The 461,373-nt window shown below is 71.6% G+C and carries 362 protein-coding genes, 1 tRNA gene, 4 pseudogenes and 1 riboswitch (1 of these 368 only partly in view); of the genes and pseudogenes, 167 read left to right on the forward strand and 200 right to left on the reverse strand.

Going from position 1 to position 461,373, the window contains the following annotated elements; translation table 11 throughout:
- Positions 1-1,416 (forward strand): chromosomal replication initiator protein DnaA, encoded by a 1,416-nt coding sequence (dnaA, locus tag WMF46_RS00005; RefSeq protein WP_437983703.1) that lies wholly within the window; start codon positions 1-3, stop codon positions 1,414-1,416.
- A 129-nt stretch (positions 1,417-1,545) separates the two neighbouring features.
- Here dnaA and WMF46_RS00010 read toward each other — a convergent pair whose 3' ends face one another.
- From WMF46_RS00010 to grpE, 3 genes are all read right to left on the reverse strand, one after another.
- Positions 1,546-5,463, reverse strand: a complete 3,918-nt coding sequence (locus WMF46_RS00010; RefSeq protein ID WP_437983704.1) for a serine/threonine-protein kinase — start codon at positions 5,461-5,463, stop codon at positions 1,546-1,548.
- Between the two features lie 120 nt (positions 5,464-5,583).
- Entirely contained in the window at positions 5,584-7,446 is a 1,863-nt protein-coding gene (dnaK, locus tag WMF46_RS00015) for a molecular chaperone DnaK (protein WP_437983705.1), read from the reverse strand.
- A gap of 187 nt (positions 7,447-7,633) precedes the next feature.
- Positions 7,634-8,218: a nucleotide exchange factor GrpE gene (grpE, locus tag WMF46_RS00020; protein ID WP_437983706.1), complete on the reverse strand. Its 585-nt coding sequence runs from the start codon at positions 8,216-8,218 to the stop codon at positions 7,634-7,636.
- Positions 8,219-8,477: 259 nt separating this feature from the next.
- On the opposite strand from grpE, the gene WMF46_RS00025 reads away from it, so the two are divergent.
- Together WMF46_RS00025 and WMF46_RS00030 are read left to right on the forward strand one after the other, a co-directional pair.
- Positions 8,478-9,740, forward strand: a complete 1,263-nt coding sequence (locus WMF46_RS00025; RefSeq protein ID WP_437983707.1) for an aspartate aminotransferase family protein — start codon at positions 8,478-8,480, stop codon at positions 9,738-9,740.
- Between the two features lies 1 nt (position 9,741).
- Positions 9,742-12,189 carry an HAD family hydrolase gene (locus WMF46_RS00030; RefSeq protein WP_437983708.1) on the forward strand — a complete coding sequence of 816 codons (2,448 nt, stop codon included), beginning with the start codon at positions 9,742-9,744 and terminating at the stop codon, positions 12,187-12,189.
- 49 nt (positions 12,190-12,238) lie between these two features.
- Here WMF46_RS00030 and WMF46_RS00035 read toward each other — a convergent pair whose 3' ends face one another.
- The 3 genes from WMF46_RS00035 to WMF46_RS00045 form a co-directional block, all read right to left on the reverse strand.
- Entirely contained in the window at positions 12,239-12,751 is a 513-nt protein-coding gene (locus WMF46_RS00035; protein ID WP_437983709.1) for a Fur family transcriptional regulator, read from the reverse strand.
- A 98-nt stretch (positions 12,752-12,849) separates the two neighbouring features.
- The gene (locus WMF46_RS00040; protein ID WP_437714927.1) at positions 12,850-13,911 is read right to left on the reverse strand and encodes a hypothetical protein; all 1,062 of its coding nucleotides are present in this window, start codon (positions 13,909-13,911) and stop codon (positions 12,850-12,852) included.
- Positions 13,912-13,988: 77 nt separating this feature from the next.
- Positions 13,989-14,783: a hypothetical protein gene (locus WMF46_RS00045; protein WP_437983710.1), complete on the reverse strand. Its 795-nt coding sequence runs from the start codon at positions 14,781-14,783 to the stop codon at positions 13,989-13,991.
- A 354-nt stretch (positions 14,784-15,137) separates the two neighbouring features.
- On the opposite strand from WMF46_RS00045, the gene hrcA reads away from it, so the two are divergent.
- Positions 15,138-16,181: a heat-inducible transcriptional repressor HrcA gene (hrcA, locus tag WMF46_RS00050; RefSeq protein ID WP_437548409.1), complete on the forward strand. Its 1,044-nt coding sequence runs from the start codon at positions 15,138-15,140 to the stop codon at positions 16,179-16,181.
- On the opposite strand, the gene WMF46_RS00055 is transcribed toward hrcA, so the two are convergent.
- Positions 16,174-17,244: an RluA family pseudouridine synthase gene (locus WMF46_RS00055; protein WP_437983711.1), complete on the reverse strand. Its 1,071-nt coding sequence runs from the start codon at positions 17,242-17,244 to the stop codon at positions 16,174-16,176. The genes hrcA and WMF46_RS00055 overlap by 8 nt on opposite strands.
- Positions 17,245-17,432: 188 nt before the next feature.
- On the opposite strand from WMF46_RS00055, the gene WMF46_RS00060 reads away from it, so the two are divergent.
- On the forward strand, positions 17,433-18,296 hold the full coding sequence (locus WMF46_RS00060) for a response regulator transcription factor (protein ID WP_437983712.1): 864 nt from the start codon (positions 17,433-17,435) through the stop codon (positions 18,294-18,296).
- A 254-nt stretch (positions 18,297-18,550) separates the two neighbouring features.
- The gene (locus WMF46_RS00065; RefSeq protein ID WP_437983713.1) at positions 18,551-21,373 is read left to right on the forward strand and encodes an ArnT family glycosyltransferase; all 2,823 of its coding nucleotides are present in this window, start codon (positions 18,551-18,553) and stop codon (positions 21,371-21,373) included.
- A 330-nt stretch (positions 21,374-21,703) separates the two neighbouring features.
- On the opposite strand, the gene cobA is transcribed toward WMF46_RS00065, so the two are convergent.
- A complete protein-coding gene (gene cobA / locus WMF46_RS00070) occupies positions 21,704-23,308 on the reverse strand; it encodes a uroporphyrinogen-III C-methyltransferase (RefSeq protein ID WP_437983714.1) in 1,605 nt (534 codons plus the stop codon).
- 202 nt (positions 23,309-23,510) lie between these two features.
- Between cobA and WMF46_RS00075 the strand changes: the two genes are divergently transcribed.
- From WMF46_RS00075 to WMF46_RS00085, 3 genes are all read left to right on the forward strand, one after another.
- Complete coding sequence (locus WMF46_RS00075; protein ID WP_437548418.1) at positions 23,511-23,888, forward strand: DUF4339 domain-containing protein; 378 nt, start codon at positions 23,511-23,513, stop codon at positions 23,886-23,888.
- A gap of 210 nt (positions 23,889-24,098) precedes the next feature.
- Positions 24,099-25,082 carry a porphobilinogen synthase gene (hemB, locus tag WMF46_RS00080; protein WP_437983715.1) on the forward strand — a complete coding sequence of 328 codons (984 nt, stop codon included), beginning with the start codon at positions 24,099-24,101 and terminating at the stop codon, positions 25,080-25,082.
- A gap of 66 nt (positions 25,083-25,148) precedes the next feature.
- Entirely contained in the window at positions 25,149-25,652 is a 504-nt protein-coding gene (locus WMF46_RS00085; protein ID WP_437983716.1) for a hypothetical protein, read from the forward strand.
- An 11-nt stretch (positions 25,653-25,663) separates the two neighbouring features.
- On the opposite strand, the gene WMF46_RS00090 is transcribed toward WMF46_RS00085, so the two are convergent.
- Genes WMF46_RS00090 through WMF46_RS00100 form a run of 3 tightly spaced genes read right to left on the reverse strand, consistent with a single transcriptional unit; the run spans position 25,664 to position 30,855 of the window.
- Complete coding sequence (locus WMF46_RS00090) at positions 25,664-27,580, reverse strand: ABC transporter ATP-binding protein (protein WP_437983717.1); 1,917 nt, start codon at positions 27,578-27,580, stop codon at positions 25,664-25,666.
- A gap of 29 nt (positions 27,581-27,609) precedes the next feature.
- Positions 27,610-29,406 carry an ABC transporter ATP-binding protein gene (locus tag WMF46_RS00095; protein ID WP_437983718.1) on the reverse strand — a complete coding sequence of 599 codons (1,797 nt, stop codon included), beginning with the start codon at positions 29,404-29,406 and terminating at the stop codon, positions 27,610-27,612.
- A 27-nt stretch (positions 29,407-29,433) separates the two neighbouring features.
- Positions 29,434-30,855 carry a hypothetical protein gene (locus WMF46_RS00100; RefSeq protein WP_437983719.1) on the reverse strand — a complete coding sequence of 474 codons (1,422 nt, stop codon included), beginning with the start codon at positions 30,853-30,855 and terminating at the stop codon, positions 29,434-29,436.
- A 368-nt stretch (positions 30,856-31,223) separates the two neighbouring features.
- Between WMF46_RS00100 and WMF46_RS00105 the strand changes: the two are divergent.
- Positions 31,224-31,364, forward strand: a pseudogene (locus tag WMF46_RS00105) (zinc-ribbon domain containing protein); the annotation flags it as partial.
- A gap of 144 nt (positions 31,365-31,508) precedes the next feature.
- A complete protein-coding gene (locus WMF46_RS00110) occupies positions 31,509-31,832 on the forward strand; it encodes a CxxC-x17-CxxC domain-containing protein (RefSeq protein ID WP_437988028.1) in 324 nt (107 codons plus the stop codon).
- A 210-nt stretch (positions 31,833-32,042) separates the two neighbouring features.
- Here WMF46_RS00110 and WMF46_RS00115 read toward each other — a convergent pair whose 3' ends face one another.
- From WMF46_RS00115 to WMF46_RS00125, 3 genes are all read right to left on the reverse strand, one after another.
- On the reverse strand, positions 32,043-33,932 hold the full coding sequence (locus WMF46_RS00115) for a serine/threonine-protein kinase (protein ID WP_437983720.1): 1,890 nt from the start codon (positions 33,930-33,932) through the stop codon (positions 32,043-32,045).
- 183 nt (positions 33,933-34,115) lie between these two features.
- Complete coding sequence (locus WMF46_RS00120) at positions 34,116-34,970, reverse strand: HAD hydrolase family protein (RefSeq protein WP_437983721.1); 855 nt, start codon at positions 34,968-34,970, stop codon at positions 34,116-34,118.
- 10 nt (positions 34,971-34,980) lie between these two features.
- On the reverse strand, positions 34,981-36,180 hold the full coding sequence (locus WMF46_RS00125; protein ID WP_437548430.1) for a class I SAM-dependent rRNA methyltransferase: 1,200 nt from the start codon (positions 36,178-36,180) through the stop codon (positions 34,981-34,983).
- A gap of 236 nt (positions 36,181-36,416) precedes the next feature.
- On the opposite strand from WMF46_RS00125, the gene WMF46_RS00130 reads away from it, so the two are divergent.
- Positions 36,417-37,331, forward strand: coding sequence for an outer membrane beta-barrel protein (locus WMF46_RS00130; RefSeq protein ID WP_437983722.1), 915 nt, complete (start codon positions 36,417-36,419; stop codon positions 37,329-37,331).
- A 112-nt stretch (positions 37,332-37,443) separates the two neighbouring features.
- Positions 37,444-39,219 carry an apolipoprotein N-acyltransferase gene (lnt, locus tag WMF46_RS00135; protein ID WP_437983723.1) on the forward strand — a complete coding sequence of 592 codons (1,776 nt, stop codon included), beginning with the start codon at positions 37,444-37,446 and terminating at the stop codon, positions 39,217-39,219.
- Here the strand turns inward: lnt and WMF46_RS00140 are convergent.
- The 4 genes from WMF46_RS00140 to secA all read right to left on the reverse strand — a co-directional run bounded on the left by WMF46_RS00140 (position 39,206) and on the right by secA (position 44,018).
- Positions 39,206-39,514 (reverse strand): HU family DNA-binding protein, encoded by a 309-nt coding sequence (locus tag WMF46_RS00140; protein WP_272097071.1) that lies wholly within the window; start codon positions 39,512-39,514, stop codon positions 39,206-39,208. The two genes, lnt and WMF46_RS00140, sit on opposite strands and share 14 nt — an antisense overlap.
- Positions 39,515-39,578: 64 nt before the next feature.
- On the reverse strand, positions 39,579-40,223 hold the full coding sequence (ybeY, locus tag WMF46_RS00145) for an rRNA maturation RNase YbeY (protein WP_437983724.1): 645 nt from the start codon (positions 40,221-40,223) through the stop codon (positions 39,579-39,581).
- Positions 40,195-40,845 carry a fructose-6-phosphate aldolase gene (gene fsa / locus WMF46_RS00150; RefSeq protein WP_437297089.1) on the reverse strand — a complete coding sequence of 217 codons (651 nt, stop codon included), beginning with the start codon at positions 40,843-40,845 and terminating at the stop codon, positions 40,195-40,197. Before fsa ends, ybeY begins: the two co-directional genes overlap by 29 nt.
- Before the next feature lie 137 nt (positions 40,846-40,982).
- Complete coding sequence (gene secA, locus WMF46_RS00155) at positions 40,983-44,018, reverse strand: preprotein translocase subunit SecA (protein WP_437983725.1); 3,036 nt, start codon at positions 44,016-44,018, stop codon at positions 40,983-40,985.
- 495 nt (positions 44,019-44,513) lie between these two features.
- On the opposite strand from secA, the gene WMF46_RS00160 reads away from it, so the two are divergent.
- From WMF46_RS00160 to WMF46_RS00225, 14 genes are all read left to right on the forward strand, one after another.
- Positions 44,514-44,858, forward strand: coding sequence for a hypothetical protein (locus WMF46_RS00160; protein ID WP_437983726.1), 345 nt, complete (start codon positions 44,514-44,516; stop codon positions 44,856-44,858).
- 521 nt (positions 44,859-45,379) lie between these two features.
- The gene (locus WMF46_RS00165; RefSeq protein ID WP_437983727.1) at positions 45,380-45,535 is read left to right on the forward strand and encodes a hypothetical protein; all 156 of its coding nucleotides are present in this window, start codon (positions 45,380-45,382) and stop codon (positions 45,533-45,535) included.
- A 90-nt stretch (positions 45,536-45,625) separates the two neighbouring features.
- Positions 45,626-46,108, forward strand: coding sequence for a helix-turn-helix domain-containing protein (locus tag WMF46_RS00170; protein ID WP_437983728.1), 483 nt, complete (start codon positions 45,626-45,628; stop codon positions 46,106-46,108).
- A gap of 56 nt (positions 46,109-46,164) precedes the next feature.
- The gene (locus tag WMF46_RS00175) at positions 46,165-46,503 is read left to right on the forward strand and encodes a hypothetical protein (RefSeq protein ID WP_437983729.1); all 339 of its coding nucleotides are present in this window, start codon (positions 46,165-46,167) and stop codon (positions 46,501-46,503) included.
- Entirely contained in the window at positions 46,503-46,964 is a 462-nt protein-coding gene (locus WMF46_RS00180; RefSeq protein ID WP_437983730.1) for a hypothetical protein, read from the forward strand. Before WMF46_RS00175 ends, WMF46_RS00180 begins: the two co-directional genes overlap by 1 nt.
- The gene (locus WMF46_RS00185) at positions 46,961-48,799 is read left to right on the forward strand and encodes a VapE domain-containing protein (RefSeq protein ID WP_437983731.1); all 1,839 of its coding nucleotides are present in this window, start codon (positions 46,961-46,963) and stop codon (positions 48,797-48,799) included. The genes WMF46_RS00180 and WMF46_RS00185 overlap by 4 nt, the downstream gene beginning before the upstream one ends.
- An 11-nt stretch (positions 48,800-48,810) precedes the next feature.
- The gene (locus WMF46_RS00190; protein ID WP_437983732.1) at positions 48,811-49,209 is read left to right on the forward strand and encodes a hypothetical protein; all 399 of its coding nucleotides are present in this window, start codon (positions 48,811-48,813) and stop codon (positions 49,207-49,209) included.
- 835 nt (positions 49,210-50,044) lie between these two features.
- Positions 50,045-50,338 carry a hypothetical protein gene (locus WMF46_RS00195; RefSeq protein WP_437983733.1) on the forward strand — a complete coding sequence of 98 codons (294 nt, stop codon included), beginning with the start codon at positions 50,045-50,047 and terminating at the stop codon, positions 50,336-50,338.
- Between the two features lie 295 nt (positions 50,339-50,633).
- Positions 50,634-50,825, forward strand: a complete 192-nt coding sequence (locus tag WMF46_RS00200; RefSeq protein WP_437983734.1) for a hypothetical protein — start codon at positions 50,634-50,636, stop codon at positions 50,823-50,825.
- Between the two features lie 212 nt (positions 50,826-51,037).
- Positions 51,038-51,439: a hypothetical protein gene (locus WMF46_RS00205; protein WP_437983735.1), complete on the forward strand. Its 402-nt coding sequence runs from the start codon at positions 51,038-51,040 to the stop codon at positions 51,437-51,439.
- A complete protein-coding gene (locus WMF46_RS00210; protein WP_437983736.1) occupies positions 51,430-52,266 on the forward strand; it encodes a hypothetical protein in 837 nt (278 codons plus the stop codon). The genes WMF46_RS00205 and WMF46_RS00210 overlap by 10 nt, the downstream gene beginning before the upstream one ends.
- 67 nt (positions 52,267-52,333) lie before the next feature.
- On the forward strand, positions 52,334-53,647 hold the full coding sequence (locus tag WMF46_RS00215) for a hypothetical protein (protein ID WP_437983737.1): 1,314 nt from the start codon (positions 52,334-52,336) through the stop codon (positions 53,645-53,647).
- Between the two features lie 365 nt (positions 53,648-54,012).
- Entirely contained in the window at positions 54,013-54,576 is a 564-nt protein-coding gene (locus tag WMF46_RS00220) for a hypothetical protein (RefSeq protein ID WP_272097407.1), read from the forward strand.
- The gene (locus WMF46_RS00225) at positions 54,573-55,019 is read left to right on the forward strand and encodes a hypothetical protein (protein WP_437983738.1); all 447 of its coding nucleotides are present in this window, start codon (positions 54,573-54,575) and stop codon (positions 55,017-55,019) included. Before WMF46_RS00220 ends, WMF46_RS00225 begins: the two co-directional genes overlap by 4 nt.
- Before the next feature lie 22 nt (positions 55,020-55,041).
- Here the strand turns inward: WMF46_RS00225 and WMF46_RS00230 are convergent, their stop codons facing one another.
- The 3 genes from WMF46_RS00230 to WMF46_RS00240 are packed head-to-tail and all read right to left on the reverse strand — an operon-like array spanning position 55,042 to position 56,512.
- Positions 55,042-55,242, reverse strand: a complete 201-nt coding sequence (locus tag WMF46_RS00230; RefSeq protein WP_437714959.1) for a hypothetical protein — start codon at positions 55,240-55,242, stop codon at positions 55,042-55,044.
- Positions 55,243-55,274: 32 nt separating this feature from the next.
- Positions 55,275-55,898 (reverse strand): RNA polymerase sigma factor, encoded by a 624-nt coding sequence (locus WMF46_RS00235; protein ID WP_437983739.1) that lies wholly within the window; start codon positions 55,896-55,898, stop codon positions 55,275-55,277.
- Positions 55,880-56,512, reverse strand: coding sequence for a hypothetical protein (locus tag WMF46_RS00240; protein ID WP_437983740.1), 633 nt, complete (start codon positions 56,510-56,512; stop codon positions 55,880-55,882). The genes WMF46_RS00235 and WMF46_RS00240 overlap by 19 nt, the downstream gene beginning before the upstream one ends.
- Before the next feature lie 1,114 nt (positions 56,513-57,626).
- On the opposite strand from WMF46_RS00240, the gene WMF46_RS00245 reads away from it, so the two are divergent.
- The 4 genes from WMF46_RS00245 to WMF46_RS00260 all read left to right on the forward strand — a co-directional run bounded on the left by WMF46_RS00245 (position 57,627) and on the right by WMF46_RS00260 (position 59,723).
- A complete protein-coding gene (locus WMF46_RS00245; protein ID WP_437983741.1) occupies positions 57,627-57,875 on the forward strand; it encodes a hypothetical protein in 249 nt (82 codons plus the stop codon).
- An 86-nt stretch (positions 57,876-57,961) separates the two neighbouring features.
- Complete coding sequence (locus WMF46_RS00250) at positions 57,962-58,756, forward strand: hypothetical protein (protein WP_437983742.1); 795 nt, start codon at positions 57,962-57,964, stop codon at positions 58,754-58,756.
- Entirely contained in the window at positions 58,753-59,166 is a 414-nt protein-coding gene (locus WMF46_RS00255) for a DUF6166 domain-containing protein (RefSeq protein WP_437983743.1), read from the forward strand. Before WMF46_RS00250 ends, WMF46_RS00255 begins: the two co-directional genes overlap by 4 nt.
- Positions 59,167-59,168: 2 nt before the next feature.
- The gene (locus tag WMF46_RS00260; protein ID WP_437714966.1) at positions 59,169-59,723 is read left to right on the forward strand and encodes a hypothetical protein; all 555 of its coding nucleotides are present in this window, start codon (positions 59,169-59,171) and stop codon (positions 59,721-59,723) included.
- Between the two features lie 457 nt (positions 59,724-60,180).
- Here WMF46_RS00260 and WMF46_RS00265 read toward each other — a convergent pair whose 3' ends face one another.
- Positions 60,181-60,399: a hypothetical protein gene (locus WMF46_RS00265; RefSeq protein WP_437714967.1), complete on the reverse strand. Its 219-nt coding sequence runs from the start codon at positions 60,397-60,399 to the stop codon at positions 60,181-60,183.
- A 34-nt stretch (positions 60,400-60,433) separates the two neighbouring features.
- On the opposite strand from WMF46_RS00265, the pseudogene WMF46_RS00270 reads away from it, so the two are divergent.
- Positions 60,434-60,916: pseudogene (locus WMF46_RS00270) on the forward strand (tyrosine-type recombinase/integrase); the annotation flags it as partial.
- A 166-nt stretch (positions 60,917-61,082) separates the two neighbouring features.
- Here WMF46_RS00270 and WMF46_RS00275 read toward each other — a convergent pair.
- Positions 61,083-61,167 (reverse strand) — tRNA-Leu (locus tag WMF46_RS00275).
- Between the two features lie 457 nt (positions 61,168-61,624).
- Between WMF46_RS00275 and WMF46_RS00280 the strand changes: the two genes are divergently transcribed.
- Positions 61,625-62,332, forward strand: coding sequence for a response regulator (locus tag WMF46_RS00280; protein ID WP_437983744.1), 708 nt, complete (start codon positions 61,625-61,627; stop codon positions 62,330-62,332).
- Here WMF46_RS00280 and WMF46_RS00285 read toward each other — a convergent pair.
- Entirely contained in the window at positions 62,286-63,047 is a 762-nt protein-coding gene (locus WMF46_RS00285; protein WP_437983745.1) for a Crp/Fnr family transcriptional regulator, read from the reverse strand. The two genes, WMF46_RS00280 and WMF46_RS00285, sit on opposite strands and share 47 nt — an antisense overlap.
- Positions 63,048-63,390: 343 nt before the next feature.
- Between WMF46_RS00285 and rpoN the strand changes: the two genes are divergently transcribed.
- The 3 genes from rpoN to WMF46_RS00300 all read left to right on the forward strand — a co-directional run bounded on the left by rpoN (position 63,391) and on the right by WMF46_RS00300 (position 66,990).
- Complete coding sequence (gene rpoN / locus WMF46_RS00290) at positions 63,391-64,911, forward strand: RNA polymerase factor sigma-54 (RefSeq protein WP_437983746.1); 1,521 nt, start codon at positions 63,391-63,393, stop codon at positions 64,909-64,911.
- A gap of 65 nt (positions 64,912-64,976) precedes the next feature.
- Complete coding sequence (locus tag WMF46_RS00295) at positions 64,977-65,951, forward strand: hypothetical protein (protein ID WP_437983747.1); 975 nt, start codon at positions 64,977-64,979, stop codon at positions 65,949-65,951.
- Positions 65,952-65,991: 40 nt separating this feature from the next.
- A complete protein-coding gene (locus WMF46_RS00300) occupies positions 65,992-66,990 on the forward strand; it encodes a hypothetical protein (RefSeq protein WP_437714972.1) in 999 nt (332 codons plus the stop codon).
- A 58-nt stretch (positions 66,991-67,048) separates the two neighbouring features.
- Here WMF46_RS00300 and WMF46_RS00305 read toward each other — a convergent pair whose 3' ends face one another.
- The gene (locus WMF46_RS00305; protein WP_437548452.1) at positions 67,049-68,311 is read right to left on the reverse strand and encodes a bifunctional nucleoside/nucleotide kinase/histidine phosphatase family protein; all 1,263 of its coding nucleotides are present in this window, start codon (positions 68,309-68,311) and stop codon (positions 67,049-67,051) included.
- A gap of 9 nt (positions 68,312-68,320) precedes the next feature.
- A complete protein-coding gene (gene pgeF, locus WMF46_RS00310; protein ID WP_437983748.1) occupies positions 68,321-69,133 on the reverse strand; it encodes a peptidoglycan editing factor PgeF in 813 nt (270 codons plus the stop codon).
- Between the two features lie 86 nt (positions 69,134-69,219).
- Between pgeF and WMF46_RS00315 the strand changes: the two genes are divergently transcribed.
- Positions 69,220-70,425, forward strand: a complete 1,206-nt coding sequence (locus WMF46_RS00315; protein ID WP_437983749.1) for a serine/threonine-protein kinase — start codon at positions 69,220-69,222, stop codon at positions 70,423-70,425.
- 81 nt (positions 70,426-70,506) lie between these two features.
- On the forward strand, positions 70,507-73,347 hold the full coding sequence (locus WMF46_RS00320) for a PBP1A family penicillin-binding protein (RefSeq protein WP_437983750.1): 2,841 nt from the start codon (positions 70,507-70,509) through the stop codon (positions 73,345-73,347).
- A 109-nt stretch (positions 73,348-73,456) separates the two neighbouring features.
- Here WMF46_RS00320 and WMF46_RS00325 read toward each other — a convergent pair whose 3' ends face one another.
- The 11 genes from WMF46_RS00325 to fadI form a co-directional block, all read right to left on the reverse strand.
- Positions 73,457-73,708, reverse strand: coding sequence for a hypothetical protein (locus WMF46_RS00325; RefSeq protein WP_437983751.1), 252 nt, complete (start codon positions 73,706-73,708; stop codon positions 73,457-73,459).
- Between the two features lie 181 nt (positions 73,709-73,889).
- On the reverse strand, positions 73,890-74,597 hold the full coding sequence (locus tag WMF46_RS00330; RefSeq protein ID WP_437983752.1) for a hypothetical protein: 708 nt from the start codon (positions 74,595-74,597) through the stop codon (positions 73,890-73,892).
- A gap of 129 nt (positions 74,598-74,726) precedes the next feature.
- Positions 74,727-75,734: a tetratricopeptide repeat protein gene (locus tag WMF46_RS00335; RefSeq protein WP_437983753.1), complete on the reverse strand. Its 1,008-nt coding sequence runs from the start codon at positions 75,732-75,734 to the stop codon at positions 74,727-74,729.
- Positions 75,721-77,109 (reverse strand): serine/threonine-protein kinase, encoded by a 1,389-nt coding sequence (locus tag WMF46_RS00340; RefSeq protein WP_437983754.1) that lies wholly within the window; start codon positions 77,107-77,109, stop codon positions 75,721-75,723. The genes WMF46_RS00335 and WMF46_RS00340 overlap by 14 nt, the downstream gene beginning before the upstream one ends.
- Before the next feature lie 135 nt (positions 77,110-77,244).
- Positions 77,245-78,237 carry a M14 family metallopeptidase gene (locus WMF46_RS00345; protein ID WP_437983755.1) on the reverse strand — a complete coding sequence of 331 codons (993 nt, stop codon included), beginning with the start codon at positions 78,235-78,237 and terminating at the stop codon, positions 77,245-77,247.
- Between the two features lie 138 nt (positions 78,238-78,375).
- Positions 78,376-79,353 (reverse strand): agmatinase, encoded by a 978-nt coding sequence (gene speB / locus WMF46_RS00350; RefSeq protein WP_437983756.1) that lies wholly within the window; start codon positions 79,351-79,353, stop codon positions 78,376-78,378.
- An 8-nt stretch (positions 79,354-79,361) separates the two neighbouring features.
- A complete protein-coding gene (locus WMF46_RS00355; RefSeq protein WP_437983757.1) occupies positions 79,362-80,141 on the reverse strand; it encodes a lysophospholipid acyltransferase family protein in 780 nt (259 codons plus the stop codon).
- Between the two features lie 12 nt (positions 80,142-80,153).
- Positions 80,154-80,714, reverse strand: a complete 561-nt coding sequence (locus WMF46_RS00360) for a GNAT family N-acetyltransferase (RefSeq protein WP_437983758.1) — start codon at positions 80,712-80,714, stop codon at positions 80,154-80,156.
- 163 nt (positions 80,715-80,877) lie between these two features.
- Positions 80,878-81,858 (reverse strand): SDR family oxidoreductase, encoded by a 981-nt coding sequence (locus tag WMF46_RS00365; protein ID WP_437983759.1) that lies wholly within the window; start codon positions 81,856-81,858, stop codon positions 80,878-80,880.
- 248 nt (positions 81,859-82,106) lie between these two features.
- Positions 82,107-84,329 carry a fatty acid oxidation complex subunit alpha FadJ gene (fadJ, locus tag WMF46_RS00370; protein WP_437983760.1) on the reverse strand — a complete coding sequence of 741 codons (2,223 nt, stop codon included), beginning with the start codon at positions 84,327-84,329 and terminating at the stop codon, positions 82,107-82,109.
- Positions 84,326-85,636, reverse strand: coding sequence for an acetyl-CoA C-acyltransferase FadI (gene fadI, locus WMF46_RS00375; protein ID WP_437983761.1), 1,311 nt, complete (start codon positions 85,634-85,636; stop codon positions 84,326-84,328). Before fadI ends, fadJ begins: the two co-directional genes overlap by 4 nt.
- Positions 85,637-85,896: 260 nt before the next feature.
- On the opposite strand from fadI, the gene WMF46_RS00380 reads away from it, so the two are divergent.
- Positions 85,897-86,109 carry a hypothetical protein gene (locus WMF46_RS00380; protein ID WP_157906336.1) on the forward strand — a complete coding sequence of 71 codons (213 nt, stop codon included), beginning with the start codon at positions 85,897-85,899 and terminating at the stop codon, positions 86,107-86,109.
- Positions 86,106-86,312, forward strand: coding sequence for a hypothetical protein (locus WMF46_RS00385; protein WP_012232684.1), 207 nt, complete (start codon positions 86,106-86,108; stop codon positions 86,310-86,312). The genes WMF46_RS00380 and WMF46_RS00385 overlap by 4 nt, the downstream gene beginning before the upstream one ends.
- Before the next feature lie 209 nt (positions 86,313-86,521).
- On the opposite strand, the gene WMF46_RS00390 is transcribed toward WMF46_RS00385, so the two are convergent.
- The 4 genes from WMF46_RS00390 to WMF46_RS00405 form a co-directional block, all read right to left on the reverse strand.
- Positions 86,522-88,468, reverse strand: a complete 1,947-nt coding sequence (locus WMF46_RS00390) for a CBS domain-containing protein (protein WP_437983762.1) — start codon at positions 88,466-88,468, stop codon at positions 86,522-86,524.
- A gap of 147 nt (positions 88,469-88,615) precedes the next feature.
- The gene (locus WMF46_RS00395) at positions 88,616-89,353 is read right to left on the reverse strand and encodes a hypothetical protein (RefSeq protein WP_437983763.1); all 738 of its coding nucleotides are present in this window, start codon (positions 89,351-89,353) and stop codon (positions 88,616-88,618) included.
- 200 nt (positions 89,354-89,553) lie between these two features.
- Complete coding sequence (locus WMF46_RS00400; RefSeq protein WP_437983764.1) at positions 89,554-90,357, reverse strand: hypothetical protein; 804 nt, start codon at positions 90,355-90,357, stop codon at positions 89,554-89,556.
- A gap of 119 nt (positions 90,358-90,476) precedes the next feature.
- Complete coding sequence (locus WMF46_RS00405) at positions 90,477-92,171, reverse strand: hypothetical protein (protein ID WP_437983765.1); 1,695 nt, start codon at positions 92,169-92,171, stop codon at positions 90,477-90,479.
- Between the two features lie 92 nt (positions 92,172-92,263).
- Here WMF46_RS00405 and WMF46_RS00410 point away from each other — a divergent pair, with 92 nt between their 5' ends.
- Together WMF46_RS00410 and WMF46_RS00415 are read left to right on the forward strand one after the other, a co-directional pair.
- Positions 92,264-93,577, forward strand: coding sequence for a hypothetical protein (locus WMF46_RS00410; protein ID WP_437983766.1), 1,314 nt, complete (start codon positions 92,264-92,266; stop codon positions 93,575-93,577).
- A 37-nt stretch (positions 93,578-93,614) separates the two neighbouring features.
- On the forward strand, positions 93,615-96,935 hold the full coding sequence (locus tag WMF46_RS00415; RefSeq protein ID WP_437983767.1) for a lamin tail domain-containing protein: 3,321 nt from the start codon (positions 93,615-93,617) through the stop codon (positions 96,933-96,935).
- Positions 96,936-97,076: 141 nt separating this feature from the next.
- Here WMF46_RS00415 and WMF46_RS00420 read toward each other — a convergent pair whose 3' ends face one another.
- The 6 genes from WMF46_RS00420 to WMF46_RS00445 all read right to left on the reverse strand — a co-directional run bounded on the left by WMF46_RS00420 (position 97,077) and on the right by WMF46_RS00445 (position 104,858).
- Positions 97,077-97,712, reverse strand: coding sequence for a hypothetical protein (locus WMF46_RS00420; RefSeq protein WP_437983768.1), 636 nt, complete (start codon positions 97,710-97,712; stop codon positions 97,077-97,079).
- A gap of 490 nt (positions 97,713-98,202) precedes the next feature.
- On the reverse strand, positions 98,203-99,882 hold the full coding sequence (locus WMF46_RS00425) for an SBBP repeat-containing protein (protein WP_437983769.1): 1,680 nt from the start codon (positions 99,880-99,882) through the stop codon (positions 98,203-98,205).
- A complete protein-coding gene (locus WMF46_RS00430; RefSeq protein WP_437983770.1) occupies positions 99,882-100,880 on the reverse strand; it encodes a tetratricopeptide repeat protein in 999 nt (332 codons plus the stop codon). The genes WMF46_RS00425 and WMF46_RS00430 overlap by 1 nt, the downstream gene beginning before the upstream one ends.
- 8 nt (positions 100,881-100,888) lie before the next feature.
- A complete protein-coding gene (locus tag WMF46_RS00435) occupies positions 100,889-102,427 on the reverse strand; it encodes a protein kinase domain-containing protein (RefSeq protein ID WP_437983771.1) in 1,539 nt (512 codons plus the stop codon).
- 276 nt (positions 102,428-102,703) lie between these two features.
- Entirely contained in the window at positions 102,704-104,059 is a 1,356-nt protein-coding gene (locus WMF46_RS00440; RefSeq protein ID WP_437983772.1) for a cyclic nucleotide-binding domain-containing protein, read from the reverse strand.
- A gap of 124 nt (positions 104,060-104,183) precedes the next feature.
- Positions 104,184-104,858, reverse strand: coding sequence for a dienelactone hydrolase family protein (locus WMF46_RS00445; protein WP_437983773.1), 675 nt, complete (start codon positions 104,856-104,858; stop codon positions 104,184-104,186).
- 280 nt (positions 104,859-105,138) lie between these two features.
- On the opposite strand from WMF46_RS00445, the gene WMF46_RS00450 reads away from it, so the two are divergent.
- Entirely contained in the window at positions 105,139-105,879 is a 741-nt protein-coding gene (locus tag WMF46_RS00450; protein WP_437762269.1) for a hypothetical protein, read from the forward strand.
- Positions 105,880-106,049: 170 nt separating this feature from the next.
- On the opposite strand, the gene WMF46_RS00455 is transcribed toward WMF46_RS00450, so the two are convergent.
- Both WMF46_RS00455 and WMF46_RS00460 read right to left on the reverse strand, forming a co-directional pair.
- Positions 106,050-107,186, reverse strand: a complete 1,137-nt coding sequence (locus WMF46_RS00455) for a PLP-dependent aminotransferase family protein (RefSeq protein WP_437983774.1) — start codon at positions 107,184-107,186, stop codon at positions 106,050-106,052.
- Positions 107,187-107,648: 462 nt separating this feature from the next.
- A complete protein-coding gene (locus WMF46_RS00460; RefSeq protein WP_437983775.1) occupies positions 107,649-108,071 on the reverse strand; it encodes a cellulose binding domain-containing protein in 423 nt (140 codons plus the stop codon).
- On the opposite strand from WMF46_RS00460, the gene WMF46_RS00465 reads away from it, so the two are divergent.
- Complete coding sequence (locus tag WMF46_RS00465; protein ID WP_437983776.1) at positions 108,070-108,861, forward strand: hypothetical protein; 792 nt, start codon at positions 108,070-108,072, stop codon at positions 108,859-108,861. The two genes, WMF46_RS00460 and WMF46_RS00465, sit on opposite strands and share 2 nt — an antisense overlap.
- Positions 108,862-109,070: 209 nt before the next feature.
- Here the strand turns inward: WMF46_RS00465 and WMF46_RS00470 are convergent, their stop codons facing one another.
- On the reverse strand, positions 109,071-109,277 hold the full coding sequence (locus tag WMF46_RS00470; RefSeq protein ID WP_437983777.1) for a hypothetical protein: 207 nt from the start codon (positions 109,275-109,277) through the stop codon (positions 109,071-109,073).
- A gap of 38 nt (positions 109,278-109,315) precedes the next feature.
- The gene (locus WMF46_RS00475) at positions 109,316-109,780 is read right to left on the reverse strand and encodes an SRPBCC family protein (protein ID WP_437983778.1); all 465 of its coding nucleotides are present in this window, start codon (positions 109,778-109,780) and stop codon (positions 109,316-109,318) included.
- Positions 109,781-110,248: 468 nt separating this feature from the next.
- Here WMF46_RS00475 and WMF46_RS00480 point away from each other — a divergent pair, with 468 nt between their 5' ends.
- Entirely contained in the window at positions 110,249-111,883 is a 1,635-nt protein-coding gene (locus tag WMF46_RS00480) for an FAD-dependent monooxygenase (RefSeq protein ID WP_437983779.1), read from the forward strand.
- A gap of 68 nt (positions 111,884-111,951) precedes the next feature.
- Positions 111,952-112,587, forward strand: coding sequence for a TetR/AcrR family transcriptional regulator (locus tag WMF46_RS00485; RefSeq protein ID WP_437983780.1), 636 nt, complete (start codon positions 111,952-111,954; stop codon positions 112,585-112,587).
- A gap of 41 nt (positions 112,588-112,628) precedes the next feature.
- Here WMF46_RS00485 and WMF46_RS00490 read toward each other — a convergent pair whose 3' ends face one another.
- From WMF46_RS00490 to WMF46_RS00500, 3 genes are all read right to left on the reverse strand, one after another.
- Complete coding sequence (locus WMF46_RS00490; RefSeq protein WP_437983781.1) at positions 112,629-113,495, reverse strand: Hsp33 family molecular chaperone HslO; 867 nt, start codon at positions 113,493-113,495, stop codon at positions 112,629-112,631.
- A gap of 193 nt (positions 113,496-113,688) precedes the next feature.
- Entirely contained in the window at positions 113,689-117,945 is a 4,257-nt protein-coding gene (locus tag WMF46_RS00495) for a hypothetical protein (RefSeq protein WP_437983782.1), read from the reverse strand.
- Between the two features lie 13 nt (positions 117,946-117,958).
- Positions 117,959-119,785, reverse strand: a complete 1,827-nt coding sequence (locus WMF46_RS00500; protein ID WP_437983783.1) for an OmpA family protein — start codon at positions 119,783-119,785, stop codon at positions 117,959-117,961.
- A 347-nt stretch (positions 119,786-120,132) separates the two neighbouring features.
- Here WMF46_RS00500 and WMF46_RS00505 point away from each other — a divergent pair, with 347 nt between their 5' ends.
- Together WMF46_RS00505 and WMF46_RS00510 are read left to right on the forward strand one after the other, a co-directional pair.
- The gene (locus tag WMF46_RS00505) at positions 120,133-120,744 is read left to right on the forward strand and encodes a superoxide dismutase (RefSeq protein ID WP_437983784.1); all 612 of its coding nucleotides are present in this window, start codon (positions 120,133-120,135) and stop codon (positions 120,742-120,744) included.
- A gap of 179 nt (positions 120,745-120,923) precedes the next feature.
- Positions 120,924-121,715, forward strand: a complete 792-nt coding sequence (locus tag WMF46_RS00510; protein WP_437983785.1) for a GNAT family N-acetyltransferase — start codon at positions 120,924-120,926, stop codon at positions 121,713-121,715.
- A 41-nt stretch (positions 121,716-121,756) separates the two neighbouring features.
- On the opposite strand, the gene WMF46_RS00515 is transcribed toward WMF46_RS00510, so the two are convergent.
- Positions 121,757-123,091 (reverse strand): acetylglutamate kinase, encoded by a 1,335-nt coding sequence (locus WMF46_RS00515; RefSeq protein WP_437983786.1) that lies wholly within the window; start codon positions 123,089-123,091, stop codon positions 121,757-121,759.
- A gap of 5 nt (positions 123,092-123,096) precedes the next feature.
- On the reverse strand, positions 123,097-124,098 hold the full coding sequence (locus tag WMF46_RS00520; protein ID WP_437983787.1) for an N-acetylornithine carbamoyltransferase: 1,002 nt from the start codon (positions 124,096-124,098) through the stop codon (positions 123,097-123,099).
- Between the two features lie 488 nt (positions 124,099-124,586).
- Between WMF46_RS00520 and WMF46_RS00525 the strand changes: the two genes are divergently transcribed.
- Positions 124,587-124,898 carry a hypothetical protein gene (locus tag WMF46_RS00525; RefSeq protein WP_437715016.1) on the forward strand — a complete coding sequence of 104 codons (312 nt, stop codon included), beginning with the start codon at positions 124,587-124,589 and terminating at the stop codon, positions 124,896-124,898.
- Between the two features lie 24 nt (positions 124,899-124,922).
- On the opposite strand, the gene WMF46_RS00530 is transcribed toward WMF46_RS00525, so the two are convergent.
- Complete coding sequence (locus tag WMF46_RS00530; protein ID WP_437983788.1) at positions 124,923-125,771, reverse strand: GNAT family N-acetyltransferase; 849 nt, start codon at positions 125,769-125,771, stop codon at positions 124,923-124,925.
- A 153-nt stretch (positions 125,772-125,924) separates the two neighbouring features.
- Between WMF46_RS00530 and WMF46_RS00535 the strand changes: the two genes are divergently transcribed.
- Positions 125,925-126,449, forward strand: a complete 525-nt coding sequence (locus WMF46_RS00535; RefSeq protein WP_437983789.1) for a hypothetical protein — start codon at positions 125,925-125,927, stop codon at positions 126,447-126,449.
- 440 nt (positions 126,450-126,889) lie between these two features.
- Entirely contained in the window at positions 126,890-127,507 is a 618-nt protein-coding gene (locus WMF46_RS00540; protein ID WP_437983790.1) for a hypothetical protein, read from the forward strand.
- Between the two features lie 34 nt (positions 127,508-127,541).
- On the opposite strand, the gene WMF46_RS00545 is transcribed toward WMF46_RS00540, so the two are convergent.
- Positions 127,542-131,255, reverse strand: a complete 3,714-nt coding sequence (locus WMF46_RS00545) for a UvrD-helicase domain-containing protein (protein WP_437983791.1) — start codon at positions 131,253-131,255, stop codon at positions 127,542-127,544.
- A 250-nt stretch (positions 131,256-131,505) separates the two neighbouring features.
- Here WMF46_RS00545 and WMF46_RS00550 point away from each other — a divergent pair, with 250 nt between their 5' ends.
- Genes WMF46_RS00550 through WMF46_RS00565 form a run of 4 tightly spaced genes read left to right on the forward strand, consistent with a single transcriptional unit; the run spans position 131,506 to position 134,835 of the window.
- Positions 131,506-132,465 (forward strand): prenyltransferase, encoded by a 960-nt coding sequence (locus WMF46_RS00550; RefSeq protein WP_437983792.1) that lies wholly within the window; start codon positions 131,506-131,508, stop codon positions 132,463-132,465.
- A complete protein-coding gene (locus tag WMF46_RS00555; RefSeq protein ID WP_437983793.1) occupies positions 132,462-133,193 on the forward strand; it encodes a ferrochelatase in 732 nt (243 codons plus the stop codon). Before WMF46_RS00550 ends, WMF46_RS00555 begins: the two co-directional genes overlap by 4 nt.
- Complete coding sequence (locus WMF46_RS00560; protein WP_437983794.1) at positions 133,193-134,110, forward strand: prenyltransferase; 918 nt, start codon at positions 133,193-133,195, stop codon at positions 134,108-134,110. The genes WMF46_RS00555 and WMF46_RS00560 overlap by 1 nt, the downstream gene beginning before the upstream one ends.
- A 14-nt stretch (positions 134,111-134,124) precedes the next feature.
- Positions 134,125-134,835, forward strand: a complete 711-nt coding sequence (locus tag WMF46_RS00565) for a lycopene cyclase domain-containing protein (RefSeq protein ID WP_437983795.1) — start codon at positions 134,125-134,127, stop codon at positions 134,833-134,835.
- 75 nt (positions 134,836-134,910) lie between these two features.
- Here WMF46_RS00565 and WMF46_RS00570 read toward each other — a convergent pair whose 3' ends face one another.
- The 4 genes from WMF46_RS00570 to leuC form a co-directional block, all read right to left on the reverse strand.
- Entirely contained in the window at positions 134,911-137,430 is a 2,520-nt protein-coding gene (locus WMF46_RS00570) for a glycoside hydrolase family 31 protein (protein WP_437983796.1), read from the reverse strand.
- A 1,549-nt stretch (positions 137,431-138,979) separates the two neighbouring features.
- Positions 138,980-140,842, reverse strand: a complete 1,863-nt coding sequence (locus tag WMF46_RS00575) for a hypothetical protein (protein ID WP_437983797.1) — start codon at positions 140,840-140,842, stop codon at positions 138,980-138,982.
- 577 nt (positions 140,843-141,419) lie between these two features.
- Positions 141,420-142,037 (reverse strand): 3-isopropylmalate dehydratase small subunit, encoded by a 618-nt coding sequence (gene leuD / locus WMF46_RS00580; RefSeq protein WP_437983798.1) that lies wholly within the window; start codon positions 142,035-142,037, stop codon positions 141,420-141,422.
- Between the two features lie 27 nt (positions 142,038-142,064).
- Positions 142,065-143,474, reverse strand: a complete 1,410-nt coding sequence (leuC, locus tag WMF46_RS00585; RefSeq protein WP_437548551.1) for a 3-isopropylmalate dehydratase large subunit — start codon at positions 143,472-143,474, stop codon at positions 142,065-142,067.
- Between the two features lie 229 nt (positions 143,475-143,703).
- Here leuC and WMF46_RS00590 point away from each other — a divergent pair, with 229 nt between their 5' ends.
- Complete coding sequence (locus tag WMF46_RS00590) at positions 143,704-144,615, forward strand: LysR family transcriptional regulator (protein ID WP_437983799.1); 912 nt, start codon at positions 143,704-143,706, stop codon at positions 144,613-144,615.
- Positions 144,616-144,739: 124 nt separating this feature from the next.
- On the opposite strand, the gene WMF46_RS00595 is transcribed toward WMF46_RS00590, so the two are convergent.
- Both WMF46_RS00595 and WMF46_RS00600 read right to left on the reverse strand, forming a co-directional pair.
- On the reverse strand, positions 144,740-146,284 hold the full coding sequence (locus WMF46_RS00595) for an IMP dehydrogenase (RefSeq protein ID WP_437859277.1): 1,545 nt from the start codon (positions 146,282-146,284) through the stop codon (positions 144,740-144,742).
- Positions 146,285-146,494: 210 nt separating this feature from the next.
- Complete coding sequence (locus tag WMF46_RS00600; protein WP_437983800.1) at positions 146,495-147,460, reverse strand: AraC family transcriptional regulator; 966 nt, start codon at positions 147,458-147,460, stop codon at positions 146,495-146,497.
- A 418-nt stretch (positions 147,461-147,878) separates the two neighbouring features.
- On the opposite strand from WMF46_RS00600, the gene WMF46_RS00605 reads away from it, so the two are divergent.
- Positions 147,879-148,799, forward strand: a complete 921-nt coding sequence (locus tag WMF46_RS00605; protein WP_437988029.1) for a transposase — start codon at positions 147,879-147,881, stop codon at positions 148,797-148,799.
- A 300-nt stretch (positions 148,800-149,099) separates the two neighbouring features.
- On the opposite strand, the gene WMF46_RS00610 is transcribed toward WMF46_RS00605, so the two are convergent.
- The 3 genes from WMF46_RS00610 to WMF46_RS00620 form a co-directional block, all read right to left on the reverse strand.
- The gene (locus WMF46_RS00610; RefSeq protein ID WP_437983801.1) at positions 149,100-150,221 is read right to left on the reverse strand and encodes a DUF4185 domain-containing protein; all 1,122 of its coding nucleotides are present in this window, start codon (positions 150,219-150,221) and stop codon (positions 149,100-149,102) included.
- A 202-nt stretch (positions 150,222-150,423) separates the two neighbouring features.
- A complete protein-coding gene (locus WMF46_RS00615; RefSeq protein ID WP_437297157.1) occupies positions 150,424-150,762 on the reverse strand; it encodes a four-helix bundle copper-binding protein in 339 nt (112 codons plus the stop codon).
- Between the two features lie 374 nt (positions 150,763-151,136).
- Positions 151,137-151,793 carry a ferritin-like domain-containing protein gene (locus WMF46_RS00620; RefSeq protein ID WP_437715035.1) on the reverse strand — a complete coding sequence of 219 codons (657 nt, stop codon included), beginning with the start codon at positions 151,791-151,793 and terminating at the stop codon, positions 151,137-151,139.
- Positions 151,794-151,872: 79 nt separating this feature from the next.
- Between WMF46_RS00620 and WMF46_RS00625 the strand changes: the two genes are divergently transcribed.
- From WMF46_RS00625 to WMF46_RS00635, 3 genes are all read left to right on the forward strand, one after another.
- Positions 151,873-152,856, forward strand: a complete 984-nt coding sequence (locus WMF46_RS00625; RefSeq protein WP_437983802.1) for a hypothetical protein — start codon at positions 151,873-151,875, stop codon at positions 152,854-152,856.
- A gap of 82 nt (positions 152,857-152,938) precedes the next feature.
- A complete protein-coding gene (locus WMF46_RS00630) occupies positions 152,939-153,757 on the forward strand; it encodes an MOSC domain-containing protein (RefSeq protein ID WP_437983803.1) in 819 nt (272 codons plus the stop codon).
- 121 nt (positions 153,758-153,878) lie between these two features.
- On the forward strand, positions 153,879-154,355 hold the full coding sequence (locus WMF46_RS00635; RefSeq protein ID WP_437906448.1) for a DUF2059 domain-containing protein: 477 nt from the start codon (positions 153,879-153,881) through the stop codon (positions 154,353-154,355).
- A gap of 32 nt (positions 154,356-154,387) precedes the next feature.
- Here the strand turns inward: WMF46_RS00635 and WMF46_RS00640 are convergent, their stop codons facing one another.
- The 4 genes from WMF46_RS00640 to WMF46_RS00655 form a co-directional block, all read right to left on the reverse strand.
- The gene (locus WMF46_RS00640) at positions 154,388-155,248 is read right to left on the reverse strand and encodes an alpha/beta fold hydrolase (protein WP_437983804.1); all 861 of its coding nucleotides are present in this window, start codon (positions 155,246-155,248) and stop codon (positions 154,388-154,390) included.
- A 125-nt stretch (positions 155,249-155,373) separates the two neighbouring features.
- Complete coding sequence (locus tag WMF46_RS00645) at positions 155,374-156,186, reverse strand: dienelactone hydrolase family protein (RefSeq protein WP_437983805.1); 813 nt, start codon at positions 156,184-156,186, stop codon at positions 155,374-155,376.
- 202 nt (positions 156,187-156,388) lie between these two features.
- Positions 156,389-157,240, reverse strand: coding sequence for a dienelactone hydrolase family protein (locus WMF46_RS00650; RefSeq protein ID WP_437983806.1), 852 nt, complete (start codon positions 157,238-157,240; stop codon positions 156,389-156,391).
- Entirely contained in the window at positions 157,237-158,220 is a 984-nt protein-coding gene (locus WMF46_RS00655) for a TauD/TfdA dioxygenase family protein (RefSeq protein WP_437983807.1), read from the reverse strand. The genes WMF46_RS00650 and WMF46_RS00655 overlap by 4 nt, the downstream gene beginning before the upstream one ends.
- Before the next feature lie 158 nt (positions 158,221-158,378).
- Between WMF46_RS00655 and WMF46_RS00660 the strand changes: the two genes are divergently transcribed.
- Entirely contained in the window at positions 158,379-158,636 is a 258-nt protein-coding gene (locus WMF46_RS00660) for a hypothetical protein (protein WP_437983808.1), read from the forward strand.
- 206 nt (positions 158,637-158,842) lie between these two features.
- Here WMF46_RS00660 and WMF46_RS00665 read toward each other — a convergent pair whose 3' ends face one another.
- The 9 genes from WMF46_RS00665 to WMF46_RS00705 form a co-directional block, all read right to left on the reverse strand.
- Complete coding sequence (locus WMF46_RS00665; protein ID WP_437983809.1) at positions 158,843-159,703, reverse strand: class I SAM-dependent methyltransferase; 861 nt, start codon at positions 159,701-159,703, stop codon at positions 158,843-158,845.
- 63 nt (positions 159,704-159,766) lie between these two features.
- Entirely contained in the window at positions 159,767-160,642 is an 876-nt protein-coding gene (locus WMF46_RS00670; RefSeq protein WP_437983810.1) for a transglutaminase family protein, read from the reverse strand.
- Between the two features lie 30 nt (positions 160,643-160,672).
- The gene (locus WMF46_RS00675; RefSeq protein WP_437983811.1) at positions 160,673-161,086 is read right to left on the reverse strand and encodes a DUF4150 domain-containing protein; all 414 of its coding nucleotides are present in this window, start codon (positions 161,084-161,086) and stop codon (positions 160,673-160,675) included.
- Between the two features lie 12 nt (positions 161,087-161,098).
- Positions 161,099-161,830, reverse strand: coding sequence for a DUF3540 domain-containing protein (locus WMF46_RS00680; protein WP_437983812.1), 732 nt, complete (start codon positions 161,828-161,830; stop codon positions 161,099-161,101).
- A 44-nt stretch (positions 161,831-161,874) separates the two neighbouring features.
- On the reverse strand, positions 161,875-163,887 hold the full coding sequence (locus WMF46_RS00685; protein ID WP_437983813.1) for a pentapeptide repeat-containing protein: 2,013 nt from the start codon (positions 163,885-163,887) through the stop codon (positions 161,875-161,877).
- The gene (locus WMF46_RS00690) at positions 163,884-166,241 is read right to left on the reverse strand and encodes a DUF2169 family type VI secretion system accessory protein (RefSeq protein ID WP_437983814.1); all 2,358 of its coding nucleotides are present in this window, start codon (positions 166,239-166,241) and stop codon (positions 163,884-163,886) included. Before WMF46_RS00690 ends, WMF46_RS00685 begins: the two co-directional genes overlap by 4 nt.
- Positions 166,242-166,289: 48 nt before the next feature.
- Complete coding sequence (locus WMF46_RS00695; protein WP_437983815.1) at positions 166,290-168,968, reverse strand: type VI secretion system Vgr family protein; 2,679 nt, start codon at positions 168,966-168,968, stop codon at positions 166,290-166,292.
- The gene (locus WMF46_RS00700; protein WP_437983816.1) at positions 168,965-170,425 is read right to left on the reverse strand and encodes a type VI secretion system Vgr family protein; all 1,461 of its coding nucleotides are present in this window, start codon (positions 170,423-170,425) and stop codon (positions 168,965-168,967) included. Before WMF46_RS00700 ends, WMF46_RS00695 begins: the two co-directional genes overlap by 4 nt.
- A gap of 162 nt (positions 170,426-170,587) precedes the next feature.
- Positions 170,588-172,216 (reverse strand): DUF2169 family type VI secretion system accessory protein, encoded by a 1,629-nt coding sequence (locus tag WMF46_RS00705; protein WP_437983817.1) that lies wholly within the window; start codon positions 172,214-172,216, stop codon positions 170,588-170,590.
- A 327-nt stretch (positions 172,217-172,543) separates the two neighbouring features.
- Between WMF46_RS00705 and WMF46_RS00710 the strand changes: the two genes are divergently transcribed.
- The 6 genes from WMF46_RS00710 (at position 172,544) to WMF46_RS00735 (ending at position 182,701) form a co-directional block, all read left to right on the forward strand.
- Positions 172,544-173,119 carry a Uma2 family endonuclease gene (locus tag WMF46_RS00710; RefSeq protein WP_437983818.1) on the forward strand — a complete coding sequence of 192 codons (576 nt, stop codon included), beginning with the start codon at positions 172,544-172,546 and terminating at the stop codon, positions 173,117-173,119.
- A gap of 280 nt (positions 173,120-173,399) precedes the next feature.
- Entirely contained in the window at positions 173,400-177,554 is a 4,155-nt protein-coding gene (locus WMF46_RS00715) for a YwqJ-related putative deaminase (protein WP_437983819.1), read from the forward strand.
- A complete protein-coding gene (locus tag WMF46_RS00720; protein WP_437983820.1) occupies positions 177,551-178,843 on the forward strand; it encodes a hypothetical protein in 1,293 nt (430 codons plus the stop codon). Before WMF46_RS00715 ends, WMF46_RS00720 begins: the two co-directional genes overlap by 4 nt.
- Before the next feature lie 429 nt (positions 178,844-179,272).
- Entirely contained in the window at positions 179,273-180,112 is an 840-nt protein-coding gene (locus WMF46_RS00725; RefSeq protein WP_437983821.1) for a hypothetical protein, read from the forward strand.
- 199 nt (positions 180,113-180,311) lie between these two features.
- Entirely contained in the window at positions 180,312-181,973 is a 1,662-nt protein-coding gene (locus tag WMF46_RS00730) for an amidase (RefSeq protein WP_437983822.1), read from the forward strand.
- A gap of 32 nt (positions 181,974-182,005) precedes the next feature.
- The gene (locus tag WMF46_RS00735; RefSeq protein WP_437983823.1) at positions 182,006-182,701 is read left to right on the forward strand and encodes an acetoacetate decarboxylase family protein; all 696 of its coding nucleotides are present in this window, start codon (positions 182,006-182,008) and stop codon (positions 182,699-182,701) included.
- A gap of 64 nt (positions 182,702-182,765) precedes the next feature.
- On the opposite strand, the gene WMF46_RS00740 is transcribed toward WMF46_RS00735, so the two are convergent.
- The 4 genes from WMF46_RS00740 to WMF46_RS00755 all read right to left on the reverse strand — a co-directional run bounded on the left by WMF46_RS00740 (position 182,766) and on the right by WMF46_RS00755 (position 190,368).
- Complete coding sequence (locus tag WMF46_RS00740; protein ID WP_437983824.1) at positions 182,766-183,179, reverse strand: PilZ domain-containing protein; 414 nt, start codon at positions 183,177-183,179, stop codon at positions 182,766-182,768.
- 237 nt (positions 183,180-183,416) lie between these two features.
- Positions 183,417-187,517 (reverse strand): DUF3344 domain-containing protein, encoded by a 4,101-nt coding sequence (locus WMF46_RS00745; protein WP_437983825.1) that lies wholly within the window; start codon positions 187,515-187,517, stop codon positions 183,417-183,419.
- Positions 187,514-189,367, reverse strand: coding sequence for an OmpA family protein (locus WMF46_RS00750; RefSeq protein ID WP_437983826.1), 1,854 nt, complete (start codon positions 189,365-189,367; stop codon positions 187,514-187,516). Before WMF46_RS00750 ends, WMF46_RS00745 begins: the two co-directional genes overlap by 4 nt.
- A gap of 482 nt (positions 189,368-189,849) precedes the next feature.
- On the reverse strand, positions 189,850-190,368 hold the full coding sequence (locus WMF46_RS00755) for a DUF2690 domain-containing protein (protein WP_437983827.1): 519 nt from the start codon (positions 190,366-190,368) through the stop codon (positions 189,850-189,852).
- Positions 190,369-190,716: 348 nt separating this feature from the next.
- Here WMF46_RS00755 and WMF46_RS00760 point away from each other — a divergent pair, with 348 nt between their 5' ends.
- Entirely contained in the window at positions 190,717-191,934 is a 1,218-nt protein-coding gene (locus tag WMF46_RS00760; RefSeq protein ID WP_437983828.1) for a cytochrome P450, read from the forward strand.
- 30 nt (positions 191,935-191,964) lie between these two features.
- On the opposite strand, the gene WMF46_RS00765 is transcribed toward WMF46_RS00760, so the two are convergent.
- On the reverse strand, positions 191,965-192,444 hold the full coding sequence (locus WMF46_RS00765; RefSeq protein ID WP_437983829.1) for a MarR family winged helix-turn-helix transcriptional regulator: 480 nt from the start codon (positions 192,442-192,444) through the stop codon (positions 191,965-191,967).
- A 36-nt stretch (positions 192,445-192,480) separates the two neighbouring features.
- Here WMF46_RS00765 and WMF46_RS00770 point away from each other — a divergent pair, with 36 nt between their 5' ends.
- The 4 genes from WMF46_RS00770 to WMF46_RS00785 all read left to right on the forward strand — a co-directional run bounded on the left by WMF46_RS00770 (position 192,481) and on the right by WMF46_RS00785 (position 199,135).
- The gene (locus WMF46_RS00770; RefSeq protein WP_437988030.1) at positions 192,481-194,031 is read left to right on the forward strand and encodes an FAD-dependent oxidoreductase; all 1,551 of its coding nucleotides are present in this window, start codon (positions 192,481-192,483) and stop codon (positions 194,029-194,031) included.
- 267 nt (positions 194,032-194,298) lie between these two features.
- Entirely contained in the window at positions 194,299-195,300 is a 1,002-nt protein-coding gene (locus WMF46_RS00775) for a universal stress protein (RefSeq protein WP_437983830.1), read from the forward strand.
- A 139-nt stretch (positions 195,301-195,439) separates the two neighbouring features.
- Positions 195,440-197,278 carry an SLC13 family permease gene (locus WMF46_RS00780; RefSeq protein ID WP_437983831.1) on the forward strand — a complete coding sequence of 613 codons (1,839 nt, stop codon included), beginning with the start codon at positions 195,440-195,442 and terminating at the stop codon, positions 197,276-197,278.
- A 165-nt stretch (positions 197,279-197,443) separates the two neighbouring features.
- Positions 197,444-199,135, forward strand: a complete 1,692-nt coding sequence (locus WMF46_RS00785; RefSeq protein WP_437983832.1) for a glycoside hydrolase family 43 protein — start codon at positions 197,444-197,446, stop codon at positions 199,133-199,135.
- A gap of 22 nt (positions 199,136-199,157) precedes the next feature.
- Here WMF46_RS00785 and WMF46_RS00790 read toward each other — a convergent pair whose 3' ends face one another.
- The 3 genes from WMF46_RS00790 to WMF46_RS00800 all read right to left on the reverse strand — a co-directional run bounded on the left by WMF46_RS00790 (position 199,158) and on the right by WMF46_RS00800 (position 203,771).
- Positions 199,158-200,549 (reverse strand): hypothetical protein, encoded by a 1,392-nt coding sequence (locus WMF46_RS00790; protein ID WP_437983833.1) that lies wholly within the window; start codon positions 200,547-200,549, stop codon positions 199,158-199,160.
- A 206-nt stretch (positions 200,550-200,755) separates the two neighbouring features.
- On the reverse strand, positions 200,756-202,852 hold the full coding sequence (gene metG / locus WMF46_RS00795; protein ID WP_437983834.1) for a methionine--tRNA ligase: 2,097 nt from the start codon (positions 202,850-202,852) through the stop codon (positions 200,756-200,758).
- 55 nt (positions 202,853-202,907) lie between these two features.
- Positions 202,908-203,771, reverse strand: coding sequence for a DUF6209 family protein (locus tag WMF46_RS00800; RefSeq protein ID WP_437983835.1), 864 nt, complete (start codon positions 203,769-203,771; stop codon positions 202,908-202,910).
- A gap of 719 nt (positions 203,772-204,490) precedes the next feature.
- Here WMF46_RS00800 and WMF46_RS00805 point away from each other — a divergent pair.
- Complete coding sequence (locus WMF46_RS00805) at positions 204,491-205,960, forward strand: FG-GAP-like repeat-containing protein (protein ID WP_437983836.1); 1,470 nt, start codon at positions 204,491-204,493, stop codon at positions 205,958-205,960.
- Positions 205,961-206,257: 297 nt separating this feature from the next.
- On the opposite strand, the gene WMF46_RS00810 is transcribed toward WMF46_RS00805, so the two are convergent.
- A complete protein-coding gene (locus tag WMF46_RS00810; RefSeq protein ID WP_437983837.1) occupies positions 206,258-207,880 on the reverse strand; it encodes a DUF1552 domain-containing protein in 1,623 nt (540 codons plus the stop codon).
- Between the two features lie 477 nt (positions 207,881-208,357).
- Between WMF46_RS00810 and WMF46_RS00815 the strand changes: the two genes are divergently transcribed.
- On the forward strand, positions 208,358-208,864 hold the full coding sequence (locus WMF46_RS00815) for an RDD family protein (RefSeq protein WP_437983838.1): 507 nt from the start codon (positions 208,358-208,360) through the stop codon (positions 208,862-208,864).
- Positions 208,865-208,911: 47 nt separating this feature from the next.
- Here the strand turns inward: WMF46_RS00815 and WMF46_RS00820 are convergent, their stop codons facing one another.
- Positions 208,912-209,232 (reverse strand): hypothetical protein, encoded by a 321-nt coding sequence (locus WMF46_RS00820; protein WP_437983839.1) that lies wholly within the window; start codon positions 209,230-209,232, stop codon positions 208,912-208,914.
- Positions 209,233-209,345: 113 nt separating this feature from the next.
- Positions 209,346-210,578: a hypothetical protein gene (locus WMF46_RS00825; protein WP_437983840.1), complete on the reverse strand. Its 1,233-nt coding sequence runs from the start codon at positions 210,576-210,578 to the stop codon at positions 209,346-209,348.
- A gap of 212 nt (positions 210,579-210,790) precedes the next feature.
- On the opposite strand from WMF46_RS00825, the gene WMF46_RS00830 reads away from it, so the two are divergent.
- Both WMF46_RS00830 and WMF46_RS00835 read left to right on the forward strand, forming a co-directional pair.
- A complete protein-coding gene (locus WMF46_RS00830; RefSeq protein WP_437983841.1) occupies positions 210,791-211,807 on the forward strand; it encodes a zinc-binding alcohol dehydrogenase family protein in 1,017 nt (338 codons plus the stop codon).
- Positions 211,808-212,090: 283 nt separating this feature from the next.
- Complete coding sequence (locus WMF46_RS00835; protein ID WP_437983842.1) at positions 212,091-212,495, forward strand: hypothetical protein; 405 nt, start codon at positions 212,091-212,093, stop codon at positions 212,493-212,495.
- 45 nt (positions 212,496-212,540) lie between these two features.
- On the opposite strand, the gene WMF46_RS00840 is transcribed toward WMF46_RS00835, so the two are convergent.
- The 5 genes from WMF46_RS00840 to WMF46_RS00860 form a co-directional block, all read right to left on the reverse strand.
- Positions 212,541-214,433, reverse strand: coding sequence for a hypothetical protein (locus WMF46_RS00840; protein ID WP_437983843.1), 1,893 nt, complete (start codon positions 214,431-214,433; stop codon positions 212,541-212,543).
- Positions 214,434-214,481: 48 nt separating this feature from the next.
- Positions 214,482-215,594, reverse strand: coding sequence for a hypothetical protein (locus tag WMF46_RS00845; RefSeq protein ID WP_437983844.1), 1,113 nt, complete (start codon positions 215,592-215,594; stop codon positions 214,482-214,484).
- An 88-nt stretch (positions 215,595-215,682) separates the two neighbouring features.
- The gene (locus tag WMF46_RS00850; RefSeq protein WP_437983845.1) at positions 215,683-216,105 is read right to left on the reverse strand and encodes a hypothetical protein; all 423 of its coding nucleotides are present in this window, start codon (positions 216,103-216,105) and stop codon (positions 215,683-215,685) included.
- Positions 216,106-216,138: 33 nt separating this feature from the next.
- Positions 216,139-216,759 carry a hypothetical protein gene (locus WMF46_RS00855; RefSeq protein ID WP_437983846.1) on the reverse strand — a complete coding sequence of 207 codons (621 nt, stop codon included), beginning with the start codon at positions 216,757-216,759 and terminating at the stop codon, positions 216,139-216,141.
- Positions 216,756-217,010, reverse strand: coding sequence for a YdeI/OmpD-associated family protein (locus WMF46_RS00860; RefSeq protein WP_437983847.1), 255 nt, complete (start codon positions 217,008-217,010; stop codon positions 216,756-216,758). The genes WMF46_RS00855 and WMF46_RS00860 overlap by 4 nt, the downstream gene beginning before the upstream one ends.
- 169 nt (positions 217,011-217,179) lie before the next feature.
- On the opposite strand from WMF46_RS00860, the gene WMF46_RS00865 reads away from it, so the two are divergent.
- The 4 genes from WMF46_RS00865 to WMF46_RS00880 all read left to right on the forward strand — a co-directional run bounded on the left by WMF46_RS00865 (position 217,180) and on the right by WMF46_RS00880 (position 220,326).
- Complete coding sequence (locus WMF46_RS00865) at positions 217,180-218,088, forward strand: hypothetical protein (RefSeq protein WP_437983848.1); 909 nt, start codon at positions 217,180-217,182, stop codon at positions 218,086-218,088.
- 2 nt (positions 218,089-218,090) lie between these two features.
- Positions 218,091-218,867 carry a hypothetical protein gene (locus tag WMF46_RS00870; RefSeq protein ID WP_437983849.1) on the forward strand — a complete coding sequence of 259 codons (777 nt, stop codon included), beginning with the start codon at positions 218,091-218,093 and terminating at the stop codon, positions 218,865-218,867.
- Entirely contained in the window at positions 218,864-219,766 is a 903-nt protein-coding gene (locus WMF46_RS00875; RefSeq protein WP_437983850.1) for a DUF692 domain-containing protein, read from the forward strand. The genes WMF46_RS00870 and WMF46_RS00875 overlap by 4 nt, the downstream gene beginning before the upstream one ends.
- Before the next feature lie 215 nt (positions 219,767-219,981).
- Positions 219,982-220,326, forward strand: a complete 345-nt coding sequence (locus WMF46_RS00880; protein ID WP_437983851.1) for a hypothetical protein — start codon at positions 219,982-219,984, stop codon at positions 220,324-220,326.
- 98 nt (positions 220,327-220,424) lie between these two features.
- Here WMF46_RS00880 and WMF46_RS00885 read toward each other — a convergent pair whose 3' ends face one another.
- On the reverse strand, positions 220,425-221,120 hold the full coding sequence (locus WMF46_RS00885) for a Uma2 family endonuclease (protein ID WP_437983852.1): 696 nt from the start codon (positions 221,118-221,120) through the stop codon (positions 220,425-220,427).
- A 270-nt stretch (positions 221,121-221,390) separates the two neighbouring features.
- Positions 221,391-222,200 (reverse strand): hypothetical protein, encoded by an 810-nt coding sequence (locus tag WMF46_RS00890; RefSeq protein ID WP_437983853.1) that lies wholly within the window; start codon positions 222,198-222,200, stop codon positions 221,391-221,393.
- Positions 222,201-222,368: 168 nt separating this feature from the next.
- Here WMF46_RS00890 and WMF46_RS00895 point away from each other — a divergent pair, with 168 nt between their 5' ends.
- Positions 222,369-224,405 (forward strand): hypothetical protein, encoded by a 2,037-nt coding sequence (locus WMF46_RS00895; protein ID WP_437983854.1) that lies wholly within the window; start codon positions 222,369-222,371, stop codon positions 224,403-224,405.
- A gap of 3 nt (positions 224,406-224,408) precedes the next feature.
- Here the strand turns inward: WMF46_RS00895 and WMF46_RS00900 are convergent, their stop codons facing one another.
- Complete coding sequence (locus WMF46_RS00900) at positions 224,409-224,912, reverse strand: GNAT family N-acetyltransferase (RefSeq protein ID WP_437983855.1); 504 nt, start codon at positions 224,910-224,912, stop codon at positions 224,409-224,411.
- A gap of 305 nt (positions 224,913-225,217) precedes the next feature.
- Between WMF46_RS00900 and WMF46_RS00905 the strand changes: the two genes are divergently transcribed.
- Positions 225,218-227,071 carry a vanadium-dependent haloperoxidase gene (locus WMF46_RS00905; RefSeq protein ID WP_437983856.1) on the forward strand — a complete coding sequence of 618 codons (1,854 nt, stop codon included), beginning with the start codon at positions 225,218-225,220 and terminating at the stop codon, positions 227,069-227,071.
- A 45-nt stretch (positions 227,072-227,116) separates the two neighbouring features.
- On the opposite strand, the gene WMF46_RS00910 is transcribed toward WMF46_RS00905, so the two are convergent.
- The 5 genes from WMF46_RS00910 to WMF46_RS00930 all read right to left on the reverse strand — a co-directional run bounded on the left by WMF46_RS00910 (position 227,117) and on the right by WMF46_RS00930 (position 232,848).
- Entirely contained in the window at positions 227,117-227,884 is a 768-nt protein-coding gene (locus WMF46_RS00910; protein WP_437983857.1) for a thaumatin family protein, read from the reverse strand.
- Between the two features lie 128 nt (positions 227,885-228,012).
- Positions 228,013-229,002 (reverse strand): hypothetical protein, encoded by a 990-nt coding sequence (locus WMF46_RS00915; protein ID WP_437983858.1) that lies wholly within the window; start codon positions 229,000-229,002, stop codon positions 228,013-228,015.
- Between the two features lie 147 nt (positions 229,003-229,149).
- Positions 229,150-229,812 (reverse strand): lamin tail domain-containing protein, encoded by a 663-nt coding sequence (locus tag WMF46_RS00920; protein ID WP_437983859.1) that lies wholly within the window; start codon positions 229,810-229,812, stop codon positions 229,150-229,152.
- A 140-nt stretch (positions 229,813-229,952) separates the two neighbouring features.
- Positions 229,953-231,377 (reverse strand): M20 family metallopeptidase, encoded by a 1,425-nt coding sequence (locus tag WMF46_RS00925; RefSeq protein WP_437983860.1) that lies wholly within the window; start codon positions 231,375-231,377, stop codon positions 229,953-229,955.
- A 208-nt stretch (positions 231,378-231,585) separates the two neighbouring features.
- A complete protein-coding gene (locus WMF46_RS00930; RefSeq protein WP_437983861.1) occupies positions 231,586-232,848 on the reverse strand; it encodes an alpha/beta hydrolase family protein in 1,263 nt (420 codons plus the stop codon).
- A gap of 205 nt (positions 232,849-233,053) precedes the next feature.
- On the opposite strand from WMF46_RS00930, the gene WMF46_RS00935 reads away from it, so the two are divergent.
- From WMF46_RS00935 to WMF46_RS00960, 6 genes are all read left to right on the forward strand, one after another.
- Positions 233,054-233,518 carry a GNAT family N-acetyltransferase gene (locus WMF46_RS00935; protein WP_437983862.1) on the forward strand — a complete coding sequence of 155 codons (465 nt, stop codon included), beginning with the start codon at positions 233,054-233,056 and terminating at the stop codon, positions 233,516-233,518.
- A gap of 84 nt (positions 233,519-233,602) precedes the next feature.
- Complete coding sequence (locus WMF46_RS00940) at positions 233,603-234,337, forward strand: hypothetical protein (protein ID WP_437983863.1); 735 nt, start codon at positions 233,603-233,605, stop codon at positions 234,335-234,337.
- Positions 234,338-234,718: 381 nt separating this feature from the next.
- A complete protein-coding gene (locus WMF46_RS00945; RefSeq protein ID WP_437983864.1) occupies positions 234,719-235,267 on the forward strand; it encodes a hypothetical protein in 549 nt (182 codons plus the stop codon).
- A 12-nt stretch (positions 235,268-235,279) separates the two neighbouring features.
- The gene (locus tag WMF46_RS00950; RefSeq protein WP_437983865.1) at positions 235,280-235,678 is read left to right on the forward strand and encodes a ClpX C4-type zinc finger protein; all 399 of its coding nucleotides are present in this window, start codon (positions 235,280-235,282) and stop codon (positions 235,676-235,678) included.
- 73 nt (positions 235,679-235,751) lie between these two features.
- Positions 235,752-236,126 (forward strand): hypothetical protein, encoded by a 375-nt coding sequence (locus WMF46_RS00955; RefSeq protein ID WP_437983866.1) that lies wholly within the window; start codon positions 235,752-235,754, stop codon positions 236,124-236,126.
- A 22-nt stretch (positions 236,127-236,148) separates the two neighbouring features.
- Entirely contained in the window at positions 236,149-237,108 is a 960-nt protein-coding gene (locus WMF46_RS00960) for a protein phosphatase 2C domain-containing protein (RefSeq protein ID WP_437983867.1), read from the forward strand.
- 155 nt (positions 237,109-237,263) lie between these two features.
- Here the strand turns inward: WMF46_RS00960 and WMF46_RS00965 are convergent, their stop codons facing one another.
- Both WMF46_RS00965 and WMF46_RS00970 read right to left on the reverse strand, forming a co-directional pair.
- A complete protein-coding gene (locus WMF46_RS00965) occupies positions 237,264-237,923 on the reverse strand; it encodes a YceI family protein (protein ID WP_437983868.1) in 660 nt (219 codons plus the stop codon).
- 21 nt (positions 237,924-237,944) lie between these two features.
- Complete coding sequence (locus tag WMF46_RS00970) at positions 237,945-238,745, reverse strand: dioxygenase family protein (RefSeq protein ID WP_437983869.1); 801 nt, start codon at positions 238,743-238,745, stop codon at positions 237,945-237,947.
- 234 nt (positions 238,746-238,979) lie between these two features.
- On the opposite strand from WMF46_RS00970, the gene WMF46_RS00975 reads away from it, so the two are divergent.
- From WMF46_RS00975 to WMF46_RS01010, 8 genes are all read left to right on the forward strand, one after another.
- Entirely contained in the window at positions 238,980-239,900 is a 921-nt protein-coding gene (locus WMF46_RS00975; protein WP_437548694.1) for a LysR family transcriptional regulator, read from the forward strand.
- A 544-nt stretch (positions 239,901-240,444) separates the two neighbouring features.
- Complete coding sequence (locus WMF46_RS00980; protein ID WP_437983870.1) at positions 240,445-241,356, forward strand: ABC transporter substrate-binding protein; 912 nt, start codon at positions 240,445-240,447, stop codon at positions 241,354-241,356.
- Positions 241,353-242,261 carry an ABC transporter permease gene (locus tag WMF46_RS00985; protein WP_437983871.1) on the forward strand — a complete coding sequence of 303 codons (909 nt, stop codon included), beginning with the start codon at positions 241,353-241,355 and terminating at the stop codon, positions 242,259-242,261. Before WMF46_RS00980 ends, WMF46_RS00985 begins: the two co-directional genes overlap by 4 nt.
- Positions 242,237-243,025, forward strand: a complete 789-nt coding sequence (locus WMF46_RS00990) for an ABC transporter ATP-binding protein (protein ID WP_437983872.1) — start codon at positions 242,237-242,239, stop codon at positions 243,023-243,025. Before WMF46_RS00985 ends, WMF46_RS00990 begins: the two co-directional genes overlap by 25 nt.
- Positions 243,022-244,374 carry an LLM class flavin-dependent oxidoreductase gene (locus tag WMF46_RS00995; protein ID WP_437983873.1) on the forward strand — a complete coding sequence of 451 codons (1,353 nt, stop codon included), beginning with the start codon at positions 243,022-243,024 and terminating at the stop codon, positions 244,372-244,374. Before WMF46_RS00990 ends, WMF46_RS00995 begins: the two co-directional genes overlap by 4 nt.
- Positions 244,375-244,716: 342 nt before the next feature.
- On the forward strand, positions 244,717-246,039 hold the full coding sequence (locus tag WMF46_RS01000; RefSeq protein ID WP_437983874.1) for a S41 family peptidase: 1,323 nt from the start codon (positions 244,717-244,719) through the stop codon (positions 246,037-246,039).
- A gap of 156 nt (positions 246,040-246,195) precedes the next feature.
- Complete coding sequence (locus tag WMF46_RS01005; RefSeq protein WP_272097229.1) at positions 246,196-246,834, forward strand: peroxiredoxin; 639 nt, start codon at positions 246,196-246,198, stop codon at positions 246,832-246,834.
- A gap of 35 nt (positions 246,835-246,869) precedes the next feature.
- The gene (locus WMF46_RS01010) at positions 246,870-248,144 is read left to right on the forward strand and encodes a hypothetical protein (protein ID WP_437983875.1); all 1,275 of its coding nucleotides are present in this window, start codon (positions 246,870-246,872) and stop codon (positions 248,142-248,144) included.
- Positions 248,145-248,237: 93 nt separating this feature from the next.
- Here WMF46_RS01010 and WMF46_RS01015 read toward each other — a convergent pair whose 3' ends face one another.
- From WMF46_RS01015 to WMF46_RS01025, 3 genes are all read right to left on the reverse strand, one after another.
- Complete coding sequence (locus tag WMF46_RS01015; RefSeq protein WP_437983876.1) at positions 248,238-248,786, reverse strand: hypothetical protein; 549 nt, start codon at positions 248,784-248,786, stop codon at positions 248,238-248,240.
- 177 nt (positions 248,787-248,963) lie between these two features.
- The gene (locus WMF46_RS01020; RefSeq protein ID WP_437983877.1) at positions 248,964-249,371 is read right to left on the reverse strand and encodes a cupin domain-containing protein; all 408 of its coding nucleotides are present in this window, start codon (positions 249,369-249,371) and stop codon (positions 248,964-248,966) included.
- Positions 249,372-249,568: 197 nt separating this feature from the next.
- A complete protein-coding gene (locus WMF46_RS01025) occupies positions 249,569-250,261 on the reverse strand; it encodes an alpha/beta fold hydrolase (protein WP_437983878.1) in 693 nt (230 codons plus the stop codon).
- 259 nt (positions 250,262-250,520) lie between these two features.
- On the opposite strand from WMF46_RS01025, the gene WMF46_RS01030 reads away from it, so the two are divergent.
- The gene (locus WMF46_RS01030; RefSeq protein WP_437983879.1) at positions 250,521-251,234 is read left to right on the forward strand and encodes an IclR family transcriptional regulator; all 714 of its coding nucleotides are present in this window, start codon (positions 250,521-250,523) and stop codon (positions 251,232-251,234) included.
- A 5-nt stretch (positions 251,235-251,239) separates the two neighbouring features.
- Positions 251,240-252,130, forward strand: a complete 891-nt coding sequence (gene ilvE / locus WMF46_RS01035; RefSeq protein WP_437983880.1) for a branched-chain-amino-acid transaminase — start codon at positions 251,240-251,242, stop codon at positions 252,128-252,130.
- A gap of 95 nt (positions 252,131-252,225) precedes the next feature.
- On the opposite strand, the gene WMF46_RS01040 is transcribed toward ilvE, so the two are convergent.
- Positions 252,226-253,137, reverse strand: coding sequence for a LysR family transcriptional regulator (locus tag WMF46_RS01040; RefSeq protein WP_437983881.1), 912 nt, complete (start codon positions 253,135-253,137; stop codon positions 252,226-252,228).
- A 674-nt stretch (positions 253,138-253,811) separates the two neighbouring features.
- Between WMF46_RS01040 and WMF46_RS01045 the strand changes: the two genes are divergently transcribed.
- The 3 genes from WMF46_RS01045 (at position 253,812) to WMF46_RS01055 (ending at position 259,382) form a co-directional block, all read left to right on the forward strand.
- Entirely contained in the window at positions 253,812-255,362 is a 1,551-nt protein-coding gene (locus WMF46_RS01045) for a hypothetical protein (RefSeq protein ID WP_437983882.1), read from the forward strand.
- Positions 255,363-255,516: 154 nt separating this feature from the next.
- Positions 255,517-257,451 (forward strand): ABC transporter ATP-binding protein, encoded by a 1,935-nt coding sequence (locus WMF46_RS01050; protein WP_437983883.1) that lies wholly within the window; start codon positions 255,517-255,519, stop codon positions 257,449-257,451.
- On the forward strand, positions 257,448-259,382 hold the full coding sequence (locus WMF46_RS01055) for an ABC transporter ATP-binding protein (RefSeq protein ID WP_437983884.1): 1,935 nt from the start codon (positions 257,448-257,450) through the stop codon (positions 259,380-259,382). The genes WMF46_RS01050 and WMF46_RS01055 overlap by 4 nt, the downstream gene beginning before the upstream one ends.
- Here WMF46_RS01055 and WMF46_RS01060 read toward each other — a convergent pair.
- Both WMF46_RS01060 and WMF46_RS01065 read right to left on the reverse strand, forming a co-directional pair.
- Positions 259,368-259,793: an organic hydroperoxide resistance protein gene (locus WMF46_RS01060; protein ID WP_437548723.1), complete on the reverse strand. Its 426-nt coding sequence runs from the start codon at positions 259,791-259,793 to the stop codon at positions 259,368-259,370. The two genes, WMF46_RS01055 and WMF46_RS01060, sit on opposite strands and share 15 nt — an antisense overlap.
- 231 nt (positions 259,794-260,024) lie before the next feature.
- Positions 260,025-260,633: a VOC family protein gene (locus tag WMF46_RS01065; protein ID WP_437983885.1), complete on the reverse strand. Its 609-nt coding sequence runs from the start codon at positions 260,631-260,633 to the stop codon at positions 260,025-260,027.
- Between the two features lie 127 nt (positions 260,634-260,760).
- Between WMF46_RS01065 and WMF46_RS01070 the strand changes: the two genes are divergently transcribed.
- On the forward strand, positions 260,761-261,423 hold the full coding sequence (locus tag WMF46_RS01070) for a TetR/AcrR family transcriptional regulator (RefSeq protein ID WP_437983886.1): 663 nt from the start codon (positions 260,761-260,763) through the stop codon (positions 261,421-261,423).
- A gap of 86 nt (positions 261,424-261,509) precedes the next feature.
- On the opposite strand, the gene WMF46_RS01075 is transcribed toward WMF46_RS01070, so the two are convergent.
- From WMF46_RS01075 to WMF46_RS01095, 5 genes are all read right to left on the reverse strand, one after another.
- Entirely contained in the window at positions 261,510-262,769 is a 1,260-nt protein-coding gene (locus WMF46_RS01075) for a PAS domain S-box protein (RefSeq protein ID WP_437983887.1), read from the reverse strand.
- A 234-nt stretch (positions 262,770-263,003) separates the two neighbouring features.
- Positions 263,004-263,759 carry a glutathione S-transferase gene (locus WMF46_RS01080; RefSeq protein WP_437983888.1) on the reverse strand — a complete coding sequence of 252 codons (756 nt, stop codon included), beginning with the start codon at positions 263,757-263,759 and terminating at the stop codon, positions 263,004-263,006.
- 101 nt (positions 263,760-263,860) lie between these two features.
- The gene (locus tag WMF46_RS01085; protein WP_437983889.1) at positions 263,861-267,130 is read right to left on the reverse strand and encodes a protein kinase domain-containing protein; all 3,270 of its coding nucleotides are present in this window, start codon (positions 267,128-267,130) and stop codon (positions 263,861-263,863) included.
- A 51-nt stretch (positions 267,131-267,181) separates the two neighbouring features.
- Positions 267,182-267,334, reverse strand: a complete 153-nt coding sequence (locus tag WMF46_RS01090) for a hypothetical protein (RefSeq protein WP_437983890.1) — start codon at positions 267,332-267,334, stop codon at positions 267,182-267,184.
- Positions 267,335-267,468: 134 nt separating this feature from the next.
- On the reverse strand, positions 267,469-269,907 hold the full coding sequence (locus tag WMF46_RS01095; protein ID WP_437983891.1) for a PAS domain-containing protein: 2,439 nt from the start codon (positions 269,905-269,907) through the stop codon (positions 267,469-267,471).
- Positions 269,908-270,989: 1,082 nt separating this feature from the next.
- Here WMF46_RS01095 and WMF46_RS01100 point away from each other — a divergent pair.
- The 3 genes and pseudogenes from WMF46_RS01100 to WMF46_RS01110 all read left to right on the forward strand — a co-directional run bounded on the left by WMF46_RS01100 (position 270,990) and on the right by WMF46_RS01110 (position 273,806).
- Positions 270,990-271,910: a transposase gene (locus tag WMF46_RS01100; protein ID WP_437988031.1), complete on the forward strand. Its 921-nt coding sequence runs from the start codon at positions 270,990-270,992 to the stop codon at positions 271,908-271,910.
- Positions 271,911-273,046: 1,136 nt separating this feature from the next.
- Positions 273,047-273,496: pseudogene (locus WMF46_RS01105) on the forward strand (hypothetical protein); the annotation flags it as partial.
- Between the two features lie 13 nt (positions 273,497-273,509).
- Positions 273,510-273,806 (forward strand): hypothetical protein, encoded by a 297-nt coding sequence (locus WMF46_RS01110; RefSeq protein ID WP_437983892.1) that lies wholly within the window; start codon positions 273,510-273,512, stop codon positions 273,804-273,806.
- 24 nt (positions 273,807-273,830) lie between these two features.
- Here WMF46_RS01110 and WMF46_RS01115 read toward each other — a convergent pair whose 3' ends face one another.
- Positions 273,831-275,180 carry a sigma-70 family RNA polymerase sigma factor gene (locus tag WMF46_RS01115; protein ID WP_437983893.1) on the reverse strand — a complete coding sequence of 450 codons (1,350 nt, stop codon included), beginning with the start codon at positions 275,178-275,180 and terminating at the stop codon, positions 273,831-273,833.
- A 732-nt stretch (positions 275,181-275,912) separates the two neighbouring features.
- Here WMF46_RS01115 and WMF46_RS01120 point away from each other — a divergent pair.
- Entirely contained in the window at positions 275,913-276,272 is a 360-nt protein-coding gene (locus WMF46_RS01120) for an arsenate reductase family protein (protein WP_437906543.1), read from the forward strand.
- Between the two features lie 145 nt (positions 276,273-276,417).
- Here the strand turns inward: WMF46_RS01120 and WMF46_RS01125 are convergent, their stop codons facing one another.
- Positions 276,418-276,990 carry a hypothetical protein gene (locus WMF46_RS01125; protein WP_437983894.1) on the reverse strand — a complete coding sequence of 191 codons (573 nt, stop codon included), beginning with the start codon at positions 276,988-276,990 and terminating at the stop codon, positions 276,418-276,420.
- 231 nt (positions 276,991-277,221) lie between these two features.
- Here WMF46_RS01125 and WMF46_RS01130 point away from each other — a divergent pair, with 231 nt between their 5' ends.
- A complete protein-coding gene (locus WMF46_RS01130) occupies positions 277,222-277,647 on the forward strand; it encodes a hypothetical protein (protein ID WP_437983895.1) in 426 nt (141 codons plus the stop codon).
- A 170-nt stretch (positions 277,648-277,817) separates the two neighbouring features.
- On the opposite strand, the gene WMF46_RS01135 is transcribed toward WMF46_RS01130, so the two are convergent.
- The gene (locus WMF46_RS01135) at positions 277,818-278,843 is read right to left on the reverse strand and encodes a DUF4142 domain-containing protein (RefSeq protein WP_437983896.1); all 1,026 of its coding nucleotides are present in this window, start codon (positions 278,841-278,843) and stop codon (positions 277,818-277,820) included.
- Between WMF46_RS01135 and WMF46_RS01140 the strand changes: the two genes are divergently transcribed.
- Both WMF46_RS01140 and WMF46_RS01145 read left to right on the forward strand, forming a co-directional pair.
- Positions 278,820-279,131, forward strand: coding sequence for a hypothetical protein (locus WMF46_RS01140; RefSeq protein WP_437983897.1), 312 nt, complete (start codon positions 278,820-278,822; stop codon positions 279,129-279,131). The genes WMF46_RS01135 and WMF46_RS01140 overlap by 24 nt on opposite strands.
- Before the next feature lie 445 nt (positions 279,132-279,576).
- Positions 279,577-281,934 carry a GAF domain-containing protein gene (locus WMF46_RS01145; RefSeq protein WP_437983898.1) on the forward strand — a complete coding sequence of 786 codons (2,358 nt, stop codon included), beginning with the start codon at positions 279,577-279,579 and terminating at the stop codon, positions 281,932-281,934.
- Between the two features lie 63 nt (positions 281,935-281,997).
- On the opposite strand, the gene WMF46_RS01150 is transcribed toward WMF46_RS01145, so the two are convergent.
- The 6 genes from WMF46_RS01150 to WMF46_RS01175 form a co-directional block, all read right to left on the reverse strand.
- On the reverse strand, positions 281,998-283,209 hold the full coding sequence (locus WMF46_RS01150) for an ABC transporter permease (RefSeq protein ID WP_437983899.1): 1,212 nt from the start codon (positions 283,207-283,209) through the stop codon (positions 281,998-282,000).
- 83 nt (positions 283,210-283,292) lie between these two features.
- Positions 283,293-286,745, reverse strand: a complete 3,453-nt coding sequence (locus tag WMF46_RS01155; RefSeq protein ID WP_437983900.1) for a PD-(D/E)XK nuclease family protein — start codon at positions 286,743-286,745, stop codon at positions 283,293-283,295.
- 85 nt (positions 286,746-286,830) lie between these two features.
- Positions 286,831-287,733, reverse strand: a complete 903-nt coding sequence (locus WMF46_RS01160; RefSeq protein ID WP_437983901.1) for a hypothetical protein — start codon at positions 287,731-287,733, stop codon at positions 286,831-286,833.
- Between the two features lie 219 nt (positions 287,734-287,952).
- Complete coding sequence (locus WMF46_RS01165) at positions 287,953-288,210, reverse strand: hypothetical protein (RefSeq protein ID WP_437715128.1); 258 nt, start codon at positions 288,208-288,210, stop codon at positions 287,953-287,955.
- A 242-nt stretch (positions 288,211-288,452) separates the two neighbouring features.
- On the reverse strand, positions 288,453-289,901 hold the full coding sequence (locus WMF46_RS01170; RefSeq protein ID WP_437983902.1) for a cytochrome P450: 1,449 nt from the start codon (positions 289,899-289,901) through the stop codon (positions 288,453-288,455).
- Positions 289,902-289,949: 48 nt separating this feature from the next.
- On the reverse strand, positions 289,950-290,291 hold the full coding sequence (locus tag WMF46_RS01175; RefSeq protein WP_437983903.1) for a hypothetical protein: 342 nt from the start codon (positions 290,289-290,291) through the stop codon (positions 289,950-289,952).
- 170 nt (positions 290,292-290,461) lie between these two features.
- On the opposite strand from WMF46_RS01175, the gene WMF46_RS01180 reads away from it, so the two are divergent.
- Positions 290,462-291,415, forward strand: coding sequence for a S1 family peptidase (locus WMF46_RS01180; protein WP_437983904.1), 954 nt, complete (start codon positions 290,462-290,464; stop codon positions 291,413-291,415).
- 55 nt (positions 291,416-291,470) lie between these two features.
- Here WMF46_RS01180 and WMF46_RS01185 read toward each other — a convergent pair whose 3' ends face one another.
- The 7 genes from WMF46_RS01185 to WMF46_RS01215 form a co-directional block, all read right to left on the reverse strand.
- Positions 291,471-294,308, reverse strand: a complete 2,838-nt coding sequence (locus tag WMF46_RS01185) for a hypothetical protein (RefSeq protein ID WP_437983905.1) — start codon at positions 294,306-294,308, stop codon at positions 291,471-291,473.
- 359 nt (positions 294,309-294,667) lie between these two features.
- Positions 294,668-295,294: an L-2-amino-thiazoline-4-carboxylic acid hydrolase gene (locus tag WMF46_RS01190; protein ID WP_437983906.1), complete on the reverse strand. Its 627-nt coding sequence runs from the start codon at positions 295,292-295,294 to the stop codon at positions 294,668-294,670.
- 355 nt (positions 295,295-295,649) lie between these two features.
- On the reverse strand, positions 295,650-296,879 hold the full coding sequence (locus WMF46_RS01195; RefSeq protein ID WP_437983907.1) for a radical SAM protein: 1,230 nt from the start codon (positions 296,877-296,879) through the stop codon (positions 295,650-295,652).
- A 127-nt stretch (positions 296,880-297,006) separates the two neighbouring features.
- Entirely contained in the window at positions 297,007-297,423 is a 417-nt protein-coding gene (locus tag WMF46_RS01200; protein ID WP_272097267.1) for a GAF domain-containing protein, read from the reverse strand.
- A gap of 67 nt (positions 297,424-297,490) precedes the next feature.
- Positions 297,491-300,994 carry an ATP-binding protein gene (locus tag WMF46_RS01205; protein ID WP_437983908.1) on the reverse strand — a complete coding sequence of 1,168 codons (3,504 nt, stop codon included), beginning with the start codon at positions 300,992-300,994 and terminating at the stop codon, positions 297,491-297,493.
- Positions 300,995-301,103: 109 nt separating this feature from the next.
- Positions 301,104-301,742 (reverse strand): regulatory protein RecX, encoded by a 639-nt coding sequence (locus tag WMF46_RS01210; RefSeq protein WP_437983909.1) that lies wholly within the window; start codon positions 301,740-301,742, stop codon positions 301,104-301,106.
- Between the two features lie 91 nt (positions 301,743-301,833).
- The gene (locus WMF46_RS01215) at positions 301,834-303,705 is read right to left on the reverse strand and encodes a DUF362 domain-containing protein (protein ID WP_437983910.1); all 1,872 of its coding nucleotides are present in this window, start codon (positions 303,703-303,705) and stop codon (positions 301,834-301,836) included.
- Here WMF46_RS01215 and WMF46_RS01220 point away from each other — a divergent pair.
- Positions 303,686-304,069: a hypothetical protein gene (locus tag WMF46_RS01220; RefSeq protein ID WP_437983911.1), complete on the forward strand. Its 384-nt coding sequence runs from the start codon at positions 303,686-303,688 to the stop codon at positions 304,067-304,069. The genes WMF46_RS01215 and WMF46_RS01220 overlap by 20 nt on opposite strands.
- A gap of 102 nt (positions 304,070-304,171) precedes the next feature.
- Complete coding sequence (locus WMF46_RS01225; protein WP_437983912.1) at positions 304,172-304,843, forward strand: hypothetical protein; 672 nt, start codon at positions 304,172-304,174, stop codon at positions 304,841-304,843.
- A 31-nt stretch (positions 304,844-304,874) separates the two neighbouring features.
- On the opposite strand, the gene WMF46_RS01230 is transcribed toward WMF46_RS01225, so the two are convergent.
- The 6 genes from WMF46_RS01230 to cobM are packed head-to-tail and all read right to left on the reverse strand — an operon-like array spanning position 304,875 to position 310,800.
- The gene (locus tag WMF46_RS01230; RefSeq protein WP_437983913.1) at positions 304,875-306,437 is read right to left on the reverse strand and encodes a cobyric acid synthase; all 1,563 of its coding nucleotides are present in this window, start codon (positions 306,435-306,437) and stop codon (positions 304,875-304,877) included.
- On the reverse strand, positions 306,434-307,372 hold the full coding sequence (cbiB, locus tag WMF46_RS01235; protein WP_437983914.1) for an adenosylcobinamide-phosphate synthase CbiB: 939 nt from the start codon (positions 307,370-307,372) through the stop codon (positions 306,434-306,436). Before cbiB ends, WMF46_RS01230 begins: the two co-directional genes overlap by 4 nt.
- Complete coding sequence (cobU, locus tag WMF46_RS01240) at positions 307,369-307,962, reverse strand: bifunctional adenosylcobinamide kinase/adenosylcobinamide-phosphate guanylyltransferase (protein ID WP_437983915.1); 594 nt, start codon at positions 307,960-307,962, stop codon at positions 307,369-307,371. Before cobU ends, cbiB begins: the two co-directional genes overlap by 4 nt.
- Positions 307,959-309,458 (reverse strand): cobyrinate a,c-diamide synthase, encoded by a 1,500-nt coding sequence (locus WMF46_RS01245; protein WP_437983916.1) that lies wholly within the window; start codon positions 309,456-309,458, stop codon positions 307,959-307,961. Before WMF46_RS01245 ends, cobU begins: the two co-directional genes overlap by 4 nt.
- Positions 309,458-310,009 carry a cob(I)yrinic acid a,c-diamide adenosyltransferase gene (gene cobO / locus WMF46_RS01250; protein WP_437743709.1) on the reverse strand — a complete coding sequence of 184 codons (552 nt, stop codon included), beginning with the start codon at positions 310,007-310,009 and terminating at the stop codon, positions 309,458-309,460. The genes WMF46_RS01245 and cobO overlap by 1 nt, the downstream gene beginning before the upstream one ends.
- A complete protein-coding gene (gene cobM / locus WMF46_RS01255; RefSeq protein ID WP_437983917.1) occupies positions 310,006-310,800 on the reverse strand; it encodes a precorrin-4 C(11)-methyltransferase in 795 nt (264 codons plus the stop codon). Before cobM ends, cobO begins: the two co-directional genes overlap by 4 nt.
- Positions 310,801-311,103: 303 nt before the next feature.
- On the opposite strand from cobM, the gene WMF46_RS01260 reads away from it, so the two are divergent.
- Together WMF46_RS01260 and WMF46_RS01265 are read left to right on the forward strand one after the other, a co-directional pair.
- A complete protein-coding gene (locus WMF46_RS01260; RefSeq protein ID WP_437983918.1) occupies positions 311,104-312,954 on the forward strand; it encodes a hypothetical protein in 1,851 nt (616 codons plus the stop codon).
- Between the two features lie 34 nt (positions 312,955-312,988).
- Positions 312,989-315,904, forward strand: coding sequence for a protein kinase domain-containing protein (locus WMF46_RS01265; protein WP_437983919.1), 2,916 nt, complete (start codon positions 312,989-312,991; stop codon positions 315,902-315,904).
- On the opposite strand, the gene WMF46_RS01270 is transcribed toward WMF46_RS01265, so the two are convergent.
- Complete coding sequence (locus WMF46_RS01270; RefSeq protein ID WP_437988032.1) at positions 315,905-316,615, reverse strand: formylglycine-generating enzyme family protein; 711 nt, start codon at positions 316,613-316,615, stop codon at positions 315,905-315,907.
- Here WMF46_RS01270 and WMF46_RS01275 point away from each other — a divergent pair.
- Positions 316,572-316,985, forward strand: a complete 414-nt coding sequence (locus WMF46_RS01275; RefSeq protein WP_437988040.1) for a hypothetical protein — start codon at positions 316,572-316,574, stop codon at positions 316,983-316,985. The two genes, WMF46_RS01270 and WMF46_RS01275, sit on opposite strands and share 44 nt — an antisense overlap.
- A gap of 404 nt (positions 316,986-317,389) precedes the next feature.
- Here the strand turns inward: WMF46_RS01275 and WMF46_RS01280 are convergent, their stop codons facing one another.
- The 3 genes from WMF46_RS01280 to WMF46_RS01290 all read right to left on the reverse strand — a co-directional run bounded on the left by WMF46_RS01280 (position 317,390) and on the right by WMF46_RS01290 (position 321,770).
- The gene (locus tag WMF46_RS01280; RefSeq protein WP_437983920.1) at positions 317,390-319,276 is read right to left on the reverse strand and encodes an FG-GAP repeat domain-containing protein; all 1,887 of its coding nucleotides are present in this window, start codon (positions 319,274-319,276) and stop codon (positions 317,390-317,392) included.
- 288 nt (positions 319,277-319,564) lie between these two features.
- On the reverse strand, positions 319,565-320,689 hold the full coding sequence (locus WMF46_RS01285) for a BPSS1187 family protein (RefSeq protein ID WP_437983921.1): 1,125 nt from the start codon (positions 320,687-320,689) through the stop codon (positions 319,565-319,567).
- A 103-nt stretch (positions 320,690-320,792) separates the two neighbouring features.
- Complete coding sequence (locus tag WMF46_RS01290; protein ID WP_437983922.1) at positions 320,793-321,770, reverse strand: AraC family transcriptional regulator ligand-binding domain-containing protein; 978 nt, start codon at positions 321,768-321,770, stop codon at positions 320,793-320,795.
- A gap of 167 nt (positions 321,771-321,937) precedes the next feature.
- Between WMF46_RS01290 and WMF46_RS01295 the strand changes: the two genes are divergently transcribed.
- The 8 genes from WMF46_RS01295 to WMF46_RS01330 all read left to right on the forward strand — a co-directional run bounded on the left by WMF46_RS01295 (position 321,938) and on the right by WMF46_RS01330 (position 335,182).
- The gene (locus tag WMF46_RS01295; RefSeq protein ID WP_437983923.1) at positions 321,938-322,423 is read left to right on the forward strand and encodes a GNAT family N-acetyltransferase; all 486 of its coding nucleotides are present in this window, start codon (positions 321,938-321,940) and stop codon (positions 322,421-322,423) included.
- Between the two features lie 184 nt (positions 322,424-322,607).
- On the forward strand, positions 322,608-324,365 hold the full coding sequence (locus tag WMF46_RS01300; protein WP_437983924.1) for a sigma 54-interacting transcriptional regulator: 1,758 nt from the start codon (positions 322,608-322,610) through the stop codon (positions 324,363-324,365).
- 51 nt (positions 324,366-324,416) lie between these two features.
- Positions 324,417-328,490 (forward strand): TOMM system kinase/cyclase fusion protein, encoded by a 4,074-nt coding sequence (locus tag WMF46_RS01305; protein WP_437983925.1) that lies wholly within the window; start codon positions 324,417-324,419, stop codon positions 328,488-328,490.
- Entirely contained in the window at positions 328,487-329,257 is a 771-nt protein-coding gene (locus WMF46_RS01310; protein ID WP_437983926.1) for a BMA_0021/BMA_0022 family TOMM bacteriocin, read from the forward strand. Before WMF46_RS01305 ends, WMF46_RS01310 begins: the two co-directional genes overlap by 4 nt.
- A gap of 127 nt (positions 329,258-329,384) precedes the next feature.
- Positions 329,385-330,572: an amidohydrolase family protein gene (locus tag WMF46_RS01315; protein WP_437983927.1), complete on the forward strand. Its 1,188-nt coding sequence runs from the start codon at positions 329,385-329,387 to the stop codon at positions 330,570-330,572.
- A gap of 62 nt (positions 330,573-330,634) precedes the next feature.
- On the forward strand, positions 330,635-331,585 hold the full coding sequence (locus WMF46_RS01320) for a BMA_0021/BMA_0022 family TOMM bacteriocin (protein WP_437983928.1): 951 nt from the start codon (positions 330,635-330,637) through the stop codon (positions 331,583-331,585).
- A gap of 77 nt (positions 331,586-331,662) precedes the next feature.
- Positions 331,663-332,817 carry an amidohydrolase family protein gene (locus WMF46_RS01325; RefSeq protein WP_437983929.1) on the forward strand — a complete coding sequence of 385 codons (1,155 nt, stop codon included), beginning with the start codon at positions 331,663-331,665 and terminating at the stop codon, positions 332,815-332,817.
- Positions 332,818-332,956: 139 nt separating this feature from the next.
- Positions 332,957-335,182 (forward strand): TOMM precursor leader peptide-binding protein, encoded by a 2,226-nt coding sequence (locus WMF46_RS01330; protein WP_437983930.1) that lies wholly within the window; start codon positions 332,957-332,959, stop codon positions 335,180-335,182.
- Between the two features lie 197 nt (positions 335,183-335,379).
- On the opposite strand, the gene WMF46_RS01335 is transcribed toward WMF46_RS01330, so the two are convergent.
- A complete protein-coding gene (locus tag WMF46_RS01335; protein ID WP_437983931.1) occupies positions 335,380-335,859 on the reverse strand; it encodes a hypothetical protein in 480 nt (159 codons plus the stop codon).
- 369 nt (positions 335,860-336,228) lie between these two features.
- The gene (locus WMF46_RS01340) at positions 336,229-336,462 is read right to left on the reverse strand and encodes a hypothetical protein (protein WP_437983932.1); all 234 of its coding nucleotides are present in this window, start codon (positions 336,460-336,462) and stop codon (positions 336,229-336,231) included.
- 290 nt (positions 336,463-336,752) lie between these two features.
- Here WMF46_RS01340 and WMF46_RS01345 point away from each other — a divergent pair, with 290 nt between their 5' ends.
- Positions 336,753-336,986, forward strand: coding sequence for a hypothetical protein (locus WMF46_RS01345; RefSeq protein WP_437983933.1), 234 nt, complete (start codon positions 336,753-336,755; stop codon positions 336,984-336,986).
- Positions 336,983-337,378 (forward strand): type II toxin-antitoxin system VapC family toxin, encoded by a 396-nt coding sequence (locus tag WMF46_RS01350; RefSeq protein ID WP_437983934.1) that lies wholly within the window; start codon positions 336,983-336,985, stop codon positions 337,376-337,378. Before WMF46_RS01345 ends, WMF46_RS01350 begins: the two co-directional genes overlap by 4 nt.
- On the opposite strand, the gene WMF46_RS01355 is transcribed toward WMF46_RS01350, so the two are convergent.
- Positions 337,320-338,267, reverse strand: a complete 948-nt coding sequence (locus WMF46_RS01355) for an SAM-dependent methyltransferase (protein ID WP_437983935.1) — start codon at positions 338,265-338,267, stop codon at positions 337,320-337,322. The genes WMF46_RS01350 and WMF46_RS01355 overlap by 59 nt on opposite strands.
- On the opposite strand from WMF46_RS01355, the gene WMF46_RS01360 reads away from it, so the two are divergent.
- Together WMF46_RS01360 and WMF46_RS01365 are read left to right on the forward strand one after the other, a co-directional pair.
- Complete coding sequence (locus tag WMF46_RS01360) at positions 338,266-340,476, forward strand: AAA-like domain-containing protein (protein WP_437983936.1); 2,211 nt, start codon at positions 338,266-338,268, stop codon at positions 340,474-340,476. The two genes, WMF46_RS01355 and WMF46_RS01360, sit on opposite strands and share 2 nt — an antisense overlap.
- The gene (locus tag WMF46_RS01365) at positions 340,473-343,058 is read left to right on the forward strand and encodes an AAA-like domain-containing protein (protein ID WP_437983937.1); all 2,586 of its coding nucleotides are present in this window, start codon (positions 340,473-340,475) and stop codon (positions 343,056-343,058) included. Before WMF46_RS01360 ends, WMF46_RS01365 begins: the two co-directional genes overlap by 4 nt.
- Before the next feature lie 4 nt (positions 343,059-343,062).
- On the opposite strand, the gene WMF46_RS01370 is transcribed toward WMF46_RS01365, so the two are convergent.
- The gene (locus WMF46_RS01370; protein ID WP_437983938.1) at positions 343,063-344,916 is read right to left on the reverse strand and encodes a hypothetical protein; all 1,854 of its coding nucleotides are present in this window, start codon (positions 344,914-344,916) and stop codon (positions 343,063-343,065) included.
- Positions 344,917-345,068: 152 nt separating this feature from the next.
- Between WMF46_RS01370 and WMF46_RS01375 the strand changes: the two genes are divergently transcribed.
- Entirely contained in the window at positions 345,069-345,926 is an 858-nt protein-coding gene (locus WMF46_RS01375) for a hypothetical protein (protein WP_437983939.1), read from the forward strand.
- 148 nt (positions 345,927-346,074) lie between these two features.
- On the opposite strand, the gene WMF46_RS01380 is transcribed toward WMF46_RS01375, so the two are convergent.
- The 16 genes and pseudogenes from WMF46_RS01380 to WMF46_RS01455 form a co-directional block, all read right to left on the reverse strand.
- Positions 346,075-346,404 carry a type II toxin-antitoxin system RelE/ParE family toxin gene (locus WMF46_RS01380; RefSeq protein WP_437983940.1) on the reverse strand — a complete coding sequence of 110 codons (330 nt, stop codon included), beginning with the start codon at positions 346,402-346,404 and terminating at the stop codon, positions 346,075-346,077.
- Entirely contained in the window at positions 346,401-346,631 is a 231-nt protein-coding gene (locus tag WMF46_RS01385; protein WP_437297307.1) for a hypothetical protein, read from the reverse strand. Before WMF46_RS01385 ends, WMF46_RS01380 begins: the two co-directional genes overlap by 4 nt.
- Before the next feature lie 224 nt (positions 346,632-346,855).
- Positions 346,856-348,127 (reverse strand): annotated as a pseudogene (gene cobJ, locus WMF46_RS01390) (precorrin-3B C(17)-methyltransferase).
- Positions 348,120-349,259, reverse strand: a complete 1,140-nt coding sequence (locus WMF46_RS01395) for a cobalt-precorrin 5A hydrolase (protein WP_437983941.1) — start codon at positions 349,257-349,259, stop codon at positions 348,120-348,122. The pseudogene cobJ and the gene WMF46_RS01395 overlap by 8 nt, the downstream one beginning before the upstream one ends.
- Positions 349,256-350,056: a precorrin-2 C(20)-methyltransferase gene (gene cobI, locus WMF46_RS01400; protein ID WP_437548823.1), complete on the reverse strand. Its 801-nt coding sequence runs from the start codon at positions 350,054-350,056 to the stop codon at positions 349,256-349,258. Before cobI ends, WMF46_RS01395 begins: the two co-directional genes overlap by 4 nt.
- Entirely contained in the window at positions 350,053-351,372 is a 1,320-nt protein-coding gene (gene cbiE / locus WMF46_RS01405) for a precorrin-6y C5,15-methyltransferase (decarboxylating) subunit CbiE (RefSeq protein WP_437983942.1), read from the reverse strand. Before cbiE ends, cobI begins: the two co-directional genes overlap by 4 nt.
- A complete protein-coding gene (locus WMF46_RS01410) occupies positions 351,369-352,097 on the reverse strand; it encodes a precorrin-8X methylmutase (protein ID WP_437983943.1) in 729 nt (242 codons plus the stop codon). The genes cbiE and WMF46_RS01410 overlap by 4 nt, the downstream gene beginning before the upstream one ends.
- Complete coding sequence (locus WMF46_RS01415; RefSeq protein WP_437983944.1) at positions 352,094-353,230, reverse strand: cobalt-precorrin-5B (C(1))-methyltransferase; 1,137 nt, start codon at positions 353,228-353,230, stop codon at positions 352,094-352,096. The genes WMF46_RS01410 and WMF46_RS01415 overlap by 4 nt, the downstream gene beginning before the upstream one ends.
- A 17-nt stretch (positions 353,231-353,247) precedes the next feature.
- Positions 353,248-353,985 (reverse strand): FAD-dependent oxidoreductase, encoded by a 738-nt coding sequence (locus WMF46_RS01420; RefSeq protein ID WP_437983945.1) that lies wholly within the window; start codon positions 353,983-353,985, stop codon positions 353,248-353,250.
- Positions 353,986-354,054: 69 nt separating this feature from the next.
- Complete coding sequence (locus WMF46_RS01425) at positions 354,055-354,429, reverse strand: DUF3209 family protein (RefSeq protein WP_012232878.1); 375 nt, start codon at positions 354,427-354,429, stop codon at positions 354,055-354,057.
- 23 nt (positions 354,430-354,452) lie between these two features.
- Complete coding sequence (locus tag WMF46_RS01430) at positions 354,453-355,640, reverse strand: CbiX/SirB N-terminal domain-containing protein (protein WP_437983946.1); 1,188 nt, start codon at positions 355,638-355,640, stop codon at positions 354,453-354,455.
- Positions 355,616-356,437 carry an energy-coupling factor ABC transporter ATP-binding protein gene (locus WMF46_RS01435; RefSeq protein ID WP_437983947.1) on the reverse strand — a complete coding sequence of 274 codons (822 nt, stop codon included), beginning with the start codon at positions 356,435-356,437 and terminating at the stop codon, positions 355,616-355,618. The genes WMF46_RS01430 and WMF46_RS01435 overlap by 25 nt, the downstream gene beginning before the upstream one ends.
- On the reverse strand, positions 356,434-357,183 hold the full coding sequence (locus WMF46_RS01440) for a CbiQ family ECF transporter T component (protein WP_437983948.1): 750 nt from the start codon (positions 357,181-357,183) through the stop codon (positions 356,434-356,436). The genes WMF46_RS01435 and WMF46_RS01440 overlap by 4 nt, the downstream gene beginning before the upstream one ends.
- On the reverse strand, positions 357,173-357,514 hold the full coding sequence (locus tag WMF46_RS01445) for a hypothetical protein (RefSeq protein ID WP_437983949.1): 342 nt from the start codon (positions 357,512-357,514) through the stop codon (positions 357,173-357,175). Before WMF46_RS01445 ends, WMF46_RS01440 begins: the two co-directional genes overlap by 11 nt.
- Positions 357,511-358,224 (reverse strand): energy-coupling factor ABC transporter permease, encoded by a 714-nt coding sequence (locus tag WMF46_RS01450; protein ID WP_437988033.1) that lies wholly within the window; start codon positions 358,222-358,224, stop codon positions 357,511-357,513. The genes WMF46_RS01445 and WMF46_RS01450 overlap by 4 nt, the downstream gene beginning before the upstream one ends.
- A 98-nt stretch (positions 358,225-358,322) precedes the next feature.
- A riboswitch (cobalamin riboswitch) is annotated at positions 358,323-358,531 on the reverse strand.
- Positions 358,532-359,689: 1,158 nt separating this feature from the next.
- A complete protein-coding gene (locus WMF46_RS01455) occupies positions 359,690-360,517 on the reverse strand; it encodes an enoyl-CoA hydratase/isomerase family protein (RefSeq protein ID WP_437983950.1) in 828 nt (275 codons plus the stop codon).
- A 98-nt stretch (positions 360,518-360,615) separates the two neighbouring features.
- On the opposite strand from WMF46_RS01455, the gene WMF46_RS01460 reads away from it, so the two are divergent.
- Both WMF46_RS01460 and WMF46_RS01465 read left to right on the forward strand, forming a co-directional pair.
- On the forward strand, positions 360,616-360,918 hold the full coding sequence (locus WMF46_RS01460) for a DUF6922 domain-containing protein (RefSeq protein WP_437983951.1): 303 nt from the start codon (positions 360,616-360,618) through the stop codon (positions 360,916-360,918).
- A complete protein-coding gene (locus tag WMF46_RS01465) occupies positions 360,915-361,520 on the forward strand; it encodes a nucleotidyl transferase AbiEii/AbiGii toxin family protein (protein WP_437548851.1) in 606 nt (201 codons plus the stop codon). The genes WMF46_RS01460 and WMF46_RS01465 overlap by 4 nt, the downstream gene beginning before the upstream one ends.
- 334 nt (positions 361,521-361,854) lie before the next feature.
- Here the strand turns inward: WMF46_RS01465 and WMF46_RS01470 are convergent, their stop codons facing one another.
- On the reverse strand, positions 361,855-362,745 hold the full coding sequence (locus WMF46_RS01470) for a 3-hydroxyacyl-CoA dehydrogenase family protein (RefSeq protein WP_437983952.1): 891 nt from the start codon (positions 362,743-362,745) through the stop codon (positions 361,855-361,857).
- Between the two features lie 251 nt (positions 362,746-362,996).
- On the opposite strand from WMF46_RS01470, the gene WMF46_RS01475 reads away from it, so the two are divergent.
- From WMF46_RS01475 to WMF46_RS01485, 3 genes are all read left to right on the forward strand, one after another.
- On the forward strand, positions 362,997-374,216 hold the full coding sequence (locus WMF46_RS01475; RefSeq protein WP_437983953.1) for a tetratricopeptide repeat protein: 11,220 nt from the start codon (positions 362,997-362,999) through the stop codon (positions 374,214-374,216).
- A 14-nt stretch (positions 374,217-374,230) separates the two neighbouring features.
- The gene (locus tag WMF46_RS01480; protein WP_437983954.1) at positions 374,231-375,223 is read left to right on the forward strand and encodes an aminotransferase class IV; all 993 of its coding nucleotides are present in this window, start codon (positions 374,231-374,233) and stop codon (positions 375,221-375,223) included.
- A gap of 151 nt (positions 375,224-375,374) precedes the next feature.
- Positions 375,375-376,208, forward strand: coding sequence for a hypothetical protein (locus WMF46_RS01485; protein ID WP_437983955.1), 834 nt, complete (start codon positions 375,375-375,377; stop codon positions 376,206-376,208).
- Between the two features lie 113 nt (positions 376,209-376,321).
- Here WMF46_RS01485 and WMF46_RS01490 read toward each other — a convergent pair whose 3' ends face one another.
- The 4 genes from WMF46_RS01490 to WMF46_RS01505 all read right to left on the reverse strand — a co-directional run bounded on the left by WMF46_RS01490 (position 376,322) and on the right by WMF46_RS01505 (position 380,169).
- Positions 376,322-378,595, reverse strand: coding sequence for a hypothetical protein (locus WMF46_RS01490; protein WP_437983956.1), 2,274 nt, complete (start codon positions 378,593-378,595; stop codon positions 376,322-376,324).
- Between the two features lie 54 nt (positions 378,596-378,649).
- Positions 378,650-379,036, reverse strand: coding sequence for a RidA family protein (locus WMF46_RS01495; RefSeq protein WP_437279214.1), 387 nt, complete (start codon positions 379,034-379,036; stop codon positions 378,650-378,652).
- Positions 379,037-379,132: 96 nt separating this feature from the next.
- The gene (gene recR / locus WMF46_RS01500) at positions 379,133-379,747 is read right to left on the reverse strand and encodes a recombination mediator RecR (RefSeq protein WP_437987839.1); all 615 of its coding nucleotides are present in this window, start codon (positions 379,745-379,747) and stop codon (positions 379,133-379,135) included.
- 98 nt (positions 379,748-379,845) lie between these two features.
- Entirely contained in the window at positions 379,846-380,169 is a 324-nt protein-coding gene (locus WMF46_RS01505; RefSeq protein ID WP_437983957.1) for a YbaB/EbfC family nucleoid-associated protein, read from the reverse strand.
- Between the two features lie 369 nt (positions 380,170-380,538).
- Here WMF46_RS01505 and dnaX point away from each other — a divergent pair, with 369 nt between their 5' ends.
- On the forward strand, positions 380,539-382,917 hold the full coding sequence (gene dnaX, locus WMF46_RS01510; protein WP_437983958.1) for a DNA polymerase III subunit gamma/tau: 2,379 nt from the start codon (positions 380,539-380,541) through the stop codon (positions 382,915-382,917).
- 69 nt (positions 382,918-382,986) lie between these two features.
- On the opposite strand, the gene WMF46_RS01515 is transcribed toward dnaX, so the two are convergent.
- The 8 genes from WMF46_RS01515 to WMF46_RS01550 form a co-directional block, all read right to left on the reverse strand.
- Positions 382,987-383,595, reverse strand: a complete 609-nt coding sequence (locus WMF46_RS01515) for a Uma2 family endonuclease (RefSeq protein ID WP_437983959.1) — start codon at positions 383,593-383,595, stop codon at positions 382,987-382,989.
- Entirely contained in the window at positions 383,589-384,206 is a 618-nt protein-coding gene (locus WMF46_RS01520; protein ID WP_437983960.1) for an AAA family ATPase, read from the reverse strand. The genes WMF46_RS01515 and WMF46_RS01520 overlap by 7 nt, the downstream gene beginning before the upstream one ends.
- Before the next feature lie 11 nt (positions 384,207-384,217).
- Positions 384,218-385,210 (reverse strand): class I SAM-dependent methyltransferase, encoded by a 993-nt coding sequence (locus WMF46_RS01525; RefSeq protein ID WP_437983961.1) that lies wholly within the window; start codon positions 385,208-385,210, stop codon positions 384,218-384,220.
- Complete coding sequence (locus WMF46_RS01530; RefSeq protein ID WP_437983962.1) at positions 385,207-386,283, reverse strand: radical SAM protein; 1,077 nt, start codon at positions 386,281-386,283, stop codon at positions 385,207-385,209. The genes WMF46_RS01525 and WMF46_RS01530 overlap by 4 nt, the downstream gene beginning before the upstream one ends.
- Positions 386,280-387,026 carry a radical SAM protein gene (locus WMF46_RS01535; protein ID WP_437983963.1) on the reverse strand — a complete coding sequence of 249 codons (747 nt, stop codon included), beginning with the start codon at positions 387,024-387,026 and terminating at the stop codon, positions 386,280-386,282. Before WMF46_RS01535 ends, WMF46_RS01530 begins: the two co-directional genes overlap by 4 nt.
- A gap of 64 nt (positions 387,027-387,090) precedes the next feature.
- Positions 387,091-387,303, reverse strand: a complete 213-nt coding sequence (locus tag WMF46_RS01540; protein WP_437983964.1) for a hypothetical protein — start codon at positions 387,301-387,303, stop codon at positions 387,091-387,093.
- Positions 387,304-388,227: 924 nt separating this feature from the next.
- The gene (csb2, locus tag WMF46_RS01545; RefSeq protein WP_437987840.1) at positions 388,228-388,758 is read right to left on the reverse strand and encodes a type I-G CRISPR-associated protein Csb2; all 531 of its coding nucleotides are present in this window, start codon (positions 388,756-388,758) and stop codon (positions 388,228-388,230) included.
- Positions 388,758-389,081, reverse strand: coding sequence for a hypothetical protein (locus WMF46_RS01550; RefSeq protein ID WP_437983965.1), 324 nt, complete (start codon positions 389,079-389,081; stop codon positions 388,758-388,760). The genes csb2 and WMF46_RS01550 overlap by 1 nt, the downstream gene beginning before the upstream one ends.
- Positions 389,082-390,744: 1,663 nt before the next feature.
- Between WMF46_RS01550 and WMF46_RS01555 the strand changes: the two genes are divergently transcribed.
- Both WMF46_RS01555 and WMF46_RS01560 read left to right on the forward strand, forming a co-directional pair.
- A complete protein-coding gene (locus WMF46_RS01555) occupies positions 390,745-391,761 on the forward strand; it encodes an SGNH/GDSL hydrolase family protein (protein ID WP_437983966.1) in 1,017 nt (338 codons plus the stop codon).
- A gap of 276 nt (positions 391,762-392,037) precedes the next feature.
- Positions 392,038-394,011: a Kelch repeat-containing protein gene (locus WMF46_RS01560; RefSeq protein ID WP_437983967.1), complete on the forward strand. Its 1,974-nt coding sequence runs from the start codon at positions 392,038-392,040 to the stop codon at positions 394,009-394,011.
- Positions 394,012-394,356: 345 nt separating this feature from the next.
- Here the strand turns inward: WMF46_RS01560 and WMF46_RS01565 are convergent, their stop codons facing one another.
- The gene (locus WMF46_RS01565) at positions 394,357-394,947 is read right to left on the reverse strand and encodes a Uma2 family endonuclease (RefSeq protein WP_437983968.1); all 591 of its coding nucleotides are present in this window, start codon (positions 394,945-394,947) and stop codon (positions 394,357-394,359) included.
- An 80-nt stretch (positions 394,948-395,027) separates the two neighbouring features.
- Positions 395,028-395,720, reverse strand: a complete 693-nt coding sequence (locus WMF46_RS01570) for a DNA-binding protein (protein ID WP_437983969.1) — start codon at positions 395,718-395,720, stop codon at positions 395,028-395,030.
- 124 nt (positions 395,721-395,844) lie between these two features.
- Between WMF46_RS01570 and WMF46_RS01575 the strand changes: the two genes are divergently transcribed.
- From WMF46_RS01575 to WMF46_RS01600, 6 genes are all read left to right on the forward strand, one after another.
- Positions 395,845-397,371 (forward strand): RNA polymerase sigma factor, encoded by a 1,527-nt coding sequence (locus WMF46_RS01575; RefSeq protein ID WP_437983970.1) that lies wholly within the window; start codon positions 395,845-395,847, stop codon positions 397,369-397,371.
- 17 nt (positions 397,372-397,388) lie between these two features.
- Complete coding sequence (locus WMF46_RS01580) at positions 397,389-398,447, forward strand: hypothetical protein (RefSeq protein WP_437983971.1); 1,059 nt, start codon at positions 397,389-397,391, stop codon at positions 398,445-398,447.
- Positions 398,448-398,594: 147 nt separating this feature from the next.
- Positions 398,595-399,881, forward strand: a complete 1,287-nt coding sequence (locus WMF46_RS01585; protein WP_437983972.1) for a hypothetical protein — start codon at positions 398,595-398,597, stop codon at positions 399,879-399,881.
- Positions 399,882-399,883: 2 nt separating this feature from the next.
- Positions 399,884-400,639 carry a hypothetical protein gene (locus tag WMF46_RS01590; RefSeq protein WP_437983973.1) on the forward strand — a complete coding sequence of 252 codons (756 nt, stop codon included), beginning with the start codon at positions 399,884-399,886 and terminating at the stop codon, positions 400,637-400,639.
- A 36-nt stretch (positions 400,640-400,675) separates the two neighbouring features.
- Positions 400,676-402,064: an IS1380 family transposase gene (locus WMF46_RS01595; RefSeq protein ID WP_437980858.1), complete on the forward strand. Its 1,389-nt coding sequence runs from the start codon at positions 400,676-400,678 to the stop codon at positions 402,062-402,064.
- A gap of 214 nt (positions 402,065-402,278) precedes the next feature.
- The gene (locus tag WMF46_RS01600; protein WP_437983974.1) at positions 402,279-402,572 is read left to right on the forward strand and encodes a hypothetical protein; all 294 of its coding nucleotides are present in this window, start codon (positions 402,279-402,281) and stop codon (positions 402,570-402,572) included.
- Between the two features lie 79 nt (positions 402,573-402,651).
- On the opposite strand, the gene WMF46_RS01605 is transcribed toward WMF46_RS01600, so the two are convergent.
- The 3 genes from WMF46_RS01605 to WMF46_RS01615 all read right to left on the reverse strand — a co-directional run bounded on the left by WMF46_RS01605 (position 402,652) and on the right by WMF46_RS01615 (position 407,353).
- Positions 402,652-404,205, reverse strand: coding sequence for an ATP-binding protein (locus WMF46_RS01605; protein ID WP_437983975.1), 1,554 nt, complete (start codon positions 404,203-404,205; stop codon positions 402,652-402,654).
- A gap of 177 nt (positions 404,206-404,382) precedes the next feature.
- Complete coding sequence (locus WMF46_RS01610; RefSeq protein ID WP_437983976.1) at positions 404,383-405,459, reverse strand: hypothetical protein; 1,077 nt, start codon at positions 405,457-405,459, stop codon at positions 404,383-404,385.
- Positions 405,460-405,469: 10 nt separating this feature from the next.
- Positions 405,470-407,353, reverse strand: coding sequence for a serine/threonine protein kinase (locus WMF46_RS01615; protein WP_437983977.1), 1,884 nt, complete (start codon positions 407,351-407,353; stop codon positions 405,470-405,472).
- Between the two features lie 355 nt (positions 407,354-407,708).
- Here WMF46_RS01615 and WMF46_RS01620 point away from each other — a divergent pair, with 355 nt between their 5' ends.
- Both WMF46_RS01620 and WMF46_RS01625 read left to right on the forward strand, forming a co-directional pair.
- On the forward strand, positions 407,709-411,116 hold the full coding sequence (locus WMF46_RS01620) for a DUF2126 domain-containing protein (protein ID WP_437983978.1): 3,408 nt from the start codon (positions 407,709-407,711) through the stop codon (positions 411,114-411,116).
- Between the two features lie 395 nt (positions 411,117-411,511).
- Complete coding sequence (locus tag WMF46_RS01625; protein ID WP_437983979.1) at positions 411,512-411,721, forward strand: hypothetical protein; 210 nt, start codon at positions 411,512-411,514, stop codon at positions 411,719-411,721.
- A gap of 21 nt (positions 411,722-411,742) precedes the next feature.
- Here the strand turns inward: WMF46_RS01625 and WMF46_RS01630 are convergent, their stop codons facing one another.
- Positions 411,743-413,101 (reverse strand): hypothetical protein, encoded by a 1,359-nt coding sequence (locus tag WMF46_RS01630; RefSeq protein WP_437983980.1) that lies wholly within the window; start codon positions 413,099-413,101, stop codon positions 411,743-411,745.
- A gap of 264 nt (positions 413,102-413,365) precedes the next feature.
- Positions 413,366-413,944, reverse strand: a complete 579-nt coding sequence (locus WMF46_RS01635; protein WP_437983981.1) for a protoglobin family protein — start codon at positions 413,942-413,944, stop codon at positions 413,366-413,368.
- Positions 413,945-414,320: 376 nt separating this feature from the next.
- On the opposite strand from WMF46_RS01635, the gene WMF46_RS01640 reads away from it, so the two are divergent.
- Positions 414,321-415,211 (forward strand): SDR family oxidoreductase, encoded by an 891-nt coding sequence (locus tag WMF46_RS01640; RefSeq protein WP_437983982.1) that lies wholly within the window; start codon positions 414,321-414,323, stop codon positions 415,209-415,211.
- Between the two features lie 137 nt (positions 415,212-415,348).
- On the opposite strand, the gene WMF46_RS01645 is transcribed toward WMF46_RS01640, so the two are convergent.
- Together WMF46_RS01645 and WMF46_RS01650 are read right to left on the reverse strand one after the other, a co-directional pair.
- Positions 415,349-415,783 (reverse strand): hypothetical protein, encoded by a 435-nt coding sequence (locus WMF46_RS01645; protein WP_437983983.1) that lies wholly within the window; start codon positions 415,781-415,783, stop codon positions 415,349-415,351.
- 80 nt (positions 415,784-415,863) lie between these two features.
- A complete protein-coding gene (locus WMF46_RS01650) occupies positions 415,864-416,589 on the reverse strand; it encodes a hypothetical protein (protein ID WP_437983984.1) in 726 nt (241 codons plus the stop codon).
- Positions 416,590-416,682: 93 nt separating this feature from the next.
- Here WMF46_RS01650 and WMF46_RS01655 point away from each other — a divergent pair, with 93 nt between their 5' ends.
- From WMF46_RS01655 to WMF46_RS01665, 3 genes are all read left to right on the forward strand, one after another.
- The gene (locus tag WMF46_RS01655) at positions 416,683-417,324 is read left to right on the forward strand and encodes an O-methyltransferase (RefSeq protein WP_437983985.1); all 642 of its coding nucleotides are present in this window, start codon (positions 416,683-416,685) and stop codon (positions 417,322-417,324) included.
- Between the two features lie 82 nt (positions 417,325-417,406).
- The gene (locus tag WMF46_RS01660; RefSeq protein WP_437983986.1) at positions 417,407-418,306 is read left to right on the forward strand and encodes a type III pantothenate kinase; all 900 of its coding nucleotides are present in this window, start codon (positions 417,407-417,409) and stop codon (positions 418,304-418,306) included.
- Positions 418,303-419,373, forward strand: a complete 1,071-nt coding sequence (locus WMF46_RS01665) for a FecCD family ABC transporter permease (protein ID WP_437983987.1) — start codon at positions 418,303-418,305, stop codon at positions 419,371-419,373. The genes WMF46_RS01660 and WMF46_RS01665 overlap by 4 nt, the downstream gene beginning before the upstream one ends.
- A gap of 13 nt (positions 419,374-419,386) precedes the next feature.
- On the opposite strand, the gene WMF46_RS01670 is transcribed toward WMF46_RS01665, so the two are convergent.
- The 4 genes from WMF46_RS01670 to WMF46_RS01685 all read right to left on the reverse strand — a co-directional run bounded on the left by WMF46_RS01670 (position 419,387) and on the right by WMF46_RS01685 (position 422,377).
- Entirely contained in the window at positions 419,387-419,785 is a 399-nt protein-coding gene (locus tag WMF46_RS01670) for a (deoxy)nucleoside triphosphate pyrophosphohydrolase (protein ID WP_272097380.1), read from the reverse strand.
- A gap of 90 nt (positions 419,786-419,875) precedes the next feature.
- A complete protein-coding gene (locus WMF46_RS01675; protein WP_437983988.1) occupies positions 419,876-420,982 on the reverse strand; it encodes an FHA domain-containing protein in 1,107 nt (368 codons plus the stop codon).
- Between the two features lie 250 nt (positions 420,983-421,232).
- Positions 421,233-421,859, reverse strand: coding sequence for a Holliday junction branch migration protein RuvA (gene ruvA, locus WMF46_RS01680; protein ID WP_437983989.1), 627 nt, complete (start codon positions 421,857-421,859; stop codon positions 421,233-421,235).
- Positions 421,856-422,377 carry a hypothetical protein gene (locus WMF46_RS01685; protein ID WP_437983990.1) on the reverse strand — a complete coding sequence of 174 codons (522 nt, stop codon included), beginning with the start codon at positions 422,375-422,377 and terminating at the stop codon, positions 421,856-421,858. Before WMF46_RS01685 ends, ruvA begins: the two co-directional genes overlap by 4 nt.
- Positions 422,378-422,588: 211 nt before the next feature.
- Here WMF46_RS01685 and WMF46_RS01690 point away from each other — a divergent pair, with 211 nt between their 5' ends.
- The 7 genes from WMF46_RS01690 (at position 422,589) to WMF46_RS01720 (ending at position 430,416) form a co-directional block, all read left to right on the forward strand.
- Positions 422,589-422,996, forward strand: a complete 408-nt coding sequence (locus tag WMF46_RS01690) for a hypothetical protein (protein WP_437983991.1) — start codon at positions 422,589-422,591, stop codon at positions 422,994-422,996.
- Positions 422,993-424,327: a LysM peptidoglycan-binding domain-containing protein gene (locus WMF46_RS01695; RefSeq protein WP_437983992.1), complete on the forward strand. Its 1,335-nt coding sequence runs from the start codon at positions 422,993-422,995 to the stop codon at positions 424,325-424,327. The genes WMF46_RS01690 and WMF46_RS01695 overlap by 4 nt, the downstream gene beginning before the upstream one ends.
- Positions 424,328-424,589: 262 nt before the next feature.
- Positions 424,590-426,230, forward strand: a complete 1,641-nt coding sequence (locus WMF46_RS01700) for a tetratricopeptide repeat protein (RefSeq protein ID WP_437983993.1) — start codon at positions 424,590-424,592, stop codon at positions 426,228-426,230.
- 463 nt (positions 426,231-426,693) lie between these two features.
- Positions 426,694-427,266, forward strand: a complete 573-nt coding sequence (locus WMF46_RS01705) for a hypothetical protein (RefSeq protein ID WP_437983994.1) — start codon at positions 426,694-426,696, stop codon at positions 427,264-427,266.
- Between the two features lies 1 nt (position 427,267).
- Positions 427,268-428,491, forward strand: a complete 1,224-nt coding sequence (locus WMF46_RS01710) for a matrixin family metalloprotease (RefSeq protein WP_437983995.1) — start codon at positions 427,268-427,270, stop codon at positions 428,489-428,491.
- Positions 428,492-428,891: 400 nt separating this feature from the next.
- Entirely contained in the window at positions 428,892-429,341 is a 450-nt protein-coding gene (locus tag WMF46_RS01715) for a hypothetical protein (RefSeq protein WP_437983996.1), read from the forward strand.
- Positions 429,342-429,705: 364 nt separating this feature from the next.
- A complete protein-coding gene (locus tag WMF46_RS01720; RefSeq protein ID WP_437983997.1) occupies positions 429,706-430,416 on the forward strand; it encodes a hypothetical protein in 711 nt (236 codons plus the stop codon).
- Positions 430,417-430,488: 72 nt separating this feature from the next.
- Here the strand turns inward: WMF46_RS01720 and WMF46_RS01725 are convergent, their stop codons facing one another.
- The 3 genes from WMF46_RS01725 to WMF46_RS01735 are packed head-to-tail and all read right to left on the reverse strand — an operon-like array spanning position 430,489 to position 436,541.
- A complete protein-coding gene (locus tag WMF46_RS01725) occupies positions 430,489-430,872 on the reverse strand; it encodes a hypothetical protein (protein WP_437983998.1) in 384 nt (127 codons plus the stop codon).
- The gene (locus WMF46_RS01730; RefSeq protein WP_437983999.1) at positions 430,869-435,599 is read right to left on the reverse strand and encodes a sigma 54-interacting transcriptional regulator; all 4,731 of its coding nucleotides are present in this window, start codon (positions 435,597-435,599) and stop codon (positions 430,869-430,871) included. Before WMF46_RS01730 ends, WMF46_RS01725 begins: the two co-directional genes overlap by 4 nt.
- A 12-nt stretch (positions 435,600-435,611) precedes the next feature.
- Positions 435,612-436,541: a hypothetical protein gene (locus WMF46_RS01735; RefSeq protein ID WP_437984000.1), complete on the reverse strand. Its 930-nt coding sequence runs from the start codon at positions 436,539-436,541 to the stop codon at positions 435,612-435,614.
- 321 nt (positions 436,542-436,862) lie between these two features.
- Between WMF46_RS01735 and WMF46_RS01740 the strand changes: the two genes are divergently transcribed.
- Genes WMF46_RS01740 through WMF46_RS01750 form a run of 3 tightly spaced genes read left to right on the forward strand, consistent with a single transcriptional unit; the run spans position 436,863 to position 439,812 of the window.
- Complete coding sequence (locus tag WMF46_RS01740) at positions 436,863-438,014, forward strand: alpha/beta fold hydrolase (protein ID WP_437984001.1); 1,152 nt, start codon at positions 436,863-436,865, stop codon at positions 438,012-438,014.
- Positions 438,015-438,056: 42 nt separating this feature from the next.
- Positions 438,057-439,277: a GNAT family N-acetyltransferase gene (locus tag WMF46_RS01745; RefSeq protein ID WP_437984002.1), complete on the forward strand. Its 1,221-nt coding sequence runs from the start codon at positions 438,057-438,059 to the stop codon at positions 439,275-439,277.
- A 13-nt stretch (positions 439,278-439,290) separates the two neighbouring features.
- A complete protein-coding gene (locus WMF46_RS01750) occupies positions 439,291-439,812 on the forward strand; it encodes a J domain-containing protein (RefSeq protein ID WP_437984003.1) in 522 nt (173 codons plus the stop codon).
- A gap of 21 nt (positions 439,813-439,833) precedes the next feature.
- On the opposite strand, the gene WMF46_RS01755 is transcribed toward WMF46_RS01750, so the two are convergent.
- The 8 genes from WMF46_RS01755 to WMF46_RS01790 form a co-directional block, all read right to left on the reverse strand.
- Positions 439,834-443,154: a protein kinase domain-containing protein gene (locus WMF46_RS01755; protein WP_437984004.1), complete on the reverse strand. Its 3,321-nt coding sequence runs from the start codon at positions 443,152-443,154 to the stop codon at positions 439,834-439,836.
- 429 nt (positions 443,155-443,583) lie between these two features.
- Positions 443,584-444,288 carry a thioredoxin family protein gene (locus WMF46_RS01760; RefSeq protein WP_437984005.1) on the reverse strand — a complete coding sequence of 235 codons (705 nt, stop codon included), beginning with the start codon at positions 444,286-444,288 and terminating at the stop codon, positions 443,584-443,586.
- A 38-nt stretch (positions 444,289-444,326) separates the two neighbouring features.
- Positions 444,327-445,220, reverse strand: a complete 894-nt coding sequence (locus WMF46_RS01765) for a hypothetical protein (RefSeq protein WP_437984006.1) — start codon at positions 445,218-445,220, stop codon at positions 444,327-444,329.
- A gap of 2 nt (positions 445,221-445,222) precedes the next feature.
- A complete protein-coding gene (locus WMF46_RS01770) occupies positions 445,223-446,251 on the reverse strand; it encodes a phosphatase PAP2 family protein (protein WP_437984007.1) in 1,029 nt (342 codons plus the stop codon).
- Between the two features lie 16 nt (positions 446,252-446,267).
- Positions 446,268-446,624, reverse strand: a complete 357-nt coding sequence (locus WMF46_RS01775) for a cupin domain-containing protein (protein ID WP_437548953.1) — start codon at positions 446,622-446,624, stop codon at positions 446,268-446,270.
- A gap of 175 nt (positions 446,625-446,799) precedes the next feature.
- On the reverse strand, positions 446,800-448,509 hold the full coding sequence (locus WMF46_RS01780; RefSeq protein ID WP_437984008.1) for a DUF4139 domain-containing protein: 1,710 nt from the start codon (positions 448,507-448,509) through the stop codon (positions 446,800-446,802).
- Between the two features lie 19 nt (positions 448,510-448,528).
- Positions 448,529-450,796 (reverse strand): DUF4139 domain-containing protein, encoded by a 2,268-nt coding sequence (locus WMF46_RS01785; RefSeq protein WP_437984009.1) that lies wholly within the window; start codon positions 450,794-450,796, stop codon positions 448,529-448,531.
- A 74-nt stretch (positions 450,797-450,870) separates the two neighbouring features.
- Complete coding sequence (locus WMF46_RS01790) at positions 450,871-452,598, reverse strand: Eco57I restriction-modification methylase domain-containing protein (protein WP_437984010.1); 1,728 nt, start codon at positions 452,596-452,598, stop codon at positions 450,871-450,873.
- A gap of 357 nt (positions 452,599-452,955) precedes the next feature.
- Between WMF46_RS01790 and acpS the strand changes: the two genes are divergently transcribed.
- The 9 genes from acpS to cysW all read left to right on the forward strand — a co-directional run.
- Positions 452,956-453,480, forward strand: a complete 525-nt coding sequence (gene acpS / locus WMF46_RS01795; RefSeq protein WP_437984011.1) for a holo-ACP synthase — start codon at positions 452,956-452,958, stop codon at positions 453,478-453,480.
- Positions 453,477-455,273, forward strand: coding sequence for an NAD(P)H-hydrate dehydratase (locus tag WMF46_RS01800; RefSeq protein WP_437984012.1), 1,797 nt, complete (start codon positions 453,477-453,479; stop codon positions 455,271-455,273). The genes acpS and WMF46_RS01800 overlap by 4 nt, the downstream gene beginning before the upstream one ends.
- Positions 455,274-455,484: 211 nt before the next feature.
- Entirely contained in the window at positions 455,485-456,168 is a 684-nt protein-coding gene (locus WMF46_RS01805) for an RNA polymerase sigma factor (protein WP_437984013.1), read from the forward strand.
- A 104-nt stretch (positions 456,169-456,272) separates the two neighbouring features.
- A complete protein-coding gene (locus tag WMF46_RS01810; RefSeq protein ID WP_437984014.1) occupies positions 456,273-457,616 on the forward strand; it encodes an NAD(P)/FAD-dependent oxidoreductase in 1,344 nt (447 codons plus the stop codon).
- Between the two features lie 41 nt (positions 457,617-457,657).
- The gene (locus WMF46_RS01815) at positions 457,658-458,350 is read left to right on the forward strand and encodes a helix-turn-helix domain-containing protein (protein ID WP_437984015.1); all 693 of its coding nucleotides are present in this window, start codon (positions 457,658-457,660) and stop codon (positions 458,348-458,350) included.
- Positions 458,351-458,509: 159 nt separating this feature from the next.
- A complete protein-coding gene (locus WMF46_RS01820; RefSeq protein ID WP_437548971.1) occupies positions 458,510-458,833 on the forward strand; it encodes a DUF2325 domain-containing protein in 324 nt (107 codons plus the stop codon).
- Positions 458,834-458,862: 29 nt separating this feature from the next.
- Complete coding sequence (locus tag WMF46_RS01825; protein WP_437984016.1) at positions 458,863-459,885, forward strand: sulfate ABC transporter substrate-binding protein; 1,023 nt, start codon at positions 458,863-458,865, stop codon at positions 459,883-459,885.
- Positions 459,886-459,941: 56 nt separating this feature from the next.
- Complete coding sequence (cysT, locus tag WMF46_RS01830; protein ID WP_437984017.1) at positions 459,942-460,796, forward strand: sulfate ABC transporter permease subunit CysT; 855 nt, start codon at positions 459,942-459,944, stop codon at positions 460,794-460,796.
- Positions 460,796-461,373, forward strand: the 5' portion of a protein-coding gene (cysW, locus tag WMF46_RS01835; RefSeq protein ID WP_437984018.1) for a sulfate ABC transporter permease subunit CysW. 328 nt of this gene lie beyond the right edge of the window; only the first 578 of its 906 coding nucleotides appear in the window; its start codon is at positions 460,796-460,798; its stop codon lies beyond the right edge, outside the window. The genes cysT and cysW overlap by 1 nt, the downstream gene beginning before the upstream one ends.

Here is a 461,373-nt window from a genome sequence, read left to right on the forward strand (position 1 = left end):
ATGACGATTCCGAAACACGAGCCGCGCGAGGTCTTCGATCGGGCGATCGAGCATACGCGGACGCTTTCCCCGGCCACTTTCGATCAGTGGTTCGGGGGAGTTCAGTTCGATGATCTGACCGACGGCGTCCTGACGCTGCGTGTCCAGAACGAGTTCGTCCTCGAGTGGGTCAGGGACAATTTCCTGCCAGCGCTCACGGACAAGATCCGAGAGCTCACCGGCTGGTCGGTCCAGGTCGCGTGGACGGTGGATCAGAACCTCGACGCGCCCATTGCGCAGCGTGTGGAGCTCACCCCGGTGCGTCCGCGGGCGCTCGTTGTGCGTCCGTCGAGCGCGGCGCCGGTGCCGGCGCCCCGCCCCGAGCCGACGCTCCGGCGCGTCCCGTCGATGCCGGACGACCTCAACCCGAAGCACACCTTCGCGAGCTTCGTCGTGGGCCCCTCGAACCAGCTGGCGCACGCGGCCGCGATCGCGGCCGCGGGCGGCGGGGGACGCCGCTACAACCCGCTCTTCATCTGCGGCGGCACGGGGCTCGGCAAGACCCACCTGATGCACGCGATCGCGCACCGCGTCTTCGAGGGCAGGCCGGACGCGCGGATCATCTACGTCTCGGCCGAGAAATTCACGAACGACTTCATCACGGCCATCCAGCACCACCGGATGGACGAGTTCCGCACGCGGTACAGGTCGAGCTGCGACGTGCTGCTCGTCGACGACATCCAGTTCCTGGCCGGACGCGAGCAGACGCAGGAGGAGTTCTTCCACACCTTCAACGCGCTCCACACGCTCGACCGGCAGATCGTGGTGACGAGCGACAAGTACCCCCAGAACCTCGAGCGCATGGAAGAGCGGCTCGTCTCGCGGTTCTCCTGGGGGCTCGTCGCCGACATCCAGGTGCCGGAGCTCGAGACGCGCGTCGCGATCGTGCGGAACAAGGCGGCGCTCGAGGGCATCGCGCTCACGGACGACGTGGCGCTTTACCTCGCGCAGATGGTCCGCTCCAACGTCCGCGAGCTCGAGGGGACGCTGATCCGGCTGGCGGCCAAGAGCTCGCTCACGGGCCGCCCCGTCGACCTCCCGTTCGCGCGCGCCGAGATCACGGCCACGTCGCCGCCGCGCGCGCAGATGATGAGCGTCGAGGACATCCAGCGCGCGGTGTGCCACCACTTCCACCTGCGCTCGATCGACCTCACCTCGAAGGACCGCCACAAGAGCGTGGCCTTCGCGCGCCACGTCGCGATGTACCTCTGCAAGCAGCGGCTGAAGTGCAGCTTCCCGGAGATCGGGCGGGCCTTCGGCAACCGCGATCACACGACGGTGATGAGCGCCGTCCGCAAGATCGAGGCGCAGCGCGACTCGGATCCGCAGGTCCGCGCCCACCTCGAGGCGCTCGAGAAGAAGCTCGCCGACGAGTGAGTTGCGCGCGCGTGACGTGGAAGACGCGCGCGTGATGCGGAAGACGCGCGCGCGGCACGAGAGCGACCTGCCGGCTACCGGGCCCTCGGTGCGCTAGCGGGCCGATCGCCGCGCGACGCGCGCGCGAGGTCAGAGCTCGGACAGCGCGGAGCGCGCGTCGTCCGCGACGAGCTTGTTGCCGTATGCGGACGCGAGATCGAGCACCTCGGCGAGCTCGCGCCGCGCCTCCTTGACCAGGCCCCGCTGCTTCAGGAGCGCGCCGAGCAGGTACCGGCTCTCGAGGGCGTCGGTGCGGTAGGAGCGCGCGTCGGCGTAGCGCGCGAGCTCGCGCAGGAGCTCGCCGGCGCCGACCGCGCCGCTCAGCCCGTCCAGGTAGGCGAGGTGCGCGCGGTTGATCGAGGCGAGGCGCTCGTGGCCGCTCTCCTCGGCGAGCTCCTTCGACTCGGTGAGCGACGCGTAGGCGCGCGGCAGATCGCCGAGCCGCCGGCTCGCGTCGCCGAGGTTGTGCAGCGCGGCGGCCGTCTCGAAGCGCAGGCCCGCGGACCGGGCGAGGTCGACGGCGCGGGTGGAGCTCTGCACCGCCGCGTCGAAGTCGCGCAGGAACACGTGCACGAGGACGCGCTGCTTCTCGCGCTCGCTCGCCGCCGCGAGGTCGCCCGGATCGCCGAGCGCCTCCGCCCGATCGAGGGCGCGGAGCGCCGCCTCGATGTCGCCCGTCGCCGCGCGCGTCTGGGAGATCGCGAGCAAGAGCCTCGGATCGTCGATCGCGCCGGTCGCCTCGAGCTGCTCGACGGCGCGCTCCGCGCGCGCGAAGTCGCCCGTCCGGACGCCGATCTCCGTCTCGCAGGCGAGCGCCTTGCGGCGGAGGTCCTCCCGATCGCCGGCGAGGGCGTAGGCCTCCTCGAGCCTCGCGTACGCGTCGGCGAAGAGATCCACCGCGCCGAGGGCGCGCGCCAGGTCGACGCGGGCCGAGAGCTTCTGCTCCGGCGTGCCGGCCTCGTCGATGCGCCGCAGCGCGCGTGCGGCGACGTCGGCGAGATCGGGCGCGGAGCGCACGCGCACGACGACGTCGGCGAGCGAGCCGAGCCACGCGGAGAGCTCCGCCGGCGAGCGGTGGGCGTGGTCGCCGAGATCGAGCGCCTGGAAGATGAGCCGGAGCGCCGGATCGAGCTGGCTCGCGCGGATCTTGTGGAGCGCCGCGCGCGCGTAGAACGTGGCGGCGCGGTCGCGATCGCCGGCCTGGTAGAAGTGCTGCCCGATGCGCTCGGCGTGCTCGGCGCCGTCCTCGCCGACGACGGCGACGTACGCCGCCGCGGCCGCGGCGTGCAGCTCCCGGCGGAGCTCCGGGGGGATCGCGTCGAGGACGATCTCCCCGTGCATGGGCGACGCGAAGCTCGCCTGCGCGGGGCCCTTGAGCCGCAAGAGGTCGCGGGTCGCGAGCCCGGAGATCGCGCGGTTCACGGCGGGGAGCTTCTGCTGGAGGAGCGCGGCGAGGACCTCGGTCGGCACCGGATCGCCGAGGATGGCCGCCGCCTGGAGCACGGCGCGGTCGCTCGGATCGAGCCGCCGCACCCGGGTCGCGATGAGCGTGCGCAGCGAGCGCGGCACCGCCGACGCGCCGTCGAGCCGCGCCTTCACGACGCCGCTGACGACGCTGAGCGCGCCGGAGTCGAGGAGCTCCCTGATGAGCTCCTCGAGGAAGAGCGGGTGGCCGCCGGCGCGCTCGCGGCAGAAGGCGACAACGTCGGGCGGCAGGAAGTTCGTGCCGATGCGCGCCGACATGAGGCGCGCGCTGTCGCTGTCCGAGAGCTCCCCGACCTTGAGCCGGTAGAAGTGGGGGTGCGCCTCGAGCAGCGGCGGCGGGTCGCTGCGCGTCGCCAGCATCAGCACGGCGCGGAGCCCGCCGGCGCGGCCCGCGGTGGCGAGCAGCGTCTCGGCGGTGAGCTGGTCCATCGCCTGCGCGTCGTCCCACGCGAAGCAGTGGAGGCGATCCTCGCAGAGGCTCTGCACCATGCGCGGGAACGCCGTGCGCAGGATCGCGGTCGTCCCCTGCGGCGCCCGCCTCTCGGCGAGCGCCGCGCCGAGCTGACCGAGCACGGCCGCGGACTCGTCGTCGCGCAGGCCGAGCGCCCGGAGCCGCGGCAGCACCGCGCGGATGCGCTCCTCGTCGTCGCCCTCCTGGATGCCGCAGAGCACCTGGAGCATCGCGGTGAGGCCGCTCCACGGGACGTCGGCGCCGTTGTGCGGGCACGAGGCGACGTAGACACCGACGTTGTAGTCGCCCTTCGAGAGCCGCCGCTCCATCTCGGCGAGCAGCCGCGTCTTGCCGATGCCGCGCTCGCCCTGGATGACGACGATCTGCGCGCGCTTCCTCGTGGCGTCGGCCAGGATGTCGCCGAGCTGCTTGAGCTCTTCACGGCGGCCGATGAAGCGGCCGTACGCGCCGTCCGGGGGCTGCGCGGACGTGACGACGCGCCCCCCCTCGGGCGCTGTCCGGCCCGCGCCCGGCAGCTCCTCCGTCGCGAACGCGTTGCGGAGGACGCGCCCGGTGAGGTTCGACACGGCGACCTGGGACTCGGTCGCGCGGGCGAGCGCCTGGGCGGAGGCGATGAGCGAGGTGAGCCGCTCGTCGCGGATCGGGGCGCCGGCGCTGTCGACGAGGATGCGGGCGAGGTGGATGCCGGCGGAGACCGCGGCGCCCCCGCCGCGCGAGCGCAGGATCACGAGGGCGGCGCGCGCCGCGGCCTCCGTGTCGCGGCCGTCGGCGTCGCCGAGCCCGAAGACGGCGACCAGCTGCGACGCCTCCTGCTCGAGCAGCAGCGCGCCGTAGCGCGCCAGCACGTCGCGGGCCCGCGCCATGCGCCTCGCCGCGTCGTCCTCGGATCCCGTGAAGATGAGCACGAGCGCCGTGACCTCGCGCCGCTCGCCGAGCCCGCGCGCGGCCGGGCCGCTGTCGGCCTTCTCGAGCAGCTGGAGGAGCCCCGACGCCGAGCGGCTGCGCGTGCTCGTCGTGTGCGGCACCTCGACGGGCGTGCGCTCGTTGGCCCCGTTCGGCTCCTCTTCGAGCACGGCGCTCGCCTGGATCTCGGCGCTCTTCTCCTCGTGAAACGGCTCCAGGAAATCGGCGAGGTCGTTCGCCCCGAACCGCTCGGCCGTCGCGTAGAAGAAGCCGAGGAGCGCCTCGTGCAGCCGCCCGGCGTCGGGGAACCGATCCTCCGGGTTCTTCGCGAGCATCGTGCTCACGACGTCGACGAGCGACCGGGGCACGTCGGGGCGCACGAGCGCGAGCGGCGGATACTCGCTCGCCTGCAGCCGCCGCATGATCTCGAACGCCGTCGGCGCCGCGAACGGGTTCGACCCGGCGAGCATCTCGTAGAGCACCGTGCCGAGCGAGAAGAGATCGCTCCTACCGTCGATCGCGCCGGCGCGCGACTGCTCGGGGCTCATGTAGGCGAGCTTCCCGCGGATCCTCCCTGCGCGGTTCTCGCCGACCTCCTCGTCGGTCATCGATTGCGTCGCCTTCGCGATGCCGAAGTCGGTGACCTTCACCTCGCCCTCCCAGGAGAGCAGGATGTTCTGCGGAGAGATGTCGCGGTGGACGATGCCGAGGGGGCGCGACTGCTCGTCGCGCCGCCGGTGCGCGTGATCGAGCGCCTTCGCGATCTCGGCCGTCATGAAGACGGCCATGGCGAGGGGGATCGGCTTCTTCGCCCTCCGGCAGCGGGCGAGGAGCGTCGCCAGGTCGAGCCCGGGGACGTACTCCATCGCGATGAAGTAGCTGGTCGGATCGCCGTTCGGATGGTCGACGCGGCCGAGGTCGAACACCTGCACGATGTTCGCGTGCGAGAGGCGCACGGCGAGCTTGGCCTCGTGCACGAACATGTCCACGAAGCGCCCCTGCTCGGCCAGCTTGGGGAGGATGCGCTTGATGACGAGGACCTTCTCGAACCCCTCGACGCCGAAGCTCTTCGCCTTGAAGACCTCGGCCATGCCGCCTTCGCCCAGGCGCTCGAGCAAGCGATACCGCCCGAAGGTCTCGCTCAGCATCGCCCCGCCTGCGCCCCACGCAGCCTCGCGCCTTTGGCGCGCGCGGCGCTCCGGAGGGGACGGCCCGCGATCGGCGCGCGCGCCGGCGCCGCCGCGCCGGCCGCGTCGCCTAGCCGCGCGTCATGTCTCGACGGCCTTGTTTGCGCCGGCGTCATCGTCCCCTCCATACATCGACTCCGCGATCCGGAACGCCGCCCCCTCGAGACGCGCGTACGCGTCCCGGAGCGCGTCGAGGTCGCCGCCGGCCTCGAGCAGCTTCCGCAGCGCCGCGCACTCGGCGTGGACCTCGCCGAGGAGCTCGGCGTCGAGCAGATCGCCGTAGCCTTCGAGGGCCTGCTCGGTCGTGTAGACGAGGGTCTCGGCCTGGTTGCGGAGCTCGGCGAGATCGCGCCGGAGCGCGTCGGTCTCCTTGAACCGCTCGCCCTCCGAGACGAGCCGCTCGACCTCGTCCGGCGTAAGGCCGCTCGTGGGGGTCACCCGGATCTCCTGCACCCGCCCCGTCCCGAGATCCCGCGCCTCGACGCGGACGATCCCGTTCTCGTCGATGCGGAAGGTGACCTGGATCTTGGGCAGCCCGCGCGGGGCGGGAGGGATGCCTGTGAGCTCGAAGCGGGCGAGGCTCCGGCAGTCCGCGGCCATCTCGCGCTCGCCCTGGAGCACGTGCACGGGGACGAAGCTCTGGTTGTCGACGCTCGTCGTGAAGATCTCGCTCCGCTCGGTGGGGATGGTCGTGTTGCGCGGGATGAGCTTGAAGCTCACGCCGCCGCCGGTCTCGACGCCGAGCGACAGCGGCGTCACGTCGAGGAGCAGCACCTCGTCCACCTGTCCGGAGAGCGCGGCGCCCTGCAGCGCGGCCCCGACCGCGACGACCTCGTCGGGGTTCACGCCCTTGTTCGGCTCCCGGCCGAAGAACTCGCGCACCGCCGCCTGCACCGCGGGCATCCGGGTCATGCCGCCGACGAGGACCACCGTGTTGACCGCGGAGACGGGGAGCTTGGCGTCCCCGAGCGTCGCGCGACAGACGTCGATGGTCCGCCGGATGAGGCCCTCGCAGAGCATCTCGAGCTCGTTGCGCCGCATCGTCCGCTCGAGGTGGAGCGGCCCGCCGCCCGGGCCGACGGCGATGAAGGGGATGTTGATCTCGGTCTCGAGCGACGACGAGAGCTCATGCTTCGCCTTCTCGGCCGCCTCCTTGAGCCGCTGCAGCGCCATGCGGTCCCGGCGCAGATCGATGCGGCTCTTCCCCTCGAACTCGTCGGCGAGCAGGTCGATGATCCGCTGATCGAAGTCCTCGCCGCCGAGGTGCGTGTCGCCGCCGGTCGCCTTGACGCTGAAGACCCCGCTTGCGATCTCGAGGATCGAGATATCGAACGTGCCTCCGCCGAGATCGTACACCGCGATCGTCTCGGCCTTCACCTTGTCGAGGCCGTAGGCGAGCGCCGCGGCGGTCGGCTCGTTGATGATCCGGCGCACGTCCAGCCCGGCGATCCGCCCTGCGTCCTTCGTCGCCTGCCGCTGCGCGTCGTCGAAGTAGGCGGGGACGGTGACCACCGCCTCCGTCACGGGCTCGCCGAGGAACCGCTCGGCGACCTGCTTCATCTGGCCGAGGATCACCGCGGAGATCTCGGGCGGCGAGTAGTTGCGCCCCTTGACCTCGACCCACGCGTCGCTGTTCGGCGCCTCGACGATCTTGTAGGGGGCGAGGCTGATCTGCTTGCTGACCTCGGGCGCTGTGAACTTGCGGCCCATCAGCCGCTTCACCGCATAGATGGTGTTCTGCGGGTTCGTGACCGCCTGGCGGCGCGCGACCTGTCCGACCAGGCGCTCACCGCTCGCGGGGAAGCCGACCACGGACGGCGTGGTGCGCGCGCCCTCGGCGTTCGGGATCACCCGAACATCGTTGGCCGAGGAGACGCCTGCCCCTTCGACGACAGCCACGCACGAGTTCGTCGTCCCGAGATCGATGCCGATCACCTTCCCCATATGCGGCGAAAGATACTACAGGCCTGGATGCTCGCCGGGTGGGGAGACGACCTGGGCGCCCGCGATATTTGGGGAGATCGTGCGGCGAGGTAGCGGGGCGCGGCAGATCCCGGACAGGATCACCGCCAGGATGCGCACCGTGCCGGGGGTGTGCGCCGAGGGAGCCGGCGCGACGCCGCGCGGAGGCTCAGTTCGCCGCGGGCGCCGGCTCGACGGGCGAGCCCTTCGAGACGACGACCATGGCCGCGCGGATCAGGTAATCGCCCAGCATGTATCCCGGCTGGACCTCCGCGATCACGACGCCGGCGGGGTGCTCGGTCGAGTCGAGCTGCTGGATGGCCTCGTGCACGCTGGGATCGAAGGGCTTGCCGACCGCGGCGATGCGCTTGATGCCCATGCGCTCCAGCGTGTCGACGAACTGCTTCGTCACGATCCGGACGCCCTCGGCGACCGACTTCACGTCCGGCGCGCTCTCGGCGTGGCTGGCGGCGCGCTCGAGGTTGTCGAAGACCGGGAGCAGATCCTTCAGGATCGACTCGCGGCCGCGGCGCTGCGCCTCTTCGACCTCGCGCCGGGAGCGCTTACGGAAGTTGTCGAAATCCGCGGCGGTGCGCAGCAGCTGCTCGCGCATCCGCGCGGCCTCGGCCTGCACCTCGCCTAGCTTGTCTTCGGGGGTGGGCGCCTGCTGCTCCGCGGCCTCTGCGCGCTCCGCGTGCGCCTCTGCCGTCTCCCCCGTGTTCTGGTTCGACCCATTTTGTTCCGAATCGCTCATAGGACGGCGGCACTATAACCAGCCGCGATCCGCTGGCAATCGCCAGGCCCATGGTCGGCCCGGAGGCGAGCGCCGCCGTCCGAGCACGCCGGCGCTCGCCGCCGCGCCGGCCCAGGACGCCCGCGGGGGGCCGGCGCGCGGGCTCGGGCCGCGCTCGGGCCGCGCTCGGGCCGCTCAGATTGCCCGGGTCTCCACGATCCGCTGCGGGCGCTGCATCGAGCGTTTGCTCCGACCCCCCGCCCGGCGTTAGATCGCCCCCATGAGCATCGCCACAAGCCCCGCCGCCGAACCTCCTCCGGCGAACGCCTCGACGCCGGTCAGCGCGCCGCTCCTCGCGGCGCAGAAGCACCTGCTCGGCAACTACCGCCAGCCGCCGTTCGTCCTCGACCGCGGCAGGGGTTGCGAGCTCTTCGACACGGAGGGGCGCCGGTACCTTGACATGTGCGCGGGGGTGGCAGTGGCTTCGCTCGGGCACGCTCACCCGCGGCTCGTGGCGACCATCTCCGAGCAGGCGGGTCGCCTGATGCACGTCTCCAACTATTTCTTCAACGCCGAGAACCTCCGCCTCGCCGAGGAGCTCTGCGCGAAGACCGGCTTCGACCGCGCCTTCTTCTGCAACTCGGGCGCGGAGGCGAACGAGGCGATGCTCAAGCTCGCGCGCCGCCATTTCTTCAACCGGGGCGAGGAGGGGCGCTACCGGATCATCGCGTTCGACAACGCGTTTCACGGCCGCACCCTCGGCGCGGTCGCCCTGACCGGGACGCCGAAGTACCGCGAGGGCTTCGGCCCTTCGCTCGACGGCGTCACGCACGTGCCGTACGGAGACGCGGCGGCGGTGCGGGCGGCCATGGGCCCGGACGTCGCGGGGATCCTCGTGGAGCCGGTGCAAGGGGAGGGCGGCGTGCTGCCGGCCCCGGCCGGCTTCCTCGCCGAGCTGCGGCGCATCGCCGACGAGCACGGCGCGCTGCTGCTCATCGACGAGGTGCAGACCGGCATCGGGCGCACGGGGCACTGGCTCGGCGCGATGTACGACGGCGTCCAGGGCGACGCCGCGGCGCTCGCGAAGGGGCTCGGCGGCGGGTTCCCGGTCGGCGCGCTGGTGCTGCGGGAGGGGCTCAACGGCGCGCTGCCCCCGGGCTCGCACGGCTCGACCTACGGGGGCAACGCGCTCGCCTCCGCCACGGCGCGCACGGTGCTCGCGGTCATCGAGGAAGAGAAGCTGTGCGAGGCCGCCGTGAAGCGCGGCGAGCAGCTCGGCCGCGGCCTCGCCGCGATCGCCGCGCGCCTGCCGGGCGTGTGCCTCGGCGAGCGCGGGCGCGGGTTGCTCCGCGGGCTCATCCTCGCGCCGACCGTCGACGCGCGCGCCGCCCTCGGCCGCGCGCGCGATCGGGGCGTGCTGCTCACGATCGCGGGCAGCAGCGTGCTCCGGTTCACGCCGCCCCTGATCGTGAGCGAGGCGCAGATCGACGAGGCGCTGGCCGAGGTCGAGGCCGCGCTCGCCGAGACGCCGGCTGCAGGTTGAGGTGGTCGCCTCGCGCGCCGCGGGTCCCGCCGTCGCACCCGTCCCGTGCTCGGGCTGCAGCAAGCTGATCGATCCCCTGCGCGCGGGGCAGGTGGCGATCTTCGATCAGCGCTTCCATTACTTCTGCAACGCGCGGTGCCGCCACGCCTTCCTCGGTGAAGCGCCGCCTGCGCCGGGGGACGGCCGGCCTTCGGGCCTCGCGGCGTCGGGCGCGCCCTTCGCCGGCGCTCCTCCCCGGGGGCTGCCGTCGGGCGCGCCGCCCGGCGCCGGAGGGCACCACGCCTCCACCCCGCGCACCCCGCGCGCGGAGCCCGCGCGGGCGATCGCCGACGAGGGCGCGGCGCGCGTCGCCGATCTCGACGCGCCGATCGTGAACGCGTTCCCCCCCGTGCCGCTCGACGAGAAGCTCCCCGATCTGCCCGTCCTCGACGACGATCGCGCGCTGCTCGAGCCCATCGGGAACACCATCCTGAGCGAGGATCCGCAGCGCTACGACGCGCTCGAGGCGCGGGACATCGGCGCGCTCCTGCTCGTGCTCGCGATCATCGCGGGGACGCTGGCCGTCGCGCTCACCCTCGCCGGGGACGCGAAGCTCGTCATCGGCGCGCGGATCGTGCTCGCCACGGTGAGCGCCGGGATGCTCCTTGGCCGCGCCGCCACGACCGCGCGCGACGCCACCGATCCGCACCCTGCGCCGATGCTCGCCCCCGTCCTTGGCGGGCTCGTCGCCGCCGTCTGGGCCCTCTTCGGTCAGGACCGCGCCCTCGCGGCCGAGGCCGCGTCGCTCGCCGGTGTGATCGCCACCGCCAGCGCGATCAGCGCGTGGCTCATCGAGAGCGCCCGACATCGCGTGTTCGCGGAGCGGGCGTGGATCGGATCCGTGCTCTCGACCCCGGCGCGCCGGCCGCCTGGCGCGTGGGCGCAGGGCCAGGCGCCTGCCGACCGCGCCCCTCAGCGCGGCGGCGACGGCGGTCCTGTCGAGGGCGCCGGGGATGAGCTCTACGAGCTGCGACCGGGCGAGAGCGTCCAGGTCGACGCGGGGGAGATCGTCCCCGTCGACCTCGTCGTCACGGGCGGCGACGTCGAGGTGCTCCCCTGGATCGGCGCGACCACGCCGACCCGCCGCCGCGACGGCGACCCGGTCGTCGCCGGGGCCACCGTGGTCCGGGGTCGCCTCGTCGGCGCGTGCACCTTCTCCGGCGGCGATCGCGCGGTCGCGCGCGTCCTGCTCGACGCCCGCCGGCGCGCGGACGCCCTCGCGCCCATCGCGCAGGCCTCCCGCGCCCTGACCGAGCGCTGGGCGATCGGCGCCGCGGCGATCGGCGCGCTCTCCGCCTTCGTCGCCGGGCGCGCTCCGGTCGAGATCGCGATGACCGCGGCCGCCGTGCTCGCCGCGCTGTCCACGGCGATCACGGCGTCCATCGCCTCGGTGCACGTCGCGCGGGGCATCTTGCTCGGGCTCCGCCGGGGCATCGTCTACAAGAGCGCCGACGCCTGGGATCGCGCAGGGAAGACCTCGGTCGCCGTGTTCTGCGCCCGCGGCACGCTGCTGCTCGGCGAGCCCGAGCTCGCGGAGCTGGAGGCGACCGGCCAGAAGCTCAAGCCGAGCGACGTGCTCGCGCTCGCGGCCGGGGCGGAGCGCACCGAGGAGCACCCCGTCGCGACGGCGATCGTCCGCGCCGCGCGCGCCCGCGGCTTGCGGCCCGACGGCGTGCGCAACCCCAACTTCCATCCCGGCCTCGGCGTGACGGCCGTCACCTCGTCCGGCGAGGAGCTCTGCGTCGGCAACCGCGCGCTCATGCTCGAGCAGCGGATCTCGATCGCGGCGGCCGAGAGCCGCGTCGCCGAGCTCGAGGCGCTGGGGCGCACGGTGGTCCTCGTCGCGGTCGGCGCTCGCCTCGTCGGCATCATCGGCCTGCAGGACGGGCTGCGCCCCGGGGCGCGGGCCGCCATCCAGCACCTGCTCGACGCGCAGATCGAGCCCGTGCTGATGTCGGGCGACGCGCGCGAGACGTGCGAGGCGATCGGCCGCTCGCTCGACATCGATCACATCCGCCCCGAGATCCTCCCCGCGGATCGCGGCACGGAGGTGCGTCGCCTGATCGACGCGGGCACGAGCGTCGCCGTCCTCGGCCACGCGGGCGTCGACGACGCCGCGCTCGGCGCCGCGGACGTCTCCGTGGCGCTCGGCGCCGCCGGCTCGGCGCCCGCCGATTTCTCCACGGTCCTCGCGTCGGACGACGTCCGCGACGCCGCGCTCTCCCTCGCGCTCGCGCACCGCACGCGCCTCGAGGCGCGCGTCGGGCTCGCGCTCAGCGTCGCCCCGGCGCTCGTCGGCGCCGCGGTCATCGCCGCGTTCGTGCTCCCGCCGGCCTACGCGCCCATCGCCTCGCTGCTCGGCGGCGTCATGGCCGTCGTCCACGCCCGCGCGCTCGACGCGAAGAGCTGAGCGCCGGGCGCGGTCGCCGGCGCGGGGCTCCTCGCCGCGCCGGGGCGGGCTACGAGACGTCGGGCGTGGTGTCCTTGGCGTCGCGGCAGTCCGCGCAGACGCCGTACATCTCGTGCTTGTGCCAGGTCACGTCGAAGCCGTACTTCGCGGCGATCTCTTCCTGGAGCGCCTCGATCCGCGGCTCCTCGAACTCGATGATCTTTCCGCAGTTGACGCAGATCAGGTGGTCGTGGTGCGCGCTGGCGTCGTCCGCCAGCTCGTAGCGGCTAAGGCCGTCCCCGAACCGTCGTTCGGAGGCCACGCCGCACTCCGCGAGCAGCTTGAGCGTGCGGTACACCGTCGCGTACCCGATGCCTCGGTCGTGCGCGCGCACCTCCGCGAGCAGGTCCTCGATGGTCATGTGCGGGGCGCCGGAGAAGAACGTGTCGACGATCAGCCGGCGCTGCGCCGTCGATCTCAGCCCCTTCTTCGCCATGTACGCCTGGAGGCGAGCGCGGAGCCGGTCGAGGGCAAGTTGGTCCACGTGGCTGGCGCTGCTCCCCTCTCTCTCCATGACGGCCATGGCAAGTTTATCCCGTTCGCGGCGAACCGCGTCAAGGCCGGTGACCGAGCCCACGTGGCGCGACCTCGCCGATGCTGCCTGTGCTCCGCTCGTCGGCGCTACTCGCCGACCTGCGCCATGTAGCTGATCTGAGCCGCCGAACCCCCGAGGGGGCTGAGCAGCGTGATGGGAGGCGCGACCAGGCCGGCCGCCGCCGTGTTGTCGATGACGACGTAGTAGAGGCCCGGGCGCAGCGCGTAGCGGCGGGTCTCGATGATCCCGGGCTGGAGAGGGCCGCCTGCCTGCACCGGGCCTGGCGGGGGGCCGAGCGGCTTGCCGGTCTGGTACGCCTCGCGCCACGCGTCGCCGGTGGGCTTGTCGACGATCATGAGGTCCACGGGCGCGCCCTGCGCGCTGACCTTGAGGTAGAGCGCCTGGTCCGAGTCGGCGACCTCGAACGGCCCGAGGTAGTCGCGCTGGTTCGCGTACACCTCGACGGTCTCGTTCGCGAACGTGTACCGCTCCTCGTCCTCCGCCTCGAACGGGTGGTGAGGTCGCTGGGGCGGCATGAGGATGCCCAGCGTGAAGTCCTTCCCGGTCTCCTCGTTGTAGAGGACGGTGAACCCGCGGGTCAGCTCGCCAGCGACGATCTGGTTGCCGAGCAGGTTGGCGAGCCCTCCGAACGGCGGGACGTTGGCCATCACGTCGATGACCGGGTTCTCGACGTAGCCCAGCTGGAAGCTGGGGCCTTGCACGATCCGGTTCAGCCGTCCCCACACGTAGACGTTATCGTCCGCGAGCTGGAAGTCGGGCCGGTACTCGACGGACGTCGTGAGCGAGAAGCCCACCCGCTTGGCCGGCTGCATGTAGCCGTAGCCGGTGCCGGCGATGTGGACCGTGATCGTCTGGGCCGCGTCGTTGACGTCGTACGAGCACTGCATCGGGAAGAACCGTCCCATGGACGCCGATCTGTCCTGCAGGCGCAGCGAGACCCCGCTCTTCAGCATCTCGGGGCAGATCTTGCTGGCGCCGAAGTTCGAGAACAGGAACCAGCGGAGGGCGGGGCTCGCGTTCACGGGACCGCTGACGCACGGGCAGCCGACGAACGTGAACGACAGCGCGACGGCGGCGAGCGCCAGCGCGGCGGACGCGCGGGAGAGCGGGGGTCTTCGTGCGGGCACGCGGGCTAACATAGCGGGTCGACCTCGAAGGGAGAGCGGGTTTGCGCGCGGGAGGACGGAGGACGGCCCCTCCCGGATCAGCGCACGAGATGCCATTGGACGCCGGGGGTCACCTCGAGATGCAGGTGATTTTTGTGCGCCCGGTCGTAGTTGGGCGTGAGGATCGACGTGAAGATGTGCTGGTCCACGGCCTCGCACACGATGGATCGCAGCTCTCGCGCCGCCGCGTCCGCTGGAGGGCCGCCGACCGCCCCCTTGCCGGCCCCGCGGGGCCGCCCGGTCGGGCCGGCGCTTTCGCCGCAGACCGGCGCGCCGCGCCTGCCGACGAAGTCGCGCTCCACCTCGATCCAGTCCTCCGCGAACCCGCCGCCGACGCGCTCCTTGACGAACCTGTAGGGGTCGATCGCGAGCCCGCCGGGGTGCCTCGTGGCGAGCCTGCCCTCGGGCCACATCCTGGCCGGAGGCCGCCAGGCCGAGAACATCAGCACCTCGTCGATGTCGTGCGCGCGGAGGATCCGGCTGAAGTCCGAGAGCGCCAGCGCGAGGCGGCAGTCGAAGACGTCGTGCGGGTTTCCCGCGCGTTGATGGGCCGGCAGCGCCGTCCGGTAGAGGACCCCGCCGACCCCCTGCATCAGCCGCACCGGAGCGAGCACCCCCGGCGCGCGCTGCACCGGCTGGAACGCGATCTTCCGCTGCGTGAGCGCCGCACGGCATTGCTCCGCGCTCATCGCCGCGTAGCGCGCCGACGGGTGCTTCGCCCAGTCCTGGTGGTACCTGACCTTCGGCTTGCCCTGCGCGCTCGGCGCGACGGCGAGGGGGCCGAGCGCGAGGGCGAGCGCGCAGGCAGCGGCGGCATGGCGTGCGGGCGGCATCGTTGCGGTACATCCCTCGTGCGAAGCAAGGCAGGCCGACCCTCTCGGGGGGGCAAGTGACTACGACCACGACCACGACCACGTGGCCGAGTGGCCGGCCGCGCCGCCATCCGGTGGAGCGGGGCCCCCCGTGCGCGGGGTGGCTGGCTAGCGGCTACTGCCCGATCCTACCGCGACATTTGACCGGGCCGCGCGATCCCCTCAAAATGGGTCGCATGCGCGTCCGTGGGTCAAGCGCCCGCACGCGCAGCTTGACGTACGGAAGCGAAGGTCCGGCCCGCATGGCTTCCCGGTCCGGGCGGTCCCTGGTCCAGGTAGCCACCGCGCCGCGCTTGTGCGCTGCATGCAACTGACATGGGTGATCTTTCCAACCGAGCTCGAAAGATCCTGTTCGCCGCGGTCACCGAGTTCATCGCAACGGGCGACCCAGTTGGCAGCAGGACGCTTGCCCGGAAATACGGGCTGGATCTCTCGGCCGCTTCGATCCGCAACGTGCTCGCCGACCTCGAGGAGGCGGGGTACCTCCACCAGCCGCACACCTCTGCCGGGCGGATCCCGACCGATCGCGCGCTCCGGCTGTTCATCGACGCGCTCGTCGAGCTCCGGTCGCTGTCCCCCGAGCAGCAGGCCGAGCTGAGCGCGAGGTTCACCGAGATCTACGCGGGGGCGAACGATCCGCTCCGCGAGACCGGGCGCTACCTCTCGGAGCTGTCCGGCGCCGCGGCCGTCGTCGCGGCGCCGCGGGCGGAGCTCCGCGCCCTCGCCCAGCTGCGCTTCATCCCGACCAAGCCCGGGCAGCTGCTCGCGGTGCTCGTCTTCGCCGACGGCTCGGTCGCGAACCGCTTCATCTCGGCCGACGAGGCGATCAACGAGGGCGAGCTCACCCGGATCCACAACCTGCTCACCGACGTCATCGAGGGGCGCACGCTGGGCGAGATCCGGGACCTGTTCGCCCGCCGCCTCGCCGACGAGCGCCTCCAGATCGACGCGCTGAGGCGCCGCGCCTTCGAGCTCGGCAGCAAGGCGACGGCCGACGTGACCCGGCGGAGCGAGGTCGTCATCGAGGGGCAGAACCGCCTGATCGATCTGCCTGAGTACGCCGACGTCGACCGGCTCAAGAAGCTGATGAAGGCGCTCGAGGAGCGCGAGGAGCTCGTCGATCTGCTCGACCGGACGCTCGCCGCCGGCGCGGGTGAGGTCACCGTGTTCGTCGGCAGCGAGGCGGGCGACCTTGGCGGAGGCCAGCTCAGCCTCGTCGCCGCGCCGTACATGGAGAACGGCCGCGTCGCCGGGACCGTGGGCGTGCTCGGCCCGACGCGGATGGACTACGCGAAGGTCATGCCGCTGGTCGACGCCACGGCCGCGGCGATGACCGAGGTCCGCGGCAAGGTCAAGTAGCGCCCTTCCGCTGCGGCGCGCGGAGCCGCTCGAGCACGTCGTCGAAGTCCGGGGGCGGCGGCGTCTGGAAGCGCATCGGCCGATCGTCGGCCGGGTGGTTGAAGCCGAGCTCGGCCGCGTGGAGCATCAGCCGCGCGGCCGGGATCCTCGTCCCGCGGTAGTCCCGCACGTAGACGGTCTCGCCGACGAGCGGGTGCCCGGCCTCCGCGAGGTGGATGCGGATCTGGTGCGTGCGTCCCGTCTCGAGCCGGCACGCGACGAGCGTCACGCCCCCGGCGCCGGCTCCCTCCTGCGGCCCTCGGAGCACCTCGATCGGCTCCACGTGCGTCACCGCGAGCTGCCCCTCGCGCCGCCCGTCTCGCGCCGAGCCGCGCAGCCCGTCGCCCCGATCCTCGACGAGGTAGCTGCGGTAGGTGCCGCGCGGGACGGCGCCGTGCGCGAGCGCCAGGTACTGCCGGTGCATCGCGCGGACGCGGAGCTGCTGCGCGAGGTGCTTCTTCGCGGCGAGCGTCCGCGCGAAGACCAGCAGCCCGCTCGTCCCCTTGTCGAGGCGCTGCACCACGCCGAGCGGCGCGCGCCCGCGCAGGCGGTCGCGCCTGGCCAGCACCTCGCGCACCAGCGCGTCGAGGGTCGCGGCCTGCTCCGCGGGGGCCTCGTCGCCGTACGGGATGGTGCTCACCCCGGCGGGCTTGTTCACCACGACGACGCTCGCGTCCGCGTAGACCACGAGCTCGCCCTCGAGCTTGCGCCGCCGCACCGTCTCGGGCCTCGGCGCGTGCAGGCGGATCTCGAGCAGCTCCCCGCCGAGCACCCGCCGACGGGCGCTCGTCGCCACCGCGCTCCCGACCAGCACCTTGCCGGTCTCGATCAACCGGCGCGCGTCGGACCACGACACCTCGGCCAGCGCACGGACGGCCCCGTCCAGCGGGCGCCGATCCAGCTCGGCGGGCACCGTCCAGCGGCCATCCTGCGGAGGTCGTACCTGGGCGGCCGGGTGGACGCCGGTCGTTTCGGCGGCTTTGTCTTCGTGGCTCGGCGGAGTGGCGGGTCGGAGCGGACGCATGTAGAGCTCATCGGGGCGCCTCGGCTCCGCCCACCAGCGTGGGACCGGGCTCTACCGGCGCGGAAAAACGCCCATCCGCGGGGCCCGCGGGGGCGAAATACACCGCGAATGTTGACACATCGCGCGACGGGAGCCGAAGATATCCAGAGCCGTCGCCGCTTTCTCGCCATCTGAGAGGAGACCCGTTCGTGGCCAGCACCCTTCTCGCCGTAGACGACAGCGTGACCATGCGCAAAGTGCTCGAAATCACCTTTGCGGGTCAGGATTTCCGCGTCGTGACGGCGAGCAGCGCCGACGCTGCGCTGCAGAAGCTCAAGAGCGATAAACCCGACCTGGTGATCGCCGACGTCACGCTCGAGCCGAAGAACGGCTACGAGCTGTGCAAGGCGATCAAACAGGCCTCACCGGCGACGCCCGTCCTGATCCTGTCGTCCAAGCAGAACCCGTTCGACCCCGCGAAGGGATCGGGCGCGCAAGCGGACGATCACATGGACAAGCCGTTCGACACCCAGCAGATGATCGACAAGGTCAAGAAGCTGCTGGCGTCGCGCGGCGAAGCGAAGCCCGCCGCCGCAGCGGCCCCTGCCGCCGCGGCGCCTGCGCCCGCGCGCTCTCCTGCGGCGCAGCCCGCGGCCGCCGCGCAGCCCGCGGCCGCCGCGCAGCAGGCGGCAGCGAGCCCGCTCCAGCGCGCGAAGACCCTCATCTACACGCCCAACGCGCCGGCCACGAGCGCTGCGCCGGCCCAGGCCTCCGTCAAGACGGCGCCAGGCGGCTCGGCGAACGTGCCGGTCACGACGACGATGGCCTTCTCGCCGACGCCGGTGTCCGGCGTGCCGAAGACCGCGACGGGGCCTGCCGCCGTCGCCGCGACCGCCTCCGCGCAGGTCAACGGCCAGATGGCGAGCAAGCTCGAGGGCCTCGGCCTCACCTCCGAGCAGGTGGAGGCCGTGATGGCGCTGTCCCGCGACATCGTGGAGCGCGTCGTGTGGGAGGTCGTGCCGGTGCTCGCCGAGACGATCATCAAGGAAGAGATCGCGCGCCTGACGAAGTAGGCGCCCGCCGCGGCCGCTGCCTGGCCGTGGGTGTCGACCCGCCCCTGCTCCTGTCGCGCCGGCCAGGCACGCGAACGGGGCGGGGCGCCTTCCTGGGCGCGTGAGGCCCACCGATCCATCTACGGTACAGCGCGCGTCGCTCGCGGGGGCGCGCGCGGTCGGGATCGCAGCGCGGGCGCATGCGACCGCTGCTTTGCCCGGCGACCTGGAGTTGCTACGCCAGGGCCGCGCCTCGTTCCGCGGTTGGCGCAGCCATGAACGACACACACGACAAACGCAGCGGTGCGCCCGCGGACGCCCGCGACGGGACGGCCGCGGGCGATCTGGAGAGCCCCAGCGCACCTGAGCCGCGCGCGCCTTCCGCTGGCGACGGGTCGGCAGAGAGCGACGGCAGGGGCGGGATGGCCGAGGCCACGGCCGACGCCGAGGAGGCTCGCCTCGTGCCGCAGGGCAACCCGCTCCGCTGGCGTGGCGCTGCCGTGTCCGCCGCGGGTGCCCTCCTCACGTTCGTCGTGATGGCGCTCGCGCCTCAGCTGCGCTGGGGTGTCCCGATCGGCGCGCTCGGCGTCGCCATCGCGGCGATCGGTCTGCTCGATCTGCTCGGCACGTTCGACGATCCCCCCGAGCGCGTCGCCACGCGCGTCGGGATCCGCGACCTCCTCGGCCCGCTCGCGCTGCTCGGCGGTGGGCTCGTCGCGCTCTTCGTCCTGATCACGCTGAGCGTCGCGGGCTTCTTCTCGCCGAGCCCCCTCTCGTCGGACGGCGCGCCGACGCTGCTCTCGCTGGCGGTGCCCGCCATCGCCGTCCCTGCCGCGTTTCTCACGGCGGTCATCGGTGCGTTCCGGTTCGGCGAGCGCCTCGGCCCCTGCCGCGTCGACGAGGCGGGAACTCCGCGCCCCCTCGGCCGGCGGCACGGCTTCTGGCTCGTCGCCGTCGTCACGCTGCTCTACCTGCCCATGCTCGGGAGCCACTCGCTCACCGATCCCTGGGAGACGCACTACGGCGAGGTCGCGCGCGAGATCCTGGCCAGGAACGACTGGATCTCGCTCTGGTGGGCGCAGGACGGCTGGTTCTGGTCGAAGCCGGTGCTCGACTTCTGGATGCAGGCGCTCGCGATGGCCGCGTTCGGCGTCCGCTACCGCTCGGGCGAGATGCTCTCGGCGGCCGCCGAGGGGCGCACCCCGTGGCCCGAGTGGGCCGTCAGGCTCCCCGTCTTCGTGCTGACGCTCATCGCCGTCTATCTCCTCTACAAGGCCGTCTCGCGGATCTTCAGCCGCCGCGCGGGGCTGCTCGCGGGGCTCGTCCTCGCCACGATGCCGCAGTGGTTCCTGGTCTCCCACCAGACCATGACCGACATGCCGTTCGTCGCGACGATGGCCGCGGCGATGGCGCTCCTCCTGCTCGGCATCCACACCGACGACGCGGAGGAGGCGCGCGTCTACGAGGTGGATCTCGGCCCGCTCAAGGTGGGCCTCTCGGCCTATCACCTCGTGCTGGGGGCGATCCTCGTCTGCGCGCTGCCGCAGATCCTCTACCTGCTCTCGCGTCACGTCGAGATCGGCCTTTCGCCCTTCGGCCTCCACTTCCGCGGCGACGTCTTCAGCTCGGGCTCACCGGGCAACTGCGGTCTGCCCGGCAACGAGGCCTGCCGTTCGGTGTTGCCCGTGCTCCCCGGCCTTCAGCCTGCGCTCCAGGCGCTCGTCTGGGTGCAGACGCTCGGGATCGTCCTGTACGCCAGCTGGGGCGAGCGGCGCGTCCAGCGGCTCCTCTTCCTCGCGGCGTGGTTCTTCGCTGCCCTGTCCACGATGGCCAAGGGGCCGGCCGGCTTCGGGCTCCCGGTGCTCTGCGCGCTCGGCTACGTCGTCGTCTCCCGCCGGTACCGCGACGTGCTCAAGATGGAGATCCCCGTCGGGCTGCTCGTGCTCGCGTGCGTCGCGTTGCCCTGGTTCGTCGCGATGTACGCGCGGCACGGCCAGCCGTTCACCGACAGGCTCCTGTTCCACGACATGTTCAAGCGCGCCTTCACCCACGTCCACGACACGAACGAGGGCGACGACGTGAGCTTCCGCTATTACGTGTGGCAGCTCGGCTACGCGATGTTCCCGTGGACCGGGCTCGTGCCGGCGTCGCTCGTGTGGTGGCTCAGGCGGCGCGAGGGGGCGGCGCCGGGGGAGCGCGGCTCGGCCGACGTCCGCCAGGGCGACGCCTCGGTGTTCCTGGCGATGTGGTTCCTCTTCGGCTTCGCGCTGTTCTCGCTGATGCTGACGAAGTTCCATCACTACATCCTGCCGGCCGTCCCGCCGGCGGCGATGCTCACGGGGATCCTGCTCGACGACATGCTGCGCCTCGATGGCCGCGCGGGAGGGCTCGCGCGCCGCTCGAACGGCGCCCCATCGCCGGTGCAGCCGGCGCGCTCCGCCGCGGTGGTCAGCTACGAGCGCGCGATGCTCGGCGCTGTCGCGCTCGGCGCTGCGCTGCTCGTGTTCCTCGTCGGGCGCGATCTCGCGATGGTGCGCGAGGGACAGCCGAGCCAGGCCAGGCTGCTGCACCTGTTCACGTACAATTACAAGCGCCCCTGGCCGCAGTCGCTCGACTTCTCCGCGGCCCTGTGGGCCTTCACCGCCGCCGCGGCTGCCCTGTGCTTGCTGCTGATGGTCGCGCGCTGGCGCCGCCTGGTCGTCTACGCGCTCCTGTCGCTCGCCGTCGTGTTCACGGCGTGGGGCATCGACGTGTACTTCGTGCGGACGTCGCCTCACTGGGGACAACGCGAGACGTTGCTCGCCTACGTGCGCGCGAATCAGCAGATCCCAGGGCCGCTCGTCGCTTACCAGCTGAACTGGAAGGGCGAGAACTTCTATGCCGGCAACCGGCTGGCGGCCTTCGTGTCGAGCGGAAAGAAGTTCCAGGATTACATCAACGAGCAGAAGAAGAAGGGCGTGAAGACCTTCTACTTCGTCACCGAGCACGGACGCACGGGCTCCTTGTCGAACGAGCTCGGCAGCCCTCGCATCTTCGAGAAGCTCACTTCCATCGAGCTCAACAACAAGTTCCTCGTGGTGCGAGCGACGTTCGAGTGAGCGGAGCGGCGCCGGAGGGCGCTCATCTCACAAGCGCTGTTCGGCTGTGACGCTGTACGCCTGCTCCCGCCCTGGGAAAGCCGCTGTCGATGTTCGACGGTCATGCTGAATCAGGAGTGTCCTTGCATCTCTGTCGCCGTGGCGGCGCAGCAGCGCAAGGGGACTCCTGCCAGGACGTCCTAAGTACCTGAATCGACTTGAAGAAGTCGCAGGCACGCGCCCTGCTTTCCCCTGGGATCGAGCGTCGCGGCGGAGACCTTTCCCCCCCAGGTCCGCTGCGACGCTCTCTTTATTTCCGCAGCTGCGCCGGCCGCACATCGTGCGACCAGCTCATTCGCTCCCGGCGCCCCCAGGGGTCGCTTGCATTGCAGTGAAATGTCGATCCAGCGCGTCCAGGAGACCTGCTGTGGTGCTCACCTCGGCGGTCACGCCGATCCGGAGCCCCCGCTTCTCGGCGGTCGCGGTCGTGATCGGCCCGATGCTCGCGAGGAGCACGCGCTCGAGGCGCGCTGCGGCGCCCTCGCCGAGGAGATCGCAGAGGCTGTCGACGGTGCTGCTCGAGGTGAGCAGCACGACGTCGATCGCGCCCGCCGAGAGCGCCTCGATCAGCTCTTCGCGGCGACCGGCCGACGCAGGGCGGGTCTCGTAGACAGGCACGACATCGACCTCGCAACCGGCGGCGCGGAGGCGCTCGGGGAGCACCTCGCGGGCGACCAGCGCGCGCGCGAGGAGCACGCGGATTCGAGGGGACGCCGCCCGGCGTCCGGCCAGCACTGGGTCGGCCAGGATGGCCTCCGCGAGCTCCTCGCCGCGGAACTCCCGCGGGACGATGTCGGCGCGGACGCCGCGTGCGGTGAGCGCGGCGGCGGTCCCGACGCCGATCGCGGCGAGGCGCGCGGGGCCGAAGGCGCGCGCGTCCAGGCCGAGCCGCTCCATCTCCTTGAAGAAGCAGGCCACCCCGTTCTCGCTCGTGAAGACGACGGCGTGGTAGCCGGAGAGGCCGCGGACAGCCTCGGTGACGCGCGCGGGGTCGGGGGGCGGGTGGATCTCGATGGTCGGGAGCTCCACCGCCTCGCCGCCGCGGAGGCGCACAAGCCTCGACGTCGAGCGCGCCTGGTGGCGCGGCCGGGTCACGAGCACGCGCTTGCCGAAGAGCGGCTTCCGATCGAACCAGCGGAGCGTGTCGCGCAGGCCGGTGACGGCGCCGACGACGATGACCGCTGGGCTCTCGATCTCTGCCTCCTTCACGCGGCGAGGCAGGTCGTCGAGGCGGCTCGAGACGACGCGCTGATCGGCCCGCGTCCCCCACTGGATCGCCGCAGCCGGCGTCGCGGGATCACGGCGCCCCGGCCCCATCAGCCCCGCGACCACCGCGTCGAGGGCCTGCATGCCCATCAGGACGCAGATGGTCCCGCGGACGGAGGCGAGCTCGCTCCAGTCGAAGGATCTGCCAGCCCGCGTGACGCCGCTGACGATCATCACGCTGGAGGCGATGTGCCGGTGCGTCAGCGAGATACCGGCGTAGGCCGTCGCGCCGAGCGGAGAGCAGACGCCCGGCACCACCTCGAACGGCACCCCGGCCCGCGCGAGCGCCTCCGCCTCCTCCGAGCCACGCCCGAAGAGGAACGGATCGCCGCCCTTCAAGCGAACGACGCTGCGGCCCGCGAGGCCGAGCGCGACGAGCTCCGCGTCGATCTCCGCCTGCTTCGCGTCCTTCACCACCCGATCGCCGCCGCGCTTGCCGACCGAGCGCACGTCGGCGCCTTCCCGCACGCGGTCGAGCAGCGCGGGGTGGACGAGCTCGTCGTGTAGCACGACGTCTGCCGTGGTGAGGAGCTCTGCGCCGCGCAGCGTGAGGAGCCCCGGATCCCCCGGGCCGGCGCCGACCAGGTACACGACGCCTGGCCTCGCCGCGCCCGGCGCTCCGTCGTTCATTGCCCCCGCAGCCGCCGCGCCGGGGCCCTCCTCGGAAGGATCGTTACGCCTCGGAAACACAGTCAAACTCCCGTCATTCTCTCGTTCATGCATGACAGACGTTGATTGTCATAGCGATTCTGCAGTGATGTTGACCCGGTGCGTTATGCGATTAGAATCGCTCCGGTCGATTCAACGTCCGGCGGTTTCTGGAGTCCATTCGATGAGATCTGTGAAACTGGTCGAGGAGCTGCTGAGCTCGGAGCGCGGCTTTCCGGACCGATGGTACGTCACCAACGGGGAGCGCTCGGTCGGGCCGGTCAAGCTCGACCAGCTCGCGCGCGGCATCGAGAGCGGAGTGGTCCCTCTCGATAGCTTCGTCCGCAATGAGGCATGGACCGTGTGGTGCCCGCTGTCCGACATTGCAACGGTCACGGTCGCCGCCACGGCGACGCCTGCGGAGCAGCCGGAGGAGGGCTCGGCAGCCGATGACGACGACGACACGCTTCCGCTGTCGTCCCAGCAGGCGCCCCAGCCGATGACGCCGCGCCCCGGCCCGGCGGCGCGCTCGGCCGCGCGCTCTGGAGCGGCCCACCGCTGAGCGATGGCTGCGCGCGCGGGCCGCGCCCGGCGCGGGCTCCGCGCGCGGCGGGGCGAGCGCGGCCGCAAAACGGGAGGTGGAGGGCCGTTCTCATGTTGGCGGTTTCGGGCGAACACTAACCGATTCGCAGCGCCCAGGCGATCCACGGATCGCGCGCTCCTCTGGACCGGAGCGGCTCACGCGGGCGCAGGGCTGCTATGCTCCGCCGCCGTGTTCCCCACGAAGAGACCGCGCCGGCTCCGTCGCTCGCCCGCCCTCCGCGCCCTGGTGCGCGAGACAACCCTCCATCCGGGAGATTTCATCCTCCCCCTCTTCTTCAACGAGGCGCTCGACGCGCCTCGGCCGGTCGGGACGATGCCGGGGGTCTCGCAGCTGCCCGTGAGCGCCGCGGCAGCGCAGGCGCGGCTCTGCAAGGAGCTCGGCATCGGCGGGACGATCCTGTTCGGGCTCCCGCGCGCCAAGGATGCGTCGGGCACGAGCGCTTACGACCCGGACGGGCCCGTGCCGCGCGCCGTGAAGGCGATGAAGGAGGCCGTGCCGGAGCTGCTCGTGATCACCGATGTGTGCGTGGACGAGTACACCGATCACGGCCACTGCGGCCTGCTCCGGCAGGACGCCTCCGGTGCGGTGGACGTCGACAACGACGCGACGCTGGAGGTGCTCGCGCGGGCGGCGGTGGTCCACGCCAAGGCGGGGGCCGACGTGGTCGCGCCGAGCGACATGATGGACGGCCGGGTCGCCGCGATCCGGCGCGCCCTCGACGCCGAGTCGCTGACGGGGACGGCGCTCCTCTCCTACGCCGTGAAGTACGCGTCCGGCTTTTACGGGCCGTTCCGCGAGGCGGCCGACTGCGCGCCCAAGTTCGGCGACCGGGCGGGCTACCAGATGGACCCCGGGAACGCCCGCGAAGGCCTGCGCGAGGCGGCGCTCGACGAGGAAGAGGGGGCCGACATGCTCATGGTCAAGCCCGCGCTCGCGTACCTCGACGTCATCGCGCGCGTGCGCGAGGTGACGACGCTGCCGCTCGGCGCGTACAACGTCAGCGGCGAGTACGCGATGATCAAGGCGGCCGCGGAGCGCGGAATGATCGACGAGAAGCGCGCCGTGCTCGAGCTGCTGACGTCGATCCGGCGCGCCGGGGCGGACTTCATCCTCACCTACCACGCGCTCGACGCCGCGCGCTGGCTCGGCTGAGCGATGCGGAGCCAGGGCGCAGGCGGGAACGCCGCGCAGCGCTTGAGGTGGGCCGCCGCTTGGGCGGTGGGCGCGTCGGCGGCGTTCGCGGCGGGGTGCTCGCCGAACAGGTGCGACCGGTCCGAGGAAGCGAACCCGCCGATCGAGTTCGTCGAGGCCACGCCGGAGGGGGGCATCTACGAGACCTCGGCGCCGGACGGGGAGCTCCTCTACTTCCCGGGCGGCATGCGGTACGCGCTCAAGCATCACCTCGGCGCGCGCCCGCGGTGGTGGCAGGTGTACCTGTCGTTCGAGCGCGACGGGACGAAGAGCGGCGGGACGCTGGCGCAGGCGGCTGGCAACCAGGCCGAGGTGCCCTGCGTGGACGACCAGCACCTGATCGTCGTCAACGGCAGCTGCTCCGAGTACTGGCTGCGGGTGGTCGCCGGGGGCGCGGTCGGCGCCGCCGACGGCGCGACCGGCGCCGCAGGAGGCGCGGACGGTGATGGGATGGGAGCCGCCGGGGGCACCGTCGTCGGCAGGTGCTTCGGCGACGACGGTGCCCCCGGCGGGGGGAGCGCGGAGCCCTAGGGTTTGCGCTCCTAGGCGTTCGTCGCTGCCTGCCGGGCGAACTGCAGCCGGTAGAGCTTGCTGTAGACGCCGCCCGCGGCGAGCAGGTCCTCGTGCGTGCCCTGCTCGACGACGCAGCCCTTGTGGAAGACGACGACGCGATCGACGGCGCGGATCGTCGAGAGGCGGTGCGCGATGATCAACGCGGTGCGCCCCTCCATGGCTCCCTCGAGGGCGCGCTGGAGGCGCGCCTCGGTGTCGCTGTCGACGTTGGCCGTGGCCTCGTCGAGGATGAGGAGCGGCGGGTCGCGGTAGAGGGCTCGGGCGAAGGCGATCAGTTGGCGCTCGCCAGCGCTGAAGTTGCTGCCGCGCTCGAGCACGGGGGCGTCGAGCCCGCCCTCGCGCCGCTCGAAGAGGTCGAGGGCGCCGATGCGGTTCAGCGCGTTCACCACCTTGGCCCGATCGGGGATCGCGTCGCCGGCCGCGATGTTGGTGAGCACCGTGCCGGGGAACAGGAACACGTCCTGAGGGACGACGGCGAACTGGCGGCGCAGCTCGTCGCGAGGGTACGCGCTGACGTCGCGGCCGAAGACCCGCACGACGCCCTCATCGACGTCGTAGAGGCGGAGCAGCAGCGACGCCACGGTGCTCTTGCCGGCGCCGGTCGCGCCGACCAGCGCGACCTTCTCGCCGCGCCTCGCCGCGATCGACACGTGCCGCAGCACGGGCACGCCCGGCTTGTAGCCGAAGCCGACGTTGTCGAGCTCGAACGCGACGCCCTCGTCCGCCACCCTCGCCGCGTCGCCGCCGCTCGTCGCCGCCGCCGTCGCGTCCTCGTCCTTGTTGTCGAGCAGCTCGAAGACGCGCTCCGCGCCGGCCATCGCGGACTGCAGCAGCGTGTACCGAGCCGAGAGATCGCGGATCGGGACGAAGAACATGTCGATGTAGGCGACGAAGGCGAACAAGGTCCCGAACGAGATCTCGTCCTTCAGGCTGTTCACGCCGGCGTACCAGAGCACCGCGGCGATGCAGACGCTCGAGACCATCTCGATGGCGGCGTCGAGCGTCGCGTCGAGCACGATCGAGCGGTTGTTCGCGTTGCGGTACGCCGCGTTGATCTCGTCGAACTCCTCGGCCGAGCGCTCCTCCCGGGCGTAGGCCTGCACGACGGCCATCCCGGACACCTGCTCGTTGAGGTACGCGTTCATCCGGGCCGTCTTCGCCCGCACCTCGCGGAACGCGTCGCGCATCCGCCGCCGCGTCCAGTTGACGCCGAGGGCGACCGGGGGGACCGCCGCGAAGGCGAGCAACGACATGCGCCAGTCGAGCGACACCATCACCGCGACGATGACGGCGAGCCGGAGGAGATCGCCGAACGCGTTGAGCGCGCCGGACGCGAACATCTCGCCGATCGCGTCCACGTCGTTCGTGACGCGCGTGACGAGCCGGCCGACGGGCGTGCGATCGAAGAACCCGAGGCGGCGGGTGTGCAAGAAGCCGAAGACGCGCACGCGCAGGTCGGCCATCGCGCGCGCGCCGGCGAGCTGCATCAGGTAGAGCTGCGGGAAGGCGAGCGACTGCTCCAGGACCATGACGCCCGTGAGCAACAAGCCGCTGCGCGTGAGGTGATCGAGCCCGCCGGGCGTGTCGAAGGCGTCGAGCGCGTCGCGCATGATGAGCGGGCGCAGCAGCGCCAGCAGCGCCGTGACGACGAGCAGCGCCAGCGACAGCGCGAGGTGCGTGCCCTGCGGGCGCACGAACGGCCACAGCCTCAGCAGCATGCGCGCGTCGTACGCCTCGCCGAGCCGTGACTCCTCGTGGAACCGGCTCAGCACGTCCTCCGTGCGGCTCGCCTTCGTCGCCCCGCGGCCCGTGGCCGCCGCCGCCTGCGCCGGCCGCCGTGGGCCCGCGCCCGCCTCGCCCGCGGCGCCGCCCGATTTCGACCGCATCGTCGCGCTGTCTCCGTGAGCCGGCTGTGTCACGAGAGCCCCACCGGTTGCGAGGACGGCGACGCCTCGAAGGTCGCGAGATCCTCTTCGAGCTGCTGCTCCTCGGCGAACGTCGCGTAGATCCCGCCCGCGCGGACGAGCTCGTCGTGCGTGCCGCGCTCGACGACCCGACCCTGCTCCAGCACGACGATCGCGTCACACCGCCGCGCGGCCGCGACCCTGTGGGTGATCAGGATGACGGTCCGTCGCGCGGCCTGCCGCTCGATCGCCGCGAGGATGGCCTGCTCGGTCTTCGCGTCGACCGCGGAGAGCGGATCGTCGAGGACGAGGACGTTCGGCTCGCGCACGAGCGCGCGCGCGAGCGCGACGCGCTGGCGCTGCCCGCCGGACAGCTGCACGCCGCGCTCCCCGACCACGGTATCGAAGCCGTCAGGGAGCGAGAGCACCTCGTTCAGCACCTCGGCCTCCGCGGCGGCCGCGCGGATCGTCTCGAAGGCGGCGGGCGAATCCGGATCGTCGAGGGAGTAGCCGATGTTGCGGGCCACGGTCGTCGAGAAGAGGAACGCATCCTGCTGCGCGTAGCCGATGCTCGCGCGCACGGTGTCGAGCGGCAGGTCGCAGATGTCGACGCCGTCCAGGAGCACAGAGCCGCGGGGCGTGGGCATGAGCCTGGCGAGCAGCGTGGCGATGGTGCTCTTGCCCGAGCCGGTGCGCCCGACGATGGCGAGCGAGCTGCCCGCTTCGACCTCGAAGCTCACGCCGTCGACCACCTTCCTCGCGCCGTGGGAGAACGTCAGGTCCTTGACCGAGATGGCGCCGCGGACGACCTCGGGGGAGGGCATCGGGCCGCTCACGACCTCGGGGATGGCCTCGAAGATCGCCTTGAGCCGGTCGTAGCCGGCGCGACCGCGCTGGACGATGGCGGCGACGAAGCCGAGGGCGAGCATCGGCCAGGTGAGCCGCAACAGCGCCAGCCAGAAGGAGACGAAGTCTCCCCGCGTCATCTGCTGCTCCAGCACGAGCCGCCCGCCGTACCAGAAGACGATGAGCACGCCGACGGAGCTGATGGCCCCCATGAGCGGCGCCATGGATCCGCGCAGCTTGGCGAGCGCGAGGCTCTTCTCGAGGTAGCCCTGGTTCGTGCTCGTGAACGCGGCCATCTCGGACGCCTCGAGCGCGAACGAGCGGACGACCCTGACCCCGGCGAGGCTCGCGAGGACGCGGTCGCTCATGGCGCCGATCGCCTCCTGGTTGTCGCGGGTGCGGACGAAGAGCTTGGTCGAGAACGACCGGGTGACGAGCATCAGCGCGGGCATCGTCAGGAGCGCCGCGAGCGTGAGCCTCTTCGAGATGTGGAGCATCACGTACAGGGCGCTCGTGAACGCGAAGATCGAGCCCACGACGTTCAGCAGGCCGAAGCCGAGGAGGAGGCGGACCTGCGTCAGATCGTTCGTCGCCCGGCTCATGATGTCGCCGGTCGGCATCTTGCGGAAGAACGCCGGCCCGAGCTTGTGCAGGCGCGCGAGCAGGATCGCCCGGAGCTCGTACTCGACGTTGCGGCCCGCCGTGAAGATGGTGACCCGCGAGAACACGCGCATGATCGCGGCGCCCACGCTGACCGCGAGCATGAGGAGCGCCGCATGCGCGGCCTCGCTCGACTGCGCCTTCACGGCGGCGTCGACGGCGTCCTTGACCAGGAAATCTCGCCTGGCCATGAGGAACTGCTGCGCAGCGAGCAGCGCCGCGCCCGTCAGGTAGAGCGGAAGCTTGTGGCGGAACTGCGCGCCGAGACCGACGGGGTAAGTTGAGGGATCGCGCTTGACCATTGCGTGGGGGGGGCCGCGCGGCGACGCTCAGCGCGCCTTGCGCGGCGTCGGCGCGAGCGGCTTGCGGTGCGACGTCGAGAGCGCGGGCCGATCTCTTCCGTCGACCACGAGCTCGAGATCGTCGAGCTCGAGCCTCGTCGAGAGCAGGCCGAGCAGGACGCGCGCGCCTCCGCGCCCATCGAGCTCGCTCACCACGCCGATCTTGTCGCCGAAGGGGCCTCGTCGCACGCGGACGCGGCTGCCCTTCTCCAGCACGCCGCCCTTGGCGGGATCGGGCGCGATTTTCGCGGCAGCTTCCGGCTCGCCGGACGGACCACGTTGCGCTCGCGGCGCGTGATCGGTCGAGGGCTTCTGCGGAGCCTCCGCCTTCGCTTGCGGCTCCGCTTCGCCGTGCGGCGCTCGCCGGGCCGGGGCGTTGCCCTCTCCGACCCGCTTCAGCGAGGGCCGCGGCTCTCCGCCGCGGCCAGCGCCGGCGCCGGCGTTGTTCGGCGCCTTGAACAGCGTCGCCAGGGTCGGTCGACGGGCGGGCAGGGCGGCCTCGACGCGCTCATCGCCGCGCGCTCGAGCCTGCTCCATCGAGCGCTCTCGCGCCCGGGCCTGCTCGGAGCGCCATCGCTCGTTCTCGGCCTCGAGCTCAGCGTGGGCGCGCGCCCGCTCCTGCTCGATGCCCTCGAGCTTGCGGTCGAGCGCGATGCGGTCGTTCTCGCGCGACCACGCGACGAGCCGGTAGATCGGGGCGAGCGCGACGAGCGCGTCCTCGAGCTGCTCATCGAGGATGTCGGCGTGCTCGACCGCCGTCTCGCGCGGGATCGCCCAGCCGATCCAGAGCGGCACCTGGCCGTCGGCGGCGCGGCGGAGCATCTCGGCGATCGCGTCCGAGGTGGCCGCGCTGCAGGCGACGCGATCGCCGCCGGCGGCGCCGAACGAGAACTGCTCCGGGAGCGCGTGGAGCGCGCTCGTGAGCTCGGCGGAGAGCGGCGAGGCTGGCGCGCTCGTCGCCTCCTCCGTCGCCGAGAGGCGAGCCCGGAGGTTGTCGACGTCCACCTTCGCGTCCGGGTGGACCGCGAAGCACACCTGCACCTCGCTCTCCGAGATGCGCAGCGCGAGGAAGGCGTGCCGCGTGAAGGGGCTCGGATCGTCGATCGCGTCGGAGATCGAGCGGCCGCGGTCGAGGAGGCGATCGAGCTCGTCGCGCGCCGCCTGGTCGCGCCAGAAGAAGACCCACTGGCAGTCGGCCCGGTGCTTGTTGCGGATCGAGGGGTGCTCGTCCGAGCCATGGACATCGACCGAGATGCCGAGCTCGGCCAGCCGGGAGACGACGCCGCGCGCCCAGGCGAGCGCGCGCTGCTTCACCTCGAGGCGGGGGCGTGAGTAGGCCTTCGAGGTCGCTTTTTCGGCGGCGTACGCGTCGAAGTCACGAGCGGTGAGGTGCAGGGAGGGATGGCTCATTGCTTCGACTGGTTGCGATGCGCGGCGTGGGCGGATGCTGCTCGTGGTCCGTCACGGGAGGAGCTGTGCTCCTCGTGAAAGTCGCGCGGATGGTATCGTGAGGAGCTTCGAAATCAAAGCTCCGCGCCGCGCGATCGATCCTGGCGTTGCGTGGAGGCGGCACGCTTGACCGCCCTGACAAGCATGTCACCGTAGGCACTCCCGTGCCCCATCAAGAGGGCGATCCCACCGATATCACGTAGAACCCCGCGTAAATCGCGCTTCTCCAGCGCAGCGGTGCAGCTCCCGGGCGCTCCAGTCACCCGAGTCATCCGAGTTACCCGAGCCCGTGAGCCTGCGAGGCCCGTCGGCCTGACGAAAGAGGAATCATGGAACAGCATCGAGACGAGCACATTGTCTGCGCGAGCTGCGGCACGTCGTTCCTATTCTCGGCTGCGGAAGCTGCCGTCTACGCCGAACGGCAGCTCGCTGCCCCGCCCAAGCGGTGCCGGACCTGCCGCCGTGCGCGCAAGGACAATCGAGGGGCGAGCGAGAGCGGATCGCCGGTTCGCGCTGCGGAGCGCCAGCGCCCTGGCCCGCCTCGGGGTGCCGGGGGGCATCGCGGCCTGGCGCGCGGCGACAGCCAGGCTCGGAAGCCCCGCTACACGGGCGACGTGAACGAGTACCGCAGCCCGATGCAGGACGCGTACTCGGGGCTGACGCCCGCATGGGCGGTGCAGAGCCACTACCCGAACCGCCCGCGCGGCGGCGCGCCCTCCCGGGATGACGGCAACTACCGCGCCCCCTCGTTCGCCGGTGAGCGCCGCGCTGCCGCGCCGAGCCGCGGTCCGGCGCAGCAGCCTCGCGCGCCGCGCACTCGTCCGACGTTCTCGATCACCTGCAAGTCGTGCGGCTCCGAGGGAGAGGTCCCGTTCAAGCCGGTCGAGGGCCGCGACGTGTTCTGTCAGGCGTGCTACCGCGCGCGCAAGCCTTCCTGAGAGACGCCTCCAGCGACGCGCAGCCATCGCGCTGCGGCACACCCCCGAGCGTCGGTCGCTCCTCGTGCGGCCGGCGCGGCCGGCGCGGCCGCGAAGCGGACGCCGGGGTGCGGAGCCCCAAGGAAAAAGAGCCAGGGCGCGCCCGCGCGAAGCCGCCGCGAAGCGTCGCCGAAGCCCGGCGATCTCTGGCCGGGCTTCGGGCGGGCGGAACTAGAGGCTGATCTCGCAGGCGAGCTCGGAGGTGAAGCCGAGCTCGCCGAGCGTGATCGTGACCTTCACGCCGCCGCCGGACGCGCGGCGCGCTGTCTCCTCGACCATCCCCACGACCCACAGCCGGAGCGGCAGCGAAGCAGGGTCGAAGTCGCCGATGTGGAGCGTGACCCGCCCGGTCGGGCCCGTCGCCACGCGCCACGAGCCGAACGTGAAGAGCCGCGACCAGATCGAGGTCCCGCGGCGCATGAGCGACGCGATGTCGGTCAGCGGGCGGGCGAACAGCGTGCGCACGAGGCTGTGCAGCTCGCCGCCCACGCCGAGCCTGCCGATGTCGCGCCAGCGCTCGAGATCGCGCAGGACCAGCGATGTCGCGAGCTCCATGTAGGCGTCGAGCGCCTCGAGCTCGTACCCGACGAGGGCGTTGATCGAGTCGTGCTTGAAGTCGTCGGCGTAGCGGAGCGGCATCTGCGAGACGACCTCGTCGCGCGCGCTCCTCCCGTACTCATCCACGATGGTGCGATCGACGCTCCGCAGGACGGGGCCGCGCACCTGGTACTGCCCGGCGAAGCGCGCCGGCAGCGGCCGGACCGGGGTGACGTTGGGCCGCCGCGTGTCGCGTGTCCGGTTCATCAGGGAGCCGAAGTCCGCGCTGCGGACGGTCGGCTCGGCCCGGTGCCCGAGGTCGGCGCTGCGCACCGTGGGCAGCGACTCGCCGCGCTGCGAGAGCATCGTGGGCTCCGAGCCGCGGCTCCGCAGCGCGTTCGAGAGCGTCACGCCGGGCGCGGGCTTCGCTGGCTCCGAGGACGACGGCCGCATCCCGGGCGGCGCCTCGGTGACGCGCCCCCCCGGCACGATCGACGGCGAGATGCGCATCGGCGGCGGGGGGTTCACGTCGAACCCCGGGCGCGATCGATCGCGCGAGGACGAGAGGCGATCGCGCTCGTTCTCCGGCGCGTTCCCCAGGCTCAGCGCCATCCGCCGCTGCACGTTGATCAGCCTGCCGAGCGCCGTCGTCCGCCGGGGCGGATCAGGCGCGACGCGCTCGAGCTCGCGGACGACGTCGCCGGCCGTCTGGAACCGCTTCGCGGGATCCTTTTGCAAGAGCCGCTGCACGATCGCCTCGAGCCGCGGGTCGACGGTCACGCCCGCCGAGGCGAGCGTGGGCACCTCGGCGTGCACGACGCGGAACGCGGTCGCCACGGCGGTCGGCGCGCGGAACGGCCGCGTGCCGGTGAGCACCTCGTAGAGCAGCACGCCCACCGAGAAGAGATCGCTCCGACCGTCGAGCGGCGACTCCCCCGTGGCCTGCTCGGGCGACAGATAGTCGGGCGTCCCGAACACGACGCCCGTGCGCGTCCGCGGCGAGGGGCCATCGGAGTCGAGCACCTTGGCGATGCCGAAGTCGAGCAGGCGGACGACGGCCGAGCCGCGGCTCGGATCGAAGGCGATGAAGATGTTCTCGGGCTTGAGATCGCGGTGGATGATCCCGGCGCGGTGCGCGGCGTCGAGCGCCTCGAGCACCGGGATCGCGACGCCGACGGCGGCCTCCATGTCGAGGCGACCGAAGCGCGCGAGCGCCATGCCGAGCGACTCGCCGTCGAGGTGCTCCATCACGATGTACGGACCGAGCTCGCCGACGCCGGCGTCGATCACGTCGACGATGTTCGGGTGGCGGATCCGGTTGACTGCCTGCGCTTCCTGGAAGAAGCGGTGCGAGAGCTCCGAGTTGTCCGCCAGCTCTGGGTGGAGGAATTTGATCGCAACGGCGCGACCTGCGAGCACGTGCTCCGCCCGGAACACGTCGCCCATGCCGCCCCCGCCGATGCGCTCCGCGAGGCGGTACTTGTTGTCGACGAGGAGGCCGGGGGTCGGGGGTCGAAACGCCATCTGCTGCCGCTGGCGGGCGAGGGACCAACGTCATGGTCCCCGAGAACACGCGCCCCTGTAAAGGGTTGGGAGGCACGGCCCTCCCGAAAGACAGATCCTATTCCTTCGGTGCCTGCCGCGGCTAGGTTACCTGCGTCAGGTGTGGGGCGGATCGCAGCGCGAAGTGACTTGCGCGCGGCAAGATCACGGTTCGGGTGCATTCTTCCGCAGTTCGGCGATCTGCTGGGCGATCTCCGCGAACCCGCGGCCCATGGGAAGGGACGCCACGAACTGCGGCGGTACGGACAGCTTGCCGAGGTGGGCGCGGACGTTGGCCACCCCGAAGGTCAGCACAAATGCGGCGAAGGCGACGCCGTCGTTGCCGCTGTCGCCGACGAACGCGTAGCGGTGCCGCGCCCGGGTGGGATCCTCGCCGAACCGAGCGGAGAGCAGGCGCACAATCCCCGTGGCCTTGTCGGACGGCTCGCGCGTGAGGTGGAGGTGGACGCTCGATAGCAGCGTCCTCACCCCCCGCTCGCGCAGCTCGGCGCGCATCTTCTGCACGTCTTCCGGCGGGACATGCCGGTGCTCCCCGATGTCGATGGTGACGTCGGTCACCCTCTGGTCGTTGTCGTCCGCGAGCGCCGCCGCCGGAAAACGACGCACCATGTCATTGGCGAGCCCGATGAGCTCGGCCCGACGGGCTTGCCGCGCTTCGCGGTCCAGGTCGTCGAGCGTGACGACGCGGCTTGCGCCGGCGCGCGGGGCGTGCCCTTCTCGATGGCCGGCGACGTCGCTTTCCACCTCGCGGACCAGCGCGACGGCTCCGTTTTCGACGATCGTCGCGTCGATCGGCCACTGCCGCTGGAGCACCTGGCCCCAGCCGGCGGGCCTGCCGGTGCAGGCGATCAGCGCGAGCCCCGTCTCGCGTAGACGGAAGAGCGCTGCGTACGCCGCCTCGGTGAGGGCGCCGTGATCCAGCACGGTGTCGTCGAGATCGAAGATCACCCCGGCGAGGGCGCGGGCGGCGTGGCGAGGGAGGAGGGAGAGCGGCTTCATCGGGCGATCGTCAGAGCGCGTCGATGCGCGCGATGAGGCTCTTCAGGTAGAGCCCCTCGGGGAAGGCGGCGGGGACGGGGTGATCCCCTCCCTGGAAGTGCCGGTCGAACACCGCGGCCTGCATGCGCGCATCGCGCGCGCCGAGCGCGAGCACCCGGGTCAGATCGTCGAGGCTCACGGCGCTGGAGCAGGAGCAGAGCACGAGGACGCCGCCCGGGCGCGTGGCCCGGCACGCCCCGGCCGCGAGGCGCCGGTACGCCGTGAGCGCGGTGTCCTTGGTGGCGCGCGTGCCTGCGAGCTTCGGAGGGTCGCAGATGACGAGATCGTAGCCCGCCTGCCTCGACGCGTTCTGCAGCGCCTTGCGGGCGTCGTCGCGCGTGAACTTGATCCGGTCGAGGAGCCCGTTCTCCCGCGCGCACTCCGCCCCGACCTCGATCGCCGTCGCGCTCTCGTCGATCGCGAGGACCTCGCTCGCCCCGCCGCGGGCCGCCGCCATGGCGAACGTGCCGACGAAGCAGAAGGCATCGAGCACGCGCCGGTTGTGGGCGAGCTGCTCGACGCGGGTCCGCAGCGTCCGCTGGTCCAGGTAGAACCCGGTCTTGTGGCCGAGCGCGAGCGGGATCGTGTACCGCAGCCCCCGCTCGACGAACCGGAGCTGATCGAGCGCGGGATCGCCGCGGACCACGCCCGCGTCGGCGGTGAACCCCTCGAGCTTCGCGAGGGATTCCGGGGTCCTGTCCACGATCGCGCGGGGCGAGAGCGCCGCCTGGAGGGCGTCGAAGATCACCCCTTCGCGGCGCTTGATCCCGATCGTCCCGAGCTGCACGACGACCACGTCGCCGAACAGATCGACGATGAGCCCGGGCAGGCCGTCCCCCTCCGCGTGGATCAGCCGGAAGGCGTCGGTCTCATGGCCAGGCGCCCGCGCGGGCAGGCCGAGCTCGCGGCGGTGTGCGATGGCGCGCTCGATCCGGTGCCGGAACAGGGCCGCGTCGATCGGCCTGTCCTCGCGCGTGTACATGCGCACCGGGATGGCCGAGCGCGGTGTGTAGAGCCCGCGCCCGAGCACGCTGCCGTAGGGGTCGGTGACGACGACCTCGTCCCCGGCCACCGCGCCGCCCTCGATGCGCGCGATCGCCTGAGCGAACACCCAGGGATGCCCCGACCACACCGGCCGAACATGACCCTGCTTCAACGTAACCGTAGGCATGGTGGAATCCGATTGGTCTCGATGTTGGCAGGGCTCCCGACGGGGGCGACCGCGCCGTGACCTTTGCCGTGGGAGCTAGTACCCTGCGGAACGGCGCGCGTGTGAACCTTCCGCCACAGCGTGCCGTGGCGGCCGATGCACGCCGGCGTGCTGCGTGGCCATGGTGACGACGATCCCGCAAGATGGTCGATGGCATCCCGGTTGCTAACTTCCCTGCACCGAAGAGGAGTCGCCCGATGCGCCGTTGCTTGACCCATGCCCTTGTTGCGGTGGCGATGACCGCGCCGATGAGCGCGTTCGCGCAGGAGGACAGCAACTGTCCTCCCGGCGCGTGGTTCTGCGAGGAAGTGGAGCCGCCTCGCGATCCCGTCGCAGAACCGCCGCCCGCCGCTCCTGCCGAGGCCGCGCCCGACGAGGCGCCGCCGCCCCTGCCGCCGGCCAGGGGGGCCGCCCGCCGGGCCCCGCCGGTCGTCGTCTACGAGACCTCGCCGTCGGGCCCGCCTCCTCAGGTGATCGTCGTGGCGCCTGGGGCGGCCCCTCCGCCGCGCGTGATCGTCCGCCGCGTGGCGCCCCCGGCGCCGCCCCCGCCGGTGAAGCGGCGCTGGCGGCGCCACTGGGGGATCAACCTCCGCATGGAGGGCGTCATGTTGGGGCGCGAGCACGGCGGAGCGGAAGACGCTGGCATGGGAGGCGTCGGGATCAGCCTGCGCTACCGGCCTGTCCCGGCGTTCGCGATCGATGCGGGCGCCGACTTCCTCGCGGGCACGGACTACAACGGCGACCAGCGGACCGAGGTGCCGCTCTCGCTGAGCGGGATGCTGTTCGTCAACCCGCGTAGCCGCACCCAGTTTTACTTCATGGGCGGCCTGAACATCGCGCACGCCGAGGTCGATCGCTCCTCGAGCGAGGTCGCGGCCGGCGGCGCCGAGTTCGCTCCGGACACGGAGTACGACTATTTCGGCGCGCACGGCGGCATCGGCCTCGAGTTCCGGCTTTCGCCCCGCATCGCCCTGAACGTCGATGCGCTCGGCTTCGTGCGCAGCCGTACGGACGATGGGCTCGTTCCCGAGTTCACGGATCCCGACACCGGCCGGACGACCAACACGTCGGGCGGGGGGCTCTTCCGCGGCGGGCTCAGTATTTACTGGTGAGCGGCTCGTCATAGCCTCCCGTCCACCCTGACCGCGCGGTGTTCGCGTCCGTTCTGCTCTCGACCAGGCGGTCGCGGTCCGGACCGTCTCCACGCGGTATAACGCACGCATCGTGCCCCAGGCCTCGATCATGCGCGCGCTCCGTGGCCGCGCCCCGCTGTTGCTCGCCCTCGCTGGCGGCGCGACGTTCGCCCTCACGGCGCCGCCGACGGATCTGGTCCCCGCCGTCATCGTTGGGCTCGCTCTGCTGGCGGCCGCCGTCCACGACGCCCCGACGATCTGGCGCGCCTTCGGGCGCGGCGCTGTCTGGGGAACGGCGGCGGGCGTCGTGGGCCTGCGCTTCGTGCCGGAGGTCATCCAGCGGTTCACACCTCTCGGCTCGGCGGCCTCGTACCTCGCGCTGGTGCTGCTCGCGGCCGCCCAGTCGCTGGTCTGGGCGATCTGCGGCGGCATCACGAGCGCGCTCCTCCGGCGGCTGCGCGTTCCCCTCGAGCTCGCCTTTGCGACCGGCGTGTTCGCCGCCGTGGCCATCCCGACCGTCTTCGGCTGGACTCCTGCGGGTCTCATGAGCCCCTGGCCGGCGCTCGTGCAGCTCGCCGATCTCATCGGCGAGCGGGGCGTCTCCGTGCTGTTCGCCGTCGGGGCGGCCTTGCTCACCCGCGCTGGCCTGGCCGGCTCGGGGAGGGCGCCGGGCGGGCGGGCGATCGAGCGCGCGCCTGCGCAGGAACCGCGGCCCACCCGCCTTCGGTTATCCCGCGCGATCCTCTACCCGGCGCTCTCGAGCGTCGCGCTGTTCGGGCTGCTCGCGGTTCACGGCGCGCTGCGGATGGCGGCGGTGGAGCGCGCCAGCGCCGGCCTGCCGACCGCGCGCGTCGCGCTCGTCAACCAGGCGGTGGGGCCTCACGAGCGATGGCAGGCGAAGAACCTCCCGCGGATCCTGCGAACCCTGCACGAGCTCACCCGGGAGGCCGAGGCCGGCGGCGCAGAGCTCACCCTCTGGCCCGAGGCGGCGTACCCTTACCCCCTCTCGCACAGCGCCCGGCAGGCGCCGCGCGGCGGTCGCGCGATCCTGGGGCCCGGCATCCGTGGCCCGATCCTCGCGGGGCTCATCACCCAGGCGCCGCCCGTGAAGGCCGCCGACGGCGTCGAGGAACGGAACAGCTACAACTCCGCTACCGTCGTGCTCCCCGACGGGAGCATGCAGCCGACGCAGGACAAGCTGCAGCTGCTCTGGTTCGGCGAGACGGTCCCGGGCGGCGCTTACCTGCCCTGGCTGCGGCGCATCTTCCAGAAGAGCGGCGGGCTCGTCCCGGGCGCGGAGCCGCGCGCCCTCACGTTGCCCCGAGAGCACGGGCCCGCGCTCCGGATCGGGGTGCTCAACTGTTACGAGGACACGCTCACCGGGGTGGGGCGGCGGATCACCGGGGCGCTCGCCCCGAACCTCCTCGTCAACATCACGAACGACGCCTGGTTCACCGGGAGCGCCGAGCCCGAGCTGCATGCGAGGCTCGCGGTCATGCGCGCCATCGAGCTGCGCCGTGATCTCGTGCGGGCGGTGAACCTCGGCGTCGTGTCATGGATCGACGCCCGAGGCGTGGTGCGCAGCCGCGATGAGAGCGCTGCGCCGGGGGTGACCTTCGCGACCCCCTCGGTCAGGGACACGCCGCTGACGCTCTATACTCGTCTGGGCGACGCCCCGATGGCGTTGCTGCTCGCCTTCGCGAGCGTCGCTTGCGCGCTCCGGGCGCGACGCTCCATGGCGAAGGCCCCGCGGCAAGCCCGGGGCGTCAGCTCGGGGGCGCGAACGCCTGCGGGGCCCCCGGAGCTCGCGCCGCCCGATGCGGCGACGCAAGCTGCGGCCACGGACGCGCCGCTCAGCCGTCCTTGAGCGCCTTGACGGGCGCCGCGCGGAGCTTGCGGCTCGCCGGCTTGCCCTTGATGGTCATCGGCTGCTTCGTGAACGGATTGACGCCTTCCCGGTCCTGCGTGGCCGGGATCTCCTTCGCCTTGATCTTCACGAGGCCCGGAACCGTGACCTCACCCGGCCCCTCCGGACCGAGCTCTTTCTTCACCAGCTCGCCGAGCGCATCGAGCACGCTGGCCACGGACTTCTTGTCGAGGTGGGTGGCCTCGGCAAGACCGACGATCATCTGCGCCTTGGTCAGCTTGTTCGAACCGGGCATGTCTCCTCCAAGTCGAAAGGGGGCGTCCGTTTAACAAGCGAGGTTTCGCATCGCAAGCGATAACTCATCGCGCCCCCGTCTTCTTTTGCCTCGCGGTGCTGCGATGCAGCTTGATTACAGTGTTGCTGTTGCCTCGTGACGCCGCCGCGGCCTCGAGCTCCCGGGTCAAATCCGTCATTTCCCGTTCTTCTGCGTCGGTCTTGTGGTCGTAGCCGAGCAGGTGGAGCAGGCCGTGCCCGAGCAGCATCGTGATCTCGTCGAGCAGCGGGCGATCGCGCTCGGCGGCCTGCCGCGCGGCCGTGTCGATCGAGACGATCACGTCGCCGAGAAGACCGCGCCATAACGACGGATCCACGGGACCTCGCCGGCCGCGCCTGCGCGAGTCGGCCCCGTTCTGGTCCAGCATCGGGAAGGCGAGGACGTCGGTCGGCTTGTCCTTGCGCCGGTAGCTGCGGTTGAGCTCGTGGATGGCCTCATCGTTCACCAGGGCGACGGAGAGCTCCACGCCCTGCAACGCGAGGTGGGAGAGCATCTTGCTCGCCCGCCGGCGCACGACCGCCGTCGACACCCCCTTGAAGGGCCCTCCCTGCGTCGTGACGGACACGACCGCGGGGGCCGCCGGGCGGCTCCCGCGGCGCGTCGTCCCCGAGCTCTCCTTGCGCTTCTCGGCCACGGGATCGCTATACCAGCTCGGGGATCTTCTTCGCATCTGCCAAGAACTGCGCGAGCCCGACGTCGGTGAGCGGGTGCCTGGTCAGCTGCTTGATGACCTTGAGCGGCATCGTCGCGGCGTGCGAGCCGATCATGGCGGCCTGCACGAAGTGGACGGGGTGCCGTACGCTCGCGGTGAGCACCTGCGTCGAGAACCCGTAGTTCCTGAAGATGGTCACGACCTGCAGGACGAGATCCATCCCGTCCCCGGCGGCGTCGTCGACGCGCCCGACGAACGGCGACACGTACGTGGCCCCAGCCTTGGCCGCGAGCAGCGCCTGGGCGGCCGAGAAGCAGAGGGTCACGTTCGTCTTGATGCCCTCGGAAGCGAAGATCCGGGCGGCCTTGAGCCCCTCGTCGATGAGCGGCACCTTGACCACCACGTTCCGGTGAATCTTCGCGAGCTCGCGACCCTCGCGGAGGATCGCGTCCTTCTCGACCGCCACCACCTCGGCCGAGACGGGACCGTCGACCACCTCGCAGATCTCGGCGATCGCCCGCTTCGTCGGCTTGCCGGCCTTGGCGAGGAGCGACGGGTTGGTCGTGACGCCGTCGATGACGCCCATCGACTGCGCTTCCTTGATTTCCGCGATATCCCCTGAATCGATGAACACCTTCATGATGCTGCCTCCGGGAACCGATGGATCGGCCCTTCGGCGGTGTTCATGCTGGGGTCAGATGCCGAGGAGCAAGGGCCTGACAGGGGCCCTCGCTGCCTCGTTCTGGCTGTCAGGCGGAGCGGGCAGGGGGCGCCGGCTCAGGCCGTCGCCTCGTCCTCACCGCCATGGCACTTGTTGAACGGCTTGCCGCTGCCGCAGGGGCACTCCTGCTCCTGCATGACGGCAGGCTGCGGGAGCGCCGGGGCGGGGTTCGCGCCGATCGGGAGGGACTCGTCGTGCTGCGCGACCGCGTCGAGCAGCGCCGCGGCGTGCCGCTCGCGATCCGCAGCCTCGATCTGCGCCTCTTCCTGCTCGGCGCGCCTGACATTCACGCTGAAGAGCTTCGTGACCACGTTCGAGGAGACGCGGGCCACCATGTTGACGAACATGTTGTAGCCCTCCTTCTTGTACTCCTGCTTCGGGTCCTTTTGCCCGTAGCCGCGCAGGCCGATGCCGTCGCGGAGGTGGTCCATGTCGGTCAGGTGGTCGACCCAGGCCTTGTCGAGCTCCTCCAGGTAGAGGTGGCGGAAGATGCGCAGCGACAGCTCGACGCCGATCTCCTCCTCGCGCTTCTCGTACGCCTTCTCGGCGCGCTCGTAGAGCTCCCGCGCCAGCGTCTCCTGGTCGCCGATGTGCGCGATGTCGTCCGGCAGCTCGACGCCGAAGTGCTCGCGGAAGCCCTGGAAGATGCCGCCCCAGTCCCAGTCCTCCGGCGGCTTGCGGGCCGGGCAAGACTCCTCGACCATCGCGCCGATGATCCGGTCCATCAGATCGAGCAGCCGCTCGCGCTGCTCGGTGAGCGCCAGGGGCATGAGCTCGGAGCACTCGTCGTAGATCTCGAGGGCCTTGTCGGCGCGCGTCTCGAGCTCGATCTTCACGCCCCAGCGCGTGTAGATCTCGCGCTGCATGTTCTCGAGCTCGACGAACCGCTCCGTCTTCTCGAAGTCCTTTCGCACGATCTCGCGCCGGTTGCCGTCCGCGTCGAGCGGCATCACCGGGTCGTTCGCGAACATGCCGAGCAGGTAGCCGACGTCCGGGCGGACGAGCTCCACGATGGACGCGAGCGGCTTGATCGCGCGCTTCTCGCCCGTCGGCTTCCCCTCCTCGTCGAGGATCTCGGGAGAGTAACGGCCGACGAGCAGCGACTGGCGCATGTCGTAGATCGTCTTGCGCTGCGCGCTCATCACGTCGTCGTACTCGAGCAGGTTCTTGCGGATGTCGAAGTTGCGCTCCTCGACCTTCTTCTGGGCGTTCTCGACGCTCTTCGTCACCCACGGGTGCTCGATGGGCTCGTCGTCGGGCATGCCCATCCGCTCCATCAGGTTCTTCACCCGATCCCCGGCGAAGATGCGCATGAGGTCGTCCTCGAGGGACAGGTAGAACTTCGACGTCCCGGGGTCGCCCTGGCGGCCGGCGCGGCCGCGTAGCTGGTTGTCGATGCGGCGCGACTCGTGCCGCTCGGTGCCCAGGATGTACAGCCCGCCGATCTCGCGCACCTCGTCGCCCTCGGCGGAACACTCCCTCTTGAGCTCGTCGACCAAAGCCTCGAACGCGTCGGGCTCCGCCTCGGGCTGGCGGTTCTGCTCCTTGAACTTGAGCTTGGCGAGCATCTCCGCGTTGCCGCCCAGGATGATGTCCGTCCCGCGACCCGCCATGTTCGTGGAGACCGTGATGGCCCCTTTGCGGCCCGCCTGCGCGACCACGTAGGCCTCGTTCTCGTGGTGCTTCGCGTTCAGCACGTTGTGCTTCACGCCGCGCTTCGTCAGGATCCGGCTGATCGCGGTGCTCTTCTCGACGCTCGTCGTGCCCACCAGGATCGGCTGGCCGAGCTCGTGCTTCTCGAGGATCTCGTTGATGACCGCGGTGAACTTCTCCTTCTCGGTCTTGTAAACGAGATCCTCGTAATCGACGCGGACCACCGGCTTGTTCGTGGGGATGATGACGCAGTCGAGCTTGTACGTGCTGTGGAACTCCGCCGCTTCCGTGTCCGCGGTGCCGGTCATCCCGGAGAGCTTCTTGTACAGCCGGAAGAGGTTCTGGAAGGTGATCGTCGCCATCGTCCGGCTCTCCTCCTGGATCCGGACGTTCTCCTTCGCCTCGACGGCCTGATGCAGGCCGTCCGACCACCGGCGCCCCGCGAGGACGCGGCCGGTGAACTCATCGATGATGAGCACCTTGCCGTCGCGTACCATGTAGTTGACGTCGCGCTTGTAGAGCGTGTGCGCGCGCAAGCACTGGTTCAGGATGTGCAGCGTCTCGAGGTTCACCGGATCATAGAGGTTCGTGCCCTTGAGCACCTGGAGCGAGGCGAGCAGCCGCTCTGCCGTCTCCACGCCCTCGTCGGTCAGCGTCACCGAGTGCGCCTTCTCATCGACGGCGTAATGCTCCTCGTTCCGGAGCTGGGGGATCACCTCGTTGATCGTGCGGTACTTGTCGCTCGAGCGCTCCCCCTGCCCGCTGATGATGAGCGGAGTCCGCGCCTCGTCGATGAGGATGGAGTCGACCTCGTCGACGATCGCATAGTGCAGCGGGCGCTGAGCGTACTCGAGCGCCGAGAACTTCATGTTGTCGCGCAGGTAGTCGAAGCCGAACTCGTTGTTCTGGCCGTACGTGATGTCGCAGCGGTACGCGTGGCGCTTCTCGGCGTCGCCCTGCTGGTTGACGACCACGCCCGTCGACAGGCCGAGGAAGCCGTACAGCTTGCCCATCCACTCGGCGTCGCGCCGCGCCAGGTAATCGTTCACCGTGACGACGTGGACGCCCTTGCCCTCGAGGGCGTTCAGGTAGCAGGGGAGCGTCGCGACCAGGGTCTTGCCCTCGCCGGTGCGCATCTCGGCGATGCAGCCGTTGTGGAGCACCATGCCGCCGATGAGCTGCACGTCGTAATGGCGCATCTTGAGCGCGCGCTTCGACGCCTCGCGGCAGACCGCGAACGCCGGGACCAGGATGTCGTCCAGCGTCGCCCCGTTGGAGAGCTTCTCCTTGAACTCCGCCGTCTTCGCTCGGAGCTGGGCGTCCGAGAGCTTCTGCAGCTCCGGCTCCATCCTGCTGATCACCTCGACCCGGGGTCGCATGCGGCGGATGGCACGCTCGTGCGAGGTGCCGAAAATCTTCTTCATCGCCCAAGTGAACATCTTTAGGTGCCTTGGCTCCGCGGCGGTCAGGTGGGAGGAGAGGGTCCGGCCGAGGAACGCGAACGTAGTCGCGCCGCGGGCGTCGCGCAATTCCAGGACCGCGCGCGCGGTCGACGACGCCGCCGACGCGATCCGCCCGAGGCTCCGCAGCCCGGGTCCCCGTCACGCGTTCGTCGTCGGATCCGCGCGCGGGCGAACGCTCGTCCCCGCGCCGCGCGCCCAGCGGACCACGACCGTCCCGGGCCACCAGGGGGGCGCCCCGGGGCGGCGCGTCACGTCGCCAGGTGGAGGCGTCAAGCCGTGGTGCACGAGGGGGGACTCGAACCCCCAAGCCTCCCGGCGCCGGAACCTAAAACCGACCGGACGGACGCGATGGGGGCCGATGCCCCGGTTTCGGCCGTGGATTTCGGGAGGCTGACCGTCCGATCAGACGCCGCGGCGCATCCGTCCGCCTCTTCCGGGCCGCCGTCCGCCCTTTCGCCAGAACCCGGAGAGGTGGCCGAGGTCACTGCGCCCCCTTCGCCGCCCACCCGGCCGTCGCCGCGCATGACGGACGACCACAGCCGGAATGAGCGCGGGGCGCCGCCCGTCGCGGTCGCCCCGCCGCCCAGGCTGGAGCCGATCGCTCCCGAGCGGGCAGCCGCCCCGGTCGGGTCTCAGGCCAGCCTGCTGGAGCAGATCACCGGCGCGCTTCGGACGGCGGCCGCGCACGGAGAGCTTGACACCGCTCGCGCGCTCCACGCGGCGCTCGGCCGCGCGCTCGGGGCGGCGCCGCCGGACGAGTCGAGCGGCGCGAGGGTCGTCCCGCTGCGCGGGCGTGGGAAGCGCGGAGCACAGTGAACGATGAAGGTCAACAGAAAAGAGCTTCGTGGTCGCTCGTGGTCTCTGGCGGTCAGCGAGGAGGGCGACCGGCCGGCCGCATGCTCTGCGCGCGGTGAAGACGGGCCTTGCGCGTCGAGCATCGATATGGCCTTCGGCCACAGTAGCCGACGTTCTATGTGCGTGATGGCCTGTTTGCTCGCGTTAGATTGCGAGTCGCTGCGCCTGACTGTGGCCAATCGAGGCCAATGCGACACCGCGCGTCGATGCCTCTGGTGTTCTCTCGTGACCAAGCGGACCAGGGTGCTTATCCCGGGTCCGCACCCGCGATTCGTGCGGGTCCGTCAAGCATCACGAGCGCATCGCGATAACAAAGCGTTCACAAGTTGCTTGTTAATATTTTCTGGGGCGAAGGCCCATTGTTTTGGGTGACAGCGCGAGGCGCGACGCCACAATAGATTCGTCAAGGAGGCAGCATGTATACGAAGGGTGCAGTTGCAGGGGACGCGAGGAGCTCTCGGAAGTCGCACAAGAGAGAGCCGGTGCAGGTGGACACAGCGACGCTCCGCCAGCTTGCCGTGAAGGCCGAGGCGGACCCGCGCACGGTCGCCAAGATGCTCCGGAACGAGGTCGTGCGGGGGGTGGCTGGTCAGCGGGTGCGCAGGACCCTCATCGAAGCCGGGCTGATCAAGGAGTAACCCGCGGCGCCGCCGGGCAGGCGGAGCCGCTCAACGTGGGAGTGGGCGCGTGCCGTGTGTGAGCCGGCGCAGCGTTGTGAGGTGACGTGTATGCAGCGGAGGAATGCGACGGCCGCGCCGGGCATGGCCGGCGACATGAAGGCGAAGGCGCCGCCCGGGGGGAAGGGCGGCAAGGACATCACGGCGCGCGTGCTGGCCACGCTCGCGAGCCCGGACGGGCCGGCCGCGGTTCTGCTCCCGATGCTGGTGCAGGTCGTTCAGGTGGTCGTCCAGGAGGTACAGCAGGCCGAGCAACCCGAGGACGATCCCGTGCTCGACGCGGCCGGCGCCGCCGCGCTCCTCGTGGTCTCCCGGGAGACCGTGATCCGGATGGCCAGGAAGGGCGAGATCGCCGCGGTCAAGCTCGGCTCGCGCCGCGGCTGGCGCTACCAGCGGTCGGACCTCCTCGCGTACCTCGAGGCGAAACGCCGCCGGCCGGCGCCGGTCGCCGCGAACGACGCGGAGGGCCCCCCTACGGACGGCGCGGGCGTCTTGGCGGAGATGAACCTGCCCGTCCTGCGGGGGCGCCGATGAGCCGCGCCAGGGCCGCCCGGCGGGCAGCGTGGCGCGCAGCGAGGAAGACGCGGGGGGTGCAGAACGACGACGTGCCGCGGGAGCTCAAGGCGACCGTGGGCGCCCTCCTGGAGCACCTCGAGCGGCAGGGCCCCCCGGCCGTCGAGACGAGCGGGCTTGTGCTCGTTGCCCATAACATCGATGGCGAGCCCCGGATCGGCCTGATCGACCGGCTCGAGATGAGCGACGCGCTGCGCATCGCCGGAGACACCAGCCTCGCGTGCAAGCTGGCGGAGCCGGTGCCGAGCGGCTCGATCACCCTCCTCGCCCTCGCGCGGGGAGGGCTCGCCTACCGCATGCGGGCCCGCTGGGCAGGGGCGCGTACGGATATCAACGCGCGCGGAGGGGCGGCCTGATGTCCCGCTCTTCAAGCGCGCGGGTCGCCCGACGCATCGCCCGGCGCTCGGCAGCCCCGCACGACGTTCCCACCGCTGAGCGGTGGCACATCGCCCCTGCGTACCTACCGCGCGTCCCTGCGTGGGCGCGCTTCGGAGAGCAGGCCGGCGCCGAGCACGAGGCCGCGCACGCTGCCATCTCGGACGCCCTCGCCGCGCGCGGCCCCTCGCCGGACCTCGACGCGATCGTCGTCGTCGGAGTCGACCTTGGTGATCGGGTGCTCGTCAGCTTCGAGCCGATCGAGGAGTACGCTGCGAAGATCCAGCGGGCGGGACATGCGGACGTCGCCGGCGCGATCCGCCGGCCGGTCCAGAGCGGCATGGTGCGCACGCTCGCCGTCTCTCGCTGCGAGAGCTTCCAGGCCGGCGCCGCGTTCTGGCCCGACAAGCCGATCAACACCTGCACCAGAGGAGCAGCATGAGCGCGCCGACGTTCGATGACGCGTGCGCTGAAGCCGCCGAGTACGGGGCCGAGCCGGGCGAGCCCTGGCCGACGCCGCGCGCCGTCGAAGACGAGCCGGCCAACGATCGCGCCGCGCGTCCGGAGCCCGCGCACGGCCGCCAGGAGGCCGCATCGCCGCCGGCGCAGTGGAAGCCCAGGACGATCCATGTCCCGCGGCGGATCGAGCTCGATCACGAGGGGTGGCTCGACAAGCTCCAGCGCGGGAAGAAGAACGCCGTGCTCGCGACGACCGCGAACGCGATCGCCATCCTGAGCCACGATCCGGCGTGGCGCGGCGTGCTCGCCTGGAACGAGTTCACGTCGTTGCTCACCACGACCGCACCGCCGCCCTGGGATCCAGAGGACATGCCCGGAACGCAGTCGGACGGCTGGTGGTCGGACGCGGACACCACGCGCCTGCAAGCCTGGCTGAGCCGCCGCTACGGGATGAACCTGGGCGAGGTGGCCTGCTACAGGGCGGCCGTGGTCGTTGCGCAACAGCAGGCGTTCCACCCGGTCCGAGAGTTCCTGCTGAGCCCCACGTGGGACGGCGTGAGCCGCGTCGAAACCTGGTTGATCACCTACGCGGGCGCCGAGGACACGCCGTACACGCGCGCCGTGGGCCTATGGTTCCTGGTCTCCGCCGTCGCTCGGATCTTCGAACCCGGCTGCAAGGTCGACACCATGCCGATCCTCGAGGGGCCGCAGGGGCTCCGGAAGAGCACGTTGGTGGCGGTGCTGTTCGGCCGGAAGTGGACGAACGACAGCCCGATCGACCTCCAGAGCAAAGACCGCTTCTCCTCGCTGCGCGCCAACTGGTTGATCGAGTTCGCCGAGCTCGACGGCTGGAGCAAGGCGGAGGCGTCGCGCGTGAAGACCTTCGCGTCGAGCCCGGTCGACAAGACGCGCCTGCCCTACGACCGCGCGGACAGCGCGCTCCCGAGGCAATGCGTGTTCGCCGGCACGGTCAACCCGAACGGGCGCGGCTACCTTCCGGACGAGACCGGCAATCGCCGCTTCTGGCCGGTGAAGTGCTCGCCGTGCGGCTCCGGACTCGCGATCGGGCAGCTCGCCATCGCCGACATGGAGCGCGACCGCGAGCAGCTCTGGGCCGAGGCCGTGGAGCTCTACAAGCAGGGTGCGCCGTGGTGGCCTGAAGGCGCGGAAGAGAACGAGCTGTGCAAGGAAGCGCAGGACGAGCGCGTGTCGACGGACGCGTGGCAATCGATGATCGGGGCCTGGCTCGCGAATCGCACGCCCGGCGCGTTCGTCACGGTCGCGGAAGTGCTGCAAGGCGCACTCCACATGGAGCCCGCGAAGATGGACCAGAGCGCGCAGAATCGCGCAGTGCGGTGCCTGAAGCTCGCTGGATGGGATCAGAGACAGCGGCGTGTGAACGGCAGCGCAGGGAAGCGAGAGCGCGGCTACGTGCGGGCGAGCGAGGACGAGGCGCCGACGGCGTACGTCGACAACGTGGTGCCGCTCCACGCTCCGGAGCGGCGTGCGCCGGTGCGCCCGCCCGCGCCCCACGTCGAGCCGGAAGACGTCGAGCGCGCGGCGATCCAGGAGGAGGGACGCAAGCGCGGTCCCAACGGCTGCGCGATAGAGGGCTGCGGCTGCACACCGTGCGTGACGTGCGGCGGCTGCAAGACGCTGAGCGCTACCGGCAGGAAGGCTCGCGCCCCGGAGCGCGGCGGGTGCAGGTGCACGGGCCGCTACGGCTGCGCGTTCGAGGATTGCGACTGCCGGCCGTGCAAGAACGGCCACTGCAGCAGATCCGATCGTCCGCTGGACGGCGGCGGCTGCTACTGCTGAAGGGCGGCACGATGACGGCGGCAGCTGCCGAGATCCGATGCGACGTGTGCGGCGCGGAGCTCGCGAGCGCCGAGGCCCACCGTCGGGCGTTCGTGCGGTGGTGGGAGCGGTGCCGCGACGACGGCCTGGGGACGTCTCGCGTGGTCGTCGCGTTCGACGTCGTCTGCGCCGGTCGTTGCGCTCGGCATGAGGAGGCAGCGCGGCGAGCCGAGCTGAGCGCCCCCGGCTTCGTGGTCCTCGAGCTCGACGGCATGCTCGGCTGGTTCGCCGGTCGACACGCGATCCATGGGCTCGCGCGGCTGATGCGCGACTACACGTGGTCGGACCGCGCCGCGCTCGAGCGCTGCCTCGACTTCTTCGTCCGCGCGGCGTCCCTCCCCGATGGCGAGGGGCCGCCCTCGCTCGGCTGACAAGCGCCCGATCACGACCGCGCCCGCCCTCGCTGCCCCGCGAAGCCCTACGACCACCGCCACCCGGAACGCCATCGAGACGCGCGTCGAAGGGGCTGTCACGGGTGTCACGGGTCCAAATCGAACCCGTGACGCTACCCGTGACACCTTCAAGCTCTCGGAATCAAAGGCTTTTCTATACCCGTCACACCTGTCACGGGTACGATCACACGTATATGCGGGAGAGATGACGGGGTAGATATAGGGGGGAAGTGTTGACCCCCTACCCGTGACGCCGTGACACCCGTGACGCCCACGATAAATCTGTGTGGTTACGGACAGATGGGGCGTCACGGGTCAGAGGGCAGCAAGGCGTGACACCCGTGACGCCCATAGGGGCTGGCTCACACTCATGCGGTTGTAGGTGCGTATCCTACAGTATATGGGGGATTCCGGGCCCAGGGGTCCTGACTTTTCCGCGCAAGGTTTGCGCGTTTGCAATCTGGGTGAACAACCAGCGCCCCCGAGCAGGCCGAGGTTCGCCCTCGCCGCCGCGGTTAACAGCCGGTTCACAGGTTCACCAGCGGCCTTCACCAGCGCTCGATGCCTGGTTGATGGTCAACCCGGGCCGGTTGATGCCGTGTCGCACGCGTGGGGGCCTCCTACAGCTCTGGGGCTCGCGTGGCCCTGGGGGCTCGGTCCTCGTGCGCGACCGGTTCGGGCTGTGGTGAGCGATCCACCCGTCTCTCGCTGCCGTGGATCTGATCCGGATCCGGTCCATGCGTGCCCGGTCCACCCTCGAGAGGCTGCTCGTCGCCCTCGGCTCCGAGCCCGCTGGATCGGGTAGGCTCGCGCCGTGCCCCGTCTCCGCTCCTCCGCTGAGATCCTCCGCGCCGTGCCGCCCCGCGACCGCGCGGTGCTGCGGCGGTTCGGCCTCGACCTGGAGGACCCCGCGCAGGCGAGGTTCTTCGTCGAGGGCGTGCGTGTCGCCGACGAGTTCATCGCGGAGGAGGCCGCCCTCGCCGCTCACCCCTCGCCGCCGGCCGCTGCCTGGGCAGGAAGGGGCCGCCCTCGCGCCGCGTCTGGTGCTCGCGGGGGTGACGTCGCCCGCCGGCGCGCGCGCCGCCTGCTGGCCTGCCCCGGGCGCTAGGCGGGCCCGCGCGGGAGCTCCCGCCGCCGCTCGGCCCTCGAGGCGCAGCTCGCACCTGGGCTTCACCGCCCGCGCTCGGCACCTTCCCGGGCCGCCGTCGAGCCGCGCCTCGTGATGCTTCACGTGTGAATGGTTCGTGTGCGAAGCATCGCGCGCCGCTCGCCGCGACCCTGACGGGGCGCCGCGCTGCGATGGGTTGTGATGAGTCGTGATAGCCGACCTTGTGAACGTCTTTTCGCATCATATCAGGAACATCGCTTGATTGCAGACTGCGAGCCTTACAGACTCCGAATCTATGAGCAGCAAGAGGCCGGTTTCGGTGTTCATGGGCCCCGAGCTCGAGCGGCGTGTGAGCCGCCATCGGATCGGCGGCGACAAGATCCGTTCGTTCTCCGATGTCGCCCGCGAGGCGATGGAGAAGGGCCTCGACGTGATGGAGCGCGAGCGGCGGAGTCAGGCGGAGGCCGGCTCGCCCGCCGCGGCGTGAGAGGAGCGAGAGAGCATGTCGACGAAGAGGGCCAAAGCAGTCAGCGTGGCCACGCAGCAGAAGGGCAAGCGAGATACCGATCGCGCCGCGGCGCGGACCACCCCGCGCCAGACGACCGAACGGCCGAGCGGCCCGCGGAAGCCCCCGAGCTCCGGCGCCGTCGCGAAGCGCGCGCCCGCCAAGCGGGCCGCACGAGGCGACCGATGAGGTCGATGAGGTTGTGGAAGCCCTTGACCGAGGGCACGTCGACGCAGCTCGAGGCGGACGCTGAGGTCGACCGCGCGCTCGGCTTGTCGTCGGCCCCGCCGACCTTCGACGGGTTCGGCCCGCCGGAGCGCGGCGCCCGGAAGCTCTGCGCGATGACGCCGACGCAGGCGCGCGCCCGTGCCGCGGCCCGAGCTCTCACGTCGTCGGGCGTGCGCGCGAGCGCCGCCGATCTCGAGGTCGACCGCGCCCTCGGCTCCGGCGTGCTCGGCGTGGAGCCGCCGGCGCCGTCGCCGACGCGAGCTGGCTTCGGTCCCCCCGAGCGCGGCGCCAGGAAGATGTCGAGCATGACGCCGACGCAGGCGCGCGAGCGCGCGCTGAGGCGGGAGGCGTCGCCGTCATGTCGATGACCGCAGGGAGGCCCCGCAGCGGGGAAGGTCCGCTGTTCCGCGCGGCTCAGGTGCGGTCGGTCAACGAGGCGGAGCGGCGGATCTCGGCGGTCGCATCGACCGAGGCGCTCGACGCCCACGGCACGATCCTGCGCGCCAACTGGGACTTGACCCGTTTCATCGCCAACCCGGTGCTGCTCTGGGGGAACGACGACGGGGCGCTTCCGATCGGCCTCTGCGAGAACGTGCGCGTCGAGGGGAAGTCGCTTCTCTTCGACGCCGTCTTCGACGACGCGACCGAGTTCGACCAGCAGGTCTGGGAGAAGTACCGGCGCGGCGTGCTCCGCGGGTTCGCGGTGCGCTTCAACCCGCTCGAGCGCAGGAGCGTCGAGCACGAGGGCCGGCAGGTCATCGAGTACACGCGCGCCGAGCTCATGGCGATCAGCTGCACGCCGGTCCCGTTCAACCCTCAAGCCCTCCGGAGGTCGGCGGGCGATGTGCAGAAGCACCCTGGAGACACGATGAAGAACAAGACGACCAACGGCGCCGGGCGGTCAGCCGTGCGCCTGCTCGTGGATGGCTATCCGCAGATGTTCCCTGGCGAGCTCCGTTCGTGGGCTCTCAAAGAGCCGCTCAGCGTGGTGCAGAGCTTCATCAACGCCGGAGGGCACCAGAGCGGGAGCATCCCGCGGGAGGACGCGGAGAAGATCGACCGCCTCCTCGGCATCCGTCCCGCATCGGACGGCAAGGTCGGCTATGGCGACGTTGACCCGATCCGCGGCGTGCGGGTCTTCCACGCGCCGGCGCCCGGCGAGATCCGCGCGATGGCCGCGATGGGGCGCCGATAGGCGACAACGTGATCGAGACGGGGCGAGAGCGCCTCGAGGAAGACAGGGGACGATGAGCATTCGATCGATGTTTGGGGCCCTTCTGAGCTTGGGAGAGGCGCGCCCGAGCGATGCGGCCGCGCAGGTGGACGGCGCCCGCGCGGTGCTGGCCGCCGCGGAGCGCGACACCGCGGAGACGAGCGCGCGCCTGGCCGAGCGGGAGGCGCACGTCGCGAAGGTCGAAGCGGCGTTCGATGAGGACCCGAGCGACGCGAACGGCGACGCCGTTCTCGCCGCGAGGAACGCCCGCGACCTGGCCAAGCTGCAGGCCGACCGCGCCGGTCGTCGCGAGCAGCAGGCCCGCGAAGCCCTCGCCCAGGCCGAGCACGAGGCCGCGCGCGCCCGCCTCGAGGCGGAGCTCGAAGAGGCCGAGCGGCGCCACGTGGCCGCCATCGAGGCCGAGCGGAGCGCCAGCGCCGCCCGCCTCGCCGCGCACCCCGCGCGGGAGCTCCTCGAGGTCATCCGTCGAGCCGAGGAGCGCCAGCGCCGGGCCCAGGCCGAGAACGAGGCCGCCGGCGCCGCCCTCGACGCCAGCGCGGTGGAGCTGGCCGAGCTCGAGGCCAAGGTGATGGCCATCGCGCCGGAGCGCGCCGAGGAGCTCCGCGCCCGCGGCGAGCGGCGCGCCGGCGAGCTGCGCCAGGCCCAGGCCGAGCGGGCATCCCTCGCCGCCGCCAAGGTGCGGTTCAGCCCGAGCGTCGAGCTCGTCATCGCCGGGGAGGCGCTCATCCGGAGGAGCCTCGCCGACATCGACGCCGCGGTGGATGACGCCCGGGCCGCCGCGGCGCGGGCGCAGGAGCTCGGGGCCGACATCAAGCCGATCGATGACTTCCACAAGGTCTGCCACGTGCGGCACGCGCAGTTCCTCGCGCTGCCCGAGGCGGTAAGAGACTGGAACGGCCACTATCAGGACATCGGGTCTCTGGCCGGCATCAGCACGTCTTTCAGTCGCACCGATCGCGCGTACCGCTTCCAGCTGGAACAGCCGAAAGAGGCTCGGCGCGATGGCGATGTGTCGGACGCGATGAGTCGGGTCTCCGTGATCCTGAACAGCCCCACGACAGATGAAGTGCGCGCGGCGGACCAGGCCATCCGCCAGCGCCAAGAGGCAGAGGCCCAGAGGCACTTCGAGGAAACCTACATCCCGCCGCCGCCTGGCGGTTTCGTCGTGAGATATGAAGGGGACAGGCAGGTGCTCAAGCCGCGTTACGCCGAGGACGCCAGGCACCCGTTCTTCACGCGCAGGAGGGAAGCGCCGGAGCCGCAACCCTCCCTGCGCGAGAGCGCCTCGAGCGCGTTCCGGTCGCTCTTCTCCGCGAACGACGGCGAGCCCCCGGCCGCGTGATGGGAACGGATTACACGGCGCAGCTCGCCGCCGCGCGCGCGGCTGTGGCGAAGGCCGAGCAGGACGAGCGCGAAGCGGCCGCTGAGGTGAAGGATCGCGAGGTCCGGCTTGGGTGGGCTGAGGAGGCGCACAGCGACCCGGCGAAGCGATCAGGCGACATGACCTCGGAGAGAACTTCTTGTGCCGTGATCGACGGCCGCAATCAGCTCCACGTCGCCAGCCGACGCCACCGCGAGACGACGGCGAGCCTCGATGAGGCCCGCGCTGAGCTCACTCGACTCGAGGAGACGGGCTCTCGCCCGAGCTGAAGCATATGGCAGCCATCGACGCGCGCAGCGCCTTCGCGACGTAAGCACAGGAGCACCATGCCCAACCCGATCGAACAGGCAGACCTCTATGACGTGATCGTCTTGGCGGGCCAGCGCTCGCCAGGGCAGGCGCAGGTGAGCGGCGCCGGCTCGCCGCGGAACTGGGACGAGCGGAAGGGCTACGGGCTGTCGGGCGCCTTTCTCGTGTTCACGGGCGACGGGCTCGCGACGTTCCAAGTGCGGCTGCTCTTCTGGGAGCCGCAGCACTTCGCGCAGTGGGACACGTTCTCGCGGCTCCTCGCGCGCCCGCAGCTCGGCGCGCGCCCCAAGGCGCTCGACTACTACCACCCGTATCACGAGCCGCTCGGCATCAAGTCCGTGGTCGTCGAGGACGTCCTGCAACTCGACCAGATCGAGCCCGGCCTCTGGGCGCAGGACATCAAGTTCAAGCAGTACCGCTCGCCGAAGCCGACCCTTTCGAAGCCCGAGGGCAGCACGGCGCAGCTGAACGAGCCGAAGGCCCAGGACGAGTTCGATCAGAGCATGGTGTATCTCGAAGGGCAGATAACGAATCCGACCGACAGCGTCGTGACGATAATTGGAAAGGTGTTCGGTCGATGAACACCATTGAAGCGCACGAAGCGGACGTGTTGCGCGCTCGGCTCACGCTGGAGACCGCGGAGCGCGCGCTGCTCGAGGCCTGCACGAGGCTGGCCGCCGCGGAAGCGTCGCTCGGCGCTGCGCGTGGGGCCGACGTACCCGCTGCACGAGATGCTCGGGACCTCGCCGCAGCGAAGGCAGCAGCGGCCAAGCGCTGGGAGCACGAGGCTCGCGCCGCCCTCGCCGCTGCGGAGGTGGAGCGAGTGCGCGGTGGGCTCGAGGCGCAGCTCGTCGAGATCGGACGCCTCGAGGCATCGGCTCGCCGCCGCGTGGACGGTGGCCAGGAGGATCAGGACGCCGTCCGCATCGTCCTGCATAGCGCGGTCCGAATCCGCGAGACCCTCGAGGCACAGCTCGCCGCGCTCACCCTCCCCCCCGGCGCTCGTCTCGCCGACCTGAACTGAACGCCGGGCGAGCCCTCAGCGCTCATCGACGCAGGGCCACGACGGCGACCGCCAGCGCGAGCCCGAGCGCATGCACGTGCGGATGCGGCGGCTCGATGATGGCGATGCCGGGGTACGGCGGATCGACGATGCAGGCGACGCCGGGATCCGGCGGCTCGATGCTCGCGGTGACGTTGGGGTTCGGCGGGTCGATGACGTCCGCGTCTTGGGGCGGAAGGATCATGCGGCGAGGCTACCACGATGCAGCGCCGCTCCTCACCCTCGCCGCGGGCGGAGCGCCCGGGTCAGCGCAGCGATGCCGCGCGCGCGCCACCGGTACGCTGTGCTCACAGGCGCGTCCTGCTGCTCGGCAGCCTCCTCCATCGACATCTCGAAGACGTCGTGCGCCACGATCACCGCGTTCTCGTGCTCGGGCAGCTGGTGCAGGGCTTCGAGGAAGGCCCGGCGCATCTCCTCGCGCTCGAGGGCTTGATCGGGAGTCGGTGCCTCGTGCGCCGCGCGCGGCGGCTCCGCACAGGGCTCCTCGCGTCGCACGCGGGCCGACGCCCTGTGATGACGCACGCGGTGATAGGCCAGCGTCCGCATCCAGACAGCCAACGCCCGCGCGGGCTCCATGCTCGGATCCGGGCGGTAGCGCCCCGCCTCGCTGGCCTCCCATGCAGCGAGAAACACGTCTTGCGAGAGGTCTTTGACGTCCTCGCGTGTCGCCTGGGTACCGCGAAGGCCGCTCGCGATGGCGGCGTGCACGAGTCTCACCTGCCCGAGGAGCTCCTTCGCGGTGAGCCGCTTCGCAGCGAGTTCGCGTTGCTTGCGGTAGACGACCGCGATCGCGAAGAAGACGAAGTGCCAGAGCGTGAGCGCTACGAAGTCCGGCGCCATGCGAGGACTCCCTGTGTTGGAGTGAGGGCGAGGTAAAGCGCGAAGAGGATCGAGCGCGCGAGATCCCACGCTCCGAAGATGCCCACCCGAAACGGGCCGGCGAGCATCGTCAGCTCAGCAACGACGATGAGGCCGCTGATGAAGTGGTGAGACTGCGCGGGCTCGCGTCCGAAGTACCATCGAAGGAGGCACCCGACCGACACGCAGAGCGCGGCGAGCTCGCACGCGGTGTAGGCCTTCGCGAGCAGGGCCCCGCGGAAGGTGGGGTATCCGGCGGCGAGGACCGCGACCGCGACGACGTAGACCGCGAGCACACCCCAGGGGCGCCGCCGGCCGAAGATGAACACCGCGAGCGCCGCGACGCCAGCCATCCAGCCGAGGAAGAGGGCTGACTCGAAGTGGAAGGCGACCCGAACCCAGCCGGTGAACGGCGCGCCGGCGAGCTCGGCGCGAGCGGGCCGGAGCACCTGCGCGCCGATGAGCTCTCGCACGGCGTCCGTCACGAGGCCGTAGGCCAGCAGCCACGCGATCGGCCGGTGCTCGGGGCGATGCCGCGCGACGATCCAGGCGAGCACCGTCACGAGGACGGAGAGGCTCCACAGCGCCGGGATCACGGCGCAGCCTGGGCTCGGGGGTGAGGGCGGGCTCGTTCGCGGTCAGGCGCGCGCGAGGGCTCCGCGCGCCGCGCTGTCAGGGCTCCGGCGGGCGAGGCGGCAGGCACGGCGCCGACGGTACGCGTCGCCTCCAGGAGGGCCAAGAAAGGGCGGCCCCCAGGCCGAAGAGGGCGAAGAGCTGGAGCAGCCTGCCTACGAATCCGGGGTCGGGAGGGGTGATCGGCATGGCCGGCAGGCTACCAGCGCCCGGCCGCTGACGTCGTCCGCTTTCTTGGCCCGGCGGGTCGACCTGTGGCACGCGCGCACGCGCGCGAGGTGGCCCCGCCATGTCAAGCGGGAGATCGCGCCCGAGCGCCGACCTTCGCCGCGACCGCCGGCCCGACCGACCAGCGCGCGGCAGGCTACCAGGGCTTCCGGCCGGTGGGTGTCGATTTCGTGAGAGGAGATCGGGGGCATCCGTAAGCGGTGCCCGGGTCGCCTCGGCGGCGAGCCGCGTCCCACGGCGAGCTCGGCCTCGACAGCGCCGAGGAGCCGGCCGCGTGCGCCGCGACATCAAGCCGGCGAACCTGTCCCAACGCGCCACCATGGCGCGCCGGCCGCCCGCTCCACCTGCATGGTGTTGAACACGGCGCAGCTCGGCGCGGCGCTCGCCTCGCCCGCGCGCAGCGGCGACCAGTCATCAAGATGAACTTGATAACTGCCTAGAGCCGCGGGCCCTCGCCCCTCGTCGCGCTGGATCTCGGCCTCGAGCGGGCCGCCGGCTCGGTCGACGCGACCGCGGGCCGGGCAACCGCGGTGATGAACACCGTGGTTCGGTTGATATGTTCAACAGATCAACTCAAAAACCCGAGTGATTCCGAGGTTCGCCGCACCGTACAGCAAACCTCCACCGCGGGGGCGGCCCGGTCTGGAGCTCGCCGGCGCGCAGCCCGACGCGCCTCCTCGCCGCCCGCGCCGTGGCCAGCGCTGACACGGCGCTCCGGACGCTCCGCGGTAGACGCACAGCGGCGTACACAGCGCCGTCCGTCGGCTCCAGAATCGACCCGCCCTGGCCGAACGCGCTTGCGTCAGTTACGAACGCATGCGATTGTTTCGGACGATGGCGCAAGCTCCGTTGACCACCGTATCCGGGCGGATCCTGCCTGCCACGGTCGAGCGGCTCGACCGCATCGCCGCAACCCTGGCACAGCGCCGCCCTGGAGAGATCGTGCAGCGGTCAGACGCACTGCGCGCCGCGATCGAGCGAGGTGTGGAGGTGCTCGAGCGAGAGCTCGGGATCCAACCGGCCGAGCCGTCGACCGACGCGCCCGCGACACCGAAGGGGGGGAAGAGCGCGGCGCGGACGCCGATGAAGAAGAAGTAGGCCCCAGAAGTAGAGCGGGCCGCCCGGGAGCTTGGACCCTCCCGAACGGCCCTTGATCGAACCCCTGTGCAACCAGGAGACGACCCATGGCTTCCGTACATCGCGCCACGCGCGGCGCCAAGAAGACGACGAAGAAGATCACCCCGAGCCGCCGGCAGGCATCGAAGCGCCCCGCCGGCAAGCCGCGCCCGGCCTCGCCCGGCAAGGCGGCGCGCACCGCATCCGCCGATCGGCCGAGCGTGCGGAGCACCATCAACAAGGTGCTGCGCGGGGCGCTCGAGCTCGCGGAACGGTTCGGCGCTCGCGAGGACGTGAACGGGCCGGCGACGCTGGCGCAGCTCGTCCTCCGGACCCTGATCTTCATGCTGGATCGCGCGGACGAGCCGCGCCTGCTCGCGTACCAGCGCGCGGTGCTCGCGTTCTCGGAGGCCGTGCGCGCGGCGAGCAGCGAGGCCTCGGGGCAGGTGGACGGCGCGGGCCGTGGTGATGGCAGCGCGCCCCCGGCGTCCGCTCCCTCTTCGCCGCCCGGCGGGTCTGCTCGGCGCCCGGAGCCAGCAGAGGAGCACCTGCGCGCGATCGGCTTCAAGTGCAAGCCGACTCAGGACGTATGGGACGCGGAGCTCGTTGACCTGATCCCGCACCTCTTCCCGGGCGAGTGGGACCCCGTGCACGCCATCCTCCAGGGCATCCAACGAGACGCGATGCTCATCCTGTCGGCCGTGCGAGATCCAGAAGGCGACATGACCCCGGAGGTCGAGATGGGGCTGTACACGCTGAGCCAGCGCGCCGAAGTTGTGCGAGCGCTGTACCAGCGCATCGTGGGGGCGTTCGAGCGACGAGTGCGCGCCGGTGGTGCGGGCAACGATGGAGACCGCTCGTGAGCCGCGCGTGTGCCGCCCAGCTGCGCCAGCGCACGACGTCGAGGCTCACGTCGAGCAAACCGCCCTCGGAGCCGCGCACGGCGCGGGCGCTGCGCCTCGACGCGATCACATACTTCGGCGTGCAGGCCGAGCACGGCGTGATGGTCATCCGGTCCAGCGGAGCGCGCGCCGGGCTGCTGACCGCGCGCGACGTGGACGGCACCCCCGTGTCCCTCGGGTGGGGCTACTTCGGGACGGGGCCGCTCGAGCTGGCGAGCGCCCTCCTGGCCGACGCGATCGGACCGGAGGCGGCTCGGCGGTTCGGGTGGGGCTTCTGCGTGCTCGTGACGGCGCTGCTGCCAGGCGACGGCGGGTGGTCGCTGACGAGGAGCGAGGTGCGGGCGCACGCGCGCGCCGCAGGGTGGAGGTGACCATGCGGGCGATCTTCGCGAGGAAGTTCAAGAGCGGGTACGAATGCTGGCCGGACGAGGCGGAAGGCCTGTCGGAGCTGGCCGAGTCCTTCCCCTCGCTGGCGGACGCGCCTGGCGTTCGACCGTTCCGCCCGCTGAAGCTCGCGCGGTGGGCGGACGAGAGGCTCCGGAGCGCGAAGGAGCCGCACGAGGCGGAGGGCCGGTCGCTGCTGGCGAGGCATCCGGAGCGGTTCGCGGTCCTGCACCGGGGGCGGCTCGAGGCTTCGCTTCTCGCAGCGGAGCGCGCGTATCAGTCGGCCGCATTCGTGCTCTCGCTCTACCCGGAGCACTACGCGCACGGCGCTGACGAGGATGTGCGGCGCGTGGTGGCGGGCTTCTCGCTGCTCGAGGCGACGCGGCTGCGCTGGAGCACATCGACCGATCCGGCGACCGACGAACCGAGCGACGCGCTGCGGGTCTGGGATCGGGCGCACCGCTCGGCCTTCGCCGCGTGGGCTGCCGAGGCGTGGCGCCCGCGGGGACTCATCCAGCGCTGGACCACGGAAGGAGAGCGGTAGCCATGCCGCGACGCGCGACGGGCAACGTCTACTTCAGCGCGGGGCGCTGGTACGCGCGGGTGAAGCTCGGGGAGAAGCTGCGCCCTAACATCGCCCTCCCGACCTGCACCACGGAGCAGCAGGCGATCGCCCGCAAGGACGTCCTCGCCGCTCTCGCGGCGAAGCTGCGGGCCGCGCCGCACGTCGCCCAGGACGTCGCGCGGGGGCTTCTCGAGCGCGCCGCGCAGCGCGACGGGAAGGCGCTGACAGCGGTCGTCGAGGCCGTCGAGATGGTCTGCCGAGCTCACCCGGGGGATCTCCCCGCGGTGGGCCCGGCAGGGCTCTCCCTGTCACCCTCGATGTCGTTCCAGGCCTTCGCCACGCTCTGGACCTCGGGGGAGCTGGCGAAGCGCTACCCCGACCACGTGAAGCGCAAGCGCAGCGTCTCGGACGACGTCTACCGCCTCGAGGCGCACGTCTACCCGATCGCCGGCGCCGTTCCGGTCGGGTCGTTCCAGCTGGACGACGCGGAGCGCGTCATGCGCTCGCTGCCGAGCGCCAGGGCGGCGAACACGCGGCGGCACGTCGCGCAGCTGATCGGGCGCGTGATGTCGCTCGCCGTCTTCCCGGCGCGGCTCATCACCGCGAGCCCGATCCCGAAGGGCTTCCTCCCGAAGCTCGGCGCGGCGAAGGCCATGGCCTACCTGTACCCGGACGAGGACGGGCGTCTCATGGGCTGCCGGGCGGTCCCGCTGTGCTTCCGCGTGCTGTACGGGTTCCTGAACCGCGAAGGCCTCCGGGCGAGTGAGGCCGCCGGGCTGACGTTCGGCGATCTCGACCTCGAGCGCGGCGCGATCCGGCTGGACGTGAACAAGACGGATGAGCCCCGCGCCTGGGGTCTCGGGCCTGACGTCGTGAGGGCGCTGAAGGCGTGGCGCGCGCTCCGGGGCAACCCGCCGGCCGACGCGCTCGTGTTCATCGACACGGTGGGCAAGGCCATCAACGTGGACCGCGGCGCGGAGCGCTTCCGGGGTCACCTGCGCGCCGCGGGCGTCGACCGCGCGGAGCTGTTCGAGCGGAGCGACGCGCGCCAGCCCATCCGGATCCACGATGCGCGGGCCTGCTTCATCACCGTGAACCTGGCCAACGGCCGCTCGGAGACGTGGATCGCTGACCGGACCGGACACCGCAGCTCGATCATGATCAACCGCTACCGGAGGGCGGCGCGCACCTTCTCGGAGCTCGGCTTGGGGCAGCTCGCGCCCCTCGACACGGCCATCCCGGAGCTCTCACCCAGCGGCGGCGGAAAGGGCGCGGGAAAGGGCGGAGAGGGGGAGAGCGCCTCGAGCGGTCCAGCGCGAAACAGCGGCAATCACCGTGTGGTGCACGAGGGGGGACTCGAACCCCCAAGCCTCCCGGCGCCGGAACCTAAAACCGGTGCGTATACCAATTCCGCCACTCGTGCGCGCGGACGCTTTTGGCACCCTACGCCAGCCTCATCAAGCGGGAAAATCAGTTTGGCGCGTTGCGCCGAACGCGTCAGGGAGGGGCAGCGCGAGCGGCCCGGACATGTGGCCCGCGGTACGTCGAGCCTGGAGCAACCGGCGGATCGGCGGACCGCGCCGCCTTGGCGGGGCCGCAAACCTGGGCTGGCCCGTGCGCACGAACCGCCCACCGACGGCCAGCGACGCGGTGGGTAAGCCGACAGGGTGGGGGGGCGCTCTTCGTCGGGGCGGAGAGGCGCTGCGGAGGGAGCGCGAAATGGGCACAGCGGCGGCCCCGGGGTCGGCGGGGCAGCCTCACCGGCAGCGACGCTCGAACGAGCGCGTTGCCGCCGAGAACAGGGGAAACGAGGCCCAGGCGACGGCGGCGCCTCGCCTTCGGCACGTGCGTTGCGAAGGGGGGACCGTCCGCGGACGCGGATGCTGCCGCTGAACGACGGAGGGGGCGCGCTCATCGCCGTCCTCGTCGATGCGGCGCAATTCGACTGCAAGCCGCAGGGATACCCGATGACGTACCAACCGAACGTTCTCCTCCTCGATCAGGACCATGTCCTCCGGAGGGCCACGGCGCTCCTCCTCTGCAACCGCGGCGCGCTCGTCAGCCCGGCCGCGACCTTGGAGGAAGCGATCTCCCTCTCCCGCGAGCGCGTCTACGACGTCGCGCTGATCGATCTCGCCCCTGGAACGAAAGGCGCCCGGGAGATCCTGGGCCGCCTGCGGCGCGAGGGCACGATGCCCCGGCGGGTCATCTTCTGTGCCGACGAGCCGGTCTCGTGCGACGGCACGGACGACGTCAGCGAGGTCCTGCTCAAGCCGTACGCCTTCGGTCGGCTGCTCAGCACGATCTTCGTCGACCTCAGCCCCCGGCCCTCCACGCAGTCCGGGGTCTTTCCTCGCCTCCGCCTGGTCCAGGGCGAACGCGCCGACCTGGAGGGGAGCCTCCCGAGCGCGCCTGGCGCTGCGACGGGTATGGAAGGCGTGGAAGGCCACCGCGCCGAGCGGCGCACCTTCATCGAGGCGAACGGCGCCGCGGTATACAGGCTCCAGCGCAGGCCGCGCAGCGGCACCTCCGGGCGGACGCTCAGGCCGTCGCGGCGAGCACCTCGAGGTGCTCGCCATCCCGGATGACGATCCGCCGCCGGTCGAACGCGATCAGGCCGGCGCGCTTCAGCTTGCCGAGCAGCAGGGTGACCGTCTCGCGGGTGGACCCGATCAGCAGCGCGATGTCCGCGTGCGTGAACGGGGCCGACACCAGCTGGCCGGCGGTGTGGGGCTGCCCCCATCGCCGCGCAGCGGCGCGGAGGAACTCGATCAGGCGCGCTTCGACCGTGCAGAGGAGCAGGGAGCCGAGGCGCGCCTCGGTCTCGAGCTTGCGCGCCACGAGCGCCGCCGCGAGCGCGCCGCGGAGCGCTGCGTCGGAGGCGAGCTGCCGCTCGAGACCGGCGAGCGGCACCACGAGGGCGTCCCCCTCGTCGAGCACCGTCGCGCTCTCGGAGGAGACCGTCGCGCCCGCGAGCGCGCCCTCGCCGACGAGGTCGCCAGGCCCGCGGTGCCCGAGCGGAACCACCCGACCGTCGGCGACGCGCTCGACCTTCACGCGACCCGCCCCGATCAGGAACAAGTGCCTCGGCGGCGCGCCCTGCTGGCAAAGGCACTGCCTGCGCGCGAGCCGCTCGACCCTGCCGAGCTCGAACAGAACCCGCCGGCTCGGTGAGGCCAGCGAGGCGAGGGGCGAGCGAGACAGGATCCGCTCCTTCTCGGCATCCTGCGAAGCCCCGCCGCGCACGCCCTCCACCTCCATCCCGTGCCCGTGCGTAGGTCCGCGCACCTTCGGCTTTCCCATCGCGCCTTCGCCCAACCTTTCGGGATTTCAAGCCTCCCGATCGGCGGCCGATAGTGCAACGATCGGCAGATGGGGGCCAATCCGAACTGGCTGCGGGCAGAGCTCCGCGCGGGGCGAAAAATCTACCGCAGCGAAGGCTGAAACCATGTTCAGCGGTGTAGGATGCAAGCCCCGCGCTATTTTTTGGTGCAGACGTGAAAGCAAGACCCGGGCCGCTGCCCCGTTCGATGCTACGTTGGGGGTGAGGCCACCAATGAGACACTCGATGGCACGAACCTCGCGCAATGCCCCGGCCCCCGTTCGGCGGGTGGCGCTGGCGGCGAACTGAGAGAAGGAGCTCCTCATGGGCATGGAGATGAAGCTCCAGTTCAAGCTGTCGCAGCAGCTTGTGATGACCCCGCAGCTGGTGCAGGCCATCCGGCTGCTGCAGCTCTCACGGCTCGAGCTGGTCGACGAGATCAGGAAGGAGCTGGACGGCAACCCTGTCCTCGCGGACGACATGACCGACCCGAAGGCGCGGGACGGCGACAAGGGGGATCAGCGGGGGAGGAACGCGGACCTGCCGACGGAGCAGCGGCTCGAGAACGGCGAGCGGTTCGACCGAGACACCGACATCGCGGCGCGCGAGACGGAGAAGCGGGTCAAGGAAGTGGACTGGGAGCAGTTCCTGGAAAACAGGCAGCTCCAGCAGGCTATGCCCGCGCACCGGGGCGGCTTCGAGGAGCTGCCGCCGATCGACCAGAACCTGACCAAGCCGTCGAACCTGCGTGACCACCTGCTCTGGCAGCTCCAGATGAGCGATTTCGTCGAGAACGAGCGGCAGTTCGCGCTGCTCGTCATCGGCAACCTCGACGAGAAGGGGTACCTCGACCTCAAGGGGGGCGAACGTCCGGACGGCACGAAGGGGCCCGACATCAGCCTCGTGGACCTGGCGCGGGAGGCGGAGCTCCACCCCGAGGACGCCGAGGAGGTGCTGTCGATGATCCAGCGCTTCGATCCGGTCGGGGTCGCGGCCCGCGACCTGTCGGAGTGCCTGCGGGTGCAGGCCGAGGTGCTCGGCTTCGACGCCATCGAGATGGCCATTATCAAGGACCACCTCCACAACGTGGAGCGGCGCAACTTCCCCGCGATCGCGAAGGCGCTGAAGATCCCGCTGGAGGAGGTCTACGACGCGGTCCAGGAGATCCAGAAGCTGGAGAGCGTGCCGGCGCGCAACTTCGCCGAGGTCGACGAGAAGACCATCGCCATCACCCCGGACGTGTACGTCATCAAGGACGGCACCCAGTTCGTCGTCACCGACAACGACAAGGGGCTCCAGCGGCTCTACATCAACGAGAACCTCGCCCAGCGGATGCTCAGGGACCCGAAGGCGAAGGAGTTCATCAGCGAGAAGCTCCGGAGCGCGCAGTGGCTGATCCGGGCCATCGAGCAGCGGCGGCGCACGATCATCAAGGTGACCGAGTGCATCGTCGAGAAGCAGCGCGAGTTCCTGGAGCGCGGCGTGGGCTACCTGAAGCCCATGATCCTCAGGGACGTCGCCGAGTCGGTGGGCATGCACGAGTCGACCATCTCCCGCGTGACGTCGAACAAGTACGTGCACACGCCCCAGGGGCTCTTCGAGCTGAAGTACTTCTTCAACTCATCCATCCACAGGGTCGCCGACGAAGACATCGCCTCGGAGAGCGTCAAGCAGGCGATCAAGAAGATCATCGTGGCCGAGGACAAGTCGAATCCCTACAGCGACCAGGCGATCGTCAAGATCCTCGAGGAGACGGACGGCATCAAGATCGCCCGCCGCACCGTGGCCAAGTACCGCGAGATGCTCGGCATCCTGAGCTCGTCGAAGCGCAAGAAGATGTTCTGAGCCGCGGCGGCCGGCCTCGGTCGCCCGCCCCTCTGCCACGCCGATCCTCATCACGGCCCCGAGCCATGCCCGCCGAACCGATCACGGCCGCCCAGATCTTCGAGCGCTTCTTCGCGCCCCACTACCCGCCCGACGCGCTCGCCGACCTGGCAGGCGCGCGCTCCACGGACGCGAACCCGGCTGGAAACCCGTCGATCCTGGCCCAGATCGACCACGCAGCGGAGGTGTTCGCCCGCCTCGCGCCCGCGGCGTTCGGCGCGCCCGACCTCGGGCTCGACTTCTCCGATGCGTCGGTCCACCGGCTGGGCGCGGCGCTCACGCGCGAGCGACGCGACGCCTGGCTCGCGCCGGCAGGCGGATCGAGCGGCGCGTCGGCGGCGAGCGGGGGCGGAGAGCCTCCCATGCTCGTCACCCTCGTGACGCACGGGGCGCTCTACGTGGGGGCGTGCGTCGTCAAGAATCACGGCGGAAAATGGCAGGTCCGGAGGCCCCTGTGGGAGTCGCTGGTCCGGCTCGAGTCGAGCGCAGGGACGGGCGATCTCGCGATCTTCCAGTGGTGGCTCAAGGCGCTCAGCGACGAGGAGATCGGCCGCGGCAGGCTCGTGGATCGCTACCGCACCCACGTGGAGGTGCCGACGTTCGACGCGGAGCGGCTGCCGATCCTCGCCGCGGGCGACCGGCGGATCCCGAAGCTCGCGAAGGTCCGTTACGACACGCTCTACAAGCACCTCCGCGCGCACCTGCCGGAGCTCAGGTCCGTGGGCGACGATTTCCCGTCCCCGGAGCGCTTCGAGGAGCTGGGCTTCAAGAGCATGGAGTTCGCGCTGCTCGGCGGCGGGCGGATGCTCCTCATGCACGGGGCGACCGCGGACGGGGTGCACCTGCTCTGGCTCGACGCGAACGGCTTCGTGAAGTCGCTTTACTACCCGGCGGACAGCTTCCCCGCCCACGTGGTCCAGATCGAGGGCCAGAAGATCCGGGTGATCGTGCCCGTCCGCGGCGAGAGCCAGGTGCACGAGATGCTCTGGTGGGGGGCGTAGCCGGCTCGCGCACGGAGCGCGCCGGCGGTAGGCTCGCCCCGTGCTCTCGCCCGACGTCCGCTTCGAGGGGTTCACCGCGACCGACTGGGTTCGCGTGCTGTCGTTGTTCCGGCCCAGGCGCGCGGGCATCGACGAGCGCGAGGTCGGCCGGCCGCGCGGCGGCGTCGTCGCGGTCCACGCGGGCGGCAAGCTGAGAAAGCTCGTGCACACGGACGCGGGCCGGCTCCGGATCGACGACGCGCAGCGCGCCCTCCCGCTCTCCGCGGAGGAGCTCGCCGCGAGCCACCACGCGAGCTGGGCCGCCGTGCTCGAGGCGGGTGTCCTCGAGGCCATCGTGGAGCGGTTCGGGGCGCGGGTGCGGCGCGGTGACGATCTCATCGGCCAGTCGCTCCTGCTGCTGCAGCTCGCGCGCGAGGAGCTCCTCGCGGGGAGGATCGATCTCTGGCCGGCGAGGCTGCGCGGCGTGCCGATGCCCTCGGCGGGCGTCGTGCGCGGCACGCTGGAGTCGCTCGCAGGGGTCGGCAAGACGGTGGTGATCGGCCTGTTCGAGGGCGGGGAGCTCTGGACGAGCGTCGCGCTCCGCCGCGACGCCCGCGGGATCAACCTGATCCTCGGGCCGGACGAGGTGCGGGAGGACATGGGGCTGCTCGCGGGCGACTGGCGGCGCGACTACAGGCACCTCTCGCGCGCCATCGAGGAGCGGGCAGGGGAGCTGTCGCTCGGCTGCTTCGCGGAGGCGGAGACCATCCGGCAGCTCGAGGTCGACCCGAGCCCGGGCGCCTGGGCCAGGGCGGTGGCGGTGCGCGACGTGATCCTCGCGCCGGTGCCGGCGGCCCTCGCCATCCCGCTCGGGATCGACGCGGGGCGCGCGGCGCTCAGCGCGCTCCGCGCGCTCGTGGAGCGGATCGACCCGATGGGGATCGTGGCGCCAGCGGTGCGGGCGGTGCTCGAGCGGGCCGGCACCGACAGCGACATGGCCGCGATGCTGCCGTTCCACCCGCTGGAGCTCCTCCGCAAGCTGATCAGCCGGGATCGCTGAGCCGGCGCGGCCCCGCCGCAGCGCAGCGCGCACCTCCAGCGCGGCCGCGCTGCCTGGCTCAGGGGTGCGCGGTGCTCGAGTCGCCGCCCTGGACGGCGGGCGCGAGCTGGAAGCGGCGCTCCTCGCAGGCGTACGCCGTCGGGGTCAGCTCGATGACGGTGTGCAGCGGGATCGGCAGCGTGGGGCACGAGGGCGCGGGGCGATCCACGAGGTAGGCGTAGAGCGCGCGCAGCACCGCCTGGTGGCCGATCACGAGCACGGGCGAGCGCTGGCGCTCGAGCTGGATGATCAGCGGGTCGAGGCGCTGGATGACGTCCTCGTACGACTCGCCGCGCGGGTAGCGGTAGCGGAACTTGTCGGCCGCGCGCGCGTGGAAGACCTCGGGCATCTGCTGGCGGATCTCCTCGTACGTCATGCCCTCGCAGACGCCCGCGTCGATCTCGTCGAGGGCGCGCCAGGCGACGTGGTTCTGCGTCATCGGGCGCGCGGTCTGGATGGTGCGGCGCAGCGTGCTCGTCCAGACGTTGACGTGCTCGTCGCCGGCGCGCTCGCGGATGAACGCGGAGAGGTTCTTCGCGTACTCGTCGCCGCGCGCGCTGAGATCCGAGTCGCCGCCGAGCAGCCCCTTCTCGTTGAACACGCTCTCCCCGTGGCGCGTCAGCCAGATCGGGTGCGGCGTGAGGTGCATGTTCATCAAGAGCGGGACGAGGCGCGCCGGCAGGTAGCCGTGGATGCGGTTCAGCACGACCTGGCGGCCGACGTCGATGATCTTGATGTAGCTCCGCTCCGGCTCACCGAGCGGCTCGTACGCGCGGGCGTAGTGCGCGATGCGCGCGCGGAAGTCGCGCAGCGCCGCCTCCGGGTCGACGCCCTGGTAGTCCGGCGAGCGGAGCTTCGTCTCGCGGACGTTGGTCTCGATGATCGACTCTTCGTTGCAGATCGACTCGATGAAGACGACCGGGAAGCCGTGCGCCTGGCAGCGCTCGGTGACGAGGTTCCGGCGAGCGCGCGTGCTGTTCGTGGCGTCGTAGATCGCCACCTCGCCGCCGGAGCTGAGCCAGCCGATGAGGTCGTCGAGGGCGGTCATCGCCATGCCGAGGAGCGCCTGGCGTCCCTCGGTGTTGTTGGGGTCGAAGAACTGGTGCGGCTGCGCGGTGCCGAGGTGCGCGCGGCGGTAGTTGCCCACGTTGAAGAGCCGCGTGGGGTGGCCGAGCCACGACAGGTACCGCGCGATCTTGCGGGCGATGGACGTCTTGCCACGGGCGGGCAGGCCCACCATGGCGAGCACGATCGGCGAGGAGTCACGCGCGAGCGAGACCATGGGAGCGTTCTAGCCGATGACGGTACGGCCGGCGACGATGACGGAGAGCAGGCGGCCGCTGCGCTGTCCGTCGCGCCGGTACGAGAAGAAGCGGGCGGGGTCACACGCGGTGCAGCCAGGGACGTCCTCGACCGAGGTCGCGTCCAGGCCGACCTCGGTGAGCTGGGCCTTGAGGATGCGGCGGACGTCGACGTGCGGGCGCGCGCCGGGCGCCCCGCGGACGACGGCGGCGGCGCCCGCGCTGGAGGACGCGGCGAGATCGGCGGCGACGTCGTCGCCGACCTCGAAGCAGCAGGCCTCGATGTGCGGGCCGATGGCCGCGACGAGATCCGCGCCGGTGCCGGCGAGCGAGCGGAGCGCGCGGGCCGCCTCGACCACGACCCGACGGACGGTCCCACGCCAGCCGCTGTGGACCGCGGCGACGGCGCCGGTCCGGCGATCGGCGAGGAGGATCGGGGCGCAGTCGGCGCTGCGGACACTGCAGCCGACGCCGGGTACACGCGAGAGGGTCACGTCCCCCACCTCGCGGACGACGTCGTCGCGATCCTCCTCACCGGTGAGGACCCGCGCCTCGACGCCGTGGACCTGGCTGAGGAAATAGAGCCGCGCGGCCGGGATGCCGAGGCGCCGCCCGGCGCGCTCCAGGTTCTCCCGGACGGCGGCGGGGTCGTCGCCGAGGGCGATGGCGAAGCTCAGGGTGTCCCACGGGGGGGCGCTGACGCCGCCGCGCCGCGTGAAGAAGGCGTGCGAGAAGCCGGCGGCGGCGAGGAGCGGGCTCTCGAGCGCCTCGGCGGCCCCGGGGGCGTCGATTTTTACGGTCATTTTGGCTCCACGGCGGGATCCGCTGCGTCGGCTGCTTCGGTCATAGACGATACGGGTGGGTTGCGTGGTATTTTCCGGCTCCACGCATGGCTGCCGGTCCGGACCCGAATATCGGTCGAGATCTGCTCGGAGGGCAGTTCCAGATCCTTCAGAAGATCGGCTCCGGCGGCATGGGGTCGGTCTACAAGGCCGCGCAGCCGGCGATGAACCGGATGGTGGCGGTGAAGATCCTCCACCCCAAGCTCGCGAACCGGAAGGATCTCGTGTCCCGCTTCCGCCGCGAGGCGCGGGCGATGAGCCACCTCACGCACCCGAACACGGTCAAGGTGCTGCTCTACGGCGAGCTCGAGGACGGCTCGCTGTACATCGTGATGGAGTACCTGGAGGGCAAGAACCTGAACCAGGTGGTCCGCAAGGAAGGGCCGCTGCCCGTCGAGCGCGCGATCCCGGTCCTCATCCAGGTCTGCGGCGCGCTGCAGGAGGCGCACATCCAGGGGATCGTGCACCGCGATCTCAAGCCCGAGAACATCTTCCTGTCGACCAACGGCGGGCTGAAGGACTACCCGAAGGTGCTCGACTTCGGCCTCGCGAAGGTGACGGAGCGCGAGCTCAGGCCGGGGTCGGTGATGCTCACGCAGGAGGGCATGGTCTTCGGGACGCCGGAGTTCATGTCGCCCGAGCAAGCGCAGGGCAAGGTGCTCGACGCGCGGAGCGACATCTACTCGCTCGCGACGATCTTGTACGAGGTGCTCACGGGCAAGCTGCCGTTCGAGGCGCGCACGCCCATGGAGTACATCCAGCACCACGTAACGAGGAACCCGATCCCGCTCGATGACCGCGTCCCCGGGAAGCAGTTTCCGCCGGGGCTCAGCGTGGTGCTCGCCAAGGCGCTCGAGAAGCGGCCGGAGGATCGGTTCGAGTCGGCCGCGGAGTTCGCGGACGCGCTCAAGCCGTTCGCGGGCGGCGCGGGCAAGGGCTACACGGCGATGATGCCGAAGAAGGCGAACGCGGTGCTCGAGCAAGCGTCGAAACAGCACGCCGCCGCGCTCCAGGCGAACAAGTCGTCCGCGCCGTCCGCGTTCAAGTCGCCCGCGAAGACGGTGAAGATGGTCCAGCAGCCGCCGGCGCCGTCCGCAAAGCCAGCGCCCGCGCCGGCGCCCCTCGCCAAGCCGCCCAGCAAGGCGCCGGCCAAGGCGGAGGCGAAGCCGCTGCTCCTCGTCGGCATCGCGGCGGGCTGCCTGATCGCAGGCATCCTGATCACCATCGTGGCCATGCGTCTGTTCCAGGGCTGATCCTCCGCGAGCGCGCCCCGGATCGAGGCGGGCCTTCGCGGGCGTGCTAGCGTCGCCGCGCCGGCGCGCCGGGCGCTCTGGATGCGCATCGCCTGCGCCAGCGTTCACGGGGACGGCGTCATGGCCTCGGAGCAATCACGGAATCCAGGGGGAAACGAGAACGATCCGGTCAGGAAGACCGATGCGCCGGATCGGGCGTCGGAGCCGCTGCGTCAGGCATCGGACCCGTTGCGTCAGGCGTCGGATCCGCTGCGTCAGGCGTCGGAGCCGCCGGCGCGGCGGTCGGGGCCGCCGGGGCGAGGGAGCGAGCCGCCGGAGCGGATCAGCGGGGCAACGCGGCCGGCGAGCGCGCCGCACATCGAGGGCGCGCAGCGCTTGCCCAGCCAGCCGGAAGGAGCGCCCCCGCAGGACAGAGGCCCCAGGATCGCGACGTGGGCGAAGCGCATCGGGATCGCGCTCGCGGCGCTGCTCGTCCTCGCCGCCGCCACGATCGCGCTCGTCATCCGGCACTACGAGGCGGATCTCCCCTCGACCCACGAGCTCAAGGACTACCGGCCCCCGCAGGTGACGCGCATCCTCGCGCGCGACGGGACGCGCCTCGGCGAGGTCTTCACCGAGCGGCGCACCGTGGTGCGCATCGGCGAGATCCCGAGCCAGGTGAAGCTGGCCGCGCTCGCGGCCGAGGACGCAGGCTTCTACGAGCACGCAGGGCTGAACTACCTCGGCATGCTCCGCGCGCTCGCGGTGAACCTCCGCTCGACCCGGGCCCGGCAGGGCGCGAGCACCATCACGCAGCAGGTCGTGAAGAACGTCCTGCTCACGCCGGATCGGACCTTCAACCGCAAGGCGCGCGAGATCATCCTCGCCCGCAAGATCGAGCAGGAGCTCACCAAGGACGAGATCCTGGAGCTCTACCTCAACAAGATCTACTTCGGCCACGGCCGCTACGGGGTCGAGGAGGCGAGCCGCTACTACTTCGGGAAGAGCGTGCGCGACGTGACGCTCGCCGAGGCCGCGCTGCTCGTCGCCATCGTGAAGGGGCCGTCTGTGTACTCGCCGCGGGTGAACCTCGAGCGCGCCGCGGCGCGGCGGGACTTCGTGCTCGATCAGATGCAGCGCAAGGCCTTCGCGGACGAGATCCAGGTGGCGCAGGCGAAGCAGGAGCCGGTCGTGCTCGCCATCGAGACCGAATCGCTCGCCGAGCTCGCGCCCGAGGTGGTCGCCGAGGCGCAGCGCCTGTTGCGTGAGCTCGTCGGGCCCGCCGCGCAGCAGGGCGGCTACACGATCACGACCACGATCGATCCGGCGATGCAGGCGGCGGCGCGCGCGTCCGTCCGCAAGAACCTCGACGCCTACGCGAAGCGGCACAAGCTGCTCGGCCCGCTCGCGCGGAGCAAGAAAGAGCCGCCGGCCTTCGACGGGACGCCCGCCGGCCACAAGGTCTTCCGGGGGGTCGTGACGGGCGCCGACGACGCCCGAGGGACGCTCTCGGTGCGCGTGGGCACGCTGGAAGGCACGGTCACGCTCCGCGGCGCGCAGCGGTACAACCCGAGCGGGCTCCCGCCGAGCAAGTTCGCCGACGTCGACAAGGTGGTGCGCGTCAGCCTGATCGGCCCCGCGCCGGAGCCGGTCGTCGAAGCGGCCGCCGCAGGCCAGGAAGAGGACGAGGACGCCGCCGGAGAGGCAGGGCGCGCCGCGCCCGCTGGCAAACCGGGGAAGCCCGCGGCCCCGGTGCCGCTGCGGCTCGAGCTCGGACCCGAGGGGGCGCTCGTCGCGATCGACGTGCGGACGCGCGAGATCGTCGCCCTCGTCGGCAGCTACGAGGCGATGCGCGGCGGGCTCGACCGGGCGACGTTCGCGCGGCGGCAGCCAGGGTCGACGTTCAAGGCGTTCGTCTACGGCTACGGCATCCACGCGCGCACGCTGACGCCGGCGACGATCCTCGACACCGATCCGCTGGCCATCGCCGGGTACAAGCCGCAGAACTACGACGAGAGCGAGGGGAAGTCGCCGGCGCGGCTCCGGGAGGCGGCGGCGCACAGCGTGAACGTGGCCGCGGTGTCGGCGCTGTCGCGCGTCGGCGCCTCGAACGTGGTCGCCTTCGCCGGCGCGCTCGGCGTCCAGTCGAAGCTCGGCGCAGACCTGTCGCTCGCCCTCGGCGCCTACGAGGTCACGCCGCGAGAGATGGCCGCCGCGTACGCGAGCATCGCCGCGGGAGGCGTCCACGAGCAGCCGGTCCTGATCACGAAGATCGTCGGGCCCGGCGGGGTGGAGATCCCGCTGCCGCCACGCCGTCCGGGGCACCGCGTGATGGAGGAGGCGGAGGCCTATGTGCTCACGAGCGTGCTGACGTCGGTCGTGCAGAGCGGGACCGCCAGGCAGGCGCGCTCGCTGGGGCGCCCGATCGCCGGCAAGACGGGGACGACGAACCAGTCGAAGGACACCTGGTTCGTGGGCTACTCGACCGACATCGCGTGCGCCGTGTGGACCGGTTACGACGACGCGGCGCCGCTCGGCAACGGCGAGACGGGCGCCATGGCGGCGCTGCCGGCGTTCGTGGATTTCATGAAGCAGGCGCACGCGAAGCGCCCGGCCGTCGATTTCCCGGTGCCGAGCGGGGTCGTGCGCGTGAAGATCGATCCGCTGACGGGTCTCCTCGCGCGCGAGGGGCAGGAAGACGCCATCGAGGAGGTGTTCGTCGCCGGGACGGAGCCGACCGAGGAGGCGCAGGTCCCCGAGGCGGACGCGGGCGCGGAGCCGGCGGACGGCGGGGCGCCAGCCGAGCAGCCGGGCACCCCGCCGGCGGCAGGCGAGGGGCCGCGGCCGGTGGAGCCAGGGGCCGCGCCAGCGCCGGTCGAGTCGGAGCACGCGCCGGAGCCGGGCCCGCTGCCGACCGGCGAGACGGCGCCGCCGCCGTTCTGAGGGGCGCGGGCGCACGAGCGCTCTGATCGGCGAGAGGGAGGGGGAGGCCGAGGCGGAAGGAGAGAGTCCACTCCGCCCGGCGCTCCAGGCGCTCGGACCGGCCGCCGCCCTACCCGGCGCCAGGCGCCGACATGCCCGCTCGGATCGTGGCGCCGGCGCCGGCGCCCACCTCGGGGAATGGGCCCATGACCGCCAGCGTGAGGCCGTCCTCCTGCATGTTCACGAAGAGCGCCTTGCCGTCGGGCGAGAAACACACGCCGGAGAGCTCTCTCATGCTCCGCGCGTTGCGCGCGAAATCGAAGATCTGCCCGTCCAGCGTCACGCCTCGAAGGTAGCTCCCTCGATAGCCATCCTCCGCCATGAAGAGCTCTCGAAACCAACACATGCCGTCCGGCCGGCCAGGAACTCGGTACCGAAAGGCACGGAAGGCAATTGCCACATGGGCGCCACGGGGCCGATGCACGAGAGGAACGCAGGGCCGCGCGCAAGGAGAGGTCGAGTCGGTCAGCGCGCTGGCCGGGACACACGCCACCTTCGTGGCGTCATCCCACCTGGCCTTCGCCAGCGACGTTACGGGCCAGGACCTTCGAGGATACCCGGCCGACGAGCCGCCGCAGGAGCTGCTTCGCGCCGATCGCGCCGCCAGCGCCGACCGCGAAGACGAGAGGCGCCGCGGCGCCGCCGGTCACCGCGACGAGGCCCGCCGCGAGCAGCACGCCGGCGCCGGTCGCCACCGCGCCTGTCGAGGCCTCCTGCGCCGCGTGCGCGAGCGCTTCCTTCCTCGTCATCTCGCCTCGTTGGTAGGCCGTGACGCCCTCGTAGGCACCGAAGGCGCCGTCGATCACGAACCCGATACCGGCCGCCTTGCCCGCGCCCTTCAGGACCTCCCGGCCCGCGGCCCTCATCGCCTCGCGGGCCAGCCCCTTCGCGACCGCGGCCGAGACGCCGTCGGTGAGCGCGGCCTGGCCCGCGTGCCGCCCCGCTGCCTGCGCGACGATCGCGGCGGCCTGCGTTCCGCCCTGATCCGCGATGATCTTCGCCGCCGTCTGCGCGCCCAGCGAGAGCCCGGGCGCGAGCGCGTCCACGACCGCCGTGGTGTTCTCGACCATCACGCGCCGCAGGCCCTCCCGCGCGCCGTCGTCGAGGAGCCTCTTGCCCGCCGCCGAGAACAGCGCCTCCGCCGCCCCGCGGACGGCGACCGCGCCGCTCCCTGCAATCGAACCAAGGATCTTGTTTCGCTGTGAGCTCATCTCGACCTCCCCGCCTCGCGCGCCCTCGCCTCGATCATGGGGTAGCGCCCGGGTGCGGAAAGACAAGCTCAGCGACGCGCGCTCCCACGCTGCCGTGTCGCGGCGCCGGCCGCGTCCGATCGCCGGACCTCAGAACCTCACGAGCAGGCGCGAGCCGAGGCCGCCCGGCGCTGGCGTGAGGACGAGCTCTGCCGCCGGCTTGCCAGAGGCCGGCGCCGTGGGCTCTGAAGGGCTCAGCAGGAGCAGCGTGACGCCGGCGCCGATCCCGACGAGGCCGACGCCGGCGAAGACGCCGGCGAGCGTCGAGGCGGTCTTGCCCGTGTCGTAGTCGCCCTGGAGCGACGGCGGGCACTCGTAGGCGCCTCCGCCGGCGGGGGAGCACCCATCCTCGACCGCGGACAGCGCGCCGGCGCGCACGGCCAGCGCCACGACGGTCGCGATCGCGCCAGCGCCGCCGACGCCGAGCGCGACGTAGCCGCCCATGCGAATGCCGCTGGCCGGCGTGCCGGAGGCGCTCGGCGCGGAGAGCGCGTCGCGCCCCGGGAGCGGCGCGGGCACGGTCAGCGTCACGACCTGACGGGCGCCAGGCGTGAGGTTGGCGCGCTCCGCGATGGGCGCGGCGCCGCCGTAGAACAGCTCGACCGTGTGGGCGCCGAGATCGCGCTCGAGCTCGACGCCGAGGAGCCTCGGGTCGAGGGGCTTGCCGTCCAGCACCACCTGGACCGGCGGCCGCCCCTCGGCGCCTTTCAGCCGGACGGTCAGCGTCCCGACCTTGCCGCCGAGCGCCCGGTAGCGGGCCTCGGCGTCATCGCTCCACCCGGCGTACTTCGCCTCGTTGGACTGGAGCGCGGCGCGCCGGAGATCCCACCAGTCTCGCCTCGCCGAGGCATAGCGGCCGAGCTCCTCCTCGCACTCGGCGATGTTCCGGAGCGCGCCGAGCCCCTCGGGGTAGATCTCCAGCGCGCTCCGGAAGGCGATGACCGCCTGCTCGCACTGTCCGGTGCTCCGCAGCTCGCGCCCCCGGGCGAACAGCGTCTTCGCGTCCTCCTCGGCCCCGATGGCGAGCGCGCGCGCCGGCGCCGCCGCGAGCATGGCGACGCCGCAGAGCGTGATGAGCCGTCGCTCAAAAGGTCTCACTCTTGTCGATCTCCTTGCGGCGCCGGGGCACCGTGGGCGCGGCGGTCGCCGTCGCGCGCGGGGTGGCCTTGTCAGCCCCGGGGCGGCGCGTGGACGAGCGCGGTTGCGCGGGCGCTGCGGAGGCAGGCGGCGCGGGCGCTGCTACGGAAGCAGGCGGCTCGGCCATGGCCGGCGGCTCGGCCGCGGCGGGCTGCTGCGGCTGGGGCGGCGAGCGCAGCGCGACCGCCTGGAGCGCGCCCCGTACGCCGGGGGCCATGAGCCGCGCCGGCTGCTCCAGGCGCGGCCGATCGAGCAGGCGCGCCGCCAGCGCGGCGGTCCCCCCGAGCGCGGTCAGGCAGGCCAGCGCCACGGCGGGCGCCACCCGGGGCCGCCGCGGCGGCGCGACCTCCGCGGGCGGCTCGGGCGGCGGCGCCGAGAGCGCGGCGTGGTACGCCCCCACCATCTCGCGGATCGAGGCGAACCGCTGCGCCGGCCCCTTCGCGAGGGCGCGCGAGAACCAGGCGTCGAGCCCCTGGGGAAGCGACCGCCGGACCTCCGTGGCAGGCTCGAAATCGCGGGTGCTGACCGCCACGATGATCTCCGCGATGCTGTTGCCTTGAAAAGGCGTCCAGTCCGTCAGCACCTCGTAGGTCAGCACGCCGAGCGCCCAGACGTCGGCCCGCGCGTCGACCGCGAGCGGCGAGGCGAGCTGCTCCGGGCTCATGTAGTTCGGCGAGCCCAGCATGACGTCGGCCTCCGTCTCCTGCGGTCGATCCAGGCCTAGATCGCCGTGCAGCGCCTTGGCGATGCCGAAATCCGCGACCTTCACCGTCAGCTCCGCGCCGGGCGTGCCGACGAGCATCACGTTCGAAGGCTTCAGGTCGCGGTGCACGATGCCCATGTCGTGCGCCACGGTGAGCGCGTCCCCGATCTGATCAAGGATGTGCCCGAAGCGCACCGGATCGATCGGCCCCTTCTGGCGCACCTCGGCGAACAGCGTTTGCCCCGGGATGTGCTCCATCACCAGGTAAGGGATGTCGTCGTGGACCCCTGCGTCGTGGACCGCGACGATGTGCCGCGTGCGCGCGCTCAGGCGGGCCGAGATCTGGGCCTCGAACCGGAACCTCTCCAGGACGGTGCGGCTCCGCTCCGCGTCGCCGGTCAGCGAGGCGCTGAGGAACTTCACGGCGAGCTCGGTCTTGAGCGTGACGTGCACGGCGAGCCAGACCTCGGCCATGCCCCCGCGCCCGAGCGGTCGGACCAGCCGGTATTTGCCGTCGACGACCTCGTCGGGGGTGTGCTGCCAGATGTCCGACTCGTCGGCGCCGGCCTGACGAGCCGCCGCGCTCGGGCTGATCCGCACGGTCGGCGGTATGCGGGGCGTGGCGGCGTCCACGCCCGAAGGATAGTGGATGCCGCGCGCGGGACTGGCACTTTTCGACAGCCCTCGCCGCCGTCGCCCTCTGGCCAGCGCGGAATGGCGGCAGCCGGCAGCCGCGCGCCCGGCGAGTACACGAGGAGCGCGGCCGTTTCACTCGGCGGCGTCGGCGAAGAGCTCCGCAGGCGGCGCGTCGAGCGGCGAGGCCGCCCGCGAGGCCGCGCCGCCCACGCCGCGGTCGAGGGCGTCGCAGAGGAGCGCGCCGACGCCGGGGACGACGTTGGCGATCGCCTCGTCGGCCTCGCGCGGGTTCAACCACCAGAACGGGTTCAGCAGCCGGCGGAGGTCGCGAAAGGAGCGTGCAGGACGGCTGACCTCCACCGTGAAGGCGAGCGTTCCGAGGTTGGCGTCGAGCCAGTCGTCCATGTCGCCGACCGTGGGGTACCAGTGCGCCGCCTGGCGGATCTCGTACCGCTCGCGCGGCAGAGCCCGGCAGAAGGCGTCGCCGAGCGCCCGGTACAGCGGCTCGCGCGGGTTGGGCACGTCGGTGTGCGCCCACGGGTAGAGCAGGAGGTTGCCGCAGCTGTGAAAGCCGATCGCGAGCGCAGGCCGCGTCTCCAGCGCGACGTCGCGCAGGGCGCGCGACTCGGGCTCCGAGAACGCGTGAGGCCCCGTGTAGTGCGGCGACCACCGGAGCCGCGAGCCCGCGAACGGGTGCAGCGGCCGCGACGAGGACAGCGGCGCGAAATTCCGGTTCAGATCCACGCCGCGGGCGTTGCAGCGCTGTGACGCCCGCCGCTCGCCGCGGAGGCGCTCCAGGTTGTCGGCGAACGCGTCGGGGTTGACGACCGGCACCACGACGAGCCGCGCCCGCGCCGCCGCACCCGCGCGTCCGCTCGCCAGGATCGACCGGACCGCGTCGAGCAGCGCGAGCCCGCCGATCACCTCGACCCCGTGCATGAGCGACGTCAGCAGGAACGTCGGACCCAGCGGATTGCCGAAGTCGTAGCGCCGCAAGGGTCGTCCGTTCGCGGACGTCCCGATCGCTATTTCCCGTCCGCCGTGGGTGTGCGCGAGGCGCGTCCAGGCATCATCGAGCTGCGGGAGCTCGGCGTAGCGGCCGCATAGATCGGGCGAGCGTGTCATCCCAGTGTCTCTTATGTGACACCGGAATGGCGGCGGGCGCCAGCGGATTGAGTGGATTCATGGGTCGCGATTCCGCGGTTCCGCGATTCGCGTCGATTCGCGTCGATTCGCTTCGATTCGTCGATTCGTCGATTCGCGTCATCCGCGCGGCTGGTCGCGCTTGTCGCCCTTGCGCGTCGCGAGGAGAGCCAGGCCCTCGAACAGGAGGTGCGCGCCGAGGTGGAGGGTGACGTCGGCGTGATCCAGCGCGGGGCATACCTCGACGAGATCCATGCCCACCAGGTTGATCCCCGCGAGGCCGCGGAGCAGCTGGATCGCCTCGCGTGAGGTGAGCCCGCCGGGCACGGGCGTGCCGGTGCCCGGGGCGTAGGCCGGGTCGATGCCGTCGATATCGAAGGAGATGTAGACGGGCGACTCGCCCGCGGCTGCCCTGATGGCGGCGGCGATCGCAGGAGCGCCGTCGCGGTCGATCCGATCCATGCCGTACAGGGTCGCCCCGGCGTGCGCCGCGAAGGCGCCTTCCTCCGGGTGGCCCCACGTGGCGCGGATGCCGATCTGGTGGAGCGCGCTCCGCCCGATGAGCCCCTCTTCGATCGCGTTGCGGAACGGCGTGCCGTGGTGGAACGGCTCGCCCCACACCTCCGAGGTGCTCGTGTCGAGGTGCGCGTCGACGTGAACGACCGTGACGGGGCCGTGGCGCCGCGACAGCGCGCGGAGCACCGGGAGCGCGATCGAGTGGTCGCCGCCGACGACGAACGGGACCGCGCCGGCCGCGAGCACGTCGTCGACCGAGGCCTGGATCAGCTCGCGAACGGAGTCTGCGTGAAACGGGGGAAAGGGCACATTGCCCCCGTCGAGCACGTGGATCGCGCGGAACACGTCGATGCCGTGGCCGGGGTGATACGACTGCACGAGCGCGCTCACGCGGCGCAGCTCGTAGGGGGCGAACCGCGCGCCCGGGCGGTACGTGACGCTCCCGTCCCACGGGACGCCGAGGAGCACGGCGTCGGCGCCGGAATAGGCGGACGCGCCGGCCTCGTGGAATCCCGCGGTCGGGAGGCGAAAGAACGGCGTCTGCCCGTGCCGCAGGTACGCGGCTGCTCGTTGTTGGGACATGAGATCTCCTACAGGCTCAAGAGGTCCAGGATCACGGCGCGGGCGCGGTCCGCGAGATCCGCCGCGCCGCCGTGATCGCCGAGCGGCGGGCCAAAGGCGATGCGGGCGCTCGCCTCTCGGCGGCTGGAGAAGCGGATGAAATGGGGGAGGAAGGTGTCGTCGCCCGCCCAGCAGAGCTCCGGATCATCGTAGGTGATGGCCGCGGGCACGATCGGGACCCCCGCGAGCCGGGCGACGCCGAAGATGCCTTTCCGGAACGGGAGGACCTTCTCTCCGCGGGTGGTCGAGCCCTCCGGGAAATTCAGCACCGGGACGCCATGGCGCAGGGCCCGGAGCGCGCTCCGGAGCACGCGCGCCCCGCTCGCCGGGCGCTGCCGATCGACGAGCAGCACGCCGAGATCGCGCGCGCGATCGCCGATGATCGGCCAGCTGCCGATCTCCTGCTTCGCGATGGCGGTGCAGGGGGTGAGCGACGCGAGCAGGATCGGATCGAGGTAGCTGACGTGGTTGGCCACGACCACGAACGGCGACGCGGGGAGCGCGCCGGTCACGCGGACACGCAGGCAGTGCAGCGCGCACAGGTCCCGCGCGATCCCGTGAAGGAGGCGCGCCCTCTCGCGGTGGCGCGAGGCGGGCAGCGTGGGCAGCAGGCTGGTCCGGAACACGGTGTCGAGCGCGAGCCCCATCACGCCGGAGACCCGGCTGGCGATGGAGAGCGCCTCGGTCCAGGGCCGGTCGCCCGCCGCCGGCGCGCGGCGGCCGTGGTCGAGCGGAGCGGTGGTCGTCATGGTCCGTCGGCCTCAGGCCACCGCGGCGATGCCGCCGCTCTCCGCCGCGCGCGGCTCCTTCATGTCGGCCTGGCGATCGACGAGCCCCACCTTCTCGAAGCGGGCCCGGAGCGCCATGAACGCGTCGCGATCGATGCGCGAGATGATGCGCGGGTGTCCGGTGCCATAGAAATCGGGGCGGACCTCGATCTCCTTGGCGCCGAGCATGGCGTGGAGCGCCCGCGCGGCGTGGTTGTCCTCCTCGACGGTGAACCAGCACGACTCCGCCCATCCAAGGATCGACCCGACGAACGCGCGGAGCAGCGTGTGCGTCGCGCGGGAGCCCTGATACTCGGGCAGGACGGCGAGGGTCGTGCAGTAGACCTCCTTGCCGCGCGTGAAGGAGAGCAGGTAGCCCGCGGGCCTCCCAGCGGCCTCGACCATGAAACAAGAGTCCTTGAAGAAGTCGCAGCAAAGACGGATGTAATACCGCCCGAGCTCCCCTTCGCCCGCGCTGCCGAAGAGGGTCGTCTCCAGTTCCATCAGAGTCGAAAAGTCATCGCTCCGGAGCGTGCGCGCCACATAACGGCTCATTGTTGCGCCTCCTTACTTCAATTGAATCGTTGCTGTGGGCGCAGCATGCCGGGACTCGGTGGAGAACAGGTCACAGGACCCCCTAGGTTGAGAGACACGTCGGGGGCGATGGCGCGTCAAGATGGCTGGGGAATCGCGTATGGAAGGTGCCAGGACGGCAATGTCATCGTGGCCTGAGGCGCTCTGCCGCCGTGGACGGGAGTGCGAGCGCGAGGCCGGCGAAGGCCCGGGCGGTGTCGAGGAGCGCGGCGAGGCCCGAGGAAGCGCGCCATCCGCCGGTCACGCCGGTCCAGTGCTTCATGGGCACGAAGAGGTTGCCGTCGGTGTGCGGCGCCGCGCGATCCAGGAAGGTCGCGCGGAGCGTGTAGGCCGCAAACAGCCGCTCCATGAGGCCCGGGAAGGCGACGAACGCCGCGGCGGTGATGCGGCCGGCGGCGCCGACGTAGACATCTCGCCGCGGCCGCTCGGCGAGGGAGACCATCGCCGCCGCGACCCGCTCGGGGTCGACGATCGGCCGGATCGGCTGGACGGCGCGGCCGGTGAAATTGCCGGCGTGCTGGTAGATCGGGGTGTCGATTGTGGCGGGCAGGAGGTTGCAAACGTGGATGTCCGGCGTGCTGGAGAGCTCCTGTCTCAAGCAGGACGTGAGTCCGAGGACCCCGAACTTGGAGATGACGTAGGCGCTCATCGTCGGCGCGCCGAACTTGCCAAGAACGGAGACGTTGTTGATGAGCACCCCGGCGCCCTGCGCGCGGAAACAGGGCAGCACAGCCCGCGCCCCGTGCACATAGCCGAGCAGGTTCGTCTCGATGACCTGGCGGTAGGCCTCGTAGGGCGCCTCGTCCGCTCGCGCGTAGAGGAACACGGCGGCGTTGTTCACCCAGACGTCGATCCTGCCGAACACCTCGACGGCGGCGCGGGCGAGCGCTCGGACGGCTTGCTCGTCCCTCACGTCCGTCGCGACGGCGAGCGCCGGCGCGCCGACGCTGGCGCACTCGGCGGCGACCTCCTCGAGGGCCGCCTCGTTCCGAGCGGCGATGACGACCCGCGCGCCGCGCCTCGCGAACGCTAGCGCGGCCGCCCTGCCAATGCCCGAAGATGCCCCGGTGATAACGACCACCGCGTCACGAATGCACTTCCGCATGACTGGCCCCCTCCCGCGCGGTCTGTCCCTCGCCGAGAGGAGAGCAAGGCGCGGGCCATCAGGGCCGGGGGCCGGGTCGGATGTGGCCGCGGAGCTCGATTGAAACGGCGAGCGTGGTGGATGGATGAAGAATTTCAAACGCAAAGGCGCAAAGGCGCAAAGACGCAAGGAGAAGAAGAAACAAATCTCTCTCTCTCCCTTGCGCCTTTGCGCCTTTGCGCCTTTGCGTTTTTTTCTTCTCTCTCTCTTCAGCCGTAGAAGGGCTTCCCGGTCCTCGCCGCCTCGACGAGCGCCGGGGCGGGCGTCCAGCGCTTGCCGAAGCGGCGCTCGTAGATCTCGATGCGGCGGAGCACCTCCGCGGCGCCGAGGCCGTCGACATAGCGGAACGGCCCGCCGCGGAACGGCGGGAAACCCAGGCCGAAGATCGCGCCGATGTCGCCGTCGCGCGGGCTCCGGAGGATCCCCTCGCCGAGGCAATGCAGCGCCTCGTTCACGAGCTGGAGCGAGCAGCGCAGCTGGATCTCCTCGACGGGCACCGGCGGGCTGTCCTTCGCCCTCGGCACCGGCAGCCCGAGCACGCCATAGACGCCCTCGTCGGCGTGCTTGCCCTTGCCCTTCTTCTTCGCCGCCGCGCCGTACAGGTACATCCCGCGCTCGTTCTTGCGGCCCCTCCGGTCGTCGGAGACCAGCCTGGCCATCGTGGGAGGCGGCGCGAGGCGGTCGCCGAACGCCTCGAGCATGATCGGGCCGACGTGCGCCGCCACGTCGATGCCCACCTCGTCGAGCAGCGCGAGCGGGCCGACCGGCCAGCCCCACGCGACGAGCGCCGCGTCGACCTGCTCGATCGCGACCCCCTCGGCGAGCAGCCAGCTCGCCTCGTTCATGTACGGACCGAGGATCCGGCTCGTGTAGAAGCCGACCCCATCGTTCACGACGATGACCGTCTTGCCCTGGCGCTTGCCGACCGCCACCGCCGTCGCGACCACCTCGGGCGACGTCGCCTCGGTCCGGATGACCTCGAGCAACGGCATCTTGTGCACAGGGCTGAAGTAATGCATCCCGACCACGTTCTCCGGCCGCTTCGACGCGGCCGCGATCCGCGAGATCGGGATCGACGACGTGTTCGACGCGAAGATCACCCCGTCCTTGCCGTGCTGCTCGACGTCCCGCAGGACCGCGTGCTTCACCGCCAGATCCTCGAACACCGCCTCGATCACCAGATCGGCGCTCCGGAGGCCCGAGCCGTCCGTCGTCGCGGTGAGCAGCGCGAGCTTCTCGTCGCGCTCGAGCGGCGTGAGCTGCTTCTTCTTCACCCGCTCGCCGAGGATGTCGGCCACGTACTTGAGCCCGCGGCCGATCGACGCGTCGTCGCGATCCCGGAGCCGCACGGAGATGCCGGCGTTCAGGCTGACATAGGCGATGCCGGCCCCCATCAGGCCGGCGCCGATCATCGCGATCTTCTCGACCTTCCTCGGCTGCACGGCGGGGTCGTCCACGCCGGTGTCCTTCTTCATCGCGTTCGTCGCGAAGAAGAGCTCCATCAGCCGGTGCGCCGTGCTCGACGCGACGAGCTCGCCGAACGCGCGCGCCTCGACCTCCTTCGACGCCTCGAAGCCCTTCTCCGCATAGGTCCTCAGCACGTCGATGATCCGCTCGGGCGCCGGGTAGTGCCCGCCGGTCTTCTTGCGTGTCTGCCGCGCTGCCTGCTGGAAGAGCAGGGCACGGCCGATCGGGTTCCGCTCCAGGGCAGCGCGGGTGAGCGCGGCGGAGTCGAGCTTCGGCGCGCTCGCCCGCTTGGGCCGGAACGGCGGGCCGGCCGCAGCGAGCTTGAGCGCGAGCGCCGCGGCCGTCTCCCTCAGGATGGCCGCGGGGACGACGTCGTCGGCGACGCCGAGCTGCCGCGCCTTCGAGGGGCGCATGTTCTTGCCGGTGAGGCCGTGGTCGAGCGCCGCGTTCAGGCCGGCGCGCTCCGCGAGCCGCTGGAGCCCGTTGATCCCGGGGAGCAGGCCGAGCTGCACCTCGGGCAGGCCGAGCACCGTCTTCCGGTCGTCGCTCAGCACCCGGGCATGGCAGGCGAGCGCCACCTCGAGGCCGCCCCCGAGCGCGGCGCCGTGGATCGCCGCGACGATCGGCTTCGGCGAGCGCACGATCCGCAGGATCGCCTCGTGCCCGGCACGGCACATCGCCTCGGCCTGGGCCGCCGTGGAGACGCCCTTCAGCATCTCGATGTCGGCGCCCGCGATCCAGGTGTCGGCCTTGCCGGACACGAGGATCGCCGCCTTGATGAGGGGGTTGCTCGCGATCTGGCCCGCGATCCGCTCGAGATCGCCGGTGAACGTGGGCTTCAGCGTGTTGACCGCCTCGCCCGGGACATCGTAGGTGACGACGGCCACGCCGTCGGGGCGCACCTCGAGGGACAGCGGGCTCGCGGCCGCGGGGGCCGGCGTGGCGGCGGCGGATGTCGTGGTCATGCGGCCTCCAGGACGACGGCGGCGCCGAGGCCGCCCGCCGCGCAGACGGTGAGGAGCGCGTGATGCCCGCCGCGCTTCTTGAGCTCTCGGAGCGTGGAGAGGACCATGCGTCCTCCCGTGGCCGCGAAGGGGTGGCCGAGCGCGATCGAGCCGCCGTTGACGTTGAGCTTCTCCGGATCGATCTCGCCGACGGGGGCGGACCGGCCGAGCTTCTCCGCGGCGAACGACGGCGACGCGAGCGCCTTCAGGTTGGACGCGACCTGGGCGGCGAAGGCCTCGTGCATGTCGACGAGATCCATGTCGGCGAGCGAGAGGCCGGCGCGCTCGAGCGCCCGCGGCACGGCGAGCACCGGGGCCATCAGGAGCTGCCAGCCGGGGTCGACCGCCGCGTAGGACCACGACTTGACGTACCCGAGCGGCTGGTAGCCGAGCGCCTTGGCCTTGCCCTCGCGCATCAGGAGCAGGGCGCTCGCCCCGTCGGTGAGCGGCGACGCGTTGCCCGCGGTGATCGTGCCGTGCCGCCGATCGAAGGCCGGCGACAGCTTCGCGTAGGCGTCGAGGGTCGAGTCGTCCCGGACCACGTTGTCGCGCTCGACCGGCTTGTCGTAAGGCGGGGGGATCACGTGCATGACCTCGGCGGCGTAGGTGCCGTCGCGCCAGGCGCGCGCGGCGTTCGTGTGCGAGCGGTGGGCGATCGCGTCCTGCTCGGCGCGCGAGATGCCGTTCTGCTTCGCCATCTTCTCGGCGGCCTCGCCCATCTGCTCGCCCGTGGTCGGCTCGCGCGAGAAGCCCGGGATCGGGGGCACGAGGTCCTTCAGCGAGAGGCGGGAGACGATCTCCAGCCGGGCGCCGAGCGTCCTGGCCTTCTGGAAGTCGGTCAGCGCGGAGGCGAGCTTCCGGGAGACGCCGAGCGGCACGTCGCTCATGCTGTCGGCGCCGCCGACGAGGGCGACGTGGTGCTGGCCGGCGAGCATCGCCTCGGCGGCGCTCGTCATGGCCTGGAGCGACGTGGCGCACGCGCGCGAGACGCTGTAGGCGTCGGTGTCCTTGGGCAGGCCGGTCCGCAGCACGACCTCGCGCGCGATGTTGAGCCAGTCGAGCGTCGGCACCACCTGGCCGTAGACGACCAGCGTGACGTCGCGCGGGGTCACCTCGCTCCTCTGGAGGAGCTCCTTGACCACCGTGGCCGCGAGATCGACCGTGCGCAGCGCCTTGAGCGCCGTCCCCGCCTTGGTGAACGGCGTGCGCAGCCCGGCAACGACCGCCACCCGGTCCTTGCCGCCCTTCCCATTCTTGCCTGAAGCCATGTCGACTCCTCTGCTGCCGGAGAGCCCATCGCGAGCCCGCCCCGCGCGCCCCGCGCAGCCCCCCGGATCCCGGCGTGCCAGCGCACACCGGTTGGGGGTATTCCCTTAGGTGCGCTAACGCGTCGTGTCAACCGTGGGCGGCCAGGGGCGTCGCAGGCGGCGAGGCGCTCCACGAGAAAGCGACGTGGGAGGAAGGACGGTTGGGACAGCCTGGGCGCTAATTTGGCCCACGCCTGAGCTTGCCGATAGGGTGGTTGGCCATGCGGAAACTCATTCTATGCAGTGCGTTGCTCTGCGGCGCTCCGGCGCTCGCCGGGTGTGCGACGTTTGCAAGCGACTCGGCGCCGGCGGCGCCGGGTTATGTGTATGTGGCCGGTCACAAGAACAACCAGCCTGCGATGTGGATGTGCCCTGACGCGCCGGGCAAGGCGGAGTGCACCGAGGTCGAGGTAACGACGGAGGCAGGCGAATGAAGCGTTCTTTGATTTTCGGGCTCTTGCTCGCGAGCTTCGGCGCGATCGGCTGTCAGGGGAGCTACACGAGCATCCGGCAGATCGACGGGACGCGGTACCACGTCACGCGCACGAAGCAGGGCTTCTTCAACGCGTACGGCACCGTGTTCGACTGCCAGGCCAAGGGCGACGCGATGACGTGCGTCGAGATCAGCGATCTGTGAGCTCCGCGCGGGGTCGCAGCTCCGCGCAGGGTCTCTAGATCGCCGGCCGGTCGAAGAATAAAAACGCGAAGGCGCGAAGGCGCAAAGGCGCAAAGGCGCAGAAAGACGTCGAGAAGAATTTTTTCTCGCTTCTTCTTGCGCCTTTGCGCCTTTGCGTTTCATTCTCTCTCTGCAGCTCCGGCTCGCGCGTCACCGGCAGCCCCGCCCGCTCACGCCTCGCGCAGGAAGGCCTCGAGCAGCGCCGCCGAGACGTCGAGGAGATCGCGCTCCGTCACGATGCCCAGGAGCCGCTCGCCCGCGACGACGGGCAGGCAGCCGACGCGCTGCTCGCGCATGATCCGCATCGCCTCCAGCGTCGGCGTGTCCGGCGCGACGGTCACGGGGTCGGGCCGCATGATCGACGCCACCGTGGGCGGCGCGGAGCCGCTCGGCGCCGCCGCGGCGCCGCGGGCGACGAGCCGGAGCAGCGCGCGGTGAGAGACGACGCCGACGAGCCGGCCCTGCTCGTCCTCGACCGGGACGTGGCGCACGTGCCGCCAGTCCATGACGCTCGCCGCGAAGTCGACGATGTCGGTGGGCCGCACCGTGAACAGATCGGTCGACATGAACTGGCCCACGGTCCGGTAGCTGTCGCGCATGAGGTCCAGGTCGTCTTCGAGCGCGGCGGGCTCCCACGCGTGCACCGGGCGCCTGGCCCCGCCGCCCCGGGCCTCCTCCCGCTGGTGGGCCAGCATCGCGGCGCAGAGGGCGCGGCTTCGCAGCTCCGGGGTGCCCCGCCCGGCCATGGCCGCGAGCGAGCCGAGCGCCCACTGCGCGCCCGTCTGGCCGCTGCGGACCCGCTCCTCGACGACGCCGAGGTACCGGTCGACGTCGGCGGCGTCGATGCTCGCGGCCAGGAGGCCCGCCCGGGCGGCGGGGAGGAGGTGCGAGAGGATGAGCTCCGGGGCAGGGAGGCTCCGGCCGCCGAGCCACGTGAGCTGCGCCTTGAGGCCGTGGCGGGCCGCCGCGAAGAAGTTCGTCTTGGCGTCCTCGAACGGCATCTCGAGGTCGATGCGCGGGTGCTCGTCGGCGAGGCCGGTCATGAGGCCGAAGAAGAAGGCGGCGTTCGCGACCTCGTCGAGGATCGTGGGCCCCGAGGGCAGCGCGCGGCTCTCGATGCGCAGGTGCGCGACCCCGGCCAGGGCCCCGTAGCAGGGGCGGTTCCAGCGGTAGACGGTGCCGTTGTGGACCCGCAGGGCCTTGAGGTCCGGCACCTCCCCGCGCGCGAGCACGGCCGCGGGGGGCTCGCCGGTCTCGGCGGTCATGATCACGCGGAACCGCGCGATGTCCTCGCGGAAGAGATCGAGCACGCCGCCCTGCACCCAGCCGTCGCCGAAGTGGACGCGGGGCCTGTGCTGCCGGCCCTCGAGCGTGTTCGGGCGGGTGTCGACCGAGGTCTCGAAGAGGGCGATCCGGGTCTCGTGCCAGAGCCGCTGCCCGAGGAGCAGCGGCGAGTTGACCGCGGCGGCGAGGACGGGCGCGGTCACCGCCTGGGCGAGGTTGTAGAGCGACGCGAACTCCCGCGCCCCGACCTGGAGGTGGACCTGGAAGCTCGTGTTGCACGACTCGAGCAGGATGTTGTCGTGGGTCATCTCGAGCTCGTCGAGCCCGTGGATCGAGACGCGGAAGTCGCCCTGGCGCAGCCGCAAGAGCGCGCGGTTGAGCTCGTGGTAGCGAGGCGCCGGCGTGAGGTTCTCGAGGCGGAGGTCGCCGGCGCGCAGGGTGGGGAGGATGCCCGTGAGCAGGACGTCGGCGCCGACGGCGCGCGCGGCCTCGGCCGCCCGCCCGATGACCTCTGACAGCTCGGCCTCGAGCCGCCGCAGGCAGTCGCCGCCGAACGGGAGCGGGGTGAGGTTCGCCTCCAGGTTGAAGCGAGCGAGCTCGGTCGTGAGCCGATCGTCGGCGGCCCGCTCGAGCACCTCCAGCGCGAGCGGAGCGGGCCGGAGCGCGCGGTCGACGAGGAACATCTCCTGCTCGGCGCCGATGCGGCGCACGCCGGACTCGATGCGATCCTCCAGGAGGAGGCGCTCGAGCGCCTCCACGTCGTCGAGCAGCGCCCGCATGAACGCCTTGTGCTGCTGCTCGCTCGCCTGCTCGGAGACGTGCTGCTCGCCCATGGTGATCGCCCCGCCTTTCGCTTGCTCTCGCTCCAGGGAAGCCTACGACGGCGAGCGGCAGGGGGCGCGGGGGATCCCCCGGCGGGGAGGGCGGGCGTCTGGCTCGGCGCGGGCGGCGCGGCGGCGGGCGAAGGCGGGCGACGCCGGTCAAAAGCTGCGGCCGGCCGCGAGCCGCAGGGTGGCGACCTTGTCCTCGGCAAGGCCGAACCCGAGCGGCGGGTCGAGCGCCACGAGCAGCCCTGCCCGGGCGTAGTAGCCAGGCTGCTTCAGCGTGTAGGTGAAGAACGGCTCCATCGCGAGCTGCATCCTGTCGTCGCGGGTGAGCGTCAGCGCGGCCTGGAGGCGGAGCCCGCCGCCGTAGGGGCCTCGGCCGCGCAGCTCGAGCTCGTCGCCCTGCTCGACCACGAGCTCGACGCCGGCCCTGCTGGTCGGGAGGGCGAACATCACCGCCGTGTCCGCGCGGTAGACGAGCCGCGCGGCGAGCTCCGCCTCGACGCCGCCGCGGACCTTCAGGGGCAGGTGCCCGACGGTGAGCCGGTGCAGGTCGAAGGAGGCGCGCGCGGGGGCGGTCGCCTGCAGCGTGGCGCGGGCGTCGGCGTCGGGGGCGCTGAGGACGGGGATCGAGAGCGCGCCGCCGCCGAAGACGGTGAGCTTGCGCGAGAGGGCGCGCGCATAGTGGGCGCCGACCGTGGGGTTGCCGAAGAGAAGGCTGCCGGCGCTGCTGCTCTCGTCGACGCCGAGCCGGGTGGACCGGAACGAGGCGGAGACGTCGCCATAAGCGAGCGGGAGATCCACGTCGAGGTGGAGCCGGCCGAACCACTCGAGCTGACCTCGGAGATCGAAGGTCAGCCCGAACGTGCTCACCTCGGAGGTGACATCGTCCATGGCCCATGAGGCCGACTTGCTCAGGACGTCGAGCTCGAGCTCCGCACGCGATCCCTGGGATTTAGCCCAGCTGTTCTTTTCTGCCGGAGCGGCAGGTGGTGCCGTGAGCCAGAGCGAGAGCAGGAGAGCGGAGGAGAGCAGTGATCTCGCGTTCAATCAGGCCCACCTGCGAGGACTACCATGGCTCGGCTCGGCCGTGGTTATCGAACGGCGCCCTCGGCGCCCGCGGCCTCCTCGTCGTCGTCCTCGTCCTCGTCGTCGTTCTCCTCGTCGTCGTTCTCCTCGTCGTCGTCAGCGTCGCCGCTGCCGTCGAACAGCAGGGAGGGAGCGTCTTCGTTGCCGTGTTCCGCGAAGATCGCGTCGGCGGCGATCACGAGCTCCTCCATGCGGTCGGCGTCGACGGGGCCGTACACGGCGAGCGCCATGGCGCGATCCTGCACGAACAGCCACGCGTCGGGGAAGTCGAGCAGGGCGTCGCGGATGCTCTTCGAGAGCCAACGGCCGATGGCCTTCGCTTCGGGTCCCTCGACAAGGAACTGCTCCATGAACTCCGGGTCCTTCTTGAACTGGACGCCGGTGTTGGGGGCACGCCTGCCATCGACGATCGGCAGCGGGCACACGGTGAGCCGGGGCCCGGCCTTGGCCAGCTTTGTGAGGACCACCTGGTACTCGCTGCCGTTCTTCGCGTCCGGGCCCACGACCGCGACGTAGGCGAGCTTCGGGACGAGCTCGTAGCGGGCGAGGACCGCGCCGCCGCCCGTCTCCTGCAGCGTGTGCTCGAGGCTGGACGGCAACGAGCGCACCGGACGAGGGCCGTCGCCGCCGGCGCCGGCCTTCCGGCCGCCGGGCTTCGCGCCGGGGCGGGCCGGGGCCGCCTCGGGGGTCATCAGGGCGCGCCAGCGCGCGAGCTCGCGGTCGCGCCGCGCCTCGTGCCGACCGCGCAAGCCGGTCAGGAACCAGACGACGAGCAACGCAAGGGGACCTACGTACCAGAGCCAGGGCATGGGGCGGCGATGCTAGCAAACCTCGCGGGGCTGCGGTGGGGTCGCGCGCGCCCGCGGTGAGGCGAGGCTGTCGTGGCGAGCCTCGGCGAAGCAGCGACGCGCGGCTGTCGCGGCGACGCTCAGGGCGCGGGGGCGGGAGCGGCGTCGCCCGGCCGCTCGAAGACGCACCAGTAGCCGTTCTTGCTGTGGCGCACCATCCCGGCCACCTCGTACACGCCCCGGAAACGCCGGTCCTTGCGGAGCTTCTCCTGCGCCGGGAACGGGAGCTTGTCGCACGTGTCGGCGCCGCCGACGAACACGAAGTAGCGCGGCATCTTGTCGAAGACGTGCTGCACGTAGCCGGGGCCCGTCTTGCGCGTGTAGCCGCCCGGGAGCTTGGAGATCACGGGATCGACGAGGCCGAGGAGATCGAGCACCGGGTAGTCGGTGACATACCCGATGTACCCGATGTCGCCCACGGCGACCTCGCCGGGCTTGCCGTGCTCCTTGAGCCAGTTGGCCACGCCGCCCGCGGCGCTGTCCCAGAACCGCTTCTCGTCGTCGAGGATCCGGTGCTGGGCGCGCTCGATCCGCTGCGCCCGGAAGACGCCCAGCGCGATGAGGCAGCCGAGCGCGAGCACGCCGGCCCCCGCGGCGAGGGCGATCGGCCCGCCCTCGGGCGCGTCCGCGGCGCGGGCCGAGAGCTGGGCGAGCAGCGGCTCGAGCAGCGCGCGCGCGCCGAGGCCCGCGAGGAGGAAGCAGAACGGCTCGAACGGGCTCATGAAGCGGTAGTACGGCATCCAGTCGCCGCCCACGAGGAGCACGTAGCCGCCCACCGCGAGCGCGAGGGCCGCGACGCAGAGCGCGTCGCGGTGGCGCGCGACGATCGCCACGCAGAGGCCGAAGAGCCCGAGCAGCAGCGCCGGCCACGTGTGCCCCGCGTACTCCGCGAGGTAGCGCTGCCCCCCGGCCAGCTGCTCCGCGAGGCTGCCGGTCTTGGCGCTCAGCGTGTTCGGCAGCCACGTGCCGTAGTAGCTGTGCCGCCAGAGCATGTGGCACGCGATGGGCGCGGCGAAGACGACGCCGCGGAGGAGGTTCTGCCGCCCGAAGAAGCGCAGGCCCAGGAAGAGCATCGGTATGCCGATGAACATCGGCGCTTCCGGGCGCGTCAGGCCAGCGAGCCCGAAGACGAGGCCCGAATACGGGAAGCCGGTCCCCCGGTCGCGCTCGCGGAACATCATCTCGGTGCCCGCGAGGACGAGCAGGACGAACAGCGGCGTCTCCAGGCCGAAGACGGCATATCCGCTCTGCACGATCGAGCTCGCGAACAGCCACGTGGCGATGCAAGGGACCGCGCCGTGCGGGCGGAGCCGGGCCGAGAGGAGGTAGAGCGCGCCGAGCGAGCCGCAGGCGGCGAGCCCGCCGAGCACCTTGGCGACGACGTCGGGGTCGAGGCCGAGCTTGATGCCGCCCGCGAGCAGCACGGTCCAGAGGAAGTTCGTGTACCCCTCGATGCGCTCGCCGGCGTTGTAGACGAGCCCGAGGCCCCGGGCGAAGTTGCGCGCGTACCGGTACGAGATGTACGCGTCGTCGATCGTGAACGAGCGCACGCGCACCATGTTCACGACGAGCAGGAACGCCGGCAACACGAGGCCGAACGCGAGGTGCAGGCGCTCGGAGAGCGGCGCGCCTCGCAGCCAGTCGCGCCAGCTTCGGGCCGGGGGCGCGCCTTCGACGCCGTCGCCCGCCGCTTCCATGTCGCCGTCGGCCTCGCCGCTCGGAGGGGCGACCCCGAGTTGCCCGTGCTCTGCTTCTTCCGGTTCCAGGAAAGCCATGTGAAGGCTCTCCCTACCATGGATGGTTCATGTCGGGGTCGTTTCTTGGTCGAGGCGCTCATCCCAGCTATCCTCGCGACATGCGTGCAGCCATGTTCGCTCTTGCCGCCTCCTCCGCCCTTTTCGTCGCGCCCCCGGCGCTCGGTGCCCGAGGCGTGCCGTGCGGCTTCTATGGCATCGATCCAGGGGCGCCCGTCGACGCAGGGGAGGTGATCCTCGACGACGATCACGCGAAGCGGCTCGCGCGCGCGGGCGCCGGCGCCGTGCGCGTCGAGTTCCTGCTCGATGACGCCGAGGCGTGGGACGACGACAAGCTGGAGCAGTACGACGCCATCATCGACGCGGCGCGCGCCGCCGGCCTCGAGCCGGTCGGGCTCCTCTCTCACCGCACGATCGGAGAAGGACAGGACGTCTGGAATGACGATCCGGACCGGGACGGCGACAACGCGTACGTGGAGGCGTTCGCCGAGACGGCAGAGGCGCTCATGACGAGGTACGCCGGGGACGTCGTCCAGTGGGAGATCTGGAGTCAGCCGAACTGCGCCGAGCTCCCCGACCCCGCGCTCGACCCGGAGCACGCCGGCTGCACCTTCATCCTGCCCCGGGTGCTCGCGCAGATCCTCGCCCAGATCCGCATCCGCAACGAGGCGCTCTTCAACGTCGACGAGCTGTCGCTGACCACGGGCGGCCTGCTCGCCTCGGACGACGCGGCCGCGCCGTTCTCGGGGGTCGATTACCTGCGCGAGCTCTACGCGCAGCCGGTGTGGGACGAACTCGAGGCGCGCTTCGGCGAGCGGACGCCGTGGTCTCGCCTCGGTCAACAGCTGTTCTTCCATCAGGGCACCGAGGTCGATCCGGTGACGCTCAACGATTATCTCGACGCGCTGCGCGACCTCGCCGACGAGGAGGGGGACGAGAGCCCCTTCGCCGTGACCGGGATGGCGTGGTCGAGCGCGCTCGCCGGCGAGGAGCTCCAGGCGGCGAACCTGACAACGTCGTTCGAGGTCCTCTCGGAGCGCGACGACGTCGCCGGCATGGTCTGGGCCAGCTTCCAGGACGCGCCGCTCGATGAGCAGCCCTTCGGCCTCGTCGATGAGGCCGGCGTGGAAAAGCTGGCGCTCGCCGCGTTCAGCGGGTCGGCCGACAACTGCGAGCCGACGGTGCAAGGCGGGGGGTCGGGGAGCGGCGGCGGGGGGAGCGGATCGAGCGGCGGCGGCGTCGTCGCCGGTTCGCCGCCCGGCACCAGCGGACAGATGGGGCGGCCGATCGACGGAAAACGGCGCGCGAGCTCCTGCAGTTATGCCGCGGGCGCAACCAGCGGAGGCGGAACGCGGTCCGATGTGGGGTGGCTCGCATTGTTCGCGATTGGCGCGATCGCGATGGTGCGCTGCCGCCGCGTCATTTGAAGGCAACTCGAGCGCTCTCGTCGCCGACAGGGGAGGCATGCCTCACAGCTCGGCGCGCTTCGCGCGGCGGATTGCCGTGCACGTCGGACTTTTGCTCTTCAATGGTTGCGGGCGCGACGGCGCGGGCGATCGCTTCGGTGTCTGCGGCGACGGCGTGGTCGACGAGGGCGAGGCGTGCGACGACGTCAATACCGCGGAGGGCGACGGCTGCTCGCCGACGTGCCAGCGCGAGGCGCCAGCGGCGCCCCGCTGCGGCGACGGCGCGCTCGACGCGGGCGAGGCGTGCGACGATGGCAACACGGCGGCCAGGGACGGCTGCTCGCCGGCGTGCGAGGTCGAGGTGCCCCCGCGCTGCGGCGACGGCGCCATCGATCCGGGGGAGCAGTGCGACGACGGGAACGTCGCGACGGGCGACGGCTGCGAGGTCGATTGCGCGAAGACGCCGGCCGAGGAGACCGTCTGCGAGGAGCTTTTGCCGCTCGCGCAGGGGACGTGCGAGGTGGTCGCCGGCGTGGGCGCGACGCTGATCCGGGGCGTCGTGCTGGCCCCGGACAGGGTGTACAGGGGCGGGCGGGTGCTCGTGGACGAGCGGGGCGCGATCGCGTGCGTCGGCTGCGATTGCGAGGCGGCGGGCGCGACGGAGATCCTGTGCCCGACCGGCGTCGTCTCCCCGGCGCTGATCAACACGCATGATCACATCACGTACACGCAGAACCGCCCGTATACCCCGACCGAGGAGCGCTATGAGCACCGGCACGACTGGCGCATCGGCAACAACAAGCACACGAGGATCGACACGCCCGGCATGGCCAACGAGGCGCAGATCCGCTGGGGCGAGCTCCGCTTCCTGATGGGCGGCGCGACCTCGATCGTGGGCTCGGGGAGCGCGCCAGGCCTCCTCCGGAACCTGGACCGGGCCGACCAGGAGGGCCTGGGCCAGAGCGCGGTCGGTTTCGACACGTTCCCGCTCGACGACACGGGCGGCCGCGAGCTCGTGAGCGGTTGCGGCTACTCGGCCGACATGGTGACAGGGAAGGACGTCGAGGGAGAGGACGCCTATTGCCCGCACGTCGCCGAGGGGATCGATGCGTCGGCGCGCAACGAGTTCGCCTGCCTGAAGGCGGAGCCGAACGACGTGCTCGAGCCGCAGAGCGCGTTCATCCACGGGATCGGCCTGACCGCGCCCGACTACGCCGCGATGGCGGCGGAGGGCACGGCGCTCATCTGGTCTCCCCGCTCCAACATCACGCTTTACGGCGACACCGCCGTGGTCACCGCCGCCGCCCGCCTCGGGGTGCAGATCGCGCTCGGCACCGACTGGATCGCGACCGGATCGATGAACCTCCTGCGCGAGCTCCGGTGCGCGTCGGCGCTCAACGAGACGTATTACGACGGTTTCTTCACCGATGAGGAGCTGTGGAGGATGGTCACCGGGAGCGCCGCCGCGGTCACCGCGACGGACGACGTGATCGGCGCGCTGTCCACGGGGAAGGTCGCCGACATCGCGATCTTCGACGGCGGAGAGCGCGAGGGCCACCGCGCGGTCGTCGCCGCCGATCCCGAGGACGTGGTCCTCGTGATGCGCGGCGGAAAGGTCCTGTATGGCGACGCGGCCGTGGTGTCCGCGGTCCGGGGCGCGGGCGCATGCGACGCGGTCGATGTGTGCGGCGTGTCGAAGCAGGTCTGTCTGCAGGACGAGATCGGGATGACGCTGGAAAACCTCGAGCAGCAGGCGGGCGAGATTTACCCGGCCTTCTTCTGCGGCGAGCCCGAGGGCGAGCCGCTCTGCACCCCGTCGCGCGCGGAGAGCGCGCCCCTGAACGCCTCGGTGAACGGCTCGACTGTCTACACCGGGCAGCCGACGGACGCGGATCTCGACGGCGACGGCATCGAGAACGGCGCGGACGACTGCCCGAGCGTCTTCAACCCGATCCGGCCGCTCGACGACGGGGTCCAGGCCGACTTCGACGGCGACGGTGACGGCGACGCCTGCGACGCGTGCCCGCTCGACGCGGGCAGCACGCTCTGCTCGCCGCCGGACCCGAACGACGCCGACAACGACGGCACGCCGAACGGCGCGGACAACTGCCCGAACCTCCAGAACCCCGGCCAGGCCGACGCGGACGGCGACGGCAAGGGCGACCCGTGCGACCTGTGCCCGGACCAGGCGAACCCAGGGGCCCTGGGCTGCACGGTGGCGATCTACGATATCAAGGACGGCACGCGCGCGGAGGGGGACACGGTGGCCCTGGAGGACGTGCTCGTGACCGGGAAGCACGCGAGCGGCTTCTTCGTCCAGGCGAAGCCGGGCGACCCGGGGTACGCGGGGCCGGCGCACTCCGGCGTCTACGTGTACAGCCCGCAGAACACGGTGCTGGCCGGCGATCGCGTGCGGATCACGAGCGCGGTGATCGCGAATTACTTCGGGCAGATCCAGCTCGGGTCCGCCGTGGTCGAGGTGATCGCGTCGCTCGGCGAGGCGGGGCCCGCGCCGGAGCCCGTCGCGCCGGCCGACATCGCGACGGGCGGCGCGCGCGCCGCCGAGCTCGAGGGGGTCCTCGTCGAGGTGGAGGGCGTCACGGTGATCGGGCTCGATACGATGGTTTATGAATTCGTCGTCACAGGCGATCTGCGCGTGGACGACCTCCTGTACCAGGCCAACCCCTTCCCGGCGGAAGGCGATCATTTCGCGAGCATCCGCGGCATCCTCACCCACCGGAGCGACGACGCGAAGGTCGAGCCGCGCGGCGTTGAGGACCTCGTCGCGGTGGCCACGACGGCAGGGCTCGTGATCAACGAGGTGGATTACGATCAGCCGGGCGGAGATGGAGCCGAGTTCATCGAGATCTACAATGGCGCCGGCGTGCCCGTGAATCTCAGGGGCCATGCGCTCGTGCTGGTCGATGGATCCAGCAGCGCGCCCTCCGCCTACAGAACGCTCGATCTGAGCTCCGCCGGTACGCTCGCGGCTGGCCAGTACCTCGTCGTCGGCAGCACGGCGGTGGTCGGCACCGACACCATGCCAGGCGTCGTGGCGGAAGGTGCGGTGACGATCGCCTTCTCGGGCGCGCAGACCGACCGGATGCAGAACGGGGCTTCCGACGGGATCGCGCTGATAAACACCAGCTCAGGGGCCGTGATCGACGCGCTCTCCTACGAGGGGAGCATCACCGCCGTCACGATCGGGGGCGCCAGCGTGAGCCTCGCCGAAGGCGACGCGTTGCCGGCCACGGTGGCGGACGGCGGCATGGCGGCTGGCTCGCTCTGCCGCCTGCCCGACGGGACGGACACGAACCAGGCCGCCGCCGACTGGGCGCTCTCCGCGACGATCACCCCTGGTGCGGCGAACGTGCCGTGAGCCCGGCCGAGACGCTGCGCTCCTCGGCGCAGCGCACCCAGCGCCACGCGGTCCACGCCGCGCGCGCCGGTGTCTTCGTCCTGTCAGCTGTGTCCGGAGAGAGTGAAGAGAATCAAGGAGGAATGAGCCGTGAGCGGGCGCTCACAGGCAGCCGCAGAGCGGGTCGCCCGCCTTGCACACGCACTTTCCGCCCTTCTTGGCCGGCGCGGCCGCGCTCGCGCTCCGCGCCGCGCTGGCGCCCCGCACCGCCTTGCCGGACGTCGCCGCTCGGCCGCGGAGGGTTGCGGCCCCCTTGGTGTTCGACGTCTTTGCGTCGGCCACGTCGTCGCCCTGCGCCAGCGCCTTGGTCGTCTCCGTCGCCTTGTAATCGGAGAACGCCTTCTGCGCCTTCTCGGCGTCGCTCTTGGCGGCGTCGAGCGCGAGGGTAAGCTCGGTGATCTTCCGGTTGCGCTCGTCGAGCTGGAGGTTGAGCTGCGCGATCCTGTCCTGCTCGGCGACGCGGGCGGCCACCGCCTCGGCCTGAGCCGCCTCGGCTTCCTTGACCTTGCCGGCGAAGGTGGTCACCGCGACCGCGGCCACGGCCGCCACGACCAGACCCACCCCGAACACGAACCGACCCCGCCGCTTCTGTCGCACGCCCTGGGCGATCGCCTCGAGCTCGCGTTCAAGGTCCCCCGAGCCCGACATGGGCGGCACGCTGGCAGCGACCGGCGCGATGCTGGCGGGCCCTCTCGTCCCCTGGTAGAGCACTCCCGGGCTTTGCTGCGTGTTCATCATCGCGCGAGACCTCCTCCTGCGTGAGCGATTCCTCCTCTAAGCAAGTGGGGGGCCTCTAAGCAAGTGTGGTGCCAGGTGAGCGCGCCCCGAATTGGCACCGTGGGCATCGTCCGTGAAGCAAACGGCGGTGCAAAGCGAGGACTCCCACCGCAAAGCGGTGGCTCGCACCGCAAAACGAGGACTCACACCGCAAAACGACGACTCTCGAGGTGCTCCAGAGGCGAGCCGCGGGAGATCCGGGTGGATCACTTGTTCTGGTGCATGGATCGCTCACCGGACCTCGATGCGTCCCCTGGTCCAACGGAGGTCCTGCACCACGCGCCGGCAACACCGGTGCTGCCGGCGGGGAGGGAGGGCCGCCTCAGGGGAGCGACCGAAATCGCTCCAATTGAGTCAACGATTCCGACTACTTGCGGCCGTAGACCGGCCACGGCCACGGCCGCGGCTCCGCGGGATCCGAGGACGAGAGCGCTTCGTGACGAGGTGGCCGTCAGGGCTGCAGTTTGGCGACGAAGGCGTCGGCGCCCCCGGAGCTCATCATGGGGTCCCCCCCGAGATCGATCCTGCCGCTGAAGCTGCCCGTCAGCGCGATGGCCCCCAGCTCATCCACGGCGACGGCCCGGGCGCGCTGCTCCGCCGCGTCGCCGAACGATTTGGCCCAGGCCGTATCGCCGTTCGGTGCGAGCTTCGCGAAGAAGGCGTCGTTGCCGCCGAGGGACTGGAGCCTCGGGCTCGGGGCGCCGAAGTCGATGGAGCTCTCGAACTCTCCGACCACGATGACGTTGCCCGCCTGGTCGACCGCCACCCCCAGCGCCCTCTGATCTTCCTCATCCCCGTACAGACGGTTCCAGAGGTGCTTGCCGTCCGCGTTGAAGGCGGCGACGACCGCGTCCTTTCCTCCGACGTATCTCCGCGGCGCTCCGTCGAAATTGATCGTTCCCCCGGTGCTTCCCGCGACGACGATGTCCCCCTCCGCGTGCACCGCGACCGCCGTAAATTCCTGGCTCATGGTGTCGCCGAAGATCTTGGCCCAGAGCGGCGTCCCGTCCCCGGCGAGCTTCGCAATGAAGGCGTCGTCGCCCTGAGCATTGAGGAGCGTCGTCCCGAAGTACACCCTGCCCGCGATGCGGCCGACCAGGACCACGCCTCCGTCGGGCGTGACGGCAGCGTCGTTCGCGACCTCGGCGGTCGTATCGCCAAAGTTCCTGCTCCAGGCGAGGTTGCCGAGGGCGTCCATCTTCGCGACGAAGATGTCCTCTCCACCTTCGCTCGTCAGGTGGTCCCTGCCCAGCACGTCGGCCCGGTCGGTGAAGCTGCCAGCGACGACGATGTTGTCGTCCGAATCCACCGCGAGCCCGTAAACTCTATCGACGCTCGGACCGGCGATGGTCTTGATCCAGTCCAGGCGGCCCTCTGCGTCGAGCTTCGCCACGAACACGTCCGAGCTGCCTTGGCTCGTGAGCGGCGTCCCGTCGAAGTTAAGCGTGTTTTCGAAGGTCCCGGCCAGGATCACGCCGCCTTTCTTGTCGAGCGCCACGCGATTGCAAAAGTCCGAGCCGTTCCCCCCGAACGCTTTCGGCCATTCCGTCGCGCCGCCAGGAGCGAGCTTGACGACGAAGCCGTCGTTCGCTCCCTGGCTGCCGACGGAATCCAGGCTGTTGCTGAAGGCACCCGCGATCAGGAGGTTTCCTTCCCTGTCGAAGGTGACGTCATGACCGATCTGCTCGCCGTTCACTCCGAGCTGGGTGCTCCACTCGTGCGTTCCGGTGCACTCCGCCACACGATCGCAGTTCTCGTCATTCGCCTTCGTCGTACAGACCTCGGTCTTGGGGAGCACCTCGTCGACGCACGAGCTGCCGCGCAGGCAGCCGTCCTTGCACTCGCCGACTCCCCTTGTCGACTCGGGGCCTGTATAACAAGGATCGCACGGCTCGCTGCCGCCCGCGCCGCCCGTGCCGCCCGCACCTCCCGCGGCGCCCGCGCCTCCGACGCCGCCCGTGCCGCCCGTGCCGCCCGCGCCTCCCGCGGCGCCCACGCCGGCCATCCCGCCTTGCGCGGCGCCGCCGCCGCTGATGGCGCCCGGCACGAGCACGCCTTGATCGAAGCACCCGCCCAGCGCGCCGGACACGCCGAGCGCGCCGCAAAGGATCATGAAGCCGTTGCGTTTCATCAAAACACCCCCGCGATCCCGGCGCCCCACGGCGATATCCATGGACGGACCGCTGCGCCCTTGGGCCTCGCCGCCGCGGACGGTGCGGTGAGGAGCAGCGCGACGCCGCCCGCGGCGAGCGCCCCGCCCACGATGAACGCCGGCGCAGGGACGAGGCGCATGTCGTTGTACGAGCCCAGCTTGGCCCGCGTCTTCGGCGTGTCCGGGCACACGACATCTTCGGTGCACCCGAGGTCGATCAGCTCGCTGCGCCGCGCGCTCGTGATGCCGAACGTGATCCCACCGACCACGAGCGCCGCGGCGCCCGTGCCGACGGCGGTCCAGCCGAGCACGCGCTGCGTGGTACCCGGCGCCGGGCCGGCGGGCGCGGGGAGGACGATGGGCGGGGGGACACCGACGGAGAACTCGAGCGCGAGCGCCGCCTCCTGCCGCTCCTGCAGCGCGACCTCCCGCCGGACGACGCGCCCCGCCCACGCGGCCTCGACGACGTGCTTGCCAGGATCGACAGGCTGGCTGACCCCCACCAGCGCGGGCGGCATCGGCTTGCCGTCGATGGTGATCTGCACCTCGCGCTCCGGGGCGCCGCGCACCCCCACAGAGAGCCTCGGGATCCGGGGCTTGAGATCGTCGTACGCTTTCCCGGCGTCGGCGACCGCGGCCTCGAAGACGTCGCTGGCCGAGGCGTCGAGCGAGGTGCGGCTCACTTGCAAGTAGCGCTCGGAGGCCTCGATGAGGCGCCCGAGCTGCTCGAGGCACCGCGCGGCATAAAGGTCGATCGTCGGCGCCTGGATCAGCTGGTCCGCGCGCCCGAACTTGTCGAGCGCCGCCGCGTACTGGCCCTTGTCGAAGAGGTCGAGGCCCTCTTCGGCGAGGGCCCGGGCGGCGTTCATGGTGGCAGGGTCGACGTCGGCCGCCCGCGCGGTGGTCGCGAGCGCGAGCGCGAGCGCGAGCGCGAGCGCGATGGTGGCGGTGCCCGAGACCCTCGATCGCGCGCGCATTCGTCTCCTCAGAAGCCGAGGCGGTCGGACCTGGGGCGCGTCGCGCTGGAGGCCGCGGGGGCCGCCGACGAGGGCCTGGGCCGCGGGGGGGAGGACGCGGCCCTGCCCGGGCGAGCGGGCGCCGTCTGGACGGAGGAGGCGGCCGCGGCCGGAGCGCTGGTCGCCAGCGCGGAGCCGGCGCGGGGCGCAGGCGTCGAGGTCGCCGCGGCCGTCGTGTCCTGGGGAGGCGCGAGCTCGGGCGCCCCCCTGGGCGAATTCGCTTCCGCCGGCGGATTGTTCGCGGGGGCGGCGACAGGCGGTGTCTCGAGCGTCACCGGCGGCGAGGCCGCGCCGGACGGCGGCGGTGCGTGCGGGATCGGGTCGTCCCCGAGCGCGCGCCAGCCGATGAAGAGCACCCCGCCGAGGACCGAAGCCGCGAGGCCGAGCGCGACGGCCGGGATCGGCATCCTGCGGCGAGGTCTCGAGTCGGCCCCGGCCTCATCGTAGAGGCCCGGCGGCGAGGCGACGCTCCCTTCCGGCGAGACGGAGAGCGGGGAGGTGGAGATCGGCGGACCGGAGAGCGGCGCGGCGGAGAGCGGCGCAGCGGAGAGCGGCGCGGCGGAGAGCGGCGGGACGGAGGGCGACGTGGTGCCCGCGCCCCCGGGGATCGAGCTCGCCGAGGCCCGCCCGCCGTCCTGCGCGTCGCTGGGCGGCAAGAGCGCGTCGCGCAGCGCGTCGACCATCGCCGTCGCCGAGGCGAACCGCCCGTTCGGGTCACGGCTGCACGCCTGCATGAACCACTCATCGAACGCCGGCGGCACGGGCACAGACGCCACCTTCGAGGGGACAGGCAGCGGATCACTGCATATCTCGAGGATCATCGCGCCAGGCGCCTCGGCCGTGATCGCAGCCCGGCCGCACACGCATTCGAACGCGATCACCCCGAGCGCCCAGAGGTCCGACCGGTAATCGACGGTCGCGCCCTGCGCCTGCTCAGGGCTCATGTACGGCAGCGTCCCGATCAGCACGCCAGCCTGCGTCCCGATGCCCTCTTTGCCGGACATGCGCGTCTTGGCGACGCCAAAATCGAGGACCTTGGCCACCTCCCGGTCGTCGTCGCGGGCGAGGAAGATGTTGTCGGGCTTGAGGTCGCGGTGGACGATGCCGGCGTCGTGGGCCTTGCGCACGGCGCGCGCGACGTCGGCGAAGATGCGCGCCGTATCGGCCGGATCGAGCGCGCCGACACGCTCGAGCCGGTGCGCGAGGTCCTCGCCCTCGAGGAGCTCCATCGCGATGAAGGGGACGTCGTTCTCGACGCCGTGATCGAGGATCTGCACGACGTTCGGGCTGCGGAGCGCCGCCGCCGCCTGCGCCTCCTGGTAGAAGCGCGCGCGGACCGTCTCGTCCTTCGCATAGAGAGGCCCGAGCATCTTGATCGCGACCGGCGAGCCCAGCGTGAGATCGTCCGCGCGCCAGACGGTGCCCATGCTGCCCGAGCTGAGAGGGCGGAGCAGCCGATAACGGCCGACCAGCACCTGTCCCTCCAGCCCGAACGCGTTCGTCGTCATTGTCGCAGGACCTGTGGAGCGCGCGTGGCCTTCCCTACGCTGGTGGTTGTTCAGTGCTGGTCAACAACAACAACGGGTAGACTGAAAGTCTACGGGGCGTGGCGCGGAGCGTCAATCGGTGCACCCGCCGCGTGCTCGCAGGGCGTCGCCAGAGCACCGAACAGGTTGAAACGCCGCGCGAGAGAGAGTTTGAACCACAGAGACACAGAAGCGACAACAACAAAACCTCGGCGCATCCGTGGTTCGTTTCGTCAATTTTTCGATCGGCTCGGTACCCTAGATCAACACGAAGTCCTCGGCCACGGAGACCTCCTCGGCCATGATGCTCGTGGTCTCATCGTCGCGCTGGACGGCGAGCTTGTAGAGTTGCGCCAGCACGGCCGGGTGATCCTCGACCAGACCCATGAACTCGGTGGCCGGCAGGTACAGCGTCACGGTGGGGTGAACGGCGATCACATCCGCGTTCGCCGGGCGGCGGAGGACCATCGCGATCTCGCCGGCGACGTCGCCGGGGCCGAGCGTCGAGAGCACGAGCGGCTCGCCGCGGGCGTCGTCCGCCGCGTCGCGCCGGACGACGGCGACCTCTCCGGAGGCGATGAGGAACAGGCCGGGGGGCCGCTCATCCTGGACGAGCAGCCGCTCGTTCTTCTCGAACGTGCGCGTGCGGAACCGCTTCACGAGCGCGGGCCTGTTGGCCTCGGGCACGACGCGGAGCACGTCGCTCATCCGGACGAGGTTCTCCACCATGCGGTCCCGGCAGTAGGCCGCGAGCTCCAGGCCCACCTCGGGCTCGCGCTGCGCGATGTCGTCGATCGCGTCGCGCTTCACCTCGAGCACGATGGAGGGCCGCGTGGCGATGACGCTCCCGGTGCGCGGGGCCCGGGAGAGCAGCGCCATCTCGCCGAACATGGCGCCGTTCGCGAGCCGGGCGAGGAGGATCTCCTCGTCCCCGCGCCGGCGCCGCGCCTCGAGCTCCCCGCGCGCGACGAAGTAGGCCTCGCTGCGCGCGGCGCCCTGCTCGATCACGGTCGTCCCCGCCGCCACCCAGATGGGCGTGAAGGCGGCGCACAGGGCGCGGAGCGCGTCGCGCCCGACGGACGAGAAGACCGGCTGGGGCGCGATCCCGGGGTGATCGGCCTGGGCGGCCAGCCTGCGCGTGGCGTCGTGGAGGATCTCCGTCGCCTTGTTGAGCAGGAGCGCGCCGGTCAGCACGGAGGCGAGCGGCTGGAACGCCTCGGCGGCCGGCAGGGGCGGCGGCGGCGGCGCGCCCTCGCCGAGCCGCGGCGAGTCCCGGCAGAACGCCTCGGCGATCAGGTCGAGCCCGGGCCCGGCATCGCCGCCGAAGCGCTCGCTCTCGCGCGCGGCCGCCACGGCGAGCGGCAGGTTCTCGAGGTCGATCGCGCGGGCGATCGCGGTGGAGCACGCCTCGCGCGCGGCCTCGTGCCGGTTCAGCTCGCCGAGGAGGCGCCCGCAGAGGCAGAGCGCCGACGGCATCGTCGGGTCGTGCCGGACCAGCGCAGCGGCCCAGCGCAGCGCGGCGTCCCGCTCTCCCGCGAGCGCCAGCGAGAGCGCGCGGTCGATCGGCGACTCCGCCTGCTGGATCGAGCCCGGGAGTACCGGGGGGAGGGCCATGTAAGCGTGTATATCAGGGTTCATTGCGCGGCGGCAAAGAACGCGCCCGGTTGACGGCACGCACGCCCCCGCGCGCCCTCCGCGCCCTGCGCGGATTACCCCGGGAAGGACCGAGGCGTCGTGCTCAGGCGAGGTGCTGCTTCAGGAACGCGATGCTCCGCTCCCACGCGAGCTTCGCGGCCTCGGGGACGTAGACCTCGGGGCGCGTGTCGTTCGCGAACGCGTGGTCGGCGTCATAGACGTGGAGCTCCATGGATTGGCCGCGGGCGGCGAGCTCCTTCTGGATCGCCTCGGCGGCGGCCGGCGTCGCCCAGCCGTCGCGCGCGGCGAAGTGGGCGAGGATCGGCGCCTTGACGCGCGTGTAGTCGGGCGCGGGGCTCGGGACGCCGTAGAAAGGCACCACGGCCGCGAGCTCGGGGATCGTCGCGGCGGCGGCGAAGCTCAGCGCGCCGCCCATGCAGAACCCGATGACGCCGACCTTGCCGGTCGACCGCTCGTGCGCCGACAGGAAGCGGGCGGCGCCGGCGATCTCCTCGAGGGCGCGCGGCTTGTCGAGCTCGGTCATCAGCCGGTTGGCCTCGGTGGGGTCCTTGGTGGTCTTGCCGTGGTAGAGGTCGGGCGCGAGGGCGATGAACCCGGCGGCGGCGAGCCGGTCGAGCAGGGAGCGGATGTGGTCGTTCACACCCCACCACTCCTGGATCAGGACGACGGCAGGCGACTTGTCCCCCTGCTTCGGCCAGACGATCTCGCCGGTCGCCGACGACCCGTCCTTCGCGGGGAACGAAACCTTTTCGGACATGCGACTCCTCCCTTTCGAGACGGGGATGGGCTGCGCCGTCCTCGTCAGCAATCGGGGATCGGCTGCGCCGTCCCCGTCAGCAATCGGGGATCGGCTGCGCCGTCCCCGTCAGCAATCGGGGATCGGCTGCGCCGTCCCCTCATGGCGCGGCGCAGGATAACCGCCCCGCGCACGTTGCGTAGCGCAAACTGCCTGGCATGCGCTCCACGCCGGGACGCCGGCGATGTAGATTGACGGCGTGGATGCGCTGGCGGGACGATGGAGGCGAGCCGTCTCGTCCTTGAAGGAGCTCCGGCTGCGGGTCGCGTTCCTGCGGAGCGAGGTGCTGCGCGCCGATCTCCCCTCCGTCGCCCGCGCGCTCGACGACCTCTGCCGCGACGCCGAGCAGGCCAACCCCCTCGCGCGCGACGTGCTGGGCGCCGTCGTGCCGGTCCTCGTGGATCCTGCGCTCTCGGAGCGCGTCGAGCAGCTCCGCGAGCTCGCGTCCTCCCATGCCCTGCTGCCGCTCTCGCGCCTCCTGCGCCGCAAAGCGCGGCGGCCCGAGGCGCAGCCGGCCTCGCCGGCGCCCGACGAGCGGCTCCTCGCCACGTCGAGCGCCGGTCGCGCGCTCACGCTCGGCGAGCGGCGCGCGCTGGCCCGGCGGCCGACCCGCGCGGCCTTCGACGCCCTGCTCCGGGACCCGCACCCGCTGGTCATCCGCAACCTGCTCGCCAACCCGCGCCTGACCGAGGATGACGTCGTCCGCCTCGCGGCGCGCCGCCCGGCGAACGCGGAGGTCCTGACGGAGATCGCGAAGCACCCCGAGTGGCCGCAGCGCGCGCGGGTGCGCATGGCGATCGTGCAGAACCCGGGCGCGCCGCAGGAGATCGCGGTGCCCATGGTGCGCCTCCTCCTGCGGCCCGAGCTCCTGCGGCTCGCGGCGGCGGCGGACGTGCCCGCGGTCGTCCGGGCCGCGGCGCGGGAGCTGCTCGATCGCCGTCCGCCCGTCCCGCACAAGCCAGGCGGCCCGCTGGCGCAGTAAGGCCGCGCCCTGCGCGGGGCCGGCGCCGTGCGCGCAGGCGGCCGCCGCGGTGTTGCGAGAGGAGAAGAGGGCAGAAAGGGAGTGAAGGAGAGAGGGAGTTGAAGGAGAGAGGGAGTTGAAGGAGAGAGGTCGTGCAGAGCGCTTTCGTGAATCGGCGCCCGCCGGAGAGGCTACGCGACCTCGGCCCAGCACCGCGCGAGGCGACGCACGCCCTCGTCCAGGTCCTCGTCGCACGCCACCGAGGAGAAGCAGAGCCGGAGGGCGAACGGGCTCACGGCGCCGTGAGCCCGGAACAGCGAGCCCGGGTCGAAGGCGACGCCGTGCTCGATGGCGGCGGCCAGGAAGAAGGCCTCGTTCGGCTCGGCGTCGGGCTCTACCCAGATCGCGAAGCCGCCGACGGGGGGATCGAACCGCCAGCCGGGCAGGTGCTTTCGGAGCGCCCGCTCCATGCGGGCGGCGCGGCGACCGTAGAACTCCCGCAGGCGCACGAGCCGCTGATCGAAGTCCTCCGTGCGGAGGTAGTCTTCCAGGATGGCCTGCGGCAGGCTGGCCGCCTGCTGATCGGCGGATTGCTTCAGCTGGAGGACCTCGGCCCGGAGCGAGCGCGGGGGCACGAGCCAGCCGACGCGGAGGCCGGGGCAGAGCGTCTTCGAGAACGTCCCGACGTGGAAGACGCGATCGGGCGCCTCGGCCAGGAGCGGCCGCGGGGCGGCGCCGTCAAAGGACAGATCCGCGTAAGCATCGTCCTCGATGATGGGCCGGAGGGTCGAGAGGACCCTGGCTCGCTCGCTGCGTGACAGCGTGCGTCCACGCGGATTGGAGACGGCGGGCATGAGATAATAGGCATCGACGTTGCTGCCGCCGTCGACGACCGTCGCGCCGAGCTCCTGGAACCGATCGAGCGCGCCGGGGGAGCTCTCGCGATCGACGCCGATCCTGGCGCGCGCGCCGCGGACCAGCTGCGCGGCGAGGGACACGGCCTGCTGTGCGCCGCTGGTCACGATGACGTCGTCGCGAGCCACCTGCGCGCCGCGCCGGCGCAGCTGCCCGGCGATCCAGGCGCGGAGATCCTCGTCGCCCTCGGGCCAGCACCACGGGAGCGCCGGGCAGCCGGGGTTCTGAAGAGCGCGAACGAACGAGGCCGCGAGCTTCGAGCGCGGGAACTCGCCCGGGGCGGGCAGCCCGCCCGCGAAGCTGATGAGGCCAGGTGTGTCCGCGGCGCGCCGCTTCAGGGGGTCGAACCGCTCGAGGCCGTGTCCGAGCCGCGGTCCGCTCCGCGGCGCATCACGCGAGATCGGGGCCTGCACAGGCCGTGTGTGAGACGACGGGGGAGGAGGCGTTGCGCGCGCGGTGGCATCCATAGAGTTCAGGGTCCGAGCGAGGCCATTCAAGGATGGTGCCGCCCGGGCTGCCCGTCTCCAGATGGAGCGGAAGCGCTCGGGTCTCATGACGGGACGGAATTCCATGGAAAATTGGTTACATCGCGGCAACCTGGGACGGGCCAGGGCGTGTAACGGCATGTTGCGGGGTGTGGCGTGCGCGCGCGGCGAGTCAGGCCGCCACAGGGCACCGAAGGGCGTGGAGGGGCGCGCGTCCGCACAGGGCGGCAGGCCCTGGAGCCAGGTCGGGCTGGCCTGGCCGGCGGGAGATCCGTCCTGAGTTCGATCTCCGGAGCTGACCGTACGCCGAGGTCCGGCGAACGTTCGCCCGGGGCGGCTATCGATGTGGAGCTTGCTCCCGCAGGCCGTAGCGCTCGTTCTCGTGGCCAGTCAAGGCTCTGTTCCCCAGGCGAGCACGCCGTCGTGGTACACGGTGACCCGCTCAAAAGGCATGAAGGCGGTGTTGGTGCCGAAGGAGTAGTCGTCGGTCTGCGTCATGCGGTCGTAATTGACGCCGTTGTAGATGCGGATCTGCACGTTTCCGGACGTGACGTTCGGGGCGATGCTACCTGCGGCGGCGAGGAAACCGAGCTCGAGATAGTGATCGGCCTTCGTGCCCGATGCCTCGCCGAACGTCCTTGTGACGTTGGCGCATCCGCCGATGATCGACGAAAAGTCGCACATGCTCTTGAGATCCACCTTCTCGACGTCGGCCGTGAACCAGTAGCGAATCGTCAGCTCGCTGAGCGCGATGCTCGCATCGTCCGTGTTCTTGACCTGTACCATGAACGACAGATGCTGGGACTCGGACATGGTGTCCCTCGAAGCATATTGCAGCTCGAGCGCCGGTGTGGTCACGCCGCCGGTGGTGGAGCTCGCGGTGGTGGAGCTCGTGGCGCTGCCGCCGCCGGTGCCTGTCGTGCTGCTCGTCGTGGAGCTGGCCGAGCTGCTCGCCGAGGAGCTGGTCGCGCTGCTCGTCGTAGAGCTGGCGGAGCTGCTCGCCGAGGAGCTGGCGGAGCTGCTCGCCGAGGAGCTGGCCGAGGCGCTCGCAGCGTCGTCCCCGCCAGCGCCGCCCAGACCCCCAGCGCCGCCGGCACCATCGGCGCCACCTGAGCCAGACGAGCTGCTCACCGTCGCGCTCGTGACCTCGCCCGCAGCGCTGGACGAGCCGCTCGTTGCAGAGCTCGTCGAGCTGCTCGTCGCAGACACGGTGGAGCCAGCGCCGGCTGAGCTGGACGAAGGTGCCCCACCCGAGCTGGCGGAAGCGCCGCCCCCACCTCCTGTGTTCTCGCCGTCCAGGCTGGAGCCTTGGGCACATGCCACGAGCGCCAGGAGCGAGATGGCACAGAGCGCGGTGGTTCCCTTCGGCCAGGAGCTCGATCGGTTGACTCGGTTGACCCGATTGCCTCGACTGCCCAGCTGCGGCGGCGCTCCTGCCCTCGTCGACGCCTTTCCCCTGGAACTCCGGATACGAGCTGCTCCTGAGGTCATCGGGCCGAGCAGCGACGCACACCTTGCCATCGGTCGCATCTTGAACACCCCTGCGACCGCTCGACCAAGTCCGAAGGCCGAACGGAAGGAAGTTGAGGTCAACAGCTTATAGAGAACTGCCTGGTATCAGCAAGAGGCTTGCCACGGGAACTTTCTGTCGATGTCGTAGATGATGGGGTATTCGTCTACATGCATTGCCCTCAGATCGGGCGGATGAATGCTGGCCATGCACTGGACGACGCTTCATGTGTTTGCGGACACCGCGCCAGCGGCGTCCATGTGGCGCCCCTGGCGCCGGTCATGTGAAGTGACGGGGCCGCGCTACGCGTCCTCCAGCGGAGGCGGCGCGTGGGGCTGGTTGAACTCGGAGTCCGCCATGAACCGCGTTGACCACGGCGCCGGTCTCTCCCCGTTGCCAAACGAGAGCACCGAACCGCAGAACGGGTCGCACGTGCCCTCCGTGGACGGCGCGCTCCAGCGAGAGGATCGGTCCGCCCAGCCGTAGTTCACGTCCAGGGGAAGGGGCATGAAGACCAGGCGCTGCCTGTCGGCGAGCGCGCGAGAGGTCACGTGGCGCGCGCGGGCTGCGAGGCCTCGAGCCGCGCCTTTTCAGCGAGCAGCAGTTCGGTGAACGCCGCGATGAACATGCGCCTGGCGAGCGATCCGAGCGGCTTGCCGACGAGCGGCAGCGGGATGTCGAAGCGCGATGTCCAGTCGATCTCCGTGCCCTCGCCGCGCGGGGTGAAGCGGAGACGCGAGCCCTGGTGCCGGAGCGGCTGCGTGCTCTCGATGATCTGGTAGTCGAACGAGGACGGCCGCTCGAAGGCCGTGATCTCCTCGACGTAGCGGATCCGCTTCCCGACGCGCACCTGGCGGAGGGCGCCGAGGCCGTTGTGCTCGGTGAGCCCTGGCCGGACGACCTTCGTGCGGGTGCCGTCCCCGGAGCGCAGGAAGCGTTCGTGGTCAGCCACCGCATCGAAAACCCGCTCGACCGCGGCGTGGATGTAGACGTTGACGTGGACCTCTTGCATGCGGCGACCATCGCACGAGTACCTCGCCGAGCGAGCACGCAGGCGCGGTCTGCCGAGCGAGGGCGGGGCGGGGGGCGGGGAGTTCGGTGGTGGGCTTCAAGATCCGTTCCTGTCGAACGTTGCGGCATCGAGCTGAGCCTCAACCAGGGGGCGATCGTTCGTCCCCAGTTGGCGGCTCAACCTCGGTCGGTCGGCGGCTCAACCTCGGTCGGTCGGCGGCTCAACCTCGGTCGGTCGGCTCAACCTCGGTCGGTCGGCGGCTCAACCTCGGTCGGTCGGCTCAACCTCGGTCGGTCGGTCGGCGGCTCAACCCCGGTGCAGTCGACGGCTGGGCGAGCTCAACCTTGGTGCGGTTGACCGTGTGGATGTGTGTCAATGTGAGACAATGTTTGCCTTGATGCCTTGCCAACCGACTGGGATCTTCACATAAAGTGAGTGAACGCTCACTCACCAATCCGGAGGCGGCCTATGACAGAAGCTGTGGATGCGCTGGTCGTCGGTGGAGGTCCGACGGGGTTGACGATGGCCGGAGAGCTTGCTCGGCGCGGGCTCACCGTGCGCATCGTGGACAAGGCATTGGAACCGCCGCCGGATCACTCGCGAGCGCTCGCGGTGCAGACGCGGACGATGGAGATCTTCACCAGCATGGGGATCGCAGACGCCGCGCTGGCGCACGCCACGCGCGTCGGAGGGCTCAACGTCCTCCTCTCGAACGGCCAGCGCGCACGCTTGCCGATCTTCGACTTCCCGGAGCTCTCCACGCCCGTTCCAGGCATCTTCGTCATCCAGCAGTTCGACACCGAGCGCGTCCTCGGATCGCGCCTCTCGGAGCTGGGCGTGACGGTCGAGCGCGGCGTCGAGCTCGCTTCCTATACCCAGGACAGCGCCGGCGTCACATGCACGCTCCGCAGGGTCGACGGGAACACCGAGGTGGTGCGCGCGAAGTGGCTCCTCGGTTGCGACGGCGCGCGCAGCGCCGTCCGCCAGGGCGCAGACATCGCCTTCGAGGGCGACACCTACGACGATCACTGCATGCTCGGCGACCTCGTCATCGATTGGCCGCTGCCGGACGGCGACATCTATATCAGCCCTTCGCGCCGGGGCCTCGCAGCGGCCTTCCCCGTGCCCGGAAGCCACCGGTTCCGGATCGTCCTTATCCTGCCCGAAGCGTCGCCGGCGCGCGGCGCGTCGCTCTCGCTCGACGAGTTCGAAGGCGTGATGCGCTCGATGATCCCCACGCCGTTCAAGATACAGAAGGCGATCGTCCTCTCGCGCTACCGGCTGCACCACCGCGTCGCAACGCGGCTGCGCGAGGGGCGCGTGTTCCTCGCCGGCGACGCGGCGCACATCCACAGCCCGGCCGGCGGGCAGGGGATGAACACGGGAATCCAGGACGCGTACAACCTGGCGTGGAAGCTCGCGGCCGTCGAGCAGGGCAAGATGCCAGCGTGGCTGCTCGACACCTACGAGATGGAGCGGCTGCCCGTCGCGCGCCGGCTGATCGACTTCACAGACCGCCTCTTCGGGCTCATGGCCGGACACGGTCCCATGGGCCGGGCGCTGCGCCTCGTCGCGCCGCGCCTGATGACCCGCGCCATCGGCGTCGCTGCCGTGCAACGCCGGATGCTGGGGTTCGTCTCGCAGCTCAAGATCCGATACCGGAAGAGCCCGCTGTCCATCCAGATCGGCCACCCGCCGGAGCGCGGGCCCCGCGCCGGAGATCGCGCGCCGGACGCCGCGCTGCGCAGCGCGGCGGGACAGCAGGTCCACCTGTTCGAGCTGATGCGCGGCGTCGACTCCACGCTGCTGCTCTTCGCCGGTCCACGCCAGGGCAGCGCGAACACCGAGGCGCACGGGCACGTCCGGCGGCTCGCCGCGGAGCTCATCCGGCCGGACCTCAAGGTGCTGGTCATCGGCGCGCCCGAGGCCGGAGGGTACGCAGATCCGGACGGGCGCGCCCACGCGGCGTACGGCGCCGAGGCGGCAGCCGCCGTCCTCGTCCGGCCGGACGGCTACGTCGGCGTGCGCTGCGACCCGCTCGACGAGCGCGAGCTCAGGCAGGCGCTCGACCGGCTCTTCACCCGCAGGGCCGAGGCCGCATAGCACACGCCGACCGCAGTGCGCCCGAGCCGCCGCGTGGCGCTGCTAGATGTCGAGGAGAGAGGACACCGATGAGCCGACGCCCGCGCCCGCACGACACGTTGACCGAGGCGCAGAAGAAGATCGTCGACGCTGCGGTGGCCGCCTTCGCCGAGCAGGGCTTCCACGGGACCGCGACCAAGGAGATCGCGCGGCGCGCAGGGGTCGCCGAGGCGACGATCTTCAAGTACTTCCCGAGCAAGCGGGACCTCCTCCTGGGCGTCATCGGTCCCGCCGTCGAACGGCTCGTCGGGCCCGCGCTGGCGCGGTCCATGGACCCGCTCTTCGACGCGACGTACCCGACCTTCGAGGCGTTCTTGCGGGCGCTCCTCGCCGAGCGCATCGCCTTCGTGCGCGCGCACCCGCAGCTGGTGCGCATCCTCGCGCAGGAGCTGCCGTTCGACGCCGAGCTGCGGCTCGGCATTGCCGGCAGGGTCTTCGGGCCGCTCCTCGAGAAGGGGATCACCTTGATCGAGCACTTCCAGCGCGAAGGGCAGATCGTCGGGTGGCCGCCGCCCCTCATCCTCCGCTGCGTCGCCTCGACGTTCGTGGGGTACATCGTCCACCGCGTGTACATCGCTCCCGACGCGGCGTGGGACGACGAGGCGGAGATCGAGCGGGTCATCACCTTCGTGATCCGCGGCCTCTCGCCCCGCGAGCCCGCGTGACCCCGTGCGCGGGTGTGGAGGCCGCGCGGGCGCGCGGCGGCTCAGCTCGTCGTCAGCAGCGAGCGGAGCTGCGACGGCGACACCTGGTAGTCCTTGCCGCAATAATCGCAGCGGATGTCGAGGACCTTCCCGTCCGTGACCATCTCCTCGATGTCGCTCCGCGGCAGGCTCGCCAGCGTGGCCATCACCCGGAGCTCGCTGCAGCGACAGCTGAAGCTGAGCGGCGAGTCCTCGAGCCGTGAGAACGGCATGCCGTAAAGCAGCTCCCCGAGCAGCACGTCCGCCGAGGCTCCCTCGTGCGCGAGCACGTCGTCGAGGCGCTCGAAGTCCTTGAGCCGCTCGGTCATCACCATGAGCGGACCGCGCTCGACCTCCGGGAGCAGCTGCACGAGGTAGCCGCCGGAAGCGCCGACGCCGTCCTCGCCGATCAGCGTCGCCACCGCGATCATCGAGACGACCTGCTCCGATTCCTGCATGTACGTCATCAGGCCCGCGGAGATGCCGCCCTCGGTCGGGATCTCGACGACCCCCTGGTGGAGCATGCCGCTCGGCAGCGTGCGCATGACCTGAAGCAGCGACCCTTCGCCGATCTCCACCGCGCTCTCCGCCGTGGCCCCCTTGCCCAGGTTGACCAGGCCGCGGCTCGTGCCGTCCGGGTGCGAGTCGGCCACCAGGCTCCCGTTACCGGCCGCGCCCTTGACGATCGCCTGGACTCGCAGGTTCGGCGCCATCGCTTCGCGCACGAGGATGGCGCCGGTGATCAGCTCTCCCAGCCGCTGCGCGGTCGCGCCGGTCGCAGATTGCACTGCGATGGCCCCCCGCACGGTCTCGGTGGTCAGCGCCGTGATGACGCGAAAAGCGCCATCCATCGTGATGGCGCGGACGACGGAATCAGAAGGTCGGGGCAAGATGCACTCTCCCGTGGGAAAACATCGTTAGGCCACGGACGGCCGATGGCAACCCGCGGCGCATCGGTCGCCGCAGGCGGAGGCGCCCTGCAGGCGGGCGCGCCTCGCATAAAAGCACAGTTATTCCGTTGGCTTGTAGCACAGGCGCCCCCCTCCTGCGCGGCGCGGGGGGGCGCGGCCCGGGGGGGAGAGCTCAGCTGCGTCGGCGGCGCCGGTGCAGCACGGCGGCGCAGGCGCCGGCCGCGAGCAAGGCCCACGGCGCCGAGCGGCTGCCGTCGCCCTCCGCGCCCACCGTGCAGGCGCAGCCGCCGCCTTCCACCACGACGCCCTCACCGGGGAGCGGCGCGGTGCACGGGCCGATCGTGTTGTCGGGGTTGCGGCAACCCGGGACGCACTCCTTCGTCTCCTCGTCGCACACCATCCCAGCGTCGCAAGCGCTGTCCTGCTCGCACTCCGCGGGCTGATCGTCCGCGGGGTTGTTCGGATCGCGCTCGCCCTCGTCGACCATCCCGTCGTGGTCCGTGTCCTCCTCGCCGTCGCTCGCTCCGCCGCCATCGGTGTCGGCCTGCGTCGGCGAGGTCGTCGTCTCCCCGTCGTCGCCGTCCGGCACGCAGGTGGCCGCGTCGGCGTCGGTGTCCTCGTGCGAGCAGCCCTTGCCCAGCTCGGTCCCATCGAGGAGCCCGTCCCCGTCGCTGTCGGGATCGAGCGCGTTGATCTTCCCGTCCTCGTCCGTGTCGACGCCGGGCTCGACCTCCTCGCCGTCGAGCGCGCCGTCGTCGTCGCTGTCGGCGTCGTCCGGATCGGTGCCGAGCGCCGTCTCCTCGCTGTTCGAGAGGCCGTCGCCGTCGCGATCGCCGAGATCGTCCCCGGCGTCGTTCGGATCGGTCTCTCCCTCGTCGACCTTGCCGTCGTGGTTCAGGTCCTCCTCGCCGTCGCTCTGGCCGCCGCGGTCCGTGTCCGGATTCACCACGCTCGTCGTGGTGGTCCCGCCATCGGCGTCGGGCGTGCAGCTCTCGGCGGCGGCATCGGTGTCCGCGTCGGCGCAGCCCTTCCCCGCCTCGGTGCCGTCGAAGAGCCCGTCGCCGTCGCTGTCCGCGTCCAGGACGTCGGCCTGGCCGTCGCCGTCGCCGTCGTCGCTGGGGTTCGGCTCCTCGCCGTCGAGCAGGCCGTCGTTGTCGGTGTCGCGATCTTCCGGATCCGAACCGAGGAACACCTCGAGATCGTCGCTCAGCCCGTCGTCGTCTCCGTCGGCGTTCTGGCTGTCGTCGGCGCCGTTGCCGGCGGTCGGGTCGGTCTCGCCGGCCTCGATCGCGCCGTTCAGGTTGGCGTCCTCCGAGCCGTCGGTCGCGCCGCCCCGGTCGGTGTCACGGCTCAGCGCCGACGTCGTCGTGGCCCCGCTGTCCCCGTCCGCCGTGCAGTGCTCGGCGTCCGCGTCGGTGCCGGGGCCGTCGCAGGCAAGGCCGAGCTCGGTCCCGTCGTAGAGGCCGTCGTCGTCGCTGTCCACGTCGAGCGGGTGGATGAGCCCGTCGCCGTCCGCGTCGTCCGCCGGGTTCGGCTCCTGCCCGTCCTGCACGCCGTCGTCGTCGGAGTCCGCGTCGTCCGGGTCGGTGCCCAGCGTCTCCTCGAGGTCGTCGCTCAGCCCGTCCTCGTCCTCGTCGTCGTTGTCGCCGTCGTCGCCGCCGCGCCCGCGGGTCGGTTCGGTCTCGCCGTTGTCCGCGACGCCGTTCAGGTTGGCGTCCTCGGAGCCGTCGCTCGCGCCGCCGTCGTCCGTGTCCGCGTCGAGCGGCGACGTCTTCGTGGCGCCAGCGTCCTCGTCCGGGGCGCAGCGCCGCGACGGCGCGGTGCCAGGGCCGTCGCAGCCCAGGCCGAGCTCGGTCCCGTCGAAGAGGCCGTCGTTGTCGCTGTCGACGTCGAGCGCGTTGAGGAGCCCGTCGCTGTCGGTATCGTCCGCCGGGTTCGGCTCGAGCCCGTCGCGGACACCGTCACCGTCGGTGTCGGCGTCGTTCGGGTCCGTGCCGAGCGCGACCTCGAGATCATCGCTCAGCCCGTCGTCGTCGGTGTCCGTGTTCTCCCGATCGTCGTCTCCATGACCGGAACGGGGGTCGGTCTCGCCCGCGTCGAGCACGCCGTTCAGGTTGACGTCCTCGGAGCCGTCGCTCGCGCCGCCGCGATCCGTGTCGGCCTCGAGCGGCGACGTCCTCGTGGCGCCCGCGTCGCCGTCGGCAACGCAGTTGCCCGCCGTCGCGTCGGTGCCCGGGCCGTCGCAGCCGAGCCCGAGCTCGGTCCCGTCGAAGAGGCCGTCGTTGTCGCTGTCGACGTCGAGCGGGTTGATCAGCCCGTCGCCGTCGTTGTCGTCCGTCGGGTTCGGCTCGTCGCCGTCGCGCACGCCGTCGTCGTCGCTGTCGGCGTCGTTCGGATCGGTGCCGAGCGTCCCCTCGAGATCGTCGCCGAGCCCGTCGTCGTCGGCGTCGGCGCGCTGGTCGTCGGCGCCGTGCCCGGCCGCCGGGTCGCTCTCGCCCGCGTCGAGCACGCCGTTCAGGTTGACGTCCTCCGAGCCGTCGAGCACGCCGCCGTTGTCGGTGTCCGCGTCGAGCGGGTCGGTTGTCGTCGCCCCGGCGTCGCCGTCGGGCACGCAGTGCCCCGCCAGCGCGTCCGTCCCCGGACCATCGCAGTCCGTCAAGCCGATCTCCGTCGCGTCGAGCAGCCCGTCGTCGTCGCTGTCGACGTCCCGCGCGTTGACGAGGCCATCGCCGTCGGTGTCGCGATCCCAGAGCTGCTCGTCGCCGTCGCTCACGCCGTCGTCGTCCGTGTCGGCGTCGTTCGGGTCCGTGCCAGCGCCGTTCTCGGCGCCGTCGCTCAGCCCGTCGCCGTCGCTGTCGACGAGGATCTCCGTGGGCGGCGTGCCCGGCTCCGCGCCGTTGCCGTCCGTCGGGTAGTCCTGGGGGGCGCCTCTCACGGGGCTCTGCCCGGTGATGGTGGCCTGGTTCGCGATCTTGCCGTCCGTGCCCGCCTCGATGGTCACGCGGAACCGCACCGTCGTGGTCTCGCTGACGCCGAGCGACCCGCCCTGGGCCGCGTTGGCGCCGTCGCCGAGCCGGACGCTGATCTTCCGCATGTCGGCGTCGTACTCGCCCTCGTCGTCGCCGGGCGCGTCGGTCACGCCGCCCATGTTCGGGCCCGAGGCGATCTCGATCGAGCCCGGCACGAAGGTGACCCCGGCGGGCAGCGCGTCGTTCAGCACGACCGCCGCGGCGTTGTCATCCCCGGTGTTGGCGACGAGGATCGTGTATTCGAGCGTGTCGCCAGGCGTCACGCCGCCGCCGTTGAGGTCGAGGACCGACTTGGTCGACGTGGAGAGATCCGGCAGGCGCGTCGGAATCGACGTGATGAGGCCGCCGAGCAGGTAGCTGCGGGTGCCGTTGACGGACGCTCTGAACTCGGCCTGCGTGGAGCCGGCCGTGAGCAGCGCGGCCGGCACCTGCGTCACGTCGATGTCGATGCCGCTCATGCTCTGCGCCATGCCGGTGAGCCTGGGCAGATCGCCCACCGAGGACATCGGCGCGCCGAGGAAGGAGCGGGTGCTGTTGAAGAAGTTGTTTGCCGGGTTGAGCTCGTCGAACAGCGCGGTCCCGTTCCACGCGATCGCGTCGCCGGTCGAGCTGTCCCCGTCGTACCCGATGATGCCGACCTTCGCCTGGCCCGCGCCCGTCGGGACGACGAACCCCGAGATCGTCGAGCTCACCGGCGTGCCGTCGACCACCTGATCCATCCCGTCGAAGATCGCGAGGTTCCGCGCGGGCGCGGTCGTCAGCTCGTAGAACACGACCATCCACCACCCGGCCAACGCGATCTGCAGGCTCGCGCCGTTCAGCGCGGTCCCGTTGGAGATCCCGCTCAGGCGATACGCCCCCGCGCCGCGCAGCTGCACGATCGAGGTGACGTTGGCGAACGTCTGGACGTGGGCGAGTCCCAAGATCTCCGTCAGGCCCGAGACCTCACCGGTCACGTTGGAAGAGAAGACGCCAGGCCGGTCCAGGGTCACGCTGACATCGGTCGCGATGTCGATGTCGTGGCTCGCCGTCCAGTAGAGGTACGCGTGGGTCACCCGCGCGCCCGGGGGGAGGTTGAGGACCGCGGTGCTGCGGGCCGCCGAGGGAGCGATGTTGTTGTTCGCCTCGGCCTGCCCGGCGAGCGGGCTGTCGGACCTCCAGTAGATATCGGGCGCCGAGTCTCCCAGCGTCGCGGCCGTGCCGCACGTCCCGACCGAACCCACCAGCGGCGTGGGCGTGGACGACGCGCAGTCGTGCGCGAGCGTGTTGCCGATGAGGACGAAATCACCGCGCTGCGCCACCTGGACCCGCGGGATCGCTGGAGCCGCGCTCGCGGTCCCAGAGAGCGCCCCGAGCAGCGCGGCGCTTGTGAGCCCCGTGAATGCCAATCGCTTTGCCATCGACGCCTCCAGCCTAGGGCTGCTTCTTTTCCTTCTCGATGATGTTGAACTGGACGCGCCGGTTCTTCTGGCGACCCGCCTCGGTCTTGTTCTCCGCGATCGGGACGTCGGGGCCGTAGCCCTTCGCCTGCAGGCGCTGGGCCGCGATGCCGCGCTCGACGAGCGCCTTCAGCACCGACTCCGCGCGGGCCTGGCTCAGCTTCGTGTTGAACTGGCGCGTGCCGCGGTCGTCCGTGTGGCCCTGGACCTCGATCTTGAGGATCTCCGGGTGGTCGTTGAGCACGCCGGCGACCTCGTCGAGCAGCTCGTTGCTCACCGGCCGGATGGTCGCCTTGCCGATGTCGAACTGCACCTGCTGCAGGATGACGATCTCGGTCTCGGTCACCCGGACCGCGACCGGGCACCCGTTCTGCGTCGGATCTTCGTTCGGCTTGCCCTTCTCGTTCGGGCAGGCGTCCTTGTCGTCGCGGATGCCGTCGCCGTCGGTGTCGCCCGGGCAGCCGTTCGTGGCCGGGTCGGTCGTGGCGAGGCCGGGCAGATCCGGGCAGGCGTCCGACGCGTCGGGGACCTTGTCCCCATCGCGATCGGGCGGCGGCGGGCACCCGTGCTGCTTCGGGTCGTCGTTCGCCGGGCCGGCCTGCTCCGGGCAGGCGTCGACGTCGTCCGTGATGGCGTCCTTGTCGCGGTCCCCCGGCGGTGGGCAGCCGTTCTTCTTCGGGTCCGGCGAGGCGACGCCGGCCACGGCGGGGCAGGCGTCGACCGCGTCGAGGATGCCGTCCTGGTCCGCGTCCTTGGGCGGCGGACAGCCGTTCTTCGTGCGATCCGGGCTGCGGACACCCGCGGTGTGCGGGCACGCGTCGTCCACGTCGGCGATGCCGTCGGCGTCCTGGTCCTGCACGGGCGGCTTCACCTCGGGCGAGTAGGCGACCATGGCCACCGCGCGGAACGAGGGCGTGCCGACGCCGGGGGTGAGGCCAGGGCCCACGCCGAGCCCGGCCTCGAAGTCGTCCGCGAAGCGGTAGCGCCCGCCGAGCAGGGCTTCCAGGTTGGTCGTGCGCTGCTGGACGTCGGTGACCGTGATCGCGCCGGTGATCTCGGGGCCGATCTGCAGGCGTCGCTCGTCGTCGAGCAGCAGCCCGACGCCGGCGCCCCAGTGCACCGTCATCCCCTGCTCGACGTTGGCGAACTGCTTCGTGGACCGGAACTCCGGCCCCGCGGCGAGCGACCACACCGCGCGATTCAGGTGGCCGCCGAGGATGAGCTGCGGACCGCCGCGCACGCTGCCGTCGCCCGAATAGGCCTCGGGGTCGCCGGTCGGCAGCCACACGTAGCCGCCGAGGGCGATCTGGAACGGATCGAAGTAGCCGCCGAGGAGCGTCGCGCGCGCGCCGAGCCGGAGATCCCCGAGGGCGCTGCTGGTCGGCGGCGGCAGCAAGGCGCCGGAGGCGGCGCCGCCGTCGCCCGACTGGAGCGCGATGGGCAGATCGACGTTCACCGTGAGGCGCTCCCACAGAGCGAGCGAGGCGCTCAGGTGGAGCAGGAGCTGGCTGCCGACGACCTTGCCGTCGCCGATGTCCTCGTTCCCGGACAACCGCCGCAACACGAGCGGATCCTGGGCATAATCGCCGAGGAGCATGATGTGGGGTACGGCGCTTCCTGCCGTGTAGGCGGACTGGACTCCGAACATCCTGTCGCCGGCGGGTGCAGGCTGGAACCTGTCGAGGGCGAAGCCTTCGGGTCTCTCGGGTTCCTGCGCCTCGGCGTGAGCCGCTGCGCCGAGCAGGCACAGCGCCGCCGCGAGCGCGGCCGTCGGATGGGTCCCCTGTGTACGAGCCGGCATGAACGAGGTCGCCTCCCTGCGCGAAGGAACAGCAAGCACCAGGAGTATCGACCGAAACGGCGGCGGCGTTCAACGTTTCACGAGGTTTTCGGGCGCGGGCCGGCCGATCGGGCCAGCTCGGGCGCAGCGCCCTGCGGCGCGCGGGGGTCGTGGCGTCTCTGCGCGGGATCACGGCGCGGTCAGAGCCGGCGTCCGGAGTTTCCTGCGCGGAAGGTCAGGCCCGATGGCGTCGTGAGTCGGCGGTGAGTCACGTCGCACGGCAGGGTTGCTACCAGAGAGCGGCAGCGGTAGAGCGGCCACCTGACCCCGCGGCACGCACTGCTTGCGGTACTCGTTCAGGAGGGACCATGTCACGCGAACCCAAGAGTTTCGACAACCTCCTCGGCGGCAACGCCAAGGGCTTGAGCGACCTGCAGCTCAAGGCGCACTTCACGCTGTACCAGGGCTACGTGAAGAAGCTCAACGAGATCTGGGAGCAGCTTGGCAAGGCCGACCGCAGCGCGCCGAACTACTCGTACAACGCGTACAGCGAGCTGAAGCGTCGCGAGCCGGTCGCCTTCAACGGCACGGTGCTCCACGAGCTGTACTTCGAGAACATCGGCAACGGCTCGACGCAGCCGAGCGCCCAGTCGAAGAAGCTCATCGAGGCGTCGTTCGGCAGCTTCGACGCCTGGCTGGCCGACGCGAAGGCGTCGCTCCTGAGCGCGCACGGCTGGACGGTGCTCGTGTACGACTACCAGGAGCAGAAGCTCTTCAATAACCTCGTCCGGACCGAGCACGATGTCGGTCTGTTCGCGAACACGCATATCATGGTCGCCATCGACGCCTGGGAGCACGCGTACTTTGCGGACTACCAGACCAAGAAGGCGGACTATGTGGTCAATGTGCTCTCGGGCCTGAACTGGGACGTGATCAACGCGCGCCTCGCGCAGATCGGGCCGCACGCTCAGCAGGGGTAGTTCCGTTGTCACACGGCGGGGGCACGGGTCCCCGCCGCCCCCCATCGGAGAGTTCGGCGCTCCCGCGCCACGCGGCGACCACCTTCCCCTCGGGCCGGACTGCCCGGAGACGCGGCTTTCCAGATCTTGCCTCGCCCCCAGTGCCGCGTCCGCGTTCGTCCTGTAGACTGGGCGCGGCGATGAGCAAGGCCGAGTCGAGCACCCGCGCCGCCGGGGAAGAGAGCCTCATCTACGTGCGCCGGATCCACCGGCGCGACCTGAACCGGGTCTGGGAATTCCTCAAGAAGGTGTTCCGCGACGTAAACCGGGAGACGGTCGAATACCAGCGGCCTCGCTCGAAGAAGCGGTTCCTCGAGGTCTACGAAGAAGAAGGGGTCGAGCAGCTCCTCTTCGAGGTCCGGGCGGCGCATGGTCAGGAGATCGTCGGCTACGCGGAGTGCGCCTTCGAGATCACCGGGACCGATAACTGGATGAACGAGCGCTACTTCACGAAGCACGACATGCGCCCGCTCTTCGTCGAGGAGCTCGCGGTCCACCCCGAGTACCAGGGCCGCGGCGTCGGCGCCTTCATGCTCGAGCAGCTCGAGCACCTCGCGCGCATCCACGGCTGCACCCACCTCGTGCTGGAGGTGGCCGAGAACAACGACGGCGCCCTCAAGTTCTACCGGAAGCGCAGCTTCTACCGGCTCGACGCCGCGATCTTCATGGCGAAGAAGGTCGCTGTCGACGCGGAGCTCCTGCCGCCTCGGGCGCTCAAGAAGCCCCGCAACCCGGAGGCGCTCGGCGCGCCCGCGAAGCCGAAGCGAGCGCCGCGGAGGCCGCTGAAGGCGCGCAGCGGCGAGAAGAGGTCGAGCGCCCCTCCGCCGGCGTCGCGCCCGCTGCCGGCGGCGCGCCCGCCGGGCCCCGCGACGGACGAGGAGATCGATCCGCTCGACGAGGCGGAGAACGACGGCGGCGGCGACCCGCCCTGAGCCCGAGCGCGGCGAGGCGCGCTCGGCGGGTCGGGGCGGGGTCAGACCGTGCCGTGCTGGCGCAGGGTTGCCGGCAAGGACAGCGCGTGATCGATGCAGGCGCGGATGTCGTCGAAGCTCGACAGGCCGTACCAGAACACCGTCCAGTTCTCGTTGCGGTAGCTGCCCTCGGCCTGCTGGAAATACCAGGGGTTGATCTCGTTGCCGTTCCGGGCGCGCCAGAACAGCTTCGGGTTCTCGCTCTTCATCCGCGTCCAGAGCGAGCCGCCGATCCCCACGCCCTGCGCCTCCGAGGTCACCGCGAACTTGTCGAGGTACGGAGTGAGCGGGGCCCTCCCGCGCGGGTCGAGCGTGAGGATCGCCGTCGCCCGGTAGGAGTCGGACAGGTAGATGCGATAGAAAGGCTTCTTGTCGAAGTAGTGCTCGTCGAGCTTCCGCTCGAAGCACGCCTCGAGCAGATCGCGGAGCCGGCCGCGGTCGATGCCGTCCAGCGTGTCGTGCCGGAGGATCCGCTCGCCGCGGCGGACGAGCGTGCCAGAGCCCGTGTGCGTGAAGAGCTCCTTCGCCAGGTGATCCGGCGACGTGATCGAGACCGAGGAGGTCGCCGGCAGCCCGTCGAGCAGGAGCTTGATCTCCTGCAGCTTGAGGCGCATGCCGTCGTTCAGCGAGGGCTGGGCCATGAGGCCCGCGAAATCCTCCTCGAGGTTGATGGCCGAGATGATGCGCCCGTGCTCGTCGAGGAGGCCACCGGTGCTCGTGAGGAAGATCATCTTGAACGGCTGCGTCGCGAGCGCGAGCTCGCGCGCGGCGACGTCGGCGTTGATGTTGAGGATCTGCCCGCCCGGCGTCTCCCCGAGGCAGGCCAGGATCGGCAGGTGCCCGGCGCGGAGGCTGGACCTCACCGCTTCGACATGGACGCGCTCCACCTTGCCCACCAGCCCGAGGCGCGGCTCGTCGAGCAGCGACGCCTCGAAGACGCCCGCCGTGATCGGCCGCGTGCGCGTGCCCATCTCCTCGAGCGCCTCGACGAGCCGCAGGTTCTCGCGGAGGAAGACGCGGCGGGCGATCTCCAGGATGCGGGGCGTCGTGACGCGCAGGCCATTGACCCGCTCCGTCGGGATGCCCGCCTGGGCGAGCGCCCGATCGAGCTGCGGCCCGGCGCCGTGGATGACGACGGGATACAGCCCGACCTGGTTGAGGAACACGAGCGAGGTCGCGAGCGCCTCGAGGTCCTCGTCGAGGATGGCGCCGCCGACCTTGATGATCGCAAACTTCTGCTGATCGACGGCCGCGTACTGCTTCAGGTACTGCTCGACCTCCTTGCGGCTGCCGAGGTTCCTGAGCAGGCGGACGATGACGTCTTGCGTCGAACCCATCGTTGTCACCACCCGTTGGCCAGCACGTCCATCACGGCCTTCTGGACATGCAGCCGATTCTCTGCCTCGTCGATGACCATCGATGCTGGCGAGTCGATCACCGCGTCCGTGACCTTGACGTTGCGCCGGACCGGCAGGCAGTGGGAGAAGAGCCCCCCCGCGGTGAGCGCCATCTTCTGCTCATCGACGATGAAGTGCTTGTTCTTGTCGCGGATGGGCTTCTCCTGCTCCCAGCGCCCGAAGTAGGGAATCGCGCCCCAGCTCTTCGCGTACACGACGTGGGCGCCCTCGTAGGCGGACTTGATGTCGTAGGTGATCGAGAGCTTCTGCCCGTTGCCTTCGGCGCTCTTCCTGGCGGCGTCGAGGTAGCGCTCGTCGAGGTGGTACTCCTCGCTGGGGCAGAGGAGGGTGACGTCCATGCCGAGCTTGGACGCGATGAGGACGGCCGAGTTGGCGACCGCGGTGTTGAGCGGGCGCGGGTGATACGTCCAGGTGAGGACGAACTTCTTGCCGTCGAGGCGGCCGAGGCGCTCCTTCATCGTGAGCGCGAGCGCGAGCTCCTGGCAGGGGTGGGTGATGGTCTCCAGGTTGATGACCGGCACGGTCGCGTGGCGGGCGAAGCCCTGGAGCACCTTGTCCAGGCGATCGTCCTCCCAGCGCTGGAACTTGGGGAACGCGCGTACGCCGATGAGATCGGCGTAGCGGGAGAGCACGCGGGCGACCTCCTGGATGTGCTCCTCCGGCTCGCCATCCATCGCGATGCCTTCCTCGAACTCGATGGGCCAGGCGCCCCGGCCAGGCTCGAGCACGACGGCGTGGCCGCCGAGCTCCCGGATGCCTACGTCGAAGGAGGTGCGCGTCCGCAGCGATGGGTTGAAGAAGACGAGCGCGATGGTGCGGTCCTTGAGGCGCGGCTCGATCGGCCGCCGCTTGAAGCGCTGCGCGCGCTCGAGGAGGCCCTCGATCTCTGCGCGGGTGTAGTCCATCGTGGTCAGGAAGTGCCGCATCGGATGCCTCCTCGTGTGAACGGCGCGGAGCGGGCACTCGCATTAGGAGCAAGCCTGGCGGTGATGTCAACGCTGCTCGCGCCGCGCAGCGCGCGGGCGATTCAAGGGGGCGGCCCTTCGCCTACGGCGAGCGGGGACCGCTGCGCGATGCGACGAGAAACCGGTGAGCGTGGTTCGCCTCGAGAACCTGTCGGGAGCGGGAACCGACGCCGGTGGCGGGCACGGTCTCGTGTCGGCCCCACCCCCCGCTGGACGAGCTCCTCGGCAGTGGCGGGGACACCAGGATTGCAGGTGCTGATTTCAGGAACGAAAGGAGTACGCAGGTCCCCTAGGGAAAGACTCGCGGAAATCGGGGGTGCAACCCTTGGCCTGCATCCTGCTAAACAAGTAGGGCAGAGCGCCCGTGACGGTTTCCCCCCCCCACCGTCGAATGGGCGCTCTTTTTTTGTGCTTTGGTGGTGGGGTGGCGTGAAGGAGCGGCTGTTCCTGTGACGCTGGTCGTGATCCTCACGGTGCGGTGCGAGGCGCTCGACGCGTTCCGCGCGTACGAGAGGAAGGCCGCGGCCGTGATGGCGCGGTACGGCGGCGCGATCGAGAGGACGGTGGTGACCGCGCCCGACGGCGCTGGGCTCACCCTGAAGGAGATCCACCTCGTCACGTTTCCGGACGAACAGGCCTTCTCGGCATATCGCGGCGACGCCGAGCTCGGGGAGGTGGCGCACCTGCGGAGCGCGTCGGTCGTTCATACCGAGATCCTGCGCGGGGAAGAGGGACCGGACTACCACGTCGCCCCTGTCTGATCGGCGCCGCGGTGGGGCGCCGCATCACGTTCCTAGGACGGAGCCGCTCTCCGCTTGCGCGGGCGGTTCTGCGATGCACGCGGTGGCGACGCGCCGGAACCCGACCCGCTCATAGACGCGCGCGACGCGGTCGTTCTGCGCGGACAGGAACACGGTGCGGAGCCCGGCGTCCAGCGCATGGCGGGCCAGAACCGCGGTGACCGCGGCGGCGAGGCCGCGCCCCCGGGCCGCCGGCAGCGTCCCCACGCCGACGACCTCGGCGACGTCCCGCGCGTGCTGGTAGCTGCCGGTGCAGAGCGGACCGGCGAGCGCTCCTTCGCGGCCCCGAGCGGCCGCGTGCACAAGCGTCCCCTCGATCAGCGACGCGTGCCACGCGGCCGCCTGTCCGGCCGGGAGCACGGCCGCGGCGGCCTCCCGCTCGGCCGGTCCCGCTGGACCGACCGCGGTGTCGAGCGCGCCGAAGGCGACGGGCGCGACGGCCTGCACGGCGGCGAGATCCGGGTCCTGGGCGGTGATGATCGAGAGCGAGACGTCCTCCGGCAAAGGCGTCTGGTGGGGCTCGCCGCAGAGCACGAGCAGCGGGCAGCGCCGGACATGCAGACCAGCGGCCTCGGCCGTGGTGTCGAGCCCAGGGGTGGTCTCCAGCACCCACTCGAACGCCTCCGGGATCGAGAGCTCCCGCTGACGCGCGCGCACGGCGGCCACGTCGTCGACCGATACGGGGCCGGGATGGCCGAGGGCGGGGCGGGCGTAGTAGGGCCAGCCGTCGCCGCGGCGAACGAAGAGGGTCAGCGGTCCGTGATCCTCTGCGTCGGCGCGCCAGCGAGGGACGGCATCGTAAAACCGCTCGATGGCGGCGAGGAGGGCGCTCACAGGCCGCGATTGTGTCACCGGATGCGCTCCGGTGCGAGGAACACCGGGCTCCTCGGAGAGGCCCTTGGGTGCCGGCGTCGAGCGGCGCCGACGCCCGCCGTACACCGCGCGTCCAGGGGGCCGGCGCCCGCCGCTCGGGTGTAGACTCGCCTCATGTACCGACGTGGCTTTGGCGCGACCTGCGCCGCCCTCGCGCTCGCGACGCCCCAGCTCATCGGCTGCGGTCCCTCGCCAGCTCGGCTGTCGTCTGGGGCCGCCCCGGTCGAGGTCGTGCTTCCGCCCGCGCGCCCTGGCGCGCCCGAGCCCAAGCTGGCGGCGGATGAGCCGGAGTCCCGGAGGGGCGAGACACAGCGCCTGCCCTTCGTGGGCACGTGGGTCAGCGAGGATGACGGCTCGCTCCTCGAGCTGAGCGCGACGAGCTTCCACCACCGCTTTCCGTACATGGGCGCTCCGCGTGACCTCTACGCGCGCGTCACCTCGTACAACACGGAACGTGGCCACATCGCGCTCGAGTACACCCGCATCCTGCAGGATGGAGTCGAGGAGTCCATCGAGGAGCCCGTCGTGTACATGCGCTACGAGATCCGCGACGGCGACCTGTACAAGCACGTCGACGCCGAGGATTTCCCCACCACCGTGGACGACGAGCGGTACGTGCGGACCCCCGGCCGGCGGTGAGCGCCCGTCGGACCCCGGCGCCCAGGACCCGCTGCGTGACATGTCACGGCCCGCTGCGTGACATGTCACGGCCCGCTGCGTGACATGTCACGGCCCGCTGCGTGACATGTCACGGCCTTGCGGCCGCTCGCGCGGGCAGCGCTCCGGCTTCTTGGCGCGGCGCGAGGAGCTCGCTTCGGGCTGGATTTCCCGTGTCGAGGGGCGGCACCGGTCCGGCTTCGGGGGCCCGGTGATGACGTTGAAGCCGAGGGGGCCGGGCTGGCATCTCTGTTGCGAAGTGCCCCTGCGGCGACGACGAGCCGGGCGAGGGAACGCGCTGCTGAAGAGGCGATTCGCCTCCGCACCTTCGGCTGGGCGAACCAGCGCATCATGAACTCCGCGGTCCCCCGCTGAAGCTCGAGACGCCGTACTCATACGCTTTGTACATGGAGAGTGGCACGATGAGCCGAACTCATGCCGTGGTGGGTTGTCTATTTGCTTCGATGGCGGCGATGGCCGCCACGGGTTGCGCCGTGGAGATGCAGGACGATCAGGTCGACGGGGTCGATTCGCTCGATGAGGACGTCGCTGAGGTGGAGCAGGCATACAGCGAGGCGACGTGCGCTACCGTCGCGCCGGTGACGACCTATATCGGTGGCTACAACTACACCTCGCCGCAGACGTACACAACGACGGCCTGCTACAAGAGCCTGGCGGTCGACGTTGTCGGCTACGAGGCCGGTTTCACTCCGGCGCCCGGCCCCAACCACGAGCTGAATACGTACGTGGATTGGGCGGACACCCTGCCGACGGACCCGGAGGCGTGCCGCGATCTGTTCATGGCCGCCACCCTGTACTACGAGGATGACGGGGTGATGGTCCCCGTGGAGATGGCGCAGAGACGCGGCAACTACGTCGCCGGCAGCGGCTGCAACGTTGGCATCAGCCACGGACTCAAGTTCTATACGCCCATGGTGGCCACCCACAGCTACCGCCTCGTCGTCACCGCCCGAACCGACAATGGCAGCGGCTTCCCGACGCGAAAGTTCAGGATCCGTTCGGTGTGGGAGCCGAACTGAGCCGCCGATCGCAGGCGCCTGGCGCTGGCGCCGCTCACACCCTGAGCACAACCCCTCTCGCGCGTTCCCCCGTCGCCTCCGCGATGGCCTGCACGTAGAGGCGCACCTGCGCCTCCTGCGCTGCGTGCGCCGTGCCCGCGTCGGAGCCGGTCTTGAAATCGACCACGGTCCAGATCCCCACGTCACCCACGCTCTCGCGGAACGAGAGGTCGACGATGCCCTCGGCGATCGTCCCGTCCTCGAGCCGCAGGAGCAGCGGCGTCTCCCGCTCGCACGCCCCGCGCGCGGCGCTCTCGGCCGCGCGCCGGAGCAGCGGGTGCTCGAGCGCGGCCATCGCCGCCGAAACCGCCGCGTCGATCTCCTCGGCCGGCGCCCCGAGCAGCCTCGCCTGCGCTGCCGCCACCGTCCTTACCTCGTCCTCGCCCGCCCGGAGATCCACCTCGGCCAGCACCGCGTGCACCAGCGTCCCGAACCGCTTGCCGTAGGGCCGCCCCTCGCGCGCGATCTCCGTCTGCTCGAACGAGATCACCGGCAGCGCGTCCGCCCGCTCTCCCCGCGCTGCCCCGCCGCCGATCGGCCGCGCGTCCGCCGCTGCCGCTTCCGCCGCCTCGTGGCTGATCTCCGTCGCGGTCTTCACGCGGACCGCCGCCACCGCGCCGTCCAGGATCGCCCGCTGCCGCGCCTCCAACCACACCTCGTGCCCGCGCTGTCCGAGCTCTCCTGCGATCACGGCGCTCGACGTCGCCCCGGCGCTTCCGATGATCCCGGCGCCCGCGGCCGCCGCGCCGCTCGCGTCCGCCTGCAGGATCCGCTGCTGCCGCAGCCCCGCCTCCGGCTCGCGATCCAGGTCGAGCGCCCCCGGATCCCACCACACAACGCGGTGCGATCCGGCCATCGGCGCGTGCTCCCCGGGCGCGACCGCGTCCCGCTCGTCGGCCTCGCACCGCGCCGGGCGCTCCAGCACCGTGTCGGTCCCGAACGGCGGGCAGCCGAGGTCCTCGCAGCGCCGAGGGCTCCGTCGCTCGCGCGGCGCCGGGTAGAGCACCGGGTGGAGCACGTCGAGCCAGCCGTCGCTCGTGCCGTCGCCCGGGCGTGCGTCGCCCACCGCGGGCACGACCAGCAGCTCGCGCGCCCGTGTGGCCGCCACGTACGCGAGCCGCACCGCCTCCTCGCGATCGCGGCGCAGCACCTCATCGCGGCGCTCGACGAGCTCCGCGGGCACGCAGCCGGCGATCGGCTCCGCCCACAGGCCGAGCTCCGGATCCACGTGCCGCGACGGGAGCTGGTGCGCCGCCGGCGACGCCGGATCGGCCAGGATCACCACAGGGAACTCGAGCCCCTTGGCCCGGTGCACCGTCATGATCCGCACCCCCTCCGTCCCCTCCTCGACGACCGGCGCCTCGGCGACCTCACCCCGCTCGGCGTCGAGCTCGAGCCGCTCCACGAACGCGCGGAACGACGTCGCGCCGGCCGCCTCGAAGCGCCGCCCGAGATCCATCACCCGCAGCACGTTCGCGAGCGCTTGCTCCCCCGTCGGCCAGATCGCGATGCCCGCGTGCGCGCGCGTCTCGTCGAGGAGCCCGCCGAGGGTGTCCGCGATCGGCCGCCGGTTGCGCTCGCGGTGCAGCCGCCCGAGCACCGCGAGCGCCTCCGCGACCTCCCGGAGCGGCCGCGCCTCGCCCTCCACCGCGAGATCGAGCGCCCCGTCGTCCGGCGGTTGAAACAGCGGGTGCAAGCGCCGGAAGCGGTCGCGGTAGAGCAGGAGCACGTCGTCCGTCAGCGCGAAGAGGGGCCCGCGCAGCGTCGCGTAGACGCTGAGCTCGTCGTCCGGCCACTCGATCGCGAGCAGCGCGCTCCGCACCGCCATCACCTCCTCGCGATCGTGGAACGACCGCCCGCCCACGAGCACGTGCGGGATCCGCCGCGCCTCGAGCGCCCGCACGTAGGCGCGGGTCGCGTCCTCCCCGAACGTCTGGAACCGCTTGAACAAGAGACAGATGTGCCGCGCCTCGAGCGGCACCCGCTGGCCCGGGCGCTCGCGCTCCGTCACCGTCCAGCGCCGCGCGCCGTCACCGTCCAGCGCCGCGCCGGCGCCCGCGCCGCCGTGGATGAGGTGGTGGACGAAGGCGCCGACCGCGTCCGGGATCGACTGCCGCACACGGAAATCGGAGATTCTGCCGAAGTCGCCGTAAGGCCGCGGCACCGGGAGCGCGATGACCGTCGGCTGCTCCGGCGGATCGTCCCGGAACCGCTCGAGCGCGACGTACCGCGCCTGGGTCGCCGCGCGCTCGCCCTCCGCGGTGCCTCCCTGCATCAGCGGCGCGAACGCCGCGTTGACGGCCTCCTGGATCGACGGGGCGCTGCGGAAGCTCGTCGACAGGTACAGGACGCTCGCGCCGCACGCGACGAGCCGGGCCTTGGTCGCCTCGTAGAGCGCGACCTCGGCGCGGCGGAAGCGGTAGATCGACTGCTTCGGATCGCCGACAACGAAGAGCTTGCCGGGCACCGGGCGCGCCCGCGTCCAGTCGGCCTCGGAGAGGTCGTCGGCCGCGAGCAGTAGCAGGATCTCCGCCTGGAGCGGGTCGGTGTCCTGGAACTCGTCGACGAAGAGGTGCGAGAAGCGGAGGTTGAGCTCCTCGCGCACGCCGCGGCTCGATCGGAGGAGGTCCCGGGCGCAGAGCAGCAGGTCGAGGAAGTCGAGCTTGCCGGCGCGGGCCTTGAGCGCGTCGTACGCCTCGATCGGCGGCCGGAGCTCGCGCGAGAGGCAGGCCGCGAGATCGGCGCTCGCGGCCGTGAGCACGGCGTCGAGCTCGACCTTCACGCGGTCGCGCTGCGCGAGCACCTCGGCGCGCGTGAGATCCCCGCCGAACGCCTTGCCTGAGCCCTTCCAGCGCCATTCCTTCCAGCGCGCGACGTCGCCGAGCTCGGCCTCCAGGCCGTCGTGGTCGCGCCCGCCCGTCACCTCCTCGCGGCGGCGGAGCTCCGCGAGGTAGCGGTCGAGGTTCCGGAGGCTCTGCGCGAGGTAGTCGCCTTCCCGGTCGGCCTCGGCGCCCAGGTCGGCGAGCGTCGCGAGGCGCTCCAGGATCTCGTCGATGGCGCGCTCGCGATCGAACGGGTCGCGCCGCCAGGGGCGCGTGAAGTCGCGGTGCTCGGCGAGCTTGAACGCCGCGCTCCGGAGCAGGTCGCGCGGGCCCTGCGCGCCGTCGCGCGGGCGCCGGCGAAGGATCCGGCGCACGCCCTCGGGCGGGTCGTTCAGGGTGCGCTGGAACCAGGCGTCGAAGGCCTGATCGAAGAGCGCCTCGGCCTGATCCGCGGCCGCCACCTGGAACAGCGGGTCGACGCGCGCCTCGACCGGCCACTCGCGCAGGAGGTCGGCGCAGAAGGAGTGGATGGTCCCGATGCGCGCCGCCTCCAGGTGCGCGAGCGCCTCGTCGAGCCGCGCGCGCTCCGCCGGCCCGGCGCCCGGGTCGCTGCGCGCCCGCTCGATCTCGGCCCGGAGGCGCAGCTTCATCTCGCCGGCCGCCTTCTCCGTGAAGGTCACCGCGACGATGCGATCGAGCGTCCCGCCGCCCTCCTCGGGCGCCCTCCGCAGCACGGCGACGATCCGCGACACGAGCGCGGTGGTCTTGCCGGTTCCCGCGGCGGCCTCGACGACGAGCGTCGTCCGCAGATCATCGCGGATGCGGCGGCGGGCGGGCTCATCCGCGAGCTCCCGCGCGCCGCGCGGTCGGGTCGCGTCGGCGGTCACGCGCGCCTCCGCGCGGGCTCGTGGCGCTGCCCGGGGGCGCGCGGCAGGAGCGCGCCGGCCAGGCTCGGGGAGGGGAGGAGGACGTGCCGCACTGGGTCGCGTGGGGAGGCTGTCGGGGGAGTAAGGTGGCGCAGATCGGCGTGGAAGGAAACGCTGCCGTGCCCGGCGGAAGGCGGTCCGTTTTTCCGGACGGACTCATGTAGCCCCTGAGCGTGGATGTTCTTGTGCTAGCAGCAGAGAGAACTGATCCATGCGCCTCGAGTCGATGAGCCCTGGAGCGCGGTGGGCGTACGCGCTCAAACCCGCGAGCTGGCCCAAGGTGCTCGTCCCGGCCGTATGCGGGCACGCGGTCGGCGCGGCCGTCGCCGGCCGGCTGTCCGCAGGGGCCCTCGCCTTCGGCGCGCTGTGGATGATGGCCGACGTCGCCTTCGTCGTGCTCCTGAACGACTGGGGCGATCGCGAGGTGGACGCCCTCAAGCGACGCATGTTCCCGGACGGCTGCTCGCCGAAGACCATCCCGGACGGCATCCTTCCCGCCAAGGCCCTCCTGCTCGCCGGGTTCGGGGCCGGTGTCTCCGCCTTGCTCATGGCCTGGGGGGCCGGCGTCGCGCTCGATCGCCCGCTGCTGCTCCCCCTGGCCGCGCTCGGCCAGCTCGTCTTCGTCGCCTACACGCTGCCGCCGATCAGGCTCAATTACCGCGGCGGCGGCGAGCTCCTCGAGATGGTCGGCGTCGGCGGCGTGCTCCCCGTGCTGCACGCGTATGCCCAGTGCGGCGTGCTGGCGCCGGCGTGGCTCGTCGCGCTCCTGCCGGGGTTGCTCCTGCTCGCGCTGGCGAGCGCGCTGGCCAGCGGGCTGTCCGACGAGCAGAGCGACCGCGCCGGCGGCAAGCGCACCGTGGCCACGCTGCTCGGCAATGGGGCCACGCGCCGGGTCACCGAGGCCCTCGCCGGCCTCGGCCCGCTCCTCTGGCTCGCGGCGCCCCTCCTCGTCGAGGGCGCGCCGCCGCTCTGGTCGGTCGCGCCGGCGGTGGCCGTGGCGCTGTTCTTCAGGGCGCGGCTCCTCGAGAAGAGCCCCGAGGCGGTGACGAACGCGTTCGCCGCGCAGGCGGCCTACAAGCGCGAGCTCCACCGCGCGATCCAGTGGGGCATCGTCGCCCTGTCGGCGGCCGTGCTCGCCGCTGGGCTCCGCGCCGGGGGAGGGCCGACATGACGGGCGTCGCGGTCATCCCCCCGGAGGAGCGCGACGCGCTCGCGCGCCTCACGCCCCTGCTGGGCGCGCGGGCCTCGGTCGCGCCGGGCCGGCCGTGCGCGCCCACCCCCGTCGCCCTTGTCGAGCAGATCGTGAACGGCAGCGACGACGCCGAGCGGGCGCGCGCCTTTGCCCGCGGGCTCGGCGAGGTGATCTGCGCGGTCGCCGACAACTTCCCCGACAACATCTTCTGGGATGTCGACTACCTGGCCTGCTGCCTGTGGCAGGCCGGGAGCGCGCCCGCGATCGGCGACTTCGCCCGCCGCGTGGTGTCGCTCTGCCTGGGCTTCGGCAACAAGTCGAAGCTGCGCTTCCGCTACGCGCACGACTTCCTCTACGGCTACGACTGGGCGCGCTGGGTGATGCGCAAGCCGGAGGAGCGCGCGGGCATCGGGCCCTTCGACGTCTCGTTCTTCGACTACCTCGACGGCCGGCAGAGGACGCTCGTCGAGCTCGTGGTCAGCAACGACCGCAAGTACTCGCAGCTGAACGGCCGGGAGTACCGCAACCCCTTCTCGTTCATCCGCGAGCCGCCCGAGGAGTCGCAGCTCCACTGCCTGCTCGCCCAGGTCGACCTGATCCCGCTCAAGGCCTGGCGCCTCGACGGCGAGCGCCGCTGGGACCTCCCCTTCACCGATCTGCGCGCCAAGCTGGCCGATCGCCTCGGCCTGTCGCGGGGCGAGGGGTGATGAGCGTCCGGCCGGGCGCGCTTCGAGCGTGGCTCGATGCGTCTCGGCTGGCCTCGCAGCCGAGCATCGCGCTCCCGCTGCTGCTCGGGCAGCTCGTCGGCGCGCGGGCGGCCGGCCGACCGCTCGACGTGGGGACGCTCGCGGCGGTCCAGCTGTTCGGCCTGCTGAACCAGCTCTTCATCGTCTACGCGAACGACGTCGCCGACCAGGAGACCGATCGCCGCAACCGGACCGCCACGCCGTTCTCGGGCGGCTCGCGCGTGCTTGTCGAGGGGCGCCTCTCGCCCCGCGCGCTCGGCGCGGCGGCCGTCGTGTGCGCCGCGGCGCTCGTGGCCGTCTCGGCGGCGCTCGCCGCGGCGCTGGCGACGGCCGCCGCGCCGCTCCTTGTGCTCCTCGCGATCACGGCGCTCGTGCTGCTCTGGGCCTACAGCTACCCGCCGCTTCGCCTGTCGTACCGCGGCGGCGGGGAGCTGCTCCAGATGGTCGGCGTCGGCGCGGTCCTGCCGCTCTACGGTTACATCGCCCAGGGGGGCGACCCGGCGCGTTTTCCCTTCGCGCTGCTCGCGTTCCTGCTGCCGAGCCACCTCGGCTCCGCGATCGCCACCGCGCTCCCGGACGAGCCCTCGGATCGCGAGAGCGGCAAGCGGACGCTGCCCGTGCGCGTCGGCGGAGAGCGGGCGGCGCGGTGCGTGGTCTTCCTGAATGGGCTCTCGCTCGTGCTCGCGCCGGTCGGCCTGGGCGCGGTGGGGCTGAGCCCCGGGGCGGGGCTGCTCGTGCCGGCGGCGGCGGCGCTCGTCGTGCTGCTGGCCCGCCCAGCGCCGCCGGGCTCGCGCCTGCTGCTGGTCCGGGTCGCGGCGGCGGGCGCGGCGACGCTGTCGCTGGTCGGCTCGACCGTCATCGCCCTCGCCGCGCGCTGAGGAGCGAGGGCGCGATGTCGTACGAGTTCCTGCTGCTCTCGTCGCTCTTCCTCCTGCCGGGGGGCGTCATCTGGCTCGCGCGCCCGGATCTGCGCCTCCTGATGAAGCGGATGGCGCTCGCCTCGCTGCCGTTCGCGGCGACCGAGCGGCTGTTCTACCCGAGGTACTGGGCCCCGAAGTTCCTGTTCGACCTGGCCGATCGGATCGGGTTCGGCATCGAGGACGTGCTGTTCGTCGTCGGGCTCAGCGGATTTTCCTCGACCGTCTATGCCGTCGTGCTCCGCCGCGCGCCGGTGCCCTGCGCGGCGCAGGGGGCGCCGCGCGTGCGACCGTGGTTGCGGGCCGCGGCGGTGATCGCGCTCGCGCTCGCCGCGGCCGGGGCGCTGGTCGCGGCGGGGGTGCCCGTCCTCTACGCCGCGGTGGCGGCGATGACGGCGTTCGCCGCGGCGCTCGTGGGGGCGCGCCGCGATCTGCTCGTGCCGGGCCTGCTCGGGGCGCTCCTGTCGGCGACGCTCTACCTCGGCCTGTGCCTCGTCTTCGCCGCGCTCGTGCCCGGCGTGTTCGAGCGCACCTGGCGGCCCAGCGTGCTGCTGCCGGGGAGGGCGCTGCTCGGCGTGCCGCTCGACGAGGTCCTCTACGGGCTCGGCGCGGGCTTAGCGGGCACGGTGTTCCCGGCGTGGGCGTTCGGGTTCAGGTACGGGCACGCCGGAAGCGACGGGGATTGAAATTCCCTCGGCGCTTCCGGCGCGCCTCTTCGGCGCGCGACGCCGTCCATCCGCCTGGACGTCGACGGCCGTAGCTCAGTTCGCGGTTACAACCACCTCTGAGCCATCGTAGGTGACCACTTGATCAGGAGCCGCGGTGACGTCGACGCCGACGCCATGGTTGGAGCCCACCCGCACGATCCTGAACGTCCTGCTGGCCGGCATTCCGGTGTAGCTCCCCTTCCGTGCGCCGATGGTCAACCTTCTGGCGGACTCGCTCCACGTGAATGAAATCGTCGAATATTGACCGTCCTCATAGTCGTAGCTGTCGCCCTCGTCCTCGTAGAGGGTGAACGACCCGTCTTGGCCTGTGTAGATCCGGATCTCCAGCGGGTCGATGCTCTGCGTCGCATACTGGATGCTGGGGCCCATGGGGACGATCGATCCCGCTTTGACGAAGAGCGGCAGCTCGCTCAGCGGCGCGGGAACGGAGGCCGTACGTCCGCCGTCTGTCGTCGAGCCCGTCCAGAAATCGTACCAGGTCCCCGCGGGGAGATAAACGGAGCGGCTGGTAGCGCCCGCGGTGGTCACGGGATTGACCAGGAACGCAGGGCCGAACAGGAACTGATCCTTGATGTTGAATACATTCGCATCGCTGGGATAGTCGAAGACCAGGTGCCGCATCATGGTGTAGCCGTCGCTGGTCACCTTCCATGCCAATGAATAGATGTAAGGCATCAGCCGATAGCGCAGATTGTCGATCTTGAGGAGGTTGGCCTTGGTGGCGGCGCTCCAGCTGTTGCTGTACAGCTCCCTCGAGCCGCCTCCATGAATCCGGAAGATCGGGGAGAAGGCGCCGTACTGAAACCAGCGGGTGAAGAGCTCATTGTTCGCGCTGGTGGTCCAGTCCACGTTGTGGCCCCAGTACCCGCCGATGTCCGTGGTCCAATAGGGCATCCCCGCGAGCGAGAAATTGAGCCCAGCGGGGATCTGCTTGGCGTAGGTCGCGAAATTGCTGTCGATGTCCCCCGACCAGCACGTCGTGGCGTATCGCTGCTGGCCGGCGAAGGCGCTGCGGGTGAGCACGTAGACTCGCTTCTGCTTCGGGCCGGTGCTGCGCCAGTGCTCGTACACTCCCGCGGCGTGTCCCAGGGGATAAGCGTTCAGGTACAGCGCGCCCTTGCCGAGCGCGGTATCCGCCGCCCGCACGTTCACGGGGTCCGGGTAGGCCTGGGGTTCGGTGTTGTCTGCCCAGATGCCGTCCCAGCCGTGCGGCCCCAGCAGGCGATCGTGGATCTGCTGGTACACCAGAGCTCTGGCGGCGGGGTTGAACGTGTCGTAGAAACGGTGGGTGCCGCTGCTGGGGTACAGCGCGCCAATTTCATCGAGCGCGTTGTAGTTGTCCAGCTCTCCCGCCTTCCGCTCGGTGTTTACGCGTTGATACACCGGCCAGATCGATATCATCGTGTGGACGTTGGCCTTGTGCATCTCGGCGATGAGAGCCGCCGGATCCGGATAGCGGCGTTCATCCATGAAGTGGGAGCCCCACGCGTACGGGGTCCAGTAATCCCAGTCTTGAACGATGCAGTCGACCGGAATGTCGTTGTTGCGGTAGCCGTCCTTGATCCTCAGCAGCTCGGCCTGGCTGCCGTACTTGTCCTTCGACTGGAAGAGCCCGTAGGCCCACTTGGGGAACAGCGGGGCTGCGCCGGTCGCGGTGCGGTACTGGGCTACCACCTGGTCGATGCTCGGACCATAGAAGAAGTAGTAGTCCACCATGTCGCCGGCTTCGGACGAATAGCTGTACTTGCTGTTGCTCGACCTGGTCCCGTCGAAGTTCGAGGCGGAATAGTTGTCCCAGAAGATCCCGTAGCCCCTGTTGGACACCAATACAGGAACGTTGATCTCTGTGTTGACGTTGACGATGCGCCGCGTCGTCCCTTTGCGGTTCGCCACGTTGTCCTGGTGCTGGCCAAGACCGAACAACGCTTCGTCGGCGGGTGAGTTGAAGACGGTCTCGACGCGGTTCGTTCTGACCCCCTCGACGGTCGCGGGGGTCAAGGTCTTGCTGTCTTCCGACAGGATGACGCCGTCGTTCAGGTCGGCATATGTGACCAGGCCGCTGGTCGTGTCGACGTTGACCTTCAGCCGTGAGGTGGTGATGGTCACGGTCCCCTGGTTCTCCGCGACGCAAAAGCTCGGTTTGTCCCACTCGTTGTTGACGGATAGAGAATTCTTGTCAGGGGGCGAAGCGGCGGTTGTGTACTTGACCCTGATGATGCTCTCGTTGCAGACCTCCAACCTCAGCAGACCGCTCACCAGATTGAAGGTGACGCCGGCGGCATCGGCGGCATAGAGCTCGGTCTCTGGAGGGGCAGGCGGGCAGACCAGCTGGTCGCCGTCGCCTCCCTGGCCTCCGGAGCCGCCGCCGCCGCCGACCCCGGCCGCGCCGCCTGCACCGGCTGCACCGCCGCCGCCCGCCCCGCTGGTCGTGGTCGTGCCAGCGGCGCTGGATGACGCGCCGCCGGCGCCCGGACCGGGGTTGCTGGACCCGCCCGAGCACGCGCCGCCCAGCGGCAAGAGGCCGATCAGCGCCGCGCAGAGATAACGGTCCATCAAGTTTCGCATGATTCCTCGCAAGCAACAGAGTTCATGAGTGCTCCCGACTTCAATGGTTCATGCCAGCTGTAAGAGCGCGGACTGTCTCCATGCGGTCGGGGCGCGGAGCTGTCTTCGCCCGCGCTTCGCGCCGCTGAATCAGCATGAGAGCGCCTGGCGACAGCCCGCTTGGCCCCTCGCTCGGGAGAGGCGGAGCGCGCGGCGGAATACGGCGCGGAGAAGCCGCTGGCGCCGGACGAACGCTGGGGGCGACCTGAATCGCTGCTTTCGAAGACGGAGCCCAAGGCGCAGGGCGGCCGGCCGCGTACTCGTGATCAGATCGCCCTGACGGGGATCTTGTTCGTGCTCACGGCGGGTCCCTCGAGAGCACCGACCGCAAGAGCTCGGCTACAGCGGCATGGCTCGCTGGCGCGGACTGCGCGGCTGGCAGCAGGCTGGCGCCCTGGGGCGCAGCCTGGCTCCGTGATGAAGAAGCGCGATGAGCGCGGTGCGCACCCAACCTCCCGCGTGGCTCAGCCGAATCCCCGGACGGGTCGATGTGATGACACCGGTGCGCCCGAGGAGCGCCTGAGCGTGGCCCGCCGCAAACTACGTTACTCCGCTCCCGAGGTTGCCATCCGGCCACACCGCCAGGTTCGCCGGATCCTTGACGAAATCATGTCCGGTGGACAGCATCCAGGCTTTCACGACAGGCGTCGAATACGCGATGTCTGTCGTGTCCTCTGGCGGATCGCCCTCGGCACAACGCCAATCACCCTCGATCAGCGATCGCTTTCTCGAAGGCCAGGCGAATAGAACTGGTGCAAAAATCGATGAAGAGCGAACAGATGACGAAGATCTCGGTGCCCAGGGCGACCGAGGAGGCCGAAGCGAAAGGATACCCCTCGACTGCAATGTGAACGCTCACATTGCCGATGTCAATTCCAATCTACCGGCCCGCGGGCATCCTCGAATCCGGGGGAGGACGAGGCTGGCGGGGCTCCTCCGGAGCGCCGCGTCAAGAGGGTGAGCGCTGGATCGCGGTCATCGCCGGACCGTCAGACCCGCTCGCAGCGTCGGAGGCAGCCCGATCAACCGTCAAGAAGGCGTGCGCGAAGAGCGCGAGGGGGGATGTGGCGGTGCCCGCCGGTGAAACAGCGAGCCTCATCGTGGTCACGGCGGACCTCGCCCGTCGCCCTCTCTCGAAGCGCCCTTCAATCGATCAGCGACCTTCAATGGCACGGATCACGTCGATCGATCGGGCACGCTTGCTTCAGGGCCTGCTCTACCGTCTTCAATGCGGGTCGCGGCCTGGTCCCGAGCGTTGTGCTCTCGGGCGCTCCGTGCGTTGGTATCGGGTACGATCCTCGGTGGATGACAGCCGCGCAACGCCGCGGCGGTGCCATCCTTGAACGCCGAAACGCCGGGAGCGCCAGGGGATCGTGCTTCCCCTGGCGCTCCCGGCGCCTTCGTCATCGGATGGGAGCGGCGGCGCTCCAGGGCGCGGGCGGCGGCGTTTCGCTCGCGAAGCCTCCCGCGGTCAGGGGGATCGCCCGCGCCCGTCGCGTCACGGCAGCATCAGGACGCACTCGGTCCGGCAGACGGGGCCGCCGGCGCCGCCGCCGCTCGGCTCCTCGCAGATGGTCCGGACGATCGCGCCGGGGGGGCAGGTGGCTCCCTCCACACACTCGATCCAGCAATCGCCGGGCGGGTACGCGTCGGCGCCGCCCATGCCGGTGCCGGTGCTGCTGCTGCTGCTCTCGCCGGAGCAGACCTTCTGCTCGATCATGCCCGCGGGGCAGTAGGGCTCGACGGGCACGCACTCGGTCCAGCAATCGCCGGGGTAGGGCATGGCGCCCGCGCCGGTGCCGGAGCTGCTGGAGCTGCCGACAGCGACGGAGCTGCCGCCGCCGCAGACGGTCTGCGGGATGCTGTTCGGCGGGCAGTAGGGCTCGGTGGGCACACAGTCGGTCCAGCAGCTCCCGCCGGGGAAGGGCATGCCACCCATGCCGGTGCCGCTGCTGCTGCTCGTGCCGGGCACGGGCTCGCCGTCCTCGCAGATGGTCTGCTGGGTCGTGCCCGGCGGGCAGTAGGGCTCGACAGGCACGCACTCGGTCCAGCAGTACTCCTGGCCGGGGTACGGGCTGCCGCCCGCCATGCCGGTGCCGGAGGAGCCGCCGGCGCCGCCGGCGCCGCCGTAGCCGGTGCCGGTGCTGCCGGAGCTGCCGACAGAGACGGAGCTGCCGCCGCAGACGGTCTGCGGGATGCTGTTCGGCGGGCAGTAGGGCTCGGTGGGCACGCACTCGGTCCAGCAGCCGCCGCCGGGGGGGCGCGGCGCGGCAAAGCCTGGATCGGCGCCAGCGGTGTTCCCGCCGGCGTCGCCGGTGCCCGCCCAGCCGCCCGAGCCGCCGACGCCCACGCTGCTGCTGCTGGTGACGGTGGTGCCGCCGTCGCAGTAGGTCTGCGGCGTGGTGCCGGGCGGGCAGTAGGGCTCGGTGGGCACGCACTCGGTCCAGCAGCCGCCGCCGGGGGGGCGCGGCGCGGCGAAGTCTGAATCGGAGCCGCCGATGCCCCCGCCAGCGGTGCCGCCGCCGGTGCCCGCCCAGCCGCCCGAGCCGCCGGCGCCGCCGGTGCCCGCCCAGCCGCCCGAGCCGCCGACGCCGACGCTGCTGCTGGTAACGGTGGTGCCGCCGTCGCAGTAGGTCTGCGGCGTGGTGCCGGGCGGGCAGTAGGGCCCGGTGGGCACGCACTCGGTCCAGCAGCCGCCGCCGGGGTACGGCGGGCTCGCGCCCGCATCGGCGCCGGCGGTGCCCGCCCAGCCACCCGAGCCGCCGACGCCGACGCTGCTGCTGGTAACGGTGGTACCTTCGTCGCAGAAGGTCTGCGGGGTGGTGCCCGGCGGGCAGTAGGGTTCGACGGGCACACACTCGGTCCAGCACGGCTCGGAAGGCATCGGCATGCCGCCAGCGCCCCAGCCGCCGGAGCCGCCGACGCCGACCGTGGTGGTGCCGCCGCACACGGTCTGCTCGATCGTGCCCGGCGGGCAGTACGGCTGCGGCGGGATGCACTCGGTCCAGCACTCGCCCGGATCGACGGGGATGGCGGTGCCGCCGGCGAAGCCACCCTGGCCCGAAGAGGTGGTGCCGCCGCTGCAGATGGTCTGTTCGCTCCAGTCAGCAGGACAGATGCTGTCGGGCACACACTGCTCCTCGCACATCTCGCCGATCTCGCACGGCGAACAGACCGTCTCCCAGTGAAAGCCAGGTCCGCAGTCGGGCTCTGGTGGCGGTGGGGGCTCGTCCACGCCCCCACAGCCCTGCCCCTTGGCGCCGGTGAGCACGACGAGCGCGGAGAGCGCAACCAGACCCTGGAGAGAGGAGCGAGCGGCTGACGAACGCGAGATAAGAGAGGAGAAGATCGCGAAACGCATGGGGGTACTCCATCCTGCGTGCCTGTGCGAGACACGCGATCAAGGAACGATGGCTCTGCGCCGCAGCATGCGAGCGCTGCTGCGCGCGGCGTCTCAGCGCCGACTCGGAGAGCTCGCGTGGAGATAAAGCACTGGACATGCCAGGCGCGTCCGCCTGCTCGGTGGCGTCGCCGGCCGCACGGAGCGACGCGTATCGGCCGGCTTTTCGCGGTCGCGCGGCGCCCGCTGCGCGCATCCGCCCAGCGCGACGGGGCCGCAGTGTGACGGGGAGCGCTGGCTACGTGTCACGTTGAGCCAACTGGCGCCACAGGGGGTGCCGGCAGGCAAGGGGATGGAAGGATGGGGGAATTTTTCTTGAGTGAGCTGGGTTACGCGACGCAGGGGGGATGACCCGACCCAGGTTGAGGTTCGGCCGGGGATGACCCGACCCAGGTTGAGGTTCGCCCCGGAGGTTCGCGGAGGTTCGCGAGGGCGGAGGCGGAGGAGCGACCCGACCCAGGTTGAGGTAGCGGAGGTAGCGACCCAGGTTGAGGTGCTCGCGCCCCAGGTTGGGGCAGCGCCCCGCTCGAGCGCGGAGCTACTGCGCGGAGGCGGGCCGCACGTAGGGCAGCCGCGCCGCCACCTGCCGGACCTCCGCGGCCCCCTCGAGCAGCTGGGCGATCGGATCCCAGGTGCCCCGGATCAGCGACTCGCGCGCCCCCGGCTTGATCGTGAAGGGCACCGTGAGATCGCTCCCCGCCCGGACGACCTGCCCCTGCAGGTCGACCGTGACGGGGGTCGTCGGGTCGGCGTTCACGCGCGCCACGAGCGCGGCGCGGTCCTCGCGGCTCACCGAGACGCAGGGGATGCCGAGCGTCGTCGAGTTGCCGAAGAAGATCTCGGCGAAGCTCTCGGCGATGACGGCCTTGAAACCCGCCTTCGCGATCGACTGCGGCGCGTGCTCGCGCGACGACCCGCAGCCGAAGTTGCGATCGGCGATCAGCACCGTGGCCCCCGCGAAGCGCGGGTCGTTCAGCGGGTGCTCCCGCTTCTCGCCGCGCTCGTCGAAGCGCACGTCCCGGAAGAGGTGCTCGCCGATGCCGTCGAAGGTGACGCACTTCAGGAAGCGCGCCGGGATGATGCGGTCCGTGTCGATGTCGTCCCCCGGAACGTGAACGGCGCGACCGGTGACGGATTGAATCAAATCGAGTGCCATTGGGATCTCCCTCGGGTGCGAGCGTCGTCAGATTCCGAACACGTCACGAGCGTCGGCGATCTCGCCGCGGACGGCGGCCGCCGCGACCATCACCGGGCTCATGAGCACGGTGCGCCCGGTGGGGCTCCCCTGCCTGCCCTTGAAGTTGCGGTTGGACGAGGACGCGCACAGCTCATCCCCGATGAGCTTGTCGGGGTTCATCGCCAGGCACATCGAGCAGCCCGGCTCGCGCCACTCGAAGCCCGCGTCGCGGAAGACCCGGTCCAGCCCCTCGGCCTCGGCCGCGCGCGCCACCTCCATCGACCCCGGGACGGCCAGCGCGCGCACGTGCGGCGCGACCCTGTGCCCCTGGATGCGCCGCGCGACCTCCCGGAAATCCGAGAGGCGCCCGTTCGTGCAGCTCCCGATGAACGCCACGTTGATCTTCGTCCCCTCGATCGGCTTGCCGCCCTCGAGCCGCATGTACTCGAGCGCCTCGCGGATCAGCGCCCGCTCGGACTCGTTCGCCACGTCCTCGGCCGCCGGGACCTTCTCCTTCACCGAGATCGCCTGCCCCGGCGTGATGCCCCAGGTGACCGTCGGCGCGATCTCGCTCGCGTCGATCCGGACGACGTCGTCGTAACGCGCGTCCTCGTCCGAGGCGATAGAGCGCCAGTACTCGAGCGCCTTCTCCCACGCCTCGCCCTTCGGCGCGTACGGACGCCCCTTCATGTACTCGAACGTCACCTGGTCCGGGTTGACGTAGCCGACCCGGGCGCCGCCCTCGATCGACATGTTGCACAGCGTCATCCGCTCCTCCATCGAGAACCCCTCGATGGTCGACCCGCCGTACTCGTACGCGTAGCCCGTGCCGCCGGACACGCCGAGCCGGCGGATGATCTCGAGGATGATGTCCTTCGCGTAGACGCCCGGCCCGAGCTTGCCCTCCACCTGGATCCGCCGGACCTTGAGCCGCTGGAGGCTCAGCGTCTGCGTGGCGAGGACGTCGCGCACCTGCGTCGTCCCGATCCCGAACGCGATCGCGCCGAACGCGCCGTGCGTCGACGTGTGCGAGTCGCCGCAGGCGATCGTCATGCCCGGCTGCGTGAGGCCGAGCTCCGGGCCGATGATGTGCACGATGCCCTGCTTCCCCGACTCGAGATCGAAGAAGGTGACGCCCTGCTCGGTGCACGCCTTCTTGAGCGCGTCGACCATCCCCTCGGCCAGCGTGTCCTTGAACGGCCGCTTGCGGTTGTCGGTCGGGACGATGTGATCGAGGGTCGCGAACGTCCGCTCGGGCATGCTCACCCGCAGGCCGAGATCGCGGAGCATCCCGAACGCCTGGGGGCTCGTCACCTCGTGGATCAGGTGAAGGCCGATGAAGAGCTGGTCCTCGCCGCTCGGCAACGTGCGGACTTTGTGGAGGTCCCAAACCTTGTCATAGAGACTCTTACCCATGATGGCCTCTCGCGGTGCGCTGGAATCGGGTGAAGGGGGGTGAAGGGGACGGCGTGCGAAGCGAAGCGGACCGCCTGACGCCGGCGCCAGGGCGCGCCAGCGGCCTCCCTCGAAGGCGGCCGGCCGCCGCCGGTCTGGCGGTGCAACGTCGGGCGAGCGGCATGACTATGCGGGCGCGAGAGAATTAAGTCGAATGAAACTTTTTTCACGATCGATTAAGTAAAGCTACATGGACGCGTCGCTGCTCCCCGCGCTCGAGGATGTGCTGATGGTGGCCCGGTCGGGCTCGGTCGCCGAGGCGGCGCGGCGGCTGCACAAGACGCCGTCGGCGATCAGCCAGCAGGTGCGCCGGGTGGAGGAGCGCTTCGGGGTGGCGCTGTTCGAGCGCGACGGGCGCGGCGTGCGGCTGAGCCCGGCCGGCGAGGCGGCGCTCGGCGCGATCACGCGGCTGTTCGACCAGGCGGAGGGGGTGTTCGAGCTGCTCTCGGAGCTGGCGGGGGAGCCGTCGACGACCCTGCGCGTGGCGGCGAGCGACTACCTCGGCAAGGGGCTGCTCGTGCCGGTGATCCGCCAGATGCTCGAGAAGCGCGCGCCGGTGCGGTTCGCGATCACGACGGCGAACTCGGTCGACGCCGCGCGGGGGGTGGAGCGCGGCGAGGTGGATATGGGCCTCGCGTCGGCGTCCTCGGCGGGCGGCGATCTCGTGAAGCAGCCGCTGTTCGTGCAGCCGTTCCTCTGGGTGGGGCCGCGCCTCAAGGGCACGGCGCCGGCGCTGCGCGAGCGGCTCCGGCACGAGCCGCTGCTCCGGCTGGCGCCCGGCAGCGTGGGGCGGCGGATGCTCGACGCGTACCTGGATCGCGAGCGGATCCGGCCCATCTCGACGATCGACGTGTCGAGCGTGTCGCTCCTCGTCTCGTACGTCTCCGGCGGGCTCGGCATCGGCCTCGCGCCGGCGCTCGCGCTGACCGAGGTTGCGCGCTCGCGGCTCGACGTCGAGGTCGCGGAGGTCGACCCGCTGCCCGTCGAGCTGATGATGCGCGAGAATTTCCGGCGCAATCCGATCGTCGAGCGCTTCGTCGAGCGGCTCGCCGCCGAGGGGCGCCGCGCGGAGCAGCGGACGCGCGCGCTCCTCGGCGGCTGACACCGCGCGAGGCGCGCCGCCGCTCGTCAGGTGGACGGGGGCGCGACACGAGGGGCTTGCTTCGTTGACCGGAGCGCGCGCCCGGGGCGCCAGAGGGACAGTCGGCGCGGCCGGCCTGTGTGGCTCAGGGCTCGCGCGTGTTGCCGCGCGTGTCCTTCAGCATCACGTCGTGGACGCCGCCCTCGTGGATGCTCACCGCGGACGCGACGGTCAGGCGCGCGCGCATGTACAGGTCGCGCAGCGAGGTGGCGCCGCAGTTGCACATCGTCGAGCGCACCTTGGCGAGGGTGACGTCGAGGTTGTCCTTCAGCTTGCCGGCGTACGGCACGTAGCTGTCGACGCCCTCCTCGAACTCGAGCTGATCCTTCTTCTTGCTGGTATCGCCGTGGTCGTAGCGCTGCCAGTTGCGCGCGCGGTTGCTCCCTTCGCCCCAGTACTCCTTCATGAACTGGTTGTTCACGCGCACCTTGCGCCCGGGCGACTCGTCGAAGCGCGCGAAGTAGCGGCCCATCATGACGAAGTCGGCGCCCATCGCGAGGGCGATGGTGATGTGGTAGTCCTGGCTGATGCCGCCGTCGGAGCAGATCGGCACGTAGACGCCGGTCCGCTGGAAGTACTCGTCGCGCGCCTTGGCCACCTCGATCACGGCCGACGCCTGGCCGCGGCCGATCCCCTTCTGCTCGCGCGTGATGCAGATCGAGCCGCCGCCGATGCCGACCTTGACGAAGTCGGCGCCGGCCTCGACCAGGTAGAGAAAGCCCTCGCGATCGACGACGTTGCCGGCCCCGACATAGGCCGGCTTGCCGAGCGACTTCACGAAGGCGATGGTGTCGCCCTGCCACTCGGAGTAGCCGTCCGACGAGTCGATACAGAGCACGTCGGCGCCCGCCTCCACGAGCGCCGGCACGCGATCTCTGTAGTCGCGCGAGTTGATGCCGGCGCCGACGATGAGGCGCTTCTCGTGATCCACGTTCTCGAGCGGGTGCGCCTGGTGGGACTCGTAGTCCTTGCGAAACACCAGGTACTGGAGGTGCTGCCGCTCGTCGATGACGGGTAGGGTGTTGAGCTTGTGACGCCAGATGAGCTCATTCGCCTCCTGCAGATCGAGGCCGACCTTGCCGCAGTGGATCGACTTGAACGGCGTCATGATCTCGCGCACCGGCGTGCTGAGCGGCGTCTTGCCGAGCCGGTAATCGCGGCTCGTGATGATGCCGACGAACCTGCCCGTGGGCGTGCCGTCCTCGGTGATCGCAATCGTGGAGTGGCCCGTGCGATCGGTGAGCGCGAGGACGTCGCCGAGCGTCGCGTCGGGGCGCAGGTTCGAGTCGCTCACGACGAACCCGGCCTTGTAGTTCTTCACGCGCCGCACCATGGCGGCTTCCTCCTCGATGCCCTGCGAGCCGTACACGAACGACAGGCCGCCGCAGCGCGCGAGCGCGATCGCGAGCTCGGCGCCCGAGACCGACTGCATCATCGCGCTGGTGATCGGCACGCTGATCGTGAGCGGCGCGAGCCTCGGATCCGGCGGCGTCGCGCCCGGATCGGCCTTGAACCGGACGACAGGGGCCGTGAGATCGACGTTCGCGGGGACGCAGCCCTTCGTCGTCAGATTCGGGACGAGCAGGTACTCGCCAAACGTCCTGCTCGGCTCATCGTAGATGAATGCCATGTCGGCTCCTAGTGCAAGGACCCCCGGCTGTCAAACGCGAGCGACGCCGATCTCCCGTGAAAGCCGTGTAATATCGATGGTTTGCGGGGCAACGGCGGGCTCTGAAGGGCGGCGCGAGGGGCGAGGCGACCGGGGCCCGGCCGCCCGCCAGCGTCGGGGCGAGGCGGTGCAGGAGCCCGGGCGGATGACCGGGCTCCCTGGGGGGCGGAGCTAGAGCGGGCGCACCGGCAAGCAGAGATCGCAGCGAAAGTTGTTGGTCTTGGGATCGTGGAACTCGCCCTGGTAGAGCTCGAAGCAGGGCCGATGGTCGGGCTGATAGCCGCTCTCAGGGAGCCACTTCCCGAAGAGCTGGTCCCAGGCGGCGCCGATCGTGCGCGCGTCGCCGACCCACGCGCCCGCGGCGTACTTGCCGCCGGCGATGTCGGTCACGTTGACGTCGCCGTCCGCCTTGAAGTCCTGCGGGATCACGATGGCGGCGTCGAGGCGGCACTTGGCAGGCTCGGTGACCTTGGGGTTGTCGTGCGCGATGTTGAGGCAGATGCGGTCCGGGGTCCACAGATCGCGCGCGCTGGCCCAGCGGATGAGCCGTTGCCAGGCCTCGCCGACGCTCCCTTCCGGGCCATAGGGGCCGACGGTTCGGACATAGGCCACGTGGTAGCTCGGCAGGGTCTTCACGGTCACGTTCATGATCTCCTCCTCGTCTTGGCGGGCGTCCGTGCCCGACGAGGAGGCATCTTGGTCAGGCACGCAGGCGGCTGCTTTGCACGGATTGCGCTCGACTTGACCCGGCTTGCGATCCGCTTGCCGCGCGTTGCGCGCGTGCGCGGCGCCGCCGTTGCGCCAGGCGGAGGCGCTCATGCCGAAGCGCTCCTTGAAGGCGCGCGCGAAGGCGCTCGCCGAGCTGAAGCCGTTCTCGAGGGCGATCTCGAGGATGTCGGCGCGCGGCCGCTGCACGAGGTGGCTCGCCGCGGTCTCGAGGCGCGTTCGCTGGATGAACTCGCGAAGGTTCTCGCCCGTCATGGACTTGAACACGCGGTGGAAGTGAAACGGCGAGAACGCCGCCACCGCGGCCAGCGTGTCGAGGGAGAGGTCCTCGGCGCGATGGGCCTGGATGTAGTCGACCACGCGGTTGACCCGCCGCTCGTACTCGGCGCGGCTCCTGTCGGACGTTGCCACAGGCGGAGGGTAGCTGATGGCTGGTTGCAGAAAAAAGTGCCTCGGCGGCGACCGCACCCAGGTTGGGCGACCGCACCCAGGTTGCGGCGACCGCACCCAGGTTGAGGGGGCACGGCCGCACCCAGGTTGAGGTGATCGGGCAGAAGACGACCACACCCGGGTTGCGGCCGACGACGGTCGAGGCCAGGCGACCACACCCAGGTTGCGCGCACCCACCCAGAGCGCGCGCCTCGGTTTGTGTGAGCCGCAGGTTCCGCTATCCAGCCGATGGCGCCAAGGCTAGCAGCCGTCGCTGCGACAGCGGTCCAGGTGGCGGACCACGTGGCGGCCGCCACCCGTCGTACCCGTCGCGTCGGCGTAAGTCATTGAAATGATTGATCACGATCCGTGGTACGGCATTTGTTCGTATGCCCCGGCCATGAGCCAGCCTCGTGAAATCGCTCCCGGCGCCACCTACCTCATCACCCGTCGCGTCCTGCGCCGGCATCTCCTTCTCCGCCCGGATGCTGCCCTCACCCAGTTCCTGGTCTACACGCTCGCCGTTTCGACCCGTCGATTTGGCATCGAAGTCCACGCTCTTTGCGCGATGTCAACGCATCTGCACCTCGTCGTGACCGATGTGCAAGGCGTTTTGCCGCGCTTCTTGCAGTTTTTCCACCGCATCGTCGCGCTTGGAACGAAGGTCCTCCGCACGTGGGAAGGACCGGTGTGGGACCACGAACCCACGAGCGTGGTGCGGCTGCTGACGCGCGCGGCTACGGTGGAGAAGATCGCCTACGTCCTCGCGAACCCCGTAGCCGCTGGCCTCGTCCGCCACGCGCACGAGTGGCCGGGGGCCAAGTCGGATGTGAGCGAGCTCGGCGGTGGCGTGCTCCGTGCAGCGCGTCCCTCCGTGTATCTTGATCCAGAGAATCGGCAGTGGCCGGAGGAAGCGACGCTTTCGTTCGCGCTACCACCCGCCATCGAGCACGACAACGCGGAAGGCTTTCGCCGTGAAGTCGCGGCCGAGCTTGAGCGACAGGAAGCGCAAGCCCATGCGGAGTTGCAGCGGCAAGGGCTCCGATTATTAGGCAACAAAGGCGCCTGTACGGTCTCCCCTTACAGCCGCGCGACGAGCTTCGAGGCGCTGCGCGATCGCAATCCGACGTTTGCCGTCGGCCGTAACCAGGGCGATGCATGGCGAGTCGCTGGTGCCGCTGTGCGAGCGTTTCGTGCGTCATACCGTGCTGCGCTCGAACGATGGCGTGCCGGGGTACGAAGCGCCGTCTTTCCGGCGGGGACGTGGTGGATGCACATCTATCATGGCGCCAGCGTGGCGGACGTCGTGCTCACGATGTAGGCACCTCGGCGGTGCGTCACAGCACCACAGCAGGGCGGGCTAAGGCGCCGTCGTGGGGAAGGTCCGTCTGGGGAAGGTGAAGCGAGCGGGAGCGTTCTCGAGGCGCTGGGGATAGATTGCCGCGCTGGGCTCGCGCGAAGCCGGGTGAAGGTTGTGGTCGGATGGGTCTGAGCGAGAGGCACCTTCGGTGCCGCAGACCTCAACCTGGGTCGGGTCGGGCGGTCTGGATTGGGTCGGGCGGCGTCCGGCAGCCCACAGGCCTCAACCTGGGTCGGGTCGTCTACTGGAGCTCCAGCTCGTCTACTGGAGCTCCAGCTCGACGAGTCGGATCTCTCCCTCCAGGAACCCCGTCTCCCGGAAGTACGTCACGTACTCCACCCGCCCTCCTTCCCGCGCGAGCTCCGCGTGCACGAGGCCGGCATACGGCCACGCCTCCGGGATAGGCGGGACCTCGGCGGTGACAACCACCGCGCTGTCCGACCATGGCCCCTCCGGCGCCGGCGCCGTCCGGAGCGAGATCTCCGACGATACCGGCTCGCTGTACAGCGCGATGTACCTGCCGACGTGCTCGTTCCAATGCACCGACATCATCGGTGCCCCCGCCATGACCGGCTCCGCCTCCTCATAGCCCTCCACCCAGCGCCCGTCCGAGAAGAACCGCCACGCGGCGCGCTCCGTTGCCTCCGCGAGCGCGGCGCGCGCGACGAGGCACGGGCACGTGAGACCCGAGCACGCGCAGGCGTAGGCGTAGAGCATCCCCCCGCGGACGAGCGCCGCCGACGTGAGCGAGGGCTCATCCGCGCCGAAGAGGAGCGTCGGATCCGCAGCGCCCGGGCGTACCTCCGGGCGCGCGAGCGGCGCATCCAAGCTCTCCCAGACCGCGATCGACGAACCCTGCATGTCGAAGTCGAACACCCCGAGCCGCCCCGTCACCTTGCTGTAGAAGACGAGCGCACGGCCGGTCGCCTCGTCGACGACGATGGGTCCCGGCCACAGCGCATAGCGCGCTCCGCAGTCCTCATCGCACGTCTCCTCCGCCCGAGGGTCGGAGTGCGCGAGGTTGAACTCGAGCTCCTCCTCGGTGAACGGGAGGAACTCCCGCGGCGCGCCGGCCGCGTCGAGCGGCTCGGTGAGCGACGAGAGCCCATCCGACGCATCCAGATCGTCGGTCGCGCAGAAGGTGCTCGACCTCCACAGCGCTCCGTCTTCCCCCGGCATCTCCAGGGTCGTGTCGCCGAACACCCAGACCGATCGGTCGCCCCACCGCGCGCTGTAGCCGCCGTCCCGCCCTCGAATCGCCGGGGCAAACTCCAGCGCACCCAGGTCGCGCACCGCACGCACCGCTGCCTCGGGCGCGTCCCCGCCACACCCGGCGCACAGGAGAGCGAACCCGGCGGCTCCCATGGTCCTTCGATAACGCATGCGCGCGAGGGTACCATGGGGAGCCAGAACGCCGCCGCCGTCGGCGTCGCTCCGCCGCCGGACCACACGCGACCGCGGCGCCGACGGGCCGCCGCGCGCGCGAGGGCTCTGGCGCGGAGGACGGCGGCGATCCGCAAAAGGCGAGGGGAGCTACTCTGCTGCTCGGCTCACGGTCCGGAAGACCACGATGTCTCCGCCGCTCTCAGATCTGCCGGCAGGCGGCAGCGCAGCGGCGGCACTCGTCAGCGCACGTCTTCATCTGCGTATCACCCGTGAGCTTATCGCAGCTCGCCGCGCACTGTTCGCAGAGGCTCGCGCACACGCTCATCATCTGGGTGATCTGCGGCGAGCTACGCAGGAGGAGCTTCGACGTCGCCTCGCAGATGTCGGCGCAGTCCTGGAGCAGCCGCATGTGCGGGGCGCTCACGTGAGAGCCTCCCATCTCGAGGCAATACTGCGCCGCGTGCGTGCAGATCGAACCACAATCCTGGGTGAACCGGGCCACCTCCCGGAACGATCTGTCCCCCGGAAACTTGATCATGAGAACCCCCCTTGACCCAACTGGCCGCCTCTCGCCGCGAGTAAGCCTCGCGACAAGGCGGCAACTTCGGTATCTGGAGGGTGCATGGATTCGATGGCTTTCGCATGTCGGGCCATCCCGCATATAGGCCTCGGAACAGCGACCGACGCCGAGACCGCCGTGCCCTGAACGCCCCTCGCGAACGGCCGGGACGCCGCGAGGCATGCGCGAACGCCTTGCCCGAACGGCTGTTCCCGCCCTGGTCGCTCTCTCTGCGCGACAGCGCGACACGCTAGCTCGCGATCGACGCCCGGACGTCGACGGTCAGATCGGCGAACCGCATCGGAGCGGCTGGATCGAGCAGGGTGGCGGTCCGTCAAGACCGCGCCTGAACACTAGCACCCGGGCGCGCGGCAGATACCCATCTTCAGGCGGGCGATCTCCTGGAGCTCCTCGGCGATCTCGAGCGTGCGCATCGCGGCGGCGCGCGCGAGCGCCTGGGCCTCCTCGGTGACCGCGAGGCGCGTGAGGAGCCGCCGGCCCATCTCGTGGTGATGGCCCTCGTCCGGCTGGATGACCTCGCGGTAAAGACGCGCGGTCTCGGCGTCGCCTTGCGACTCGCAGTAATCGATGAACGCCTGGTTGTGCACCTTCGCGAGCGCCTCCCGCGTGAACTGGCCCGCTGCGACGCGCTCGACCGTGGAGCCGAGCCCCTTCAAGTACCCGAACATCGGCGTGGGCGGCCCGAACTTCGCCGGGATGGCGGCGGGGTCGACGCCGAGCGCGCGGAGCCGCTCGGCGATGAGCCGGTAGTGCCTCGCCTCGTCGCCGCACTGGCGGGCGAGGGCGAGCTTCACCTCCACGTCCGTCTCGGTGGTGAGCCAGAGCGCAGCCTCTTCGGTCGCCTCGAGCTCCTTCTTGAGCGCGGTCGCGAGCAGCGCCGGGATGCCGACGCCGCTCGCCGGCTCCGCCGCGCGGGCCACTGCGCCGATGTGGGCGAGGCGCTCACCGACCTTGCGGTCGAGCTCGTCGAGGAATTCCTCTGGCTTCATGCGGGGCATGATGGGCGCGCCCCGTGCGGCGGGTCAATAGGCCGCGCTTCCGGCGGCCAGGGGGGTGTACCCTCCTCGAATGGCCTGGAGCTTCCTGCCGTCGTGGATCGATCTCGAGTCGGTCTCGATCTCGTTCGACCTCCCCGCTCGCGCCGTCCTGAGGCGCACCGGAATCGCCGCGCTCGCCACGTCGAGCGCGACGGCGCTCCGCCTGACGCTCGCGCCGGCGCTCCTGCGGATCACCTTCGAGCCGTACCTCGTCATCAACCTGCCGCCGCCGCTCGGCGACATGGGGCTTCAGCAGGTCGAGTACGACTTCCGTTCAGGCGCGATGACGCCCAACGTCTTCTACACGGGAGGGCTCGTCCGGGTCGGAAAGGGATCGGCGGAGGACGAGGCGCGCGCCTTCATGCGCGGACTGGTCACCTCGACGCCCATGGCCATGCCCCCGTACGACCCCACGAGCGATCCCGATCTCGTCGTGACGGTGCGTCAGGTGCTCTCGAACCTCGAGGCCGGCGGCAGCACGGCCGTGCGGGGCGCCCGCTTGTCTGCGCGGCTGACGCTGCACCAGGAGCTCGCGGGTGGGGTGGGCTCGGACGGGTTCCGCATCCCGGCCGGCGCGACCATCGCGGCCAGCGTCGATATCGAGGGCACGCGGCAGGAGATCGAGACCGCGCCGCGCGTGCAGCGCATCGAGGTCGACTGCTCCTCGGCGGTGCTCCACAAGGGGGGAGTCGACCAGGCCGACGTCCGTCGCTTCGTCGTGAAGCGCGGCGGCGAGATCGCCGTCGAGCGGGTCGAGCCCCTCGGCGCGGCGCGCCAGGCAGCGGGCGCCGAGTCGCTCGTGCGCCTGTTAGGCGCCCTCGTCGCGGGCGGCGGCGTCGCGCTCGACCCGCAGCGCCTGGGGCCGAGCGCCGTGGAAGGGCTCGTCAAGGAAGAGATCGCGCGCGCCCTGCGCCCCGCGCTCGTCGAATGGGTGCAGCAGAACGCCGACGTCGTCGTGGGGATGGACCTGCGGCAGGTGCTCGGGATACCGGCGGAGGGAAGCGCCGTGGCATGACGACGGGGAGCGCGGGCGCTCGGAATGTGCGCGCCGCGCTTCTCCGGGCGCCGAGCGCCGGAGGGGTGTTATAAGCTCCGGAATGCGACTCTCCGCGATCCACATCTATCCCGTCAAAGGTTGCCGGGGCCTCGCGGTCGACGCGGCCGCCGTCGACGCGCTCGGCCTCGCGGGCGATCGGCGGTTCATGATCGTCGACCCCGAGGGAAAGCCCCTCACGCAGCGCCCGCTGCCGCGCATGGCGCTCATCGAGACGCAGCTCTCCGAGAGCGCGCTCACGCTCGGCTTCGCCGGCCGGCCGCCGATCTCCGTGCCGCGCAGGGCCGAGGGCGCGCGCCTGCTCACGGTCGAGGTCTGGAGCAGCAGCGGCCTCCTGGCCGAGGATTGCGGTGACGAAGCCGCCGCGTGGCTCAGCGGCGTGCTGGATCACCCGGCGCGTCTCGTCCGCATCGGCGAGGCGTTCCGGCGGCCCGTCCTCAAGGCCTCGGTGGCAGGCCCGGAAGACGTCGTGTCGTTCGCCGACGAGTTCCCGCTGCTCGTGATCTCCGAGGCCTCCCTCGCCGATCTGAACGCTCACCTCGAGGGCCGGGGCGCCGCGCCGTTGCCGATGGATCGCTTCCGGCCCAACCTCGTCGTGAGCGGCTGCGCTGCCTTCGACGAGGACCGGTGGGGCCGCGTCCGCATCGGAGACCTCGTGCTCCGTGCCGGCGGCCCGTGCGGCCGCTGCGTCGTCACCACGACCAACCAGCTCACCGCAGAGCGCGGCCCGGAGCCGCTCCGCACGCTGGCCACGTACCGGCGCGATGCGCAGAGGCCCGGCGAGGTGAACTTCGGACAGAACTACATTCAGGAGACGAAATCCGGCACATTGCGCGTGGGGGACGAGGTGACGGTCGTGTGACCGAGCGCCCGAACGGCTGCTGCGTGGCGGTTCCTCAGGTGTCGCGGCGGCTCCGGGGAGGGGATGCGGCGGGCCTGCCTGCGCGGCGCGGATCGCGGCGCGGTCGTGATACAAAGGGCCCATGAAAAAGCACGCGCTTCGTTCATGGATCGTCTCGCTCGCCGTTGTGACCCTGCTCTCCTTCGTGTCGCTCGGCAGCGCGTACGCCGGAGAGGCGGAGAAGAAGCTCGCCCTGGAGCTCACGCACCTCGTCATGCCGAAGGACGTCTACAACGCGCTCCTCGATCAGCTGATGACCAACATGGGAGCCTCGATGCAGCAGGCGGGCGCGAAGATCTCGCCCAGGGACGCCAGCAAGCTGAAGGCGGTGGTCGCCGAGGTGCTGCCGTACGACGAGCTTGTCCAGTGGAACGTCGAGATCTATGCGGGGAAGTTCACCGCCGATGAGCTGAAGGAGCTCATCAAGTTCTACGGCACCCCGGTCGGAAAGAAGGCCGCGAAGCTCCTCCCGGAGATCAGCGGCGAGGTGGGGAAGAAGGTCGGGACGGTCATCGTCCAGCGGATGCCCGCGGCGATGAAGAAGGCCGGGATCCAGTAGAGGGCGCGGCGCTCGGCGGTGCGCTCTGCGCGCTACCGCCTCTGGGCCAGGAAGCCGGCGATGGCGTCGAGCAGCGCCCGCGGCTCGTCAGCGCGCACCCAGTGGCTGCTGCGCTCCAAGATACGTAGATTCGCGCCCGGGATGAGCCGCGCTATCTCCTCCGAGAGATCGGGTGGGCAGATCCAGTCGTGTCGGCCGGCGATGACGAGCGTGGGCACCGCGATCTCGGGGAGGCGCGGCGTGAAATCGAATCTCCGCATGAACCCCTCCAGGCCGACGTTCCACGCGTCGACGCTGTAGATGGTGCGCGCGCGGGCCTCGGCCGCCTTCTGTGGATCGAAGGTGGTCGAGTAGAGCGGTCCCAGGATCTGGAGGAGGTCGGCGAACCGCTCGTCGCTCTCGATCTGGCCGGCCCACAGGCGTTCGCACGCCGCTCTCTGCTGCTCCGTGCCGCGCTCCGCGACGATCCGCTTCGCCCGGTCGATGAGGCGATGGCTGGCCGCCGTGGCCACCAGGATGAGATGAGAGATGTTCCGCTGGTATTCGAGCGCATAGGCCATGGCCACCATGCCACCATAGGAGTTGCCCATCACCACGATACGATCGAGGCCGAGGTGCAGGCGTAGCGCCTCCATGTCCTCGACGTTGTTCTCGAGGGTATACGTCTCCTTTGGCCCGCGCGCGGAGCGGCCCTGTCCGCGATGATCGAAGTAGACGAGCTGCGCCTGGTCGGCGAGCGGCGTCATCCCGCCCTTGTGCGAGGAGTGATCTGCGCCAGGTCCGCCATGTACGACGAACATCACCGGCTTTTCGCGCATCCGCGAGCCGTCGGGGACGAGGCCCACGCCCTCGACGTCGAAGTAGAGCTCGGTGTCTCGGATCCTGGCGCGCACCGCGTCAGGGTATCCGATCGCGGGGCGCGGTGGCGCGGGCGGGGGTGCGTAAGGAGTAGCAGCGGAGGCGCACCTTGTTGCCGGGGCAGCAGGGATCGCCGGGGCGCTGTCGCGGCCGGTCGCCGTCAGGCAACGCCGTGTCGGGCCAGCCAGTCGAGCTGGCGCTGCCAGGCGTCGGCGGCGGCTTCCGGCCGGTAGCTCGGCCGGTAGTCGGCGTAAAAGGCGTGCGGGACGTCAGGGTAGACCCGGATCTCGGAGTGTGCGGCGCCGGGCGCGCTGGCGGTCTCGGAGGCGGTACGGAGCGCTTCCTGCAGCGCGGTGACCGTCGGGAGGGGGATGCCCTGGTCCTGTCCGGCATAGAGGCCCAGCACAGGCGCCTTCAGCGCGCTCGCGACGTCGATCGGGTGCTTGGGCTGGGCCTCGGTCCGATCGCCGGTCAGGCGCCCGTACCAGGCCACCGCCGCCTTCAGCGCCGGGTTGTGCGCGGCGTACAGCCACGTGATGCGCCCGCCCCAGCAGAAGCCGACCGCGGCCGCCTTGCGGACGTCGGCCTTCCCGGAGGCTTCGGCGAAGGCCACGCTCGCATCGAGGTCCGAGAGCACCTGACGGTCGGGCACGCGGCCCGCCAGGGTCCGGAACTCGTCGACGGTGCGGAGGTGGCTCGGATCGCCTTGCCGAACGAACAGATCCGGGGCGAGGGCGTAGTAGCCGCGGTGCGCGAAGCGACGGACCACGTCGCGGATGTGCTCGTGGACGCCGAAGATTTCCTGGATCACCAGCACCAGAGGGAAGGGGCCACCGGAGGCGGGGTGGGCGCGGTAGCCGGGGAGGTCACCGGCGGGCGCGGGAAGGGTGATCGCGCCGGCGATGAGTCCGGCGTCGTCGGTATGGATGGGCTTCGGAGCGTTGCTCTCGGCGAGCGGCGTGGAGGCGGTCATGGCGGGCGCTTAGCAGCCTCCGTGCCATGACGGGACCGACCCGACCCAGGTTGAGGTTCGAGATTCCGACCCGACCCAGGTTGAGGTTCGAGATTCCGAGATTCCAACCCGACCCAGGTTGAGGTTCGGGGTTCTGACCCAGGTTGAGGTGCCAAACCCGACCCAGGTTGGGGTGCCAGAGGTGCCAGCGACGGAGCCGCAGCTACCCTGCAGCGCGCGCACCCTCGCCGGCGACGGCCTGCGGCCGCCATTGCCCGACGTTGCCGGTGCGCTCGGCGAAGAACTCCCGCGTGCGTCGCCACGAGAGCTGCGCCGCGTCGGCGTGGTACGCCGGCCGCGTCTCGTTGAAGAACCCGTGGCGCGTCCCAGGGTACACGAACGAGATCAGCTCCCGCCCCGCAGCCCTGAATGCCTCCCCGACCGCTGGCGCCCTCGGGGTGATCGCCGGATCCTCCTCCGCATAATGCACCTGCAGCGGAAACCGCACGTTCTTCACCTGCTCCAGAGCCGGCGCCTGCCCATAGAACACCGCGCCCGCCGCGAGCGCCACGCCTGCGACCGCGAGCTGCCCCACGAGCCCTCCGCCCAGCGAGAACCCGACGGCGGCGACGCCCCCCGGCCGCACGTCCGACCGGCCGACGAGGTGCGCCGCCGCCGCCCTCGCGTCGGGCAGGTACGTCGACGTGTCGCGGCTACCGAACCAGGCGAACACCTTCTTCAGCCGCTCCTGTTCGTTCGCCGGCAACCGCACGACCACCTCGTCGCGGTCGGCCGCGCGGAGCAGGCTCACCCCCCGGGCCACCTCCGCCTCGGTGAAGGTCCGGTGCGTCGCGTCGTGCGAATACAGGTTCGGCGCAAACGCGAGGTACCCTTCCTGCGCGAAGCGCCTTGCCAGCTCGATCGTATGGACCGTGAGCCCCAGCCCCTCGTGGAGGATCAGCACCGCCGGCGCCGGCGAGCGCCCGCCCGACGCCGGGCGGACCTGCACCGCCTCCACCGGCCCGTGGGGCCCCTCGAACGACGTCCTCTCGACGCCTGCGCTCGCGGCGCTCATGCCTGCACCTCCGCCTCGGGCGCCTTGTCCTTGCGGGCGGGCTTTACCTTGCTCGGAGGCCGCTTGCCGAATGGCTCCCCGGCCACGATCTCGGAGCGGACCCCGTCGACCCCCACCGGGATGTCTCCGGTCAGCGTCACCCGGTAGAGGACGCGATCGACGTCGAGGTGCCCGAGGTCCTGCGGCCCCAGGTGCGCCGTAGCCCGGTTGTCCCAGAACGCAATGCTGCCCGGCTCCCACCGGAACCGCACCGTGTACGCCGGGCGGCTGATCTGCTCGAAGAGCAGGTCGAGGATCGCGCTGCTCTCGCGCGGCGACAGCCCGACGATGTGGCTGGTGAAGCCCGGGCTGACGAACAGCGCCCGCTCGCCGGTCTCGGGGTGGACGCGCACCACGGGGTGGATCGAGATCAGCGGGTTCTCGCGCACCTTGCGCAGGTACGGGCTGTCCTGGTCCTGCGGCGCGAACCGCAGCCCGAAGCGGTGCTCCGCGCGCAGGCCATCGACGAGCGCGCGCAGCGGCGCGGACAGCCCCTCGTAGGCTGCCACGAGGTTCGTCCAGGTCGTGTCGCCGCCGTAGGGTGGCAGGATATGCGCCCGCAGGATCGACGCCGCCGGCGGGTTCACGGCCGCGGTGACGTCGGTGTGCCAGCGGTTCTCGTAGCTGAAGCGCCTGCCGTAGCGGCGATCGTAGCGGCGGCTGTCGATGGCGAGGATCTCCGGGTGCTCGTCGAACGGCTCGTCCTCGTGCGGATGGGCGTAGGTCACCTCGCCGAAGCGCGCGGCGAAGGCGATCTGCTCGGCGTGGCCGAGCGGCTGGTTCCGGAAGAAGACGACCTTCCACTTCAGCAGCGCCGCGCGGATGGCCGCCACGGCCTCATCGGGCAGCGGCTTCGAGATGTCGGCGCCGTGGATCTCGGCGCCGATGTGCCCTGCGAGCGGCTTCACCTGGATGGCTTGATCGGATGCTCTCTGGCTCATGGGTCTCCTCCGCGTGGTCCCCCCCGCCACGTCCTTCGTGACGCCCGATATGCGGGCGCCGTGCCAGGGAGCGAGCGGCGGCGTGCGCGTGGGGACACCGGAGGCGGGGCGCGCGTGCGGAGGTCCGTTTGGTGGGGGACCGAGGTGGCCGGGGCGTCGTGACGTCGCCGCCCGCGGCGAGCGCGTCGAACACCTTCGTCCTCTCCGCGAGTTCGCCAAAGTGCAAGCAGACCTCGGTGTTGCTCTCCTTCGCGGCCGGCGTGCCGGGCATCGTGTCGCTGACCAGGATGACGCCAGGACCGATGTGCAGCGTGGCGTGGATGATCCGGTCGTTGCTCTCGGGAGATGGGTTGTCGCCCGGCACATCGCCGAAGCGCATCACGCCCTCACACTTCGCCCCGAGCGCGCTCTCGTAGAGAGCTTGATGGCCCTCTCGGCGGCTCCGTCGAACATCAGACAGGGATCCAGGCGCTTGAACGACATGGGTGTGCCCCGTGCGGCCCGGGAGCGAGCAGCGTCGCTCCGGGAGCGATTTCGATGCGTCGACCCTTTGAGGAGCTCCAGAACCTCCATCGTCGCGGAGATGACGCGGCGGACGAGCGGGAGGGGCGTCCCGGAGGCGTCAGTCCACTGCCGCCGTCACGATCCACGCGGCGCTTGCCATGCGCACGCCCCCGGGGCCGTCGTGCGGCGCGACCGCCTCGCGCACGGCGGCCCGCACGCGGTCGACGACCGCCGGCGTGGGGCTCGCCTCGCGCAGCGCCGCGGCCGACGGGCCCATCTGCAGGAGGAAGTCCACGGTCTCATCGAGCGACCTCCCGCCCGCCACGAGGAGCTCCCGATCGAGCGGCTCGTGATGGATCCGGACGAACCCCGCGCGCGACAGGATCTCCCGGACGCGCGCGGCGTCGGCGAACGCGAACGGGCCTGGCGCGTGCGGCTCGGCCTGCGGCATGGGGATGTGCCGGGCCGTCGCCATGGCCGGCACGTGCAACCAGGGGTTCTCCTGGAGCGGCCGCCAGCAGACGAACGCGAGCCGCGCCCCGCCCCGCAGCGCCCGCCGGAGGTTCGCGAAGGCCGCCTCGGGCTCGGTGAAGAACATGACGCCGAAGCGCGAGTAGAGGACATCGAACAGCCCGGGCAGCGCCGCGGTCTGCGCGTCCGCGTTCTCGAAGGCCACGCGCGTGGCGCCTGCCGCCCGTGCGTCCTCGCGTGCCCTCTCCAGCATCGGCGCGGAGATGTCGACGCCGAGCACGGAGCCGCCCGCGCCGACGCGCCGGGCAAGCTCGAGCGTGGTGTCGCCGAGCCCGCAGCCGACGTCGAGGACGCGCTCGCCCGCGGCGATCCCCGCGCGATCCATGGCGAGGACGCCCAGCGGCCGGATCGACGCCGAGATGGCATCGCCGAGGGCCACCCATTTCGGTCCGCCGACCTCGTTCCAGTAACGGATCTGCTCGGCGTTCGGTCCGGCAACCTCGATCATTGTTCGAGCTCCTTTCGATTTTCGGCTGGATACGCGCGACCCGCTCGTGCAAACGGCGCGACGTCATTCGCTTTCCTGGGGCGCCACCACGATCTCCGTCCGCAGCCGGACGCCGCGCGCGCCCTCGGCGGTGCCCCTGAGGGGCGCGACGTCATCGTAGTCGCGTCCGTAGCCCAGCACGATGTGCCCGGGCGCGCCCAGGCGCCCGAGCGTCGGATCGAGGTCGTGCCAGCCGCCCGACGGCAACCACACCGACGCCCACGCGTGCGAGGCGCGCGCCGGCGCCGAGGCGGAGCCGGCCACGTAGCCGCTCGCATAACGCGCCGCGAGGCCCATCGATCGCAAGCACGCCACGGCGAGGTGCGCGAAGTCCTGGCAGACGCCGCGCCGGAGCTCGCAGAAGACGGCGATGCCGGTGTCCGCGGCGGTGACGCCCGGGGTAAAAGTGAAATCCCGTCGGATCTGGTCGACCAGCCCCTCCAGCGCGCCGCCGAGCGGGAGGCCTTCCCGGAAGCACCCCCGCGCGTAGTCCGCCATCGCGCCGCTCCGCGGCGCGCGCGCCGTGCCCTCCACGAGCGCGCGCAGCGCCGGGTCCTCCGCCGCGGCGGCCGCCGTGCGCGCCGCCACCGCCCGCCAGTCGTCCCCGAGATCGCCGGCGCCGCCCGTCGCCTCCTCGCAGAGGCGCACCAGGCTGAGGGCCGTGACGTCGATCGCGCCGAAGCTCCCGCAGATCTCTATCCGCGCGCAGAGGTTGCCGAAGGCGTCCTCCTCGACCCGCCTCGAGCGCGGCAATGGCCGCACCACGAGCTGGTGAAACTCGACCGCTTGATGCGGCAGCGCGCGCGGGGTGAGGTGCGCGTCCAGCCGGCACGTGACCGCGCCCTCGGCCCCGAGCTCGTACCGGCTGCGGTGAACCACGCGGTAACGACGCGCTGCCACGTGGACCCCCTCCGCCAGCCGCGCGGCCCCTCAGCCGCTCACGATCACCTTCGCCTGCGACGGCGCGACCTGCACGCCCATGGGCATGTTCGGGCTCTTTCCGTTCTGCGCCACCGCGCACGCGTGGAACACGACCGGATTGCCCTCGGCCTTCACCTTTGCCGAGAAGCTGCGGAACATCGCCTCGCCCTTGATCTTGCCGCTCACGACGCCGCCGGCAGCGCCCGCCTCGTCGCCGGTCGACATCGGGATCTCGCTCTGCTTCGTGAGCACCGGCTTGCCCTCTACCAGCACCTTCAGGGCGCAGGTGCTCGGGAGCGCCTGGTTGCACATCGCCACGTTCGGGTACGGCAGCGGCACCGGCGGACCAGGCGGCGCAGGGGTCTTGCACGTGTCCGGCATGGCCTGGCAAATCCCGGCCTGCGTCGTGGTCACAGGGAACATCGCCGCGCCCTCCTAACCCAGGTTGATCCGCTGGCCATCGATGCTCACGTCCTCGCGCGCGTCCACCGATACCTCGCGCCCGCGCAGCTCGATCACGTCCTCGACCAGCGCGCGCACCCGCCCGGCGCGGAGCTGGTGCAGCTCGCGCACCTCCTGGAAGAGATCCCCCGCCCGCGCGATCACCCGCCCGGCGATCGACTCGATCTTGCCCACGGTGGTGTGCGCCCGCTCCAGCACGGCGGTGAGCGCCCGCCCCTCATAGCGCGCCTCGGCGATGCGCACGTCGCCCCGCTCGGCGACGGCGGCGAGCGCCTCTCCGGCCACGGTGACGCGCCCGGGCGCGACCTGCACCGTCGCCCCGCGCTCGCCGTCGCGCGCGCTCAGGGTCGCGCCGCTCCGGCTCGTGATCGCGACCTCGCCGGCCGCCCAGCAGCGGATGGCGCCGCCCGCCACGAGATCGATGTCGCCCCCGGGCGCCGCGAGCGAGAGGCCGCCCGCCGCGACGAGGCTGCCCCGACCGGTCTCCGCGTCGTACTCGAACAGCAGCCGGCCGGCCCGGTCGTGCACCGCGACGACCTCGTGGCCGTCGCGCTCGACGATCGACGCCGAGGCGCCTGCGCGCGCCACGATGCGCAGCGGGCGCTCCTCTGACAGCGCGCGCGGCGCGCCGTCGCGGAGCCCCTCGGGGCGCGCGTCGGAGGGCGGGGGCTCGACGGGGAGAGCAGGGAGGGCGGCGGTGGGCATGGCGGTGGTCCTCGGGTCGTGGCTTCGCGGCCGTCGTCGGCCGTTCATAACAGCGTGGGTGGGCGCCAGTCCTCGGCGCGGGCACGATCCGGATCGGTCCCGCGGGCGCCCTCGCGCTTCGCGCCGTCCCAGCGCGCGTGCGCGGTGGCCGCCCGGTGCAGGTTCACGCCGCGGCAATCGGCGCCCGACAGATCGGCGCCCGACAGGTCGGCGTGCGACAGATCCGCGCCGACGAGCGAGGCGCCCTCGAGCCGCGCGCCGCTCAGATCCGCCTTGCGCGCCATCGCCTCGTCGAGCCGCGCGCCGCCGAGATCGGCGCGCGCGAGCGCGGCGCCGTCAAGGCACGCCCGGGAGAGATCCGCGCCGGCGAGCCGCGCGCCCCGGAGGCTGGCGCCGGTCAGGTTCGCGACCCCGAGGCGCGCCGAGACGAGCGAGGCGCCGCCCAGCTGGGCGCCGGCCAGGCTCGCTTGCGCCAGATCGGCCCCGTCGAGCCGCGCGTCCCGGAGGTCCGCGCGCGACAGGTCGCAGTCGCGGAGCACCGCGCCCGAGAGATCCATCCCGCCGAGCTTCGCCTCGACGAGCGAGCTCTTCGCGAGCCGCGCGCCGGCGAGCCGCGCGCCCCGGAGATCGAGCCCGAGCAGCGAGGTCCCCTCGAGCGAGGCCCCCCCGAAATCCGCGCCGGAGAGGGCGGCGCCGGCGAGCTGCGCGCGCTTCAGCGTGGCGCCGTGCAGGCGCGCGCCGGACAGGTTCGCGCCGCGGAGGCGCCCGCCCGCGATGCGCGCCTCGGAGAGATCGGCGCCCGCGAGGTCGGCGTCCGAGAGATCGACGCCGGTGAGCTCGGCCCGGGCGAGGCGGGCGCCCGGGAGGCGCGCGCGGCGCAGATCCGCGCCGTCGAGCGCGGCGTCCTGGAGCGACGCCTCGGCCAGATCGGCGCCCGTGAGCTCGGTCCCGCGCAGCGCGGCGGCCGCGAGCAGCGCGCCGCGCAGGCGGGCGCCGCGCAGGCGCGCGCCCGAGAGATCGCAGCCCGACAGGTTGGCGCCGGTGAGGTCGGCCCCCTCGAGGCCGGCGCCGTCGAGCCGGGCGCCGTCGAGGTTCGCGCGCTCGAGCACGGCGCCCTCGAGGTCAGCCCCGCTCAGCGTGGCGCCGGCGAGGCGCGCGCCGCGCAGCGAGGCGCCGCGCAGCGAGGCGCCGCCGAGCGCCGCGGACGGGAGCTGCGCGCCGTCGAGATCGGCCGCGTCGAGCTTGCAGCCGCGCAGGTCGAAGCCGGACAGGTCCGCGCCGGCGAGGTTCGCGCCCGTGAGGTCGCCGCCGGCGAGGTCGCGCGGGAGCGCCGCGCCGCGGAGGTCCTGGTTCGGAACGCGGAGCCCGCGGACGAGGCGCGCGCGCGACAGGTCGAGCGCGCCGAGCGCGACGCCGACGAGCGTCACGGCGGCGAGCTCGGCGTCGATGAAGCTCGCGCCCCCGAGCGCGCAGCGGTCGAGCTCGACCTCGCGGAGCGTCGCGCCGTCGAGGCGCGCGCCGTCGAGAGCGCACTCCGCGAGCGCGGCGCCGGTCAGCGTCGCGGCCGAGAGATCGGCGCCGGCGAGGTCCACGCCCTCGAGCCGCGCGCCCGACAGATCGGCCCCGCGGAGCGACGCGCCGGCGAGCGACGTGGCCCCGGCGGCGTACCCCGCGTACCCGGCGGCGCGCAGCGCCTCGACGGACTCGGCGCCGAGGTCGCGATCGGCCTCGAGCGGCAGCGTCGCGGCCGCGGCGTCGCGGGTGAGCCGCGCGTGGCGCGCGAGCACCGCGCGCTCGAGGCGCGCGCCCGACAGATCGGCCCCGCGGAGCGTGACGGCCAGGAAGACGGCGCCGGCGAGCCGCGCGCCGGCGAGCCGCGCGTCGCTCAGGTCGACGCCGTTGAAGAGCACGCCCGAGAGATCGCGGCCCGCGAGGTCCACGCCGCGCAGGTCGAGGCCGACGATCATCGGCGGATCGAGCGGTCCGGCGTCGAGGCGCGCGAGGAGATCTTCCTTGTCCCGCGCGAAGCCCGCGGAGGTGGCGGCGGCGCCGGTCACGTCGCGCCTCGATCGCTCGTGAGCAGCGTGGACGCGAGCTGCGCGTCCTCCAGGTCGGCGCCCTCGAGCCGCGCCTGCCACAGGGCGGCCTCGTACAGCCCGGCGCCGCGCAGGTCGGCGCCGCGCAGGTCGGCGGCCTCGAGGCGAGCCCCGTGCAGGTTCGCCCGCTCGAGGCGGGCGCCGCCGAGCCGCGCCCGCGTCAGGTCGGCGCCCGCCAGGTCGGCGCCGCGCAGGTCGGCGCCGCCGAGCTCGGCCCGGCCGAGATCCGCGCGGCGCAGGCTCGACAGCGCGAGGTCGGCGCCCGTGAGGTCGGCGTGCATCCAGCGCGAGCCGTCGGCGCGGGCGCCGCGCGCCTGGGCGCGCGGCAGGCGGGTGTGCTCCGAGGCGCGCAGCCCGCGCAGGTCGGCGCCGCGCAGGTCGACCGCCTCGCCGTGCGCCCCCTCGAGGCTCGCGCCCTCGAGCGCCGCGCCGGCGAAGGACGCGCGGTCGAGCGCCGCGCGCGCGAGGCGGGCGCCGGCGAGCTGCGCGCCGTCGAGCCGCGCCCCGGTGAGGTCGGCCTCGAGGAACGAGGCGCCGGCCGCGGCCGCGCCGGTCAGGACGGCCCCGCGCAGCGCCGCGCGGTCGAGGCGCGCCTTGCCGAGCGCCGCGCCGGTCAGGTCGGCGCCCGCGAGGTCGGCGCCGGAGAGGTCGGCGTCGTTCAGCCTGGCCGCCGGGAGCCACGCGCCCGCCATCCTGGCGCGAGCGAGCGTCGCGCCGTCGAGGTCGGCCCCGGCGAGGCGGGCGCCGGTCAGGTCGGCGCCGACGAGCAGCGCGCGCGGGAGGCTCGCCTCGCTGAGGTCGAGCCCCGACAGGTCGAGCCCCGAGAGATCGGCGCCCGCCATGCTCTCGCGGATCGACACGCAGAGCTCCACGCGCTCGCGCGTCCACGGCGCCGCGCGCTCCGTGGCTGCCCGGTCCCGCGCCTCGTCCTCGCGCTCCAGCGCGTCGAGCTGCGCCGGGTCGTGCCCCCCGGCCTCGAGCGCCTTCTTCATCTGCTCGCGGCTCTTCCGCTGGATCTCGTCGAGCTGCGCCGGGTCCCCGCCGAGCTTGCCCAGCCACGCCTCGAGCTCCGCGCCGGGCGGGCGCGGGCCATCGACCGACGCGCCGAGCGAGTCCACGAGCGCCGCGGGGGCGCCGCCCCGCTCGAGCGTCGCGCGGATCTGCGCGAGGAGCTCGGCGTCGTCGACGCCGGCCAGGGGAGACGCTCCGTCGTTGTCGTTGCCGGGCGGCGCCGCCGCGGCGGGCGCCTCCGCCACGGCAGGGCGCGCCTCCAGCAGCGCGAGCGCGAGCCGCTCGCGGTAGCGCGCGGCCGCGACGCGGCCCTCGCCGAGCGGCTCGCTCTCGAGGAGCACGTGCCGCACCTCGGGGTGGTCCTCGGCGGAGACGGGCGCATGGCCGCGCCACACGAGGATGAGCGCCTCGGCCTCCATGTCGACCCGGACCGTGTCGAGGTGCAGCTGCACCTCGCGGAAGCGCTCCGCGCCGCCCGCGAGCTCGTCGAGGAAGCAGCGCATCCGGACGCCGGGGAGCCGCGCGCGGTACTCGCGCCGCGCGCGGTGCAGGTTGTGGCAGACGATGTCCTCGTCGCCGCGCGGGTACTCGGCCTGGAGCGCCGGCACGGCCGCGTTGAAGTGGCTCCAGTCGAAATCGTCGGGGAAGAAGGGCCAGCGCTGCTTCAGCCAGCGCTCGTCGTAGGTGCCGAGCTTGCTCGCGCGCAGCGCCCAGGCGGCGGCGAGCGGCCCGAAGCCCGCGGGCGGCGGCCGCGCCGCGGGCGAGTCGACCGGCGCGCGCGGATCCTCGATGTTCGGCAGCGGCCGTCGCCTGAGATCGCGCTCGCTCGGGTCGAACACGCCGCGCCCAACCGGGTTGGCCGCGAAGCCCTGGCCCCCGAAGGCGCGGTCGAAGCCGAGCGGCATCTCGACGAACGGCTGCGGGTCGGTGCGCTTGCCGGCGGCCGGGTCGGTCCAGTACCGGTCGCCGGTCACCTGCAGCGCGAGCGACGCCTTGCCGACGGCGAAGCTCACCGGCAGGGAGCTGACGGGCCGGCGGCCGGGCGCGTGGGCCTTGCCGGTCAGCAGGAGATCCGCCTTCGGCTTGAAGGGGGAGAAGTCGGACGCCTGGAGAAGCGCCCCGCGCGGATCGTCGCCCTCGTGCACGTCGCCGAGCGGCGGCTCCGGGGCGTCGGCGGGGATCGCCGGCTCGCCGGGCACGAGGCGGTAGGTGCCCTTCGCGATCAGGCACAGGGCCCATTGCGGGGGCCGGATCTGCCAGGCTACCGCGGCGAACGTGGTGGGGGTGTGGTTGACGATCTTCATGGCAGCTCTCGACGCGCGCAGGCCGCGCGCCCGCCGAGCGGGCTCCTCCTAGAGCGCGTGGAACTGGGCGCCCTGGATGAGGGCTCCCGCGGCGTCGATCTGGACCTGGTGGACGCCGAACCTCAGGACGGAGGACGCGGCTGTGCTGCTCAGCTCCAGCTTGGCGGTCCCAGTTCCGGCGATCACGCTCGTCGCGTCGATCCTGAGGCTGCTGGGACCGCAGGCGAGCTCGATCGCGGCGGGCTCGATCTTGATGTACGCGCCGGCCGGCCCGCCGCAGCGCAGCAGGAGCTGGGTCGGCTCGATGATCAGCTCGGCGTCGTTCACCGGGTTCGCGTGGGCGAGCTTGTGGACCAGGTACGTTCCGACGAGCGCCCCGAGCGTCGCGATGCCCCACGTCGCGCCCGTGAGCCCGCCGCCCTTCTCGAGATCGTCCTTGCCCGCGGAGGCGCCGAGCGGGCCCGCCACCGCGCCCAGGGCGCCCGCGACCACGGCGGCTGCCCACGGCTTCGCGGCTTCGACCGTCGGGGCGTCGGTGCTCCGCACGCGCAGGTGCACCTTGGAGCGCGCCTTGATGTCCTGCTCGTCGGCCGTGGTGAGCTTCTTCGTGCTGCCGAACTCGAGCACCGGGCCGTACGCGATGTTGCAGCTCATCCCGGCCGTGATCCCCGTGCTGAGCCCGAGGAAGACGTTGCCGTTCACGCCCGCCGCGATGCTGTAGTTCCCGCCGAGGCTCGCCCCGAAGTTGACGCCGGTGAAGAAATTCGAGTTGTCGCCGTACGTGAGGTTGACCGTCGAGACGTGGCTGCGCGTCGTCTTCCGCCAGCCCTGCCAGTCCTTGCTGAACGTCATCGAGTAGAAGTCCACGTCGAAGATGCCGAGCGTCCGGTTCGGGATGACGAGCCGGTAGTTCCCGAGGACGACGTCGGTGCGGTTGCCCGTGGTGACCGACTGGTAGTCCCCCTGGGTCACGACCGTGCGGTTGCCGTCCGTGTGATCGTAGACCCCGTCGCTCGCTGCCCAGCCGAAGTGCGCCGCTTTCCCCTTGTCATTGGCGTCCGAGCTCGTGTCGTAGCCGTTGTCGAGGCTCGACCACGTCCAGCCGCTGTCGCCGAACCCCGCGGTCGGATCGAGCCGCGCGGACTCGGTGAACGTCCCGGCCGCCGCGGTCGCCCGCTCGCCGTAGCGCAGGTAGCTGTACTTCCCGTCGCTGTGGGGGACCGCGATGCGGATCCAGTCCTCCGCGCTGCTCGCGGTGGTCGTCATGTCGTCCTGGCCGAGCTGCTGCTCCGTCGGCAGCGCGCCCTCGGCGCCGGCGCGCGTCGCGGGCCCGCCGCGCGCGCGCCCGAAGCCGCCTCCCATCTCGACCATCGCCCCGTTCGGCATCCGGATGCGGCCGCGCCCCTCGTCGGCGCTCGTGACCACGCGGCTCTTCGCGTTGGGCACGACGCCGGTGATCACCGGCCGCTCGGGGTCCCCGCCGACGCCGGTCCACAGCACCTCGGCGCCCTTGCGCAACGTGAAGTGCATGCCCTCGTCGGCCCCGCCATAGGGCGTCGCCAGGCGCATCGGCACCGAGCCCTGCGCCTCGGCCGCGCCGCTCAGGTCGAACGGCATCACCACGCGGTAGCGCCCCTCGGCGTCGACCGCGGCGACGCCCTCCGGGCCGCGCGCGTCGACGTGGGCGACCATCGCGCCCTCGAGGCGCGGCCTCGGCGTGGCGCGCGGCGGGCGGTAGCGCGTCGAGGCCGGGATGGCCTCGAACTCGCAAGCATAGCGCGGCCCGTCGCCCGCCCCGGCGCGGTGCACGGCGCGCGTCACCAGGTAATCGCGGTTCCAGTCGGCCCGGAAATGGCCTGAGAGCCCGAGGCGCTCGCCCGCGGCGAGCGGCGCGCCGATCGCGCCGTCGTACACGGTCGCGCGGCAGCGCAGCTCCTCGGCGCGCACGGCGGCGATCGCGGCGCCCTCCTCGGGCGCCGCGAACGAGCTGCCCTCGTCGACGAGCAGCCCGAAGCCGCGCGCGTCGACCTCGGCCTCGGCCTCCAGCGGCACCTCGGGCGTGCGCTCGTTGTAGTCGAGCAGCACGAGCGCGCGCGGCGACATCCGGCGCCGGCAGCGCAGCGCGCGCACCCCTCCGGCCTCCCCCATCGCGGCCTCGACCGCGCCCCGGAAGCCGTCGGGGTGGTCGCAGAGGACGAGCCGCTCCGCCCCCCCGCGCGGCTCGATGAAGTAGCTGACGCCCGCCTGCTCCAGCTGCCGCGACACGAAGTCGAGCGCGCTCTCCTGGTACTGCACGGCGTGCTCGCGCGGCGGATACGCCCGCTCGAGCCGCCGCTCCACCTCGATCCCGAGGCCGCTCCCGGCGATCACCGCCTCCACCAGATCCGGCACGCTGAGCCGCTGGTAGATGCGCGTCTGCCGCGCGAGGCCGAGCAGGGCGAGGCGCGGCACGAGCACGACCCGGTAGGCGTACTGATCGCCGCCGAGCGCGCCGCCCTGCTCCACCTCGGCCACGACCCCCGGGACCGCGCGGCCGGCGAGATCGAGCTCTCCGGCCGCGCCGACGAGGTCGTCGAGCGGCAGCGCGGGATCGGGCGACGCGAGATCGATCTCGAAGCGGTACGGGCGCGACAGCGCCTCCTCGCCGCGGAGCCCCAGCACCGTGAACGCCCCGGCCGGGGCGGCCTCGGAGCGGAAGTGGATCCCGACCGTCGTGGGCTTCGTCATCGCTTCTCCGAGATCTCGAGCATGGCGCCGGACGCCGTGGTGATGCGGCTCTGGTTGGCGTTGCGGGCCGTCACGGGCGACGGCGCGAGCGGGTTGAACATGGCCCCGAGGATCACCGGGCGATCCGGGTCGCCGTTGGCGAACGCCACGAGGACCTCGGTGCCCGGGCGCAGCGGGAAGTGCATACCGTGGCCCACGCCGCTGAAGGGCTGCGCCATCCGGACCGGGCGCGAGGCCTTCTGCTCGCCCGGCTCCGCCGTGTCGAAGTGGAGCTGGACCGTGTAGCGCCCCTCGGCGTCGAGCTGAGCGACGCCGTTAGTCTTTCCCCCGTGCCCCGGCTGCACGATCCCTGTCACAACGCCGGAGATGCGCGGCCTCGGCGTCCGGCGCGGCGGCCGGTAGGCGACGCGCGCCGGGATGGCGCGGAATGCGTTCCTGTACAACGGGCTCTGCTCGCCGGCGTCCTTGAACGCGGGAAACCTCGCCTCGTGCTCCACCTCGACGAGGAGCAGCTCCTCGGGCTCCGGGAAGCGCGGGTGCTCGATCAGGGTCACGCGCCGCCCGGCGGACAGCGCCGCGCGGCTGGCCTTGCCCTCGTACACGCGCTGTTGCGACAGCCGCTCGTCCGCCCGGATCTGCGCCAGCTTCCCGGCCTCCTCGGGCGTCTTGACGTGGCTGCCGTACTCGACAACGCCGCCGCCGTCGCCCGAGCCCAGGCTGGCGTAGGCCGTCAGGTCGAGCTGCGGTGCGCGGTAGTTGTAGTCCTGCACGACGTAGCTGGTGGGCACCAGGTCGGTCGTCACCTCGAGGGCGAAGATGCCCGAGGCCTCGCCGCGGGCGCGGAAGGGCACCGTCTCCGCGCCCAGGGCGGGGCGGAAGCCGGACGGGTGGTCGGTGAAGACCATCCTGTCGCGGCCGCCCTCGTGCTCGAAGAAGAAGCTGATGCCGACGTGCTCGGCCAGGCGGCTGATGAACGCGAGATCGCTCTCGCCATACTGCACGACGAACTCGCGCTCGGGATAGCTCTCGAGCAGCCGCAGCTCGACGTCCTCGGAGCCCAGGCCGTGCCGCTCGAGCTTGCTCCGGAGGATGTCGGGAACGCTGCGGTCCAGGTAGATCTCCTGCGTCTCGACGAGGGTGAGCCGGAACGCGCGCGGCACGAGGCGCAGGCGGCAGGTGGCGCGCTCGGCCAGCGGCTCCAGGCGGTCCCGGATCGGGCCGAGCATGCCCGAGACGCGGCGGATCTCCTCACCGTCGGCCTCGAAGACCAGGCTGACCTCGGCGCCGGGCGCGGCGTCGGCCGGGAGCTCACGGCCCTCGTCGATCACGACGTCGAGGTCGAACGAGAAGAGCTGCGAGATCGCCTCTCGCCCGGAGAGCTCGCGGACCTTCACGTGGTCCCACGGCCCCCGCGCTGACTCGATGCGAACGCTCAACGTCCCGGAGGCTTCCTTCATCGCTCGTTCTCCGATTCCGCCGCGGCCTTCCCTGGGGCACCGGAAATGTGGAGAGGCCGCGTGGGCGTGCGCGCCGCGGGGGCGCCGGGATGGCCGCATGAGGGCTGCTGGCACCCTGCGCCACCGGGGCTCGTTCTTCGGGGTTTCACGGGCATCGGAGCGTCAGCCTCGCCCCTTGCCGGTGCCGTACAGGAGCGCCCGCACATCGAGCTTCGCGGGGCGCTTCGGCGCTCCGGGGGGCGGCGGCTCCGGGGGCGGCGGTTCGGGAGGCGGCGTCGCCCAGGCGAAGGCGCCCCCCGCGGCCGCAGGGCTCGCCGGCTCTGGCGTGGGGATCGCGGGCGCGGCCGCGGGGCTCGCCGGCTCCGGCGTGGGGACCGCGGGCGCGGCCGCGCTGGCGGCGGGAGCGCTCGGCACGGACGCCAGCGCAGGGGGCGGCTCGGCCGGCGGCGCGTGTGGCGGTCCGGCCGGCAGCGCGCGTGGCGGCTCGGCCGTGAAGGGAGTCGCCGGCTGGCGCGCCGCATGGCTGCCGACGTCCTTCGGCATCTGCATCGTCCCCGACCTGCCGAGCGGAGCCTCGGGCGGCGATGGCGCGGGCCGTGTCGGCGGCGACGGCGAGGCGCCTGCGGGGGTCGGACGAAACGGCAGCGTTGCCGGGACCGCGAGCGCCCTGTTCGGCGCGATGTCCAGCGTCCCGGTGGGACTCGTGCTCGGCGCGGCGGACAGCGCGACGGTCGACTCGAGGGCGGCGTCGTGCTCGTCGCCCGCCGCGCCCGCCGCGCCCGCGCGGGGCGCCGTCGCTCCGGCCCTGCTGACCGCGGCGCCCGGAGCGGGCCACGCGATCGGCTCGCCCGGGAGCTCGACGCCGGCGAAGATGCGCATGCGCGGGAGCACGTCCTCCGAGGGCACGGGGAAGCTGCTGCGCCACGTCACCGTGCAGCGCTGCTCGTCGCCGTCGATGCGCAGCACGTCGGCGCTCAGCGGGAGCTCCTGGTGCTCGGCGAGGCCGAGGCCCGCAAGGCCGTGGATGCGCGCGAAGCCGCGCGCGCCGGGCAGGCGCATGCGCATGCGCGGCGCGCTCGGGTGCAGGCCGTCCATCACGATCCACTCGTCGCCCCGCAGGAAGTGCGTGCGCTGATCCGGCGGCGCCGCCTGGAAGTAGTCCCAGCTGAGCTCGTCCGGGATCTCGCGGATACCGCGCTCCAGCAGGGCGCGCGGGGTCGCGCCGAGCAGCCGCCGGCGGGCGGGGCTGACCTTCGAGATCGGGCCGAAGCCAGCCACGCGCCTCGCGTCGGCCGGATCGAGGATGTTCGGCTCGCCCGAGCCCTGCGGATGGCCCTCCCCGAACGGGTTGTCCGGGAAGCCGATCCCGCCAAAAGCATGCTCGTAATCGATGGGGAGCCGCACGAAGCCGCCCCGCTTACGGACCATCAGCGTCTTGTCCAGCAGCGTCCAGCTGCCCGAAAAGAGCCCAAGCCGAACATGCGCCGCCTCGACGGGGCGGCCGTGCGGCGCGTGCGCATGGCCCGTGAAGAGCACGTCGGCCTTGAGCAGGCGAGGAACCAGATCGGTCGTGAACCGGATGCTCCGCGAGGGGAGCCTGCCGTGATGAACCTCCTCCCCAATGATCTCCTGCGGCGCGATGCGCTGCATCATCGTGTCGCTGGCGAACCCGAAGGTGGCTTTCACCATCGCGGTCACCCAGAGCTTGCCCTTGAACCTCCATGCCAGGGCGGCGGCGGTCGCAGCGCCGACCGGCGTCGCGCTCACATGCGGAGGGCTGCTCGTCGCCATGGATCCACCAGCGATGAGACCCGCCCTCCGACGCTGCTGTCAAGCCGTTGTGGCCGTCACGCGGCGCAGCGATCACCGGTTCAATCGACAAGAGGATCGCGCCGCTCCGCTTCTGGCGAGCGCGTCCTCGAGATTCGATGTCATCGACGTACCGAGCGGAGCCTGCGAGCCGTTGAATCGCCGCTCCGAGGGGCTCGTGAGCCGTTCGGGTCGGCCGCGATCGAGGGCGCCGGAGACGCCGCCTTGCGGCGCCGGACGCAGAGGCCGCGCCCGAGCGCCCGCCACCCGCGGCGAACGCCGTGCGCTGTGCCATACTGCGCGGCCATTGTGGCCCCGGCACATCGCATCCACTACACGTACGCCGAGTACCTGACCCTCGAGGCGTCCAGCAACGTCAAGCACGAGTACCTGGACGGCCAGATCTACGCGATGGCGGGAGGTACGCCCGAGAATGCCGCGCTCGCTGCGGCGGTCATCGGCCTCCTCTTCCCCGAGCTTCGCAGAGGTCGATGCCGTGCTTACGACGCCGCTCTTCGCGTGCGTGTGCCGTCGACAGGCCTCGCCACCTACCCCGACGTCACGGTCGTGTGTGGGCCGATCGAGCGCGACGCCCAGGACGAGCAAGCCGTGACGAACCCCACGCTCATCGTCGAGGTGTTGAGCCGCAGCACCGAGGAGTACGACCGAGGCGACAAGTTCGAGCATTACAAGAGCCTCGCCTCATTGCGCCAGTACGTCCTGGTGTCGCACCGGGAGCGCAGCGTGGAGGTGTGGACTCGCGACGTCGACGGCGACTTCACGTCTGCCATCGCGCGGGATGGCGACGTCGCGCACCTCGCGTCGATCGGCGCCCGGCTCGACGTCCGCGAGCTATACGAGGCTGCGGCCGAGCCGGGGGCCTGAGGACGGCGCTATCGACAGGACGTTGTGACAACCTGGCGGTCGAGCGCTCGGGCGGCGCACGCCCCGTGAGCCATGAGTGCCTCTCCGCCTCTGGAATGCGAGCGTCGGCCCTCTATCGAGGCAACCTCGGCTCGCGCTCACCCGTCGAGCTCATCGCGGATTCAGGCGTCGAGCGCAGGGACGCCGCGCTCTGTCAACCTGTCATGGGCTGCGCCATCCCAGCACATTTCTGCGTGGCAGCGGGTATTGACTCCGTGGCTCGTTGGGCGACCATCGCATCATGGCGCGCACAGCTCCGGTTCCCAACATCCCCGCGATCCCTGGGATGAACCCGGGTGTCTTCATCCTCGGCGGCGGCGGCGCCGGCGGTGGCAGCGGCGGGCGGGGCGGCAACGGCGCCGGCGGCGATCAGGGCGCGGGCGGCAAGAACGGCGGCAACGGCGCCCAGGGCGGCGGCAGCAACGCCGGCAGCTGCGGTCAGGGCAGCGGCGGCGGCTGCCCCAACCCGACGCATGGGGGCGGTGGAGGAACGCACGCGGGGCACCCCATCGATCCGGTCACGGGCCGCGTCTACACCCTCGCCGTCACCGACATGGCGCTGCCAGGAGCGTTCCCGCTCGTGATCGAGCGCGCCTATAACTCTGCGCAGCGCGACCTCGACTACGGCCTTGGCTATGGCTGGAACCATTCGCTCGGCTGGCGCGTCATCGAGCTCCGCCGCCGCAGGGTGCGCGTCGTCACCGCGACGGCGCTCGCGTGCGAGGGCCGCTGCCCCGAGGAGGGAGAGACCGTGAAGCTCCCCGTAGGCTTGCTGACGCGCACCCGCGACGGCTATCTCCTCAAGGCCGACGACGGGATCACGCGGGTCTTCGAGGACGTCTTTGCCATCGACAACGAGTTCCGCCTCAGCGCGCTCGTCGATCACAACGGCAACCAGGCCCGGCTCTTCTACGAAAACGGAACCGGTCCGCTCCAGTTCGTGAACGACAGCGTGGGCCGCCTGCTCCGTGTGCGGCGGCACCGCGACGGCCGCATCGCCGCGTTCGAGGTGAAGAACGCGTCATCGAGAGGCGCCTGGACGTCCTTCCGCACGTACGACTACGATGAACGCGGAGATCTCGTGGTCGCGCGCGACGCCCTGGGGCACGCGATGACCTTCGCGTACGACGGAGACCATCGGCTCGTGCTGGAGCGCTGGCCCACGGGCCTCGAGGTGCATTACGGCTACGATGACCGCGGCCGCTGCGTGGAGACGTGGTGCAACGATCCCAAGGAACGCGCGCTCCTGGCCGAGGGCGTGCCTGAGGTGCTGGCGGACGGAAGTCGCGCGAAGGGGTTTCTGCACGCGAAGGTCGAGTACTGCGGGGACGAGAACAACGTCATCACCTCGCGCGCCCTGCGGAGGATCGGGGTCAACGCCTTCGGAAAGGCGGACCGGATCGTCTGGGCGGGGCAGGTGCACGAGAATGTGTTCGACGATGCAGGCGAGCTCGTGGGGTATCGCGACGGCCTCAGGCGCATATGGCGGATGGGCGAGGCCGACGGCGCGTACCGCGTTGTCGACCCGCTCGCTCATGTGACGGAGTACCGCTACGACGATCGCGGCAACGTCGTGACCACGCGCGGCCCTGACGGCCTGGAGACGCAGCACGCGCGCGATCCGAACGGCAACCTGATCTACCTCTCCGACGCGATGGGGCTCGTCGCGAGCTTTCGTTACGACGAGCGCGGCTGCCTTGTCCACGCCGAGACCGCTGACGGCGGCAAGACGGCGATGACGTATGACGCGCTCTGCAACCGCGTCGGGATCGTCGAGCCGGACGGCGGCGCGCGGGCGCTCCGCTACGATTTCCTCGGGCGACTCGTGGAGATGCGGGACGAGAAGGGCGGGGTCCACCGCTGGATCTACGACGCGATGGGGCGTGTGGTCGAGCACCGCTCGCCGCTGGGCGCTCGCACGGTCACGAGCTACGACGAGGCCGGCCGCTTCGCCGGCGAGCGCGACGCGGATGGCCGCTGGTTCCGGCTGATCTACGCGGGCCTCCGTGAGGTGATCGCGGTCGAGCTGAGCGACGGCACGCGCGTCTCGTACGCCTACGATCGAGAGCTCGACATGGTACGCATCGTCAACGAGGAGGGCGACGTGCACACCATCGAGCGGGACCTCGAGGGTCGGATCCTCTCAGAGCGCACCTTCGACGGTCGCTTGCTGCGGTACAGGAACGACCAGGCCGGGCGGCTGTCGAGGATCACCTTCGAAGATGGCGAATTCGTCGAGCTCGCTTACGACGACCTCGATCGGCTGATCGCACGCACCTTCTCGGACGACACATCCCACAAGCTGGAGTACGAGGAGCGCGGGCGCCTCCTGAGCTTCGAGACGGAGGCTGTCTGCACGCTCTATACGTACGACGAGCGAGGGCGTTGCATCCGCGAGGACACGGAGCGGAAGGACGATCCCTCGTCCGCGACATCGCTCCGGCACGTCTACGACGCCGGCCTGCATCGCACGAAGGTGGAAGCGCTCGGCGCTTTGGCGATCGCCGCCCCGCGCGACGCCGTCGGGCGATGCGCCGCGCTCGTCTTCTCGGATCTTTCGGGTACCCGGGGTGCGGACCAGCCGATCGCGAGGTTCGCGTACGACCCGACGGACGGCGAGACGGGGCGCTTCTTCGCCGGCGGTGGCCGTATCGAGCTCACGAGGGACGCGCACGGCAACGTCCTCCGCTCGGCGGTCTTCGGCGGTGGCACCGCCGTCATCCGACCGGGCGAGCCCATGTGGGTCGGCGGCCTGGCCGGCCCGGAGACCCTGCGGTTCGACTACCGATGGTCGCCTGCCGACGAGCTCCAGGTGCTCGCCGATCGCGATCGCGGGGCGCAGTCCTTCCTGTACGACGCGCGCGGCCGAATCGCGCAGAAGCAGCATGAGGGGCGGGCCAGGACCGAGGACTACGTGCTGTCGCCACGAGGCGACGTGCGCTGGATCGACGGCCGCGCGCAGTCCCACCTCAGCGGCGGCCGGCTCGTGACCACCAACGGCGCGGCCCTCACGTACGACGCGCGCGGCCGGCTCGTGAAGAAGGTCGAGGGCACCGCGGTGACCACCTACGCATGGAGCGCGCTCGGCTTGGTCTCGGGCATGACGCTGCCCGATGGCACGCGCCTCGAGTTCGTCTACGATGGGTTCGCTCGGCGGATCGAGAAGCGGTTGCTGCGGCGGGACGCGGCGATGGTGCGGCACCGCTACCGCTGGGATGGCGAGGACCTCCTGGAGGAGACGGTGGAGCGCCAGGCGAGCGCCACAGGCGCATCCGCGCCGTTCACGCTGGTGGAGCGCCGGCGTTACGCGTACTCACCGGGCTCGCCGGCGCCGGTCGCGCAGGCGATCGACACCGAGGCGGGCCCGGGCGCCTGGAAGTACTTCGTGCACCGGGACGGGGCGCCTGTGCCGCTCGGGCTCGTTAATGCTGACGGGAGCATCGACCAGGTCTCCGAGACAGACGCGTACGGTCGGGTCATTGCGGGCGACGCTGCTGCCACGCTGGTCCGGTTCCCGGGCCACTGGTACGAGCCGGAGACGGGGCTCCACTACAACCGGTGGCGGTACTTCGATCCGGCGAGCGCTACGTACCTGAGCCCGGAGCCGCTGGGGCTCGAAGGGGGGCTCGAAGCGTACGGGTACGTGAGCGGGAGGCCGCTCGCGCTGGTCGACGCTGACGGGCTGATGGGCTCCGACCTCAGCACCCGGCGCCTTCCGCGATCTCAAGGAGGCGGCACGCGGGAGTTCACCGGACAGTCAGCCCGCTACCGCAACCCTCAGGGCCAGGGGCCGCTGTACGATCTGCATCCTGCCGTTGCCGCCGCGCTCCCTCAAGACTCCGGGCGCGGCCAGGGCAGGGATCCGTCCTGGTGCTCCGAGCCCCATGCGATTAGCAACTATCTCCGTGATTACGAAGACCGAAATGGGGTGAGATGCGATCCGGGTACATCGGAGGGCCAGCGGCACCTTCGCCGCGCCTTGCGTCGCATGGGACCGATCGGAAGCACCGACGTGAATGAAACCGCATGCGCACCGTGTCCGAACTGCTCGCAGACCTTGGCTCGTCTGCATGCGCTGGCAGGCACAGGCCAGCAGCCCGAGACGATTCCCGCGTCGCCCCCGAGAGGCGGACCGCCCCTCAACTTCAGGCCCGCAGGGGCGGGGGCACCGCTGGATCGCGCGCGGCAACAGGCTGCCCAGGGAAACACAGCGCCCCTTGACGACGCTCGCCGGGCCAACGCGATGCGGTACCGAGCGCAGCTGGAGGCTGAGCGGGCAGCAGGGCGCAATAATCTATCCAATGCGGAGATCCAGCGCCGCACCAATCGCGTGACCGGAATGACTCCGGGCGTATTCGGAGGCACCGGGGAGAACAACGATTGGGGGCCGACGTGAAAACTCGATTCAGCCATCCGCTTCTCGGAACCATCGCGAAAGGTACGTTCAGCCCCCAGCTCCGATCCATCTGCGGGGCCAAGCAGCTCACGGCCTCCCTGGCGCAGCTGAACGAGGTGGCGGAAAGGCTCGAGCCGTGGCGTGCTCCGAACTTCGAGCTGCGCGCGCGTGTCGATCTCGGGAACTTCTATCCCAAGACGGGGCCGGTCACCGCGCTCGACAAGACGACCGCCCTTGTCAATGGCGTTGCTCACCGGATCGGCCAGGCGAGTCGTTCGTCTCGTATGCACGGCTTCGCATGGCATGTCTGCGACGGGGTGCTTGCCTTGCGCGACGACGTGTTCTTGCGCGTGCTGGGCTCCACGGCGGGCAGCCTTCGGCCCTGGGTCGAAGAGTGCGCGGCCCTGCGGTTACAGTGCGTCTTTCCGGTGGTGCGAGCGGCCGGCGAGCCGCTTATCGCGCCGGAGTCTGGCTGGATCGAGTTTCGCGACGATCTCGTCGATGCGACCGGGCGAGCAGCCCTGGAGAACGAAGCCTGGCATCTGGATCTCCCGCTTGCGGCGCCAGATAGGCGATTTCGACAGAGCGTGGTCGGGTTTCTCTCCGCAACCGTAGATCCAGCGTCGAGGACGCTTCCGTTGTCACCCCGCGTGAGAGAGGCGGCGTCGCGTTGGCTGTGCCGGCTGCACGCTCCCGGAGATCCCTCGCGGCTCGCCTCGTGGGTGCGGGAGAACGGTGGCAGCGAGGCGCTCGCCAGGGCGGCAGAAGACGCCGAGAGCTCGTTTGGCGGTCTGCGCAGCGTCGATCGGATCCAGCGCTTCGGCGGGATCCTGATGCTCGATCGTGCCCTCGCCGAGGGGAGCGTCGCGGAGTGGCCTATTCAGCAGACTCCCGGCGGCCCTGCGATTCTCCTGAGCCAGGATGACCTCGAGAACCAGGATACGCTCGCCTGTATGACGGAGGATGGCAGCATGTGGGCATACGATTTCAGCTGGGGCGAGTGGGAGCGTACGAGCGACTCCGTGAGCACGTTCGTCGCCCGCCTCGCGCTGTGGGGACACCCCAAAGAAATGCCGACCCATATCGCGCTGTCGCCGCTTGGCCGTGAGCTCTCCCGGGCGCTCGGCCTGAGCGAGGTCGAAGAGGCTAGCGACTCCATCGGCACGTTCTACGCGGGCGACGCGGCGCTGGTGTTCGAGCGGAGGCGACCCGACCGAACCGTGACGCGTATGCGCGAGCTGCACCCCGAGGCGGTGCTTGCCTGGGACGACCTCACCTCGTCTGCCTGATGTGCCGCGGTGGACGACGCTCGTCGGGCCAACGCGACGTGGTACTCAGAGTAGATCGAGGAAGCTGTGACCTCACCGCAGACGTTACAGAGGCTCGATTTCCCTGCGCTCCCTGGCGTCCCATCCAGGGACCGCGAGCGGCTCCGTTCGCGCTTCGCGGGCTGGGAGGACAGCTACCTCGCCTGCACGGGCGCCCCCACCGTCGCTCGCGATGAGATCCTCGACGCCGTTCGCGTGCGCGGTGGTGATGTGCCATCTGCTCCGGAGACGTGTGGTTCATTCAGATGGTATGAGGGCTCCGTGCTGGTCACCGAGAGCCGGGACACGTGGTGCCTTTACGCGCGAAGCGCCGAGCGGCTCATCCCCTGGATCCAGGCTTTCGGCGAGCGGCGGCCACACAAGCCGATCTGGTTCCCTGCCTACTCGACCGTGCTCGCCGAGGGCGAACCAGTGGAAGGTGAGGGGCCATCGTTCGACGACCGGGAGCGGGGCGTCGAGGGATCCTTTCTTGTGCGCAATGGCAACGCGGCCGTCCGCTACCGCCTCCCTGGCGGAGGGGTATCGCTGGGGCTCGGGAGACGGGCGATCGTACGCTTGCACGCTCCGTGGCAATCGTCGTTTAACGACGTGACCACGGTCCCGCGGTTCGTGGTCGTCAACAACGACGGCATCCCCACTTTCCTCGCATGGTTCCACGCACAGGGGGCATCGTCTCGCCTTGGCGATGCCGTCTCGGAAGCGCTCGGCCTCGCGCACGGCGTCCGGCGGTTCGATCGAACTGCCATGTGCGGTCCTGTGCTCTGCCACGCCGAGTTCTTCGCGGGCGCGGCTTCCGCGCAGGCGTTCGAATCGCCGCTCCTCGTCTCCGGCGACGCCTGGCTCCCGCCCGGTGAGCCATCGCGATTGCTGGTCGGCTACTGGGACATCGGGACGTCGGACGCGTTCGTCTACCTCGGTGAGGACCGCCGTATCCACCGGTACGCGTTCGAGGAGGGCCTGTGGTCCATCTCGGCATCGAGCTACGCCGCCTACGTCGAGCGAATCCTTCGCTTCGACGCGAGGGTGGCGGCCACGCGCGAGTCGGATCTCCCGATGAACGAGCTCTGCGAGCGCCTGGAACTCGTTGTCGACCCGATTGGAACAGACGACTACGCCTCCTTGGCGATCTCTGCCGATATCGTAGCGTTCCAGCGCTCCGGTGAGCGAGCGCTGTTGAAGTGCTTCACCCCACAAGCCGAGGCACGGGTGTGCGAGACCCTCGCGGAGTAGGTCGTCCGTTGCGGCGCTCTCCGCTCCCCCTGGCGGCACAGCAGCGCATGCTCCCGGTCGGCGGGCATGCGTACGCCTGGCCCGACCAGGAGCGCGGAGCGAGCCACCTGCCGATCATCCGCCAACCAGCGCGCGATCTCGATCCGCCCCGCGCTCACCGCCCGTCGCGCCGCCCGGCCCGTCGAGTAAGCTGCGCCGCATGAAGGTCCCCCGACTCACCGGCCGCGCGCTCACCGCGGCGCGCCTCGCCGCCGAGGCGCCCGGATCCTCCGCCGCGCTCCGGGAGGTGATGAAGCGCAGCCTGGGCATCGATCGCCTCGCCTCGCTTCCGGACGCCTTCCGCGACGACGTCCCCGCAGAGGCGCGCCCCCTCCAGGCCGCGCCGCCGCGGCGCTGGGAGGACGCCGGGCTCGGCGCGCCCCCCGTCCGCGACTGGCCCAGGCCCTCGGTGGCCTACGCGGCGGCCTACCGCAAGGGCGCCACCACCCCGCTCCGCGTCGCCGAGCGCGCGCTCTCGGCGCTCGAGGCGCTCGCCGCCGAGCGACCGTGCATGAACATCGCCGTCGCCACCTCGCGGGAGGCGACGCTCAGGGACGCCGACGCGGCGACCGCGCGCCACGCCGCGGGGCGGCCGCGCGGCCTGCTCGACGGCGTGCCCCTGCTCGTCAAGGACGAGTTCGACGTCGAGGGCCTCCCGACCACGCTCGGCTCGCCCTGCGGCCCGCAGCCGCCCGCGCCGCGCGACGCCGCCGTGGTCGCCCGGCTCCGGCAGGCGGGCGCCGTGTTCCTCTGCAAGACCGTGCTCACCGAGTGGGGCATGTCGCCGATCGGCAACAGCGTCCACCAGCGCATGCCCCACAACCCGCACCACAAGGAGCGCGCCGCGGGCGGCTCCTCCACCGGCTCCGCCGTCGGCGTGGCGCTCGGGCTCGCGCCGCTCGCGGCCAGCGGCGACGGCGGCGGCTCCATCCGCGCGCCCGCCGCGCTGAACGGCGTCTTCGGCATCAAGCCGACCTTCGGCCGCGTCAGCCGCGCCGGCGACGGCTTCAAGGGCTCGGTCGCCCACGCCGGGCCGATCGCCAGCAGCACGGCCGATCTCGCGCGCTTCCTCGACGCCGTCGCCAGCGAGCCCGACCCCGACGACGACCTCACCGCATGGGCGCCCCCGCCGCCCCCCGGAGGCTTCGGCGCGCGCCTCGGCGCCGGCGTGCGCGGCCTGCGCATCGGCGTCGACGAGGCGGAGTGGCGCGACGCCTCCACCCCGGTCGCGAGCGTGTGCTGGGGGGCGCTGCGCGCGCTCGAGCGCGAGGGCGCGACCCTCGTCAACGTGAAGATCCCCCTCGCCAGGCACGCGGCCTCCATCGGCTACCTCGTCATCGGCCCCGAGTCGCTCGCGGCGTTCCAGCGCGCCTGGAGGGAGCAGCGCGACCTCATCAGCGAGGACCTGCGCGTCACCTTCAGCCTCCTCTCGGGCGTCACCGCGCTCGAGCAGATCGACGCCGCGCGGCTCCGCGCGGGCATGCGGCGCGAGGTGGCGCGCGCCCTCGCCGGCGTCGACGTCCTCGCGCTCCCGACGACGGCGATCACCGCGCCCCGCTACGCGCAGGCCGAGGAAGGCCGCGCCTTCCTGGATCCCATCGCCCTCGACGGCATGTGCCGCTTCGCCTTCCTCGGCAACCTCACCGGCCTCCCCGCCGGCACGGCGCCCGTCGGCGTCGACGCCGAGCGCCTGCCCATCGGTCTGCAGATCCTCGGCGACGCGTGGGACGAGGCGGCCGTCCTCGCCGTCCTCGCCCACCTCGAGCGATCGGAGCTCGCGAGCGCGCGGCGCCCCCCGGGGGCGATCGATCTGCTCCAGTAACCTGATCCCATCGAGCCCGAGGAGAGGTCGTGATGAGCCAGAGCGCCGGAAGTCATCCTCCCGACGTCAAGCCAGCGCCAGCGCCGTGGACGCTGGCCGGCGATGCAACCATCGTGATGCTCGAGCTCCCGGAGCGGCTGCTCCAGGAGCAGAGCTTCATCCCGGAGGCGCTCCGCCCCCGCTTCGAGGGGCGCTACAGCCTGCTGATGGCGCTCGACTACACGTCGTCCAACGTGGGGCCTTATCGCGAGCTCCTGTTCATCCCCGGGCGCTTCCGCACGCGCCGCGGCCTCTGCTGGTCCATCAGCAAGATCTACGTCAGCTCGTGGGACAGCGTGGTGAACGGGCAGCTCAACTGGGGTATCCCCAAGGAGCACGCCGATTTCGAGATCGCGCGCGAGGCGGACGGGAGCGAGCGCTTCCGGGCGTCGCAGGGCGGCGACGTCTTCGCCGATCTGCGCTTCGCGGCCGCGGGCCCGAGCCTGCCCGCCACGAGCGCGCTCGTGCCCGCGCGCCTCCGCCGGCTGGTGCACCACCGCGACGGGCACGACTATTTCTGCGCGCCGACCGCGCGCGGGAGCGCCCGCCACGCGCGCCTGCTCGAGGCGCGACTCGATCCGGCGCGCATGCCGCGCGTCGACGAGGGTCGTGTGGTGTTCGCCGTCCGGCTGTCCGGCTTCAAGGCCGAGTTCCCGGTCGCCGACGTCGAGCCCCCTCGCTCGCTCTGATCTCTCACCGCGGGGAGCTGCCCCGCGGCGGCGTCAGGGCCGCGCGGTCGCTCGGGCGCGCAGATCAGCCGAGCGCGATCATCGCGGCCGTCGCCGCGTAGTCGACGCGCTGCGCGCGGTAGGGGTACGTCGGCGGGAAATGCTCGAGCGCCGCGCGGAGGCGCCGGCTCGACGCCCTGTCGAGCGGGTCGAAGCGCAGGCCCACGGCGCGCCCCGGGTCGCCCAGGCGCCGGCCGTGGAGCGTGCGCGCGATCGTCGCCGTCGCGTCGATCCAGACCTTCGTGTCCGGGATCCGGAACGAGACGATCACCGGCTCACCCGTGAGCGGGCGGGCGCTCGTCAGCACGAGCATGCCGTCGATCGACAGGTCGATCGCCCGGGTCCCGAGCAGCCGGAAGCCCCGCTCGCGCACGGCCTGGCACTCCACGATCGCAGCGCGGCGCGTGGCGCGGCGCTCGCTGGCGAGCAGCATCTCCATGGTCGTTCTCCTTGGCGCGGTACGCTACGGAGGACGGCTACAGGTGGACAAGAAACTTACACGCTGGCGCCCAGCGCCGCGGGGGGCGAGGGCGAACGCAGGTAGCAGGAGAGGGTGGGGGATCTCGGCGCCCCTGAGAGGGCGCTCGCGGTGAGAGGCGCCCGCGGCCGCTGGAGGGGTCGCCGCCCCGCCAGGTGGGCGGGGCGGCGCGCGGCCGTGGGCCTCTCTATCCGCCGGTCAGCGGCCCGCGCGGCGCCGGCGCAGGGCGAGGCCGGCGAGGGCGGCGAGCATGGGCAGGAGCGCGGCGGCGCCGCGGGTGCTGCCCGCGGGCGTGGGCCGTGCGGCGCAGAAGCCGTTGCCCTCGGCGAAGATGCCGGTCGGGTCGTTGTCGCTCTCGGGCGCGCAGGTGCCCGCCGTGCTGTCGGTCGAGCTGCACACCTCGCCGGACGGGCAGCTGTTGCCGTCGCTGCCGCGGCAACCCTCCACGCAGGCGTGATCCTCGCAGATCATCCCGCTCGTCGCGCCGCCGCAGTCGCTGTCCTGCCGGCACGCCGTCTGATCGTCGTCGCCGTTGTTGGGATCGGTCTCGCCCGCGTCGATGGCGCCGTTGTGGTTCGCGTCCTCCACGCCGTCGGTCACGCCGCCGTCGTCCGTGTCCGGATCGAGCGGGTTCGTCTTCGTCGTGGGATCGGCGTCCGCGATGCAGGTCCCCGCGGCGGCGTCGGTCGCCGCGTTGTCGCAGGGCAGGCCGAGCTCGGTGCCGTCGAACAGCCCGTCGCCGTCGCTGTCGGGGTCGAGCGCGTTGATGAGGCCGTCGCCGTCGTGGTCGTCGCTGAAGTTCGGCTCATCGCCGTCGACCACGCCGTCGTCGTCGCTGTCGGCGTCGTTCGGGTCGGTGCCGATCTCGTCCTCGATCGAATCGACAAGCCCGTCGCCGTCGCTGTCCGCCGGCGTCCCGTCGTCCTCGCCGACGTTGGGATCGGTCTCGCCCGCGTCGACGACGCCGTTCAGGTTGATGTCCTCCTGGCCGTCGGGCACGCCGCCGTCATCGGTGTCGGCGTCGAGCGGGTCGGTCTTTGTCGCGCCGGCGTCGCCGTCGGGGCGGCAGTGGCCCGCCTCCGCGTCGGTGCCCTCGCTGTCGCAGGGCAGGCCGAGCTCGGTGCCGTCGAACAGCCCGTCGTTGTCGCTGTCGACGTCGCGCACGTTGATGAGGCCGTCGCCGTCGGTGTCCTCGCCGGGCTTCGGCTCCTGGCCGTCGGGCACGCCGTCGTCGTCGGTGTCGGCGTCGTCCGGATCGCTCCCGATCGCCTCCTCCTCCGCGTCGGGCAGCCCGTCGCCGTCGCGGTCCTCGTCCACCGCGTCGTCGTCGCCGTTGTTGGGATCGGTCTCGCCCTCGTCGATGGCGCCGTCGTGATCCGCGTCCTCCGCGCCGTCGGAGATGCCGCCGTCGTCCGTGTCCGAGTCGAGCGGGTGCGTCGTCGTCGCGGGGTCGGCGTCCGCGACGCAGTTGCCCGCGGCGGCGTCGGTGGCGGCGTTGTCGCAGGGCAGGCCGAGCTCGGTGCCGTCGAACAGCCCGTCGCCGTCGCTGTCGGGGTCGAGCGCGTTGATGAGGCCGTCGCCGTCGTGATCGTCGCTGAAGTTCGGCTCGTCGCCGTCGATCACGCCGTCGTCGTCGCTGTCGGCGTCGTTCGGGTCGGTGCCGATCTCCTCCTCGATCACGTCGATCAGCCCGTCGCCGTCGCTGTCCGTCGGCGTCCCGTCGTCGGCGCCGTTGTTCGGATCGGTCTCGCCCGCGTCGATCTCGCCGTCGAGATCGAGGTCCTCCTGGCCGTCGGGCACGCCGCCGTCGTCGGTGTCCGGATCGACCGGCGAGGTCTTGGTCGCCCCCTCGTCCGCGTCGGCGCGGCAGTGGCCCGCCTCCGCGTCGGTGGCGGCGTTGTCGCAGGGCAGGCCGAGCTCGGTGCCGTCGAACAGCCCGTCGTTGTCGCTGTCGACGTCGCGCACGTTGATGAGGCCGTCGCCGTCGGTGTCGTCGGCGGGGTTCGGCTCCTGGCCGTCGAGCGCGCCGTCGTCGTCGGTGTCGGCGTCGTTCGGATCGCTCCCGATCGTCTCCTCCAGATCGTCGCTCAGCCCGTCGCCGTCGGTGTCCGTCGGCGGCACGTCGTCGGCGCGGACGTTCGGATCGGTCTCGCCCGCGTCGACGACGCCGTCGAGATCGAAGTCCTCCTGGCCGTCGGGCACGCCGCCGTCATCGGTGTCGGCGTCGAGCGGGTCGGTCTTTGTCGCGCCGGCGTCCCCGTCGGCACGACAATGGCCCGCGGCGGCGTCGGTGGCCGCGTTGCTGCAGGGCAGGCCGAGCTCGGTGCCGTCATAGAGCCCGTCGTTGTCGCTGTCGGGGTCGAGCGCGTTGATGAGGCCGTCGTCGTCGGAGTCCTCGCCGAAGTCCGGCTCATCACCGTCGATCACGCCGTCGTCGTCGCTGTCCGCGTCGTTCGGGTCGGTGCCGGCCTCGACCTCGTCGGGATCGTCGATCCCGTCGTTGTCCGAGTCGCAGCCGTTGTTGAACACGCCGTCGCAGTCGTTGTCGATCGAATCGCCGCAGACCTCGGCGCCCGTCGGCTCGCAGACGCAGGCGTGCGTGTCGGGATCGCACGTCGGCGAGAGCGGCCCGCAGTGCGCGTCCGTGAGGCACTCGACGCACTCGTTGGGCTCCGCGGCCGTGTCGCAGTGAGGCGTCGGCGCGGCGCACTGCGCGTTGGTCTCGCATTCGTCGATGACGACCTCGGTCGGCGGCACGCCGTCGGTCGGGCCGTTGCCGTCGGTCGGCGTGTCCTCTTCGGGCGCGCCCTGCTGCCCGGAGGCGCGGACGATCGCCTGGTTCGCGATGACCCCCGAGGCGTCGGCGTTGACCGTCACCTGGAAGGTCACCCGCGACGACATCCCGGCGGGGATCGACCCCCCTGCCGTCCCGTTCGCGCCCGTGCCGAGCCGCACGCGGACCGTGCGCGTCCCGGCGTCGTACTCGCCCTGGTCGTCGGCGGCCGCGTCCGTCTTCGCGCCCATGTTGGCGCCTGCCACGATGGAGAGCGAGTTGGGCACGTAGCTGACGCCCGCGGGCAGCGGATCGGTGAGCACGGTGCCCCTCGACGCGTCGTTGCCGCTGTTGACGACCTCGATCGTGTACTGGAGCACGTCGCCCGGGAGCAGCAGCCCGCCGTTCACGTCGACGGCCGACTTCGAGGAGGACGTGAAGTCCGGCCTGAAGGTCGAGATCGACGTGATGAAGCCGGCGAGGAAGTAGAGGTCCATGCTGCTCGACGCCACGATGGGCGCCGAGGTCTGCCTCGGGGTCACCAGCGAGGTGATATCGAAGACGTCGATATCCATGCCCGCCATGCTCCCCGCGGTCCCGGCGAGCTGCGGCAGGTCCCCGACGTTCGACACCGGCGCGTTGAAGTAGGAGCGCGTGCCGTTGAAGAAGTTGTCGGCCGGGTTCTGCGTATTGCCGAGCGCGGTCCCGTTGAAGAGGAACTGGTCGCCCGCGTGGGCCACGTCGCCCTCGAACGCGACCATGCCGATCTTCGCGTCGTAGCCCGCGTTCGGCACCAGGAACCCGTCCAGGGTGGCGTTCTGGGTCGAGCCGCTGGCCACCGTGTCGAGGCCGTCGAAGAGCGCCAGGTTGCGCGGCGGTTCGGAGGCGAGCTCGTAGAACACGACAAGCCACCACCCGGCGAAGTGGTTGTCGAAGTTGTTGTTCGTGAAGCTCGCGCTGTTGACGCCGCTCAGCCGGTACGCGCCGGAACCTCGCTCCTGCACGAGGGCGGTGATGTTCGCGACCGACTGGTAGTAGACGCGGCCCGAGCTGATCGTCTCGACGAAGTCGTCGGCGGTGACCTCCTCGGAGAAGCTGCCCGTGCCGGGCCGCTCCAGCGTGACGATCTGGTCCGCGTTCCCGGTGGTCCCGAGGTGCGCGCCCCAGTAGAGGTACGCGTGGGTGACCGTCGCGCCGGCCGGCACCTGGAGCACCGCGGTGGTGCGCGCCTGCGCGGCGGTGATGGAGGTGCTCGCCTCCGCGTCGCCGACCGCGGGCGAGTCGGAGCGCCAGTACGTGTCGGGCGCGCTGTCGCCGATGTTGTTGCCGCAGGCACCGATATCGCCCAGCACGGGCGAGTCGATGTCGTCCCTGCCGCACTCGTGGCCCAGCGTGTTCCCGATGAGGAGGAAGTCGCCCCGCTGGTCGACCTGCTCGCGCAACTCGGGCGCGGCATGCGCGGCCCCGCGCTGCCCGCCCACGCAGGCGAGCCCCACAAGACTACCTATGACCCAACGTCTCTTCACGGCGCCTCCTGCTGCTGCTTCGGCTTCTTCTCGAGGATCTTGAACTGCACGCGGCGGTTCTGCTGGCGTCCCTCGTCGGTGTCGTTGTCCGCGATCGGGACGTCGGGCCCGTAGCCCTTCGACGCCAGCCGCTCGGCCTCGACGCCGCGCTGGACCAGCGCCTTCATGACCGACTCGGCCCTCGCCTGGCTGAGCTTGATATTGTACGCGCGTCCGCCGCGCGGGTCTGTGTGCCCTTGCACCTCGATCCTGGTGATCTCCGGGTGCTCCTTCAGCACACTCGCCACCTCATCGAGGAGCGGATCGCTCACCTTCTTGATGGTCGCCTTGCCGGTGTCGAACTGCACCTGCTGGAGGATGACGATCTCGGTCTCGGTCATGCGCACGGCGACGGGGCAGCCGTTCTTCGTCGGATCCGGATCGGGCTTGCCCTTGATCTCGGGGCAGGCGTCCTGATCGTCGCGCACCGTGTCGCCGTCGCGGTCGCCGGGGCAGCCGTTCGTCGCCGGATCCGAGGTGCGGATACCGGGGATGTCGGGGCAGGCGTCCTCCGCGTCGATCACGCCGTCGCCGTCCCTGTCGGGCGGCGGCGGGCAGCCGTGCTTCTTCGGATCCTCGTTCGCCGGGCCGGCCTCGTCCGGGCACGCGTCGACGTCGTCCGTGATGCCGTCCTTGTCGCGGTCCCCGGGCGGCGGGCAGCCGTGCTTCTTCGGGTCGTCGTTCGCGATGCCGGGCGTGTCCGGGCACGCGTCGACGCGATCGAGGAAGCCGTCCTCGTCGCGATCGGACGGCGGGCAGCCGTTCTTCTTCGGATCCGGGTCGCCGACGCCGGGCACGTCGGGGCAGGCGTCCTTCTCGTTGACGATGCCGTCCTTGTCGCGGTCCGGGTCCGCGCGCCGGACCTCGGGCGAGTACGCGAGCATCGCGACGGCGCGGAAATCCGGGGTGCCGATGCCCGAGGTGAAGCCGGGGCCGGCGGCGACGCCGAGCTCGAAGTCGCGGAGCGTCGGCGCGAAGCGGTAGCGCAGGCCGAGCAGCGCCTCGACGTTCGTGTTGCGGGCCTCCGGGTCCTCCAGCACCGTCGACACGGTCGCCTCGGGGCCGATCTGGAGCTGCTCCTCCGAGCCCAGCAGCAGGCCGACGCCCGCGCCGCCGTTGAACATCAGGCCTTGCCGCACCTGCGCGAACGTCTGCGCCGGGCGCAGATCGACGCCGGCCGCGGCCGACCACACGAAGCCCGGGATCCGGCCGCCGGCGAGGATCTGCGGCAGGCCGCGGACCGACTCCTCGCCCACGAACGAGCCGTCGCGGTCGCCGGTCGGCACCCACACGAAGCCGCCGACGGCGAGCTGGAACGGGTCGTAGTAGTCGCCGAGGAGGCGCAGGCGCAGCCCGACCCGGAGATCACCGAGCTGCACGTCGCTCGGCGACCTGAACGAGAGACCCTCGGCCGCGGGGCTGTCGCCCTGCTGCAGCACGGCGAGCGGCAGGTCGACGTTGACGTGCAGCCGGTCCCAGAGCGTGAGCGAGGAGTTCAGGTGCAGGAACAGCTGGTGGCCGACGATCGCGCCGAGGTGCTCGTCGCTGCCCTGCCGCGTGAGCACGAGCGGGTTGTGCGCGTAGTCGCCGAGCAGCATCACGTGCAGCGTCGCGCTGCCGTCCTGGTTCGGCGAGGCTGCGTACGGCGACGGCACACCGAACATCCGGTCGCCGGCGGGCGCGGGGCTGAAGCGGTTGAGGGCGAGGCCGCGCGCCGGTCCCGCCTCCTGAGCGGACGCTGGCGCGGCCCACGCCGCCGCGGCTAGGGCGGCGGCGCCGCAGATCCATCGAGGGGGCAAGGGGGCTCTCATGCGCAGGATCACCTTGGGTGCTTTGGGCGAGCGGCCGTCGACTGCTCCGGCGCGCAGGCAAGTTGGGGGAAACGCTGCGTACTCGACGCGGATGATCGTCGAGTACGCAGCGTTTCCCGGGCCGTCTTATAGGCTTCGCGGGACGCTACCGGTGGACTTTTCGATGGGCGGCCGTCCGAATTCGGATCGGCCTCGACAGGGCGGCTCACCTGCGAGCCGGCCTTCGCAGCGCGTCGCAGCGCGGTCTATGCAAGGCGTGTGCACGCCCCGCCGTCGCGTGGGGCGGGTGGTTTGTCTGGGATCTCGCGGCTCCAGCCGGCTCTGCGGCGGGCCGATTGAGGCCTACAGACATCAGCACTGCGGCCTCGGTGCGGCGGTATCGACGGGATCGAGTCGGGGCGCGCCGGCGCGCCCGGCCGGCGGGCTCTGCGGTGCTCGCGGCCCCGGCGCTGCGTTGCCGGAGGCCCGGGTTCACCGTGGGATCAAAAGTTCGTTCGGACGGTGCCGCTGAACTGAAAGATGCCAGGGTTCGAGCCGATCTTGCCAACGGCGGTGAACCTGGATCCTGGCGTGACGGCCAGCATGGGCGAGCGGAGCGCGTCGATCGGTGAGGTCGACTCGGCCTGGCTCGTCGCGTAGGGCGAGCTCCTCGTGATCTCTGCCCGGAGATACGAGCTGCCGCTCGTCACGACGGTCCTTGCCCAAGCCGCGTTGCAGCTCGCCGAGTACCGGATCACGATCTTCCCGACCGCGGTGGTGCCCGACATGATGTCGCTCGACGCCCGCGTGACCGCGTCGGCCTCGCACCCGGTCGCCCCAGGGTCCTGCCCGGTGCACGACGCGCCGTAGCAGCTGCCGAGCGCGGCAGCGGCCTCGCCCACGTCCTCCTGCGCGGAGCCGTCTCCGTCGAGCGGCTCGGGATCGGACGTGTCGGCGATGCAGCCGGCGAGGGCAAAGGAAGCTCCGAGGGCGGCGGCGGCAAACGAGGAGGCGATACGCATGGTCCATGTCCTTTCGAGCCCTGGGGACGCGGGCATCGCGCTACCGAGCGGCGCCGGCGCGTCGAGGTCTCGGCCTGGGTACGGGCGCCGGGCCCCGACCGGTTCCCGCGTCCGCGCGAGAGGACCCGTGTCAGGCGCCGCCCGGGACTCGCTACGTCAGGCGCCGCGGGCTCATCCGGGGCCGCCGGTGGCTCGCGGTGGTCAGGCGCCGCGTCCGTCCGGGTCGTGTCGACTGGCGCATTCCGCGCGGGACGCGCGTTCCAGCGCTCCATCTCGTGGGGGCATCGATTACCATCGTCTCCGAAGGGCGGCTGCCGCCGGCGACTCCAGACGACGGAGGTTTCGACGATGAACCTTTTCCCGGACGAGATGCGGCGGGATCCTTATCCCCTCTATGATCAGCTGCGGACCGGCTCTCCCGTGTTCCATGTCGCTCCGCTCGATCTCTGGATGGTCTTCGATTACGACGGGGTGAAGCGGGCGCTGACCGATCATGACGCCTTCAGCTCCGCGGTGACGCCTCCCACCGGCAAGGCGCCGGACTGGATCGTCTTCTCCGACCCGCCGCGCCACACCAAGCTTCGATCCATCATCCTGCGGGCGTTCACGCCGCGCTCGATCGCGGGCCTGGAGCCGCGCATCCGGGAGCTGTCTCGCGATCTCCTGGATCCGTGGATCGAGCGCGGCGAGATGGACATCGCGGCGGACTACGCGGGGCCGCTGCCCACGATGGTGATCGCGGAGATGCTCGGCATTCCCTCCGAGGACCGGGCGCGGCTGCTGCGCTGGAGCGAGGTGATCGTGAACCTCAGCCACGCGATCTCCGGCGGCGAGGAGGCGGCGAGGGCCGTGAGCGAGCACGCCGTGGTGAAGGAAGAGATGAAGGCGTATCTGGCGGACCTGATCGAGGCGCGCCGGAGCGCGCCGGCGGAGGACCTCTTGACCCGGCTCGTCGAGGCCGAGGTGGACGGCGAGCGGCTGACCGAGGGAGACATCCTGAACTTCTTCCAGCTCCTGCTCGCGACGGGCACCGAGACGACAACGAACCTGATCGACAACGCGATCTTGTGCTTCCTCGAGAGCCCGGCGGAGCTCTTCCGCCTCCGGGCGGCGCCCGAGCTCTTGCCCTCGGCGATCGAGGAGGTCCTGCGCCACCGCTCGCCGCTGCAGATGGTGTTCCGCGAGACGAGGCGCGCCGTCGAGGTGCACGGCCAGGTGATCCCGGCCGGGAAGCTGGTGCTGCCCGTGATCGGCTCCGCGAACCGGGATCCGCATCAATTTCACGACCCTGGCCGCTTCGACATCGGGCGCGATCCCAACCCGCATGTCGCGTTCGGCCACGGCATCCACTTCTGCATCGGGGCGGCGCTGGCGCGCCTCGAGGCGCGGATCGCGCTGCCGGATCTCCTCTGCCGTCTGAAGGGCCTCCGGCGCGCGAGCGACGAGCCGTGGGAGCCGCGCAAGGCGATCATCGTGCACGGTCCGGCGCGCTTGCCGATCCGCTTCGAGCCGGGGAGGCGCGCCGCGGTGCACGCCGCGGGGGCGCACACGCCGTGCCCCGGGTGAAGGCGGCGCCGCAGGAGGCCTGCGACCCCATCAGGTCTTGTCCGCTCCGCTGGACGGCGCCATCAAATCGTCCACGAACCGGCGCATCAGGCGCACCAGGTCGCTGAAGTCCTCCTCACTCCACCTGGCGAGGATAGGGGCCGCAATCCTCTGACGCGCGGCGTCCAAGGCGTCCGTCATCTGCCGCCCCTTGTCGGTGATCACCGCCTCATGGATGCGACGATCGGCTGGGCTCGGCCGACGCTCGATAAGCCCCAGGCTCTCGAGCTTCGCGACCTGGCGGCTGACGGTCGTGTAATCGCGCCCGGCTCGGTTCGAGAGCTCGACAACGCCGATCGGCCCGAAGCGCTCGATCCCCACCAGCAGCCGAAAGAGGGCTTGATCCAGGGAGATGCCTGCCTCCGCGAGCAGCGCCTGATCGCGCTGCGGCTGGTTCATGAGCGCGACCAGATCGACCATGGCTCCGTGGAGCTCGCGGAGTTTCTTTTTTGCGATGCGTGTATTTTGCACAAATTCCTTGACGCTCCGGAGGGCGCGGTTATATGCATGATACACATATATGAAACGCGGTCCAACAAAGCGGAGCTCGCTGTGGAATCTACTTTTTCAACGGATGTCCTGATCGTCGGCGCAGGTGCTGCTGGGTTGACCCTCGCCATTGAGCTCGCCCGTCGGGGCGTTGCGTTCCGGCTCATCGACAGGCAGGACGGGCCCTTTCGCGGCTCGCGGGGCAAAGGGATCCAGCCGCGCAGCCAGGAGGTGTTCGAGGATCTGGGCATCCTCGACCGCGTCGTTGCGACCGGCGGCCTGTACCCACCCCCGCGGGTATATCGCGACGACGGAGGCTACGAGGAGTCGCAGATCATGGAGCCTCAGGACCCGACGCCTGGCGAGCCCTATCGCCTGCCGCTCCTCGTGCCTCAATTCCTGACCGAAGCCGCGATGCGCGAGCGTCTGGCGGAGCTCGGGAAGCACCCGGAGTTCGGCCGCGAGCTGAAGAGCTTCGAGCAGGATGGCGAGGGGGTCAACGCCCGCATCGCCGGCCCGGCGGGCGAGGAGACCGTCCGCGTCCGCTACCTCGTCGGAGCGGACGGCGGCCGCAGCGTGGTACGGCACGCGCTCGCGATCGGCTTTCCCGGCAAGACCCTGGGGGTGCGCGCGGTCGTCGCCGACGTCGTTTTGGAGGGACTCAGCAGGGCCGCCTGGCATCGCTTCAACGAAGGGTCGATGGAGAGGCAGATGTCGCTGTGCCCGCTCGTCGGCACCGACATGTTCCAGTTGCAGGCGCCGATTCCTCTCGAGGGTGATGTCGACCTCTCCGCGGAAGGCCTTACAGCGATGGTCACGGGCCGCACGGGCCGAGGCGACATCGTGATCCGCTCGGTCTCCTGGGCCTCCGCCTACACCATGAACGCGCGCCTCGCCGACCGTTACCGGGACGGGCGCGTCTTCCTCGCCGGCGATGCCGCGCATGTCCACCCGCCGACGGGTGGGCAGGGCCTCAACACGAGCGTGCAGGATGCCTACAACCTCGGCTGGAAGCTCGCCGCCGTTCTGGCAGGCGCACCGGAGGCGCTGCTCGCGACCTACGAGGAGGAGCGCCGGCCGATCGCCGCGGAGACGCTCGGGCTGACAACGAAGCTCCTGGACGCGGCCAAGCGGGGCGTCATGCGCCGCGGGCGCGAGGTGCATCAGCTCGATCTCGGATACCCGGAATCGTCGCTGGCCATGGAAAAGCCGAAACGCAGCGGCGGCATCCGCGCGGGCGGTCGAGCGCCGGACGCGCCCGTCCGCGGCGTGGCGGGGATGCCGACGCGGCTCTTCAAGCTCTTCCAGGGTCCGCAGTGGACCTTGCTGGGTTACGGGCCGGACCGGCTCTCGGCCGTCGAGCCGCGCCCCGGACTTCACATCCACGCCGTCGGGCCGCGCGGCGACATCGTCGATGATGGCGGCCATCTCCGCGCTGCTTATGGCGTGTCGCCCGGCGACTGGGTGCTCGTCCGGCCGGACGGAGTTATCGGCGCCATCGTGTCGTCCGACCATGCACCCGCTCTGGAAGCCTACCTTGCCAGCGTCGGCCTCCCATCACGGGGATGACGCGTCGGGGCCGTTCACCGAGCCAGCGGCGCGGCCCCTCGCGTCAGGGGAGACGGAACATCGACCAGGGCACCTGGACGCCGGTACCACCGTTCTGGCCAATCAGGTTCTTCCGCGCCACCTCGAGCGCAATCCTTACGTGGCGCGGTGCACCTTCCGCGTCTTCAGTGCCTCGCAGGCCCTCGGCGGCACGTGCGCTCTCCGCAGGGCGGGCCGCGACGCCTGGCGCGTGCCTTGCTGTGCTTGCTATGTTTGCGCGACGAGCCGATGCGCCGCATAAAAGCCACGCCCACGACGCCGCCCAGCTCGCCCGCCCAGGCGGAGCCGGCCCCCCAGCGCGACGGCCGGACGACGAGCACACCGCGCCGCGAGGCTCGCCTCGGCCACGTCCTCGCTGCGACCGATTTCTCGCCGGGCGCTCTCGCGGCGATCGAGCGCGCCGCGCGCCTCCCCCTCGCGGCGGGCAGCACCTTGCACCTCGTTCACGTGCTGCCAGCGCCCGCCTCGCCCGCGGAGGGCGAGAGCGCGGAGCAGGCCGCGCGTCGCTCGCTCGACGAGATCGCGGCCCGGGCCCTCGATGTCGCCCGAGGCGCGGGGAACGCAGGTCTGCAGGTCGCCCCGAGCGTGCTCGTCGGCAGAGAGTTCGTCGAGATCATCCGTCATGCGCGCAGCCGCGGCGCGGAGCTGATCGTCCTCGGCAGGCACGGGGAGCGCCCGATCCTCGATCTCCTGCTCGGGTCGACGGCCGAGCTCACCGTCCGTCACGCGGACACTCCCGTGCTCGTCGTGCAGCGACCCCCCGCCGGCGCCTACAGGCGGCCGCTGCTCGCCGTCGAGCTCTCGGACGTCGCGCTCCGGAGCGCCGCGCTCGCGACGAAGGTCATCGACCCCGAGGTGAGCCGCATCCGGGCGATCCACGCCTACCACGTGCCCTTCGAGGACAGGATGGCGCTCGCCCTCCCCTCGATGGAGTTCGCGGCCTACAAGGCGCGATACCATGACGACGCGCGCGCCGGCCTCGGGCGCCTCCTCGACTCGTTCGACGGGCTCGGCGTGACGTGGGAGTCGTCGGTCCGGCGCGGCGACGCGAGGCGCGCGATCGTCCGCGAAGCCGCGCGGTGGAAGGCCGATCTCATCGTCATGGGCACGCACGGGCGCACGGGGATCTCGCGCGCTCTCCTGGGCAGCGTGGCCGAATCCGTCATGCGCTCGGCGCCGTGCGACGTGCTGATCGCGCGCCCCTCCACGTTCGTGCTGGAGCTGCCCTGAGCGGCGCGGCAGCGAAGCATGCTCCGGCGGCGCCTCGACGCGCGCGTCGACTCGACCCGCCGAGGGCAAGACGGCGTGAGCGCGGGTGAGACGATAGGGGGTTGGCTCTCCGGCCCCCTCGGCTAGGCTCCGCCGTCGCATGATGCCGGAAGCTGCCCTCACGTTGGCCATCCTCGGGGCCACGATCGTCCTGTTCGTGAGCGATCGCCTGCGGCTCGACGTCGTGGCGATGATGTCCTTGCTCGCGCTCACCCTCTCCGGCGTCACCACGGTCTCGGACGGGCTCGCCGGGTTCAGCAACCCGGCCGTGCTCATGATAGCTGGCCTGTTCATCGTGGGGGCCGCGCTGACGGACACAGGCGTCGCCGACTGGCTGGGCCACCGCCTCGAGCGCGTCGCGGGATCGGGAGAGGCGAGGGTGATGGTGGTCGTGATGGGGGCGACGGCGCTCCTTTCCGCCTTCATGAGCTCCACAGGGACCGTGGCGATTCTCCTGCCGGTGGTGGGGACCCTCGCGTTGAAGCGTGGAATTGCGCCCGCGAGGCTCCTCATGCCCGTGGCGTTCGCCGCGCACCTCGGGAGCAACCTGACGCTCATCAGCACGCCGCCGAACCTGCTCGTGAGCGACGCCCTCCGTGAGGCGGGGCGCGAGCCATTCCGCTTCTTCAGCTTCATCGTTCCAGGCCTCGCCGTGCTCGTGATCGGTGTGGCCTACGTCGTGTCGTTCGGTCGTCGCCTGCTCCCTGGCAAGGCGGACGCGGCGGACGCGGGCGCGCCGCGCTCGCTCACGCTGAACGATCTCGCGATGGACTACGAGCTCGGCACGTCGCTGCGCGCCTTGCGCGTCACCGCGCGCTCGAAGCTCGCCGGCCTCACGCTCGGCGCCGCGAACCTCCGCGCCGACTTCGGCGTGACCGTGGTGGGGATCGCGCACGACGGGCCTCGTGGCCCCTTGGCCAAGCGCGTCGTTCCGCACGCGGTGTTTGTCGTGGGCGACGAGCTGCGCGTGCTCGGGAGCGACAGCGCGATCGCCGCGCTCGCAGAGCGCTTCGGGCTCGAAGCGCTCCCGGAGCGCCCCGTCTTCTCGTTGCCCGACGAAGAGTCCATGTGTGAGGTCGTGCTCCCGCGGCGCTCCCGGCTGGCGGGACAGACCCTGCGGGAAGCCAAGTTCCGCGATCGCTACCGCGCCAATGTGCTCGCGATCCGCCGAGGCGGAGGATCGCTGCCGGTGTTCCATGCGACGCCCGAGCTGCGCGATCTCAAGCTCCGCGCCGGCGATACGCTCCTCGTGAAAGGGCGGCAGAAGCACCTGAGGAACCTCCGCGACGAGCGGCGGGATCTCGTGCTCGTCGCCGAGCCCGACGCGCCGAGCGCCGTGCTCGTCGATCGCGGGCGCGCCCTCGCCGCCGTGGGGGTCACCCTGGGGATGCTCGTCATCATGGCGTTCGGGTGGCTGCCCAACGTGGTCGCCGTGCTGCTCGCCGCGGTCCTCCTGGTGCTCGCGCGGTGCGTGCGCCCGGCGGACGCCTACCGCGCCGTGAACTGGGAGAGCGTCGTGCTCATCGCGGGGATGATCCCCGTCTCCACGGCGCTGGAGCGCACCGAGGCGATGGGGGCGGCCGTGTCCGCGGTCGAGCAGCTCCTCACGGGGGCGCGGCCCACGGTGGTCCTCGGTCTGCTCGTCCTCTTCACCTCGGCCATCGGGATGGTCCTCTCCAACACCACGACGGCCTTGCTCGTGGCCCCCCTCGCGGTTCGTCTGGCCGAGGCGCTGGGCCTCGCGCCAGAGCCCTTGCTCATCGGCGTCGCGTTCGCGTCTTCCGCGGCGTTCGCCACGCCGATCGCTTCTCCGGTGAACGTCCTCGTGATCGCGCCGGGCGGCTATCGATTCAACGATTTCACGCGCGTGGGGCTGCCGCTGCAGCTCCTGGTGCTCGCGACCACCGTCATCGTCGTCCCGCTCGTGTGGGGCTTCTGACCGCGGGAGGCGCCGCTTCAGGCCGCCCGGCGGCGCGCCGGGCGCGGGACGCGGCCCTCAAGGCTCCTTCTTCTTCTACTTCTTCTTTTTTGGCGGCGGCAGCTTCGTCTTTCGATATCCTCGGCGCGATCGTCCTCCGGACCATCGCCGGCGAGCCATTCATCCATGCCTGATCCCGTCATCCGCAATCCGATCCTGCCGGGCTTCAACCCCGATCCGTCCATCGTCCGCGTCGGCGACGACTACTACGTCGCGACCTCGACCTTCGAGTGGTACCCCGGCGTGCAGATCCACCACTCGCGCGACCTCGTGCACTGGCGTCTGCTCTCGCGCCCGCTCAACCGCGCGAGCCAGTTGAACCTGCTTGGCGACGGCGATTCGTGCGGCGTCTGGGCGCCGTGCCTGACGTATGCGGATGGCCTGTTCTGGTTGATCTACACCGACGTGAAGCGCTACGGCCGGACCACCGTCGGTGGGGCGTCCGGCGCGTCGATGCGCGACTTCCACAACTACCTGGTGACCAGCCCCACCATCGACGGCGAGTGGTCCGATCCCGTTCATCTCAACTCGAGCGGCTTCGACCCCTCGCTGTTCCACGACGACGACGGCCGCAAGTACCTGAGCAACATGCTGTGGGACCACCGGCCCGGCCGCGCTCGCTTTGCCGGCATCGTGCTCCAGGAGTACTCGCACGCCGAGCGCAAGCTCATCGGGCCTGTCACGAACATCTTCAAAGGCACGTCGATCGGCTACACCGAAGGTTCGCACATCTACAAGCGCGGCGGCTTCTACTACCTGATCACCGCCGAGGGCGGCACGTACCAGGGCCACGCCGTCACCATGGCGCGCTCCCGTGACCTCACCGGCCCGTACGAGCTGCACCCCGAGACGTACATCCTGACCTCGCGCGCTCGCGCCGACGTCGCGCTGCAGCGCGCGGGCCACGCTGACCTTTGCGATACGCCGTCGGGCGATGTGTACATGGTCCACCTGTGCAGCCGTCCCATCCCGAACCGCGGGCGCTCGACGCTCGGCCGCGAGACCGCGATCCAGAGGATGGTCTGGTCGGACGACGGCTGGCTTCGCACGGCCGATGGTCAAGGTATCCCGCGCGTCGAGGTCCCAGCCCCCGGCCTGCCCGCGCATCCGTTCCCCGCCCCGGCCGCGCGCGAGGACTTCGATTCACCGCAGCTGCCGATCGACTTCCAGTGGCTGCGCTCGCCCTACCCCGACGAGCTGTTCAGCCTCACCGCACGTCCCGGTCATCTCCGGCTCTATGGCCGCGAGACGCTCGGCAGCCTGTTCCGCCAGTCGCTCGTCGCGCGTCGCCAGCAGGCGCACTGCTACACAGCGGTCACGTCGGTCGACTTCGCGCCCGAGCGTTATCAGCAGATGGCCGGGCTCATCTGCTACTACAACGCGAGCAAGTTCCATTACCTGCACATCTCGCACGAGGAGACGGTCGGGCGCTATGTCCGGATCATGTCGGCGATCCCGGATGGGGTCATGGCGGACGCCTTCACCGCACCCGTCCCCATCCCGGGCACCGCGCCCGTGCACCTGCGCGCCGAGCTCGACCACGACCGGCTCTACTTCGCTTACAGCCTTAACGGTGCGGACTGGAGCTGGTTCCCGGAGCACCTGGACGCCAGTATCCTCTCGGACGAGGCCTCCGCGCCGGGCCTTCCCAACTTCACCGGTGCGTTCGTCGGCATGGCGTGCCAGGACATGTCCGGTGCCGGACGCCCAGCAGATTTCGACTACTTCGAGTACCGCGAGCGCGAGTACCTGATCGACCCCAGGCGCCCGCAGCGTGACTTTCCCACGAGGGAGGCGGGTAAAGAACCTCGTTGTTGACCGCGGGTCGCTGGATTGGCCCTCAAGGCTCCTTCTTCTTCTTCCACTTCTTCTTCTTGGGCGGCGGGAGCTTCGTCTTGTTCGGGTCCTTGGGCGCCCACGGAACGCGCGTGTCGATCGGCAGGATGTCCTCGTGCGGCAGGGCGCGCTCGCCCTCGCGCTTCACCGCGAACGACGCCGAGACCACGTTGACCTTGTGCGCGCCGACATCGGACAGATCGCCTTTGACGCGGAGCCCGACAGGGATGCAGAACCTCCTCTTTCGCTCTTCTTCATCCATGTCGCCTGCCGGCGGCGCCCCGTCGCCCGGGCCGCGCAGCTGGCCGAGCCGACTCGGGTCCTCCATCGCCAGCTGGAGCTGCTCGAGCACCTCCTCGGCGCACACGAGCTCCGGCTTGGGCTTCTTCTTGCTGCCGGACGGATACTGCACCTTGGACTGGACCTTGACCGTCACGGTGACCGGCTGCCGGTCAGGCCCCATCTGCAGCGCGCTCCCCGCGAGCGCGCCCTTGGCCCCGTCCACGATGCGATCCCACGTGGGGCCGTCCCCGGCCGACGCGCTCACCAGCCGGACGCCGAGGACCTGGCCGTCGGCGCCGAGCTTGACCTCGAAGGTCGCCCGCGCGTCGAGGGGCGCGGCCGAGGAGCGGACCATGTCGGCCAGGGTGCTCGCCACAGCGCCCGCGGCGGGGACGCTGATCCCCACGCTCTTGTCCTTGCTGTGCAGCGTCTCGTTCAGCACCGTGCCCGCGATCGCCGGATCCACCGGGCGAGCGCGCGGGGCGGCCGTCGGGGCGGCGCGCGGCGCGTCGGGGCCGGGGAGCACGCCGGGCACGCTCCAGAGGGGCGTCCCGAGCCCTGGCGCGAGCGCGATGCCCCCGCCCTCGGCGGGCGGTGCCCCGCCGTACTCGTCGCCGGGCGGCGCCGTCGCCGGGGCTCCCGGGGCCTCTGCGGTGGGCGCCGGGGCCTCTGCGGTGGGCGCAGGAGCCCCGGGAGCCTCGACGGCGGGCGCGGGGGCCTCGGCCGCAGGCCGGGCGGCGGCTCCGGGGGCGGGCGGCGCCGTCTCCGGAGGCGCGGCCTTCGGCTCGGCGGCGGGGGCTGCCGGCGCCGGCCTCGCGCGCTCCACCGAGGCGACCTTGGCCGCTGCGGCGCCCGGCGCGGGCGCGTGCGCCTTCTCGGCCGGAGCGGCCTTGCCGATCTCGCCGGCCGTCTCCGGCTCGCCCCCGGCCGGCGCCGCGGTTGCGGCCTGGGGAGCCGGTGGTTCCAGCTCGAAATCGATGCCATCCACGATCGCGGACGGCTCGGCAGGGCCCTCCGGAGGCCGCTCCGGCGTCGGCGCGGCGAGGATCGCGGCGTGCGCCGCGACCGCCAGGGCCAGGGCCACGGCATCGCGCCCCCGCAGGGAGATGCTCACCGCCTCCTCGTGCCAAGGCAAGCGCGCATTGACCAGGTCTAGCACGCCCCCCGGCGCGCGGACCGGCATCCCCGGGGGTCCCCTGCCCACCGGCGTGAAAAGCACGATCGCGGCGCGGCGACCGCGATCTCGCCGCGCGGCCGCTGCGGCCGGTGTTTCGCTCCCGTCGTATCGCTGAGCTGTGAATCGCGTGCCGGCGTGCGGTATCAGAGCACAGGCGTGCCCGGCGCGGCGTCCTCGACCGTGATGGTGCGGACTCGCCCCTCGACCTCGGCGGTCAGCAGCATGCCTTCGGACACGAGCCCTTTGCCGAAGTCGCGCGGCGGCAGGTTGCAGATGACGACGATCCGCTTGCCCACGAGCTCTTCCGGGGCGTAGCTCGCCGCGATGCCCGAGATGATGCGCCGCGGAGCGCCGTCGCCGGTGTCGACCCGCAGATCGAGCAGCCGGTCCTTCTTCTTCACGCGCTCAGCGCTCGTGACCACGCCGATCCTGAGGTCCAGCCGGGCGAAATCGTCGAACGCGACAGGGCTCTTGTCCTGGCGCGCCGGCGGGGCGGCCACCCCGGCACCGCCGCTCGCCGCGGGCGCGGTCTTCGCCTCCGGGGCGGCCTGCGCATCGGCCTTCGCGCCAACCTTCGCATCGGCCTTCGCGCCAACCTTCGCATCGGCCTTCCCCGGCTCGGCGTCCGGCCGCGGCGGGGCGAACCGGGCGAGCAGCTCGGCCTCTTTCTCCTTCTCGAGGCGCGGGAAGATGGGCGAGCCCCTGCGGAGCTTCTCGCCCGGCGCTCGCGAGGGGAGCGCCATCGGCCAGCGATCGCTGCCCTCCTCGAACGCGATCGGCGGCAGCCCGAGCTGCTCGCGCATCCTGCCCGCCACGACCGGCATCACGGGGGAGATCATCACGCTGATCGCCTCGAGCTGCTCGACCAAGGTCGCGATGATCGTCCCGAGGCGCGCCGGGTCCGTCTTCTTGGCCACCCACGGAGCGGCCTTGTCGATGTAGAGGTTCGCGGCGGCGATCACCGTCCAGATCGCGTCGAGCGCGCGCGTCGGCTGGTTCGCGTCGAACGCCGTCGCCGCGGCCGCCGCGGCCTGCCGCTGCGCCCCGGCGAGCTCCTCCTCGAGCGGGCCCGAGGCCCCCTTCGCGGGCACCTCCTCGGCGAACGGGAGCACGCGATTCAGCAGGTTGCCGAGCGCGTTGCCGAGCTCCGAGCCATACCGCGACAGCACGTCCTGGAGGCTGAAGTCGCCGTCCTGACCGAACGAGATCGCGCGCATCAGGCAATACCGCACCACGTCCACCCCGACGTCCGCCGCGCCCGGGCCGCCGGGCAGGGCCGCCGCGGCCGCCTCGGAGAGGGCGGACGCCACCTCGACGGGGCTGATGGTGTTGCGGAGCGTCTTCGACATCTTCTGGCCGCTGTACGTGAGGAACCCATGGGCGAAGACCTGGCGCGGCAGCTCCGCCTCGCTGTAGCCGGCCGAGAGCAGGAACGCAGGCCAGTAGACGGCGTGGAAGCGCAGGATGTCCTTGCCGACGAGGTGCACGTCCGCGGGCCAGAAGCGCGTGTTGTCCTCCGGCTCCCGGAGGGCGGTCATGTAGTTCGCCAGCGCGTCGAACCAGACGTACATGACGTGCTTCGGGTCGTCGGGGACGGGGATGCCCCACTGGAACGTGGTGCGGGAGACCGACAGATCCTGGAGCCCCTCGCGCACGAAGCTCGCCACCTCGTTCAGGCGGCTCGCCGGCTGCACGAAGGTCGGGTTGCGCTTGTAATAATCGAGCAGCGCGTCTCCGTACCTGGACAGGCGGAAGAAGTAGCTCTCTTCCTTGACGCTCTCGGCGGGCTTCTTGTGCAGCGGGCAGACGTTCCCCGGCTGCTCCAGGTCCTTCTCGGTGTAGTAGGCCTCGCACCCGACGCAGTAGAGCCCCTCGTAGTGGCCGAGGTAGATGTCCCCGCGCGCCTTGATCCGGCTCCAGAGCTCCTGCACGGCCTTCTTGTGGCGCGGCTCGCTCGTGCGGATGAAGTCGTCGGGAGCGCAGCCGAGCTTCGGCCACGTGGCGCGGAAGACGGCGGCGATCTCGTCGGCGTGGGCGCCCGGCGCGACGCCGCGCGCCTCGGCGGCGCGCTGGATCTTGAGGCCGTGCTCGTCCGTGCCGGTGAGCATGCGGCTCTCGTGGCCGCGCAGCCGGTGGTAGCGGCACAGCACATCCGCGGCGATCGTCGTGTAGGCGGTGCCGAGGTGCGGGACGTCGTTGATGTAATAGATGGGCGTCGTGACGTAGAAGCGGCTCGCCATGGCAACGCCCTCTTAGCATGGGGCGCTCTCCCGCGGCGAGCCGGCGCGGCGCCGATCAGATCAGCGCGTCCTCGGGGAGCTCGGCCTGGTGCAGGACTCCATCCGTGAACACCTGGCCGTCGATCTCGTAATAGAGCCGGAGCTGCACCCTGCGCGCGTCCGGCCGTGGCGACACCGAGCCCGGCGTCGCGGTGGATCCCTGGAAAATCTTGCCGGCGAAGCTGAACTGCTGGTTCGGGCCCCACCCGGTATACGAAAGCGGGATCGTCTCGGCGTGGACGAGCGCGTCGTGGCCGTCGAACACGTGGACATCGATCCATGCCCTGGCGCCCCACGCCGAATGGCTGACCCACGCGTCGAGGTCCACGTGGGTCTGGATGTCTTTCCCCAGGATCGGCCCCTGCGCGGGCCTCGGGAACGCGTTGACCTTCGAGACCCGCAAGGCCCGGACGTTGGTGATGTCGGGTCGCCGCTGCGCCCCCGCGCGGTAGACGACCGGCTGCGCCGGGATCCGCGGCGGCGGGCCGCCCACGTCGAACCAGTAGTTGTCGCCGAAGCGCGTGTCCCACGCCTCGCACCGGCGGCTGGTCTGCGAGGAGCCGTGGAACCAGATCTCCGCCTGGGTCGCGTCGTCGGGCACCGAGATCTCCAGGGCCGCGGCCCTGTGCGCGACGACGTGCCCGGGCGGGTTCCCCGGGGCCCGCACCTCCTCGACGACGCTCCCCTGCACGATCGCGCCGCGCGGGTGAAAGCGGACGTAGGCGGTGATGTCGCCGATCTCGGCGCCGCGCCACGTCGTGAAGCAGCGCGACAGGCGGCTCAGCTCATACTCGATCTTGAGCTTCCCCCCGCGCTCGATCGGACCCTGCTGCGCGTGCTGCCAGTCAGGCAGGAACTGGAGAACAGCGGTCATTGCCATCGGGACCCTCCTTGCATGGACGGGTAGCCAGGAACGGGCAGCCGATGCAAGCGGGGCGACGTTTCGGCCGGCGTGCAGGCCGATCGCGCGCCGGCCGAGCGGCGCGGGTGGGGCGCCGCGGCGAGCGACGAGGAGCGGCAGAAGGCAGAACCATGTCCTCATTGTCTCCCTCCACGGCGCGGCGCGTGTCAACCGCGCCGTGCTGCCGCCGGCGACGCGGCGGCAGCACGGCGCGGCCTCCTCGTCGACGTGAGCAGCATCGCGGGCCGGCCCGTGATGCCGCTGGGTCGGTCCCGCGATCGGCAGCTGAATCGACGGAGACGCAGGCCCGGTCCAGGTTGTGCGGGGGGGCGGGGAGGTGGCTATCCAGCATGACCAGCGGCTCATGGAGCGTCACATGTCACAACGAGGGCGTGACATGTCACAACGAGGGCGTGACATGTCACGCTGCCGCGCGCCGGAGCCAGGCCGCTGCCGGATCTGAGCGCTGGTGACTGGCGTGCCGCTCTTTTTCGGGATTCTACGGGCCGTACAGGACCCTGGCACGGCCTCTGCAAAACGCTGCGGCGAACGTCGCGCTCTGTCTCGAAGACTCTCGCCCGCTGCTGGACGAGCGCCTCAGAGACACAGGCTGCCACGACGCTTCGTGGCCCCGCGGCGCAGGCCCCGGCGCCGAGGACCGCGTGGACATGCACGAACATTTCTTTGGGAGAATAGCCATGAAAAGCTTTCGTTATCTCACCTTCAGTGCCGCTGCCATCCTCTTGGGCCTCGGCTGCAGCGCCGGCGACGGCGTTGCTCCGTACGACAGCGAAGACGGCGCCGACATCACCGAGGCGCACCAGGAGCTCTACGTCGATACGGGAAACATCTGGGATACGCTCTTCATCCCCGTGTGCTGGGAGAATGGCGCAAGCTTCACGACCGAGAAAGGATGGGTGCGCGACGCGGTGAGCGACACCTGGGAGGCGGCCTCCGGGGTGCGCTTTCAGGGCTGGGGCACCTGCGGTAGCGGCGACGATGGAATTCGCATCAGGATCGCTGACGTCGCTGACCCGGGGCCCCACACCAAGGGCCTCGGCGACGCGCTCGACGGCGAGCCCGCCGGGATGGTGCTCAACTTCACCTTCAACAACTGGAGCCAGGACTGCCAAGCGACCCGCGAGAGCTGCATTCGAAGCATCGCCGCGCACGAGTTCGGCCACGCCCTCGGCTTCGCGCACGAGCAGAACCGCTCGGACACGCCGAGCTGGTGCAACGATGTCGACGGCAGTGATGGCGACTACACCGTCGGCGCGTGGGATCTGGACTCGATAATGAACTACTGCAACCCCGATTGGAACAACGGCGGGGTGCTCAGCGCGACCGACAAAGAAGGCGTGATGCGCTTCTATAGCGGCTGGGCCGTGTCCTGGGCGGGCACGAGCGGGTGGGATTCCATCAACGCGTCGGAGATCCCGCTGTCCGACCTCCGGGTGGGTGATTTCAACGGAGATGGCAAGGACGACCTGTTCCGCGCCAACGGCTCGGGGTGGTACATGTCCTCCGGCGGCACCGGCGGCTGGACGCTGCTCCGCAGCTCTGGCTACACCCTCTCGGACCTCAGGTTTGCGGACTTCAACGGGGATGGCAAGACCGACGTGTTCAACGCCGACGGCTCGCACTGGTGGGTGTCCTACGGCGGCACCGGCAGCTGGGTGCAGCTCAACACGTCCAGCTCCGCGCTCTCGGACCTCCGGTTTGCGGACTTCAATGGGGATGGCAAGGACGACGTGTTCCGCGCCGACGGCTCGAACTGGTACATGTCCTCCGGCGGCACCGGCGGCTGGACGACGCTCAACTCGTCTGGCTACACCGCCTCGGACCTCAGGTTTGCGGACTTCAATGGGGATGGCAAGGATGACGTGTTCCGCGCCGACGGCTCGCACTGGTACATGTCCTCCGCAGGCACCGGAGGCTGGACGACGCTCAACACGACGAGCATCACCGTCTCGTCCCTCAAGTTTTCGGACTTCAATGGGGATGGCAAGGCCGACGCGTTCCGCGCCACCGGCACGACGTGGTACGTGTCCCTCAGCGGCACCGCCGGCTGGTCGACCCTGAACACCGCCAGCGCCACGCTCTCCCAGGTCGCGCTCGGCGACTTCAACGCCGACGGCAAGGCCGATGTCCTGAAGACCTGGCACTGAGCCGGTACATACGTCCCCCCAGCGGGGCATGCCGCGGCCACCCTCATGGTCGCGGCATGCCCCGCACGCCGTGGAGTGACGGCGACCCCTTCGATGCATCGATAAATTGTTGATAGGGCATCCCGCGGAGGCGACGGGTGCATACCGCCGCGAAGCGCGGCGTGTAGCCAACCGCTTCCTGGAGGGCGGCATCGAGCACGCGCCGAGCGAAAAGAGCCGTCGCGTCGGGCTGCGGTGGCCGCTCGCCCGCGGCGCTTTCATGAGTCGGGCGCGCGACAGGCTCGGGGACGAGGCCGCTCAGGAGCTCGCCCTGAGCGCGGCGAACTCGCCTGGATCGTGGATGGTGGGGGGATGGGTCCCGCCACCGATGAAGTCTTCCGTCCGGTCGTACATGCCGAAGTGGGTCACCGGCGCCGAACCGCCCTTTGCCGGGAAACCATCCGCCCCTGCCTTGACCCCGAGGGCGTTCATCAAGCTGCAGAAGTACTTGTTGATCGGCGCGTTGGCGAGCGACGGATCGGTCCCCGTCTCCTGGGAGTACCCGTCGACCTCTTGCGGAGCGCCCTCGGCACACGTGATCTCGCTGTTGCCGGTCGTGAGATCGGGCGAGCCGTCATCGACGTTCACGGCCCAGCCGGTCTTGAAATAGCCGCCGGCGCTGCCGGCCTGGATGATCGGCAGGTTGTTGAGGTTGAGGGCGCAGCCGTCCGACATCTCCTGGAACCAGACGGCCGCGCAGTTGTCGAGGAGCGTCCCGTCGCCCTCGTCGATGCTGTTCAGCTGCCCGACGAGGTGGGCGAACTTCCTTGCATAGAAGTCGTCGATCTTGAGGAGCATGTCAATCACACCCGGGACGCAGGGGCCCTGCACTCCCGCGCTGTCCAAGCGACTCGAGAGACCTTCGCTCTCTTGCGTCAGGCCGAGCCCCGTAAAGCTGTAATTCCCGGGGTACTTCAGGAAGATGACGGGGTTCGCGTTGCACGCCGCCGCGAGCACGGCGAGGTTCGAATAGAGGTCGGCTCCGTCCAGGCTGTTCGAGATTCGCTGCATCAGCCGGTCTTCGCCGAGCGGGGTTGTGCTCGCCAGGTCGATGTTTTCTTGCGTCACGCCGAGCGCCGTGGCGAGGGACGTGTCGCACTGCGCAGAAGCCACCCCATTTCCTGTCGAGTTGAGGAGCTCCTTCCAGGCTGCGAGCTTCTGCTTGTCGGCACGGCTCATGTCGAACCGCTCGAGCCTCTGCAGATCATCCTTCACGATGTCGAGGACGCTCTTGCCGCGCATCGCCGCGTAGGTGTCCGGAGACGTCGGCTTCCCCGCCTCGAAGAGGCCCGTGAGGCTGCTGAAGGCCTGCGACACGTTGAGGCCCCTGAAGAGGGTCTCGGCGGCGGAGTAGGAGATCGCCGACTGAGAGTTGTCATTCTGACCACCCGTGTTCAAGAGCAACGGAGTGCCTTGCGGGCTGAGCTGTCGTGCGATGACGTGATCCAGCGAGGCACCGGTCGGCATGGCGTTGAACTTCGTCGCCGTGTTGAAGCTGAACGGGTCGTTGCTGTTGGGAGTGACCGGGTGGCAAGTGAAGTACGACCCGACCACCTGCGTGTGGTGATCGTTCCCCTGCCCCCGAACCATCGTCGCCGTCCACTCGTTCATCGCGCGGATGCCTCGGGGCATGAGGAGCTTGTCGACGTAAGGCGCGAGGTGCTTGAGCGTCGTCGACTCGAGGTCCGCGGCGGTGAGCGGGCCGTGCGACTTCTTCGGGAACCACCGCGTCGTGATGCAGCCATAGTGCGTGTACATCACGATCAGCCGCTTCGGCGGTGTGGCCGGCTGCGCCATCACGGACCGGTCGAGGATCGAGCCGAGGAACGGCGCCGCGACGCAAGCTCCGCCCAGCCCCCGGAGGAAGATTCTTCGGTTCACGCGCTTTGCCATGATCGTATTTTTCCTGCATCAGTGGAGATGGCGCCCGGCTGACACCCGGAGCGCCCTCCGGATGCCCGCGTTCGCCACCTCTCCGTCACCCCTACAATGCCCGCAGGCCCGTGAACCTATTTGGGTTTCGCTCGGCCGGGAGCGCTCTTCGAGCGGAACGATGCCTCGTGACGACGCGGATCGGCCGCACCGTCCATGTCGCCGTGTAGAACGCGAAGGCAACGGGGAGCGTCGACATCGTGCTCGGCGGTGAGCTCGAGATGGCGCCGCCACCGGTCGCCCTTGCGATCCGTCCACACTCCGAAAAGCGTGTCCGGTTCGATCGTTCCTTCATCGCCGGGTCGACGGGGCTGTCTTCACGCCGCCGCCTGCGGGGCGTAGCATGTGCCAGGGCGCGTCGACTCCAGGGCAGTCTGCCCTCGAGCGCTGCGCCGCGACGTCACCCAACCCGCATCGAGAGGTCTCATGAGTTCTCCGACCGCCCAGCCCGCCGAGAGCTACAACCCCTACGAGGCACCCAAGGCAGACGAACCCGCGGCGCTGCAACCGGAGGAGCGCTCGCGGTTGCGGCTCGCGAGCGGCGGCCGGCGGTTCGCGAACCTCATCGTCGACTACATGGGATCGATGCTGTTCACGTTCCTCGCGGGCGCGATCCTAGGGCTGCTCGGGGGCGCCGAGGTGTTCGAGCAGGTCAACGATACGTTGCTCGGTCTCGTGATGATGTTCGCGTACTATGTCTCGATGGAGGCGATCTTCGGCGCCACGCTGGGCAAGCTCGTCACGGGCACGCGGGTCGTGATGGAGGACGGCAGCCGCGCCGGCATCGGTCGGATCGCGATCCGCACCCTGTGCCGGTTCATCCCCTTCGAGGCGTTCACGTTCCTGAAGCGGGGCGACGCGCCCGTGGGCCTGCACGACGGGCTGTCGAAGACGCGCGTCATCCTCGTGCGCGGCGCTGACGACGCACGTTGAGAGGCGGTGCGCCGAGCTCCTGTGGGACCGCCTCGCGACGGGGCAGGTCAGGGGACGGCCTGCTTGCGAAGGCGAGCGAGAGAACGAGAACACTGGAGGGCCATGGCGCCGAACCCGAGAAAGCAGACACCCACGTCAGACCAGCTCCGGAGGTCGAGGGCTTCGACGCGTACGAGCAAGAGGTACGCGAAGGCGAGGTTGGCCAGCGCCCAGGCCACGTTCACCGCCGGCGGCGACAACCCCTTGAATGGCGGTGATGCAAACGGGGTCTGCAACGGCTGGCCGGACACGCCGGCGATCAAGTGGGGGAGCGCATTGGCGAGGAACGCCCCACCGAAGAAGTACGCGAAATAGACATACCACGGCATGGTGATCTCCTCGATCTGTTCGAGCGGAGACGGCTCTCGCACCAAGAAGTAGGTTGGGCGGCTTTCCCACGCAAGGAAGAAGACGGGGCCACCTTGTTCACGTGCCGGTCAACCTAGGGCGTGAGATCGATCATCGATTCGGTGCCCTTCAGGGTCACGGAGATCTCCGCGCCGAGGCCGGCCCCGCCGGCGAACGCCGGCGCATCGACGCGCACCGCGCACCTCCCATCGGCGATGACCTCCGCGGAGCGGGTCAGCATATCCCCGCGAGGGACCTCGCTGGAATCGCAGAACTGGCCATCGACGCAGGCCTCCGGCGTGGAGGACCTCACCTCGAAATCCTCGGTCCTCGCCTCGCTGCACAGCGGAACACCGCCGGACGCGAGCCCGGAGATCACGGCGACCACCCGGTTCCCCGTGCGGTGGAACCCATCGAGCGTCTCGCCATCCACGAGGGCCCTTTCGCCCCCCGCGACGCCCGGGAGCGCGAACACCACGTCCATGGCGTCGATGCGGGCGGCAGGGATCACCGAGACCTCGCGCGATGCGCCGCCGTCGGCCGCGGTGATCACGACGCTGCCGTCCCCGGTCGCGACGATATCGGAGGGCGCGCCCCCCTCGCGCACCCGGAGCCCCACGCCGGTCCCCACCACGTCGACCGCCGGGCGCTCGACGTTCTGTGGAGAGAAGCGCTGGCCCGCCGCGTCGAACGCCGCCGTGGTGATCGGGAGAGGCCGGTTCGACTGGATGACGGCGCTCGCGCCGCACTCCGCCGGTGTCTCGATCTGCCAGCGCGGGCGCGCCACCTGGACGGTCATCAACAGCGTGACGGGGAGCTCGCGGGTGTCGTCGTACGCGGAGCACGCGTCGAGGCCGCCCTCCGGCACCGCGAGCACGCCCGAGACCTCGAAGGTCGACGTCCCCTCCTCGCTCACGCGGACGGAGAACGTCGTGGGCCCCGTCTGCTCGACGGCGATCGCACCCTGGATGGCGCCTATCTGGTCAATGGTGATCGCGCCCGGGATCGGACTACAGCAGCAGCGCGGGTCGACGACCGAATCCAGCGCCATCGTCACGGAGCTCGGATAGTCGGGCCCGAGCGCCAGCGCGGCCTGGCCCTCCACGACCATGCGCGTCCGCGTCGAGCGCTGGTCGCTCGCGATGTAAGCGCCGGCCAGCGTCGATACCGTGCGCGCCGGGAGCGAGAGCGCCGCGACCTCGCTGGTGTCGGGCTCGACGGGGCCGGGGCAGAGCGGGTCGGGGTCGCTGCCATCGTCAGGGAGCGGCTCCTCGACGCCCGTGTCCGACCCGGAGGGCACCGGCTGGCACGCGAGGCCAGCGCTCATGAACAAGAGAAACGGGAGTAAGCCTCTTCGCATGCCGTAGAAGTAACAGACGTAACCTGCGGAGAGAGGCAGCGGCAAGGTTGCGACCGGGTCGATCTGTGAACGGCATTCACAGATCTTCGTCGCCGCGCGTGGATTGTCCGTCGCGCCGGCGAGGGTCACCTTGCGGCGCGTGACGGGGCCTCTTGCCGGCCCCGCAGAGGAGCAACGCCATGCATGCCGTAGGAGTCCACCGCTACCTTCCCATCGAGCACCCCGAGAGCCTGCTCGATCTCCAGCTGCCGGAGCCGGCGCCGAGGCCGCGCGATCTGCGCGTGCGGGTGTGCGCGGTGGCCGTGAACCCGGTCGACGTGAAGGTCCGCGCGCCGAAGCCCCGGGTCGAGAACCCGCCGCGCATCCTCGGCTGGGACGCCGCCGGCATCGTCGAGTCGGTCGGCGCGGACGTCACTGTGTTCCGGCCGGGAGACAAGGTCTATTACGCCGGCAGCATCGCGCGGCCGGGCAGCAACGCGGAGGTGCACCTCGTCGACGAGCGCATCGCCGCGCCGATGCCGCGGTCGCTCGGGTTCGCCGACGCGGCCGCGCTGCCGCTCACCTCGCTGACCGCGTGGGAGGGGCTCTTCGAGCGCCTCGGCGTCGACCCCGAGGGGCGCGACGCGGGGAGCGCCGTGCTCGTCCTCGGCGGCGCCGGCGGCGTGGGCTCGATGGTGGTGCAGCTCGCCAAGGCCGCAGGGCTGCGGGTCGTCGCGACCGCCTCGCGCGAGGAGAGCCGGGCGTGGGCGCGCTCCCTCGGCGCGGACGTCCTCGTCGACCACCGCGCGCCGCTCCGTCCGCAGCTCGAGGCCGCGGGGATACAGCACGTGGAGCTCATCTTCAACACGCAGAGCACCGAGGCGTGGTGGGACACGATGGCGGATCTCGTGGCGCCGCGCGGGCGCATCGTGGGGATCGTCGAGGCGAAGGCGCCCCTCGATCTCGGGAAGCTCATGTCGAAGAGCGCGACCTTCGCGTGGGAGCTGATGTTCACGCGGTCCCTCTACGAGACCGCGGACATGGCCGCGCAGCGGGCGATCCTCACGCGCGTGGCGGCGTGGGTCGACGAGGGGCGGGTCCGCACGACGCGCCGCGAGCACTTCGGCCGGATCAGCGCGGCGAACCTGCGCGCCGCGCACGCCCGCATCGAGTCGGGGCAGGCGGTGGGCAAGCTGGTGCTGGAGGGGTGGGGCTGACCGCGAGGCGCGCCGGGCCGTTGGCTCACCTGCCACAGGGTGTCACGTGACACCCTCGTGGCGATGTGTCACCCGCGGCGCTCCTGGCCAGCGGCGCGTGCAGGCGCCCGAGGGCTGGGCGCGAGCACCTCCGCGCAGCGGAGGCGGGCGGCGCGCGGCCGAGACGAGGCTCAATCTTCGCGGTTCGGCGCGAGTTCGCCTCTGGCCTGCCGGTTGCTGAGGTCCCTGCGCGAGCGAGCCGTCGAGAGGCATCGACGGCAGCGCCACCACAGGAGAACTCGCCATGATGTTCGAACGACATGTGCTCATTCGCCGGACCTTGATCGCCGCTGCCCTCGCGTTGCCCATCGGGGCCGCGATCGCCGCGAGCGCGCCGAACGACGCGGTGGCCGGCTGCCAGATCACGGTGCGCGTGCACAACTCCGGCAGTCGGGCGTTCACGGTCGACTGGGACGAGAGCAAGGTGAAGGTGTCCGGCGGCACGTGGGACAAGCTCGCGAAGACCTCGTCCGAGTCGGTCGGCGCCGGTCAGACGAAATCGATCGTCTATGGGGCGCTCTTCAACTGCGGAGCGAATCGCCGGTATCAGATCCACACGACCCGGGGCGGCGACGAGGAGACGACCTACTTCCCGGGCGTCAGCGACTGGACGACGGCCCAGTCGCCCACGATCAACATCTCGATGTGACGCTGCCTCGAGCGCGGTCCGGGCCTCTCGCGCCGTGGGTCGACGTCAGCGGGCGAGGAGCGCGATCGCGTCCTGGATCCCGGCGTGGGTCAGCCGTACGCGGACGTCGACGTGGGCCGCGCCGGATCCGAGCACCTCGGAGGTGACGGCGAGCGGGACGGCGACCCCGCCGCGCGCCGGCAGCGCCGCGAGCGCGGCGAGATCCCTGGCGGCCTCGTCCAGCGCCTCGGGCGTGTCGCCGTTCGCCGCGAGCAGCGTCAAGCCAACCAGCGAGAAGAGCCCGCCGGCCAGCGTCCCGCGCCTCCGCAGCACGTCCATGTCCGGCGCCGCGCCGAGCGTGCCCTCGTCGCGCCCCGGATCCACCGCGACGCGCAGCCGAGCCACAAGGGCGGCGTCGTCCTCGCTGATCCCGAGCCACGTCCGCTGGCCGGCGGGGACGACATAGAGGTGGGTCGTGTGCGCGGGCGGGGCGTCCTTCGTGAGCGGCTTGGAGCGGAGCTCGACGTGGAGCGTCCCCGCGGGCAGCGAGGCGGGCGCGCGGACGATCGCGTGCGTCGTGTTCTGCTTGTCCTCGTCGTCCTTCTTCGGCTTGCCCGCGGCCTGAGCGGTGTTTCCGTCCTTCGGCGCGCTCCTCTTGAACCTGTCGAGCTCATCGCCGCGCTGGAGGAGCTCCTTCACCCCGGAGATCCAGGTCTGCGCCGGCTCCTCGACCGAGGCCAGCACCCACCCCTGGAGCGCGAGGCGCGCCGCCTTTCGCGCGCGCGGCGCGCCCTTGTCGCGCTGGTAGGCCGCGAGCGCCTTCTCCGCCGCCGCGCCGTTCGCGCCCGCGCCGACGACGAGGGGGCCGCCCGTGAGGGCCAGGGTCTCGAGGCGATCGAGGACCTGATCGAGCCGCTTCTCTTCGTAGCCGTCGTCGATCATGTCGTCGCGCAGCGCCTTGAAGACGGCGTCCCGCAGCGGGGTGAGCTCGGCGCGCGACGCGCCCTGCGTGTGGAAGGCGACCGCCGTGTCGGCCGGGAGGCGGAAGAACGCCGGCGGCGGCGCGGCGTCCTGCGCGGCGGCCGGCGCGAGGGCCAGCGTGAGGGGCGAGCGCCGGCTCGCGAAGCGCAGCGTGAGGCCGACCTCGACGTCCGCGCGGCCCCACGTGAGGTCGACGTTCAACCGCTCGATGTCGCGCAGGAACCCCGCGGCGAGCTCCTCGCCGAGCGCACCGGCGCGGCCGTCGTCCTCGTCCGCGTCGCCCGCGGCGCTCGCCTCCTCCACGGCCTGGCGGAGCGTCCGATCCGAGAGCTCGATCCGCGCGTCCGCGTCGAGCGGCTCCCGGGCCACGACCTGGACGAGGTAGGCCGCGGCGGCCTCGATGTCCTCCACGTCCTCGCCGCAGAGCAGGCGCGCGCCGTCCCGCCGCTCGCCCGGATCGAAGGCGCAGGCCCAGGGCGGCGCCTCCTCGTCGGGATCGGCGTCACGCGCGCGCTCGACGCGCAACAGGCCCGGGTGCTCCTGGAGCTCCTTGAGCACGAAGCGATCGGCCAGCCGCGGCACCTCCTGCTCCGCGACCGACAGGGAGGCAACGGCGTGAGCGCCCGTGGTGCCCAGGAAGGCGACGTCGATCGGCCTGTCCAGATCGACGATCCCGGCGAGGTCCGGGCCCACCGCTCCCTCGAGCACGCTCGTGGGTTCCGTCGAGCCCATGGTGAACACTAGCGCGCTGCTCGGCACGAGCTGCGCGGCGTTGGCCCAGGTCCGCTTCGGATGGGCGATCCTCAGCACGAAGGTGAGCTCTGCCGGCGCGCTCGCGGGCTGCGCCGCCACGACCGCGGGCGCGGCGACGGCGGGGCGCGGCGCCGCGGGCAGCGGCGCGACGGGAGCGCGCTGGGGAGCCGGGGGGCCGGCGCACGCGGTGAGGAGGGCGATCGGGAGAAGGGCGGCGCGCTTCATGGCGGCGCCGATCGTCGCGCTCGAACCGGGCCCCTGGCAAGCGGGGTGTCACTTCGGGAGCTTCATCACTGTGCCTGCGGCGCTGTTCGTCCAGTAGACGCTTGTCGCGTCCACGGTGATGCCCAGCGGATGATCTTGCCCCGTCGCGAGCGTCTCGGGATCGCCGCCTCCGATGGGCACCTTCTTCACGCTGCCGTCGTCGTTCGTCCAGTACACGCTCTCGGCGTCGATCGCGAGCTTCCGCGGGTTGCGCTGCCCCTCCGCGAGCGCGAAGGGGGGGCCGCCCTCGAGCGGAGCCTTCATCACGGTCCCTCCGTCATTGGTCCAGTAGACGGCGGCGGCGTCCACGGCGATGTCCTGCGGCTTGACCTGCCCGTCCGCGATCGCGCTCGGGGCGCCGCCCGCGACAGGCACCTTCATCACCGTGCCTCCTTCGTTCACCCAGTAGACGTGGGTCGCGTCGACGGCGATGCCGAGCGGCGAGTCTTGCCCCTCCGCGAGCGCGACCGGGGCGCCGCCCGCGACGGGCACCTTCATGACGGTGCCCTGGTCGGCGCTCGTCCAGTAGACGTTCTCGGCGTCGACCGCGATGCCCATGGGGTATGTCTGCCCGTCCGCGAGGATCGTGGAATCGCCCTCGTACGTCGCCATCATGATGATCTCGAGGCCTGAGTCGGTGAAATAGATCTGGCCGGAGGGGTCGAGCGTGATGCTCTGGGGGGCGAAGGGGGGGTCTCCCATGAAGAGGAACTCCGCATTGCCGCCGCGGACAGGCACCGTCATCACCTGTCGAGCGACGGGATCGACCCAGTACGCCGTGGTTTCGTCGACCACGATGTCCGTCGGCTCGACGCCGCCCGACGCCAGGAGGAGGGGCTGGCAGCGCGATGCCACGCACGGCGCTCCCAGGCAATAATGGCCGCAAGCGCCGCAGTGCTCCGGATCGGAGGTCTTGTCCGCGCAGGCGCCGGCGCAGAAGGACAGGCCATCCTGGCAGCCGGGCGCGTCGTCGCCTCCGGTCCCCGCCGCGGCCACGGCGACGCCTCCGCCCCCGCCGGAGGTCCCCGAGCTCGCGGCGTCGGAGCTCCCAGGAGCGAAGTCCCGAGCTTCGGGGCTACACGCGGACAAAGCAAGCACACTCATCAGCAGGAAGCGGTTCATGGCGCGCAGTGTACACGGAACGCGGGAGCACGTCGGCAAGCCTCCCTCGGAGCGCTCGTGATGTTCGCTGCTGTCGGGCGCTGTCGTATCAGCGGGCCAGCGCGACGAGCGACTCGGGCATGCCGAGGTCGACAAGGGCCGGCCGCACGAGGGAGAAGAGCTCGATCCAGACGCGATCGAACGCCGCCTCGAGCGGCGTCGCGGCCCGCCTCGATACCGACCGGCGACGTTCGATGAGCCCATCTCCGGCGCGGCACCGGATGTACCGGACAGGAGCGTCGTCGAGCGCCCACCGCTGGAGCTCCTCGGGGAGATCGCGGAGCGCGCCGCTGAGCCTCTCGAAGGCTTCCGGGGTCAGCGAGAGATCGTGGCGTGTCCCGGTTCGCTCCTCCGGGCCCGACGGCCCGATCCAGTGGCACCTCACCGCGCCATGGCCGCTCACGCGCAGCGTGGCCTCCCAGCCGGCGAGCGACGCGGAGAAGCCGGGGACGAACGCGAGGTCGATCTCCATGATAGAGCGGGCGGGTGCCGCGGGGCGCGGGCCTCAGCGCGCCGGAGTCATGCCCGTGTCGTCGAGCGCCGGCCAGGCTGGCCGGAGCGGGAGGACGAGCGCATCGAACGGAGCGGGCAGCGATACGGAGGTCGCCGCGTGCAAGCAGAACTCCCGGCCGGGCCCGAGCACCATCTGGCGCATCCACAGGCCGGCGCTCGCTTGCTCCAGGATCGGCGTGAGCCGGGCGAACAGCTCACCGTAGGACACGCCGTCGGGCTTGCCGAACCAGTGGGCGTAGCCGGGCGCGTTCAGCGCAACCCCGCCCCGCAGGCGATACAGGCCCCCGGCCCCGCCGCCGGCGACCGCGGCCGCCGCGTCGTGCGGCGCCGAGCGGCTGGCGGAGACCGCGGCCTCGTTCAAGGCGCCGAGCGCACCGAAATCCTGCACGAGGTACCAGTCCTCGTAGACGTCGCCGCCGCCGGCCGCCCAGGGGGCCCCGGAGAGCCCGACGCTGAACGACCGGAGAAAGCCCGGCGCGGGCGCCGCGGCGAGCGCCGCGTGGAAGGCGCGCTGCCGGCGCTCGTACTCGCCCGCGGCGGCCTGCGGTTGCCTCCAGTGCCAGAACACGTAGGCCAACATGGACTCGCTGTTCCCTTCCGCGGGATAGCTCACGTCTTCTCCGATGCCGGATGCTTCATGTTCATGTAAACACCGCCGGCTTCGAGCTCATCCAGCATCTGGCAGAGGCGCTTCTCCCTGGTCTCCTGCCGCTTCGCTTGATTGATCCACCCGATATAATCGTTTTGCTGGTAGGCAGGGCGCGCCTTGTAAGCATTCATCAGGCCACGCTCGTTCAGCGCGGTCTTGACGAAATCGGGGATCGGGTGCCTGGGCCGTCTCAGGCCTGACGGGTCGGCGCTCATGGCTTCCTCGTTATACCGATGCACGGCGTGGAGGTGAAGCGGAGGGCCGAGCCCCTCGCCGCTCGCCGCTCGGGGCTCGCCCCGGGCGATCACGGGCCGGGCGCGGCCCTCGTGGTCGATGAAACTTTCACCGCCGTGGGGCGTCTCAGCTCCCCGGAGGTTCCGCCCGATGCCCAGACGTCGTGGTCTCTTCCCTGCGTTCTCCCTTTTTTGTCCGGCGCTGCTCTCCGCCGGGTGTGCCCAGCCGATCGACGCTCCGGACACGACCGCGTACGTGCTGCTCGATCCCGCGGCGCGCGCTCGCTGGACCGTGGCCAGCGACGGCTGGCAAGGGGCGCCGATCCTGCCGGTCGCCCTCGATGTGGGAGAGACGGCCGTGCTGCGCGGCCCGGAGGGCGCGGAGCGGATCGCGCTGCGCGGGGGCATGCTCGCGCACGTCCGCGGCGCCGAGGGCGAGATCCGATGGCTCGCGCTGGGGGAGGAGGCGCGGGACGACCGCCTGACGCTGCACGCGAGCAAAGCGGCCGCGGCGGCGCTCGCGGCGCTCGTCGGCGGCGAGATCTCCCCGCGCCGCGACGGCATGTGGACGCTCACAGCGCCGGATCTGCTGGAGCGCGGCTCCTTCCTCGATCCGCCCGAGGGGGTGATCGAGGCCCTGCCCGACGCGCAGCGCGAGCCGGGCGATCCTGCCGCGTTCGCGCCCTCGGCGGCGCAGGACGCCCTGGACGCGCTCGCCGCGGTGCCTGCGGCCGCCAGAGGCGGCGCGCTGGAGCCTGGCAGCGCGGAGGCAGAGCTGGTCGGCCTCTACGCCGCGGGGCTGCGGACGCTCCTCCTGGACGCGTCCGGGGGCTTCACGCTCGAGGACCGCTGCTCCGGCGAGGTGGTCGCGACGGGCGAGTACTCGGCCGCGGGTGATCGCGTGATGCTGCGATCCGCGGGGGCGGCGCCGATCCTGCTGGGCCGGGATCGGGATAGGCTGGTGCGGCCGGGCTGGGAGGCCTTCGCGCCGCTCGCGCCCGAGCCCTCGGGGCGCGGCGAGGCGGAGAGCGAGCTGCTCGGGAACGGCGGTGAGGAGTGACCATGAAGCGCAGGCATTTGCTGGGAGCGACTGCAGCAGGGCTCGCGGCCACCGCGTGGCCCGCGTTCATCCGCGACGCGTTCGGCGACGGCGCCGCGTGCGACGAGACGGGCAAGCCGGCGGCCGCCGCGGGGTCGCTGGTCCAGGTGTCGGCCGCGTTCCGCCGCGCCCGGCAGGCGAGCAGGGCGCTGCTCGTCTTCGTCATCCCCGCCGACGACAGCGCCAAGTGGGAGCGCGGCCACGCGTTCGGCGAGCTGCTCAACTTCGGCGCGGACGGGGATCTCGCCCCGCTCGCGGGCGTCGAGGTCGTCTGCGCGACCATGGCCGATCTGAAGAAGCTCGTGCCCGGCGCCGGCAACGGGGAGCCGCTCATGGTGGCTGTCAGGACCGACAAGGTGCCTGTCGTCGCGACGCAGCTCGACGTCGCGCTCCCGAGCTACGACGGAATGCGCCGCATGGCGGGCGGCGGCCGGGAGGAGCAGCTGAAGCACGACGACAAGATCGCCGCGCAGCGGATCGGCGCGCTCGGGGCGCTGCTCCGGAAGGGCCTTGGCGCCGATGCGCGCAACGTGGAGGCCCGGGCCGCGAGCGTGCGCGCGCGGCTCGTGAAGGCGCCGCCGGCGGGCGCGCGCTGGGCGATCGCCAGCGGCTGCGGGATCGACGTCGAGGGGGCCAAGGACAGCGGGCTCATGGCCTGCGGCATGGGGCACGTGCCCTCCAAGTCACGGCGCTTCCTGTACTTCTTCTCGGTCGACGGGCGCGGGGCATCCACGCGTTGATCCCGGTCGGCCTCACGCTCCAGCCCGACGCGGCGTTCCTCGACCTGCTGGCCGAGGTGATCCTGCGCGACGCCGACTACTACGAGGTGGCGCCCGAGACGCTCTGGCGCGCGCCGGACGCCGCCGAGGCCGATCTCCAGGAGAACGGCTTTCACCGCCGCTTCGCCGAGCTCGCGCGCCGGTCGGACCGGCCGTTCGTCGCCCACGGCGTGGGCTGGTCGCTCGGCGGCGCCTCGGCCGCCGACGCGGGCCGGCGCGCCCGCTGGCTCGCGGCCCTCCGGCGCGACCACGCGATCTTCCGGTTCCGCTGGTACACCGATCACCTCGGGATCAGCGCGCCCGCCGGGCTCTCGGCCGGGCTGCCGCTCCCGATGCCCATGAGCGCGCACAGCGCCGCGGTCGCCCGCCGCGCGCTCCGGGCGATGCAGGACGTCGTGGAGGACGTCGGCGTCGAGAACAGCGTCAGCTACTTCGTGCTCGGCGATCCGCTGGACGAGCCGCGCTTCCTCGAGCGCATCCTGAGGGCGCCGCGGACGCACCTGCTGCTCGACCTGCACAACGTCCACACCATGGCGGAGAACTTCGGCTTCGATCCGGCCGAGTACGTGGCGCGGCTCGATCTGGGCCGGGTGATCGAGATCCACCTCTCCGGCGGCGGCCCGAGCGATCCGGGCTGGCTGCCTTCGGGCCGGGTGTTGCGGCTCGACGGCCACGACGACGCCGTGCCGGAGCCGGTGTGGCGCCTCCTGGACGAGGTCGCGCCGCGCTGCCCGAACCTGCGCGGGGTGACCCTGGAGCGCATGGAGGGCACGGTGCACGGCGCAGACGACGCGGCCGCCGTGCGGGAGGAGCTCCGCCGCGCGCGGCGCGCGCTCGGCCGGCGCGGGAGGCGCGGGTGACGCGCGCGGTCGGCGGCAGGTCAGCGGGGCGCGCGGCGCGTGGCGGGGCACGGGAGGCCCGCGGCGGGGCAGGGGAAGCCCGCGGCAGGGCAGCGGAGGCCCGTGGCGGGGCAGCGGAGGCCCGCGGCGGGGCAGCGGAGGCCCGTGGCGGGGCAGCGGAGGGCGCGGCGGCGCGGCTGAGCGGGGCGCAGGCGCACGCGCGTTACGAAGCGCTCGTGGCCCGCGCGATGACCGCCGAGGATCCCGTGGCCGCGCTGCGCGCCGCGGCCGAGGATCCGGCGCTGCCGCCCGCGCTCCGGAAGGCGCTGCTCGGCGCCGACGAGGACGGGGTGAGGATGTCGGCACTGCTCGTGGCGCGGCTGCGCTTCGAGCGGCTCCTGCGCGGCTCGCCCGAGGCCGAGGCGTGGTTCGACCGCGATCCTGCGGACTTCAGCGCCGCGTTCCGGCGCTACCACGCCGAGGTGCCGCCCACCGCCTTCTTCCCGCCGGGCGAGGCCCGCCTCTTCCGCTGCTGGATCGAGGCGCCCTCCGCGCCTGCGCGCGCCCGACGGCCCCGATGACCCGTGGGCGTCAGCAGCGCTTCCTCGCACCTCTGCCGGGCGTCAGCAGCGCTGCCTCGTCGGAGATGGTGAAGTTGACCCGGTGGATGCCGACGGGGTCAGCCGCCTCGTCGGCGGAGCTCGGCCTCGAGCTCGGCGATGCGCCGCTCCGCCGTCGCGCGGGCGGCCTGCTCGGCCTCGGCGCGGCGTCGCTCCGCCTCCTCAGGGGTCGGGACGAGCTCCGCCCCGTCGGGGGTGCGGGCGAGACGGAGCGCCGCCGGCTGGCCTGCGGCAGGGACGATGACCCAGTGCAGATTGAGCACGGTGCACGGGCTGCGTTCCCCTTCGACGACGCGCTCGATCAGATCGTCGTCGATGCGATCCCAGACCCGCAGCCGCTCTCCTGGCGCGGCGTCAGGATCGAACGCGACGAGCTCCAGCACGCCGAGCTCGTGGTACTTGCGGAGCTTGTCGGCCCACGTCTGCGGATCCGCGTCGTGCTCGCTCACGATCTCGACGGCGAGCTCAGGGGCACCGCGCTCCCACGTCTTCCAGGAGCCGAACGGCGTGTCAGGGGTGCCGAGCCGGACAAAGGCGTCCGGCGCCAGACACCGGCTCGGATCCGACGCGGACCAGTAGACGAACTGGTCGGATCCGATCGACGCGCGATCCGCGAAGGTCTTGAGCACGACATAGAGCAGGGTCCTGATCTCGAGGTGGCGCTTGGTCTCCGGCACGAGGGCCTCTTCCGGGAAGTGGAGCGGGGAAGGCGCGCGAACATGGCGGAGCCGGCGCGCGAACATGGCGTGCTGCATGGGGACAGTATCCACACGCCGTGTGTGTACGTCGACCGCGACGCGGCTCGGCTTGCTCGCTTCGTCAAGATCGCCGCGAGTTCGTTGCGGCGCGCGCCGGTGTAGCCTGGCAGCGCGGCGGGGCAGGGGAGGGCCGTGGCGGAGTAGGGGAGGCCCGTGGGCGGGGCAGCGTAGGCCCGCGGCGGGGCAGGGGAGGCCCGCGGCGGACCATCTCTGCGAGGAGAGCGTCCGTGCGCTGCACCGGCGGCGCGAACACGCTCGTCGTCGAGGTCAGAAGGTGGCGCACGTGACGGTGATGTCGCCGTTCGCGTCCGCGAGGCAATGGAGGACATCGAGGCACTCGTTCGACGCGTCGACGCACTCATTGCAGCTGGCACTGCCGCAGCCCTGGGGCAGGTCGCGGCACTCGTACCGGGTGAACGCGCAGCCGTCGGGAACGTTCTCAACACATATTTGAGCCGCCTTCTCGCAGAACACATCGCCGCACGCGAAGCGACCTTGCGGCGCGGGCCCACAGTTTCCGAGGATCGACGTGCCCACGCCGGCGGAGTCCGCGAGACACGCGTTGTCGTAGATCTTGCCGTCGCAGCCGCAGGCAGGTGGACCGCCCAGGCCGCTGCATGAACTGGGCACAGCACAGTACTCCGCCGGGCAGACGTCGTTGGGCGGGCTCGTCCCGCACGCAAGGTCGCCGAACAGGCAATGCGATCCCGGCGCGCAAGGCCCATTCATCCCGCACGCCTCACCAGCTGTCCCCGAGCCGGAGCTCCCGCTGGCGCCGGTCGTCCCGGAGCTCCCGCTGGCGCCGGCCGAGCCGGAGCTCCCGCTGGCGCCGGCCGAGCCGGAGCTCCCGCTGGCGCCGGCCGAGCCGGAGCTCCCGCTGGCGCCGGCCGTCGACGTGGAACTCAAGGTATCCTCAACAACGGTGACAGCGTCGCACGCCGCGAGCAGTGCGGCCGTCAGCAGCGCGCCGGTGACAGCAGCCCATGATCTTCGCATCGACGATTGGTGTGGCATACGTTCGCCCCAGGCAAAGCCCACGCCATGCGCGTTGTGCCGCGATTGCTGTTGTTTCTCCATCTGGCGCGCGAGGTTCGTGTCGCCTTGTGCCGAAGTTGGCCATGGCACCCCCAGGGCCTCCGGAGGGTGTTCACTTCCTCATTCAGGCACCCCTGATGCCTCCTGCCCCGGAGAACTGGACCTGGGTCCCGTTCAGCGCTGCCGCGCGCTTCGGTGTAGCCTCGCCGCATGGACGCCCGCGGCCTCCGTCGCGCCCTCGCCCTCGCCGCGCTGGTGGCCGGCACCGGCATTGCCGGGTGCTCGTGGTGGTCGTCCGAACGCCCCTCCGCGTCGCGCCAGGATGTCGGGAGGGCAGGGGGGCAGCCGTCCGCCGCGCCGTCCTCTCCGGCCGCTTCCGGCGGCTTCGCCGCGGGAGGGCCGCAGCCCGCCGCCGCGCCGCAGGGAACCCCGCCGCAAGCGCGGCCTCTCCTGCTCCTCACGGACCCTGCCGTGCTCGCCGAGCTCGAGGCCGCGGGCCTCGACTTCGGGTCGGTGCTCACAGGCGCGCCGCGCGCGCCGGCCTCGCTCTCCGCGCTCTCCCGTACCGCCGAGCTCGGCTCGATCGCGCGCGTGCTCGCCGACGACCTGCGGCATGTCCAGCGCGCCGATCCGAGGAGCGGGACGAGCATCGCGCGCCACGCGCACCGCCTCTTCGACGAGCGGTGGCTCTCGGCCGAGGGCGCCCGCTTCGAGCTCATCGGCGTGGTGAACCGGATGGATCGCCGCCCGTTCGACGCCTCCGCCTGTGGAGAGACCCGCCTCGTGTACCGGCTGGCCTACGCCGCGAAGACCCCGGGCGGCGTGGCAAGCGCCACGTCCGCTGCGGGCGCCTCCGTCGCCACGCCGGCCCCCGCCGCTGCCTCGCGCCTCCCGATGACCGTGTCGTTCGAGCTGCTCGCCCCCGCCGGCGATGCTCGCGCGTGCCGCCGGCTCGCGCAGGCCTGGTCGCGCGCCGGCGCGTTCTCCGGGCCGGATCTCGTCCGCTTTCTCACCTCGCCTGAGGGCCCGCTTGCCCCGGGCGCCGCCGATCGCGCGCACCTCGCGCGGCTCGTTGTGAACCTGCAGAGCGTCCGCTGGCCCTCCACCGTGCGCCCGGACCTCGGCGGGCACGCGGAGTACGTGCTCCGCGCCTTCCGCTGGGACGCCCGCGCCGGGCGCTACGCGCCGCTCGCCCTCGAGAACACCCCCGACGTCGCCCGGCTCTCGCGCGACCCGGCGCGGCGCGAGCGGCTGCGCGCGTGGCTATCGGCCCCCGAGAACCTCGCGCGCCTCGACGAGGGCACGGCGCTCCTGCCCGAGGAGTTCCTCGCCACGAAGGCGCTGTCGGCGACGCCCCACGGGCTCGCGCGCCGCGCCAACCGGCCCTTCCGCGTCCTGTTCGAGCCCCGCGACTTCGCAGGCGTCGATTTCGGCGGCCTCTCGCGCGTCCGCTCGCCGGAGGGGCTGCTCCGGCGGCTCGATCAGATGACCTGCCCCGGGTGCCACCAGAGCGGGTCCGTCGCCGGCTTCCACCTGCTCGGGCAGGAGCCTCCCGGCCGCGTCCACGACGCGCTGTTCACCGTCGAGTCCGCGCACCTCGCGGGCGATCTCCCGCGCCGGCGGGCGGTGGTCGAGGCCGTCGCGCGGGGCGCCGCCCCGGACGACGAGGTGCCGTATCCGGAGCGAGGCGACGGCGCGCGCGGCGGGTATGGCGCGCGCTGCGGGCTCGGCGACCCGAGCTTCGCGGATTGGTCCTGCGCGGAAGGGCTCGTGTGCTCCGCGTACGACGCCCCTCAGGAGGACCGCGCGACCGTCGGCGTCTGCCTGCCGGCGGCGCCGGAGGTCGGCGACCCGTGCCAGGTCGGCGCCGTCGTCCCCCACGCCGACCCGCACCGCGATCGCGCCGCGGCGGCGCAGCCGGGGGCGTGCCCGCTCGCGGCGGTGTGCAACACGAGCCCCGTCGGGTTCCCCGGCGGCATGTGCACGAGCAGCTGCGTCGCGCTCCCGGAGGAGGGCGTCTGCGGCGCCATCGCCGTGCTCGACCCGTTCAACCGCTGCCTCGCCCGCGGGACGGTGTTCACCGAGTGCCTGAGCCGCCACGTCACCCCAGCGGGCCTGCGGCGCTGCTCGAGCGAGGCGCCCTGCCGCGAGGACTACGTGTGCGCCAGGACGAGCTCGGGCGAGGGCGCCTGCATCCCGCCGTACTTCCTGTTCCAGCTCCGGGTCGACGGCCACGCGGTGCCGTGACCGCTAGCGCCCAGCGCCGGGGCGCGCCAAAAAGCCGGTCTTCTCGTCCGCGCGGAAGCCGCACGCCTCGTAGAAGCGGTGCACCCCGGGCCGGCGGGACCCGGTCATCAGCATGACCTTGTAGCACCCGGCCGCCCAGGCCTCCGCCAGCGCATGGCGCACGACGCGCGCGCCGAAGCCTCTCCGCCGGTGCTCGCGGTGGGTCACCACGTTCTCCAGCAAGGCATACGGCCGGCCCCCGCGCGTGAGGTTCGGAATGACGATGAGGGAGCAGCAGGCCACGAGGGCGGCGTCGCGCTCCAGGACGACGAGGTGGTACCCAGGGTGCTCGAGCATGCGCTTCCAGAGCGCCGAGAGCTCGGGCTCGGGAGGGAACGGCGCGTCTTCGGGCTGGAGATCTCGATAGAGCCCCAGGACCCCCGGAAGATCCCCTCCCTGCGCCCCACGGACGATGCCGTCCAGCATTGCCGAGCCCGTCCGCTCATCGCCGCCCTGTCGCATCTTCATTCGATATCACCGGGTCCCGGACGACAGAAGTCCTGCCAGTGCGCTGCGAAACAAAGTCCTTGCTTGATCTCGTCCGTTATAGTAGACGTTTGTCCCATAAAGCGGATGCGGCGGATAGGCCGCTGTCCGCTACTTTCCTGGCCTCGTCGGCGCTCGACGCGCGCGTCGCCGGAAGCTCGACCTCACCGTCTCCGCTTCCGGGACGACGCGCCGCGATCTGAGCTCAGAGGCCGATTCTCGCGGGTGCCTGACCGCGCACGCCGCGGCGGACGCGAAGGTCCATCCAACGAACGGAGCTGAACGCCATGACCATCGATTCTCATGACAGCGATCACAGGAGCGACGCTTCGACTCCCGACGCCACGAAGCCCGTGGGCTCCGAGGGCGCCGCAGGGCGACCGGTGGCCGAGAAGGTCGCAGGCCGGCGCGCCTTCATGAGTGTCGCCGGCTCGCTCGCCGTGGGAGGCGTCCTCGCCGCGAGCCCCGGTGTTGCCAGTGCAGCGCGGGGCAGGGGCATCGACGAGCTGCTCGACGGGTTCGATTCGTCGCGCCGCGATCCGCGCGCTTCACCGCTCGACCACGAGCTCCGCCTGCGCGCGTTGCGCGTGCGCGTGGAGGCCGCGGTCGACGATTTCGAGGAGCCGATCGCGCCACACCCGGACAACGGCGACGAGGCGCGCTATCGGAACAAGATCGGGACGGACACGCGCGGCCTGCCGCACGACGCGCGAGGCGAGGTGGATCTGGCCGCGTACCGCGTCGCGGCGAGGGCCCACGCGTCGCGCGAATGGGACGATTTCGAGGCCATCCCGCTCGGCGGCACGCGCAAGTTCGTCAATCCGATCGGCACGCTCGCCGTCAGCCTGATCGGAAAGACCCCGGCCCAGATCGGCGTGCCCCCGGCCCCCGCGCTGGCGAGCGCCCAGAAGGCCTCCGAGGCGGTCGAGGTCTACTGGAAGGCGCTTCTGCGGGACGTGCCGTTCGAGAGTTATGCCGACAGCAGCGACGTGGAGGACGCGCTCGACGAGATCGACCGCCTGTCGGGCTACACCGGCCCCCGGGTCGGCGGCCGCGTCACGCTGGACACGCTGTTCCGCGGCAGCGTCACCTACGTCGATCCCCGCGATCGCTCGGGCAGGACGGCCAGGCACGTGGTTCCTCCCGGCGTGCTCGACGGCCCTTACATCTCGCAGTTCCTCCTGCGGGACATCCCCTATGGCCCGCAGGTGATCGGGGGCGCGATCCGCACGGCGCTGCCGGGCAACGACTTCCAGACCGATCACGCCGAGTGGCTCGCGGTGCAGAATGGGCGCGCTCCCACCCGGTCGATCGCCTTCGACCCGGTGCGCCGCTACATCTCGACTGGGCGTGATCTGGCGGAGTACGTGCATGGCGGCGCGTCCAGCTTCTGGGGCGCAGCGCTGCTCCTCGGCGCGGCGCGCAGCCCGAACCCGAGCGCCCCGGGGGGCATCGCGGCCCCCCTGAGCCCCACGAACCCCTACCTCACGTCGCAGACGCAGGCCACCGCGGCCGCGACCTTCGCGCTCGCCTACCTGCAGGGCCTGCTCCCCTTCGGCACGTCGCGCGCGATCCGCGCCGCCTACTGGCAGAAGTGGTTCGTGCACCGCAGCATCCGCCCCGAGGCGTACGGCGGGTTGGTCCACCGCCGGCTCGCGAACGACGCGCGAGAGTACCCGCTGCACGACGACATCCTGAGCTCGCTGGCGGTCGAGCTGACATTCGACACGTTCGGGAGCTACCTGCTCCCGCAGGCCTTCCCGGAGGGCGCCCCGATCCACGGGTCCTATCCGGGCGGCGCCGCCGCGATCGCGGGCGTCAATGTGACGCTCCTGAAGGCCTTCTTCGACGAGGACCACGTCATCGAGGATCCGTTCGTCCCCGATCCGGCCGATCCGACCCGGCTCGTTCCGTACAGCGGGCCGCCGCTGACCGTGGGCGGTGAGCTGAACAAGCTGGCGACCAACGCCGCCTTCGGGCGCAACTGGGCGGGCATCCACTGGCGCACGGACGCCGCGGCGTCGCTGGCGCTCGGCGAGGAGGTGGCGATCAGCCTGCTCCGGGACGAGCGACGGACCTTCCGCGAGCCGTTCGAGGGCTTCACGTTCACCCGGTTCGACGGCACGCGGGTCACTGTGTGAATCGACCCCTCGCCGGCGTCTGAGCCCGAGGAGGCCAGCGGCAGCTCAGGGGCAAAACACGATGTCGTAGTCTTCCCCGGCGCAGGCGGCCATCGACTCCTGGTCGTCCCCGGACCACGAATACGCGTCCTTGCATTGCGCTTCGAAGTACGTGGCCACGGGGTTCGCGGAATCGTCCCGATCGGGGCTCACGCAGGAGACCGTCGCGCCGCCCGCGTCCTTGTAGCGACCCACCTCAGGGCACCCCGCGAGCAGGCTCGTCGGGCACGACAGCGTCCGGCAGTCCGGCAGGCCGACGGGCACGATCGCCATCGGGAGGTTGTGCGCGTCCACGTGGCTGATGTTGTACCAATCGAAGTCGTTGAAATCGGTGTTGAGGGTCATCTCGGCCAGCGTGTGTCGGCCGCCGCCGGGGTCCGACCCGGCGTATGCCCAGTAGCGCAGGGACGACAGCGGCTCCTCGCTGGTGCCCACGTCGCGGCACGCGAACTGCCCCGGGCCGAGCTCCCCGCCGTCGATGAGGCTCCCCAGGAACTGGAGCGGCTGGTCGCACTTGTTGACGAAGGCCAGGGTGGACTTCCCGTCACCGGCGGTGCGGCAGTCGACCTCGCCCGGATTGACGGGCGGCTGGCCTGTCGACGCGCTGCTGGCTTCGCTCGACGACGCTCCGCCGCTCGCGCTGGACGCGGAGCTGACCGAGGTGGAGCCGCCGCCCGTCGCGCCGGAGGACGTGTCCTGCTCGGGGGACGCGCAGCCGGCATCGAGCAGCGCCATGGCGAGCAGCGCGGCCGCAGCCTTCCTGTGTTGCGACATGATGGTCCTCCTTGCGGGCTCGGTGGTGGAAGGAGGATGAGGATACCGAAAGCCTCGTTCACCGAGAAGCCGTGTCCTCATCGGGCCGCGAGCCATGACCCGCGCGGACTCGGGACCTCGATCGCCGCTCAGGGCGCCTGGCAGGACACGCGGTGGATCGGCTCCTCTTTCCCTTCACCGACCGTCACGTAGTCCCATCCGCCGGGCACCCACGCGATCGCCTCGGCCTGCTCCTCGTCGGGCGACGGCAGCACGCAGGGCGGTTCGGCCAGCGCCTGCGCCACCGTCTGATCCGGTGTCATGGGGTAGTAGAGCACGTGGGATGAGGTGCGCAGCAGCACGCCCGTGCCGTCCGGGTGGACGTCGCCGCTGGTGAAGCGCGCGCTCCCGGCGGGCGGCTCGATGGAGCCCGTCCGGACGAGCGTCGCCGGCGTGCCCGCGGCGGGCAGCGCTGGCAGCTCGTAGACGCGCGAGGTGCCCTTGTTGACCTTCGTCACGATGGTGACCGCTCCGGTGGCGGGGTGGATGAGCAGCGTCTCCGCGTCGTGGCCTCCGTCGGGGTACGAGAGCACGAACACGTCGGCGGTCGAGGCGAGCGGCGCTCCTCCGAGCGTGTCGGGCTCCGGCACGCCGTAGATCGTGTAGCTGTCGCGCTCGCCGTCGTTGTCGCCGATGTCCGCGAGGAAGAGGCAGCTGCCCCCGCCCGAACGGCAGGGTCCGCGCGCGATGTCCTCCCAGTCGACCGCGGCCGCGCCGGCCACTGTCACCTCGGTTCGCAGCGCGCCGTCGAACCCGATCGCGAAGAAGCGGGGGTCATCGCCGTGGTCGTTGTGAACATAGAGCGCGTCCGGGTGCAGCCCGCTGGCGATGACACCGGAGCACTCGTCGATGTCGCCCGGCGGGAGCGCGCCGATTCGCGCGGCTCCGGTGCAACGAGGGCAGCCCGTCTCCCGCACCTGCGGTGGATCCGAGGCCCCGCAAGCCGACAGGAGCAGCGAGAGCGCCGGCGCCGCCCAGCGCGCCAAGGCGCCTGGTGCAGGCCGGGACGCCCGGAGGCCAGGCGGCAGCGGCCGCGGGGAGCGGAGGATCTCGATCGCGGACGCCGGTGAACGGCGCATCGCGGTTCGGTGCAGAGAGAGAGTTGAACGCAAAGGCGCCAAGAGCGCAAAGACGCCAAAATGCATGATATTCATTCTTTCTTTTGCGCCTTTGCGCCTTTGCGCCCTTGCGTTCACTCTCTTTCTCCGGATCCCTGGTGGGCTGAGCTAGGGCGCCGCGTTCTCCGCCCCGGGGGTCGGCGCCGTGGTCGCGCCGTCGCCGGTCAGGTCGGGCAACCTGCCCCACGTCTCTCCATCGGCTGCCGCCTCGATCGGGTACTCGAGCCGGGCGAGCACCTCGTCGCTCTCGGAGATGAGGTAGACGGTCTCGCCCCTGGAGGCGCTCACCTTCCAGGTCGCATAGAAGCAGCTGCTCGGTCCGCCGTCCGGCAGGCACGCGGTGTGGGGCCCAGGGCCGTCCTCGGGCAGCTGGTCGCCGAGGATGAGCAGGTACGCTCCCGGGGCGAGCTGCGTGCCTTCGGGGAACCTGAGCGCGTCGGCCGTGTTGCACTCCCCGCTCTCGTCGGAGTCGCACAGGCCGAGCCCGCCGAGGTCGGCCGAGCCCGGGCCCGGGTTGCCGAGCTCGATCCAGTCGCCGCCCTTGGCCGAGATCTCGTTCACCACGACGGTCGTCGTCGCGGTCCCGCCGCCCGTCCCCCCTTGGCCGTCGCCGCCTGCGCCGCTCGAGCTCGAGCTCGAGCTCTGGGAGGTGGTGGTCGCGCCCGTGCCGCCCGCGCCGCCCGTGCCCGTGTCCCCGGGCTCTTCGCTCGAACCGCAGCCTCCCGCGCAGAGCGCAGCGAGGCAGAGCGCGGCATATCGAAATTGTCCCATCACGATGTTCTCCTCGGCCCCAGCACACGGCGATCCCGGCGGTGTGTCAACGGTGTGTCGACGGGCGGCGCGCGCGGGCTCCCGTTTGCGACCGCCCCCGCCGTGGACGCGCGCGTCTGCGAAGCGCGCCGCCGCGCCCCTCAGCGCGCCCGCGTCCCGTGGTCCGCGATCACGCTCGCCACGCAGCAGGTCAGCTTCTTCCCCATGCCGAGGTGCAGGAACTCGTTCGGGCCGTGCGCGTTCGATTGCGGCCCGAGCACGCCGGTGATCAGGAACTGCGCCTCCGGGAACTTCTCTCCCAGCATCGCCATGAACGGGATCGTCCCGCCCTCGCCGATCCCCATCGCCGGCCGGTCGAAGAACGTCTTCGACGCCTTGCGCACCGCAGCCTCGAGCCAGGGCGCCGTCGCCGGCGCGTCCCATCCGGACGACGGCTCGCTCACGTGGAACCGGACCTCCGCGCCGTAGGGCGGGTCCTTCTCCAGGGCCTCCTTCAGGGCCGCCGCCGCCTTCTTCGGGTCGAGGCGCGGCGGCAGGCGCATCGAGAGCTTCGCCCTCGTGAACGGGCGCAGCACGTTGCCCGCGCTGGCGATGGGCGGCAGGCCGTCGGCGCCCGTCACGGAGAGCGCGGGGCGCCAGGTGCGGTTCAGGAGGAGCTCCGCCGTGTCGCCGGTCACCGGGCACGCGCCCTTCACCCACGGCAGCTCGCACACGACCGACTCGCCCAGCACGTCGGCCGCGGCCCGCGCCTGCGTTGCGCGCTCCTCCGGGATCTGCACGTGCAGCGCGTCCACGAGGACGCGCCCGGTCCGCTCGTCCTCGATGCGCGACAGGAGCTGCCGCAGGATCCGGAAGCTCGAGGGCACCACGCCGCTGCCCACGCCCGAGTGGACGCCCTCGCGCAGGATGTTCACGTCGAGCGTGCCCTGGAGCAGCCCGCGGAGCGACGTCGTGGTCCAGAGCTGGTCGTAGTTGCCGCAGCCGGAGTCGAGGCACACGACGAGGCTCGGCTTGCCGATGCGCCCCGCGAGCGCGTCGATGTAGGCCGGCAGGTCCGGGCTGCCGCTCTCCTCGCAGCCCTCGATGAGGATCACGCAGCGCGCGTGCGGGATCCCCTGCTCGTGCAGGAGGCGCAGCGCCGCGAGCGACGCGAAGGCCGAGTAGCCGTCGTCGGCGCCGCCGCGGCCATAGAGCTTGTCGCCCTCGCGCACGGGCTCCCAGGGGCCGAGCCCCTCGCGCCACCCCGTCATCTCGGGCTGCTTGTCGAGGTGCCCGTAGAGGAGCACCGTGTCGTCGCGCGTGCCCGGCACCTCCATCAGGATCACCGGCGTGCGGTTCCCGATGCGCACCACCTCCACCGTGAGCCCGGGGATCGGCTGCGCCTCGCACCAGGCCGCGATGAGCGACGCCGCCCTGTCCATGTGGCCGTTCTCGCGCCAGGCAGGGTCGAAGGCGGGCGACTTGTTGGGGATGCGGATGTAGTCGTGCAGCGCGGGGACGATCTCCTGCTCCCAGCAGCGCTCGCAAGACGCGACGGCTTCACGCTCGTTGAGCTTCGTCAGCATGAACCTCTCCAGGGGCTTGAGGACGGCGGCGATCTCCGGGGCTCGACTCTACAGCGCCCACGACGTGGGTGTACCGCGGACATGGGGGGTTGACATCTTCGACGTTCCAGAGCGCCCAGGCGAGGAGCGCGGGGCCGGCGAGCGGGCGCGGGGCCGCGACGGGCGGGCGCGGCGCGTGGACGGGCGGGCTCAGCAGGCTCTTTCGGCGTCAGGGCCGCTTTTCGAAGGTCACTTCCGGGTACTCCGGTGAGGGACCGTCGAGCAGCGGGGCCGCTTCGCCGCGCACGTGCGCCTGGACGAAGGCGCGCGTGTACGCGTTCGTGATCTCGACCGCGCGGGCCGGATCGAGCGTGCCGAGCAGCTCCGGGAGGACGCCTTCGCCGAGGAAGTGCTCGACGACGATCGGCAGGTCCGAGAACGTGAGGTGGGCGGCGTCTTCGACCCGCGCCCGGTAGCCTTGGCCGTTCAGCGCGTTGTAGGTCTCGTCGATGCTCGGATCGTCGGGGTGGTCCGCCGCGAGCATGATGAAGAAGGGCTGCGCGAGGCCCCTGCCGCCGGCGCCGTCCTGCGGCCCGAAGAGCCTGCCGTCGATGTCGAGGCCGGCGTCGAAGCGGTCGTCGCGGGCGCATACCTCGGCGGCCATCGCGCCGCCGTAGGAGTGGCCGAGCACGCCGAGCCGATCGAGGTCGAGCCGGCCCGTGAGCAGGCCGCCCGGGTCGTCCTGCGCGGCGGCCGTGAGCTCGTCGAGCACGAAGAGCGCGTCGTCGGCCCAGACCGCGACGTGCTCGCCCATCGCCTGAGTGAAGGCCTCGATCTCCTCCGGAGGCGCGTCCATCGCCGGCGTCAGGACGACCGAGCCGAAGGGCACGGCGCGGCCGTCGGGGAACACCGTGAGCTCGCTGTCGTAGGTGTGGCTGATGGCGGCCACAACGAACCCGTGGCTCGCCAGGTCCTCGAGGAGGCTCGTGTAGTCGGCGCGGAGCATCCCGAACCCGTGCGAGAAGAGGAGCACCGGGTGCGGCGCGCCGTCCTCGGCGACCGGCACGCCCATGCGCGCGTGCGTGAGGATGCGCGCCTCGAAGCCGTCCTCGGCCGGGAGGCCGCCGGTCGTGCGCCGGCTGTCACCTTCCTCCGGCGACAGGTACGGCGCGAGCTGCCCTGTGCCGCAGGGATCGGCCGGGTAGAAGAGCTGCACCATGAGCTCCCGGCGGTCGTCGGGATCTTCCGTCGCCTCTTCTCCACGCGCGCTGTCGGTGAGGGCGCGGATCTGCGTGCCGACCGGGTGCGGGCCGGTCGGGCGGGGCAGCTCGAGGACGCCGTCGGCGGGCGCCTCGTCGCCCCAGCCGGTGCAGGCCGGCTCGCCCTCGTGCGGAGGCAAGGCCTCGTCATCGGCGCAGCCGGCGACGAGCGTGGAGGCGGAGAAGGCTGCGAGCAGGCAGAGGGCATGTCGAGAGACGTCGCTGTGGAGCATGCGCGCATCGTTCTCACGCCCTGGCCGAGACCGGCGCGGCGAGCACGATCGTGGCGCGGAAGGACCGCGCTCGGCAGATGCAAGGCTCGGCCTGACAGAAGCCGCAGACCCCTGTAGTATCGGTTACGTGCGGGCAGTTCTGGAGGCGTGGCGCGGCCGAGGCGCGGCGCCCTGCGGACCAAGACAGCGGAGCGGGTGAACGAACATGGAAGAGCTCGAAGAAATAGCGCTCGCCAGGAGTGAAGACGCGCACGACATCCTTCCGTTGATGGTCGCCTTCAACGAGGCCGAGGGCATTCCCTGGAGGCCCGAGGCCATGATTCCCGCTCTGCACCGTGTGCTCAACGACAAGGACCTCGGGCTGATCCTGGTTGCGCGTGTCGGCGCGCGTCGCCCCCTCGTCGGTTATAGCCTGGCCACGTTCGGGTATGATCTCGAGTTCGCGGGGCGTGATGCCTTCGTGACAGAGATCTTCGTGGAGCCTGGGTCCCGACGGCGGGGCCTCGGGCGGACCCTGCTGGAATCGACCGTACAACACCTGCGGGAGCGCAGCGTGAACGCCGTCCATCTCATGGTGCGACCGGACAATCAGCGAGCGATCGCTTTGTATGAGGGGCAGGGGTTCAACGTCTCGCCGCGGATCATGATGACCAGGGAGCTGACCCCCTGACCGAAGACGCAGTTCAACAAGGTGTTCCATCGGGCAGCGCTTCGCGCCCCGCTGAGCGCCAGATCATTCGCAGGAGCCTTCCAGATGCTCGAACACAGCCCCGCATGGCCGCATGGCGAGGTACAGGACGCATTCCCAGAGGTCTTTTACGTCGTGGGTACGAACAGGACTCACCACGCCGGGATCGATCTCCAGACGAGCCGCACGATGACCGTGCTCCGACAGGACGGAGAGCTCACGCTCGTGAACACCGTGCGACTGACCGAGGAAGGGCTGCGCCAGCTCGACGCCCTCGGCCAGGTCCGCCACCTCGTGCGGCTCGGCGCATTCCACGGCCGAGATGATCCCTTCTATCGCGATCGTTACGGCGCCGCCCTGTGGGCGCTCCCCGAGGCAGCGGCGGCCGACGGCCGACCTGCCGACCGAGCGCTCGCGGCAGGGGGCCCGTTTCCGGCTCACGGAGGCATCGTATTCGAGTTCACGACGGCGCGGTTCCCTGAAGCCGCCGTTTTGCTCCCGCGGGAGGGCGGAATCCTCATTACGTGTGATGCCGTCCAGAACTGGTCACACGTCGATCCCTTCTTTTCCGATGAGACCGGCGCGCTGTTCCTCGCTCAAGGGTTGATCGGTGCGGCGAACATCCCCGCGACCTGGCGAGAGGCGTGTACCCCCGATATCTCAGATTTTGGCCGCTTGGCGGATCTGCCGTTTCGCCATCTCATCAGCGCACATGGTGAGCCGCTTCGTGACGACGCCAAGAGGCTACTCCAGGCCCGCATAGACGAAGTATTTGGCCCGCGAGAACAGGCGCCTACGTGAGGCCGGTGACGCTGCCAACCAGCCGTCGCGGATGACGCCCTCCCTCGCCACGCTCGGCCTGGCACCCGCAGCTGAACGACAGTATCGCCACGGGCATCGGGGAACGCAATGCACAGCGCACAAGCATGCTACCGTGAGCTCTACGACTCGCTCCTCGAGTACGACGAGGGATCGCTCTATCCGGATGTACTCGCGCCCTGGCTCAAGGCGAACGCCGACGAGCGGATCTGGCTCCGCGCCTTCGCTTCCCGGCGCGGAAGCCCCGTTCCGTCCGCGGACGTCGAGGACCTGTGGCGGCTGTATGCCTTGAGTCGCGTCAACGATACATTGCTGTTGCGGTTTCAGCGTGGGACGGCGGACGGATCGGATTGGCCGGGGCCCTTGATCTCGCGGGCCGAGTATGTCGCGTTCGCGGAGGCGCTGGGGCTCACCATCGCCGAGACGTCCTCGTTCTCGCCGTTCTATCATGAGATCGTCGAGGTCGAGTACGCCGATGACCGCCGTCAGCCGGTGTCGATCGCAAGTTACGCCTGGCCGTGCCTGATGCTCGGCGACCTGCTCTTCTCTCGGGCCGGAGCGCGCGTGCGCGGCGGCAGCGAGATCATCCGCAAGGACATCGCCGAATCATCTACCATGTACTGGACGTACCGGCGGAAGAACCGCCCCGTGCAGGACCTGTCCCATGGCTGGGGCAGCAACTCGCAGTGGCGTACCGCCTTCCGCAGGGACTATCGATCGGGCCAAACATTGTGCTACAACGTCGACGGCAAGCGCGATCTAGGCGCGCTGGAGTCAACGGCCGAAGATGACGATGGCCTGACGCGGGAGGAGCGCGTCGAGCTGCTCACCAACCGCTGTTTCATCTTCACGATGAAGCCGCACGATGATCTGTGGCCCTATGATGACAGGTTGCAGCTCGAGTGGTCGTGAGAGCTTACTGGCATGTCGGGTATCTGGATCGAACTGTCGGGCAGAGTGGCAGCCAGCGACGGCGTTGCTGATGCGCGTTCTCAGTGTTCGTTCTGCCGGCGCGAGGTGGCCGTTCTCGAGCGCCTCATCGCTGCCGAGGATGTCAGCATTTGCAGCGCTTGCGTTCAGGAATGTGCCCGCCGTCTTCGCCGCCGCAACGTCCTCGGATGGCGCCCCTGGTGGCGATTCTGGGAGGACGGCGAGCCGAGCAAGACGGGGACCGGGCTCAGCTACCGGGACCCGTATCTTGCGTGCTCGTTCTGCAAGCGTTCGCTGGTCGATGTGCCCGCGCTGTTAGGGGGCGGCCGGATCAACATCTGCAGTCCCTGCGTGCGCCTCTGCATGGAGATCCTCCGCGAGGAATCTCGGTGAACCGATCCGCCAGGACTGCGCGCCGAGGCCTCGGAATAGCTGCTCGCCGTAGATGGTTGACGTTGCCCGACCCATGACCTCCCCGACCCCTGGTCGCCGCGCGCGGGAAGCGCTCCTCCTGTGCCTGGCGGTGCCGTTCATCGGGATCCTGTTCGGCGGGATCTACTCCGTGCCCGCGATCCAGCTCAGCCGCGGGCGCGATCCCTGGCTCAGCGTCCTCCTGCTGTCCGGCCTCGCTCTCACCGTGTTCGGCGCCGGGTCTCTCCTGCGAATCCCGGCCAGTCTCCTGGGAGGCGTCTACGTGGTAGCAGCGGTCGCCCTCTTCGTGGTCCGGAGGGCCTACGGCGGGCTCGATGGGAATCTGGAGCGCTTTGGCATCGTGCACCTGTTCGCGCTGGCGCTGGTTTCCTTCGCGCACACGGCGATGCTGGTGCAGAGACATCCGTGATTAGTTAGCCAAACTAAGCGTCATGGGACTATTCGACATCGTCATCGCCCGAGCGGACTGCCCCAGCTGTGGACATTTCCAGGAGTGGCGCGTCCAGTACAAGTACGGCTACTGCCGGCTTCATGAGTACAGGCTCGGTGACCGAATTTGTTGGTTCGATCCGCCGGGGCGCCCGGCGCCGCTCAGCGATGATGGAGAGAACGTGGGCGGGCTCGTCACTGTCCCCGGGCTCGTCGAAAGCGGCTGCTCGAAATGTGGCCTCGGCGAGGGCGCAGCCCTCTGGTTCCGGGACAACGTTGTGCACGCGATAGAGATCACGCTCTCGGAAGGCAGCGGCGAGTGGGAGCGGCTCGAACCTCCCTCTGGCTGGATGCGCTTCTGGTCACGCCGCGTGGCAGGTAGCGCGAACGAGGATCGTCTCGAACTGAGCTGCCGTGGCGATCGGTGGACCGTGGCCGTCGCCGACGGGGCGGGGGGGCTGTCGGGCGGCGCGGCCGCCGCCCGCTCGGCGACGAGCGCGCTGGTAGCGCTCGGCGCCGAGACGGAGCTCGACCCGGACGGCTGGTGCGAGCGCCTCAGCCAGCTCGACCGTGAGCTGGAAGCGGAGCCCAGATGTGGTGAGACGACGCTCGTCGTGGTCCAGGTTAGCCGAGGCGAGCTCTGGGGCGCCAGCGTGGGGGACTCGGGCGCGCTCCTCGTCACGCCCGACGGGCTGATCGAGCTGACGGGGGCGCAGCGCCGCAAGCCACTTGTCGGCAGCGGCGCGTGCAGGCCCTCAATCATTCCCCATCAGCCGCTCTCGGGGCGCCTCCTGGTCGCAACCGACGGCCTGCTGAAGTACACGTCGCTTGCGACCATCAACGCTCTTGCGCGTACAGGCGACGTGACTACAGCGGTCGAGGCGTTGATCCAGGCGGTGACTCTTCCATCCGGCAACCTGCAGGACGATGTGGCGGTGGTGCTCGGCGAGCGCGTCGGCTAACCTGGCGCCGCTTCACTGCGCGGAAGAATCGCGGTAGCTGAGCGGAGGGGCACCCTGTCATTGCTCGGCGTTTCGCACGCCGGCGCGTCGCCATGGCACCTGCGTCGTCGGAGCGCGGTGTCCACGGGCAGCGCGCCCGGTTGTCCGGCCGGCGCTCAGCCCTGCTTGCGGGGGGCCTTGAGCGAGAGCTTCAGCAGCACGTCGTCGCGGATCAGGTCGTCCTGCTTGCCCGGGTAGACGATGCCGAAGTCCTTGCGGTTGATCACGAACTCCGCGCTGCCCGAGACGGCATCGGCGCCCTCGGTGATGGTCGCCGGGAAGGTGATCGTCTTCTTCACGCCGTGCAGATCGAGCTCGCCGGTGATGGTGTGCGTCGCGCCCTTCTCGCCGCCTGCCTTGATCTCGGTCGAGGTGAACGTCGCCTTCGGGTACTTCTCGACGTCGAAGAAGTCCGGCGACTTGAGGTGGCCGTCGAGCTTCTCGGCGTCGGTCTTCACCGACGACGCGTCGGCCTCGACGGTGAGCTTGCCGCCCGCGGCCTTGCCGCCGGCGAGCGTGATCGAGCCCGAGATCTTCTCGAATTTGCCCTCGTGTTTGCCCGTGACCTTCGAGCCGACGAAGCCGATGGTCGAGGCGGCCACGTCGAGGGGCAGCGTCTCGGCGGGGCCCGAGGGCGCGGCGGCGGCCTGGGTCTGCGCGGGCACGGCGGTCGAGATGGTCGCCTTGGGCTTGTCCTTGGTCGGATCTTCGCACCCCGCGAGCGAGAGCACGAGCGCGGCGGGGAGGGCGATGCGAGCGAAACGAGCGGTGAACATGAGAGACAATCTCCTTATTGGTCAGCCAAACTGCACAGAACGTTTCGTGAACGAGCCATAGGTGAGCCCCGTGATGGGGAACTGCACCGGCTCGCTCACGTCGATCGACGCCCCCATGGCGGCGACGACCGGCACGAAATGCTCGTGGGTCGGGAGCGCCATCCGCACGCCCGGCGCGCGGGCGCGGTACTCGATGAGCGCGCCCACGTCGCGGCGAGAGAGGACCTCGGCGCACCATGCGTCGAACTCCGTGGCCCAGGGCTGCGCGACCGCATCTCCGCGCCAGTCTGCCGCGCGGAGGTTATGGGTCAAGAAACCGCTGCCGACGATCAACACCCCCTCGTCGCGGAGCGGCGCGAGCGCTCGCCCCATCTCGAGGAGCGGAGCTGGAGAGAGCGTCGGCAAAGAGATCTGGAGCACCGGGACGTCCGCGCCCGGGTACATGCAGACGAGCGGCACATAGGCGCCGTGGTCGAGCCCGCGGCGAGGAGCCTCGGCGACCGGCCCCAGCGGGCCGAGCAGCTCCCGGACGCGCCGCGCGAGCGCGGGGGCGCCGGGCGCGGGGTACGTCACCTGATAGTACTTCTCGGGGAAGTTGTAGAAGTCGTAGACGAGGGGCACGGCCTCGGTGGCGCCGAGCGTGACCGGCGCGTCCACCCAGTGGGCCGAGATCATGAGGATCGCCGTGGGGCGCGGCACCGCCTGCGCCCAGGCGGCGAGCTCGGCGACCCACGCGCGATCGTCGAGCAGGAAGGGAGAGCCGTGCGCGAGGAACAGGGCCGGCATGCGCCCCTCGCGCGCCTTGTGCTGGGTGTCGGACATCGAACCTCTCTCGGCCGCGGTGGATGTGGAGCTCGACGCCGGAGCCGGGCCGGGCGCGGCCGACGTCGAGCGCCCGCAGGCGCCGGCGATCGGTACGGCCCCGCCCGCGGCAAGGAGGAGCCTTAATGCAGCCCGGCGATCCATGATGAGTTCACCCTAGGTCGTTTCCGGGAGTGGTACAATGACCCTGAAATGAAACGCCAGGTTGCAGAAACGGAAACGATCGACGCGAATGTGAGCGATTTGCGGGCCTTCTGCCTGGTGGTCGACCTCGGATCGATCACGGCGGCCGCGAGGACGCTGGGCGAGACGAAGGGCAGCGTCAGCCGCCGCATCACGCGCCTGGAGCACGCGCTCGGGGTGGAGCTGCTCCGCCGCAGCCCGCGGCTCGTGCAGGCCACCGAGGACGGCCTCGCCTACCGGATGCGCGTCGGCCGGGCGCTCGAGCTGCTGGAGGACGCGAACGTGGCGGTGCAGCAGGCGCGCTCGAGGCCGCGCGGGCACCTGCGCGTGACGGCGCCGTTCGATCTCGGGCTGAGCATCCTGGCGCCGCTCTCGGCCGGCTTCGCGGAGCGCTTCCCCGAGATCTCGCTGGAGCTGCTGCTCACCGAGGCGCTCCTCGACTTCGACGCCCACCAGGTCGACGTGGCCCTGCGCGCGACCTCGAGCCTCCCGGACTCGTCGCTCATCGCCCACAAGCTGCAGCACATCGAGGTCGGCCTGTTCGCGGCGCCCTCCTACCTCCGCAAGCACGGGGCGGTGCGCCGCCCGGAGGACCTCGCGGGGCACCGGCTGCTGCTCGCACAGACCGCGCGCGGGCACGCGACGATCGCGCTCTCGGCGCGCGACGGCCGCGATCGCGCCGAGCTCCGGGTGCGCGCGGCGATCTCGGCCTCCGATTTCTCGTTCTGCCGCGAGGTCGCGCTGGCCGGGGGCGGGATCGCGCTGGTCCCCGCGATCAACGTGCGGGGCGACCTCGACGCGAAGCGGCTCGTGCCCGTGCTCAAGGACTACGCGATCCACGGCGCCGCCTCCCTGTACCTCGTCCACCCGGGGACGCGCTTCCTGCCGTCCAAGATCCGCGCCTTCCGCGACTACCTGCTCGACGCGTTCGGCGTCCAGGGGCGGCGCGAGGCCCCCGCCGCGGCGCGGTAGCGGGCCGCCCCCGCCGGAGGGAGGCGGGCCGTGCTCGCGCCGGAGCAGCGGATCACCACCGGCTGTTGCTGGGGAAGCAACGCGGCCTTGGCCCGGCCGTCCCGTGGCCGGCGAGCGTGGCGCGACGGCGGGCGCGGGACGCTGGACGGCGCCGTCCACGGGCGAGCGGCGCGGCGGCATGGGCGTTGCTGGTCAGGGCGAGACGATCCCGAGGACGGGCCGCGAGCCATCGGCTCCGCGAGGCCCATCTCGGCGTCTCCCGAGCGCTCCTCTCCCTCGCCGGCTGGGCGGCGGGCGGGGCGGCGCCTGGGCATCCGCGAAACGGCACCGCTTCCAGCCGCGCACCGAGGTCCATCTGCGCTCGTTCATCGACAGAATTCGCTCACTCGCGACGTTCGCGGCGCTCTCCGCGCTTCCTGCGCTGATTGCCTCGTCCGGGTGCAAGCGCGACGGTGAGGCGAGCGCCGCTGCCACGCTGGCCCCGGACGCCCCGATCCCGGCCGAGATCCCGCGCGAGACGCGGCTCAGCATCGGTGATCCGACGGTGCAGAAGCAACTCCAGCTCTCCGGCGATATCGACAGGCTGCCGTTCCGCGTCGACTGGCAGAACATCAGCGGAGGACCGCAGACCATCGAGGCGTTCCGCGCCGGCGTGCTCGACGCGGGCGCGGTCGGCGACACGCCGCCCATCCACGCCACCTTCACGGGGGTCGACGTGAAGATCCTCACCGTGCAGGTCCGGGAGAAGCCCATCTACGATCTGGCCACCGCGCCGGGCGCGCAGGTCGCGTCCATCGACGATCTCCGCGGCAAGAAGATCGCGTATTCGCCGGGGCAGGCGCAGGGCGCGCTCGTGCTGCGCGTGCTGAAGAAGGCCGGGCTGTCGCAGAAGGACGTGACGCTCGTCCAGCTCGGGAGCACCGAGTTCAAGGAGGCGCTCACCAGCCGCCAGGTCGACGTCGCGCCGCTGTCCGGCGTCACCCTGCTGCGTTATCTCAACGAGTACCGCGCCGAGGGCGCCTCGTCGATCGCGCACGGCGTCCGCGACAACCTCGGCTTCCTTCATGTGCGCGCCGAGGTGCTCAAGGACGCTCACAAGGCGGCCGCGCTGGTCGACTACGCGAAGTGGCGGGCCAGGGCCCAGCTGTGGGCCTACGCGCACCCGGAGGCGTGGATCGAGGCGTATTACGTCAAGGATCAGGGCCTCTCGGCGAAGGAAGGGCGATTCCTTATCGAGGCCGCCGGCAAGCCGCAGTATCCGCGCGACTGGTCCGAGGCGATCGCGCTGACCCAGGAGACCGCCGATCTGCTCGCCGAGGCCTCCGGCCAGAAGCGGTTCGAGGCCAGGACGATCTTCGACCTTCGATTCCAGACGATCGGAGCGGAGGTGGCTGGCGCCGCCGAGGGCGCCGGACCGACGGACCGGCCGGCGACGGCCGACAGGAGCACTCCATGACGACCGCACTGCCCACGAGCGCCGCCTCGCCGCGCCTCGCCAGCTTCCCGGATCTCACCGCGAGCGCGGACGTCTCCGCGCCGCCGTCCGGCGCCCCGACCGGCCGCCGCGTGTCCAGCCGCCGCTTGCGGCGCCGCCTGGGCCCGGGGCGGCGCATCCCGTACGGCCTCGCGCTCGGCCCGGTGCTGCTGCTCGCGCTCTGGGCCGCCGCCTCGGCGACGGGCGCGCTCGACGCGCGCGTGCTCTCCGCGCCGTGGACCGTGGTGACCACGGCCCACGAGCTCATCGCCGACGGGCGGCTCCTGTCCAACCTGCTCACGTCGGCGCAGCGGGCCTTCCTGGGGCTCGCGCTCGGGGCCGGCCTGGGCACGGTGCTGGCGCTCCTTGCCGGGCTGACGCGCGTCGGCGAGGCGCTGCTCGACGGGCCGGTGCAGATCAAGCGCGCGATCCCGACGCTGGCGCTCATCCCGCTGCTGATCCTCTGGTTCGGCATCGGCGAGCAGATGAAGGTGCTCACCATCGCCCTCGGCGTCGTCATCCCGGTCTACGTCCACACCCACGCGGCGCTGCGCACCATCGACGCGCGCTACGTGGAGCTGGCCGAGACGGTCCGCCTGACGAGGTGGCAGTTCATCCGGAAGGTGGCGTTGCCGGGGGCGCTTCCGGGCTTCCTGATGGGCCTGCGGCTGGCGGTGACCGGCGCGTGGCTGGCGCTCGTGGTGGTCGAGCAGATCAACGCGACGAGCGGCATCGGCTACATGATGTCGCTGGCGCGCTCGTACGGGCAGACGGAGATCATCCTCCTCGGCCTCGTCGTGTACGGGCTGTTCGGCCTGGCCTCCGACTCGGCCGTGCGGCTCATCGAGCGAAAGGCCCTGTCATGGCGCCGCATCCTGGCCGGCTGACGGCGGCCCCGCCCGCGGTGCGGATCCGCGGCCTGGTCCGCCGCTTCGGCGCCCGCGTGGTGCTCGACGGGATCGACCTCACGATCGAGCGGGGCGAGTTCGTCGCGCTGCTCGGCCGCAGCGGATCGGGCAAGAGCACCCTGCTGCGGGCGATCGCCGAGCTGGACGACGAGGTGACCGGCTCGGGCGAGCTGAACGTGCCGGACAACCGGGCGGTCGTGTTCCAGGACACGCGGCTCCTGCCGTGGGCGCGGGTGCTCGACAACGTGATCCTCGGGCTCGATGTCCCGCAGGCCCTGGAGCGCGGCCTGGACGCGCTCGCGGAGGTGGGGCTCGCCGGGCGGGAGCGCGCGTGGCCCGTCGAGCTGTCCGGCGGCGAGCAGCAGCGGGTGGCGCTGGCGCGGTCGCTGGTGCGCGATCCGGAGCTCGTGCTGGCCGACGAGCCGTTCGGCGCGCTCGACGCGCTGACCCGCGCGCGCATGCACGACCTCCTGCGCGAGCTGTGCGCGCGGCACCGGCCGGCCGTGCTGCTGGTCACCCACGACGTCGACGAGGCGATCGCGCTCGCCGATCGGGTGCTTGTGCTCGAGGGCGGCCGCATCGCCGAGGAGCGGCGGATCGATCTGCCGGCGCCGCGCCCGCTGCGCGATCCGCGGTTCCTCGCCCACCGCGAGTCGCTGCTTTCGGCGCTGGGGGTCGCGCCGGGCGCGGCCGCTGCCGGAGATCCTGACGCGAACCCTGAACTGGAACGGAGTTCCCCGTGACCCAACGACCCGGACAGCTGCATCTCAACGCGTTTCTCATGAGCGTCGGCCACCACGAGGCCTCGTGGCGCTTGCCGGAGAGCGATCCGTTCGCGAACACGAGCGTCGCGCACTTCAAGAACCTGGCCCGCATCGCGGAGCGGGGGAAGCTCGACTCGGTGTTCCTCGCCGACAGCCCGGTGCTGTGGAACAACGTCGGTCGCAGGCCTGCCGGGACGCTCGAGCCGACGGTGCTGCTCGCGGCGCTCGCCGGGGTGACCGAGCACATCGGGCTGATCGCGACCGCCTCGACGACGTACAACGAGCCGTTCAACCTGGCCCGGAGGTTCGCCTCGCTGGACCACCTCAGCGGGGGTCGGGCGGGCTGGAACATCGTCACGACGGCGGGCGTGGACGCGGCGCGCAACTTCAACCTGGACGAGCTGCCGGCGCACAGCGACCGGTACGCGCGGGCGGCGGAGTTCATCGATGTGTCGCTGAAGCTGTGGGACAGCTGGGGCGACGACGCGCCGCTCGGCGACAAGGAGAACGGCGTCTGGGGCGATGACCGCAAGATTTACCCGCCGCGGCACGTGGGGCGGTACTTCAAGGTCGAGGGGGCGCTCAACGTGCCTCGCTCGCCGCAGGGGTATCCGCTGCTCGTGCAGGCCGGCTCGTCGGACGACGGCAAGGAGCTGGCGGCGCGGTACGCGGAGGCGGTGTTCACGGCGCAGCAGACGCTGGAGGAGGCGCAGCGGTTCTATGTCGATCTGAAGGGGCGTGCGCGCGCGCTGGGGCGCGATCCGGGGTCGATCAAGATCTTGCCGGGGATCGTGCCGGTCATCGGCACCACGGAGGCCGAGGCGCACGCGCTCGACGCCGAGCTCGAGCGGCTCATCAAGCCGGAGTATGCGAAGCGCCAGCTCGCGCAGACGCTGCGGGTGAAGCCGGAGGAGCTCGACCTCGACGCGGAGCTGCCGCGGGATCTTCCGAGCGAGGATCAGATCGAGGGGGCGAAGAGCCGGTACACGCTGATCGTGAGCCTGGCGCGGCGGGAGCGGCTGACGGTGCGCCAGCTCATCGGGCGGCTGGGCGGCGGCCGCGGCCACCGGACGTTCGCTGGCGCGCCCGAGCAGGTGGCGGACGCGATCCAGCACTGGTGGGAGCAGGGGGCGGCCGATGGCTTCAACGTGATGCCGCCGGTGCTGCCGTCGGGGCTCGAGGCGTTCGTCGAGCACGTGGTCCCGATCCTGCAAAAGCGCGGGCTGTTCCGGACGGAATATGCGGGGAAGACGTTGCGGGATAACTATGGGCTGCCGAGGCCGGCAAACCTCAACCCCGGTCGGGAGCTGGTCGCGGCGGCGGAGTGAGTTGTATTACAATGAACCTCAACCTCGGTCAGATAGACCTCAACCTCGGTCGGGAAACGGACCGCGCAAACCTCGGCAAATCTCAACCTCGGTCGGGATCTGGTCGAGGTGCAGAGTGAAATAGACCACAATTGGCCGCAACCCCGGTCGGGGCTCGCCCCGGTCGGTGAACCCAACCCCGGTCGGGACGAACCGCCAATCCAACCCCCTTCAGGGGCCAACCTCGGTCGGGGATCGACCCGCAACCCCGCTCGGGCTGCTGGCCAACCCAACCCCGGTCGGGTCGAACCGCCAACCCGACCCAGTTGCTCGCCCTTTCCGTTTCGTGGTGTGCTGAGGCGCATGGTCGCCTCGAAGCTCGTCGCGGTCCTCTCCGCATGCACCCTCGCGCTGGCCGCCGCCGCGACGGGAGGCTGCACCGCCTCGGACGGTGACGCGGAGCCAAAGGCAGACTGCTCGCTGCAGGGACAGAACCAGTTCCTGTTCGAGCTGATGAAGGACGCCTATCTCTGGTACGACGGCGTACCCGACCTGGACTACCGGGCGTACCCCTCGCCCGAGGCGCTGCTCGTGGATCTCGTCACCGAGCCGCGAGACCGCTGGAGCTACATCTCGACCAAGAGCGTCGACGACGCCTTCTTCCGGGAAGGGCAGACCCTCGGGTTCGGCATGCGGTGGAGCTTCGACCAGGAGGACAGCCTCCGGCTCGCGCTTGTCCAGCCGGGCTCGCCTGCCGGAGAGGCCGGCCTCCGGCGGGGCGACGCGGTGGTGGCGATCAACGGGATCGACGTCGAGCAGGTCGTGAGCGACGACCTCTGGGCGGAACTCGCGGGCCCCGACGAGGAAGGGTACGAGATGTCGCTGACGGTCGAGCGCGCGGACGCCGAGGCCTTCACGGTCGCGCTCCGGAAGGCGTGGTATGGCATCACCACGGTCGTGAGCCCGCGTGTCCTGCAAACAGGGTCCGCGACCGTCGGATATCTCATGCTCACCACCTTCATCGAGCCTTCGGTGAGCGAGCTCGACAGCGCCTTCGCCCTGTTCAGGGAGAGCCAGGTCGACGAGCTGGTGCTCGACCTGCGCTACAACGGCGGTGGGCGCCTCTCCGTCGAGAGGCACCTCGCGAGCCTGATCCACCGTCCGGCGGAGGCCGGCGCGCTGCTCGACATCACCGCGCACAACGACAGGCACGTCGACTGGGACAAGCGGGAGACGTTCGACGACCTCGACCAGCCGCCGCTCACCCTGTCCCGGCTGGTCGTCATCACGTCCGGCGGGACGGCCTCCGCGAGCGAGTCGCTGATCAACAGCCTGCGCGCCTACATGGACGTGAAGATCGTCGGCTCGACCACGCACGGCAAACCCGTCGGCATGTACGGATGGGACAACTGCGACATGGTCGTGCACCCGATCGCGTTCCGCGTGCTCAACGCCAAGGAAGAGGGCGATTTCTACGATGGCCTCCCCCCCGACTGCGCCGCCGACGACACGCTCGGCGCAGAGCTCGGCGACGCGGGCGAGACGTGCCTCGCCGAGGCCCTGCACCTGCTGGAGCACGGCGAGTGCTCGACCGCGGCGCAGCCGGACGGGGCGAGCGAGCGCCGCGCCTCGCGGCCGCGGGAGATCCCGTGGCGCGGCCTCCGCCGCGAGGTCGGCGCGCTCTGAGGCGCGGCCGTGCCGGCCAGGCGCGGCGCGGCGCGGTCGAGCGCGCCGGCGGCGTCCCGGCGCGAAACACCGCCGCTCCCGGCTTGACACCCTGAGCGGCCTGACGGAGATTCCTCCGCCATAGCGGAGACTGGGCCGCGGCCAGGAGGGAATGTCATGAGCCTGCAACTCGGAAGCATCGCGCCTGATTTCGAGCAAGAGTCCACGCACGGGACCATCCGATTCCACGAGTGGGCCGGGAGCTCGTGGGTGATCCTGTTCTCCCACCCGAAGGATTTCACCCCGGTGTGCACGACCGAGCTCGGCGCGGTCGCCAACCTCAAGGCGGAGTTCGACAAGCGCGGCGTGAAGCCCATCGCGCTCAGCGTCGACGACGTCGACTCGCACAAGCGCTGGTCGGTGGATATCGAGGAGACGCAGCGAACGAAGCTGAACTACCCGATCCTCGCCGACGTGGACCGGAAGGTGTCGGGCCTTTACGGGATGATCCACCCGCAGGCGAGCGACACGCTCACGGTGCGCTCGGTGTTCGTCATCGATCCGAACAAGAAGATCCGCGCGACGTTCACGTACCCGGCGAGCACGGGGCGCAACTTCGACGAGATCTTGCGCCTCATCGACTCGCTCCAGCTCACGGACAGCCACTCCGTGGCGACGCCCGCGAACTGGAAGGACGGCGATGAGGTGGTGATCGTCCCCTCGCTCCAGGACCCCGCCGTCCTCGCGCAGAAGTTCCCCAAGGGGTACAACGCCGTCCGCCCGTACCTGCGCCTCACCCCGCAGCCCAACCGCTGATGCGGCGTGGCGCCGCTGGCGCGCGCGGGGCGTCGATGCGACGCCTCGCCGCGCTCGCCCTGGTGTTGCCGGCGGCGTGCTCGCGCGCTCCCGCGCCCGAGGCGCTCGGGGCGAGCGGCGGCGGGTCGAAGCCCGCGGCGCGGGCCGCCGGCGCCGGCTGGAAGCTCGTCCACCACGAGACCTTCGATGCGCCGTTCCAGGAGCCCGCCGCGTGGACCGAGGATCGGTATGGCGACGAGAGCCCCTATCACGTCGATGTCTTCGACGAAGATGGTGAGTTCTTCTCCGTGCGGGGCGGCGAGGTGTTCCGGGAAGGCCTGCGGAGGTTCCGATCGTTCCGGAAGTCCTTCACCTATGGCGAGGGCGGCTGGCTCACGGTCGAGCTGTATGGCCGCGACAGCGACCGCGACGGCGTCCCCGAGACAGGCGGCCGCTTCGAGGCGACAGGCGGCAAGGCGAGGCTCGTCTCCACCCGCCATTACGACGGCGCGATCCTCCGCTCGACCGCGCCGCTGCCCGCACGCTACCGCGTGGAGGTGACCGTCTCGAACATCGACTTCGGCGGCCTGCGCGAGGGCAGCTGGACGCACGGGGGCAAGACCAACGGCTACGACGGGGACGAGCTGGCCGACCCGTGGCGGTTCAGCGATCGCAGCACCGCACCGCAGTCGGCGGTCTTCGGTAACGGTGTTTATTTTCTCTGCATCACCGATCATCCGCGGCCGGCCCCTCACAACAACGTCTTCATCCATCACCACCGGAAGGTCGTGATGGACACCGACAGCAACTTCGGCGAAGACGGCCCCTGGTCGCAGGTCTGGAACCCCTCTACCGGCCGCGCCGAGCAGGACGGATCACGTTATGTGGGCATGATCTGGCTCCGCGGCGACGCGTTCGGGAGCCCGTGGACCGGAAATAGGCTCACGTCGTACACCGCGGGCGGGTGGAAGGACGGCCCCATCTTCGTGGACAAGTACCTCGACAGGGAGGCTTACGTGTTCACCGTCGAGCGCGACGGCCGGGGTTATGCGATGTCCGCGGCGGGCAGGTTCCACCACGGCGGCCGCACGACGTACGCCGCGCGGAGGGATTTCCGCGAGCCGCCGGTGACGTGGCACTACAACCAGCGCCCCGACGAGCTCGAGGCGCACGGTCACAACGAGACGGTCGATTTCGGCAAGACCTTCGAGACCTGGCCGGCGGGGTCGGCCTACCCGGATCACTTCTTCTTCGGTGATCCGCACATCAACTATTACGAGGGCACCGCCGAGTTCGACGACGTGAAGCTCTACCTGCCGGACGACGGGTAGCGCCCGCTCCGGTGGGCGGCGCTGGCCGGGCGCGGCTCCGGCGGCGGCGGTCTCACCCGGACGAGCCGACCCGGAGCCTCCGGTCGAGCGCGTTCACTTGGGCGTGCACGCCGGCGAGAGCTTCAGGAGCGGTCCCGGTGTGCAGGAGTCCAGGCCGAGCCGGAGGTCGGCCACCAGGTGATCGAGCGCCGACAGAGGCGCAGGCGCTTCGGCGTACTCGTAGAGGTGCGACGTCTCGAGACCACCGCGGCGCAGGCGTACGGACGTTGCGCCGCCGTCGGCGCAGTCGGGGCAGCCGTAGCGGCCGTCGAGGGCGACGCCCGAGAGCGCGTCCTCGATCTCGTCGAGCTTTCGCGCGCCTTCCTCCGTCAGCGTCGCCAGGTTCGAGCGGGGACAGCCCTGGTTGCGCGTGCAGGCCGTGAGCGAGAGATCGACGCCGTCGCGGGACACCGTCGTGATGCACTCGCCGGCGCAGAACCCGAAGGAGTATTTCGTGGAGAGCCAGATCCCCTCGGCCTCGGACGAAGCGCCGAGCGACTGTTGCTCAGGCGCCGCCTCCTCCTCGGAGCCGAGAGCGCAGCCGGCGGCGAACGGAAAGCTAGCGACCAGCGCAAGGACCTTGAAGAGCGTGTTCGGTTTCATGTCGGCGCCAGACGGCAATCGCTGTGCCACGAGCCAGGACGCCGCGTGTGGCTCCGGTGCAGGCAGCGTCCCGCGGCCGGGCAGAACAAGACTGCACGCCCGCCCGGTTGCGCGAGGCAGGCGAGCTCGCCGGAACGCGGCGTGCGGCCTGGCTCAGCCTGCGCAGCGACATGAATGTCAGACCTCGCACTTCTCGCGAGCGAAGCGGTGCTGATCCCACGGCAGCTCGATGCGCTCGCCGGCAGGCGTCTCCACGGTGACCGGCGCTGCGCCGAGCGCGGCGACGGCGTGCATCTCTTCCTCTCCCGTGTTCGCGATCTGGTGAGGGACGCCCGCCGGCACGATGAGCGTCGAGCCCGGGCCGAACGTGAGGGCCACTCCATCGATCTCGCATGTCCCGGAGCCGCGGAGGACGACGATCACCTCCTCACATGCGTGCCGGTGACGCGGCGTTTGCGCGCCCGGCGCAATGGTCTGCATCCACACCTCGAGCGTCCGGAGGCCGTCGCGAGGGCCGGCGAGGGTCTGGTGGGCGAGCCCGGGCAGGCTGAGCTTCTCGATCGAGGCGATGTTCAGGACAGTCATGGCTTGATCCTCCACGGCAGCGTCGGGCGCGGGTCTGCCCATCGCGACAGGCCGTCGCGACAGGCCGCCCTGCTTGCTGGATACGGCAGCCCTCCGCCGCCGTTTCGCTGGTCGAGCCGAAATGTCGATGCGGCTCCGGGGGCCAGGCGCGGGCGATGGCCGCCCCGACGTCGCCGCGCGTCGGCGTCGGCGTCGGCTCAGCCGGCCGCGGCCGCGACGATGTCGCGCACGAGCGCGGCCACCTCGTCCGGCTGCGACAGGAACGGAGAGTGGCCCGCGTCGAGGCGCCGCACGTCCCTCGCGCGCCGCGACATCGCCTCCTGCGCGAACACCGGAATGGCGTTGTCGCGCTCGCAGATCACGTAGGTGGAGGGCAGCTCCTGCCAGGCCGCGGTCCCCAGCGGCTCCGCGAAGGACGCCCTGGACTGGGGCCGCAGCGCCGCTGCCGCGGCGGCCGCGACCTCGTCGCTGCAGTCGTTGTAGAAGATGTCGCGCGCGCGGTCGGGCATCATCGTCCGGCCATCCGCGGAGGTGATCCACCACGGCGGCTCCTGGCCTCCGATCGCCGAGAGCAGGGATTCCCCCGGGCCGAGCATGAACGCGCACACGTAAACGAGGTGGGCGACGTTGCCCGCGCGGGCCGCCACCTCCGTGACCGGCAATCCCCCGTAGGAGTGCGCGACCACGACGGCCTCGCCGGGCGCCTCGGCCAGCGCCGCCCGCACCGCCTCCGCGTCCCCCGCGAGGCCGCCCGCGGCGGGCCCGACGCTCTGCAGCTCTGGCACCCGGACGTCGAGCCCGCTGGCGAGCAGCCGACACGCGACCTGGGACCAGCAGGACGGGCTGTGCCAGGCGCCGTGGACGAGTACGACCGATGAGATCTTGCGCATGTGCTCCTCTCCTCCGCAGCTCACGGCGGGACCGAAGACGCTATCCGACCCCCTCGAGCGACACCAGCGCGCGTCGCCCGCAGCGCTGAGCCCGCTCTCCCCGCGCCTCCGCCGGTCCCCGCGCGCCTCCGCCCGCCATCCCGCCGGGATCCCGCGGCGCCGCGCCGCGCCCGAGCCGCGCCCGAGCCGCGCCCTCGACCGAGGCACGGGATGGAGCTATACCAATAATCGGAACGTCATTCCGAATAGTGGAACGAGCATGGAGCGATCCGGGACGGTCGACAAGGCGGTGCGCGCCCTCGAGGCGCTGGGCGAGGGCGGCGGCAGCGCTTCGCTCTCGGAGCTCGCGGGGCGGCTCCGCATGCCGAAGGCGACCCTGCACCGGCTGCTCGCGTCGCTCGCCGCGCACGCGCTGGTGGAGCAGGACGGGGAGGGGCGCTACCGGCTCGGCGTCGGCCTGATCCGGCTCGGGCTCGGGGCGCAGGGGCTCGACGCGGTCGCGCGCGTCGCGAGGCCCGAGCTGGAGCGGGCGGCGCGCGCCTTCGGCGAGACGTTCTTCCTCGTCGCCGCGCGCGCCGGCAGGCTCGTCGTGCTCGACAAGGCGGAGGGCACGGGGCTCCTCCGCGCGGCGCCCACCGTCGGGGCCGAGGTGCCGGTCGACGTCACCGCGAGCGGCCGGCTCTACCTCGCGCACGCGCCGGAGCTCGTGGGCGCCTCGGGCGCGGACCCGGCCATGCTCCGCGCCGCGCGGCGCGCCGCGAAGCGCGGCTACGACGTCAACGAGGGCGCGTGGATCGACGGGCTCACCGTCATCGCGGCCCCGGTGCTCGCGCGCGGCGGCCTGCACGGCTGCGTCGCCTGCGCCGCGGCCGCCCAGAGCCTGCGCGGCGATCGTCGTGACGCCGCGGTGAATCACACGCGCGACGCCGCCGAGCGGGTCGCGCGCGCCCTCCAGGGCGAGGGCAGGAGGTGAACGGCATGAAGACATGGATCGATGGGCGGATCGTCGACGCTGCGGACGCGACCGTGAACGTGACCGATCACGGGTTGCTCTACGGCGACGGCGTGTTCGAGGGCATGCGCGTCGCGGCGGGGCGCGTCTTCCGGATCGAGCGCCACCTCGCGCGGCTCGAGATCGGCGCCAGGGCGCTCGGCATCGCGCTCCCGCGCTCGCTCGACGGGCTCCGCGCCATCGTCGAGGAGACGGCGCGCGCGCACGGCCAGCCCGAGGCCTACGTGCGCCTCGTGGTGACGCGCGGCGTGGGCCCGCTCGGCGTCGACCCGACGACCTGCGAGCGGCCGGGGCTGTTCTGCATCGTGGGGGCCATCCGCCTCTTCGACGACGAGCAGCGGCGGCGCGGCCTCGAGCTCATCACGTCGAGCCACAGGAGGCCCAACGCGGACGCGCTCGACATGCGGATCAAGAGCCTGAACTACCTCGGCTCCGCGCTCGCGAAGCTCGAGGCGAGGCAGCGCGGCGCCGACGACGCGCTGCTCCTGAACGCGCGGGGCCACGTGGCCGAGGCCTCCGTGGCCAACGTGTTCGCGCTCCGCGGCGACGTGCTCGCGACGCCGCCGGCCACCGACGGGTGCCTCGAGGGCATCAACCGCGCGGCCGTCATGGAGCTCGCGCGCGGCGTCGGGCTCACGGTCGTGGAGCGCTCGATCGGGCGGCTCGACCTCTTCGCCGCCGACGAGGCGTTCCTGACCGGCACCGGCGCCGGCGTGATCGCCGTCAGGAGCCTCGACGGGCGCACGATCGGCCGCGGCGAGCGCGGCCCCGTCACGGCCCGCCTGACCTCGCTCCACCGGCAGCTCGCCGAGACCGAGGGCGCCCCGTTCATCGCCGCGCCCGGCGGCCCGGGTTGAGCTGAAGCCCGGATTCACCGGTTCATTTTTGCGTCACTCGGCGCGTCGGCTCGCCCCTGCTCCCGCGAGACCTGGCCGCCGCGCGGGAGAGCGCGTCAGCTGTCGCGGGCGATCTCCGCGAAGACGCCGCGCAGCCAGGTGTGCGCCGGGTCCTTCGCGTGCCGCTCGTGCCACACCTGATCCACCGAGAACCCGCCGAGCTCCACGGGCGGCTTCATGACGTGCAGCTCCTCCATCTCCGCGAACACGCGCGCGATGCGCGCCGGCACGGTCAGCACGAGATCGGTCTGGGCCACGATGTGGGCCGCCACGAGAAAATGCGGGATCTGCAGCGCCACGCGGCGCGAGAGCCCTCGTTCGGCGAGGACCTCGTCCACCCGGCCTCCGCCCTCGCCGCGCGGGCTGATGAGCGCGTGCGGCAAGCTCGTGTACGTCTTGAGCGTGAGCTTGCCCCGGACCGCGGGGTGGCTCCTCCGCACGACGCACATGTAGCGCTCCTCGATGAGCCTTTGCCGGTAAAACCCCGCGGGCAAGGCGGGGAGCAGGCCGATCGCGAGATCGACCTTGCCTGTCTCCATGGCGCTCCACATCTCGCTGTCGTAGGGGCGCGCGACGAGGTCGATGAAGGGCGCCTCGGAGACGAGCTTCTGCACGAGCCGCGGCAGCAGGATGAGCTCCACGTAATCGACCGTGGCGACGGTGAACGAGCGGCGCGCCGTCGCGGGCTCGAAGCGAGGGCTGCGCGCGACCGTCGCCTCGATCTTGGCGAGCGCCTCGCGGATGGGGCCGATGAGCTCCTGCGCGCGCGGCGTCGGGATCATCCCCCGCGGCGTGCGCACGAGGACGGGATCGTCGATCAACACGCGGAGGCGCCCGAGGGCGTGGCTCATCGCCGACTGGCTCAGCCCGACGCGCGCCGCCGCGCGCGTGACGCTCCCCTCCGCCAGCAGGGCGTCGAGGACGACGAGCAGGTTCAGGTCGATGGAAGCGAGATGCACGGAATGCATGGGGCCCATGCTACTAATGAGTTGGAAGGGCGCCATCGGCCGACCTAAAGGTTGGCCATTGAGCCGGCACGGTCACTGACCTCACCGAGAGCGGTGGGGGGATGCCGCCGGCCTCCGCGCCCATGTCCCGCTTCGATCTCCCGAGCACGCCCGCGGAGCCGGGCTCACGGCTCCTCCTCGCGCCCGCTCCGCCCGCCGTCATGGCGATACCCGGCGATGCTGCAGGCCGATCCGCCGGGGAATGTCGTCTCGTGGTCCTGTTTGTAAAGGTTCGTTAAGAAGTCAGATTTGTGCTGCGAACGTTTGTGAACGTTGCCATGTCTGGTCCGGTCCGCTAAGTAATCGCCGCCTGAGATCGCCTGTGGCGCGATCCCCGCAAGGGGTCGTATCGAGGCGGAGCGGCCCGAGCGCGCTTGTCGCATGGAGCGCGCGAGGACCGGGCCTCGAGCCTCCGGAGTGCTTCCAAAGGCGCGCGAATGGCCTGGATCGGCCATCTCGCCCGCAGCGCCGGACCCGTGTCGGCCGTCGTCGCAGCGCCAGGTCGGTTTCACCTGTGTTTCGTCGGCGCTGCCGCCGAACGGCGCGCCGCATCCATGAACGCCGTGGTTCGAGATCGGTGTCGAACAACCGTAACAAGAAGAGAGAGCGTCATGCCAAGTTTGAGATTGAGTTCCTTGATCCTCGCTCCCATCGTCTCTGTTTCTCTCCTCGCCTCGTGCGCCCCCGCCGCGCCGGAGGGCGAGGGCGAGGTAGAAACCCTCGGCGCGGCGTCGAGCGCGCTCACGGCTCAGCAGCGGCTCGCGGCGTGCGACCAGGATCCTCGCGTGATCGCCGGGCTCGTCACGAGGGAGATCTGCGCGGGCGCCGACATCTTCTTTCGCGAGACCTTCGAGGGCAACGGCCGCTCCTGCGGGACGTGCCATCCTGTCGGAAACAACTTCACGATTGACATCCCCTTCATCGATGCTCTGCTCGTGGATAACCCCCTCGACCCGCTGTTCGTCTTCGAGCAGGACCCGGGGCTGACCGATCTCGAGACGCCCGAGCTGAAGACGCTCGGCCTGATCCGCGAGAACATCGACGGCTTCGACGATCTCGACAACAAGTTCTCGATGCGCGCGGTCCCCCACACGCTCTCGCTGGCGACGAGCATCACGCCGGACCCGGTGGACGGGATAACGAGCCCGCCGGTCCATCGCACGGGCTGGTCGGGCGACGGCGCCCCGGGCACCGGCTCGCTGCGCGAGTTCCTCACCGGGGCGATCACGCAGCACTACCCGACGGATCTCGGCCGCGAGCCCGGGGTGGCCTTCCGGCTCCCGACGGCGCAGGAGCTCGATCTGACGCTCGCCTACCAGATGAGCCTTGGCCGGACGAACGAGCTCAACCTCACGCAGGTGAACCTCGCCGATCCCGAGGCGAACGAGGGGCGGCAGGCGTTCCTCGACCCGGCGCGGGGCCGCTGCAACGTGTGCCACTCCAACGCGGGCGCGAACCACCTGGACACGGGGCGCAACCGCAACCTGGACACCGGCACCCGGAAGGCCCCCGCGACCGGCAGCATCGGCGCGTTCGACGGCGGCTTCGGCGGCTCCGGGCTGGCCTCGCCCAACATCGATGTGCTGGACATCGGCTTTCTCAACGGGTTCGGCGACGGCACGTTCAGCACCCCGCCCCTCATCGAGGCCGTGGACACGCCGCCGTTCTTCCACACGAACGCCTTCGGGGACCAGATCGAGGGCGCGGTGGCGTTCTATCTGTCGAACTTCTTCAGGGATTCGCCGGCAGGCCTGGAGCTCGAGGCGCGGTTCGGCAGCCCCGTCCAGTTCCCCAACACCGACATCAACAAGATCGGGCGGTTCCTTCGCGTGCTGAACGCGGCGTTCAACCTCGACATCGCAAGGCAGCGCCTGAACGCCGCCCAGGTGCTCGTCCAGCAGTTCCACGACACGCGCGCCGACGTCCAGAGGCGCCTGATGGAGCTGGCCGAGGCCGAGATCGACGACGCGCTGGAGGTCCTCGACGCCGGCGGCACGCCGCTGCACCCCGTCTCCACGGATCGCCTCCAGCTGGCGAAGACCGAGATCGCGGCGGGCCTCTCGGCGGCGACCTGGTCGCAGCGCCAGGGCCGGATCTCGAACGCGATCTCGCGCGTCCAGAACGCGCGCGATCAGTTCGGATCGAACATCAACTTCCAGCTCGGCAAGGGCAACCTGATGTACTAGCGGAGCGCCAGGAGCCCTGTCAGGGCGCTGGCCCGGCGGTCCGGGCGACACGCGGGCCGCGCCCCGGGGTTCGTGTCCCCGCGGCTGGCGAACGCCGCACAAATCGGTAGGTTACGGGCCCCGGCATGGCCGGTATGCCAGGTGCCCTGCGCTGATGTTGTCCGGTTCACGTCCTGATGTCGTTTCCCTCGCTTCGCCTGAAACAGGGCGCTCCCGCGAGGGGGGCTCGCTCCTGCTGCGGCTCCTCGGGCTGAGCTGGGCATACCGGGGGCGCGTCCTCCGTGTCCTCGGCTACCAGATCATCCTGCTCTCGCTGGGGCTCGCCGGGCTCGGCCTGACCGGGCTCGCCATCGACATCCTCCGCCACCGGCTCGATCCGTCGATCCACCTCCCCGAGCTGCCGGCCGGCCTCGGCACGCTGGTCGACACCGAGCGTGAGCCCATGCGCGCGGTCCTCTCGATCGGCGCGGCCATCCTCGCGATGGCGGCCGCGCGCGCGGTGATCAACTACGGTTACGCGCTCTCGGTGGGCTACCTCGTCCACATGGAGATCGTCCCGGATCTCCGGGCGCGGGTGTACGACAAGCTCCAGCGGCTGAGCTTCCGGTTCTTCGACGCCAACAAGAGCGGCTCGCTCATCAACCGCGTCACAGGCGATGTGCAGCTCGTGCGCTCCTTCGTGGACGGGGTGCTGCTCCCGAGCGTCATCATGGTCCTGTCGCTCGGCGTGTACGTCGCGTACATGCTCCGCGCGCACGTCCTGCTGACGCTCGCGTGCCTCGCCCCGACGCCGCTCCTCTGGATCGCGAGCACGCTCTTCGCCCGGTGGGCGCAGCCCGCCTACCTGCGCAACCGGGAGCTCGTGGACCGCATGGTCCTGAGCTTCACGGAGGGGCTGCAGGGCATCCAGGTCATCAAGGGGCTCGGGCGAGAGCGCGAGGCCCATCGCCGCTTCGACGAGCGCAGCCGCGAGGTGCGCGAGCAGCAGCAGGACACGTTCCGGACCGTCAGCGTGCTCAGCCCGACCATCGATCTGCTCGGGCAGGTGAACCTCGTCATCCTGCTCGGCATGGGCGGGCTGCTCGTCACGCGCGACCGGATGACGCTCGGGCAGCTCGTTGTGTTCGCCGGCATCCTGCAGCAATTCTCGGGGCAGATCGCGAGCATGGCGACGATCGTCAACACCGCGCAGCAGAGCTTCATCGGGGCGAAGCGCGTCTTCGAGGTGCTCGACACCCCCGTCGAGATCACGAGCCCCGAGGCGCCGGCGCGCCCCGCGCGGGTGGAGGGGCGCCTCGTGTTCGAGCGCGTCACGTTCGGGTACGATCCGGAGAGGCCCGTCCTCCACGACGTCCACCTCGACGTCGCGCCCGGGCAGTTCGTCGCGGTGATCGGCCTGACCGGCGCGGGCAAGAGCACGCTGCTCAGCCTGATCCCGCGCTTCTACGATCCGACGTCGGGGCGCGTCCTCCTCGACGGCATCGACCTCCGGCGCCACGACCTCGACCAGATCCGGCGGCGCATGGGGGTCGTCTTCCAGGACAACTTCCTCTTCAGCAACACGGTGGCGGCGAACATCGCGTTCGGCGCCCCGCACGCGACGCGCGAGCAGATCGAGCGCGCCGCGGTCATCGCCTGCGCCCACGAGTTCATCCGGGAGCTGCCCGAGGGCTATGACACCGAGCTCGGCGAGGCGGCGGCCAACCTCTCGGGCGGCCAGCGGCAGCGGCTGGCCATCGCGCGCGCGGTGCTGCTCGATCCGCCGCTGCTCCTGCTCGACGACCCGACAGCGGCGGTGGACGCGAGCACCGAGCGCGAGATCCTCGACGCGATCCTCAGCGCGACGCGGGGGCGGACGACGATCATGGCGACGCACAGGGCGCACCTGCTCCGCCGCGCGCACCAGGTGATCGTGCTCGACCGGGGCCGCATCGCCGAGCGGGGGACCCACGAGGAGCTGCTCCGGCGGCGCGGCCACTACGCGAGCGCCCTCGCGCTGCACGACGCCCACACCTCCGGGGCGCGGGCCGACGACACCCCCTCGCGCCGCGCCGCCGCGGCCGCGCGCCCTGCAGAGGACCCGGCGTGAGCCGCGCGGTCGACGCGCCGAGCCGCCCCGCGACGGCGTCGGGGGCGGCGTCGGGGGCGGCCCGCTCCGCGGCCGAGGCGGCGCCGATCGACGCGCGCCTCGGCCTCGCGCGCGTGGCGCTCGAGGACGAGGCGGACCAGCACCACCGCACGCTCGATCTCGGGCTCGCGCGGCGGGTGTTCGCCTTCACCCGCCCATACGCACGCAAGCGGAACGCGCTCTTCGCCCTCGTGGTGGTCAGGTCGATCCAGCTCCCGATCCTGACCTGGGCGGTCGGCGCCATCATCAGCGGCCCGGTGGCCCGGCGCGACGAGCGCGCCACGCTGCTCGCCGTCCTCGGCTTCGCGGCGCTCGTGCTCTTCACCGAGATCGTCTTCCACTACCGCGCGCGGCTCGCGCTCGAGCTCGGCGAGGCGGTGGTGTTCGACATGCGCGATCGGCTGGAGAGCCACCTCCTGCGCATGCCGATGCGCTTCTTCGTGAAGACGAAGGTGGGGCGCCTCATCGGCCGCATGACGTCCGACATCGACGCGATCCGGGTGGCGGTGCAGGACGTCGTGTTCGTGAGCACGGTGAACCTCGGCACCATGGCGGTCGCGATGGCGCTGATGGCCCACGCGCACTGGCAGCTCTTCCTCGTGGTGGTCGCGATGGTCCCCGTCTTCTGGGGGCTGATCGTCTACTTCCACAAGCGCCTCGGGGCCGCCCACCAGCGCGCGCAGGAGAGCTTCACCCGCGTGACCGCGACGCTCGCCGAGTCGGTCACGGGGGTGCGCGTGACGCAGGGCTTCGTGCGGCAGGACATCAACGGCGGGCTGTTCCGCGCGCTGATCTTGGACCACTCCCGCTACAACATGGATGCGGCGCGCCACTCGGCGACGTTCCTCCCGCTCCTCGAGTTCAACGGGCAGCTGTTCCTGGCCGTCCTCGTGGTCGTCGGCGGCTATCAGGCCCTTCACGGCGCGATCGAGCTGCGCGTGCTCGTGGAGTTCTTCTTCCTCGCGAACCTCCTGTTCAACCCGATCCCCGTCCTGGGCAATCAGTACAACCAGGCCCTCACGGCGATGGCGGGCGCCGAACGGCTCTTCCGCGTGCTCGACACCGCGCCCGACTGGCCCGACGAGCGCGGCCTCCCGGCGCTGCCCCCGGTGCGCGGCCGGGTCGTGTTCGAGCGGGTCCACTTCGCCTACGATCCGGGCAAGCCGGTGCTCCACGGCGTCGATCTCGTCGCCGAGCCGGGGCAGATGATCGCGCTGGTCGGGCACACGGGCAGCGGCAAGACGTCGATCCTGAACCTGCTCGCGAAGCTCTACCTGCCGACGGCGGGGTCGATCACCGTCGACGGGCACGATCTCGCGGCGACCTCGTCCGCCTCGCTGCGCGCGCAGCTCGGGCTGGTGCTGCAGAGCAACTTCCTCTTCAGCGGGACGGTGCTCGACAACGTGCGCCTGGGCAACCCCGCCGCGACCGACGCGGAGATCCGCGACGCGGCGCGGGGCCTCGACGTGCTCGACATGCTCGACGCGCTGCCGGACGGCCTGGGCACCGAGGTCGGCGAGCGCGGGACGGCGCTGTCGCTCGGGCAGCGGCAGATCGTGTGCTTCCTGCGCGCCATGGTCGCCAATCCGCGCATCGTGCTGCTCGACGAGGCGACGAGCGCCGTGGACGCGCTCACCGAGGCCCGGCTTCAGGCGGCGCTCGGGAGGCTCTTGCGAGGGCGGACGAGCTTCGTCGTGGCCCACCGGCTGAGCACGATCCGGCACGCCGATCGCGTCGTCGTGCTCGACCACGGGCGGGTCGTCGAGCAGGGGACCCACGCGGAGCTGCTCGCGCGCGGAGGAGCGTTCGCGGCGCTCCACCGGGAGCTCGTGAATGAGGGGCCGGCCCCCGTGGAGGGGGCGCGCGGCGTCAGAAGGTCAGGCGACCTCTAGGCGGACGGGGACGTTGTTGCGGGTGGCGTTCGAGTAGGGGCAAACCTGGTGCGCCTTCTCGACAAGCTGCTCGGCTTGCGACCGCTCCAGGCCCGGCAGCGCGATCCGCAGGCCGATGTCGAGGCCAAACCCGCCCTCGGAGCGCGGGCCGATGCCGACGGTCGCCGTCACGGTGGCCTCGGCCGGAATGCGGGCCTTCTCCTGCGCGGCCACGAACTTGAGAGCGCCCAGGAAGCAGGCCGCATAACCCGCCGCGAACAGCTGCTCCGGGTTGTTCCCCTCGCCGCCAGCGCCGCCGAGCTCCTTCGGAGTCGAGAGCTTGACCTTGAGAGCACCGTCGGCAGTGGCAGCGTGGCCATCGCGGCCGCCATTGGCCGTGGCTTGCGTCGTGTACTTCACGTCAACAGGCATTGGAGCGTTCCTTTCGTGGCGATGAGCCCGGTCACGGGCAGCGCGTCCCCGCCGGGCACGGCCCGACCGGGCAGCGCCGTTCGGGTACGCTCCCATAGTGCCCACGCTCCTCCCGGGCAACCGCGGGAGGAGACGCCACCCGGAAATCACGTCCGGCATCGACCGCGCGGCGTCATCCGCCTGTCATCAGCTTGCAGTCAGCTGGCAGTCCGCTGAGTGCAAGCTCGCAGCTCACCGGCCAGCCCAGGTGTAGCTCAGCGCGGAGACGTCGGGCGCCCCGACCGGTATCTCCCCTGTGAAGCCGAGCGTGACGAGCTCGAGGCGGTTGCCGAATGGATCGTTGAAATAGAGCGACGCCTGGCCCGGTGGACCGAGCCGCGTCGGGCCGTACGTCGGCACCGAAGCGGCGTTCAAGCGCTCCTTCCACGCGAGCAGCTTTCCAGGCGCGACCCAGAGCGCGCAGTGCGGATGATCCGCCCCGCGGGGCGGCTGCCCGATCGGCGACTCGAAGAGGTCGAACCGCGGGCCCCCGGCGAACACGACCGAGAGGTGGACCCCCCGCGCGATCTCGTCCGCAGGACGCCCCATCCGCTCGAGGAACGGGACGTCGACCCGCATCACCACGCGCGCGCCGAGCAGCCCGACATAGAACCGCTCGGCCACCTCGAGATCGGCGCACGGCAGCGTGAGATGATCGACCGCGCGCAGCTTGCCGCCCCACGGCGGAAGTAGGCGATACGCAAGGTGCGACCAGGCGAAGAAGAGACGCATCCCCACGCCTATCGCCTTTCGCTGGACCCGGGCGGCGAAAGGCGCGGTGGTGAGCTCCAAGGACATCATGCATTTCCTCCATGCGATGGAAGTCAATCAATTAGTTGATTGACAATACGCGACGGCGGCCGGACGGTCAAGGCGCGCGCCGCGGGCGCTTGCTGGGACCGGAGAAAACCTGTAGCTTTGCGCGGACTTGGCGAAGACGAGACACGCCGCCTCGGCCAGCAAGACCTCGGCCACGGAGCTCGGTGCAGCGCGGCGGCGCGACCTGCTCGACGCGGCGTATACGCTCATCGCCGAGAAGGGCCTCGAGGGGCTGCGGACGCGCGACATCGCGGCGCGCGCAGGGGTCAACATCTCGACGCTGCACTACTATTTCGGGACGAAGGACGAGCTCCTCGCGGCCATCGTCACGCACGTGACGGACAAGTTCGTGGAGGCGCAGCGCCGCCCGGCAGGCCAGGGCGCCGCAGGGCCGGCGGACGCGCGCGCGATCCTGAGAGCGCACCTCGAGAGCGCATGGCGCACCTTCCAGGACACTCCGCACCTCGCGGCCGTGCTGCAAGAGCTCTCCGTGCGCGCGCAGCGCGACCCGGCGGCGCGGACCGCGCTGAGCGCCGTCCACAAGGAGTGGAACCTCGCTGTCGAGCACCTCGTGCGGCAAGGCGTGCGCGGCGGACAGCTGCGCTCCGATCTGGATCCTCGCGCCGCGGCCCGCGTGGTCACGTCCTTCATCATCGGCGCCATGACCCAGCTCGGGATCAACGCCGAAGCGTTCGACTTTCACCTCGTCTCGGGCGAGCTCGAGCTATGGCTCGCACCCGCGGAGGGCAAGCGGGCGCGCAGCCGCGGTTGAGCGGCCCGACAGCCGTCGAGCGACGCAGAGGCGCTCCCCGCCTCCTCACGTCAGCTCGATCGCGCGTCGATGCGCGCCAGGGCGGCTCACCGCGCGCCCTCGGCGCCGCAGCGCGAGAGCGCGTAGCGCAAGGCGCTCTGGAGCACGCCGAAGGTCTTGAACCCTCCATCCGCCGCGCCGAGCTCCGTCATCGTCCGCGCGATCTCGGGCGAGATCCCGGAGACGAGGCAGCTGCTGCCGAGGAGGTTCGCCGCGCGCACCACGGCGAGGAGGTGCGCCACGGTCGCGGCGTCCACCGCGTTCACGCCGGTCAGGTCGAGGATGGCGAAGCGCGCGCTCGTCCGCACGATCTCGGTGAGGAGCCGCTCCATGATGTCATTCGCCCGCCCGGTCTCCACGGTCCCGATGATCGGCAGCACGAGGACCCCCTCCCACGCCTGGATGATGGGCGTGGACATGGCGCGCATCGTCTCCTGCTGCCGCCGCATCAGCGCCTCGGCGCGCTCGCGCTCGGCGTTCTCCGCCGCGAGCAGGCGGTTCTTCTCCTCGAGCTCCTCCGCGTGGATCGCCCGGCGCTGGAGCGCCTCCCTGAGCTCGGCCTCCAGCTGCTTGAAGGGCGTGATGTCCCTGATCGTGATCGCGACACCGTCGCTCAGCGGGATGACCTGATGCTGGAACCACCGATCCTTGTGCGCTGGACTCTCGCTCTGCTCCTCCTCGAGGAGCCGCTCGCCGGTCCGAACGACGCGCGCGTACTTGTCCAGCTGCTGGCGCGCGTCGGGCGAGAGCTCGCTGAGCCGCTTGCCGACGATCTCCTCGCGGAGCATCGACATCCCCGCGAGGGCCCTCTGGTTGGCGTCGGTGATCACGAAATCAACGAGTGTCCCGGCCTCGTCGAACACGCTCCGGAGCACGAAGAAGGCGTCCAGGCTCCCTTCGACCGCCGCCCGGAACCGGGACTCGGCCTCGAGCAGCGACTCCTCCGCGCGCTTGCGATCCGTGATATCACGAGCGACGAAATAGACGAGCTCCTCCTCCGGGTGAACCGACGAGTTCCACTCGATCCACCGGTAAGAGCCGTCGCGACACCGGTAGCGGTTCGTGAACGTCACGCTGCCGCTGCCGCCGAACACCTGCGCCGACTCGGCCAACGTGCGCTCTCGATCGTCGGGGTGCACGAAGTCGATGAACGGCGTCGACAGGAGCTCTTCGCGCGAGAACCCGAGCGTGCGCTCCCACGCCTGGCCAACCCGCTTGAAATGCCCGTCAAAACCGGCGGTGCCGATCAGATCCACGGACATCTCGAAGAAGCGACCCAGCTCGTCCGTTTGCCACGCTTGTTTCATGGTAAATTCCATCGCTACCAGATCTGGCGTCCATGATCGAGCCTCTGGCGCGACGCGAGGCATGGCGCTGCGGACGCGCCTGCAAACGGTCGGGAGCGGCGCGCTGGACGACCGCGCTCCCGGTCAGTCGCCCTCAACGCCTGAAGGAGAGAGCCCCCCGATGAAGCACAGTGCCATGCTGGTTTGGCCGGGCTTCACCGCGCTCGAGACATCGCGCTCTCCCGACCGGGCAGGTCAGCTCGTCCGGTAGGCGCGGTAGAGCTCGTCGCGCCACGTCACCAGGTCGTCGTAGCGATCGCGCAGGTCGGGGTCGGAGAAGCACCGGCGGCTGGCGGCGCCGAGCTTCAGCTGGGCGGGCGGCGCCACGTTCACGAGGACCTGGCTTATCGCGATATCCGCGAACGTGAAGCGGCCGAGGAGCGTCCGCGGCGCGTCTCCGGACGGCGCCGCCCGCGCGAGTGTCTCGCGGATCTCCTCCAGCACGGCGACCTGCGTCTGCCTGTGCGCCTCGCCGTCGGTCTTGTGGCCGTCGTACTTGCGGAGGGTGCGGGCGACCCCCAGCGCTCCCAGCCGCGAGGCGAGGGGGCCGAGCGCGCGGCGGATCGGCCGCGGCGCCATCTCGGCGAGCGCCTCGTCGTCGGCCAGCATGCGCGTCAGCGCGCGGGCGCGCCCGGCGGCGAGGCCGCGCTCCGACAGGTCGATGAGCCGCGCGATGTCGGCCTCGTGCTCGACGGGGAACAGGGTCGGTCCCGCGCCGCGCCCGTCAGCCCAGCGCGCGATGTCGGCCGAGTCCCCGAGCACGCGCCCGTCGTCGGTGGTGAGCACCGGCACCGAGACACGGCCCGTGAGCCGGCGGAGCTTCAGCCGGAGGGCCGGCTCACCGACGAGCGGCTGGTAGTGCCGGAAGGTGTAGGGGACGCGCCGGACGTCGAGCGCCCAGCGGGCCTTCTCCGTCCACGGCGAGAAAATGAGGCCAAGTAGCTCGGTCATGGCGCCGGCAGGCTACCACACACCGCCGCGCGCCTCCGGCCGATCGCCCGCGGGCAGAGGGCGCGGCCCGTCGGTGGGCCCTTGGCTCACCGCGAGCGATCTCACGGGCATGCGTCGGTCTCGTCGGTCTCCACCCAGATCGACTCGAGGTCGTCGAACCCCTTGAGTCGGAACGCGCCCGCTCGGCGGAAGTCCGCGCGCGACGGGTCGGGGAGCGCGGCGGCCGCGGAGCGCGAGAGCGTCACGCGGCCGGGGCGCGGCAGGCCGATCCCGGAGCTCGGCTCGTCCGCGCGATCCTCCTCGGTGACCGCCTCGATGCGGAAGAGCCGGTGGACCTCCGTGCCGATGACGTCGTGATCGCTCATGCGCACCCAGCCCCAGTGGACGACGAGGCGCAGCTGGGCGGGGTCGTCGACGGCGCGGCGGAGCACGCGGGCCGCGTCGACGGCGCGGGCCACCGTGGGATAGACCGCGAGGTACCCATCGCCGGTCCCCTTCAGCAGGCGCGGGTTCGTCGCCCCTCGGAGGGAGCCGCGGAGCCGGTGAAGGTGGTCGACGAAGCCGGTGTCGCCGATGCTGCGGATCATGTGGGTCGACCGGACGATGTCGATGAGCAGCATCGCCACCTCCACCCGGTCGGTCGGCTCCGTTTCCTCCCGCCGCTCGTCGGGGAAGAGCTCGAGGAGCGTGAGGTGGAGATCGTCCCAGTGGATGCGCTCGAGGTGCGCGCTGAGGCGGGCGAAGGTGGGGGAGGCGGCGATCGCCCGCCGCGCGGCGTCAGGGCTCTCGCCGTCGGCGATCTCCGTCGCGAGGCGGTCGAGGAGGGAGAACACCGCCCCGCCGATCTCCTCGTCGGCGTCCGGGCGCCGGAAGAGCTCGCGCTGGACGTCGACAACGAGGTCCCAGTGGCGGGGCCAGGGCTCCCCGTGGCCGATGATCACGTGGCGGATCGCGTGGAACCGGCCGCCGCCGGGGAGCGGCTCGATCAACGCGCGGAGGGAAGGGTGGAGCAGGTAATACCGCGAGCGCGGCAGCTCGTGGCGCGAGCCGGCGACGGCGTCGTGCGGCTGGCGAAAGCGCTGGACCTGGCGCTCGGCCCCCGGATCGGCGCCGAGCACCCCGAGGAGGCCGCACTCGAAGAGCTCGCGGAAAGGGTGGTAGACGTCGTCGGCGTCCCTGCCGTGGGCGTCGTAGAACGCGCGGTCGACCTCATGAAACCTGCACCAGACCTCGACCACCTCGTCGTGGGTGAGGACGTCGCAGGGGAGGAGGCCGAGGAAGCGAGCCCGCTTGTCGCGGTGACAGAGCACCTCGAGGAAGACCCGCATCTCGTCGAAGATGTTGGCCACGAGGAGGCCGGCGCTCGTGCGCTGGACGATCTGCGTGAAGGTCCGCTCGTCGAGCGCCTTTCGGTTGCGCGAGATCTCGGAGGCGAGGATCACGAGGTCGCGCGGCCGCCCGAGGGTGTGGCGGTGGAGGAAGTCGAAGGTCGACTCGCCGCGGGCCGAGCGCCCCGCGCTCACCACGTCGAGGTGGATGAACTCGCGGAGCGGCAGCCGCTCGTAATAATACGTGAGCATCTCGAGCAGCTCGAAGAGCTCGTGCTTGGCGTAGCGGAGCGTCGACGTCGCGCCGTAGAGGTTGGTCTTGATGTCGGACTCGTAGGCGGAGAACGCCTCCTCGCGGATGGCGGCGAAGATCTTGACGTGCCGGTTGGCGTTCATCAGATCCCACGCGGCCTCGATCATCCCCGCTTGCATGTGGATCCACGCGGCCCGCGGGAGCCGCCGGAGCGCCTGATCGAGCTTGTCGATGAAGATGAAGACGCCGCTGTGGAGCGAGCGGAGCCGCCGCTCGAGCGGGCGCTCCATCGCGTCGACGACCTGGTTGATCTGGCGAACGGTCAGCGAGAGCAGCTCCTTCAGCACGATCGTCGGCTCGACCGGCCGGCCCTCCAGGAGCCCGCGCAGGCTCCGGGGGAGCGGCGCCAGATCCGCGGGATCGTCGGCGCCGGCGGCCGCGGACTGGTAGGAGACGATCGACATGCGGAAGCTGAAGCTCCAGAGCCGCTTGCACTCGTGGAGGCCCGACATGAGGTCGCTCCGGGTCTGATCGACGCTGGGCAGATCGCCCATGAGATCGAGGTACGGCCGCCCCTCCGGGATGAACTGCACGGCGGCGTGGCGGCGCTCGCGGCCGGTCGCCGCCAGGTAGATCTCGCTGAGGACCGAGCGCTTGTACGTGAGGAGGAGGGTCTTGCCGAGCCCCTTGCTCCCCGAGACAAAGTGCTTGTTGGCGCTGTCGAGGAACTCGCGGACCACGGCGTTCTTGAAGGTCAGGTCCTTGAGGGCGCCGATATCGATCTGGTTGGCGTCCGAGGCCCAGCTCTGGTTCGTGGGGAGCTCGGGCGGCGTGGGCCGGGGCTGGGGCGGCTCCGGCGGGCGCCCGGCGAGCGCCCGGAGGGCCTCGATGAGCTCGCGGGCGGAGGTGAACCGGCGGTCGAGGTCGCGGTGGGTCGCCCGGGCGAACCAGGCGTCAAAGCCGCTCGGGACGTCCGCCAGGCGCGACGGCGGGGCCGGGACATCGAAGCAGATCTTGTGGACGAGCTCGAAGAGCGACTCGCCGCGGAAGGGCCGTTGCCCGGTCATGCACTCGTAGGCGATCACGCCGAGCGACCACAGGTCCGCGCGGAGGTCGACCCCACGGGCGTCGGCGATCTGCTCCGGGCTCATGTAGCTCACCGTGCCCAGGGTGGCGCCGGCGTCCGTCTGCGGCGCTCCCTGGGGGTCGAGCCCGAGGTCACCGAGCTTGACGATCCCGAAGTCGAGGACCTTGCAGAGCGGGCCATCGTCGTCCTCGACGAGGAAGACGTTGGCCGGCTTGATGTCGCGATGGATGATGTCCATGCGGTGGGCCTTGGCGATCGCGCTGCAGACATCGCCCAGGATCGCCTTCGTCTCTTCATAGGAGAGCGGCCCGCGGGCGATCCGCTGGGCCAGGTCCTCGCCGCGAAGGAGCTCCATGGCGATGTAGGGCACCTGCGTGGCTGCATCGACGTTGAAGTCGAGGAGCTGCACGACGTTCTTGCTCCGCAGCCTCGCCGCTGTCTGCGCCTCGCGGAAGAAGCGGGCGCGCGCCCGCTCCGTGCCGACGATCGCCGGATCCATCAGCTTGAGCGCGACCGGCTCGCCGAGGCGAAGATCGGTTGCCCGGTAGACCCGGCCCATGCCTCCCTTCTTCAGGAGCTCGTCGATCCGGAAGTGCTGGCCGACGACATCCCCCGGGCCAACGCTCCTGGCCCCTGTCGAGTCGCTCCCGCGAGCGGATGGCTTGGTGGCCTGGTGCGGACGGCGGGCACTCTCATCCGACATGTCGCCCAGCGTACCAGCCTTGGCGCCTCAGGAGAACCTGCGCGCCCGCGCCTACATGAGCGCCGCGGGCGGCGCCGTGGGCCCGCTCTCGACCATCGCGACGCCGGTCACCAGGCCCCAGGCGGCGACGCCGAGCGACACGTGAAGCATCTCGCGCGCGCCGCGGCGGAGCTCGGGGGGGCGCGGTGGCGCGGGTGCGGACATAAGCGCGCTCCGGGTCAGGGGAAGCAGAGCAAAGGTAGATAGGGCCTCCGTGCTCCACAGCGCATCACCCCGGTGCTCTCCGTAGCGCGCATCTCCTCTCGGTAGGCCGCCTCCGAGGGCCGGGCGGCTCGTGGCTACGTTGCATCCCGGCGCGGCGCCGCGCCCACCGGAAGCGTGAAATGGAACGTCGTGTGGCCCCCCTCGGGGCTCTCGACCCAGATCTTGCCGTCGTGGGCCTCGACCAGCCCCTTCGCGATGTACAGGCCGAGGCCGAGGCCGACCACGCGCTCCTGCTTCGCCTTTCCCCGGAAGAAGCGTTCGAACAGGAGCGGGAGGTCCTGGGCCGGGATCCCGCGGCCGCTGTTGCGGATGGAGATCTGCACCGCGTCGTCGCGCCGCTCCAGCGCCACCTGTATCGGCGTCTCTGGATCACCGTATTTGACGGCGTTGGAGATGAGATTGCTGAGCACCTGCTCGACGCGCCCGGCGTCCGCGTGCACGATCGGGATCTCCCCGCGGCTCTCGACGTCGACGGCGCGCCCCTCGGTCTCGCTCTCCATCCGCTCGACGACCGCCTCCACGAGCGCGCGCGGGTCGATGGGGGCGCGTTCGATGGCGAGGCGACGCGACTCGATCCGGGAGATGTCCGTGAGATCGGAGACCATCCGCCCGAGCCGCTTGGCGCTCGCCAGGATGTGTCCCGCCCTCGTCTTCACCGCGGTCGTGATCTGGGGCTTCCGTTCGAGCTGGGTCGCGTAGCCGATGATCGTCGTCACGGGCTGCTTCAGGTCGTGCGCGACGACCGACGTCCACTCTTCCTTGAGCCGCTCGAGCTCCTTGAGCCGGGTGATGTCGTCGAAGACGACGACCGCGCCGAGCAGCTTGCCGTTCCCGTCGACGATGGGGCCGGCGCTCGCGAGCACCGCCAGCATGCTGCCGTCGGCGCGCCGGAGCGACAGCTCCCTCGAGCTCGTGACCTCGCCTCGCAGCGCGCCCGCCGACGGCTGCTCCTCGTCCATAAGGGGCTCCCCGTCGGGGAGGCACAGGCACCATGCGCCCGGGAGCCCGGGCGGCGAGTCTGTCCCGGCGAGCTCCTGGGCGCGGCGATTCCGGGCGATCTGAGCGCCGGAACCGTCGAGGAGGAGGATGCCGACAGGCGAGCGCTCGATGACCGCGTGGAGCCAGCGCCGCTCGGCCGCGAGCTGTCCGAGGAGCTGGTCGCGCTCCTCGTCGGCGAGCTTCTCCGTGGTGACGTCGCGCGAGATGCCGATCCCGGCGATCGGGTTTCCGTGCTCGTCGTGCTGGATCGTCATGTGGGTCGAGACCCAGCGGGTCCGGCCGCTCCTGTCGATGATCCGGAAGGTGAGCCGGCCGCCGGCAGCGGCCATGTGCTCGACGAACGCATGATAGCGCCCGACGTCCTCGGGATGGATCAGGGTGACGAACAGCTCAGGGTTCTCGTACCAGGCCGCGGGCGGATAGCCGGTGTGCTCGAGGACGGCGGGGTTGATGTACTCGTAGCCCCCCTCCGGGCCGAGCCGTATATGGAAGATGACGTCGCTCGCGTGCTCCGCGATCAGCCGCAGGCGCTCCTCGCTGAGCCGCAAGGCGCGATCGGCGCGCCGCTGCTCGGTGACGTCGAGGGCCGTGCCGATCATCCGCAGCGGAGAGCCGTCCTCGGCGCGGATCACGTCCGCCTCGGTGTGGAGGAAGCGCTCTTCGCCGTTCGGGCGGACGATCCGGTAATCGACGCAATAGGGCAGGGTGCCCTGGAGCGCGAGGTCGACGGAGCGTATCACACCCTCGCGGTCCTCCGGGTGGATGCAGGCGAGGAACCGCTCGTACGTGAGCGCGCCGGCGTCGCGGGACACGCCCAGCATCCGATAACACTCGTCGGACCAGAGCAGCTTATTGCTCGGAATGTGCCAGTCCCAGTTGCCCAGCTTCGCCAACCTCTGCGCGCGGGCGAGGCTGTCCTCGCTCAGCCGGAGCGCGGCCTCCGTCTGCCTGGCTTCCGCGAGCGTCGCGTGGAGCTGCTCGCGCGCGCGCTCGAGCTCGTGGTTCTCCCGCTCGAGCTCCTCGATCCGTGCGCGCTGAGCGTGCAGCTCGGGGGCGGCGAGCGCCATCCCGAAGAGGCTCGACAGGGCGCCCGCGATCTCGACCAGCTCGGCCTGCGGGAGGGCGGGCTGCGCGGTGGCGCAGAGCAGCACCGCGCGCAGGGTGCCGGCGAAGGCGATGGGGATCGCGAACGCGCGGGTGCAGCCGCAGCGTCGGCGCAGATGGCCGGCGTCCAGGAGCGCGTCGGCGCTCTCGTCCTCGGGCGCGACCTGCGCGACGTTCAAGCGGGCGGCGGCGCCGGCGAGGCTCGGGGCGTCGAGCGGCAGGCGCCGGAGGGCGTCCAGCGAGCCCGCGCTGCCGCCCGCGGAGGCGACGAGCCCGAGCGTGTGCGGCGCCTGCGCGACATCGTAGAGGCAGGCGATGTCGACGTGGAGGAGGCGCGCCGCCGCCGCCACGAGCGCTTGCTGCGGACTGTCATCGCCGACGCGCGAGGGGGCCATCGACGCGTCGGCCACGGCGCGGGCGAGCGTGTCGCCCGACGCCGGCGGATCCCCGCGGTGTCGCTCCCTGGACGGTCCACCCCGTTCGGCTCCGCGCCCTCTGTCGTCGCTGTTCAATCCGCCCCTCGCGCCTTCCACCCGGATCCTGGTGGGCGCGAGGCGAGACTATCACGAGCCTTCGCGCCGCAACCTGGTTCACGAGCCTTCGCGCCGCCGCGCCGCGCCGCCGCGCCGCAACCTGGTTCACGAGCCTTCGCGCCGCAACCTGGTTCACGCGGCCGTCCATGGCCTGGGCCGGTGCAGGCCGGCGGCGGCTCTGCCGCGCCCGCGCTGGCTGAGGACGCCGGGGAGGAAACGCGCAGCGGCCAGCGCGCTGGGAGGCGGCTACTGGGCAGCGTCGCTTTCTCGTGGCGAAGGCCAAGCGCCCTCGCACCTCTCGAAGTGCGTGGGCGATTTGCATACTGACGGCAACCTCTCATCGTCGCTGTAGGGGTCGAACGCCGTCGCGCGCACCCCGGCGCGCGGAGGTGGCATACCTCGGTTGCGCCGCACAGGCGCGTGGGCTCGGGCTTTGTGACGGCCAATCACACCGGGACAGGGGAATTCCGGTGAACCATCGAACCGAGAGCGGCGCTTCCACGCGGGGGGGCGGAGACGCAACCCATGATTCACGCGATGCAGGAAGACCCCCGGCCTTTGCGCGGCGAGGTTTCAGGTGGCTTTCATCCTGCCCCACTCAGAAGGTCTTCGCGACCCGTCGATGCCCTACGGCTTCGATGCCCTACGGCTGGGCGACATAGATGCGCAAGAGAAAACGTGAATTACAGTGTGAACGTTGGGCGGACCCGGACCCGACCCAGGTTGGCGGCCCGGCTCCTGTGGACCGACTAGGTGCAGCGGATCCGATACCGGTTGGCGGCGGTGGTGGCCCCGACCAGGTTGCAGCCGGACTAACCGCAACCCAGGTTGGGCTAGTAGTCGCAACGGCTCCCGCTCGGGTGGCGGACCGCCAGGCGGCCGCCACCCACGAAGCTTGGTCGAGCCGCGAAATGATTGATGAAAATCCCTGGCACGGCGCTTGTTTTATTGCGCCTGTCATGAGCCAGCCCCGCGAGATCGCTGCCGGAGCCACCTACCTCATCACCCGTCGCGTCCTGCGCCGGCACCTGCTCTTCCGCCCGGATGCGGCAATCACCGAGCTCCTGGTCTACGTCCTCGCGATGTCGACCCGCCGTTACGGCATCGAGGTCCATGCGCTCTGCGCCATGTCAACGCATCTGCACCTGGTCGTGACCGACTCGAGGGGCGTGCTGCCGCGGTTCTTGCAATTCTTCCATCGCATCGTCGCGCTCGGCACGAAGGTGCTCCGCGGGTGGGAAGGCCCGGTGTGGGACCACGAGGCCACGAGCGTGGTGCGGCTGCTGACGCGCGCAGCGGTGGTGGAGAAAATTGCTTATGTCATGGCGAATCCTGTCGCCGCTGGCCTGGTGCAGCATGCTCGCGAGTGGCCGGGCGCCAAGGTGGATGTGGACGATCTCGGTCGCGGCGTGCTGCGCGCGGCACGGCCTTCGGTGTATCTCGACCCCGAAAACCCCCAGTGGCCCGAGGAAGCGACGGTCTCGCTCGCGCTGCCGCCGGCCATCGAGCAGGACAGCGCGGAGGGCTTTCGCCAGGACGTCTCTGCCGAGCTCGAGCGACACGAAGCGCGGGCCCGCGCGGAGGTGCAGCGGCGAGGACTTCGCTTCTTGGGCGCCGAGAGAGCCTGCAAGGTGTCCCCTTACGAGCGCGTGACGAGCTTCGAGCCGCTGCGCGACGGCAATCCGACGTTCGCGGTGGGTCGTGAGCAGGGAGATGCGTGGCGAATCGCTGGTGCCGCTGTGCGCGCGTTTCGAGCGTCGTACCGTGCGGCACTGGAGCGATGGCGTGCCGGCGTACGCAGCGCTGTATTCCCCGCGGGGACGTGGTGGATGCGCACGTTTCACGGCGCCAGCGTGGCCGACGTCGTGCTCACGGTGTAGAGCCCTAGCGGCGCCGTGGCAGGCAGGGCGGGCGGGACGGGCGAGGTATCAGCGCCTTGTCGTGGGGCGCGTCCGTCGGGGACCTGCGGTGTGGACGGCCGAATCTCGTGCGGCGGTGTACCCGTGCCTTCGTACGTCTGCAGGCGGTGCCAAACGCGGAGGAAGCGGCGTCAGGACAGAGCGCTGTACGCGATGGGTGGCCGAGCCGAATGATTCCTCTCCAAAGATGGACCCATGGGATAGTCATTCGGGGGTGGGGTGCCGCCGCGCCACGGTTGCAACGCAACCTGGCCGCATCCCAAGGTAGGTCGGTCGTTTTCGGGCGCGGCGCCGGGCGCGGCGCAACCTGGGTAGGGTGTGTTGGGTAGGGTGGGTTATGCAGGTACGCGCACGAGGCGAATGATGATCGGACGAAGAGGTTTCATCTCCCGACGGTGGGCGGCCCCCTCGCTGCTCATCAGGGCGCCCCTCGCCGGTGGCTGCTCGGAGGACTACCACTTCATCCCCGTGCGCGTGAAGGCGCTCGAAGCCGCGGCGCAGGTCGTCGCTGGTGCCTGCCATACCTGCGCGATTCTCAGGAACGGTAATACCGCGTGCTGGGGCACAACGACGCGGACCAGCTTGGCGACGTTTCCATCAGCTCGCTGAGTACCTCCCCGAGGTAGGTCTCGCTCGCCGCGGACCCCGTGCGTCTCGCCGCTGGTCCGCGGCACACGTGCACGCTCTTCGACGAGGGGAGGGGCAGGTCTGGGGGATGAAGTGGGCGGCTTCCTCGGCATCGTGCCGGCGGGCTGCGCCGACATTTCCGGGGGCGCTGACGTCGTGGCTGGTGGGCGTTGCCCGGTGCCACCGCGCGATTTGCCGGGCCTAGAGGGCGTGGTTGAGCTCGCGGCCGGCTGGCTCGTGGAGCGGACGACCCGTCGCTCGAGTTCACGTGCGCCGTGCGCGGTGCCGACACCGTGGTCTGCTGGGCGACAACCGGAGCCACCAGCTCGGCTTCGATCCCGAGGCCACCGTGAGGAGCGAGCCCGCGCTCGTCCTCCTCGTCATCAACCCGGGTGGGTTCCCGCTGCGACGCGCCAGGCGACGTGTGGTGCTGGGGAGATGGTGCCGTCGGAGCTGCCCGCAAGGAGGGCGTGCGCGGCGCGACCGACGTTGCGGCGGGCGTTGGGCGTGCGCGGCGCGACCGACGTTGCGGCGGGGGCGGCACGACCGACGTTGCGGCGGGCGGGGGCGGGCGCCACAGCTGCGTTGTGCTCGGCACGGGACAGGTGGCGTGCTGGGGTTGGAACCTCAACGGCCAGAGCGGCGGCGGGCCCATCGTCGACAGCGCTGACGAGGTCGTCGGCGTCACCCTCGTCGAGGGCGTCGCCGGTGCGAAGGCCGTCATCGCCGGCGGGCGGCACGGCTGCGCGCTGCTCGACGACGGCCGCGTCGTGCGCTGGGGCTCCAACCAGAGCGGCCAGCTCGGCTCCGAGGAGACCAACCTGGTCTCCTCGCCGGTGCTAGCGGCGCTCGACGTGCGCGCGGTCGCCCTCGCTGTCAGGCGAGAGCACACCTGCGCGCTCGACGAGCAGGGCGGGGTGTTCTGCTGGGGCAGTGACGGCCAAGGTCAGCTACGTCTATCTGGCCGTCGCGCCGGTCTACCTCTTCGCCGGGATGCTGAGCGACAGGCTCCCCGAGGCCGGCGGCGCGCTCGGCGCGCGCGCCGCCCTCGGCCTCGGCCTGCCCGTGACGTGGCGCATGATCTTCGGGAGCCGGGACGGACGGCTGTCCGACGGCAAGGACGAGTGCCTGCTCGTCGACGCCATCGTCCCCAACCATGTCGAGGTCGCATACGAGAACGCGGCCGGCTCGTCTCACCGGCTGGGCGGGGCGGTGGGGTGCAGCTTCTGAAGCGCGCTGGCGCTTCCCGCGCCCTCACCCCTCGAGATAGGAGCCGAGCTCTCGCTGCCGCGAGCGCGTCCGGAGCTTCTCGAGCAGCTTCGCCTCGATCTGACGGATGCGCTCCCGCGTCAGCGAGAACGACTGCCCGATCTCCTCGAGCGTCTCGTCCTCGTTGCCGTCGAGGCCGAAGCGGCGCCGCAGGAGCTCGCGCTCACGCGGCTGCAGCGAGTCGAGCAGCTCCCGCGTCTGCTCGATCAGCCGGCGCCGGGCCAGCATGTCCGCGGGCGTGGGCTCGTCGTTGGCCAGCAGATCGCCGTACCGGGTATCCCCCTCCTCGCCGACGGGGGCGTCGAGGCTGAGCGGCTCGAGCGCGAGCTCGCTGATCACCCGCACCTTCTCCACGGTGAGGCCGCTGCGCTCCGCGATCTCCTCGACGGAAGGCTCGCGCCCCCGCTCCTGCACCAGATCTCGCCGGGCGCGCACCACCTGGCTCCGGATCGCGGTGAGGTGGACCGGCATCCGAACGGGCTTTCCCTGGTTGAGGATCGTCCTCTTGATCGCCTGCTTGATCCACCACGCGGCGTAGGTGCCGAAGCGGTGGCCGCGGCGGTACTCGAACTTGTCGGCGGCGCGGATCAGGCCGAGGTTCCCCTCTTGCACGAGGTCGAGCAGCGGGACACCGAAGCGCTGGTGCTCCCGCGCGATGGCGACCGCGAGCCGGAGGTTCGCCTGGACGAGCTCGGACTTCGCCTGCGCGACGGCGCGGCGCCCCCGGGCGATCGCCGCGATCGTGGCCTCGATCGAGGCGCGCTCCGCCTTGTCCGCCTTGTCCGCCTCGGCCGCTGCTGCGCGAAGGCTCCGCTCGATGCGCTCCTCGAAGGTCGGATCGAGGCGCAGCTCGGCGAGGCCCGCGGCGAGGCCCGCGAGGGCGGTCTCGACGCCGTCCTCGGTGATCTGCCGGCCGAGGAGCGAGCGGGCGAGATCGAGCAGCGCATCGAGCCGCTTTGCGGAGGCGTCCGCCTCGGGGTCACCCGCGTCGGCCTCGCACAGCAGATCCCGGAGGCTCAGCGCCCCGACCTGGACGTCCTCCGCCGTCGAGGCGAGCTCGCGCAGCGCGACGGGCGATCGGACCCACGCCTCGAAGCAGGCGAGCGCGCCCGCCTCGATACGACGGCCGATCGCGACCTCGCCCTCGCGCGTCAGCGGCTGGCTGCCGGCGAGCGCCCTGAAGTAGAGCTCGGTCGCGCCGAGCGTGGCTTGCGCGCCGGCGGCCTTCGCGCGCCGAGCTGGCGCGCGCTCGCCCGCGCGTCCGCCCGCGGAAGCGATGGAAACGGGATGACTCGATTCGGACTCGCTCGTCGAGAGCGAGGGACGGAACCTCATTCAATGCGCTCCAGTGTTGCCGCTGCGTCGTACCCGACCGCGAAGGGTGTGAGGGGGCACGATCATCAATGCGCCTCGATATCCTAACCGCTGAGGACGTAAATAGGAAAACGAATCGACCGCCGACATGGCGCATTTCCACGGCGTTTTTCGGTGTTGTTGCCCCGCTCGGCGCGGCGCGTTCTCGTTGTCCTGGGATGGCGGCGCGCGCGTGTGCGTTGCCGGACGAGTGTACGTCGCCGGGCGAGCGGACGCGTCCCGATCGAACGCGCTGCGGGGCGGAGAAGCGGGCGTTGGAGGGCGCGACGTGAGGGCGCTGGCGGAGGGCCTCGAGAGGGGGCGCTCTCGAACCGACACGGGCGGCCTCGGAGGGGGCACGGCGAGGTCGCGAGTTGCCGGGACCGTCCGGCGGAGGAGCGGGGCCGGCCGAGACCGGAGCGGGCGGCCTCGGAGGGGGCGGAGCGAGGTCGCCATCTGTCTGGTGGAGCGGCCGCGACGGGGCGCATCGATCCGAGACGGCAGCGGACGGCAACGTAGGTCGGAAGAAGCGACCCTTGCGCGCGGTGGCGCTGCTGCTGAGCCGCGCTTCGGGGCGATGCGCTTCGCTTCGGGCACGACGCGGAGCGTCCCGCGCGCCGCTGGCCCTGCGCCGTCCGGGCAGCGGTTGCTATGCTCCACGCCCGCGCTGCCCTCCGGAGCGCGCAGTAGCCATTCCACCGAGGAGCGACGCGCATGATCCAGATCTTCGGCACGGCCAAGTGCAAGGCGACGCGGGCGGCGCAGCGGTTCTTCGCCGACCGGGGCATCAAGGTGCAGCTCGTCGATCTGCGCGAGAAGGGCCTCTCCAAGGGGGAGCTCGCGAGCGTAGCGCGCGCGGTGGGCGGCGTGCGCGCGCTTTACGACGCGGAGAGCGCGCGGGTGAGGGAGCGTGGCCTCCAGCACCTCGGCCCGAGCGATGCGCGGCTCGCGGAGCTCCTCGTCGACGATCCGCTCCTGCTCCGCACGCCCATCGTGCGCGACGGGACGCGCGCCTGCGTGGGCGCGGCCGAGGCGACCTGGAAGGCCTTCGCCGACGCCGCGAAGGGCGGGTAGCGGAAGGGCGGGCGAGGGGATCGGGGGAGGCGGGGCCCGTGCGCGGGCCGAGGCGGCCTCGAAGGGAGCGCGGTCATACCGCGACTCCCGCCGCCGCCTCGTCGCTGGTGTAAGCGCAACGTCTGTGCCAACGCCGAGGCGGCAGTCAGCGCTCGGGGCGCCTCTCCTCTACGTGGTGCCGTCGACGCTCCACGCGATGCTTCTTCGCCGGCTTCGGCTTCGCCGGAGTCACCGGCCTGACCGAGGCCCCCGCCTTCACCGTCGCCCCCGCCCTCACCGAGGTTGCCGGCCTGACCGAGGTTGCCGGCCTGACCGAGGCCCCCGCCCGGACCGAGGCCCCCGCCCGGACCGTCGCTGCCGGCCTGACCGTGGTTGTGCGGTGCACGTGGTGATGGTGATGGTGATGGTGGCCGTGTCGCTCGAAGCCGACGCGGTAGCGGACCAGGGCGCGCGGCTCGTCCCGGTAGTAGACCCAGCCGTGGTGCGACGGGTAGTACCAGCGGCCGTCCACATAGTAGACGTAGGTCCCGCGGTAGTACACGCGCGGGTAGGTCTCGACGTGGACCGGCGCCGCTGCGATGTGAACGACCGGCTCCTCGTACACCGCGAACTCCTGGTACGTGACGGTCGCATGCGCCGGCGCAGCGGCCCTGGTGTGGACTTCTGCCGCGCACCCGGTCGCGCCGAGGAGCGCGAGCGCAACGAGCGCGGCCAGCACGGCGAGCCTGCTGCTGCGCTGCCGAGTGCGCGCCGCAGCTCTGGGGGAGGAAACATCGAGGACTGGCACGTTCATCTCCATGGGGGTTCACAGGAGCAACTGCGGTGCCACCCGGCGAAGGCGGAGCGCCGCCGCGTGGCACCGCAGGGCGCCGCTCGCTGGTATAGCGCTTGCTGCCGTGCCGCGCATCGGCGCGACAGCGCCAGACTTGGATAAAGGAAGACGATCCCCATGAAACTTTCGAAGGTGCTCACCGGTCTCGCTGGCTGCGTCCTCGCCACTGCCTCGCTCACGGGGTGCATCGTCGTCGATCATGACGATGACCACGATCACCTCACGCGCGGCTCGCTCACCGTCGCCCTGACCATCGACGGCAGCGACGACCCGTGGGCGTGCTTCGATCACGACGTGAGCGGGGTCGCGGTCAGCGTCGAGGACGAGGATGGCTTCCTCGTCCTCGACGCGGTGGGGGACTGCGATGATCTCGGCCTCACCATCGACGGCCTCTCCGAGGGGTACTATGACGTCGATGTCTGGCTCGTGGATTTCGACGGAGACGCGATGAGCGACATCGTGCGCGTCGAGAGCGTCGACGTGCTCGACGGCGCCGACACGCTGGTGGAGGTCGACTTCCCGTGGACGTGGATCGACTCATGACGCGCGCGGCTCGCCTGAGCGACGGCGCGCAGGCGCCTACTCGCCCGCGATCGCGGTCACGAGATCATGGACGCCGTTCCTAGATCGGGTAGGCGGGGTCGCGCTCGGGGAGCTCGGCGCTCGCGAAGGCCGCGAGCAGGCGCCGCCGCCCTGCCGGACATGAAGCCCTGTTACTGGGACTTCTGCGATTCCCCTTGCCGCTGCGCGTAGGCCTGGGGGCCTTGCTGCTGGCCGGGTTGCTGTCGGCCGAACTGGTCGCCTTGCTGTTGGCCGAGCTGGGCGCCTTGCCGCTGGCCGGGCTGCATCTGGCTGACCTGGCCGCGTTGCTGCTGGCCGAGCTGGGCGCCCTGCCGCTGGCCGGGCTGCATCTGGCTGGCCTGTCCGCGTTGCTGCTGTCCGCGTTGCTGCTGGCCGAGCTGGGCGCCCTGCCGCTGGCCGGGCTGCATCTGGCTGGCCTGTCCGCGTTGCTGCTGGCTGGCCTGGCCGCGTTGCTGCTGGCCGACCTGGATGCCCTGCGGCTGTCCGACCTGGATGCCCTGCTGCTGGCCGGTTTGCGCCCAGCCGAACTGGCCGCGTTGCTGCTGGCCTGGCTGCGTGCCTTCCTGCTGGCCGCGTTGCTGCTGGCCGCCTGCCTGCTGCTCGTGGAGCAGCAAGCAGAACAGCTGCTCGGCCTCGGTCAGGTGCTGCTCGACGTCCGCTCGCATCGCCTTCACGCTGGTTCGTATCCTGGCGTTCTCCGCGTTCGCGACGCCCGGCACGTCGAGGAGCTCGAGGGCGCGGCGATGGAAGGAGATCTGAGCCCAGATGAAGGCCGTGTCGAACTCGGCGCCTTCCTCCTCTTCCAGCGCTCCGCTCACCTCGGTCGAGCTCTCGTCGAGCTCCCGGCAGCGCGAGCACGACTCCATCTTGATGCTTGAACCCCTCGAGCCCGCGCCGAGCTGCTCGGACTGGGAGTGCTCCTCGACGATCTGCTCGGCGTAGCGCTTCACATCCGGGGACTCGGCCTTGTCCAAGGCGATCTGCGACAGATCCACCTCCTTCTGGTGGATGAACGAGATCAGCATCGTGAGCTCCGCGTCCGACGGCTGCTGCGTCGCGCTGCGCTCTCCGCGGCCTCCCTGCCTGTCGCCCTGACTGCCGATCTGTCCGCGGCCCCCTTGCCTGCCGCCTTGATGGCCGGCCTGCTCGCCGCACATCTGCCTGTCGCCCGCGCGCTGTCCGCCGCCCTGTCGGCCGCCTTGATGACCGGGCTGCTCGCGGCCTCCCTGCCTGCCGCCGGCCTGCGCTCCACCGCCCCTCCCGGCGCCTCGCGCGCCGTCTCGGCCCGTCTGTCCGTGGCTCCTGCCGTCGGGGCCCGTGCCGGTCCGCTCTTGCCCATCCCTTCCATCGCGATTCGCCTCGGCGTCATCGTCGCTGCCGATGCAGCCGCCGGCCCCCGCGAGGACAAAGCTCCCAGCGAACATGATCGCCATGAGGCGACCTGAACGATTGCCCATCATTGCTTGCTCCTTGGCCGACACCGGCGCGCTGTCGCGCTCACCTGCCGGTTATCGGCCCCGAACATCTGGGTTCGGGAAGCGAGGATGGTGAGCGAGGTGGAGCCCTAAGCCAGCATCGTCATTTCCCCGAGCGCCCCTGCGCCCCCTGCGCGATCGCGTCGAGAGTCGCAGTCCCGCTCGGCGTTGACCCAGACCCAGCCGGCGCGCAGCGGCCGGCCCGACGATCGACCGTGATCCCAAGGACCCGCTCGGGCACTCGCCCGCGAGGGCGCGCCGGCGCCGTCCGCCCGCGCCTGCGCGCCGCGCGCTGAGGAACCCGCTCGGCCGGGTCGCGCCGCCTTCCGCCGCGCCATCGATGCGCGTAAGCTCCGGCGACGTCCGACCGAGCGCCGCCTCGGCCCTCTGCCGAGGCGCCGGTCGCCGTCATCCTATGAGAACCTCCGCGCACAACGGCCCGTCTCCCGGGCCCGCAGCCCGCGTCGATACGACGGACATCGAGGCCCTGAAGCGTGAGCTCGAGCGGCTCCGCGCCGTGGGGTCCCGGGATCGCGGGTGGCTCGACGCCGTGCTCGAGCACAGTCCGCACGGGGTCATCCTCTGCGACGCCTCCGGGAAGCTCGTCCTGCACAACCGGGCGGCGGAGCGCATCTGGGCCGGCAGCGCCTCGACCGAATCGATCAACGACTGGACGCTGTATCGCGCCTTCCACGAGGACGGCCGCCCGTACGAGGCGAAGGACTGGGCCATGGCCCGCGCGATGTCCGAACGGCAGGTCATCGAGAGCGAGGAGACCCGGATTCAGCGCTTCGACGGGACGTATGGCATGGTCCTCGGGAGCGCCGCGCCCATCATCGGGCCTGGCGGCGAGCTCGAGGGCGGCATCTCGGTGTTCGCCGACATCTCGCGCCTCAAGCAGGTCGAGGCCGAGCGCGGCGAGCTCGCCGCGCAGCTTACGAGGCGGGTCGAGGAGCTCGATCGCCGCGCCCGGCTCACCCAGGCGCTGCTCGCGGTCAGCACCGCGCTGAGCGGCGCCGTGACGGTCGAGCAGGTCTCCGCCGCCGTCGTGAGCGACATCCACCGGGTGCTCGGCGCCTCGACGACGATGATGTACACGGCGGACGAGGCGGCCGGCGTCGCGGCGCTCGTCGGCCACTCGGGGCTCGAGGAGCAGCGTACGAGCCCCTACGCGAGGGTGCCCCTCGACGCCCGACTGCCGCTCTCGGACGCGCTCCGGGAGCGCCGCCCCATCTGGGTGGACACGAGGCAAAGCCTGCACGCCGCGTACCCCGAGCTCGCGGCCCTGCGGCCTGTCCGCGACGACGTGAAGGCGCTCGCCGTCCTGCCGATCGTCGCCCACGCGGCGCTGCTCGGCGGCCTCGCGTTCTCGTTCGCGAACGATCGGGCGTGGAGCCCAGAAGAGCGCGAGTTCCTGCTCAGCGTGGCGGCGCAGTGCGCGTCGGCGCTGGACAGGGCGCGCCTCCTCGAGCGGGAGCGCGAGGCCCGGGCGCGCGCGGAGATGCTCGCGGCGGAGCTCGAGCGGCAGCAGGCGACGCTCCGCCTCCTGAGCGAGGCGGGCGCCGCGCTCTCCGGCTCGCTCGACGTCGCGTCGCGGCTCACGCACCTGACCCACCTGGCGGTCCCCACCCTGGCCGACTGGTGCGCTGTCGACATGCTGAACGGCGATTCCATCGAGCGCGTGGCCGTCCACCACGGCGATCCCGCGAAGATCGAGCTCGCCGAGCGCCTCCGGGCGATGGCCCCGCCCCGGCCCGACGCCCCGGCGGGCGTGCCCGCGGTGATCCGCGCCGGTCGCTCCGAGTGGATGGCCGACATCCCGGACGCCGCCATCGAGTCTGCCGCGCTGAGCCCCGAGCACCTGCGCCTGATCCGGTCGCTCGGGCTGAGATCGTATGTCGTCGTCCCGCTCCGGGGGCGCGACCGGACCATCGGCGCGCTGACGCTGGTCCACGCGGAGTCGGGCCGCCGCTTCAGCGAGGCCGACGTCGCGCTCGCCGAGGAGCTCGCCAACCGCGTCGCCCTGCTGATCGACAACGCGAGGCGGTTCCAGGAGGCGCAATCGCTCATCCGCGCTCTGGAGCGGACCAACGCCGAGCTCGACCAGTTCGCGTACGTGACGAGCCACGATCTGAAGGCGCCCCTCCGGGGCATCGCGAGCCTCGCCCAGTGGATCGAGGAGGACCTCTCGGACAAGCTCACCGCGGACACGCGCCATCAGATGGAGCTCCTGCGCGGGCGCGTGCGGCGCATGGAGGCCTTGATCGAGGGGATCCTGGCCTACTCCCGCGCCACGAGGTTCCGCCAGAAGCCGGAGAGCGTCGACCTCGACAGGCTGGCGCGGGAGGTCGTCGAGCTCATCGCCCCGAGGCCGCCCGCGCGGGTGACGCTCGACGTGCCGCCGACGACCCTGCGGACGTACAGGGTGCCCTTGCAACAGGTGCTCATGAACCTCATCACGAACGGCCTCAAGCACGCGGGCCGCGAGGACGCGGCGGTCTCCGTGTCCGCCCGGGAGCAGGGCGACAGGGTCGAGGTCTCCGTGTCCGACAACGGGCCTGGGATCGCGCCTGCGTTCCAGGAGAAGGTGTGGGTGATGTTCCAGACGCTGCAGGCGAGGGACAAGGTGGAGAGCACGGGGATCGGCCTCGCCATCGTGCGAAAGATCGTGGAGAGCCGCGGCGGGCGGGCGTGGGTCGAGTCGGACGGCAAGAGCGGCGCGACGTTCCGGTTCACGTGGCCCAGGAGGGAAGAGGCGGAGGGCGCCGGGTAGTCGTCGCGCCCGCCGAGCTGCCCGGGAGCGCGCTGCCAGCGACGGAGTCGGGGGACGAGGTGCTCAGTTCGAGGGCTTCGGCATCTGGAACACCACGCCTTCCTCTTCGTCTTCCACGTTGTTGACGTTCCAGTAGATGGACCCGCAGTCGACGGCGATCTCGAAGAAGTACGGCTGCCCGGTCGTGAGGGTGATCATGTCCCCCATGCCGAGGTGCGCCCTCCGCACCTCGCCTTTCCCCTCGCTGTTCATGTAAACGGTCCAGTAGACGAACTCGTCGTCCACCGCGAGCGACTTGGCGACGGCCTGAGCGTCGACCGTGGTGGTGAAGGGCGGGGCGCTCGGCGCCGCGCTCGTCGCCTTGGACTGGACCGCGCCGTTGGTGTCGGTCACCCAGTGCACGACGCCGTTGGCGAGGACGAGCGTGGTCGGGTTGCCGTTCGTCTCCGCGAAGACCTCGGCGGTCTCGCCGAGCGGATCCCTCGTCTTGCGCAGGATCTGGCGCGACCAGTAGTTGGACCAGTAGACGTGCGTCGCGTCGACGGCGACGCCGATCGGATGGTCGTCGGGGGCGACCAGCTCGGCGACGGCCTGGCTGCCGTCGGCCTTGGCCCGCCAGACGGCTGCGGGCGTCTGCGTCGCCCAGTAGACGCTGTCGCCGAAGGAGGCGATCCGGCCGAAGGACGTGACCGCCGGATCGCCGTTCTCCTGCAGGGGGACCTGCGCGATCTGGATCGGGCTGGAGCTCGGCGGCTCGATGGAGATCCCCAGCACGTCTCCGTTGCTCCAGTTGGTCCACGAGAGCTGCCCGCCCGAGTAGGTGACCCAGGCGGTATCCCCGAACCCGAGGGTGCCCGGGAGCGTGCGCGCGGCCCCGCCGTCCTTCGGGATGGCGACGATGGCCTGGTTGTTGGCCATGAGCACGAGATCCCGGGTGACCACCATGCCTTTCACGTTGGACCCGAGCTCCCCTTGCATCTGCGTCACCGGGCACTCCCCCACGGCGCAGTTCGACGGGGGGCACGAGGGCGTGCCCCCGGCGCTGCCGCCAGCGCCATCGCCACCGTCGCCGCCGGTTCCATCGCCGCCGTCACCGCCGTCGCCGCCCGACGTCGTCTGGGCAGAGCCTCCGTCACCAGGTCCGCTGCTCGTCGTCGTCGAGGAAGCGGCGGAAGGCCCCTCCGTGCCAGGCTCGATGCCGAAAATGAGATTGCAACCGGTGCCCGTCGCCGCGAGCGCGAGCAGGGCGCAGGGCAAAGCGATCTTGCTGTGCATGATGGAGTGTATACATCCCTAGCCACGCCCGCGGCGATCGCGGGCCGCCGTCTGGGGGCGACGCTTCCGTGCGACACCCGCGCTCACGCGAGCCGCCGGAGCTGCTCCAGCCGCCGCCGCGGCTCGATGTCGCGCCGCTTGATCTTCCCGGTCCTGAGCTCCTCGTAGGGCCCGCACACCGGCCGGTAATCGCACTGCGCGCACGCCCCCTCCGCCGGCATCGGCAGGAGGGCCGCCTTGTCGATCGCGTCCCCGATGATCCCCGCCACCTGGGCGGCCGCGTCGCGCGCCCGCGCGTCCAGGTAGATCGGCACCTCCGTGAACCCGCCGGCGGAGGTGCAGTAATAGAGCCGCCCGGACTCGACCTGCGTGCCCGGGGGCATGAGCTTCTCCAGCGCGAGCGCGTAGAGGACCGGCTGGAGCGTGCCGCCGCCGCTCACGACCGCGTCGCGCGGCGCCCGCGCCTTGCCCGTCTTGTAGTCGGTCGCCCGCATCGCGCCCCACACGCTCCGCTCGACAAGGTCGATCGAGCCCCGGAGCCGGACGCCGCAGTCGAGCTCCACGGGCGCGTCCGAGCTCCCCGGATCGCGGGTGGCGAGGCGGCGCGGCAGCCCGAACGACAGCTCGAAATGGATCGGCTCCCAGTCGCGGTCCTCCGCGGCGCGCCGCAGCCACTCCCGGAGGTCGGCCCGCACCGACGCGATGCCGTCGTCCCAGACGCGCCGGATCGCCGGCGCGAGCTCGTCCGCGTAGCGCGCGGCGACGCGGTCGAGCGCCCGATCGAGCTCGGCCCGCGCCTCGTCGAGCGAGGGCAGGCCGAGCGGCAGCTTGCCCGCGTCGCGGAGGGCGACCAGCACCTCGTAGAGCACGTCGTGCACGAGCCGGCCGCGCTGGAGCGGGTCGAGCTCCTCGATCGCCTCGGGCGCGGGGCGCGGGGCGAGCTTGTGCACGGCGTAGAGGAAGAAGCGGTAAGGGCACGCGGCGAAGTGCTGGAGGGCGGTCGGCGAGAACGACCTGCGCCCGAACGCGTGCTTCGCGAGCGCCTCGCGCGCCTCCGCGATCGGCTTGAACAGCCCGTCGGCGCTCGTCCAGCCCGGGATCCAGCGCCGCGCGCGGAACCGGAGCGCCCGCGCGAGGTGGGGGTTGGCGTTGAGCAGGTAGCGCGCGGTGCCGACCGTCTGCGCCTCCGGCAGGCTGAAGAGCGTCTCGAGGAGCGCGAGGTCGTGCTCGGCCGCGTCGATGGCGTCCTCGGGCCGCGCGGGCGCGGGCCAGCCGATGCGCGCGGCGCCGCCCTGCTCGGCGCGGCGCTCGAGCTCCCCGAAGCCGGGCAGCCTGCCCTCGGCCGCGCGCAGGAGCTCGAGGCCATAGAACGAAGGCACTCGAGGGCGGGACTGATCCATGTCCACGCGCGGGTACGACACGACGAGCCGCTGGCGGGCCGCGCCGACCGCGAGCCGGAGCGCGAGGCGCTCGCGCGCCACGCGGTCGTCGCTCGTGTCGAGGCCCGAGTCGCCCCCGGCGATCGTCCGGCGGAGTGCGTCGCGGAGGATCGGGTCCTCGGTGACCTTCTGCGGGAAGATCCGCTCGGCGAGCCCGGGGACGAAGACCACGTCGAACGAGCGCCCGCGGGCGCCCTCGATGGGCGAGACGAAGAGGCGCCCGTCGCGGCGGGCGGCCGGTGGCAGCACGAGGTCGGTGAGGCGGCGCGAGAGGCAGAGGCGGATCTCGCCGAGGTCCACCGGGCCGACGTGGGCCATCGGCGCGAGCTCGGCGAGCACGGCGAGCACGCGCTCGGGCCGCCGGAGCGCGCGTGTCGCGAGGGCCGAGAGGCGGCGCTGCCACTCGCCGAAGGTCGCGCGCTCGCCCGGGCCGGGCAGCGCCGCGAGCAGCGGCAGCGCGAAGGCGCGGAGGGCCGAGAGGTCCGCGAGCGTCCGCGCGATGCGCGCGGCGTCGCGGTCCTCGGGGGCGCGGGAGAGCGAAAGCCGGAGCTCCCGCTCGAAGCCCGAGAGCCGCGCCTCCCACCGATCGAGCCCGCCGATCACCGCCGCGTCGACGAGGATGCGCTCCCAGCGCCGCGGGGCGCGCAGGGTGCCGTCGTGCACGGGCGCGTCGGGGCTCTGGGCTGTCCGATTGGGGTTCTGGGCGGACGGACTGAAGCTCTTCCCTGGCGGATCGAACCCGAGATCTTCCCCCGCCAGCTCGTCGTCCGGAGGCGCCTCGTCGAAGCCGCCGCGCAGGAGCTCGGGGAAGAGGTCGTCGTCCGGCGGCACCCAGCGATCGGCCTCGGGCGCGGCCGGCGGCGGCTCGCCTGCGGGCGTCGCATCGGGGACCTGCCCGAGCGAGAGGTACTCGGCGAAGCGCGACGCCGACAGGTGCTCGGCGGCGCACGCGAGCAGCGCGAGCAGCGCGCGGCCCGCCGGGTCGGGTTGCACCGAGCCCTGCGCGAAGTGCGCTGGGATCCCGGCCCGGCGCAGCGCCTCGACGAGGTGCGCGCGGTACTGCTCGGGCGCGCGCAGGAGGATCGCCATCCGCTCGAACGGCACGCCGCGGGCGGCCTCGCGCAGCGCGATGCGCGCGAGCTCCACGCACTCCCGGCTCTCGCCGGGCGCGGAGAGGATCTCGACCTCGTCGCCGAGCCCGGGGGCCTCGTCGGTCAGCGGGTCGAACAGGTGCTCCTGCAGGCGCGCGAGCGAGGTGCTGGGCGCGACCGGCGGCGGCTCGTCGCCAGTGCCGTCATCGGCGCCGTCGTCCACGCCATTGCCCGCGCCGGCGCCGTCGTGCGCGGCCGAGACCGCGGTCAGCGAGACCCGCCGCGGCGGCGATCGGAGCGCCGCATGCAGGTGCCGCAGCGACGCGGCGTCGCCAGCCGGCACGGTGGCGAGCGCGTCCGGCGAGCGCGAGGCGACGGCCTCGAGGAGCTCGCGCTCCAGCGCGAACCGCACGGGCAGGTCGAGAAGGAGCATCGGCAGCCCGAGCAGCGGGTGGCGCGAGCGGGGATCGCCGTCGTCCGCGGCCCGGGCGCGCTCGGCCGCGAGGCGCAGGACGATCGCGCGATCGGCGAGCCCAGCGTCGTCCAGGGCGGCGTCGAACGCGTGGGCGATGCGGTCGAGATCGGCCGGCGCGAGCGCGTCCGGCGCGACGCCGGAGAGCCGCGCCTCGTCGAGCGTCCGCGCGACGGCGCGCGGCAGCCCGGGTCGATCCGCGACGCGGGCGAAGCGGCCGAGCTGCCCGTCCTGCGCGAGCCCGTCGAGGGTGCGCGCGCAGAGCGCCTCGATGGCGAGCGGGCTGGCCGGGACGAGGCCGCGCTCGGCGAGCGCCGGCATCGCGAGCGCGGCGGCGAGGCGCCCCAGGGTCAGCCGGTGCCAGCCGAACGTGGCGCGGCGGCCGCGGATCGACGCGCGGGCGAGCTCGCTCACGGCCTCGACCGAGGCGCCGACGAGGAGCACGCGCTCCGCTGGGCGCCGGCGGCGCAGCCAGCCCACGGCCCGATCGATGCGGGCGGCGGCGCTGGGGGAGGTGATGACGGCGTGGGGCACCGGGTGGCTCGGGAGGCGGCGGAGGCCGCGGGGAGGTGATGAGCGACGCTTACGAGCTCGGCAGTCTGCCGTTGGCTGGCATCGCTCAGCTCAGGTCCGGGAGCACATCGGCGATCGATGCAGCGACGATGGCCCGTTCAAGCCACCGCTCCAGGAGCTCAGGATCCTTCTCGATCAGGATACGCTTGCGCAGGATGTCCGGCACGGCGATGCCGCGAACCCGGAGCGCGGTCAGCACGGCACGCGCCGCCTCCTCGGCGCGCCCCTCGTTGCGGAGCTGCTGCTTGTATTCCTCGAACCAAGCCTGGATCGCTGCGCTCACATCGTCCTCCTCGTCGGTCGTCGGCTCCTGCTGGTCGAACCCGAAGTGTAACAGCAGCGGCACGGCGACGCTCTTCTCCCAGGCATCGCGGGGCAACGCCGCCAGATCCGCCACCGCTTCGCGAAAACGGCGGCCCGAGCCGAGCAGCCGCAGCAGCAGGGTTGCGCGCGTCCGGGGCAGCTCCGCGAGCACCACCACGCGCATCGCCAGGCCCGGCACGGCCTGGTAGACGCCAGCCTGCACCGGCTCGCACCGGTAGGCGTCGAGCACCGTCTCGGGACGCCCCGGGCCGATGACGACCAGCGCAGGGAAGGCGACCGCCGGCTGCGGCGGCGTGTCGGTGTCCTCGTCCGGCGCGACCGAGCGGGCTGCAGAGCGGACGCGGCGCTCGAGCTCGTGATGCCACGTGAGCTGCTTGCGCAGGCAGTGCCGGACCTGACGAAGGCTCGGCGTGCCGTTGAACGGTTCGAACAGGCTCGGCTCCGCCGAGAGCTCGCCGAGCAGTCCCATGGCGGCGCGTTCGGACTCCCGCGCGGGATCAGGCACGCTGTAGACATCGATCTTCTGTGTCGCCGCCAGCACCTCGACCTCGGTCTCGGCCGCCGAGGCAAGGCTCAGTCCGTCCCGCAGCAAGCTCTTGGTGAACTGGTCGGAGCGGTTGTGCACTGGCGCGGGACTCTAATCGAACATCGCGGCATGTCCAGCCTTGTTCGATGCGAAGGGGCGAATCGGAGAGCCGCAATTTGGACTGCGAGAGTGGAGCTGTGCACGTAATGCAGCGTGCGAGAACAAGCGCTTACCGGAAGGCAGAGCAAGTCGTGTGGAAATGCTTGTCGGCCGTACGAGATTTCCGGTCGGCTGTGGGGAATGAGCACGACGCCCGGCTCACGGCCTTCCAGGCCAGTACCTGACGACCGTGTGACAGTCGCCGACCTGCCAGCCCTTGGCGGCATCCCAGCGGAGCTTGAACACCTCCCCGCTGGCGTCGAATTCGTCATCGTACTCGCCTGCGTCGAGCTGCAGCAGCTCCGCGTCCGGGCCTGTGCGGCGGAAGGCCACCACCTGGAGCCGCGCGCTGTCGCCGGGCGAGTAGCGGAGCGAGGCCTCCGAGAACGCCCCGAGCTCCGTTAACGGTACTCCCACCTTCGTGCAGCCCCGTTTCGTGAACGGCTGCAGCTCCCCTATCTCCGGGAAGCCAGCGACGCGGACGGATGGCCTGAGAAACCATCCGAGCGCAAAGGAAACGACGGCGACACCGAGGACTAGGAGGTAGCGCGTTTTTGCGGATTGGAAGGAGGTATGCACGTCGTGTCCCGATCGGCTCAAGGCGTCTCTCTCGGTGGGATCAACCCCAGCATGGCCCCGGAACGAGGCTCGATGGGAGGTCAGCGGCGGCGGGGGGTGAAGCGGACGAACAGCCCTTCCGGCTTCATCGTGAACCCGAGGAGCTCCTTCACGGGCCGCGCCGGGTCGACAAGCGATACATCGAAGTCGCGCGCGACCATGGCGCCCACCATCGCGCTCTCGACAAGCGAGAGCGCGCGCCCGGGGCAGACCCGCGGGCCGCTGCCGAAGGCGAGGGCGGCGCGCGGGTCGTGCTTGCCGGCGCCCGCTGGCCGCGGGGTCAGCCAGCGCTCGGGCATGAACGAGGCCGCGTCGTGGAAGTGCTCCTCCTTCAGGGCGATCTGCCGCGTCAGCAGGATCATCCGCGTCCCCGCCGCGAGCCGCAGCGAGCCGACCACCGTGTCCGCGCAGGCCTCCATGAACAGGATCGGCGCCGCGGACTTCAGCCGCAGCGTCTCCTGCGCCACCGCCCCGAGATAGCGCAGCCGCTGCGCGTGCTCCGGGCTCTCGGGCAGATCCGCGTCGCCGAGCTCGGCGTCGACCTCGGCCCGCATCCGCGCCTGGACGTCGGGGCGCAGGGCCATGAAGTGGAGCATCCAGGCCATCGTGTCGGCCGTCGTGTCCTCCCCGGCGAGCAGCAGCGTGAGCACGTTGCCGAGCACCTCCTGCTCCGATAGCCGGGCCTTCGGGTCGTCGGCGTCGCGCGCCACGAGCAATGCCTCGAGCAGCGAGCGAGGCGCCGCGGCCCGCGCCGGATCCCTGTCGAGCTCCGCGCGCGTCGTCCGGAGGATGTCCAGCATCCGCGTGCGCACCTCCGAGAGCGCCTGATCGAGGGCCCGATCGGCGGGCAGCTTGACGTGCCGCCAGTACGGAAATGGCGCGAAGATGCGGCGGTTGAGCGCGGCGAAGACCGTCTCGAGCTGGTGCGACAGGGGGTCGGTGCCGCGCTCGACGAGGTTCATGTCGAGGCCGAACGCCACCGCGGTGGTGACATCCACCGTGTAACAGGCGAGGTCTCGCCGCGCGTCGACGGGCGCCCCCCGCGCGGCCGACGCGCGCCATCGCTCCCGGAGCCGGCGGGTGATCGCGGAGAGCGTGCCGTGGCTCTCGCGCAGCTGCCCGGCGGTGAACGCGCTCATCACGAGCCGCCGCTGCCGCGTCCACTGGTCGCCCTCGGCCGAGAAGACGCCGCCGAAGCCCATCTCGTCGATGAGCTCCTGCAGCGGGCTCCAGCGGCGGAACTCCTTCGGCCTCTCGCGCAGGATGCGCTGGACGAGCTCGGCGCTGCCGATGACGACGACCGGCGTGCGGCCGAGCCAGAAGGTGTAGAGATCGCCATACTTGCGGTTCCAGCCCTCGAGCGTGAGGTGGAACTGGGTCGGCCGGATCTCGAGGAGGTTGCCGAGCAGCGGCAGCCTCCGCGGTCCTGGCAGCGTCGATAGATCGCGTATGCCCGCTGAAGGGGCGACTTCTGCTCTGGCGGTCTCCATGGTCTCCTTTCGAGAGAGCGAGAGCGGCCAGCGCTGGCGCCGCCGCGGTCAAGGTGCAACGTAGCTCGTCCTGGGGTGTGCGTGGGCGCTCGCCGGCGCGCCGCCTTCGTCACGCGCCGGCATCGCGAGCGCGGCGGCGAGGCGCCCCTGGGCGAGCCGGCGCGTGACGAAGGTGCGCGGCGGTCGCGGCTCGACGGGCGCGAGCTTGCCGACGGCCGCTGCCCCGCCCCTGGTCCTCCGCTGTCGTGGCATCGGTGAGCGCGCGAGGGCCGCGACCGCGGCGCCATGGGCCGCGATCGCGGCGCCATGCCCTCTCCGGAGCGGAGCGAACGTCCGCGCCGTCCCTCCAGCGGCGATCGCCCCGACGAGATCCCCCCGCTCGCGCGCCATTCCAGGACTCCCCGGCGCGCCCCGCGGCCGACTCGCGCGCTCGCCGAGCATGGCGCTGGCACTGCGCTTGTTATGCCCCCCGCGCGCCCGCGGGGCCGAGCGGCGCTGAACCGCGGGCGCCTCCGCAATCCGCCGCTCTAGACACCATTTCTGGACGGAAAGGTTGCAGTATGAAGAATGCCATCCCGATCGCGATCCTGTGCCTCGGTGGGCTCGGCTGCGCGGACGCACCTCCCGGGGGCGACGGCGAGCAGCCATTGCTCACGTCCCGGCAGCGCATCGTTGGAGGCGCTGTGGACACGACGCACGCCTATGTCGTGGGCGTGGGCAATCGGAACCGGGCGTACTGCAGCGGGACCGTCATCTCGCGGCGCACCGTGATCACGGCGGGACATTGCCACGGCGCGCTCACGCGCGTCTTCTTCGGCCCGACCCTGGGGCGGCGGTCGGAGAGCGTGCGGATCGAGACGTCGAGGAGGCACCCCGCCTTCGATCCCGCAAGCCTCCAGAACGACCTTACCCTCATCCGGCTGGAGAGCGACGCGCCCGTGCAGCCCGCGCCGCTCCTGCGCGAATCGATGGAGAATACCACCTGGTACGTCGGGCCGGAATACACCTTCGTCGGTTACGGTGTCTCCGACGGCGTCGCGGGGACGGGGTTCGGCATGCGCCGCGCCGTGACGTTCCCCATCGTGGCGGTCGGCCCCGCCCAGGTCGGCGGGACGCCGGGGACGATCGACGCGACCCAGTTCTATTACCAGGTCCCCGACATGAACACGTGCGCCGGCGACTCCGGAGGTCCGGCGTTCCTCGTGCGCGGGGGCGTCGAGCGCCACGCCGGCGTGACCTCGTTCGGCGACGACCCCTGCACGCTCGACGGGGTGCAAGCGCGCACCGATCTCGACCAGATATCTCGCTTCATCCAGCCGACGATCGACGAGTTCGAGCCGGACAACCCGTGCCGCGCGGACGGCCTCTGCGAGGCGGCCTGTGACGTCGGGCCCGAGATCGTCGACCCCGATTGCGCCGATCTCCACTGCGGCCAAGATGGGGTGTGCGCCCTCGCCTGCGCGTTCCCGGCCGACCCGGACTGCGCGCTCCGCACCGGCGTGCAGGTGAGATGACGGGACAGGTGAAGGCCAGCGGGCGCCGGGCGCGCGCCGCGGTGCGAGGCGGAGCTCAGGGCGTGTCGGCCGGGTCCGCCGGGTCGCTGCCGGCGCTCCGCTCGTCGCCGTCGAGGAAGCCGTCCTCGTCGCGATCGAGGCCGATGCGGTAGCCCGAGCCCGGCGGCGTGCACGTGTAGGTCAGGGGTCGCCCCGTCGCGAGGGCGATCTGGCGGAGCACCGCGTCCGGGATCGGCGGCAGCGCCATCCGGTCGGCGACGAACTGCCCTGCTCCTGTGTGAAGGAAGCCGATCTCCTGCAAGGTCAGGTGGCTCTTCGCCACGAGATCACACTCGCCGGCGTCCGCCCTGGCGATCAGGAGATCGACGCGCGGATCGGCGGCGGCCCGGTTGCCGGACGTGAGCGTGACCTGCTGGCCGACGATCGGCGCGACGTTCGAGTCGAAGGCGAGCAGGAACGACTCGAGCTGCCGGCGGACCGCGTCGCCCGCCGGCGAGTCAGGCAGGCCGTTCGGGTTGTCCGGGAAGGTGCCGAACTGGTTGGTGAAGCCGGTGAACGGCGAGAAGCCCATCCCGCGGAAGAACCGGAACAGCGTGTCGAAGCTCCCGTCGTGCAGGAAGCCGAACCCCCGCACCTGGTCTCCCATGGGATCGTTGTCGCCGGGCAGGATTCCGAACAGCGGGGCGGCCATCCCGAACATCCCGACCTTCTGGTACATGTTGCGCAGGTGCGGCGTCTTGATGAGCTGCGGCTGGAAGTCGAACGTCATGTTGCCGTTCGCTCCGAAGAATCCCGGCTTGTCGACGCCGGGATTGCCCTCCGGGTCGAGGACGTGACATCCATTGCAGATGGCGGTGCCGTCCAGGTTGCCGCTCGTGAAGGTGTCGCGCCCGGCCTGCTGATCCGGCGTGAGCGAGTTGTCCAGGCGGCGGATCGGGTTGGGCGGATAGGTCACCTGCAGGATGAAGTCCGCGAACGCCTCCATGGAGGCGGCCGGGATCGGGCCGCTCCGGCCGAGGAGATCGGTGAAGCCGGCCTGGAACTTCATGAACGCGGCGCGCTCGTCGAACGAGCCGCTGTCCGGCTGCGCGGTGGGCGCGTCGTTGCCGCCCGTGCGATCGCCGCGCCAGTGCATGGGGCCGTGGTTGGCCATGCCGCGCAGGCTCTGGGTCGTCGTCGGGCCCTTCATCGGGTGGAACTCCTGGGGCATCGGCTGCTGCGTGAAGAGGTTGAGCAGCGGGCCGACGAAGGGGCCCGGGTTGGTCGTGACCGGCTCGTCCGGATTGCCGAGATCCCACCCGAGGCTGTCGAAGTCGCCGAAGATATGGCAGCTCGCGCACGAGGAGTCGCCGTGCGCCGAGCTCACGCGCGCGTCGTAGAGGAAGCGCCGCCCGAGCGTGACGCTCGGCGGCTCGGGGCTGTACATCGCAATGTGCGCTGTCTCGGCCCGGGTCGCGGTGTCGACGATCGAGATGGAGTTGTCGAAGCGGGTCAGCACGAACAGCTGGCCTCGCGCCTCGTCGAGCGCGAGCCCCGACGGGCCGCCGCCGCTCACCTCGATGTGGTCGGAAGCGTCGGGCACGAACGTGTCGCTCTCGAGCGCGGCCGTGCCGAGAACGCCGACCTTGCTCGACCCGAGCGCGGCCACGTAGAGCGTCGCGCCGTCGCTCGTGACGGCCATGTCGACCGGCTGGGCCAGGCTCGCCTCGCTCTCGGCGTTCGGCGTGGGGGCGCAGCAGACCGAGGTATCGATGTGTTTGTTGAGGTGCCGCGGCGCGACGCGCGGAGGGGCGTTGCCGGGGCGGAGCACCGTGATCCGGCTCTCGTGGAGGTGGCCCCGCAGGCTCTGCCCCGCGAAGACGCCGGGGCCCTCGAACCGCTGCTCGTTCCGCGCGTCGGTGTTGGAGACGTAGACCTTCCCGTTCACCGGGTTGACGACCATGTTGAAGAGGATCGTCCCGACGCCGGTGAAATGGCCCGAGGGCCCGGCGATCGGCCTCGGAGGGTTCGCCATGGCGTTGATGGCGAACACGTCCTTGTCGGGCAGCGAGAGCCGCACCGTGTCGTCCCAGGTGCGGCCGAGCTCGTCGACCCAGTGCGCTCCGTCGAACTTCACGATGAGGCTGACCTCGGGCGCCGGGTCGCCGAACGCATTGGTCATGGGGCCCGGCGAGCCGCCGTTTACCGCGCCGCCGTCGGGCACGAGCAGCTCGGTGACGACGGTGCTCCGGTTGCCCGAGTGGAAGCCGGCGGCGTAGACGCGCGCGCCGTCGGGCGTGGCGGCGAGCGCGCGCGGCGTGTCGGTGAAGAGCGTGAGGATCGCGAGCGGCTCGCCGCCGAGCGACGCGCCCAGGTGGTTCGCGTCGAACACCCAGACGTCGGCCCGGCCCACGCCCGGCGTGGTGAGCTGCGGATCGTTCGGGTTGTTCTGGCCGCGGTGCGCCGCCGTGATGAAGGCGCGGCGCCGCCCGGGGCCCGCAAACACGATGTCTCTCGGCTCATCACCCACGAGCAGCGTGCGCTCGACGCGGCCGCCGTATCCGCCAGGGGACAGCTCGACGACGCTGACGCTGTCGGACAGGTGATTCACGACCCACACCTCGGTGTCGCTCCGCGCCGCCACGGCGACCGGATCCAGCCCGACCGGTATCGAGCTCCGGTGGACCAGCGCGCCGTGATGGACGCGGAAGACCTCGAGGCGGCCATCGGGCGTGTTGAGCGCGAAGAGCAGGTTTCCGCCGGGAGAGAGCGCGAGCGGGCGCACCTGCCCGCTCTCGAAGAGCGTGTAAGATGGCTCGGCCAGGGCGGGGGCGCTGGCCGCGAGGACGAGAGACGACGCCGCGGCGGACAAAAGGCCGCCGGCGACCCTTCGCAGGGCGAACGGTGACTTCATATGACCTCCTCGAGAAAGCGACTTCAGGAGCGATCGGGGATCGAGTGATCATTCAACAACTAACACGGACACGCTCTTTGGGGATCCAGGAAAGAGCATTTATGTTTCAATGTTGAAATGCGCGCAGCGCACAGTCCACAGCGCACACCGCCCCACGATCATGACCCTTCTCAGGGGTGCAACGCGTCATGAGGCAAGCATTGAATGGCGACGCGCGCAGCCCACCGGCGCACCCGAGCGACGAGTGGTGAGCCCATGTGCGTTCTAGCGGTGCGGGAGATGAGATAAGGAGAGGACGGGGCGCCGCCGCGCGCTACGCGGACGAGCTCGCGTCGACCCCGGGGCCGCGGCGCGCGACGCTACTTCTTCGCGGTCACGTACCGGAAGTCGCACCGCTCGGCGCCCGTGCCGAGGGTGCCCGTGCGGCGGAGCTCGACGCCGTGGAGCTCTTTCACCTTGAGGTCGTCGAGGCGGCAGATCATGGGGACGATCTCCGGCGCGCCGTGCCGCCGCGCGAACGCCACGATCGGGCACGCGCGCACGTCGAAGGCCAGGAGCGCGCCGGTGCCGCTGGCCTCGTCGAAGCGGATGCCCTCCGGCTCGTCCGCGCGCAGGCTCATCATGAGCAGGCTCCGCGCTGGTTTCAGCCGGAACACCACATCCATCGCGGCGCCGAGGAGCGGGCTCCGGTTCAGCTGCTTGCGGTAGAAGGCCAGCAGGATGTCCTCGGCGAGGCGCAGCGCCGGCTCCCGGTCCACGCCGAGGTCGTGCAGGAGCGCCTGGTAGATCGCGAGCACCGGCGGGCCGAGCTCGAAGAGCTTGCGATTCATGCTGCTCCGGAACCGCGGCATCGTCGCCTCCAGCGCGAGATACCGCTCCTTGGCGCGCGTGTGGAGCTCCGCCGCACACTCTTCGCCGAGCTCGCGAGTCGCGATGACTCGGCCTTCCGCAAGGATCTGCGCGAGACGTTCGGACGGCGACGACATGCTGGAAATTTACCACATGCGGCGCCGTGGCAAGCCTCGTTGTGAGAGCTCCTGTGAGCGGAGTGGCCGGCTGAACTGGCCCGCTGGCCGGCCAATCGACTGGCCGGCCAGCAGGCCAGTCCGAACAGCGGGCGCAGCCTGTTCCAGCCGGCCTGGTCGGCCAGAGGGGCAGCGATGCTCCTGCGATCGGGGGGAGTTCGGTAGGGACGCAATATGGCTCTGCCGGGATGCGCGGAGCACCGGACAGGGCGTCTGGTGAAATGAGACAGAAACCTCTCAGCAACAGGCCCAGTCGGCTCCCGGGCGGCGATGCGCGCGCGGGCTCGGCAGGAGCCGGGCGTCCGTCTGTGCGGCGCTACGGCGCCGCCGGTCCCCACAGCCCGGGCACGCGCGTCCCGCAGGAAGGGCACGCGCCGCCGGAGAGGAGGACCTCCTGCGTCTCGTAGTTGAACCGCCGCACTACGACCTCGTGGCAGGCGGGGCAGCGTGTATGCGAGAGCTCACGGACGCGGTCGGCAACGTTGCTGACGTAAACGTACTTCATCCCCCGCGCATAGGCGACGCCCGCCACGTCCACGAGGAACGCCGGGTCGGTCGTCATGCGATCGCGCATCTTGTAACGCGGGTAGAAGGCGTTGAGGTGCCAGGGGATGTCGGGGTCGACGCCGGCGATCTCGGCGCCGAGGGCGCGGAGGCCGGCCGCCTTGTCGTTGAAGCCGGGGACGACGAGCGTCACGACCTCGACCCAGTAGCCGAGGCGCCGGGCCTCGCCGATCGCCGCGAGCACCGGCTCGACGCGGCCGCCGAGCGTCCGGTATTGATCCGCGCTCCACCCCTTCAGGTCGACGCGGAACACGTCGGCGACCGGGCGCATGTACGCGAGCGCCTCGGGCGTCGTGTTGCCATCCGAGATGAGCGCCGTGACGAGCCCCCGCCGCTGCGCCTCGGCGAAGACGGCGCGCGCCCACTCGGCGGTGATCATCGGCTCGTTGTAGGCGCTCGCGAGCACCCCGCAGCCCGCCGCGACGGCCACCTCGACGATATCCGCGGCGCTGATGTCGATGGGCTCGCCGTCGCCCTCCGGCTCGCGCAGGGCCTGGGAGACCTTCCAGTTCTGGCAATAAGGACAGCGCAGGTCGCACCCGAACATCCCGAAGGTGAGGGACCTCGCGCCGGGGCGCACATGGAAGATCGTGTTCGTCTCGACCGAGCGCACGTAATGGCGCGCGACGTAGCCGAACGGGACGCGCAGCTCGCCGTCCTTCTCGAAGCGGATCCCGCACGCGCCCGCGCGACCCGGCGCGAGGACGCAGCGGTGCGCGCACGCGGTGCACCGGAGATACCCCTCCTCGGGGCCGGGCTCGTAGAGCGCGCCGGGCACGGTGCGGCGGGCGAGCTTCGCCGTGAGGGGCTCGCCCGCGGCGCCGCCCTCGCCAGGCCCGGCTGCGGCGCGCTCGCACGCGGGCTCGTTCGCGGCGCCGCGAACGAGGTCCTCCACGCGGACGTGCGGGCGGGCGCCCGGATCGAGCGCGTCGAGCGGAGCGTCGATCGCGGCTTTCGGGGCGCTGCGTCCGTTCGTCTCCATGAGAGAGCGGGCATCGCTAGCATCGCAGCCGCGAAAAACAAGGGCCTTGTGTTGCGGCGGTGCGGTGGCGCGGCTGGGCAGCGGCGCTGCGGCGGGCAGCGAGGTGGGCCGGCGCGGGAGCGCTTTGTCAGGCCGGGAGCGCGCCAGCGCCCTGCGCGAGGCGATCGAGCTCGTCCTGACCGAGCTCGCGCTCGCCGGCGAACGCGATCCCCACGACGGCGCGCACGCTCGCGGAGGCGTCGCGCACGGGCAGCGCCACCGCCGCCTGCGCCGCGACCGCCCTGGCCCCGGGCCGCACGTCGCCGGACGTGTCCGTCTGCAGGTTGCACGTCTGCACGGGCTGGTCGCGCTCCCAGGCGAGCCCGGCCATCCCCTTGCCCCGCGGGACGCGGCGCGTGATCTCCTGCACCTTCTCGGGGATGTTCACGGCGGCGGCCAGCGCGAGCGCATCGCCCTCGACGAGGTGCACCGTGCCAGCGATACCCCCGTTGTCGGCGACGAAGCTCCGAAGCCACGGCTCCAACGACTCTCGGCGCGCATGCATGCCCGCACCTTCGGCCGTCGCGGGGCCTGCGTCAACCCGGGGCAGCTCGCGGGACGCGCCGGATTTGTCAGGCCTCGTCCTTCACCCGCTTGGGCCAGCGCACGATGAAGGTGGCTCCTGCGCCGGGGCGCGACGAGACGGACACACTCCCTCCGCGGCTCTGCACGATCTTCTTCACGACGGAGAGCCCTATCCCGGTGCCTTCCACCTTGTCGCGCGACTCGAGCGTATGAAAGAGATCCCAGATGCGCTCGTGGTACTCGGGCGCGATGCCGGGCCCGTTGTCGCTCACGGCGAACTCGACGTAGGCGCCGGCGTCCTCACACGTCACCTCGACGCGCGCGTCGCTGCGGCGCGCGTGCTTCAGGGCGTTGCTGATGAGGTTCTGGAACACCTGCTGCATCGGGACGCGCTCCGCGGCGATCGTCGGCATCCCTGGCGCGATGTCGACCCGGGCGCCCGCGGGCGGCGAGAGCAGCTCGACGACCTCCGCGAGCAGATGGCCGGTGTCGACGCTGACCACGTCGTCGCGCAGGCGCCCTGCCCGCGAGTAATGGAGGATCCCGTCGATGAGCGCCTCGAGGCGGCGCACGCGCCCGCGCAGGAGGTGGATGTACTCCTGCGTCTCGCCGTCCAGCTTCCCCGCCAGCGACTCCTCGATCCACTCGGACAGGTTCGCGATCCCCCGGAGGGGCGCCTTGAGGTCGTGCGAGGCGACGTAAGCGAACTGGTCGAGCTCCTGGTTCGTCTTCGCGAGCGCGGTGATGAGCTCCTCTCGGTGCTGGCTCAGCTGCTCGATGTGGCGCCGCGCGAGCACCTGATCGGTGATCTCGAAGCCGACGACCATGACGCCCGAGACGGCGCCGGAGGGGTCGCGGATGGGCTGAGCGACGTAGTTGAAGACGGCCTCGTGCACCGCGTCGCCGCGCTGGACGGGGATGCTCAGCTCGGTCATGCGCAGCGGCTGGCCGGCTTTGCGCGCGCGGTCCAGCATCGCGATCGCCTCGTGCTCGCCGAGCTCCGGGAACACCTCGCGCACGCTCTTCCCGATGAGGTCCCGCCGGCCGACCATCTCGCAGTACGGCGGGTTCGCGACCTCGTAGCGGTGCTCGGGGCCGGCGAACACCGCGATGGGGACCGGCGCCTGCATGAAGAGATCGTGCAGCTTCTCGCGCTCGCGCTCGGCCGCTACCCGCAATCGGGCGAGCTGGAGGTGCGTGGCGACGCGGGCGACGAGCTCGCGCGCGGAGAACGGCTTGGGGAGGTAGTCGTCCGCGCCTGCCTCGAGCCCCTCGACGCGCGACTCCTCCCCGGCGCGCGCGGAGAGCATGACGACCGGGACACCCCTCGTGCGCTCGTCCGCGCGCAGCGCGCGGAGCAGGCCGAATCCGTCGAGGTTCGGCATCATCACGTCGGTGAGCACGAGATCGGGCGGGCTGCGGCGCGCCGACGCGAGCGCCTCGGCCCCGTCGGCGACGGCCTCGACCGTCCAGCGCTCGCGCAGCACCCGCCCGACGTACTCGCGCATATCGGCGTTGTCGTCCGCGAGCAGGACGCGCCCCGCCGGCCCGGCCTGGGTCGCGGCGCCGTCGGACGACGTCCACGCCGCCGGGGAGAGGTGCTCGACGGCGTTATCACCCTCTGCGCCGGGGGGCGAGTCACCCTCTGCGCCGGGGAGTGAGTCACCCTCTGCGCCGGGGGGCGAGTCACCCTCTGCGCCGGGGGGCGAGTCGCTCTCCGCGCGGGGCAGCCAGCGGAGCGCCTCCTGCACATAAGGCGCTGCGCCCGTCGTCGTCGACGCCAATGTCCGCGCGGCGTTCACGCGGTCCTTCGGCAGGTGCCCGGCCCCGCGAGGCAGGGAGACCGTGAACGACGTCCCCACGGAGAGCTCGCTCGTGACGTGGATGGTCCCGCCCTGGAGGCGGACGAGCTCGTGGACGAGCGCGAGCCCGATCCCGGACCCCTCGTGCGTGCGAGATCGCGCGCCCTGGACCCGATGGAACCGCTTGAACAGGTGCGAGAGCTCGCGATCCGGGATGCCCGTCCCGGTGTCCCGCACGGTGAGGTCGGCGCGATCGCCGTGCGCGCGGAGCGAGATCGAGACCGTCCCCTCGAACGTGAACTTGAGCGCGTTCGAGAGGAGATTGAGCACGATCTTCTCCCACATGTCGTGATCGACGTAGACGGGCTCGGGCAGGGGCGGGCAATCGACCTCGAAGGCGAGCCCCGCGCGCTCCATCGCCGAGCGGAAGGCGCTCGCGAGATCCGCGGTGAGCGCGGAGAGATCGGTCGGCTCATACGACGCCTGGATCCGGCCCGCCTCGATGCGGGAGAAGTCGAGCAGCGCGTTGACCAGCTTGAGGAGCCGGACCGCGTTGCGGTGCGCGGTCTCGAGATCCGCGCCCGACAGGCTCCGCCCCGCCGACGCGAGGGCGTCCTCGAGCGGCCCGAGCATCAGCGTGAGGGGCGTGCGGAACTCGTGGCTCACGTTGCTGAAGAACGTGGTCTTCGCGCGATCGAGCTCGGCGAGGGCCTCCGCCCGCCGCTTCTCCTCCTCGTACGCCTGCGCGTTCGCGATGCTGGCGGAGATCTGGCCGGCGACGAGGTGGAGGAAGCCGCGGTAATCGTCGTCGAAGAGGCGGAATGGATTCAGCCCGACGATCAGGACCCCGGCGCGCCCCGTCTCGCCCGAAGGGGAGATCGCGAGCGCGGCCGCCCGCGTCGGCGGCCTTTGCCATGCGCCGGTCGGGAGATCGCGGAGGTGAGCCGGTATCTCGACGACGCGGCAGGACTCGTGCTCTCGCAGCACCGCGGCGAGCGGCCACGGCGACGCGTCCGTGAGCGCGATCGTCTCGGGGGCCGCGGCGTGCCCCCGCTCGAACCCCGCGCTGCCGGCGAGCTGCACGCGCCGCCGGTCCGGGTCGACGACGTAGAGGAGCGCGAACGGGAGATCCTTCGCGTTGGTCGCGAGCGAGCTCGCGCTGCGCGCGCACACGTCTTCCCACGAGCGCGCGTCCGCGGTCCGCGCCGCGAGGTCGCGGAGGAGCGAGAGCTGCCGCTCTCCGATGATTCGCCGGGTGTCGTCGGTGTTGGCGCAGAGGATGCCGCCCGTGCCGCCCTGATCGTTCGGCACAGGGCTGTAGGAGAACGTGTAATACGTCTCCTCCTGGTAGCCATTCCGTTCCATGATGAGGAGGAGCGCCTCGTCGTAGGTGCCCTCGTCCCGGCGCATCGCGGACGCGGCGCGCGGCCCGACCTGGCCCCAGATCTCGCGCCACACGACGGACGCGGGCTGCCCAAGCGCCTCGGGGTGCTTGCCGCCGACGATCGACTTGTAGGCGTCGTTGTACAGATTGATGAGCGAGTCGCCCCACCAGACGAACATCGGCTGGCGCGACGTCAGGACGATGCGCACGCACGTCTTGAGGCTCTGCGGCCACGACGAGACCGGCCCGAGCGGCGTCTTCGACCAGTCGATCGCGCGCATGCGCGCGCCCATCTCCCCTCCGCCGGCGAGGACCGCGCGAGCGTCCGCGCGATCCGGCGGCGGGCCATCCAGCTCGAGCGACATGGACCCTTTGTAGCGTGCTGTAGGTGGCGGGAGAAGGGCAGAAAAACAACGTGTTTTGGTTGCCCGGGTGATCCGCCGCACCGCGGAGAAGCCGGCGCGCCGGCGCCGCTCACGGCGGCGCGTCGAGCACCGCGCGCAGCGCCCGGCGCGCCACGTCGGGCGAATAGCCCTGGCGCGCGAGGAAAGCATAGAGCTTCTGCCGTTGCTCCGCCGGAGCGAGCCCCGAGAGCGAGCGGAGCTTCTTGCGCGCCGCCCGCTCGGCCACGGCGGACTCGTCCGTTCCCTCCTCGGCCATGACCTGCCGTATGGCCGCGTCCGCCACGTCGCGCGAGACGCCTTTGCGGGCGAGGTCCTGCTCGATCCTGCGGCGCGACCGCGGCTTGCCCACGATGCCGGAGCGCGCCTTGGCCTCCGCGAAGCGCGCGTCGTCGAGCAGCCCGCTCGAGGTGAGGCGCTCGATCGCGGTCGTCACGTGCTCCCTGGGCTCGCCCTTCTCGATCAGGCGCTTCTCCAGCTCCCTGGCCGATCGCGCCCGGAACGACAGGAGCCGCAGCGCCCGCTCGTAGGTCTTCTGCTCGCTCGCGGCGGTCTTCCGGGGCGGCTCCGCCGCGGCCCCGGGGCTGTCCTGGCCGGGGGTCAGGCCGGCGGCGGCCTGCTCGGGCACCGTGGCGAAGGGGACCCCATCCACCAGGATGACGACGTGGCCGGGCTTTTCGGGCGAGGGGACGATTCCCGTGATGAGCGGCATGCGCGAGGGACGATGGCGCACCTGGCGCGGGCCGCAAGCTCCCGCTCACCCCGCCTGCTTCCGGACGCGGCGGGGCGCCTGCGGGCTCACCTCACGGATCGAGCACGAGCACGCCAAACGCCTCCGGGACATGGAAGTTCGGCTTGCTCGTGCGGGGCGGGCTCCACGCGAGGTAATGCCGTGGGTCCTTGCCCTCCATCCGGTACAGGTTCATGGGCAGCCGCGCGTTCGGGGCGAGCGCGCCCACGATCCCCGGCGCCGCCAGCAGCGCCTCGATGACGGCCGTGCGCGCCTGCGCGTCCTGGCTCGTCGCGATCGTCGCGCCGCTCGACCACGCCGTGTCTTCCAGGCGCGCGTCGCGGTCGATCGCGATATCGAAGAAATGGCCGAACGGCCCGATCTCCACCTCGAAATACCGCCTCGGCGAGCCCGGGGCCGGCGTCAGGAAGAGCTCGATGCAATCCTCCTTGTAAAGCCCCTTTCGCTCCGTGCCGACGGGCTTCGAGCGATCCGTGTTGAGCCCCGCGTTCGAGAGCTCGAAGAGCGCGTGGAGCCCTTGCTTCGACCAGAGGAATCGCGCCCGCGTGGGGAACCCGGCGGGCTTGCCGGCATAGTCGGTGTCCCACTGCACGGCCTTCGCGCGGCTCCATGCCGCGTCGTCAACCTTCCCGTCGAGCACGATCTTCTCTCCGGGCGGCAGCGACGACGCGTGTGCCTCCGGCTTCGCGGGGACTCCGCCCGGCCCTTCGCCCTGCTTCCCCTCGGGCGCCTTCTGCGAGGCCGGCGGCGCTGGATCGAGCCCCTTCGCGGGCCCGCCGGGCAAGGGCGCCTGTCCGGGCTCCCAGTCGAGCCGGAAGGGCGCCATCGCCTTGTAATGCACGGGCCTCGGGCTCTTCAGGAGATCTGCCCCGTCTCCCGTGATCGCCGTCGCCTTGAGATCCAGCCCGAAGCGCTTCGCCGCGGCGTCGATGAGCGGCGAGGTCCGGTGGCCGCCGAGCTCGCGCGCGAGCGCGGGGCTGTTCCACACGCCGAGGAGCTCCGCCGCCACGCGGTCGACCCGCACCGGGTTCGTGCCGCCGACGGCCACCATATCCGCCGTGGGGTGGAGGACCTGGAAGCCGTCTCCGCCCATCGCCGGCGCGCCGTCGCCGAGCACCGCGTCCGGCGCGGATATCTCGAGCACGTCGACCATGCGCTCGGCGAAGACGCGGAGCGACGATAAGTAAAGAGCTCTATCCTCCTGGCCGGCGGACTTCGTGTCCAGGTACGCCTTGAGCTCCCTGTGCATCCTCCACTTCTGCTTGTAGGCAGGCGCGCTGTCCGACAGCATGACCGTGCCCTGCATGCCCTTGATACCGACGGAGATGACCGAGTACCGGTGCATCTTGAGCCGGGGGAGCGACAGGAAGAGCCCGTTGTCGAGGTGCTCGGCCAGCACCTTCGGCATCAGCAGCGTCGGGACGTGGGTCGCCTGGATGCCGCGGATGGCGAGGGGCTTTCCGGGCCTGTCGCCGGCGACGTCGTAGACCCCGTCGTCGTCCATCGCGACGAGCGCGGCGCCCTCCTCGGCGGCCATCGCCTCATAGCCGGTGCGCTGCGCGATGTCCTTCCAGAACTTGTGCGAGTGGCCGCAGCCCTCGGCGATCGTGATCTTCGTGTGTCCGCGCGCCTTGAGGCACTGGACGACGCCTCGAACGAACTCCGGCTGGGTGATCCGGCCGGTCACGCCGTCGTCGCCCTTCGACTTCGCAGGGTCCTTCACGCTGTCGAACCCGCAGATGTTGGGCTTGAGGAGCACGGGAGTCGCCGCGGGGCGCCTCGGCACCACCGCCTCGCAGATGCGCTTGCCGAGCTCCAGGGGACCCTGGCCGCGGAGCACGGTGACGGGCGAGTCGTCGGCCTTGATGCGCTCGACGTGCCGCTTCCTGAGGGCGGCGCCGTCGATGCTGTCCGACGCGATCACGGAGGGCCCGGACTCGTACCGCTGCGACGCCCCCGCGACCACGTCGCTCGACGCGCTCGGGACGGCGGTCGGGACGGCCGGGTGCGCGGACGCGGCGGCGAACGAGGAAGCGGTCTGCGCCGGCGCGGGCGCCGACGATGAGGTCGCTGCGTCGGGCGGCGCCGCCGCGGCGACGGCGGGGCCGCCCTCGCTGGTAGGTCCGCCCGGCTGTTGCGGCCGGTCCCCGCAGCCCGCGAGGACGGCGACAAGCGCCGCGATCACGAAGGAAGAGCGCCGCGCCCGGCGGCCGTGGATCGCCCGTGTCGTGTTCATGCTCGCGGAGCACGATGGGGCGAAACGACGGCGGCGAGAAGGAAGAATTTGATACAGCTCATGTATTCCAGTGCAGGGGCGGAATGAACGGATGTGGGGCCTTGCTGACGTGGAATTTACTTCCAATAGCGAATTCTTACGGATGGAGGATGGGATGAAATCCGCTTCTGGCGTGTTCTCGGCCGTGATCGTGACGACCCTGCTGACGCTGTCCGCGTGCGGCGGCAGCGTCGACGTCGAGGGAAACAGCAAGGAAGAGGGCCCCTCCTGCGGGCTGGTCGCGGCGTGCGGCGGCGATCCGACAGGAACGTGGACGATGGATGAGGCGTGCCTGGATCCCTCGATGTTCGAGGACCTCGACGAGGGGTGTGACGCGGAGATCGACGTCAGCGGCATGGTGGTGAGCGGACGCGCCGAATTCCGGGCCGATAACACCCATGTCACGACCATCACGCAGCAAGGGCCGATCAAGGCGGTGTACCCTGCGGCGTGCCTCGCGGCCGAGGACATCCCGATCACGTGCGCGCAGCTCAGCGTGAAAATGCAGCGGGTCGCAGCCGGGAAGGAGTCGCCCTTCACCTCGGCGGAGTGCGCTCATGCGGGCGCCGACTGCGCGTGTACGTTTGTCTTCGGGCGGGACACGACGACGTCGATGGGCACCTGGTCGGTCTCCGGCTCCATCTTGGCCATCGAGTCCGAGGGCGAGGAGCCCGAGGAGAGCCCGTTCTGCGCGCAGGGATCCTCGCTCACGAGAGGCTTCCCGGTATCGGCGGGAGCGGACGCCTCGGGGCCCATCCAGCACTACATGCGGTTCACGAAGGAGTGAGCCGCGGCGAGCCCTGTCGTCGGGGCGCCGCTCAGCGCCGGTCGAGCCCCACGATGCGGTCGAGCAGCGCCCGGTCGAGGCTCGCCTCCACCGCATTCGCGAGCCGGTCGTACTCCTCGTGCCGGCTCGGTATCGCCGGCTCGCCCGCGGCCCTGGGGAGCCCCCTCCGCTCGCGCAGCGCCGCGAGGAGCGACCGCCTGAGCCCGTCGTTGTCGAGGATCCCGTGGATCATCGTGCCGACAACGGCGCCGTCCGCCGACACGGCCCCGTCGAGCGCCGGCTCGGCCTTGCCGCCCCGCGACCCGATCGCGAACGCCGCGGCCGCGCCGCCCACCCGCTCCACGCGGCCCATGTGGATCTCGTAGCCGGTCAGCTCTCCCGCGCCCTCGCTCTCGGCCTCTCCAGCGCTCGCCGCGCCCGCCGCCCCCAGGAACGAGCCGCCCGCGAGCCGTGCCCGCACCTGCGCCACCGTCTTGGTCCGCTCGAACCGCGTCCACACATCGAGCAGCCCGAGGCCCCGCGCCGCCGGCTCGGCCGACTCGACGCCTTCCGGATCCTCGATCGCCCCGCCGAGCATCTGGCAGCCGCCGCAGATCCCGAGCGTCCAGCCGCCCTGCCGGGCGCGCGCCGCGACCGCCTCCGCGAGGCCGCTCGCGCGCAGCCACGCGAGATCGGCCATCGTGCTCTTCGTCCCGGGGAGCAGCACGAGGTCCGCATTCCCGATCTCGTCCGGTCGCTCGATGAACCGCACCACCACGCCGGGCTCGTGCTCCAGCGGCTCCACGTCGTCGTAATTCGATATCCGCGGCAGCCGGACCACCGCGATGTCGAGCTGGCCCGGGCCCGCCGGCGGCCGGCGCCGCCGGCCCTCCAGCGACACCGAGTCCTCGTCCGCGATGCGCAGCTGCTTCAGGTAAGGCACCACGCCGAGCACCGGGACGCCCGTCCGCGCCGTCAGCATGTCGAGCCCCGGCTCGAGCAGCTTGATGTCGCCGCGGAACTTGTTGATCACGAACGCGGCCACGCGCGCGCGCTCGTCGGGCTCGAGCAGCGCCATCGTCCCGACCAGCGCGGCGAACACGCCGCCTCGGTCGATGTCGCCGGCGAGCAGCACCGGCGCGTCGGCGACGCGCGCGACGTGCATGTTCACGATGTCGCGGTCCTTCAGGTTGATCTCCGCGGGGCTGCCCGCCCCCTCGATCACCACGACGTCGTGCGCCTCGCGCAGCCGCCCGAGCGAGCGGGCGATGATGTCCTTCAGCTCTCCCCGGTACGCGAAGTAGTCGCGCGCGTGCAGGCTGCCGATCGGCTTGCCGAGCACGATCACCTGGGAGCGGGAGTCGCCCTCGGGCTTGAGCAGCACCGGGTTCATGTCGACCGTCGGCGCGACGCGCGCCGCCTCGGCCTGCACCGCCTGCGCCCTCCCGATCTCGCCGCCGTCCAGGGTCGCGAACGAGTTCAGCGCCATGTTCTGCGACTTGAACGGCGCGACCCGGAGGCCCCGCCGCTGGAAGATGCGGCAGAGCGCCGCGCAGAGCAGGCTCTTGCCGACCGAGGACGCCGTGCCCTGGACCATCACCGTGAGCGCCGTCATCGGAAGAGCTCCTGTCCAAAGGAGGCCGCCGCCAGGAGGGCCGCCGTGAGCCCGGCGAAGAGCAGCGCGGCGAGCAGCACGATCCGGCAGGCCTCGTCGATGAGCCCCCGCCGGAGCGGCTCCACCGCGTCGCCGAGGCGGTAGTGGCCGCGCTTCTCGAGCTCGACCCGGAGCAGCCCGGCCATCGCCGCCATGGGCCGGCCGGCGTTCGGGCTCTCGGTGAGGCCGCCGTCGCGCAGGAGCACGGCGAGCCCGCGGCGCGCGTCGGCGCCGCGGAGCCACCCGGCGGCGAGCAGGAGGAGCGCGGTGAGCCGCGCCGGCACGAAGTTCAGCGCGTCGTCGAGCCGCGCCGAGGCCTTGCCGAGGTACTCGTAGCGGCCGTGGTAGCCGATCATCGCGTCGAGCGTGTTCACCGCGCGGTAGAAGAGCGCGCCCGGGAGCCCGAAGAGGGCGAAATAGAAGAGCGGCGCGACGAAGCTGTCCGACGCGTTCTCCGCGACCGACTCGACCGACGCGGCGACGAGCGCGGGCTCGTCGAGCTCCGACGGGTCGCGGCTGCAGAGGCTGCGCAGCGCGCCGCGGGCCGCGGGGAGATCGCCCGCCGCGAGGGCGTCGCGCACGCCGAAGGCCGCGTCGCGGAGCGCGCGGAGCGCGAAGGTCGGCTTCAGCAAGAGACCTGACAAAGCGAGCGCGAGGACGGGGTGCGGGGCGAGCAGCGCCGCGACGCCGGCGCCGAGCGCGGCGAAGAGGCAGGGGACGGCGAGGGCCATGAGCGCGCCGAAGAGGAGCTCCGCAACGCGGCCGCCCGTGGGCGCGGCGCGCTTCAGGGCCTGGATCGCGGAGCCCATCCACACGACGGGGTGGACGGCGGAAGGGGGCTCGCCGCAGGCGAGGTCGAACGCGACCGCGACGAGCAGCGCGGCGGCGGCCGTCATCGCGCGTCCTCGCCGCCGCCGTCGACGAGCGCGACAGGGCCGGGGCGCAGGCGGAGGATCGCGCCCATCACGGCCACGTAGAGCTCGCTGGCCGAGCGGCCGAGCCGCTGGTGCGCGCGCCCCGCGAGGTCGCGGAACGCCCGGCCGAGCCGGCTCTCCGGGACCACGCCCATGCCGACCTCGTTCGAGACGAGGACGACGTGGGGCGCCGCCGACTCGACCGCCGCGGCGAGCGCCTCGATGCGCTCCTCGATGGGCCCGAGCGCGCGGCCCTCGGTCTCGTCGCGGAGCAGCAGGTTCGAGAGCCAGAGCGTGAGGCAGTCGACGACGACGACGTCGACGCCGGAGAGCGAGGCGATGCGCTCGGGGAGCGCGATCGGCTCCTCCACGGTGAGGAACGCGCCGCCTCGCTCGCGGACGTGCGCGTCGATGCGCGCCCTCATCTCGTCGTCGAACGGCTCGGCGGTCGCGATGAAGGCGCGGCGCTCGCCGAGCGAGCGCGCGAGGGAGAGCGCGAACGCGCTCTTGCCGGAGCGCACGCCGCCGCCGATGAGGGCGACCCGGCGCGGCGCCGTGCCCGGGCCGCTCATCGCGCGCGCTCCTTCCGGTGCGCGGCGGCGCTCGCGACGAGCCCCTCGGGGACGAGCGGGTTCGAGGCCCAGTGCGCGTGCACATACGAGGCGAGGACGCTCGCTGTCCGGTACCCCTCGCGGCTGACCTGCCCGCCGCGCCGGCGTCGCACGGAGTAGGCGTGCTCGATCGGCAAGGGCGCGTGCTCGGGCGGGGACGCCGGCGCCTGCGCGGGCGGCTGCTCGACCGGCGCTGGCGCTGCGGACGGCTCGACCGGCACAGCGCGCGTCGACGGGCGGAGCTCGGAGTAGCGGAACTGGTGCCCGCGGAAGCGGAGCCCCGCGCCGCCCAGGATCGTGCGCGCCTGCGTCTCGACCTCCACGTACCCGAGCGCCTGCAGCTTCTCGCACATCGCGGCCTCCGCGGGCACGAGCCCGACCATGGGGTGCGCGCGCCCGTCCAGCGTGCGGATCGCCTCGGTCAGGTACATGAGCCCGCCGCACTCGGCGTAGATCGGGCCCCCACGGCCGGCGAACGCGCGGATCTCGCCGCGGAGCGCGGCGTTCGCGGCCAGGCGCTCCGCGTGCACTTCGGGGTAGCCGCCCCCGAGGTAGAGCGCGTCGACGTCGGGCAAGCGCGCGTCGCCGATCGGCGAGAACCGCACGAGCTCGGCTCCGGCGGCCTCGAGGCGGCGCAGGTTGTCCGCGTAGTAGAAGTGGAAGGCCTCGTCGAACGCCAGGCCGATGCGCGCCCGGCCGCGCTGCGCGCCGGCGGCTGCGCCGGGCGTCGCGGCCGCGCCGGCCGCCGGCAAGGGCGGCGCCGCGCGCGCGATCTCGAGCAGCGCGTCGAGCCCGATCCACGCCTCGGCCTGCGCGCCCCAGTGGTCGAGGCGCTCCTCGGGGAGCGCGGCCTCGTCGGCCGTGCGCAGGCCGAGGTGGCGCTCCGGGAAGCGCTGCGCCTCGTCCCGCGGCAGGCCGCCGAGGACCGGCAGCGACCGGTTCACCTGCGCCTGCGCCTGTCGAAGGATGTCGAGGTGGCCGCGGCTGCCGACCTGGTTGCACACGACAGCGGCGACGCGCAGCGCCGGATCGAAGCCCGCGAAGCCCTGAACGAGCGCCGCGACGCTGCGGGCCATCCCGGACGCGTCGACCACGAGCGCGACCGGCGCCTCGAGCCATTTCGCGATCTCGGCGGTCGAGCCCTCCTCCCCGGTCGGGCTCGCCCCGTCGAACAGCCCCATCACCCCCTCGATCAGCGCGACGTCGGCGCCGGCGGTCTCCGCCGCGAACGTCGACAGGACCGCTTCCCGGCCCATCATCCAGCCGTCGAGGTTGTGCGATGTCCCGGCCACGGCGCGGGCGTGGTACGTCGGATCCAGGTAGTCGGGGCCGCACTTGAACAGCGCGACCTGGAGGCCGCGGGCGCGGAGCGCGCGCGCGATCGCCACCGTGGCGGTCGTCTTGCCGACGCCGCTCGCCGTGCCGGCGACGACGAGCCGGGGGATGGCCCGGGACATCAGAAATCGACTCCGATCTGGGCCTTTTGCCCCTGCTCGAACGGGTGCTTCACCGATCTCATCTCCGTCACCAGATCGGCGAGCGCGAGGAGCGCGTCGGGCGCGTTCCTGCCGGTGATCACGACGTGCACGTGCGCGGGCCTCGCGCGCAGCGCCGCGAGCAGCTCGTCCTCGGCGATGAAGCCGTAATGGAGCGCATACGTGATCTCGTCGAGCACCACGATGTCCTGCTCGCCGCCCGCGATGAGCGCCGCGGCCTCCTGGAAGGCCGCGCGCGCCGCCGCCTTGTCGCGCGAGAGATCGTCGCTCTCCCAGGTGAAGCCGCGCCCCATGACGAGGAACGTCAGGTTGGGGAGCGTCTCGGCGAACAGCCGCTCTCCGGTCTTCCACTTCCCCTTGATGAACTGCACGACAGCGACGCGCATGCCCCGGCCGAGCGCGCGGAACACCATGCCGAGCGCGGCCGTCGTCTTGCCCTTGCCGTGGCCCGTATAGACGATGACGAGCCCTCGTCGACCTGCCGCCGCTCCGGCGCTCTCCTCCGCGCTCACGAGCCCTCCTCGGGCTCGCCAGGGACGAGGAGCTTCTTCTCGGCCTTGCGGAAGCGGTGGCTGAAATCCGGATCATAGAGCCGCGAGTCGGCGAAATCCGTGGACGTGAGCACCCGGCCGACCAGGATCATCGACTGGCTCTTGATGCCCTCGGCCCGCACCTTCTCCCGGATGTCGGCGAGCGTGCCTCTCACGATCTTCTGATCGGGGCAGCTCGCCTTGTGGACGACAGCGACCGGGCAATCCGCGCCGTAGGCCGGGATGAGCGCCGCGGTCACGTCCTTGAGCAGGGTGATGCTCAGGAACAGGCACAGGGTCGCCTGGTGGCGGGCGAGCTCCTCGAGCCGCTCGGCGGGCGGCACCGGCGTGCGCCCCTCGGCGCGCGTCAGGATGACGGTCTGCGAGAGCTCGGGCAGCGTGAGCTCGCGCCCGAGCGCCGCGGCCGCCGCGGTGAAGGACGAGACGCCCGGGATGATCTCGTACGGGATCCCGAGCGCATCCATCCGGCGCATCTGCTCGGCCGTCGACCCGAAGAGGACGGGATCGCCCGTGTGGACGCGCGCCACGTCGTGCCCTGCGTCCCTGGCCTCGACGAGGACCTCCACGATCTGGTCGAGGGTCATGCCGGAGGAGTCGATGACCCGGGCGTCCGGCCGCGCGGACGCCACGATCTCCCGGGGGACGAGCGAGCCCGTGTACATGACGACCGGGCAGCGAGCGACGAGCTCGGCGCCGCGCACCGTGATGAGCCCGGGATCGCCCGGGCCCGCGCCGATGATGTAGACGCGCATGAGGGTTCTTTCCTTGCTCCGTGCGCCGGCGATCCCGGAAGGGACCGCGGGTGCGCGAAGCTAGAGCGGTCCCGAAGCGGGCGCCAGCGTTCATGATGGAGCCCGTGCGCTCGGCGCGAAGGCCTGAGGAGATGCAGCGTGGGCGCGAAGATGACGAAGACGACGCGCTGGCCCTAGGACACGAACCTGCGGTGTGTGCCGGGAGGCTCCCGTCTTCTCCCTGGACGTGCTGGTCCGGGGCCTTGCTCGGGGCATGCGCCTTGTGATGCGATGGGAGGTCGCACCCCTCTTCAAGGAAAGGCCATGGACCAGAAGAACACCGGGTCTCAACCCTCGGCGCCCATCCTGTGCGCGGCAGCCCTCTTCGAGCCGACGCTCCCGGCCGCGTGGGGACCCACGCTCGATCTGCTCGCCGACATCGAGGAGCTGCAAGACGCGACGAAGGGCAGCCGCGAGGAGCGGGAGGCGAGGGGGCGCGATCTTCGCGAGCGGCTGATGCGCGGCATCGACGCCCTGAGCGAGCCGCCCCCGGACGAGTTCCACGCGGCGAGCGCGTCGTTCCGGGCCTGGTTCACCGAGGCGGTGCTGCTCTGGCTCCGGTTCGCCGGCAGCAGCTCCGCGCCGCTCATCGATACGGTCGCGTCGCGCCCGCTCCTCGATTTCCCGCTCGATCTGCCGGCGGGCAGCGAGGGGATCCCGCGCGTCCGGCGGGCGCTGCGAGAGGCGCTCGGGTGGGACGAGGCGGAGCTCGCGCAGGTCGAGGCCGCGATGGATCATATGACCTCCAACCTCGCGGTGAAGCACGCGATCACGAAGGCCATCGCCTCGCAGCTCGCGGCGAAGGGGGGCGCGTCGCCCGCCGCGTGCGCCGAGCTCATGAGCGCGATCTACGGCCCGTTGCCGTGGCGCCCGGGCGACGTGGATCTGCTCATGACGTCGACCGCGATCTTCCTGTGCATCCGCGCGTCGGCGCCGGCGACCGGCTCGCCCGGGGCGGCGGGCTCCGGCGAGGCGCCGCGGCTCGAGGTGCCCGGCTGGGACGAGCGCCCCGAGGAGGAGCGGCGCGCCATCTCCGCCTTCATCGCCCGATGCGACGACACCAACACCGCGGCGACGGCGCGCTTTCCCGCGTTCGGCTACTTCGAGCGCGCGGCCATCGATCCGGCGCTCGCGCGCTCCCTCGCGGACGCGGCCTCCGTCCCGACGGAGGTCGTCACACAGACGCTCGCCACCATGGTGATGGTCCTCCGGACGCCGGAGGTCGAGGACTACGTGGTTCATGACGCCTGGGGCCATGCGTGGCAGGAGGCGCTGGCCGAGTTCGAGTGGGAGTACGCGGTGCTGCCGCGGATCGAGGAGCCCCTCGCGCTCGACACCGTGTTTCCCGGGGCAGTCGGCCCCGGCATCGCCTCGGCCTTCGTCGAGCGGGGGGGTCGCACCGAGCTCGACGAGGCGGCGCTGCTCCGCTTCGCCGAGGCCGACATCAGGGCGCGGATCCAGGTGGCCGCGAGCAACGGTATCGCCGAGATGCTCGCCGATTTCATGGAGAGCAAGTACGCGTGGCACAGGCCCTCCCTGAAGCTGCCGGACGCGTCGCTCCTCCCCATCACGGGGCTCAAGCTCGATCTGACGGTGGGCGACGTTCGCCGCCAGGTCGCCCGCTGGTCGAAGCCGTACCGCGCGCTGGCCGAGGACGAGGGGGCGCGCGCCCGCCTCGTCGACGCGCTCTCGCCGCGCGTTCCGGCTGCGGGGCTCAAGGAGGCGGTGGATCAGGCGGGCGCGCTGCTGTGGCGCGAGCTCGCGACGGCGTTCGACGACACGCTGCGGCCGGTGGCTGCCAGGGGCGGAGGGATCCGCGCGAGCGCGTGCCGCCGGATGGTGCTCCAGCTCGCGCAGGTCGCCGCGGTGCTCGAGCGGACGCTCGCCGCGTCGTGCGCGGGCGGGCCGCGGAGCGGGTCGCGGAGCGGGCCGCGGACGGAGCTCGCCTGGCGCGACCCGGCGCTGTGCGTGGACCTGCTCCTGGTGACGATCGCCCGGTTCTACGAGCACGAGCGGCAGAGGAACTTCTGGCACCTCGACCAGGTCCTCTCGACCGGGTTCGTCGAGGCCTGCGGCCGGCTCCGGGCCGCCATGGCGAACGCCGAGTCGCCCTGAGTCTGTCCTCCGGAGATGGCGTATACTTCCGCCGATGTCCGGCGCCCAGCGCGACGTATTTCGGCTCTGCGGGACCACGATCGACGGCAAATACCGTGTCCTCTCCGCCGTCGGCGCAGGCGGGTTCGGCGTCGTCTATCGCGGCGTGCACGAGGGGTTCGACGCGCCCGTCGCGATCAAGTGCCTCAAGCTGCCCGACGAGCTCTCGCCCGAGGCGCAGCAGGATTTCATTCGACGGCTGCGCGACGAGGGGCGGCTCCTGCTCCAGCTCTCACGCCTCTCGCCCGGCATCGTCCAGGCGCTCGACATCGGCGCCTTCACGACCCAGGACGGCGCTCGCGTGCCCTATCTCGTGCTCGAGTGGCTCGACGGCGAGACGCTCGCCAGCCACCTCGAGCGCCTGCGCGCCGGAGGCGGCGGCGCCCTGTCCCGCCGCGAGGCGATCCTCCTGCTCGACCCCGCGGTGCGCGCCCTCGCGGTGGCGCACGAGCAGAACATCGCCCACCGCGACGTCAAGCCGGAGAACCTCTTCCTCGTCGAGGCGGGGGGCGCGAGGACGCTCAAGGTCCTCGATTTCGGCATCGCCAAGATCATCGGCGATCAGCGCTCGCGCACCGCGGCGCTCGCGAGCACCGCGGAGGGGCCGTCGGTGTTCACGCCCCGCTACGGCGCTCCGGAGCAGTTCGACAAGCAGCGGGGCGCGACGGGGCCATGGACCGATGTCTTCGCGCTCGCGCTCGTCTTCGTGGAGCTCGTGACGGGCGCTCGGGCGCTGGAGGGGGAGGGGATCGTCGAGCTGTATTCGGTGGTCGTCGATCCCGCGCTGCGCCCCACGCTGCGGGCGCGCGGCGTCTCGGCGCCGGACGCGGTCGAGCGCGTGCTCTCGCGGGCGCTCAGCGTCTCCCCGCGTGACCGGTACCCCGACGCCGGCGCGTTCTGGCGCGCGCTGATCGCCGCCGAGGGGCTCGAGGCCGAGCTGCCGAGCCTCCCGCCGCGCTCGCCGCCCGCGGCGCGAGAGGCCGAGACGCGGGTCGAGAGCGGGAACGCGCGGGGCGGCCCTGCGCCGGGCGCCGAGCACGCGGGCACGCCCGCGGGCATCGGCTTCGAGCCGACCGTGCCGCACCGGACCGACCCGGCGTCGCTGCGCCCCGATGGCGCGCCGTCCGCGGCCGCCGTTGCGGAGCCTGCGCAGCGGCCGGACCATGGGGCTGGCGCTTCGTCGGGCGAGGCCGTCGTTGTGCGGACCGCACGCGACGAGCGCGCGCGGCCGGGCCGGCGCGGGCTCGTCGCGCTCGCGCTCGCGGCCTCGGCGGTCGCAGGCGCCACGGTCGCGGTGCTCCGGCGTCCCCCGGAGCCGCCGCCCCGGCCGAGCAGCGCGGCAGTCGCCGCCCCGGAGCCGCCGCGCCCCGCCTCGAGCAATCCGGAGGCCGCGGCGCTCTACCAGGAGGCGCTGCAGGCCTACCGTGACGGCGCGCCGGACGTGGCGGCGCGCTCGATGGAGCGCGCCGTGGCGCTGGATCGTGGCCTCGGCGCCGGCCACCTGCGCGTGGCGATCTGGACGTTTCGACAGAGGCCGGCCGTGGCGCGCGAGCACTTCCAGCTGGCGCTCCGGCACCGGGCCGTCCTCGGCGAGCGCGACATGGCGCTGCTCGACGCGGCCGAGCCGTACGTGCGCCAGCCCTCCGACGCCGTCGTATGGGAGCGGCGGCTCGAGGCCGCGGTCGCGAGGTTCCCGGCCGATCCGGAGCTCCTCGTGTACCTCGGCGCGGCGAGGTTCGCTCAGCTCCGGTTCGACGCCGCCATCGAGGCCTACGATCGGGCGCTCGCCCTGGACCGGGGCCACGTGCTCGCGTGGGGGTCCAAGGGAGAGTCGCTCGGGATGAAGGGGGATGTCGCGGCCGAGCTCGCGGCCTACCAGGCGTGCGCCGAGACGGCTCCCGGCGCGACGCTCTGCCTCGCGAACCGGGTTCGCCTCCTCCATCGCCAGGGCGATTGCCAGCAAGTCGAGGAGCACGCGCGCCGCTGGCTCTCGATCGATCCAAAGGCGGCGCCGGCGCACCGGCACCTGGCGCTGGCGCTCCACGCGCGGGGCGCGCCGCGCGAGAGCGTGCTCGTGGCGCTGGAGCAGGGGTGGGCGGAGGTCCCCGAGGGCGAGCGGAGGGCGAAGGAGCTGCTCGATCGGATCTCGCTCGCGGTCCTGGACGGCGATTTCGAGCTGGCGGTGGAGCACGCCCGCGCGTGGCAGCGGGAGGTCGCCGGCAGGAACGATCAGGATGCGCACGCGAGCCCGGCCCTCAGGCTGGCGGAGCTCTACCGTGAGATGGGTTTGCCGCGGGAGGCGGGGCGTGTGGCGGACGATTTCCTCCGCCGGATGAGCGCCTGGTCCGAGCCGGCGACCACGGCCGACTGGACCATCGCGTTCTTGCCGTACAGCCGCCGGGCAGCGTCGATGACGCAGGAGGCGTACGACGCGGCGCGCTCGGCGTGGGTGGAGCGGGTCCAGGCGAAGTGGCGCGCCGCGGCGCAGGAGATCAAGCCGGAGCACCGCTGGCTGCTCTGGACCGAGGCGTACGCCGCCGGCGTGGAGACCGCGGCCGACGCGGCGGCGGCGTTCAAGACGATGCCGCTCGACCAGCCGCTCCCGTCGGAGAGCGGCCGGTGGCTCCTGCTCGATCTGCATATCGGCAAGGTGTACGCGCTCGCGGGGAAGGGGCAGGAGGCGATCGGGCCGCTGACGCGCGTGGCGCGCTCGTGCGCGGCCCTGGCCGACCCGTTCTCGACAACGGAGGCGCGGCTTTATCTGGGCATGGCCCTGGAGGCGACAGGCGATCTGCGCGGCGCCGCTGCGGCGTACGAGGCTGTTCTCGAGCGCTGGGGCAAGGCGCGCCCGCGATCCATCTCCGCGGAGCAGGCGCGGGCGCGGCTCGGCGCGCTGCGGGCGCGGCGTTAGCTAGGGAGGGAGGTCTCTAGCGCAGCGCGCGCTGGTCCAGGGGCCGCGCACCGTCGGAGGGTCGGTGCCTCGGTGCGCGTTGCTCACCGTGTATTCATCCGAGGCGTAGTAGCCGCCTCGACGGGTGCGTTGATTGTCAGCAGCCACGTCCGAGAGCTGGGCCTGGTCGTTCCAGGGAACGGTGTAGTTGACGGCCCAGTCCAGCGCCCATTCCGAGACGTTGCCGCTGAGATCGAACTGGCCCCACCGTCCCCGTCCCAGCGGCAGCGAGCCGACCTCCAGGAGGCTGCTCAAGGCGCACGGCATCGTGCAGGCGTACGCCGCGTGGTCATGGGTGATCACGTCGCCCCAGGGGAACTTTCGCTGCATGTTCCCTCCGACAGCTGCGTAGTTCCACTCGGCATCGGTGGGCAGCCGCCCGCGGTCCCAGATGCAGAACGCGAACGCCTCGTACCATGTGATGCAGTTGATCGGCAGCGCCTCGTTATGCTCAGCCGTGGGGGTCCACGTCGCGGTCATGCTGGTGCAGCGCAGCGCTGCCGAGAGCGAGGTGACGTCCGGGCGGAGCGCCTCGTTCCATGCGGACTGCCATCCGCTCCCCGGGATCTTCGGGTGCTCTCCCGCTGCGGCGGCGGGCGGCGAGGTCCGCACGCCGTGCCCGCTCTCCATGAAGGCTCTGAATCGCCCCACGGTGATCTCGAACGTATCCAGATGGAAGCTGCTGACCGACGCAGCGAATGCAGGGTTGTTGTTCCGGTTGAACGTGCCGCCCGGGACCTCGCGGCTATCACAGCAGCTGATGCCGGGAGGAGGCCCGCAGAGGGGGCCTGTCTCAGGCGGGCTGGTCGCACAGCTCGGGGCGGTCACGCCGCCGCCGGAGCCGCCGCTGCCGTCGCTGCCGCCGGCGCCACCGCCGGAGCTGCTGGTGCTGGTGCTGCTGCTGGTGCCATTGCCACCGCCGGAGCCGCTGCTGCTGGTGCTGGTGCTATTACCACCGCCGGAGCCGCCGCTGCCGTCGCTGCCGCCGGAGCCGCTGCTGCTGGTGCTATTGGCACCGCCGGAGCCGCCTGTGCCGTCGTGACCGCCTGTGCCGCTTCCGCCGCTGCCGCCGCCACCGGACGCGTCGCCTCCGGCCACTCCGCCGCCGCCCCCCTGCTCGGGGCCGCCACTCTGGCCACCGTGGCCAGATGCGGAGCCGCCGCCCGTGCCACCTCCCCCGTGCGCTCCGGGAGGCGTGTAGCTATCCCAGTCCACGCCCAGGATCTGGGCACAGCCAGCAGCGAGCACCGCCGCGAGCCACCCCGCGGTCCACCGTGCTGCGCCACGCGCCTGAGGCATCGACACCAAACTCCGATCTTTGCCCGGCATTTGTCAAGTCACCTTCCGAACCGGGCGGATGACCCAGTTCGGGGTAGTGCGCCTTGAGCCCGCATCGGACAATCGACCCGCCACTCCGGATCGCGCCGATCTCGTTTACCACCCTCGTCAGACATCGTTGATCGTGATGCGCGCGCCCGATGCGACGTCGTTGCGTGTCACCACCGAGCCGTCGGGGAACGTCACGCGGATATCGACCGACGCCGCGGCCCCCATCCCGATGACCAGCGGGAGCTGGCTCTGCTGCCGGTTGCCCCACTGGCCGGCGCCCACGAGGTAGGTCGCCACGCGATCGGCCCCTGTATAGCCGCCCGCGCGGAAGTCGCCGTCGCCGTCGAGGTCCACGTCGACGCGCGCGCCGATCGCGTCGCGATCTTCCCTCACGTTCGCGTCGGTCGCATTGCCGTCGCGATCGGTGAGCACTCGGACGACCGCGTAGCCCGGCGCGCGGCAAGGCATTCCGGTCACGTCGCGGCGGTAGAGCGCCGTTTCTCCGAAGCTCGTGGTGAGCAGGTCGAGGTCGCCGTCGCCGTCGACGTCCGCGAACGAGCCGACCTGCCGCGCGGTGATCCCGAGCGAGGCGCCGGCGGCCGCGAACGTGCCCGCGTCGTTGCGGTAGAGCGTGCCGCCCGCGTACGCGTCGAGGTCGCCGTCCTGATCCCAGTCGGCCCATACGCTCGCGCTCATGAACGATCCGTCTCCGAGCCCGACGCTCTCCGCCATGGCGCCGGAGAACGGCGCGCCCGCGCCGGCATTGTAATAGAGCAGATCGTCCGCGTCCCCGTCGCGCACCGAGAGGAGATCGAGGTCGCCGTCGGCGTCGATATCGATCCAGGTCGCGCCGCCCCAGCGGGAGCTGGCCGCCGGCGTGTCCTCGAGCCCCGCCGATGTCGCGACGTCCGTCCAGCTCGGCGATGTAAAGCGGAAGAAGCGGTTGCCGTCTCCGGTCGAGCCGGTGGCCATGTAGAGGTCGAGATCGCCGTCGGCGTCTGGATCGGCCCACGCCGCGCTGTCGCCCTGGAGGAAGGTGCTGAAGCGCGCCCTGTCATCCGCGAACGGCAGGGCTCCGTCGTTCCGGAACATGCCGGACGTGCCAAACTCCGAGCCGAAGAACAGATCGAGGTCGTTGTCGCGATCGTGATCGATCCACACCGCCGGGCCGGGCGTCGTCATCGTGAGCTCGAGGTTGGCCGAGAGCGCGACGTTCATGAACGTGCCGCTGCCGTCGTTGCGATAGAGCCGGTTCGGGATCGTGCCGTACCGGGTGTCGTTGGCGACGAAGATGTCCATGTCGCCGTCGTTGTCGAAGTCGGCGGCGATCACCGGGTAATGCTCGGAGGTGGTGCCAAGGTCCCTGATGCCGCGCGCGGCGGCCCCCTCCGTGAACACGCCCGCGCCGTTGTTGATGTACAGGCCGCTGCCGCGCAGGAACACGTCGAGGTCGCCGTCGTTCTCGACGTCGAGCCACGCGACGACCGAGCTGCCTGTCGTCGCCGGCAGGCCCGAGGCGGCGGTCACGTCGGCGAAGCGGAGGCCGCAGGTGACCGCGGGCCCATCGGCGCACACCCCCATCGCGCAGCCGCCGCACGCCCCGCTCGGGCACCCCGTGCACGCCGTGCCCTCCGGCGCGCGGTTCGCGACGCACTCGCCTGCGCCGTCGCACGTGTCGGCCGCGTCGCACTCGCCGGCCGCGGCCGCGCACTCGGCCCCCGCTCGCCGCGGCTGGGCGAAGCACTCGCCCTCGATGCACACGCCGCGCATGCAGCCGCCGTCGAGGTGGCTGCAGTCCACCCCGACGCACAGCGGCCCGCCGCCGTCGTTCCCGCCGCCGCCGTCGCTCCTGCCGCCGGTGCCCGCGTCGCCGCCGCCGTCGTTTCTGCCCCCGCCGTCGTTCCCGCCCGCGCCCTGGGGCTCTTCGCCGGAGAACGTCCTCGACTTCGCCGAGCAGCCCACCGCGAGCAACGCCGCCGCGAGGGCGAGGAAAGACCGTTTCACGTTCGACCTCCGATCGTCAGGCCCGCGGTCGCCGCGGGAAAAGCGATCCGGTCGAGACTACAGGCAGCGCAGGACGTTGTCGCGCACGAGCTGCCAGATCCGTCGCGCGGCGGCGCCCGCGTGCTCGCAGCCTGATCCTGGCAGAATGGGCCGCGATCAATCGAACCTAGCGATGGGGCGATGTGGCAGGGATGATGTTGAACGAAGCCCCTTCGCGGCAGCTGTTGTCCGTCACGCCCCACGTCCGACGGGTCCTCGCGGCAGCCTCACTCGACGGGGAGCGCGACATCACGGCAGCGGCAAGCCGAACATCGCCTCGCAGACGGCGACGTGCGCGCCGCAATTACCGGCGGCTCCGTGGTCGCCGTCCTTGAGCGCGAGCCGGTGCGACCCGCCGTACGGCGGCGCCGCGCCCGGGACGTCCACCTCGACGAGCTCGCCGGGCAGGCCGATGAGGTCGAATGCTTTGAGGTGATCCGGGTGCTGCTCATCGCGCTCGCCGGTCAATCCGAACACGCGATCCACGGGCGTCGCCGACGGCTCCGAGAGCCAGGTGGCGCTCACCGGGTTCGTGTCGCGCGGCCCGGCCAGCGACACCACCCGATCGAGCCGGACGACCTTGCCGATGCGGGCGGCCGAGCTCGCGCCGTGCGAGTGGCCGCTGAAGATGATGACCGACCAGCGCGGGCTCCCGTCGTCTTCGAGGAAGTAGCCCCAGTCGCCTCGCGGGTGGACCTCTTTCAAGTGCGCGAGCGCCTTCGCCAGCCGCGCTTCGATGCTGTCGGCCCTTGTCACCTCGATGAGCGCGGTGTGGTCCTGACCGTCGAACGCCTCAAGCCGCGCGTCGCCGAACGTGTCCGGATCATTTTGAACGATGTTGTAGTCGTTCTTGTAGGCGACCGCGAACGCGTGAAAGCCGCGCGCGGCGACGAAGCGGGTGAGGTCGAGCGGGCCAGGAGGCTGGCTGCTCCCCGACAGCGTGACGACGAGCTTGCCCGCGAACCGCGCGACCCGAGTGTCGAGGAGGGCCACCTGCTCCAGGTCGCGGTCGGAGACCTCTGGATCGAGCCCGCTGGGCTTGAACCGGATCTCGCTGAGCTCGGGTGAGCTCGTGTCCACGTGCAGCTCGCGCGGCGCGCCGCCCGCGCCGCCCGCGCCGTTCGCGCCGCCCGCGCCGCCCGCGCCGTTCGCGCCGCCCGCGCCGTTCGCGCCGCCCGCGCCGCCCGCGCCGTTCGCGCCGCCCGCAGAGCCACCGACTCCGGAGGTCGCGGCGGCGCCGCCGGTCCCGGTAGTCGCGGTGCCCGTGGCTGCTCCGCCGCCAGCGCCCGGGGGGCCGCCGTCGCTCGACGAGCCCCCGCACGCCACGCACCCGAGCGTCCACCAGGCGCAACCGATCCACGCCGTGATCCGCATGCTCGAAACGTTACCAGATCACCTCCGGCGCCTCGCGGTGGACGAGCCGGATCTCCCGACTTTCTCGGTCATGCAGCGCGGCGCGGGCGCGCACGGCGGGGCTTCACCGGCCTCGCCGTGGCGTGAGCGCCGATCCGTGGCGGCGGCTCCGTGACGGGGCCTCTCCGCGCCAGCGCCGCCACGCGCGCGTGAAGGAGGCCTGTTCGGCGAACCCCACACGGGCGGCGATCTCGCCGAGCGTCAGCGCCCCTTCGTCCAGCAGTTGCTCCGCGCGATCGCGGCGCACCTCGTCCAGCACCTCCACGAACGAGGTGCGGCTCAGCGAGAGCTTGCGCTGCAGCGAGCGCACGCTGAGCCCCAGCGCCGAGGCCACGTCGCCGAGGGGCGGCGTGTCGGGCAGGCGCCGCAGCGCAAGGGCGCGCACGGCCACGAGCAGCGCGTCGCTGGTGCGCTGCTCGGCCCCCACCGTGGCCTCGAGGGTCGCCAGCAGCCGCGGGTCAGCGCTGCGCAGCGGCGTCGTCCAGTCGCCCGACGAGAAGCGCAGCGCGGTGCGCCGCGCGCCGAACCGCAAACGGGCCACGCCGAGCAGCTCGACCCACCGCGCGCGCGGCTCGGGGCTGGGTTCGGCCAGCTCGAGCGACGGCATCTCGAGCGGCCGGCTCGCCAGCGCCCGCATCCGCGCCAGCACGATGCCGAGCACCAGCAGGTCGCTCTCGAGCTCCCCCGGGAAGGGCGGCTGGTTGACGATGACCACGCGCCGCACGCCGCTCCGCAGCCGCTCGAGGAGCAACTGGACGCCGGGCGCGACGAGCGGGAAGAGCCGCTGGGCCACCGTGAGCGCCGCCCCCACCGTCGCCGAAGACGCCGCGAGGTAGTCCACCACGCCCATCGTACCCAGCGGCATCGTCAGCCCCACCTCGAGCGGGAGGGTCCGCCGGCCCGTGCGCGCGATCGCCCGGGCCCACAACGTCGCGAGCGCCAGGTCGTCGTGGATGGGGCCAATCTTCAGCCGCGGAACATCGACCCCGAAGCGACCCAGCGCCTCGGAGATGGCCTGTGCTGTGGCGGCGACGACGGGCACGCCGCGAGGTTACCACGTGGCGCACGAAGACAAGTGACTGGCGTACGTGGACAAACGCCCGAATGCATAGTGGGCGCATGACTGCTGCGCAGATACTGGCCAGGGCGTTTCACGAAGATCCCTTCATCTCCTGGGCGGAGCCCGACCCCGCTCGGCGACAGCAAACGATGACCACGGTGTTCGGAGCGATGCTGGCGCACGCGGACCGGCACGGCGGGCGGCTGTTCGAGCCCGGGGTCGGCTCGGTGGACTGGAAGCCTCCCGCGCACGCGGGCATGGGCCTCGGAGACGTCGTCCGCAGCGGCCTGTGGCAGGTGATGCTCGTCGCCCCGCCGGCGGTGTGGTGGCGGCTGTCGGCGCACGAAGACGCCGCGATGGCCCGCGTTCGCCCCTTTCTCGGGCAAGGCAGCGTCTACCTCGGCACGCTGGGCGTCGAGCCGTCGCTGGCCGGGCGCGGACACGGGGGCCGGCTGCTCCAGCGCACCCTCGCCGCGCTCTCGGAGCGGTGGACGACCTGCGTCCTGCGTACCGAGCAGCCGCGCAACGCCGCGTTCTACCGCAAGCACGGCTTCACGCTGGTGGACGAGAGCGTGGTGCCGGTGAGCGGGCTCCCGGTGCTCGTCTTCTCACGCCCGCTCGAGAAAACGAGGTGACGCCTGCAGGAGCTGGCGTCTTCCGGCTCCAGCACCGACGCCGAGCAGCAGCGCCGGCGCTGCCACGGCCTCCGAGGCGAGAGGGGGCTTGCGTCCCGCCCGGACGCGCTGCGTCCGCGGGAGACGCGAGCCTGTTCGTTCCACCTGGACCCGCCCCCGTTCTCCTGCTCTTCTGCTCCCCACCGTGACCGCGTCCCGTGACGAGAGCTTCATCTCCCTCGTCCCCCGCCTGGTGTCGGCCACGTACTTCGACGAGGCTGCCACGGCGGTCCTCCACGCCATGTTCACCTGCGTCGAGGAGGCGCTCGCCGGCAGCCAGTTCGCCAGCCGCGCCCGGATCCTGCGTGGCGTCGTCCACCTCCGTCCCGAGGACAGCTACCAGCGCCTCTTCGGCATCGACCGCCCGAGCGGCGCGCGCATCGAAGGCACCGGCTATCTCACCTCCGGCAGCGTCTGGAGCTGGATCGAGAAGCACCGCTGTTCCGTTTCGATCGACGTCCAGCGCGCTTCGCTCCGCTCGTGGATGCCGGACGGGGCCGTCGCGCTCCGCCACGCGCCGGAGGCGGCCGGTATGCCCGGCGACGCGACGCGCGAGCGGATGCTCGGTCGCGACGCGACCCACGTCCATGTCGTCCCGCTGCGCGCGCCGGGCGGCAGCGTCGACGGCATGATCGCGATCGAGGTGAGCTGCAGGGAGGCCGCCGGACTCGAGCTCCCCTGGGCGGAGTGCCACGAGGAGCTGGCGATCCTCGCCAGCATCGCCGGGGCCTTCATCGCCGCCCGCGCGCTGCCCGTTCGCTCGGACGAGCCGGCGAGCCCGGACGAGTTCTTGCCGGTCGTCGGTCAGAGCACCGCGCACCTCGTCGAGCTGCTCCGCGCCTTCGCCCCGCGGGACGACACCATCCTGATCACCGGCCCGACCGGCGCCGGGAAATCCAGGCTGGCGCGCTGGTGCCACGAGCACTCGCAGCGCCGGGGCCAGCCCTTCGAATCGCTGGATCTCCTCGGCGTGCCCGAGGACCTGCAGATGGCCGAGCTGTTCGGCTGGAAGCGGGGCGCCTTCACCGGCGCGGTCAAGGACAACCCGGGCGCGGTCGCCCGCGCCGCGAAGGGCACGCTGTTCCTCGACGAGATCGACAAGCTCTCGCTCAAGGCCCAGGCGGGCCTCCTGCGCTTCATCGAGGAGCGCGCTTACCGGATGCTGGGCGATGACGGGGCGGGGGAGCGCCGCGCCGACGCGCGCCTCCTCGTCGGCACCAACGCCGATCTGCGCGCCGCCGTGCGCGCCGGCCGCTTCCGCGAGGACCTGTACTACCGCATCAACGTGCTGCCGGTGCGGCTGCTCCCGCTCGCCGAGCGGCTCGACGAGCTCCCGCGCTGGGCCGACTACATGCTGAACCGGCGCCATCAGGAGGCCGACGGCAAGGGGGCGGCGCGCTTCGAGCCCGACGCCATGAAGCTCCTCGTGTCCGCGCCCTGGCCGGGCAACCTGCGGCAGCTCGACAACATCGTCCGGCGCGCTTACGCGCTCCAGCTCGCGGGGCAGAGCGGCCTCGGCGGCGATCTGGTGATCCAGCGGCGCCACGTCGAGCGCGCGCTCACCTTCGACGGCGACGCCGAGCCGAGCGCGCTGACCAGGCTGCTCTGGCGGGCGGCGCTCAGCTTCGTGAACGAGGCCGAGCGGCGCCGGGGCGGCGGCGCCCCGCTCCCGCTCGAGCTGACCGACGCATTCCGGGGCATGGTCCTCGGCGCGGCGGTGCAGCGGACGGGCAACCGTGACGACGCCTTCACGCTGCTCGGCCAGGAGATGCTGCTCAAGAACCGCAACCATCATCGGACGCTGCGGCGCGAGCTCTCGCGGGTGCGCGAGGTCCTGGACCTGCTGGGAGGTGAGGTCGACCCGGAGCTCCTGGCGGTGCTCGACGCCGACAAGGAGCCCTGAGGGCGCGGTGCCAGCGCTCTCCGAGCGCCTCCAGCGACCACGAGATCGAGCATGCAGTGCTATGCCGCAGACGGTGCCGCGCTCGCGCCAGGCGCCACGTTCGACGGGCGTTACGAGATCCTCGCCAAGCTCGGCGAGGGAGGCTTCGGCGTGGTGCACAAGGCCCGCCAGCTCACCACCGGGCAGCCGATCGCCCTGAAGATCCTGCGCCTCGCCGAGCAGGGAGGCGCCGCGCAGGCCGACCGGCGGACCGCGCGCTTCCTGCGCGAGACGCGGCTCTGCGCCCAGCTCCACCACCCCAACATCGTCCAGCTCGTCGACGCGGGGCAGGCAGGAGACGGGACCCTCTACGCCGCGTTCGCCTTCGCGCCCGGCGACGACCTCGCCGCCCTGCTCGAGCGAGAGGGCGCGCTCGCGCCGTCCGAGGCGCGGCACCTGATGCTCCAGGCGCTCGACGCCCTCGCCTGCGCCCACGCGGCGGGCGTCGTCCACCGCGACCTCAAGCCCAGCAACATCATGGTCATCCCCACGGGCGCCCGCCGCAATGCGCTGGTGCTCGACTTCGGGATCGGCGCCACGCTGGAGGACGGGCGATCCACGCGCCTGACCGGCAGCCACGACGCGCTGGGCACGCCCGGCTACGGCGCGCCGGAGCAGTGGCGCGGCGCCGAGGCCTCGCCGCGCGCGGATCTGTTCTCGTGGGGCCTCGTCTTCCTCGAGTGCCTCACGGGCAAGCCGGCGTACGGCGGCACGGAGGCCGAGATCTTCTACCGGCTGCTCGGCCCCGATCCCGTCCCGATCCCCGCCGCGCTCGAGCACCACCCCCTGGGCGACCTGCTCGCCCGTGCTCTCCGCAAGGACGAAGGCGCGCGCGACGTCACCGCCCGCGGGCTCTTCGAGGCGCTCGAGGCCTGCAACCTGCGCGGACTCTCGCGCGAGGCGATGCTCGCCGCCGGCGGCCGCCCGGCCGGCGGGGACACGCGGTCTCTGTCCTCGATCGCGAGGGTCGCCACGTCGCTCGACCGGCGGAGGGAGCCCGCTCCGCCCGCGCTCGACGGCGAGCGCCGGCAGCTGACGGCCCTCTGCTGTCACGTGAGGGCGCGCGCGGCCGTCGCGCAGGCCCTCGACGCCGTCGACGTCGAGCGGCTGGACGAACCCCTGCGCGCGGCGCTCGCCCGCTGCGCCGACCTCGGGCGCCGCCACGGCGGGTACGTGGCCGCGGCGTTCGGCGACGATCTGCTCGTCTACTTCGGCTACCCCAGCGCGGCGGAGGACGACGCCAGGCGCGCTGCCCGCGCGGCGCTGGCGATGGCAGGCGCTGAGGACGCCGAGGACCCGCGCAGCGCCGCGCCGGGCGCGCGGATCGACGTGAGCGTCGGCCTCCACACCGGCCTCGTCGTCGACGGGAACCTGGGGGACCTCGACGGCGCGTGCCTCGTCACCGGCGCCACCCCGCGGCTCGCCGCGCGGCTCGCCGCGCTGGCGCCGCCGGGATCCGTGGCGGTCAGCGCCGCGTCGCAAGCGTTGCTGCGCGCCTCGTTCGACCTCGAGAGCGAAGGGGGCCGCGCCATCGAGGGGATCGCGGCGCCGGTGGAGACCTACCGCCTCGGGCAGGAGCACGGCGCCGCGGCGAGCTGGCCGACCCCCGACGGCTCGAAGGCGCCGCTCTCCGGCCGAGATCAGGAGACCGGGCTCCTCGTGGAGCGGTGGCGCCGCGCGTGCGAGGGGGCGGGCCAGTCGATCCTCATCACGGGCGAGCCTGGCATCGGCAAGAGCCGGCTGGCGCGCGCGCTGCGCGATCGGCTGGCGCGCGAGGCCCACACCTTTCTCGAGGCGCGGTGCTCGCCCGACACGCAAACCAGCCCCCTCCGTCCGGTGGTCGATCTGCTCGAGCGCACGCTCGGGCTCGATCAGGAGCCCGACGCGGGCGGCAAGATCGCGCGGATCGAGGGCGAGCTCGCCGGCCACGGCTTCACGCTGGCCGAGGCCATGCCGCTCTTCGTGCCGCTCTTCTCCCTGCCCCTCGGCGAACCGTACGCCCCGCTCGACGTCTCGCCGCAGCGGCACAAGGCGCTGACGCTCCAGGCCGTGGCGTCGCTGCTCCTCGCGATCGCCGACGAGCGGCCCGTCCTCCTGGTGGCCGAAGACTTGCACTGGGCCGACCCCACCACGATGGAGTTCCTCGCCCAGCTCGTTCGCGAGGCGCCCGCGGTCCCCCTGTGCGTCATCATGACGGCTCGCCCGGAGTTCTCACCGTCGTTCTCGACGGCCGACATGCTGCTGCTCCCTCTGAGTCGCCTGGAGCGCCCGCACATGGAGGAGATGCTCACCGGGCTCTCGGGCCACAAGGCGCTGCCTCCCGCCGTGATAGAGCAGGTCGCAGACCGCGCGGACGGGGTGCCGCTCTTCGCCGAGGAGCTGCTCCGGATGATGATCGATGCGCGGCTCCTGGTGGAGCGGGAGGATCGCTACGAGCTGACCCGGCCGCTCTCTGGCGCGGCGATCCCGGGGACGCTGCGGGCGCTGCTCACGGCGCGGCTGGATCGTCTTTCGCGCGCCAAGCAGACGGCCCAGCTCGCGGCGGCGATGGGCCGGGAGTTCAGCGTCAAGGTGCTCTCGGCCGCGAGCCCGCTCGGCCCGGCGGCGGTGGCAGAGGATCTGGAGCGCCTGATGAGCGCGGGGATCGCGCTGCGCAGGCGGCGCGGCAAGGAGGTGGTGGGGAGCTTCAAGCACGCGCTGGTGCGGGACGCGGCGTACGAGTCGCTGTCCACCGGCGCGCGGCAGCGGAGCCACGCGCGCATCGCGAAGACGCTGGAGGAGGGGTTTCCGGAGGTGGTCCGAACGCGGCCGGATCTGCTCGCGCACCATCACGCGGCGGCGGAGCAGATGCGGGAGGCCATCGGGTACGCCCGGACGGCGGCACATCAGGCGCTCGGGCGCTCGGCCTACGCCGAGGCCAGCGCGCACGCCTCCCACGTCGTCGATTGGATCGGGGCGCTGCCGACCGGCGAACGGGTGGACGCCGAGCTCGGCGCCAACAGCATCCGGTTGCAGGCGCTGATGTCGATGCAGGGCTGGGCTTCCCCCGACGTGCGTGCGCTGGCCGAGAAGTCCCGGGCGCTGCTCCCCGCGAGCAAGACGACCGAGCACACCGTCTCCACCCTCTTCGCCCTGTACATGCACTACCACGTGGCGAGCGAGCGCGCGGCGTGCCGGCGGGTGGCCGACGAGCTCGTGGCGTTCGCCAACCGGATCGAGGACCCGTCGCTCCAGTGCGTGGCCGCGACAGCCAAAGGCGTCGGCTTCCACGCCGAGGGGCGGTTCTTGGACGCCGAGGCGTGGTTCGACGAGGCGATCCATCTGTACGACCCGGCGCGCGACGGGCAGCAGGGCTCGGTGTTCGGCATGGACTGCCGCGTCTGGGCCACGGGACAGCTCGCGTGGGTGCAATGGGGTATGGGGCGGACGACGCGGGCGTTCCAGCTCGCGAACGACGCGATCGCCTGGGCGCGGGAGATCAAGCACGTCCCGTCCCTCGGGATCGCGTTGCTCTACCTCGGCCAGATCCAGCACATGAACGAGGACAAGCCCGCGGTGCACAAGACGACGGGCGAGCTGCTCGCGACCTCCCAGGCATACGGGCTGCCTGCCTTCGAGGGCTACGGTGCGGCCCTCGCGTCGTGGGCCGCGGGGGATCTGCAGGGGGTCGAGGTGATCATCCGGACCCTCGAGTCCCTCCACTGCAACTTGGCGCTCACCTACTACGGGTCTTTTCTGGCAGACATCGAGGCAGACGCCGGCCGTCTGCACCAGGCGATCGCCCGCGTGGAGACCTGCCTTTCGATGTGCACCGAGCTCGGCGAGCACTTCTTCGAGGTGGAGCTCCTGCGGCGCCGCGCGCGCTACGAGATGCGCCTGCCGAAGCCCGATCGGGGCGCCATCCGGGAGATGCTCGCCCGGGCTCGGCTGCTGGCCGGCGAGCGAGGCATGTACCGCTTCGAGGCAGCGGCGATCGAGGAGCACCGGCGTGTCTTCGGGGACGACACCGCGCTCGTGGACCGATTGACGCAGATCCATGACTCGTTTCCTGATCTGAAGTTACTTTCACCGAGGAGTGATCCATGACGACCAAGCCCTCTGAAGCATGGGAGACCGGCGGAACAGGCAGCGCCGCCCCCTTTCCCCGCCTGCGCACCGCCTACCTGCGAGCCATCGCTCGTGCCTGGCGCGATCGGGACTTCCTGAAGCAGCTGGTCAGTGCGTCCAAGAAGGATCCTTATGGCGTCCTCCCCCTCCTCGAGAAGGAATATGGCTTCAAGTTCCCTTTCAGCGTGAAATTCGCCATCTCCGACGAGCCCAGGCCGCAGTGGCGGCCGAATGAGATGCTCGGCTGGCTCGCCGACGGTGACGAGATCGATATCACCTTGCCGGGCCCTCCGACGGACGGCACGCCGCCCGCGGACGCCCTTGCTCTCTATTGCCAATGGTTCCCGTCGATGCTTGGTCCGCCGACGGACGGGACGAGCCAGCCGCCCGATGATTTCGGCGAGTTCGGAGTGATCACGTCCCGCCTCCTCGCGATGACGTGGTACGATGAGAAATTCAAAGAGCAGCTCTTCGCCTCGAAGGATGCTCGGCGCCTCGTGCAAGCATCGATGGGCATGATCGTTCACTGGAACTTCAAGCTGAAATTCTCCTCCCTCCATTGGGAAAAGTTCTGGCACAACATCCCTTATCAGGGTCAAGGTGACGGCCAATCTACGAGCCGGATCCCCGCTCGGGTGACGATCACCGTCAACATCCCTCAGGCTCCTCCGGACGATGCCATCTGGCCGATCGCCCTCGCCGCGTACAACGACACGGGTCCCCAGTACCCCTTCACCTGCGCTTGACGCTGCGATCGCTGGCTGGACCGGGAGCGAAGGAGGCGCTCGCGTGATCCCGTGCCGCCGGACGGATCGCAGCGCGTCCTCCGCACCGCATGGAGCTCCGGAGCTCTGCTCGTAGGAAGAGGGAAGCGTGCGCGACGGGATTGCCATCATCGACATCGACCGCCACGTCATGGAGCCCATGGGGCTCTGGCCGGAGTACCTGCCGGCGAGGTACCGCGACGTCGCGCCGGACGTCCGCCCCCTCTCGCAGCAGGACGAGCCCCTCCGGGCTCGGCTGGACCGGCTGGGAGACCATGCCCTCTTGCCGACCCCGCCGGTGGTCACGGTCGCAGGAAAGCCCATCTGTCGCGGGATGACCGAGGTGGGCTACATCGAGGTCGGGATCCATGCGGAGGAGCACCGCCGCGAGCTGATCGCCGCGGAGACGGCGGCCGGCCAGCTCGCAACGATGGACGAGGCGGGGGTCGACGTCGCCGTGCTGCACCCGACCTACACGGGGTTCCTGGTGTACGACGAGGAGATCGACGCGGATCGCTCCCGCGCCTACGCGGGAGCCTACAATCGCTGGCTCGCGGACCAGTGCCGGCGAGACCCGACCCGGCTCAAGGGGGCCGCGCTCATCTCGCGCCACGATCCCGCGCAGATGGTCGCGGATCTCGAGGCCGGCCTCGCGGACGGCCTCAGCGCCGCCGTGGTCCGGCCGAACCCGGTCCGCGGGAGGACCCTCGGCGCGCCGGAGCTGGAGCCCTTCTTCGCGGCCTGCGAGGCGAACGACATCCCGCTGCTGCTGCACGAGGGGACGCACACGCGCGTGCAGACGGCCGGCGCTTCGCGCTTCCGAACGCACTTCGCCCAGCATGCCTGCTCCCACCCGCTCGAGGCGATGATGGCGTTCCTCGCCCTGCTCGAAGGAGGCGTCCTCGAGCGCCATCCGGGCCTTCGCGTCGGCTTCCTCGAGTCGGGCTGCGGGTGGCTGCCCTACTGGCTCTGGCGCCTCGACGAGATCGAGTATACGCAGCTGAGCAACGAGGTCAGCGGTCGCGTGAACCAGCGCCCCTCAAGCTACTTCCGCCGCCAGTGCTGGATCGCGTTCGAGCCGGGCGAGGCGATGCTCGCGCACTGCGTCGGCGTCATCGGCGAGGATCGCGTCGTCTTCGGCACCGACTTCCCCCACGTCGACCACGATCCCGCGATCGTCGCCAGGCTGTTCGACGGGGGCGGGCCGCTCGCCGAGGACGTGCTCCGGGCAGCCTTGTGGGACAACCCTGCGCGGCTCATGGGGCTGCCGGAAGCAGCGCGCCCGCGCGGCGCGTGAACGGGCGCGACACCGACCCGCGCACACTTCATCGCGAACGACGGTCAAGCAAAGAGGGGCTCATGAGCACGAACCAATTGATGGAGTTTCGCTCGACGTACCTGCGCGCGATCGCGGAGGCATGGGCCGATCCGAACGGTTTTGGCAAGGAGTTGACCGGGGGCAACCCCGCTTCCGCGCTCAAGGATCGATTTGGCTATATCTGGCCATGGCCAGGGACGTGCGAGCTTCAGATCACACGAGCCGACGAGGACTTCAGGTGGATCCACGATGAGTGGGTCTGGCCCAGCGACCTGCTCGACTGCTTGACGCTGCGCCTGCCGCTCGCGCCCAAGTGTTCCGCAGCTCGTCCAGGGGACGATGATCTGAGGGAAGACCTCCGTCCGGAGGACTACGCGAGGGCGCTCGGGGATTATTACAAGCAGCGCCCGTCGCTGTTCAGCGATCAATCGAGCCGGGAGCACGATCAGCACGGGGTTCATGCGCGCTCTCAGGACAGAGGGGGCGGGTTCAACGTCCGGGCGGACCACGGGGTGCAGCACGTCGGTCGCCGCGAACGAGGGCGGGAGCTCGCGGGGTGCTGTCATGAGGGCGAAGAGGCGGGTCAAGAGCGCGTCGGCCTCCACAGCGGCCCTCCTGCGGGGGGCTTCGTTCCCGACGACAGCTTGTTCGCCGAGTTCAACGTCGTGCTGCTCGCGGCGATGGCCAAAGCCTGGAGCGACCAGGAATTTAGACGAGCGCTCACGATCGACCTTGCCTCAGCGCTGCGAACCATCCGAGGTTACAGGCTACCTTGGACGATGAGCCTGCGCGTCGAGGAGGACGGCGCGGCCCGGTGGCATCCGCCGGGATCTCCGCTCGACAAGGACCATCAGTCGTACTGGGATTCGCTCCAGCCTCATACGCTCAAGCTCTATCTGCCCACGAAGCCGAGCAACGTCGACTCCGAGCCCATCGCACTCGCCGTATACAACGCGACGGGAGCGGCGTACCCGTTCACTTGCTGCTGCTGATCGGGGGGCGAGACCAGGACCGACGATGGATCCTCTGGAGCCGGGCCAGGCGCTGAGAGCCGCCCGAGGAGCTGCGCATGAGAGATGGCTTCCGGATCCTGGATGTGGATCGTCACGTCTCCGAGCCCGTCGCGTTGTGGGCGGAGTACCTGCCGCCAGCGATGCGGGCGTATGCTCCTCGGCTCGCGCCCTTCGGGCCGCCCGAGTCGCTGGCCAGGCGGATGAACCGCCTGGGCGAGCACGCGCTCCTGCCCACGCCCCCCATCCTCTGCGTGAACGGCGAGCCGATCCTGCGTATCTCCGAGGCGGCCTACATCGAGCTCGGGCTCGCCGCCGAGCGCCGCCGCGAGCTCCTCGCCGCCTCGGAGAGGCCTGACGGGCACCTCGCCGAGATGGACGCTACCGGCGTCGATATCGCCGTCCTGCTTCCGACATACGCGTCCTATCTCGTCCACGACGACGGCATCGATGCCGAGCGCTCGCGCGCCTACGCCCGCGCCTACAATCGATGGCTGAGCGACTTCTGCGCGAGCGCGCCGGACAGGCTCCTCGGCCCTGCGCTGCTCTCGCGCCACGATCCGGAGGCCATGGCGGGCGATCTGGAGCAGGCGGCGCGCGACGGTGCGCGCGCCGTGGTGCTCCGGCCGAACCCGGTGCAGGGCCGCACGCTGAGCGCGCCCGCCCACGCGCGGTTCTGGGCGGCGTGCGCGCACCACGGTGTCACCGTGCTCCTCCACGAGGGCACACACGCGCGCGTCGCCACGGCGGGGGCCGATCGCTTCGAGACGCGGTTCGGCCAGCACGCGTGCTCTCACCCGATGGAGGCGATGATGGCGCTGCTCTCGCTGATCGAGGGCGGCGTGCTCGAGGCCCACCCGACGCTGCGGGTGGGCCTGCTCGAGGCGGGGTGCGGCTTTCTGCCTTACTGGCTCTGGCGGCTCGACCACGTCGAATACGCGCAGATGCGCGGCGAGGTGCGCGGCCGGGTGCGTCGGCCGCCCTCCGAGTACTTCCAGCGGCAGTGCTGGATCGCGCTCGAGCCCGGCGAGGCGATGCTCGACCGGGTGGTGAGGGAGATCGGCGCGACGCGGATGATGTTCGGGACCGATTTCCCCCATCTCGACCACGGGCCCGGGATGGTCGACGAGGTGATGGCGCTGCGGGGCGCGCTCGGGGATGATGCGCTGCGGGCGATCCTCTGGGAGAGCCCTTGCGGCCTCATGGGGATGTAGTGGAACGCCCGCGTGCGACGCCACTCCGCCAGGATTCTGACGGGTCTTGGGAGCGAGGCGATCCCCGGCCATCCAGCGGTCGCTCTCCTCGAGCGCGCCACTTGCACTTGCTCATCGGCGGGTGAAACCAGGAACGACGATGGATCCTCTGGAGCTGAGCCAGGTGCTGGCGTTCAAGCCCACCCTGCGCGTCGAGCGCATGGATGCGGGCGTGGTCTTCCTGATCGGCGAGCGCGAGCGCTTCGTCGTCTCCGGCGCCTGCGCCGCCGAGGTGGCCGCGCTCGTCGACGGCCGGCGCACGGTGGACGAGATCCTGCGCGCCGCGCGCGATCGGTTCTCCGAGCCTGAGACCCTGTATGCCCTGAGCCGGCTCGCGGCGCGTGGCTACCTGGTCCCCGCAACGCCGGAGCTGCCCTCCGAGCACGCGGCGTTCTGGCGCGGGGTAGGTCTCGACGGCAAGGCGGCCGCCGAGGCCCTGAGCCGGACTCCGGTGTCGGTCCTGGCCGTCGGCGAAGCCGCTCCCGCCGGGTGGATGACCGAGGCGCTCGAACAGGCAGGCGTGCGGATCGACGGCGAGGCGGCGGTGCAGGTGGTCGTGGCCGACGACTACTTGCAGCCCGAGCTGGCCTCGATCAACCGCCGCGCGCTGCGCGGAGGAGCGCGCTGGTTCCTGATCAAGCCTGCCGGCGTCCAGCCGCTCATCGGGCCCGTCTTCGCGCCCGGCGCCGGCCCCTGCTGGGGCTGCCTGGCGTTCTGGATCCGCCAGAACCGCCCGGTCGAGGAGCTCGTTCGCCGCCGCCGGGGGCACGAGGGCCACGTCTCTCCCCCCAGGGCGGCCACCGAGGCGAGCGTACGGACCGCTTGCGGGCTCGGCGCCTCGGCCATCGCCCGCGCGCTCGCCAGGGAGGACACCAGCGCTCCCCAGGCGCTCGGTTCCCGGGTGCTCGCCCTTGACCTGGCCACGTTCGAGATCACCGCGCATGCGGTCGTCCGGAGGCCGCAGTGCCCGGCGTGCGGCGATCCGGCGCGGATGGCGGCCGTCGGCGAGCGCCCGGTCGAATTGCAGCCGGTGGAGAAGGCGCATTACGAGGACGGTGGATATCGCCGGCAGACCCCGCGGCGGACCTACGAGCGCTATCAGCACCTCGTCAGCCCGATCACCGGAGCCGTGACATACCTCGTGCCGATGCCGGGGCGGGACACCGAGCTCCGCGCCGTGTACGCGTCCGGCTACCTGGCCTGCCCTCGGGAGGACGTCCCGCGCACCAACGTCTTCGACAAGGCCTGCGCCGGCAAGGGGCGCAGCGCGGACCAGGCCAGGGTGAGCGCGCTCTGCGAGGCGCTCGAGCGATACAGCGGCGTCTACCAGGGGGACGAGGCGCGCGTCCGCGCGAGCGAGGCCGAGCTCGGCCCGGCGGCGCTCTCGCTCGGCGATCTGCTGAACTTCAGCGAGGCGCAGTACCGCGAGCGCGCTCACCTCAACGCGCGGGCAGCGGATCGTCGCCAGTGGATACCCGAGCCGCTCGATGCCGGCACCAGGATTGACTGGACCCCGGCGTGGTCGCTGAGCAAACGCGAGCGGCGCTACGTCCCGCTGGCCTACTGCTACGCCGAGGCCCCGCCCGAGAGCGGCACCGCGTTCTGCGGGCCCTGCAGCAACGGCGTGGCGGCCGGCACTTGCCTCGAAGAGGCCGTGCTGCAGGGCCTGCTCGAGCTCGTGGAGCGCGATGCCGCTGCGATGTGGTGGTACAACCGGGTCGCGCGCCCGGCCATCGCGCTCGACAGCTTCCGGGACCCGTACTTCGAAGCCCTCCAGGCGGACTATGATCGCCTCGGCTGGGCCGTCTGGGTGCTCGATCTGACGCACGACCTCGGTATCCCCACCTGCGTTGCGCTCGCCCACGAGGCCCGGGAGGATCGATTCACCATCGGGTTCGGCTGCCACCTCGACCCGCGCCTCGCCGTGCAGCGATCGCTCACCGAGCTGAACCAGCTCTTCGATCCCGGCGGCGCGCGCCGGGCGCCGTGGGACCTCGAGCGGCTGCCTGACCGCGCGCATCTCTTCCCCGGCCCCGATCTCCCCCGGGTCGCGGCCGAGCACCTGCCCCGGATCGGCGGCGCCGACCTGCGTGCCGACATCGAGCAATGCCTGGATCGCCTCGACGGGGCGGGCCTGGAGCTCGTCGCTGTGGACAAGACCCGCCCCGACATTGGCTTGCCTGTGGTCCAGGTGATCGTCCCAGGGCTGCGCCATTTCTGGCCCCGGTTCGGCCCGGGAAGGCTCTACCAGGTGCCCTGCGCGCTGGGGTGGCTCGCCGGTCCGCTCGCCGAGGGCGAGCTCAACCCGGTCCCTCTGTTCGTCTAGCTGCCGAGGATCCGCGCAGGCGAGGTGACATGATGGCCCAGCGGGTCGCGCTGGGCGATGAAGCGCTGCGAACGATTCTCCGGGATAGCCGGTGCGGCTCGATGGGCACGGCCCCTGGCGCGTGGTCGAGCGCGTAGGCGTCTGGCGCTGGATGGGGCGCGCGTGGGCGTCGCCCGCGCGGCCGCGACATCAGCATTTCACACGATGACGTTGGGACCGGCCTGAGCGCCGGTTCCTTGTACGTTGTTCTTCGTGACCTGCACGTGATACGACGCCGAATTTGCGGTCAGGTAACCCTGCGCGGTTCCTCCGCCGTTCGACGTCACCCACCATTGCCAGGTGCCTGCGTTGTAGGGGGTGTAGGAATTCGGGGTAGGGGGTACAAGCAGCCCGTTCGGAGGGGTGAGGGTGAGCTGATCCGTCAACGTCTCCTTCCATCGAGTGCGGAAATTGCTGTTGTTGTTGGGTTCCTGCTTGGAGACCTGGAGGACGATCGAGTCCACCGTCAACTGGTACTGTCCGCTGTTGTAGAACTTGAGGGTGACGAGGGACCCTTCCCAGTCGCCCTGCTGATTCATCGAAATTGTCTTGGGGACAGTGGCCTTGATCAGGAGAGCCCCGTCCTCGAAGATCGTGATGTCCTGGCTTCCGATGGAATCTTTATCCGACGCGCCCATGTTCTTCCTCCATGTCGAGGCGTGCTTTGCGAGGAGCGAGGTGCGGCAGCACGCGGGGAGGAGCGTTCAGCACGAACGAGCCTCCCCGATCGCCAAAGCGGCTTTGACGCCGCACCGGCCTGTTTCCGCCTCGAGCAATCGCAGAGGTTCGCAAGCGATGTGCCACCTGGGTCGGCCCTCGGGGTACCCAGGACAGGGGCGATTCCTCCGCGGTATCCGCCCACAGGCGCGTGGTCGTCCGGTGGTCCCGCGGGATCCCTCGGGGGGGATGGCGAGGCGTCGCGTCACCCGATGAAGCGTCGCTTCACCTGGTGACGCAAGGCCGGCATCGCGAGGGGGGCGGCGGGCGCGCCAGATCCGAAGCCGAGCTCAGAGGCAGCGCAGGACGTTGTCGCGCACGAGCTGCCAGATGGGCTTGGGGATGCCGCCCGGCCAGCGCACGTCGCGCTCGACCGGCGCCTCGGCGTCGTGGGGCGGCTCGTCGGGGCCGTGGCTGTAGACGAGCCGCCACAGCCGCTCGCTCACCGAGCCGTTCCGGTCGATCACAAAGCGATGGACGAGCTTCTTCGCGAGCTCCTCGCCCTCGACGTCGAGCAGCAGCACCGGCGGCGCCACCTTGAGCTCGCTCGCGTCGCGCAGCCGTGGCAGCGGGAAGCAGGCCCCCCGGCGGGCGTCTGGTAGCTGGTAGCGCGGCGTCGTTCCGCTCCTGCTTCCACGCGCGAGCGCACCAGCCCGCCCGGCCTCGGGGCCCGCGCGGCGTCACGCAAGGGGCCAGAACCAGGGCTCAAGCGTGAAACGGCGATGGGGCCGCTCTCTCATCCGTCCCGTCGTCCCCTCGGTCCGTCCGCATCCGCAGGATGGACCTTCGACGCTCGGTAGCGCATCCTGTGCGCATGGAAGCCCTCAAGATCCACGTCGTGGTGGACGAGTCTGTCGTCCGCGCTCTGCCTGGCCTCTCGCCGCTCCGTGGGCAGCGCGTCGAGCTCATCGCGCTTGGGGAGGCGCAGCCGCCGTCCCCTGCGGCGCCGGTCGCGGGCGGCTTGCTCGGACAAATCAAGCTCAAGGAGGACTTTGACGCCCCACTCCCTGACGACGTCCGGCGTGCATTCGAGGGAGACGAGCCTTGAAGTGGCTCCTCGACACGCACGTCGCGATCTGGTTCGCCGCCGACCCCAACCGTTTGCGGAGGGAGGTCGTCGATGCGGTCCAGGATCCCGGTGCGCAGATACTGATTTCTGTCGCATCCTGGTGGGAGCTGGCGATCAAGCACGCCATCGGACGGCTCGAAGGCACTCTGCCGCCGGAGCAGCTTCGGACTTGGTGGCTTGGCTATCCGACGGTGCGGGAGCTGGCGATCGAAGCGGCGCACGTCTGGAAGGCGACTTCCTATCCGATGCACCACCGCGATCCGTTCGATCGAATGCTGCTGGCGCAAGCCCAGCTGGAAGATGCGACGCTCATCACTTCGGATGAGTCGTTGCGTGCGTACCAGGTGCCCATCCTGTGGGCGTGCAGGTGATCGAGCAGGCGTTGCTCGCGTCCGATCGCCAGAGGGCTCGCCTCGTTCGGCGCTCGTCCCCCCGCGGACCAGCCGCGGCGGAAGTTGCACCGCACCTTGGTGCTGCCGATGAGATGATGAGCCATCCTCGACCGGGCAGCGTGACCTCACGCTCGAGCGCGGACGCGGTGAACAACGAGACGCCGGGGATGAGCTCGTACGGCATCCCGAGCTTATCCATCCGGCGCATCTGCTCGGTCGTCGACCCGAACAGGACCGGATCTCCCGTGTGTACGCGCGTGACGTCGTGTCTCGCGTTGCGGGCCTCGACGAAGACCGCGATGCTCAGGTCGAGGATCATGCCGGAGGAGTCGATGACCCAGGCGTCGGGCCGCGCGGAGGCCGCGACCGGCTGCGGGACGGGGGAGCCCGTGCACATGACGACAGGGCAGCGGGCGACGAACTCGGCGCCGTGCACGGTGATGAGCCCTCGATCGCCCGGGCATGCGCCGATCATGTAGACGCGCACGGGAGCTCGCTCCTGTTTTCGTGCGCCAGCGATATTCTGCGAGAGACCTCGGGCGCGCGAAGCTGGGGCGATCGCGAAGCGGACGCCAAGGGTCGGAGCAGAGCCTTCGGGGCGGAGCCCGGAGCAAACTGACCCACCGCGTGCGCCGGACGGCTTCCGGCGCCAGAGGGAAGGTCTTGCGCGTGCGGCCGGCGCTTCCAGCGTGGAGCGGGTCGTGAAATCGCCGAAAGAAGTCGCCCTCCAGAGTGCGCGCGGTAGTACCGGGGTGCCGCCGACGCCGCGCGCGTCGGGGCATATCGGGGCGTGCCAAGGCGTGCACGCTGCCCGCTCGACTTGACGCGGCGTCGGTTCCTCCCGATCCTGAGCGAGAGGCCACGGCATGATCCTGCAGCACGACGCGCTCCCGAGGTCCGTTGGGCGGATCCGCGCGACACTTAATCGAGGGGGTTCGGTTTGCGGCACGGGTTTCCTCGTGACGCCGACGCGCGTGCTCACCTGCGCGCATTGTCTGCGAGGGCCTGGGGACGAGAAGGCCGCGCAGGGGAGCATCTCCTTCACCCAGGCGCGAGGCGCGCCGGAGGTTCCGTTCAAGGTCGTCTTCGAACTCTTCGAGCCGGACGTCGGCCTCGACATCGCGGTCCTCGAGCTTCCGCGCGCGGTCGAAGGGACCGTTTGCCTCCCGCTCTCGGGGGAGGAACTCTCCGAGCATCCTGATTGGAGGAGCTTCGGTCACCCGCTGTCCATCGAGCCGGCCCCGCTCTGGCTGGGTGGCAAGGTCGACGGGCCGATCGCCCGGCGCGCCGCGGGCACCGACGGCTGGCTCCTCTCGCTCCACATCGACGGCGATCCGGCTCCGATCGAGGGCATGTCCGGCGCGCCCGTCCTCACCGAGCAAGGGGTCGTCGGCGTGGTCAGCCACCAACTTTACCGGCGCGTCGTGCCCGATGGCGGCGGCAGGCCCTCGATAAGTCCCGCCTTCGCAAAGGCGTTCGCGGTGCCGACCCGGATCCTCCAGGCGATCCCCTCCTTCCTTCGCTCGATCGCCGGCGCGTCCCGTGTCTTCCTTGCCTACCGACGCCATACCCCGGAGACCGCGCTCGTCGTGGAACTCCAGCGCGCCCTCCGGGCTGCGGGGCACGAGCCCTTCGTCGATCTCGACATCAAGGTCGGAGAGGACTGGGCCCGGCGCATCCGGACCATGCTGGAGCAGGCCGACGTGTTCGTCCCCGTCCTCACGTCCGCCTCGATGGAGAGCCCGATGCTGCTGGAAGAGATACGCACCGCGTACGCCCGATGGCGGCAGACCGGGCGACCGCTCCTGCTCCCTGTCCGTGACCCGGCGATCGAGGAACTCCCCTACGAGTTCGACAGATACTTCGACCGGCTCCAGTACGCGGCATGGAGCGACGAGCAGGACACGCCCGGCGCCGTTCACGCTATCGTGGCGGCGATCGGCCACCAGGCCGTCGAGCCCATCGCCGCACGGGCATCGAACGCGCCGCCTTTGCTCCCGAAGCCGGATTTCAAGCGCATCCGGATGAGTGCGACCGCGCTCGATCCGAAAGATCCCTTCTATCTGGAGCGGCCCGGGGACGCCGAGGCGCACGATCGCATCGGCTCGGAGAAATTCGTGCTCACGATCTTGAGCCCGTCCGGCTTTGGCAAGACGAGCCTCGTCCTGCGGCTGCACCAGCGCTGCACGCGTGAGGAGCGCCCGGCGCTGCTGATCGACTTTCGCACGTTCGGACGCTTGCCAAGGGACGAGGGCGAGAACCGCGGGTACGTGACGTTCCTGAACGACTTCGCACGCGTCTTCTGCAAAGGGCTGAAGCTCCCGGTCCCCACGCAGCCGCTCCAGAGCCCGACAGATTTCGAGGAGGTGCTCGTGATGGCTCTCGACGCCATGCCTCGGCTGGTCCTCATTCTGGATGAAGTCGATCGCGTGATCGGGCGCTCCTACGCGGAGGAGTTCTTCTCGTTGCTCCGCTCCTGGATCGACAGCGTGAACCTGAGCTGCAGCTTCGTGCTGTGCATCGCGACCGAGCCGTCCGACCTCATGACCGACCTTGCACGATCGCCGTTCAACATCGACAGGGCGCCGATCGAACTCGACACGTTCGCGCCTGACGACCTCGCGATCGTCACGGAGCGCGCGAACTGCAAATTGGGGGCGGCGGGGGTCGATCTGATCCATCTAGCCACGGGCGGGCATCCCGCCCTCGTGCGGCAGGCGCTGGCCCACGTGCTCGCCCCCACGAAAGACAGGCCTTCCACCCCGCCGGCGCCAGCCGATATACGTGACCGCGTCACCTTCCTGCACGAGCACTGTGGGGCCTCGACTGGGCCCTTCTCCACGAGCCTCAAGGCACTTCTGAAGCGAATCGAGAGCCTCCCGCTGCAGCGCCCGAACGATCCGACGCTCGTCTCCGTGATGCGCAAGATTGTCCGCAACAAGAAGCTCTCCTCGGTGGAAGAGAGAGCCGCCGCCGTGCTCGTGCGGCTCGGGCTCGTGCGGATCGAGGGGCGCCCCAAGCCGCGCTTCGTCCCGTTAAACCTCGCCTACGCGCGGTTCTTCGACTCCCTCCCGTGAGCCCGCAGGACGACATCCGTCGGCCGCCGACGATCCAGCTGGGGGGCACAGTCCCCGATCAAGCGCTCTACATCACCCGACCCGAGGACGAGGAGGTGTATGACCTCCTCGCGGCCGGCAGGTACTGCAACATCCTCACGTCGCGTCAGATGGGGAAATCGAGCCTCGTCCATCGGGTTCAGCAGCGCCTTCACACGGCGGGCATCCGGGCGGTGTCGGTCGACCTGAGCACGCTCGGCGGAAACCAGCTGAAGGACGGGACGGCGTGGTACCGATCTCTTCTCCAGAAGCTGACATTGCTCGTGGGCGCGACCAGGTCCCTTAAGGCGTGGTGGGACGAGCGACCAGTGGAGGAGACCATGGGCGCTCGTTTCCAGGCGTTCGTCGAAGCGTACTTTCTTTCCGATCCGAGGCCGCTCGTCGTGGTCCTCGACGAGGTCGATGTCACGCAAGGCCTCGGCTTCACCGACGACCTCTTCCTCACCATCCGTGCCCTCCACAACGAGCGCGCCTCGCGGCCGGAGCTCGAGAGGCTGACGTTCTGTCTGGTCGGAGTCCTCACCGCGGATGATCTCATTAAGCGCTCGACCAGCACGCCGTACAACGTGGGCAGCACCGTCCGCCTCTCCGACTTCTCGCGCGAGCGCTGCGATCTGACGCCGCTCGAGGTCTACCTGGCTGCACACGGGCTCCTGGGCGCTTCTGTCGTCGACGAGATCCTTGCCTGGACGTCGGGACAGCCGTTCCTCACGAGCTCCCTCTGCGAAAAGGCCGCGCGCGCGCGAAGCGCCGACGTCAAGGCCTTCGCGCTCGCGGAGGTCAACGACCCGACCACGTTCAAGGTCCACTTCAACCGCATCGAGCAGATCGTTCGCGAACGCATCGCCGGATCCTCGCGGGTGCGCGGGCGCTATCTCTCCATGCTCAAGAGTAAGAGCGTGCGAGGCGTGCCCGAGCGCGACGAGGAATCCCTGCTCCTCGCGGGCCTCGTCCACCGGAACATCGACGGCAGCCTCCGCGTTCGCAATCGCATCTACGGGCTGAGGTTCGACGAGCGCTGGGTCCGGGCGATTCTTCCCGCACCGCCCGTGCCGCGTTGGGTCTGGGCGCTGCTCACCGCAGTCGTCGTCGGGGCGGCCGGAACGGGCGGGCTCGTGTGGAAGCTCAACAGGGATCGCGCGGAGCGGGGCGCCGAGGAGATCCGGAACGCAACGGATGATGACATGGCGTCAGCGACCTGGAGCAGCCTCCAGGCCGATGGGCTCGTCGGCGAGGATTCCCTCGTGCGTGCGGCGGCGCGGCTTTACTGGGATCGGCGTGGGCGCGAGCTCGATGAGCTTGCGCACGCGCTGGAGATCGCCGCATGCTCCGAGGAGGCGGCTGTCCTTCGAGCGTTCGCCGCCGCGCGTCACGGACAGGTCCTTGCGCCCTCGGCGCCGGATATCGCTGCCACACTCTGGCTCACAGCGCAGATCAATAAGGGCACCGAGGTGGACCGCTGCAAGGAGCGGCGCACGGCGGCCTGTGATCGGCTGGAGCTCTCGGATGGCGCGCTGACGGCCTCGTGCTCGGGGAGCCTCATCGTCTTTCGCCCCGACCACGCGCCGGTGTTGAACACCGGATCCGGGAACCAGCGTGTGCAGCTCAGGCCTGACGGTAGCTGGTCGATCGGCACCGCGAACGATGCGCTAGTGATCAATCGAGGAGGAGAGGCGATAAGGCTGCCGGTGTGTCCTGCGCAATCCGAGCGTGATGCGCGTCGCTCGTCACACGTGATCACCTTGGAGGTCCAGCCTTCCGGCGATGGTGCGAAACTCGCTTATGTCTGTTCCAATGGGACCTACGGGCGGCAGTCGATCGACCGTCTCGAGGCATGGTTCGAAGGTCTAACAAAAGGAAAAAGGTCACCTCCGGCGGAGGGGGGGTACGGCGTCAGCGTAGCGGCGTGGCTCGATGGCGGGCTGATCACCGCGACGGGCGGACGCAACGGTCAGGTGGCGGTGAACAGCGGCCCGGGGAGCGGCATCCCCTATGTCTCCACGTTGGCAAGCGTCGCGGGGAATCCGCGCCTCGTCGCATTCGGCACGGAGGGCTACGTTGATGGTGGAGGCGTATTCGCCCCTCTCCTCGGGCTACTGGCACTATCGGCCGATCGCCTCGTCATCCAGCAGCGGTGGCCCCTGACTATCTGCTATGCCCCGTTGTGCCTCGTTCGGGCCGTGGCGGGCGCCGACGAGGGGCATGTAGCCGGCCTCTTGGCCGGCGTGGTCGATAGCCAGAGCACGCCTCGCAGCTGGCTGGTGCTCGTGCGGGAAGGCCGGCCCGACGCAATGAGCCTCGGGGACGAGGGCCCGAGCGACCTGGCGGTCGGGGATTGGCAGGCGCAGACCGTGGCCGCGGTCCCGCTCGCCGGGAGGATGCGGCTGTATGCGTGGGAGCGCTCGACCGATGGCTCGTGGGAGGCAGCTCAGCGCCGCTTCGGCCTAACGATCCGTTACGGAGAGAGCGTGCGCATCGAGCGGTTCGAGGAGGCGGGCCTCCAGCGTGTCCGGCGCTTCGAGGACGTGTTTCCAGAGCCATAAGCCATCATTCGGTATAAGTTGTTGCCGTGCTACTCCGGAGTAAACTCGAATGGAATACCAGGGCGAGTCCGACGCCTATGAATGGGTGCACGGCGCCGCCCTGAGGCATGCGCTCGTTGCCGCTGATTGACACGACCCGCGGAAAGCGTGCGACCCCGCCACGACCGCAGAGCTGGAGAAAATAGTACCTTGTCGACAAAATCTCTAGGTTCAGGTCGAGATAGCCCCCGGCGGTGGAGGCAGAGGCCGTGTAATACCCGGTCACGAAGGCGGCGAGATCAAACTGCAACGGAGCAGCCTTGACTGAGAGCCCGACGTCAAAGCCGGCTCCCACGAAGCCGAAGTCCCCGCGGTGCCCCCCTGGCCCGTTCTGTGTGGGCAGGAAGGCGATGTCGAGTGGACGAAACGCAATATTTAACCCGAGTGGATCCCAGAAATACATTCGATTTGAGAAGGCTAATGAGGTCATGAAGCCAGACCCCTGCTGGAAGGGCAGAGCCACGACAACACTGGCGCTGATCTCCATGCCCATCTCGTTGTTCTGGAACCATGCACCGTGTTTGAGGTAGAGGAATTCGCTCCCGTCGCGCGAACGCTGCCGACGTCGCACGCACGCGAGCCAGGTGAGGCTGGCGTCGGAGACTGGGCTACTGGTGGTGGCTGCGTCAGCATTTTGCTGACATTGTGTATCGAGCCTCTGGAGATCGTCTGCATCCAAGACAGGCATGGCTACGCAAGAGGCGAGATCGTTCTTCCGACAGCCGACCTCGATGAGTTTCTTGACGTCCGCGTCCAACGGGGCCACGTGGTCCTTGTGGACGCGCAGGTAGGCTTCGCTGGCGCAGTGCGAGCCGTCGGATGACTCGCTATCGAGACATTCCGCTGTCATCCGCGTGCGATCCATGTCGATGCCTTCGTCTCCGGACTGGAGATCGAGCCATACCTCCCACTGGGTTGGCGCCTTGGTCATCTTATCGGATTTGTCCGCCTTGCCGGCTCTCTGGGGTTCACGCCGAGCGTGCTTTTCCGGTACGCGCTGGGTATAGCCACCATCTGCGAACACCCAGATGTCGGCGACATCCCTCGGCCGCGCGGGCACGTCGATGGCTTTGGGTCCGACGGGGGCCTTGCCGCTCCACAGTACCAGTCCATCTCGATTCACCAGCTGGATGAACAGGCCGTCGAGCGGGTGTTTCTTCTCCCGATTGCGAATTGTGATTCGTGTCGCCGGCTCGAGGCAGATGGGGGCGTGCAGGTCCGGACCGCCCGGCTGCCCCACCGGCACGGTGATCTCCTTCTTTTCGAACCCATCCGCCGCCACGACGAACCTGTGATCGCCCTGCGAGAGCGACATGGGATCGGGCGGAAAAGGTGCTTTCCACGGCTCGATCTTCGCGTTGGAAGGCTCCGGGGTGACGAGGATCCACTCGGGTTGGCCGTGATATGCGCACGCTGGGTCCCACACGAACTGGACCCTCACCAACCGGGCCAGCATGATGGGAGGCTGTCTGGTGAGCCCTGACGGCGCGACGTTCACCGAGACGGGCGTCGGCCCGAATCCCGCCGCCTTCAGGCAGAATTTCTGCGTGCCTGATCTCAACCCGCTCTTTGGAGTCAGCGTCAACGGCGTTTTCCCGAGGGATCGTTCCTGGGCCGATTCGCACCCTTCCAGCGCCGCGGGGATGCGGTAGACTTCCGCCCCGGTCGGCGAGCTGTCGAGCACCAGCGTCGGAGGAGGTGGCGGCGGTCTGGCCGGCTCGGGGAGGCACTTCAACGTCGCGCGATCGCGGCCCCACGGGCATGGCCCTGCCGGAGCCTGACCGGAGGCCTTGCCCGCGAGGGCGGCGAAGCCCAGCACGAGCCCGATGCATCCGAATACGCGAGACAGGCGTGGGGCGCATGCGGTCATGCTGCGAGGATACCCGCAGTCGCCGCGCGCGGGCAACCTGGGCGGCGCGCGGACCTTGCCCCGGCGGGCCGAGTCGGCTCTATTGATGCGTGGAGGTGTCGATGAGCGAGGTCACCGCAATGCTGCCGGCCGACGCCATGGCAAGCTGGGAGGAATCGCTCCGGGCCGCCGCGGCTCGTGGTGACGGCGAGGCGCCCGTCGGGCCGGAGCCCGAGGCCTTCTTCGACCCGTTCCGGCCCGTCGCGGCGATGCGTTCGGATCCGGAAGACGCGATCGGGCTGGTCCGGCGGGGGGTGCGCGTCGCGCCGTTCGCCGAGACGACGCCGCTCCTGCCCCTCTATGCGGCGCTCGGTCGAGAGCTCCCTCCACCGCTCCGCGTGGCGAGCGAGGAGCAACGCTATGAGTTCCTCCTCGTGGCGCTCACGTTCAGCCTACGCCTCGACGACGACGAATCGCCAGACCATGCCGAGTTCGTGGTGAAGATCCGTGACGGTGTCGACGGGCCGCGCGCGTCGCGTGCCGTCGAGGTCTTCCCGCAGCGCGTTCATGCCACGTATTTCCAGGCCTCGGCTCAGCTCTCCGTCGCGCTGGAAGCGTCTATGAAGTTCTCGGTCGAGGCCGACGCTGCAACCCGCGTGGGCGTCGACGCGGCGGCGGAGGCCAAGGTGCTGGCCGGACCGTTCAAGATCGACATCGGCCAGACCGAGCTAGACGTCTCGGGCGAGGGTGATCGCGACATCGGGTGGGTATATCGCGTTCGACGCGCTCTCGAGGGCAAGAACGACTTCAGGAGCTTTTTGGTGCTCAAGGTCGCGCGCGAGACGGAGAAGGTCCGACTGCTCGTGAATATCGGGGTTCGCACGTACCGGCGCACGTGGAAGACGCTATGGCTTCGGGAGAAGCTCCCGATCCTCTATGCGAGCGCGGCGCTCGACCTCGAGCTACCAAGTCGCGATTGAACGAGACTCGGTACATGCTTCACCATCAGACGACCCAGAAGACGCCTGCAAGCAGGCGAAATCGCAGTTCGGCTGTATAAATTGAGCCGAGTCGGCGTGGAGTCTGCTGGCCGCGGGCCGAGCTCGCATGGTGCAGCGCGCTTTCGCCTCAGCGGTTCTTCTTCACGTCCTTCGCGTGATCCAAGCTGGGCGGCTTGCCGCGCAGGCAGCTCCAGACAGCGAGCACTCCGATGAGGCGCATCTCCGGTTCAACCGCGTAATATACATAGTACTGCGTCCGCGACAGCAAGACACGCTGCACTCCATCCTTCGCCTTGGGGCCGTAGAGGGCTCCCATCTCCGGCGTATGCCGGAGCGTGCGGAGCGCTGAGGCGAGCTCATCGGCGAACAGCGACGGCGCCGCGGGACGGTTTTCGCGCCACCATGCATCCACCGCGCGCGCCTGCTCGGCCGATCTCCCCAGGAATCGGACCTTCACCCGCGCGCCCGCAGCTCGGCGAGCAGCACGTCGGCCTCGATACCTGCCCCTGTTCGCATCTCAGCGAGCCCCTCTTCGAGGGCTGCGTGCAGCTCTGCGCGCTCCTCGTCGTCGAGCTCGTCACCCGGATCTGCGATGACGAGATCGAGCACCATGCCCTCCGGTAAATCCGTGGGCTCGTCCACGACGATGCGACCGTTCTGGACGCGGGCCTTGAGCGCTTGCACGTCGCGAAGCGTAGCGCCGTCATCACCTTGTTGCACCAAGGAGCAGCGGCATCCCGCCTTCGTGGCCACGGTGCGCCATGGAACAGCGGCATCCTCGACGTCACAGGAGCCCGGGCGTGGGACGCACCTCTTCCCGGGTTTCCCCGCGCGGCCAGCGTGCGGGTCGCCTCGAGCACCCCGACATCAGGCGAGCTGCCTGAGTGTCCTCTCCGTGCCCGATCGAACTACAGGCAGCGCAGGACGTTGTCGCGCACGAGCTGCCAGATGGGCTCGGGGATCCCGCCCAGCCAGCGCGCGTCCCGCTCGACCGGCGCCTCGGCGTCGTCGAGCGGGTCGTCGTGGCTGTAGACGAGCCGCCACAGCCGCTCGCTCACCGAGCCGTTGCGATCGATCACGAAGCGATGGACGAGCTTCTTCGCGAGCTCCTCGCCCTCGACGTCGAGCAGCAGCACCGGCGGCGCCACGTTGATCTCGCTCGCGTCGCGCAGCGGCTTGAGCCGGACATAGGCCCCCTTCACGAGATCGACCTCGTCCGGCGGCTCGAACCCCGCCGCGCGGAAGTCGCACGGCGCCTTGGTGTTGCCGATGAGGTAATACGCCCCCTGGGTCTCGGCGAGGATCGCGCCGCCCAGCCTCCCTACGCGTGCCATCTAGACCTCCTCCGCGGTGCCGCTCTCGTCCGAGAGCACGAGCGAGCGCCCCGGCGTCTGGCCGGGGAGCGCGGCTCCATCCCATGTGTACTTGTTGGTATACCCGCGCGGGGTGACCATGTACCCCTCGAACATGAAGGTGTTGGTCGACCCGACGAGCACCGTGGTCAGCATCCCGATCTCGTACTCGAGGAAATGGTCGAGATCGGTGAGCACCGCGCTCTCCAGCTTGCGATAGGCGCTCTTCACCAGCGCGACCGGCGTCGTGCCCGCGCGGTGCTGGCGGATGATCTCCTGCGCCCGCACGATCTGGCGCGTGCGCCGCCCGCTCGCCGGATTGTAAAGGCCGATGACGAAGTCGGCCCCGGCGGCGGCCTCGAGCCGCCGCTCGATCACGGGCCATGGGGTCAAGAGGTCGGACAGGGAGATGGCGCAGAAGTCGTGGCCGAGCGGCGCGCCGACGAGCGACGCGCACGCGTTGAGCGCGGTCATCCCGGGCACGATGCGGAGCTCCGGCGACTCGCCCCGCTTCCAGCCGATCTCCTCCAGCACCTGGAAGACGAGCCCGGCCATGCCGTAAACGCCCGCGTCGCCCGACGAGATGATCGCCACGCGCGCCCCGTCCCGCGCCCGCTCCACCGCGGCGCGCGCCCGGCCGATCTCCTCGGTCATGCCGGTCTTGATCACCTCCTTGCCCTCGATCAGGTGCTTCACCAGCCGGATGTACGTCGTGTACCCGACGATGAGGTCCGAGGCCGCGATCGCCTCGAGGGCGGCGCGGGACGCGTGCTCCTCGGCGCCAGGGCCGATCCCGACGATCGACAGGACTCCTTTGCTCTCACCCATGGCTCTCCTCCACGTTGCGCTTCGAGAAGGGGACGCGCGCCACCGCGAGCGTCATGGACCGCCCCACGCCCTCCTCGGTGTACGCCCGCTTCGGCACGAGCAGCTTGGCGGCCCCCGCCGCCCGCAGCGCGGCCGGCTCGGCGACGCCCCGGGCGCCGACGTGCTTCTTCACCGTCTCCGACGGGTTCTCGATGCCCTCGGTCGCGTCGAGCTCCTCGGGCGTGAACGTGACGAGCGGCCACCCCCGCCGCGCCGACAGCGCGAGCAGCGCCTCCTCGTCGGCCTTCTTGTCGATCGTCGCCAGCGCCTTCACCGATCTCGCCGATAGCCCGTGCTCCTCGAGCAGCCGGTCGACGCCGCGCTCCACCATGTCGAGCGGCGCGCCGCGATCGCAACCGATACCCAGGACCAGGCTCTTCGGCCGGTAGACGACGGCGCGCTCGACGATCTCGGGGTGCGAGCGGGAGAGATCGCGGTCGCTCGCGACGAGCAGGATCTCCCACGCGCCGGGGTCCACGCCGTCGAGCGACGTCGCGTAACGCACGCCCGGCGGCAGCGGCGTCGCCTCGGGCCAGAACGAGGGCTCGCCGGTCTCCTGGACGAACAGCACCGGCGCGGCGTTCACGACGGCGGCGCAGCCGCGCGTCACGTTGCGGTCGGGATCGTCAAGGGTCCACCCGAGGTCCCGGCCGAGGATGTCGACAGTCAGCGTCCCGAGCGCGTCGGACGCCGTGGTCACCACCGGCTGCGCGCCGAGCAGCCCGGCCACCTTCTCGGTGAACGCGTTGCCCCGCCCGACGTGCCCGGAGAGCACGCAGATCGAGAAGCGCGCCGTGTCGTCGACGCACACGACCGCAGGATCGACCTTCTTGTTCTTGAGCAGCGGCGCGATCATGCGCACGACCGCCCCGACGCTGATCACGAAGACGTGGCAGTCGTAGGCCGTGAACGCCTCGTTCAAGAGCGGCCCCATCGGCAGCGGCAGCGGCTTCGCACCCGCCGGCGCCCCGTCGAACAGCTTCTGCGACACGTAGAGATCCGCGCCCGGCAGCCCCTCGATGAGCTTGCGCGCGATGGAGATCCCGTGCCGCGTGATGGCGTAGATGGCGTAGGGCTTGCGCTCGGCGATCATGGGGCCTCCGGTTCGGTAACAGCCTTGTCGAAGCCGCCCGGCGGCGAGGCCGGGGCCTCCCCGACGAGCAACCCGCTCCGCTCCCCGCGCGTGACAACGACCATGGCGAAGCAGTCGCCCCGCTCGCCCTGCGCGGCGCGGAGGTCCCGGACGATCCGCTGCTCGGGCATCGTCGCCTTGGACACGAACACGGCACGATCGAGGAGGCCAGCGCGCGTGAGCGCCTCGGTCACCTTCGGCATCTCCGAGCCGATCTTCATCAGGACGACGGTGTCGAAGCGCTGGAGGACGTCGGTCAGATCGTCGACGCCGTACGTGGCGGGCAGGATGGCGATGCGCTCCTGCCCGTCGGCGAGCGCGAGCCCGCTCACGGCAGGGACCGCCGTGACCGAGGTGACGCCGGGGACGACCTCGACCTCGAGCCCGGGGAAGCGGCGGAGCGCCTCGCGGCGCACATAGACGAAGGTGCTGAAGAGCGACGGATCCCCCTCGGTGGCGAACGCCACGGTGAGGCCGCGCGAGAGCCGGTCGCCGATCTGCTCGACGGCCGCGTCCACGTAGGGGCGGACGCGATCCGGATCCTTGCTCATGGGGAAGGTGAGGAGCAGCCGCTCCTTGTCCCGCTGCTTGCCGACGACGGGCTCGAGGATCCGGTAGGCCATCGAGGCGCCGAAGTCCGAGCTGCGGGGGAGCGCGAGCACGTCCGCCTCCTGCAGCACGCGCACGGCGCGCAGCGTGAGCAGGTCCGGCGCGCCGGGGCCGACGCCGACGCCGTAGAGCTTGCCGAGGCCGCTCATGACGCCTCCGAGGTGGACCGCCGCGCGCCGCCGGCCGCAGGCTGGGTCGGCGCTGCGCCCTCCACGGCCTCCTCGGCGTTCGCCGGCTTGGTCGCGGCGAAGATGTGGATCGGGTTCAGCGCCTCGTACCGCACGTAGCGCGCGAGCGGGACGCCGCGCGAGACCGAGAGCAGCGTGACCTCGGGGTCGAGCCCCCGCGCCCGCAGCGCGCGGTACGTCTCGGCGACGTTCTCCATCGTGATGGCGTTGACAACGAGCCGGCCGCCCGGCCGCAGCCGATCGAGCGCCACCGTGACGATCTCCTCCATGCTCCCCTTGCTCCCTCCGACGAACACCGCGTCCGGGTCCTCGAGCGCCGCGAGCGCCTCGGGCGCGCGGCCCGCGACGACGCGCACGTTGTCGACCCCGTGCGTGCGGACATTGTCGCGGCAGATCTCCACGCCCTCCGGGTCGACCTCGATCGCATAGACCCGCCCGAGGGGGCAGAGCATCGCCGCCTCGATCGAGACCGACCCCGAGCCGGCGCCGACGTCCCAGACGACCGCGTCGGGGCGGATCGCCATCGAGGCGATCGAGAGCATGCGCACCTCGCGCTTCGTGATCAGGCCGTTCTTTGGCATGCGCTTCGCGAACGCGTCCTCATGCAGGTAGGGGACGGCCGGCGGCGGGCGCCACACGGGATCGCTCCGCAGGAGCAGGAGCACGTTCAGCGGGCCGATGTCCTCGCAGGCGGCGAGCGCGGCGAGATCGAACGCGCGCACGCGCTCGCCGGCGCCCGCGAGGCTCTCGCAGACCCACGCCTTCCAGCCGGCGTCGCCGTGCTCGAGGAGCCGCGCCGCGAGGCGGGCCGGGCTGTTCTCCCCGTCGGTCAGCACCGCGACCTTCGTGAGGCGGCGGAGGCGCGTCGCGAACCCCTCGGGGGAGCGCCCGTGGACCGAGACGAACGCGGCGTCGTCCCAGGCGATGCCGGTGCGCGCGAACGCCCACTGGACCGAGCTCAGGCTCGGGATGATCTCGACGTGCTCGCCGCCGAGCTTCCGGACGACGAGCGCGCCGACGCCGAAGAACAGCGGGTCGCCCGAGGCGAGGATGCACACGTTCTGCTCGGCGGACAGGGCGTCCACGCGGTCGAGCGCCGCGGACAGGCCGCCCTTGAGCGCGATCTTCTCGCCGCGGAACTGCGGGAAGAACTCGAGGTGCCGCTCACCCCCCACGAGCACCTCGGCGCGGGCGACCGCGGACGCGGCGCGGCTCGACAGGCTGGCGCACCCGTCGTCGCCGATGCCGACGACGGTGACGGCGCGGCGCGCGCTCATCGCGCCACCTTGGCCGGCTCGGTCGAGCCGGCGGAGCCCGCGGATGCTGTCGGCTCCGGCCATTCCGCCGACAGGAGCAGCAGCGCGTGGACGATCGCGACGGCGATGGGGCTGCCGCCCTTGCGGCCGCGCGCCACGATGAAGGGGAGCCCGGACTCGAGAAGGGCCTCCTTGGACTCCGCCGCCGACACGAAGCCGACCGGCACGCCGATCACGAGCGCCGGCCGCGCCCCCTCCTCCCGGGCGAGGCGCACGACCTCGAGCAGGGCCGTCGGCGCGTTGCCGATCGCGACGATCGCGCCGTCGAGGAGCCCGAGCCGGTGCGCCTTGCGCATCGACTCGATCGCGCGGGTCGAGCCGGCCGCGGAGGCGGCCTGGATGACATCGTCGTCCGAGATGAAGCAGTGGATCGCGCAGCCGTAGGACGCGAGCCGCTGCTCGTTCAGGCCGACGCCGATCATCTTCACGTCGACGAGCACAGGCGCGCCGCCCCGGAGCGCCGCGATGCCCCGCGCGATCGCCTCGGGGTGGAGCCGCATGAGCGACGAGAACTCGAAGTCCGCTGTCGCGTGGATCACGCGGCGGACGACCTGCCACTCGGCCTCCGGGAACCCGTGCGCGCCGGCCTCCTCGTCGATGATCGCGAAGCTCTTGTCCTCGATGCGCCGCCCGAGCGCGGTCATCTGCCGCATGTCGTTCACCGCGCGCGCCTCATCACTGCTCATGGCTCCTCCGCTCTCTCCGCACCGATGGCACCGGCGTCGCCGGCCGGATATCGGCCGAGCAGCGCCCCGTTGAAATCGACAAGGCAGGCGTGCACCTCGAGGGCGCCGCCCGCGTGACGCGAGGTGTGCTCGACGACGCGCCGGCAGATCCCCCCCGGCACGCCGGTGAGCCCCTCGCGCTGGCACAGCTCGAGCACGTGCCGCGCGGTGTTCGCCTGCCGGATCTCGGCGGCGATCTCGGGCCGCGCGCCGAGCTCCTCGGCGATCTGCGCGAGCAGCTCCATGCTCACCTCCGAGCCGGCGGCGTGCGTCATCATCTTGCCGTCGGCCATCTTCGAGAGCTTGCCGATCATGCCGACGATGATCGCCCGGGCGATCCGCCGCCGCGCGGCGTGGCGGACCCCGGTGCCGATGAAGTCGCCCACCTGGATGAACGCCTCCTCCGGGAGCTCCGGGTAGAGCTTCATCGCGTACGCCTCGGATTTGCCGCCGGTCGTCAGCGCGAGCGCCGCGATGCCGCGCTCCGCGGCGACGTCGATCGCCTGCACGACGCTCGCGCGGAAGGCGGCGGTCGAGTACGGCTTCACGATCCCGCTCGTCCCGAGGATGGAGATGCCTCCGATGAGCCCGAGCCGCGCGTTGATTGTCTGCTTCGCCATCTCCTCGCCCTGGGGGACGCTGAGGGTGACGGTGGCCCCGGCGAAGCCCGAGCCCTCGAGCTCCTCGAGGACCATCTCGGTGATGTTCCGGCGGGGCACGGGGTTCACGGCCGGCGCGCCGACGGGCAGCCCGAGCCCCGGCTTGGTGACGACGGCGACCCCGGCGCCGCCGCGGATCTCGACGCCCGGCTCGCTGCGGAGCTCGACCTCGGCGACGAGCTCGGCGCCGTGCGTGCAGTCGGGATCGTCGCCGGCGTCCTTGATGATGCTGCACGTGGCGCGCGGCCCGTCGCGATCGCAGCGCTTCAGCGGGAAGGTGACCTTCTGCCCGTTCGGCAGGGTGGTCTCGATGGCGTCGACCGCCGCGCCGCGCGCGAGCACGCGCGCGGCCGCCTTGGCCGCGGCGGCCGCGCACGCGCCCGTCGTGAACCCCTCGCGCTGCCCCTTCGGGTCTCTCGGCCGGACCTCTACCATCCAGGGAGCCTGAACGATTACGAGGATTTCTTCATCGGGTTGTTGAAGAAGCTCTCCAGGAGCACGCTGCCCTCGGGCGCGCCGAGCGAGGCGAGCCGGTCGCGGAGCGGGTAGAGGATCGCGCCGTCGCCCGCGCAGAGCACGGCGTCGTGGGGCCCCGCCGCGAGCTCTCGCTCCACGAGGGCGCACGCGCGCGCCGGCCGCTCGGGGTGGCCGATCGGGGGGAGATCGCGGGCGACCGTGAGGCGGACGGCGGCGGGGAGGCGCTCGCGGACGAACGGCTCGGAGGCGAACGTCTCGCCCGGCTCGACGAGCCAGAGCAGGTCGAGCTGCGCCGCGCCGGCGGCGGCCGCGCTCCGGGCGATCCCGAGGGCGGCGGTGATGCCGGTGTCGGTGGCGATCACGAGCGCGCGGCCGGAGAAGCCCGGCGCGAGCCGCAGCTTGCCCCAGGGTCCGCTGAATTCGAGCTCGGCGCCGACGGCGATGTCGTTGAGCACGTTCGAGCCCGGCCCGGCCCCGACGCGCTTCACCGCGATCTCGACCGCGCGCTGCTCGGCGTCGCTGGAGAGCATCGAGTAGGCGCGCTTCGCGAGCTTGCCGCCGGGCAGGGTGACGCCGGTGTTGATGATCACGTACTGCCCGCCGGCGAAGCCGATCTCCGCGCCGTCGACGCGCTCGAGCCGGAGCAGCCGGGCGGCGTCGCCGAGCGGCGTTGCGTGGGCGATCCTGATCTTCGGGTTGCCTTGTGTTGCCATGACGTCACTCCTGCTTTCGCGCGGTCGCAATCACGCGCCCCATGGTCGCTCCGGTGGGCGGCGCGCGCCTCATTCGGCCGGGTAGATCTCGTGCACGAAGTCGTGCATCTCCTCGAGCTCCCGGTAGAGCCGGCCGAGCCCGTCGACCTGGGCGCGCAGATCGAGCTCGACCTGCTTCGTGAGGATGAGGAGCGAGCGCAGGTAAGGCAGCTTCGGGTCGCCGGCGGGGGTCTTCGCGACCTTCTCCTGGAGCTCCACGAGCGACCCCTCGAAGAGGCGCGAGAGGTTCTTCAGGTCCCCGGCGCGCAGCATCGCCGAGACCGGCCCGGGCTCGGCGGCCGCGGCGCCGAGCTCGGCGAGCTCGTGCGTGCGCTCGGCGGGGTCATCGATGCCCAGGATGTTCATGAGCCCAAGGCGGAGCGCGGCGATCTCGTGACAGGCCATGTCGGTTCTCTCCTATCCATCCTTCATTGCATGATGTCGTCGACGAGCCGGGCCACCAGCCGGTCGCCGAGCAGGTGCTCCTCGACGAGGTCCTTCGCGTCCTCCTCGCGGACGCCGCGGTACCAGACCCCGTCGGGGTAGACGGCGACCGTCGGCCCCTCGCCGCAGCGCCCCATGCATGACGTCCTCGTCACGCGGATCTGCTGCTGCTGGCCGGCCTGCTTCACGAGCCGGCGCACCGACTCGAGCAGCGCCAGGCTGCCGCGGTCCACGCAGTCGGCGTTGCCGCAGACGAGCACGTGCTTGCGCAGCGAGCGGTGGGCGTGCGGGTGGTTCGACGCCTGCGTGTGCGTGAGCGTGTGGCGCACGCTGTAGAGCATCGCCTTGAGCCCGCCGACCTCCCGGGCGAGCCCCGGTAGCGCGGTGCGGTACATGCACGTGTCGCAGGGGAGCGGCGCCTCGCCGGCGAGCGCCTGGCGCGCGCGCTCGTCGATCAGGCCCGCGAGCGCGCTCGACCGGCCGAGGTGCGGCGCGAGCGACGCCCGGATCCACGGGTACGTCGAGGAGAATCGGTCGACCTGCTCGGCGAGCTTCGTCATGAGCCGCCCGGCGAAGAGGAAGTAGGGGACCACCACGACGCGCTCCGGCCGGTGCCGCGCGACGCGCTCCAGCGTCTCCTCGACCGAGGGCCGGGTGACGCCGATGAAGGTCGGCTCGACGAGCTGGAGCCCGCGGCCCTCGCCGATGAGGCGCGCCGTCTTGCAGAAATCGCCGTTCGCGTCGGGGTCGCTCGACCCGCGCCCCACGACGACGAGCGCCGACCGGGCCCGCGCCGCCGGGTCGGCCGGCAGCGCGGTCGCGGCGCGCTCGAACGCGAGCTCCGCGAGCGCCGGGTGCACGCCGAGCGGCCGCGCCGCCGAGAAGCGCACGCCCGGGTGCGCGGCCCGCGCCCGCTCGAGCGCGAGCGGGATGTCGTTCTTCACGTGCCCCGCCGCGAACAGGAAGAGCGGCACGACCGCCACGCGGGACGCCCGCGCCGCGAGCGCCGCGAGCGCGTCGGCGAGGTGAGGCGTCGCGAGCTCGATGTAGCCGTGCTGCACGGCGATCTCGGGCCGCGCCGCGGCGTAATCGGCCACGATCGCCTCGAACTCGGCGTTCGACGCGGCGTCGCGGCTGCCGTGGCCGATCAGCAGGAGACCGTCGTCATGCACGCGAGCGCCTCCTCCAGGGTGAGCGGGAGGCCCGCGCCGCCCCGCGGCGGCAGAGGGCTCATCCGGGTCCAGAGCTCGGCGACCCATGGCCGCCGCATCCGCGCCCGCGCGAGGAGCTCCCCCCGCGCGAACACCTCCCGCGGCGGCCCGTCCGCGAGGACCTGGCCGTCGCCCAGCAAGACAGCGCGCGAGGCGAAGAGCGGCACGAGATCCACCGCGTGGGTCGCGGTGACCAGCGTGGTCCCCTGCTGCTCGGAGAGCGCGCGCAGCGTCTGGCACAGGGCGAGCTCGCCCTCCGGGTCGAGCCCCGCGGTCGGCTCGTCGAGCAGCAGCACCCGCGGCCGCATCGCCAGCATCCCGGCGATGCACGCGCGCTTGCGCTCGCCGAAGCTCAGCGCCTCGATGGCCCGGTCGGCGAGGTGGGCGATCTGCACGGCGGCGAGCGCCGCCTCGGCGCGGCGGCGCGCCTCGGGCGCGGGCAGGCCGAGGTTTCGCGGGCCGAACAGGACGTCGTCGAGGAGCGTCGCGCCGAGCAGCTGGTCGTCCGGATCCTGGAGCACGAGCGCGGCGCCCGCGGCGACGGCGTCCGAGGGCGAGCCCACGCGGCGGCCCGCGATCTCGACGCCGCCGCCGGGCGCCGGGAGGAGCCCGACGAGCGTCCGGAGCAGCGCGGTCTTGCCGGCGCCGTTGCCGCCGAGCACCGCCACGGACTCGCCCTCGGCGACGTCGAGGCGCACGTCGCGCAGCACGGGCTCGCCGCGCCGGTAGCCGAGCCGGGGGGCGCGCAGCGCGATCATCCGGCCTCTCCCGCGGCGACGCTGAGCCCGAGGGCCGCGAGGGCGGCGGCGGCGAACGCGACGTTCGCGGCGGGCGCGCTCGTCCTTCGGTCGGCGACGGGGAGCTTCCCCTGGTAGCCGCGGAGCTGCATCGCGAGCGCGGCGCTCTCGGAGCGCTCGAGCGTCCGGAGCGCCACGACGCCCGCGACGGCGCCGGCCGAGCGCGCGGCGGCGCCGGGGCGGGTGAACCCGCCGCGGAGCGCGGCGGCGCTCCACGCGCTGTCGGCCGCGCGCTGGAGCACGCCGGCGAAGCGCCGCGTCAGCGCGAGCAGCTCGACGAGGGCCGCGGGGACGCCGAGCCCGGCGAGCGCCGCCTCGATCTCGGCGGGCGCGGCGGCGCCGGCGAGCCACCGGAGCACCGCGGCCGCCGCGAGGACGCGCGCGCCGATGGCCACGGCGCGGCGCGCCCCCTCCGCCGTGATCGCGTCGACGGGGAACGGCGCGCCGGGGAGGAGCGGCGCCCCCGGCGTGAGCGCGAGCGCGAGCGCCGCCGCGACCGCTCCGATCCACGCGGCGGGCGCGGCGGCGCGGAGGACGTCGCGCGCCGGCGTGCCCTGGAGGCGGAGGGCCGCGCACGCGAGGAGGAGCAGCGCGGCCGGCGTGAAGGGCGAGCGCGCGCCCGCGGCGACGCAGCACGCCGCCACGGCGGCCCCGAGGCGGAGCCGGGCGTCCACGTCGCGGAGCCGCGCGGGCGGGTCAGTCCGCACGGAGGCCTTCGTCGCCGGCCTTGCCCGCCGGCGCGCCCGCGCGCTCGACGAAGAGCACGCGCGAGAAATAGCCGAGGGCGAAGCCGGCGAGGAGCCCGGCCCAGAGGAACGCGAAGAGCAGGAGGTCGCCCTCGAGGCCCGCGAACAGCGGCCCGGTGTCGTGGCGCCCTGCGTCCTCGGCGACGCGGCGCACCACGGCCTCGTCGACGCCGTCCCAGGACGCGTTACCGCAGGCGGCGAGCCAGAGGGAAGCGGCGAGCCGGAGCGCCGCCGCGCACGCGCGCCGCGCGAGCGGCGCTGGCAGCGGGCGCTGTCCGAGCCGCCGCGTCACGACGCCCCCGGGGCGAGCCGGACGACCTGGAGCCGGTCCAGGATGTCGGGCCGCCGGGCGCGCAGGAAGGCGAGCGCCCCCGCGGTCATGACGCCCTCGAGCAGGCCGAGCGGCAGCTGGGTGGGGACGAAGGCGAGGGCGACGCCCGTGAACATGGACGTCACCGAGCCTTCGCCCGAGAGCCCGAGCGCGAGCGCGAGCGCCGTGGTGGCGTAGGTTGCCCAGTCCGACGTCACGCCCGCCAGGAAGCCCGCGACCCAGAGGTTCGCGCCGCAGCGCCGCGCGAGGTGGAAGGCGAAATATCCGGTGAAGGCGCCCGCGATGCCCATCGACGCGACGTCGGCGCCGAGCGTGGTGATGCCGCCGTGCGCGAGGAAGAGGGCCTGGATAAGGAGCGCCGCCACGGTGACGAGGACGGTCATCCAGGGGCCGATGAGCACCGCCGCGAGCCCTGTGCCGCACGGGTGGGAGCAGGTCCCGGCGGTCGGCACCGGCACGGGCATGCACGAGATCGCGAAGACGGCGGCCGCGATGAGGCCGACGAACGGCTTGTAGAAGGCGTCCTGCTCGGTGCGGCGCCGGAGCAGGTGGAGGGCGATCGCGACGAAGGGCAGGGCGAGCGCGTTCCAGAAGGCGCACCAGCCGAGCGGCAGGACGCCTTCCGCGAGGTGCATCGCGGCCGCGGGCCGGGGCGCGAGGAGCGTCCCCATGGACACGGCGGCGATCGATAACGCGCGGCCGTGAAGACCGATTTCGGCGCTCCGGGTGAAGTCCGCACCCGAACGCCACGAAGACGTGCGCAAGCTGCACCTCGTGGGAGGCTCGGGTAGGTCTCCCGGCTCATGGGTTCAGGGAGCTGATCGAGCTCCCAGCGCTGCGTCCACCTTCCCAGGCCTCTTCACAATGAGGCCCAGTGGTCTTCGGAGGCAGCTCCCCACTCACGGTGGCGGGACCGCGCCGGTTTTGCACCGGCTTCCCTGTTATGCCCCGGAGGGCACCCGAGGAATGGATTGTCAGGCCGGTGCTCGGTAATCCCGTTTCGAGCCCGGCGTCAAGGACGTCGCGCCCCGATCGCGGAGGATGTGCTCAGCGGGCGCTGCATCTGGCATGGCGTGTCGGACGAGCTCCCCGTCGAGCGCGGGCCAGCTCCGCCTCGCGCGCTGCTCCGCGCGTTGGCCCGCGTATCCAGGCGGGCGCGATCGCGCGAGCCGGGCGCGTACCCGGGAGCGCGGACCCCGGGGGCGCGGACCGGGCGAACCCGGGTGCGTCGACCGGGGGCGCGAGCTTCCGCCTTGCGCGGTCCGGCCCGCCGCGAGCGCCCTCGTCCGCGGCGTCGGTGCGGCGGTGATGCCTGCCGCTTGTGGACACCTCGCCCTCGCGGGCACTGCCGAGGCGCACGAAGCCATCACTGCCGAGGCGCGCCGCGCGCCCGTCGGTGCCCCTCATCGAGCAGACATGGGCGCGCCGACGAGCGATCGAGGCCCTGCGATGCGATGGCCGAGGCCGAGAAATTGACCCAGACGCATCACGTGAAGAGTCGTCGAGCACACGTCTTGGATTATGTCCCCTTAGATAAAATCTGTTTACTTTATCGCCGCGCGGGTGCAGCGCCTGTCGCGGGCCGCGACTGAGCGGGGTCTTTCGTGCGCTTGAATACAAGGCGCCGGCGCGTTCTTTCCGCAGTGTGCTTTGTTCGTCCTGGCTCTTTACTCGGGAGCAGGCGTCCGGTGTACGGCCCGCTGCCTCGTGGCATCTCTTATTGAAGAGATGAGGGATTTCGTGTTCGCTCGTCTCGGAATGCACAGCGAACGCTGCGCTGAGCGCTGTCTCCGGTGGAGGGGTATGCCCGGCTCGAACGTGAATTCCCGCAGAGCTGGTGTGTATGGGTCGCGCGTCCGCCTGGCCGCCTTCGTGTCTGGAGCGCTCTGCTCGCTCGGCGTGCAGGCATTGCACTTTGTTATCGACAACGCGCTTGCGGGTGCCACAATCTGACTACCGCATGCGCACCGGCGCGGACCCCCCAGCCCGGAGCGCATGCGGTCTTTTTTCTTAGCACCGTGGCGGACGTTCAAGACTCCGGCGCGGTGTCCCTGCCGCGGTCATTCTGGGCCCCCCTCCAGCGTGATGCGCGGTATTTTTTTGCCCTCGAGCGCGCGGTTCGCGCCTCCCGAGCCTTCACTTGCCGGTGAACGTGGCCTGCGATTTCGCCAGAAACGCTTTCATTCCGAGCTGTTGATCTTCGCTGCCGAAGAGCGCGGCGAATGCCTGGGCTTCCAGCTCGTTGGCGGCGGCGAGGTCGAGGCTCTCGCCGCGCAGGAGGACGCGTTTGGCGGCGGCGACGGCGAGCGGCCCGCGCGAGGCGATCTTGAGGGCGGTCTCGCGGGCGCGCGCGAGCAGCTCGGTCGCCGGGAAGACGGCGTTGACGAGCCCGATCGACAGCGCCTGCTGGGCGGTGATCATGTCTCCTGAATAGACGAGCTCGCGCGCGCGTCCTGGCCCGACCCGTCGCAGCAGCCGCTGGGTCCCGCCGAACCCCGGGATGACGCCCAGGTTCACCTCGGGCTGGCCGAGCTTGGCGCCTTCGGCGGCGTAGATGAAGTCGCATGCGAGGGCGAGCTCGCAGCCGCCGCCCAGCGCGAAGCCGTTGACGGCGGCGATGACGGGGAAGGGGGCAGTCTCGATGAGCTCGGCGAGCCGGTGGCCTGCGTCGGCGAACCGTTTCGCGGCGATGCTGTTCATGGTCGCCATCTCCGCGATGTCGGCGCCGGCGACGAACGCCTTGCCGGCGCCGGTCAGCACCGCCGCGCGGACCTCGTTGCCGGCGGCGGGCGCGAGGAGGTCGCGGAAGGCCGTGGTGAGCTCGCCGAGGACGGCGGGGTTCAGTGCGTTGAGTTTGTCGGGCCGCTGGATGGTCACGGTGGCGACGTGATCCGCGCGCTCGACGGCGACGAACTGGAGCGTACCGCGAGCAGGGGCCCCCGGCTGCTGTTCTTGAGCGGTCATGGAGCGTGGTTAGCAGCGCCCCGCGCCGGGGGGAAGCGCCTGCCGTGGGCCGGGGAGGGCGTCATTCCGTGTCCTCTCGGGCCTGCTATGCTGAGCCCGTGGACGAGCCGACGAGCGAGCGATTTCCAGGGGACGTCACGCGCCTGTTCTGGGACACGGACCCGGACGCCGTCGATCTGGAGCGGCACCGCGACTACGTCATGGAGCGGGTGATGAGCCGGGGCGGATGGGGGGCGATGCGCTGGCTGAGGCAGGCGTACTCGGCGGAGGCGCTCGCTGACTTCTTGCGCCGGAAGGGGCACCGGCTTGCTCCGCGGGAGCTTGCGTACTGGGCGGTCATCGCAGGCATCGATCTGCCGATCCCCCGTGGAGGAGCGCGGCCGACGTGGGCGGGGCGATGACCGAGGTTCTCTCCAGCGCGCAGCGCACGGCGCTGGAGGTGCTGGCACGGGCCGTCGAGCCATCGACCTACCTGGCCGGCGGCGTCGCCGTGGCGCTTCGGCTGCATCACCGGCAATCGCGCGATCTCGATCTGTTCACTGCCGAATCGGATCCAGCGGCGTTGGTGTCGGCGCTCGTCGATCCGACGATCCGGGTCCTGACGCGCGCAGAGGGGACGTTGTACCTGGAGGTCGGGGGGGTTCCGGCGAGTATTCTGCGGTATTGCTATCCGCTGCTGGGGCCGCCCGAGTGCCTGTCCGGGATCCCTCTTCCAGTCGCGTCGCTCGACGATCTGGAGTGCATGAAGCTGTCGGCGATCGCGGGGCGCGGGGCGCGCCGGGACTTCTGGGACCTCCACGCGCTGCTCACGTCACGAGGGCGCAGCGTGGGGGAGGCGCTCGATGCGTATGCGAGGAAATATGCAGCCGAGGATGTTGGCCACGTGGTGCGCAGCCTCGCGTATTTCGCCGACGCCGAGGCGGAACCGATGCCTGCAGGGATGACGGAGGAGCGGTGGACGCAGATCCGGTCCGATCTCGTAGCGTGGGTGCGCGCGACATGAAGACCCTGTCGCGAGCCCGCGTGCGATCGTGGTGAGTCGAGCAGACCGCCCGTCCTCCGACCCGCACACCCGTGTTCGCCTTGCGCGGCCACCGTCGTCGCTCCCCCGTCATCATTCCCCCTGGAGAGAGCCAGGGAGGGAGGGGGCGGCGCGCGGGGGGCCGGCGGGGTAGGGCCCCACGAACCCGAGCGCCGGCCCGCTCCGTGCGACGCCCTCCCGGATCGCCTCCGCCGTTCAGCCGGCCATGGCCCCCCAAAAGGCGCGAGTTCGTGGGAGGGGCCCCCGCCGGCCCCCCGCGCGCCGCCCCCTCCCTCCCTGGCTCCGCAGCAGCCGCCTACACCGCCCGCCCGCTCTTCTGCCCCTTCTCGTCGTACACGTAGAACCCCCGCCCGCTCTTCTTCCCGTACCACCCCGCCGCCACCAGGTTCCTGAGCAACGTGGCCGCCCGGTACTTCGAGTCCCCGAACTCCCGGTGCAGCACCTCCGCGATCGACAGCACCGTATCGAGCCCGATCAGGTCGGCGAGCTCCAGCGGCCCCATCGGGTGGTTCAGCCCGAGCCGCGCCCCCGCGTCGATGTCCTCCGGCGTGGACAGCCCCTCCTGGAGCGCGAAGCACGCCTCGTTGAGGAACGGGATCAGCATCCGGTTCACGATGAACCCGGGCTGGTCCTTCGAGGTGATCACCGTCTTGCCGAGCTCAACCGAGAGCGCCCGGACGGCCTCGTACGTCGCGTCCGACGTCTGGACCCCACGGACGAGCTCGACAAGCTTCATCAGCGGCACCGGGTTCATGAAGTGCATCCCGATGACCAGCTCAGGCCGGCCGGTCACCGCCGCCAGCCGGGTGATCGAGATCGACGACGTGTTCGACGCCAGGATCGCCCCCTTCGGCAGCGCCGCGTCGGCGAGCTTGAAGATCCCGCTCTTCACGTCGAAGCTCTCGGTCACCGCCTCCACGGCCAGGTCGACCCCGGCCAGGCCCGCCATCCCGTCGGCCACCGCGACGCGGCCGAGGAGCGCCTCCCGCGCCTCCGCGGCCAGCTTGCCCTTCTCCACCTGCTTCGCGAGAATGGCGGCGATCTGGGCCTTGCCCGACTCCGCCAGCGCCCTCGAGACGTCGCACAGGACCACCTCGAGGCCCGCGGCCGCGGCGACCTGGGCGATGCCTCGCCCCATCTGGCCCGCGCCGATCACCCCGAAGCGCTTGATCGTCGTAGCTTCCATGCCCGCGGTTGATAGCCGAAGCCGAGAGCGCGGTGAACCGCCCTCGGCCGCGGCCCGGCGGCCCGCCCGCTCGGACGTCCACGCGCCACAGAAGCAGAAGCGCGCGAAAGCTTCGCCCGACCTTCCAGGCCCGCGGGGGCGAGGAACCTTGAAACCGTGTCGTCCGCCCGGCTATCTTCGCCCGGCCCGTGAACGGACCGGACCGAATTCGCGAGGTCCGCGGAGAGACGATGAGCGTTGAGACGATTCGGATGGCCCTTGGGCGTCTGCAGGATGAGCCCGAAAACGAGGCAGCCTGGAACGAGCTCGCGGAGGCCGTGACCGCTCCGAACAACGGCGCGGGCCCCGGGGACGTCGAGCGCCTGCTCGGCGCGGCGCGCGGGCGGCACGAGCAGCGGAAGGAATGGCAGGCCGTGGCCCGCCTCCTCGAGCTGGAGATCGCCCTCGCCGCAGGCAGCGCCGTCGAGCCCGCGATGCAGGCCGAGCTCGCCCGCGTCTACCACGAGGAGCTCATCGACGTCGACCGCGCGGCGGCCGCGTACAAGCGGCTGCTCGAGCTGCGCCCCGACGACGACGCCGCGGCCGAGGCGCTCGAGACCGACGCCTCGAAGCGCGAGCGGTGGCGCGACCTCGTGGACCGGTACGTGGCCGAGGCCGAGGGCGCGACCGACGGCGCCTTCAAGAGCGCGCTCTACACGAGCGCGGCCGACATCGGCTACCGCTACGGCCGCGCCGAGCTCGGCGCCAGGGTGGCCGAGCTCATCGAGCTCGCCCTCATGCTCGACCCGAAGAACCTCCGCGCGGCCAACCTCGCCGAGATCGCCTTCTCCTCCGCGGGGGACTGGGACGCCGTCGTCCGCGTCCAGTCGCTCGTCAAGGGCGAGGCCCAGCTCAAGGAGGACCGCATCGCGGCGGCCCTCCGCGCCGCGCGCACCACCAAGGCCCGCTTGAACGATCCGGCCCGCGCGGTCGGGGCGTACGAGGAGCTGCTCGACCTCTCGCCCGGCCAGCCCGAGGCGCTCTCGTTCCTGACCGAGGCCTACTCCGCCGCGGGCGACTGGGACCGCCTCGTCGCCCTCTACGAGGACCAGCTCCGCAGCGGCGGCGTGAAGCCCGGCGAGGAGCTCGGCATGCTCGTGCAGATCGCCATGGTCCACTGGCGCATGCGCGGCCAGCCCCAGGCGGCCGAGCCCTATTTCGACCGCGTGCGCCGCGCCGACCCGGCGCACGCCGGGATGCTCAACTTCTACCGCGAGGTGCTCGATCAGCGCGGCGACAAGCCGCGGCTCACGACGATCCTCACGGACGCGCAGCGCGCCGTGCCGGACGGCCCCGAGAAGCGCGCCATCGCCACGGAGCTCGCGCGCCTCGCCGAGTCGCAGGAGAACGCCGCCAAGGCGATCGAGCAGTACAAGTCCGTGCTCCGGACCGACCCGGAGAACCGCCAGGCGCGCGACGCGCTGAAGCGCCTCTACCTGCAGACCGAGGGGTACAACGCCCTCGTCGAGCTCCACCGGCAGGACCTGGAGCGCACGCCCGCCGACGACGTCGCCGGCAGGGTCGCGGTGCTCCGCGACATCGCCGGGATCTACCGCGATCGCGCCAAGAACGACGCGGCCCTCGTCACGGTCCTCACCCAGATCGTCCAGCTCGACGACAAGGACGTCGACGCCGTGCGGGAGCTGACCCGCATCTACGAGTCGCTCGGGCGCTGGCGCGACCTGCTCTCGTACCAGCAGCGCCTCGCCGAGCTGACCGAGAGCCCCGCCGAGAAGGCGGGGCTCTACCGCGCGGTCGCGCGGCGCTGGTTCGACCAGTTCTCCAACGTCCAGAACGCCATCGCGGCGTACGAGGCGCTGCTCACGGTCGAGCCGATCGACGAGGAGGCGCAGCAGAAGCTCCGCGAGCTGTACCTGAAGCGGCGCGCCTGGCCGCAGCTCTACTCGCTCTACGAGCGCAAGCTCGAGGGCGCCGAGGGCGCCGCGAAGATCGAGCTCCTCGGCGAGATGGCCAAGCTGGCGGCCGAGCGGCTCGACCGCGGCGCGGACGCGATCGCGCTGCAGAAGCGGATCCTCGAGCTCGACCCGAGCGCCCCCGGGGTGCTCGACGCGCTGGAGAAGCAGGCCGAGCGCGAGAAGGACTTCGGCACGGTCGCCGAGGTGCTCGAGCGCCGCGTCGACCTCGCGCCCGACGACGCGGCGCGGCTCGTCTCGCTGCAGAAGCTCGGGGCCGTCTACGCCGAGCGCCTCAAGGATCCGGCCCAGGCGGCGCGGACGTGGCGGCGCGTGCTCACGCTCTCGCCGGGGCACGCGCGCGCGCTCCGTGTGCTGCGCGACGCGTACTTCGTCGCGGGCGACTGGGACGGGCTCGAGGAGCTCTACGCCTCGCAGAACGACTGGGAGGGCCTCGTCGACTTCCTGTCGGGCGCGGCGGACAAGGCGACCGATCCGGCCACGAAGCTCGACATCTCCTTCCGCGCGGCCCGGATCTTCGAGGAGCAGCTCAAGGCGCCCGAGCGCGCGGCGCGCTCGTACGAGCGCGTGCTCAGCGTCTCGCCGAAGGACGCGCGCGCCGCGGCGGCGCTCGTGCCGATCTACGAGGAGGAGGAGAAGTGGGCCCGGCTGCCGGCGCTCTACGAGATCCTCCTCGACGCGACGGACGACGCCGAGGCGCAGGTCGGCATGCTGCGCAAGCTCGCGGCGGTGACGGGCGGGCCGCTCTCGGACAAGCCGAGCGCGCTCGGCTACGCGCGCCGCGCCTACGAGCTGAAGCCGGACGACGACGGGCTCGATCTGCTCGAGGCCTGGTCGCGGGCGGCGGGCTCGTGGGGGCCGTTCGTCGAGGCGGTCGAGGGCCGGCTCCGGACGGCGGAGGACCTCGAGACCGACGTGCAGCGCACGCTGCGGCTGAAGCTCGCCGAGGTGTACGCGCGCGAGATGGGCAAGCTCGACGAGGCGGTCACCGTTTACCGCGGCCTCGTCGAGGACGATCCGTCCGACGACGCCACGGTGCGGGCGCTCGACGCGCTCCTCCGGGCGAACGAGCGGCAGGCCGATCTGCGGTGGCTGTTCGAGCTCAGGGCGAGCCAGGTCGGGGGCGAGGACCGCGCCGAGATCCTCGAGGAGTGGGCGACGCTCGAGGAGGAGGTCTTCGGCGACCCGGCGAAGGCGATCGAGCTCCTGCGCAAGGTCATCGCGCTGACGCCCGGGCGCATCAACGCGCTCCGCGTGCTCTCGCGCCTCCTGAACGCCGCGGGCGAGTACGAGGCGGCGTCCGTGATCGTGGCCACGCACCGCGACGTCAGCGAGGGCGACGAGCGGGCGCGCCGCGAGATCGAGCTCGCGACGCTCTACCTGGACCGGCTGGATCGGCCGGCGGACGCGTTCGAGGCGGCGGTGCGCGCCCTCGATCTGGCGGCGCACGACCCGGACGCGATCACCGTCCTCTCGCGGCTCGTCGAGCTCCCGGAGACGCGCGTGCGCGCGGCCAAGGTGCTCGCCGTCGAGTACGCCGAGACGGGCAACCACCGGCGCGAGGCCATGGCGCTCCGGGTCATCCTCGAGTCGGAGCGGGATCCGGCGCGGCGGCGGGAGCTCTACCTCACGCTCGCGAGCGTCGAGGAGACGAAGCTGCACGCGGCCGGGACGGCGTTCGACGCGCTCCTCCGGGCGCTGCACGAGTTCTCGGACGACATCGAGCTCTGGGATCGCGCCGCCGAGCTGTCGCGGCGCGCCGGCCGCCCGACCGACCTCGCGGAGGCGTACCGCGTGCACCTCGTCGCGGGCCGCACCGAGGGCGACAAGGTGCTCGGCAGCTCCGTGGAGGTCGAGCTCTGCGAGCGCGCGGCGAGCCTCCACGACGAGCAGCTCGGCGACCCGGAGGGCGCGAAGCCCTACCTGGAGCGGGTGCTGAGCCTCGACCCGAACAACCACCGCGCGTTCGAGCGGCTGAAGCAGATCCTGACGGCGGCCGAGCGGTGGGGCGAGCTCGAGGAGCTCTACGACCGCGCCGCGAAGGGCACGACGGACCAGAGCGAGCGCATCGAGCTGCTCAACGAGGTGGCGCTCATCGCCGAGGAGATCATCGGCGATGCCGCCAAGGCGATCGGCTACTACGAGCGCATCCTCGAGCTCGATCCGTTCTACACGGCGGCGCTCGACTCGCTGGAGAAGCTCTACGAGCGCGAGGGCCGCTTCCGCGACCTCGCGGCGCTCCTCGAGCAGCGCCTGAAGACGGCGACCGAGGCCGAGAGCGTCGAGATCAAGCTGTCGCTCGGCAGCATCTACCTCGACCGGCTGCACGAGCCCGATGGGTCGCTCGGTCACCTCGAGGACGTGCTGCGGATCCGCCAGAACGACCCGAAGGCGCGCGAGCTCGTCGAGCGGCTGCTCGACATCGGGGCGCTCCGGCTCCGCGCGGCGCGCGTGCTCGAGGCGGTGTACGAGGCGCGGGACGAGATCCGGCAGCTCGTGCGGGTCCTCGAGATCCGGCGCCAGGGCGCCGAGACCGAGTCGGAGCGGCGCGAGCTGCTCCGCCGGGTCAGCGTGCTCCAGGACGAGCGGCTCAGGGACGACGCGGGCGCGTTCGCCAGCCTGTCGGAGCTCCTGCCGCTCGAGCCGGAGGACCTCGCCGCGCGCGAGCGGCTCATCGAGATCGGCCGGCGCCTCGGCGAGCACGAGCAGGTCGCCGAGGTGCTCACGGCGGCCGCGGACGCGTGCGGGACGGCGACCATCCGCGGCGAAATCCTGATGGAAGTCGCGAGGATCTGCGAGGACCTCCTCGGCGACGCCGACCGGGCCGAGAAGGTCTACCGGCGCGTGCTCGCCATCGATCCGACCGATCCGACGCTGGTGATCCCGGCGGCGCAGGCGCTCGGCCGCATCTACGCGGCGAAGGAGCAGCACCAGGCGCTCGCGGGCGTGCTCGCGATCGAGGTGCGCCTCGAGGAGAACGTCGAGACGCGGCGCTCGCTCTACGAGCGCATCGGGACCCTGCACGAGACGGTGCTGGACGACCCGGCCAAGGCGATCGAGGCCTGGCAGGCGCGGCTCGGCGACGACGGCGCCGACGTGGCGGCGCTCGCGGCGCTCGAGCGGCTCTACGAGCGGACGTCGCAGTGGCGGGAGCTCGTCTCCGTGCTCCGGGCGCGGGAGCAGTCGACGACGGAGCCGGAGGAGCGGCGGCGCGCCATGACCAAGGCGGCCGAGACGCTCGCGCAGAAGCTCGCCGACGTGCCGGAGGCGATCAACGCGTGGCGCGCGGTGCTCGACGAGTTCGGCCCCGAGCGCCCGACGCTCGCGGCCCTCGAGGAGCTCTACGAGCTCGACGAGCGCTGGGTCGACCTCGCCGACACGCTGGAGGTGGACCTGTCCCTCGCGGTGGAGACGCCCGCCCGGCTCGATCTGCTGGCGCGGCTCGGCGACGTGCGGCGGCTGCACCAGGCCGACGCGACGGGGGCGCTCGAGGCGTACCGCCAGGCGCTCTCGCTCGACCCGTCGAACGCGCGCTGCCGCGCGGCGCTCGAGGCGATGCTCGAGCGGGAGGACGCGCGGCGCGACGCGGCCGAGACGCTCGAGCCGCTCTACGAGGCGGACGGCGACGCCGAGCGCCTGCTCCGGGTCCTGGAGATCAAGGTCGAGACCGCGGATCTCCCGAGCGAGCGGCTCGCCACCCTGCAGAAGTCGCTCCGCACCGCGGAGGGGCCGCTCGGCGACACGTCGCGGGCGTTCGGCTACGCGCTCCGCGGCGTGCGGGAGGCGGCGGGCGAGCCCGAGGTGACGACCTGGATCGCCACGGTCGAGCGGCTCGGCGAGGCCACCGGGCGCTGGTCCGAGGTGTGCGAGCTGTTCCAGCGCATCGCGCCGGACATCCTCGACGGCGACGTGCAGCAGAACGTGCGGCTGCGGGTCGGCGAGCTCGCGCGGCACAAGCTCGACGACCGCGAGCTCGCGGTCGAGCAGTACAAGAAGGCGCTCGAGGCCCGCGGGGACGACCGGCGCGCGATGATCGCGCTGGAGGAGCTCTACGGCGAGGCGCGCGACGCCGGGCGGCTGCTCGAGATCCTGAAGCTCCGGGTCGAGAACGCCGAGACCGACGAGGAGAAGACGGGGCTGCTCTTCCGGATCGCCGAGCTCGAGCGGGGCCCGCTCGGGGACCAGGCCAGCGCGATCGCGACCTACGAGACGATCCTCGACATCGCGCTCCACCCGGACGCGATCGCGGCGCTGGACGGCCTCTACCGTGAGGCGGGGCGCTTCCAGGACCTCATCCGGCTCTACGAGCGGCAGCTCGACGTGCGCGCAGGCGACCTCGCCGAGCTGCACGTCAAGATCGCGCTCGTCGCGCACCGGCACACCGAGGATCTGCAGCGCGCGTTCGACGAGCTCTCCGAGGCGCTGCTCATCGATCCGGCGCACGAGGGCGCGGTCTCGCTGCTCGAGGTGATCCTCGAGGGCTCGGCCGAGGCGGAGCACAGGGCGCGCGCCGGCGAGATGCTCGAGCCGGTGTACCTGCGCCGGGCGGACTGGAACCGGGTGAAGATCGCGCTCGACGCGCGCCTCGCCGCGAGCCAGGACCCGGTCGAGCGCCGCGATCTGCTGCAGCGGCTCGCGACGCTGCACGAGGAGCAGCTCGAGGACTACCGCGCGGCGCTCGAGACGGTGGCGAAGCTCCTCCACGAGGACCTCACCGACGAGGGGGTCTGGGCGGAGCTCGAGCGGCTCGCGAAGGTGGCGAGCGCGGAGCGGCGGCTCGCGGAGATCTACGCGGCGGAGCTCGGGGAGCTCACCTCGGACGACGCGTCGAGCGCGAAGCTCAGCCGGCGCACCGGCGAGCTCTACGCCCAGCTCGGCGACGTGGCCGACGCGCTGCGGTGGTACCGGCGCGCGCACGAGTTCGAGCCGGACTCGCGCGAGCTGTTCGACGCGATCGACGGGCTGCTCGTCAAGGAAGGGCGCCACGCGGAGCGCATCCAGCTCTACCGCGCGGCGCTCGACTACCGGAAGGACGAGGACCGGCTCGACGCCCTCCACACGATCGCGCGCCTGGAGCGGACGGAGCTCCGCGAGCCCGCGCTCGCGATCGAGACGTACCGCGCGGCGCTCGACGTCGACGAGAACGACGCCCGGGCGCTCGACGCGCTGACGGAGCTCTACCGCGAGCTCGACCGGCCGCGAGACCTCGCCGACCTCTACCTGCGCCGGGCCGAGGCGGCCCCGAACGGCGAGCGGGCGGCGCCCTACCGGCTCGCGCTCGCGGCGCTCTTGCGCACGCGGCTCGAGGACACCTCGGGCGCGATCGATCAGCTCGAGGCCATCGTCGGCGAGGTGCCCTCGCACGCCGAGGCGATCCGGGCGCTCGAGGCGCTCATCCAGGATCCGCAGCACAAGGCGCGGGTCGTCGAGATCCTCGGCCCGCTCTACGAGGGGGCGGACGACTGGCGGCAGCTCGTCCGGCTCAACGACGAGCGGTTCGGCCTCGCCTCGGACGCGCGCGAGAAGGTCGCGGTGCTCCGGGAGACGGCGAAGCTCTGGGAGACGCGCGGCAACGACGAGCTGCGCGCCTTCGACGCGACCCGGACGGCGTTCGGCCTCGATCCGGACGACGGCGAGACGCGCGGCGAGCTCGAGCGGCTCGCCGAGCAGCTCGGCGCCTGGGAGGAGCTCGCGGACAGCCTCGAGGCGGGGGTGACCACCACGTCGGACGAGCTGACGAAGCGCGAGCTGCTCTCGTCGCTGGCCAAGGTCTACGACACGCGCATCGACGACCCGCGCCGGGCGCTCCGCGCCTACGCGCGGCTGTCCGCGCTCGACCCGAGCGATCCCGAGCCGCTCGAGCAGATGGACACCCTGGCCGTGCTGCTCAGCGACTGGGACACGCTCATCTCCGTCCTCGAGAAGAAGAGCGAGATGGCGTCGGACGAGGAGAACGCCTCGATCTGCCGGCGGATCGCCGAGACCAAGCTCGAGATGCTCGAGGACACGGAGGGCGCCATCCAGGCGTACGAGCGGGCGCTCGAGCTCGATCCGGAGAGCGCGATGACGATCGACGCCCTCATCGAGCTGCACGAGCCGCGCGGCGCCGCGAGCCGCCTCGTGGAGCTCTACGGCCGGCGCGTCGAGCTCGCGGGCCCCGACGAGGAGGAGCTGCGCTACGACCTCAACGTGCGCGCCGCCGAGCGCTACGAGCGGGATCTCTCGAGCCCGCGCGACGCGATCGCGGCGCTCAACGCGGCGCTCGAGGCGAAGCAGGGCGATCCGGCGGTGCTGTCCTCGCTGGAGCGGCTCTACCGGGCCGAGCGGATGTGGGACGAGCTCCTGTCGAACCTGATGCTCCAGGCGAGCGCGGCCGCGGACAGGGGCGCGCGCATCAAGCTGCGGACGGCGATCGGCGACCTCTACGCGGGGGAGCTGGAGAGCCCGAGCGACGCGATCGAGCAGTACCGGCTCGTCCTCGACGAGGACGCGGTGAACGACCACGCGATCCAGGCGGTCCGCGCCATCGGCGAGGGCCGGGAGGAGCTGCGGCTCGACGCCGCCGAGGTGCTCGAGCCCGTCCTCCGCGCGGCCGGCCGCCACGAGGAGCTCGCGGCCGCGCTCGAGCTGCGCCTGCGCGCGCAGACCGAGCCGACCGACCGGGCCGCGACCCTCCGGGCGATCGCCCTCGTGCAGGACGTGCAGCTCGGCCGCCCGCTCGAGGCGGAGCAGGCGCTGCTCCGCGCGCTGGAGGACGCGCCGGACGACGCGTCGCTGCACGGCGAGATCGAGCGGCTCGCGGAGCGCACGGACGGCTTCGGCCGCTACTGCGACGCGCTCGCGCAGCGCGCCGCGGCGACGTTCGACGCGACGATCGCGAAGGACCTGTTCCTGCGGATCGGCCGCATCGCCGAGGAGAAGCTCGGCGACGACCGGCGCAGCGCCCAGGCCTACGCGAAGGCCGTCGAGCACGCCGGCGACACGCCCGAGCTCCTCGAGGCGCTGGATCGGCTCTACGGGCGCCTCGCCGACGAGCGGTCGCTCGCGGACGTGCTCGAGCGCCGCGTCGCGGTCACGCCCGGCGATCGCGACCAGGCGGATCTATTCTACCGGCTCGCGGTGATCCAGATCGGGTCGTTCGGCGACAAGCCCCAGGGCCTGAACACCCTGCGGCAGGCGCTCGATCGCGCGGTCGATCACGAGCGGGCGAGCGGCGCGATCGAGGCGCTCACCGAGGACACGGCGCTCTTCGACGAGGCGGCCGAGGCGCTCGAGGGCGTCTACCGGACGCGGGGCGACAACGCCGCGCTGGCGCGCCTCTACGAGAAGCGCATCCGCTTCGCGCCGGGCGGCGCGGAGCGGATCCGCATGCGCCTCGACCTGGCGAAGGTGCTCGAGGTGCGCTCGAACGACCCGAGGGCGGCGCTGGAGACCCTCGAGAAGGCGCTCGCCGACGACCCGTCGGACCCGGACGTGCTCGGCGAGATCGAGCGCCTGGCCCCGCTGACGGGCGGCTGGGCGAGCGCCGCCTCCGCCCTGGAGCGGGCGGTCCGGGCCGGGACCGAGCTCGACGGCGACACGGCGCGCGACCTCTGGATGCGCATCGCCGAGTGGCAGAAGAACAAGGTGGGCGACGCCAAGGCCGCCGAGGCGGCGTACGAGGCGGCGCTCACGCACGATGCCACGAGCGAGCACATCCTGCGCTCGATCGAGGAGCTGCAGCGGGCGCCAGGGCGCGAGCGCGACCTCATCGGCACGCTGCGCCGGATCGCCGCCCTCGACGGCATGGAAGGGAGCGCGGGCGAGCTGCGCCGCGAGGCGAAGGAGCTCGCGGAGCGCGCGCTGGGCGACCGGGAGCTCGTCGAGGCGATCCTGCGCGAGATGATCGCCGCGGACGAGGGCGACACGTGGGCGCTCGCCGAGCTCACGAAGGTGCGGGAGGAGGCGGGCGACCACAAGGAGGTCTTCCGGCTGCTCGTGCGCCAGTCCGAGCTCTACGCGGAGGCCGAGCGCATCCGCGACGCGCGGCACGCCGCCGCGGCGGTCGCGCGCGAGCGGCTCGGCGACGACGCCGCGGCGATCGAGCTCTACGAGACGCTCTTCGAGGCGGATCCGGGCGACGCGCGCGCCGCGACGGCGCTGCGCGAGCTCTACGCGAAGGCCGGCAAGCACAAGGAGCTGCTCGCGCTGCTCGAGCGGCTCACCGACCTGGCGGAGTCGCCCGAGGCCCGCTCGGCGCTGCGCCTCGAGAGCGCGGAGATCTGCCTCTCGCGGCTCGACGCGGTGAGCGAGGCGACCGAGCACCTGCGCGCGGTCCTCGACGAGCAGCCCGACAACGAGAAGGCGACGGTCCTGCTCGCCCAGCTGCTCGAGAAGACCGGCCGCGATCAGGAGCTGTCGGACCTGTTCGTCACGCAGATCGAGCGCGCGAAGGACCGCGGCGACGTCGCGGCGGAGCTCTCGTACAGCGTTCGCCTCGGCGAGGTCTACGAGGCGCGGCTGAACGACACGGCGCGGGCGATCGAGACCTACCGCGCGGTCCTCGAGCGCGAGCCGCGCCACCACGGCGCGCTCCTCGCGCTGGCGCGCCTGCACGAGCAGCGCGGGGAGAAGGCCGAGGCGGCGCAGCGGCTCGAGGTGATCCTCGAGGACGCCCGCGCCGCGGAGGCGGTGGCCACGGCGCTCCGGCTCGCGGATCTGCACCGGTCCCTCGGCGACGAGGGCGCGGTCCGGCGCGTGCTCGAGCGGGGGCTCGCGGCGGACGGGTCGGCGCAGGAGATCAGGAAGCAGCTCCTCGCCCTCTACGAGAAGCAGCAGGCCTTCACCGAGCTCGCCGATCTCATCACCGGCGACGCCGAGGCGGCCGCGCAGCCGGCCGAGAAGGTGGCGCTCTACCGCAAGGCGGCCGGCATCCACCTGGCGAAGCGGAACGATCCCGGCCGCGCGGCGGACCTCCTGGTCAAGGCCACCGAGCTCGTGCCGGGCGACCGCGAGCTCCTGCTCGCGCTGTGCGACGCGTACAGCGCCTCGGGCCGCGGCCAGAAGGCCGCCGAGGCGCTCCAGCAGATCGTCGAGTCCTACGGCGGCCGCCGCTCGAAGGATCTCGCCGCGATCCACCACCGCCTCGCCAAGGCCTACCTGGCCGAGGGGCAGCGGGAGCGGGCGCTCGCCGAGCTCGACATCGCCTTCAAGATCGACCCGGGCTCGATCGCCATCCTCCGCGACCTCGGGGTGCTGGCGCTCGATCTGTCGGAGTCGGGCGACGACGCGGCGAAGGCGGCGCACATCGATCGCGCGCAGAAGACCTTCCGCGCCCTGCTCCTCCAGAAGCTCGACGAGGGCGCGCCGATCAGCAAGGGCGAGGTCTTCTATTACCTCGGCGTGATCAGCCACCGTCAGAACGACGACAAGAAGGCGATCCAGATGCTGGAGCGCGCGCTCGACAACGAGAGGGACTTCGCCCCGGCGAAGGAGCTCCTGGCGCAGCTCAAGAAGTGACGTAATCTCGCCGCGTGACGCGGCTAGTCAGCATCGATGGTGTCATCCACCGGCCGGAGGAGGCCAGGGTCTCGGTCTACGACCGCGGCTTCCTCTACGGCGACAGCGTCTTCGAGACCATCCGCACCTACGGCGGCGAGCCGTTCGCTTTGGAAGAGCACCTCGCCCGCCTCGAGCGCTCGGCCGAGCGGATCGCGGTCGCCCTGCCGATCCCGCGCGACGAGCTCGGCCGCGAGGTCGTCGCGCTGCTCCGGGCAGCGACGGCGGCCGGGAGCGCCGGGGCCACGGCGGGCTCGGCGGGCGCTCAGGGCTCGGCGTCCGCCGCGGGCTCGGCCGCGCCGCTCGAGAGCACCCTCCGGGTGATGCTGACGCGCGGCAGCGGCCCGCTCGGGCTCGATCCCTCGCTCGCGGGCGCGCCTCTCCGCGTCATCCTCGTCGAGCCGCTGAAGCCGCTGCCGGGCGGGCTCTACCGCGGGGGGATCTCGGTCATCACGATCTGCACCCAGCGGGCCGGCGACGCGGCGCCCGGGGCCAAGGTCTCGAACTACCTCGAGAGCCTGCTCGCCCTGCGCGAGGCGCGGGCCGCGGGGGCGCACGAGGCGCTGATCCTCGACCCGTCAGGTCATGTCGTCGAGGGCACGACGTCCAACGTCTTCCTTGTCGAGCGGAGGCCCGCGGCGCTCGAGGGCGCGGAGGACCCGGGGCACCTGCTGATCACGCCGCCCAAGGAGGCGGGGATCCTCGTCGGCATCACCCGGGCTCACGTGATGCACGTCGCCGGCGAGCTCGGCATGCCGGTGTGCTGCGAGCCGGTCACGATGGCCCGGCTCCTCGCCGCCGAGGAGGTGTTCATCACGTCGAGCATCCGGGAGATCGTCCCGGTCGTTCGCGTGGACGCCCACACGATCGGCGCGGGTGTCCCCGGTCCGAAGACCCGGGCGCTGCACGCGGCTTTCCGCAGGAGGGTGGGTGCTGGTGCGATGCCCCTCCCGTGGGAGACGCCCTGAGCCCGCTGCGGCCGGCTCGACAGCGTCGAAATCTTGCGATCCATGACGTGCCGCTCGGAGCGCGCGTCCAAGGAACTGGCCGGCACGTTCCCTGCGCGGGTCGGATGGGGCTCGCACTTCGCCCGCCGTACAATCTGGCCGAGAGGAATCCATGATGAATCGCTCGCTTCGAATCGCCTGCTTCCTGGTGTGCTCCGTGTCCGCTGCAGCGACGGCCGGGTGTGCCCTGAGCATCGACGACAACTCCATCACCGCTGAGACCCTCGTCCGTTACGAGGGCACCGAGGAGCGCGCTCGGGTCGAATACCTACCGACCCAGAGCGTCCGCATCGTGAGCGAGAACGGGGACGTCGAGGTCGTCACCGGGGACGTGAGCGCGGTCGAGGTCACCTTCTCCCCGTTCACGATGCGCAAGAAGGACGAGAACCAGATCGCGGTGGAGGAGATCGAGAAGGACCTCAAGCTCGCCGCGATCACCGAGGGCGATGTCGTGATCTCGACGCGGCGCATCTCGGGCGGGTGGGGAGGGCTGGGCGCCGACATCCAGGTCGTCCTGCCTGCCGCGTTCGACGGCGGGCTCCGTGTCGAGCAGGACAACGGCGGCGTCGAGATCAACCTGGATGGCGCCCCGTCCCGGGGCACCACCGTGGTGAGCGACAACGGCAGCATCGACGTGGTCGGCGCGCGCGGCGCGATCGACGTGACCACCGACAACGGCCATGTCTTCGTCGACCTCGACGCGTGGAGCGCCTCCGATGGCGCGATCAGCTCCGGCAACGGCGCGATCGAGCTCTCGGTGCCGGCCGGGGTGGACGGGACGATGACCGCGCAGACGCTCAACGGCGACGTCGTGGAGCAGGGCATCCCCTCGACGTGGGCCACCGCCGGCGAGGGCAGCGCGACGTCGTACACGATGGGTGACGGCGACGGCGGCCTGCTCGAGCTGTTCACCGAGAACGGCGACATCACCATCGCGGTGAAGTAGCTCCGCCAGGACAAAAGCCGAGAGGCGAGCGCCGGGTCGCCCCGGGCTCGCCTCCTGGTCTTTGGGTCACCGGCTTCGTGTCGCCGGCGCGCCGGCGAGGCCGGCGCTCCCGATCAGCCGCCGGTCGACGGCTGGGCCTCGGGGCCGGAGCCCTCGGCGGGCTCCTCGCTGCCCGCCGCGGCGTCCCTCGCGGGCGGGACGGCGCCGGCCGGGACCGGGATCCGCAGCTGCCCGCCGCCCTGCTGGGCGAGCACGCCGAGCGCCTTCTGGAAGAAGGCCGCCAGGAAGGGGATTTCCCGCGGCGGCGAGGTGATCAGCCCGGCGTCCCTGATGGCGCGCGCGACGGCGAGGGCGGTGGTGGCCGCCGCGTCGCCCTTGCGCGCCCGCAGCGACACGGCGCTGCTTCGAATCCGCGTCGCGAGCTGCCCGCGCACCTCGGGCGAGAAGAACCGATCGGTCGCGAGGTCGATCTCCTCCCGCAGGGCCGTGTTCACCAGCCCGGGATCGCGCATCCCGGCGGCCCCGAGCCGCTGGCCGACCTTCTGCAGGAGCTCGTCGAGCGCCGGCCGCGAGGGCAGCCAGTGCCGGAACTCGGGCTCCTCGTGCAGCGCGGCGGAGCCAGCGATCTGCGCCGTCACCAGCTCGTCCGTCAGGCTCTCTTCGAGGTCCGCCACCGGGTGCCTCGGCTCGGCGTCCGGCGCGGGCTCGATGAGATCGCGACATCCCTCGAACCCGAGCGGCACGATCTGCCCCGACACCGCGTTCTGCCGCTTCGCGGCCGCGATCCGGTGGCGCGCCCACTCCAGGGAGACCGGCACGGGCGCCGTGCCCAGGTTCTCGTACGCGCGCGCGCGGCCCTCCTTGATCTGCGAGCCGCTGAGCCACCCCGCGCCGGCGTGCAGCACGCCGACCGAGTCGCGCACGATCACCTCGGCGATCCGGTAGCGGCCGCTGGTGTCGCGGCTCGTGATCGCGATGGCCTCGGTCCCGCTCGAGTCGGGCGGGATGAGCGTCGCCTCGACCACCTCGGCGCGCTCCTCCGCGAGCCGCACAACGCGCGGGCGCGTCGGGATCGTCGTCCCGCGCGACTTGAGCACGTTGAGCGCGCGCCGCGCCGCCTTCCGCGCCGCGCCGGAGGCGTCCTCCGACTCGGCGGCCGCCGCGATCGCCTCCGCGTTGGACGCGCCGAGCCAGGCGTCGACGAGCGCCGGCGCGGCGTCGCCCGCCGACTTCAGCGCCTCGAGCGCCCGATCCCAGCCCGCCGCGAGCACCTCGGCGTCGAAGTCGACCTTCGTCGCCCCGGCGCTCGGGCTGCCTTCCGGGCGGGCGCCGCTCTCGGCCTTGCTCTTCGCGGTGGCCGCGGCCTGCTGGGCCTTCGCGGTGCGCGCGCCGAGCGCCTCGCGCGCCGTGAGCGCCGGCTTGTCCGCGGTCGCGACCGGCTTCGCCTTGGCCGCCGGGAGCGCGAAGAGGAGGTGCGCCGGCTTGGCCGGGCCCTGCGGCTGCCGGGCGCTCTTGCCCGTCACGACCGTCGCGGTCGCGCCCTGGCCGACCACGGTCACCATCCGGTCGCTCTGCTGCTGCTTTGCCGCGGCGGGCGCTCGTCCTTCGGCGCCCCCGGGGCCCTGCGGCCGACCGCCTTCTGCTGCCGGCCGCGCCGAGAAGCCGCGGTCGGGCCTGGGCCCGCGCTCGGGGCGCGGCCCGCGGTCGGGGCGCGGCCCGCGGTCAGGCCTCGGTCCACGGTCGGGCCTGGGCCCGCGGTCGGACCAGGGGCGGTCGGGGCGCGGCCCGCGGTCGGGCCTCGCGCCCTGCTCTGCGCCTGCTACCTGCGCCGCTCCAGGGCCCTGCTCGGGCCTGGGTCCACGGTCGGGCCTGGGCCCGCGGTCGGGGCGCGGCCCGCGGTCGGGCCTCGGCCCACGGTCGGGGCGCGGGCCGCGATCGGGCCTGGGCCCGCGGTCGGGCCTCGGCCCGCCGGAGGCCACGGCGGGCCGCTCGGGCCTGGGCGCGCGGTAGTCGCGCACCACCCGCGGCGCGGCGGCCGGAGGCGGCGCGGCGTCCTCGGTCGTCGGCGGCGGCGGCGCGTCTGCGAGCGCCGGCCGCTTGCGGGGCGCGATGAGATCCAGCAGCGAGCCCTGCGGTTCCTTTGCGGCGGCCTTCGACGAGGGGCGCGGCGCCTCGCCTGCGGGCTGCGCCGACGCGCCCTCGGAGGGCTCGTCGGTCCGCTTCACGCCGCTCGCGCCGCTCGCGCTGACGGACGTGCTCGCCGACCGGACGACCCGCCGCGCGCGCGGTTTGTCTCCGCTCTCTGCATCGGGGGCGCCTTCGCGCGCAGATTCGGGAACTGCGCTGGCGGTCCGCTCCGTGCTCTCGCTCTCGTTCTTTGTGCTCATGTCGAGGCTCCCGGGGACATAGTGGAGATGGGGACCGCGGCCGCGGCTCCCCGATTATCGCGAAAGATGGGCAACAGCTTCGATCTCGACGGCGGCGCCCTTGGGCAGCGCCGCCACCTGCACCGTCGCCCGTGCGGGCAGCACGCCGCCGACGGCTGCTCCGTACACCTGGTTGACGATGGCGAAATCCGCGAGGTCCGTCAGGTAGATCGTGGTCTTCACCACGTCGCTCCAGCTCGCGCCGGCCGCGGACAGCACCTCGGTCAGGTTCTTGATCACCCGGGCCGTCTGCTCCTCGATCCCCCCGGCGACGAGCTCGCCCGTCGCGGGATCGATCGGGATCTGGCCGCTGCAGAACACGAGATCTCCGGCCTTGACGGCCTGCGAGTAGGGGCCGATGGCGCGCGGGGCCCGATCGGATGTGATGGCGATTTTGGACATGTCGACCTCTGAAATTCGTGGGCGCTTCGGCGTGAAGAACGCCCGCCCGCCCCGACCCTCGCCTTCGTAGGCTGGGGCCGATTCTCGCGTTTCCTGCTAGCCGAAGCTCTTCCGGCCTTCGATGGCTCGCCCCAGCGTCACCTGGTCGGCGAACTCCAGATCTCCCCCGTGCGGCACGCCGCTGGCGATCCGCGTGACCTGGATCCCCATCGCGCCGAGCTCCCGCGCGAGCAGGAGCGCGGTCGCCTCTCCGTCGATGGAAGGCGGGGTGGCGACCAGCACCTCCCTCACCGGCTGCTCGGGATCGCGCACGCGCGCCCGGAGCGCCTCGAGCGGCAGCTCCTCGGCGCCGACCCCCTCGAGCGGCGAGAGGAGCCGGCCGAGCACGAAGTACCGCCCGCGCATCGCCCCGCTCCGCTCGATCGCCAGGAGGTCCTGGACGCGCGCGACAACGCACAGGAGCGCATCGTCGCGCCGCGTATCCAGGCAAATGGCGCAGAGCGCCCGGCCGCCGTCGTCGAGCTCGGCGATGTGGCCGCACCGGATGCACGGCCTGATGTGATCGCAGAGCTCGACGAGCTCGCCCCCCAGGTCGCGCGCGGTGTCCTCGCCGGCGGTCACGAGGAAGAGGGCGAAGCGCTGCGCCGTCTTCTCGCCGACGCCCGGCAGGCGGGCGAGCAGCTGGGCGACCCGCGACAGCCGGCCGGGCAGGCCGCCGGGCGCGCTCCGGAAGCCGGCCGCGGGCGCGCCCCGGTCGCCGTTCGGGACCTTCGAGGAGCCGGGGAGCGACGACGGGGAGCGCAACGCCGTCAAGTGTGCATGCCGGGGAGCTTGACGCCGCCGGTCACCTTGGTGATCTCGGTCTCGACGAGCTTGTCGGCCGCCTCGAGCGCCGAGTTCGATGCGGCCACGATGGCGTCGAGCGCCATCTCCAGGCCCTCGCTGGCGAGGAAGGCGGGGTCGACCTCGATCCGGCGCACCTTGCCCTCGCAGGAGACCACGACGGTGACCTTGTCGCCGGCGGCGGTCGCGCTCACCTCGCGGTCCTTCAGCTCGTCCTTCACCTGGTCGATCTTGCGCTGCACGCGCGCCGCCTGGCGAACCAGCTCGTTCATTCCGCCGCGAAATTGCATATTCAGATCGGCGTCTATGCCGTGAACCGCGCCGCGCCGCAACCGTGAAGGGGAGGGGGAGGGACGCGGGACGCGCGGCCCGCCGACGCAGCGCGCGGCCGTTCGACGCAGCGCGCGGCACCACGGGCGTCGCCCTTCGGGGCCGCCCGCCGCGAGCGGGCTCCTCCGTCTCTTCAGGGGGGCTCGTGGCGCGCTTTCCAGGGCTCCTTGGCGCGTGCGGCGGCGCGGTTCCGGCCGGTTCCGGCCCTGGTGCGGGGCGGGGTGCATTTTGTTCGGCAATTCTGGCAAACTCTCCGGAATGCAGCGCGACTTCCGTACCGGCCACAGCCGCGGCGACGCGCCCGCGAGAAGGTGCTAGTCGAGCAGCGTATGAGCTACGTCGTCCTCGCGCGGAAATGGCGCCCGCAGTCCTTCGAGGATCTCGTCGGACAGGAGCACGTCTCCACGACGCTCGCCAACGCCATCGCGCGGGATCGCGTCGCCCACGCGTTCCTCTTCACGGGCGTCCGCGGGGTCGGCAAGACGACGAGCGCCCGCATCCTCGCGAAGGCGCTGAACTGCGTCCACGGGCCGACGGCGACGCCCTGCCAGACGTGCGCGCCGTGCGCCGAGATCACGGTCGGCGCGGACGTCGACGTCCAGGAGATCGACGGCGCGAGCTACAACGGCGTCGACGAGGTGCGCAAGCTCCAGGAGAGCCTGCCGTACCGGCCGGCGCGCGACCGGTTCAAGATCTTCATCGTGGACGAGGTCCACATGCTCTCGAACGCGGCGTGGAACGCGTTCTTGAAGACGCTCGAGGAGCCGCCGCCGCACGTGAAGTTCATCTTCGCGACGACGGAGGTGCACAAGGTCCCGGTCACGATCCTGAGCCGGTGCCAGCGCTACGACTTCAAGCTCATCGGGGCGCAGGCGATCGCGGCGCGGCTCCGCTGGGTGCTCGATCAGGAGAAGATCCCCGCCGACGACCCGGCGCTCAGCGCGCTCGCGCGGGAGGCGGCGGGGAGCATGCGCGACGCGATGAGCCTGCTCGACCAGGTGATCGCGTGGGTGGGGACGAGCGGCGATCGCATCACGGCCGAGGGGGTGGCGAAGGTGCTCGGCGTCGCCGACCGCGTCGTGCTGCACCGGCTCGCGGGCGCGCTCGTGGACGGCGACCCTGCGGCGTGCGTGCGCATCGTCGGCGAGCTCGCGCAGGAGGGGTACGATCTGCCCCACGTGGCCCGCGATTTCCTCGCGCACCTGCGCGATCTCGTGGTGGCCAAGGTCTGCGAGGACCCGGCGCCGCTCCTGGATCTCGCGGACGAGGAGGTCGCCGACACGCGCGCGCTCGCGGCGCGGGCGGACGCGGACGATCTCACGCGGCTGCACCAGGGTTTCTCGCGCGCGTTCGACGACATCGCCCGGAGCGGCCAGCCGCGCGCCTCGTTCGAGATGGCGCTCGTCCGGCTCGCCCGGAGGCCGCCGCTCCTGCCGATCGACGAGCTGTTGCGCCGCCTTGGCGATCTCGAGCGGCGCCTGAACGGCGGAGGCGGCGGCGGGGGTGGCGGCGGCGGCGCGCCGGAGCGCGGGCCGCAGCGGCCCGGCGCGCCGTCCGGCGGGGCGGCTGCGCCCCGGCGCGGGGCGGCCTCGGCCGAGGCTGCGCCGGAGGACGCGCGCGCGTCCAGCGCGGCGGCGGTCGGCGCGGCGAGAGCGAACGACGCGCCGGCGTTGAATGGCGCGGCGGCGGCGAACGGCGTGGCGAGAGCGAATGGCGCGGCCGCCACCGTCGCACCGGCGAACGGCGTCGCCTTCGCGAGCGCCGCAGCGGGCGCGGGCGCGGCGGGGAGACCGACGGGCGCGGCGAATGGCGTGGCGGCGGCGAACGGCGTGGCGGCGGCGAACGGCGTGGCGAGGGCGAACGGTGCGGCGGCTGCCTATGGCGCGCCGGGCGGGGGCGCGCGAGCGCATGGCGGCATGGCGGCGAGCGGCGCTGTCGCGGCGAGCGGCGCGTCGGCTGCCAACGTCGTCCCCTTCGTGAACGGCGCGCCGGGCGTACACGGCGCGGCGACCAGCTTAGCGAGCGGCGGCGCCGCGCCGGCCTTCGCGAAGGCGCCGCCGTACGCGAGCGGCGCAGCCGCGCCCGCGTTCCGCGCCGACAGCGCTCCGCCACCCTCGCCGCGCGGCGCGCTGTACTCCGTTCCGCAGAGCGCGCCGCCGTTCGTGGCGCCCAGCTTTACGCCGAGGTCGAGCGCGCCGCCCTCCGCGCAGACCCCGGCGCCGGCGTCGAGCGCACCGCCCTCGGCGCAGGGCCCAGCGCCAGCGTCGAGCGCGCCGCCGCCGCCAGCGATGAGCGCCGAGGACCTCGCCACCTGGCGCGCGGTGATCGCCGCGGTCCGGGTGCAGCGGCCAGCGCTCGCCTCCGTCCTCGAGCACGCGGCGGTGCTGGAGCTCACGCCGACCCGCGTCGCGCTCGGCTACGAGGCGAACTCGTTCCTGTCCGGCCAGGCCACCGAGCCGGTGTCCCGTGACCTGCTCGCCCGCGTCCTCGGCGCCCACTTCGGCGCCCCCGCCGAGCTGGTCTTCGAGACGATCACCCGCGGCAGCGCCGGCCCGTCGCTCGCCCAGGTCGAGACCGCCGAGCGCAAGGCCCGCATCGAGGCCGCCAAGCGCGCCGTGGCCGACCACCCGCTCGTCACGGCCGCGATCGAGCTGCTCGGCGCCGAGCTCAAGGACGTGCGGCTCGCTCAGGACTTCGCGGAGGGGTGAGGGCCCCGCGCCGCCGCGCCATGCGCCCAGGCGCGCCGAGCATGGCCGTGGGCTGACGGCGGGGCGGCCTCAGCCTCGGTTTCGCAGCCAGCTGCGGAACGCCTTGACCGCCTCGTGTTGATCCGGCCAGCGCACGAAGCGCGCGAGCGCGACGAGATCCAGATCCGGAATGAGCTCGCTGGCCGCGATGGGCTCGTACTGCTCGCCTCGCAACGCATGAATGTGGAACGCATCGCGCTCCCAGAACCAGACTTCGCGGACGCCGAGCCCGCTGTACACAGGCAGCTTGTCGAGCCCGCCGCTCGTCAACACCACCTCGATCGCGATATCTGGGAATTCCCTTAGCGTGCCGCCAACGCAGTAGCACTCGTCGGGCTCGAGGCCGCGTGACTTGGCCTCGCGCCGGAACGTGGTCGAGCCGTAGCCGTAGAGAGGCACGTCCCGCTCCAGCGCGAAGAGCTCGATGAGGCGGGCGATGGTCGTCTTCGCCACTTCGTGATCGGTCGACGGGCTCATCAGCTCCAGCGTTCCCTCGCAGAAGGTCATCCGCAGGCCGGGGGTGTCGAGCTCGTCCCGCAGCCTCACGTAGGTCTGCCAGGGAACGCCGTGGAGCACGAACCGCTGCTCCCCAGCAGGAGCGGTCGAGGACGGAAGCGGCATGTGCGCAGCGGCTACCATGGGCTCGCGCGGAGGATAGCACGCTCGATGAGCCGCGCGCGGCTCGCCAGGAACTCCGCCCGCTCCTCCACCGTGCCGGGGCCGACGTCGATCACCTCGAAGCCCGCAGCGCGGTAGAGCGCGCCGAGCCGCTGGTTGATCCGCTCCGCCTCGGCCGCGCGCGCCTCTCTGCTCTTGCCCCAGCGCGGCTCCTGGATCTCTGGCATCACGGCGAACAGGAACACGAGCGCATAACGCTCGAAGGCGGGCTCGCCTTCCGGCCAGGGGTACTCCGCCTCTCCGCTCGTGCGCAGGTAGTACTCGACCGGATCGAGGTACCCGCGCTCCAGCCAGTCTCCATCGCGCGCGTCCGCCTCAATCTTCTTCTGGGTCTCCAGCACGAGCGCGGCGAACTCCCGCTTTCGGCACATCGGACAGAGGTGCTCCGGCGTGTCGATCGGGCGAAACGGCGCGTCCGGCGCGTGGCCGTGGGTGCGCGCGCCGAGCTCGTCGAGCACGCGCCGGTGCGCCTCGCCATGGATGCGGTAGCCCCGCGTGGACGCGAGGTGACGGAGCGTCGTGGTCTTGCCGCACGAATAGGCCCCTGTCGCCACGAAGAGAGGTTTGCTCATCACCAGCCCGCCTATCGACGCGCCCACCACACCGAGCCTGCGCCGCGCTCGATCGCCCGCCCGGCGCGGGACATGAAGTGAGCGACGGCCTCCATGACGCCCGCGTGATCCTCGTTGTGGTCATGGCCGGCCAGGACGGCGCCCGGCTTGAGCCTTGGCCACCAGGCTTCGAGATCGGCGAGCACGGCCGCGCGGTCGTGCGAGCCGTCGAGGAACACGAGATCCAGGCTGGTGTCGGCGAAGCGCGCCGCCGCGTCGGTGGACGCCATCCGGAGGACGTCTGGCTGGATCCCGAGCGCCGCCATGTTCGCGCTGAACGCGCCGGGCACGTCCTCCGCGGCGAGCATGGCGCGATACCTGTCGGCGTACTTGTCGCTCGAGCCTTCCCAGGTGTCGACGCAATGGAGCGCGACCCCGTTCCTCGCGGCGAGCCGCCCGACGTACGCCGTGGAGAGCCCTTTCCACGAGCCCACCTCGACCATCGCGCCGCCCCGGATGGGGCGCACAAGCGCGCGGTAGGCGAGGCCGTCCTCCTCGGAGAACCAGCCCTGGATGGGCGCGACACGGGTCACCGGGAACAGCGCGAGCAGCGCTGCTCGCTTCTGCGCCGGATCGCGGTACTCGTACTGCCTGTCGCACAGCTTGACGAAGCAGCGGGCGTCGTGCGCGATGAACAGGGGCCGCTCGATCACGGCGAATTTCTTGAGCGACGTGGACCGCTCGGGCTCCCGCTCCCCTCTCCGGATCTCGCCTTCGGTCGTCGCGAAGATCACGTCTTCGTGCCGGATCGGCCGCCCTTGATCCGGGCCGTCGGTCCAGGCCCTCTCTCCAGGGTATCCTGCGCGGTCGGTGCCGTGCTCGAGGAGGCGAGCCAGCTTGTCCGCCTCGCTCGCGCGGAACAGGAGGGGGTGAGGAGCGCCGCGCTCTTCGAGCTCGTCCAGGACCTCCTCGAGAAAGAGCAGATTCCGGCCGATATAAGGAAGGGGGAGGATGAGCGGTGTCATGACGTGGCGAGCGAGGCGCGCATCGAAGGAGGAGGGCCGAGGACGCCGTCCCAGGGTTGCCAGGTCGAGGCGAGCCTCGCATTGGGGTGGAAGATGAGCTCGTGGACGATGCCCGGGCCCGAGCGCTTCGTCTCTTCGAGCTGGGCGAGGTCGGCCTCCTCGAAGACGACATCCATGTCCTCGAAGCGGAACACCTCGACGTAGTAGTAATAACCCACGATCTGCCGCTCGAACGAGAACCGCGCGTCGGCGCTCAGGGCGTCGAGGAGCGGCTCGAGGCGGACGCGCGCGCGATCGCTGTATTTGACGACGTGGTTCTCGACCACCGCGGTCGGGTCGGTCTTCATCAGCTGCCGGAAGATCACGTTGTCCACGCCGAGCGACCGGGCGAAGCACAGGTAATCGACGATGGGCTCGACCGCGTCGATCTGCCCGTCGAGGAGCACGCAGGAGAGGCGCACCCGGGTGCCGCCCGCCGTCGCCGCCGTCACGACGCTGCGCAGCTCGTCGGCGCGGAGGCCGTCCTTCATCACCATCAGCCGTGCGTTCCTGTCGTGATCGGGGTGGGCGCGGCTGATGTTGAGGTGCTGGATACCGGTGTCGACGATCCAGTCGATCACCCGCTTTCCTTCGCGCTGCTGGAGCAGCCCCGAGCCGTTCGTTGTGAGCGTCCGCTTGCGGCCCCGGTGGGCCTGCCCGAGCGCGAGGATGCGGGGCAGCCGCGGATCGTGGCTCGGCTCGCCGCCGGTCACCGAGACCGTCGGATCGAGCGGCCGGAGCGCTTCCAGGGACGCCGCCATGGCATCGAAATAGCGCCCGTCGTCGTCCTCGACGGTCTTCTGCACCGACAGGCTGCGCCCGCGCGACGCGGGCCTGAGCTCCTCGACGCAGAAGTGGCATTTCGCGTTGCAGGGCTGACGGCTGTAGATGGAGAAATTCGCGTTGCGATAGACCTCGATTGGCCGACCCCACAGGTCGAAGCGCACCGTGTCGCCGGCGGTGCTGTTGCCCTTGAGATCGAAGGCGCGGCTCTTCAGGCGGCGCCATTCCTCGCGGAAGGGACGGGCGCTCACGGCAGCCTCCGCATCGCGTCGGAGCGCGCCACGAGGTCGGGGCCGAAGGCGCTGCCGTCCGGGTTGAGCATCGTGAAATGGGTCCCGACGAGGAAAGGCTCGTCCCAGTCCTCGCGCTTCTGCGCGAAGCCATAGCGTTGCAGGTGGAACACGTTGGCGAGCTCGAGGAGCCCCGCGTCGCGCACCGCCTCGACGACCCACGCGTCGCCGTCGGGCTCGGTCTTGCGCAGCCGGACGTTCAGGACGAGCTGGCGATCGCCGCCGAGCGCGGAGAGCCGCTCGCGCAGGGCGCGCGCGAGGGCGAGCAGGCCGCCGTCGTTCTCGAGGAGGTGGTGGTTCACCGAGAGCTTGATCGTGGCGGGCTCGCCGAGCTTCCGGAGCCACGCGTCGAGGCCGGCCGGATCGCGCGGGATCTCGACGCCGTTGGTCACCACGACGACGCGCGCGCAGCGGGGCTCGGCGCGGGCGAGGCGGACCATCTCGTCGAAGTGCGGGTGGATCGTGGGCTCGCCGCCTTCGAGCTGCACCTCGAAGGGGCCCTCGGCCGGGAAGCTCGCGACGTAGCGGTCGAGGGCGAGGAAGGTCTGCCCCCGGGGCGACGAGCAGGTGCAACACCACGGGCAGGAGCGGTTGCAGTGGTTCGAGGTGGCCACGTAGAGCCGGTGCGGCCGCTCCGCCGTGGGGCGGTCGAGCGGCAGCGTGCCCGTGAGCGTGGCGTTCTGGGGGCGCGTCGCGGTCGGCATGGAGCCTCCTGCGAGCAGGATACGGCGGCGGGGGGAGGGGATGAAGGAGATCCGGGGAGGCGGATCACGGCGATGGGGCCACCGCGCCGAGGCCGAAGTGGGAGGCGTAGCCGAGGGCGATGGGGCCGCGGACGGGCTCGGCGAAGGCGAGGCGCAGGCCGAGGCTCGTGGCGGCGGGAGGGCGTTGTTCGGGCTTGAGCACGCGCGCGTTGCGGAAGTGGCGCCAGCGCGTCGCGAGCCGCTCCTCCGGCAGGCGCTCCTTCTTCAGGCCCGGCAAGGCGGATCTCCCCCGGGTGACGGCGTTGCCACACATCCCAGAAGTCGCTCGCTGCGCTGTAGTCGCCCCCGTCGAGCTCGACCTCGATCCGCTCGGCCTGCGGCAGCCCGCGCGATGCAAGCTCGGCCTGGACCTGGCCTTCCAGCGAGTTCGCTCCCTGCCGCTTGAGGTGTCTTGGAGGCACGAAAGGCAGCATGCTCTTCCATACCTTCGCCGCCCTCACGTACGGCACTGCCTGTTCGAAATCCTCCCTCAGACCAGTCTCCACGAGGGTGACGGGCGTGCAGATGTCCTTCCTGAAGAGTTTTCGCACGCCCGAGAGCGCTTCCAGCGTTCTCTCATCGAGCTCCATCGCCGCATGTACGAGCACGTGGTCGATGTGACCGTCGCTGCCCAGGGAGGCTGGCAAGAGCCAAGCGTGCCTGTGACCCTTCAAGGGTACCCTGTGAGCGTCTTTGCCGGTCAGGCACGGCGAAGGTCCAGAACCGTCGCTGCGGTCCGATTTCCGAACGAGCGCCGCATGGAGCACCTCCATGCAGAGCAGGGCGTCCGCGGGGCGCGGCAGGCCTTCCCTTCGCGGGGAGTCGGAGGAAAGCGCGAGGAGCGCGGTGTCCCGCCGCTGGGCACGCCGGTGAGCACCCTTCACCGGTCTCGTCGACGCCTTCGCGAGCGCGTCACCTTCGCGCCAGTACGACAGCCAGCGGCTGCCCGGCGGCTGACTCCACCCGTCGCGCTGAAGCTCGTCGGAAGCCTTGAGGAGCGCTGCGAGGAGGTCCGCCGGATAGAGCGCCTCGAGCTCCGCTGCCTCCTTCGATGCGGAGCTGTTCTGTGGCGCCCTCGCACCCCGGGGCGCCGGCTCCTCCTGCTCCGCCCCGCCTCTCCCGCCCACGCGCTCCTTCCGGAACGCCGCATACTCCGCAGCGCTCAGCGGCGCGAGCAGCGCAATGCGTTCATATCCCGGGCCAGGAGCACACTCCGAGGCGCGGCACGGAGACAGGTGCTCCGGCAAGACCTCCGTGACCTCCGCGGCCAGGACTCGGCGCGGCCCAGGTAACTCAGCCGGTCCACGAGGGCCTCGAAGAGCGCTCGCTCCGCCGCCGTTGGTTCCACGTCCCAGGTGATCCCGAGGACCGCGTCTCCGCCGCGCCCCACGAACGCGAAGGCGTCGAGCTCCTTCGCGGCCACGTTCTTGTAGTGGGGCGTATCATGGCGCGTATGTCCCGTCGAAGTCGGTGGCAGGTGGTAAACGGGCGGCGACGCTGCGAGCCGTTCGATCAGCGTTTGGCCCTCGGGCGGGACCGCGGTCCAGCCGAGCCGGGCGAAGCCGGTGGCGAGGAACGTACGGCAGAGCCGCCATGGGCTCGGCGGCCACTCGACGTCCCCCTCGTCGACATGCCGGCCCCAGGCGGTGGCATGGTACGAGCCGGACAAGAATCGAATCGCTAGCCGCAGCATCAGGAAGAGAAGGTGACGGTGGTCGGAGCGCCGGAGCCTGCGAACAGGTCCTTGCACGTCGCGATCGTAGAAGGCAGCTCCGCTCGCAGCGCGGCCACGGACGGCATCGTGAACCCTGCCGAGCGTTCGACGCGCAGCGGCGACGCCGGCACGAGGTCGCACGCGGCGTGCTGGTGCAGGTCGCCCTCCAACAGCGCCGCGATGTTGAAGAGGGCGAGCAGCACGAGCATCCGTTTGGCCGCGACGCCGAGGTCGTAGACGCGGATCTGGTGCAGATCGAGGCTGAAGAAGGCGAACCGGGCAGCGTAGGGCGGCGGAGGCATCACGTGGGGACGTTCCAGGTGCCGGGCGCGCGGGAGGCGCTTCCTGTAGGCCAGGGCAGCTTCGCAGAAGAGCCAGGGCAGGGGAAGTGCGAGATCGATGCGGACGATGGCTCATCCACGCTGTCTTGAGCGTTCGAGCGCTGGGTGCAGGATGGGCATCGTCCGGAGGTCTTGCGGACGAGCGGCTCCCTTTTTGACCTCGATCAAGCCCTCGAGGGAGAGAATACGGATCGTGTGCCGCGGCGTGTCCAGCGTGACCGTCCGGTCGAGGAGCGCCTCATAGGCTGTCTCGTCATCCGCTGGACCTTTGGACCTTTCGTGAGATGTGCCGGGTGCGCCGACAGGGGAGCTCGGTGAGCGTGCTGTAGGCGGAGGACTGCGCTCAGGAGCGCCTCGGGTTTGGGGGAAAGGGCCTCGTCGGTTGTGAGGACGGGGCCCTGGCGCGGAAGGTGGGTCTCCAGGGGCAGCGGCCCACGTCAGTGGAGAGGCAGGCGCGCTGTCTTGTTCGTCAGAGGAGTGTTCCGGGAGGGGCGGAAATCGGTGAGCGAGGTGGAGGAGTCTGGCGAGTTGGGACCGATGTGGCGCCGCGGCGACGGTGCAGGAGGCGCGGAGGCAGCGGCAGGGGTAGGAGCGGGGAGAAAGAGAGGCGAGGCGGACGAACGGAACGGAAGGCTGGGCGAGGGGAGGTAGAGGGTGTGGTAGAAGGAGGACGGAGGACCGGCTGCGAGCGGTGGAGTGACGCGGAAAAGACGGGAGCGCTCGCAAGGCTGGCAGGTGTTTGAAAAACGAAGGATTTGGCTATGGCCGGGGGTGCGCGGAGCAGCCCCCGGCGGCCGGAGCGAGGGGTGGGAGGGAAACCTCTCGCAAACCGGGTTGCAAGTGCGCGAAATGTTTCGTAGCCCGTGAGGGCTCTCTCCGTCGTCGAGGGGCGGCGGCCCCATTGAAGCCTCGCGCCGGCCGCTCGCAGAAGCTCCGCACGTCGCTCTCTCCGCCGCTGAAAGGCGGCGGCCCCATTGAAGCTCCAGCGCAGTCGTTCCGGGTAAGCTCCCCTGCATCCTCTCCGCCGCTGAAAGGCGGCGGCCCCATTGAAGCCTCCCCCTCCGCCCGCCGCGGCCCGCGACGCGACGAACACCGACACCATGCGAGCGGCGCCCTCGTTCTTGGGCCTTTTCGTACCCCGCGCATCCCCGAGCGCCAGCCCGCGTTGGTGGCCCGCGCGGTTCTGCTTTTCGTGATCCGGCCGGCTCATCCTAGCCTCCTCGCCTCGTTGGCGTCCCCACGCCCAAGGGCTACTGCTTCGTAATCGTTCACGGAACGACTCGATAAATGCAACAATTCGCGTGCTTGCAAGACTGAGCGAGCATATGAAGACAACCGTTGCTGCCACTCGCAAGTGCCCGAGGTTGGTCAGGAATGCGATCCGCCCGTGAACGGTTACACTGCTTCTTCCTGACCAACGCGCCCCGCAAGGCGCACGGCCCGCATCAGGTAGGTGATCTCTAATGCGTCCGCTGGGAGAGCGAAGCTGCAGTTCTCGATGCCGGGCACCGGATGGGCGACCGTCGTCGCGCCGTGAGATTGCCATAGGCTGCCCGATCGTCGATTCCGACTGCCGTCGTTTCAGTTGACAACGCCGTAGCCTTCGGCGTTACCATCCTCCGGCATGAAGCCGCTCACATCTTGGCCGGTCCTGGCCGGGCTCGTCGTCATCGCTCTCGGCTGCAGCGGCGGCAGCGCGGGCGCCGGCGGAGCGGGCGAAGCGGGCGCCGGCGGAGCGGGCGAAGCGGGCGCCGGCGGCGGCGCAGGCGGAACGAGCGACGGCGGCGGCACGGACGGCGCTGCCGCGGGCACCGGCGGAACGACCTCTGCGGCCGGCACCGGTGGATCGCTCGCGGGAACGGGCGGTGGCGGGGATGGCGGCGGCGCGGCGGCCGGCGGTAGCGGCGGCGACTCGGGCGCGCAGGGTGGCGCCGGCGGCAGCGCGGGCTCGACCTATCGGCCCTGCCCGACCGACGGTACGGCGTGCAAGATCATGCCGTTCGGCGACTCTATCACCGACGGATACAACGGGGACACGCCGGGCGGCTATCGCGTCGAGCTGTTCCGGCTCGCGCACGCGGCGGGCAAGAACATCACGTTCGTCGGTTCGGGATCGAACGGACCGAACACCGTTGGCGGCGTGGCGTTCCCGCACAACCACGAGGGCCACAGCGGCTGGACGATCGCCCCCGCCGGCGGAAGGAGCGGCATCTCGACGCTGGTGTCGACCGTCATGCCGCAATACAAGCCCGACATCGTGCTCTTGATGATTGGAACCAACGACGCAATCGACAATTACGACATGCCCAACGCCCCCAAACGTCTGGGCGCGTTGATTGACAGCATCTACGCGCAGCTCCCCAATGTTCTCATCGTGGTGGCCGCGCCCGTCCCGTCGCGCGGCGACGCGAGCAAGGGCGACGACACCGCGCTCAGCGCGCGCATCAAGACCTACGACGACGCCATTCCGGCGGTGGTGAAGGCCCGCGCGGACGCAGGCCGACACATCATCTCCGTCGACATGTACACGCCCTTCAATCCGAACAAGACCACGTTACTCGAAGATCAGTGGCACCCCAACCTCCAGGGCTACGTGCTGCTGGGCGAGCAGTGGTATGCGGCGTTGCAGCCTCTGCTCTGACGGCGCGGTCGCTCAAGGGAGGCGCGCGGAGCCCGACGCCCGGCGCGGCGGGTGCAGGCTCGACCAGGGGGTAGGTAATCTCAGCCTTGATTTCGCGCCCACGGGGCACGAGTGAGCCGACGGCGACGCGCGCCCCGGCCCCCGCGCGTCTACTGCGTCCAGCACCAAGGACGTGCCCTCCTCCGGCCCCCTCGATGGCACGGATGAATTTTGTCGCGCCCCGGCGCACCCGACGTCCTGCAGCCCGACGCGGCAATGGGCGCAGGAGCTTACGGGATGCGAACGCTTCAATCGTATCGAGGCTCGCGGGAAAGCGAGCCTGGCAGCAGGAGCAGCCTTGGCTTCCGGGGCGCGGCGGCGGGGGCCGGGGGCTTGCCCCTGCCCGTGTGGCCAGCGGCGATCGCCCTCTTCACCGCGGCCCTGGCCGGCTGCGCGCAAGGCGACGACCTGGGAAGGGGGCCGGCTGGCCTCTGGCTCGATCCGCCCCTCCTCGAACCGGCGGGCGAGGAGCCGACCGCCGACGCCGCGAACTCCACGATGCCCGAGCCCAGGGTCGACCACGACGCCGTCGTGCTCCACAGCGGCAAGGTCCTCGTCTTCGGTGGCGCGACGCGGATCCTCGTGGAGCCCGAGCCTCTCAGGTTGTTCGACGACACGCTCCTGACCAGCACGGCGCTGTACGATCCGGCGACAGGGACATGGGCTCCGGCCGCGCCGAGGGCGACCACCGGTTCCGTGCCGACCTCCCGCGTCATGGTCCTCCAGGACGGCCGGGTGCTCGTCGCGTCAGGGGTCTCGTTCGAGCTCTACGATCCCGCGCTCGATGTGTGGACCGCCACGGCCCGGATGCCCACCGCTCGCGCCGCTTCGACATGCGGCACGGCCATGCTGGCCGACGGCCGTGTGCTCGTCGCCGGCGGGAGGGTCCTGGAGGGACCCTCTCCGAGCCGCGGAGTCGCCGAGATCTACGACCCTGCCACCAACAGATGGTCGGCGACAACGCCCATGCTGACCGGGATGAACGCGGTTCGCGACGCGATCTCGCTGAAGGACGGCAGGGTCCTCGTCAGCGATGGTGTCTCCCGCGCCGAGCTGTTCGATCCGGCCTCGGCGACATGGACCCTGGGGCCGCCTCTCCGCTTCAAGGACATCGTGCCGCTGTCGGACGGCAAGGTGCTCATGATCCTGCGCCACGATGGCCCCGACGCCTTGTCCAGCGTCTATGACCCGGTCACGGACACCCAGACCGCGATGCCGCCGTTCGCCTTGCCGGCCGCGAGCGGGATCGTGTCGCCGGCGCTCACGGCGCTGCGGGACGGCCGCGCATTGTTCACGGGCGGCTACACGCGCGAGACCAGCTCCGAGGCGTGTACCGGTACTTCTGATCCGTGGGACTGCCCTGTTTACTACAAGTTCTCTGGCGCCGTGTGGATGTTCGATCCGGTCGCCCAGCGCTGGAGCCCGGCCGCGCCGATGAGGCTCCCCCGGGCTGGCCACACGGCCACGCAGCTCCTCGACGGCGCGGTGTTGATGGCCGGCGGCGACGTCGTCGACATCGTCGTCATCCCCGGGCTCGTCTCGACGACCAACGCGGAGCTCTACGCGCTTTCCACGTCTCCGCTCGGCGCGCCTTGCCACGATGGCGCCTCCTGCGACGGCGGCTTCTGCGCGGATGGGGTCTGCTGCGATGCCGCCTGCGACGCCGGCCCCTGCGATGCTTGCGTGGTGGCCGCCGGCGCCTCCGAGGACGGCCGCTGTGCGCCGCTCACGGGCACCGCCTGCGACGATGGGGATGCGTGCACCGATGGCGACACCTGCCAGGCGGGCGCGTGCGCAGCAGGCGCCGTCGACATTTGCGGCAGCGGAGGCGAAGGAGGCAGCGCGGGCGCCGGTGGCAGCAGCATTGGTGAAGGAGGGAGCGCTGGCGTTGGTGGCAGCGGCGTTGGTGAAGGAGGCAGCGCGGGCGCCGGTGGCCGTGGCACCGGTGGAAGCACTGGTGAAGGAGGCAGCAGCAGCGACGGCGCTGGCAGCACCTCGCAGTCGTCCGGCGGCGATCCAGAGCCAGGCTCAGGCGGCGATGGAGACCACGCTGGAAGCGGCGGCGCTGGCGCCGGCGCTCCGGACGGCGGCGGCGACACGTCGATGAGCTGCCGAGTCGCGAGCCCTGGCCAGGCCCCCCCGCGGTGGCTCGGAGCGCTCTCACTCCTTGGCGTGCTGGGGCTGCGCCGGCGGCGATCCGGAGGCAGGTGATGGGATGACGCAGGAGATGCGATGGGCCCGAAGGGCACCTCGACATCGCGGCCGCTGGACCGGCCGCGATGCTCTCCTGCGGCTTGGCTTCCCCGTGGAGCTGCAATCGGGTTGAAACCGCATGCAAACAGCAAGAAGATGAACCGCCAACCTTGCGTCCTTGCGGTTTCTCTTCCCTTCTGTTGATTCCTCGGGACTCCAACGTGATCGGTGCGCTAGGCACCGCCACCGGGCCGACGAAGGAGATCGGACAGGGGATTCGCAACCCCCTGTGTCCCCTCGGCCAGGAGTACAACCATCGCTGCTCGGTCCAGGTCGGCTCGGACAGGTCAGCGCGGCTGCAGGTCACCTCGCCCAGAGGACCGAGAGATCGAGCTCGATGGCGTGGAAGGGCTCGGCGCGGACGCGGGCGGCGTCGCGGTGGACGACGGCGGGCCCCCAGCCGCGATCCGCGCCGAGCACGTAGACCTCCAGCGTCCGGGCGATCGGGTCGACCAGCCACGCGTGCCGCACGCCCTCGCGTGCGTAGATCGGCATCTTGTCGTCGCGGTCGACGCCCTCCGTCGAAGGGGAAAGCACCTCGCAGATCCAGTCCGGGGCGAGCGCGAAGTACGCCGTGTCGGGCATCTCGGGCATGCGTTCGCGGCGCCAGCCAGCGAGATCGGGCACGAGCGCGTCGAGCTCGCCCGGCGCGCCCGGGTCGGGGAAGCGCAGCTCGATCGCGTCGATGATGTGCCAGCCGCCGGGCCCTCCATCGCCCAGGTCGAACGGTCCGCCCAGCTTGATGCCTAGCGTGGACGACGCCCGTGCATGTCGCGGTGCCAGCCGGGGGAACACGTGCAGGGTGCCGCTGATGAGCTCTGCCATCTGGTGCGACGGAACGGCTTCGAGGTCGGCGTACATGGCGCGGCGCTGCTTCTCGGCAACTTGGCCCATAGGGGCCAGGTCTGCCCGGGGGCGCACAGCGGAGCAAGGCGGTAAGGCGCAGGGGCGGGTCGGCGCGCCGGCCGGCTCGCTCATTGCGCCACGAGGTCTCCTGTCGAGCGCGGCGCCACCTCGTAGGTCGTCTCGTATTGCGCGGCGAGGCCGGTCACCGTGATGTCCTGATCGACCTTGAGCGACTCGGTGTCGATGACAGGTTGGCCGTCCACGATATGCACGAAGACCTGGATCTCGCCCGAGCCGTCGTCGATGTACACCTTGAAGCCGTAGGGCTGGTCGTCCTCCACCGCCTTGGTCACGCGTCCGCCCACGCGCACCAGCAGGCCCTCGACGGGCTCTCCGACCTCTCCGGTCGTGACGTCCTTCGGTCCGACGGAGCGGGCCTCGCCGAGCGTCGTGACCGAGGCTGCCTTGGCGTTGAGCACCGTCTGCTGGGCCGTCTGTCCGAGCGTCCCCGTGACACGCACCCGGGTGTCGAGGTTGAGATCGAGCGCGTCGGGCAGGCTCACGTAGATGCCCCCGGTGTCGTCCTGCAGCGCGAAGCCCTGCTCGCCGGTCGCCGAATTGAATGTGCCAGGCGCGACGGTCACGACACCGTCGACCGTCGCCGTGGAGCCCTCGGCCAGGCCGCGGGCTTCGGAGATGGAGACGGCGACCTCCTCGTCCGGAGCAGGCGACTCTTCGCCAGAGCCGCAGGCCGTCGTCGCGAGGACGCAGGTGGTGATGGCGATCGAGACGATGCTGCGAGTCGAGGCGATCTTGCGCATTCCCCGTCCCTAGCCGTGCTGTCGCCCAGGGACAAGACATGGCCACGGAGCGCTCGATGTCGCCCCTTGGCGCCTGCCGCCGTCGATTCCGTGACGACCCCGAGAATCCCCCGCAATTCTAAGCATGAGCCCTCTCTCTCCCGTCCCGCCCCCTCCCGCCGACCTCGTCCAGCACAGCACCTGGACGTCCATGCACGCGACCGCCGTTCACGTGCTCCCGGGGATGCTCCGCTACCTCGGCGTGGCCGAGGACGACATCGACGACCTCTCCCAGGAGGTCCTCCTGGGCGCGTACACCAGCCTTCCCCGGTACAACCCCGCCTATCCCGCCTCGGCGCCCGGCTCTGCCTCGCTGCCGCCAGTCGCCTCGCCGCTTCTCCACGACTTCGTGTCCGCCGTGCCAGGCGCCGCCGCGGACATCGCCCCGGAGCAGCAGGAGCAGGACGACCCCGCGTCGCTCCCGCTGCCGACGCCGCGCAATCCCCCTCGGCCGTCGCGCCCGCACGGCCTCGGCCCGCGCTGGCGAGCCGAGTCCAGCTGGCTCTTCGGGATCGCGTGGCGAAAGGTCCGGCGCCATCTGGAGCGCAACTACCGGCGCCTCGAGGTGCCGGTGGGCCTTGCGGACGAGGCGTACTTCGAGCGCGCCGACGTCGCGCCGAGCAGCGAGCAGCGCATCGCCACGAACCAGCGGATCGCGATCGCGACCCGCCTGCTGGCGACGATCGCGCCCGAACGGCGCGCCATCCTGATCATGGCCGACATGGTCGAGATCCCGTTGCGCGAGATCGCGCGGTCCCTCGAGCTCAACGAGAACACCGCTTCAAGTCGGCTGCGCCTCGCGCGTGAAGACTACCGCGCCGCCGTGAAGCGCCTGCGCCCCGAGGAGCAGCGCGCGCTCCGGTCCGGCCTGCTCATGCTCCCGCTCTTCTCCTTTGCCTCCTCGCGCTCCGCCGCCGCGTCGCCGGCCGTCCACGCCGGCGCCTCCGCCATCGTCGGGACGAGCGCGCCCGCGACCCGTCCCGAGCTATCGAGCGAGCTTGGCCCCCAGGAACTCGCGGATCGACCCGGGCGCGCCGCTCGCCTCGGGCGCCTGCTCGCCCGGTTCGTCCGCCCGGCGCTCGCCCGGTTCATCCTCCCGGCGCTGGCGTGGGCGACGGCAGGCGTCGGCGGCGCCGCGCTGTTTGCCGCGCTCGCGCCAGAGCCGGCCCTCTGGGCCAACCGCCTGGGCCCGATCGCGACACCGCTCCTCCTCTCGCGTGCCGTCGGCCTCGATGCGCGGCCGGAGACGGGGCCCGGTGGAAGGCCGCGATCCGAGGCGCTGCGATCCGATGCGATCTCGGACAAGGAAGCTCCAGCCTCTCGCGCGCCCACGCCGGCACGTGTCTTCCGCCAGCGCAAACCCGCCGCGCCGGAGCAGCACGCTCCCTCCGACCAGGATGGAGAGCTGCTCGCCGACGAGCTGCAGCTGCTCGACGCCGCCAGGCAGGCGCTGCTGCAAGGCGATAGAGCGACCGCGCTGGAGCGCATCGCCGCCCACGAGCGGCGGTTCCCCGAGGGGCGGCTCAAACTGACGCGCGAGCGGCTGCGATCGAAGGCCGCGGGGGCGCAGACAGCGCCGGCCGGCAGCGCGGCGGGGCGGACGCTTCCATGACCGCGCGGACGAGGCCGATGCGCGGGAGATCGCACGACGAGGGCGCGCGCAGGAAGCGGGCAGCACGCGCAGCGCTCGCCTCGACGGCCGCGGCCGCGATCTCGGCCGCCGGGGTCGCACCGGTCCGGGCCGAGCCCACGGCCACGCCGCTCCGGGTGCGGCTCGAGTTCATCCGTGGGCCAGGCGCCGAGGAGTGCCCGGACGAGCAGCTCCTGCGCGCGGAGACGGTTCGGGCGATGGGCGGGGTCGACCCCTATGACGCGGAGGCTGCGTTCACGATGACGGCGTCCATCGAGCGCCGGCGCGGCAAGCTCGCCGCCTCGATGTTCCTCCGCGACGGCGACGGTCACGGACGCTGGTTCGACGGGTTCAGCGCCCACGATGACTGCAAGGTGCTCGTCACCGCCATGGCCCTGTCCATCGCCGTGCTGCTCGACGACGCCGCCGAGCTCCCCGCACCACCTGGGGCGCCAGCGAAGCCCGCTTCGCCGCCCGCGCCGCCATCTCCCCCGCGCACGGCGCCACACGTGCGCGCGCCGCCCCGGAGCCGCGCGTCACCGGTCGTGGGGGAGCGCTTCTCCTGGGTGGCCGGCCTCGGCGCTGTGGCGGGCCTCGGGATGACACCCGGCGTCGCCGGTGGGCCAGCGCTGTCCTTCGGGGCACGCTGGCCGGCGTGGTCGGTCGCGCTGGAGGTCCGCGGGCTCGCCTCGCTGTCGGGAAACGTCGAAGCCGTCGGCATGTCGGTCTCCACTCTCACGACAGATGTCGTCTTCTGTCTCGAGCGCCGCAGCCTGTTCGCGTGCGGCCTAGCCGAGTTCGGCATACTCCAAGCGGCTCCCACCGTTCCGTTAAACGCGACATCACGGCTGAATCTCCACGCCGGATTCGGTGCACGGGCGGGTATGGAGTGGCCTCTGTCAGAAAATTTATCGACCCGAGCACACGCGGATGTCGTTCATCCTGTGGCCGGAGCCGCCATCCTTCGCCACCCGGGCGCTCCTGAGCCCGAGCGCCCTGTCTGGAGCGCGCCTGCTCTCGCCGTGGCACTCGGCATCGGTCTACAAGCGAGCTTCTGAGGGCGATTCGAGAGTGAGCGCGGCAAAACGCTTCGGCAGGTTGGCACGGAAGAGAAATGCCTCTCGCTTCATGGAATGGTGTTCATGAAAGTCGTCGTACGTCATTCGCCTTGCGCTGAAGAACGGCGCTCAAGTAATGTTTCAGCTATGCGCACGGCACGATTTGTCCTTCCAGGGCTGCTGTTCATCGCTGGCTGCGAGCAGGAGCCCATCATCATCACGGGGCCCTGTACACCCGAAGAGATCAGACTGGGTTATTGCTCGGGGGTTGGCGCCGGCGGTGAGGGCGGCGCCGGCGGTGAGGCCAGCGCCGGCGGTCAGGGCGGCGCCGGCGGCGACATGCACAGCTCGCTGTGCTCCGGCCAGTGCACCCCACCTGCGCCGCTCGGCTGGTTCGGCCCGGCGCTGCTCTGGTTCGGCCCACCCGAAGCTGTCCCCGACTGCCCCGCCGACGCGCCGACGCTCGGCTACGAAGGCTTCGCCGATCTCCAGCAGCCGCCGATGGACTGCGCGATCTGCGCGTGCGATCCGCCCGAGGCCTCGTGCGCGCTCCCTACCGGCTGGGCCGCATCCTCGTCCGCCTCGTGCCCCGGCGATGAGCCAGGCACCGTAATGACCTCCTTCGCCGCGCCCGACGGCTGGGACGGCGCGTGCACCGCGGCGAACCCGATCCCCGAAGATCAGCCCTGCGACGGCGAGCCCTGCGTGCAGTCGCTCACGATCGCTGCGCCCTCGGTCACGACCGGCGCGTGCACGCCGCGCATTGACGCCCCGCCGCCTGTCCCCAGGCTCGATCCGTGGGCGACGCGGGCCAGGGCGTGCCTCGCCGGCGCGTACACCGCATGCGATGACGCGACGACATGCGTGCCAGCGGCGCCGTCGGGCTTCCTGACCTGCGTCTACCACGAGGGCGACGACGCCAGCTGTCCGGAGGGGTACGCCGTCAAGCACGTCTTCTTCGAGGACGTGATCGACGGCCGCGAGTGCACCCCCTGCGGCTGCGGCGATCCGACCGGCGCCTCATGCACCCTCATGGCATCCGTGTTCCGCGACGCCGCCTGCACCGACCTGCTCGCGTCGAACCTCGTCAGCTCCAAGCGTCCCGTTCTGCGTCGTGACGCCTCCCGGCGCAGGCCTGGGGAGCAAGTCGGCCGTGATCGCGGATGTCGAGCCGGGCGCATGCCCGTCGCACGGTGGCGAGCCCGTGGGCGAGCTCCTGGCGAGCGCGCCCTCCACCTTCTGCTGCATGTCATGACTGGCTTCCTCCTGGAAGCCCTCTCGCAAGAGCGCACTGCACCGCCGCCCTCGCCGCCTCGTCAGCGCCTCGCCCCCGCCGCCCACTGCGGCAGCCGCGCCGTGAACGTCGTCCCTCGCTCCGCATTGAAAGGCCATGAATTACAACTTCGGACACCACTGCAAGTGTGGCTCTGTTGAGCATGGCGAACATCGTTGAATTTGGCGGGGCTACTCATGTTGCTCTCGATGGGCTCACCACCGAGCGGCTGTTGCAGGTTGGTGCGACCCATGTCGTGTGCGCGTCCGACCTTCTTGTCATCGGTCCGAGCCGTCGGGACGCTCTGGAACATGAGCGGGCGCGTCGTGCGTGGTGGAATTCGACCGAAGAATGGGACAAGCTCTATTCGTCGGATGTCCACTGGGAGCCCCCCATCGCCTTGTGGGTATCGGCGAGCCTTCACGAGCGGGTGAACCTCTGGCGGATTTGTAGCTGGTTGCGTCATTTCGGGTTCGCGCATCACGATATCTTCATTCTCGATTTCGATCCCGTTCCACCGTCGAGAGCAGCAAACCGTGAGGTGTTGGCTCGTCCGTTTACCTGCTCCGAGTCAGTGTCCGATCATGCGGACGCGGTCCTCCTGGACCGTCTTGGTAAGGCGCGGCCCTGGCCGCCCGAACGCTATGATTGCGCCGTTCGCCTCTGGGACAGCTACGTCGACGAGAACCCCTTGTCGTTCGCAGAGAGCTGCAGGGCTGGCGTCGAAGGCTTTCCGGAGCTTGCTCCCCTGTGGGCGTTCCTCTCCTGCTTCTTTCCAAGAAGGACCGCGGAGGGAGACCTGCGCTTGAGTCGATTCGACGAGATCACTCTCTCTCGGCTGTCGACTGAGCGTGGATTTCGCGCCTACGAAACCGATCCGAGGCGTGAGAAATCCGCCGTCGTAAACGGAAGTCCTTGAAAGAAAGGCTCGGCGTGGCGACCCGTCCGGGTTGCTATGACCAAACGAAGGCACACGCCGAGCACCTCCAAGGTGCGTCGACGCGAGCTCGGGTTCAAGAGGAAAGGCGACGGACGGCACCAAGAGCGAATCCGGCGGCCAGACCCTCGCAGCATTCACGTCGAGCCCACGGAGAAGAACCTGACGGGCGTCGCAGGGCTCGCCCCGTTCGGCGCCTTCATCCGCGAGCTCGGCATCGACGCGGCCCTGAGCCGCTGGTTCTCCCGGCTGAAGACCGGCCGCACGGTCATCTACCCGATGGCTGCGCAGATGCGCCTGCTGATGGACAGCGCGCTCGCCGGCGAGGAGCGCGTCTTCGGCATCGAGGCGCTCGCCGTCGATCCGCTCTTCGTGCGTCTCGCCGGCGGCGTCGTCCCGAGCATCGACACCGTCTACCGGGACCTGTGCCGGTTCGATGAGGAGGCGCTCGAAGCGCTGCACAGCATGGTCGTCGACCACGGGCTCGCCCTCGTTGCTCGCCGAAAGCACCGTTTCGTGCACATCGACGTCGACACGACCGTGGAGCCGCTCTTCGGGATGCAAGAGGGGGCACTTCCGGGCCCGAACCCACGCTACCGTGGCCGGCCGAGCTATCATCCGATCCTGGCGCGCATCGCCGAGGTCGAGGCCATTGTCGGGGCCAAGCTGCGACCGGGCGACACGAGCTTCGGCGAAGCCGATGTGCCCTTCGTCGAGGAGTGCATCGACCGGGCGCGCGCCGCAGCGCCGAGCGCGGCCATCTACGTGCGGATCGACGGCGCGGGGGATTGCAGCGCCTTGATGCACGCCGTCGCCACGAAGGAATGCTTTTTCCTGACCAAGGCGCGGATGAGCCCTGATCTGGTCGGCAGGGTCGCGTACGCCACCGGATGGCGTACCATCGACCGGGATGCCGACGGTCGTCCTCGACGGCAGGTGACCGAGGTCCCCTTCCGGCGCAGCGGTTGGCCGAATGGAGTCCGCGTGATCGCCGTACGCACACGCGATCGGGAGAACGGCAAGCAGATCTACCTCTGGGAGGGCCTCGACTACACGGTGCAGGTCTTCTTGACCAACGAGCCGGTCGAAGCGCCGGAAGACGTCGCGGCGCGGTATGACCTGCGCGCGGGCATCGAGCCACTCATCGGCGATCTCAAGCACGGATGGGGATGCGGTCGCGTGCCGAGCCATAGCTTCAACGCCAATCATGCCGCGCTGCTGCTGAAGTTGCTGACCGCCAACCTGATGCGCCGGTATGTCCTCGACCATGTTCCGCACCTCGCGACCTGGCGAACGCCGTGGTTGCGGCGCGCGCTGATCCTCGTCCCTGGAAGGTTGGCCCGCTCGAGTCGGTGCACGAAGCTGCACGTGCCGGAGCGCTCGCAGCTCGCTCGCCGGCTCAATTGAGCCCAGAACCAGCCGAAATCATGGTGGGGGGTAAGGGGGGCGTGTGCCTTTGCGCCGCGCTGAGCGCACCCGATTGTAATCGACGTCGCATTCGTCGGCGGAACGCCACTCGCGCGTCGCCGTCGGCCCACTCGTGCCCCGTAGGCGCGAAATCCACGCTGAGTGGCTGACTCCGGCGGGCGTGGCCGCGCAGAAGTCGGAGACGCTGGTAGACATGTGGCATCTCCTTTTCTGTACAGGCGATCTGTTCCTGCCACGCCGGCTGGAGCACTGGGCAGACCACGATTCGAGCGCGGCCGTGGATCGCGCGCCTGGTCCAAAGCCGCCCAATGCTGGCTACCCCATGCTCTCGGAGGTGTATCGCCTCACCGAACGTGGGATGCGGCTGCGGGACAAGGGACTCGACAAGCTCACGGATGCGCCAAGCCTGCCCATCGCCGGGACCGAGGCGTACTCGGCTTCCGCCCCCTGGGGGCTGCTCGACGACGGACGGCTCGCTCGGCTGTAAGAGCAAACGTAATCCGTTCGGCGGCATCACTGTGGCCGCCTCACGCCACGCCATCCTATGCGTGCCTCGCCCCCACCCCTCAGCCCCTCGCCGCCGCTCCCCTCCGCGGCAGCCGCGCCGTGAACGTCGTCCCTCGCTCCGCCTGGCTCGCCACCTCGATCACCCCGCCGTGCGCCCGCGCGATCTGGTGCGCGATGAACAGCCCGAGCCCGAGCCCCCGCCCCGCGCTCGCTCGCCCCTCCGCGGGCGACGCCTGCTGCCAGGGCTCGAACAGCGTCGCCAGCCGCTCCGGCGCGATCTCCGGGCCCTTGTTGTGCACCTCGATCAGCACGTCGCCCCCGCGCGGCCGGATCGCCACCCGCACGGCGCTCCCGGGCTCGGCGTGGTCGACCGCGTTCTGCACGAGGTTCGTCACCATCTGGGCGATGCGCTCGGGATCCCACAGCCCCGCGCCGCTCCCCCGCAGATCGAGCCGTATCGGCACCTCCGCGCGCGTCGCCCGGAGCTCGTCGATCGCCCCCTTGCAGAGGACATGGAGGTTCCCCGGCCTCCGCGCGATCGGGATGCTGTCGCCGAAGCAGCTCCGGGTCAGGTCGAGCAGGTCGTCGATCGTCCGCGCCATGCGGCGCGCGCTCGCCGCGATCCCCTCGACGCTCGTCGCCTGGCGCGGCGTCAGGTTGCCGTGGCGCACCAGCGTGCTCGACGCCAGCGTGACCGCCGTGAGCGGTGTGCGCAGGTAATGGCTGAGCGCGGCCAGGAATCGATCGCGAAACGCGAGATCGTCCAGCCGCGCAGCCTCCGCCCGCTTGCGATCGGAGATGTCGATCGCCGTGCCGATCATCCGGACGCTGCGCCCGGTCGCGTCGAAGAAGGTGCGCCCCTGCACGCAGACCCAGCGCTCGATCCCATCGCGGATCCCCACGAGGCGGTACTCGATGCTGTACTCGCCGCCGCTCTCCGGGGCCTGCGAGCGCAGCACGGCCTCCTGCACGCGCGCGCGATCGTCCGGGTGGATCGCCGAAAGGAAGAGCTCGTAATCGACGTCCGACGCCGGCTCCAGCCCGCACACCTCCCGGCAGCGGTCGTCCCAGCGCAGCTTGCCGGTCACCGTGTCGTAATCCCAGACGCCGACGCCGCCGGCCTGCGTCGCGAGCCGCAGGCGCGCGCCGCTGTCCTCGAGCGCTGCGCGCGTCGCCCGCTCGATCTCGAGCGCGCTCGTCCACATGCTCGCGTCCACCACCGCGTGGAGGACCTGCGCTTCCCCCGCCCCGAGCGCGATGCCCTGGGCGACGCACTCCTCGAGCAACGCAGCCCGGAGGTGCGATAGCTCCCGCAGCGCCGCCTCGATGCAGCGGCCCCGCGTGACGCAGCGGCGCGCGTGGTCCTCGACCCGCTCGTAAGCGCCGCGCAGCGCCGCTTCCTCGCCGGCGAGCCGGCTCGCCGCGAGCGCCTCGATGAGGTGCTCGAGCAGCGCCGGCGCCGCGTCGACGAGCACCGGGCGCTCGCCCCGCCGCGGCGTCGGCGCCCTGGGGTCGTCGAGCACCCGGCGCGTCCAGCGATCGAGCACGTCGCGCTTGCAGCTGCGGAGCCGGGAGGCAGCGGAGGTCTTTGCTAGCGGGCCGGCGTCATCCATCGCTACAAAGCGAGCGCCCGCCGGCGCGGATGTCACGTGAGGACACCCCCTGATTGGCGCGTAAGTGACCGTCACCGGGCGCGACGTCTCCGCCCTCGGCCACCGGGCCCGACGCCTCCGCCCTCGGCCCGCTGGCTCTTCAGTCCCCGGCCGATCGGCGTCTGCTGCGCCCCGGCGCTAGAAAGCGCCCAGCACCCCGACCCCGCCGCCCTCCGGGCCGATGAGCGGCACGATGCGCGCGTGCACCCGCGCTGGCGAGCCCTGCCGTGCCCCCGCGGCGCTCGCGCCCTCCGCCCTCGATGGGCCCGAGGTCAGCACGAGGACCGCCCCCGCGGCGAGCGCTGCGACGCCCACGCCGACGCCGATCGTGGACACGAGCGCCTTGGTCTCCGCCGCGTTGATCTCTTTGCGACCTTCCGGCGTACACAGCTTCTCCGGACAGAGCGCTTCGTCCTTTTCCGCGTCGCTCGCTTGCCCCGCGGCGAGGATGCCGAACACCGCGCCGACGCCGAGCACCGCCGCGCCGGCGCCCCCGATCACGAAGCCCGCGGTCTGCAGGCCGCGTCCGCCGCTGCGGCCGCCGGCGGTGCCGCCGGCCGGCGGCGCCTCGGGCCCGGCAGGCTTGCTCGTGGGCGCCACCGGCAGGAGCTTCGGGATGGCGATCGTCTTCAGATCGGCGCTCTCGCCGACCTGGACGGTCGTCGACCAGACCGTGTAGCCGCTCGCCGTCGCCTCGACCTCGTGCGCCCCGGGATCGATCGGGATCGGCGTGCCGAGCGCGGCCGCGGGGATGTCGCCGCCGTCGACGCGCACCAGCAGGCCGGGCGTGTTCTCCGCGTTGAGCTGGATCTTCGAGAGCCTCGGCTCCAGGGCGTCGATGTGCTCCTGCGCGAACGCCTCCCGCGCGGCGTTGCCCTCCTTCTTCGAGGCGAAGAGCGCCTCCTTGAACTGCCCCCACGCCGTCGCCGTCTTGCCGAGCCCCTCGTTGCACAGGGCCAGGTTGAGCAGCGTCCCCGTGCCGGGCCGCAGGCGCTGGCTCTCGGCCAGCTTGGGGCACGCTTGCGCGTACGACTTCGCCTCCATCAGGCGGCGCCCCTCCTCGAACAACGTCTGGGCGAGCGTCGGATCGCCGCCCGCGCCCTGCGCGGCGGCGCTCGAGGGCGCGAACAGGGCGGCCGAGCCGAGCACGACCGCGGCGAGGGCGAGGCGGGCGCGACGGAGCGCGCGGGGGGCATGGACTGTCGAGGGGATCATGGCTGTGGGCTCAGTGCGGATCGTTCAGGTCGATGCCCTTCGGAGGGCGCTGCGTCGTCGTGGCTTGCGACGGGCGGCCGGCCGGCGTGGTGCGCCCCGCAGGCGAGCCGCCCCGGGCGGCGGTGGGCGCCGTCCTCGGCGACGCCGCGGGGGAGCTCGCGGCGGCCGCGGCGTTCGACGCGGTGGCGCTCGCGGCCGCGGGGGCGCTCGCCGCCGCTGTGTCCGCCGTGGTCGCTGTGTCGGCTGCCGCGCCTGTCGGTCGGATCGTCGGCCCGTCCGGCGTCGTCGTCCCGGCGGCAGGCGCGGGCTGCTCGGGGGTCGGCGCCGGCGCCGGCGCGGCGGTCTCGGTCGCGCTCACGGCGACCGTCGGCGCCGCCGACGTGCTCTCCGTCCCGTCGGCGCCGCCCCGGCGGAGCATGTAGACGCTGCCGACGATGAGCCCCAGGAGGAGGGTCGCGGAGATCAGCGCGATCGCGAGGATCGCGGAAGGGGAGACCGATAGCCCGGGGATCCGGCGCCCGTCCGACGAGATCCCGAGGTGGGTCGACGAGGCGAAGGTCGCGGCGGCGCGCGAGCTCATCGGCGCGTTGTACGGACCGGGGACGATGTGCTGCTGCGGCGTGGGCGCCGGGAAGCCGTTCGGCGGGACCGGGCTCGGCCTGCCGTCCTCGGCAGGGCGAGGCCCGAAGGCGCCGTTGCCGGACGACGGAGGCTGGGAAAACGGCGAGGATGGATAGGGGTAAGGCGTCGAGGCGTGGGCGACGGGCGGCGGCGCCTGCGGGAACGGCGTCCCGTGGGGGAGCGGCGTCGGCGGGCGCGGCTGCCCGGTGTCGCGCTGCCCGGCCGCATGCGAGGTGAGCCCCGGCCACGACGGCTCGCGAGCGGCCGGCCCAGGGGGCCTCGAGTCCAGGGCGGAGAACGATGGCTGTGACGCGCGCTGGCCGCCGGGGATCGCGGCGTGGAGCGACAGGCCGCCCATGCGCGCGATCCGGGCCAGGGTCGTGTACGTGCGCGCGGGCGCGAACGGCGCGAGCGACACGATGAGCTCGGCGACCGACGCGTGCCGGAGATCGCGCTCGCGGGCGTACGCCTTCTCCAGCACGGCCGCGAGCGCGGCGGGCACGTCGGGGCGGATCTCCCGCAGCGGCGTCGGTGTGCCCGTCAGCACCTCCGCGCAGAGCTGCGGCAGCGTCTCCGCGTAGTACGGCTGCCTGCCGGCGAGCAGCTCGTAGAGCGAGACGCCGAGCGCATAGATGTCCGTCCGGTGATCCACCGAGCGCGTCTGCCGCATCTGCTCCGGCGACATGTACAGGGCCGAGCCCAGCGCCGCGTCCGTGCCCGTCAGGATGTCGACCGCGCCGGTCGCCATCTTGGAGATGCCGAAGTCGAGCACCTTGACGAGCGGCGAGCCGTCGACGCGCGTCGTCAGGAACAGGTTCGCCGGCTTGAGATCGCGGTGGACGATGCCGAGCCCGTGGGCCTCGACGATCGCCTCGCTGCCCTGCGCGATGTAATCGATCGCGTCCTCGATGCCGAGCACGCCTTGATCGCGGAGCAGGCGCGCCAGGTCGCTCCCGATCAGGAACTCCATGACCATGTAGGGAGCGCCGTTCTCGAGCGTGCCGACGTCCGAAACACGGGCGACGTGCTCGCTCTTGATCTTCATGCCGGCCTTCGCCTCGCGGAGGAAGCGGGCCGACCCCTCCGGGTGCTCGGTGAACGCGGGGAGCAGGAACTTCAGGGCGACCCGCTCGTCGAGCACGACGTGGCGGGCCTCGACGACCACACCCATGCCACCCTGGCCGATGACGCGCTCCACGCGGTACTTGCCGGCGAGCACCGTCCCCGGCTCGACCGGGGGCAGCGAGGGCTGTTTCGTCTCCGAACCCGACACAGCGGGCGATGATCACCGCTTCGCCCTCGGACGGCAAGCGCGGGCGGCGCCGGTATCGGGGCGCGGCGTGGCGAGGCGGACAGAACGGCGCCAAAGGCGCAGCAGCACGCGGTTTTTGTGCCGCCGCACGGTCGCTTCGGCACACGGCTCGCGCCGTCGCGAGGCCGCGTTGGCGTGCGGTCGCTCCGTCACTCGCTCGCCCGCCGCACGCTCGCGCCCACGCGCCGCCACGCCGTCGATCCCTGGCCGAATCGTCCTCGAAACGATCTCGCAGCGCCCTTCACGCGCGTCACGGAAGGCGAGACGGAAGGGGGCACTTCTGGTTGGATAGGGCCACCCCCGGAGACAAACCACCGTGCGCCTGCTCATCCAGCACCGGACCCGTTACAACTATCCCCGCCCCGCCTCGCTCGGCCCGCAGCTCATCCGGCTGCGGCCCGCGACGCACGCGAAGGCGAAGATCGAGTCGTACAGCCTGAAGATCGACCCGCCGATCGCGGCGCGCTGGCAGCAGGACCCGTATGGCAACCACGTCGCGCGGGTGCTCTTGCCCGCGGGCGAGCGCGTCCCTCACTTCGACGTCCTTGTCGAGCTCGCGGTCAGCGTGCGCCCCGTGAACCCGTTCGACTTCTTCATCGACGAGCGCGCGAAGGAGGTCCCGTTCGGGTATCCGGCCGAGCTCAAGCAGGACCTGGCCCCCTTCCTCGACAGCACCGACCCCTCGTTCGCCCGCGGCCCGCTGCTCGACGAGTTCCTCGCCGGGCTGCCCTCGAAGGGCGACACCGTGTCGCTCCTCGTCGCGCTGAACACCGCCGTGAACCGGCGCATCAAGTACGTCATCCGCGAGGAGGCCGGCATCTGGACGCCGGAGGAGACGCTCGCGCAAGGGCGCGGCAGCTGCCGCGACTCGGCGGTGCTGCTCATCGCGGCGCTCCGGTCGCGCGGGCTCGCCGCGCGCTTCGTGAGCGGCTACCTCGTGCAGCTCACGGACGAGGGGATGATCCCCGACCAGCCGCGCGGCGTGAGCCGCGACGTCGTCGACCTGCACGCGTGGGCCGAGGTCTACCTCCCCGGCGGAGGCTGGATCGGCCTCGACGCGACGAGCGGCCTGCTCTGCGGCGAAGGCCACATCCCGCTCGCCTGCACCGCCTCGCCCGCGCTCGCGGCGCCGGTCGAGGGCACGAGCGACACGCGCGCGACCGACGTCACCTTCGAGATGAAGGTCGGGCGGCTCGGCCACGAGCCGAGGCCCACCACGCCCTACGAGGAGCCCGTGTGGCAGGAGCTCCTGTCCGTGGCCGATCGCGCCGACGAGCGGCTCGCCGCCGCGGGCTTCTCCCTGACGATGGGCGGCGAGCCGACGTTCAACTCGCGCGAGTACCCGGACGCGCCCGAGTGGTGCGAGGGCGCGCTCGGCGCGACGAAGTGGTCGCAAGGGCTCCGGCTCGCGCACGAGCTCCGGCGCCGGATCACGCCGGGCGGCGTCCTGCTGCTCCGCGCCGGCAAGCACTACCCCGGCGAGAGCCTGCCCCGCTGGGCGCTCGAGATCATCGGCCGGCGCGACGGCGTCCCGATCTGGACCGAGATGTCCCAGGCGCGCCACGCCGATCCGGCGACCAGCGCGTCGCGCGGGCGCGGCGTCGAGCTCTCGCGGAAGTTCGCCGACGCGCTCGCGGCCCGGCTCGGGCTGGCCGACTTTTTGATGCCGGCCCTCGAGGACCCCTGGCGCCACCTCCAGGACGAGGCGAGCTTGCCCACCGACGTCGACCCGCTCAAGGCGAACCTCGACGACGCGGAGGAGCGGCGGCGCCTCGCGCGCGTCCTCGATCGCGGGCTCGGGCGCGAGGCCGGCTTCGTCCTGCCCCTCGCGCGCCAGTGGGGGTCGTGGATCAGCGAGCGCTGGGGCTTCCGGCGCGGGCACCTCTTCCTGATCCCGGGCGACAGCTCCATCGGCCTGCGCCTCCCGCTCCGCTCGCTCGTCGCGGTGGCCCCGCCGCCGCCGATCGAGGAGCTCGTGTCGCCGCAGGACCCGCGGCGCGGCGAGCCCGAGGCCGACGAGGAGGAAGAGAGACAGCGCCGCGTCCAGCTCCTGGACGGCGACGGCGACCCGGAGCACGCCGAGACGGCGCGCGCGCGCGCGGCCCAGCGGCACGCCCCCGAGGACAAGCACGCCCAGCGCGCCGCGCCCGCCGCGGGACGATCGGGCTACGGCGTGCGCACGGCGCTCTGCGTCGAGACGCGCGACGGCCTCGTCCACGTCTTCCTGCCGCCGCTCCTCTCGCCGGCCGACTTCTTCGAGCTCATCGCCGCGATCGACGCGACCCGGCAGGAGACGGGCATCGACGTGCTGCTCGAGGGGTACCCGCCCCCGTCCGGCACGAACGTGCTCCGCTTCTCGGTGACGCCGGACCCGGGCGTGCTCGAGGTGAACCTGCCGCCCTCCGACGGGGTGCGCGCGTACGCGTCGCTCCTGGAGACGGTGTTCGACGCGTCGCTCCACAGCGGCCTGCACTGCGAGAAATACCTGATCGACGGGCGCATGGCGGGGAGCGGGGGCGGCCATCACCTCACGTTCGGCGGTCCGACGCCGCTCTCGAGCCCCTTCCTGCGCCGGCCGGATCTGCTCGCCAGCCTGCTCACGTTCAACCAGCACCACCCGTCGCTCTCGTACATGTTCGCGGGCCTCTTCGTCGGCCCGACGTCGCAGGCGCCGCGCGTGGACGAGGCGCGCCACGAGAACCTCTACGAGCTGGAGATCGCGCTCTCGCGCGCGTTCGAGCGCCGGCAGAACGAGCCGGCGTGGCTCTCGGACCTCCTGTTCCGCCACCTGCTCGTGGACATGACGGGCAACACGCACCGCGCCGAGGTGAGCATCGACAAGCTGTTCGATCCGCAGACGGCGCACGGCCGGCAGGGGCTCGTCGAGCTGCGCGCCTTCGAGATGCCGCCGCACTTCCGGATGGCGGTCGCCCAGGCGCTCCTCGTCCGCACGCTGCTCGCCTCGTTCGCCGAGGAGCCGTACTCGGGCCGGCTCGTGCGCTGGGGCCAGGCGCTGCACGACCGCTTCCTCCTGCCGTACTACCTGTGGCGCGACTTCGAGGACGTGCTCGATCACCTGAAGCAGCGCGGGCTCGCCCTGCCCGCGGACGCGTACCGGCCGTTCATCGAGCTGCGCTGCCCGGTGGTGGGCACGCTGCACGCCGGCGACGTGGTGCTGGAGGTGCGCAACGCGATCGAGCCGTGGAACGTGCTCGGCGAGGAGCTGACGACGACGGGCACGTCGCGCTACGTGGACTCGTCGATGGAGCGCATCGAGGTGCGGGTGCAGGGGCTCACGCCGGAGCGCCACACGGTGCTCGTGAACGGCCATGTGCTGCCGCTCCGGCCGACGGGGACGGCGGGCGAGCACGTGGGCGGCGTGCGGTTCCGCGCCTGGGCGCCGCCGCACAGCCTGCACGCGCACCTCGGCATCCACCACCCGGTCCACATCGACATCCTGGACACGTGGGGCAAGCGCTCGATCGGCGCGTGCGCCTACCACGTGTGGCACCCCGAGGGGCGCGCCTTCGACGGCGCGCCGCTCACGCGGTTCGAGGCGTCGGCGCGGCGCGCGCAGCGGTTCACGATCGAGGGGCCGACCCCCTGGCCGGTGACCGCGAAGCAGGCGATCGCCCACGGGGACGCGCCCTACACGCTGGATCTGCGGCGCTACGCCGTGGATCGGCCGCCGCCCAAGCCGCAGAAGCCCGAGGACGAGGGGTGAGCTGCGGGGCCGCGCTGCGGTGAGACCGAGCGCGGCCGGAGGCTCACCTGGACGGAGGTCCGGGGCTCACGGTCGAGCCGGGTGTGACACTTTGACCCAGCGCGCACGCCCGGCGCGCCGCGCGGAAAATCCCGGCGCCAAGGGCGCCGAGCGCCGCCATGGCCTCCTCCGCTGTGGCGATTTGCCTTCTCGCGGGATACCCCACGTCCGCCGGCCGGGGCGCTCGGGTGACCCGGAGCTCCGGCGCCGAGCTCGCTTTGCGCGGCATAAGTGCTCTCCGGGGCCGCGGCCCAACGGGTGAGTCGCGTCAGAACAGCGATTGGTACGCCCCCTGCTTGAGTGTTCGATGTCCCCTGCATCGCATGCGGACAGTACACCACGAAGGAGGACAACCCATGTTGCGCAAGGTGCTTGCAGTGCTCTTGGTCTCCACGATTCCCCTGGCCGCCGGCTGTTTCGTCGACGCGGACGACGACAAAGGCGAGGACGACTGCATCACGGCGTGTTCGACGGATCGAGACGATTGCATCACGGCGTGCGACGACGACGGCGATTGCGTCTCGGCGTGCGAAGAAGAGCACGACTGCGACTCGCTCTGCATCTGAGCGCGCCGCGCCGTCGCTGGTTCAGTGATGTCGCCCGGCCAGGCGCCGCGAGAGCCTGGCCGCGAGCGACGGGCGCGTCCGGATCATGTGCCGCATCGGCCGGATCCCGGAGGGGAAGGCGGCCTCGGCGAGCGAGGGCATGAGCGCCTCGTCCACGTTCTTGAGGGCGACCACGCGCTCTTCCCTGCGCTCGATCCAGAGGAGCTCGCCGTCGCCGGCGCGCCCGAGCCGCGGCTCGTCGCCGGCGATCGGCGAGCCGTCGTAGAGCTGCCACAGCGCGGCCTCGACGCCCGCCGCGGCGCCGGCGTCGTCCCACGCCGACGCCCACGCCGTGCCGATCGCGTCCGTCTTCCGATCGCGCACGAACAGGGCGCGATCTCCGTCCCAGGCCGCGGCCAGAGCGCGCATGTCGCCGAGATCGGGCGCGCCCTCGAGCGGGCGCAGGAGCAGGTAGGTCAACCACTCACCGAGGGTGTCCCCGTCGAGCCGCTCGAGCCGGTCGTCGAGCGTGGACGGCATCTCGTCCAGGCCGACGCCGACCTCCGGGTCCTGCGCGTCGAGGGCGAGGATCTGCTGGGTGCTCGTGGGCGCCCTCGTCGTGAAGAGCGCGTCCTCGCTCGACCAGTCGAACGGCGGGAGCCTGTCGATGACGGGCGTCGCCGCGCTCGCGCCGGTCAGGTTGTGGGCGCAGTACTCGAGCCCGAAGCTGTAGGCGAACGATGGATACGCCATGAACAAGAGGGGGAGCTCGCTGCCGGCGAGGAGCTCCTCCCGGCGCGCATGCACCGAGGACAGGAGCGGGCCCCAGTCCACGAGGTGCAGATCGGCGTCGAGGTGCTCCTGCATGATGAAGCGCCCCTCCGCGAGCGTCGCGTCGCCCTCGGTGACCGCCCGCTGCGCGAGGAACGCGTCGCTCGTCAGCGCGTCGTCCTGGTCCGGCGCCAGGTCGAAATGCTGATCCTGGAGCCCGTGCACGTACTCGTGGATGAGAACAGAGTCGTCCACCTCGCCGATGAGCACGATGCCGTTGCTCCCGGGAGAGTACCACGCAGCGGCCCAGTCCTCCGAGCGAGCCAGCGTCTCCCGGAGGTCCGCGTCGACGGCGAAGTAGCCGAGCCGGCCGTAGGTCGCGGCCATCTCCGCGAGATCGTCCTCCTCGGCGGCGGCCGCGGCCGCCTCCTGGTCCGCCTCGAACTCGTCCCGCGTGATCGTGGCGACCGGCACGGCGTCGCGGAACGACAGCTCGCGCACCTGCTCGGCGCGCTTCGCGAGCCGGGCGAAGCGGCGCTCCTCCTCGGATGGCTCGTCGCTGCAGCCCGCGATCGTCGGGATGACGGACAGCCCCACGAGAAGCGCGATGCCATCGAAGAATCGGTTCATGGTGGGCGGGCGCCTAGCACCGCATGTGCCGGGCTCTTTGTCGCGGTGTTCCCGGCCGATCCAGGCGATCCAAAGGCGCCCTCGCCGGCGCGTGGCGCGCGCGGCGGGGCGGCGCAGCGCGCGCCGTTGTGCGCTTGCGCAAACGGTCGCGCGATCGCGCAATGGGCCGTCCGCTCGACGCGCCGCCGCCCCCGGGATGCAGGTGCGCAGCCCGCCGCTGCGGTCCGTCCCGGTGGGCGACGCATGGCCGGAAGGGGAGGGGGATCAGGCCGCCGAGAGGTAGTGGCGCGCGAGGAGGTCGTTCTGGAGCCAGAGCAGCTTGTTGAACGCGCGGAGGGTGCGCACCTCGGTTTCCCGGTCGAGGCCCAGCGACAGGATGGTCTGGAGCAGGGCGTCCGACACGAAGCCCATGAGCGCGTTCATCTGCACGAGCGGGACGACGACCTCGGGATTGCCGGCCTTCGCGGTGTGGATCTTCCCCACCATGTCGAGGTAGGCGACCATCTTCGGATCGTACGGATGGGTCACGAGCCGGACGAGGTAGGCTGAGAGGTGCTGCTTGCGGAACTTGATCTGCTCGTGGTCCATCGTGAGCGACGCGAGGTCGACCGGGGGCGCCCCCTCGTAGCCGTGCTGCTTCGGCACGAAGTGGCGCTTCGTGGCGTCGTAGAGGAACAGCTTCTCGTACACCGCGTTGACGAGCGCCTCGACCCGCGGGGCGAGGTGCGGCGCGGCGCCGTGGATCGCCGCGATGTCCGCCTCGCCGAAGCCGACAAACTCGATGAGATAACCGAACCGATACTCGAGATCTGACTCCAGACGGCTCTCGTCGACGTGTTTCATCACCACGGTTCTCCTCCGCGTCTTCGCCGGCGGCGTGCCGCGAGACAACGCAGGGTGAAGACACCGGACCAGCTGTCGCCTGTCAAGCCTTGATGTGACAGGGCGCGGCGGCACCGCGCGACAGGGGCGCGCGCCGTCTGCTCGATCACGTCGATCCACGTCGAGCCACGAGAGATGTCTGCCGCCGTGTCCGCTCGGGAGCGCCCGGCGAGGGTCCGACGGCGCGCCGCTCGCTGGTCGCTGCGCCGGTGTAGGGGCGGCTCCGATCTGGAGAGCAGGTGGCCACCGATGGCCGGGCTGTGTCGCCGCCCTTATGGCCAGGGTTCGGTGGGAGCGCGTTCGGCCTCTCACGACATCGCAGCGTCAGGAGGAGGTTATGCAGAACACTGGACCGACAGCGGATCCGAAAGGCGCGGGCCCGAAGCCGCCTTTCGAGGGCAGGACACAGGAGCGTCCCGGAATCGAAGCCAAGATGGAGCCGAGGCCCGATTACGGCGAGTCGTCGTACAAGGGGCTCGGCCGGCTGAAGGACCGCATCGCGCTGATCACCGGAGGGGACAGCGGGATCGGCCGCGCCGTCGCGCTCGCGTTTGCCCGCGAGGGGGCCCACGTGGCGATCTCCTACCTGAGCGAGCACGAGGACGCGAAGGAGACGGCGCGGGTCATCAAGGAGGCGGGGCGCGAGGCGCTCACGCTACCCGGCGACCTGGCCGACGAGGCCCATTGCCGGAAGGTGGTCGAGGAGGTGGCGCGTAAATTCGGGCGCATCGATGTCCTTGTGAACAACGCGGCGGAGCAGGGCAAGGCCGTCGAGCGGTTCGAGGACATCGACGCTGCGCGTCTCGAGCGCACCTTCCGCGTCAACATCCTGGCCATGTTCCACATGATCCGGTACGCGCTGCCGCACATGAAGGAAGGCGGCTCGATCATCAACGTCGCCTCGATCCAGGCGTACCAGCCGAGCCCGGCGATCCTCGATTACGCGTCCACCAAGGGGGCGATCGTCACCTTCAGCAAGGGCCTGGCGCAGGACCTCATCGAGCGTGGCATCCGCGTCAACGTCGTCGCGCCCGGCCCCGTGTGGACGCCGCTCATCCAGCAATCGTTCGACAAGGAGAAGGTGGCCACCTTCGGCAAGAATCATCCAATGGAGCGCCCGGCGCAGCCGGTCGAGCTCGCCCCGGCGTTCGTGTTCCTTGCCTCGAACGAGGCAATCTACGTCAACGGCGAGGTCCTCGGTGTCACCGGCGGCAAACCCCTCTCCTGAGGGGCTCACCCGCTTCGGATACGGGCCCACCTCGACGTTTTCGGTGCTCAGCGTACAAGAGTACGCTTCCGCGCCGAAAACGCCGATCTGGGCCCGTCTCCTGTGCGGGTGAGCCCCGCTCCAGGGTGGAGGGCGCGTCAGGGATCGGTGAGCTGCTTCAGGTCGACGCTGACGCCGAGGTGGTGGAGCGCGTCCTCGGGGCGGGTGAAAATGCCCATCGGTTTTTCATAGCCCTTCGAAAGCCGGCCGACCTGGAGCACCCCGGTCGCGCTCTTCAGGAGGACCGCGGTCTTCTTGAAACCTTGCGTCAGCCGCGTGTGACAGTGCGCGAACGCATTCTCGAATCCGGCGTCGTTGCGCAGCGGTGCGTCGCGGGCGTCGACCAGCAGGAGCGTGCGCCGCCTGGCGATCGCCTCGAGCGACCGATCGATGCGATCGAAGCTCAGCTCGATCGCCGCGATGCTCGGATAGTTCAGCGAATATCGCTTGATGAGCACGAGCTGCTGAGCGGGGTCGTGATGGACGACCGCGTACGGGTCCCGCTCAATCTCGCGCAATCCGAGGAAGGCCACGACGGAATGCTATGTCTGTTCGCCCAGGGCGTCGACCCCCGCGACGCCGCGCGGCATGACGGCCCGCGGCGGCTCACCGGTCACTCGCAATCCGCGCCGCACCGCGCCTCTTCGCATGCGAAGACGGCCCCGGCAGCCTGCACGCCGTCCGCGTGCATCGCCGAGCATACCTCCAGGCAGCCATCTCCGTCCGCACGGCACGCATCCACGCACGCGAGCATTGCCCTGCACGACGGCTCGGCGACGCACGCGTTCATCTCGGCTGCGCACCCTGTCAACCGGCAAGACGCGCAAGGGGGCAGCGCGTCTCGCGATGGGCATTGCGCGCTGCACCGCGCGGACGCGCAGCCGCCCTCGAGGAAGATGCCCGAGATGCCGGCCCGGTGCGCCGTCAGGCACGCCTGCTCGCAAGCCACGTCCTCCGCCGCGCAGCCGAGGAGGCAGTTGCCCAGCGCGGCGCACTCCGCGCTCCGCTGGCACGCGCAATAGCTCTCCTGGCAGCGCAGGGCGAGGCAGGTCGTGCACGGATCGCCGAGCGACGCGCAGTCGTAGACCGCCTCTCCCCCCGCGCCGCCGCCGGCCGTCGTGGAGCTCGCCCCCACGCCCGTGCCTGCGCCGCCGGAGCCGCCTGCGCCGCCGGCGCCGCCCGTGCCCCCGCCGGAGCCGCCCGTGCCGGCGCTGCCAGCGCCGGAGCCGCCCGTGCCGGCGCTGCCAGCGCCGCCCGTCCCGGGGCTGCCGTCCGTCGAGCTGCAGGCCGCCGCCAGGAGCGCCGCTGCGGCGCACGTCTTCCAGGAAGAGAAGGCCATGGTCGACGCTACCGCGAAGGCCGCCGGCGGCTCAAGGTGAGGTGAGGAGGGAGCGCGCACCGATGCTACGGTGCCCGGCCGAGGAGCCTCGCCATGATCGCTATCGTCAATCCAGAGCTGGATCGCTACGTTCACGACCACTCCGAGCCGCCGCCCGCGCTCCTCGATGAGCTGCGCGAGTTCACCCTGGCCCACGAGCCGAGGGCGGTCATGCAGGTCGGGCGGGTCGAAGGCTCCCTGCTCAGGATGCTGGTCGCGCTCATGCAGGCGCGCCGGGTGCTCGAGATCGGGACGTTCACGGGCTACTCGGCGCTCAGCATGGCCGAGGCGCTCCCGCCGGACGGCGAGCTCATCACGTGCGATCGCGACCCCGAGGTGGCCCGCATCGCCCGATCGTTCTTCGACCGCAGCGAGCACGGCGGGAAGATCCGGATCGCGCTCGGCGACGCGCTCGCCACCCTCCGCGCCATGCCGGCGAGCCCCGCCTTCGATCTCGTGTTCATCGACGCCGACAAGGAGCGGTATCCGGCCTACTACGAGGAGGCCCTCCCGCGCCTCCGCCGCGGCGGGCTGATCGTCGCAGACAACACCCTGTGGAGCGGCGAGGTCCTCGCCCCCGAGAGCGTGGACGGCCGCGCCATCGCCGCCTTCAACGATCTCGTCTTCCGCGATCCCCGGGTCGAGAAGGTCATGCTCACCGTGCGCGACGGGGTGACGCTCGCGCGCAAGCGCTGAAGGCCGGGCGCGCCGCGCGCGCCGGCAGCGCGTCCGAAATCCTGGCCGGATCCCGGGCGCGCGGCGCTAGAGTCGGGCCAGCATGCTGCTCGCCATCGACGTCGGGAACACCAACATCAGCTTCGGGGTGCTGGAGGGCGAGGTGCTCCAGCACCACCTCCGCTGCGAGAGCGCGCGCTCCCGCACCTCGGACGAGTACGCCGTGCTCGTCCGGCAGATGCTCGACCTCCGCCGCGTCGACCTCGCCCGCATCGACAGCGCGATCGTCGCGAGCGTCGTGCCGACGCTGACCGACACGATGGTGGGGCTCGTCGAGCGGGCGTTCGGGATCGAGCCGCTCGTCGTGGGGCCCGGCATCAAGACCGGCATGGCCATCCTCTACGAGAACCCGCGCGAGGTCGGCGCCGACCGGATCGTCAACGCGGTCGCGGCGCACGAGTGGGTGCGGCGGCAGCCCGAGCCCGCGCCCCGCGCCGCGCCGGCGCGAGCGCACGCGGCCGAGCACGACCGGGGGGATCACGCCGCCGCCGGCGTCATCGTCGTCGACTTCGGCACGGCGACGACGTTCGACTGCGTGACCCCGAAGGGAGAGTACCTGGGCGGCGTCATCGCGCCGGGCATCGAGATCAGCGCCGAGGCGCTCTTCTCCCGCGCCGCGCGGCTGTCCCGCGTCGAGATCGCGCTCCCGCCCCGGGTCGTCGGCCGCAACCCCGTCCACTCGATGCAGTCGGGCATCGTGTACGGCTACGCGGGGCTCGTCGACGGGCTCGTGGGCCGCCTCCGGCGAGAGCTCGGCTACCCGTGCCGCGTCATCGCAACCGGCGGCCTGGCGCGGCTCATCGCGCCGCAGACCGAGACCATCGAGGGGGTCGACGACGACCTGACGCTCACCGGGCTGCGCCTTATCTACGAGCGGAACGCCGAGCGCAACAGCGGGCCCGCCACCCTGCCGCCCGCGGCGCGCGGAGGCGGCCAGGATTGACGTCGCCCGTGTCCGGCCGCGCCCCGCGCCGAGCGAGCGCGCCTTCCCTCCCGGCGCCGCCGGCGTCCGGCCGGGGCCCCCGCCGCGCGCTCGTCCTCGCCGCCGCGCCCGCGGCGCTCGTGCTCTCGCTCGTCCTCGCCGTCCTCCTCGGCGCCGAGCCCGTCTCGATCGCGCGCGCCGTCGCTGAGCCCGGCCTCGACCGGACCCTCCTCATCGACGTGCGCCTGCCGCGCGTGCTCCTCGCGGCCGTCTCCGGCGCCGGCCTCGCGGCCGTGGGCGCCGCGTTCCAGGCGCTGCTCAGGAACCCGCTGGCCGAGCCGTACGTGCTGGGCGTCTCCGGCGGCTCCGCGCTCGGCGCCGCGGTCGCGATCGCGCTCGGCGTCGGCGCGACGACCGTCCTCGGCGCCACGCTCCTGCCCGCGGCGGCGCTCGCCGGCGGCCTCGTCGCGACGCTGCTCGTCTACGCCATCGCGCGCGGCGCGGCGGAGGGCACCTCCGGCGCCTCGATGCTCCTCGCCGGCGTCATCGTGAACTCCATCGCGGCGGGCCTCATCTCCTTCCTCAAGACGCTCGTCTCTCCCTCGCGCGCCCAGCAGCTGCTCCGGTGGCTCATCGGCTTCGTCGAGCTGCCCACGACCCCGGCCCTCCTCGGCGTCGCCGTCTACGTCGCCGCCGGCTGCGCCGTGCTCCTCGCCGACGCCGCGCGGCTGAACCTCCTCTCGCTCGGCGACGAGTCGGCCGGGACCCTGGGCGTCGACGTCCGCGCCGTCGAGCGCCGGGTCTTCCTCGCGTCCTCGTGCGTCGTCGGCGCGATCGTCAGCCGCACGGGCCTCATCGGCTTCGTCGGGCTCATCGTCCCGCACGCGGTCCGCCGGCTCTGCGGCGCGGATCACCGGCGGCTCCTGCCGCTGTCGCTCGTGGCCGGCGCGGTCCTGCTCGTCACGTGCGACCTCGTCGCGCGGCTCCTGTTTCGGTGGCTCGGCACGGAGCCGCCCGTGGGCGCGGTGACCGCGGTGCTCGGCGGGCCGATGTTCCTCGTGCTGCTGCGGCGCTCGCCGCGCCTGTGAGGGCGCGGGCGCGTCAGGTCATGCCGAGGAGCTTGTTCATGCTGGCCTCGTCCGCCGGCGTGAACGGGTAGCGATCGAACTCGGCGCTCGTGACCCACCGGAACGCGTTCACGGCCAGCGAGGCGAGCTCGCCGCTCTTGATGTGGCACTCGTAGAGGTACAGATCGACGACGTAGCGCTCGTAGGGGTGGCTCACGAACGAGATCAGCTGGCCCACCTCGATCTCGACGCCGAGCCGGTGGCGGACCTCGCGCTTCAGCGCGGCCGCGTCCGTCTCGGTCTCCTCCACGCGCCCCCCGGGGAACTCCCAGAGCATCGGGAGCACGGCGGTCGGCCGGCGCTGGGTGATCAGGTACCGGCCGTCCTGTTCAATCACGGCGGCGACCACGCGGATGGTGCGGACCATTTCCATGGCGAGTGCCTCAGGGCTGCTGAGCGTACGATGGGGCGTCGGGTTGTGCGAGCGGGACGGTCGCCGCCCTCGGGCGCCGCTGGCGCGCGCTCAGACGTTGATGCGGAACAGTTGCTGACCCATGAGCAGGATGTCGCCGCCCGTGATCTCGGTCTCGCCGAGGACGCGGAGGAAGGTGCCGTTCGAGCTGCCGAGGTCCGTGAGGAACAGCCGGCCGCCCTGGAGCGAGATCTGGCAGTGGAGCCCGGAGACGTAGCCGTCCTCGGGGAAGAGGATATCGCCGCGCTCGCGCCCGAGGTGCAGGCCGGTGTCGGGGACCGGGAACGCGTTGCCGGTCGCGTCCCTGCCGATGATGAGGGCGAGCCGCGCGACGTAGCCCTTCGAGGGGCTGCCGAGCCGCTCGACGCCGTCGGGGGTCGTGGGCGCCGGGGAGAGCGGCTCTACGCGGACGATCTCCTGGCCGATGCGGAAGACGTCGCCGTTGTCGAGCTGCACCGGCGTGTCCCTGCGCAGCCTGCGGTAGACGCCGTTCAGCGAGCCCTCGTCCTTGACGAAGAGCCGCCCGCCCTTGATCGAGAACGTCGCGTGGCGCGGCGAGAGGTAGCTGTCGCCGCCGAAGATCGTGCCCGAGTCGCGCCCGATCAGCGTGGGGTTCGTGGGCAGCGTGTACGAGCCGGCCTCGGTGCCGTCGGCCCGGAGCGCCGTCAGCACGACGTTCGCGGCGCCCGACGTGGAGACGACCGGCGTGGAGGGCTGCGCGGCCTGGCCCGCCGGCTTGACGAGCTTGAACCCGCACAGCGCGCAGAACTTGTTCGACGGCGGGTTGGGCTCCTGGCACTGGGGGCAGACGACCGTCCCTGCGCCGGCCGCCGCCGCCGACGTCGCGGGCGCGGCTGCGGCCGCCGCGGGCTTCTTGCTCGCGCCGGTGTCCTCCCCGCGGGCCGGGGCGATGAACGCCGCGGGATCGACGAGCGCGGGCGGCGGGGTCGCGACCGCGGGGCCCTTCTGGGCGCCGGTGCCGATGGCGGTCGGCTCATCGCCGTAGTCTTTCGCCCGCGTCGCCGCCGGCACGCCGTGGGGCGGGGTGCCGGCCGCGAACTTCTTGGGCGAAACGTCGCGAGGCAGCTCGGCGCCGCAGCCGAGACAGAACTTGTAATGGTCCTGATTTTCTTTGGAGCACTTCGGGCAGGTGATCACCACGCCTCCTCACAACGAGCGACCGGACTGGGTGCCAGGGCGAACGGCGGCGGGAGCATATTCGCCGCGGCGGCCCTCTGTCGACTGTCTGTCGCTCCTCCGCCTCGTGCGGGGCGTCGCGCGCCGCCGTCCGCCCGCTCGCTGGGGCGATCCCGCCCGGCAAAACGCGTTTTTCCGGGCGCGGGCGGCCGCGGCTCGCCGGGCGTGGGCGGCCCAGCTTGCCGGGCTCGTCTGGCGCCGGCGGCGTGGGTCATTTGGAGAGGAGCGCGAGCGCATCGCGCACGAGGTCGCCGAGCGGGGCGCTGTCGACGCGCGCGCCGAGGGCGGTGACGGCGCGCTCGGCCTCGGCCGGGCGGTAGCCCATGCGGGTGAGCGCGCTGTGCAGGAGGTCCTGCTTGGCGCCGGTGGCCGCGGGCGGGGGAGCCGCGGGGGAGAGCGGGGCCGCGGGGAGGTGGACGAGCTTGTCCTTCAGCTCGAGGACGAGCCGCTCGGCGGTCTTCTTGCCGACGCCGGGGATGGCGGTGAGGCGCGCGGTCTCCCGGCGGGTGATCACCGCGGCGAGCTCCCCCGCGCCGAGCGCGCTGAGGATGGCCATCGCGATCTTCGGGCCGATGCTGGAGATGCCGATGAGCACGCGGAAGGCCGCCCGGTCCTCGCGCGTCGCGAAGCCGTACAGGAGGAGCGCGTCCTCGCGCACGTGGGTGTGCACGAACAGGGTGATCGCGTCCGATGCGGCCTGCGCGTTCGCGGCGATGCCGCGCGCGCGCCCCAGCGCCCCGAGCGGGACGGTCACCTCGTAGCCGACCCCGCTGACGTCGAGGACGACCGTGCCCTCGTCGCCTTCTTCCACGACGTGGCCGGAGAGCCGGCCGATCAATTGACCTTGGCCCCTTGCTGGATCCACCTGCGGATGGCGTCGCGCTCCGCCGAGGGCAGGAGGTCGCCGCCAAAGGGCATCGGGTCCCCGCAGCCGTCGGGGGCGCACTCGAGGTCCCCGCAGCTCAGGGTGTCGTCGAGCTTGTGCATGAGGAAGCTGTTCGCGGGGTCGCCGGCCGTGATCCGCGCCATCCCGGAGGGCGCCCTCGACGCGGCGCCGACGTTCTGGGCCACGATCGCGTCGATCTGCGCCTGCGTGGCCTGCTCGATCAGCGGCGGGCCGAGGTACGCGAACCCGGCCGAGCCGGCCTCGGCGCCGTGGCACGTCGAGCTGAACGCGCACGACCGCTGGAAGATGGGGAGGACCTCGCCCGCGAAGCTCACCTCGGGCGTGGTGCCGTCGAACTTGCTGTAGTCGAAGCACTCCGTCGCCGCGGGCCCGGGGCCGTCGTCACCGCAGCCGGCGCCGGCGCACGCCGTCGCGACAAGGAAAATCAGGAAGAATTTCCGCACGTTCACCCCTCGCACCCAGATCTCGGGCTGGGACCCTAGCAGAACTGCGCGCGCTCCGTAACGCGTGACGTCGCGCCGCCCACCTCGGGTCGCGTGCGGTTGTTCCGTCGCGCGCGCGGCGCGTCGCCCCGTCGGGGCGCGCGGCGTCCCGTCGCGGGGCGCGGAGATCGCCGCGCGTTTGGCCGGCCGGCGCGGCGGCGGGTAGGCTGGGCGTCCCATGAGGATTGGCCTGGGCATCGGCTCGATGGCGCTCGCGCTCGCCGCGCTCAACGTCGGCTGCGGCGGAGGGCGCGACGCGGTCGAACGACAGCTCTCCGAGCTGCGCGCGGAGCTCGTCAGGGTGCGCGCGGAGAACGCGGTGCTCGCGGATCGTGTGGGCTCGCTGGAGCGCTCGCGGGGCGGCGCCCGCAGCGCGGCGCGCCCTGACGAGGCCGGGGCGCGCGCCGTGCCCCCGGAGGAGCCGGACAGGCCCGACCTCGAGGTGGTGCGGCTCGCGCCGGAGGACGACGGCGCGAGGCCGCCGGTGCTCCGCTCGACCGCGAACGGCGCCGTGATCGAAGAGCCCCCGGGCGGGTCGCCGCCGCCGAGCCAGCCCCCCTCCACCCTGTCGAGGCGCAAGCGATGAAGTTCCCCGCGAAGGCAACGCTGGTCCTGGTCTCCCTGGCGATCGTCGCCGCGCCGCCGCTGGCGCGCGCTCAGGACCAGCAGGGCGGCGAGGAGGGCGCCGGCCAGGCGCCGGGCGTCACCGTGGTCCAGCTCCCGAGGGGCGAGCCGACCGTCGAGACGCAGGTCGTGGTGCCGGGTTATCCGCAGCCGGGGTTCGATCCGAACGCCCACCTGCCCTCGAGCTCGCGGGGCACGACGGACACGTCCCGCCCGTCGGACGGCTTCGATCTGGGCCGCCGGAGCGAGGGCGCCGCCTCGGTGAAGGGCGGCGCGAGCGGCAGCTACGTCGTCGAGGGGCAGTTCGTGCCCGAGTCGCACTCGGTGCGGCGCGGCGACACGCTCTGGGACATCTCGGGCAGGTACTACACGAACCCCTATGCGTGGCCGCAGGTGTGGGCGCTGAACCCGCAGCTCCAGAACCCGCACTGGATCTACCCGGGCGACCGGATCCGGCTCCGCGACCCGAGCGAGGGCCCGACCCGCGGCGGCATCGGGTTCGGCGCGAACCAGCTGGGGCGAGGGGGGCGCGTGCCGGCGAAGACGATCTTCCTGCGCGAGCTCGGCTGGGTCGACGACGTGAAGAAGGACACGTGGGGGGAGCTCGTCGCGAGCCCCGACGACCAGATGCTCCTCAGCGAGGGCGACGACGTCTACCTCCGCCTCTCGGACGATCACGACGTCTCCATCGGCCAGGAGCTGACGATCTTCCGCGAGATCAAGAAGGTGAAGAGCGGGGACGTGAAGGGCGAGCTCGTGACGGTGCGCGGCACGGCGCGCGTGGATCGCTACAACCCGAAGACGCACATGGTGCGCGCGCGGCTCATCGAGTCGCTCGACGTTGTCGAGCGCACGGACAGGGTCGGCGCGGTGTTGCGGCGCCTCGACGTGGTGCCGCCGGTGGGCGCCGAGGCGGATCTCGAGGCGAAGATCATCGCGGCCGTCTACCCCTACCAGCTCGTCGGGCAGCACCAGGTTGTGTTCATCGACAAGGGCGAGAAGGACGGCGTGAAGCCGGGGCAGCGCTTCTTCGCGGTCCGGCGGGGCGACCGCTGGCTGCAGCAGATCAGCGGCGCGGGCAAGCTGGCCACGGTCCGGCCGCGGGTGCAGGACGAGCGTCCGGCGCAGGTCGACGAGCCGAAGTTCGGCGTCGACGAGGAGCTGCTGCCGGACGAGACCTACGCCGAGCTGCGGGTCGTGCATGTGCGCGAGCGCACGGCTGCGGCGCTCGTGACCCACGCGATGTACGAGGTCGAGCGGGACGCGGTGCTGGTCTCGCGCAAGGGCCTCTGAGGATCGACCGCCTGCGGCGTTTCACGGCCGGGGTGTGCGGGGCGGAGCCCACGGGCCCGCGTCCGATTGCGTTAGCGGGCCAACGTGCGGGAAGGCAGCGGCCCCAGCCGTCGGCGCGCCGCCGCGCGCGACCTGGGCGGCGGAGGCGGCGGCGGAGGGAGGCGGGGGAGGGAGGCGGAGAAGAGACCAAGCGCTGCCGCCGCGCTGACCGCGCAATGTCTCCACGAGGGGGGCGCAGGCGCGGTATGATGTTCCGCCTGGCATGCGTCGCCTTCCCGAAGTCCAGTCCGAGCTGAGGGGAGTGGACGGCGATCCTCCCACGCAGCGCTCGTTCGACAGCGTGACGGATCGCTGCACCCCGCGGAGCGGATCGCTGGCCGAGGTGCTCGGCGAGGGGGTGGTGCGGGGGCCCCGTTCGAGCGCGGCGCCTCCGAGCCTCAACAGCACCCCGCCGGAGGCGCGCGGCCACGCGCTGCGGGAGCGCGGCAACCTGCTCCTCCGGCGGAACGACTACGCGGGCGCCGCGCGCGACTACGACGAGGCGCTCGCGATGTTCCGGGCGACGGGTGACGCGCTCGGGCAGGCCCAGGTGCTCATGGATCGGGGCGCGCTGCGCCTGCGGGAGGGCGTCCCCGTGCAGGCGGTGCGCGACTACGACGAGGCGCTCGCGCTGTTCCAGGCCGCGGGCGATCGCGCGGCGGAGGGCGACGCGCTGCGGGCGCGGGGCTTCGCGCGCGCCGAGGAGGGCGATCTCGGCGGCGCTGTGTGCGACTACGATCTGGCGATCCACCTCTTCCTGCAGCTCGGCGATCGCGAGCCGCTCAAGCCCCGGGCCTTCTCGCGCGGGGCGGCCGGCGACGCCGACGTCCCGGGCCCCTCGGAGCCGCCTCGCGCCCGCCCTCACGGCGCCGCGCACGGGCGGGCGCTCAAGGCGCGCGGCGATCTGCGGGTCCGGCTCCGCAACCTGGCGGGAGCGGCGCGCGACTACAGCACGGCGCTCGCGCTCTTCCAGGACACGGGGGATCGGAGCGGGCAGGCCAGCGTGCTGAAGGCGCGGGGCGACATGCGGTTCGGCCAGGACAACGTGACGGGCGCCGCGCGCGACTACGACTGGGCGCTCACGCTCTACCAGGCGACCGACGACCACCTCGGGCAGGCCGGCGTGCTCAAGGCGCGGGGCGATCTCCGGGTGCGGCAGGGGGATCTGGCGGGCGCCGAGAAGGACTACGACCAGGGGCTCGAGCTGTTCACGGCGACGCGCGACGTCCTGGGCCAGGCCGCGGTGCTGAAGGCGCGGGGCGATCTGCGCTCCGTGCAGGAGGACCTCGTGGACGCGGTGCGCGACTACGACCGGGCGCTCGCCCTGTTCCGCACGGGCTTCGAGCGCCGCGGGCAGGCCGCGACGCTCAAGGTGCGGGGCGATCTCCGCCGCAAGCAGTTCGAGCTGGTGGCCGAGCTCGTGGGCGTCGCGGCGGCCGACGCGTCGGATCTGGAGGAGGCGCTCGCGGACTACGAGCAGGCGCTCGCCCTGTTCGAGGTGCTCGAGGACGGCGCAGGTCAGGCCGGCGTGCTGCGGGCGCGGGGCGATCTGGCGCGCATCCAGGGGGATCTCGCCGGTGCGCTGTCGCTCTACCTCGGCGCGAAGCGGCTCCTGGACGTGTCGGGCAACGCCGCGGAGCTCTCGGCGACCCTCGCCGAGATCGCCCGGACGCACGCGCTCGCCGGCCGCGCGGCCGAGGCGCGCGCCGCGGCGGAGCAGGCGCTCGCGCGGGCCGATCGCACGACGAGCGCCGAGTGCCGCGAGCTGGCGGAGGCGGTCCTCGCCGGCCGCGTCGTGGCCCGGGACGAGGCTTTCGCGAAGCGCGACTCCAGGGCGCCGAACGGCCTGAAGCGGTTCGACTGAGAGAGGCCCTGAGCCGCGCCGGAGCGCGGAGGGCGCCCGGGCGAGCCTCCGCGCCCCTGGGCCTCCGCGGGCGGCGCGGCGCCGCACCGGGGACCCGCGCGCCGCTCCCGGCGAGCGAGGACAGCCTTTGATGACGCTGATGGCGAGTTGACCCGATCGACGGACAATCATCCTGACTCCGCTCGATGCTGCCGAGTGCGGGGATGACCCGATAAGGGGGTCTCCTCCCCGAGAGCTCCGGAGTGCGCCGTCTACGTGTACGGCACAAATCCAGGCGCACCACGGCCCGGGAGGTAATGCCCGCTTCCGTACATGTCGGCATGGCATCGCGCCGCGGTGTGATGATCCGCCGTCACGACAGACGGGCAACACCACGGCATCCTGAGCACGTTGCAGCGCTGTTTCCTGGTTGGCCGCCGCGCGCGCTTCGGGATAGAAAAGAATGTCTTAAGGAGTCATCTACATGAAGAGAGGCTTGAAAGCAGTGCTCGCCCTGTCCGCCGCGCTCGCTCTGCTAGGCATCGGTGCGCCCGCGGACGCGACGACGGCCGTCCTTCTCTCGCGGGAGGAGCTCGTGCGCCAGTCGGCGACGATCGCGCGCGTGATCGTCGGCCGATCGTACACGACGGAATCCGACGACGGAAAATCGATCGTGACCCGCACCGAGCTCACGATCACCCAGCCGCTCAAGGGTGGCGCGGCGGACAAGGGGGGCTCGAAGATGATTGTGCTGGAGCAGATGGGCGGGACCTACAACGGCAAGACACAGCGGCTGCTCGGCGACGCCAAGCTCTCGCCCGGCGAGGACGCCCTGGTCTTCCTGCGCTCGGGCGACAAGGGGCGGTGGCACCTCACGGCGCTGGCGCTGTCGGCGTATCACGTGGACAAGAGGGGCATGGCGCGGCGCATCCTCGATGGGCTGCACCTCGTCCGGCGGACCGGAGCCGCGCTGGTGCCCGTCGAGACGCCCGTCGAGGCGGTCGAGCCCATCGAGAGCCTCATGACGGACGTCGTGCGCATCGCGGGAGGGAAGTGAGGTGAGGCGCCGCGTCGCCCTCGCCGCCCTGCTCGGCGCCGTCTCGTCCCTCGCCGTGGCCCGTGAGGCCGCCGCGTGGACGCCGCTCGATGACGTGGTCCCCCGCTGGGGCAAGCTGCCCGTCACCTACTACATCAACCGCTCCACGATCCCGGGCGAGATCTCCGCCTTCGCCGTCGACCGTGTCGAGACCGGGTTCGAGACGTGGTCGAACGCGGGGTGTACGGCGTGGCAGGTCGACTTCCTCGGCGACACCACCGACCGTTACAACTACAACGACGGCAAGAACGTGTTTCAGTGGGTCAGCTCCTCCTGGCCGAACATGCTCGGCGACGTCAACTCGGTCATCGGCGTCACGATGCCGGTCTGGCAGTTCGACGGCGCGATCGTGGACGCCGACATGGTCTTCAACGACGTCGGGTTTTGCTGGAACGACACCGGCAACAACGGCTGTGTCGACACGCAGTCGATCGCCACGCACGAAGAGGGGCATTTCCTGGGCCTCGGCCACTCCGGCGAGCGGACCGCGACGATGACCCCTTACTATGTCGTGGGCTCGTCGATGCGCACCATCGAGCAGGACGACATCGACGGCGTGTGCGCGCTGTATCCCATCGGCGGGACCACGGCCGCGAGCGCCACGAGCGCTGCCACCGGCGGCGGCAGCAGCTGCGATAGCTGCTCGAACGATTCGCTCGCGGACACCTGCAGGGCGCCCTATGACGCGTGCGGTGGGTCGAACGCGTGCAAGGGATTCATCGGCTGTGTCAACGAGTGCCAGGACGACGCGTGCGTCGAGCGATGCATGGATGACCATGCCGAGGGCGCCGGCATGTATATCCGCATCCTCGAGTGCATCTGCGGGGAATGCTCGACCGAGTGCTCGACCGAGTGCGCTGGCTTCGATGGCGGCGGCAGCGGCGCCGGCGGCGCCGGCGGCAGCGGAGGCGATGGCGGAGCGGACGGCAGCAGCGTGTCGACCTCCTCCTCATCGGCCGGCGGCGGATCGACCGTGGGCGCGACCGTGAGCTCGTCGGTCGCCTCGAGCAGCGGGGTGGGCGGCGCGGGCGGCGCCGATCCGGACGACACGCCGAAGAGCGGCGATGAGGAGTCTGGCGGCGATGCCGGGTGCTCCTGCTCGACGACCGGCCGATCGGCCGATCTCGGCGGCGTCATGCTCCTCGGCGTGCTCGGCGCGCTGGCGTCGCGACGGCGCCGGCGCTGAGCGTTCGATCGCGGGGCTTCAGGGGGAGCGCCGGCCCCCGCGGGGGCGCGGATCGACTCTGGGCCTGCCGCGATCTTCCGGACCAGAGAGCACCTGAGAGGACACCTGGTGGAGGCCCGCGCCGTCGGCGTGGGGGCTCTGACCTCCACCGCGCCGCGCGGGCGCCCGCCGGCGCGGCGCGGTGGAGCGCGAAAACCCCGAGATAGGCCGTCTTCCCCGCGGATCCTGGGCGCGCCGAGGGCGGGCCGAAGCACCCCGACAACCTGGCCCGCCGGTTGCTCTATCCGGATGCGACGCCGCGAGACAGCGACGAGGGACGCCGAGGCGAGCTCGAGCTCGCAAAGAGGCCGTCGACACGCGATCTCGCGAGCGCGAACACAAGGCCCAAGGACACACCACCATGAACATCAAGAACCTGCTCCTCTGCTCGCTCATCTCGTCCTCCTCGCTCGTCGGCTGCATCGCCGAGCCGCTCGAGGGCGACAGCGCCGATGAGGGCGCGAGCGACGCCGCCGAGGTCGTGGGCGAGGGCGCAGAGGCGATCATCGGTCCTGGCGGCGATGACGGCGGCGGCCCGGTCACGAAGACCGTGAACCTCTCCTGCTCGATCACCTATCCCAGCATCTTCAACCCGAACGCCGCGATCAAGAACACCTCGCTCTTCGGCGTTCCGGACTGGGCGAAGATCACCTTCACCGTCACGCACTACTACGGCGATCCGGGGCCCTACACCCGCTCGGTCACCGGGCCGCTCGCGAAGGGCCAGACCAAGCTCGTCCCGCTCACGCACCCCGGCGCGCTCGACGCCTACGGCTGCACCGCCAAGGCCACCTGGATCCTCCCCGACTGAACCCGCGTCGGCAGACCAGCAGCCCTGTTGCAGGGCCAGGGCGTCACCGCGCATGGAGCCCCCGATGTCCCCGGGCGCGCGTCCACGCGCGCCTGCGCGGAGCTCGCCCTGGCTCCCGATCTCCACGAGAGCAGCGCTCGACACGAGGGCAGCACTCGACGTCTTACCTGTTCCTACCTCTCCCACCTCGCTCCCAATTTTTGTTTTGCCAATTGACACAACAGAAAATCGGGCTACCCTGAAGCTCGTGACAGCGCCAGGCCGCCCGCGCGGCAGACCGAGGAAAGATCCGCAGCAGCTCGCGACATGGGTTCCGCCCGAAGGCTGGTCACGCCTTGTCGCGTGGATCTCGCCGGAGGAGCGGATGGCGCTGAAGCGCGTCGCGCTCGAGGCGAGCACCTCCGTCGCGGAGCTGGTGCGTGCGCTGGCGAGCGGGCTCGCTGGGGGCGTCATCACCCCTGACGAGCTGCTCGGCCACGTACGAAAGGGCATTCAGGTCATGGAGAAGATTCCGACGATTTTCGATCGCGGCGACGACTTCAAGGTGCTCCCGAAGCCGCGGGAGGGGTGCGAGTGGGTCTTTGCGGGCGAGGGCCGTCCCACCGAGAAGCTCGACGGCACGAACGTGCGGTTGACCATCCGCTCGGGCCACGTGGTCCGGGTCGAGAAGCGCAGGAACCCGAGCAAGCTCCAGAAGCAGCAGGGAATCATCGACGGCTGGTACGTCGACGCCGACGAGCACGGGCCGGAAGACAGGTGGATCTTCGAGGCGGTTCGCGGGACGGAGTTCCAGGGCTGGCCGGACGGCGAGCATTCGGCGGAGGCGCTCGGACCGAGCATTCAGGGCAACCCGCTCGGGCTCGCCAGGCACATGGTCGTGCCGTTCAACCTCGAGATTCCCGCCTACGATGACGTCCCGAGGACCTATGACGGCCTCCGCGGCCTGTTCCAGCACCTGGAGAGCCGCTTCGCCCCGGGCCACCTCGCCGAGGGGATCGTGTTCCACCACCCCGACGGCCGGCGCGCCAAGATCAAGCGCAAGGACTTCCCCGGAGGGGCCGGCAAGTCGCGGTGAGGCTCCGGCCGATCGGGGCGCCTCTCCGCCGGGATCGAGGCAGCTCGCGATTCGCGCCCGTACCGCGGGCGCTCAGCGCCGCCGCCTGCCGCGCGCTGGCTTGCTGCTGCCTCCGCCGCGCGGCGCTGGCTTCTCTCCGCCAGGGCGCTGAGCCGGCTTCTCTCCGCCGGGGCGCTGGGCCGGCTTCTCTCCGCCGGGGCGCTGGGCCGGCTTCTCTCCACCGGGGCGCTGGGCCGGCTTCTCCGGCGGCGCCTCCGTCGTCCGGACGACGAGCAGCGCCTGCCCGCGCTCGAAGGTCGGCGTTACGCTCACGTAGCCGTTCTCGCGCGCGAAGCCCGCCATGTCGCCGCGGTGCTCATCCATGTACCGGCTGAACCGCGTCCAGAGATCGCGCGCCTCCTCGTCGGCGAGGGGCGCGCCGTCGATGGAGGCGGCGAGGTTCGAACGATCGCTCACTGGATCCCGTACTCCTTGAGGCGCCGGTAGAACGTCCGGCGCGGCAGGCCCACGACCTGCGCCGCCTTCACCCGGTTCCAGTTACAGCTCGAGAGCGCGACGAGGATCCGCTCCCGCTCGCTCGCCTTGTGCGCGTCCAGCGACGTCTCGACGCGGTGTGGGTCGCTCGACGGCGGAGCCCGGCCCGCGCTCGCGGGCGCCCCGCCGCCAGCGGGCGCTCGCGGCGGGGGCGTGGCGCCGCTGTCGAGCGAGCCCCGCAGCGACCGAGGCGCCGCGTCGGGGAGCTCGAAGTCCTCGCTCTCCAGCTCGGGGCGATCCGACAGGACCCACGCGTTGAGCAGCACGTTCTCGAGCTGCCGCACGTTCCCGGGCCAGGTGTACGCCGACAGCCGCTTCAGCGCGGCGCGGGACACGCTGCGGCGATCGCGGCCGTAGCGCGCGGCGAAGATCCCGAGGAAGTAGTCGATGAGCAGCGGGATGTCCTCGATCCGCTGGCGCAGCGACGGCACCCGCACCTCGACGACGTGCAGCCGGTAATAGAGATCCTCGCGGAACGTGCTCCGCGAGACCATGTCGGCGAGATCCCGGTGCGTCGCCGCGATGACCCGCGCGTCGACCGGCTCCTCACGCGCGCCGCCGACCGGACGGACGACCTTCTCCTGAAGCACGCGCAGCAGCCCCGCCTGCATCTTCTGCGGCATCTCCCCGATCTCGTCGAGCAGGATGGTGCCGCCGGTCACCTCCCGGAAGAGCCCCTTCCGGTCGCGATCGGCGCCCGTGAACGCGCCGCGGACGTGCCCGAAGAGCTCGCTCTCCAGCAGGTGCTCCGGGATCGCGCCGCAGTTGACGCCGACGAACGGCTTCTTCGCCCGCGGGCTCGCGTTGTGGATCGTCCGCGCGACGACCTCCTTGCCCGTCCCGCTCTCGCCCGTGATCAGGATCGGGATGTCCGTGTCCTTCACCCGGTCGATGAGCGCGTAGACGCGGCGCATCGCCTCGCTCGTGCCGACCAGGCCCTCGTAGCCGAAATGGCCGCGGATCACCGCGCGCGCCGAGCGCAGATCCCGCCGCGTCGCGGCCAGCTGCGCGGTGCGGTGGCCGAGGAGCTCCTCCAGCTTGGCGCGCGCCGCGCGCAGCTCCTCGTTCGCGCGCTCGAGCTCGCGGGCGCGGCGCTCGTTCTCGCTCACGAGGCGCGCCGTCTCGATGGCGATCGCGACCTGATCGGCCAGCGCCGTCAGCGTCGGGAGCTCCACCTCGAACTTCGCCGCCGCGCTCAGCCGGGTCTCCAGGTACAGCGCGCCGATCACCTGCCCGCTCCGCTGCCGGATCGGCACGCACGCGACCGACTGCAGCATGAGCTGGTGCACCGAGACGTAATCGCTCATGCGCGCGTCGTCCCGCGCGCTCGCGGTCACGACCGGCTCGCCCGTGGAGATCACCCGCTCGGCGATCGAGCTGGAGAAGCGCGCGTGCGGGTCGTCCCCCGCCTGGTCGCGCGAGGCGTGAATCGAGAGATCGACCGCGCCTTCGCCCGCGACCTGCTGCAGCTCGTCGCGCGGCGGTCGCTGCAGGATGATGAACCCGCGCTCCGCCTGGAGGAGCGCGATCGCGTGATCGGTCACCTTCGCGAGCAGGCGCGTGAGGTCGTGCTCGCCAGCGATCTCGCGGTTGATCTCGAGGACCCGCGCCAGCCGGTCCTCGCCCTGCGGGGTCGCAGCGCCTGCCTGAGCCGCCGCGCTCTGCTGGGTGAACGGCACCGTGCGGCTGCTCATCAGCTCGAGCATCGCGGCCGCCCGGATCTCCTTGCGCCGCGCGTCGTTCCAGAACACCTCCCGGAGGTCGCGCGGCAGCTTCGAGGCGATCTCCTCCAGCGTGATCAGCGCCTCCTCGCGGTCGTGGCGCGCCCGGATGAGGTGCCCCCGCTCCGTCTCGAGCTGCGCCCGCGCCTCCAGCGCGCGCCAGATCCAGTCGCGCTGGCCCGCGGCGCGCGCCGCGTCGAGCGCCTCGTCGTACGCCGCCCGGGCCCGCCACTCGTCGCGCGCGAGCGCCGCGACGCGGCCGCGGGCCAGCGCGAGCAGGGCGCGGTGAGCGCCAGTCGTCCCCAGGCGCTCCGACGCCACGTCGATCTCCTCGCCGAGGGCGCGCGGCTCCGCGCCGGCGCGCGCCACGGCGAAGAGCACGCGCTCGAGCCGCGCCTCGACCCCGTCGATGCGCCGGCCCATCGCCTCGTACGCCTCGGCGCACTCGAGGCAGAGCCGCTCGGCCTGCTCGAGATCGCCCGAGCGCGCCGCGTGCTCCGCCTCGAGCGCGAGCAGCTGCGCCTGCTGCTGCGGCGCGAGATCCGCGCGCTGGGCGGCGAGCGCGTCGAGCGACACCCGGGCCCGCGCGAGCCGCCCGAGGTAGAGGTCGAGGTTGGCGAGGTTGAGGAGCGCCTGGCGGATCGTCGCCACGCGGCCGGAGCGCCGGCCCAGGTCGACGGCGGCCTCGAGGTGGCGGATGGCCGCGCCGAGGTCGCCCTGGAGCTTCGTGAGCGCGGCGAGGTTCAGGCGGGTCGTCGCGAGCGTGCCCGCGTCGCCGGCCTGCTCCGCGGCCGTGAGCGCCTCCTCGTAGACCGCCTTCGCCTCGCTGAGGTGGTCGTCCCGCTGGAGCGCGAAGGCGAGCGACACGAGCGCGACCGACAGGATCCGCGGCTCTCCCGTGAGCCGCGCGAGCCGGACCGCGTGCTCCAGCGTGCGCTTCGCGTCCTCGTGCCGCGAGGCGAAGCTCTGCGCGAGCCCGCGCGTCGCCACCGCCTCGGAGACGATCGCCTCGGGCGAGGCGCCGAACGCGGCGGCCGTCGTGAGCTCGGGGCGCGACGCGCCGGTCAGCCCCGCCTCGATCTTGAGCGGGCCCACCCGCTCCACGGCCTCGCCCGCGCGGCGCTCCGCCTCGCCGTAGTCGCCGGCGCGCACGAGCGCGCGGGCCATCTGCAGCGACCAGAACGCCGCCAGCGCGTGATCGTCCGAGGCCTCGACCTGGTCCTTCACGCGCCCGAGCTCGGCGAGCGCCCGCGCCGTGTCGCCGCGGTTCATGGCGAGCCGCGCGCGCGCGAGCGTCAAGGTGGGCACCGCGGCGGCCGAGCCGTCGCCCTCGTGCCGCCCGAGCGCCTCCGCGGCCGCGTCGAAGTGGCCGCGGTCGAGCAGCCGGTGGATCTCCGCCGGCGGCAGCGCCGCCCCCTCGGCGCCCGCGCCGCCCGGCCCGGACGCCACCGCGCTCGTCGGGGGCGCGTCGAGCAGCCGATCGACGTCCTCGGTCGACGCGACGGGCGCGCGCGCGATGCACGCGACGATCTCGCGGATGCGCCCGGGCCACCGCCCCGCGCGGGAGACGACGTGCGCCGCCACCGCGTCGCTCAGCGACGGGATGGTGCGCTGCACGAGCTCGCGGGCGACCTGCTCGTCGAGCGGCGCCATCTCGAAGCGCTCGAACCCGCGGCCCAGGCGCGCGGGTGAAGGCGCGCCGTCCGTGGGCGCACCGCGCGCGCCGCGCCGCGCGCCTGGCGCCCGGTCCGCGCCGCTGTCCGATGGATCCCCGAGCACGAGCACGAGCTTGCCGCCGGCCTTCCGCACCTCGTCGAGCCGCTCGATCGCCGCGTCGCCGAGCCGATCGGCGTCGTCGACGAGCGCCGTCACCCGGCCGAGATCGTGCTCCGACAGCTCGATCGAGAGCGCCTCGCGCGGGTCTGCCACGCCGGCCGCCTCGACCCACGCGACGGCGTACCCGCCGACCTCGAGCGACCACGCGATGCGCCGGAGCAGCGCGCTCCGCCCGGAGGCGCGCGGGCCTTCGATCGAGAGCCCGCCGCCCGCGGGCAGCGCCATGATCTGCGCGAGCAGCCGCGTGGAGGGCGCGTCCAGCCCGACGATGGGCCAGACCACGGCGCCCGCTTCCGCGTCGGGCCTCGCGCCCGCCTCGCCCGGCCTCGCGGCCTCCTCTCCCGGCCCGGAGGGGAGCCGCGCCGCGCGCCGGAGCGCGTTCGCGAGCTCGTCGGCGCTCGGGTAGCGCGCGTTCGGGTCCTTGGCGGTCGCCCGGTCGACGACCCCCTGGAGCGCCTCGACGACCTTCGGATCACGCTCGCCCCCGCTGTCGCGGAGGGCCTCGGCGAGCGTCGCGCCGAGCGCGAACACCTCGGCGCGGACGGTGAGCGGGTCGCCCTTGAAGAGCTCCGGCGCAGCGTAGCGGGGCGTGAGGCCCACGGGCCGCGAGCCGTCGTCCCGGAACGGCGCGGCGAGGCCGAGGTCGACGAGCGTGGCGCGGCCGCCCTCGCCGACGATGATGTTCGCGGGCTTCACGTCGCCGTGCAGCAGGAGCGCGCGGTGCAGGCGCGTCAGCTGATCGGCCGCGTCGGCGATGGCCGCGAGGTTCCTGGCCAGGTCGCCCTTGCGCGCGAGCAGATCGGCGAGGCTCGTCCCCTCGACGAGCTCGCGCACCATGAAGGGCCGCCCTGACGCGGGCAGCCGGCCGAAGCGCAGGACGCGCGGCACGCCGAGGCCCTCGACGCCCGACAGCGCCGCCGCCTCGCGGACGAGCGCGAGCACCTCCGGCTCGTCCGCCTCCTCGCCGAGCGTCTTCAGCGCGACCGTCTTGCCGGTGAGGCGGTCGCGCACCGCCCACACCTCGCCACCACCGCCCTTTCCGAGGGCCCCGATCGGCTCATAACGCGGCGGAAACAGCGGACGCGACGTCACCTCATCCCTCGATCAGAGGCCATATCCCGCGGACAGCCCGAAGAACAACCCTGTGATGGAGAAGCCGGCGTCGAGCCGCGTCTGAAGCTGCTTGATCGGCTTGTACCGGAAGCTGAGCTGCGGGAACGAGATCCACGGGAACACCGACGGCTTGGAGCCTCCGTTGATCCAGCTCGGCTCGTCGTAGTCGCCGAAATGCTCGTTGGAGCCGTCGCAGAAGCCGCCGCTCGGGCCGGCGCACTTGCTCCACGAGCCCACGTCGTCGGGGTCGAGGCGCGACGGGTTGTTCGGGTACGCCTGCGCGCGGTAGAGGTCGCCGAAGACGACGCCGAGCCCGACGCCGCCGCCGATCAGCAGCGAGAAGCGGCCCTTCTCCTTGTCGAGCGGGATCTCGTAGAGGAGATCGGTCGTGAAGTAGACGAGCTTCATGGTGCTCGACACCATCTCCCAGGCGTCGTTGCCGTCGTTCTTCCCCTTGAAGAGGAAGGGATCCATCGAGTAGTCCGCGTAGGAGATCGCCAGATCGATCTCGAGCCCGTCCCTGCGCGTCGAGAGCTCCGGGCCGAACGTGAACACGTTCACGCTCGACCCGCCGTCCGCGAAGAGGTTGATCATCGCCTTCGGCACGATGAGGTTCCGGAACCGGAGCCCGGCGAACCGATAGGTCTTGCCCTCGCGCTCGAACGGGGCGTTCTCATCCGCCGCCTCGGGCGGCGCGTCCTGCGGCTTGTCCTTCTCGCCGGGCGCCTTGTCGTCCTGCGCCTTCTCGTCCGTGGCCTGCTTCTCGGCAGCGGCGGAGTCGTCCAGGTTGCCTTCGGCGTCGTCCTTGGGCTGCGCGCCGGCGCTCGACGAGAAGCTCACGGCGCCGAGCAATGCGGCGAGCGCGGCGGCCCTTGCGTGCACCCCGACCGCGAGCTGCCGACCCATCTTCACGTGGTCCATTGTAGGTCACCTAGCGATGCGTAAGTTCAGGGCCGGGCTCCGCGCCCACGGAACGGGCGCGCCGAGGCCAGCATCGGGTTCTCCGCGCGCCCCGGTGGACCGGGCACCAGCGAGGGGAGGGTACACGAGACGCAGCGCCGTGTGACGCCTGCGGACCGCCCACGGCGGAGCTTTTTCCATGACGGCGCGCCAGAGCGCGGCTGCTCGTGATCGCCGTCGGTGGCCGTGCGATATCGGCGCGGCAGGGCCCCACGGCGGCGGCATTGCTGGCGGACCAAACGAGGTTGCGCACAGCAAAATAATCCGCAATAGACGGAAAGGATGATCCTGCATCAGGCCCAGGTCGAGCAGACGATCGACCGCGACGAGCGGGACAGGTTCATCAAGGAGCTCGTGGTGGTGCGGGTCCGCAGCACCGCGCACGACTTGCCGCCGGCGAGCCGTGGGGTCGAGGGGGCGCGCGCGCCGGGGGTGGAGGACACGGACGCGGTGGTCCACGACGTGCCGCTGGCGATGATCCGCAAGCGGAGCGCGCGGCTCCGGAGCACGGTGGCGAGCGTGCTGCTGGTGCACGGGTACGGCCAGAACCGGTACATCTGGCACCTGCCGTCGCGGAGCTTCTCGAACTACCTGGCGCGCGCGGGCTTCGACGTCTTCAACCTGGACCTGCGGGGGCACGGTCGGTCGCGGCACCTCGGGGCGCGGCGGCCGGCCCACGTGACCGATTTCGTCCGCGAGGACGTGCCGGCGGCGATCGAGGAGATCCGGCGCATCTCGGGCCCGCGGCCCGTGTACCTGATCGGCCACTCGCTCGGGGGGCTCGTCGGCTACGCGACGGCGCCGACGATGGGGGACGCGGTCGGCGGGATCGTCACGCTCGGGAGCCCGTACCTGTTCACGCACGGGTCGCGGTCGCTCGCGCTGCTCGGCCGGCTGATGCTGACGGTCGACCGGCGCGTCCCGCTCGGGCAGGGGGCGCTCCCGCTGTCGGCGTGGGGCGAGCCGTTCCGGTTCGTGCGGGCGTTCGTCGAGAGCCCGATCTTTCCGCTGCCGATCCGGGGGTTCGTGCCCGGCTCGATGGAGACGCGGGTGCTCACGCAGCACATGTCGCTGGCGATGGACAGCGGCAGCATCACGGTGCTCCGGAACATGTTCCTGGACGCGGCGGCGTCGCGGAAGAGCGGCCACCACATGGGGAGCCTCTTCGGCTACGCCGAGCGCTTCGAGCAGCTCGACCTGCCGCTCCTGGTCATCGCGGGCACGCACGACGACCTCGCGCCGCCGGCGTCGGTGAAGCCCGCGTACGATTTCAGCCGCTCCTCGGACAAGACGTACCGCCAGTTCCCGCGCGGCCACCTCGACATCGTCGTCGGCCGGGACGCGCCGCTCACGGTGTGGCCGCTCATCGAGGCCTGGCTGAAGACGCGCATCCGGCGGGCGGCGGCGAGGGAGCGCGAGCAGCTGAGCGCGTAGGACGCCGCGCGAGGGCGCCGGCGCGACTGCTATCGTGGGCGGATGACCATCGAGCTGCGGCAGCTGGCCCCCGAGCAGCACGGCGAGTTCGTCCATCCCATCCTCACCGCCTTCGGCGCGCTCGTGAACACCGAGCGCCTGGAGGCGACGAAGCGGCTCCGGGAGCTCACGTATGGCCTCGGCGCGTACGACGGCGGGTCGCTCGTCGGGGCCGCCGGCTCGTTCTCGCTCACGATGACCACGCCGGGCGGCGCCGTCCCGGTCGCCGGGCTCACGATGGTCGGGGTCATGCCGACGCACCGCCGCCGCGGCATCCTCACGCGCCTCGTCCGGCGGCACATCGACGAGGCGCGCGCCGCGGGGCAGCCGATCTCCGCTCTCTGGGCCACGGAGGGCTCCATCTACGGCCGCTTCGGCTACGGCCTCGCGTCGCAGGCGTGCTCCATCTCGATCGAGCGCGATCGCACCGCGTTCCGTGGGGAGGCGAGCGCGGAGGGCCGGGCGCGGCTGCTCGGGGAAGCCGAGGCGCTCGAGGCGTTCTCGCCGGTCTGGGAGCGCGCCCGCCCGCTCGTCCCCGGGATGCTGGCGCGCTCGGAGCCCTGGTGGCGGGGCCGGCGGCTCTCCGACAACGACTTCATCCGCCAGGGGGGCGGCCCGCTCCAGCGCGTCGTGATCGAGGTCGACGGGCGCGCCGAGGCCTACGCGCTGTACTGCGTGCACCACCGGTTTGACGCGTCCTCGATCCCGATCGGCTCCGTCCGCGTCATCGAGGCGATCGGCGCCTCGCCGCTCGGGACGAGGCTCGTCTGGCGGTACCTCTTCGACATCGACCTGGCGCAGCGGATCGAGGCGAGCCTCCTGCCGCCCGATCATCCCCTCGGCATGCTCCTCGTCGAGCCGCGGCGGCTGCGCCTCACGGCGAGCGACGGGCTGTGGGTGCGCATCGTGGACGTCGAGGCCGCGCTCGCGGCGCGCGCCTACGGCAGCGGCGAGGCGCTCACGCTCGAGATCACCGACCGCGATTGCCCCTGGAACGCGGGCCGGTTCCAGCTCGACGGGGGCGAGCGGCGCGCGACGCGGACCACGGCGGCGCCGGACCTCCGCCTCGACATCACGGCGCTCGGCTCGGCGTACCTCGGCGGCGTCTCGCTCCGTTGCATGGCCGACGCGGGCCAGGTCGAGGCGCTCTCCGGAGGCGCCATCGAGCGCGCGGACAGCCTGTTCCGCGCCGCGCGCGCCCCGTGGTGCCCCGAGATCTTCTGAAGGCCAGGCCCCGATGACGCTCCCGCTCCGCGGCGTCTACGCGGTGACCCCGACCCGCCGTCGCCGCTTCCTGTGGGCCGCCTGGTGGACGGCCGAGCCCGCGCGCGAGCCGTTCCGCCCTCCGGACGCGAGCCAGGGCGGCGCGCGGACCGTCGAGGAGGCGCGGGCGCAGGCCGAGCGCGCGGCCGGGCGCCCGCTCGTCGAGATCGAGCCGGCGTGGGCGACGGCCTGGACGCGCGTCCTGCGCGGCGAGCCCCCGTGGCCCAAGGCGCGCGCGCGGCGGGAGGCGCCCCCGCCGCCGCCGCCCGGGCCGTCGAGCCGCGCGCCGTCGCGGCCGGCGTCCGCGCGCGGCGTGTCGCCGTTCGCGGTGCTCGGCCTGGCGGAGGCGGCGAGCGCGGACGAGATCCGCCAGGCGTTCCGCCGGCTCGCGCTCGTCACGCACCCCGATCGCGGCGGCGACGCCCGCGAGTTCATGCGCGTCAAGTGGGCCCACGACGAGGCGATGGCCAGGCTCGCGCGGCCCAAGCGCCGGTAGCGGAGCTACGGGGATCTGGGGCTAAGGGTGGCTCGCCGCGGCGACCTTCCGCGCCTCGTCGAGGAGCGGCGCGTACTCGCGCGCGAGCAGCGGGTTGCCGCGGAGCGCCTCGTCGAGCAAGGCCCCGGCGCGCTGGGCCAGATCCAGGCGCGCCGCGCGCTCGCGCTCCACCTTCGCCCTCAGGAGGAGCAGCGCGCCCTTCCTGGCGCTCGCCAGCGGGAAGCCCGGGTCGATGGCCAGCGTGCGCTCGATCAGCGCGAGCCCCGCCTCGACCTCCGAGCGCACGTCGAGGAGCCCCGGCCCGGTCAGGGCGGCGCGCTGCCGGTGGACCTCGGCCAGGGCGCCGAAGATCCTCGGATTGCCCCCGTTCGCCTCGAGGGCGCGGAGCAGCGAGCGCTCCGCGGCGTCGAGCGCCGCCGCAGGGCTCCCGCCGCGCGACGCGGCCCACCGCGCCGAGAGCAGCTCGATGTGCCCGAGCGCGAGGAGCGCCCCCGCGTGCTGCGGCCTCGCGGCCACGATGGGCTCGATCGCGCCCCTCGCCGCGCGGAGCGCGGCCGTCGGATCGCCTCCCCGGAGGAGCGCCCCGTGCGCCGCCTCGATGCGCGCGAGGCCCGCCCCCTGCTTCGCCTCTAGATCGTCCGGGTTGAGGCGCGCCGCCGCGCCGTACGCCTCGATCGACCGCGCGAGCGAGACCTCCGGGCTCCCGCCGGTGAGCCGCTCGTGCCGGCCCTGGATCAGGTACGTCAGGGCCAGGTTGTTGTAGGCGCGGTAGCTGTCCGGGCGCCGCCGCAGGGCCGCCTCGAGGCTGTCCTTGGCCACGTCGAGCGACTCTTCGGGCGACGCTCCGTGGTCGAGCTCGTACTGCGCGCGCCGCGCGTAGAGCCAGCCCTGGTTGAGGAGCGGCGGCATGTCGTTCGGCGCGATCTCGATCGCCCGCTCGGCGTACGACGCGCCGATCTCGAAGAGGGGGAGGGGATCGGCGCCGCGGGACGCCGCGTACTCGGCCATCATGCCGTAGGCGATGGCGGCGTCGTTCCACGCCCAGAAGGAGTTCGGGTCGAGCGCGAGCGACCGCTGCGCGCTGTCGACCGCGCGGCCGAGCGAGGGCCACGCGTCGAGCCCCACGGCGCTCTCGTGCGACGCGAGGAGGAAGAAGCTCGCCCCCATCGCGCCGTACGCGGTCGCGTCCGACGGGTCGCCCTGGACCGCTTGCTCGCTGGCCGCGACCGCCTCGACGAGGTCCGATCTCGGGTCCGAGCCGCGCGACAGGTCGCGCCTTCCGCGGTGCACGAGCGCCCAGGCCTTCTTGGCGAGCGCGCCGCTCGCCCGCGGGTTGGCCCGGAGCGCCCTGTCGCACCGGGCGATGATCTGCGCGACGACCTCCTCCGCGTCTCCGCCGCGCTGCGCCTCGATCAGCATGATCTCGCTCAGGGCGCGCGCGGCCGCCTCGTGGACGTCGGGATCGCTCTCGGCCATCTCCGCAGCGGCCTCGTACGAGGCGACGGCGCCCCAGAACTCGACGAGCGCCGCCGCGTGCTCCCCGAGGTCGCGCGCCGCCGTGCCCTTCGCGAGCAGGACGTCGCCCTCGAGCTTCCTCGCCTCGTATTCCCAGGGCGACCGCGCGAACGCCAGCCGCGCGTCGGCGAGCGCCTCGTCGAACCGCCCCTCGTAGAGCGCGATGAGCGCCACGGCGTACGACGGCGGCTCGGCGGCCGATCTCACGCTGTCCCTCAGGTACCTGAGCGCCGGCTGCTTGTGCCGCTCCTCGAGCTCGAGCTTATGCGCGGACCGCTCCCCCTTGTCGGCGAGGCGCCGCGCCCGATCGAGCCCCTTCAGGTAGAGCACGCCGTGCACGAGGCCCGCCGCGAACTTCGCCTCGCGCGTGGCATACCCGCTCGCGAGCGCCGCCTCGAGGTGCGCGAGCGCCTCCTCGGGCTCGTGCAGCGCGAGGTGCCCGCGCCCGAGCGCGTAGCGGCCAGGGCCCTCGACGAGATCGCCCGTCGTCTCGCGCATGCCCTGCATCTTCCGGTCGATCTCGCCCAGGCGCGCCCGGATGACCTCCTTCTCCCGCGACACGTCGTGGAGGGGGAGCGCGTAGGCGTAGCGCATGAACAGCTCCATCTCCTTGACGTCCTGACCGAAGCCCTCGGCCAGGGACGCCACGCGCGCGGCGAGCTCGGCCTGCCGCGCGGCGGCGAGCTTCGCGCGGAGGGCGACGGCGCCCGAGAGCGCGAGCACGACGAGCGCCACGGCGGCCGCCGCGACCGCCAGCCTGTGCTTCCTGGCGCGCTTCAGGGCGCGGTAGCCGATGCCCATCGGCCGCGCGTCGATCGGCTCCCCCTCGAGGTAGCGCTCGAGATCGAGCGCGAGCATCTTCGCGGAGTCGTACCGCCGCTGGGGCTCCTTCTCGAGGCACTTCATCACGATGGTCTCGAGATCGACGGGGATCCGCTTGTCGATCTTTCGCACCGGCGCCGGCAGCTCGCGCGCCACGCGGGCGATGAGGCTCGTCACCGAGGGGTCGACGAACGGCGGGCGCCCGGCGAGGACCTCGTAGAGCGTGGAGCCGAGGCAGTAGACGTCCGTGCGGCGGTCGAGCTGGCGCTGGCCCCCGGACACCTGCTCGGGCGCCATGTACGCTGGCGTCCCCTCGCCGCTCGCCGTCGCTCGGGCGTCCGCCGCGGTGTCCCTCGCGAGCCCGAAATCGAGGAGGTAGGGGCGGAAGGCGCCCTCGGCGGTCCGCTCCACCAGGATGTTCGCCGGCTTGATGTCGCGGTGGATCAGCCCGAGCCGGTGGGCGGCGTGCAGGCCGTCCGCGACGTCGGCCACGATCTTCACCCGCTGCTCGAGGGACATCTGCTGCGCCACCCGGTGGAGCGGCTGGCCGTCGATGTACTGCATGGCGATGAACGGCTGGCCCTGCGCCTCGCCCACCTCGTACACCTTGCAGATGTTCGGGTGCTCGACCCGGGCCTGGGCCCGCGCTTCCCAGATGAAGCGCTGGGCGAGCTCCGGATCGTTGCCCCGTATCAGCTTGAGCGCCACGTACCTGTGGAGTCGCGGGTCCCTGGCCTTGTAGACCGTGCCCATTCCCCCTTTCCCGATGAGCGACTCGCACTCATACCGATCCCAGTTGCGGATGGGAAACCTGCTCGGCACGCGCGACGAGGGCGGCTCGACGCACTGGAACACCGTTTCCTGCCCGGCGCCCGAGCTCCCCGGCGGGGCGGAGCGGGGCGGCCTGCTCTGGGGCGCGATCGAGACGGGGCGGGACGTGGGCTCCTCGCTCGCCGGCCACGCGGCGTTCGCACTCTCCGGGCCCGCTCCTCCCATTCGGCTCATGACTCGGACCCTTTTCAACAGCGAAGGTGGAGCCCCCCAGCGCATGGCCTCGAATCGCCATCATCCCGGACCGCCCGGCCGCGTGCCAGTGAGCGCCTCGCTTCAGGCGTGAGCTACGAGCGATATGACAAAACTGTCGCCCAACGGTAAACCTGAGTTTACGTCCATGTCAACACCCCGGACTGGGCCTGTCGCCGCGAGGGGGCCAGGTGCGATGCGCTCGACGCGGCGATGGGCGTGGGGCGGGAACAGGCGGCGGGCGCGACGTTCTGCGACGTTCTGCGCCGCGCCGACGACAGCGCCAATGAACGATCCAACGAGAGAGCAGCAAGGAGCGGACGCCGTCCGCGACGCTATTTGTGGGGCGCGCGACATGATGCCGAGGTGGGTTCAGCTGCTCCGCTGCTCATGGGCCCGCCGGCGGGCTGGTCAGTACTTGACGGTGCAGCCGAACGCCTCGGTCTCTTTCGTGGAGATCGCCTTGCCGGCGGCGAGCTCGGTCAGCGCGGCATCGACGTAGTTCGTGACCTGCTCGCCCGGCTCGGGCTCACCGCCCTTCGTGCTGTCGATGGCGCCGGCGTAGACGACCGTACCCTGCGGATCGATGACGACCATGTGCGGTGTGCGCTGGGCGCCGTACGCGCGCCCCACATCGCCCTTCTCGTCGATGAGGACCGGGTAGCTCATCCCGAACTCGCCCTTTGCCTTCACGTTCTCTTCCTTGGCGGTGCCCTGCTTGCCCGGAGCGCCCGAGTTGATGGCGAGCCACACGACCCCCTTCTGGGTCTGCTGCGCCGGCACGTCCTTCAGGCCGCCCTGGCGGTGCGCGAGCTGCACGAACGGGCAACCGGGGTTGAACCACTCGAGGACGACCGTCTTGCCCTTGTGATCGGCCAGCTTGACGGGCTTGCCGTCGAGGTCCGGCAGCGTGAAATCGGGCGCGGGCTGGCCGATCTTGGCCTGGGCCGCCTTCGCCTGAGCCGCCGGCGCGTCCGCGGCCTTCGCCTTCGGGGCGTCGGCCTTGGCCGGCTGCGGCGCGGCGGCGCCGGTGGCCGCGGGCGCGCTCGCCTCGCCGGGCTGCGTGCACGCCGCGAGGGCCGCGGCGAGGAACGTCAGGGAAATGAGCTTGTTCATACGGGGACGCTTACCACGCGTCGCGGCAGGCGCATGCGTCACGGGAACTCCGGCCAGTGATCGCCGGTCGCCCACCGGTACCGAAGGCCGAGCTGGCCGAGATCCGCGCCCAGCAGGCCGAGCTGATCGGGCGTCGCGGCCACCACCATCACCGTCCCCACCGCGTCCAGGTGGTGCGTCAACGACACGGCCAGCACGGGGCCGACGCGCACGACGACGCTGTCGCGGCCAGGGTTGCCGAGCACCTCGGCGGCGGCGCCCAGGCGGAGCTCGCCGAACCGGTCCATCTCCGCCATGTAGCCGAGCCGGGCCCGGTAGAGGTACGGCGGCTTCATCACCGCGTGGAGCGCCTCCTCGTAAAGGTAGAACCCCTCCGGCGTCCCCAGCACCGCATAGCCGGTCGCGACGCCGAACAGGCTGCCTCCGAGCAAGGGTATCGAGCCCGACACCTCGAGCTCCGCCGCGACGTACCGCGACGGGGGGCCCTGCATGAGCTCGGTGTCCCTGCGCGTGTACGACGCCCGAGGCTCGAGGAAGTACTGGGTCGTCGAGAAGGCGTACCGCGCGCCGCCGCGGATCTCCACGCCGGGCAGCGCGGCGCGGAGGCCCAGGTACTCCGCGCCGCCGTTCGGAGATACGCTCGTGTAGGCCTCGATCCCGAGCCAGGACCAGTGCGGCTTGCCCACGCCGAGCGCCAGGCTCGGCCTGAAATAGATCACGCCGAGATCCATCAGCGCGGAGACGAACGGGCGCGCGGCGGCGCTCCGCGCCCAGTAAGAGCGCTTCTGCAGGAGGTCGATGCCCGAGGGCACCGGCGGCGGCTCGCCGGCGGGCGACGGCAGGTCGGCCGGATCCTGGGCGCCGGCCCCGGCGGGCAGCAGGGTGAGCGCGGCGAGCGCCGCGGCGGCGGCCAGCGCGTGGCGGAGCGCCATCGCTAGAACCTGCCCACCAAATACCCGCCGAGCGGCGCGGGCGCGAAGCTGAGCGTGATGCCGTCCCCGCGCGGCGCGTCCGAGGCGGGGGCGCCGCCGCGGTAATGCAGGAGCCACGGGAGCCCGAGGCCGGTCAGGGCGCCGACCGCCGCGCCCGTGAGCGCGTCGGTCGCGAAGTGCTGGTCGGAGACGACCCGGAGCGTCGCCACGGCCGCCGCCGTCCCGAGCGACGCGGCGCACGCGAGCGCGTCGGGGGCGCCGCCGCCGTACAGGGGCAGGCGCGCGTGGTGCGAGCACACGAGCCCAGCCGCCGTGAAGGCGGTCGAGCTGTGGCCGCTGAAGAAGCTCCTGTACCGCTTGCTCCCCCGGCAGTCGCGGTCCTGCTGCTCCTCCGGCCCGGCGCACCCGGCGCGGTAGGGGCGCTCGCGGCTCGTGAGCCCCGCGACGACGCCGTTCAGGGCCGCGTTCAGCGCGAGCGCCTCGACGTCGATCATCGCGATCTCCCAGGCGACGCTGCCGCGGCCGTGCCCCCACCAGGTCACGAGCAGGGCGTCCACCGCGAGGTGGTTGGTCATCAGCGTGAGCAGGAGATCGCTCGCGTCCCGCGCCATCTCGCGCTGGCGATCGCTGCGGATGCGCAGGGCGCCGCGCGCCGAGCCGTCGAAGCCGTTCACCGTCGTCCACCGGCCCTCCGACGGCGGGATGGCGAGCGTGCCAAACGCGGTCGCGGCCAGGAGCCCCGTGGCCACATACTCGCTCACGCGGAAGCGCGGCCAGGCCGGATCCCACGCGACCTCGGGCCGCGCGCGAGAGAGAGCCTCCGGCGCGGTACGGCGCGGCGCGCTCGGCAGCGCCGCCCTGGAACGGAGGGCGGTGGTGTCGCCCGCTCCCCGTGTCGCCGCGCCGGACGGCGCCGCGAGCGGCTCGGCTCGCGCCGCTGCAGGCGGCTCGGCTCGCGCCGCTGCAGCGCCGAGCACCGCCGTCAGGGCGAGCGCGCTGGAGGCGAACCGGAGGGGCGCGGCGCACCTCAAGGAGCGGACCGCGCGATCAGAAATCGGGGTGGCCGATGACGAGGAACTCGAGCGGCCCAGCGCCCGCGTTGCGCAGCCCGTGGTGTACGTTCGTCTCGACGTGCATCATCTGGCCGGGGCCGAGGGGCACCTCGCGATCGCCGACGATGCCGAGCGCCTGCCCGGCCAGGATGTAGATGGTCTCGGTGGTCTCCGTGTGGAGCTCGCGCGAGATCTCACAGCCGGGGCCCATCGTGCCCCTGTAGAAGCCGAAGGCGTTCCCGCGGTCTCTTCCCAGCAGCTGCGCCATGAAGACGCCTCGGTTGGGCAAATACTCCATCACGTCTTCGTCGGCTGCGGTCAGCACCACGGCCCCGTCGATCTGCTGCCTCATGGCGATCCTCCTCCTTCACGAGTGAAGCCGCTGGGAGATCGATCCGTTACCGAAGCGCACTGCGTCCTGTCAACGGCGCTCCGCGCGAACCGTGCGACGGCGGCCGTCGGCGTCTCGGCTTCCGTGCTTCTCTCCTTGTCTCCTTCCACGTTCCCGCTCTCTGCGTTTCCTGGCTTCAAAAAGGCAGCACCACGCTCGCTGCGGCGCGGAGCTCGTAGCTGAACGACAGCGTCTTCAACCCCTTCGGAGGGAGCTCGACGTGGCCACGGAGAAAGCCGTCCTTTTCGTCCAGCGTCCAGCCGGGGGCCTCGCCGAGCGCGACCTCGACCTCGGCCACCTCGCTGACAGGGATCCGCTCGGTGACCAGCACCCGCTTCACGTTGCTGGAGAGGTTGGACACGGAGAGCTTCACACGGCGGCGGATCTTGCGGCTCCCCGTGATCGCGGCGGTGTCCTGCTCCTCGTCGACGGTGCGCCGCACGCGCACGGCGTCGTCCACGCCGAAGCCGAGCTCGAACGGCTCGCCGGCGCCCACGAAATCGAGCCGGGCGCGGCCGATGAGGCTGCCGCCCCGCGCGACGCGCACCGGGCCCGCCAGCAGCGGGCGCGGCCGTCCGCCGGCGCCGCCGCCGTCCAGCGTCACCGTGGCGCGCAGGTGGGCCGCGGGGTGGACCTCGGGGTACAGCACAAGCGCGAGCTCGGTGGGGAGCGAGCGCCGCGCGATCTCGATGCGCGTCGGGCGGCCGTCGGAGGGGAGGGTCACCGGCTCCGCCGCCTCGAAGATCAGCGGCTCGCCGCCGTCGTCCACCCCCGGCATCTCGTCGACGGCCCGCGCTCCGCGGTCGAGCCCGGCCGCCGCGATCGCCTGGTCGCGCGCCTCGACGATCACGCGGCGGCGCTCGATCTCCGTCTTGCGCCGCGCGCGGAGCACGTCGTCCTCGAGCAGCGGCGCCTCGGCGCTCCTCGACGGCCGCGCGGTCGAGAAGCGCGCGGTGACGTTCTCCCAGGCCTCGCCCGTCGCCTGCCACGCCGCCGCCCAGGTGGTGAGCTCGATCGAGCCGCCAGGCCCCTGCGCCGCCGCGCCGCCCGCGCCCGCGGCGCCGGCGGCGAGCCGCGCCAGGTGCTCGGGGCGCCAGATCGCGCACGCGACGCGGTACGTCAGCTCGATATCGACGGGCTGCGGCGCGGGGGCGTGCACCTCGACCTCGATCACCGCTTCATAGCGCGGCTGCTCGACCGACCCCTCGCGCAGCCGCGCCGCGGCGCGCCGGGCGTCCTCCTCGGCGCGCGTCCGCGCCGCGCGCGCGTCCGCCGACGCGCCGAGCGCCTCGGCGAGCGCCGCGTGCAGCGCCTCGGCGCCGCCGCGCCACGAGGCGAGGCGCGCGGGCTCGCCGGCGTCCTTCGGGACCTCGCTCATCGCCCGCGCCCATTTCGCGAGCAGCTGGTCGAGGTGGGCCTCGCGGCGCGACGCCCGGTCCCGCGCCCGCTCCGCGGCGCCGGCCCGCAGCGACGCCTCGCGCTCCTCGCGCTCCAGCGCGTCGATCGCCTCGCGGCCGAGCGCCGCCTCCCTGTGCGCCCTCCACCGTACGCGCGCCGCCGTCACGCGCGCGTCGTCAGCGCCCGCGCCAGCGCCCGCGATGCGCGCCTGCACGGTTCGCTCGTCGACGAACACCGAGACGCCGCCGATCGCGATCCACTGCGCCCCGGCCTGGACCTCGACGCGCGCCGCGCGCACGACCTCGGCGCGATCCTCGAACAGCGTCACGGCGCGCGCCACGCTCGGGTGCGGCGCGCGGGCGCCTTCGTGGCCGCCGCTCCCGTCGCTCCCTCCGCCTCCGCTGGCGCTCCGCCCAGCCAGGTCCGAACCGCTCGCATCCGTTGCCATGGTGCGCTCGTTTCCTTTGTTATTCCCGACGGTTACCGCCGACGATCTCGTTCTTGGACGAGAACACCACGCGGTAGGTGAAGGTGACGGAGGCCTTGCCGCCCGGCGCGATCGGGACGCGCCAGCGCAGCCCGCCGCGCACCGGCTCGCCGAGCTCTTCCTGCGTGTACGGCTCGGCCTTCGGCTGCGACGAGAGGAGCTTGATCTCGACGTCCTTGTCGTCCGTCACCGGGATGCGGTCGAGGACCTCGACCTCGACGCCCATCCCGAGCGACGAGGAGAGGTCGATGACGACCGCGTGCTCGACGGCGAGCGAGCCGCCGAGCAGGCCGGCGCTCGACTCGTCCACGCGCGCGTTCCTGGCGACCCGGATCCGCTCCTCGACGCCGAGGCCGGCGCGGAGGAGGCCGCCCCGGTCCACGCGGCCGAGCGCGGACTGCGCCGCGAGGGCGCCGTCGACGAAGATGTCGACAGGCCCCGCGAGCAGCGGGGCGTCGAACGGGTTCTCGACGCGCGCCTCGCGGTAGACCTCGGCGGCCTCGCGGGGCGCGGTCACGAACCGGGGCGCGGCGGGGGCGCGCGCGGCGCCCAGCGCGACGCGGTGGAGCCTGCCGTTCGACGGCACGTCGGCGGCGCTCTCGCCGACGTAGAGGTGGTCGAACTGCCCGCGCGAGTCGCGCGGATCCACGGCCCGGGGCGGGGCGCCGAGGTCCGCGATGTCCTGCTCCGCCCGACGCGCGTCGCGCCGCGAGGGCCCGGGCTCGTCGCGCGCGAGCCGGCCGCGCTGTTTGCCCGCGCCGGGGAGGTGCAGCGCGTCGAAGTCGAGCCACTCCTCGACCTGCGCGGGCTCGAGCGGCGCCGGGGCGGCCCCGGCGCCCTCCTGCGCCTGCTCGGGAGCGAGCCATTCCTCCTCGAGGCTGGCCGCGGCCTCGACGCTCGCCGCGGAGCCCAGGGCGCTCCGGGGGGCCGGGGGCGCGCTCGCCTGGGGAGCCGGCGGGGGCGGCGCCCCGGAGCCGCCGAACGACGGGAGCGACAGCCCGCGCGACTTGCGCGCCGGCGCGGCGAGCGGCATCGGCGCGGCCGCCGGCATCGGGGGCGGCGGGGCGAACGCCATCGGCGCGGCGGCCTGCACCGGGGGCGGCAGCGCGCCCGCGCCGGACGGCGCAGGCGGCGCTAGCCTCTTCATGGCCGCGAGGGGCTCCGGGCTGGCCCGGTTCCGTGTGGCCTCGTCGCCCCCACGCGTGCGCGTGAGCTTTCCAGGCGCGGCGGTGGTCCGCGCGGCCGGCTCGGGGAGGGCGGCGACGAAGCTGTCGAACCCCTCGAACATGGCGTCGAGCCCCTCCGGCGCGGGGCGGTAGCCGCGGCGCCGTGGGCGCTGCGCGCGGCTGAGCCGCAGCGAGGCGAGCTCCGGCAGCCGCGTGTCCTGCACGAGATCGGCCGTGGCGAGCGCGAGGCGCACGTCCTTCCAGTCCTCGCCCGAGGCCTGCGCGACGAGGGCGTCGAGCTGCAAGGCGACCTCGGTCGCGCCGCGCGAGAACCGCGCCGCGTAGGCGGGCCACCAGCGCGCGGCGAACACGGCGTACTCGAGCCGGAGCGCGGGCTCCCCGGCCGCGCCGCCGCGCTCCGGCGCGAGCCGCACGACCACGTCGAGGCGCGCCGGGTCGCGCTCCTCGACCTCGCCGCTCGTGGCCTGGGCGGCGTCGATCTGGGCGGCAAGGAGCTCCTTCCGGGCGCGCTCGAGCTCCGCGTCGAGCGCGGCGGCGCGGGCGTCGAGCGCGGCGAGCTCGTCCGAGAGCAGGCGGCTCACCGCGAGCGCGTCGCGGATGCGGGCCGCCGGGTCGCCCGGCCGGAAGCGCCGCGCGAGCTCCGGATCGAGCGCGACGGCGCCGAGCTGGTCGCGCCAGAGGCGGAGGTGGTCGCGCTCCGCCGACAGGCGCGCGATCGCGAGCTCGAGCTCGCGGAGCTCGGCGGAGAGCGCCGTCCTCGAGACGGGCGCCGGGGGCACGACGAGCCGCGCGCGCACGCCGATCACGTCGCGCACATCGCGCGCGGGCCCTGAGACCGCCGCCGCGCCCGCCGGGGCGCCTGCGGCGGCGCCGCCCGCGGCGTCGATGAGCGCGCGGAAGCTCCCCGGTTCGGCGAGCGGCGTGATCCCCGGCACCGAGATCTCGACCGCCCCCCGGGGGAGCGGCGCCGCGAGCTCGACGCGGCGGGTGACGATGGCCCCGCGCGCGTACACGACGACCCCCTCGATACGGCTAGCGCACTCGATCTTCTCGGCCGTCATCGCTCGTCCCCTCGCCCGCGAACGCCCCGTGAGAGCGCGACGGTACCACGCCGCGCGTGGGCCCGGATAGCGGGCTATCTCCTCGTGTCGAGGAAGCCGAACCCGGGCAGCGCGTCGATGCCGTAGGCGCGCAGCGCGAGCTCGTCGAGCCTGCCGAAGTCGCGCCGCCGGAAGGAGCTGCGGAGATCGCTCATCAGCTCTTCCGCGACGCTCTCCGGCGGGGGCAGGCGGATCCGCCGCAGGTACTGGGCCTGGAAGCGCAGGTAGCCTCCGCGCATCTTGACCGCATAGGACCACACGAAGAAGAGGGCGACCCTGGAGCCGAGCAGCCCGCCGAGTGCCTCCATGTCCCAGCCCTCCGAGGTGATGAAATAGAGATTGTGGTGCGGATAGAACCTGCCCTCGTCATAGACCACCTCGTTGGAGCCCGCGATGTCGGGGACGAGCAGCTTCGGGGCGTTGGTCAGCCCCGGAACCACGCGATCGATGGTGCGGAACCAGCCGGCGCCGCCCCGCCGGGCGATGTAGCGCCTCCTGATGTCGGCCTCGTGCGCGTGCAGGTACCCGGAGAGCCTGGGGTACTCCTCGAGATTGACCACCTTGCCGTCGGATCCGAAGGGATTGATGACGAACCGCCTGGCGTCGCGGATGCGGCCGTCCTCGATATCGCCTCGCATGACGAGCGGCACGAGGCGATCGCGCTCGATATCCACCTCTTCGCCGACGATGTAGATCCTGTCGTTCCCGGTGGCGACGCCGATGCCGACGCGCGTCCCGCCGACCTCCTCGATCGGCGCGAACCGCGCCTCGAGCGCGCGCAGGGCCTCGAGGTGCTCCGGCGAGCCGAGCACCCACGGGTCGTCGCCCTCGAACCAGGAAGCGTACTCCGACACGGCGACGCCGGAGCCGCGCTCCGCCGCGCCCGCCTCCGCGCGCCCCTCCGCGCGTCCCTCCGCGTGTCGAAGAGCGGCGGAGGCGGCCTCGCACTCCTCCGGCGAGGCGGTGCGCAGCGTCGCGACAGGGACGCTCCCCGTCTTGCCGGGCGACACGGCGAATATCGACGGGTAGGCGACGACCTCGGACTCGAAGGGAGAGGCGCCGCGCAGATCGACGTAGCACCGCACCCGGAACCACGTCGACAGCATCCGGCGGAGCGGCGCGCCGTACCGGTTGAGGGTCCACCGGTCGGCGCAGATGAAGGAGAGGACCCCGCCGGGCGCGAGGAGCTCGAGGCCGCGCTCGATGAACGCGACGTAGAGATCGGCGCGGTCGTAGAGCGACCTGTACCGGTGTCGATACTCCTCCTGGAGCTCGGGCGAGAGCTGTTCGATCCTGACATAGGGCGGGTTGCCGACCACCGCGTCGAACAGACGTCCCTGGCTGGTGAGCAGGAAGTCGCCGTGGGCGATCCAGGCTTCGGAGAGGCGCGTCGCGTCGCCCTGCGGCAGCCCGAGCCGCGCGAGGGCGCCGGCGACCGCGAGGCGCGCGCGGTCGACGTGAGCTCGCTCGACGTCGTACGAGCGGATCGCCGGCTCGATCTCGAGGAGGTCGCGATCGTGGCGGCGCGCCGACTGGATCAGCCGCTCGGCGGCGGGGACCAGGAAGGCGCCGTGGCCGCAGGCTGGCTCGAGCAGCGACAGCGACGCGAGATCCCGGTCCGCGGTGTAGCCCGCGAGATCGAGGATGAGATTCACGACGTGGGGTTTGGTCAGCACCACGCCGTGGGCCTCGCCCGACGAGCGCTCGCCGTAATCGTAGGCGCTCTGCGGGAGCATGACCGTCAGATCGAGGGCTGTCTGCATTGGCGCCGCGAGCCATGGTAGCCGCGATCGGCGCGCGCGGGCGACGCTCCACGGCCGCGCTCGCCGCGCGGTCGCGGCGCCCGAGGCCGCGGCCGGCCGCCTCGCGCCGGGCCTCTTCCCCGTTCGCGTGCCGCCGTCGAGGCGCGCTTCTGCGTCTGCGTCTGCGTCTGCTTCCGCGCTCGGGGCGAGGCGCGGATCGCGTTTCAGGAGGCGTCGCCATCGAATGGGGTAGAGTCGCCACATGGCCTTCCCCGTGTCTGTCCGTCCCGCCAATCGCATCGCGGCGAGCGTCGCCTGCGGAGGCGCCGTGCAACCGCCGGCCGCCGGCCCGGACGCTCGGTCGAGCGAGGCGGGCGCGTGATCCTCGGCATCGGCATCGACGTCTGCGGCATCGGACGCATGGAGGAGGCGCTCGCGCGGTGGGGGGAGCGGTTCTGGGAGCGGGTGCTGTCGGAGCCAGAGCGCCGCTCGCTCGCGCACCGCGTGGACCGGGCGACGGCGCTCGCGGGCCGCTTCGCCGCGAAGGAGGCCGTGGTGAAGGCGATGGCCGGCGCGCCGGGCGTCAGCTGGCACCACCTGGAGGTGCGCGGCGCGCCGCGCATGCCGCCGACGATGGCGCTCCACGGCCCGGCGCGCGCGCTCGCCGAGCGCATGGGCGTCCAGCGGGTCCACCTGTCGATCACGCATGATGCAGGCGTGGCGGCGGCGGTGGCTATCCTGGAAGGGGACGGCGAGAGCCGATCCCCGACCGAAGCGGACGAGGACGGCGAGAGCCGATCCCCGACCGAAGCGGACGAGGACGGCGAGAGCCGATCCCCGACCGAAGCGGACGAGGACGGCGAGAGCCGATTCAGCCTGGATGAAGGGAAAGAGCGCTCGTGATTCCGGTCCTATCGCGCGCGCAGATGCGCGCCTTCGACAAACACGCGATCCACCAGTGCCACGTCCCCGGCGTCGTCCTCATGGAGAACGCCGGCCGCGGCGCCGCCGACGTGATCTCGGCGATCATCGAGGGGCGCAGCGCCGGGCAGCCCGGCGACGTCGCGCACCGCGGGCCGCACCCGCTCGCGTCCGGCCTTTCGCCCGCGCGGGCGTTCTGGCCGGCGACGTTGCCCTCCGGGGCGGGTCTCCGGGGCCGCCCCGGGAGCGTCCCGCCGCCGCCGAACGGCCGCCGCGACGCCGAGGAGGCCCGCGCCGCGCGCATCCGATCGTTCCCGGTGCGGCACGTCCCGAGCCCGGGGCAGCCCGCGACGTACCCCCTCCACGCCCGCGTCGTCGTCGTCTGCGGGGCCGGCAACAACGGCGGCGACGGCTTCGTCGTGGCGCGCCACCTCCTCGCCCGCGGCGCGGAGGTCCAGGTCTTCCTGGCCGCCCGGTCCGAGAAGGTCACCGGCGATAGCCGCATCAACCACGACGCGTACGTGGATCTCGGCGGCGCGCTGACCGAGCTCCCCCCGGGCGCGTCCCTCGCCCCGCTCGAGGTCGCGCTCACGGGGGCCGACCTCCTCGTCGACGCGATCTTCGGCACGGGCCTCGACCGCCCCATCGAGGGCCACCTCGCCGACGTCATCGGCGTCCTCAACACGGCGACCTGCCTGTGCATCGCGCTCGACGTGCCCTCGGGCCTCGACGCCGACAGCGGCGCGCCGCTGGGCGCCGCGGTGCAGGCCGACGAGACCGTCACCTTCGGCCACCTCAAGATCGGCCTGCTCACGCCCGAGGGCGCGCGGCTCGCGGGCAACGTGCACGTCGTCGATCTCGGGGTCCCGGACCGGCCGATCCTCGCCCACGTGGGCCACGTCGCGGAGGTCCTCCGCAAGGAGACGATCGGCTCGTCGCTGCGCCCGCGCGAGGCGAGCGTCTACAAGCACCAGGCGGGCAACGTGCTCGTCATCGCCGGCTCGTCGGGCAAGCTCGGCGCCGCGCTGCTGACCGCGCGCGCGGCGATGCGGACGGGCGCGGGCCTCGTGACGATCTGCACCTGGGCCGACACCGCGCGCGCGATGGAGTCGCGCGTCGTGGAGCTGATGACGACCTCGATCGATCCGGCCCGCATCGCGGCGTCGCTCGACGACGCGCTCGCCGGGCGGCGGGCGGTCGCCATCGGCCCGGGCCTCGGCCTCGACGAGCGGGCGCGGGCCGCGGTGGATCACGTCGTGCTCGGCTGGGACGGCCTGAAGGTCGTCGACGCGGACGCCCTGACGCACTTCGTGGGCCGCCCGGAGGCGCTCGCGACCGCGCGCGGGAGCCTCATCATGACGCCGCACTCGGGCGAGCTCGGGCGGCTCCTGGGCCGGAGCGCTCGGGCCGTCGAGGAGGACCGCTTCGGCGCCGTGCGCGAGGCCGTGGCGCTCACCCGGGCGATCGTCGTGCTCAAGGGGGCGCGCACGATCATCGCGCTCCCGGACGGCCGCATGTTCATCTGCATGGCGGGCAACCCTGCGCTCGCCACCGCCGGCTCGGGCGACGTCCTGACCGGGATGATCGCGGCCCTCCTGTGCTCGATGGATCCCACCGCCGCGGCGAGCGCCGGGGTGCTGATCCACGCGCTCGCCGGCGACGTGTGGCGCGCGCAGACGGGCAGCGATCGGGGGCTGCTCGCGGGCGAGATCGCCGAGCTGGTCCCGGGCCTGATCGCCGCGCTGGCCGCCGGGAGCGACCCGCTCTCGACGTGACGCGAGCGCCTGCTCCGCCGGACGCCCCCGTCCGGCGCCGCCTGGCGCGCCGCGGGGCGGCTCGCCACCCTGGCGCGCCCGCTCTCCCTGCTGTCGATTTGACACGCGCCCGCGTGTCTCCGCCCGCGCCGTTCGGCGTGATCCGCGGCCTTTGCGAGGTCCGCGCGGTGGCACCTGCCTTGCCAGTGCCGGTTACGCAGGAGGTCCCGTCATGCTCGTCCACGCCGCTCATGCCCCCGCCCGGTCCTCGAACCTAGCGCCGCCGCCCGGCGCGACGCGCGCGCTCGGGCGCGGGCCGTCCTTCGGTGTGGCGCGCGCGGCGCGGACGGCGCCGGGAGAGGGCTCGCGGGGCGCGGTCGACGAGCTGCTCCGGGGCCTTGTCGAAATGACACCGGAGCTGTTCGGCCGCGCGCTGCGGCTCTCCCGGACGCCCGCGACGGCCGAGGACCTCGTGCAGGACACGGTGGAGCGCGCGATCCGGTTCGCGGGGAGCTACGAGCCCGGGACCAACCTGCGGGCGTGGGTGCACCAGATCCTCTTCAGCGTCTTCATCACCCGCTGCCGGCGCAGCCGTCGCGAGCGCAACGCCCTCGACGTGCTCGCGACCGACCCGTGCGCCTGGACGGCGCCGGAGCGCTGCGCCGACATGCACGCGCTCTCGCCCGGCGTGCGGCGCGCGCTCGCGACGCTCCCGCCGACCTTCCGTGACACCCTGGTGCTCGTGGACCTCGAGGAGATGTCTTACAAGGACGCAGCGACGCGGCTGGGCGTCCCGGTCGGCACCGTCATGAGCCGCCTGCACAGAGGCCGGAAGCTGCTCGCCGAGGTGCTGCGGGGCGAAGCGCCGGACGGCAAGGCCGAGGCGAGGAGCGACGTGAAGGCCGCGGCAGCATGAGCGATCGCGGCGCCGCGCCCGCGCGCTGCGGCTGCTTGCCGCGGTGATCCGCGCCCCCTACCATCGTCGTGCCACCGAGGAAGCGTTCCTCGCCAGGAGGCACCATGGCAACGACCGCGAGAGAGCCTCACGTCGTGATCGTCGGCGGAGGGTTCGGCGGCCTGAACGCGGCAAAGGCGCTCCGCGACGCGCCCGTCCGGGTCACCCTCATCGACAGGACCAATCACCACCTGTTCCAGCCGCTGCTCTATCAGGTGGCGACGGCCAGCCTCTCGCCGGCCGACATCGCGGTCCCGATCCGATCGGTCCTGTCGCGCCAGCGCAACGCCCGGGTCCTGCTCGGCGAGGTGACGGGCGTGGACCTCGCCGGCCGGCGCGTCACCGTCGACGGCGACCCGCTGGACTACGACTTCCTGATCCTCGCGGTCGGCGCGACGAACAACTACTTTGGCCACGACGAGTGGGCCCGGTTCGCGCCGGCGCTCAAGAACCTCGACGAGGCGCTCACCATCCGCGAGCGCATGCTGCTCGCCTTCGAGGCCGCCGAGCGCGAGGAGGACCCCGCGGCGCGGCGGCGGCTGCTCACGTTCGTCGTCATCGGCGGCGGCGCCACGGGCGTCGAGATGGCCGGCGCCTTCGCCGAGCTCGCGCGCTACATCCTCGCGCGCGACTTCCGCTCCCTCGACCCTTCGCTCTCGCGGGTGCTGCTCGTCGAGATCGGCGCCCGCATCCTCCAGGCCTTCCCGGAGAGCCTCTCGGCGAGCGCCGAGGAGCAGCTCACGTCCCTCGGGGTCGAGGTCATCAAGGGGCGCCGCTTCCGCAGCATCGACGAGCAGGGCGTGCTGTTCGAGGACGGCGAGCGCCTCCCCGCCGCGACCGTCATCTGGGCCGCGGGGGTCCGCGGCACCCCGCTCGCGCGCGCGCTCGGCGTCGAGCTCGATCGCGTCGGCCGCGTGAAGATCGGGCCGGACTGCTCCCTCCCCGGGCACCCGAGCGTCTTCGCGATCGGCGACATGGCCACGCTCCGCGACCGGAACGGCGTCGACGTGCCCGGCCTCAGCCCGGCCGCGATCCAGGAGGGGCGCTTCGTCGCGCGCTGCATCCTCGACGATCTCGAGCGCCGCCCGCGCGGGCAGTTCGCCTACCGCGACAAGGGGACGATGGCGACCATCGGCCGCTCGCGCGCCATCGCGAAGGTCGGGCGCCTGCAGATGTCGGGCACGCTCGCGTGGCTCGCCTGGCTGGCCGTCCACGTGCTGTTCCTTATCGGCTTCAGGAACCGCTTCACCGTCATGTTCGCGTGGATGTGGCAGTACATCACCTTCAAGCGCGGCGCCCGCCTCATCACCGGCCATACCTCGCCGGTGCTCCTGGCGGCGCCCGCGCCTTCGGTGCGTCGCCCGTCGCCCGCGAGCCCTGTCGCGGAGGCGGTCTCCGGCGGCCCCTGAGCGCGCCCTTCCCCCCGCTCGCTTGACGCGCGCCCTCCACCATGGCGGATACGCGTCCAGTGAAGGCACGCAGAGCCCAGACCCCCGCGCGATCGGCGGCCGCCGAGCCGCCGTCCCCACCCCATCCCCCGGCGAGCGAGCCTGGCGGGGACGACCCGGCGTTCGACGAGGCGTCGGACCTCACGCCGGTCGTCGCCTCCAACCTGAAGCGGTTCCGGGCCGAGCGGGGCCTGTCGCTCGAGCGCCTGGCGAAGGCGTCCGGGGTGAGCCGGGCGATGCTGGGGCAGATCGAGCTGGGCCAGAGCACGCCGACCATCAACGTCCTCTGGAAGATCGCGCGCGCCCTCGGGGTCCCCTTCTCGGCGCTGATGAGCCAGGCGACCTCGCCCGTCACGACCGTCATGCACGCCTCGCACGCGCGCATCCTGCGGTCTCGCAACGGCGACTTCTCTTCCCGGGCGCTCTTTCCGATGGACCGGCCGCGCAACGTGGAGTTCTACGAGCTCCGCCTCGCGCCGCGCTCGGTCGAGCACGCCGACGCGCACGCCCCGGGCACCGCGGAGAACCTGATCGTCACCGAGGGCTCGGTGGAGATCACCGTGGCCGGCGAGCGGCGCTTGCTCGAGACCGGCGACGCCATCCTGTTCGAGGCCGACAGCCCGCACAGCTACCGCAACCCGGGCAGCGCCGAGGCCGTCATGTACCTCGTCATGACCTACGGTTCGCGCGGGTAGCCCCGCCCCATTCCCGGACCCCGCCGGCTTCGTGTTCCTCCGGTATCCAAGACATGTCCTCCGTTATTTTGGCAGATCTCGCTTGCGCCCTCTGCTTTAGCGTGAGATATGTCCGTTATAGCGGCGGTCACCCGCTGCGAGGAGCAAGGAGGCGGAGCGATGCGGATCACCTGGATTGGTGGGTTGGATCGCAACCAGGCTCAGCTGGAGCGGATGGCGCTGCAGGCGGGGCACCATCTGGAGTTTCACACGGGCAACACGGGCGGCCGCGGGGCGTCCGAGCTGCGGGCGGCCATCGAGCGGGCCGATCTCGTGATCGTGCTGACCGACGTGAACAGCCACGGCGGCGTGCTCCTCGCCAAGAAGCTCTGCCAGAAGCTCGGCCGCGCGGCGTTCATGGCCCGGCGCATCGGTGCCTCGCGCTTCCAGCAGCTGCTCGACGCGCTCGCGCAGCGGGAATCGCGTTATCTCGCGACTGGCTAAGGGAGTAGGAACGATCGATGCGATGCTTGATGACGATGCTTTGTTGTGTGCTGGCGCTGGCGCTCCCGGCGTGCTCGAAGGGCGACGCGGCCGGCGCCTCGAAGTCGGGGTCGGTGCAGATACTGAACGTCTCCTACGACCCCACGCGTGAGCTCTATGAAGAGGTGAACGCCGCCTTCGCGAAGCGCTGGAAGGAGCAGAGCGGACAGGACGTCACCATCAAGCAATCGCACGGCGGCTCGGGCAAGCAGGCCCGGTCGGTGATCGACGGGCTCGAGGCGGACGTGGTCACGCTCGCGCTCGCCTACGACGTCGATGCGGTCGCGTCCGCCGGGCTGATCAAGGAGGGATGGCAGGCGCGCCTCAAGGACAACAGCGCTCCTTACACGTCGACCATTGTCTTCCTTGTGCGCAAGGGCAACCCCAAGGGCATCAAGGACTGGGACGATCTCGTGAAGGAGGGCGTGGCGGTCATCACCCCGAACCCGAAGACCTCCGGCGGGGCGCGGTGGAACTACCTCGCTGCGTGGGGCTACGAGCTGAAGCGGGCGGGCGGCGACGAGGTGAAGGCGAAGGATTTCGTCGGCCGCCTCTTCAAGAACGTGCCCGTCCTCGACACGGGGGCGCGCGGCTCGACCACGACGTTCGTCGAGCGTGGGCTCGGCGACGTGCTGATCGCCTGGGAGAACGAGGCGCTGCTCGCGGTGAAGCAGAGCGGTAAGGACAAATTCGAGGTGATCGTGCCGTCGATCAGCATCCTCGCCGAGCCGCCTGTCGCGGTTGTCGACAAGGTGGTCGACAGGCGCGGGACGAGGGCGGCGGCGGAGGCGTACCTCGCCTTCCTCTCCACGGAGGACGGCCAGCGCATCGCGGTGAAGCACTTCTACCGCCCGCGCAACCCGGCGATCCTCGCGGCGGCCGAGTCGGAGGGTGTCTTCCAGAAGGTCGCGCTCTTCTCGATTGACGAGGTGTTCGGGGGGTGGCAAAAAGCCCAGAAGGCGCACTTCTCCGACGGCGGCGTCTTCGACCAGATCTACCAGGCCGGTAAGTAGACTTCGTGGCTCTCCTCTGGCGGCGACAGAGCGTTCTGCCCGGCTTCGGGCTGGCGATGGGGATTACGGTAACGTACCTGTCGCTGCTGGTGCTCGTCCCGCTGTCGATGATCTTCCTCAAGACGGCGACGCTCCAGCCCGCCGAGATCTGGGCCGTGGTGACCTCGCCGCGCGCCGTCGCCTCGTTGAAGATGAGCTTTTCCGCGTCGCTCATCGCGGGGGGCATCAACGCGGTCTTCGGCGTCCTCGTGGCGTGGGTGCTCGTCCGCTACAGCTTCCCGGGCAAATCGATCGTCGACGCGCTCGTCGACCTGCCCTTCGCGCTCCCGACGGCGGTCGGCGGCATCGCGCTCACGGCCATCTATGCGCAGCAGGGGTGGGTCGGTCGGTTCCTGTACCCGCTCGGGATCCAGAGCGCATTCAGCCGCCTGGGCGTCGTCATTGCGCTCACCTTCGTGGGCCTGCCGTTCGTCGTGCGGACCGTCCAGCCGGTGATGGAAGAGCTCGAGATCGACCAGGAAGAGGCGGCGGCGTCGCTCGGCGCGGGTCGCTTCCAGATCTTCCGTCGCATCCTCCTGCCCGCGCTCTGGCCATCGATCCTGACCGGGTTCGCGATGTCGTTCGCGAGGGCGTTCGGCGAGTACGGGTCGGTCGTGTTCATCTCCGGGAACATGCCCCTCAAGACGGAGATCGCGCCGCTCGTCATCATGACCAAGCTCGAGCAGTACGACTACGCGGGCGCGACGGCGCTCGCGATGGTGATGCTTCTCTGCTCCTTCGTGCTCCTCTTCCTGATCAACCGACTCCAGTCCTGGAGCGGCGCGCGCGGGTCGTCGCGGAGCGCTGTCGAAGCGCCCAAGCCTGCGTCCGAGCGGCCCGCGGGGGCCAGAGCGCCCGGGGTCGCGTCGTAGTGGCTGGCGCGGCCGGCAAGCTGCGGTTCAGGTCGCGCGGGGCGGTGCGCGGCGCGACGTCCGAGCCCCCGCTTGTGCGCTGGGCGCTGACGGCGGCGGCGCTCGCGTTCCTCGGGTTCTTCCTCTTCCTGCCGGTCGTGGCGGTGTTCATCGAGGCGTTGAAGGACGGCCTCTCGGGGTACTGGCGGGCGATCACCGCGCCGGACGCCATCGCCGCCATCGAGCTGACGCTCACGACCGCGGTCATCGCCGTGCCGCTCAACCTCGTCTTCGGCGTGGCCGCGGCCTGGGCGATCGCGCGCTTCGAGTTCACGGGAAAGAGCCTGCTCGTCACGCTCATCGATCTGCCGTTCGCGGTCTCGCCGGTGATCTCCGGCATGATCTTCGTCCTGCTCTTCGGGGCGCAAGGGGTGCTCGGCCCCTGGCTCATCGAGCACGACCTCCGGGTCATCTTCGATCGTCCGGGGATCATCCTCGCGACGACGTTCGTGACGTTCCCGTTCGTCGCGCGCGAGCTCATCCCGTTCCTGGAGAGCCAGGGGGCCGACGAGGAGCACGCGGCGCTGTCGCTCGGCGC

The sequence above is a fragment of the Sorangium sp. So ce117 genome (genome assembly GCF_051524395.1).
GTDB classification, from domain to species: Bacteria; Myxococcota_A; Polyangia; order Polyangiales; family Polyangiaceae; genus Sorangium; species Sorangium cellulosum_B.

What these genes read in the sequence shown, in the direction of transcription:
- WMF46_RS01650 (WP_437983984.1), bottom strand. Translation starts at nt 416,589, where the DNA reads ATGGCCTTCTCTTCCTGGAAGACGTGCGCCGCAGCGGCGCTCCTGGCG.
- WMF46_RS01590 (WP_437983973.1), top strand. Translation starts at nt 399,884, where the DNA reads ATGGCGAACATCGTTGAATTTGGCGGGGCTACTCATGTTGCTCTCGAT.
- csb2 (WP_437987840.1), bottom strand. Translation starts at nt 388,758, where the DNA reads ATGCTGCGGCTAGCGATTCGATTCTTGTCCGGCTCGTACCATGCCACC.
- WMF46_RS01135 (WP_437983896.1), bottom strand. Translation starts at nt 278,843, where the DNA reads ATGTGCGGCGAGCAGGCCGGCCATCAAGGCGGCAGGCAAGGGGGCCGC.
- WMF46_RS01655 (WP_437983985.1), top strand. Translation starts at nt 416,683, where the DNA reads ATGATCGCTATCGTCAATCCAGAGCTGGATCGCTACGTTCACGACCAC.
- WMF46_RS00225 (WP_437983738.1), top strand. Translation starts at nt 54,573, where the DNA reads ATGAACACCATTGAAGCGCACGAAGCGGACGTGTTGCGCGCTCGGCTC.
- WMF46_RS00495 (WP_437983782.1), bottom strand. Translation starts at nt 117,945, where the DNA reads ATGGCAAAGCGATTGGCATTCACGGGGCTCACAAGCGCCGCGCTGCTC.
- WMF46_RS00990 (WP_437983872.1), top strand. Translation starts at nt 242,237, where the DNA reads ATGGCGCCGCATCCTGGCCGGCTGACGGCGGCCCCGCCCGCGGTGCGG.
- WMF46_RS00505 (WP_437983784.1), top strand. Translation starts at nt 120,133, where the DNA reads ATGTCACGCGAACCCAAGAGTTTCGACAACCTCCTCGGCGGCAACGCC.
- WMF46_RS01075 (WP_437983887.1), bottom strand. Translation starts at nt 262,769, where the DNA reads ATGAAACAAGCGTGGCAAACGGACGAGCTGGGTCGCTTCTTCGAGATG.
- WMF46_RS01555 (WP_437983966.1), top strand. Translation starts at nt 390,745, where the DNA reads ATGAAGCCGCTCACATCTTGGCCGGTCCTGGCCGGGCTCGTCGTCATC.
- WMF46_RS00605 (WP_437988029.1), top strand. Translation starts at nt 147,879, where the DNA reads ATGAGCCAGCCTCGTGAAATCGCTCCCGGCGCCACCTACCTCATCACC.
- WMF46_RS00520 (WP_437983787.1), bottom strand. Translation starts at nt 124,098, where the DNA reads ATGCGGCACTTCCTGACCACGATGGACTACACCCGCGCAGAGATCGAG.
- WMF46_RS00170 (WP_437983728.1), top strand. Translation starts at nt 45,626, where the DNA reads ATGCAGCGGAGGAATGCGACGGCCGCGCCGGGCATGGCCGGCGACATG.
- WMF46_RS00250 (WP_437983742.1), top strand. Translation starts at nt 57,962, where the DNA reads ATGGCTTCCGTACATCGCGCCACGCGCGGCGCCAAGAAGACGACGAAG.
- WMF46_RS00180 (WP_437983730.1), top strand. Translation starts at nt 46,503, where the DNA reads ATGTCCCGCTCTTCAAGCGCGCGGGTCGCCCGACGCATCGCCCGGCGC.
- WMF46_RS00590 (WP_437983799.1), top strand. Translation starts at nt 143,704, where the DNA reads ATGGACGCGTCGCTGCTCCCCGCGCTCGAGGATGTGCTGATGGTGGCC.
- WMF46_RS01465 (WP_437548851.1), top strand. Translation starts at nt 360,915, where the DNA reads ATGACCGAGGTTCTCTCCAGCGCGCAGCGCACGGCGCTGGAGGTGCTG.
- WMF46_RS01030 (WP_437983879.1), top strand. Translation starts at nt 250,521, where the DNA reads ATGGAGCGATCCGGGACGGTCGACAAGGCGGTGCGCGCCCTCGAGGCG.
- WMF46_RS00315 (WP_437983749.1), top strand. Translation starts at nt 69,220, where the DNA reads ATGGCTGCCGGTCCGGACCCGAATATCGGTCGAGATCTGCTCGGAGGG.
- leuC (WP_437548551.1), bottom strand. Translation starts at nt 143,474, where the DNA reads ATGGGTAAGAGTCTCTATGACAAGGTTTGGGACCTCCACAAAGTCCGC.
- WMF46_RS01180 (WP_437983904.1), top strand. Translation starts at nt 290,462, where the DNA reads ATGAAGAATGCCATCCCGATCGCGATCCTGTGCCTCGGTGGGCTCGGC.
- WMF46_RS00205 (WP_437983735.1), top strand. Translation starts at nt 51,038, where the DNA reads ATGAGGTTGTGGAAGCCCTTGACCGAGGGCACGTCGACGCAGCTCGAG.
- WMF46_RS00780 (WP_437983831.1), top strand. Translation starts at nt 195,440, where the DNA reads ATGATGCCGGAAGCTGCCCTCACGTTGGCCATCCTCGGGGCCACGATC.
- WMF46_RS00735 (WP_437983823.1), top strand. Translation starts at nt 182,006, where the DNA reads ATGAGCCAGAGCGCCGGAAGTCATCCTCCCGACGTCAAGCCAGCGCCA.
- WMF46_RS00730 (WP_437983822.1), top strand. Translation starts at nt 180,312, where the DNA reads ATGAAGGTCCCCCGACTCACCGGCCGCGCGCTCACCGCGGCGCGCCTC.
- WMF46_RS01195 (WP_437983907.1), bottom strand. Translation starts at nt 296,879, where the DNA reads ATGGAGACGAACGGACGCAGCGCCCCGAAAGCCGCGATCGACGCTCCG.
- WMF46_RS01190 (WP_437983906.1), bottom strand. Translation starts at nt 295,294, where the DNA reads ATGTCGTCGCCGTCCGAACGTCTCGCGCAGATCCTTGCGGAAGGCCGA.
- WMF46_RS00845 (WP_437983844.1), bottom strand. Translation starts at nt 215,594, where the DNA reads ATGAACCGCTTCCTGCTGATGAGTGTGCTTGCTTTGTCCGCGTGTAGC.
- WMF46_RS00405 (WP_437983765.1), bottom strand. Translation starts at nt 92,171, where the DNA reads ATGGCTTTCCTGGAACCGGAAGAAGCAGAGCACGGGCAACTCGGGGTC.
- WMF46_RS00965 (WP_437983868.1), bottom strand. Translation starts at nt 237,923, where the DNA reads ATGTTCACCGCTCGTTTCGCTCGCATCGCCCTCCCCGCCGCGCTCGTG.
- cobI (WP_437548823.1), bottom strand. Translation starts at nt 350,056, where the DNA reads ATGAGCGGCCTCGGCAAGCTCTACGGCGTCGGCGTCGGCCCCGGCGCG.
- dnaA (WP_437983703.1), top strand. Translation starts at nt 1, where the DNA reads ATGACGATTCCGAAACACGAGCCGCGCGAGGTCTTCGATCGGGCGATC.
- WMF46_RS00935 (WP_437983862.1), top strand. Translation starts at nt 233,054, where the DNA reads ATGGAAGAGCTCGAAGAAATAGCGCTCGCCAGGAGTGAAGACGCGCAC.
- ilvE (WP_437983880.1), top strand. Translation starts at nt 251,240, where the DNA reads ATGAAGACATGGATCGATGGGCGGATCGTCGACGCTGCGGACGCGACC.
- WMF46_RS00865 (WP_437983848.1), top strand. Translation starts at nt 217,180, where the DNA reads ATGCCCAGACGTCGTGGTCTCTTCCCTGCGTTCTCCCTTTTTTGTCCG.
- WMF46_RS01080 (WP_437983888.1), bottom strand. Translation starts at nt 263,759, where the DNA reads ATGACCGAGCTACTTGGCCTCATTTTCTCGCCGTGGACGGAGAAGGCC.
- WMF46_RS01760 (WP_437984005.1), bottom strand. Translation starts at nt 444,288, where the DNA reads ATGAACAAGCTCATTTCCCTGACGTTCCTCGCCGCGGCCCTCGCGGCG.
- WMF46_RS00930 (WP_437983861.1), bottom strand. Translation starts at nt 232,848, where the DNA reads ATGCTCCACAGCGACGTCTCTCGACATGCCCTCTGCCTGCTCGCAGCC.
- WMF46_RS00320 (WP_437983750.1), top strand. Translation starts at nt 70,507, where the DNA reads ATGCGCATCGCCTGCGCCAGCGTTCACGGGGACGGCGTCATGGCCTCG.
- WMF46_RS00415 (WP_437983767.1), top strand. Translation starts at nt 93,615, where the DNA reads ATGCCTCACAGCTCGGCGCGCTTCGCGCGGCGGATTGCCGTGCACGTC.
- WMF46_RS01810 (WP_437984014.1), top strand. Translation starts at nt 456,273, where the DNA reads ATGGCAACGACCGCGAGAGAGCCTCACGTCGTGATCGTCGGCGGAGGG.
- WMF46_RS01720 (WP_437983997.1), top strand. Translation starts at nt 429,706, where the DNA reads ATGGCGCTGAAGCGCGTCGCGCTCGAGGCGAGCACCTCCGTCGCGGAG.
- WMF46_RS01630 (WP_437983980.1), bottom strand. Translation starts at nt 413,101, where the DNA reads ATGAACCGATTCTTCGATGGCATCGCGCTTCTCGTGGGGCTGTCCGTC.
- leuD (WP_437983798.1), bottom strand. Translation starts at nt 142,037, where the DNA reads ATGGCACTCGATTTGATTCAATCCGTCACCGGTCGCGCCGTTCACGTT.
- WMF46_RS00100 (WP_437983719.1), bottom strand. Translation starts at nt 30,855, where the DNA reads ATGAGCCATCCCTCCCTGCACCTCACCGCTCGTGACTTCGACGCGTAC.
- WMF46_RS00400 (WP_437983764.1), bottom strand. Translation starts at nt 90,357, where the DNA reads ATGCCCTGGCTCTGGTACGTAGGTCCCCTTGCGTTGCTCGTCGTCTGG.
- ybeY (WP_437983724.1), bottom strand. Translation starts at nt 40,223, where the DNA reads ATGCGAAGAAGATCCCCGAGCTGGTATAGCGATCCCGTGGCCGAGAAG.
- WMF46_RS00955 (WP_437983866.1), top strand. Translation starts at nt 235,752, where the DNA reads ATGACCTCCCCGACCCCTGGTCGCCGCGCGCGGGAAGCGCTCCTCCTG.
- WMF46_RS00460 (WP_437983775.1), bottom strand. Translation starts at nt 108,071, where the DNA reads ATGTCCGAGTCCCAGCATCTGTCGTTCATGGTACAGGTCAAGAACACG.
- WMF46_RS01660 (WP_437983986.1), top strand. Translation starts at nt 417,407, where the DNA reads ATGCTGCTCGCCATCGACGTCGGGAACACCAACATCAGCTTCGGGGTG.
- WMF46_RS01310 (WP_437983926.1), top strand. Translation starts at nt 328,487, where the DNA reads ATGACGACCAAGCCCTCTGAAGCATGGGAGACCGGCGGAACAGGCAGC.
- WMF46_RS00010 (WP_437983704.1), bottom strand. Translation starts at nt 5,463, where the DNA reads ATGCTGAGCGAGACCTTCGGGCGGTATCGCTTGCTCGAGCGCCTGGGC.
- WMF46_RS00260 (WP_437714966.1), top strand. Translation starts at nt 59,169, where the DNA reads ATGCGGGCGATCTTCGCGAGGAAGTTCAAGAGCGGGTACGAATGCTGG.
- WMF46_RS01395 (WP_437983941.1), bottom strand. Translation starts at nt 349,259, where the DNA reads ATGATCGCCGAGCGCAAGCCCTACGCCATCTACGCCATCACGCGGCAC.
- WMF46_RS01210 (WP_437983909.1), bottom strand. Translation starts at nt 301,742, where the DNA reads ATGCCGCTCATCACGGGAATCGTCCCCTCGCCCGAAAAGCCCGGCCAC.
- WMF46_RS00465 (WP_437983776.1), top strand. Translation starts at nt 108,070, where the DNA reads ATGGTGTCCCTCGAAGCATATTGCAGCTCGAGCGCCGGTGTGGTCACG.
- WMF46_RS00220 (WP_272097407.1), top strand. Translation starts at nt 54,013, where the DNA reads ATGCCCAACCCGATCGAACAGGCAGACCTCTATGACGTGATCGTCTTG.
- WMF46_RS01505 (WP_437983957.1), bottom strand. Translation starts at nt 380,169, where the DNA reads ATGCAATTTCGCGGCGGAATGAACGAGCTGGTTCGCCAGGCGGCGCGC.
- WMF46_RS01525 (WP_437983961.1), bottom strand. Translation starts at nt 385,210, where the DNA reads ATGACACCGCTCATCCTCCCCCTTCCTTATATCGGCCGGAATCTGCTC.
- WMF46_RS00740 (WP_437983824.1), bottom strand. Translation starts at nt 183,179, where the DNA reads ATGGAGATGCTGCTCGCCAGCGAGCGCCGCGCCACGCGCCGCGCTGCG.
- WMF46_RS00950 (WP_437983865.1), top strand. Translation starts at nt 235,280, where the DNA reads ATGTCGGGTATCTGGATCGAACTGTCGGGCAGAGTGGCAGCCAGCGAC.
- speB (WP_437983756.1), bottom strand. Translation starts at nt 79,353, where the DNA reads ATGTCCCAACAACGAGCAGCCGCGTACCTGCGGCACGGGCAGACGCCG.
- WMF46_RS01065 (WP_437983885.1), bottom strand. Translation starts at nt 260,633, where the DNA reads ATGATGTCCTTGGAGCTCACCACCGCGCCTTTCGCCGCCCGGGTCCAG.
- WMF46_RS00755 (WP_437983827.1), bottom strand. Translation starts at nt 190,368, where the DNA reads ATGCGTATCGCCTCCTCGTTTGCCGCCGCCGCCCTCGGAGCTTCCTTT.
- WMF46_RS01245 (WP_437983916.1), bottom strand. Translation starts at nt 309,458, where the DNA reads ATGTCCCGGGCCATCCCCCGGCTCGTCGTCGCCGGCACGGCGAGCGGC.
- WMF46_RS00095 (WP_437983718.1), bottom strand. Translation starts at nt 29,406, where the DNA reads ATGGTCAAGCGCGATCCCTCAACTTACCCCGTCGGTCTCGGCGCGCAG.
- WMF46_RS01295 (WP_437983923.1), top strand. Translation starts at nt 321,938, where the DNA reads ATGACCACGGTGTTCGGAGCGATGCTGGCGCACGCGGACCGGCACGGC.
- WMF46_RS00285 (WP_437983745.1), bottom strand. Translation starts at nt 63,047, where the DNA reads ATGGGAAAGCCGAAGGTGCGCGGACCTACGCACGGGCACGGGATGGAG.
- WMF46_RS00890 (WP_437983853.1), bottom strand. Translation starts at nt 222,200, where the DNA reads ATGGAGAAACAACAGCAATCGCGGCACAACGCGCATGGCGTGGGCTTT.
- WMF46_RS01605 (WP_437983975.1), bottom strand. Translation starts at nt 404,205, where the DNA reads ATGGATGACGCCGGCCCGCTAGCAAAGACCTCCGCTGCCTCCCGGCTC.
- WMF46_RS00430 (WP_437983770.1), bottom strand. Translation starts at nt 100,880, where the DNA reads ATGCGCGCGCGATCGAGGGTCTCGGGCACCGCCACCATCGCGCTCGCG.
- WMF46_RS01115 (WP_437983893.1), bottom strand. Translation starts at nt 275,180, where the DNA reads ATGAGGTTCCGTCCCTCGCTCTCGACGAGCGAGTCCGAATCGAGTCAT.
- WMF46_RS00815 (WP_437983838.1), top strand. Translation starts at nt 208,358, where the DNA reads ATGAGTTCTCCGACCGCCCAGCCCGCCGAGAGCTACAACCCCTACGAG.
- WMF46_RS00500 (WP_437983783.1), bottom strand. Translation starts at nt 119,785, where the DNA reads ATGCCGGCTCGTACACAGGGGACCCATCCGACGGCCGCGCTCGCGGCG.
- WMF46_RS00425 (WP_437983769.1), bottom strand. Translation starts at nt 99,882, where the DNA reads ATGAAACGCAACGGCTTCATGATCCTTTGCGGCGCGCTCGGCGTGTCC.
- WMF46_RS01085 (WP_437983889.1), bottom strand. Translation starts at nt 267,130, where the DNA reads ATGTCGGATGAGAGTGCCCGCCGTCCGCACCAGGCCACCAAGCCATCC.
- WMF46_RS01755 (WP_437984004.1), bottom strand. Translation starts at nt 443,154, where the DNA reads ATGAGCCGAATGGGAGGAGCGGGCCCGGAGAGTGCGAACGCCGCGTGG.
- WMF46_RS00700 (WP_437983816.1), bottom strand. Translation starts at nt 170,425, where the DNA reads ATGAAGGAAGCCTCCGGGACGTTGAGCGTTCGCATCGAGTCAGCGCGG.
- WMF46_RS00365 (WP_437983759.1), bottom strand. Translation starts at nt 81,858, where the DNA reads ATGCGGAAGTGCATTCGTGACGCGGTGGTCGTTATCACCGGGGCATCT.
- WMF46_RS01600 (WP_437983974.1), top strand. Translation starts at nt 402,279, where the DNA reads ATGTGGCATCTCCTTTTCTGTACAGGCGATCTGTTCCTGCCACGCCGG.
- WMF46_RS00970 (WP_437983869.1), bottom strand. Translation starts at nt 238,745, where the DNA reads ATGTCCGACACCCAGCACAAGGCGCGCGAGGGGCGCATGCCGGCCCTG.
- WMF46_RS00850 (WP_437983845.1), bottom strand. Translation starts at nt 216,105, where the DNA reads ATGGAGATCGACCTCGCGTTCGTCCCCGGCTTCTCCGCGTCGCTCGCC.
- WMF46_RS00820 (WP_437983839.1), bottom strand. Translation starts at nt 209,232, where the DNA reads ATGCCGTGGTATGTCTATTTCGCGTACTTCTTCGGTGGGGCGTTCCTC.
- WMF46_RS00510 (WP_437983785.1), top strand. Translation starts at nt 120,924, where the DNA reads ATGAGCAAGGCCGAGTCGAGCACCCGCGCCGCCGGGGAAGAGAGCCTC.
- WMF46_RS00595 (WP_437859277.1), bottom strand. Translation starts at nt 146,284, where the DNA reads ATGGCATTCATCTACGATGAGCCGAGCAGGACGTTTGGCGAGTACCTG.
- WMF46_RS00385 (WP_012232684.1), top strand. Translation starts at nt 86,106, where the DNA reads ATGAAGCGTTCTTTGATTTTCGGGCTCTTGCTCGCGAGCTTCGGCGCG.
- WMF46_RS00715 (WP_437983819.1), top strand. Translation starts at nt 173,400, where the DNA reads ATGGCGCGCACAGCTCCGGTTCCCAACATCCCCGCGATCCCTGGGATG.
- WMF46_RS01775 (WP_437548953.1), bottom strand. Translation starts at nt 446,624, where the DNA reads ATGAGGCAGCAGATCGACGGGGCCGTGGTGCTGACCGCAGCCGACGAA.
- WMF46_RS01140 (WP_437983897.1), top strand. Translation starts at nt 278,820, where the DNA reads ATGGCCGGCCTGCTCGCCGCACATCTGCCTGTCGCCCGCGCGCTGTCC.
- WMF46_RS00540 (WP_437983790.1), top strand. Translation starts at nt 126,890, where the DNA reads ATGAGCCGAACTCATGCCGTGGTGGGTTGTCTATTTGCTTCGATGGCG.
- WMF46_RS00705 (WP_437983817.1), bottom strand. Translation starts at nt 172,216, where the DNA reads ATGGCGACGAGCAGCCCTCCGCATGTGAGCGCGACGCCGGTCGGCGCT.
- WMF46_RS00390 (WP_437983762.1), bottom strand. Translation starts at nt 88,468, where the DNA reads ATGGGCGAGCAGCACGTCTCCGAGCAGGCGAGCGAGCAGCAGCACAAG.
- WMF46_RS01435 (WP_437983947.1), bottom strand. Translation starts at nt 356,437, where the DNA reads ATGATCGCGCTGCGCGCCCCCCGGCTCGGCTACCGGCGCGGCGAGCCC.
- WMF46_RS00230 (WP_437714959.1), bottom strand. Translation starts at nt 55,242, where the DNA reads ATGATCCTTCCGCCCCAAGACGCGGACGTCATCGACCCGCCGAACCCC.
- WMF46_RS00515 (WP_437983786.1), bottom strand. Translation starts at nt 123,091, where the DNA reads ATGGGTTCGACGCAAGACGTCATCGTCCGCCTGCTCAGGAACCTCGGC.
- WMF46_RS01585 (WP_437983972.1), top strand. Translation starts at nt 398,595, where the DNA reads ATGCGCACGGCACGATTTGTCCTTCCAGGGCTGCTGTTCATCGCTGGC.
- cbiB (WP_437983914.1), bottom strand. Translation starts at nt 307,372, where the DNA reads ATGACGGCCGCCGCCGCGCTGCTCGTCGCGGTCGCGTTCGACCTCGCC.
- WMF46_RS01455 (WP_437983950.1), bottom strand. Translation starts at nt 360,517, where the DNA reads ATGACCGCTCAAGAACAGCAGCCGGGGGCCCCTGCTCGCGGTACGCTC.
- cobM (WP_437983917.1), bottom strand. Translation starts at nt 310,800, where the DNA reads ATGCGCGTCTACATCATCGGCGCGGGCCCGGGCGATCCCGGGCTCATC.
- WMF46_RS00925 (WP_437983860.1), bottom strand. Translation starts at nt 231,377, where the DNA reads ATGCTGACGAAGCTCAACGAGCGTGAAGCCGTCGCGTCTTGCGAGCGC.
- WMF46_RS00420 (WP_437983768.1), bottom strand. Translation starts at nt 97,712, where the DNA reads ATGATGAACACGCAGCAAAGCCCGGGAGTGCTCTACCAGGGGACGAGA.
- WMF46_RS01205 (WP_437983908.1), bottom strand. Translation starts at nt 300,994, where the DNA reads ATGTCGCTCGAGCTGGATGGCCCGCCGCCGGATCGCGCGGACGCTCGC.
- WMF46_RS01375 (WP_437983939.1), top strand. Translation starts at nt 345,069, where the DNA reads ATGAGCGAGGTCACCGCAATGCTGCCGGCCGACGCCATGGCAAGCTGG.
- WMF46_RS00380 (WP_157906336.1), top strand. Translation starts at nt 85,897, where the DNA reads ATGCGGAAACTCATTCTATGCAGTGCGTTGCTCTGCGGCGCTCCGGCG.
- WMF46_RS00325 (WP_437983751.1), bottom strand. Translation starts at nt 73,708, where the DNA reads ATGGCGGAGGATGGCTATCGAGGGAGCTACCTTCGAGGCGTGACGCTG.
- WMF46_RS01745 (WP_437984002.1), top strand. Translation starts at nt 438,057, where the DNA reads ATGACCATCGAGCTGCGGCAGCTGGCCCCCGAGCAGCACGGCGAGTTC.
- WMF46_RS00440 (WP_437983772.1), bottom strand. Translation starts at nt 104,059, where the DNA reads ATGGCCCTCCCCCCGGTACTCCCGGGCTCGATCCAGCAGGCGGAGTCG.
- WMF46_RS00665 (WP_437983809.1), bottom strand. Translation starts at nt 159,703, where the DNA reads ATGATCGAGGTTGCCGGACCGAACGCCGAGCAGATCCGTTACTGGAAC.
- WMF46_RS00690 (WP_437983814.1), bottom strand. Translation starts at nt 166,241, where the DNA reads ATGAAGATCGTCAACCACACCCCCACCACGTTCGCCGCGGTAGCCTGG.
- WMF46_RS01535 (WP_437983963.1), bottom strand. Translation starts at nt 387,026, where the DNA reads ATGCCGACCGCGACGCGCCCCCAGAACGCCACGCTCACGGGCACGCTG.
- WMF46_RS00035 (WP_437983709.1), bottom strand. Translation starts at nt 12,751, where the DNA reads ATGGCCGTCATGGAGAGAGAGGGGAGCAGCGCCAGCCACGTGGACCAA.
- WMF46_RS01100 (WP_437988031.1), top strand. Translation starts at nt 270,990, where the DNA reads ATGAGCCAGCCCCGCGAGATCGCTGCCGGAGCCACCTACCTCATCACC.
- WMF46_RS01415 (WP_437983944.1), bottom strand. Translation starts at nt 353,230, where the DNA reads ATGGTAGAGGTCCGGCCGAGAGACCCGAAGGGGCAGCGCGAGGGGTTC.
- WMF46_RS00210 (WP_437983736.1), top strand. Translation starts at nt 51,430, where the DNA reads ATGTCGATGACCGCAGGGAGGCCCCGCAGCGGGGAAGGTCCGCTGTTC.
- WMF46_RS01580 (WP_437983971.1), top strand. Translation starts at nt 397,389, where the DNA reads ATGCGCGGGAGATCGCACGACGAGGGCGCGCGCAGGAAGCGGGCAGCA.
- WMF46_RS00485 (WP_437983780.1), top strand. Translation starts at nt 111,952, where the DNA reads ATGAGCCGACGCCCGCGCCCGCACGACACGTTGACCGAGGCGCAGAAG.
- WMF46_RS01550 (WP_437983965.1), bottom strand. Translation starts at nt 389,081, where the DNA reads ATGCCTCCGCCGCCCTACGCTGCCCGGTTCGCCTTCTTCAGCCTCGAT.
- WMF46_RS00475 (WP_437983778.1), bottom strand. Translation starts at nt 109,780, where the DNA reads ATGCAAGAGGTCCACGTCAACGTCTACATCCACGCCGCGGTCGAGCGG.
- WMF46_RS01090 (WP_437983890.1), bottom strand. Translation starts at nt 267,334, where the DNA reads ATGTCCGCACCCGCGCCACCGCGCCCCCCCGAGCTCCGCCGCGGCGCG.
- WMF46_RS00830 (WP_437983841.1), top strand. Translation starts at nt 210,791, where the DNA reads ATGCATGCCGTAGGAGTCCACCGCTACCTTCCCATCGAGCACCCCGAG.
- WMF46_RS01060 (WP_437548723.1), bottom strand. Translation starts at nt 259,793, where the DNA reads ATGCCTGTTGACGTGAAGTACACGACGCAAGCCACGGCCAATGGCGGC.
- WMF46_RS01805 (WP_437984013.1), top strand. Translation starts at nt 455,485, where the DNA reads ATGCTCGTCCACGCCGCTCATGCCCCCGCCCGGTCCTCGAACCTAGCG.
- WMF46_RS01330 (WP_437983930.1), top strand. Translation starts at nt 332,957, where the DNA reads ATGGATCCTCTGGAGCTGAGCCAGGTGCTGGCGTTCAAGCCCACCCTG.
- WMF46_RS01565 (WP_437983968.1), bottom strand. Translation starts at nt 394,947, where the DNA reads ATGGGCCAAGTTGCCGAGAAGCAGCGCCGCGCCATGTACGCCGACCTC.
- WMF46_RS01265 (WP_437983919.1), top strand. Translation starts at nt 312,989, where the DNA reads ATGTCCGGCGCCCAGCGCGACGTATTTCGGCTCTGCGGGACCACGATC.
- WMF46_RS00200 (WP_437983734.1), top strand. Translation starts at nt 50,634, where the DNA reads ATGAGCAGCAAGAGGCCGGTTTCGGTGTTCATGGGCCCCGAGCTCGAG.
- dnaK (WP_437983705.1), bottom strand. Translation starts at nt 7,446, where the DNA reads ATGGGGAAGGTGATCGGCATCGATCTCGGGACGACGAACTCGTGCGTG.
- WMF46_RS00125 (WP_437548430.1), bottom strand. Translation starts at nt 36,180, where the DNA reads ATGCCTACGGTTACGTTGAAGCAGGGTCATGTTCGGCCGGTGTGGTCG.
- WMF46_RS01740 (WP_437984001.1), top strand. Translation starts at nt 436,863, where the DNA reads ATGATCCTGCATCAGGCCCAGGTCGAGCAGACGATCGACCGCGACGAG.
- WMF46_RS00615 (WP_437297157.1), bottom strand. Translation starts at nt 150,762, where the DNA reads ATGATCAAGTTTCCGGGGGACAGATCGTTCCGGGAGGTGGCCCGGTTC.
- WMF46_RS00675 (WP_437983811.1), bottom strand. Translation starts at nt 161,086, where the DNA reads ATGTTCCCTGTGACCACGACGCAGGCCGGGATTTGCCAGGCCATGCCG.
- WMF46_RS01220 (WP_437983911.1), top strand. Translation starts at nt 303,686, where the DNA reads ATGCTGTCCGACGCGATCACGGAGGGCCCGGACTCGTACCGCTGCGAC.
- WMF46_RS01635 (WP_437983981.1), bottom strand. Translation starts at nt 413,944, where the DNA reads ATGAAACACGTCGACGAGAGCCGTCTGGAGTCAGATCTCGAGTATCGG.
- WMF46_RS00760 (WP_437983828.1), top strand. Translation starts at nt 190,717, where the DNA reads ATGAACCTTTTCCCGGACGAGATGCGGCGGGATCCTTATCCCCTCTAT.
- WMF46_RS00560 (WP_437983794.1), top strand. Translation starts at nt 133,193, where the DNA reads ATGAGCGTCCGGCCGGGCGCGCTTCGAGCGTGGCTCGATGCGTCTCGG.
- secA (WP_437983725.1), bottom strand. Translation starts at nt 44,018, where the DNA reads ATGTTCACTTGGGCGATGAAGAAGATTTTCGGCACCTCGCACGAGCGT.
- WMF46_RS00550 (WP_437983792.1), top strand. Translation starts at nt 131,506, where the DNA reads ATGCGCCTCGAGTCGATGAGCCCTGGAGCGCGGTGGGCGTACGCGCTC.
- WMF46_RS01145 (WP_437983898.1), top strand. Translation starts at nt 279,577, where the DNA reads ATGAGAACCTCCGCGCACAACGGCCCGTCTCCCGGGCCCGCAGCCCGC.
- WMF46_RS00645 (WP_437983805.1), bottom strand. Translation starts at nt 156,186, where the DNA reads ATGACCGCCTCCACGCCGCTCGCCGAGAGCAACGCTCCGAAGCCCATC.
- WMF46_RS00835 (WP_437983842.1), top strand. Translation starts at nt 212,091, where the DNA reads ATGATGTTCGAACGACATGTGCTCATTCGCCGGACCTTGATCGCCGCT.
- WMF46_RS00650 (WP_437983806.1), bottom strand. Translation starts at nt 157,240, where the DNA reads ATGAGCGCCGCGAGCGCAGGCGTCGAGAGGACGTCGTTCGAGGGGCCC.
- WMF46_RS01690 (WP_437983991.1), top strand. Translation starts at nt 422,589, where the DNA reads ATGAGGATTGGCCTGGGCATCGGCTCGATGGCGCTCGCGCTCGCCGCG.
- WMF46_RS00345 (WP_437983755.1), bottom strand. Translation starts at nt 78,237, where the DNA reads ATGACACGCTCGCCCGATCTATGCGGCCGCTACGCCGAGCTCCCGCAG.
- WMF46_RS00280 (WP_437983744.1), top strand. Translation starts at nt 61,625, where the DNA reads ATGCTGCCGCTGAACGACGGAGGGGGCGCGCTCATCGCCGTCCTCGTC.
- WMF46_RS01285 (WP_437983921.1), bottom strand. Translation starts at nt 320,689, where the DNA reads ATGCGGATCACGGCGTGGATCGGTTGCGCCTGGTGGACGCTCGGGTGC.
- WMF46_RS00635 (WP_437906448.1), top strand. Translation starts at nt 153,879, where the DNA reads ATGAAAAAGCACGCGCTTCGTTCATGGATCGTCTCGCTCGCCGTTGTG.
- WMF46_RS00695 (WP_437983815.1), bottom strand. Translation starts at nt 168,968, where the DNA reads ATGACGAAGCCCACGACGGTCGGGATCCACTTCCGCTCCGAGGCCGCC.
- WMF46_RS00435 (WP_437983771.1), bottom strand. Translation starts at nt 102,427, where the DNA reads ATGACGACGAACGCGTTCGGGCTGGAGGGACAGGTGCTGGTCGGCCGT.
- WMF46_RS01495 (WP_437279214.1), bottom strand. Translation starts at nt 379,036, where the DNA reads ATGTCCAAAATCGCCATCACATCCGATCGGGCCCCGCGCGCCATCGGC.
- WMF46_RS00090 (WP_437983717.1), bottom strand. Translation starts at nt 27,580, where the DNA reads ATGCGGTCGAAATCGGGCGGCGCCGCGGGCGAGGCGGGCGCGGGCCCA.
- fadJ (WP_437983760.1), bottom strand. Translation starts at nt 84,329, where the DNA reads ATGACCACGACATCCGCCGCCGCCACGCCGGCCCCCGCGGCCGCGAGC.
- WMF46_RS00940 (WP_437983863.1), top strand. Translation starts at nt 233,603, where the DNA reads ATGCTCGAACACAGCCCCGCATGGCCGCATGGCGAGGTACAGGACGCA.
- WMF46_RS00920 (WP_437983859.1), bottom strand. Translation starts at nt 229,812, where the DNA reads ATGGGACAATTTCGATATGCCGCGCTCTGCCTCGCTGCGCTCTGCGCG.
- WMF46_RS01345 (WP_437983933.1), top strand. Translation starts at nt 336,753, where the DNA reads ATGGAAGCCCTCAAGATCCACGTCGTGGTGGACGAGTCTGTCGTCCGC.
- WMF46_RS00570 (WP_437983796.1), bottom strand. Translation starts at nt 137,430, where the DNA reads ATGGACCGTTATCTCTGCGCGGCGCTGATCGGCCTCTTGCCGCTGGGC.
- hrcA (WP_437548409.1), top strand. Translation starts at nt 15,138, where the DNA reads ATGGGTGATCTTTCCAACCGAGCTCGAAAGATCCTGTTCGCCGCGGTC.
- WMF46_RS01120 (WP_437906543.1), top strand. Translation starts at nt 275,913, where the DNA reads ATGATCCAGATCTTCGGCACGGCCAAGTGCAAGGCGACGCGGGCGGCG.
- WMF46_RS00470 (WP_437983777.1), bottom strand. Translation starts at nt 109,277, where the DNA reads ATGCCCCTTCCCCTGGACGTGAACTACGGCTGGGCGGACCGATCCTCT.
- WMF46_RS00360 (WP_437983758.1), bottom strand. Translation starts at nt 80,714, where the DNA reads ATGAGCCGTTATGTGGCGCGCACGCTCCGGAGCGATGACTTTTCGACT.
- WMF46_RS00565 (WP_437983795.1), top strand. Translation starts at nt 134,125, where the DNA reads ATGTCGTACGAGTTCCTGCTGCTCTCGTCGCTCTTCCTCCTGCCGGGG.
- WMF46_RS00910 (WP_437983857.1), bottom strand. Translation starts at nt 227,884, where the DNA reads ATGTCGCAACACAGGAAGGCTGCGGCCGCGCTGCTCGCCATGGCGCTG.
- WMF46_RS01130 (WP_437983895.1), top strand. Translation starts at nt 277,222, where the DNA reads ATGAAACTTTCGAAGGTGCTCACCGGTCTCGCTGGCTGCGTCCTCGCC.
- WMF46_RS00190 (WP_437983732.1), top strand. Translation starts at nt 48,811, where the DNA reads ATGACGGCGGCAGCTGCCGAGATCCGATGCGACGTGTGCGGCGCGGAG.
- WMF46_RS01015 (WP_437983876.1), bottom strand. Translation starts at nt 248,786, where the DNA reads ATGAAACCGAACACGCTCTTCAAGGTCCTTGCGCTGGTCGCTAGCTTT.
- WMF46_RS01005 (WP_272097229.1), top strand. Translation starts at nt 246,196, where the DNA reads ATGAGCCTGCAACTCGGAAGCATCGCGCCTGATTTCGAGCAAGAGTCC.
- WMF46_RS01560 (WP_437983967.1), top strand. Translation starts at nt 392,038, where the DNA reads ATGCGAACGCTTCAATCGTATCGAGGCTCGCGGGAAAGCGAGCCTGGC.
- WMF46_RS00870 (WP_437983849.1), top strand. Translation starts at nt 218,091, where the DNA reads ATGAAGCGCAGGCATTTGCTGGGAGCGACTGCAGCAGGGCTCGCGGCC.
- WMF46_RS01735 (WP_437984000.1), bottom strand. Translation starts at nt 436,541, where the DNA reads ATGGACCACGTGAAGATGGGTCGGCAGCTCGCGGTCGGGGTGCACGCA.
- WMF46_RS00025 (WP_437983707.1), top strand. Translation starts at nt 8,478, where the DNA reads ATGAGCATCGCCACAAGCCCCGCCGCCGAACCTCCTCCGGCGAACGCC.
- WMF46_RS01815 (WP_437984015.1), top strand. Translation starts at nt 457,658, where the DNA reads ATGGCGGATACGCGTCCAGTGAAGGCACGCAGAGCCCAGACCCCCGCG.
- WMF46_RS00655 (WP_437983807.1), bottom strand. Translation starts at nt 158,220, where the DNA reads ATGAGCCAGAGAGCATCCGATCAAGCCATCCAGGTGAAGCCGCTCGCA.
- WMF46_RS01305 (WP_437983925.1), top strand. Translation starts at nt 324,417, where the DNA reads ATGCAGTGCTATGCCGCAGACGGTGCCGCGCTCGCGCCAGGCGCCACG.
- WMF46_RS00825 (WP_437983840.1), bottom strand. Translation starts at nt 210,578, where the DNA reads ATGAGCGCTGGCCTCGCGTGCCAGCCGGTGCCCTCCGGGTCGGACACG.
- WMF46_RS01425 (WP_012232878.1), bottom strand. Translation starts at nt 354,429, where the DNA reads ATGGCCTGTCACGAGATCGCCGCGCTCCGCCTTGGGCTCATGAACATC.
- WMF46_RS01010 (WP_437983875.1), top strand. Translation starts at nt 246,870, where the DNA reads ATGCGACGCCTCGCCGCGCTCGCCCTGGTGTTGCCGGCGGCGTGCTCG.
- WMF46_RS00130 (WP_437983722.1), top strand. Translation starts at nt 36,417, where the DNA reads ATGCGCCGTTGCTTGACCCATGCCCTTGTTGCGGTGGCGATGACCGCG.
- WMF46_RS01700 (WP_437983993.1), top strand. Translation starts at nt 424,590, where the DNA reads ATGCGTCGCCTTCCCGAAGTCCAGTCCGAGCTGAGGGGAGTGGACGGC.
- WMF46_RS00905 (WP_437983856.1), top strand. Translation starts at nt 225,218, where the DNA reads ATGACCATCGATTCTCATGACAGCGATCACAGGAGCGACGCTTCGACT.
- pgeF (WP_437983748.1), bottom strand. Translation starts at nt 69,133, where the DNA reads ATGACCGTAAAAATCGACGCCCCCGGGGCCGCCGAGGCGCTCGAGAGC.
- WMF46_RS01695 (WP_437983992.1), top strand. Translation starts at nt 422,993, where the DNA reads ATGAAGTTCCCCGCGAAGGCAACGCTGGTCCTGGTCTCCCTGGCGATC.
- WMF46_RS00620 (WP_437715035.1), bottom strand. Translation starts at nt 151,793, where the DNA reads ATGAAGCCAGAGGAATTCCTCGACGAGCTCGACCGCAAGGTCGGTGAG.
- WMF46_RS01175 (WP_437983903.1), bottom strand. Translation starts at nt 290,291, where the DNA reads ATGGCGCGCGAGCGGGGGGATCTCGTCGGGGCGATCGCCGCTGGAGGG.
- WMF46_RS01790 (WP_437984010.1), bottom strand. Translation starts at nt 452,598, where the DNA reads ATGCAGACAGCCCTCGATCTGACGGTCATGCTCCCGCAGAGCGCCTAC.
- WMF46_RS00235 (WP_437983739.1), bottom strand. Translation starts at nt 55,898, where the DNA reads ATGGCGCCGGACTTCGTAGCGCTCACGCTCTGGCACTTCGTCTTCTTC.
- WMF46_RS01705 (WP_437983994.1), top strand. Translation starts at nt 426,694, where the DNA reads ATGAAGAGAGGCTTGAAAGCAGTGCTCGCCCTGTCCGCCGCGCTCGCT.
- WMF46_RS01520 (WP_437983960.1), bottom strand. Translation starts at nt 384,206, where the DNA reads ATGAGCAAACCTCTCTTCGTGGCGACAGGGGCCTATTCGTGCGGCAAG.
- WMF46_RS01490 (WP_437983956.1), bottom strand. Translation starts at nt 378,595, where the DNA reads ATGAGCACAAAGAACGAGAGCGAGAGCACGGAGCGGACCGCCAGCGCA.
- WMF46_RS01825 (WP_437984016.1), top strand. Translation starts at nt 458,863, where the DNA reads ATGACGATGCTTTGTTGTGTGCTGGCGCTGGCGCTCCCGGCGTGCTCG.
- WMF46_RS00960 (WP_437983867.1), top strand. Translation starts at nt 236,149, where the DNA reads ATGGGACTATTCGACATCGTCATCGCCCGAGCGGACTGCCCCAGCTGT.
- WMF46_RS01275 (WP_437988040.1), top strand. Translation starts at nt 316,572, where the DNA reads ATGAAGGCTCTGAATCGCCCCACGGTGATCTCGAACGTATCCAGATGG.
- WMF46_RS00295 (WP_437983747.1), top strand. Translation starts at nt 64,977, where the DNA reads ATGCCCGCCGAACCGATCACGGCCGCCCAGATCTTCGAGCGCTTCTTC.
- WMF46_RS01780 (WP_437984008.1), bottom strand. Translation starts at nt 448,509, where the DNA reads ATGGCAACGGATGCGAGCGGTTCGGACCTGGCTGGGCGGAGCGCCAGC.
- WMF46_RS00630 (WP_437983803.1), top strand. Translation starts at nt 152,939, where the DNA reads ATGCGACTCTCCGCGATCCACATCTATCCCGTCAAAGGTTGCCGGGGC.
- cysT (WP_437984017.1), top strand. Translation starts at nt 459,942, where the DNA reads ATGGGGATTACGGTAACGTACCTGTCGCTGCTGGTGCTCGTCCCGCTG.
- rpoN (WP_437983746.1), top strand. Translation starts at nt 63,391, where the DNA reads ATGGGCATGGAGATGAAGCTCCAGTTCAAGCTGTCGCAGCAGCTTGTG.
- WMF46_RS01485 (WP_437983955.1), top strand. Translation starts at nt 375,375, where the DNA reads ATGATGAATCGCTCGCTTCGAATCGCCTGCTTCCTGGTGTGCTCCGTG.
- WMF46_RS00445 (WP_437983773.1), bottom strand. Translation starts at nt 104,858, where the DNA reads ATGTCCGAAAAGGTTTCGTTCCCCGCGAAGGACGGGTCGTCGGCGACC.
- metG (WP_437983834.1), bottom strand. Translation starts at nt 202,852, where the DNA reads ATGGCGAGCCGCTTCTACGTCACGACGCCCATCTATTACATCAACGAC.
- WMF46_RS01360 (WP_437983936.1), top strand. Translation starts at nt 338,266, where the DNA reads ATGATCCTGCAGCACGACGCGCTCCCGAGGTCCGTTGGGCGGATCCGC.
- WMF46_RS00885 (WP_437983852.1), bottom strand. Translation starts at nt 221,120, where the DNA reads ATGCAGCACGCCATGTTCGCGCGCCGGCTCCGCCATGTTCGCGCGCCT.
- WMF46_RS01020 (WP_437983877.1), bottom strand. Translation starts at nt 249,371, where the DNA reads ATGACTGTCCTGAACATCGCCTCGATCGAGAAGCTCAGCCTGCCCGGG.
- WMF46_RS00900 (WP_437983855.1), bottom strand. Translation starts at nt 224,912, where the DNA reads ATGAAGATGCGACAGGGCGGCGATGAGCGGACGGGCTCGGCAATGCTG.
- WMF46_RS01000 (WP_437983874.1), top strand. Translation starts at nt 244,717, where the DNA reads ATGGTCGCCTCGAAGCTCGTCGCGGTCCTCTCCGCATGCACCCTCGCG.
- WMF46_RS01320 (WP_437983928.1), top strand. Translation starts at nt 330,635, where the DNA reads ATGAGCACGAACCAATTGATGGAGTTTCGCTCGACGTACCTGCGCGCG.
- WMF46_RS01170 (WP_437983902.1), bottom strand. Translation starts at nt 289,901, where the DNA reads ATGGAGACCGCCAGAGCAGAAGTCGCCCCTTCAGCGGGCATACGCGAT.
- WMF46_RS00915 (WP_437983858.1), bottom strand. Translation starts at nt 229,002, where the DNA reads ATGCGCCGTTCACCGGCGTCCGCGATCGAGATCCTCCGCTCCCCGCGG.
- cobA (WP_437983714.1), bottom strand. Translation starts at nt 23,308, where the DNA reads ATGAACGACGGAGCGCCGGGCGCGGCGAGGCCAGGCGTCGTGTACCTG.
- WMF46_RS00895 (WP_437983854.1), top strand. Translation starts at nt 222,369, where the DNA reads ATGGACGCCCGCGGCCTCCGTCGCGCCCTCGCCCTCGCCGCGCTGGTG.
- WMF46_RS00215 (WP_437983737.1), top strand. Translation starts at nt 52,334, where the DNA reads ATGTTTGGGGCCCTTCTGAGCTTGGGAGAGGCGCGCCCGAGCGATGCG.
- WMF46_RS01025 (WP_437983878.1), bottom strand. Translation starts at nt 250,261, where the DNA reads ATGCGCAAGATCTCATCGGTCGTACTCGTCCACGGCGCCTGGCACAGC.
- WMF46_RS00045 (WP_437983710.1), bottom strand. Translation starts at nt 14,783, where the DNA reads ATGCCGCCCGCACGCCATGCCGCCGCTGCCTGCGCGCTCGCCCTCGCG.
- WMF46_RS01575 (WP_437983970.1), top strand. Translation starts at nt 395,845, where the DNA reads ATGAGCCCTCTCTCTCCCGTCCCGCCCCCTCCCGCCGACCTCGTCCAG.
- WMF46_RS01260 (WP_437983918.1), top strand. Translation starts at nt 311,104, where the DNA reads ATGGACCAGAAGAACACCGGGTCTCAACCCTCGGCGCCCATCCTGTGC.
- WMF46_RS00750 (WP_437983826.1), bottom strand. Translation starts at nt 189,367, where the DNA reads ATGAGAGCCCCCTTGCCCCCTCGATGGATCTGCGGCGCCGCCGCCCTA.
- WMF46_RS01450 (WP_437988033.1), bottom strand. Translation starts at nt 358,224, where the DNA reads ATGGGGACGCTCCTCGCGCCCCGGCCCGCGGCCGCGATGCACCTCGCG.
- WMF46_RS00140 (WP_272097071.1), bottom strand. Translation starts at nt 39,514, where the DNA reads ATGCCCGGTTCGAACAAGCTGACCAAGGCGCAGATGATCGTCGGTCTT.
- WMF46_RS00330 (WP_437983752.1), bottom strand. Translation starts at nt 74,597, where the DNA reads ATGAGCTCACAGCGAAACAAGATCCTTGGTTCGATTGCAGGGAGCGGC.
- WMF46_RS01185 (WP_437983905.1), bottom strand. Translation starts at nt 294,308, where the DNA reads ATGAAGTCACCGTTCGCCCTGCGAAGGGTCGCCGGCGGCCTTTTGTCC.
- WMF46_RS01715 (WP_437983996.1), top strand. Translation starts at nt 428,892, where the DNA reads ATGAACATCAAGAACCTGCTCCTCTGCTCGCTCATCTCGTCCTCCTCG.
- WMF46_RS01640 (WP_437983982.1), top strand. Translation starts at nt 414,321, where the DNA reads ATGCAGAACACTGGACCGACAGCGGATCCGAAAGGCGCGGGCCCGAAG.
- WMF46_RS00120 (WP_437983721.1), bottom strand. Translation starts at nt 34,970, where the DNA reads ATGAAGCCGCTCTCCCTCCTCCCTCGCCACGCCGCCCGCGCCCTCGCC.
- WMF46_RS00840 (WP_437983843.1), bottom strand. Translation starts at nt 214,433, where the DNA reads ATGAAGCGCGCCGCCCTTCTCCCGATCGCCCTCCTCACCGCGTGCGCC.
- WMF46_RS00785 (WP_437983832.1), top strand. Translation starts at nt 197,444, where the DNA reads ATGCCTGATCCCGTCATCCGCAATCCGATCCTGCCGGGCTTCAACCCC.
- WMF46_RS00395 (WP_437983763.1), bottom strand. Translation starts at nt 89,353, where the DNA reads ATGGACGATGTCACCTCCGAGGTGAGCACGTTCGGGCTGACCTTCGAT.
- WMF46_RS00535 (WP_437983789.1), top strand. Translation starts at nt 125,925, where the DNA reads ATGTACCGACGTGGCTTTGGCGCGACCTGCGCCGCCCTCGCGCTCGCG.
- WMF46_RS01475 (WP_437983953.1), top strand. Translation starts at nt 362,997, where the DNA reads ATGGCCCTTGGGCGTCTGCAGGATGAGCCCGAAAACGAGGCAGCCTGG.
- WMF46_RS01625 (WP_437983979.1), top strand. Translation starts at nt 411,512, where the DNA reads ATGTTGCGCAAGGTGCTTGCAGTGCTCTTGGTCTCCACGATTCCCCTG.
- WMF46_RS01325 (WP_437983929.1), top strand. Translation starts at nt 331,663, where the DNA reads ATGAGAGATGGCTTCCGGATCCTGGATGTGGATCGTCACGTCTCCGAG.
- WMF46_RS00575 (WP_437983797.1), bottom strand. Translation starts at nt 140,842, where the DNA reads ATGCGTTTCGCGATCTTCTCCTCTCTTATCTCGCGTTCGTCAGCCGCT.
- WMF46_RS01515 (WP_437983959.1), bottom strand. Translation starts at nt 383,595, where the DNA reads ATGGTAGCCGCTGCGCACATGCCGCTTCCGTCCTCGACCGCTCCTGCT.
- WMF46_RS01410 (WP_437983943.1), bottom strand. Translation starts at nt 352,097, where the DNA reads ATGAGCAGTGATGAGGCGCGCGCGGTGAACGACATGCGGCAGATGACC.
- WMF46_RS00805 (WP_437983836.1), top strand. Translation starts at nt 204,491, where the DNA reads ATGAAAAGCTTTCGTTATCTCACCTTCAGTGCCGCTGCCATCCTCTTG.
- WMF46_RS01040 (WP_437983881.1), bottom strand. Translation starts at nt 253,137, where the DNA reads ATGCATTCCGTGCATCTCGCTTCCATCGACCTGAACCTGCTCGTCGTC.
- WMF46_RS00115 (WP_437983720.1), bottom strand. Translation starts at nt 33,932, where the DNA reads ATGGCGTTTCGACCCCCGACCCCCGGCCTCCTCGTCGACAACAAGTAC.
- WMF46_RS01335 (WP_437983931.1), bottom strand. Translation starts at nt 335,859, where the DNA reads ATGGGCGCGTCGGATAAAGATTCCATCGGAAGCCAGGACATCACGATC.
- WMF46_RS01230 (WP_437983913.1), bottom strand. Translation starts at nt 306,437, where the DNA reads ATGACGGCGCTCACGGTGATGGTCCAGGGCACGGCGTCCTCGGTCGGC.
- fadI (WP_437983761.1), bottom strand. Translation starts at nt 85,636, where the DNA reads ATGGCTTCAGGCAAGAATGGGAAGGGCGGCAAGGACCGGGTGGCGGTC.
- WMF46_RS01355 (WP_437983935.1), bottom strand. Translation starts at nt 338,267, where the DNA reads ATGCCGTGGCCTCTCGCTCAGGATCGGGAGGAACCGACGCCGCGTCAA.
- fsa (WP_437297089.1), bottom strand. Translation starts at nt 40,845, where the DNA reads ATGAAGGTGTTCATCGATTCAGGGGATATCGCGGAAATCAAGGAAGCG.
- WMF46_RS00055 (WP_437983711.1), bottom strand. Translation starts at nt 17,244, where the DNA reads ATGCGTCCGCTCCGACCCGCCACTCCGCCGAGCCACGAAGACAAAGCC.
- WMF46_RS01610 (WP_437983976.1), bottom strand. Translation starts at nt 405,459, where the DNA reads ATGATCCCCTCGACAGTCCATGCCCCCCGCGCGCTCCGTCGCGCCCGC.
- WMF46_RS00625 (WP_437983802.1), top strand. Translation starts at nt 151,873, where the DNA reads ATGGCCTGGAGCTTCCTGCCGTCGTGGATCGATCTCGAGTCGGTCTCG.
- WMF46_RS01820 (WP_437548971.1), top strand. Translation starts at nt 458,510, where the DNA reads ATGCGGATCACCTGGATTGGTGGGTTGGATCGCAACCAGGCTCAGCTG.
- WMF46_RS00555 (WP_437983793.1), top strand. Translation starts at nt 132,462, where the DNA reads ATGACGGGCGTCGCGGTCATCCCCCCGGAGGAGCGCGACGCGCTCGCG.
- WMF46_RS00265 (WP_437714967.1), bottom strand. Translation starts at nt 60,399, where the DNA reads ATGGCCTTCGCCGCGCCGAGCTTCGGGAGGAAGCCCTTCGGGATCGGG.
- dnaX (WP_437983958.1), top strand. Translation starts at nt 380,539, where the DNA reads ATGAGCTACGTCGTCCTCGCGCGGAAATGGCGCCCGCAGTCCTTCGAG.
- WMF46_RS01420 (WP_437983945.1), bottom strand. Translation starts at nt 353,985, where the DNA reads ATGGCAACACAAGGCAACCCGAAGATCAGGATCGCCCACGCAACGCCG.
- WMF46_RS01200 (WP_272097267.1), bottom strand. Translation starts at nt 297,423, where the DNA reads ATGCATGCGCGCCGAGAGTCGTTGGAGCCGTGGCTTCGGAGCTTCGTC.
- WMF46_RS00065 (WP_437983713.1), top strand. Translation starts at nt 18,551, where the DNA reads ATGAACGACACACACGACAAACGCAGCGGTGCGCCCGCGGACGCCCGC.
- WMF46_RS01750 (WP_437984003.1), top strand. Translation starts at nt 439,291, where the DNA reads ATGACGCTCCCGCTCCGCGGCGTCTACGCGGTGACCCCGACCCGCCGT.
- WMF46_RS00680 (WP_437983812.1), bottom strand. Translation starts at nt 161,830, where the DNA reads ATGCCCACCGCCGCCCTCCCTGCTCTCCCCGTCGAGCCCCCGCCCTCC.
- WMF46_RS00770 (WP_437988030.1), top strand. Translation starts at nt 192,481, where the DNA reads ATGATACACATATATGAAACGCGGTCCAACAAAGCGGAGCTCGCTGTG.
- WMF46_RS01765 (WP_437984006.1), bottom strand. Translation starts at nt 445,220, where the DNA reads ATGGCGCTCCGCCACGCGCTGGCCGCCGCCGCGGCGCTCGCCGCGCTC.
- WMF46_RS00860 (WP_437983847.1), bottom strand. Translation starts at nt 217,010, where the DNA reads ATGAGCGCCGACCCGTCAGGCCTGAGACGGCCCAGGCACCCGATCCCC.
- WMF46_RS00355 (WP_437983757.1), bottom strand. Translation starts at nt 80,141, where the DNA reads ATGACGACCACCGCTCCGCTCGACCACGGCCGCCGCGCGCCGGCGGCG.
- WMF46_RS01225 (WP_437983912.1), top strand. Translation starts at nt 304,172, where the DNA reads ATGAAATCCGCTTCTGGCGTGTTCTCGGCCGTGATCGTGACGACCCTG.
- WMF46_RS00985 (WP_437983871.1), top strand. Translation starts at nt 241,353, where the DNA reads ATGACGACCGCACTGCCCACGAGCGCCGCCTCGCCGCGCCTCGCCAGC.
- WMF46_RS00775 (WP_437983830.1), top strand. Translation starts at nt 194,299, where the DNA reads ATGCGCCGCATAAAAGCCACGCCCACGACGCCGCCCAGCTCGCCCGCC.
- WMF46_RS01050 (WP_437983883.1), top strand. Translation starts at nt 255,517, where the DNA reads ATGTTGTCCGGTTCACGTCCTGATGTCGTTTCCCTCGCTTCGCCTGAA.
- WMF46_RS01470 (WP_437983952.1), bottom strand. Translation starts at nt 362,745, where the DNA reads ATGGAAGCTACGACGATCAAGCGCTTCGGGGTGATCGGCGCGGGCCAG.
- WMF46_RS00075 (WP_437548418.1), top strand. Translation starts at nt 23,511, where the DNA reads ATGAGATCTGTGAAACTGGTCGAGGAGCTGCTGAGCTCGGAGCGCGGC.
- WMF46_RS01595 (WP_437980858.1), top strand. Translation starts at nt 400,676, where the DNA reads ATGACCAAACGAAGGCACACGCCGAGCACCTCCAAGGTGCGTCGACGC.
- WMF46_RS01570 (WP_437983969.1), bottom strand. Translation starts at nt 395,720, where the DNA reads ATGCGCAAGATCGCCTCGACTCGCAGCATCGTCTCGATCGCCATCACC.
- WMF46_RS00480 (WP_437983779.1), top strand. Translation starts at nt 110,249, where the DNA reads ATGACAGAAGCTGTGGATGCGCTGGTCGTCGGTGGAGGTCCGACGGGG.
- grpE (WP_437983706.1), bottom strand. Translation starts at nt 8,218, where the DNA reads ATGAGCGATTCGGAACAAAATGGGTCGAACCAGAACACGGGGGAGACG.
- WMF46_RS01785 (WP_437984009.1), bottom strand. Translation starts at nt 450,796, where the DNA reads ATGACGGCCGAGAAGATCGAGTGCGCTAGCCGTATCGAGGGGGTCGTC.
- cbiE (WP_437983942.1), bottom strand. Translation starts at nt 351,372, where the DNA reads ATGAGCGCGCGCCGCGCCGTCACCGTCGTCGGCATCGGCGACGACGGG.
- WMF46_RS00410 (WP_437983766.1), top strand. Translation starts at nt 92,264, where the DNA reads ATGTTCGCTCTTGCCGCCTCCTCCGCCCTTTTCGTCGCGCCCCCGGCG.
- WMF46_RS00800 (WP_437983835.1), bottom strand. Translation starts at nt 203,771, where the DNA reads ATGGCAATGACCGCTGTTCTCCAGTTCCTGCCTGACTGGCAGCACGCG.
- WMF46_RS00305 (WP_437548452.1), bottom strand. Translation starts at nt 68,311, where the DNA reads ATGGTCTCGCTCGCGCGTGACTCCTCGCCGATCGTGCTCGCCATGGTG.
- WMF46_RS00185 (WP_437983731.1), top strand. Translation starts at nt 46,961, where the DNA reads ATGAGCGCGCCGACGTTCGATGACGCGTGCGCTGAAGCCGCCGAGTAC.
- WMF46_RS01150 (WP_437983899.1), bottom strand. Translation starts at nt 283,209, where the DNA reads ATGCACAGCAAGATCGCTTTGCCCTGCGCCCTGCTCGCGCTCGCGGCG.
- WMF46_RS01670 (WP_272097380.1), bottom strand. Translation starts at nt 419,785, where the DNA reads ATGGAAATGGTCCGCACCATCCGCGTGGTCGCCGCCGTGATTGAACAG.
- cobU (WP_437983915.1), bottom strand. Translation starts at nt 307,962, where the DNA reads ATGAGCGGCCCGGGCACGGCGCCGCGCCGGGTCGCCCTCATCGGCGGC.
- WMF46_RS00610 (WP_437983801.1), bottom strand. Translation starts at nt 150,221, where the DNA reads ATGCGTTATCGAAGGACCATGGGAGCCGCCGGGTTCGCTCTCCTGTGC.